The following is a 457,615-nucleotide window of genomic DNA, read 5'->3' as shown; positions in this document are numbered from 1 at the left end:
CCACTAGCAACTCATCCCCTTGAATGAAATGGAGACAGGATCATGCTCCACCACTTTTTGTGCTTGGTGCTTATGTTCAACTCACCATTATATTCGTCATCAAAAATAACGAAGCTATCAACATCGGAGGTAAATTCTTCCCCAGGGAATCGATATGGAACATCTCGCCATTCCCCATAGCATACAAAGGGGGATGATTGGCCTACATAAGCGCCCTTGGCATCATACAATTCAAAAAATATTGGCGACTCGGTAGTGAGCTGACAATATATGCCAATTGGATTTAATGGATATACTGCTTTTAAGAACACTGTGTACTTGCCATCTTTTGACACCACACTGACAGATGGAGTCTTGTCAAAGATGTCCCATGATACATGGGCTAGCAGCAACCAATATGCCACGAACATCACCGCCAAAAGCATAGCCAACTTCTTCATAAACAATCTGCTCATTGATGAAGCAACAGTGTAACCAAAGTTCATCCGGAAATAACATCTCTAATATCAGCTCAATTACCCCGAAAAAAGCCAAGGAGCACTCCTTGGCTTTTCAACTTCCTAGCGGCTTAGATCAGGAAGCTTTCAAGAGCGGTACCGTTCTCTACCGCGTGAGCAATCGCCTTTGGCATGCGACCCTGACCAGTCCAGGTTTTCTCTACACCATCTTCGGTGTATTTGTACTTGGCAGGGCGTGGAGCGCGAGTCCGCTTAGCAGCAGTCCCCTTGGCGCTTTTACCCTCACCTGCACCCAGTAGCTCGTTTGGGTCAATACCTGCTTGCTCCAGCATTGCTTGGAATTCGGCCAATTTAGCCTGGCGCTCTTCCTGCTCTTGCATGAGCTTCAGTTCGACATCTTCACGTTCCTTAAAAACCACATCCAGCTTCTCTTTGGCCTCGGTCAGCTGCTCAAAAGTCAGTTCACGTAACGCCGCACGCAGACTACGTTGGTTCAGGATCACTTTGATAAATTCGCTCATTTTTCTACCTTATAAGCTTACTTATTGATGAGGTCTATCGGCTCAGTGGTCTGCTTTTGTGCTAAGAAAAAGTGATTTTGAATCATCCTTTATCATTGGTTAATTCTTCAAATCGTTTCTTGGCCTCAGTCAGACCTGCTGGAGATAAAGCTGTTTCGATAGCTTGCCTATATGATACGGCTAAATCACGTTCACCTCCAGATGGTAATGCAGCCATAGAAAAATAAACATATGCTTCAGCCAAATTAACAGGGCGACCATAGCCAAACGCATAAGTAAACGCGCGAATAAAATTAGCCTCCGGGTCCTCTTTTGGCTTCTTGTTAAAACAGGCATCGACGGAGACAGCACTATCAAGCTCAGTTGCAGGGCAATTCATGCCAATCCACAATTCAATCCCTCGATCTGCATCCTCATTCTCACATAGTGGCACCAAGGCTTTGATATCACCTGTTGGATCAGCTCCATCCAAACAACGCATTACTTTCAGTTTTCCTTCGGCGTCTTGCGAGCCCTGGGCAGTAGCCAATTTCAAATAATGTTCTGCTTTGCTTCTGTCTGCCTTCTGCCCAAGACGACCAAATAAATAGACTTTGCCTAAAGCCTCTTGAGAATACACATACCCTTGCTCAGCCGAACGAAGGTACCACTTTAGTGCGACCTCATCATTATGAACGGATTCGTAACTACTCGAGTATGTGACTCCCAATACATACTGAGCATGCGGGTTACCTTGAGCGGCTGACTTTTCATACCACTTCAATCCGACTTCGCTGTTACGGTCCACCTCAATGATCCCTTGAGAAATACCTGAATAGGTTTGCCCAAGATAAAGCTGAGCATCAGCATTACCGTGTTCAGCTGCTGCGGTAATCAACGAGAGTGCTTCCGGCCCGTTACGGGTAGCATAACGTCCATCGGCATACAACCTACCAAGCTCAAACTGTGCTCTGGAGTCCCCTCGTTTCACTGCTGGTTCGAGTAAGGCAACAGCCTCTCGTAATAGAGCGATATCATTTTGTTCTTGCCCCTTCTCAATCAGTGTCTTAGCTTTTCCCAAACTCTCATCGGCATGGCCTACACTCAGCCACGACGCCAGAAATGCACCTAAGCAAACCACCAGCTTCTTATTCATCCCTATGCCCACATATTCAAATAAAGCCTCAATTGTGCCACACCATTGCGTCTATTAAATGCTCTATTGGTCATTAAGTGACAGGTTGTGTCATCAGCATGACCATCTAAACCAAGACCTGGAGCCAATCGCTCCACGGTGATCTTCATCATGGGCACAGCTATACTGTGTTTATATACAGCACAATAGAGCTCCAAACATGTACGCAGTTCCCGACCTTGACGCCCCGGCCCTGGAAATCCCCTTGTACCTTTCTCCTGCTGCATGCGGGTTCCCCTCCCCAGCCCAGGACTATGTCGAACAGACCATCGACCTGAACCAAGTTTGTATTCAACACCCGGCCGCGACTTTCTACGTGCGAGCCTGCGGGTACAGCATGGTTGGAGAGGGGATCCATGATGGGGACCTGTTAGTGATTGATCGAGCCGTAAAGGCGAGTCATGGCGCCGTGGTGCTGGCCTGCCTGGACGGCGAATTCACTGTCAAGAAACTGCAGGAAACACCAATCCCTGCCCTACTCCCCTCCAACCCAGATTTCCAGCCCATCTATCTGCAAGAGGGTCAGGAGCTGGAGATATTCGGAGTCGTCACCTTCGTGATCCACAAGACCAAGCAAGGCTGAACGATGCCTACAGCCATTGCCCTTGTAGATGTGAACAACTTCTACGCCTCCTGCGAGCGTCTATTCCGACCTGATTTGAAGGGGCGGCCCATCGTGGTGCTTTCGAATAATGATGGATGCGTTGTGTCTCGTAGCCCCGAAGCCAAGGCTCTCGGCATCAAGATGGGAGTGCCCTACTTCCAGATCCGCCAGTTCTTTGAGGCAATGGGTGGAGTCTGGTTCTCCAGCAACTATGCCCTCTATGGCGACATGTCTAACCGAGTAATGACCGTATTGGAGGGGATGGCCCCGGCTGCGGAGGTCTACAGCATTGATGAGGCCTTCATTGAACTGAGTGAAAGCTGGGCTGGCGACCTGCTGGAATATGGCCGCCAAGTGCGAGCACGTGTGCAGCAGTGGACCGGTCTCACCGTCGGGGTGGGTATTGCCCCGACAAAGACCCTGGCCAAGCTGGCGAACTACGCCGCCAAGAAGTGGCCGGCAACCGGGGGCGTGGTGGATCTACGGGATGAAGGGCGGCGCGCCAGGCTGATGGCCATCACCCCGATCGAGGAGATCTGGGGTATTGGCCGGCGGCTAACCGCCAGGCTGGAAGCCCAGGGGATCAAGATGGTGGCCGATCTGGTAGCCGCTGACCCAAAGGCACTTCAGCGCCGGTATGGCGTGGTGGTCGAACGCACTGTGCAGGAGCTGCGGGGGATCCCCTGCGCCGAGCTGGAGCAAGAGGTCCAGGCCAAACAACAGATCATCTGCAGCCGGAGCTTCGGCGAGCGCATCACCCAGATCGGCCCCATGCACCAGGCGCTGGCAGGCTACATGGAGCGGGCGGCCGAGAAGCTCCGGGGAGAAGGGATGTGCTGCCGGCATGTGACCCTATTCATCCGCACCAGCCCGTTCAGCGACAAGGCCCCCTACTACGGCAACCAGGTGAGCACCAAGCTGGCCATGCCGACCAATGACACTCGGGCACTGCTGGCCCTGATCCCCCAACTACTCCCCCGCATCTGGCGCGATGAGCAGCGTTATCAGAAGGGCGGCGTCATGCTGGCCGACTTCACTCCCTCAGGAATCCAGCAAGGTGACCTGTTTGCAATGGAGCAGCAAGAGCCTCGCTGCGGGGCACTGATGCAGGTGATCGACAAGATCAATCAGGAAGGCTTGGGGAAAGTCTTCTTCGGGAGTCGAGGAAAAGATAACAGAGAGTGGATGATTAAGCGGGAACACCTTAGCCCCCGCTATACAACAAGCGTCCGCGAACTCCTCGCAGTTAAAACATAACTCATGGCCGGGCAGTCAAAGCGCCAAAAGCTACTTGCATAAACCTATCTTCTGAACTTAAGATGCCATTGCGCACATTGTGCGTGCACAACGTGCAAAGCCATATTGATGACATGGACGATTTTACAGAGGCATGGAAATATGAACCCAAATGAAGAACTCATGAGGCAGCAACGACTTTCTACACTCATCCACGCATACTTCGGGGGTGACAATGATTTCGTTGTCGATGCCATTGCGGAGATGACTGGACAGAAGGTCACCGTTCGCAGTATCCAGGCTTGGCTTATTTCACCAAAAAAAGTGAGCTATCGCCGAGTACCAGATTGGGCGTTAAATGGACTTGAAGAGTATGTTCAACAACCAGGAAAAGCCGAAGAGCTGAAGGAATATACAGAACGGCTGAACGCTCGCAGATTGCAGGGGTATGACTCAGTCACTGAAACAAGAAGGAGTACAGCCATTGAGTTTGCGACTCGCGAGATTGAACTACGTGAATATCAACAACGACAATGGGTTGATGCATTTGGGCAATCTCAAGGCAAAATGCTGTATGAGCGATTCAACAAGCTTGAAAATGACCTGTCGTCACTGTCATGTGCTTTCGGTTCAGTATTGCGAGCGATCGATGAAAGCCAAGATCTCGACCAGCTGAAAACCAAGGTTAATGACTACATCAGAATAAGAAGCCAATCCCAGCATTTCGTCAGACTGGCACGTGAAGATATCGAACGAGGTACTGCTGAATTCAGCAACGCTGAAGGGATTCCTGCGCCTAAAACAGCATAATGGTTCGGGGGTTCCAAGCCCCCGAAATCTATATCTGCCCGGTCATTCAGACCGAACTCATCTCCCTCACCTGCCGGTCCATGACCCTGGCCAGATCTGACGCCTGGTGGATAACCTCATCCACTGCACGCTCAACTGATTGCCGCATCTGCACGCCGAACCGGCGAGAAACCAGCTCAACATTAGGCACCACTCGCCCGGTACCATGGCACTTCGGGCACTCGTCCCCGCGGCGTGGCCGCAATCCGGTTCCCCTGCAGTGAGGACAGCGCCCTGACTGCATCATCTCGGCGACACAGTGGTCGCGTCCCAACTGCAAGATCTCGTTCCGCTCGGCCAGCAGGCGCTGGTACTCATTGTCATTGCCAGCCCGGTGAGCCCGCTTGGCCTTCTCCATCACCACGGCCGCCCGGCGGCGTACCTTGTCATAGTGCGGATGTGACAGCACCAGGCGCTCCAACTGCTCAGGCAAAGGGCGGCGCAGTAGAATAGCCATGGCCATGCCGCCGGCATCACTGCAGTCAAGAGTGGTGCAAAAGTGGGCCAGGAGCCCCTGAATCGCCTCCATATCACTTAGGTGATCAGCCATCAGGAACTGGAGTCCCAGGGGGTTGTTCTTTGCTGCAACCTGCAGGGCGCCGATGAACTCGTCGCGACCCAGAGCATTGAATTGCCTGCAGGCGGCGGGTTCATGTAGTGCGCCTTTCGGCGAAAATAGGCGCAGTGCCATTTCGATAGAGTTGGTCATGGTTTGGTCCTCTGGTCTGGGTCCTGGTGGAAGGCGGCGAGCAGCCAGGAGCGCAACTGGCCGGATTTGATGTGATCGGGTGTGGCTTCGATGACAGTCCACCCCAGCAGGGCGGCCTCGTTCATCTTGGCCCGGTCCTCTACGAACCCCCTCCCCCGGGTGTGCCGGCCGCCGGAGTGGATCCCGCCGTGGACTTCGAGCGCAATCATGTTGGCCGGCCAGGCGAAGTTGAGGCGCCAGCGGCGCTTGGGGTGGAATACCAGCTCGGTTGCGGGGTCAGGGAAGCCGACCAGCTGAGCCAGCACCTTGTCGTGCAGCGTGGTGACTTGTTGGGCCTTGCGCACCTGGTTGGCGGCCCCCCTGACCTTCGGGCTGTTACCCAGCAGCCGGGCCGCATCGAGGGTGGTGAGGTGGATCATGCAGCCCTCCCGATGGTGTTCTTGCGCAGCTCGGCCACTTCCCGGGCAACTTGATCGAGCAGGGCCTCCTCGCTGCCGTGCTCAACCTGCCAGCTCCTGGGGGCGGCGTGGAAACCGGTGGGGTAGCAAGCGCGGTGATGCCGCGGGCACAGCGGAAGCACTCTGGTGTGCTCGGCGCGCTGGGCCATGCCAGACCCAGACCGCACATGGTGAATTTCCGCGAGGCTCGGCCCCAGGCCTGCATTGCGGCAAGCGACGCAGCCAAGAGAGCTCACATCGTCCAACCACTGCTTATCAGCCTTGGTCTTGCTCATGCAGCCCTCCCGTAGGCGGCTACCCAGTCGAAGCCTCGGCGGGATTCATCCCCGAACTTCACACCCTGCTCAGCGCCAAAGGCATGGGCTAGTTCGATGAGGTCGCGCATCTCGCGCACGGTCATCTTGGAGGTGGACTTGCCCAGCACCACAAAGCCGGTACCGTCGATGTTCGGCACAACGTCCTGCTGGTACAGTGCGGCGCTGAGCACATGCTTCCAGTCCTCCTTGGCTAGCTTGCGTCCGTGCCAGTTCACCTGCTCGGCGATGTCAGTGAGGCATGCCCAGAGCATTGAATTCTGGGCCAGGGAACGGGTCATCTCTTTGACTTCGATGACCAGTGGCTTGTCTTGGTCAACCGGCAGGCCAGCGACCATCTGGCAAGCACGGGACCGGATTTCAGGGCTGCGGAGGATATATTTGGGATAGGAGCTCATGCCGCATCAGTCCCTGTCAGTACAAGGGAAAGCTGTGCTCGCGCCTTGAGCTGGGCTTGTTCTAGACCAAGCGCTCGTTTCTCTATGCGTCGCTGGGCCAACCCTTGTCCATGGAAAGAACCTTTGGAGACACAGAGCCTCCCTCCTAGCAAAGTCGTGCAGGAGATGCTGCAGATCTCGATTCTCGTGGAGTTGATCCATCATCCAGTTGAACGCTCGGATGTAGAGCAGTTTGAACTGAGAAGCCTTTTTGCCAGTAAATCCCATGACCAAAAACACCATGCCGTCTTTCGAGATCAGGTACTCGGGTCTGGAATCGGCATTTTTATCAATGAAATCAGTCAGCTCATAATTGAGCGCAGTAAATTCTTCGTCGCAATCCAACAAGCGGATAGCTCGCAGTACATTGCGATGCTCCTTCTCAAACAACTCAGCAATTTGACGAGAAGTCGTGAACACCTGCCCTCCCTGGGCACTCACCAGCTTTTTGAAAAGCTCAACCTGCTCGGGAGTGTACTGAGGGACGATAGGCTTGATGCGTTGGATACTGCCGCAGCCGCGAGGGCGTGCCGCAGATAGATCTCGGGTATGTGCTTTGGTCATGGTCTGGGTCCTTTGGTTACTCAAAGCCGGGTGGTCTAAGTCCGGCATTGGCAATGGTACCCACTGTTGAGAATTTCTGTCACGCACCAATATCAAAGTGAGTCGACAATATATGCTGTGGAGGAATGAGGCAGTCAATGCGTAGAACTAAACTGCCCCATTAGGATTTGACAAAAAACAATGTCAATTGAAGATAACCTGAGCAACAGCTGTCCGATGAATACTGGAAGACACATCACTCTGAATTTCAAGATAAAGCTCAATGTACTCATCTTCATCTAAAGAGCTATTACTCTTAAGTTCGTCGAGAGCTAGGACTCTATCTTGGAAGTTTTTTATCACACTGCTTCTGGACGCAATTAGCAAGGCACAATCTAAATTTAAGATATCAATGGTTACACGAGATCTATTAAGTTTGTTTGCATCCAAACCATCTTTAGGCTCAACATTGCCTGTAGATAAAAACTGAAGATACTCATTTGGGTCATCAACATCTGGTTTAACTAATAGGTTAGCATCATAGGCTCGTGGGACTCCATTAATAAGTTGATCTTTGAAATGCCCACAGTGATGTGTAGAAGGACAACAACCGAATAAATTGTTCCAGTCAAAAGTAAGGCATTTATAGTTCATATTACCTTTATTATAAAAATGTTCTATATGCCCTGTTGTGTCATCACCTTGAACTGCAGGCAGTTCACAATAAACACAGAACCGATCTTGAATTAAATCAATTTGATTCCAAATTAACTTTTTATCCCTAGACTTCACATTATCCCAACCATGCTTCGGATAGTGAAACTTTGATAAACAGGCTGGAATTGTTGCGAGAGCTCTATCGAGTTTCTTCATCTTTCCCCCCCCCCTTAACTCCAATTCGAGACTGTATTTTCTCTTTCATCTCAAAAATTTTAATTTGATTAATGCAGTCATAGGTCACGGGGTGTTCATCACCAAAATGAGCAGATATTTTTTGAAATACCAGCAGCGCATCATTCTTATTTTTATTCGATAAAAACCTCGAAAAGTCTTCAACTAAACGGGCCTCCGGGATATCTGGAACAGAATTTGTATTCATAATTCTGGCCAGGATATCCGCACTAGTAACCCCTTTGGTCTGGAAGTCCGGAGACTTTGTTTGAAGAGCGCCATGTTCATCAATATAAAATTGACGAATACATTTCTTATCTATAGTAGACAATATCTGAGGACTGTGCGTGGTCAAAATAAACTGAATGTTAGGGAATGCATCCTTAAGCGCAAGGACAATACCCTGCTGCCAAGCGGGATGAAGGTGCAACTCAATCTCATCAATTAAAACTATCCCCTGCCCTTCAAGAGGATTAGAGATATTTGGGTTCAACATAACTAATCTGCGAGCTAAATCGGCGACTAATGAAAGAAGCACCCTCTGACCATCTGATAACTGGGAAAAATTAACTATCCCTCCGTCATTCCTTACCTTTACTTCATCAGACCCAGAACTAGTTTCCACCCAAATATTTTCTATGCTGGGAACAACCTTGACTACAGCATCAACAACCGTTCTCATCTGCTTTAGATTGTTTTCGAACTCACCATCCTGCATATTATTTTTAGCAAGTGACAAATCTATTATTTTTTGATCGTACATTTCAATAAAATCAGCATCCATGCTCGAGAGAATTTTTAACTTCCTAACCTGAGCCTCTAATAAATCGATATCGAAAAACCCATTATTTGACGTTTTTTTATGAAGCTCAATAAACCACTCTATGAAATCATCGATTTTTCCAGCACCGTCCAAAGCACCTGAATATGCATCGAAACGAGACTTTCTTAATAGACTAGGCTCTTTCACTATCGGTCGATTACTTCTCTTTGCAGGGTGAGATCGAGCAATAGAGTAACATAGAAAAATTGGCAGATTTATAGGATTAATAGAGTTAATAACTCTCCAGACATTTGCAATGGATTTTAATTCGACAACATTACTATCGCGCTTTTCAGCAGTCCCTAGTTTGGACCTTGATATTGTACCATTCACTTTGGTCTTAATACCAAATTCAAATAGCGCATTCACATCAGAGAAATAACATTGTTCGTTATTGTTAATCTCTTGATATTTTATTGGTGATCCATTTTTCCCCTCTTTCTCAATCCCTGAAACAATCCAGCTCAATACTTTAGATATTGCATCTATTATTGTCGTTTTACCAATCCCATTCCCACCGATAAAAACAGTAACATTGCTCTCTAACCGAACCTTAATACTATCAAATCGTCTAAAGTTAACCAGATTTATCTCAGATAGAACAAACCTATTTTCAGGAACATAATATTCGGTGTCCTTGGTTGACTCTAAAAATAAAAAGCATTGATTAAAATAATCATCAGCGACGCTAAGATCTTTATCTATTTCACTTGTGCCATAAAAATAATTCAAGTACAACTGAAACATAGAGCTAACATCACCTCTATGAGCAGAGTTTTCTATAGCTCTCAACCATCCAGGTTTATTTACCATCGTCTACCCCATTAAAAATTGAATCTATGGTCGCTTTTGTATATTTCTTCACCATAGATGTTTTAAAAGCAGGTTCTATATAGAATGCAAATGATAATATGCCTCTTAAATAGCTAACATCAGACACATCGAGCAATCCATTCTTAAATCGGAATATCAAGTGCTTGATGTATCTCTTCTTCTCCCTTCCTAACGAAAGTTCACCTTCGTTTGTTATTGTTATTCCAGTTACATGCCGATTATGGGCCTTTGATGAAAACACAGTCTTGCTATTATTGATAGTAATATCTCTACCAAAAAGTTTTAGCAATGTTTCCTTAACCACACCAGGGATTTGAAACAAGATATCCTTTTCATTAGTTGAAAAACTCAAGTCATCAGCATAGCGCGAATATGTTATATTTCTATCCTGACAATAGGTAGATATATACTCATCGAAAAAATACATACAGAAGTTTGATACTTTAGGTGAACTTGGGGCACCAACACTAAGTATTAATTTATTACTGTTTTTCTTGCTTGGACACCAAAACAGTAGCTTAGAAAGCCAGAGTTTTTCATTGGGTGATATAACTTTCCCAAACTTATTAAATACGCCCCATAGTAAATCTGGCGTTATAGAGTTAAAGAAATTTTCAAAATCCATGCTCAGGAAAAAAGTGTTAGTACTATGCAGTTGAGCGTTATCCTTAATGCTAACACCATCCTTATAAGCCATTGCACATTCATGCACTGGGATTTTAGATCTATTGATGAATGCTCGCTGCAGTTTTTTCAACTCAGCTGTTGGCTGTGCAATAACGCGAGAACCATGCTTACGCTTAGGGATTTTATATACTCTATATTTTCGTGGTGCATAAACTAAAAAACGTTCAATATAGATCGCCTTTTTGTCCAAAACTTGCGCCAATGTAGAAATAACACCCATATCAACCCTCAAAACAAAAAGCCCAAGAACTAGGAACTAGTCTTAGGCTTTCGACTCTTTACTACAGGAGGCGAAAGGTTCGCGCCCTAAAGGAGGTACGAGTTTAGGGCGCGGACCTTTCGCAACCTTAAACCGCCCAATAAATTTGAGTCTGGCTAATCACCCGACTTGACGAAAACGTCTCAAGCTAAAGAGCCCTTTAAGAATACCCTAATCCCTCTACCTTAACAACCTCATCTCACATTTGAACTAGGCATATGAATCAGTAAGTTACCAAGACATATAGGCCATAAAACTGCGATAGATGTGCTGGGATTTAGCAATCTCACCCTAGTTTTTCACTCATAACTACTTGCATCTCCCATCGACAAGCTGTTCGACCGTAGCTGATTCTCCTTAACTGACGCCGGTGACCTACTGTGTGCCGAACCCAGTATCGAGCAGGCTATGCAACAGTGGGGCGTTGAGCTTCCCAAGAATGTCGGCCCGTTCAACCCCAAGCAGGCCGAATTCCTCGAGTACCACCGTGACGAGATTTACAAGGCTGAGCCCATCGCTTCTGCCCGACGCATCCCATCCTGAGCGGGCGCCTTTCTCCCGCTCTACCCTCCCCCTACGGCAACCCTACAAATCTGTGTTCCCCTCGTTATCCAGCTTTCAACTGACTCAACACTAGGAACCATTTGAGGTATCATATTACCAAACACTCACCCCATAAGTCAGACAAGGAGCTATGTATAAAAATTAGTTTTTTGTAGGGTTTACTTAAGGGCTGTTGATTTTTCCTATAGTGCTTAACCTCCACACTCAGGAATCAATAAATGACAGATTTATTTGTTTTTAATACGCATTAGAGATCGATATGATTAAACATATAAAAAATTGGTACAATGGAGAGGTCAAGATACATGAATTTGATAATGACAATGATAATGATAATGATAATGATGGTTCATTCTATATCATGCCAATGATTTACACGGAATATCACTGGACTGCAAAAATAGCCAGGAATATTGTTAGCTTTTATCTAAAGCACTGGCAGTGGGTGTGGACCACAACTCTTGGATTCTTCACTCTCTACGCTGCTATTCTTGCATTAAAATAGATGATAGACCAGCAATAAATATAGCTAAGAATCAACTTCAGCATTAGGTTTGGAAACTATGGATTGGAAGTATTTAGTAACCACGGCAATAGCTTTATTCGCTGTTATCGTTGCATGGCTCGCACGCAAAGATGCGAAAAAGTCTGTCGATACAGCGAACTCGCTTCAACAGCGGTTGGAAGTGTATGAATACCTTCCAATTCTTAAACTTGCCATAGAACCCGATGGGAACAGGATAAAGATATCTATTACCAATGCTAGTGCTAAAAACGCCGCTTTAGATTGCAAGTTAACAACGAGCATTCGGATATGGGCTGGTGATGGAGTCTATCACGTTGAGAAAGAGCAGATACAAAATAACTATGATTTAATTCCCCCACAAACAACCATCAGTTTATATCCAGATGAAGTTAACAATATAACAAAGAACTCTATATCATTTTTAAATCAATATAAAACCGACAAAGACAAATTTATAGTAAGATGTAAAATCGAATGCTCGGCAGCACATCCAAGATCTCCAAAAAGCTATAAAGATGTAGCTGCCTCATTCTCATATGAAGATGGATGTTTAGAATATACGAAAAATCAACCATTCAGTATCTAATTGAATAAGTATAATTAAAAGCCAAGTGAGATAGTTAAAACAGCATATATGAAAGCGCCGGCACTGAGCCGGCGTTTTTACGACTGTTAGACCTTAAGGTTACACTCTCGAGGCGAATGCTAATATCTGCCCAGCATCATCTGCAGGAACTATCGTTACAGAGCGGTTACTGAAAACCTTTATTGCTTCGTTAACCGCTGGAAGAAGCGCCTGGTTCTCGCTGGCATCCGGAAACTCAACAGGTACGATTACTTTTTCTGGAGCTAAGATACCAGCCCCAAACAGCCTCTTGAACCTGTTAGCCCATTGCTCCGCTTCATCAACGATCTTGTTGGGAGTCGGCCTCCCAAATACAAAGCTAAGGGGTCGTATGGCCCTCATATTCATACCATCTTTCTGATGGATGAAGGGAACCTTAGCCTTCACGAGTCCCATTGGATCGCCCAGATCAGCCGCCTTGTAGTATTTGCGGAGATCATTCTGCTCAAGCAACTGCCTCACTGCAGTCTCCAATTTCTCGGTTGCAGAGGGCTGCTTGGCAAAACTATGGTGAACATAGTGCTCGTAGAGCTTTTCAAGATACTCAGCTAAATCTCCATCCACTAAGGCAGGCTTTGCCTGGCTGAAGTAGATCAGCCCTTCTTTAGCTTTAGTTGCCTCGTGGAAAAGGCGAAGTGTGCTATCAGGGCTACCCAGATAGAGGCTCGTCTCTTGAACCCGTTGCAGCTCATCAGACACGAACTTTGCCACCATCCTCGGGAGCTTCACATCAAGCTCACTGAAGAAGCCGGTAACTCGAGAGAAACGCGTTGTTTCAATGCGATAGTCCAAAAAGCCCGCTTTAGGGGCACATAGAACCACCCCCACGTTGGCAAACTCTTCGGTTTCACGATAGGGGCGGAACTGAACGACTGCGTAGACAACTTGATGTGTCATAGCTCTATCCACCTCCAAAAATGATTCTCAAACCGTCCCAGAAGAGGCATCACGACATCATCAATGATGTCCCCGCCTCCCAGCTGGTTGTTCGCTTCCTCCCTCCAATGAGGTGGAATTGCGGCGATGACCTGGGGCAACTGGCTCATGGCCTGAACCATGCGTTCAATATACTCATCTTGTGTTGCGATGTCATTGAGTGAGATCCCGGCATTGTCACCAGAGAAGACATGGTTGCTACGGATCTTGATGTCCTCTTCCTCTGGCAGCAGTGCCAAGTTGTGGTCAAAAACAACAAATGGGGGAGCGCTGGCTGTATCGAAGAGCAGGTTTACGTTTCCACCCAAGTCGGACAGCGTCCGGTCCCCATTCTTGATCCAGACATCGAACACTAGGATATCCGTCTTTAGCTGAGAAGGCGTAGCTCTGGCCATCGCCATGTTCACGGCCATGGTGTTGCCATGGAACCGTGATGCAAACCCGACAGTATCGTCATCCCAGAAAGAATGACCTCCCTGAAGTTTCATTAACTCAGGAATCCCCTCAACCAGGCGACATTCGGGGGTCATCAGGCCAAACGCTTGAGCTAAATGACTGCACACCCATTCAGCTATCAGCTGCCTCGGGGTGACCTCATCAAGGGTTTTGACAACATACAGTTGCCCATCATGACATTCACACAAGCGAGCACCAGTGCTCCCCTCTCGCATGACTTCAATGATGCGTGTGACATGATAAGGCACGGGCTCAACTGTGAGCAACTTGGGTTGAATATCTTGCAAATAGCACTATCCCCATACCAAGTGCTGACACCTGTGAAAGGGAAGACCTCCATCCAGACGAAAATCCGATCAAGTATACTGTGGCCCCCGAAACGAATGGAACCCATTGGAATACCTAAATTTTAGTCTTTTGCTTCCAATCACAACGCCCTCCAAGCATCTAGGGGGCAAGCCCCCCCCCTCCTCCTTACAACTCCCCCTCTGCAAAATCTGCGATCCTCTCTCAAATCCCCCTACTTTTCGCTCAACAATCGGCACCATTTGAGATACGATTTCCTGCACGGTGCCCAAGCGCCATGCAAGGCTTACCTAAGACAAGGAACTTTCATCTGATCACCGGTTAAAAGCAGCAATCTGGGGGCTGTAACCCAGGGGCGGTAGCTATTTTTCATTAGTTTCCACTACCCTACTTTGGAACGACACGGACATGTTTATCCACTGCTGACAAGGAGAAACCCTATGGGTGAATGGTCAGAGTATTTTGAAGACTTCCCGGAAGAGAACCCGGCAAACTGGGTCAACGGACAGTTCAATCCCCAGTTGGCGCAAGAGATTCGTGATCATGAGGATAGGTTGAGAGGAGCTACCAACAAAGCCCGCTCAGAAATCAATGCCGTCATCATGAACGCATGGCTTAAAAAGAAAGAGGCAGCGTATCTCCTGACTGAAGACTGTCCACAATGCGGCCTTCATGAACTGAGCATCTACAAGATCAGCGACACATTCTACCTCTGTGAATGCCAGGACTGTGGCATCCATGGCAGAGGCGAGACTCATGCCTTGGCACTTAAAAGCACCTTCGATGCAATAGGTGAAGGGCTTGACTGGAGAGATAACACAATACGATTCGAGTAATATATAAAGATGGAAGCCATCACCCATAATACATTGTTAAAATTCACGATTGTGGTTTTAAATTGGGTGGCGGCACCTAGTGACATAGCTAATTAACTTTACCTCCTAATATATCACTAGAAGCTAGAAGGATACCCCTTGAATCAACTAGTTGTATCATTAGTACTGATACTTACACCAGGTATAATAGCTACTATTATATGTGACAAATTAACAAATCACTCAAAATGGGACTCTTTTAAGTTTAGCTTATACTCTCTGACGCTGGGAATGGCATCTTACGCCTTACTACAATTAATCATCTATATAAACAACTTCATTGACTACTTGATAAAGCCCATATCAATGGTTGAATGGTCAAACATTAGTATATGGACAAGTGCGCTGAATGGTGGTGGAGGAATTGAGGCATGGGAAATATTCTTCGCCGTAATTCTTGCTCTACCCATAGCATTATTCTCATCATGGCTGGTCAATTTTAAGGCTTTCAATAAAATAGCTAGGAAGTTTGGTGTTTCTAATAAATATGGTGATGAAAATCTATACGCTTACTATCTAAACTCCCAAGAGATTGACTGGGTCTACGTTCGTGATAGAGAGAGTGAGTTGACCTATCAGGGAAGAGTCGTTTCGCATTCTGATAAAAATGATCTACAAGAGATTGTATTGTCTGAAGTTTCTGTTTATCGATATTCTGATTCCGCACACTGTTATGATGTTCCTACAATATATATATCTAAGGAGAGAGGAAAACTGGTTATTGAAGCCATCCCAACAGATTTTTTAGGAGAAAAAAATGACTAGCAATAAATCTCGACCGATAAATGAAGGATATACAAGAGATGTCCAAAAAGGTGATAGTAAGCCTAATGTGAATAGTACTGTAAAACCTACTCGAGCACCACCAGCGCCAACACCACCACCTCCACCTCCACCAGTTAAACCAACCTAAACTTTATATGCACCGGTTGTAATACCGGTGCTTCCTTCTCTATCAATGCGCGACGAACTATTCTAATCTACATCTTATAGCCCCAGATATAAAATAAATTAGGAAATGATTGATCAAAATTAATTACGCAAGTTTGTATCAATCCCACGATTAAACATTGATGCATTCATTACTATAAATATAACAAATCTAATGCTTCAAAAGATCTATCATTAGCGCTAATAATCACAAGGCCTAACTTAAAGTTTGGATTCGATAATGAAAAAATTTAAAACATTATGGATTATGTTTTTTGTTATTATTTTCTTGCAATTCATATCATCCATAGCAATTATGTATATATTGCCTGGCTGGGAAGAAAGAAACTCTTTCGGTGGCATGTACGGGGCAATAAACACTCTATTTTCAGGACTTGCATTTTGCGGTGTAATATATGCGATAATATTACAAGGCAAGGAATTAGAACTTCAAAGGGAGGAGTTAAAACTTACTCGTTCTGAATTGGCTAAGGCAGCAGACGCCCAAAAAGAACTCACCGAAACGCAAATGTATGCCTCTATAATTACAGCTCAAGCTTCAAAGCTGACAATGTATACAACCTTAGTTGTAAATAACAGGACTATTCCCAATAAATCCTATATAGAGATGGGAGATGGTTTAACATCTACATTGAACGAACTAAATAAATTAGTCGCCAGGTGCAATAAAAATTAATTTTTTCGCATATAAAGTCATAATGGGATATATCATGGTGAATTATGAGTACTGATGTAAAAATATATGTTGATTTATCTGAGCATCCAAAAGAATGGGCTCGCCGAATTGAACGATTGGAGAAATCACTTCCCTCTCAGGAACCCGCGTTAATTAATTTAAAGAGAGCGTACAGCAAATTCACCAATATGCCTATGATTATATCAGGTGAGAGAGATGTGTGTAAAAATGAGCTTTATGATGCCTGGTACAAGGCTAATGAGGCCTATGAGAAAAAGATTGATAAACGAAGTGACTCCAGGAGATGGCGTCTTTCCATATCACTTTCAGCTATAGCACTAGCATTATCAATAGTTTCAGCATTTACCAATGTATACTTTCAAAAGAAAAATTATGAGATTAATAAACAAAGATTAGACTTTGATAAAAAAAAGCTTCATAAAAATAATTGAGCAAAATAAACGATATCCAGTTCTTGTTGTCACTGATTGTAGGGGAGTAACCTCCCCTCCTAAAAACGTATTACGCTTTCCACTTCCCCTTCCTGGCTATTCCGGGCTTACTCCCTCATGCTACTTCCCCGTCACAGTTGCACCCTGGCGCACCTTCTCTGCCAGAACCAGCTGCAGTTCTTCGATCAAAGCATCGGCAGGCACTGTACGTTCCCTCTGAAACACCCGCACTTCGGCAATCACCTCACATGCCCTGAGCGATATGCAAGGGCCACTCTGGGCAACCGTGGCAACAGGGGTAGCTTCCACAATCACGGCCCGCACCTCCGCTGGCCGCGGCGCAAACTGCCGCTCGGCATCTTCCCCAAGCTGCAGCACTGCCTCGCGGATCTGATGCGCATTGAAGCCCCTGAGCATGCTCCCCCAGGCCAACGCCACGCCACGAGCATTGCTGTCCAGCTGGTTGGCACTGGCAGGCCAAAGTCCGGCCATCAGCGGCAGCAGCTCCTCGGCCAGGAACACCGACATGCGGGCGCTGACCTGCAGCGCATCCACTGATGCGCTCAGGGCCGTCGCCTCGTCAGAGCGGAGTGCTGTCGTCATAATCCCCCCTCCCCGACTCCCTGAGTGCCTTAGCGGCCTGCTGGGCAGCCTGTAGGTTTTCCAGTGGCCTGCGCTGCGCAGTGGTCCGGAACGAGCTGGCAGCTCGGCGAATCCAATTACGCCAGGTCTTCTCCCAGTCCAGCTTGACGGCCTTGGCGCCGGGCAGCGCCTGCCAGTAATCCGCGAACGTGGCCGCCTCCAGCAGGATCCGCTCCCTGGGGAGTCCGGTCTCCTGGACAGCCCACCTCCCCCACTCTCCTGGGAGTATCCAGTCATTCGGCAAACGGGTACCTCGTCGTGGCGGCCCACTGTCTGGGCGTTTGTCCCCCTGGGGGGATACAGGGGGGATCTTTGGTTCAATGACTGGATCTAAAGAGTGACTGATTCTATGTGCTGCTCCTGCACTACCCTGGTGAATCTCCTGCACCTCTGGATGTGCAGCTCCTGCACCATCCAATGTCAGCACATAGACGTTAGATCTCTTCCCTTGAGGCCCTACCCGAGACTCCTTTGTCAGGAGCCCCGAGTCACATAGCGCATCGATATGATTAATCACTGAGCGCCGGGAGATCTCACACTGATCTGCAATGTGCTGGTACGACGGCCAGCATTCTCCAGTATCGCTAGCGTTGTCCGCCAGCTTGATCAGCACCAACTTTCGAAGTGGATTGCCCACCTTGATGCTCATGGCCTTGGCCATCAGTAGCATGCTCATGCCGCCACCTTCCCTTTCTTCTTAGCTTCTCTCGCCTGCTGGCGCTGTTTCTTCTGGACCAGCTTGGCCATGCGCTTGGCGACCCGCAGACACTCCGAGAACACGGCCCCCTTCCGGAAACCCGATGTTTTCTCGTAGTGGCTCACTGCCTCTTTGCAGGCCAGGTATGTAGCTTCGTCAGAATATCCGTCGGCAAGCAGGAGCTGGCGCACATGGCGATCGATAAACTCTTTAGGATGCATGGCCCACCTCCTGCTCGGTGTAGGCGCAGGCCGGGCACTCAAATGCGTGGTCATCGGTACCGGATCGCAGTTCACTGCCACATCGCGGGCAGTGGTCGAGATCATGAGGCAATGGGTGGCCCCCATGGGCCATGGTTGAATTGGTCATTGGATGGGTCCTGGTTAAAAGCCCGGTGGTTAAGCGGGCCCGGATAAATTAGGCGCTAGGCTGCTTCTCGGCGCGTTCATGGGTGCGTGCCTCAAGCTCCCGAGCCAGGCGGACTGCTTGGCGGTCGGTGCCGGCGGCGTGGGCAGTCGAAATCAGCGGCTCATCGAGGGCCAAGGCCAGCTCATGCATGACCGATTTCAGGATGATGTTGTCCCGATCGCTGACATGCTGGGATGCCGGGCGCGGCGGGCGAAGTTGCGTGGTCATGTGGTTACCTCCCGAGGACAAAGTTGATGAGTTTTTGCAGGGGACGCAGCGGGCGCTCCTCGTTGTAGGCGGCCTCATCTTCCGGGCTGAACTGGAGCAGGCCGCGCTCGGGAAGGCCGGAGCCGTCAAGGATCTCCTCGACGGTCACTGGCGGATATCCCTGGTCGAGCAAGCTCCGATTGGCCCGTTTCACGGCCCTAGCCAGGATTTGCGGTTCATGTTGGGATATGGCCTTGAGCAGGATAAGCAACGAGGTGCGGGCAAATGCGGTTTCGGTCATGCGCAGTTCTGCGCCCACTTCCTGCCACACCTGGCGCTGGCCCGGGGTGCCACGCACCTTCAGCGGTGACAGCGTGTCGAGTTTTTCATGATCGGGGAGCGATATTCTTCCCATGGAGTTGGTCCTCTGTGTTGGGTGGGAAAGCGGGCCGGTGGTTAGGCGGCCTGCTGTTGGTCTTCTTCGGAGGTGGAGTAGTCGTTGAAGCCGAAATCCAGTGCCCCATCGCTTGCCTTGACAAACCGGGCAGCAGCTTTCGGGGAGACGATTCCTCCATTCTTTTTCTTCCAGTCGTTAAAGCAGACCCTGTTGTACCCAATGGCGCTTGCAGCCTTCGCCGCACTGCCAAAAAACTTGATCGGTTCTTCGATTCGCATGGTTGGTCCCCCTGTGTATGCCAAGCAATATTAGTAAGAACAAACTAACTATTCGACAAAAACAAATCTAACTAGTAGGGAGGCATAATGGGATATGTTTGTTGAATCTAACGAGGTGGTGGGATTGATGTCTTCCTTTAACGAAAGACTCCGGCAGTTGATGGATGAAAGTGGGCTCAAGCCAGCCGACTTGGCTAGAAAAACTGGCCTCTCAAAGCCAACACTAAGCGCCATTCTCAACGGCACCACCACTGACCCCAGAATAAGCAGCGTGCTGAGCATAGCCAGGGTGGTGGGCTGCGACCCTATACAACTCTATGTGGGAAAGAGCAGTTCAGAGTTCGCTTCCAGCGCTGAAATATCGAGGGTGCCGATCTGGGAGTTGGAGGATATTGCCGGGCAACCTAGCGATGCTCTTCCGCTCATCGACACCGGGCGCCACCTGGTCGTGGAAGATGGTGGCCACCTATGCGCAGTGGTGGCTGGCAACGACGATTTGGCTGGAAGTGGCATTCGCAAGGGTGACTTCATCGTAATAGATATGGCCACAGAACAGCGCAAGTTGGCGCCGGAGGATATTGCCCTGGTTCTACACGGAGACAAGGCCTTATTGCTTAGAGCCAAGAGCGCATTGGATGGCATGAACCTCGTAGTGGACGATCCGCACTTCGGCTTCCTGAAGGCCAGCGAGGCAACCGTGCTCGGCAAAATGGTTGAACTCAGGCGGGCATAGTCCCACCCCCACTACTCATGCATAAACCCGCCAGTTGGCGGGTTTTTTCTTATCTACCCTTCAACAATCTGTGCGACACCCGCTCACGAAGTTAAATATTTCTCACCACCCTATTGCATTGTTAGTTATTCCTTCCCATCATGATTTTGGTAAGTTTTGCCTAACTACTAAGTTAGGCGTGAGATAAAACGAACCAAGACCAAAATCACCACCCAGAGGACCAACTCATGAAAGTGAATGACCAAGTGCAGTACACCAACCCCCGTACCCGCGTCTCCGTGCCGGCCGTGATCACCGACATCACCGACCTCGGCAAACGCCGTGGAGGTGGCCTGTTCTACACCGTCAAGACCGAGGCGGGTAAGGAACACCGGGCACGTGCAGCAAGCCTGCAGGCGGCAGCGTAACGAGTTGCTCCCGTCGAGCGCGGGAGCACTCAACCGCATGAGCATTGGCTCAGTGTTCAACCGGTTGAGACGAATCAACGACCACCAGCAACAGGACCCGGCCCCTAACCAGGGCAGAAGGAAAAGCGCCTGACCAGCGCGTAAGAACGACAAAGCCCGCACAAGGCGGGCTTCGAAGGACTGGGGTACCACCCCAATCAGATGTCACCAGGGGACCAACCCCAGCGACAGGACCCATCCAGCCAAAAAGCTAGGAAGGGAGCTAACGAGGACCAACTCGTCAACAGGAGCAAATGTACCATGACCAAGCACATTTTTTCCAGGGCCGCCCAAAGTGCGGATCAGATTATCGCCACCATCGCCGACCACATAAGCGACAACAAAGCTCGCAGAGCACGCCTCCACCGTCGAGTCATCGAGATTGCAGACGACATCCGCCGCCAGAAACTTGCAGAAAAGCGAGCCATTGCCAATCTGCGCCTTGGCCGCATCCCACAAGGCTACCGCCTGATGTTGAACCTGACGGCACAGAACCACCGCGACGCCGTCTGACCCGGGTCTGGCGCTTCCCTGATAGCGCCGTAGCCAAAGCATCTTTCTCAAGCACCGCAAGGATGCTTTGGCTTCGCTCACGCCAAATTCGGCTGGGCACGCTCTTTAACAACCTAGAACCGGCTCACAACCACGAATCCCGATGCCGGTAGGGATGCGCCGATACCCCGTTCAATCCGGAAGGCGGTGCGTGAACGTGAACGGTGGCCACTGGCAACAGTGGCCAGCCTGGAGCCCCTTGTAGCAGGAGGTTGCAGGCTGGAACGCATCTTCAGATCAACTGATTTTTTAGGGGGGATAGCATCCTCCCACCCCGCAGGATAGACTTCATCTACTAAACTAGTTTCTGTTGTTTTCATATAGGTCACACTAATCTGGTCATGGAACGTATTCAGTCAATTAACCTAGCTCGAGTTAAATGGTGTTGTGCCGATCGTGGTATGACAGAAGATGCGCTCGCCCATGAACTAGGTATAGCTCCGGCCTCCTTCGCCAAAATAATGGCCGGCGGAACAGCGGGCATGACTTTTAACCAGTTGCGCAATCTGGCTGCATTCTTTGGCCGTGGAGTTCTGTTTTTTGTTGAACCCGGGGATGTCAACGAAGAACAGGTACATTCGCCACAATTCAGAACTCTCACTAACCAAAAACCTGAACTTTCAAACCAGGTCAAGCTGTTGATCGAACGAGTAGAGCAACAGCGGGCAACATTTCTAGCCTTGCAGGAAGACCTTGCTCAAGAAGAGGTAACCAAGTTTACCCCGCCAGACCTGTCAGGACTGAACATTCCAAAAGCAGCCAAGGTTATCAGGCAATGGCTTAACCTTGCGGCTCGCAACAATTTTGACAGTTACCGTAAGGCCATAGAAGCAATCGGAATATTGGTCTTTCGTAGCAATGGTTACAACGGGCAATGGCAGATAGCAAAGCAGAGCCCGATTCTTGGATTCTCACTCTACGATTCGGAGTGCCCCGTTATCGTTGTCAAAAAACAGGACCACGACTCTCGTCAAAGCTTCACGCTAATGCATGAACTCGGCCATATACTCCTGCATCGTGCCAGTTCAATTGACGATGATAGTGACCTGCATGCATCGGGAGGAGAAGAGCGTGAGGCAAATGCCTTTGCCGGGCATCTTCTTGTACCTGATGAGTTTCTATCAAGCATCTCTGACAACCAACGCCCCGATGATGTGACTGGCTATGATGACTGGCTAAAACCTCAGCGTGATGCTTGGGGAGTAAGCGGAGAAATGATTCTGAGACGCTTATTAGATTCGGGACGTCTTCAGGCTGAAGATTATGCCGCGTATCGTCACTGGAATAGCACACAAGTATGGCCAGAAAAAGATGGTGGTAGCCGCGGCTATCGTAATCGCGAACCGATCCATATATTCGGGGATGGTTATGTTCGTACCGTACTTGATGCTCTGAACTCACGCCGCATAACCTTGGCTAAAGCCAGCAACTACTTGGATAACTTAAAGATCGCAGACCTGCATAAGTTGGAGCAATATTATGCAGGTATTTGATGCATCATCCATAATCTATGCATGGGACAATTATCCAATAGACCAATTTCCTGCATTGTGGGAATGGATGGCTGAGCGAGTCCAGAAACGCCTGATCATTATGTCTCAGGTAGCTATCGAAGAAGTTGGACATAAATACCCTGAATGTGAAGCTTGGATGACCAACGCCGGTCTTCATAAAATCCCTGTCAATGAACAAATTCTGCTTCAAGCATTACATATAAAGCAGTTGTTAGGTATTCACGAAAAATATGGTAGTGGTGTGGATGAGAATGACCTTCTCATAATTGCCACTGCTAAGGTTCATATCTGTGAACTTGTAACTGATGAAAGTTTACAGCTCACACCTAACAAACTGAAAGCTAATTGGAAAATCCCCGCCGTTTGTAGAATGAGTGACGTGAACGTTACATGTACCAGTTTCCTTAATTACTTAAAGAAATCTGGAGCAGTCTTCGGTTGATAGCTATACATCCACATTTCGCAATCTGACCATTCCAGATTCTCCTAGCAACCCCGGCCCTCGTGCCGGGGTTTTTGTTTTAACCACCACAGGACCCAGACCATGAAAAAGCGTACCGACCAAAGCAACCTGACCATCCCCCCTCTCAATGATGCTTGCCGCAAGCGCCTGCGCCAGTTGCGTGAGCACCTCGGCTTGAGCCGCCCAAAGTTCGCCGAGATCTTGGGCATCCCACCCACCACGCTCAAGAACTACGAGCTGAACTACCGGGAAATCAGCGGCGGCACCTTGCTGTTGATTGCACAACACCCCGAGCTCTCAGCCCACTTCGCCTGGCTGACGACCGGCCAAGGAAAAGAGCCTGCAAAGTTGGAGATTTCAGAATGAAGACTCTTGGCCACAGTAACCCTCTTATTATCGAGAACATCGGGGTCCAGCGTAGAGTGGTGTCCATCCATATGCAGAACGATGTGATTGGAGATCGCAAATTCGTTCCCGAAGTTGCACAGGCACTTCGCGAGATTGCTCAAGCCCTGGACGATGGCCTCATTGGTCACGAAACAGCAGAATTTCTAAGAAGCTCTGGAGGGACAGAAATCACCTTTCACGGTGATAGCCTCTTCATGGACGCCTGCGTGGTTGAACAGAAAGCCCAATCCGAAGAAAACCCACCGCTCCTGGTATTTCAGGTAAGGAGCCGTGACGGGAGGGTCATCAACATCTACAGCAATGGCTTCATCGATGGTGATGGAACTGCCGAATTTGGCTTCGTCAGAAACTACTTCACCCCTCGATTCAATGCTGTCAGAGGGTTACTCGCTCGGATGGAAGACCGAGGGATCCCCGATGATGAGCTTGAGCGAATATTCGCTGGCTTTTGACGGCATCTCGCAAGGCACTGCCTTAAGCGACAATGCTATCGGTTCAAACTCATCAGATAGAAAGTAAGTCACTTGCTTATGGTCATCGCTGAGAACCGAGAACACCTTATGCCCAACTGTGCCCTGACCAATCAACACACTGTCCCAATGTGCAATCTGCTTGTACTCAGTACTGCTAGTGCTGTCCGTAACCACCTTAAACCACGCCATAACTCCTCCAGCAGATGATGCGTCAAATCATACCAAATTAACGTTTCTGGCTGCTGAAGACCATCAGGACCAAGACCATGAAGCAACTGACTGAAGCCCAGGTCATGGGCTTTCGCGGCGCTATGCCGCCCCAAACCCAGCATCGCTACGGCATGACAGTCGAACCCAGCGCCGTAGAGAGCCGGATTGCCCGTCAACGTACAGCAGCACGCCGCGCCATTGAGGAGTATCACGAACAGCGCGCCCTGCGGCTTGAAATGGAGCTCTAGCCATGACCACCGGGATCCAACATCGCCACTCCGAACGGGGGCCTGAGTGTGAAGAAAGCTCATGTGACATCCCTGAGCCCGTACTGGTGGGCCCCCAATTCCGCTGAACATCATCAACCAGCGTCAATTTCGCATCATCACCGAATCCAGGGCTCGTATGGATAAAGCCAAGGCGATCGCGATGGACAAGGCGTTGGCAGCGATGGATGCGCTGTTTAACAAACGAGGACCAACTATGGAAAACACTATCCAGAAAACCGAAATTGCTGAAGCTGTTCTCAGCAAGTTTGAACCTGCTGGCCCTGGCATTTACCAAGGGATCCCCGGTGATGCCTACCACGGAGGACCAGGATTATCCAAAAGCGGCTTGGATTGGGCTTTGGTGTCTGGCCAGCACTACCACTATTACCAAGTAGAAGGTAACGACCAGAAGCCAACTGCAGCACTGCGAGAAGGTCGGATCCTGCACAAAGTCGTGCTGGAGTTTGAAGACTTCAACCGTGAGTTCGTTGTTGAGCCCGAGTGGCCAGAAGATGCCATCAATGGTGCCGAGCAGATGAAGACCATCATCCAGGCCTACAACGAAAAACTCGAGGAAAAACCAGCAGTCGAGGAACTCATCCAAGCAATCGAGACTCGCAACGCTAAGCTGCCAAAGCCTGTTGACGCTGGCAAAAGTGTGGGTGAACACGAGGCTGCCTATGAACTGCTGCCCGCGGCATTCCAAACCCTGGGTAAGGATGACAAACGAACCGGCAGCGCGCTGAAAGTCTACATTAAGGCCTACAACGACAGCCTGCCCAAGCCCATTAAAGCATCTGGTAGCTATCAAGTGGTGCTCGAGAACTACGCATTGCTGGGCATCCAACAAGCTGAGCGGGCCGCTCACATCAACTCCTTGCCCAACCCACTCCCGCTGAATGGTACCAAGGCTGAAATGGCCGAGCGGATCCGGGCTTTCAAACCTGATGCCGTTTTCCTCGAGGAGCTCAAAGAGCAATTCATTCAAGATGCCGGCGGGCGCGAGGTATTGACGCCCAACGAGTATCAGCACGCACTGCGCTACCGAGAAGCAGTTTTCAGCCATCCCGAAGCTGCCGTGCTGCTTGATGAAGGGGTTGCTGAATCCAGTTTCTATTGGCATCACCCCGAGACAGGAGCGCTCCTTAAGTGCCGGCCTGACTGGACACGTCCCGATCATGTATTGGCCGACCTGAAGTTCGTACGCAACGCCAGCCCCAGCGGTTTCTCCCGGGACGGCAGTGCCCACAACTACCACATTCAGGATGCCCACTACTCCGATGGCTATGAAACGCTGACAGGCCACAAGCCCAGCTTCGTTTTCATCGCGGTGGAGAAAGATGGGCCCCTGGGACGCGACGTGTTCAAGCCAATTCTGGTCGGCGTCTACTACTACGGCCAGGATGATCAACGCCGTGCGCTGGAGTTGCGCAATATGGCTGTACGCAATGTGGTCCGCTGGAGCAAAGACAACTACTGGCCTGGCCACGATGGCATGGGGGAGATCATTGTCCCCTCGTTCCAGGCCAATGCGGAGCGCAACACCCTCAATGAAGACGAGAGCAGCATCACGCTCACTCAAGCCACTGACGTTGAGCGACCGCTTGATGCCCTTCCTGACAACCTGTTTGATAGCGAGGCAGCATGATGAACAATCAAGTGGCAACCCAAGAAACCAGCCCAGTGCTTGCCAATGAGCGTGGTCAAGCAAACATGCTCAACCTGATGATGAATGCCGACTTCATGGCAAGCATCGACAAGATGGCGACCATGATGGCCAGCGGTATGGCAACGGTCCCCTCACACCTACGGGGCAACCAGCCCGACTGCTTCGCGATCTGTCTGCAGGCAATCCAATGGGGAATGAATCCCTTCCCAGTGGCCCAGAAGACCCACTTGGTCAAAGGTGTGCTTGGGTATGAAGCGCAACTGGTCAATGCCGTCGTGGTCAACTCTGGCGCCATAAAGGGCCGCTTTGACTACGAGTTCTTTGGACCATGGGAACAGGTGATCGGCAAATTCAAAGTGAACCGCAAAGAGAAAGATGGCGAGAGCATCGAGTATCGCATCCCCAACTGGTCATTCTCGGATGAAAAAGACTGTGGTGTAAGGGTAACCGCAACCCTTTCCAGTGGTTGTGTTCGTGCGGTGACGTTGCTGCTGCAACAAGCACGCACTCGAAACTCCACCCTTTGGGCTGATGACCCCAAGCAACAGCTTGCCTATCTGGGCGTAAAGCGCTGGGCAAGGCTCTACACCCCGGACGTGATCCTGGGGTCTACTCAGTCGATGAGTTGGAAGAGATCGATATCACGCCTCCAAGTGACAGCTCGCAAGGTGGCCCTGACGTCAAAGCAGAGCTCGCGCAGAAGGCCGCGGAGAGGCGCGCCCAGCAACAAAATGCCCACGTTATCGAAGGCGAGGCTCAAGTGGTCACCGAGGAAGGTGAGCCAGTAGTTGAATCCACTCAGTATGTGGATGAACCGACCGAGCAGAAGGACCTCGAGGCAGAAGACCTGCTTGCCGAGATCCTGTTCAAGATGGATCTCGCTCAATCCGGCTCAGAAATGAAAGTACTGGTGACCGAGGTCACCAAACTGGGGCCCCGTTTGACTGATGAACAGAAGCAGGTTGCATCCAGCATTTACCAGAAGAATATTGATCGCCTTGGCCTTAAGACCAAAAAGGCGGCCTAGACGACCGTTTTTACCCGACCCCTGAGCTGGGGGCCGAAATCACGGCCCTTCTTTCAACTCAACCGACGCCCCATCCTCTGGAGCAGGAGGGCCACACCATGCAACAACTTCAACTGACCATCCACCAGGACAGCCAGCTTCTCAACGACCTGGTCAGTATCGTGCGCTCCCCCACCCTTTCCCGTTCGGCCAAGCTCGCCGAGATCGGCCGCATCCTGGCACATTTCGATCTGCCCATCGAAGCGCCCCGGGTTGCCGGCCAGCTCTGGAGCGCCACCGAGCTGGGCAAGGAGCTGGGGGTTAGTGCCCAGGCCATAGGCCGGCTGGCCAACCAGCACCAACTCAAACGCCCGGCGTTTGGGGAATACCGCCTTGACCAAGCGGCTCACTCCCACAAACAAGTTCAAACCTTTTACTACAACCAGCTCGGGCGTCACCGGCTCGAGTCTCTTATCACCGCGAGGACCATATGCAACGAAATTACATCTACCCATGCGCAAAATGGGTAAGGCCACGCCTTTTTGAAGCTCTGACTGGTATGACCGAGAAGGCTGCCGAAGGGAGACGCCTGAAGGGAGAATGGCAGGAGGGAGTCATCTGGATGTATGGCCCTGATGGACAGGTTCGCTACAGTATCGAGGAGTACGACAAATGGGTCGAGTCAACGCAATAGACAGCATCGCCGCGCTGGTTGCGGGGCTGACCGGAATAGAAGTGCATGGCAACAAAATGAGGCTTTGCTTCAGCTATAAGGGACACCGCTGTCGGGAGGTATTGGATATCCCTTTCACTAAAGCAAACGTCAAATTCGCAGCGAATAAACTTGCTGCGATCAAACACGAAATTGCCCTTGGCAGCTTTGACTATGCAAAGCACTTCCCCAACTCCAAGGTACTGTCCCGCCTTGGGATGAGGGCGACAACCAGAATGACGCTTGAAGAGGCTTCAAGCGCCTTCATTGAGAGTGCGGGAAGCACGGTCGGCATTTCGACAAAACGCTCGTATCGCAGCGCCTTTCAAAGAATGACGTTGTTTCTCGGCGAAGATATGCCAATAGCTGATTTGCTGTCTATGCACGTCGAGAGGTTGCGTAACCATTTGCTCACTGACTGTCGTCCAACAACGGTAAGAACCTACCTGGGCCATGTTGGAAACCTGCTGAATTGGGCTGCCCGAAACGAGCCGCTTGAAAGAAAGTTCGATGTTCGTGTCGCCGCCGCCAGGTTGAACACAGAGAAGAGCGCAGATCCTTTCGAACATTGGGAATTTCAGAAGCTGATTGAGGTCACTACGAATCGGCAGTTTAAGAACATATTGCTGGTGCTCGCCTACACCGGGATCCGACCTGGTGAGCTGAGGGCACTCAGCTGGAATGACATCGATTTTGAGAATCGGATCCTGCATGTACGTAGGAACCTCACTCAGCAAAAAATGCAATTCAAACTTCCAAAGACGAATCGAACAAGAACTGTTCATCTCATGCCGCCAGCCCTGAGTGCACTTGAGGACCAATACAAGATAACTGGGGCACTTTTGGACGCAGAGATTGACATGCACTTACCAGGTGGCATGATCGTGCGCCAAACATTACGCCCAGTCTTCCGGCCAACCAGAGTTGTGCCGGACAGGCCACCTTTTTACTCTGGTGTTTTCCTGGTTGAGCCATGGCGAGCAGCAATCAAGAAGTCTGGGGTTCGTTATCGCAGGGTCTATCAGCTCAGGCATACTTATGCCAGTTGGAACATCACCGCTCACGGAAACCTTGCGTTCATAGCAGAATAAATGGGTCACAACTCTGCAAAAATGTTGCAAGAGGTCTATGGAAAGTGGATTGAGTCAGCCAGCCGAAGTGAGGTTGATTCGATCTGGAATTCGATGCAAAAGAATGGGCATTTGCCCCAATAGCGCCCCAGAGTTTTCAACCAATGCAGTAATGCATTGATAATCAAGGAATATTTTTTAATATTATGCTTTCGAGTAACAACATCACCATGCAGTTCGGCGCCAAGCCGCTGTTTGAGAACATCAGCGTCAAGTTTGGCGGCGGCAACCGCTACGGCCTTATCGGTGCCAACGGCTGTGGCAAGTCCACCTTTATGAAGATCCTCGGCGGCGATCTGGAGCCCACTGGCGGTAATGTGAGCCTAGACGTCAACGAACGCATCGGTAAGCTGCGTCAGGATCAGTTCGCCTACGAAGAGATGCGCGTACTGGACGTGGTCATGATGGGTCACACCGAGCTGTGGGCCGCCATCGCCGAGCGCGATGCCATCTACGCCAACCTGGAAGCGACCGACGATGACTACATGAAGGCCGCCGAGCTGGAAGGCCTGGTCGCCGAGTATGACGGCTATACTGCCGAATCCCGCGCAGGCGAGCTGCTGCTGGGTGCTGGCATTCCCATCGAACAGCACAACGGCCCGATGAGCGAAGTGGCACCGGGCTGGAAACTGCGGGTGCTGCTGGCACAGGCGCTGTTCTCCAACCCCGACATCCTGTTGCTGGACGAACCGACCAACAACCTGGACATCAACACCATTCGCTGGCTGGAACAGGTGCTCAACGATCGCGAGAGCACCATGATCATCATCTCTCACGACCGTCACTTCCTGAACTCCGTCTGCACCCACATGGCGGATCTGGACTACGGCGAGCTGCGCGTCTACCCGGGCAACTACGACGAGTACATGACGGCCGCCACCCAGGCCCGTGAGCGCCTGCTGGCCGACAACGCCAAGAAGAAGGCCCAGATCGCCGATCTGCAATCCTTCGTCTCGCGTTTCAGCGCCAACGCCTCCAAGTCCAGCCAGGCCACCTCCCGCCTCAAGCAGATCGACAAGATCAAGATTGAGGAAGTGAAGGTCTCCAGCCGGCAGAACCCCTTCATCCGCTTCGAGCAGGAGAAGAAGCTCTACCGCAACATCCTGGAGATCGAAGGCGTATCCAAAGGCTATGGCGAGGCTCCGCTGTTCAAGGGCCTCAACATGATGCTGGAAGTGGGCGAGAAGGTCGCCATTCTGGGTACCAACGGTATCGGTAAATCCACCCTGATCAAAACCCTGGTGGGCGCGCTGGCACCGGACACCGGCACCATCAAGTGGTCCGAAAACGCCCAGATCGGTTACTACGCCCAGGATCACGCCGAGGACTTCGACACCGATCTCAACGTGTTCGACTGGATGGCCCAGTGGAAACAGGAGAACGAAGACGAGCAGGCGGTACGCTCCGTACTGGGCCGTCTGCTCTTCTCCCAGGACGACATCAAGAAGCCGGTCAAGGTGCTGTCCGGTGGTGAGCAGGGCCGCATGCTGTTTGGCAAGCTGATGATGCAGCGCCCCAACATCCTGATCATGGATGAGCCGACCAACCACCTGGACATGGAATCCATCGAATCCTTGAACCTGGCGCTGGAGATGTACAAGGGCACCCTGATCTTCGTCTCCCACGACCGTGAGTTCGTCTCCTCCCTGGCGACCCGCATCCTGGAGCTGACTGAAGATGGCATCCGCGACTTCGGCGGCACCTACGAGGATTACCTGCGCACCCAAGGCGTGGTGTAACCCCTCCTACCCGCACATCCCGTCAATGAAAACCGGCACCTCAGTGCCGGTTTTTTTATGCCTGCGATATCTGCCGGACGATACGGATCATCCCGTGTGCCATATGCCCTTCCCCCTGCCAGGGCCGGTTGTCATCCCGCCAGAAAGGAAACTGAACGGCGCCTCGCAGATAAAGAAACGGCCCCATCAAGGGGCCGTTTTCACATGGATTGGAGTCGGTTCGACTTATTCGACCGTGGCTTCCACATCGGTGAAGTACTCGATCTTGGCAGACTTGCGCAGCTCGTCGATGAGAGACTTGTAGCTCACCTGAGCCTTGCCCTGACCCAGCTGGCCTTGCAGCAGCTTGGCCATGCCAGACGGCTCCTTGGCGACTGTCACCTTGTCCAGCGCAACCACTACGCGGTCGCCATTGGCTTCGGTCACCAGCTCGACGCTCGGCTTGCCGTCGATCGGATGAGGCATGCGGAAGGCCTGCGCCACCAGGTTCTGATCCAGATCCTGAGCGAAGCGGGCTACCCCATCATGATTCTCCACCTTCAGACCCAGCGCGGTCAGCTCGGCCTGGATATTCTCGCCAGCCTTGAGCTTGTCCAGCAGACCCTGCGCCTTGCCACGGGCCACTTCACTGGCCTTGTCGTGCTTGATGGCTGCAATCACCTGCTCTTTCACCTCCGCCAGCGGTTTGGCCGCTTTCGGCTGGTGACCGGTGATGTGCATGACCAGCGCCTTGCCATCTGCCAGTTCGATCACGTCGGAGTTGGTGTTGTCATCGCGCAGCTGCTCGGAGAAGGCGGCAGAGAGTACCTTGGGATCGTTCAGCGGTGCCGGTGCATCAGCCTGGCTGAAGTAACCGGTGGACTGCACCTTCAGACCCATGGTGTCGGCGGTCAAGTCCAGCGAATCCGGGTTCTCGAAGCTGCTGTCGGCCATCTTCTGCTGCTCGGCAAAGAACAGCTCCTTGGCCTTGTCCGCCTGCAGACGGCTGATGGTCTCTGCTTTCACATCGGCAAACGGCTTGGTCTGAGCCGGTTCAACCCCCAGCAGCTTGATGACGTGGAAACCGAACGGGCTCTTCACCACTGTGGAGAGATCGCCGGCCTTGGCCAGTGCAAATGCGGCCTTCTCGAACGCCGGATCCATCACCCCTTTCTCGAACCAATCCAGCTCGCCGCCTTTTTTGGCGGAGAAAGTATCGGAAGAGTCAGCCTTGGCCAGCGCGGCAAAATCGTCACCGGCCTTGGCTTTGGTCAGCACGGCCTCGGCCTTCTGCTCGGCGGCTTTCTCGTCCTTGCCAAACGGGATCAGGATGTGAGCCACATGACGACGCTCGGCACGCTGGAACAGATCCTGGTGCTGATCGTAGTAATCCTGGGCATCCTGCTCGCTCACCTTGACGTCTTTGCCAAGGGTGGCGGCGTCCAGCAACAGGTAGTCGACCTTGACCTGCTCGTCATTCATGAAGTGGCTGCTGTTGGCCTTGTAGTACTGCTCCACCTCTTCATCGGAGACTTTCACGTCCCCCAGGTAGGCAGATGCCGCCAGGCGCACCAGACGCAGATCGCGAGTCTGGTTGTAGAGCTTGTCCAGTTGCTCGGCTTCACCCTTGAGTGCAAATTCGGTGCCCAGCAGGGCGCCCATCAGTTGCTGGCGAACCATGTCCTGGCGCAGGGAGTCACGGAACATCTCCGGGGTCATGCCGGCGCGGCGGATCAGCTGCAGATAGCGATCGTTGTTGAACTTGCCATCTTCGGCAAACTCGGGCATGGCGACGATGGCCTGCTTGATCTGCTCATCGCTGACGCGCAGACCCAGTTCACGGGCCTTGCTGTCGAACAGGGCCTGATCGATCAGACGGTCCAGCACGCCACGGCGGAACTGCTTCATGTAGTCAGGATTGGCGGCCAACTGGCTGAAAGACTCCCCCATTTGGGATTCCATGCGGGCCCGCTCGTTGCGATAGGCATTTTCCAGCGCAGCGGAGCTGATGTCATTGCCGTTGACGGTGGCGGGGGCGGTACGAGCCGGGCCGTTGAGGTAGCTACCTACACCGGCCAAGGCAAAGGAGAGGATGATCAGGCCCAAGATAACCTTGGCTACCTTGCCCTGCGCCCCTTCGCGTAGTTTATCCAACATCATGTTTGTACTTATGCTCCCGAACTCGATGGGCGTAAATAATGAAAAGGCGCACCGATTGCGATGCGCCTTGGTCAATCAGTATGAGGGAGAGCCCTCTCACTTGTCTGGTCTGTGACCAAGGACGGTGGCCGATGTGATATCAGCGCCCGGCTTAGTTGACAGCGTCTTTCAGGGCCTTACCGGCTTTGAAGGCAGGAACTTTACCAGCGGCGATTTCGATGGTCGCGCCAGTTTGCGGGTTACGGCCAGAACGGGCAGCACGCTCGCGCACGGCGAAAGTACCGAAACCTACCAGAGCAACCTGGTCACCCTCTTTCAGGGCTTCACCCACGGCGTCAATGAAAGCATCCAGCGCACGGCCAGCAGCGGCTTTGGAGATATCAGCACCGTCTGCAATCTTGTCAATCAGTTGAGATTTATTCACTCTTATATTCCCCTTTTATCGAACATCGCTGCGGCGCCGATTTCCCTGGCCACAACAAGTGGAGGTTTTATAGCAAGCCTCCTGATCAGTTGCAAGTGACAATCTAGCGCAAACCCGCGCCACATCACGCATTGCGACTCATCATGAGTACCCGATCGGTGGTCAAGGCTACTTCCGTTATCCGGCGCATGCAAGCCTTAACCACCCCCCGAATGCGCCAAATTTGCGGCGCATCAACATTTACACGACAGAAACGCGCTCAAACCCTTGCGGATTGTCCTGCAACGCCAGTTCCAGCACCTCGTCAATCCAGCGAACCGGATAGATTTCAAGGTCTTGTTTGACGTTGTCCGGGATCTCCTCGAGGTCACGCTCGTTCTCTTTCGGGATCAGCACCCGCTTGATGCCACCGCGATGGGCGGCCAGCAGCTTCTCTTTAAGACCGCCAATCGGCAGCACTTCGCCACGCAGGGTGATCTCCCCCGTCATGGCCACATCAGCACGAACCGGATTACCGGTCAAGCTGGAGACCAGGGCGGTACACATGGCGATACCGGCGCTCGGACCGTCTTTCGGGGTCGCCCCTTCCGGTACGTGCACGTGGATATCGCGCTTCTCGTAGAAGTCGGCATTGATGCGCAGCTTCTCGGCACGGGCCCGAACCACCGTCATGGCGGCCTGAATGGACTCCTGCATCACGTCACCCAGGGAACCTGTGTAGGTGAGCTTGCCCTTGCCCGGCATGTTGGTGGTCTCGATGGTGAGCAGATCGCCCCCCACTTCGGTCCACGCCAGACCACACACCTGACCCACCTGGTTCTGATCGGTGGCCTTGCCGTAGTCAAAGCGCTGCACCCCGAGGAACTCCTTGAGGTTGGCCTGATTGACCTGAACATGCTTGATGCTCTTGTCCAGCAGGATACGCTTGACCGCCTTGCGACAAATCTTGGAGATCTCACGCTCCAAGCTACGCACCCCCGCCTCGCGGGTGTAGTAGCGGATCACCCCAACCAGAGCGGAATCCTCGATGGTGATCTCGGACTCTTTCAGGCCGTTGCGCTGGATCTGCTTGGAGACCAGATGCTGCTTGGCGATGTTGAGCTTCTCATCTTCGGTGTAACCGGAGAGGCGGATCACTTCCATCCGGTCCAGCAGCGGACCCGGGATGTTCATGGAGTTGGAGGTGGCCACGAACATCACGTCCGACAGGTCATAATCCACTTCCAGGTAGTGATCGTTGAAGCTGTTGTTCTGTTCGGGATCCAGCACTTCCAGCAGGGCTGAGGCGGGATCGCCACGCATGTCCGAGCTCATCTTGTCGATTTCATCGAGCAGGAACAGCGGGTTCTTCACGCCGACTTTCGCCATCTTCTGGATGAGCTTGCCGGGCATGGAACCGATGTAGGTACGGCGGTGACCGCGGATCTCCGCCTCGTCACGCACCCCGCCCAGAGCCATGCGCACGTATTTGCGACCGGTGGCCTTGGCGATGGACTGACCGAGCGAGGTCTTGCCCACACCGGGAGGCCCTACCAGACAGAGGATCGGCCCCTTGAGCTTGTTGACGCGCGCCTGCACCGCCAGATACTCGAGAATGCGATCCTTGACCTTCTCCAGGCCATAGTGATCGGCATCCAGCACCTCTTGCGCCTTGCCCAGGTCTTTCTTGACCTTGGAACGCGCCTTCCACGGCACCTGCACCATCCAGTCGACGTAGCTGCGCACCACGGTGGCCTCGGCCGACATGGGCGACATCATCTTCAGCTTGGCGAGCTCGGCCTGCGCCTTCTCACGAGCATCTTCCGGCATGCCGGCCTCTTCAATCTTGCGATTGAGGGCTTCGAACTCATCCGGGCTGTCTTCCAGCTCACCCAGCTCTTTCTGGATGGCCTTCATCTGTTCGTTGAGATAGTACTCGCGCTGGCTCTTCTCCATCTGCTTCTTGACCCGGGAGCGGATGCGTTTCTCGACCTGCAGCAGGTCAATCTCCGACTCCATCATGGCCATCAGAAACTCGATGCGCTCGGACACGGAGGCGATTTCCAGCACCTTCTGCTTGTCTTCGAGCTTGAGCGGCATGTGGGCAGCCATGGTATCGGCCAGGCGCGCCGCATCGTCGATCGCCGAAATCGAGGTGAGCACCTCGGGCGGGATCTTCTTGTTGAGCTTGATATAGCCTTCGAACTGACCGATGGCAGAGCGCACCAGCACATCCTGGTCCTTCTCCTCAATCGCCTTGGAGGCGATGTACTGCGCCTCGCCAACGAAGAAGTCCCGGTCGTCGATCATCCGCTCAAGACGGGCACGCTGGCCCCCTTCCACCAGCACCTTGACGGTGCCATCGGGCAGCTTGAGCATCTGTAGAATATTGGCCACTGTCCCGACGGAGAAGATCTCCTCCACCGTCGGCTCATCGGTTGACGCATCCTTCTGGGCCACCAGCAGAACTTTCTTGTCCTGCTCCATGGCCGCTTCCAGACAGCGAATGGATTTTTCCCGCCCCACAAAGAGTGGAATGACCATGTGGGGGTAAACCACCACGTCACGAAGAGGCAGGACGGGAATCTCGATGCGTTCTGAACGCTCTAGGTTCATATATGTCCTCTCGGCTTGTTATACCGTTGGCAAAGCGCTTGGCTGAGTATATGGGGGCGCTTAGATGAGATTCAATCGCCGAAACCGCAAAAAGCATGAAAGGGGCAAAAAGCCCCTTTCATTTGATTAAAAATCAGACATTTACTCTGATGCGGCGGCCTGGGTCTCGGGATTTTCGTAGATCATCAAGGGCGCGGAGTCCCCCTTGATCACGGTTTCGTCGATCACCACCTTGCTGACACCGTCCAGCGACGGCAGGTCATACATGGTATCGAGCAACACGGCTTCCACGATGGAACGCAGGCCACGGGCGCCGGTTTTACGCTCCATCGCCTTGCGGGCAATGGCGTTCAACGCGTCGTCACGGAACTCCAGCTCCACCCCTTCCAGATCGAACAGCGCGGCATACTGCTTGGTCAGCGCGTTCTTCGGTTCTTTCAGGATCTGGATCAGGGCAGCCTCGTCCAGCTCGGTCAGGGTCGCTACCACCGGCAGGCGGCCGATGAACTCGGGGATCAGACCGTATTTGATCAGATCTTCCGGCTCCACCTTGGCAAAGCTCTCGCTCAAGGTCGCCTTGGCGCTCTTGGACTTGACCTCGGCACCAAAGCCGATGCCGGTGCCCTTGACGGAGCGCTGCTCGATCACCTTGTCCAGACCGGCAAAGGCGCCACCGCAGATGAACAGGATCTTGGAGGTATCAACCTGCAAGAACTCCTGTTGCGGGTGCTTGCGACCACCTTGCGGCGGCACGGAAGCGATGGTCCCTTCGATCAGCTTGAGCAGGGCCTGCTGCACCCCTTCCCCGGACACGTCGCGGGTGATGGAGGGGTTGTCCGACTTGCGGGAGATCTTGTCGATCTCGTCGATGTAGACGATGCCACGCTGGGCCTTCTCTACGTCGTAGTCGCACTTTTGCAGCAGCTTCTGGATGATGTTCTCCACGTCCTCGCCCACATAACCGGCTTCGGTCAGGGTGGTGGCGTCGGCCATGGTGAAGGGAACGTCCAGCAGACGAGCCAGGGTTTCAGCCAGCAGGGTCTTGCCGCTGCCGGTCGGACCGATCAGCAGGATGTTGGATTTGCCCAGCTCTACGCCACCGGACTCGCTGCCGCTGCGCAGCCGCTTGTAGTGGTTGTAGACGGCTACCGCCAGCACCTTCTTGGCGTACTCCTGCCCGATCACATAGTCATCCAGATGAGCGCGGATTTCATGAGGGGTTGGCAGCTCGCTACCATCACGCTTGGGCGAGATCTCGCGGATCTCTTCGCGGATGATGTCGTTACACAGCTCGACACACTCATCACATATGTAGACGGAAGGGCCAGCGATCAGCTTGCGCACTTCATGCTGGCTTTTGCCGCAAAAAGAGCAGTAGAGCAGCTTATCACCCTCACCCTTGCGTTTTTCTGTCATTCAGCAACCTCGTTTTATCAATAGAGGATGGATTGTCCTGTTGAGTTTACAACAGTCCGGAACACCCTGCCCATGCCTGATCTGCCGATTGAGGGCATCATCAAACCAGATGATGCCCTCGACGATGGTACGGGCTAGCTCGTGGCTCAGCCGCGGCGGCTCAGGACACCGTCAACCAGACCATAGGCCACGGCCTGCTCGGCCGACATGAAGTTGTCACGGTCGGTGTCACGCTCGATGGTGGCCATGTCCTGACCGGTATGGAAGGCCAGACGCTCGTTCAGGGTATTCTTGATCTTCAGGATCTCCTGGGCATGGATCTGGATATCAGATGCCTGGCCCTGGAAACCGCCCAGCGGCTGGTGGATCATCACGCGGGCATTGGGCAGGCAGAAACGCTTGCCCTTGGCACCACCGGCCAGCAGGAAGGCACCCATGGAGCAGGCCTGCCCCATGCACACCGTGCTGACGTCCGGCTTGATGAACTGCATGGTGTCATAAATGGACATACCGGCCGTGACGGCCCCACCCGGAGAGTTGATGTAGATGCTGATGTCCTGATCCGGATTTTCAGATTCCAGGAACAGCAGCTGAGCCACCACCAGATTCGCCATGTGATCTTCAACCTGACCGGTCAGGAAGATCACCCGCTCCTTCAGCAGACGAGAATAGATGTCGTAGGAACGCTCCCCTTTCGCGGTTTGCTCTACCACCATCGGGATGAGCGCATTGCGTGGGGATTCAGTCACATCGTTATAGTTCTTGTACATAAGGCATTGTCCCTAAAATAAAATGGCCCGAGTGGAGATCACACGAGCCATTATACTTAACAGTCTTGACCTTAAGTCAAATGTTCTTAGGCAGCGGCACCGGACTTGTTGATCACTTCGTCAAATGCAACTTCCTTCTCGGTCACCTGGGCCTTGGACAGGATCAGATCGATGGCTTGATCTTCAACTGCCAGGTTGCGAACGCCATTCAGCATCTGTTCGTTCTTCTGGTAGTACTCGATCACTTCCTTCGGATCTTCGTAGGCAGTGGCCATGGATTCGATGATGCTGTTGACGCGCGCTTCATCAGCCTTGATCTCATTGGTACGGATCACGTCGCCCAGCAGCAGACCTACGCGTACGCGACGCTCGGCCTGGCCCTGGAACAGCTCGGCCGGCAGTTCAGGAGCGTTGCCGCCCTGGAAGCCGCCGAAACGCTGCAGCGCCTGCTGACGCAGGGCATCGATTTCCTGAGCAACGGCAGCCTTCGGCAGATCGATCTGGTTGGCTTCAACCAAACCGTTCAGAACCTGCTCTTTCACGCTGTTTTTCAGGGCTTGAGCCAGTTCGCGCTCCATGTTCTTGCGCACTTCGGCTTTCAGCTCTTCAACGTTGCCGCTCTCGATGCCGAAACGCTTGACGAACTCTTCGGTCAGCTCAGGCAGGATCTGCTCTTCAACCTTGTTCAGCTTGGAAGCGAACTTGGCAGCTTTGCCTTTCAGGTTTTCAGCGTGGTAATCAGCCGGGAAGGTCACGTCGATGGTGAACTCGTCGCCTGCTTTCTTGCCCATGATGGCGTCTTCGAAGCCCGGGATCATGCGACCGGCACCCAGTACCAGGTTGAAGCCTTCGGCCTTGCCGCCGTCGAACTCTTCACCGTCGATGGAACCGACGAAGTCCATGGTCACACGCATGCCATCGGCAGCGGCGGCGTCCACTTCACTCCAGGTAGCGTGCTGCTTGCGCAGGGTGTCGATCATGTTGCCCAGATCTTCATCCTTCACGGTAGCAACCGGCTTCTCGACCTTGATAGTCTCGAGGCCAGCCACTTCAAACTCGGGGTACACTTCGAAGGTCGCGGTGAATTCGAAGTCCTGACCTTCCTGGATCTCTTTCGGATCCATGGTCGGGGCACCGGCCGGGCTCAGTTTGTTTTCGATGATGGCCTTGATGAAGTTGCTCTGCATCATTTCGTCAGCAACGCGAGCATGAGCCATGGCGCCGAACATCTTCTTGATGATGGCAACCGGAGCCTTGCCAGGACGGAAACCGTCGATGCGACGGGTTTTGGCCAGGCCGTTCAATTCTTTGCGCACGGCGGCGTCAACGGTAGCGGCCGGTACGGTGATGGTAAGACGGCGTTCCAGACCCTGGGTTGTCTCTACAGAAACTTGCATTCTTCTACCTCGTTCAACTCAGCACTGCGTGCTGACCCTTTATTGCCTCTGGGCAAAGCCCGGAGTCTTCCTGTTTATAAAGACAACGACTGTCTTTGTGATGAGAAAATATGACGCGACATTATAGCGGCGCACTTTGATCGAGTCGAGCCACACGTCCCCCAACCGGGCAGGGGATGGCACAATTCCCGCCAAACTGCCCCTTATATGGGGAATAGCGGAGCCGACTTCAAGCACACAAGCCGCAAGAATTTGCACTTGCTCACCTTTTTTCGTGCAAGAGCCTACTTTTTCACCTCATATCTCTCCATCGCGGTCTCTTTTCACCCCCTGCGACCCAAATTGTCCACCCCGCCCCTTCAACCATTGCGTCCATGACCATCGCTCGTTATGGTGGCAGCCATCTTGATAAGTCTGGAGTCACCGACATGGCCTTTTTCCGCTTCTTGTTCAATCTGCTCTGGTTCGTACTGGGAGGCGTCTTCATGGGGCTGGCCTGGTGGCTGGCCGGGCTGATCTGTTTTATCTCCCTCATCGGGATCCCCTGGGGACGTGCCTGCTTCGTCATCGGCACCTTTACCTTCTTCCCGTTTGGCAAGCAGGCGGTCAACCGCAAGACCATGACCGGTCTGAGCGACATGGGTACCGGCACCATGGGGCTGATTGGCAACATCATCTGGTTCGTGCTGATCGGGATCTGGCTGGCCATCGGCCACATCGCCTCGGCGCTGGCCTGCTTCGTCACCATCGTCGGCATCCCGTTCGGCATCCAGCACCTCAAGCTGGCGCTCATCAGCCTGGCCCCCATCGGCCAGATGATCGTCACCAATCAGGAGGCTGAATCCGGCCGTTATATTCGCTGAAGGCGATGCCGCCAGCCGCAAAAAAGGGCAGACTAGGGTCTGCCCTTTTTCATTGCCATCTTCGAGGTCATCCATGCTGCCCAGCCACTTCTTCGCCAATCTCGCCCGCATGAAGCTCATCTACCGCTGGCCGCTGATGCGCAACATCCAGCCCGAGAACATCGCCGAGCACAGTTTGCAGGTAGCTATGGTGGCCCACGCCCTCGGCCTCATCAAAAATCGGCTGTTTGGTGGCAGCGTGGATGCCGATCGCGCCGCCGTCATGGCGCTCTATCACGACAGCAGCGAGGTGCTGACCGGCGATCTGCCCACTCCGGTCAAGTACTTCAATCCCGAGATTGCCCGCGAATACAAGAAGATTGAGCTGGCCGCCGAGCAGCGCCTGCTCGGCATGTTGCCGCCGGAGCTGGTCGAGGACTTTCGCCCGCTGCTCGATTCGGCAGCCCAGGATGGCGAGCTGGCCAGGCTGGTGAAGGATGCCGACACCCTCTGCGCCTATACCAAGTGCCTGGAAGAGATCAATGCCGGCAACCGGGAGTTCGAGCCGGCGCGCAAGCGCCTCGAGCAGATGCTGGCGGCCCGGATGAGCGACGAGATGCGCTACTTCATCGACATCTTCGTGGCGAGCTTCTCGCTGCCGCTGGATGAACTCAACGCCCACTAAACCAGCCAGATACCCCAAACGGAAGGGCCCGCCGGTTTGCACCGGCGGGCCCTTCGTTTTTATCAGCAAACAAGATGCCGCCTATCAGTGCCCCAACTCGCGCGACGGCACCAGCCCGCTCGCCCGCCAGGCGGGGTAGAGGGTAGCCAGCAGACTCATCAGGATGGCGGCGCCGGTCACGATGAGCAAGTCCTGCATGTGCAGCTCGGTCGGCAGGAAGTCGATGAAGTAGATGTCCGGGTTGAGGAAGCGATGGCCAATGAGCCTCTCGATGACCCCCAGGATCTGGGTCAGCTTGCTGGAGAGCAGGCCGCCCAGCAGGGCGCCGAGCAAGGCACCCGCCACCCCGTTCACCATCCCCTGAATGACGAAGGTGAGCCGGATCTGGCCCGGGCTCGCCCCCATGGTCTTCAAGATGGCGATTTCGCTGCGCTTCTCGTTCACTGCCATCACCAGGGTGGAGACGATGTTGAAACAGGCCACCGCCACCACCATCAGCATCACCACGTACATCACGGTGCGCACCATCTGGATGTCCTGATAGAGATAACCCTGGCGGCTCATCCAGCTGCTGATGTAGACGTAGTGCGGGAACTTCTGGGCGGCCGCCACAGTGATGGACTGCGCCTTGAGCACGTCGTTCACCTTGAGGCTGAAGCCCTCCACCGCGCTGCCCATGCCGGTGATGACCTGGGCATCCGCCAGATGCATGAAGCCGAGCACCCCATCGAGCTGGCCACCGATCTCGAGCAGCCCCACCACGGTGAGAGACTCGCGCTTCGGGTTCTTGATGCCGGCGGCGTCACCGCCCTGGGGCAGCAGCAGGGTGACAGTGTCCCCTATCTTGACCCCCAGCTTGTCGGCGATGGTCTTGCCGAGGATGAGGCCGTGCTCGCCGGCTTCCAGCTCGCGCAGACCGCGGCCCGTCATGTAGTTGCCCGCATCGGACAGATTGGCTTCGAGCTCCGGCAGCACGGCGCGCACCTGCAGTCCCTTGAGGGCACTGCCGTGCTCCAGCAGGCCGTCGAGCCGGATCACCGGGGCGGCAGCCTCCACCCCGGGCTGGGCCAGCAGGTAGTCCCGCAGCTTGGGCCAGTTGGGGAGTGGTGCCTCCATCCCCATCAGCTCGCCGTGGGGCACCACGGAGAGCACCCGGTTCTTGAGTTCCCGCTCAAAGCCGTTCATGGCGGAGAGCCCCAGGATCAGCGCCATCACCCCGAGGGCGATACCGATGAGGGAGGAGGCGGAGATAAAGGCGATGAAGCCGTTGCGACGGCGGGAGCGGCTGTAACGCAGGCCCAGAAACAAGGGCAGCGGTTTGAACATCAGGCGACCTCCGCCATCACGCCGCTCACCAGGGTCACCCGGCGATGGAGCTTGGCTGCCAGGCTGAGATCGTGGGTCACCACCACGAACGCGGTGCCGAGCTCACGGTTGAGCTCGCAGAGCAGCTCATAGACGGCGGTGGCGCTGGCGTGATCCAGGTTGCCGGTGGGCTCGTCCGCCAGCACCAGGCTGGGTTCGTTGACCAGGGCACGGGCGATGGCCACCCGCTGGCGCTCGCCACCGGAGAGTTCGGACGGTCTGTGGTTGAGACGGTGGGAGAGCCCTACCCGCCCCAGCATCCGGCTCGCCTTGTCGGTCGCGCTCTTCACCGACTCACCGGCGATCAGCAGCGGCATGGCAGCATTTTCCAGCGCGGTGAACTCGGAGAGCAGGTGGTGGAACTGGTAAACGAAGCCCAGCTCCTGGTTGCGAAACTTTGCCTGGGTACGGCTGTCCCAGCGATGGATGTCCTGCCCCTTGAACAGCACGGCGCCGCTGGAGGGGTTGTCGAGCGCCCCCATCAGGTGCAGCAGGGTGGTCTTGCCCGAGCCCGAGCTGCCCACCACCGCCAGCATCTCGCCGGGCGCCACGCTAAGATCGATGCCCTTGAGTACCTGGGTCTCCAGATCGCCCTCTTTATAGACATGGTTGAGGGCCTGACAGCGCAGCAGCGGCTCGCAGGAGACGGATTGATTCATAAAGGAGGCTCCACTTGCACCTGTAACAACGCCGGCGCCGGCAGCAACACCGGCACCAGTAACAACAGAAGATGAATTATTCATAACGCAGCGCCTCGGCCGGTTTGACCCGGGCAGCACGGGCCGCCGGGTAGAGGGTGGCGCTGAAGCTGAGCAGCACGGCGCCCAGCAAAATGGTCACGACCTGGGCGGGTTCGACGATGACCGGCAGGCCCGAACCGCCGGCCGTCATGTAGAGGTTGAGCCCCACCGCATCGAGCAAGGGGTTGAGCCCCATGGAGAGCGCCAGTCCCGCCAGACCGCCGAACAGGGCGCCGATGACCCCGCTGGAGGCACCCAGCACCATGAAGATCTTGACGATGCCCGCCTCGCTCATGCCCATGGTGCGCAGGATGGCCACCTCCCCTTCCTTGTCGGTCACTACCATCACCAGGGCGGAGAGGATGTTGAAGGTGGCAACCGCGATGATCAGCACCAGCATCAGCCCCATCATCCGTTTTTCCATGGCCACCGCCTGGAACAGCTCGCCGCGCTCGCGGCGCCAGTCCTGCCACTCCAGGCCGTCCGGCAGCGCCGTCTTCACCACCTGATCAGCGGCGAAGGGGTCATCCAGCCAGAGGCGGATGCCACCCACCTGATCCGCAGGCAGGCGCAGCATGCGCTGGGCATCCCCCAGCGCAATCAGGGCGACCTGGCTGTCCACGTCGGCACCGACCCCGAAGATGCCGGAGACGGTAAAGAGACGCTGGGCCGGTACCCGGCCAAACGGGGTGAAGCGGGTGCCTTCGGTCAGGATCAGACGGACCTGGTCGCCCATGGAGACCTTGAGACGATTGGCCACCCCCTGCCCCAGCACTATGTGGTATTCGCCCGCCTGCAGGCTGTCCAGACGCCCCATCTGCATCTGGGCGTGCAGGATGTCGTCCTTGGGCCACTGGGCGGGATCGATGCCCTGCACGCTGACGCCGGTGAGCTGGCCGGGGCTTTGCAACATGCCTTCGCTGTCGAGCATGGGGGCATGGGCAATCACGTGCGGCAACCTGGCCAGGTCGGGCAGGCCCTGCGGCGCGGCATCGATGCGCCCCGCCGGGCTGGTCACCACTACATGGGGGATCACCCCGAGGATGCGTCCCTTGAGCTGCCCTTCAAAACCGTTCATCACCGAGATGACCACCATCAGGGCGGCGACCCCGATGGCGATGCCAAAAGTGGAAAACAGGGAGATAAATGAAACGAAGCGATTGCTGCGTCGCGAGCCTGCATAACGCAGGCCGATGGCCAGCGACAGTGGCTGAAAAAGTCCAGTCTTCAAGGATATCTACATTGCCAACAAAATAAGATACCGGATAATAAAGGGAAACCGTCTATGACAACAAGGGATAGCCTCCATGCAGGAACAGTTCTTCAGTGTCACCCATGCCACACCGGTCAATGTGATCCCCATGCCCGGTGACTTTCATCTGCCCTCGCTGGAAGCACTGGAGGCCGAGCTGCCCGAACCGTTTCGCATCGCCTCCGCCATTACCTCCATCGACATGGTGACCAGCCGTCTGATCCGCAATCAGAACGACTCGATGCACGATCTGGTGGAGATCATCAACCAGCAGTCGCGCAAGATCGACATGATCATGGGCTATGTGCTGTCGGTGCAGGATCATCCGGAACATCGCTTCCACACCCTGCGCTTTGGCGCCGGTCAGCTGACCTATCTGCATCCGCGCCAGGGCCACGGCGAGGTGCCGCACCTGCACCAGATAGTGCGGCTCAAGATCTTCCTGCGCGAAGAGGCCTCCGCCATCTACTGCTACGGCCAGGTCAAGCAGCTGGAGCCGAGCGAGCACGGCACCCACGTGATGCTCGACTATGTGCGGATCCGCGAGGATGACCGTGAACTGCTGGTACGTGCCAGCCTGCATATCCAGTCCAAACAACTCAAACTTCGTGCGCAAGACCGTCAACGTTAAAAGAATCGAATGATGCCAATGAAGCTTCCCGCCTTGCCCGCCAAGGCGGGCCAAAAGTTAACGCTCGGCCAGCTGACAGGCAGCAGCCTCTCACTGATGGCCGCCCGCCTCACCCAGGAGGCTCATCGCCCCGTCCTGCTGGTGACCGCTGATACCCCGAGCGCCCTGCGCCTCGAACAGGAACTGCAATACCTGTTGGCCGACACCGGCTGCCCGGTGCTGCTGTTCCCGGACTGGGAGACCCTGCCCTACGACACCTTCTCCCCCCATCAGGACATCATCTCCCAGCGGCTCGAGACCCTCTACAAGCTGCCGCAGATGAGCAGCGGCGTGCTGATCGTGCCCATCTCCACCCTGATGCTGCGCACGGCGCCCCGGGTCTATCTCGACAAATACAGCCTGATGGTGAAAAGCGGCCAGCGCCTCAATCTGCAGCAGCTGCGCGCGCGCCTCGCCGAGGCGGGCTATGTGGCGGTGGAGCAGGTGCTGGAACACGGCGAATTTGCCGCCCGCGGCTCCCTGCTCGATCTCTTCCCCATGGGCAGCAGCAGCCCCTATCGCATCGACTTCTTCGACGACGAGGTGGACTCCATCCGCCCGTTCGACCCCGAGACCCAGCGCTCCAGCGAGCCGGTCAAGAGCGTCAGCCTGTTGCCAGCCCGGGAGTTTCCCACCGACGAGGGGGCCATCGAGCTGTTTCGTGGCCAGTATCGCGAACAGTTCGAGATCTCCCGCGCCGAGGGCTCCGTCTATCAGGAGGTGAGCAAGGGGCGCTGGCCGGCCGGCATCGAGTACTATCTGCCGCTCTTCTTCCAGCAGACCGCCAGCCTGTTTGACCACCTGCCGGACAACACCCTGCTGCTGACCGTGGGGGAGATCTACCCCGCCGCCCAGCGCTTCTGGAACGACATCGCTCAACGTTACGAGGACAGGCGCTGGGACAATACCCGTCCCCTGCTGCCACCCCAGCAGATCTATCTGCCGGTGGAGCAGCTGTTTGCGGCGCTCGGCCAGTACGCGGCCGTGCGGCTGCAGGAGGCCCCCACCGCCGGTGATGCGGGCCAGCACGATCTGCCCATCTCGGCGCTGCCCGAGCTGCAGCTCGATCACAGCAAGGAGCAGCCGCTGCTGGCCCTCAACCAGTTCCTGCAAGGTTTTGCCGGGCGCACCCTGTTTGCGGTGGAGTCCGAGGGGCGGCGCGAGGTGCTGGGCGATCTGCTGGCCCGCATCGCGCTGCAGCCCAAGGAGTTCGCGTCACTCGACGCCTTCATTACCAGCAAGGCCCGTCACGGCCTGCTGGTGGCACCGCTCGAGCGCGGCTTCTTGCTGCGAGAACCGGGGCAAGAGGAGCTGGCGCTCATCACCGAAACCGAACTGCTGGGCGGCAAGATCCGCAGCAAACGGCAACGGGAGAAGAGCAAGAACCTGAGCTCCGATGCGGTGATCCGCAACCTCGGCGAGCTGACCCAGGGTCAGCCGGTGGTGCACCTGGATCACGGGGTCGGCCGCTATCTGGGGCTGGAAACCATCGATGCCGGCGGCCTGCCAACCGAGTTTCTGACCCTGGAATATGCCGGCGGCGACAAGCTGTTCGTGCCGGTCACCAGTTTGCACCTGATCAGCCGTTATACCGGCTCGGACAACCCGCCCAGCCACAAGCTCGGCGGCGAGGCCTGGGTCAAGGCCCGGCGCAAGGCGGCCGAAAAGGTGCGCGACGTGGCAGCCGAGCTGCTGGATGTCTATGCCATGCGGGCGGCCCGTCACGGCTTTGCCTTCAAACACGACCGCGAGGCCTATCGCCAGTTTGCCGCCGGCTTCCCGTTCGAGGAGACCGATGATCAGCTCAACGCCATCAATGCGGTGCTCGGCGACATGTGCCAGGCCAAGAGCATGGATCGGCTGGTGTGCGGCGACGTGGGCTTCGGCAAGACCGAGGTGGCGATGCGGGCGGCGTTTGTGGCAGTGCACGGCGGCAAGCAGGTGGCCGTGCTGGTGCCCACCACCCTGCTCGCCCAGCAGCACTACGACAACTTCCGCGACCGCTTCGCCAACTGGCCGGTGCGGGTCGAGGTGTTGAGCCGCTTCCGCTCCGCCAAGGAGCAGACCGCCGTGATGAAAGAGCTGGCCGAGGGCAAGGTCGACATCATCATCGGCACCCACAAGCTGCTCGGCGCCGAACTCACCTTCAAGGATCTGGGGCTGCTCATCGTCGACGAGGAGCATCGCTTCGGGGTGCGCCAGAAGGAGAAGATCAAGGCGCTGCGGGCCGACGTGGACATCCTCACCCTCACCGCCACCCCCATTCCGCGTACCCTCAACATGGCGATGTCGGGCATGCGGGATCTCTCCATCATCGCCACCCCGCCCGCCAAGCGGCTGGCCATCAAGACCTTCGTGCGCCAGCAGGAGCCGGCGGTCACCCGCGAGGCGGTGCTGCGGGAATTGAAGCGCGGCGGCCAGGTCTACTACCTGCACAACGACGTGGAGAGCATCGAGAAGTGCGCGGCGGATCTTGCCGAGCTGGTGCCGGAGGCGCGCATCGGCATCGCCCACGGCCAGATGCGCGAGCGCGAGCTCGAGCGGGTGATGTCGGACTTCTACCACCAGCGCTTCAACCTGCTGGTCTGCACCACCATCATCGAGACCGGCATCGACGTGCCGAGCGCCAACACCATCATCATGGATCGGGCGGATCACCTCGGTCTGGCCCAGTTGCACCAGCTGCGGGGCCGGGTCGGCCGCTCCCACCACCAGGCCTATGCCTACCTGCTTACCCCCCATCCCAAGCTGATGACCAAGGATGCGGCCAAGCGGCTGGAGGCCATTGCGTCCCTTGAAGATCTCGGTGCCGGCTTTGCGCTGGCCACCCACGATCTGGAGATCCGCGGCGCCGGCGAACTGCTCGGTGACGATCAGAGCGGCCAGATTGAATCGGTCGGCTTCACCCTCTACATGGAGATGCTGGAGCAGGCGGTCGAGGCGCTGAAATCGGGCAAGGAGCCGTCGCTCGAACAACTCATGAGCCAGCACACCGAGGTGGAGCTGCGCCTGCCGGCGCTGTTGCCGGACGACTACATCCCGGACGTCAACATGCGCCTCTCCATGTACAAGCGGATTGCGAGTGCGGCGGACGAGCAGGAGCTGCGCGAACTGAAGGTGGAGCTGATCGACCGCTTCGGCCTGTTGCCGGAGCCGACCAAAACCCTGCTGGAGCTGGCGGCCTTCCGCCAGCGCGCCACGGCGCTGGGCATTCGCCGGGTGGAGATGAGCGAGCGCGGCGGCTATCTGGACTTTACCCAGGAGACCAAAGTCAACCCAGCCTATCTGGTCAAGCTGCTCTCAGAGCAGCCGCGCATCTACAAGATGGACGGACCGACCCGGCTGCGCTTCCAGGTGCCGACCCAGGACAGGGCCATGCGCCTCAAGCTGGTGGACGGCTTGCTTGCGGATCTCGCCAGTCACGCCAGCCCCTAGGGGGCGGTGATGGAGCGGCCTGCCGCTCGCCCAAACAAAACGGGAGCCTTGATGGCTCCCGTTTTGTCTATGTTGGCTGGTGACGAGCGTCTCCCTTCTCCCCTTGTGGGAGAAGGGTCGGGGATGAGGGGGGCAGTGAAAACCATTCCCCTCACCCTGCCCTCTCCCAGAGGGAGAGGGCATCGCACCGGTAAACGTTGGGCTTCGCTGCGCTCAGCACCAACCTACACCTCTGACGATCAACCCTGATTAGCCGGATCCTCATGGGAAGAGAACTCGCGCATGAAGGCCTCGGCCCGATCCACCATCTTGGTGGAACCCACGAAATAGGGGGTACGCTGGTGCAACGCGGTGGGTTGGATGTCCATGATGCGGCCAAAGCCGTCTGACGCCTTGCCACCGGCCTGCTCCACCAGGAACGCCATGGGGTTGCACTCATAGAGCAGGCGCAGCTTGCCGTTCGGCGAGTTGGTGCCGGACGGATAGATGTAGATGCCGCCCTTGAGCAGGTTGCGGTGAAAATCGGAGACCAGGGAGCCGATGTAACGGGAGGTATAGGGTCTGTGGGTCGCCTCGTCCCGCTCCTGACAATATTTGAGGTACTTCTTCACCCCGTCCGGGAACTTGATGTAGTTGCCCTCGTTGATGGAGTAGATCTTGCCCTCCTCCGGGATGCGGATGTTCTCGTGGGAGAGGCAGAAGCAGCCGATGGAGGGGTCGTAAGTAAAGCCGTTGACGCCAAAGCCGGTGGTGTAGACCAGCATGGTCGAGGAGCCGTAGACCACGTAACCGGCGGCGACCTGGCGGTTACCCGGCTGCAGGAAGTCTTCCAGGGTGACGCCGGCGCCCGGCTTGCTGACCCGGCGGTAGATGGAGAAGATGGTGCCGACGGAGACGTTGACGTCGATGTTGGAGGAGCCATCGAGGGGGTCGATCAATACCACGTACTTGGAGTGACGGGAGAGCTCGGAATCGAAGGAGACGAAATCCTCCTCCTCTTCGGAGGCCATGCCACACACTTCGCCACGGGCTTCCAGCGCCGCCTTGAAGCGCTCGTTGGCGTAGACGTCCAGCTTCTGCTGCACCTCGCCCTGCACGTTTTCAGCGCCCATGGAGCCGATGATGTCCGCCAGCCCCGCCTTGTTGATCTCCCGGTTCACCACCTTGGCGGCCAGGCGGATGGAGCTGAGCAGCGAGGTCAGCTCGCCGGTCGCGGTGGGATAATCCGCCTGCTTTTTGACGATGAACTCGCCCATGGTGATCATGTTTCGCATTATTGTTCCTTTAAGATCGTTTCCGTTGGCTTTGAAAACGTTTGCACGCATAGACAAAAAAAGTGCCGATCCTCGGCAGCCTTGTTTTGTAACCTAATGTAACGCCTGTTTTTTGTTTTTGCAGCGAATTAAGCCGCTGAATAAACGCACATCTCCCCCACCTTTTTCGCCCGAAATCGCCCTCAAACTGGTTTCAATCGGTAACTTTTTCGATGTTAATTCGTGGCAGAAACTCACGAAGATGTCGCCATGAGGATGGCAAAATCCCCGCCATGCCCCCTATCTGGGACACATGCCATGGGGGACCTGTCTGCCTCTTGAGATCTCGCCATCAATCCCGCACACTGGCCCGGCTTTGGAAGCAAAAAAACATAAGGATATTCAATGAAAAGGACACTCATTGCCGGCACGGTTGCCGCCCTGTTCGCACTCCCCGCCCTGGCAGCCCAGGTACCGGCCGGTACCAAGTTGCTGCCGGCAGAACAGCAAACCTTCATCCGCAACATAGGTACCGAACCCGCCTCCATCGACCCCCAGATGGTGGAAGAGAGCGCGGGCAGCGAAATCGTCAACGACCTGTTCGAGGGACTCTACACCCTGGACGGGGACGGCAAGTTGCAGCTTGCCGGCGCCCTTGGCTACGAGCTCGACCCCACGGGCACCGTCTACACCTTCAAGCTCAGACCCGATGCCAAATGGTCCAACGGCGAGCCTGTGACGGCAGCCGATTACGTCTATGGCTGGCAGCGGGCGGCGGATCCCAAGAATGCCTCCAACTACGCCTGGTTCATCGAGCTGACCGGCGTCACCAATGCCGCCGAGGTCATTCAGGGCAAGCAGAGCCCGGATACGCTGGGCATCAAGGCGCTCGATGCCCATACCCTGCAGATCACCTTGAAAAACCCGGTGCCCTTCTTCCTGAAGACCCTCTCCCACTACACCACCTTCCCGGCGCCCAGGGCAACCATCGAGAAGTTCGGTCATGAGTGGGTCAAGCCGGGCAACATCGTCTCCAACGGGGCCTTCGTGCTCAAGGAGTGGACCCCCAACGAGCGTCTCATCTCCGAGCGCAACCCCCATTACTGGGACAACCAGCATACGGTGCTGAACAAGGTATTCTATCTGGAGATCGTCTCCGACACCGCCGCCTACAACCGCTATCGCGCCGGCGAGCTGCACTACACCAGCTATCCGCTCGAGCAGTACAAGCAGCTCAAGCAGCAGAGTCCGCAGGAGCTGGTGAGCGTGCCGACCCTGGCCACCTACTACTACGTGTTCAACACCCAGCGCAAACCGTTCGACAACCCCAAGGTGCGCAAGGCGCTCTCCCTGGCCATCGACCGGGACACCATCACCGAGAAGATCCTAGGGCAAGGCCAGATCTCCGCCTTCAGCCTGACGCCGCCCATAGTGGACGGCTTCGAGCTCAAGCGACCGGCCAGCGAGCAGATGAGCAAGGAGGAGCGGATCAAGCAGGCCAAGGCGCTGCTCGCCGAAGCGGGTTATGGCCCAGGCAAGCCGCTGGATGTGGACATCCTCTACAACACCAACGAGGGGCACAAGAAGATAGCGCTAGCCATCTCTTCCATGTGGAAGCACAACCTGGGGGTGCAGGCCAAGCTCAACAACATGGAGTGGAAGACCATGGTGTCGGCCCTCAACGAAGGGGACTTCGGGGTCAGCCGCTACGCCTGGAACGGGGATTACAACGATGCCTCCACCTTCCTCGACATCATGACCTCCAGTAGCAGTGCCAACAGCGGCAAGTGGTTCAACAAGCAGTATGATGCCCTGCTGGCCAAGGCCCATGACGCCAGGGATCCGGCCGAACGCAACCAGCTCTATCAGCAGGCCGAGGCCCTGATCGATGCAGAAGCGCCCATCGCCCCGGTCTATTTCTACGTCAAGTCCCGCCTGCTCAAACCCAACATCAAGGGCTACCCCTATCAGAACCCGCAGGATCTGGTCTACTCGAAAGACCTCTATCTGACCGCGCAATAAGGTTCGCTACCCCGCAGACAAAAAGACCGCCTTTCGGCGGTCTTTTTTCTCACTCGTCCCGGCAGGCGGCCAGCGCCACCCTGCGCCGGCGCAGCACCACAGGCTGCACCAGCAACTGGGCCAGCAGCACCCCAAACAGGGTCATGCCGCCGCCGATCAGATGATAACTGGTCAATCTCTCACCGAGCCAGCTGATGGCCAGACCGGCAGTCATCACCGGCAGCAGGTTCATGAAGATGGCGGTGCGGCTTGCCCCGAGCAGGGCGATGCCCTGCATCCACAGCCAGGGCGACAGGGCCGAGGTCGGGATCCCCGCATAGAGGATCAACCAGAGCGCCCGGCCGTCCGGCCATTGCCCGTCCACCAGCAGATAGAACGGGGTGAGAAACAGCAGGCTGCAGAGCACCTGGCCGTAGAGCATGGACCAGTTGTCGAGCCCCAGATCCCACTTCTTGAGCAACACGCTGTAGAGCGCATAGGTGCCCGCCGACAGCAGCATGTAGACGGAGCCGATGTGGATGCCCTGGGTAAAGAGGCGGGCGGGATCCCCCTGCCCCAGCAAGATCGCCAGCCCCAGGATGGAGATGACGCCGCCAAGCAGCGCTCCCCAGGTGGGGCGCTCGCGCAGCAACCAGATGCTGAGCAGCACCGTCATCAAGGGGGTGAGCCCCATCATCAGGCCAATCTCGGTGGCTCCCAGGGTCTGCGCCGCGTAATAGCCGAAGGTCTGGTTGAGCACCATGCCGAGCAGGGCTAGCGCCGCCAGCTGATAGAAGCCGGCGCGCAGCTTGGCGCGATCCCGCCAGGCCCGGTGCGCAAGGAACGGCGTCAAGATGATGGCGGCCACCATCCAGCGCGACCAGGCCAGCGCCGCCGGCGAGAGCACCCCCACCGCCAGTTTGCTGACGATGGCGTTGCCGGCCCAGATGGCCATGCAGGAGAAGGGAAACAAGAAGGCAAGTGGCATCGCTATATCCAGAAAAAAGCAGCGGGTATTTCTGGCGGCAGTATAGGGGGGTCAACAGGATTAGCAAGTGCCGTACCGTCAGGGCAGAATTGGCTGACATAAAGGGGGTCGAACAGCGCTTAAGAGGCCGGAGGGAGCCCAAAAACAGTCATGCCCGCACGGTGGCGGGCATGACGCGGATCAGCGAGGTGACGAAGCAATCACGCCGCATCCATGTGCAGTCTCGAGATCAACTCGTTGACCTCGACCACGGTCTGGCGGTGGGGAATGTCCGCCGACGTGGGCATCATCAGCAGGCCGGACTGGAAGTCGAAGCGTCCTCTGCCGTGGATGTAAATCCGCCCCTTGAAGAAGGTTTTGACATGTTTTGCCACCATCAGCGGCAGGTACTTCTTGAACACTCTCATCGTTTGCAACCTCTTGCAGTTGTATCCGTATGACAGCAGCTTCTGCGAAATAATTCCGTAAATTCTGTATAAAAATCCGGAAAAATCGCGACTCTCTTCCCCAAAAAACCAATCTATAACTTTTTATTAACTTTTAGCGTATTGTATGTGGTCCTTCCAACCAGAGCAAGACCCCCTTGCCATCTTGCCACTCGATACAGGCCAGACCTGAGGTGGCAAACATGGGGGCACCGGCCGCCGGACAGAGGCTCTGCACCAGATATCCCACCAGCGGCAGGTGGCTCACCATCAGGATGCTGTCGTGCTTGGCCGCAAGCGCAGTGAGGTAACTCGCCACGAAGGCCGGATCGCCATAGGGGGTGATGTCACCGCTCTCTTCGACGGCCCCTGCCTTGGGTAATTCACTGCATATGCTCTGCCAGGTTTGTTTGGCGCGCAGATAGTTGCTGTGGATCACCCGATCCAGCTTGTCGCCAAGCTGGGGGGCCAGCCAGCGGGCCATGTGGATGGACTCTTCGATTCCCTGCTCGGTCAGTGGACGCTGTTCATCTGTTTTCGCATTCATGCCAGCCTGGCCATGACGCATGATGTAGATTTTCATTACAACCTCGCCCAACGGGCCTGTTTTGATAGCGGGGGGATCTTACCCCGCCATGCCGGGGGAAACAATTGCGCTACCTCTCAGAAAAGGGTTTGCCTCACCGGGTAGCGGGGTCGATAATCATGTTTAAATTCAAATAAATCCAACAAGAGTCACGCGCCAATGAGCCCATATGCCAGTCCCAACGACCATCGGCAGTACCACTATCTGGAGCTGGCAAACCGGCTCAGGGTCTTGTTGATCTGCGATCCCGACACCGACAAGTCTGCCGCCTCCCTGGCCGTCAACACCGGCCACTTCGACGATCCGGCGGACCGGCAGGGGATGGCTCATTTCCTTGAGCATATGCTGTTCCTTGGCACCTGCACCTATCCCAAACCTGGTGAATACCAGCAATTTATGAGCCGTCATGGCGGCAGCAACAACGCCTGGACCGGCACCGAGTTCACCAACTTCTTCTTCGAGATCGACAACGGCTTCTTCGAGGCCGGGCTGGATCGCTTCTCCCAGTTTTTCATCTGCCCCACCTTCGATCCCGAGTGGGTGGACAAGGAGCGCAACGCGGTCGACTCCGAATACCGCCTCAAGCTGCAGGACGACGTGCGCCGCAGCTACCAGGTACATAAGGAGACGGTCAATCCCGCTCACCCCTTCGCCAAATTCTCGGTGGGCAATCTGGATACCCTGGCCGATCTGCCCGGCCGGGATCTGCGCTCCGACCTCATCCGGTTTTACGAAACCCACTACAGCGCGGATCGCATGGCGCTGGTGATGATCTCGCCAGCCACCATCGAGACCCAGCTCGGCTGGTGCGATCGCTTTTTCGCTCCCATTTTGAATCGCAATTTGGGAACGCCGACCCTCGAGATGCCCCTCTACCGGCTCGATGACCTGGGCATTCGCATCCAGATCAATCCGGTCAAGGAGACCCGCAAACTCGCGCTCACCTTCCCGTTGCCCAACGTGGACGAGTATTACGACAAGAAGCCCCTCACCTTCCTGAGCCACCTCATCGGCTACGAAGGGGACGGCAGCCTGCTCTCCCTGCTCAAGGCGAAGGGCTGGGTCAACCAGCTTTCCGCCGGCGGTGGCATCAGCGGCGCCAACTTCAAGGATTTTGGCGTCAACTTCGGGCTGACTCCGCTTGGGCTTGAACACGTCAACGAGATAGTGGCGGCCCTGTTCGGCTACTTGAAGCTCATCGAGCGCGGCGGGGTGGAAGCCTGGCGCTATGACGAGAAGCGCACCGTGCTTGAATCCGCCTTCCGCTTTCAGGAGCGGGGCCGGGCGCTCGACACCGTCTCCGGGCTGGTGTTGAACCTGTTCAGCTACGCTCCCGATGACCTGCTCTACGGCGACTACATGATGCGCGCATACGACGAGCCGCTCATTCGCCGCCTGCTCGCCAAGCTCACCCCCCACAACCTGCGCCTGACCATCACGGCGCCGGAGCTGGCCACGGATCGCCTAGCCCGCTGGTATCAAACCCCCTACAGCGTCTCCATCATCACGGAAGCGGAGAAGATCCGCTGGCAGCAGAGCGAGCCGGATCCGGCGCTGGCCCTGCCGCTGCCCAACCCCTTCATCAGCAACCGGCTCGACGTGCGCACACCCGAGCTCACCGCCGACATGCCCGCCTGCCTCATCGATCGGCCCGGCTTTCGGCTCTGGCACCTGCACGAGCATCAGTTCAGCGTGCCCAAGGGCAACCTCTACATCTCCATCGACAGCGAGCACGCGGTCAAGAGCCCGCGCCACATCGCCATGGCACGCCTCGCGGTAGAGCTGCTCACCGACCACCTCAACGCCCTCACCTACCCGGCGGAGCTGGCGGGGCTCGGCTATCAGATCTATGCCCACCAGGGCGGCTTTACCATCAATCTCAGCGGCTTTGCCGACAAGCAGCCGCTGCTGCTCGACATGATCCTCGGCAACCGCACCCTGGGTTACCCAGATCCGGCCCGCTTTGCCGAAATCAAAGAGCAGCTCATCCGCAACTGGGACAACCAGTCCAAGGCGCGCCCCATCTCCCAGCTGTTCAACCAGCTCACCAGCCTGCTGCAGCCCAACAACCCGCCGTTCGAGCAGCTGCTGCGCCACCTGCGCAGCGTCGAGCTGGGCGAAATGCCCGCCTTCGTGGCGAGCCTCTTTGCCGAGGTGCACGTAGAGACCCTGGTGCACGGCGACTGGACCGCCGCCGAGGCCCTTGAGCTCGCCGCCCTGCTGGAGCGCCACCTCGGCGTCAACAGCCAGCCCAGTGCCGAGACCCGCCGCCCGCTCATCTCCATTCAGGACAGGGGCACCCTCATTCGCGAACAGGGCTGCGAGCATGAAGACTCGGCCCTGCTGGTCTACTACCAGTCGCGTACCACCCGGGCGCGGGATCTGGCCTGCTTCACCCTGGCCAACCACATCATGTCCTCCACCTTCTTTCACGAGCTGCGCACCCGTCAGCAGCTCGGTTACGTGGTGGGGGCCGGCAACCTGCCCCTCAATCGCCATCCCGGCCTCATCTTCTACATCCAGTCGCCGGTGGCCGGGCCGCAGATCCTGCTGGATGCGGTGGAGGAGTTCATCGACCTGTTTCCGCTGGCCATGCTCGAGCTCACCGCTCAGCAATGGCAGGACAGCAAGGCGGGCCTGCAGGCCCAGCTGAGCGAGCGGGATGCCAACCTGCGCAGCCGCGGCCAGCGGCTTTGGGTCAGCATCGGCAACAAGGATCTGGGCTTTGATCAGCGCGAAAGGGTGTGCGAGGAGGTGGGCAACCTGAGCCGCGCCGATCTGATGCGCTTTATCACCCAGCTGAGATCGAGAACGTCGGATCGGCTGATCCTCTGCAGCTATGGCCAGGGCCACGAGCACGACGAGCGCATCACCGGCCAGTTCATCGACGATCCGCGTGCGTTTAGGCTCAATGCCGCCACCTTCGAGGCCTGATCAGGCCGCCTGTTTCCCTTCTTGCAGCCAATAAAAAGCCGACCCCGTGGGGTCGGCTGGAAAAACCATAATCAATTGCGACCAGAGCCGCCAAAAGTGAACATGAGCGTGAAAATCAGACACTGAGTTGATGGTCGGCGGGCAGTCCCAAACCAGAGCGCGCCTGCCGATGACAACAGTGATTGAGAAACAGGCTCATCTTAGGCACTCCCCTCCCTTGTCACGTTGATCTATGTCAAAGGAGGTAATAAAGAGTCAACCAGCTGCAGCTTTATGGCGAATTTTATCGCCTTGGCTCACGCTTTTGGTCAAGCCTCTGGACGGCGCACCAGCCGGTAGGCCACCTCGTCGAAGTAGGAGAGCTGACCCGACAGCACCCTGGGGTGATCGAGCTCGGCCGCTCGCCCCAGCACCTCGACCTGGAAGTGGCGCTCGAACAGGGTGCGCACCTCCATCTCCCCCACCGAGAACGGCGGCTGGCGCTGCTGCTCCGGCTGATATTCCAGAGTCACCAGTAGGATCTGGCCACCCGCCTCGATAAGCCGGCTCATCAGCTCGGCATATTGACGGCGCATGGCGGTCGGCAGAGCGATGAGGGCTGCCCTGTCGTAAGCCAGCCGATAACGGCGGCCAAGTTCGGGGGCGGCGAAAAAATCCCCCTCATAGATGCGCAGGCTGTCGTGCTGATGGCACTGATAGGGCCCCTCGGCACTCACCGTTTCATTCAGCTTGTTCTCGCTGAAAAAGCTGTTGATGGCGACGGACGAGAGTTCGAACCCGTCGACCGGATGGCCCTGCCCGCTCAGCCAGAGCATGTCGCGGGACTTGCCGCACAGGGGCACCAGCACGGGCTCGCCCTGCTGCTGAGCCGACCACCAGGATTGCAGCCAGCGATTGAAATCCGCCTGATGAAAGCCGATCCGGTTCTCTTCCCAACGCTGATGCCAAAAAGCCGCTTCCATCCAGTCACCCCTGTCATGTAAAGATGCCTCAATATCACAACTTAGCCCGCTGCACGCAAGCACCAACAAGGCGGCAGCCACAACTTTTGCCAAAAAAAGCGGAACAAAACAAAAAAGGGCCCGAAGGCCCCCTTTTGACATCTTTTTGTCATCCACTCCTGCTCTTTTTCGCCTGCTTTGCGCCTGCTATTACAGCGACGGCAGGGCGAGCCGGATCAGAGCAAAACTGGCTCGGCGCAGATGACCGGCGCCACCGCAGCAAGCCTGGCCGCAATCTCGGCAAAGTCGGGGCGCGCCGCCACCACCTCGGCGAGACAGTCATCCACCAGCGCATGCAGGGCATCCAGCCTGTCATCACAGGGGGCACAGCGGGCCAGCAGCTCTTCCAGCAGGCAGCCGAAGGCTCTCACTTCCAGTCGCTCCAGCAAGCCGGCCAGCTCACCATCGGTTCGCTCGTAACAGGAGGCGGCGCCGAAATCCCCGAGCAGCAGCCGCCCCTCCTCTTGCAAGGAGTGCAGCATGTTGTGGGCGTAGAGATCGCCGTGCAGGATGCCGCGTCCGTGCAGATGCAGCGCGGCGCTTGCCACTCCCTGCACCATGGCCAGCAGCGCAGCCGGGGTGAAGCGGGCATCGGCTTGATAGATATCGCGAGTGCAGGAGTCCAGGCTCGGCGGCCCCGCCAGGTTGATAAAATCAGGGTCTATCAGCGCCATCACCAGTGCCGGAATGCCGGAGGGGTGATCGCCCACCCGCCCCTCGACCCCGACCAGATGGGGATGACGACCAGCCGCCAGCGACACCGCCAGCTCGCAGCGGGGCAGTCCATCGCTGGTCACGGCCCCCTTGAAGCACTTGACCGCCACCGCCCGCGGTCCCGCCGGCGTTGCCAGCTCGGCGCGATGGATGACGCCGGATGCCCCCTGCCCTAGCAGCTCGCCCACCTTAAGTGAATCCCACGGGATGTCGGCCACCGAGGCGCACTGGCCCAGCCGCTGCTCCTGCTTGTCGCTGAAAGGGTTGCCTGCATACGCCAACCAGGCGAGGCGTGGCAGCCTCACCAGCCAATGCGGGAGCGCCTCGAGCCGGTTGGCGGCGATGCGCACCAGCTCCAGACGCTGGCAGTTGGCAAGGGTCACCGGCAGCTCGCGCAGGCGATTGCCCGAGAGCATCAGCTTTTGCAGGGCGCCGCATTGACCCAGCTCATCGGGCAACTGCTCCACCGCATTGTCGGTCAGGATCAACCAGCGCAGCCCCGCCGGTAGCGACGCAGCGGGCACCGTGACAATCTTGTTGGCCTTGAAGCCCACCATGGTGAGCGCCGGACAGCGCCCCAGCACCTCGGGCAGCTCGGTAAAGCGGTTCTCGGAGCAGAAAATGATGCGCAGCTTGCTGAACTCGGCCAGCCCGTCAGGCAGCCGACTCAACTGGTTGCCGGTGAGATCCAGTACCTCCAGCGTCTCTTTGAGACTGAAGATTTCGGGCGGGAACTCCGTCAGGTTTTCGGCGAGTTTGAGGTGGCGGGCGCCGCAGAGTTTACCTGCGCGCAGCTGTTCCAGGGTATGCATGACATCGTCTCTATCGGGGTGACCGGCTCGCGGCCAACGGCGCTGCCGGTGGTTGGCCAAGCAGTCAAACCGGCAGTCAAAAAAAGAGGGGGCATTATAGAGAATGACGGCCGAAGATCCCCTGTTTTGTTGCCGCAAGGGCCGGTATCTGCGCGCAGCAAGGCGGCATGGGGGCAAAGAGAGCAAGATCCGGGTCGTGTCAGCGAGGGCCGGTTGCCATAGTGGAGCCGAACCAGAGTGGGGTCGAGCCTATTGAGGGTCGAATCCATTACCAACCCTGTGCGCCCGCACAACACACCTGCGAGGGAACTGCCATGTCATTACTGTCCAACAAGGTCGCCATCATCACCGGCGCCAGCTCCGGCATCGGCCGCGCCAGCGCCATCCTGTTTGCCCGGGAAGGAGCCAGCATCGTCGTCGGCGCCCGCCGCCAGCCCGAGCTGGATCTGCTGGTGGAGGAGATCCGCCACGAGGGGGGCCAGGCGGTAAGCCTGGCGGGAGATGTGAAAAACGAAACCTATGCCCGAGCCCTGGTGGATCTCGCGCTGACCCGTTTCGGCGGGCTCGATATCGCCTTCAACAACGCAGGTATCACGGGGACACCGGGCAGCGTGCCGGCGCTTGAACTGGCGCAGTGGCAGGAGACGCTGGATACCAACCTCACCAGCGCCTTTGTGGGGGCCAAGTACCAGATCCCCGCCATGCAGGCACGCGGCGGCGGTTCGCTTATCTTTACCTCCACCTTCGTCGGCCATACCTTGGGGCTGCCCGGTATGGCGGCCTATGCCGCAAGCAAGGCGGGCCTCATCGGCCTGACCCAGGTGCTGGCCGCCGAGTATGGGGCACAAGGGGTGCGGGTCAACGCCCTGCTGCCGGGGGGTACCGACACCCCCATGGGACGGGCCTTTACCGATACGCCGGAGAGCCTCGCCTTTGTGCAGAATATGCATGCCCTCAAACGGCTGGCCCAACCGGAGGAGATCGCCCGCTCGGCCCTTTATCTCGCGTCCGATGCATCCAGCTTTACCACCGGCATTGCCCTGCTGGCCGATGGTGGGGTATCTATTTGTCGCACATGACCTTGTCGCACCCCATATCCTGCGGCTGCAAACCTATCGTGAGAGCGCCTTATGTCTGATTACGCCCGCATCGCCGATGCCATCCGTTTTATCGCAAGCCAGGTGGCGCGCCAGCCCACCCTGGACGAGATAGCGGCGCACGTTCACTTAAGCCCCTTTCACTTCCAGCGGCTGTTCAGCCGCTGGGCCGGGGTGACGCCCAAACGCTATCTGCAGGTGCTGACTCTGGAGCGGGCCAAGGCACTGCTGCAGGAATCACGCCCGCTGCTGGAGGTGGCCGATACCCTGGGCCTGAGCAGCGGCTCGCGGCTCTACGATCACTTCGTGCAGCTCGAAGCGGTGACGCCGGGTGAGTACAAGCAACGCGGCGCCGGGCTGGTTATCGATCACGGGGTGCATGACACCCCCTTCGGCCAGGCGTTTGTCGCCCTGACCCCGCGAGGGGTGTGCAACTTCTCGTTTCTCGATGACCAGAATCCACAGGCGCCGCTGGCCGCCCTTGCCCACAGCTGGCCAGAGGCAGAACTGAGGGAGGCGCCATCACGCACCCGGGGGGTCATCCACACCATGTTCGATACCAGCAAGGCACAGGATCGTCCTATCTCCTTGCACGTGAGCGGCACCAACTTTCAGATCAGCGTTTGGCGGGCGCTGCTGCAGATCCCGCCCGCCAAGGTAGTGAGCTACGCCCAGGTGGCGAGCGCCGTCGGCAATCACAAGGCAGCTCGCGCCGTGGGGCTGGCGGTGGGCGCCAACCCCGTCGCCTTGATGATCCCCTGCCACAGAGTCATCCAGCAAAACGGCAAACTCGGCGGCTATCACTGGGGCGAGACCCGCAAACAGGCGATACACGCCTGGGAAGCGGCGAGGTATGAGTGAGCGTGGCCTTTTTCTGCTCGCCCTGATGGGGGAGAAACAGGAGTGTTGGTTGTGAGTCAGCAAACTATCAAGGTCACGCCGAACGAGCATTCACGATATAAAGCGAGGGCATTAGCAGAGTCGGGACGCAGATCGCCCCTTTTTGTTGCTTTGGCGAGACATAGCGCTTAGCAACACCACCCCAGCAAATTAACGAGACATGTAGGATGCAATAAGCGCAGCGCATTGCACCGTTTTCAGAGCGACTTTTTGGCAAACTAGAAGGAACAAAAGTAGAGGTGCAATTTCATTGCACCCTACAACTACAACACTCTAAATAGCGGAGGAATACCCCAGCCAGATTAACATTTCTCTGGTGAAGTAAGAGTTTCAATACGATCTTGATTTGATAGACAAACGTCATTTCCGTACTCAGTTAACTTGTAGCTAAAATACTCATTACCATTGAAATCAGAGCTATTTAATTTTTCGATCATGCCTAAACGGGTGAGTTTTATTATAGCTAAGTTGATTTTAGCCGAACTTAAATCATATTTAATGAAACGATTATACAAATCCCAACTAACGCAACCATCAACATCTGAGTTTACAGACTCAAGCAACACTGACAATGCGATCATATCTGTGTCGGTAAGCGTTGCTAATTGAACATTTACATCAATACGTGATTTTTCCTGAACAGAATCAAGTTCAAGCAAACCTTGTAGTTTGAAAGCTCGTTTTATTTGTGTAGCTGAGTAATTGAGAGATGACGCTAAGTCTTCATCACTTCTGTTTGCATCAAAATCAGTTGGAGTAATACCTAGAAGATCACTTGGGAAATGCAAGTCAACGCCACGTGGCTTTACAATAAAACACCGGTTCTTTCCTATTGCACCAATAAACAAACCAAGTTCAAAAACTACGTTATCTCTTACAACATACTTTTCTCTAGATCTAATAATTGTCAGATCATCAGGAGAAAAAATGAAAATAGAGAAATCCACAGACTTAGCTTTTGAAATCAAGTCATCAAGAGCGTTACTCGAAATATTAAATGTACCATTCCGCCATATTGTAACTTCTGCATCAAACTCTAAGTTTTCAGCAATTGCATCTGCTATAGGTAGGCTTTCAACAGATGAACCGATAAATACTCTTGGCTTTCTCATAGTCTCTCCAATTTTTTGTTAAAAAATTCGCAAAGCCGTGAACGAAGTAAATAATATATTAAGGGTCATTTATTGAAATATGTCTCTAATACATTACCTGATGCCTCATCAACTCTGCAGTTGAATCCCGCAAAATTCCCTACCCATAATGGAGATTCACTTGTAATGTAGGTGTAGGCATCAACCGCACCTTGACCAATATCTGATGCCCGCCAAATAAAACTCCCCGCACGAGCATAGCAAAATAGGTTTCTAGCCGGGCTATTTCTCTCAAAGGCCATCCAGTCATATATGACCAAAACGTGTTCGTGAATCAGTGATGCGCTGAGGACTGGATATTCACCTTTAAAGCGAACACCATCACCTTCAATCCAGTTTTCATGCACTGTAAGCTGCATGTGACCTCTAATGGCGATTAGATGGGAAGCGGTACAGGTCAGTTTACTGAGCTTGCCATATAACTCTGCGGCTACTCTAACTTGACGAAAAAAGGCTGTTACCGAGCCAGTATGCTAGCGAGCAAGGAAGATAATAAAAAGTGTGAGATGGCTGTTTCCTGAGCAAGATCAACAAATTAAATAAGAAGTACCAATGCTGGCCACATATCAACGGTGCCGGATCCTAGATAAAGAAAAGACGCCCTAAGGCGTCTTTCTTGTTGCTGGACGTTGGAGCCAACCGGTTGAGGGCTTTTCTCCTCCCCACCTAGCCCCACTACCCAATCAGATCGGGGTGATGGAGGTGATATGGGCCGAGCCATCCAGGGATTGGAAGATCTGCACCACGGCTTCCCCGTGGATCGGGTTGGGCAGCGGCACCGTGGTTTTGCATTTGAAGCGGTAGTTGGTGCCGGCGACGACCTGGGTGGAGACTTCAAAGGGGGTGTACTGCACCCCGACAAATCCTTCCAGCGCCTGGTTGAATACGGCCTGATCTTTGGCGCTCAGCTTGTGGTAGGCAGTCCATCCGCCCAACAACACTGCTTGTTCTGACATAACAAACCCTCCGTGATCTCTTGTCCCTACTCGTTTGGCTGTTCGGGTTCCGCCCCGTTTATTCAAGTGGTGTCCGGACTCCACCGGGGGCCACACCAGATTTGGTATGTCCGGTGTCGACAGTGCCCATGAAGGCGTTGCTGTCGTCACCCTCCCCTACTGCCACGACCCTCGCCTCACAGCACCGGTCTCAATTGGCATGGCTGAGCCTAGTGCGAGATCCATAAAACACCCCCTGTCATATCTGACAGAGGCAGGGAGGGAAGAAAGCAGCTAGCGAGGGGAAAAGTGAGGCGCAAACGATTGGAAAAAGAAAAGACGCCGCAAGGGCGTCTTTTTTACATTTTTATGTTTGAAGGGTGAAAGGGCGTTAGCCGCTTATTCCCATTCGATGGTTGCGGGCGGCTTGCCGGAGACGTCGTACACCACGCGGGAGATACCGTTGATCTCGTTGATGATGCGATTCGAGACGTGACCGAGGAAGTCGTACGGCAGGTGGGCCCAGTGGGCGGTCATAAAGTCGATGGTTTCGACGGCGCGAAGTGCAATGACCCAGTCATACTTGCGACCATCGCCCATGACGCCAACGGAGCGCACCGGCAGGAACACGGCGAACGCCTGGCTGACCTGATTGTAGAGGTCGGCTTTGCGCAGCTCTTCGATAAAGACCGCATCGGCCTTGCGCAGCAGGTCGCAGTACTCTTTTTTCACTTCGCCAAGCACCCGCACGCCCAGACCCGGCCCCGGGAACGGGTGACGGTAGAGCATGTCGTAGGGCAGACCCAGCTCGAGGCCAACGCGGCGTACTTCGTCTTTGAACAGCTCGCGCAGCGGTTCGACCAGACCCATCTTCATCTCTTCCGGCAGGCCGCCGACGTTGTGGTGAGACTTGATGACGTGGGCCTTGCCGGTCTTGCTGGCAGCAGATTCGATGACGTCCGGATAGATGGTGCCTTGCGCCAGCCAGCGGGCGTTTTTCAGCTTTTTCGCTTCATCGTCGAACACTTCGACGAACACGCGGCCGATGATCTTGCGCTTGGCTTCCGGCTCATCTTCACCGGCCAGGGCAGAGAGGAAGCGCTCTTCGGCATCGACCTTGACGATGTTCAGACCAAAGTGATCGCCAAACATCTCCATCACCTGCTGGCCTTCGTTCAGGCGCAGCAGACCGTTGTCGACGAAGACGCAGGTCAGGCGATCGCCGATGGCACGGTGCACCAGCATAGCAACCACGGAGGAGTCGACCCCGCCGGAGAGGCCGAGGATCACCTCGTCGTCACCCACCTGCTCACGGATGCGGGCAACGGCGTCGTCGATGATGGTGGCCGGGGTCCACAGGCATTCACAGCCGCAGATGTCTTTGACGAAGTGCTCCAGCATGCGGGCACCCTGACGGGTGTGGGTCACTTCCGGGTGGAACTGCACGCCGTAGAAACGCTTGGCCTCATTGGCCATGGCAGCGTGCGGGCAGGTGGCGGTCTGGGCGATGGTGGTGAAGTCGGCCGGGATGGTGGTGACCTTGTCACCGTGGCTCATCCACACATCCAGCAGCGCATTGCCGTTGTCGGCGATGGCATCTTCGATGTTGCGCAAGAGGGCACTGGTCTTGCCAGAGTTGCCCAGCACTTCCACCTTGGCGTAGCCGAACTCACGTTCGGTGGAGGATTGCACCTTGCCACCCAGCTGCTCGGCCATGGTCTGCATGCCGTAGCAGATGCCAAACACCGGCACGCCGGCGTTGAACACGTACTCAGGGGCGCGCGGACTGCCTGCTTCGGTGACGGACTCGGGGCCGCCGGAGAGGATGATGCCGCTCGGATTGAATTCGCGCATCTGCTCTTCGGTCACATCCCAGGCCCACAGTTCGCAGTAGACGCCGATTTCACGCACGCGGCGGGCGATCAGCTGGGTGTACTGGGAACCGAAGTCGAGGATAAGGATACGGTGCTGGTGAATGTCTTTAGTCATTTTATTCCTGCATCAGGCTGCTGTTGTCACAAAAAGCACGGGATAAAAAAGCGGTGGAGAAACGGGGCCGCAGCCCCGTTTTATCAGCCCATCCGATAGTTGGGGGCTTCTTTGGTAATGGTCACGTCGTGAACGTGGGACTCTTTCATCCCGGCGCCCGAGATGCGCACGAATTCGGCCTTGGTGCGCATGTCGTCGATGGTGGCGCTGCCGGTCAACCCCATGGAGGAGCGCAGGCCACCCATCTGCTGGTGGATGATCTCTTTGAGGCGGCCCTTGTACGGCACGCGGCCTTCGATACCTTCTGGCACCAGCTTGTCGGCGGCGTTGTCGGTCTGGAAGTAGCGGTCGCTGGAGCCCTTGGACATGGCGCCGAGGGACCCCATGCCACGGTAGGATTTGAAGGAGCGACCCTGGTAGAGCTCGATCTCGCCCGGCGCCTCTTCGGTACCGGCGAACATGGAGCCCACCATGACGCAGCTTGCGCCAGCGGCGATGGCCTTGGCCACGTCACCGGAGAAGCGGATGCCACCATCGGCAATCACCGGGATGCCGGTGCCTTCCAGCGCGTCGACGGCGTCGGAGATGGCGGTGATCTGGGGCACGCCCACGCCGGTCACGATACGGGTAGTACAGATGGAGCCCGGGCCAATACCGACCTTGACGGCGTTGACGCCGGCAGCGGCCAGCGCCTTGGCACCGGCGGCGGTGGCGACGTTGCCGCCGATGATCTGCAGATCAGGGTAGGCTTCGCGGGTCGCCTTGATGCGATCCAGCACGCCCTGGGAGTGGCCGTGGGAGGAGTCGATCAGCAGCACGTCCACACCGGCTTCCACCAGGGCGGCGACGCGCTCTTCGTTGCCTGCACCGGCACCGACGGCAGCACCCACCCGCAGACGACCCTTGTCGTCTTTACAGGCGTTCGGCTTGCGCTCGGCTTTCTGGAAGTCTTTGACGGTGATCATGCCCTTGAGTTTGAAGTCGGCGTTGACCACCAGCACCTTCTCGATACGGTGCTTCTGCATCAGGCCAACCACCTCTTCGCGGGGGGCGCCTTCACGCACGGTGACCAGACGATCCTTCTGGGTCATGATCTGTTCGACAGTCTGGGAGAGATCGATCACGAAGCGCACATCACGACCGGTGATGATGCCGACCAGCTGATTGCCCTCGGTCACCACCGGATAACCGGCGAAACCGTTCTTGTGGCTCAGCTCTTTGATCTGGGCGATGGTCATGTCGGGGCGTACGGTGACGGGGTCAGTGACCACACCGCTCTCGTACTTCTTGACCTTGCGCACTTCGGCAGCCTGCTGCTCGATGGACATGTTCTTGTGGATAAAGCCGATACCGCCTTCCTGGGCCAGTGCGATAGCCAGACGGGCTTCGGTCACTGTGTCCATGGCAGCGGAGATCATGGGGATGTTCAGGCTGATGGCAGAGGTCAGCTTGGTACGCAGATCGGCAGTATTGGGAAGAACTTCGGAGTGGGCGGGAACCAACAGTACATCGTCGAAGGTTAACGCTTCTTTGGCAATCCTGAGCATGGCAATATCTCACCGTTGAGGAAGTGGGGGTGTAAAATATTGCCGACGAAGTTTACTCACGCATTGGTCACTGGTAAAGAAGTTTTTTGAATTTTTTATGGCGTTTTGGCCTTTTCAGCCGCCAAGCCGCTAAAAAACCAACATTTTCAGTCGCAAAACAGCCTTTTGGGGACAAAAGAGTTGTCTCATTGCGGTTTTATGCAAAAAAGTTCCCGTTTCATTTTTTCACACAGCCCCGCTTCCCCTCCCCCGTTGCAGACTGTTTGGCCCTGCTCGAGCACACTCGACAGCAAGCTCATGCGCGCTTGGCCATCCCCCTCAAACACTAAATCCAGCAGGGCAACATCCGGGCTGTGTCACCCAACCCGGCACTCCAAACGCAGGGACCTTTTCGTGGTGCGGGTTTCCTTTGTGCCTGTGCCTGCGTATCATGATTAACAGTCTGAATTGAAATGGAATTTCATGATGAGCCACGGACACCAGCAAGGGCGCATGGCCATTACCCTGGCGGCACTGGGGGTCGTCTATGGCGATCTCGGCACCAGCCCGCTCTATGCCCTCAAGGAGAGCTTCGCCGGACACCTGGGTCTGCAGCCCACTCCGGAGGGGATCCTCTCCATCGTCTCCCTCTTCTTCTGGACCATCATGATCGTGGTCTCATTCAAATATGTGCTGCTGGTGCTCCGGGCCGACGACAAGGGAGAAGGGGGGATCCTCACCCTCGCCTCCCTGGCCTCCCGCCGCCTCCCGGCCAAGCCGCGCGCCCTGCTCATGCTGCTCGGTCTGGTCGGCGTGGGGCTGTTCATCGGGGATGCGGTGATCACCCCCGCCATCTCGGTGCTCTCGGCGGTCGAAGGGTTGCAGGTGATCACCCCGGAGCTGGCGCCGTTCGTGCTGCCCATCACCCTCACCGTGCTGGTGATCCTGTTCGGGGCCCAGCATTACGGCACCGCCGGCATCGGTCGCCTGTTCGGCCCCATCATGCTGCTCTGGTTCGGGGTGCTGGCGGCGCTCGGGGCCTATGAGATCGTGCAAAACCCCGCCATCCTGCAGGCCGTCAACCCGCTCTACGCCCTCGATTTCATGGTCAGCCGACCGGGTATCGCCTTCATCACCCTGGGAGCCGTCGTGCTCTGCGTCACCGGGACGGAGGCGCTCTACGCCGACATGGGCCACTTTGGCCGTGGCGCCATCCAGCTGGCCTGGGGTTCTCTGGTAATGCCCGCCCTGCTGCTCAACTACTTCGGCCAGGGAGCCCTGCTGCTGCGCAATCCCGCCGCCATCGAAAACCCCTTCTACCTGCTCGCCCCCTCCTGGCTGGCCTTTCCCCTGCTGATCCTCGCCACCCTGGCCACCGTCATCGCCTCCCAGGCGGTGATCTCGGGCACCTACTCGGTGGTGCGCCAGGCCATTTTGCTCGGCTACCTGCCCCGTCAGGAGATCCGCCACACCTCGGAGCACGAGATAGGCCAGATCTACCTGCCGCTGGTGAACTGGCTGCTGCTGGGAGGCATCATCATCGTCATCATCTGGTTCCAGAGTTCAAGCAACCTGGCCGCCGCCTACGGCATCGCGGTGACCGGCACCATGGCACTGACCACTTTGCTGCTGATGGTGGTAGCCGCCCGCCGCTGGAAGTGGTCGCGCTGGCTGATTGCACTGATATGCGCACCGCTGCTGCTGGTCGATGTCACCTTCTTTGCCGCCAATACCACCAAGTTTCTGGCCGGTGGCTGGCTCCCCATCCTGTTTGCGCTGCTGGCCATCATAGTGATGACCACCTGGAAGCGCGGACGGGAGCTGGTGCTCGACAAGCTGGAGCACAAGTCACTGGCGCTGAAGGGGTTTGTCGACAACATGCAGGCACACCCGCCGCTGCAGGTCCCCGGCACCGCCGTGTTTCTCTCCAAATCGGTGCAGGTGGTGCCCCACGCCATGCTGCACAACCTCAAACACAACAAGATCCTGCATGAACGGGTCATTTTCCTGACCGTTCAGATCAAGGACGAGCCCTGGCTCTCCTTCAAGGAGCGCATCGAGCTCACCCACCTTGGCGAGGGGTTCTGGCAGGTGGTCGCCCACTTTGGCTACAAGGAGGTGCCCTCCATGGAGGAGATCTTCCAAGCCTGCGCTCAGGAGGATTTGAAGGTCACCATGGCCAAGACCTCCTTCTTCCTCTCCCACGAGAATCTGGTCAGCACCGATCTGCCTGGCATGGCACGCTGGCGAGAAGGCCTGTTCGTCTGGATGAACCGCAACTCCCTCAAGGCGACCGACTTCTTTCATATTCCCGCCAACCGGGTGGTGGAGCTGGGGGTATTGCTGGAGCTGTGACGCTGCCAGCCAACAGGGGGACAAGACCGGTGCCGGCCCACACCGCTCAACCCGTTGCCAGCCGGGAACGCCACTGCCCGGTCCGGCTTCTTATTGCCTGCGAGCCAGCCTCACCACGATTAAAATGCGATTGATAATGGTTGTTGTTTATGATTCTCGTTATCAGGCATGCTAGCGGCCTGACGCCTGTTCTGGCGCCTTCACACTAGCCGTTTGAGTATGAATATGAAGACCTGGAAGGGAGACAAGTGATGGACTCCTGCAGCCCGAGACCAACACTGCCCGCCAACGATCCCGACGCCGCCCGTCTCGTTTGCCTTGCCATCGCGATCGCCCTGCATCTTGCCGCCTTCTGGTGGCTCTATGCGCACCAGCCCGCGCCCATCACCCTGCCCTTGCCGCTGACCCTGTCGGCCCGCTGGGTTGGCGAGGCAGCGGCCAATGATGCACCAGCCAAGGCGGCCCCGGCTCCTGCTCCCACAGTGCAGCACGTACAAAAAGTGCAGCAAGTACAAAAAGTGCCGCAAAAAGCCAAGCCGTTGCCAACCCCCAAAAAACCGCCGCTCAAGCCAGTCAAGAAAAGCGTCAAGCCGGTGGTCAAACCGCTTAAAAACCGTACCCCGCCGGTGCAGCCCGCCAAGGTCATGCCGGTGAGCAGTCCGCAACCGCCGGTCACTGCGCCCGCCCCTGCGACGACGGCAACGGCCACACAGGCGAGCGGCGGAAGTACCAGTCAGAGTCCTGCCCACAAGGCTGGCGGAGGCGCGGGCAACAGCGCCCCCATCGCCCGCGATGCACGGCTCAACAACCCCGAGCCCCAATACCCCTATGAGTCGAGACGACGGGGAGAAGAGGGGCGGGTCATCCTCAATGTGCGGGTGACGGCAGAGGGCACCGCCGCCTCGGTGGAGGTGGACAAGAGCAGCGGCTATCGGCGGCTGGACATGACGGCCCGCAAGACCGTCAGCCGCTGGAAATTCATTCCTGCCAAACAGAACAACGTGGCCGTCGAGGCCTCGGCAAAAGTCACCATCATTTTCAAATTAAGGGCTTGAACATGGATCCTGAAATCGCAAGCAACGGCATGGGCATCGCCCACCTGCTCAGCCAGAACAGCGGTGTGGGGCTGATCCCCTTCATCCTGCTGGTATTGATGTCCCTTGGTACCTGCTACTACGCCCTGCTCAAGGGCTATCTCGCACAGCGAGAACAACGCCTCAACGCCCGCTTCATCGCCGATTTCTGGCAGCACGACAGCGTGCAGGAGATGGAGCGCCAGTTGGCCCACCTGCCGCCGCAGGAAGCCTATGGCCGGCTGACCGGCGCCGCGTTGGCGGCCGTGGCCCAGCTGAACCGGGCCGAGGAGCGTGCGGTCAGCTGCAAGCTGGGCTCGCCGGATGAATATCTGCTGCGCGCCATGCGCCGTGCCATCACCCAGGAGCGGGTGCGGCTGGAGCAGGGGCTGGCCTTCCTCGCCTCGGTGGGCTCGGCAGCCCCCTTCATCGGGCTGTTCGGCACCGTCTGGGGCATCTACCACGCCCTGCTGGCCATTGGCGCCGCCGGTCAGAGCAGTCTGGACAAGGTCGCCGGCCCCGTGGGCGAGGCGCTGATCATGACCGGCTTCGGCCTCGCGGTCGCCCTGCCGGCCGTGCTCATCTACAACTTCTTCGTGCGGCGCAATCGCCTCAGGCTCGCGGCGCTGGAGGAGTTTGGCCACGACCTGTTTACCCTGCTGGTGACCGGCTTCGAGCAGGTCGCCACCAACAACGTCACCCCGCTGGTCGAGCGGGAAACCAGACAGGGGCGCGGCTGATGGCATTTGGCAAACTGTCGGACGAGGGGGACGATCAACCCCTCTCCGAGATCAACATGATCCCGATGATCGACGTCATGCTGGTGCTGCTCATCGTCTTCATGATCACCGCCCCCCTGCTCACCAACGCGGTCAAGCTGGAGCTGCCCGAGGCCAGCAGCCAGCTCAACCAGCCAGACAAGCAGGACATCAACCTCGCCATCGATGGCGCCGGCAAGATCTACTGGAACGATCAAGAGGTCGACGAGGCAGCCCTGCTCGCCAAGATGGAGAGCGCCGGCCAGGCCGAGGGGGAGCTGCCCGAGATCCAGCTGCGCATCGATCGCAAGGTGGAGTACGGCATCATCGCCAGGGTGATGGCCCAGGCCTCCCAACACGGCCTGCACAAGATTGCCTTCGTGAGCCAGCCGGAGCCGTAACGCTCCCGTCACCCACACACCGGTACGCCAGGGCATGGATGCCCTGCTGCCATCCAGGCAGTTGCCAGCACAGGCACCTTGTCGGCATCATGCCGATGCAGCGCCAATATTGGCCACCATCACCTCAAGGACGACACCATGAAACCTGCCGATTATGGGCGCCTGCTTCTGCTGGCCGCCATCTGGGGCGCCAGCTTCCTGTTCATGCGCATCGCAGCCCCGGCGTTTGGCGCCGTCAACACCACCTTCCTGCGGGTCCTGTTCGCCCTCATCGGGCTTGCCGTCATGCTCCTGCTGCTGCGCGCCCCCATGGGGTTTCAGGGCAAGCTCAAGTCCGCCATGCTGCTCGGCGTCATCAACTCCGCCATCCCGTTTCTGATGTACGCCATCGCCGCCCTCTGGCTGCCGGCCGGCTACTCGGCCATCCTCAACGCCACCACGCCGCTGATGGGGGCCCTCATCGGCTTTTCCTGCTTCAACGAGCGCCTTGACAGGCGCAAATGGCTGGGGGTGGTATTGGGGGTGATCGGGATCAGCCTCATCACCACCACCGGCGAGGTGAGTGCCGGTGGGCATCTGCTGCCCGGGGTGCTGGCCTGCCTGTTTGCCACCGCCTGCTACGGCCTCGCCGGTTTTCTCACCCGCAGCTGGATCACCCATCGCGGCGGGCTCGATGCCAAGCTGGTGGCCTTTGGCAGCCAGCTGGGTGCCAGCCTGTTCCTGCTGCCCTTTTTCGCTTACCAGCTGGCGGCCAGCCCCGCGGTCGACTGGGCCGTGCCCACCGCCTGGGCCAGCGTGCTGGCGGTCGGCGTGGTCTGCACCGCCCTCGCCTATCTGCTCTATTTTCGACTGATCGCCGATATCGGCCCGCTGCGCAGCCTCACCGTCACCTTCCTCATTCCCCCCTTCGGCATCTTGTGGGGCGCGCTGGTGCTGGGCGAGACCTTGAACCAGGGCTTCGTGCTGGGGGGCCTGGTCGTCTGCCTCTCGGTCTGGCTGGTGACCAGCCAGGCCAGCCCCCCGGCAGTTCAGGCCCGGGCGCAGCCTCAGGATCCGGACGCACGCTGAACCCGACAGGGCCAGCGCCGCTCGGCGTTCGCCCCGAACTGCGTTAAGATGGCGCCATTGTTTTATGCCCCCGCCCCCAAGGCGGGGCACACAGTGCAGGACCAGCCTTGAACTACCGCAACGAACCGAGTCAAAGCAGACAACAGCAGGTCTTTACCGTCACCCGCCTCAACAGCGCCGTGCGCATGATCCTGGAGCAGGATCTGGGGCTGGTGTGGTTGACCGGCGAGCTCTCCAACCTGGCGATGCCAAGCTCCGGCCACTGGTACTTCTCGCTCAAGGACATGTCGGCCCAGGTGCGCTGCGCCATGTTCAAGGGCAACAACCGGCGGGTGGCCTTCCGCCCGCAGGATGGCATGCAGGTGCTGGTACAAGCGCGGGTCTCGCTTTATGAGCCGCGCGGCGACTACCAGCTGATCATCGAATCGATGCAGCCGGCGGGCGACGGCGTGCTGGCGCTGCGCTTTGAGGAGCTCAAGCGCCGCCTCGGCGCCGAGGGGTTGTTTGACGAAGGGCGCAAGCGGCCGCTGCCGCGTGAACCGCGCGCGGTGGGCCTCATCACCTCCGCTACTGGTGCTGCCCTGCACGACATGCTGACGGTGCTGAGGCGCCGCGCGCCGGATCTGCCGGTGTTTATCTACCCGACCCAGGTGCAGGGCAGCGCCGCCATCGGCCAGATCGTCTCTGCCATTGCCCTGGCCAACCGCCGCGCCGAGGTGGATGTGCTGATCGTCGGGCGCGGCGGCGGCTCGCTCGAAGATCTCTGGTGCTTCAACGAAGAGGCGGTGGCGCGCGCCATCGCCCACTCCGCCATCCCGGTGGTGAGCGCGGTAGGCCACGAGGTGGACGTCACCATCAGCGACTTTGCCGCCGACTTGCGCGCCCCGACCCCGTCGGCGGCGGCCGAACTGGTGGCGCCGGATCAGAGCGCCCGTGCCCAGCGCCTCGCCCATCTCAAGCAGCAACTGCTGCAGGCGATGAACCGCCAGCAGACCGCTGCCCGCCACGATTTCATCCTGCTGCAAAAGCGGCTCGACCATCAGGATCCGAAGCGGCGGCTGGAGCAGCAATCCCAGCGCCTCGACGAGCTCTCCGCCCGCTTGCAGCAGCTGATGAACCACAAACTGCATCAGGGGGAGCGGCGCCTCGCCAATCTGGAGCTGCGCCTGCAGGGCAAGAGCCCGGAGCGCTTGCTGGCCGCCGGCAAGCGTCGCCATCAGCTGGCCGAGGAGCGCCTCCATGCCCTCATCGCCAAACGCCGGGATCTGGCCGACCACCGCCTCGCCATGCTCAGCGCCCGCCTCGACGGGGTGAGCCCGCTCGCCACCCTGGGGCGCGGCTACTCCATCACCCGCACCCAGAGCGGTGAGGTGATCAGCCGCGCCACCCAGGTCGATGCCGGCCAGACGCTGGTAACCCAGCTTGCAGAGGGGCAGCTGTGGGTGCGGGTGGAAGAGGTCCACCAGCCATAACGAACAAGGGGGCACATCAGGTGCCCCCCCTTGTTTCTCATCTCTTTGCCCGGCCCTCTCGACCAACGCACTCACACCAGCGAATGGCGCACCGCCTGCGCCGGATCGGCAGGTGACGTACCCGACCCCGCCAGCGGGTTGAGCTGCAAGTATTCAAACAACCCGGCCTGCAGATTGACGTTCCAGAAGCGCCCCGCCAGGGTGAGCTCGAGCCGCCCCTCGCTCAGCGTTGCCAGCCCGTGCTGCTGCCAGGCCTCGAACAAGGGTTGCAGATGTGCCCGCAGCGGCATCGGCAAGCGGGCCAGCGCCAGCCAGCCGCTGTCGAGTGCGCCGCGCAGCAGGCCATCGAGGCGGCCATTGGGGTTGCGCCCCATCACCATGCCGGGGGCCCGCAGATCCGCCGCCAGCGCCTCGTGCCAGAGCGCCAGATCCCGGCCATACATGAGGCCGTGCCCATGCACGTTGCCGCCGGCCCCGGCCCCGAAGGGGAGGATCTCGGCGCCGCGCTTGGCCATCTGGTTGTAGCGACTCTGCTCGGCCTCACCGCGCCGCCAGTGGCTACAGGAGAGCCGCTGCCAGCCCCCCTGCTCCAGCGTCTGGGCGCCATAGGCATACATGGCGGCCCGCTGCTGGCCGTCGGCGGCCCAGCCGAGCTTGCCCTTCGCCTCGGCACGGGCCAGATTGGTGCCGGCCATGGCGATGAGCTGATAGAGATCCACCCCGTGCACCCCGCTCGCCATCACATCCGCGATGTCCTGACGCCACACGGCATCATCCTGACCCGGCAAGCCGAAGATGAGATCGGCCACGATCACCGCATCGTCGTGACGGGTCAGCTCCCCCAGCCGGATCAGCAGGGTCTCCCGGTCGTCGAAGCGGGCCGCCTCCTGGCGCACCTCGGTATCAAAGCTCTGCACTCCGAACGAGAAGCGGTTGAAGCCGCCCGCCAGCGCACTGTGCCACTTGGCATCATCAAAGCCGTTGAGGCGCCCCTCCAGGGTCACCTCCGCATCCGAAGTCAAAGGAAAACGACGGATGGCGGCGGCCAGCATCGCCAGCTCGTCGGCGCTCATGTCCGTCGGCGTGCCGCCCCCCACATAGACGGCCGTGAAGGGGCGGCTCTGGGTGAACGGTGTCTCAGCGGCCTGGGCGAGCGCGCGGCAGAGCGCGTTGACATAGCGGGTGATACGGGCCGGGTTGGCGCCATTTTCAAAGAAATTGCAGAAGCTGCAGCGCTTGCGGCAAAACGGGATGTGGATATAGAGCGCCCGCTCATCCACCTCGCTCTCGCGGTGCCACCAGGCTTGCCAGTCGGCATGGTCGAGGGTGAGCGGGCGCATGCCGCCGCGACTGGCGTGGGCCGAGGTCTTGGCGCCAAAGGCGAACTTGAGGGGATCCGGGGTGGCAAGACCGGTCATGGTCGGGGTCAGCTGTGGTGTCATCGCAGGCAAGGTTATCTGGTGAAATAATGCAAATGATAACCACTATCAATAAATACCAAGTTTGTGCTGGATCAACTCAACGACGAACAGCTCTCGTTTGCTACGCACCATTAACCTCCAACACAGATCCAGTTAACAGATAATTTACTCAAGATGAGGTAGGGTGTGCCGATAGAGAACCATCTCCCCCGTTCTGATGAGCGAGCGCGGGGAGAGTCATCAACCATTGACGATCGCTCACCTGCGCATGGACCTGCCAACGATGCAAAATCTGTCTCTGAACTGGAAAATCTTTCTCCCCCTCGCCCTGGTCATCGGCTGCACCTTCGCCCTCAGCTTCGAGCTCTCCGCCTGGCTGCAACGGGATCTCGCCATCCGGCTGGCGGGTGAAAAGGTGGAGAGCGCCGCCAACACCTACATGGATCAGCTCAACGTGCTGATGATGACGGGAGCCATCGCCAACCGCCAGATCGTGCAGACCAAGCTCAAGAGCGAGGCCGGCATCGTCGAGGCCCGTCTGATCCGCGCCCCGGCGGTGACCAGCCTGTTCGGCCCCGGCCATCCGGATCAGCAGATTGAAGACAAACTGGATGAGCGCGCCATCAACCAGGGCGAGACCATTCTCGAGCAGCAGGGCAACCAGCTCACCCTGATCAAGCCCTTCAAAGCCTACAAGGAGTACCGTGGCACCCAGTGCACCACCTGCCACCAGGTGGCGGAAGGTACCGTCATGGGGGCGGTACGCATCAGTTACGATCTCAGCCACACCTTTGGCGAGATCCATCGCAACAACCTGATCCTGAGCGGCAGCCTGGTGGCGGTGTTCGGGCTGGGCTTCGGCCTGCTGGGCTGGGTGCTGCAGCGCTACATCAAGCGGCCGGTACGCCATCTGCAACTGGCCATGACCCGCATGGCCAAGGAGCGGGATCTCTCCCTCCCCCTGATCAATCCCAACCGGGATGAGCTGGGCGAGATGACCCGCGCCGTCAGCGACATGGTGCAGGGGTTTCGCCACAGCCTGCAGGAAGTGGAAAGTGCCACCCACCAGCTCTATCAGGAGTCCAACCAGATCCGCCAGGTGGCGACCCAGACCGAAGGCTCGGCCCGCCAGCAGGAGAGCATGACGGTACAGGTGGCCGCCGCCGTGAGCGAGCTGGCCGCCAGCTCCCACGAGGTGCGCGAACACGCCCGCAAGAGCGCCGAGCTCTCCGCCCTCACCAACCAGGATGCGGCCAACACCAGTCGCCTCGCCCAGCACTCCATCAACGACATGGGCGAGATGTCGGCGGAGATCGAGCGGGTCGACAGGGTGATCCAGCAGCTCGACAACCGCTGTCTGGCGGTCGACGGGGTGCTGGAAGTGATCAAGGGCATTGCGGATCAGACCAACCTGCTGGCCCTCAACGCCGCCATCGAAGCGGCCCGGGCCGGCGAGCAGGGCCGAGGCTTTGCGGTGGTGGCCGACGAGGTACGCGCCCTCTCCAACCGCAGCCGCGCCGCCAGCGAGGAGATCTCCCAGATGATCGCCGCCCTGCAAAACGAGGCCCAGAGCGCGGTGTCGGTGATCGGGGATGCCAAGGCCAAGGCGGACGAGAGCATCCACAAGACAGAGGCGACCCTGGCCGCCATGCAGAACATCATCGGCCGCATCAGCAGCATCAACGATCTCAATGCCCAGATGGCGCAGTCCGCCGAGGAGCAGGACAGGGTCTGCAGCGAAGTGGACGGCTCGGTGAGCGACATTCGCAACACCTCCAACGATACTCTGGGCCAGGCCCACGCCGCCAACCTCGCCAGCGTCCAGCTGGTGGAGCAGTGCCGCAAGCTCGAGCAGTTGCTCAAGACCTACCGCTGGTAAGACGCAACGCTCCAACAAAAAAGCGCGACCCGAGGTCGCGCTTTTTATTGTCTTGCTGCTGCCGCAGGCAGCCAGGACAGATCAGGATCAGCCCGCGTTGCGAGTGGCTACCGCATCGGCCAGATTGCGCAGCAGGATTTCGGTGTCGGCCCAGCCGATGCAGGCATCTGTGATGCTCTGACCGACGGTGAGCTCGCACCCTTCCACCAGATCCTGACGCCCCTCCACCAGATGACTCTCCACCATGACGCCAAACACAGCCCGGCTGCCGGCACGCAGCTGACCGGCCACGTCCTCGGCCACCAGCATCTGGTTCTTGAACTGCTTGCTGCTGTTGGCGTGGCTGAAGTCGATCATCACCTTCTGTGGCAGACCGGCCTTGTCCAGCCCCTTCACCACCTCGTCCACGTGGGCGGCGCTGTAGTTCGGCTCACGACCGCCGCGCAGGATGATGTGGCAGTCCGGGTTGCCCCGGGTCGCGACGATGGCGGAGTGGCCGTACTTGGTCACCGACAGGAAGTGGTGCGGCGCACTGGCGGCTCCGATGGCGTCGATGGCCACCTTGATGGTGCCGTCGGTGCCGTTCTTGAAGCCCACCGGGCAGGAGAGACCGGAGGCCAGCTCGCGGTGCACCTGGGATTCGGTGGTACGGGCACCGATGGCGCCCCAGCTCATCAGATCCGCCACGTATTGCGGGGTGATCATGTCGAGGAATTCGGAGGCGGTCGGCAGCCCCATGTCGTTGAGATCCAGCAGCAGCTTGCGACCGATGCGCAGGCCGTCGTTGATCTGGCAGCTGTTGTCGAGGTAGGGGTCGTTGATCAGCCCCTTCCAGCCCACCGTGGTACGCGGCTTCTCGAAGTAGACCCGCATCACGATCTCCAGCTGGCCCTTGAGTTCGTCACGCAGCACCTTGAGGCGCTTGCCGTACTCCAGCGCGGCGGCGGGGTCGTGAATGGAACAGGGACCGATCACCACCAGCAAGCGCTGATCTTCACCGGCCAGGATCTGATGGATGGCCTGACGGGATTCAAAGACGGTACTTGATGCGGTCTCGGTGGCCGGAAACTTCTCAAGCACCGCAACCGGGGGCAATAACTCTTTGATTTCACTGATACGAACGTCGTCGGTTTGATGCTGCATGACAAGGCTTCCTGCTAGATGACTGCGATAAAGAAACTTCAATCTAGCCCGCACGGGCAGCGGTGTAAATAGAAAATTACATTATCTAGGAAGGAATTTTCTTATCCTGCCTTGCAAGTTTTGATAATACTGCTAGGCGAGGATGAGGAGAGGGGGGTAGCAGAGCGGGACAGCGCAAAGAAACAGGCCCGCAGCGAGGCGGGCCTGGGTTCATCACGCGCGCTGACTGATGCTGGCCAGCTTGTCGAAGTAGTCCGGGAAAGTCTTGGAGGTACAACCCGGATCATTGATGGTGACGGCGGTATCGGACAGCGCCACCAGCGAGAAGCACATGGCGATGCGGTGGTCGTTGTAGGTATCGATGGCCGCATGCTTGAGCTGCGCTGGCGGGGTAACGGTGATGAAGTCACGCCCCTCCTCCACCTCGACGCCCAGCTTGCGCAGCTCGGTCGCCATGGCGTGCAGGCGGTCGGTCTCCTTCACCCGCCAGTTGTAGATGTTGCGAATCGAGGTGGGCCCCTCGGCGAACAGCGCGGCCACGGCGATGGTCATGGCCGCATCGGGGATGTGGTTCATGTCCATGTCGATGCCGTGCAGCGGCGCCTGCTCGGCCTCGATGAAGTCATCGCCCCAGGTGATGCGCGCGCCCATCTTCTCCAGCACGTCGGCGAAGTGGATGTCGCCCTGAATGCTGTGCTTGCCGATGCCGGTAACCCGCACCTTGCCCTTGATGGCGCCCGCCGCGAGGAAGTAGGAGGCGCTGGAGGCATCCCCTTCCACCAGGAAGTCACCCGGGCTGACGTAGCTCTGGTTGCCCTTGATGTAGAACAGCTTGTAGTTGTCGTGCTCGATGACCACCCCGAACTGCTTCATGATGTGCAGGGTGATGTCGATGTAGGGCTTGGAGACCAGCTCCCCCTTGATGTGGATGCGGGTATCGCCCGCCGCCATCGGCGCCGCCATCAAAAACGCCGTCAGGAACTGGCTGGAGACAGAGCCGTCGACGTGCACATCGCCGCCCCATAGCCCCTTGGCATCCACCACCAGCGGCGGATAACCGTCTTTCTTCAGGTACTGGATATGGGCGCCCGCTTCGCGCAGAGCATCCACCAGATGGCCGATGGGGCGCTCTTCCATGCGCGGTTCCCCGCCCAGGGTGTATTCGCCGGAGCCCAGACACAGGGCGGCGCACAGCGGTCGCATGGCGGTGCCTGCGTTGCCGAGGAACAGATTGACCGGCTCCTTCACCGCGAAGCTGCGACCCAGACCGTGCACGGTGCACTCGGTCTTGTCGGCGGAGAGCTTGTACTTGACCCCGAGCTGGGTCAGCGCCGCCAGCATGTGACGAATGTCATCGCTGTCGAGCAGGTTGGTGAGCCGGGTGGTGCCACGGGCCAGGGCTGCCAGCAGCAGGGCCCGGTTGGACACGCTCTTGGAGCCGGGCAGATTGACCTCACCGGCCACACGAGAAATAGGTTCCAAACGCAACGAATTCATAGACTTCCTGTACGATCTCAAAAAAATGACCTGACCGGACGTTAGCAGCCCGCGCCCTGCTCGGCAAGACTGCGGGTGGCACAAAAGCAGGCGGCGGGGGCAGCCGGTCCGGCATCACGGAAAAAACAGACGCCGGGGAGTCCCCGGCGTCGGCAATCGGGGAAAAACGCCTCAGCCGTGGCGCTTGGCAAAGCCATCCATAAAGCTGACCAGCGCCTTCACCCCTTCCAGCGGCATGGCGTTGTAGAGGCTGGCGCGCATGCCGCCGACGATGCGGTGGCCCTTGAGTGCCAGCAGGCCGGCGGCTTCCGATTCGGCCAGGAACAGCTTGTCCAGCTCGGCATTTTTCAGCTGGAACGGGATGTTCATCCGCGAACGGCAGCTGGCATCCACCTGGTTGCCATAGAAGCTCGACTGATCGAGATAGCCGTAGAGGAAATCGGCCTTCTCCTTGTTGCGTGCTTCCATCGCCGCGAGGCCACCCTGTTCTTTCAACCACTCGAACACCAGCCCGGCCAGATACCAGGCGTAGGTGGGCGGGGTGTTGAACATGGAGTCGTTCTTGGCGGTGAGCTGGTAGTCGAAGATCGACGGCACGTCGGCGCGGGCCTGGTTCAGCAGATCGTCGCGCACGATGGCGATGGCCAGCCCCGACGGGCCGATGTTCTTCTGGGCGCCAGCATAGATGATGCCGAAGCGGCTCACGTCGATGGGACGGGAGAGGATGGTGGAGGAGAGATCCGCCACCAGCGGCACCTTGCCGGTTGCCGGGATGTCAAACATCTCGATGCCGTCGATGGTTTCATTCGGGCAGTAGTGCACATAGGCCGCATCGGCGCGAAACGCCGGGGTCGGCAGCAGGTGGGAGATGCCCTCGGCACTCTTGGCCACACCGTCAAAGGTCTGGATATCGCCGTACTTGCGCGCCTCGTCCACGGCACTCGCAGCCCAGACACCGGTCAGCAGATAGTCAGCCTTCTTGTTGGCGCCTCCCAGCAGGTTCATGGGCACCGCGGAGAACTGGCCACGGCCGCCGCCGTGCATGAACAGCACCTTGTAGTTGTCCGGCACCGCCAGCAGCTCGCGCAGATCGGCTTCGGCCTTGGCGGCGACCGCCATGTAGGGCTTGCCGCGGTGGGAAAGCTCCATGACCGAGGCTCCCAGCCCCTGGAAATTACAAAATTCGCGCTGGGCGCGCTCCATGACTTCGACCGGCAACATGGCGGGGCCGGCGCAGAAGTTGTAAATCTGTTTGCTCATGACGCTTTCCGTGAGTGGATGAGTGTGATCGTTGACTTGTCTGGTTTTACACAAGTGCAGCCCCCGGATCAAAGGCTTTTTGGGAGCTGGCTCAACCTTTTGTCGACCCACCGCTGGCGCAGTTGGCAGAAAAAAGCCCTGAACGGGTCAGGGCTTGCAGAGAACATGCGTGGAAACGGGCGCTTGCCGGTGCTCAATGCCCCCGGCCCCCTTTTTCACCAGGTTACAGCTTGGCGGTGAGCTCCGGCAGCAAGGTGAAGAGATCCCCCACCAGCCCGTAGTCGGCCACCTGGAAGATGGGGGCCTCGCTGTCCTTGTTGATGGCGACGATCACCTTGGACTCCTTCATCCCCGCCAGATGCTGGATGGCACCGGAAATGCCGACCGCGATGTAGAGCTCGGGGGCCACAACCTTGCCGGTCTGGCCCACCTGCAGATCGTTGGCGACAAAGCCCGCATCCACCGCGGCCCGCGATGCCCCCACCGCGCCGCCCAGCTTGTCAGCCAGCGCCTCGATCAGGGCGAACTGCGCCTTGGAGCCCAGTGCCCGTCCACCGGAGACCACCACCCGCGCCGCCGCGAGCTCGGGTCTGGCGGAGCGCACGGCTCGCCGTTCGATGAGGCGGGTACGGCAGGCCACCTCGCTCACCGGCAACCGCTCTACCTGAGCCTGGCCGCCGCTCGCCGCCTTGGCGAAGGCAGTGGGCCGGATGGTCAGCACCTTGATGGGGGCGCTGCTCGCCACCCGGGCCAGCGCGTTGCCCGCGTAGATGGGACGCAGGAAGGTATCACCGCTCTCGATGCCGGTCACCTCGGAGAGCATCTCCACCCCGAGCTTGGCCGCCACCCGGGGCAGCAGATCCTTGCCCTGGGTGCTGGCGGCCATCAGGCAGTGCTGATAATCCCGCGCGATATGGGCCAAGAGCGGATCGACCCCGTCGCTCAGCCCCTCCGCCAACATGGGGTGCTCGGCCAGCAGCACCCGGCTCACTCCCTGCAGGGCGGCGGCCTGCTCACCCGCCTCGGTCAGCCCCTGCCCCAGCAACAGCAGATGCACCTCGCCGCCCAGCTGGCTCCCGGCGGTGACCAGGCGGGCCACGCTGTCGGCCAACTGGCCCTGATGATGTTCGGCAATGATCAATACGCTCATGACTGCCCCTTGCTATCGTCCGTTGATGTCCCTGCCTGTGCGCCCATCACGCCCCCGAGCTTGTCGCCGGCGGGCGGGGTTATGTTGATTGCTGGCAGCATCAGAGTACCTTCACTTCGTGCTTGAGTTTGTCCAGCAGCTCGTCCACCGAGCCCACCATGATACCGGCGCTGCGGGCCGCGGGGGCCATCACCCCGAGCAGCCGGGTCTGAGCGGCCGGCTCGACGCCAAGGGCGGTGAAGGGCGCGCTCTCGAGCGGCTTGCGCTTGGCCTTCATGATGTTGGGGAGCGAGGCAAAACGCGGCTCGTTGAGGCGCAGATCCACGGTCACCACCGCCGGCAGCGGCATGCCGAGGGTCTCGAGGCCACCGTCGATCTCGCGGGTCACCTGCAATTCCCCCTCCACCAGCTTGATGGCGGAGGCGAAGGTGGCGAGCGGCCAGTCATTGAGGGCGGCCAGCATCTGGCCCACCTGGTTGTTGTCAGAATCGATGGACTGCTTGCCGAGCAACACCAGATCGGGCTGCTCCAGCTCGCACACCTGTTGCAGGGCGCGAGCCACGGTGAGCGGAGTCAGGGTCTCGCCAGTCACGTAATGACGCGCCCGATCCGCCCCCAGCGCCAGGGCGTGACGCAGTTGTTCGGCTGCCGCCTCGGGGCCGAAGGTCACCACCACCAGCTCGCTCGCCACGCCGGCTTCGCGCAGCCTGACCCCCTCTTCCACCGCAATTTCACAAAACGGGTTGATCCCCATCTTGACGTTGGCCAGCTCCACGTCTGAGCCATCGCTCTTGACCCGGACCTTGACGTTGTAATCCAGCACCCGCTTGACCGCGACCAGCAGCTTCATGACGCGCATCCCTCGCTTCTGTTGAGTGAATCCATGAAAACCCTCACATTTTTTTGCTTACATTTACTTTACGTTTACGTAAACTACCAGTACTACCCTAGGCCAAGTCGAGCACAGAGGCAAGATGGAACGCGAAGCAATGGAATTTGATGTCGTCATCGTCGGTGGCGGCCCGGCGGGACTCAGTGCCGCCATCGCCCTCAAACAACACAATGCCGAGCTGTCGGTCTGCCTGCTGGAGAAGGGGGCGGAGATCGGCGCCCATCTGCTCTCCGGCGCCCTGCTGGATCCCGTCGCCCTCAAGGAGCTACTGCCAGAGAGCTGGCAACAGGCCCCGCTCGGGGTCGAGGTCAACGACGATCAGGTGCACCTGCTGCAAAGCGACCGCCGCGCCCTGCAACTGCCCAACTGGGCGGTGCCGCCGCGCATGCACAACGAGGGCAGCCACATCATCAGCCTCGGCAACCTCTGTCGCTGGCTCGGTCAGCAGGCCGAACAGTTGGGAGTCGAAATATACCCGGGTTTTACCGCAAGCGAACTCATCATGGAAGCGGGACGGGTCAAGGGTGTGATCACCGGCGATCTCGGGCTGGATCGGGCGGGCAATCCGAAAGCGGATCACGTGCCCGGCATGGCGCTGCTCGGTCGCTACACCCTGTTTGCCGAAGGGGCGCGCGGCCATCTCGGCAAGCAGCTGATCGCCGACTTTCAGCTGGAAAACGCCGCCCAGCCGCAGCACTACGCCATCGGCTTCAAAGAGCTGTGGCAGCTCCCCCCCGGCCAGGGCAAACCGGGCCGAGTGCTGCACGGCAGCGGCTGGCCGCTCTCTGAGGGGAAGGAGGACAAGAGCCAGGGCGGCTTCTATCTCTATCATCTGGAGCAGGATCAGGTGGCGGTCGGTCTCATCGTCGACCTCAACTACCGCAACCCCTGGCTCAGCCCGTTTGACGAGTTTCAGCGCCTCAAGCACCACCCGCTCATCGCCGCGGCATTGCAGGGGGGCGAGCGCATCAGCTACGGCGCCCGCGCCATCGCCAAGGGGGGCTGGCACTCCCTGCCCCGCATGCACTTTCCCGGCGGCCTGCTCATCGGTTGCGATGCCGGCACCCTCGACTTCTCCCGTATCAAGGGGATCCACACCGCCATGAAGTCCGGCATGCTGGCGGCCAAGACAGTCGCCATGAGTCTGCGCGGCGGCGATGAAGGGGGCCGGGATCTGGCCGAATACGGCGATGCGCTGCAACAGAGCTGGCTGGCCCATGAGCTCAAAACAGCGCGCAATTTCGGCGCCGCCCTGCACCGCTGGGGCCCCTGGCTCGGTGGCGCCTTCAACTGGCTGGAGCAGCGGCTGTTTGCTCGCACCTCGCCGTTCACCCTGCTGGACAAGGAGCCAGACTACCGCCAACTGCGCATGGCCAGCCGCTGCCAACCCATCGACTATCCCAAGCCGGACGGCAAGCTCAGCTTCGACAAGCTCTCGTCTGTCTACCTCGCCAACACCAGCCACGACGAGGATCAGCCCTGCCACCTCAAGCTGCAGGATGAGACTATCCCGGTGGCGGTCAACCTGCCCACCTGGGCCGAACCCGCCCAGCGTTACTGCCCGGCCGGGGTGTTCGAGATCCTGGGTTCAGAGAGCCTGTCCCGCCTGCAGATCAACGCGGCCAACTGCATCCACTGCAAGACCTGCGACATCAAGGATCCGAGCCAGAACATCGTCTGGACGCCGCCGCAAGGCGGCTCTGGCCCCAACTATCCCAATATGTGATGGGACTGCCCATGCAGGTCAGTGGCGACAACAAGGATGCGCAGCCCTGGCACATCGTCTGGACGCCACCGCAGGGCGGCTGCGGCCCCAACTATCCCAATATGTGATGGGACTGCCCATGCAGGTCAGTGGCGACAACAAGGATGCGCAGCCCCAACACATCAAATAGAGGCGGTTTCCGGCACACGGCCGGGGGTTGTCGCAGGGCACTCGGCAGCCCACCATCCCGACCGGTGAACCTGACTCCTCCCGCGTGCCAAGGGGAATAAAGGAGGCGACGCCGGGATCACCCGTTTCGAGGTCGGCGTGGCTGCTCCGACCTCGCTGTTTTTTTGAGCGAACAGGCTGAACCTCCGATGAATAGGCCCTGACAAGCGCGGCCCGCCCCTGTATAGTTCGCCGCATTCAGGTTTCCATCGGCCCGTTCAGCTTGTCCACGGGATCGCTTTCTACGCGCTCTAAGGCCGCATGACCTGTGCAACCATCCCTGATTACCCATGACTTCTTAAGGGGGGACAGATGATCACCGCCTACATTCTCAATAACAAGGTACTGGACATAGTCACGCTCGGGCCTGACGACATAGTGCCTGACAACACCGTCTGGCTGGATGCCTACAAGCCGGACACGGCGGAACGAGAATGGTTGACGGGCCTGTTTCTGGAAGAGGTGCCCGACAAGGAGGAGCTGGATGACATCGAAGCATCCGCCCGTTTCTACTGGGATACCGACGGTCTGCACATTCACTCCCTGTTTCCCCAGCGGATCGGCCGTGACACCAAGGGTGTCCACGTCTCCTTTACCCTGCGCAACAACCTGCTGATCAGCATCCGCGAGGATGACATCGGTTTGGTGCGCCTGCTGCGCCACTACATGCGTCAGGATCGGCTGGAGGTGGAAGATGCCCTCGACATCCTGCTGGAGGTGCAGAACCTCAAGGTGGAATACCTCTCCGATCTCATCGAAGATGGTTACAAGACCCTGGAAAACACCGCCGATCAGATCTTCGAGCCGGATCAGATCAACCCCATGCTCAAGGAGTTGATGGCTCAGGAAGAGGCCAACGGCCAGATCCGTCTCTCCCTGCACGATACCCGTCGCGCCCTGCGCTTCTTGAAGCGCAGCCTGCGCCAACGGATGAGCAACGAGCAGAACAAGTGGATCGACGAGATGCTGCACGACGTGGAGTCCCTGTTGCCCCACACCCAGTTCCTGTTCGACAAGATCAACTTCCAGCTGGAGGCCTCCATGGGGGTCACCAACCTGGAACAGAACAAGGTGATCAAGATCTTCTCGGTGGCCGCGGTCATCTTCCTGCCGCCGACGCTGATCGCCAGCATCTACGGCATGAACTTCGGCCGCATGCCGGAGCTCGCCTGGGAGTACGGCTATCCGCTCTCCCTGGTGCTGATGGTGATGTCATCGCTCGGCACCGGTCTGTTCTTCAAGCGAAAAGGCTGGCTGTGACGCCGGCGGGCCGGCACGAAAAGAGATAAGCGGATTGGGGGGCATGGCCCCCCGATTAATTCCCGTCCCCCACCCCCGCCTTGCAAAGGGCCCCCCTTCGCCCCATATCCCCTTCATCCTTTGCACAGACGACCCCGGGCAACCATGACCCTCTACCCCGAACACAGATATGACGATCACGGCCAGCTGCGTCCCCCGCTCTGGTTCTGGCCCATCGCCCTCTTGCTGACCCGCTCGGTCTGGCTGTTTCTGATGGCCGGCGTCACCCGCGAGAGCGGCAGCGCCATCCTGACCCTCTTCTATCCGGACCGGCTCGCCCTCTACATCAGCCTGCTGACCGACGTGCCCGCCATACTGGCGCTGCTCGCCTGCGGCGGTACCTATCAGCAGACCCGCAGCCTCCGGGCCTGGCTCAGGCGCCACAGCCCATTGCTGCTGCTCTGCTCTGCCGTCAGCGGCCTGCTGATGCAACTGCACAGCCTCAATCTGCAGAAGTGGTCGTTCAGCTGGCCCACCGCGCTGGTACTGGTCGCTACCCTCTGGTCACTCTGGTATCTGCTGCGCAGCCGCCAGCTGCGTGAATACGCGGCCGATCAGCCCCACGCCGGCAACTGATCAGCCAGGTTCAACCCGGATGACCAAGCACCCGAGGGGCAACGTGATCAGCCAGGCGCCTCACTGGCGCGTGACCCGGATCTGCAGAGTCTGACGATCGCTCTGACTGCCATTGCCCCCCTGCAACTGGGTGCCCAGGCTGCTGCCCTGCTGCACCGCGCTGGTGGAGAGCTCCCCCACCGTCAGCCACTGACCGGGGGCACCGCTCACCTCGGTGGCGCTCTGCCCCCGGTTGATGGTGCCCTGCTCCAGCCTGGCCTGCTCGCTGCTGAGCGCTATCTGCACCCTGTCGCCGATCAGGGTGGCGGTGGCATAGAGGCCGTTCACCAGCGGCATCATCCCCACCACTGCCCCTCCATTCCACTGATAGAAGGTGACCGGTTGATAGGTGCCCATCTGCAATAGCACCGGCCGACCCGACAAACCGCGTATCTGCCAGCTGTCGTTCTGGCTGCGCTGATACTGCTGGGCATTGCCCTCCAGCAACCACTGCCGCTTGGCGGCATCCTGGCCCAGCCCCACCCCGGCCTGCTGGCTGCTGGAAGCGCCATCCACCCGCCACTCGATGAGCAGGCTCTGGGGTGGCTGGTTCAATTTGGCCAGCGCCGCTTCGGCCTCCTGCAACTGGGCGGCGCTGCCGCTCAGCACCAGCTGGTTGCCCATGGCGCTCACCCCGAGATCCGGATAGAGATCCTTGAGGGTCTGCGCAGCCGCCTGGGTCTCGAATACCGGGATCACCTTCACCTCGGCCCGTAGCGGCAGGCACCAGAGCCCCCACAGCAGCCAGAATCCAAACCCGCGCCATCTTCTCATCTTCTCCTCCCGTCCCACTCGGCGGCCAACTACATCCTGACCTACTCATCACCTCGTCATCATGGGCCATCCGCCCCGCTTTTCAATGCTTTTGCCCGTGAGCAATGCGCGCCGTGAAGGTCAGGCCCTTCATTTTTCTATGAAAAGAGCGGAGACAGATCAAATAACACAAATAAAAATGATTACCATTTGTTGTCACGAAAAAATCGCTCGGATACAATTCGGTCTCATTTTTTTGAGCTTGCCGTCGATGAAGCCAGTGACCACCACCCCCGCCGCCATCCACCTGGCCCTGCTTGTCAACATGCTCTCCATGGGCAGCATGATGATGGTGATGCCGCTCGGGCCGGATCTCGTCATCAGCCTCGGCATGCTGCCGGAGCAGACCGGCTACTTCAGCGGCGGTGCCACTCTGGGTGCCGCCCTGATGGGGCTCATCGCCGCCCCCTGGCTCGATCGGGTCAACCGCAAGCCCGCCCTGCTGGTGCTGCTCACCCTGCGTTTTCTGCTGCTGATGGCTTGCGCCCTGGTGCAAAACAGCCAGCAGTTGCTGGTGCTGTTCGTCCTGTCGGGCTGTGTGGCCGGGCCACTCGCCGCCATCTTGATGGCCGCCGTGCTGGATCTGGTACCGCCGGCCGAGCGGGGCCGTCGCCTCGCCTACGTGGGCATGGCGTTCTCGCTGGCCGCCATCCTGGTGGTGCCCATCGCCCTGGTGCTGGCCCAGTGGTTTGGCTGGCAGAGCCCCTTCCTGCTGTTTGGCGTCTGCGGCCTGCTGCTGGCCCTGCTCTGCGCCACCCTGCTGCCTTCGCTGCCGGTCAGCCGCGCCCCTCATGGCAGTGGCCTGCGCCAGTTGCTGGCCTCCCCGCTCTGCCAGGGCGCCCTGTTCATCCTCTGCCTGCAGATGTTCGGTCACTTCCTGCTGATCCCGCACTTTGCCAACTACTTCCAGTTCAACCTGGCGTTCCCGCGCGAGCAGATCGCCGCCCTCTATCTGTGCGGCGGCCTCGCCAGCATGGCCACCATGCGGCTGTGCGGCAGCTGGATTGATCAGGGCCGGGCCCAGGCCGCCATCCTGATCACCAGCCTGCTGCTGGCACTGATCACTTTGCTCGGTTTCGCCATGCCGGTCGGCGTGCCCGTCTACCTGCTGTTCACCCTGTTCATGGCGCTGAGCTCGGCCCGCTCCAGCACCACCCTCGCCATCACGGCCTCCATCCCAGCCCCGCATCAGCGCGCCGCCTTCATGTCTTTTCAGGGCACGGTCACCAATGTGGCGGCCGGGCTCGGCAGCCTGCTCTCCGCCAGGTTGCTGGTGTCGGATCAGAGCGGCGTCCTGCACGGATTTGCCCATCTGGCCTGGATCAATATCGGCTGCGGCCTGCTGGCCTGCGGCGGTGTCTGGCTCCTGCTCAAGGGGCTGGCACAGACAAGGAATAACAATAACCCCGAGTCTGGCACCGCCAGACAAGGAAGTCAGTGAGCCACCGGCCCCAGAGCCGGACCCCATAACCTCTGTTTTATTCATGGAGTTTTGACTATGCAGTTGCAGCCTGGCGTATTTCGCTTGAACCCGATTTTGCTCTCCCTCGGCCTGTTTGCCTTGCCGGGCCTGGCCCAGGCCGAAGCGGTCAAGGCCAACGAGACCATGGTGGTCACCGCCACCCAGACCCAGCACACCGAACTCTCCGCCCCGGCCAGCGTCTCTGTGGTGACCCGCGCCGATCTGGACAAGATGAATGCCAACAACGTCGGCGAAGCGCTCAAGCACGTGCCCGGCGTCAACATCATCGGCACCAACCCCACCGGCCGCAGCGAGATCAAGATCCGCGGCATGGGCGGCGACTACACCCTGCTGCTGATCAACGGCAAGCGGGTCAACGCTCGCGAAACCCTGGGCAGCTCGTTTGGCAATGACTTCGACTTGAGCTCCATCCCCATGGCCGCCATCGAGCGCATCGAGGTGATCCGCGGTCCCGTCTCCTCCCTCTATGGCGCCGACGCCCTCGGCGGCGTGGTCAACGTGATCCTGCGCCAGGCCAAGGAGCAGACCGAGGCGGCCTTCGGCTACACCCACACCATGCCCACCAAGGGTGATGGTGGCGATGCCAACCGTGGCAACGCCTTCGTCTCCGGCGCCCTGATCGACAACAAGCTGCTCGGCAGCCTGGTGGTAGAAGGCTATCAGCGCGACCGCTGGCACAGCGATCAGTCCAACAACAAGGACGCCGATGCGCTGGAGAAACGGGAAGTGGTCAACATGCTCTCCAGCCTGAAGTGGCTGGTGGCCGACAACCAGGATGTGGAGTTCGATCTGGGCTACAACCAGAACGACATGGACAGCTATTTCAACAACGTGCCGCGCGCCCCCACCGCCCCGGCCACCCCGCACAACGTGCAAAAACTCGATCGCCTGAGCCTGGGGCTGACTCACAACGGTCGTTGGGAGCACTTCGACAGCCGCGCCCGCTACTACTTCGAGCAGACCGATCTGATGGATGACTCCCAGCTCAACGGCGGCGCGGCCGATGTCACCCAGACCAACCACACGGTCGACGGCCAGCTGAGCGGCTACCTGGGGGATCACCTGCTGACCTCAGGCGCGGAATTCCGCAAGACCGAGCTGGAGCACAGTCGCAGCATCACCAATGGCAGCGTGGATGCGAGCCAGAGCGCTCTCTACCTGCAGGATGAATTCAGCCTGGGGGATCTGGCGCTGACCCTCTCCGGTCGTCTGGATCACCACGAGACCTATGGCAACGAGTTCAGCCCGCGCGCCTATGCGCTCTACAAGCTGAGCGACGAGTGGGTGATCAAGGGCGGCGCCGGCAAGGCGTTCAAGGCCCCGACCCTGGCCCAGTCCAGCGAAGGTTTCGCCACCACCGCCTGCCGCGGCGCCTGCAAGGTGATCGGCAACCCGGATCTGAAACCGGAAACCGCCGTCAGCTATGAGCTGGGCACCGCCTATGAAGCCGCTCGCTTTGGCGCCGGCCTCACCGGTTTCCACAACGACATCGAGGATCTGATCCAGAGCGATCAGTGGGGCCCGGGCTACCGTCCAACCGTCATGACCTACCTCAACGTCAAGAAGGCCCGGGTCAAGGGGCTGGAGCTGACCGGCTGGGTCGATGTGATGGACGACGTCAAGCTGACCGGCAACTGGACCATGCTGGACTCCGAAGACAAGAGCACGGGAGACGATCTGGCCAAGACCCCGGATCACACCGGCAACCTGAGCCTGGATTGGCAAGCCAGCGAGATCGTCAACACCAACCTGGCCTGGCAGTACGTGGGCAGCCAGTTCATCAAGGTGCCGATGCACAACTCCCAGGCGCTCAAGTCCGACAGCTACCAGACCCTGGACGTCAACACCAAGTGGAAGGTCACCCCGGCGCTCGACTTCAAGCTGGGCATCACCAACCTCACCAACACCAAGCGTGACCAGGTCGCCACCGACGCCGACTTCATTCTGGAAGGTCGTACCGTCTACGCTGGCGTGGATTACAAGCTGTAAACCCCGCAGGGAGCCCGTCAGGGCTCCCTTTTCTGCTGTTATTGCCTCGACGTGAAGGAGTAGCCGGGTGCACAGACACCAAACACACCTGTTCTGGCTGGGAGTTGTTCTCCTGTTCCTGCTCATCTGTCTCTCACTGGCCACCGGCGCCGGTGTCTATGGTGGCCGCGAGGTCGCCGGATTTCTGCTGGGCGATCCCGCCCTCATGGCCGATGAAAAGCTCGCCATGATCGTTCATACCCTGCGTCTGCCCCGCACTCTGTGTGCCCTGGTGGTGGGCGTCTGTCTTGCGCTGGCGGCCTCCATGCTGCAAAGCGCCACCCGCAATCCGCTGGCCGAACCCGGCCTGCTTGGGGTCAACGCCGGCGCCGTGTTCGCCCTGGTGATCGGCCTCACCTATTTTGGCGTCGAATCCGCCTACGGTTACCTGCTCTGGTCCGGCATGGGGGCCCTGCTCGGCAACCTCATCGTGCTCGGCCTCGGCCTGATGGTGGGGCGCTCCAACCCCCTCAAACTCATCCTGGTGGGGGTCGCCCTCTCCGCCACCTTCGGCGGCCTCTCCAACTTCCTGCTGCTCTCCAACCAGGTGGTGCTGGAGCAGTTCCGTTTCTGGAATCTGGGGTCGCTGGCCGCCTCGGATCTCGATGCCGTGCTCACCGTGATGCCCTTTGCCCTGCTCGGCCTGCTGCTGACCCTGGCGCTCTGCCGTCAGCTCACCCTGATGCAGATGGGGGACAACCAGGCGCTGGCGCTCGGCATACGGCCGACCCGGGTACGCATCGGTGTACTGCTAGCCGCCACCCTGTTTACCGCCTGCGCCATCGCCATCGCTGGCCCCATCGGCTTCGTCGGTTTTCTCGCCGCCTACTGCGCCCGTCTGGTGGAGCCGGTGCGCCTCGCCATCCAGGTGCGCTTCTCCGCTCTGTTCGGGGTGCTGTTCCTGCTCGGCGCCGACATACTGGCGCGCTGGCTGATCCAGCCGTTCGAGCTGCCCAACGGGGTGATCCTGGCGTTGATCGGTGCCCCCGTGCTCATCCTGGTGGTGCGCAGCGGCGGTTTCCGCTCCCTGCTGGCCGTCAAATAAGGTTGCCTGCCTCATGAACAATTCCATCCATCCCTCCCTCACCACGGCGCTTCCTACCGGCACCGTCTGCCTGCGCATTGGCAGCCGCACCCTGTTGCTGCACCGCCGCGCCTGGCTGATCACCCTCGGGCTCCTGGTGGCCCTGGTGCTGCTCTCCCTGCTGGCGCTGACCCTGGGCTCCGGCAAGCTCACCATGCTGGGGGTGATCCAGACCCTGCTTGGTGAGGGCAACCGGCTGAGCGAGGTGACCGTCTTCAAGATCCGGCTGCCACGCATCGTCGCCGTGCTGGTGGCGGGCGCGGCCATGGGCCTCTCCGGCTGCCTGGTGCAGACCCTCATTCGCAACCGCCTCGCCACCCCGGACATGATCGGGGTCAACGAGGGGGCCTCCTTGGCCATCATCGCCTTCTCCCTCTACCTGACCCTCGGCAGCTGGCCCTGGTGGGCCGCCCCACTGGGCGCCCTGTTTGCCGCCGCAGTGCTCTATGCCCTGTGCAACAAGCCGGGGGAGCAGGGCTACCTGTTCGTGGTGATCGGCATCGGCGTCTCCGAGCTGATGAACGCCATCGGCCAGTTCGTGATGTCCACCCAGTCGCTGGTGCACCTCACCAGCCTCTACCTGTGGAACATGGGCAACTTCGTCGGCCAGGGTTACAGCACTGTGCTGCCGGTGGGGATCCTGATCCTGCTGGTCTGCCCCTGGATCATTTATCTCTCCCGGGCCCTGGGCGTACTGCGTCTGGGCCCCGTCACCGCCCAGAGCCTGGGGGTGAACGTCAACCGGGTGCAGCTCGGCGTGCTGGCCCAGGCCATCGTCGTGGCGGCGCTCGGCACCGCCATCGGCGGCCCCGTGGTGTTCATCGCCATGGCGGCCCCGGTGCTCGCCTCTTGGCTCAGCCGGGATCGCATCGTGCCGCTGTGGATTGCCGCCCTGTGCGGCGCCCTGCTGCTGCTGGCCAGCGACACCCTGGTGCGGGTGCTGGCCAGCCCCCACGAGGTGGCCACCGGCATCATGACCCGTATTCTCGGCGGCCTGCTGCTGCTGTTCATCCTGCTCAAAGACCGCCAGAAGGCCGACTGACGATGCCATTCATCCATTTTCAAGACAGACCGAGGGCCGCCTGATGACGCTCACCATCAATCACCTGCAATTTGGCTATCAGCACAAGCCCGTCTTCAACGACATCTCCTTCACCATTCCCCAGGGCAAGCTGGTGGGGATCGTCGGCCCCAACGGCGGCGGCAAGTCTACCCTGCTCAAACTTCTGGCAGGCCAGGAGCAGCAGCAAGCCGGCGAGATCCTGCTCAAGGGCAAGCCGCTGGCCAGCTACGGCAAGAAGCCGCTGGCCCGCGAGCTCGCCTACCTGCCCCAGCGTCCGCTGGTGCCCGCCGGCATCCAGGTCGAGCAGCTGGTGCAGTACGGCCGCCATCCCCATCAGGGCTGGTTCAATCAGTGGAGCGAGGAGGATGCGCGCATGGTGCGCTGGGCCTGCGAGCGGATGCAACTGGGCGACATTTTGCAGCAGAGCGCCAGCTCTCTCTCCGGCGGCCAGGCCCAGCGGGTGTGGCTCGCCATGGTGCTGGCCCAGGATGCGGACATCATCCTGCTGGATGAACCCACCAGCGCCCTCGACATCGGTCACCAGACCGAGGTGATGGAGGCCATCCACCAGATCACCGCCGAGGGCAAGACGGTGCTCATCGTCATCCACGATCTCGCCACCGCCGCCCGCTACTGCGACGAGCTGATCGCGCTGGGTGATGGCGGCATCCAGGCCATGGGGCCGGCCCGCGAGGTGGTGACCAAGTCCCTCATCGACCGCCTCTACCAGACCGACGTGGACATACTGCACGCCCCCGGCGACGGCGCCCCCATCATAGTGCCCCGCCGCAGACCACACGCCTTTGCCATGCGCCAACCGGCCTGAGCCCCATCAAAAAACCGCCGAAAGGCGGTTTTTTGATGCTTGTGTCTCGGCGCGCCGCCACTCACAGCAGTAGGCTGGTGAGCACCCCGCCCGGCCGTGTTTGCCAGTACATTGGCTGCCAGTACACAGTGCAGCGCCAACCGGCGGGCAGTGTCGGGGTCAGCCCGCCCACCAGTTCGAGGGTGAGGGTCTGCTCCGTCATGGTCAGCCAGCGAGCATCGAGAAAGTCAAAATAGCGCCCCACCCTGGGGTAGAGCGCCTTGAACAGGCTCTCCTTGGCCGAAAAGATCAAGGTGAGCGCCTCAGCCCTGCTCAGGCCGACGGAGCGGGCAGCGGCCGCCAGCCGAGCCCACTCCTCCCCGCTTGTAATGCCGGGCCAGAGCTCGCTCGCCTGCCCCTCTGCCAGCCAGCCCTCCAGATCCAGCCCCATCCCCGCCTGACCCGGGCGAACCGCACACAGGGCCATGCCGCGCCCCTGCAACAGGCTGTGGCTGATGCTGCCCTCAAACCCCGCAGGCCAGCAGGGTTCGCGGGCTGCCCCTATGCTCACCAGCTGCTGGCCCAGACCAAAGGGGTGCAAGGCCCGGCGCGCCGCCAGCCGGCCGGCCAGAAACTCCCCCAGCCGCTTGGGGGCCGCGCGCTGCAAGCTGGCGGGCAGCACCATGCCGGCCGCATCGTAACAGGCCGGGGTGAAGGCGGCGGGGTCAAAGCAGACCCGTTGCAGCGCCAGATGCGCCGCGCCGGGCAGCGGCAGGCTGTCGGCCTGCACGATAAAGCGGTCCAGTGAACAGGCTGGCGCAGTGGCAATGAACATCACGAAGAGCCCTTGGTGGATGAGCCAGCATGGTAGCAAACCGTCCGTTCCTTATGCCACAAACACAAATGACAATTCTTATCATTTGAATTTGTGGTAGCATGAGTTCGCCCGTTTGGGACCCAGTGTTCCACTGATTTCACCAAGAAGGATGTAACGATGAAGATCTCCTCTCCCCTGGCTGCCGTGCTGATGCTGGCCAGTCTGGTCGGCTTCCAGGTACAGGCCGGCAGCGAGACCCGTCAGGTGACCGATGCCGACGGTAAGACCCAGGTCGTACCGGCCCAGCCCAAGCGGGTGGTGGTACTGAGCGAAATCGATCTGGACAGCGCACTGACCCTGGGGCTGCAACCAGTCGGCACCGTCAATGGCCGTGGCCAGTCCACCCTGCCCCGCTACCTGCTGCAACAGGCGGGCAAGGAGATCGCCGTGGTCGGCGATCTGGACAACCCCAACCTGGAGAAGCTGATCGATCTGGAACCCGACCTCATCCTCACCGGCCAGACCAAGCCCGAGCTGCTGGCCCTGCTCAAGGAGATCGCCCCCACCGTGGTTACCGGCAACTGGGGTGACTCCTGGAAGGAGATCTTCAATCGCAGCGCCCACGTGCTGAACCGGGACGCCGAAGCCAAGACCTTCCTCGCCCAGTATGACGCCCGCCTGCAGCAAGCCCGCAGCAAGCTTGCCAAGCATCAGGGCGAGCGCCTGAGCATAGTGCGCTGGAACCCCAAGGGCCCGAGCTACATGCACAGCGGCACCTTCGCCAGCAGCGTGGTGGAAGAGATGGGGCTGACCCGGCCGACCCACCAGATCGGTGACAAGACCCCCCACTCCCCGGCCCTGAGCCTCGAATCCCTCAACCTGCTGGACGGCGACTGGCTGGTGATAGGCACCCTCAGCGCCAGCGGCGATGCGGTGGATGCCATGAAGCAGGCCGAACAGACCCCGGCCTTCCAGCAGCTCGGCGCCATCAAGAGCAAGCGCTTCGGCGCCGTGGACGGGTCGCTCTGGACCTCCACCGGTGGCCCCCAGGCAGCCCTCAAGGTGATCGACGATGTCGAACAGCTGCTGGCCAAACCTGATGCGGCCCCCATCACCCAATAAGCCCGCGTGATCAGCGCCCACAAAGAAGCCCGCATATGCGGGCTTCTTTTTTATGTTGTGACCCATCCCCAAGGTGCTGGCGATCAGACCGGCTTGAGCCGCGCGGTGAAGTGGCGCAGCAGCGGCGGCTCGTAGTCAAAGGTGAGCCCGCGAATGTCGCTGGCACGCGCCTTCACCGCGATCAGGCAGTCGGCCACATAGTCCATGTGATCCCGGGTGTAGACCCGGCGCGGAATGGTGAGGCGCAACAGCTCAAAGTCTGCCGCCTCCTGCTTGCCGGTGGCGGGATCGCGCCCGAGCAGCAGGGAGCCAATCTCCACCCCGCGCACGCCCCCTTCCAGATAGAGCTCGCAGGCGAGCGCATGGGCCGGAAACTGCTCGGCCGGAATATGGGGCAGCAATTTTTTGGCATCGACAAACACCGCATGACCGCCAGTGGGGGTCTGGATGGGGATGCCCGCCTCGGCCAGCCGCTCGCCGAGATAGGCCACCTGACTGATGCGATAGGTCAGATACTCCTCATCCATCCCCTCGCGCAGGCCGATAGCGAGCGCCGCCATGTCCCGCCCGGCGAGGCCACCGTAGGTCACAAACCCCTCCATCGCCACGCAGCGCACCTGCACTGCACGAAACAGCTCGAGATCCTCTTTAAAGCAACAGAGCCCGCCGATATTGACCAGCCCGTCTTTCTTGGCGGACATGGTGAAGATGTCCCCCAGCGCAAACATCTGGCGCACTATCTCCTTGATGCTGCACTTGGCATAGGCCGGATCTCGCTCCTTGATAAACCAGGCGTTCTCGGCAAAGCGGGCGGCGTCGATCACTACCGGAATATGGTGGCGACGGGCCAGCTCGGCGACCGCCTCCATATTGGCCATGGAGACCGGCTGGCCACCGGCGCTGTTGCAGGTCACCGTGATGATGATGCCGGCCACGTTGTCGTCCCCCAGGGTCTCGATGGTGTCGCTCAGACGAGGGAGATCAAAATCCCCCTTCCAGGCGTAGGGTGCCGTGGTGTCGAGGGCTTTCGGAGTGAGCAGGTTGATGGCCCGCGCCCCGGCCAACTCCACGTGGGCCTTGGTGGTGTCGAAGTGGTAGTTGGAGATAAACACCGGCGCCTTGCCCTGGCAGCGCTTGACCAGCTCGGGGAAGAGGATCTGCTCGGCCCCGCGCCCCTGGTGGGTGGGCATCACATGCTGATAGCCAAAGATCTCGCGCACCGCGCGCTCCAGCTCGACGAAGTTGCGGCTGCCCGCATAGGCTTCATCCCCCATCATGATGCCGGCCCACTGACGATCGGACATGGCACCGGTGCCGCTGTCGGTCAGCAGATCGATATAGACATCCTCGGCCAGCAGCAGGAAAGGGTTCCAGCCAGCGGCCTCGAGGGCGGCACGGCGCTCGGCGCCAGTGGTCTGTTTGATGGGCTCGACCATCTTGATACGAAACGGCTCGGGTATACGACGCATAAAAGACTCCTCACCGGCGCAACGCCAGTGTGTTTGAAATCGGGATTGGCAAAGAGGCCGGGGCGATCAGGGTCGTCCGGCTGACAAATTCAAACGGCGGGTGCCGCCAATCAGCGGTGAGGAAAGTCGAGGGTCAGAATGGGATCCCGGGTGTACCAGTGGGCGAGCAGGCAGGCTGCCCGGGGCGTAGCTGTCATGATTGGCATCACTCCCCTCCATGTCGGTTGTAAACAGTCGGTGGCCAATTAAGATCCATTGATGAGTGCTGCCAGCGGGCAGCCTCGCCACGTTAACGGCAGGTTAATTGGCAGACAAGGGGCGCACCGCCGGGCTGTGCGCCTGCTCACAAAGCGTCCATTCACTTGGCCCGATACCGGCAACGGTGATCCCACCCGCGCCCCCCTTCGTTAAGCTGTTATCCCGTTGACTTGACCCTGTTCACGCCGCCCCTTGCCAACCATCGGAAGTCCCATGCATCGCAAAGCCCATCTGCCCGAGAAGATCTGCCCCGTCTGCCAGCGCCCCTTCAGCTGGCGGCGCAAGTGGGCAAATTGCTGGGAGGCCGTGCGCTACTGCAGCGAGCGCTGTCGCCGCGCTCGTCACCGCAGTCATCCACATAATGGGGAGCATGCCTGATGGAGCTGCGCCTTGTCCTCGGCGATCAGCTGAACGCCGGTCACAGCTGGTTTCGCACGCCGGATCCGGCGGTCTGCTATCTGATGGCGGAGCAGCGCCAGGAGACCGACTACTGCCGCCACCACCGCCAGAAGGTGCTGGCCTTCTTTGCCGCCATGCGCGCCTTCGCGGCGGCACTCACCCAAGCGGGCCACCGCGTCTGTTACCTGACCCTCGATGAGAGCGCCCGCTGGCCCGACTTGCCCAGCCTGCTGGCAGCTCAGCTCGAAGCACATCAGGCCGACAGCGTTGCCTGGCAGAGCCCGGACGAGTGGCGCCTCGCCAGCCAGTTGAAAAGCTGGGCGGCTGGCCTTGCCATCCCTGCCACCGAGGTGGATAGCGAACATTTCCTCACCCCCCACGATGGCTGGCAGCGCTACCCCCACAGCCGAATGGAGTTCTTCTACCGCGCCCTGCGAAAGCAATACAGGGTACTGCTCGATGAGCGCGGCCAACCCCTTGGCGGGCGCTGGAATTTTGATGATGAGAATCGCGCCAAACTGCCGGCGAGCCAGCTAATCCCTGCGCCCCTCACCTTTGCCAACGAGGTGAGCGACATCGATGCCATGCTGACCCGCCACGGGGTCAGCACCATCGGCGAGGCGGATGTCAGCAGCCTGCCCTGGCCCATCAGCCGGCGCCAGAGTCGCGAGTTGCTGGCCCATTTTCTGGCCCACTGCCTGCCCCACTTTGGCCGCTATCAGGATGCCCTGAGCGAGCGCGGCTGGGGCCTGTTTCACAGCCGTCTGTCATTTTCCCTCAACAGCAAGATGCTCCACCCGCTCGAGGTGATCCGCGCTGCCGAAGCCCACTGGCAGGCCAATCAGGGCTCCATCACCCTGGCGCAAGTGGAGGGCTTTATCCGCCAGATCCTCGGCTGGCGCGAGTTTGTGCGCGCCCTCTACTGGGAAAAGATGCCCGACTATCAGCAGGCCAATTATCTCGGGGCCAAGCGGTCGCTGCCCGGCTTTTTCTGGAGCGGCAAAACAAACATGGCCTGCGTGCGTCACGCCATTGGCCAGTCTCTGGATCACGCCTACGCCCACCATATCCAGCGACTGATGGTGACCGGCAACTTTGCCCTGCTGGCGGGGATCGATCCTGACGAGGTGGATGCCTGGTATCTCGGCATCTATGTGGATGCCATCGAGTGGGTGGAGTTGCCCAACACCCGCGGCATGAGCCAATTTGCCGACGGCGGCCTGATGGGCAGCAAGCCCTACGCCAGCAGCGGCGCCTATCTCGAGCGGATGGGCCACTACTGCAAGGGGTGCCACTATCAGGTCAAAGCTCGCAGCGGCGACGGGAGTTGCCCCTTCAACAGCCTCTACTGGCACTTTTTGTGGCGCAACCGGGACAAACTTGGCAGCAATCCCCGCCTCGCCCTGCCCTATGCCAACTGGGATGGCCAGGCCGCCGAACAGCAGCACGCCATCCTGACGACGGCGGAGCAGTACCTGAGCCGGCTGGAGCAGCTCTGACTGCCACATCTAATGCCAGCAAGTCCACACTTTTCAACATTGAAAACCAGTTAAATAAATGTAAATAGATATATATCCCAATTATATCTACACCAGTTGAATATCCTGTGGCGGCTGATTAAGGTGAGGGCCCCAGTCAAGGAGAGACAAGATGGACATAGTGGTACTCGGTGGTGGCGTGGTCGGCGTGACCAGCGCCTGGTATCTGGCCAAGGCGGGTCACAAGGTGACGCTGCTGGAGCGGCGTGACGGGGTGGCCCTTGAAACCAGCCACGCCAATGCCGGCCAGATCTCCCCCGGTTATGCGGCCCCCTGGGCGGCCCCCGGTATTCCCCTCAAGGCCGCCAAGTGGCTGCTGCAAAAGCATGCCCCCTTCACGGTGCGACCGACCTCGGATCCCTTCCAGCTGCGCTGGATGCTGAAGATGTTTGCCAACTGCACCCCGGCGGCCTATGCGGTCAACAAAGGGCGCATGGTGCGTCTGGCCGAATACAGTCGCGACTGCATGAAGCTGCTGCGCGACGAGCTGAGCATCGATTATGAAGGGCGCCAGCTCGGCACCCTGCAGCTGTTTCGCAGTCAGGCCCAGCTCGATGCCAGCAAGCGCGACATCGAGGTGCTGGAGGAGTACGGCGTGCCCTACCAGTCCCTCGATGCTGCAGGCTGTGAAGGGGCAGAACCGGCGCTGGCCCGGGTACGCGGCAAGATAGTGGGCGGCCTGCGCCTGCCGGGCGATGAGACCGGCGACTGCTTCCGTTTCACCAAGGCCATGGCAGCGGAAGCGCAGCGACTGGGGGTCAAGTTCGTGTTCAACTGCGCCATCGACGAGATCGAGCTGGCGCAGGGACGCGCCGTGGCGGTGCGGGCCGGCGAGCAGCGCTTCAAGGCCGACGCCATCGTCTGTGCCCTCGGCAGCTATGCCACCGGGTTCCTGCGCCCGCTCGGGCTCGATCTGCCCGTCTACCCGGTCAAGGGCTACTCCCTCACCCTGCCGATGATCAACGCCGAGGCCTCGCCGCGCAGTACCGTGCTGGACGAAACCTACAAGGTGGCCATCACCCGTTTCGATGAGCGGATCCGGGTGGGCGGCATGGCGGAGCTGTCGGGCTACAACCTGGCCCTCAACCCGAAACGGCACGACACCCTGGCCATGGTGGTCGGTGATCTCTTCCCCGAGGGGGGCGACATCAGCCGCGCCGACTTCTGGACCGGGCTGCGCCCCATGACGCCGGACGGCACCCCGCTAGTGGGCCCAAGCCCCATCCCCGGCCTCTGGCTCAACACCGGCCACGGCACCCTGGGCTGGACCATGGCGGCAGGCTCGGGTCAGCTGCTGTGCGATCTCATCAGCGGCAGCGACACCGCCATCAGCGACGAAGGGCTCACCCTGGCCCGCTACGGCTGAGCCTTCTCCTGCGTCTCTTCCCGTTTCACCCCAAAGAGGGAGTGCCTGGCACTCCCTCTTGTTTTGACCGCAGTTCGTTTTGACCCCAGTGCGATTTATTCAGCCTCTGCCGCCGCATCGCCAGGCATCAGGGCGGGCTGCGCCTGCCACACCCGGGCGGGATCCGGCTCGGCAATGGCGCTCGCCACCAGTTGCTGCAGCCAGTGGCGATGGAGCAGCCAGATGGGATCTCCCAGGCGCCCCTGCTCCTTGGCGCACTGCTTGACCACATCCGCCGTCCGGTAGAAGTAGCGGATCAGGGTGGTGAGCTCGGGGTCGGGCCAGCGGCAGCCAAAATAGCGCAGCCGCTCGTGCCAGAATGCCAGCTGGCCGCGCTCGTGCTCCTGCTCGAGCCCGTGCAGGGCCGGGATGAGATCCATCGCCTGCCACAGGGCCCCGTAGCCGACGAAGCGCTCATCCAGCGCGTCCAGCGCCTGATCCAGCATGGCCAGGGTCTGCGGCCAGTCGTCGGCCTGCTGGCGGATCTCTGCCTGCGCCTCGCACACCGCCGCCAGCCAGTCCATAGCCAGCCGGCAGATGATCGCCTCCTTGTTGGGATAGAGGTGATAGAGCGACTTGATGCCCACCCCGGCGCGGGCGGCGATGGCATTGGTGTTGAGCGCCGCAAACCCCTGCTCCCGCAGCAGCGCCAGGGTGGCCTGCTCGATGCGGGTCGCCACCTCCTGACTGCGCTGCTGCCGCGGCTGACGCCGCATGCAGAGCCCCTCTGGCAATGCGTGTTCCGCCATTGCGTCTCTCCCTCCATGGTCACCGAGTCTCATCACTACATGATGAGACAGACTCAACACAAGTCAAAAAAAGTGCAGCAATCACTGGCATTTTTCGGCGCAGCTGCAATAAACAACTGTGCTCATATTTGCAGTAATCACTGCAATCATACAAGGAGAGCACGCAATGGATGGCAAACAACACAACCACCGCCGGGGGCTTGTCGCCCTGCTGATGACGATCCTGCTAGGCGGCTGCCAGCAGGACTACCGCTCGCAGGAACCGACCAGCACCCTCTACTTCAACGGCAAGATTTACACCCAGGACGGCCAGCGCAGCCTGGCCGAGGCCATGGTGGTCGAGGATGGCAAGTTCCGCTGCGTCGGCTCGCGCCAGGGGGCCGAATCTTTCATGACCAACGCCACCCGCCAGGTGGATCTGCAGGGGCGCATGGTGCTGCCGGGGCTGCACGACAACCACATCCACCTGCTCGGCACCGTGGCTCTGCCCATGTGCGATCTGGATGGCCAGGCCGTCGATCTCGATCAGCTGGCTGCCAAGGTCAAGGCATGCCTGCCCCGCTACGCCGGGCAGCCGGGCGAGTGGCTGGTGGTCAATCAGTGGTCCCCTTATGATGGCAATACCCCGACCGCCAGCCATGCCACCCTGCTGGCCGCTCTGGATGCCGTGGCACCGGACAATCCGGTGGTGCTGCTCGGGGCGGACGGTCACGCCAGTGCCTACAACTCGCAGGCACTGGCCAGCGCCGAAGATCAGGATGGCAATCAGGTGGGCTTCAACCCCGCCACATTGGCGCCGGGCGGGGTGTTCGAGCGGTTCATCCCCTATGTGGACTTGACCAGCGGCGTCATCCGGGAGGGGGCCCGCAGCGCCATTCCGGTGCCGGACAGCGGGGTGCTGAGCGCCAGCGACGAGCGGGCCGCCGCCCAGTACGAGCAGATCCTGCCGGCCATCGCCACCCTGATGGCCTCGCGCGGCATCACCGGCGTGCAGGACGCCTGCGCCACCGACTTCATCCGCCAGCGCCTGCTCAGCATGCAGGCACGGGGGCTGCTGCAGATGCGCATCACCGCCGCCACCTGCTTTCACGAGGATGACTACAGCGGCAAACTGGACATCGAGGGGCACCTGGCCAAGGCCACTCGGGTCAGAAGCGCCTTTGCCGGCAACCCGCTGATCAAGGCCGATGCGGTCAAGATCTTCCTCGACGGAGTGCTGGAGGGGGATCCCTTCACCGCACCGCCATTCCTGCCCAACGCCGGCATGCTGGAGAACTACCAGAACCCCCATCTGGCGCTGGATCCGGACAGCGGCCGGGTCACCATCACCGCCGACAGCGAAGACGCCGGCAGCAACGGCATCGTCAACTACCGGGAGGCGGATCTGAAACGCTACGTCACCGCGCTGGACGGGGCGGGTTTTGGCATCCACATGCACAGCATCGGTGATCGCAGCACCCGGGTCGGGCTCGATGCGCTGGCTGCCGCCCGCGCCAGCAACGGCGACCGGGGCATCCCCCACACCCTGGCCCACCTGCAGGTGGTGCACCCGGACGATCAGCGCCGCCTCGGCGAGCTCGGGCTCTACCTCACCTTCACCTACGCCTGGACCACGCCCCAGCTCGCCTACGACATGCTGGTCACCCCCTTCATCCAGCCAACCAGGGCCGGCCAGTCCCTGAGCGAGGCGCTCTACGATCCGCTGGGCTATCTGCAGCAGGCCCTCTATCCGGTCGAGAGCAGCCGCAAGGCGGGTGCCATCCTGGTGGCGGGCAGCGACGCGCCAGTAGACAGCCGGGATCCCCGCCCGTTTGAAAACATGGCCGCCGGCATCGTGCGGGCGGCCGGCAGCGACGATGCATTTCGCGCCAGCCAGCGCATCTCGCTGGCCGAGATGCTGGCCGCATACACCATCAACGGCGCCAGGGCGGTGCGCCAGGGGGAGATCACCGGCTCCATCGAGGCGGGCAAATCCGCCGACTTCATCGTGCTCGACCGGGATCTGTTCGCCCTGGTCGAGGCCGGCACGCCGGAGCAAATTGCCGACACCCAGGTCGAGCAGACCGTGTTTCAGGGCAACACCATCTACCCGACCCCCTGAGCCAAGCCGCTGACAACAAAAAGGCCCCGCGAGGGGCCTTTTTTATGGACTGACCGGCTCGCCGGTTTCGCCCTGCGCCGGATGCAGCGCCAGGTTGAACAGCGCTGCCACCATGTCCGACTGGGTCAGGATCCCCACCAGCTGCTCGCCATCCACCACCGGCATGTGGTGCAGGCCGCCATCGGAGAAGGCGCCCACCAGATCGTAGAGCGGCTGATAGCGGCGGGCGGTCGACACGTTGCGGGTCATCAGATCCGCGACCCGCAGCTCGGCCAGGTCCGCGGCGCCTCGCGGCTGTTGCAGCGCCCGGTCGATCATCAGGTCGTGCAGGGTGATGATACCGATCAGCCGGCCGGCCTCGTCCACCACCGGCAGCGCCTTGACCTGATGGTGGGAGAGCAGTTGCCAGGCCGCCATGGCCGGCTGCTGCGCCTCTATCAGGATCAAATCCCGCGACATCACCTCCTGCACCCGCACCGTGCCCACCCTGGCCCGCAGCGCGTGCAGCTGGGCCTCCTGCAGCAGCGCCTGCAGATCCTGGCGGCTGATGTCGAGCAGCTCACCGTGTTTTTCCAGCGCAAAGTCGATGTCCGCCGCCTGGGTCGCCACCCGCTCGCTCGGCTGGGGATCGGCGGTCTGGTGGCGATTGGGCTGGGCCTGACCGCTGTTGGGGTAACGGCGCCCCAGCAGTCGGTTGTAGCAGAGCGCCAGTAGCAGCAACAAGAGCGAATTGAGCAGCACCGGCAGCAGCACATAGCCGGCCCCGAGCTGGCGGATCCCCTCGCCGCCGATGACTGCGGTCAAGGCCACGGCGCCGCCGGGCGGATGCAGGCTGCGGGTGAGAAACATGGCGGCGATGGCCAGCATCACGGCAAGGGCCGCAGCCAGCGCCGGATCTGCCACCAGGCTGGCACTCAGCACCCCCATCAGCGCCGAGACCCCGTTGCCCACCACGATGGACCAGGGCTGGGCCAGCGGGCTGGCAGGCGCGGCAAACAGCAGCACGGCGGAAGCCCCCATGGGGGCGATCAGCCAATGGACCTCAAGCCCCAGCCCCCACCGACACAAGAGGGCGGTACCCAGCAGCCCGACGAAGGCGCCCAGGGCGCCGTAACAACTCTCTTTGATACTGGTATTGGTGGATACCGGAAAAAAATCCCTGAACTGCATGGGGCTCCTGTGCGGATAACATTTATTTCAAATGCGCAATTTTAACGGCATCCCCTCGCCCAATACCACCGCCAGATGCAGCCAAACCCCTCTTATTTGGTGACGCGCGGCCTCATGGGAGTCACACCATCATCCCTCTGCTCCCCGCGCTCGTCACCAAACTGTGATGCAGCAACAAATTCTTACAAAAAAGCTGCTGACGACCCTCTTTCCCTCTTCTCTTAACACGTCCTTAAGAATCGCAGTGTCATCTTGAGCTCATCTTCATGCACGGAGCCACTACTTATGAGCACCATCAGAGATGCCCTTCGCCGCTTCGACGGCCAGCGCCGCTGCTGGACCGCCGGGCTGGAGCGGGCCGCCCTCGCCTGGCTCGCGCGTCAAGGCCGACTGCCGGCGAGTAGCCAACCCCCCAGGCGGATCCTGGTCATTCGCAGTACCTGCCGCATCGGCAACAATCTGTTTTTGCTGCCCTTCTTGCAAAAGGTGCGCAGCGCCCACCCCCACGCCGAGATAGAGCTGGTGTGCAGCGGCGGCCAGCTGCTCCCCTTTCTGGCCGATCTGCAGTTGCAGCGCATTCATCCGGTCAAGCTGCAGGGCAAGCGGCTGCTGGCCTCCCTGTCGGTGCTGTGGCGGCTGCGCCGTCAGCACTACGATCGGGTCTACGTGCCCTTTGCCTCCAGCACCGATCACCTGATCGCTGGCTGGGTGAAGGCGCGCGAGAAGCTGGGCTTTGACGATGCCAAGGGCGATGCCCTGTTCCCCCAGCCCCTCACTCCCAACCAGCACTGCCATTACGCCCACCAGCCGCTGCAACTGCTCGGCATGCACGGCCATCTCGCCGATCAGATTGAGCTCGGCAGCTTGCTGCACAGCGCCAGCCCACGGCTGGTGGCACTCAGGCACGACTACCCGGCGCGGCCGCTCATCGGCTTTTTCACCGGGGCCCGCAAGGGCAAGGGGCTCTCTCTGCCCCAGTGGCAACGACTGCTCGGGGATCTGCGCCGCCACTACCCCAGCGCCCTGCTGATCCAGCTCGAGGATCCCGTCGATCCCCAGCCCCGGCTCGGGGACGTGCAAGTCTCCCTCTCCAGCCTGAGCGAGCTGGCCCGCTTTGCCGGCGGCCTCTCCCTCTTTGTCAGCGGCGACACCGGGCCGCTGCACCTGGCTGCCGCCAGCGGCGTACCCTGTCTCGGCCTCTTTACCCAGACCGATCCCGCCCGCTATGGCTGCCTCGGCGCTCAGCACCTCAATCTGGTGATCGGTGATCGCAATGCCATCCCCCTCGATCACCACTGGCTGGCCGAGGCGCTTGCCAAGGAACCCCAACCGCAGCAGTTGCCGAGCGCCCCCTCACCCGTCCCGAGCCCGGGGCTTGCCAGCGGCGCCTTTGTCGTCACCCTCTGAGGGGCGTCAACCAACAAAAAAAGAGGGAAGGCTTGCGCCTTCCCTCGTTCGTTATGCCCGTACTCTCTTGTTGCTTGCTGATGTTCTTCAGGCCAGCTCGGCACGCAGCGCCTTGGTGGCATCGACCATCACCTTGAGGGCCGCCTCGGTCTCTTCCCAGCCGCGGGTCTTGAGGCCGCAATCCGGGTTGACCCACAGCCGCTCGGCCGGGATCTGCTTGGCCGCCTTGCGCAGCAGGCCTTCAATCCAGCTCTGGCTCGGCACGTTCGGCGAGTGGATGTCGTAGACGCCCGGGCCGATTTCGTTGGGGTAGTTGAAGCGCTCGAACGCTTCGAGCAGCTGCATCTGGCTGCGGCTGGTCTCGATGGTGATCACGTCCGCATCCAGCGCCGCCACCGCCTCGATGATGAGGTTGAAGTCGCTGTAACACATGTGGGTGTGGATCTGGGTGCTGTCCGCCACCGGGCTTGCGCTCAGACGGAAGGCCCGCACCGCCCAGTCGAGATAAGCCTGGTGATCCTGCTTGCGCAGGGGCAGACCTTCACGGATCGCCGGCTCGTCGATCTGGATGATCTTGATGCCGGCGGCTTCGAGATCTGCCACCTCGTCGCGAATAGCCAGACCAATCTGCAGGGCGGACTGCTCGCGGCTCACGTCTTCGCGCGGGAAGGACCAGCAGAGGATGGTCACCGGGCCGGTCAGCATGCCCTTGACCGGCTTGTCGGTCAGGCTCTGGGCAAACTTCGTCCACTCAAGGGTCATGGGGGTCGGTCGGTCGATGTCACGGGTGATCACCGGCGGCTTGACGCAGCGCGAGCCATAGCTCTGTACCCAGCCGAAGCGGGTGATGGCAAAGCCATCCAGCAGCTCACCGAAATACTCCACCATGTCGTTGCGCTCGGCCTCGCCGTGCACCAGCACGTCCAGCCCGATGGCCTCCTGGCGCAGGATGGCATCCTTGATCTGGGCCTGAATGCCCGCCTCGTAAGCACTGTCATCGATGCGACCGGCGCGCCAATCCTGGCGCAGTACCCGAATTTCCGAGGTCTGCGGGAAGGAGCCGATGGTGGTGGTCGGCAACAGCGGCAGCTTGAGATCCGAGCGCTGTGAATCGGCCCGTACCGGGTAGGCGCTGTGGCGATCGAAATCGCTGTTGGTGAGGCTGGCGAGCCGTGACTGCACCGCCTTCTTGTGGACCCGGCTGTCGGACTCCCGATCCACGATGGGCTGGCTGTAGGCAGTGATCTTGTCCAGCTCCCCGCCATTGAGATGGTCAGCCAGCAGCCCCAGCTCGTAGCATTTTTGCAGGGCGAAGGCGAACCAGCTGCGGGTCTGGGCATCCAGTTCCAATTCGAGGGTCAAGTCCACCGGGCTGTGCAGCAAGGAGCAGGAGGAGGCCACCCAGAGCCGCTCGCCGAGCCTGGCCTTCAGTGCTTTCAGGGTCGGTACCAGCTTGGCCAGGTTGGCACGCCAGACGTTGCGACCGTTGATGACCCCGGCCGAGATGACCCACTGGGCCGGCAGGTGCGGGACCAGGGTCTCCAGCTGCTCGGGCGCCGCCACCAGATCCAGGTGCAGGCCATCCACCTTCAGGCTGGTGATGATGTCGCGCTGATGGGCAACAGAGCCGAAATAGGTGGTGAGCAGCAGCTTGCAGGGGCCGGCCAGACGCTCGTAAGCGTTGAGATAGGCGAGGCGCCACTCGTCCGGCAAGTCCAGCGCCAGCGCCGGCTCGTCGATCTGCACCCACTCTACCCCCTGGGCGGCCAGTTTCGCCAGGATCTCCTGATAGACGATGAGCAGGCGATCGAGCAGATCGAGGCGGGAGAAGCCGCTCTCTTTCTCCTTGCCAAGCCAGAGGTAGGAGACGGGCCCCAGCAGCACCGCCTTGACCGGCAGCCCCAGCGCCTTGGCCTCTTCGACTTCGTCAAACAGCTGGCTCCAGCCCAGTTTGAAGCGCTGGTCACGGCTGAACTCGGGCACCAGGTAGTGGTAGTTGGTGTTGAACCACTTGGTCATCTCGGCGGCGGCCGCAGCCGGGCCGGTCGGCGCACGGCCACGGGCGACCCGGAACAGGGTATCGAGATCGGTGTCGCCATGACGGTGGCGGGCGGGGATGGCATCCACCAGCAGGCTGGTGCCGAGCACCTGATCGTACCAGGCGAAGTCACCCACCGGCAGCAGGGTCACACCGGCCTGTTGCTGGGCCTGCCAGTGACGCTCACGCAGGCTCTTGCCGGTGGCGATGAGTTCGGCCTGGCTGGTTTCGCCGCGCCAGTAGGATTCGAGGGCAAATTTCAGCTCGCGCTTGGCGCCGATACGGGGAAAGCCCAGGGTGTGTGCGCAGGTCATAGGTTCCATTCCTTATGCTCATTCATCTGATGGTGAACTGGATGATTTAGCCATCCAGATGTTTACACATCCAAAATGACAAGATAAGGTGGCGTTGGCTATTGAATCCTTTTCAACTGGCTCTCAAGAAATTCTCAAGGCGGGCAACAAGCCGCCGCCCAGGCACAACAAGGAGGGATACCATGGCGGTGTCAAGCAACCCGGGGATCGACATCAAGCACCTGAAAACGGTGAGCGCGCTGGCCGAGCAGGGCTCGCTGGCCGGGGCGGCGCTGACCCTCAACCTCACCCAGTCCGCCCTCTCCCACCAGCTCAAGGAGCTGGAGACCCGCCTCAACCTGGAGCTCTATCTGCGCAAGAGCCGCCCCCTGGTGCTGACCGCGGCCGGCAACCAACTGCTGGGGCTGGCCCGCCAGGTGCTGCCGGCGCTGGCGCAGACCGAGAAACAGCTGCAGGCCCTGCACAGCGGCGACGCCGGTCGCCTTCACCTGGCGCTCGATTGCCACAGTTGCATCCAGTGGCTGCTGCCGCTGTTGCCCGATTTTCGCCGCCTGTGGCCGGGGGTGGATCTGGAGGTGGAGTCGGTGCCGGGCTTTGATTCCATCAGCGCCCTGCTCGGCGGCCAGCTCGACTTGCTGCTCACCTCGGACGTGCAGGCGCGCGGCGATCTCCACTTCGAGCCGCTGTTCGCCTTCGAGCTGGTGCTGGTGATGGCGCCAGACCACCCCCTCTGTGGGCAGCAGACCATCAAGCCTGAGGATCTGCGTCCCGAGGTGCTGCTGGTCTACCCGGTGGAGCGGGGGCGGATGGACGTGTTCAGCCGCTTCCTGCAGCCGGCCGGCATCGAGCCCGCCCGCTGCAAGCCGGTGGACAACACCTCCGTGATGCTGCAAATGGCCGCTGCCGGTCTTGGCGTCGCCGCCCTGCCGCGCTGGGCCTGCGAGGAGTTTGTGCGGCAGGGGTTGCTTGAAGCTAGGCCGCTGGGGGGCGGAGTCCGCCGTCATATGTATGGCGCAGTGCGCGCCGCCGACCGGGATCAAGCCTGTTTGCAGAGCCTGTTTGAGCGCATTCGCAGCAAGATGGGCGACGTAAAGGCGCAGTAAAAAGCCGCCTTAAGGCGGCTTGTCATCACACAGGGTTTCTCTGTTCAAGCCCCCTCTTCACAGCTCGCCGCCCCCTGCCGCCGCGGGCAGTTGGCACACAGCTCACCATCGCGGCGCTTGTAGTGCAGGCAGCAGCGCTGGCGCACATAACCGACCAAGCCGGCCGCTGGCGGCCAGGGCGCCGGCTGCCAGCCCGCCAGATGCTCTGCCGGCAGGCCGCAGGCGGCAAGCCAGTGCGGCGCATGGGCCGCCACCTCGGCGGGGCTTATCTCGTCAAAGAACGCGGGCACCCGCACCAGCGCCGCCAGCAGATCGTCCGCCAAGAGCGGCAGCACGAAGCCCGGCCGCAGCCGCTGCACCTGCCCGAGTTGTGCGAACAGCGCCTGCCAATGGGCCTGCAGCCGCTCGCCCGCCGTCTTGATCAACACCTCAAACTCTCCCTTGATCATGGGTTCGGCCGGCAGGGTAAAACCGGATACCAGCCCATCCTGATAGCCCTGCCCCAGCCTCTCCAGCGCTGGCACGGCCCGCAGCCGATAGACGGCCACCATGGCCAGATAGATGGACTGCCAGCAGAGCATGCCCCAGCTGCGGGTGAGCCAGTAGGCGGGACCCGCCTCCGGATGGGCCAGCCGCCAATACTCGTGCAGCGCGGCCGCCACCTCGGCCGGCGTGGCCTGTTTGGTCGCCGTCAACAGCGCCGCAGCCTCGCCGGCGGCCACCAGCCGACCCTTGAGGGACGGGATAAGCCCGGCGGCGGCCGCGAACAGGGCACCGTGATCCGCCAGCGCCTGCAGATCCGGCTCGCGCCGCGCCCCCGGGGTGCGAGCACGACGGCCGGCGCCGCTCATGGGGTGAGAGAGTCCCGGGCGCGGCCCGGGACGCAGGGTCAGAATACGTATTTGAGTCGCGCCTCCACGCTGCGCTCGGCGCCGAACCAGCAGTTGTTCTGGTCGTAGCAGGAGTAGTAGGTCTTGTTGAACAGATTGCTGGCACTGAGTGACACCTCCACCCCTTGCAGACGCTGGCTGAGCTGAGCCAGATCGTAGGAGGCAGCCATGTCCATCAGCAGGTAATCCGGCACTGTGTCGGTGTTGGCGGCATCAAGCTGGGCCTCCCCCACGTAGCGCAGGCCGGCCCCCAGGCGCGCCCCTGCCAGCGGACCGGCCGGCAGGTAGTTGCTCCACAGCGAAGCCATTTGCTTGGGCACCCAGACCGGGGTCTTGCCCTGCAGGCTGGTGGTGTCGCGGGTGATCTCCATATCCTGACGGGTATAGCTCAGCGCCAGATCCCAGCGGCTGGTGAGATCGACGCGCCCCTCCAGCTCGACCCCCTTGGAGACCATCTCGCCGGTCTGCAGCTTGGGCCCGTAGACATTGTCCGGATCCGTCACCAGGGCATTTTGCTTGGTGATGTGGAAGACCGAAGCGGTAAAGGTCTTGCTCATGTCCTCGGAGAGGAACTTGAGCCCCCCCTCCCACTGCCGGCCGGTAGCCGGTTTGAACGCCTGGCCCTGCTTGTCCGCCCCCGCCACCGGTTCGAAACTCTCGGCATAGCTCACATAGGGTGAGAGACCGTGATCCAGCTCGTAGAGGGCGCCGAGGCGCAGCGAGAGGTTGTCCTGATCAATCTGGGCCAGGCTGTTGCTCGCCGCCCCCTGATAGAGGGTCTGGCTGTCGGTGTCCATCCGGTAGCGGTCGTAGCGGGCGCCGCCGATGGCCACCAGCCGATCGAGGCGCACCTGATCCTGCAGGTAGAGGCCGCTCTGGTACTGGCGGATGGTTCGGTTGTCCTGATAGTTGAAGGCCAGGTCTGCCGGCACTATCTGCTGGTGGTTCGGGTTGAAGATGTCGATGGCCGGGGCAGAGTAGTCGAGGGTATCCCGGTAGAGAATGCGCGCATCCAGATACTGGTAATCGACCCCGAGCAGCAGGTTGTGCTGGGCCTTGCCGGTCTGCACCTTGCCCGCCAGTTGGTTGTCGATGACAAAGCCGCGAGACTCTTCATCGGTCAGGTAGGCGTTGCGGGCCAGGGTGCGGTTATCGGCCGCCAGCGCCGCGTTGTAGGTGTTCTGCTGGTTGGCCGAGGCATCCATGTAGCGGGCGTTTTGCAGCAGCTGCCAGTTGGCGTTGAAGTCGTGGCTCAGCTTGTAGCCGAGCAGGGTCACCTCCCGGCTGTAGTGGTTCCAGTTTTCATCGCCAAGGAAGGTGTCGCTGCCAAGCTGGCCCAGCGGGTTGGATTTGACCGAGCCGCTGGCCGGTACCGTGGTGTAGATGCCGGCTTGCGGGTCTTTCTGGTAATAGAGGTTGAGGTTCAGCAGGGTGCGCTCACTCAACTGCCAGTCGAGAGAGGGCGCCAGCACGTAGCGCTCCTCCTCTGAGGTCACCGCCTGGCCCTCTTTCTGGCGGGCCAGCCCCACCAGCCGATAGGCAAACTGGTCGTTGAGGGCACCGGTGCTGTCGAGGGTCAGCTCCTTGAGGGTGCCTGTCCCGCTCGCCACGCTGACGCTGTGCCTGCTCTCCCGCTGGGGGCGCTTGGCGATGAGGTTGACCATGCCGCCGGGGGGCATGCTGCCGTAGAGCACGGAGGTGGGCCCCTTGAACACTTCCAGCTGCTCGATGGCCACCGGATCGATCTGGGGCTGCAGGTTCCAGTCGTTGTACTGCAGCAGCAGACCGTCGTAGAAGTTCTGGTAGTTGTCAAAACCGCGGATGTTGAACAGATCCAGCCGGTTGACCGCCCCGCCCCGCAGCTCGGTGTTGACGCCTGGCACGTAGCGCAGCGCCTCGCTCACCGAGCTGACGCCGCGCTGTTCCAGGGTCTCCCCCTCCACCACCGAAATGGCCTGGGGCGTCTCCAGGGGGTCGAGCCGGGTCTTGGTCGCGGTGTTGCGATAGGTCTCGCCGAGCACGGTCAGGGTCTCGTCGGCCAGCGTCTGTGTCGGGCGCTCGGTGGCGGCTGCCTGCACAGGGCCAGCCAACAGGGCGGAGATAGTCGCGGCGACCAGGGTCAAAGGGGGGTGAGTGGCGTACATCTGATCCTCGAATGCAATGAGTGAATAGTAACAAATCTCATTTGCATTTTATTGGGTCATTTTGCCCTTGAATTAACAATTTGGGGCATGTTGGCGCGAAAGAGGGAGAAAATGCGGCCACTCTGGCCCCATCCGGCAACCTAAACTGACGACAGCAACGCAGGCGATGTCGAATGGATAGCAAAGCCTGGCGCAGCAAAAAGGAAAGAGGGATAGCAGCGCCCGGCATCCGCCGGGCAAGGGAATAGTCCTGTCAGAGAGGGGCGACGGGCAGCCAGTACTCCATGCGGGCATCCGGCTGGTTGCCGTCAAAATCGGGGGCGTAGCGCTCCAGCTCGAAGCCGTCCAGCCCGCGATAGCCGGAGCTCGGCAGCCAGTGCTGGATGAACCAGTTGAGGGTCTGCCCCAGCTGGCTGACGGGACCAACGTGGCTCAGCACAGCGTAGGTCTGGGCCGGCACCGGGAGGCGCGCCAGACCGGCGGGCAAGCTGGCCCCCTCCTCCATCACGCTGCCCGCCCAGTAGGGGAGCGACTCGCCGGCACCAGAAACATCTACCACCCCCACCCGCTCCTGCCCGGGTGGCAAACCGCCCGCCGTGCGCAGGGCGCGCCAGATGGCGGGCACCGTCTGCTGAAAGTCGGGAGCGGCGGCAAACAGCCCGCGGATCTGCCCCTTCACCCCTTGCAGGATAAAACCCGGCGGGCTCTCGATCCGCACCTGTACCAGCCTGGCAGGCATGGGCTGCGGCAGCGCGGCCCGCACCAGCGGGGTACGCAGCCCCAGCCGCAGGCCCCGCTTGCGATAGGCCAGCGGCGAGCAGCCAAACTGCTGCTTGAAGGCGCGGCTGAAGCTCACCTCGGAGCCAAAACCGTAACAGAGCGCCAGATCCAGCACCCGCTGGCGACCAGACAGCAGCGCCTCTGCCGCCTGGCTCAGCTTGAGCTCGCGCACATAGTGGGCCACCGTCAGCCCCGTCTCATGGAGGAACACCCGCTGCAGCTGCCAGCGCGACCAGCAGCTCTGCTCCGCCAGCTCGGCCAGCCCCAGCGGCAGATCCAGGTTGGCGTGGATGTAGTCGAGCACCCGCTCGATGCGGGTCAGCTGGCTGTGCGGCTGGGGCATGGCGCCCGGAATGGGGGACAAGATGGTCATGACGAGATCGGATCTGGGCTGTCGGCAAGGCGCTGCGCGCAAGGGCCCCATTAAACATGGCCGCGACCTTGGCGGCAAGCGCTGGCCGCTGCGCTCACCTCGGCCCCTTGCCCGCCCCTTAGGCCAGCGCGTCAAGCCAGCTTGGCAGACTGTCACAAAAGTGACGCGTTTGCCTGTCAGATTGTTTGAAAACAAATATATCAATTACCTCAAAAACCCCATAAAGTCCTCGTTCGAATCTTTTATGCAGGGAGAGCCAAGATGAAGAAAGTTGCCTTGATCACCGGAGCCCGTGGCGGCATCGGATCCGCCATCACCACCGCCTTGCTGGCCCAGGGGTATCGCATCATCGCCACCCACTCCAGCCCCAACGGGGCGGCGGCGCACGACTGGTACGGGGAGCAGGGTTTTCGGCCGGATCAGGTGCGGCTGCTGGCGCTGGACGTGGCCGACACCGCCATGTGCCGCGACACCCTGGGCCGATTGCTGCAGGATGAAGGGCGGGTGGACGTGCTGGTCAACAATGCCGGCATCACCCGGGATGGGGCCTTCAAGCGGATGACCCCGGAGCAGTGGTTCGAGGTGATCCACACCAACCTGTGCAGCCTCTACAACGTGACCCAGCCGCTGTTCGATGCCATGTGCGAGCAGCGCGATGCCCGCATCATCAACATCTCCTCGGTCAATGGCCAGAAGGGGCAGTTCGGCCAGGTCAACTACTCGGCCGCCAAGGCGGGCATGCTGGGCTTCACCAAGGCGCTGGCGGCGGAAGGAGCCCGCTTCGGGGTGACGGTCAACGCCATCGCCCCCGGCTACACCGCCACCCCCATGGTGGAGGCGATCCGCACCGACATCCTCGACAGCATCAAGGCCGACATCCCCATGCGCCGGCTGGCCAAGCCGGAAGAGATCGCCGCCGCCGTGGTGTTTCTTGCCAGCGAGGCGGGTGCCTATATCACCGGCGAGACCCTGGCCATCAACGGCGGCCTTTACATGAAGTGAGGCCGGGCCTGTTCTCACCAGCATTGCATCGACAGAGGGCAGCCTGCGGGCTGCCCTCTTTGTTTGATCCTTGTTTGCTCTTTGTTTGCTCCGGCCAACCGGAACGGCCTTCTTCCTTGCCCGGACTACGGACGTGTCGCCGCGGCCCCCACCGGCTCGGCGAAGTGACTGCGCAGGGCGGCGATCACCCGGCGCACCTTCTCCGGGATCTCCCGCTGCGGGGTGATGGCGTGGATCTCCATGGGCGGCACCCGAAAGCCCGGCAGCAGTTCCAGCAGGCGACCCGAGGCGAGATCGTCGGCGATCTCCCCCTCCGGCTGCAGCGACACCCCCTGCCCCGCCAGAGTGAACTGGCGCAGCGGCAGCACGTTGTTGCAGACCACCCGCGGCTTGGGCTTGACCCTGTGCCCCTGCCCCTTCTCGTCGAAGAAGGTCAGGCCACCGCTCAGCATATCGGCGGCCAGCCAGTCATGATCCAGCAGCGCCTCCGGGCTGCGTGGGGTGCCCTTGCGCGCCAGATAGGCGGGCGAAGCGCACAGCAGCATCCGGGTCTGGCCCAGCTTGCGCGCCACCAGAGTGGAGTCCGAGAGCGTGCCGACCCGCAGCGCCACGTCGATGCGCTCGGCAATGAGATCCCGCTTCTCGTCGTCGGCGATGATCTGGATGCACAAGCCGGGGTGGGCCTGCAGCAGCGGCGAGAGCGCCCGCGCCAGCGGCTGGCCGGCCATCCCCACCGGGGCGGTGATCCGAACTTCACCGAGCAGGCTGTCACGCACCTCCGAGAGACGCAGCTCGGTCTGGTTGAGGGTCTGCTGCAGAGACTGGCACCCCTGCCACACCACCTCTCCCGCCTCGGTCAGGTTGAGGCGGCGGGTGGAGCGGTGCAGCAGGGTGAGGCCGAGCAGGCTCTCCAGCTGGCTGATATGCTGACTGACGGCGGAGGGTGTCATGCCGAGGGCCTTGGCGGCGCCGGTCATGCTGCCCGCCTCGACCACGGCGGCGAAGATGGCGTAACGCTTGAGCTGTTCCATTATTAAATCCAGCTTATAAGTGAATGCAATTTACAACGGATTATTAAATCACATTCGGGGGCGTAGGATAGCCCCATTCCAACAGTGAAGGAGAATCTCCCATGAAAATTGCCCTGATCGGTGCCAGCGGTTTTGTCGGTACAGCCATCCTCAACGAAGCCGTCAGCCGCGGCCATCACGTCACCGCCATCGTGCGTGACGTGAGCAAGGTTGCAGCCCACCCGCAGGTCACCGCCGTGGCGGTAGATGCCCAGGACAGCCAGGCGCTGGCCAAGGTGCTCAAGGGGCACGATCGGGTGATCAGCGCCTACAACCCGGGCTGGAGTGCCCCGGACATCTACGACCAGTACCTCAAGGGGGCCAGCGCCATCGTGGCCGCCGCCGTCGCGGCCAACAGCTGGCTGCTGGTGGTCGGCGGTGCCGGCAGTCTGGAAGTTGCCCCCGGCGTGCAACTGGTAGATACCCCGGAATTCCCGGCCGAGTGGAAACAGGGGGCCCTGGCCGCCCGCGACGGCCTCACCGCCCTGCGCCGTGAAACCACCCTCGACTGGCGTTTCGTCTCCCCGCCCGTGTTCCTGGAACCCGGCGAGAAGCGCGGTGGCTACCGGCTCGGTGCCGATCAGGTGCTGTTCAGCGGTGAACAACCGGCCGGGATTACGGTCGGCGATCTGGCCGACGGCGTGCTCAACGAAGCGGAAAAACCGGCCCACCTGCGCCAGCGCTTCACCCTGGGTTACTGAGCCTGAGCCAGGCACCACACAGGGCAGCAACGTCCGTCACACAAAGGGAGGCATCAGCCTCCCTTTTTGCATCTCTGTATTTGGGCATCTCTGCATTTTGCGCATCTCTGTGCTGCCAGCGATGCTCGCCTCTCTATTTGCCCAACTCGCGCTCACATTGCGCTCAAGCCGGTATATGCCGGGTCAGGCCAACATGGGTGCCAAGTGCGCCGGTATATTGCCATTATCGCCGCTCAATCGGCAGCCACCCGGATGGGTGTCGAATTCTATTTCGATTTTTGTATATAACTAAGAATAATTTGTTGTTTCCGTCTTATAACTCCGAACAGTAGCATCTCCCTCAATCCAAATGGCGCCATCCCTGGCAACAGGGCGTTGGCCGGTTCATCGGTCAGGGCGTCGTCGTTTTCATGTCAGGTGTGCGGGTAGCCTCCCGCCCCTGGCCAGTGAGGAGGTGCACATGGAACATTCACCACTGCCGATCATCGATCTCGCCGCGCTCGACGGCGCCCCCGAGACCCGTCGCCAGATGCTGGCCACCCTTGGCCGGGCGGCCCGCGAGGTGGGCTTTTTCTATCTGATCGGCCATGGCCTGAGCGAGCAAGAACAGCAGGAAACCCTGGCGCTGGCGGCCCGCTTCTTCGCCCTGCCGCAGCAGGAGAAGCTGGCGGTGCAGATGGTGCACTCCCCCCACTTTCGCGGCTACAACCAGGTGGGGGCCGAGCTCACCCGAGCGCGGCCGGATCTGCGCGAGCAGTTCGACATCATGAACGAAGAGGCCGCCCTCGATGCCGCCAGCCTGCAGCATCCCTGGCAGCGGCTCATCGGCCCCAACCAGTGGCCGACCGCCCTGCCCGAGATGAAATCTCACCTGCTGGCGTGGCAGGAGCGGCTGAGCGCCATCACCCTCACCCTGCTGGCCGCCTTCGCCGAGGTGCTGGAGCAGCCGGCCGGGGTGTTTGACGAGAGCATTCGCGGGGCGCCCCATCAGCACATGAAGCTGATCCACTACCCGGGGCAAGCCGCAGGGGGCAGCGGTCAGGGGGTGGGCGCCCACAAGGATCCCGGCTACCTGACCCTGGTGATGCAGGACCATCACTCCGGGCTCGAGGTGGAGACGGCCGACGGCTGGATCTCGGCGCCGCCCCTGCCGGGCGCCCTGGTGGTCAACATCGGCGAGCTGCTGGAGCTCGCCTCCAACGGCTACCTCAAGGCCACCCTGCACCGGGTGCAGAGCCCGCCGCCCGGGGTATCGCGCCTCTCCTGCGCCTTCTTCATGGCGGCGCGGCTGGATGCGACCGTGCCGCTGCTCAGCCTCTCCCCCGCGCTGGCCGCGCAGGCACAAGGGCCCGAGAGCGACCCGACCAACCCGCTCTTTTATCAGGTGGGGGAAAACGTGCTCAAAGGGAGGCTGCGCTCCCACCCGGATGTAGCGACCCGCCACTATGGCATCGCCCCGGCGTCGGCCAATGCGCAGACCAGCAGCGAGCAGACGGCAAAGCGTGAACGGCGCGAGCCACAACTCGCCTGACGCTGCCATACCTAATAGACGGGGGGCGCCACGGCGCCTCTTCAGATGACACAAGCAGTTGGGCCACAGCCTGGCAATGACGGAGCAATACAATGAAATTCAAAACCATGAGCGTGCACAGCGGCCAGCGGATCGATCCCCAGACCGGTGCCCTCACCACCCCGCTCTACCAGAGCAGCACCTTCAGCTACTTCAACGCCCAGGCGGGCAAGGAGCGCTTCGCCGGTCAGGCTCCCGGCTTCATCTACAGCCGCTTTGGCAACCCCACCACCGCCGAGCTGGAGCAGAAGCTGGCGGCGCTGGAAGGGGCCGACGAAGCGCTGGTGGTGGCGAGCGGCATGGCGGCGGTGAGCGCCATCATGTATGCCCTGGCCGACAGCGGCGATGAAGTGGCCTATATCGGCCCGCTCTACGGCGGTACCGATGCCTTCCTCAAGCAGACCTTCAGCCGCGCCGGCATCAAGGTCACCGCCTACGAGAGCGATCAGGATCTGCTAACCAACATCCGCCCCGCCACCAAGGTGGTACTGTTCGAAACCCTGACCAACCCCACCCTCAAGGTGGTGGATCCGCGGGTGGTAGTGGAAGCGGCCCGCAAGGTGCGCGCCATTACGGTGTGTGACAACACCTTCCTCACCCCCTACCTGCTGCGCCCGCTCGAGCTTGGCATCGACATCGTCATGCACAGCGGCACCAAGTACCTGGGCGGCCACGGCGACATCATCGCCGGGGTGGTGGCGGGCTCTCACACGCTGATGAAGTCGATTCGCACCGTGGCCCTCAAGCACATCGGCTCCCCCATCGGCCCGCAGGAGGCCTACCTGCTGCAGCGCGGGGTCAAGACCCTGCCCCTGCGCATGGATGCCCACCTGCACAACGCCCAGAAGGTGGCCGACTTCCTGGCCGCCCACCCGGCGGTGAAGAAGGTGATCTACCCGGGGCTGGCCAACCATCCGGGCCACGATGCCCTCGGCGCCTTCGCCAGCGGCTTTGGCGGCATGGTGAGTATTGAACTTGAAGGCGGCTTTGCCCGTTGCGCCACCCTGCTCGACAACCTGCAGCTGTTCGTGCAGGCGGTAAGCCTCGGCGATCTCGAGAGCCTGGCCTGCCATCCGGCCAGCACCACCCACGCCGCTATGGATGAGGCGAGCCGCCTCGCTGCCGGGGTCAACGACGATCTCATCCGCTTCAGCATCGGGGTGGAAGACGCCGACGATCTGATTGCCGATCTGGCCGCCGCCCTGGCCCTGATCTGACCGTTCACCTCTTTTTGAGCGCAAAAAAACAGCCCGCCCCCTGCCAAGGGGCAGGCTGTTTTGCTTGCGGCAATCGCCCGATAGGGGTAACCCTGCTTAAGGCGTGGCAGAGAGGCGCTGCACCGGCCAGCCCAACGCGGCCAGCTCGGGGGCCAGCGTCTTGGCATCCCCCACCACCAGGATCACCATGTCGTCGGGATCGAGCCAGCGGCGGGCCAGCTCACGCAGGGTAAACGGAGAGAGCCGGCTCACCTGCTGCACTCGCTGCTCCACATAATCCTCCGGCCACCCCTTGAGCAGAATGGGCAGCATGTACTCCATTTCCTGCGGCAACGTCTCGTAATCGAGCGCCTGACCATTGAGCACCCGATCCCGCAGGGTACGCACCTCCAGCCGGGTCGGCCCCAGCCGCTGATACTTGTCGAGCTCCTGCAGGATCTGCCGCAAGGCCGCTCCGGTCACCCCGCTGCGCACGCTGCTTTGCAGCAGGAAGTGGCCCGCATCGGCATTGCCGTCGAAGGCGGCGTCGATAAAGTAGGTGTAACCCAGCTCCTCGCGCAGCCGGATGTGCAGCCGCTCGGCAAGGGAGACATTCATCAGCCGGGTCAGGTAGTGCTCGCCGAAGGCATCCTCCGCCATGGCGCGCCGTCCCACCCGGATCTGGCTGAGCGCCGCCCCGGGATTGTCCAGCAGATAGATGGCCCGCTTCGCCTGCTGGCCGCGCCAGCCGAGGGAGTGCAGGGCCGGCGTCTGACCTGCTGGCTCGACCAGAAAGCCGAGGGCCTTCATCACCCGCTCCTGGGCCAGATCCCCGCTCACCACCACCTGAGCTTCCCCGCTGCGATAGACCGACTGATAAAAGTTGCGCACATCGTCGAGCGTCAGCGCGCGCACACTGGCCAGCAGATCCGGCCGCTTGCGCCCCTCGAGCAGGGCGCCGAACTGCCAGTCCGCCTGCCACTGGGGATCTTGCATCAGCTGTTGCAACCACTGGACATGATCAAAGCGGCTGCGCTCAAAATCGGCTACGCGCATGGCGGGCTGCTGCACCAGCTCCTGCACCAGGGCCAGCGTCTCATCAAAATGGGAGGTGAGCCCCTCGATCTCGACGTAGCTGCGCCCCTCCCCATGATTGAAGCGAATACTGGCCCCCAGCTGACGGGCCCGCTCCTCAATGCTGGCCGCCTGCAGCTGCTCGCTGCCAAGGAAGAGCATGGCGTCGGCCAGGGTGGCGACCCCTCCCTTGCCCTCGGGTTCGGCCCGCTCACCGCCCGGCCAGCTGATGCTCATGGCAAAGGCCGGTACCTCGTCGCTGTAGTGGCCGAGCAGGGAGATCCGCTCACCCAGCTTGGCCTGCCACAGGGTCGGCATGGGCACCGGCAAGGCGCCACCGCTGGCCGGCTCCTGGCGCCGATCCAAGGTCTCCTTGATGACATGCGGCAGCAAAGAGGGGGTCGGCCGGGCCAGCGGCAAGGGGGGCGGCTCGACAAAGTTGGGGCTGCCCGCCTGCCATTCAGGGTGCTCGGCCGGCACCACGCTCAGCACCACCCTGGGCTTGTTCAACACATAGCGCGTCAACACCCGTTGCAGATCGGCCGGTGTCACCCTGGCGATGCGCTGGAGGTTGCGGTACTGGAAGTTGGGGTCAGCAAACAGGGTGTGGCCGGTGGCCAGCTGCTCCACCTTACCGGCCACGCTGTCCAGCGGCCAGATCCGCAGGGCCCGCTGGGCATTGACCGAGTGGGCCAGCTGCTCGCGGGAGACGCCATCGCTGGCGAGCTGGCCAACTATCCGGTCGATCTCCGCCTTGATGGGGCCCAGCTCGCCCCCTTTGGCCAGATTGGGCACCGCCTCAATCACCAGCATGCAGGCCAGTACGCCACACTCCTGCCTAGCCGTCACCGAGACCAGCCGGCCGCTTTGCTGCAGTTGTCGCTGCAGCAGGCCGCTGGCCGAGCCCCCCAGCTGATCCGCCAGCAGATCGAGAGCCTCGAAGTCGGGCTCGCGGGCGGAGACGGTCGGATAGGCCAGCACCAGCATGGGCTCGCTGACCCGATCGACCAGGGTGCGATAGCGACTCTTCTTCAGCGTCACCGGACGCACCACCGGGCTTGTCTGGGTTGGTGACGGAGGCAGCGCGGCAAAGTAGCGCTCAACCCAGGCCAGGGTCTGGGCCGGCTGAATGTCGCCACCGATCACCAGGGTGGCGTTGTTGGGCCCGTACCAGCGCAGGAAGAACTGGCGCACGTCCTCCAGAGTGAGGCGATCCAGGTCCGCCACCCGGCCAAACGGCGTGTTGAAATAGGGGTGATTGGGGGGGTAGAGAGTGCGGTTGAGCACCTCCAGCACCCGGCCGTAGGGGGCAGCATCCACCAGGGTGGCACGCTCGTTCTTGGCGATGTCGCGCTTGGCCTCCAATTTCTGCTGGTAGAGGGTATCGAGCAGAAACCCCATGCGATCTGCCTCCAACCAGAGCACCTTCTCCAGCTGATTGGCTGGCAGCGTCTGGTAATAGCGGGTCTGATCCCGGGAGGTCAGGCCGTTGATGTTGCGCCCGCCCACCTGTTGCAGCAGCCGGATGTAGCCCTCCTCCCCCACGTGGGCCGAGCCCTGAAACATCATGTGTTCGAACAGATGGGCCAACCCGGACTGGCCGGGGGCCTCTTCCGGCAGCCCAACCCGGTAGTGGACCGCCACGTGCACCAGGGGATCGGAGTGATCCTGGGTCAGGATCACCGTCAGGCCATTGTCGAGCCGATATTGCTGATAGGGCACGATCAGCGGATCGGCCACTTTTTTCTGCTCCTTGACCAGCACCGGGCCGGCCAAGGCCAAGACACTGAAGAAATAGAGCAAACTCCACACGACTCTCATGTTATTTCCCAATTTTCAAACCTGAACATTATTATTGGCGGTCGCTGCGCGTCGTTCATATCCAGCGCGCAACAACGAAAAAATGGCGACAGCACTCTGCAGGTGCCTCGCATTATTGATGACATGAATAATATTTTTGCCGGCAGCAATGTCTGCCCCGAGCCAGTCAATATAGCTGCCAAAGGCTGGCAGCCTGCAACCCGGCTGTGGTCGTCAGTGTAATCAATCAAGCCCCGAAGGGATATCAGCAACAGACGTGCTTTTGTAACAAGGTATATATCTGGCCCATCCGTCAACGCCCTTGAATAGCCTGAATGGCGCTATTTAACCCTGTTAACCGTACCGATTAACAGTGCCAGAAAATATCGTCGGTATGGCGTTTCGCCCGCAGATGGGAAATAAGTCTGCCGTTATTGAGTCACGCAAAAATAAGCCAAGAGCGTAGTCAATATTGATGCCATTAATAACAGGCGGATGGCAGGTGCCTTGCTGGCACCACTCGCCAGCCCACCCTTTTGGCACTCTCTGCCGGCCTGCAGAGTTGGCAAAGTCGCAAAAAAACAGGGGGCCGCGGCCCCCTGTTCATGCTGGGTGCAACCGGATCAACCGCGATCCAGCAGGATGTTGAGCATGCGGCGCAGCGGCTCGGCGGCGCCCCACAGCAGCTGATCACCCACGGTAAAGGCGGCCAGATACTCCGGCCCCATGTTGAGCTTGCGCAGACGACCGACCGGGATGCTGAGGGTGCCGGTAACGGCAGCAGGGGTCAGCTCGCGGGCGGTGATGTCGCGATCGTTGGGGATCACCTTGACCCAGTCGTTGTGGGCGGCCAGCAGGGCTTCGATTTCCGCCAGCGGCACGTCTTTTTTCAGCTTGATGGTGAAGGCCTGGCTGTGGCAGCGCAGGGCGCCGATGCGCACGCACAGACCATCCACCGGAATGGCGGCGTTTTCGATGCCCAGGATCTTGTTGGTCTCGGCCTGGCCCTTCCACTCTTCGCGGCTCTGGCCGTTGTCGAGCTTGGTGTCGATCCAGGGAATGAGGCCACCGGCCAGCGGCACGCCGAAATTGTCCACCGGCAGGGTGCCGGAGCGGGTCTTCTCGGTGATCTTGCGCTCGATGTCGAGGATGGCAGAGGCGGGATCCGCCAGCTCCACCGCCACTTCATCACGCAGCAGGCCCATCTGGGTGACCAGCTCGCGCATGTGGCGCGCACCGCCACCGGAGGCGGCCTGATAGGTAGCCACGCTCACCCACTCCACCAGATCGGCCTTGAACAGGCCACCCAGGGCCAGCAGCATCAGACTGACGGTGCAGTTGCCGCCGACGAAGGTCTTGATACCGTTGTTCAGGGCATGCTCGATGACGTCGCCGTTGACCGGATCCAGGATGATGACCGCGTCCTTCTCCATGCGCAGGGAGGAGGCTGCATCAATCCAGTAGCCCTGCCAGCCGGCGGCTTTCAGGCGCGGATAGACATCCTTGGTGTAGTCGCCGCCCTGGGCGGTGATGATGACGTCCTGTGCGGCCAGCGCTTCGATGTCGAAGGCATCCTGCAGGGTGCCGGCATCGACGCCGAAATTGGGGGCGGCCTCACCGGCCTGGGAGGTGGTGAAGAAGGTGGGCTGAATGCGGGAAAAATCCTTCTCTTCCTGCATCCGGCTCATCAACACCGAACCCACCATGCCACGCCAACCGACCAAACCTACTTTTTTCATAATGTCCTACCCTGGATAGCTGCTTATAGAAACCGAGTGTGATACCCGTGATCCCTTGTCCGGCGCGGGCCGTTTACAAGCGGTTCACAAAATATGGGTTGCGAAAAATGCGTCTGTCCACATTACGGATTGTGACGGCGGGCGCAAGTCGAATTGCGCAATATTCTGTGCCGTTCGCTGCAATATCCGTCAGCCTGGCCGACCTGCGGGCAGCCGGTTGGCATCCCGCCCCCACTTGGGGCATCATTGAGACCGACCGGCAGCCCCGCTGCCCCTCGGGGACGACCTCGAGGCCTCCTGATACGCAGGGACGACCCTGCTGCCTGCGGAATCTGCTTTATGTCCTGGTTGCTCCTGCTGTTGGCCGGCCTGTTCGAGGTCGCCTGGGCCATCGGCCTCAAATACACCGACGGTTTCAGCCGTCCCCTGCCCACCCTGCTGACCCTGATCGCCATGGGGGTAAGCGTGCTGCTGCTCGCCATGGCGGTCAAACAGTTGCCCCTTGGTACCGCCTACGCGGTATGGACCGGCATTGGCGCGGTCGGCACCGTGCTGATGGGGATCTGGCTGTTCAACGAACCGGCCACCCTCGCCCGGGTGCTCTGCCTGCTGCTGATCATCGGCGGGATCCTGGGTCTGAAATTCATCGGCTGAGCCGTGACCGAGCTCGGTTGAATGGAGAGCAAAACGGGGCATGGGCCCCGTTTTTTGCCTGCCAAACGCGCCGACCCCTGCTATTATCTGCGGCCAAACATGAGCCAATAAAAATCAGGATATCGTGATGACCGACCACACTTTTATTCCCGGCAAGGACGCGGCGCTGGAAGACTCCATCGAACGCTTCCAGACCAAGCTGCAAGCCCTGGGGTTTGATATCGAAGAGGCCTCCTGGCTCAACCCCGTGCCCAACGTCTGGTCCGTGCACATCCGGGACAAGGAGTGCCCCCTCTGTTTCACCAACGGCAAGGGTGCCAGCAAGAAGGCGGCGCTCGCCTCCGCCCTTGGCGAATATTTCGAGCGTCTCTCCACCAACTACTTCTTCGCCGACTTCTATCTGGGCGAGCAGGTCGCCAATGGCGACTTCGTTCACTACCCGAACGAGAAGTGGTTCCCCATCGAGGGAGATCAGCTGCCCGCCGGTCTGCTCGACAGCTTCACCCGCAAGTTCTACAACCCGGATGGTGAAGTGACCGCCGACATGCTGGTGGATCTGCAATCCGGCAACGAGGAGCGCGGCATCGTCGCCCTGCCCTTCGAGCGCCAGTCTGATCACCAGACCGTCTACATCCCGATGAACATCATCGGCAACCTGTATGTCTCCAACGGCATGAGCGCCGGCAACACCCGCACCGAGGCCCGCACCCAGGGGCTGTCGGAGGTGTTCGAGCGCCACGTGAAGAACAAGATCATCGCCGAGGCCCTCAGCCTGCCGCTGATCCCGAGCGAGGTGATCGCCCGTTACCCCGGCATCAAGGCCTCCATCGATGCGCTCGAAGCCGAAGGCTTCCCCATCTACAGCTTCGACGCCTCCTTGGGCGGTCGCTACCCGGTCATCTGCGTGGTGCTGCTCAATCCGAGCAACGGCACCTGCTTTGCCTCCTTCGGCGCCCACCCGCGCTTCGAAGTGGCGTTCGAGCGCACCGTCACCGAGCTGCTGCAGGGCCGCAGCCTCAAAGATCTGGACGTGTTCGTGCCGCCCTCGTTCGACAACGAGCAGGTGGCGGATCACCACAACCTGGAGACCCACTTCATCGACTCCTCCGGCCTCATCAGCTGGGATCTGTTCAAGCAGGATGCGGACTTCGAGTTTGCCGACTGGGACTTCCGCGGCACCTCGCAAGAGGAGTTCGACCACCTGATCGGCATCTTCCACGAGCTGGAGCAGCCGGTCTACATCGCCGACTACGAGCACCTGGGTGTCTACGCCTGCCGCATCCTGGTGCCCGGCATGTCCGACATCTATCCGGCCGAAGACCTGCTGCTGGCCAACAACACCATGGGTGCCCACCTGCGAGAAACCATCCTGGCGCTGCCGGCGCTGGAGTGGGACGCGGAGCAGTACATGGCACTGTTCGACCAGCTGGATGAAGAGGGTCACGACGAGCGCACCCGGGTGCGCGAGCTGCTCGGCATCGCCGCCGCCAAGGGCACCGCCCTGCACACCCTGCGGGTGGGCGAGCTCAAAGCCATGCTGGCACTGGCCGCCGGCGAACTCGACACGGCGCTCGATCTCATCGACTGGACCATGGAGTTCAACCAGTCGGTGTTCCCGGCCGATCGTGCCAACTACTACCGTGCCCTGCGCGCCTGCGTCGAGCTGTTTCTGGATGAGGATCGCGACCCCGAGCAATACCGCGCCGTATTCACCCGCATGTATGGCGAGCAGACGCTGGCACAGGCCTGGGCCCACGCCAGTGGCGAAGCGCGCTTCCACGGGTTGGAAGCTGCCGACCTGTCCCTCAGCCAGTTCCCGCTGCATCAGAAGCTGCTGGCAGCCTATGAGAAGCTGCAGAAGGCCAAACGAGCCCATTCATGGGGTTGATGTGGTAGTATGTGAAGGGGCCCTGATGGCCCCTTTTGCTTTATGGTCGCCAGAGAGGCGGTTTGTTATTCAAAGATGAAATAAAAAACAAAAAATACCTCTTAGGGGGTTGCCAAGCCGGGGCAGAGAATGCTGGGGAGATGCAAAGATGCCTTGCCAGTACCATTTTTAGGCGATGAAAAATAAATTGTTTAAAATCATTGCATTAAAAAATCAGCATTTATGTTTCAGCTGAAACCTGGTGTAAAGCAACGCTGCCGGAGGACTCAAATTTTTGTAGTAAAATTACATTCACAATCTGCAATTCTTGATCGGAGTCAATTTTGACGATCTGGCCCTTTGTTATGATTTCCACAGGCAAAACATCAGGTACATGAGAATTGAAAGCAGAATCTCCCTTTGATTGTCTCAAGCCAGAAGCCATCGCTGCACTGGCAGAAGATATCACCTATGCCAAGGCCACCAAGCCTGCATACAAGGTCATCCCCCTGGCCATCACCGCAGGCGCTTTCATCGCCATTGCTTTCGTCTTCTTCATCACGGTGACTACCGGTGCCGGCAATGTGGCCTGGGGCCTCAGCAAGCTGGTCGGCGGTCTCTGTTTCGCACTGGGTCTGATCCTCTGCGTGCTGCTCGGTGCCGAGCTGTTCACCTCCACCACCCTGACCCTGGTGGCCAAGGCGGCCAACCGCATCACCTGGGCCCAGCTGTTCAAGAACTGGGGACTGGTCTACTTCGGCAACCTCATCGGCGGTCTCATCATCGTCGGCCTCATCATCATGTCGGCCGAATACATGGCGGCAGATGGTCAGTGGGGTCTGAACGCCCTCAAGGTAGCCCAACACAAGATCCACCATACCTTTTTCGAGGCCCTTGCCCTCGGTATCCTCTGCAACCTCATGGTGTGTCTCGCCGTGTGGATGGCGTTCGGCGCCCGCAGTGCAACCGACAAGGTGATGGTCATGCTGCTCCCCGTTGCCATGTTCGTGGCCTCCGGTTTTGAGCACAGCATCGCAAACATGTTTATGATCCCGGTCGGTATCGCTATCCATGCGGTAGCAGGCCCGGAATTTTGGCAGGCCATCGGCCAGGACCCGGCGACCTTTGCCGACCTGACCGTATCCAACTTCGTCCTACACAACCTCATTCCCGTCACCATAGGTAATATCATTGGTGGTGGCGTCATGGTTGGTCTGACTTACTGGTTTATCTTCCGTCGTCATCATTAAGGATGATTGCGGGATACTACATCAATACCGTGTGAGGTAATGAAAATGGCAGAACTTAACGAACAGTTCCAAAAAGCATGGGAAGGCTTCGCGGCCGGTGAATGGCAGACCTCTGTCAACACCCGTGACTTCATCCAGAAGAACTACACCCCGTATGAAGGTGACGAGTCCTTCCTGGCTGGCGCGACCGAAGCTACCACCAAGCTGTGGGACAAGGTCATGGAAGGCATCAAGATCGAGAACCGCACCCACGCGCCGGTCGATTTTGATACCGACCTGCCCTCCACCATTACCGCTCACGATGCCGGCTATATCGATCAGAGCCTGGAGCAAATCGTTGGTCTGCAGACCGACAAGCCGCTCAAGCGCGCCATCATCGCCAACGGCGGTATCAAGATGGTCAAGACCTCTTGCGAAGTGTACGGTCGTCAGCTGGACCCGATGGTCGAGAAGATCTTCACCGAGTACCGTAAGACTCACAACCAGGGCGTGTTTGACGTTTACACCAAAGACATCCTGAACTGCCGCAAGTCCGGCGTCATCACCGGTCTGCCGGATGCCTACGGCCGTGGCCGTATCATCGGTGACTACCGTCGTGTTGCCCTGTACGGTATCGACTTCCTGATGGCCGACAAACTGGCCCAGTTCAAGTCCCTGCAGGCTGACCTGGAAAACGGTGTCAACCTGGAAGCCACCATCCGTCTGCGCGAAGAGATCTCCGAGCAGCACCGTGCCCTGGCACAGATGAAGGTAATGGCTGCCAAGTACGGTTGCGATATCTCCGTACCGGCCAAGAACGCCAAAGAAGCCGTCCAGTGGACCTACTTCGCCTACCTGGCGGCAGTCAAGTCCCAGAACGGCGCCGCCATGTCCTTCGGTCGTACTTCCAGCTTCCTGGACGTGTACATCGAGCGTGACCTGAAGAAAGGCCTGATCACCGAGCAAGAAGCCCAGGAGCTGATGGACCACATGGTCATGAAGCTGCGTATGGTTCGCTTCCTGCGTACCCCGGAATACGATTCACTGTTCTCCGGCGACCCGATGTGGGCTACCGAGACCCTGGCTGGTATGGGCGTTGACGGCCGTACCCTGGTCACCAAGAACAGCTTCCGTATGCTGAACACCCTGTACACCATGGGCCCGTCCCCTGAGCCGAACCTGACCATCCTGTGGTCCGAGAAGCTGCCGGTCGGTTTCAAGAAGTACTGCGCCAAGGTATCCATCGAGACCTCTTCCGTTCAGTACGAGAACGACGACCTGATGCGTCCGGACTTCAACAACGATGACTACGCCATCGCTTGCTGTGTGTCCCCAATGATCGTCGGCAAACAGATGCAGTTCTTCGGTGCCCGTGCCAACCTGGCCAAGACCATGCTGTATGCAATCAACGGCGGTATGGACGAGAAGCTCAAGATCCAGGTCGGTCCGAAGACCGAAATGGTCAAGTCCGAGTACCTCGACTACAACGACGTGATGGATCGTCTGGATCACTTCATGGACTGGCTGGCCAAGCAATACGTTGCCGCGCTGAACATCATCCACTACATGCACGACAAGTACAGCTACGAAGCCTCTCTGATGGCGCTGCACGACCGTGACGTATATCGCACCATGGCGTGTGGTATCGCCGGTCTGTCCGTAGCCGCTGACTCCCTGTCTGCCATCAAGTTCGCCAAGGTCAAGCCGGTTCGTGACGAAGATGGCGTTGCCATCGACTTCGAAATCGAAGGCGAGTACCCGCAGTTCGGTAACAACGACGCTCGCGTCGATGACATCGCCTGTGACCTGGTTGAGCGCTTCATGAAGAAAATTCAGAAGCTGAACACCTACCGTGGTGCCGTGGCTACCCAGTCCGTGCTGACCATCACCTCCAACGTGGTGTACGGCAAGAAGACCGGTAACACCCCGGATGGCCGTCGCGCTGGTGCGCCGTTCGGCCCGGGTGCCAACCCGATGCACGGTCGTGACCAGAAGGGTGCTGTTGCTTCCCTGACTTCCGTTGCCAAGCTGCCGTTCGCTTACGCCAAAGATGGTATCTCCTATACCTTCTCCATCGTGCCGAACGCGCTGGGTAAAGACATGGAAGCCCAGAAAGCCAACCTGGCCGGTCTGATGGATGGTTACTTCCACCATGAGTCCAACCTGGAAGGCGGTCAGCACCTGAACGTCAACGTGATGAACCGTGAAATGCTGCTGGATGCCATGGAAAACCCGGAAAAATATCCGCAGTTGACCATCCGCGTATCCGGTTATGCCGTTCGCTTCAACTCTTTGACCAAAGAGCAACAGCAAGACGTCATCACCCGTACTTTCACCGCATCTCTGTAATAGAGTCTCGGTGAACAAAAACCGGCGCCAAGGCGCCGGTTTTTTTATGCCTGATAGTCAGGGAGCATAGGCCTGAGAACCTGCCGGCAAGGCCGGCACTCCCCTCCTCTCATCCCGCCTTGTTCAGGGCCGCTCCCCTGCCGCCAGACGGCGGTTGATATCGGCGATCACCGGGGCGATGTCGGCAAGGGTATCAATCACATAGTGCGCCCCCGCCGCCCGCAGTTTGGCCTCGGCCGGTGCGCGCCGGGCGGCGATCTCCGCCTCGCTCATGGCGGCAAACGCTTCCCAGGTAGCGCCAAACTCGTTGCCGGAAACCGACAATCCCACCGTCCACATGCCCGCGTTCAACCCTTCGCTGATGCCGGGCACGGCGTCATCCACCTTGATGCAGCGATGCACCGCATTCACTCCCAGCTCAATCACGTTGGCCAGCGCCATCCAGGGACCGGGGCGACCACCGGCTTTGAGATCGTCGGTGGCGACCCAGTGATCCGGCCGATAGCCGTGATCGGCCGCCGCAGGTACCAGCGTCTCCATCACCGGGCGGGGGTAACCGGAGCAGGAGCCGATTTTCATCCCCTGCCCCCGCAGAGCATCCAGCACCGGCAACACGCCGGGGATGGGGTCGGCGAAGCGGGTCACGGCGGCAATCTGCAGCGGCATAAAGGTGTGATAGAGGTGGTCCACTTCGGCATGGCTCATAGGGTGGCCAAAGCGGGCCTGCCAGCGCGCATCCACCGAGGGCAGACGGCCCAGCGCGGCGATATGATCCCACTTGCCCAACCCCATAGGCTGGCGCGCCTCATCCAGAGTAACGGGGAAGTCATACGCGCGGGCGAAGGCCTCGACGAAGATGGAGGTGGGGGCGAAGGAGCCGAAATCGACGACGGTACCGGCCCAGTCGAGGATCAGCGCCTCTACGTCGGTGGTCGGGTCTACAGCAATCTGCAAGTCAGTCATGGTGGTGTTCCTGTTTCGGTGAAAGTGCGAGCTCGCCAAGGGCGCGATCGAGAATGGTGATGGCGCGCACCAGATCGGCGCGCGCGATATTGAGCGGTGGCGAGAGCTGAATGACGTTGCCCTGGGAGACCTTGAAGCTGAGCCCCAGTTCCAGACAGCGGTAGAGCAGCCGCTCGGCGGCCTGGCTATTACGGGTACGACTCTGGTGATCGACCACCAGATCGAGCGCCCACAAAAGACCTATGCCGCGCACCTGCCCGATCAGCGGGTGACGCTCAGCCAACTTGCCAAGCTCTGCCGCCATAAAGCGGCCATCCTCCTGCGCTTTTGTCAGCAATCCCGCTTCGCGGATTGTCTCTATCGTGGCGAGGGCCGCCGCGCAGCCGATGGGGCTCTTCTCGTGGGTGTAGTGACCGAGCGAAATAGCCGCCGCCTGATTGAAACGGTCGCGGGTGATGAGCGCCGCAAACGGCACCGCCCCGCCTCCCAGCCCCTTGCCAAGGCAGATGATGTCGGGCTCGATGCCGAACTCCTCGAAGCTGAACCAATGGCCGGTGCGCCCCAGGGCATTCGGGATCTCGTCGACGATCAGCAGCACCTTGTGGCGATCGCAGATCTCCCGCACTCGCTGCCAGTAGGCTTTTGAGGGCACCTGTACATCGGTATTGCGGATGGGCTCGGCGATAAAGGCGCCGATCCCTCCCTCCTTCTCGATGACGTATTCCAGATAATCGGCGTAGTGCAGGTCATCCCCTTCCCCGCGATACCAGACACCGCGATAGCGGGTGGGGGGAGGAATGCGCTCCACTCCGGCCATCAGCGGGCCCATACCAGCGCGAAAGCAGGCTTCTCCGCCGACCGAGATGGCATCGAGGGAGGCGCCGTGAAAGGCATCCCAGAGGGACACCACCTTGCTATTGCCGGTGATGAAACGGGCGAGCTTCAGGGCAATCCCCACCACCTCGCTGCCGCCGGGGGCGAACAGCACCCGGTTGAGATCGCCGGGGGCCAGTTCGGCCAGAGTGCGGGCGCAGTCGATAGCGACCTGATGGGTGTAGCGGCGGGGCGCGAACGGCAGATCGGCGAGTTGTTGCTGCACTGCGGCCACCACCCTGGGATGGCCGTGACCCAGCTGATGGACGCTGTTGCCGTGAAAATCAAGATACCGTTTGCCCGATACGCTGGTCAGCCAGCTCCCCTGCGCCCCCTCAAGCAGATCGAGACAGGGGGTGGAGAGCGCTTGATGGAAAAAGTAGCGGCTATCCTCCGCCAATCCAGCCTGCACCGCCTCGCGCTGACCCGCCCACCAGCGCGCCCGACCCTCGCCAAGGTTGATATCCCCTTCGCTGTCGGCACGGCCGCTGCCGTGCAGCTTATGGTCGTGCTGATCGCAACCGTGAGGCGCTTGGCTCGTCATCGCGCGTCCCCTTGCCAGTAGCAGGCGCTGGCCATGGCGACGAGCAGGCAGCGCACCCGCGCTGGGGTCACATCGCCGATATTGCCAATGCGGAAGCAGTCGGCCTGGGAGACCTTGCCCGGATAGATGACAAAGCCCTGCGCCTTGAGCCGCTGGTAGAAGTCGGCGAAGCGGTAGTCAGGATGGGCCGGGGAGTAGAAGGCGGTGATGATGGGGGATTGCCACTGTTCTGGCAGCAGCGGCGCAAAGCCAAGGGCAGCCATGCCATCCACCAGGGTGCGCTGATTGTCGCGGTAGCGCCGATGGCGGGCGGCGATGCCCCCCTCTTCGTCCAGCTCGCGCAGGGCCTGGGCAAAGGCGAGTACGGTATGGGTGGGCGAAGTGAAGCGCCACTTGCCCCCCTGCTGCTCCATGGTCTGCCACTGGGCATGCAGGTCGAGGGAGACCGAGCGGGCGCAACCGGCACAGGCCGCCAGTGCGGCGCGGCGAGCGATGACGAAGCCAAAACCCGGCACCCCCTGAATGCACTTGTTGGCAGAGCTGATAAGAAACTCGATGCCAAGGCGCCCCATGTCGATGGGGATGCCGCCAAAGCTGCTCATGGCATCGACGATAAGACGAATGCCGCGGCGCTGGCAGAGCGCAGCCACCTCCTCCAGCGGGTTGAGCATGCCGGTGGTGGTCTCGCAGTGCACCATGGCCAGATGGGTGATCTCGGGGTGGCGTACCAGCATCGCCTCGATGGCGGCGGCTTCCGGGCGGGTGGTCTCGCCGCAGTCGAGCTCGTGGTGGCGCAGGCCAAGACAGCGGGCCATCTCCCCCATGCGGGCACCGTAGGCGCCGTTGTTGATGATCAGCAGACACTCATCGACGCCTATCGCCGAGCCCAGCACGCTCTCCACCACATAGCTGCCACTCCCCTGCAGCAGCACGGCGCTGTAGTCGCTTTGATATTCCGGGCCAGCGGCCAGCCGCACCAGCTCGCGGCGGATGGGCTCCACCACACCCTGGTTGTAGTCTGCATCCCAGGTGCAGCTGTCTTGCAGCATGGCGGCGCGCACAGTGGCGGTGGTCGAGAGGGGGCCCGGGGTCAGCAGCAGGTAATCAACGGCGGCAGGGGCCGCAGGAATATGGGTCATGACTTCGCTCCTTTTGGTATATACCAGAATGAACGCATTGTGGGTAACAGCCCCGCCAAGGTCAAAGGGGTGGCGCTACGTGCAACAAAAAATTCATTTTCAGCGCCGGGATCGCGATAATCTAGGAAGCCTGAACAGCAGGGGCGATACTGGTATCTACCAACGTGTTTTTATTTCGTCGTTTAACGGTCGGGCTGATGACCAGCCCTGCGCCCAGCCCATTGCCCAACTCATTGCACAACTTATTGCAAAACCAGGGATTTTCATGAGCAAACCCCAATATCTGCAGATCAAGGATGCCCTCGCCAACCAGATCCTGGCGGGGGGGCTGGCCCCCAACGACAAGCTCCCCTCCGAGCGCCTGCTGGGGGAACTCTATGGCACCACAAGGGTCACCATTCGCGAGGCACTGGTGCAGCTGGAGGCAAACGGCCTTATCTATCGGGAAGATCGCCGCGGCTGGTTCGTCACCCCGCCGCGCTTTCGCTTGAACCCCAGACGCACCTCCAACTTTCACCAGATAGTGCGGGAGCAAGGGGGTGAGCCGCGCACCGAACTGCTGGAGAAAAGCCGCCAGGCGGTACCGCCCGCATTGATGGTGCAGCTGCAGCTCAAGCCGTTCGACAGCCTGTTTCTGCTCAAACGGCTGCGCTATGCCAACGGGCGCGCCATCTGCTACTGCGAGAACCACTGCCTGCCAGAGCGGGTGCCCGGCCTGCTGGAGCTGGATCTCAACGGCAGCCTGACCGAGATCTATCAGGCCTATTACGATCTCCACTACGCCCGCATGCAGGTGCGCTTCTTCCCCACCGCCCTGCCGGACGAGGTGGCCAAGGCGCTGGGAGCCACCGCTGGCCTACCCGCCCTGCGCCTCGAGCGGCTCAACTTCGATCAGCACGGCCGGGTGCTCGACTTCGATCTGGAGTACTGGCGTCACGACAGTCTGGAGATAGAGGTGGATACCCAGGATTAGTCGCGGACAAATCAGGAACGGCAAAACGTCACGGGGCTGTCACGGTCACGTCATAAAAAACCCCTAGCCTCTCTCTCGACCAATCTGGTTTATACCAAGCCAACTTAAATGGAGAAGAGGATGAAACAGGGAACCCATCTGCTGGCCGCCGCCGTGCTGGCTGCCATGACCACCCCGGCACTGGCAGCAACCGATCTCACCGTCTATACCGCCTTCGAACCGGAGCAGCTCGGCGAGCTGAAAACCGCGTTCGAGCGCCAGCATCCGGACATCAACATCAAGTGGGTGCGTGACTCCACCGGCGTGGTCACCGCCCGCTTGCTGGCAGAAAAAGCGCAGCCCAAAGCGGATGTGGTATGGGGACTGGCGGCTACCAGCCTGATGCAGCTCGATCAGCAGCAGATGCTCAATGCCTATGCACCGAAAGGGCTGGATAAGCTCGACAGCCGCTTTCGCGACAGTAAGGCTGAGCCGCACTGGATCGGTCTGGACGCCTTCTTCAGCGCCATCTGCTTCAACAAGGTAGAGGCCCAGAAACAGGGGATCCCGGCACCCACCAGCTGGGCCGACCTCACCAAGCCGATCTACAAGGGCAAGGTGATCATGCCCAACCCCAGCTCCTCCGGCACCGGTTACCTGAGCGTCGCTGGCTGGCTGCAGACCATGGGCGAACAGCAGGGTTGGCAATTTATGAACGGCCTGCACCAGAACATCGACCGTTACACCCACTCGGGATCAGCCCCCTGCAAGCTGGCCGCCAGCGGCGAGACGGTGATCGGTATCTCCTTCGACTTCCCGGCTACCAGCCTCAAAGCCAAGGGTGCCCCCATCGAGGTGGTGTTCCCGAAAGAGGGTTCGGGCTGGGATATGGAAGCTGCCGCCATCATCAAGGGCACCCCCAAACTGGAAGCCGCCAAACAGCTGCTCGACTTTGCCGCCACCGAACAGGCCAACGCCCTCTACAACAAGTCGTTCGCAGTGGTCGCCATCCCGGATGTGGCCAAACCAAGAGCCGGCTATCCCGCCAACATCAAGGGCCAGATGATCGACAACGACTTTGGCTGGGCTGCCCGCGAGCGCAACACCATTCTGGCTCAGTGGAGCGCCAGCTTCGACGGCAAAACCGAAGCCAAGCAGTAATCCCGCTGAAGGCTGGTTTGTGCGATGGCACCACGTCGCCATCGCACAATTCATTGCCGAAGGTCAACTCAAGTTGGCCTTCGCTTTTTTGGCATCGCCTCCCATGTTTGTGTCGTCCTCAATGGGTGGCATCTAGCCCATCCACAAGCGACCAAGCCATCTGCTGACGACCCGTCGTCATCTGACTGTCATCAAGCTGTCATCCCCCGATCACCTGACCGTCACACTGCACCCGCAAACTGGTATATACCAAATCAGTAGCGAGTCGAACCATGACCCAGCCCTATCTGGACATTCAACATCTCAACAAGCAGTTCGGTGCTTTTCAGGCCCTCAAGGGGATCTCTCTGACCATTAAACCGGGGGAGTTTATCTGCTTTCTCGGCCCCTCCGGCTGCGGCAAGACCACCTTGCTCAGGGCCATCGCCGGGCTGGATCTGCCGGACAGCGGCGAGATCTGGCAAGGGGGGCGCAATATCTCCCGCCTGCCGCCCCAGCAGCGCGATTTTGGCATCGTGTTTCAGTCCTATGCCCTCTTCCCCAACCTGACGGTGGCCCAGAACATCGCCTTCGGCCTTGAGAATCAGGGGCTGGCACGGGATCTCATCAAGGAGCGGGTGGACCACTGGCTGGGGCTGGTGGATCTCACTGCCCAGTCCCACAAATACCCGAGCCAGATCTCCGGCGGCCAGCAGCAGCGGGTGGCGCTGGCCCGGGCGCTCGCCCTCTCCCCCGGTCTGCTGCTGCTGGACGAACCGCTCAGCGCGCTGGATGCGCTGGTGCGCACCCACCTTCGCAGCGAGATCCGCGCCCTGCAGCAGCGTCTTGGCATTACCACCATCATGGTGACCCACGATCAGGAAGAGGCGCTGACCATGGCCGATCGCATCGTGGTGATGGAAGGCGGCCGCATCGTGCAGGTGGGCACCCCGCAGGAGATCTACCACCAGCCTGCCAGCCGCTTCGTGGCAAGCTTTGTCGGCACCATGAACTTCCTCGACACCCTGGTGCTGAGCCCCACTCAGGTGCGCCTTAACGAGCATCCGCTGACACTTGCCAACAGGGCCGCGGCCGGCAGCAAATTGCAGGTGGCGATCCGCCCCGAGGCGATCACCCTGAGTGCGCCGAGCGAGCTGTCTCTTGGGCAGCACGGCATCGACGCGCAGATCGATCAGGTGGAGTTTCTCGGCGCCGCCCAGCGCCTCATCTGCACCGCCGACACCTATCTGGGCCCGCAGCAAATTCTGGTGGAGCGCCCGACCCACGAGTTGCCCCGCCACGAACAGGGTGGCTGGCGCAGCGGCATGCGCTGCTCGCTGCACTGGCCTGCCGGGGCGATGCAGCTGTTTGAAGGAGATCGCCCATGACTGCCCCCTTTGCGACCTCCTCCCTGCAGCCGCCAGCGCCAGCCCGGCAAGACGCCCGCTGGCAGCGCCTTTGTCGCGGCTGGAGCCGGGATCAGCTGCTGCAACTGACTCTACTAGTGCTCGGCATCGCCCTGCTGGTGGGGGGTCTCTTGCTGCCGCTGCTCACCATGCTGCAAAAGAGTCTGCAGGATGAGAACGGCCTCTGGGTGGGCCTTGCCAACTTCAGCGCCTATTTCGACTCCCCTCATCTGGGGCGTACCATCGGCAACACCCTCTGGCTCGGGGGGCTGATCACCGCGCTGGTAGTGACCATCGCCTTTGGTTACGCCTATGCCCTCACCCGCACCTGCATGCCGGGCAAGCCCCTGTTTCGCCTCATCGGCCTTATTCCGCTATTGATGCCCTCCCTGCTGCCCGCCATCAGTCTGGTCTACTGGTTTGGCAATCAGGGGATCGCCAAGGGGCTGCTCGGCGGCGAGAGCATCTACGGTCCCATCGGCATCGTCATTGGTCTGGGCTTCTGGTGCTTTCCCCACGCCCTGATGATCCTGATCACGGCACTCGGTCAGAGCGACGCCCGCCTCTATGAAGCCTCCCGGGTGCTCGGCAGCAGCGGCTGGCGCACCTTTGTCACCGTCACCCTGCCCACCGCCCGTTATGGCCTGCTCAGCGCCGCCATCGCCGTCTTCACCCTCACCATCTGCGACTTCGGGGTGGCCAAGGTGATTGGCGGCCAGTACAGCGTGCTGGCCACCGACATCTACCGACAGGTGATCGGGATGCAGAACTTCTCGCTGGGCGCCGTTGCCAGCGTCACCCTGCTGCTGCCGGCACTGTTGAGCTTTGCGCTGGAGCACAGGGTGCGCAGCAAGATGCAGGAGCAGAGCAGCACCAAGGCGGTGCCCTATCGCCCCAAGCCCCATCGGCTGCGGGATCTGCTGGCGCTCGGCTGGTGCACGCTCTGGGCCCTGCTGTTTCTGGCGCTGGTGGGGATGGCCGTTTACGGCTCGCTGGTACAGTTCTGGCCCTACAACCTTGGGCTGACGCTGGATCACTACGCCTTTGACAGCAACAGCGTCTACGGCTGGCAGCCCTTTACCAACACCCTGCAGCTAGGTCTCTATACCGCGCTTATCGGCACCGTGCTGGTGATGGTGCTGGCCTGGGCACAGGAGAAGGGGCGCCACTTCCCATGGCTTCGCCAGTTGCTGCATCTGCTCGCCATGCTGTCGCTGGCGGTACCCGGCATGGTGCTGGGGCTGGGTTACATCTTCTTTTTCAACGGCAATCCGCTGTTTGGCGGCCTATACGGCACTCTCTATGGCACTCTGCCGCTGATGGTGCTCTCCTGCATCATCCACTACTACACCGTGGGCCATATGACGGCGCTGACCAGCCTCAAGCAGTTGCCCAAGGAGCTGGAGCTGGTGGCCATCTCCTTGCGCATTCCGCTCTGGAAGGCGTTCTGGCGAGTCACCCTGCCCGCCTCCCTGCCGGCACTGCTGGAGATCTTTATCTATCTGTTCGTCAACGCCATGACCACCACCTCGGCGGTGATCTTCCTCTATTCGAGCGACAGCGTGCTCGCCTCCATCGCCGTGCTGAACATGGAGGATTCCGGCGACACCGCCGCGGCCGCCGCCATGGCCACCCTGATCCTGCTGGCCGCCGCCACCATCAAGCTGCTCCAGCTGTTTTTGAGCCGCGCCCTGCTGGATCGCACCCAGCGCTGGCGCCACCCATAACCTTGTCGAGGAGTCATCATGTCCACTCTCCCCTTCTGGCTGGCCGAGGCGCTCGCCGCCGAACAGCCCGCGCCCCCCAAGCCCCTAGTCGGCGACCACGAGGTCGATGTCTGCATCGTCGGTGGCGGCTTTACCGGGCTGTGGAGCGCCATCGCCCTTAAACAAGCCGAGCCACACTTGCGCATCATGGTGCTGGAGAAAGATCGCTGCGGCAGCGGCGCCTCCGGGCGCAACGGCGGCTGCCTGCTCACCTGGTCGGCCAAGTATTTGACCTTAAAGCGCCTCTTTGGCGAAGAGAAGGCCGCCTGGCTGGTGCAAAGATCCGAGCAGGCGGTGCACGAGATTGCCCGCTTCTGCGAAAAGCACAACATAGAGGCGCAGCTGAGGGTCGAGGGCACCTGCTATACCGCCACCAGCGAGGCCCAACGCGGCCTGATGGAGCCGATATTACGGGAGCTACAGCGAGCCGACCTTAACCAGTGGCAGGCAATTGCGGAGGGTGAACTGGCAAGCCAAAGCGGCTCCCACGTTCATCTGGAGGGGCTCTACAGCCCCCACGCGGGTTCGGTGCAACCGGCACTGTTGGTGCGCGGCCTGCTGCGGGTGGCGCGGGAACTGGGGGTCGAGGTCTATGAATACTCCCCCATGCAGCGCCTTGAGGCGGGCCAGCCAGCGCGGGTGCAAACGCCGCAAGGTGAGGTGCATGCCCGCAAGGTGGTGCTGGCCCTCAACAGCGCCATGGTGCAGCACTTTCGCGAGTTTCGCCGCAGCATAGTGCTGGTCTCATCCGATATGGTGATCACCGACCCCGCGCCGGATGCACTGGCTGCCCAGCAGCTCGCGCACGGCCGCTCCGTGGTGGATGGCCGCACCTTTGTCCATTACTACCGCTCCACCCCGCAAGGGCGGCTGATGCTGGGCAAGGGGGGCAACACCTTCGCCTTTGCCAACCGCCATCTGGCCGAGTTCGATGCCCCGAGCCGTTATCTTGCCCCCCTCACCCACACCCTGCGCCGCTTCTTTCCGGCGCTCAACGAGGTGCCCATCGCCGCCAGCTGGTGCGGCGCCTCCGACCGATCGGTGGATGGCCTCCCCTTCTTCGGCCACTGGCGAGGGCAGCCCAATATCGTCTATGGCCTCGGCTACTCCGGCAACGGGGTGGCGCAGAGCTGGATGGGCGGCCAGATCCTGGCGGCCTTGGTGCGCGATGAAGTGCGGGAGGAGGACAAGCCGTGGCGCGACTGCGCGCTGGTCAGCGGCCCACGCGGCTATTTTCCGCCCGAGCCATTTCGCTGGCTGGGGGCCATGGCGGTGCGCAACGCCATCAGGCGCAAGGAGCGGGCGGAAGATGAGAGCCGCCCGGTGGCCTGGTATGACAAACAGCTGGCCAAACTTGCCGATGCGGCGGGCAAGGCGGACAAATAGACGCCTTCACAGCGCTTCGGAAGGAGCCAGAAAGCCGAAGGGGCAGGAGAGTGATGACTCCCCTGCCCCTTCGCAGTTGGTATGGCTCGCGGCTGGCCCGATAGACAGGCCTGGCGTTAGCTGGCCCGATAGACAGGCCGGCGTTAGCTGGCCCAGGTAATGATGTGATCGATCCAGTCGCCGGCATCCACTTCGTGCACCACCTTTCCGCGTACCGACTGACCGGCCTGGTGCATGGCGCTGCGGCTGCCGGTGATAAGCGGATGCCACTCTGGCAGACTCTGCCCCTCCGCCAGCAGGCGATAGGCACAGGTCGACGGCAGCCAGTCGTATTCGGCAATCTTGTCGTGGGTGATTTGCAGGCAGTCCGGCTCTTTTTTAAAGCGGTTGCCGTAGTCGGAGCACTGGCAGGTCTTGGTATTGAGCAGGTTGCAGGCCACGTTGGTGAACACCAGCTCCTCGGTGTCCTCGTCGATCAGCTTGTTCAGGCAGCACTTGCCGCAGCCGTCGCACAGGGACTCCCACTCCGTCATGGTCATCTGTTGCAGGCTTTTTACCTGCCAAAAGGGGGCGTTCTGCACGGGTTCACTCTGCTGCATAAAAGGTGGCTCACTCAATACACTGACAAACGCGTGGTTATACGCCCTATGGCCCGATTTTTCAAGGTTGGTGACGGTTTTGCCTATTAGCTTTCGACCGGAACTCCGGAGTAAATCTGCATACTAAAGTTTCTCACATCGTCTTTCACAGGCAGACTGTCTTTAGCCAATAAGTTAGTTTATTCTTTCCAAGAACGATTTAGTTCTTTTGCACTCCATTTCGAAGATGCATTCATACGCACACTGTAATCAAAGGCATCTGAGCCAAGAACCAGCTTTGTCTTATGTCTATTTTCTATGCTAGGCCCCTTTCCACTGTCTCGAGACCAATATATCCATGTATCAAAGTAGGGACGTTCACGATCTTCCGTAATATCTGGCCGAAGTCTAATTATTTCATTCGGTAAAGGATGACTAGTCACAGATGCATTTTTAGGTATTTGATTATTTAAATTCTCTAAAAAATCTTTTGGCATCAATTTCTTTCCACTACTAGCACCTGTATTTAGCAAATGAGCCAGCTCTGCATAAAAACCATCAAAAAATGGGTCAATCCAATACCCTCGCTTTACTTGAAATAAAAAGAACTTTGGATTTAGACCTCGAGAAGTTAAAGATAAAGTGTAATTTGGTCTATCTCGTGTTGAAAACAAGCAATCAAAGCCAATTGCACCTGAGGAAACTTGAAATTGCTGCATATCGGAGCCAATAGAAATCATACTTCTATGTAGTTCTTGTAATGACGTCATCTTCATCTCTCCACCACCTTAACTCTACATAAAATTAAAAATCTGTGACATCAAATTAGAGCATTAAAAACCACATCAATAACTTGATACCTCTCACGTCAAAATACTATCCACTCGAACCTTTATAGAACCACTACAGAGCTTTGTTTTTATTAAATTTCATGGCTGTAATATATGCAATAAATGCCTTCCCGTTAGCCGTTATTGAATATTCGTCGCCTACATTACCCACCAATTCCCAGCTAATAAGAAACTCAATGTAATCAGAGAAAAACTTTCCCGAGAAAGCTTCAGGATAAGACTTCTTTATATTTTCAAAAAATGGGATAACTTCCTGGAGATTCGCTTCTCCTTTAGGCTTAACCAAGAGGAATTCCAAAAGTTTTATCTGCGAACCAAATATGCTGTAATATATTTTATCAAAATATCCAGATATCTGTTGCTGCGCTAAATTTTTAATTAGTATATTTAGTTTTTCTTTTTCGTCATTTACAGACTCTAACTGGGATCTAATTTTACCTTCCAGTTCTTCTCTTATCCCGGTAGGGTCAATAGGAATTAGATGTTGAAGGTCTTGTTTAAACTCTGTATTAACTTGACTGTTCTGTCGGCTTTCAAAGAACTGTACTTCAGCATCACCTAGTTTCGCCGACTTGACTCCACCACTAAACAATGAATCTAATTTATCCTTAATAAAAAAAACGGCTAATATTGTTACCAAAGGCCAAGCTATATGCTTAACAATTTCAACAAAAAACTGTTTTTCATCCAAATGATATCTCCTATAAATTCATATTTTTGATACTCAATCCTGCACTGAGACCTGATTGAGGTCAAGTTGTATATATAAGCCATTATTTCGCAGTTCCCTCCAATATACGACCATAAAAAAGCCGCCCATTGGGCGGCTTTTTATCAGAGATAACGGCTGAAAGGACTTACCAGCCGGTCACTTCACGCAGGGCCTTGCCGATATCGGCCAGGGAGCGCACGGTTTTCACACCGGCATCTTCCAGGGCGGCAAATTTCTCTGCCGCGGTGCCTTTACCACCGGCGATGATGGCGCCCGCATGACCCATGCGCTTGCCAGCCGGGGCGGTGACACCCGCGATGTAGGAGACCACCGGCTTGGTGACGTGGGCCTTGATATAGGCCGCCGCATCTTCCTCGGCGTTGCCGCCGATCTCGCCAATCATCACGATGGCTTCAGTCTGCGGGTCATTCTGGAACATCTCCAGGATGTCGATGAAGTTGGAACCCGGGATGGGATCGCCACCGATGCCGACGCAGGTGGACTGGCCGAAGCCCTCGTCCGTAGTCTGCTTGACCGCTTCATAGGTCAGGGTGCCGGAGCGAGAGACGATGCCCACCTTGCCCGGCTTGTGGATGTGGCCTGGCATGATGCCGATCTTGCACTCACCCGGGGTGATGACGCCCGGGCAGTTGGGCCCGATCATGCGCACGCCGGTTTCCTGCAGCTTCACCTTGACGTCCAGCATGTCCAGGGTCGGGATGCCTTCGGTGATGGTGACGATGAGCTTGATGCCGGCATCGATGGCTTCCAGGATGGCGTCCTTGCAGAACGGGGCCGGTACATAGATGACGGAGGCAGTGGCGCCGGTGGCTTCCACGGCGTCACGGACGGTGTTGAACACCGGCAGGCCCAGGTGAGTGGTGCCACCCTTGCCCGGGGAGACGCCACCGACCATCTGGGTACCGTAGGCAATCGCCTGTTCGGAGTGGAAAGTGCCCTGACCGCCGGTAAAGCCCTGGCAGATCACCTTGGTGTCTTTGTTGATCAGAACGCTCATTATTTGGCCTCCGCTGCTTTTACCACTTGCTGAGCTGCGTCAGTCAGACTCGTTGCGGCGATGATATTGAGGCCGCTGTCGGCCAGTTTACGGGCACCCAGTTCGGCGTTGTTGCCTTCCAGACGCACCACCACGGGCACTTTCACCCCTACTTCCTTGACGGCGCCGATGATGCCTTCCGCGATCATGTCGCAGCGCACGATGCCACCGAAGATGTTGACCAGCACGGCTTGTACCTTGCTGTCGGAGAGGATGATCTTGAACGCTTCGGTCACCCGCTCCTTGGTGGCGCCGCCGCCGACGTCCAGGAAGTTGGCCGGTGAGCCGCCGTGCAGGTTGACGATGTCCATGGTGCCCATGGCCAGGCCCGCGCCGTTGACCATGCAGCCGATGTTGCCATCGAGCGCCACATAGTTCAGCTCCCACTGGGCGGCGTGCGCTTCGCGGGGGTCATCCTGGGAGGGATCGTGCATCTGGCGCAGCTTGGGCTGACGGTACAGGGCGTTGGCGTCGATGTTGATCTTGCCGTCCAGACAGTGCAGGTTGCCCTGGGCGGTGATCACCAGCGGGTTGATTTCCAGCAGGGCGAAGTCGCAGTCCAGGAACATCTGGCCCAGACCCATGAAGATCTTGGTGAACTGCTTGATCTGCTCGCCGACCAGACCCAGTTTGAAGGCCAGCTCGCGCGCCTGATAAGGCTGCGGGCCGACCAGCGGATCGAGGGCGGCTTTGTGAATGAGTTCCGGGGTTTCGTGGGCGACTTTTTCAATCTCCACGCCACCTTCGGTAGAGGCCATGAAGACCACGCGGCGCGAACCACGGTCAACCACGGCGCCCAGATAGAGCTCCTTGGCGATGTCGGTGCAAGATTCCACCAGGATCTTGGTGACTGGCTGACCGTTGGCGTCAGTCTGATAAGTCACCAGGTTCTTGCCGAGCCAGTTCTGGGCGAAGGCACGGATCTCGTCCTTGCTCTTGGCCAGCTTGACGCCGCCCGCTTTACCGCGGCCACCGGCGTGGACCTGGCACTTGACGACCCAGGTGTTGCCGCCAATCTTGTCGGCCGCTTCGGCCGCTTCCTGCGGGGTGGCACAGGCATAACCTTCGGAGACCGGCAGGCCATACTCGGCAAACAGCTGTTTTGCCTGATATTCATGCAGATTCATAGATGCTCTATCCGTGTTGTAGGTATTTCCGTCCGGGGCTCGTGTTTCTCAATCCCCTGTGAAAGAGGCCAAGGTGGCCCCTCGTTATCTTTCTAATTTCACTTTCACTCAGACGTTCCGTCGGGGCCGGGTTGGCCCCCGCTTGCCGCCGAACGGGAGGTCCGGCGGCAAGCTTGTGGCGCGAGCCGTCAAGCCAGAGGGCTTGCCGGTCCGGCCGATTTGCTTAGACGTCCAGCAGCAGACGGGTCGGATCTTCCAGCAGCTCCTTGATGGAGACCAGGAAGCCCACCGACTCGCGGCCGTCGATGATGCGGTGATCGTAGGAGAGCGCCAGGTACATCATCGGCAGGATCTCGACCTTGCCGTCGACGGCCATCGGGCGGTCCTGGATCTTGTGCATGCCCAGAATGGCGCTCTGGGGCGGGTTGATGATCGGGGTGGACATCAGGGAGCCGAACACGCCACCGTTGGTGATGGTGAAGTTGCCGCCGGTCAGTTCATCCACGGTCAGCTTGCCGTCACGGCCCTTGCCGGCCAGGTCTTTGATGGCCTTCTCGATGTCGGCCAGGCTCATGTTGTCGCAGTCACGCAGCACCGGGGTCACCAGACCACGGGGGGTGGAGACGGCGATGCTGACGTCGAAGTAGTTGTGGTAGACGATGTCGTCACCGTCCAGCGCCGCGTTCACTTCCGGGTAGCGCTTGAGGGATTCCACCACCGCCTTCACGTAGAAGGACATGAAGCCGAGCTTGATGCCGTGCTTCTTCTCGAAGATCTCGCCGTACTGCTTGCGCAGCTTCATGATGGGCGCCATGTTGATCTCGTTGAAGGTGGTCAGCATGGCGGTGGTGTTCTTGGCCTCCAGCAGACGCTCGGCGATGCGCTTGCGCAGACGGGTCATGGGCACGCGCTTTTCGGTGCGACCGGCCAGCGGAGCGACCGGCGCAGCCGGGGCTGCAGCGGCAACCGGGGCGGCGGCAGGCTTGTTGCCACCCTTGATGAAGGCTTCCACGTCTTCCTTGGTGACGCGACCGCCCTTGCCAGTACCGGTCAGCTTGGCGACGTCGATGTCATGCTCGGCCACCAGGCGGCGCACGGAGGGGCTCAGGCCATCGGCAGCGTCATCGGCCACCGCTTCGACCGGCTTCTCCTTGGTCTCTTCGCCGGCCACCGGGGCAGGCTTGAGCATGGCGATCAGCTGGCGGGAGAGCACGGTGGCCCCTTCGCTTTGCAGGATGTCGCCCAGCACGCCGGCTTCCGGCGCCGGCACTTCCAGCACGACCTTGTCGGTCTCGATGTCGACCAGCACTTCATCACGGGCAACCAGATCACCCGGTTTCTTGTGCCAGGTGGCGATGGTGGCATCCGCCACTGATTCCGGCAGGTCCGGTACTTTGATCTCGATAGTCATCTAATCAGTTCCTTGTTACTTCTTGGCCAGCAGGCTTGTTCCAGAGTCAGAGAGGGTCGACGCAGCGGCGTGCCCTCTCCTTCGCAACGGGTTTATTCCAGGGTCAGCGCGTCTTCCACCAGGGCTTTTTGCTGCTTGGCGTGGACTGACATGTAACCGACGGCCGGTGAGGCCGACGCCGGGCGACCGGCATAACGCAGACGGGCATGGCTTGGCAGCACGCTGTCGTAGTGATGACGGGTGCAGTACCAGGCGCCCTGGTTCTGCGGCTCTTCCTGACACCAGACGAAGTCGGTGACATGGCTGTAGTCGGCCAGGATGGCGCGCACTTCCTCTTCCGGGAAGGGGTAGAGCTGCTCAATTCGCACCAGCGCCACATCTTGCTGCTCGGCCTTGCGACGGGCATCGAGCAGGTCGTAGTAGACCTTGCCGGAGCAGAACACCACGCGCTTGACGCCCTTCGGATCCAGCGCATCGATCTCGCCGATGGCGTTCTGGAAGGTGCCTTCGGCCAGCTCTTCGAGCTTGCTCACCGCCAGCGGGTGGCGCAGCAGGGATTTGGGCGTCATCACGATGAGCGGACGGCGCATCGGACGCACCACCTGGCGGCGCAGCATGTGGAACACCTGCGCCGGGGTGGACGGGACGCACACCTGCATGTTGTGCTGGGCACACATCTGCAGATAGCGCTCCAGACGGGCGGAGGAGTGCTCCGGGCCCTGCCCTTCGTAGCCGTGCGGCAGCAGCATGGTCAGGCCGCACATCCGGCCCCACTTCTGCTCGCCAGAGGAGAGGAACTGATCCACCACCACCTGAGCACAGTTGGCGAAGTCACCGAACTGGGCTTCCCAGATGGTGAGGCCGGCCGGCTCGGCGCTGGCGTAGCCATATTCAAACGCCAATACCGCGTTCTCGGTCAGCACGGAGTCGTACACCTCGAACGGGCCCTGCTCGTCGTGCAGGTTGCACAGCGGGGTGTAGGTGCTGGCATCGGTCTGGCTGTGCAGCACGGCGTGGCGGTGGAAGAAGGTGCCACGGCCGGAGTCTTCACCGGTGAAGCGGATGCGCGAGCCCTTGTCCACCAGGGTGGCGTAGGCCAGGGTCTCGGCAAAGCCCCAGTCCAGCAGCTTCTCGCCAGCGGCCATCAGGCGACGGTCTTCATAGATCTTCTCGACCTGGCGCTGCAGCACGTGGGTGGCCGGGTACTGACTGATGCGCTCGCCGAGGGACTTCAGATGATCCATCGACACAGTGCTGTCATAAGCCATGGCCCAGTCGTGGCCCAGATAAGGGGTCCAGTCGACGGAGTGCAGTTCCATCGGACGCCACTCCTTGCTCACCCGCTCACCGCGATCCAGGGTCTCGCGATATTCGTTGACCAGGGTAGTGGCCAGCTCCTGACTGATGCTGCCTTCCGCCACCAACTGGTCGGCGTAGATCTTGCGCGGGGTCGGGTGCTGTTTGATCTTCTGGTACATCAGCGGCTGGGTCGCACTCGGCTCGTCGGCCTCGTTGTGACCGTGGCGACGGTAGCAGACCAGCTCGATCACCACGTCGCGTTTGAAGGTATTGCGGTAATCCAGTGCAATCTGGGTCACCAGCACCACGGCTTCCGGATCATCCCCGTTGACGTGCAGCACCGGCGCCTGTACCGCCTTGGCGATGTCGGTGCAATATTCGGTGGAACGCAGATCACGATGGTAAGAGGTGGTGAAACCCACCTGATTGTTGATGACGATGCGCACCGTCCCGCCCACGCCATAGGCACGGGTCTGGGACATGTTGAAGGTCTCGGCCACCACGCCCTGACCGGACATGGCCGAGTCACCGTGAATGGTGATGGGCAGTACGGTCGAGCCGTCCTTGTCACCGCGGCGGTCCATGCGGGCACGCACCGAGCCGATGACCACGGGGTTGACGATCTCGAGGTGAGACGGGTTGAAGGCGAGTGCCAGGTGGACGTTGCCGCCCGGGGTGGCGAAGTCGGACGAGAAGCCCATGTGGTACTTCACGTCACCCGTGCCCCAGGATTCGCCGTGTTTGCCGGCAAACTCGTCGAACAGGTCCTGGGCGCGTTTGCCCAGCACGTTGATCAGCACGTTGAGACGGCCGCGGTGGGCCATGCCGATGACGGCCTCTTTGCAGCCCTGCTCACCGGCGCGGCGAATAAGCTCTTTGAGCATGGGCACCATGGCATCGCCCCCTTCCAGGGAGAAACGCTTGGCCCCCGGGAACTTGGCGCCCAGGTATTTTTCCAGCCCTTCGGCGGCGGTCAGGCTCTCGAGGAAGCGGGTCTTCTCTTCCAGGGTGTAGCTGCCCGTCCCTTCGATGGATTCGAGACGCTGTTGCAGCCAGCGCTTCTCCTCGGTGGAGGTGAGGTGCATGTAGTCGGCGCCGATGCTGCCGCAGTAGGTTTTCTTCAGCGAGGCATACAGATCGGAGAGCACCATGGTCTCGCGACCGATGGCGTAGGAGCCCACGTTGAAGGTGGCCTCCATGTCTGCGCCCTGCAGGTTGTGAAACGCAGGATCCAGTTCGGCAACGGTTTCACGCGCCCAGAGGCCGAGCGGATCCAAGTTGGCGTTTTGATGGCCACGGAAGCGGAAGGCGTTGATCAGCTGCAATACCCGCACCTGCTTGGCATCCACTTGCGGATCGGAGACGGGGGCACTGTAGCGGGAGGGATCCTTGGCCAGGCGACGGAAATAATCGCGGACTCGGGAGTGAGGTTGTTCTATCGCATGGCCATTGACCTGGGGCAGCGAGCTAAACAGGCTGCGCCACTCTTCGGCTACGGACTCGGGGTCTTCCAGGAAGGATTCGTACAAATCCTCAATATAGCTTGCATTCGCACCAGCCAGGTGAGATGACTCCAACCAGGCCTTCATCACGCCGTTATGCATTTCTATCCCTTGTACATCTTGTTCACTGCAGCGCAGCTTGTAGGGTTTAAATAGCCATCCAGCCATGGTGACGGATGGCTATCCAGAGGTCGGGCCTGGCGCGTGACGCCCTGGCCCTGATACTAAACAGCCCGATTGAGCAGCATCGACTTGATCTGACCGATGGCCTTGGTCGGGTTCAAGCCCTTGGGACAGACGTTCACGCAGTTCATGATGCCGTGGCAACGGAACACGCTGAAGGCGTCATCCAGATTACCCAGTCGATCGGTAGCCGCGGTATCGCGGCTGTCCGCCAGCCAGCGATAGGCGGCGAGCAGACCGGCCGGGCCGATGAACTTGTCCGGGTTCCACCAGAAGGAGGGGCAAGAGGTGGAGCAGCAGGCACAGAGAATACACTCGTACAGGCCATCCAGCTTGGCGCGCTCTTCGGGGGATTGCAGGTGCTCACGCACGGGCGGCAATTTTTCGTCGTTGATGAGGAAGGGTTTGACCTTCTCCCACTGGGTGTAGAACTGGGTCATGTCGATCACCAGATCACGGATCACCGGCAGGCCTGGCAAGGGGCGGATAACGACGTTATTGCCCTTCTTCAGCAGATCGGAGAGCGGGGTGATGCAGGCAAGACCGTTCTTGCCATTCATGTTGAGACCGTCAGATCCACAGACCCCTTCGCGGCAAGAGCGGCGGAAGGCGAGCGTGGGATCCAGCTCTTTGAGCTGGATCAGTGCGTCGAGCACCATCATGTCGGAACCTTCAGGAATATCAAGACGATATTCCTTCATATGGGGGACGTTATCAACATCCGGATTGTATCTGTAGACAGAGAATGTGACGTTCATAGGGCTAGCTCCGCAATCAGTAAGTCCGGACCTTGGGCGGGAACGCCTCACGGGTCTTGGGTGACATGTTGACAGCGCGACGGGTCATGGACTCGGTGTCCGGATGATAGAGGCTGTGGCACAGCCAGCTTTCATCGTCACGCTCCGGGAAATCGAAGCGGCTGTGGGCGCCCCGGCTCTCGGTACGGAAGTTGGCAGCCACCGCGGTGGCATAGGCCGTCTCCATCAGGTTGTCCAGCTCCAGGCACTCGATGCGCTGGGTGTTGAACTCCTTGGAGGTGTCGTCCAGACGGGCGTTCTTGAGGCGCTCGCGGATGAGTTTCAGCTCGGCCAGCCCTTCGGCCATGGCATCGCCTTCCCGGAATACGGAGAAGTTGTTCTGCATGCAGCGCTGCAGGTCCTTGCGGATCTGCACCGGATCTTCACCGTCACGGCAATTTTCCCAGCGGTTGAAGCGGGACAGTGCGGCGTCGATATCGGCGTCGGAGGCGGCGCGGCCGTGCTCCATCTCGCTCAGGGTGTTGACCAGGTGCATGCCGGCGGCGCGGCCAAATACCACCAGATCCAGCAGCGAGTTGCCACCCAGACGGTTGGCACCGTGCACCGAGACGCAGGCGATTTCGCCCACCGCAAACAGACCGACCACCGGCACGTCGTTGCCGTCCTTGTCCTGGGTCAGGCACTGGCCGTTCACGTTGGTCGGCACGCCGCCCATCATGTAGTGGCAGGTCGGAATGATGGGGATGGGTTCCTTGACCGGATCTACGTGGGCGAAAGTGCGAGAGAGCTCGCAGATGCCCGGCAGACGGGATTCCAGCACCTCTTTGCCGAGGTGATCCAGCTTGAGCTTGATGTGCGGGCCCCAGGGACCGTCACAGCCGCGACCTTCGCGGATCTCGATCATGATGGAACGGGCCACCACGTCGCGACCGGCCAGATCCTTGGCGTTCGGCGCATAACGCTCCATGAAGCGCTCGCCGTCTTTATTGAGCAGGTAGCCGCCTTCACCGCGGCACCCTTCGGTCACCAGCACCCCTGCCCCGGCGATGCCGGTCGGGTGGAACTGCCAGAACTCCATGTCCTGCACGCCGACCCCGGCGCGCAGCGCCATGCCGACGCCATCACCGGTGTTGATGTGGGCGTTGGTGGTGGACTGGTAGATGCGACCGGCGCCGCCGGTGGCCAGTACGGTGGCCTTGGCCTTGAAGTAGACGACTTCACCGCTCTCCATGTCGATGGCGGTACAGCCAACGATGTGACCGTCCTGGTTCTTCACCAGATCCAGCGCATACCACTCGGAGAAGACGGTGGTCTTGTTCTTGACGTTCTGCTGATAGAGGGTGTGCAACAGGGCGTGGCCGGTACGGTCGGCTGCCGCCGCGGTACGGGCCGCCTGCTCGCCACCGAAATTCTTGGACTGGCCGCCAAACGGACGCTGATAGACGGTGCCGTTGTCGAAGCGGGAGAAGGGCAGACCCATGTTCTCCAGTTCATAGACGGCCTCGGGGCCGGTCTTGCACATGTATTCAATGGCTTCCTGATCACCGATGTAATCGGAGCCCTTGACGGTGTCGTACATGTGCCACTGCCAGTTGTCGTCGTGGGCATTGCCCAGCGCAACCGTGATCCCGCCCTGGGCAGAAACCGTGTGAGAACGGGTCGGGAATACCTTGGATAACAGAGCGCAGCTCTTGCCGGATTGGGCAATCTGCAGCGCGGCGCGCATGCCGGCGCCACCGGCACCGATCACCACCGCATCAAATTCACGAGTTGGAATAGTCACCTTACACCCCCCACAGTACAACGAAGCCGGTCATCAGGTAGACGAACAGCACCACTACCAGGGCAAATTGCAGCGCACCGCGCAACCCCACCGGCTTGATATAGTCGGTCAGCACCTGCCACAGACCGATCCAGGCGTGGATCAGTACGCACAGCAGCGCCAACAGGGTGAACACCTTGGTGAAGGTTTTGGCGAAGAAGCCGGTCCACACCTCGTAGCTGATGTCGTTGAACGCGACAAAGCCCACCAGGTAGAGGACATAACAGGTCATGATGAGGGCGGTGGCGCGGATCAGGATGTAATCGTGAACGCCGCTGCGCCCGAAGGTTGCAGAATTGGTTACCATACCAGTACCCCCGCCAATACCGCCAAAACCGCGGTGATCACGAAGGCCACACGGGCACTCTGATTACCGGATTCCAGCTCTTCCCAATAGCCCATGTCCATGACCAGGTGACGCAGTCCGCCCACAATGTGGTAAGCCAGCGCAGTCAGGATCCCCCACAGCACGAATTTGACCAGAAAGTTGTCCATGATGGACACCACAGTCTCAAATCCTTCGGGAGAGGCGAGTGAAGTACCAAGCATCCACAGCAAGATTGAGAGCGCCACAAAGGTGATCACCCCTGAGACACGATGCAAGATGGAAGCGATGGCGGTGACAGGAAAGCTGATCGTCTGTAGGTCGAGGTTTACAGGTCTCTGTTTATTTTTCACGGCTTTGCCCACTCAGCTCCATTGAGCACGTTAGTTATTGTTTTTACACGCTTATGAGGGCATGGAGTGGCATTTGTTAGGTTTTTGTTACCAAAACAACTCAGGAAAGCCAAAAATAACATTTTCAATATCACATCTAGCTTTGCGAAAGCGTTTCAAACACCGACAGCCATCACCCACGAGGCGCAGTATATCGGCGGGCTTAACCAATGACAATCAATTAGCTACAAAGAAAACCCAAAACCGTAAACCAGATCTCACAACTCATTTAACAAATCATTAATGATCATCCAGCAAAATTGACAACAGCCCTGAACTCTGTTTCAAATAAGGCGCTCCAGCCGCCCTGGTACGGGTCAGAACCTTTGCCAGCGTCATCAAACTCGTAATAAAGTAGAGCTGGAATCAAATTATAAAAGAGCAAAGGAGACGTGCTATGGCTGATAAGATAGCCACCCTACATCTGCCCGGTAAAGACCCGGTAGAACTCCCGATCCTGTCAGGAACTGTCGGACCCGACGTGATCGATGTCAGAAAACTGGGCGCGCAAGGGTACTTCACCTTCGACCCCGGTTTTATGGCAACCGGTTCTTGCAAATCATCCATTACGTACATAGATGGCGATCAGGGTGTCTTGCTGCACCGTGGTTACCCCATCGCCCAGTTGGCCACCCAGGCCAGCTATCTGGAAGTCTGCTACATCCTGCTGTACGGCGAGGCACCCACCAAGGCGCAGTACACGGAATTCGAACGTCTGGTCACCCGCCACACCATGGTGCACGAGCAGATTGCCTTCTTCTTCCGCGGCTTCCGTCGCGACGCCCACCCCATGGCCGTCATGTGCGGCGTGGTCAGTGCGCTCTCCGCCTTCTATCACGATGCCCTCGACATCAACAACGAAGAGCACCGCGAGATCTGCGCCTTCCGTCTGCTCTCCAAGATGCCGACCCTGGCCGCCATGTGCTACAAGTACTCCATCGGTCAGCCGTTCATGCAGCCGCGTAACGCCCTCTCCTATGCCGGCAACTTCCTGCACATGATGTTTGGCGTGCCGACCGAAGAGTACAAGGTCAACCCCATCGTCGAACGCGCCATGGATCGCATCTTCACTCTGCATGCGGACCACGAGCAGAACGCGTCAACCTCCACCGTGCGTCTGGCCGGCTCCTCCGGCGCCAACCCGTTTGCCTGTATCGCCGCGGGGATCGCCTCCCTGTGGGGACCGGCCCACGGCGGTGCCAACGAAGCCTGCCTCAAGATGCTCGAGGAGATCGGCTCCGTTGACCGCATTCCCGAATACATCGCCAAGGCCAAGGACAAGAACGATCCGTTCCGTCTGATGGGCTTCGGCCACCGGGTCTACAAGAACCACGACCCCCGTGCCACCGTGATGCGCGAAACCTGTCACGAGGTACTGACCGAGCTGCAGATCAAGGATCCGCTGCTGGACGTGGCCATGGAGCTGGAACGCATCGCGCTCTCCGACCCCTACTTCATCGAGAAGAAGCTCTACCCGAACGTGGACTTCTACTCCGGCATCATCATGAAGGCCATCGGCATCCCCATGTCCATGTTCACCGTGATCTTCGCCATCTCCCGTACCATCGGCTGGATTGCCCACTGGAACGAAATGCACTCGGATCCGGATCAGAAGATCGGCCGTCCGCGTCAGCTCTATACCGGTCAGCCGCAGCGCGAGTTCACCCCGCTCGACCAGCGTTGAGTCACGGGTTTCAGATTTTTTGTTACAAAGGCGGTCATTGACCGCCTTTTTATTTGCCGCTCTAATGCCCCCCTTTCCATCGAAGGAGTTCATCATGAGACCACTGTTCCTCAGCGCCGCTGCCGCCCTGCTGCTCAGCGCCTGTCAAAACGCCCCCACGCCAAGCGCAGGCGAGACCCTCTACGTCAACAGCCAGCTGGTACACTGCGTCGGCGTCGGCCCCATGCAGTGCATGCAGGTGCGCAGTGACGAGCAGCAGCCCTGGACCCTGTTCTATCAGCAGATTGAAGGCTTTCAGTTTGAGCCCGGCTACCGCTATCAGCTGACCATCAGCAAGCAGCGGCTCACCGATGTGCCGGCAGATGCCCCTTCCCTGCGCTACCAGCTCATCAAGGTCGTCAGCAAACAGGCGGCGCGCTGATCAAGACAGGCATCATTTGAAGATGCTTGTTCAGTTCATGACCCGGTTCTGGTACGCTGGTTGACGAATCCATTGTTTAATCAGCGTTTTCGGGCAGCCATGCCCTACCACTATGATCAAGATCCGCACGACCCGGGCCAACGACTGGCCCGCCATCATGGCCATTCAGGACGAGTGTTATCACCAGCTGGATCCTGAGCCCATCGAAGTCATGAGCAACAAGGCCGAACTGGCCCCCGCCTGCTGCTGGGTGGCCGAACATCAGGGCCAGGTGCTGGGCTATTTGCTCTGCCACCCCTGGCGTGCCCACCAGCCCCCGCCCCTCTCCGTCCCCATTCAGCGCCTGGCCGGCAATGACGAGTTCTATCTGCACGATCTCGCCGTCTCACGGCAGGCCCGCGGCAAGGGCATAGGGCAGCGGCTGCTCGCCACCGCCCTTGCGTTTGCCACAGACGAAGGGTTTGAGCACGCCGGTCTGGTGGCGGTGCAGGATGCGCCGGCCTTCTGGCGCAAGCAGGGCTTCCAGCCGGCCAGCACCCGCAAGTCCCTCACCGAATATGGCGAGGGCGCGACCTACATGCGGCTGCCACTGCCGCAACGGGGCTGACGATCACCCAATGAAAAAGGCGCCTTGCGGCGCCTTTTTTTCGACTCATGGTGGGCTCATCAAGCCTTGAACTTGCTGAACACCAGGGAGGCGTTGGTCCCGCCGAAGCCGAAGCTGTTGGACATGACGGTATTGAGCTCCGCCTCTTCGTACGCGCGCACGATGGGCAGGCCCACGGCCTTTTCGTCCAGGGTCTCGATGTTGATGCTGGGGGCGATGAAGCCGTGTTCCATCATCAGCAGGGAGTAAACGGCCTCGTGCACGCCGGCAGCACCCAGGGCATGACCGGTCATGGCCTTGGTGGCGGAGAGCTTGGGCGCATTGCTGCCAAACAGCGTCTGGATGGCTTCCAGCTCCTTGGTGTCACCGACCGGAGTGGAAGTACCGTGGGTGTTGATGTAATCCACCTTGCCGACATCCTGCATCGCCATCTTCATGCAACGCACCGCGCCTTCACCGCTCGGCGCGACCATGTCGTAGCCATCGGAGGTGGCACCGTAACCGGTGATCTCGGCATAGATGTGGGCACCACGGGCCAGAGCGTGTTCCAGCTCCTCGACCACCAGGATGCCGCCGCCACCGGAGATGACGAAACCGTCGCGATCCGCATCATAGGTACGGGAGGCTTTTTCCGGGGTGTCGTTGTACTTGGTGGACAGGGCGCCCATGGCATCGAACTGGATGGTGGAAGACCAGTCCAGCTCCTCGCCGCCGCCGGCGAAGACGATGTCCTGCTTGCCAAGCTGGATCAGTTCCAGAGCGTGACCGATGCAGTGGGCAGAGGTGGCGCAGGCGGAGCTGATGGTGTAGTTGACACCCTTGATCTTGAACGGGGTGGCCAGGCAGGCGGAGGTGGTGGAGGACATGGTGCGCGGCACCATGTAGGGGCCCACACGCTTGACGCCCTTCTCGCGGGCGATATCCGCAGACTCGGAGGTGTTCTTGCCGGAGGCGCCACCGGAGCCGGTCACGATACCGGAACGCTCGTTGGACACCATCTCTTCCGGCAAACCGGCGTCTTCGATGGCCTGTTGCATGGAGAGATAGGCATAAGCCGCTGCATCGCCCATGAAACGCATGACTTTACGGTCGATCAGTTCAGACGGGTCGAGTTTGATGTTACCCCAGACACGGCTGCGCAGGTTGTACTGTTCGAACTGCTCGGAATAGGTGATGCCAGATTTGCCTGCTTTCAGGGAGGCCAGCACTTCTTCCTTGTTGTTGCCGATACTGGAGATGACGCCGATACCGGTGATCACTGCTCTTCTCATTAATTCATCTCGTCTGGAAAAACTGGCGCCAAGTCTACCCGCTTTCGGCTGCCAAACTGGTCTGCTTTCACGTAGAATGCCCGCGATTTTGTGACGCGAGCAGAGGAAAACGTGAGTCAAACATCCTTACATCATGCCCGATTGGACTGGAATGAAGCGGGAACTCCAGTCTCCAGTGAGTTCGGGGATGTGTACTTTTCCAATGATAACGGTCTAAGTGAAACCCGCTACGTCTTTTTGCAGCAAAATCGGCTGCCAGCGCGATTTTCGCATCACGATAGTGACATTTTCGTGATAGGTGAGACAGGTTTCGGCACAGGTCTTAACTTTCTGGCGACAATGGCCGCCTTTCTGGAACAGGCGCCCCAATCCGGCAACGGTGCCCGCCTCCACTTCATCAGCTTCGAAAAATACCCGCTGACCCGGGAGGATCTGCGCAAGGCGCTGGCCGCCTGGCCCGAGCTCGCCACCTTCAGCCAGCCCCTCATCGAGCAGTGGCCGCTGCCCGTCGCAGGCTGTCATCGGCTGCTCTTTGCCGGCGGCCGGATCCGGCTCGATCTCTGGTTTGGCGACATCAAGGAGATGCTGCCCCAGGTGCCCCACCCGGCAGACGGGCTGGTGGACGCTTGGTATCTGGATGGCTTCTCCCCCGCCAAGAACCCGGAGATGTGGACACAAGCATTGTTCGACGGTCTGGCCCGCCTCGCGCGTCCCCACGCCACCATCGCCACCTTTACCTGTGCCGGCTTCGTGCGCCGCGGCCTGATTGCCGCCGGTTTTGCCATGCAAAAGGTGAAAGGGCATGGCAGCAAGCGGGAGATGTTGGCCGGGGAGCGTGCAGAGAAACAGCCACAGCAGACCATCGCCCCCTGGTATGCCAGACCCGCCGGCCGCGCGGGCGAGGTGCTGATCATCGGGGGCGGCATCGCCTCGGCCATGACGGCGCTTTCCTTGGTGGAGCGGGGCCGCAGGGTGACGCTCTTGTGCCAGGATGGCGAGCCGGCGACTGGCGCCTCCGGCAACCGGCAGGGAGCCCTCTACCCGCTGCTCAATGGCGAGCACGATGTCCTGTCGCGCTTCTATTCGCTGGCCTTCGGCTTCGCCAGAAGCCGACTGCTGGCCCTGGCCAAGCGCCACCCCGTCGCCTTCTCGTTGTGCGGCGTCACCCAGCTCGGCTATGACGACAAGTCCGCCGCCAAGCTGGCCAAGATGGCGCAAGGCCCCTTCCCGCCCGAGCTGATGCAGGTACTTTCCGAACCAGAAGCTGAGCAAGTGGTCGGCCTGCCCTGTGGTCACGGTGGTGTCAGCTATCCGCAGGGGGGCTGGCTCTGTCCGGCGGATCTCACCCGCGCCGCCATCAAGGAAGCACAAGCCAGTGGACTGCTTGAAGTGGTTTTCAATACCGAGGTGGTCGCCATGGCCGAACAGGCCGATGGCTGGCAGGTCGAAAGTCGTGACGGGCGCCGCTGGCAAGCCCCCAATCTGGTGGTGGCCGCCGGCCATCAGTTGCCTGCGCTCATCCCCTTTGCCGAGCTGCCGCTCTATCCGGTGCGTGGCCAGGTGAGCCATGTGCCGACCTCGGTGAGCTTGAGCAAGCTCAACACCGTGCTCTGTTACGATGGCTACCTCACTCCGGCCCACCACGATCACCACTGCATCGGCGCCAGCTATGGCCGCAACCAGACCGATCTCGAGTTTCGCGCCGACGAGCAGGCCCAGAACCAGGCGCGACTGCAAGCCTGCCTGCCGCAGCAGGCCTGGCCCGCCGAGGTGGATGTGAGTGGCAATCAGGCCCGGGTCGGCGTGCGCAGTGCCAGCCGGGATCACCTGCCGGTGGTGGGGCCAGTAGCCAGCTTGGCCAAGCTGGCGGATCACTACGCCGGACTGCAGGGCGATCAGCAAAACGCCGCGCCGTTGCCGCTGCATCCCGGCCTCTATGTGCTGGGGGCACTCGGCTCGCGGGGGCTCTGCTCGGCGCCCCTTTGCGGCGAGCTGCTGGCCAGCGAGATCTGCGGCGATCCGCTGCCGCTGGCGGCCGATCTGCTGGAGGCGCTCCACCCGGCCCGCTACTGGGTGCGCAAGCTGCTCAAGGGCAAGCCGCTCCAGTGAGCATTTAGATGCTCGGCAAGACGCAACAACAAAAAGGGCTCCCCGACGGGAGCCCTTTTTGTTCGCTCAAATCCTGTCGGGCTCAGATGCCCTTTGGCCAGTTAAGCCCCAGCTTGCGACCGTGATCGGTCTGCTGCTGCAACTGGCTGAAACGCTGGCGCGAGCTGGCCAGCACCCCCTGCCCCCGTTGCCAGGCCTGATATTCCAGGGCGGCGCAGTCGCGCTCCACCGGCAGTTGCGCCAGCTGGATGCCGAGCTGGCTCACGCTCTCCAGCAGTATGTCTTTGTGGCGACTCTCGTAATCGAACATGGCGGCCACCAGCTTGTCCCACTTCTGGCGCTCGGCGGCGGAGGCCTTGGCCTTGTCCATCCAGTTCGGCACCATCACCTTGATCCGGGTAGTGACCCTGACCTGTTCCAGCTCGCAGCGCTGCGCCTCGGGACGGGTCTGCAACTGCCAGGAGAGTTGGTAACTGGCCATGCCGATGTGGCCGTTGGCCCGGGCTGTGCCCGCGCTGGTCATCTGACGTGCCAGGCTCGCCACATCCGGCCCGGATACCCGATAAAACTGAAAGTCGACCTTGATGTCAGGCACCGCCTTGATACCGGTGTAATGGGAACTCTCGGCCCCGGCCGTGGCGGCGAACAACATCAATGCCACCATGAAAACTTTGCTGACCATTCCCATCTCTGCTGCCTTGACCTCGTTGCTGGCGGGGTTGTTATTTTAATTAATAATCAACGCATTAATACTCGAAGCAGGAGATTAACCGCGATCCCCGCGACTGTCACCTACTCCCGTCACAAAGCCTAAGTGTCAGGTTGACAAGTCGCAACCCCGCACAGCCATTGATTTGCAAGCAAGATCACAAGTGATGCGCAACATCATGGTGAGATACCCCTTATTGGATAATAATCGCCGAGTTTTATGTCGATACATTTCGGGATTGGCCAGATTAACCTCCAAGTTGACGCCAGGAATGCATCCACCTTCATTCGTACTCAGGAACTCACTCTATGATGGAACTCCTTATCGGCACCCTGGTCACCCTGGCTGTGGGTCGCTACATCTTCAAGGGCTACTCGGCCACCGGGGTGTTGCTCAGCGGCGGCTTGCTGCTGCTGGCGATCACCGCCCTGATGGGCAAGGCGGTGCTGCCCACCAGCGTCACCTCCACCGGCCACGTGGCCACCGACATCTTCGAATACGTGCGCTTCCTGCTGGTGGATCGGGGCGGTGGCCTCGGCATGCTGATCATGGTGCTGTGCGGCTTCGCCGGCTACATGAGCCACATCGGCGCCAACACCATTTTGGTGAAGCTGGCCAGCAAGCCGCTTGGCATCATCAAGTCTCCCTACATCCTGCTGGTTGCCGCCTATCTGGTGGCCTGCGCCATGTCGCTGGCGGTGAGCTCCGCCACCGGCCTCGGCGTGCTCTTGATGGCCACCCTGTTCCCGCTGATGGTCAACATGGGGATCTCCCGTGGCGCCGCGGCGGCGGTATGTGCCTCACCGGCCGCCATCATCCTGGCCCCCACCTCCGGGGACGTGGTGATGGCCGCCCAGGCCGCCAACATGGAGCTGCTCGATTTTGCCTTCAAGCTGACCCTGCCCATCTCGCTGGTGGCCATCGCCGCCATGGCGGTGACCCACTTCTTCTGGCAGCGTTATCTGGATCAGAAGGCCGGCGAGCACAACGAGGCGGTCGCCCCGAGCGATCTCATCACCGATGCCCCCGGCTTCTACGCCATCCTGCCCTTTACCCCCATCATCGGGGTGCTGCTGTTTGACGGCAAACTCGGGCCCAAGCTCGACATCGTCACCATCATCGTCATCTGCCTGGTGCTGGCTGCCCTGATGGAGCTGGCCCGCAAGCGCAACGGCAAAGAGCTACTGGACGGGCTGCAGGTATGCTGGCGCAGCATGGCCGATGCCTTCGCCGGCGTGGTGATGCTGCTGGTGGGTGCCGGGGTGTTTGCTCAGGGATTGATGGGGCTCGGCTTCATCGCCAACCTCCTGGATCTGGCCCAGAGCTTTGGTACCGGCGGCATCGTCATCATGCTGGTGCTGGTGGTCATCACCACCCTGGCCGCCTTTACCACGGGTTCCGGCAACGCTCCCTTCTATGCCTTCGTGGAGCTTATTCCCCATCTCGCCACCAGCCTCGGCGTCAACCCCGCCTACCTGGTGATCCCCATGCTGCAGGCCTCCAACCTGGGCCGCACCATCTCGCCGGTTTCCGGGGTGGTGGTCGCCTGTGCGGGGATGGGCAACCTCTCGCCGTTCGAAGTGGTCAAGCGCACCTCGGTGCCGGTCGCGGTCGGCCTGCTGGTGGTGATCCTCGCCACCCAGATCATGGTGCCCGCCTAAATTGACCGGGGCTCCCTGAGCGGATGCCCTGCCTCTCCCTCACTCTACCAGCCCGGCCTGCCGCCGGGCTGGTATCTCCCCCCGCCATTGGAGTAGACTCGGTGCTCTTTTTTCTCTAAGGAGGACCGAGATGAGTATTACGGTTCAACTTGCCCACTTCAGTGACTGCCACTCCCATTTCGATGGCGCCCCCATGCGCTTCGCCCCCGCAGGCGAGTCCGAGTGGCGCACCCAGTGTGGTGGCTACGCCCGCATCCTGACCCGGCTCAACACCTTGCGCCGACAGGCCGATGCGGCGGGCCAGACCTGCCTGTTCCTGCACGGCGGTGACACCTTCCAGGGTTCGCTCTATTTCAACCGCTTCAAGGGGCGCGCCAACGCCGACCTGCTGAGCCTGCTGCGACCGGACGCCATGGTGATCGGCAATCACGAGTTCGATCTGGGCAACGGGCCGCTGGTGGAGTTTTTGCGCCAGCTCGACTTTCCGGTGCTGGCCGCCAACCTCGACAGCAGTCAGGAGCCCGCCGACGCCCCGCTGCGACTGCGCGGTCTGCCCCAGTTGTATGATGCCAGCCGTCCCTGGCACCAGCGCAGCATCGACGGCGTGCCCTTCGCCCTGCTCGGCATCACGCTGCCGCAGATGGCCGCCATCGCCAGCCCCGATCCCCATACCCGCTTTCACGGCATCGAGCAGACCCTGAAGGCAGCACTGGCAGAGATCAAGACCGCCGGCATCCGCCACATCATTCTGCTCAGCCACCTTGGGCTGGAGCAGGACAAACTGCTGGCCGAGCGTTTCCCCGAGCTCAGCCTCATCATCGGTGGCCACACCCACAGCCTGCTGGGGGATCTGGCGCCGCTGGGTCTGGCGAGCGAGGGCAGCTATCCGTTGATGCGAAACGGTGTCGCCATCCTGCACGCCGCCCACAGCGCCCTCTGCCTCGGGGTGTGCGAACTGACGTTTGACCAGCACGGCCGGGTAGCTCGCAGCCGTGGCCAGCTGGAGTGGCTGCCCTGGCAGCCCTGGCCGTTTGCCTCGACGCCGCCGGCCGGGCTACATTTTTGCGAGCCGGCGCCCGCGCTCGAGCAACTGCTGGCCAAACGCTACCGGCCCGAGCTCGAGACCATGACCCAGCGCATCGTGACCCACCTTGGCGGGCCGCTGCACCATCAGCGGCTGCCCGATGCCTGCCTGCCGGCCGGCAGCCAGGTGGCGCCCCTGGTGGCCTGCGCCATGCTGGCCGGGGCCCGCGAGCAGGTCGGTCAGGTGGACTTCGCCCTGCACAATGCCGGCGGAGTGCGCTGCTCCCTCGAGCCCGGGCCGCTCAGCGAAGCGGACATCGCCGGCCGCCTGCTGCCGTTCGCCATCCCGCTCACCCTCTATCGGGTGCACGGCCATGAACTGGCCGAGGCGCTGGAGGGGGCCATCGACAACGCCACCAACAACGGCGTGACGGGCAATGGCAGCGGCAGCTTCCCCTATACCGCCGGCGTGCGCTTCTGTTATCAGGCAGACCAGCCCAAGGGGCGCCGGATCACCCGGCTGGAGTGGGAGCGCGCCCCCGGCCAGTGGCAGCCGGTCGAGGCCGACGCCATCTATCGGGGGGTTTCCAGCGCCTACACCGCCTCCGGCAAGGAGGGCTACACCGCGCTGGCCCGCACCCTGACCCAGCACAACCAGGAGCTCGGCATCACCCTGGCGGATGCCTTCATCCGTTGGGCTCGCTACCTGCCCGAACTCGCCGCTGCGCCGGCACTGGTGGAGTATCAGGGGCCGTCTACCCGGTAAGGATCTGGCGGGCCACTTGGCGATGGCCCGCCAGGTCGCTTTAGCCGGTTTTGTCAGAAAACGTGCCGCTTTCATGCCGTAAAGCGGCACTTTTACAAATTATTTCAAGCACATTCCCCTCGCCCATTGCATCGTGCTGTCAGGCTCGGCAAGATAGGCCCGCTTTCGAGACTTCCCAGCAGGAACAGGTCACCCATGAATCATGCCATCCGTTTTACCCCTCCTCGCGTCAATCCGGGCCTGCGGCCGCTGGTGATCCTGCTCACCGGCTTGCTGGCCTTGCTGTTCTGCCTGCGCAACCCGCTGTTCCACGGCATGGCGCCAGGCTTTGACGCCTCGCTGTTTGCAGTGATGGGCAAGATGTGGAGCGAAGGGGGCGTGCTTTACCGGGACATGATCGACATCAAGGGCCCCATGATCTTCGCCCTCGACGCCCTCGGCTACGGCGTCGGTGGCTTCTTCGGGATCTGGCTGCTGGAGTGGGCACTCTGCTGGCTGGGGCTGCTGGCTAGCTGGCAGGCGTTCGGCCAGCTCGGCCTCTCGCTGCGGGCCCGGCTCGGCAGCATGCTGGCGATACTGGCGCTCTACGGCACCCGCTACTACTACGGCAACATGACCGAAGACTGGACCTTCCATCTGGCCCTCATCGCCCAGTGGGCCTTCATCACCATGCTGCTGGACAAGCGCTGCAGCTGGGGACCGGCGCTGGTGGCCGCGCTCACCTTTGCCATCGTTGCCTGGATGCGCACCAACAACGGCGCCTTCTGGGGTGCCTGGTATCTGGTGCTGTTCTGCCACTGGTGCCTGCGCGAACAGTGGCGCTGCGCCCTCTCCCTGCTCTGCTCCAGCCTGCTGGGGCTGGCACTGGTTGGCGGCCCGCTGCTGGCCTACTTCCAGCATCACAACCTGCTGGCCGAATTCAAATACTACGCCTTCGATATCTTCTTCGAGGGGAGCTACGGCAATGGCTTCTCGCCGGATGTGGGCAGCGTCGGCCTGCTGCGCACCGGTCTTATCATGCTGTTGCCCGCCTTCATCGTGCTGATGATGGGACGCCGTCAGGAGTGGTATCTGCCGGCCCTGTGCGCCACCCTGTTCGGGGTCATCTTCACCCTGATCGCCAACTCGGTCTCCGGCCACGTGTTTGATCACTACGATGTGCTCTATCTGCCGCTGGCCCTGCTGCCGCTCGCCTGCCTGCTGGATCGCAGCGAACAGCAGGCCGATGGCCTCGGCCTGCTCTGCATCTCGCTGGTGGTGCTGACCGCCAGCTGGCTGCTGGCCCAGCAGCTGGGTTATGGCTGGAGCACCAAGGAGTGGTCACTGGAGCGGGTGCGTGAAGTGCTCGGCAACAGCCTGTTGTGGGCCCTGCCGGTGCTCATCCTGGTGCCCCTGTGGCGCGCCTGGGATGTGCGCAGCGCCACCCCCTGGCTCGCTTCGCTGGCCATGCTGGCCCTGCTGCTCAACAACGCCTGGGAAGGCACCCTGAAGGGCACGCCGTTCAACCCGCCGGCCCAGGTACGGGTCGATCGGATCAAGGCCGAGACCAGCCCCACCGACAAGATCTGGGTAGACGGCATCCAGCCGCAATATTACCTCTGGACCGATCGCCAGCCGGCCTCCGCCTACCTGTTCTTTGCCAACGTCAACCCGCCCTACGACGTGCGCGAGCGGGTACTGGCCGACCTCAAGCGCCAGAGTCCCAAGTTCATCATCGCCAAGCCGGATCGGGTGGCCGATGAGCTCAAGAAGCCGAGCTCGCCCTCCAGTCTCGCCTTCTATCAATATCTGGTGAGCCAGTATGAAGAGGTGGATCCGGGCCTCTATCGCAGGCGTTGAGCCCCCTTGACCGAACAGGGCCGTCATCCCGTGATGACGGCCCTTTTCATTGCGCCAACCCAGGCAAGGCCCGAAACGGTAGGCAAGCGGCGACGCGCTGACTACAATGGCGCTCTTTTGATATGACGAGTAATGCAGACATGGCGGAACTGACCTACCTCGGTGGCTACCCCGAGCCCCTCAAGGCCCAGGTGCAACAGCTGATCGCGGCGGGCAAGCTGGGAGACGTGCTGGCCAAGCGTTATCCAGAAACCCATCTCATCCAGAGTGACAAGGCGCTGCTCGCCTACACCATGGAGCTGAAGAACCGCTACCTGAAAAGCTCGGCGCCGCTTTCCAAGGTGATCTTCGACGGCAAGATCAACGTGATCAAGGATGCCCTCGGCCTGCACACCTATGTGAGCCGGGTGCAGGGCAGCAAGCTCAAGGCCAAGAACGAGATCCGCATCGCCGCCCTGTTCAAGGAGGCCCACCCGGCCTTCCTGAAGATGATCGTGGTGCACGAGCTGGCCCACCTGAAGGAGAAGGATCACAACAAGGGCTTTTATCAGCTCTGTCAGCATATGGAGCCGGACTATCATCAACTGGAGTTTGATCTGCGGCTCTGGCTCACCTGGCGCGATCTCGAACGGGCCACGCGCTGATCCCGACTGTTTCAAGGAGGAGACATGATTTCATTGCGCCGTTACCTTGCCGTGCGCCACTCAGGCTGGCGCCGGCCGCTCGGCCGCTGGCTGGTGGTGCTCCTGTTGCTGAGCCCCTGGCTGCAAGCCGCCGAGCGTTGGCAGAGCGATGCCTATCTCACCGAGAGTTTCTTCGAGGTCGCCATGAAGCGGGAGTACGGCCACGAACAGAACGTGCACTTCTCCCGCTGGGAACAGCCCATCCGGCTCAAGCTGGTCAACGAATTTGGCGACAAGGCGCTGCAAAGCGAGGTGGTCAGGGTACAGAGCCAGCATCTGGCCGGCATCATAGGTCGTCCCATCGCCCTGGTCAGCGAGCGGCCTAACATCACCCTGATCATGACCGAACGCGCTAAGATGGCGAACTGGGCCAAGCGCACCATGGGGCAGGATGCCTCCGTCAAGACGGCGCTCAAGGAGGGGCTCTGCATGGCCAACTTCACCACCAATACCCGCCGCGAGATGGCCCGCGCCACCATCATCATTCCGGTGGATTACAGCCGGGCCAAGGGGCGCTTTCTCGACTGCGTGGTGGAGGAGCTCACCCAGGTAATGGGGTTGCCCAACGATTCGGACAAGGTGTTCCCCTCCATCTTCAACGACAACAGCATCGACAGCTTCCCGACCGGGCTCGATTACGTGCTGCTCAAGCTTGCCTATCACCCGGCCCTGCAGGCCGGCATGACGGCCAGCGAAGTGCGGGCAGCCCTGCCCGTTGCCCTCAAGGCACTGCGCGCCAGCGGCGATATCACCCAGGCGGATCAGCGGGTGCAGGTCAACAGCCTCAAACGCTGGGCCGGGCTTTGACGGTTGAGGATTAAAGGCTGAGTGCAGACACACCATCGGCTCGGGAGCTCATCCCAGCAGCAACAAAAAACGCAGCCTTGGGCTGCGTTTTTTGTTCGGCAAGAGAGGCGCTGGATGAGAGCCCGGCCACCAGGCTCAGGAGGCAACACTCTCCGGCATCCAGCTGTCGGCATTCTCCCACACCTCCTGCACCATGGCTTCAGCCAGCTCCTTGTCCTCCTTGCTGGCGCGGCTGACCGTCAGTGCCATGGCGCTGCCGGGGGCGACCCGCACATGCAGGTCGGGGAACTTCTCGCCCAGTTGCTTGAGCAGCTCCTGACGCAGCGCCTCCATGGTCGAGGTGGGCACCTGATGTTTTTTGTCGATGATGATTTCCAGACGCATAGGATACTTCTCCATGATTTATAACTGTATTTTTATACAGTAAAAATCAAAAGTAAAGCGCGTCATCAACCTCTTGTTGCCAACCCTGCTGCGGCATCACCAAACCCCGCCGGCTACTCTGCTTGCCAGGGAGGCAGAACCTCGCTCGGTGGTATTACCCCATCACCACACAAGACAAAAAATTGTTGATATTCATTCTCAACAAAGGCATGATTTATTTGTTATGTTATAACAACTAAATCATAAGGCCAGCATCATGCGTCCCGACATTCACCCCGAGTACCGTCAGGTTCTGTTCCACGACCTGACCGCCAACACCTATTTTCTGGTGGGATCCACCCTCAAGACCGATCGCACCAAGCTGTGGGAAGACGGCAACACCTACCCCTATGTGACGCTGGATGTCTCCAGTGCGTCACACCCCTTCTATACCGGCAAGCAGAAGCAGGTCAGCAAGGAAGGTCAGGTCGCCCGCTTCGGCCAGCGTTTCGGTCAGTTCTTCAACAAAGGAAAAGCGCAGTCATGAAAGTCCTCTCCTCCCTCAAATCGGCCAAGTCGCGCCATCCCGATTGCCAGATTGTCCGCCGCCGCGGCAAGCTGTTCGTGATCTGCAAGAGCAACCCCAGGTTCAAGGCCCGTCAGCGCTGATCCGCAGCCTCATAAAAACAAGGCCCTCATGCGAGGGCCTTGTCCATTTATCACGCCGGCATCACGCCGAATCTGCCGCTGTTGAAGTCATCGATGGCCTGCACTATCTCCTCATGGCTGTTCATCACGAAGGGGCCGTGACCCACGATGGGCTCCTCGATGGGCTCGCCGCTCAGCAGCAGCACAGTGGCGTCGCTGTTTGCCTCGATCATGACCTGCCGCCCTGCCCGGTCCAGCACCACCATCTGCGCCTCACGGGCGATGGCACTGCCGTTGATCTGCACGGTCCCCTTGAGCACGATGAGTGCGCCGGTCCAGCCTTCGGGCAACTCGAGTGTGCTGACACTGCCCTGCACCAGACGCAGATCCCAGACATGCAGCGGACTGAAGGTATGGGCCGGGCCACGGACCCCCTCGAACTCCCCGGCGATGACCCGCACCGATCCCGCGTCGCTGGTCAGTGCCACCGTCGGAATGTCGCGCGCCAGGATGGGCTGGTAACCGGGCGGCGTCATCTTGTGCCGGCTCGGCAGATTCACCCACAACTGCACCATCTCGAGCTCGCCGCCCGACTCGCTGAAAGCCGGGGCGTGAAATTCCTCGTGCAGGATACCCGCACCGGCGGTCATCCACTGCACATCGCCCGGGCCTATCACGCCGCCCTGACCGGTCGAATCCCGGTGCGCCACTTCGCCCTTGTAGACGATGGTCACCGTCTCGAAACCACGATGGGGATGCTCACCCACCCCGCGTGGCCGGCTGGTCGGCGTAAAGTTGGTCGGGCCGGCATAGTCGAGCAGCAGGAAGGGGCTCAGCTGCTTGCCGTGGCTGCTGTAGGAGAAGAGAGAGCGTACGGGAAAGCCGTCGCCTACCCAGTGAGGACGGGGTGCGCTGTAAACGCCGAGGATCTTTTTCATCTGTCGCTCCTGACATATCCGGTGGAATTGAACACTGGAGACAGCATAGTTTCGAGACGAACAGGTGGGTAGACTGCTAAATTGGGCATCAGCGTCCTATTTTTGGAACGATGAGAGCACCCTATGCAGGATCTGAACGATCTCTACTATTTCGTCCTGGTGGTGGATCACGGTGGCTTTGCCCCCGCCGGCCGCGCCATCGGCATGCCCAAATCCCGCCTCAGCCGCCGGATAGCACAGCTCGAAGAGCGGCTCGGCGTGCGGCTGCTCCAGCGCTCGACCCGCTAGTTTGCGGTGACCGAGCTGGGCCGCACCTATTACGAGCACTGCAAGGCGATGCTGGTGGAGGCCGAGGCGGCGCAGGCCGCCATCGAGATGACCCGGGCCGAGCCCTGCGGGCTGATCCGCATGAGCTGCCCCATCGCCCTGCTGCACACCCATGTCGGCCCCATGCTGGCGGATTTCATGGCCCGTCACCCGCAGATCAGGGTCGAGCTGGAAGGGACCAATCGGCGGGTCGACCCCATCGCCGAAGGGGTCGATGTGGCCATCCGGGTCAGGCCGCCGCCGCTGCAGGACAGCGAGCTGGTGATCCGGATACTGGCGCAGCGCCGCCAGTGCCTGGTGGCCAGCCCGGCACTCGTCGCACAGCAGGGCTTGCCCACCGCGCCGGCGGATCTGCACGGCTGGCCCAGCATGGGGCTTGGGGCGCCGCGGCAGCACTACCTCTGGTCGCTGTTCGGGCCGCAGGGGGCGCATGCCGACCTCACCCACCAGCCCCGCTTCGTCACCACCGACATGGTGGCGCTGCGCAGTGCGGCGCTGGCCGGGGTCGGGGTGGTGCAACTGCCGCTGCTGATGGTGCAGGAGCAGCTGACCGCCGCCACCCTGGTCAAGGTGGTGCCCGCCTGGGAGCCGAAGCCCGAACTCATTCACGCCGTGTTCCCCTCCCGGCGCGGCCTGCTCCCCTCGGTGCGAGCCCTCATCGACTATCTGGTGGAGCGCTTCGCCGCTATCGACGAGGAATGATGAAGAAAGCAGCGGCCCCCTGCCCCAGGCAGCCACCCCATCATGGGGTGACCACTGATGGAACAGGATGGGCCGCGGCCTCAGGCAAGAAGGATCACAGCGGGGTGGCGCACTTGCGGTATTCGGTGGGGCTCACCCCCACCCGCTTTCGAAACACCCGCGAGAAGTAGAGTTGATCGTCATAGCCCACCTGCTGGCCGATGGTGGCCACCGACAGCGGCGTGGTCTGCAGCAGCAGCTTGGCCCGCATGATCCGCTGATCCTCGCGCCAGCGCACTATGCTCACCCCCACCTGCTCGCGAAACAGGTGGGCGAGGCGCGAGGGGGACAAGAACACCTGCTCCGCCAGCGCCTCCACCGAGATCTCGGCGCAGAGCGACTCGCTCAGGATCTGGCACGCTTGGTGAACTCTGTGATCTATGGTGGGATAGGCACTGAGGGAGGAGGCTTCGTAGCAGCGAATGAGCAGCCGCTCCAGCAGGTTCATGGCCAGCTGCTCCGACATGGGTCGCAGCTGCTGGTGGGTCTCTTCGATATCGAGAAACAGGGCATCGAACTCGGCGAGCAAGGCTGCGTCCGCCAGTTGCAATCGCCCTACCCGCTCCGTCACCTGCGGCCACTTGAGCCAGTCGGCCCAGTAGGCCCGCGGCCGGAAATAGACCCAGCGGTGGTACCAGGCCTGCGCATCCGGCGCCCGGCCGTAATGGTGCACCGCCGCCGGCGGGAACAACAGCAGGTCGCCTGGCTCCACAGTGAAGGCCCGCTCCCCCTGAAAGATCTGCCCCTTGCCGCTGATGGTCAGATTGACGATGAAGCCCTTCATCCCCTGGGGCCGGTCGATGATGAAGTCGAGCGCACTCCCCTGCTCGATGGGGGTCATGCCCGAGACCAGGAACACATCGAAGGCGTAACCCGGCAACAGGGGATTGAGTTGTTTCGGCTTCTCTTTTTGCATCGAGGACATGGCGGAAAACAGCGCTTGGGTAAAAAAATCGGCTTGGGTCATTGTAAAGACTCACCTTGGGAACGCGCTATCCGGCGCGTGGCGCCGTGTGAAATTGGTGAACTGGCTCACAACGGGATGTGCCGTGAGCCATGGTGCCACCCTGGGCAGACCCGCTGAACGCGGGCCTGCACCGGTCGGACAGGATCAGATGCGCGCCTTGCGTACCTGCTTGTAGCGGTCGAACAGCACGGCGGCGAGCAGGATGAGGCCACGCACCACGTACTGGGCAAACGGGGAGATGTTGAGCAGGTTCATGGCGTTCTCCATCAGCCCCAGGATCAGCACCCCGGCGATGATGTAGGAGATCTTGCCGATCCCCCCCTTCATGGAGACCCCTCCCAGCACGCAGGCCGAGATCACCACCAGCTCGAAGCCGATGGAGGTCATGGGCTGACCCGAGGTCATGCGCGAGGCGAGTATGATGCCGGCGATGGAGGCAATCAGCCCGGTCATGGTGAAGATGATGATCTTGGTGCGCACCACGTTGACCCCGGCCAGGCGCGCCGCCTCCTCATTGCCCCCCATGGCCAGGGTGTTGCGACCGAAGGTGGTCTTGTTGAGCAGCAAGCCGAACAGCACGAAGCAGACGGCGGTCAGCCAGACCGGGGTCGGGATGCCGAGCAGGGCGGAGTTGCCGAGCTCGAAGAAACGCTCCTCGACGATGCCCACCGCCTTGCCGTCGGAGATGATGTAGCCCACCCCCCGTGCCATCTGCATGGTGGCGAGGGTGGTGATGAGGGCGTTGATCTTGAATTTGGCCACGACTATGCCGTTGATGAGGCCAAACAGCACTCCCACCGACATGCCGGCCAGGATGCCCACCGTGATGCTCTCGGTGGCGTTGATGCCCACCGCGCAGGCGACGCCGGAGCAGGCCACCACTGAGCCCACCGACATGTCGAACTCGCCGGAGGCGAGGCAGAACAGCATGCCGCAGGCCACCATGCCCGACATGGAGACGGCGAGCCCGAGCCCGCGCATGTTGATCAGGCTGGCGAAGTTGGGTACCAGCACACAGGCCAGCAGGAACAGGATGGCGAAGATCACCAGCATGCCGTATTGATCCCAGACGCGGGCCAGTTGCAGGCGGGAGCCGCTGGCCGCCGCGGTGCTGGCGGCCTGGCCGACTGAGGTAGTAGTTGTCATGGTATTTCTCCTGAAAATTCCGGGTGCTATCTCGTTGCGGTTAGCAGATCAACGGGCCGGCATGGCCAGATTGAGCGCCTTGACCTCGTTGGCCTCGTCGTGGGAAAGCTCGCCGGCGATCTCCCCCTCCCGCATGACCATGATCCGGTCCGCTATGCCCAGCACTTCCGGCAGCTCGCTGGATACCACCACCACGGCGATGCCCACCTTGGCCAGATCGTAAATCACGTTGTAAATCTCGTTCTTTGCCCCGACGTCGATGCCGCGGGTCGGCTCGTCGAGCAAGATGACCTTCATGTCTTCGGAGAGCCAGCGCCCCAGAATGGCCTTCTGCTGGTTGCCGCCGGAGAGGTTCATGATGGCCTGCTGGGGAGACGGGGTCTTGACCCGCATGTCGCGGATCCGCAGCCTCGCGTTCTCGTCCTCCCACTGCTGGTTGATCCAGAAGCCCCCCCACGCGTGGTGACGGCGGGCACTGATGTTGATGTTCTCCTGCACCGAGTGAATGGGGATGATGCCGAGCGCCTTCCTGTCTTCGGTGCAGAGCATGATGCCGCTGCGAATGGCGTCGATGGGGCTGCCGATGACCACTGGTTTGCCGAACACCGCTATCTCGCCGCTGTGCATCTTGTCGGCGCCGAAGATGAGCTTCATCAGCTCGCTGCGCCCGGCCCCCACCAACCCGAAGATACCGAGGATCTCCCCGCGTTTGACCTCGAACGATACCGGCGCCTTGAGCCCAGGCCCCATCAGGTTCGCCACCTTGAGGCCCGCCTCGCCGAGCGGCCTTGGGCTGTAGCCATAGATGTCGGTCAGCTCGCGCCCCACCATGGTCTTGACCAGCAGATCCCGGTCCACCTCGGCCATGGAGGCGAAGGTGCGCACAAACTGGCCATCCTTGAATACCGTGATGGCGTCGCACAAGGCGAAGATCTCGTCCATCCGGTGGGAGACGTAGAGAATGACCTTGCCCTCGTCACGCAGCTGACGGATGACCCGAAACAGCTGCTCAATCTCGCGGGACGACAGGCTGCTGGTCGGCTCGTCGAAGGCGATGACGCAGGCATCCCGGGTCAGCGCCTTGGCGATCTCCACCATCTGCCACTGCCCGAGCGACAGGTACTTGAGCGGCGTCTCGGGGGAGACATCCATGCCGAGGCGCGCCAGCTGCCTGGCCGCATCCTGATAGAGCTGCTCCCGATCGATGACCCCGCGCCGGGTCGGCAGCTGACCGAGATAGATGTTCTCGGCCACCGTCATCTCGGGTACCAGGTGCAACTCCTGATAGATGATGGCGATCCCGCTCTCCAGCGCATCGACCGTGCTCTGAAAGACCCGCTCCTGGCCGGCCAGCTTCACCACTCCGGTGGTGGGCGACTGGAAACCGCTCAGGATCTTGAGCAGGGTGGACTTGCCCGCGCCGTTTTCCCCCATCAGCGCGTGCACCGTGCCCTGCTGGCAGCAGAAGGAGACGTTCTTCAGCGCCTTGACGCCGGGAAACTCCTTGCTGATGCCGCAAAACTCCAGATAAGGAACTGACTGATTCATGTTTCACTCCAGCCGACCGGCATGGCGCACTGCTCCATGCCGGTCTCGGTGTCAGGGTTTAGATGGCGTCAATCACAGACCTTTCTTCTGCAGCTCGACCTTGAAGTTGTCGCGGGTGATGAGCACCACGTCGGTCACCTCGGTGAACTTGGCCGGTTCGGCGCCGTTGACCACCCAGTCATGGAGCATCTGGATGCTCTTGTAACCGTGCACGTCCGGGCTTGGCAGCAGGGAGCCCAAGAAGCCGGTGGCGCTGGACTTGGAGAGTTCGTTCACCGCATCCACCCCGTTGATGCCGATGCCGATGACGTTCTCGGCCTTGAAGCCCTGCCCTTCGGTAGCGCGCACGCCGCCGAGCACAGTGTTGTCATTCATGCCGACGATGAGCCAGTTCTTCACCTCGGGGTGCTGCACCAGCATGGAGTTGGCGGCATCCAGCGCCCCCGGAATGTCGTTGGCCTTGGTGGGTGAGCGGTAGATCTGCCCCTCGGGGAAACCGGCGGCCTTGAGCGCGCTCAGGGAGCCTTCGACCCGGCGACGGGCGGTGTCGAGCTCGTCGGCGGTGATGGCGAGCACCCCGGTCGCCTTCACGTCCCACTGACGCTTTTGCATCTCCTTGTAGAGTTCCTGGCCCTGGCGCTCACCAATCTTAGTGGCGGCCATCATCACCAGCGGCACCTGCTCCATGGGCTGGCCCTTGGCGTTGACGAACTGGTCGTCCACCGTAATGACCTTCAGATCCATGCTGTTGGCCTTGGCCATGATGGCGGCCCCGAGCTTGGGATCCGGGGTGCAGATGACGAAGCCCTTGGCACCGTTGGCTGCCAGGCTGTCGATGGCATTGAGGGTCTTCTCGCCATCGGGGACGGCGATCTTGATCACCTCGAAGCCGAGATCCTTGCCCGCCTTGTCGGCGAAGTTCCATTCGGTCTGGAACCAGGGCTCCTCCGGCTGTTTGACCAGGTAGCCCAGCTTCAGTGCCTCGGCCGAGAAAGCAGAATTTGCCATACCAAGGGCAAACCCCATTGCGATCATGCTGTTAACGATTTTGTTCATGCGAGTGTCTCCAGGTGTTCAATCAATCCATGTATCCACGCAGTGCTGCTCTTTGAGTCAATCAAGTCGCAGCCATATAAAAACATGCTTAAACAGGACGTTATTGTTGTTGCTAGTTGAGCGAACCAAGTTGTAATCGTTTTCACATGGAAAAATGGAGAGCAGGATCACGCCATGAAATTGCAGCCGTTTTGTCTATGTTTTCAGCAAAATAATCACATAGCCGATCTTCGATGGCCGTCACCCTCTTGCCGGCATAGCGTTTAAATCCATATTTCCAGCAGCCAATGGCTAACCGCCCGTCCAGTCCATCTCCTATGGTTCCTCACCAGTCACCCCTCATTGATGGTCAGGAGCACTTATGTCTGAGCACCCCAGGTCCGAGCAGATCACCATCGGACTCGATTTCGGCAGCGATTCGGTCAGGGCACTCGCCGTGCGCTGCCACGACGGCGCCGAGCTGGCAACCCAGGTCGTCTATTACCCGCGCTGGCAGGCCGGTCGTTACTGTCAGCCGGTCACCAATCAGTTTCGCCACCACCCCCTCGACTATCTGGAATCTATGGAGCAGGCGGTGGTGGCGGTGGTGAGCCAGCTCACCCCGAGTCAGCGCGCCGCCGTGCGCGGCATCGGGGTGGACAGCACAGGCTCGACGCCAGCCCCCATCGACGAGGAAGGGCGTGTGCTGGCCCTGCGTCCGGAATTTGCCGACAACCCCAACGCCATGTTCGTGCTGTGGAAGGATCACACCGCCATCGAGGAGGCCGAGGCCATCACCGCCCTGTGCCACTGCGGCCAGTTCCCCGACTACAGTCGCTACATCGGCGGGGTCTACTCCTCCGAGTGGTTCTGGGCCAAGATCCTGCACGTCTCCCGCGCTGACGCAGCGGTGCGCGCCGCCGCCTGCAACTGGATCGAGCTGTGCGACTGGGTTCCCGCCATCCTGAGCGGTACCCAGGCCCCGGCCGACATCCGGCGCGGGCGCTGCTCCGCCGGCCACAAGTCCCTCTGGCACCCGAGCTGGGGCGGCCTGCCCCCCGCCGAGTTTCTCAACGCACTGGATCCGCTGTTGACCGAGGATCTCGACTACCCGCTCTTTACCGACAGCTGGACCGCCGATCTGCCGGTCGGTACCCTGACCCCGGAGTGGGCGGAGCGGCTGCATCTCTCCTGTGAAGTGGTGATCGCCGGCGGCGCCTTTGACTGCCACATGGGGGCGGTGGGGGCCGGGGCCGGCAACAATGCGCTGGTCAAGGTAATAGGTACCTCCACCTGCGACATTCTGATCACCGACGAGGCCACCATCGGTGATCGCGCCATTGCCGGGATCTGCGGCCAGGTGGACGGCAGCGTGGTGCCGGGCATGGTGGGGCTGGAGGCGGGACAATCGGCATTCGGCGACATCTATGCCTGGTATCAGCGCCAGCTCGGCTGGCCGCTGGAGAGCCTCGCTGCCCAGTATCCGGAGCTGCGCACCGCCATCGAGGCCCACAAGCGGGAGCTGCTGCCAAGCCTTGCCGCCGCCTGGGAGCAGCAGCGGGACCTCGCCCACCTGCCGGTGGTGCTCGACTGGTTCAACGGTCGCCGCACCCCTTACGCCAACCAGCGCCTGCAGGGCACAGTCACCGGGCTCAACCTCGGCACCAATGCGCCCGACTTGTTCGGGGCCCTGGTGGCCTCCACCGCCTTCGGGGCCCGCAGCATCATGGAGTGCATGACCCACCAGCAGGTGCCGGTGGAGCAGGTGATCGCCCTTGGCGGCATCGCCCGCAAGTCCGCCACCGTGATGCAGACCTGCGCCGACGTGATGAACAGGCCCATCCAGGTGGTGGCCTCGGATCAGTGCTGCGCCCTAGGGGCGGCCATCTTTGCCGCCGTGGCGGCCGGGATCCACGGCGATGTGGCCAAGGCCCAGCACCACATGGCGAGCGCCGTGGAGCGCACCCACCAGCCTGACCCTGAGCGGGTCACCGAATACGAGCGCCTCTACCAGCGCTACCTCGCCTGGGGCGCCGCCGCCGAGCCGCTCTACAACCGGGGGGTGCCGGCATGAATCTCAAGATGCTCAAGGAGCAGGTGCTCGTCGCCAACCTGGATCTGCCGCGCCACGAGCTGGTGACCTTCACCTGGGGCAACGTGAGCGGCATCGACCGAGAGCGCAACCTGGTGGTGATAAAGCCAAGCGGCGTCAGTTATGAGCGGATGCTGCTCGAAGACATGGTGGTGCTGGATCTGGCGGGCAAGCAGGTGGAAGGTGCCTTGCGCCCCTCCTCCGATACCGCCACCCACCTGGTGCTCTATCGCGCCTATCCGGAGCTTGGCGGCGTGGTACACACCCACTCCACCCACGCCACCGCCTGGGCCCAGGCGGGGCGCCCCATCCCCATTTTCGGCACCACCCAGGCCGACTACTTCCACGGCGAGATCCCCTGCTCGCGCCTGCTTACCCCGGGTGAGGTGGAGGAGGATTACGAGGGGCTGACCGGTCACCTCATCGTCGAGACCCTCAAGCAGACCCCCATTCTCACCATGCCGGGGGTGCTGGTGGCCAACCACGGCCCCTTCAGCTGGGGCAAGAGCGCCGAGGACGCGGTACACAACGCCGTGGTACTGGAAGAGGTGGCCCGCATGGCCTGGCTCACCGGCCAGATCAACCCCGCCGCGCGCCCCCTGCCCGATTACCTGCTGGAGAAGCACTACCAGCGCAAACATGGCAAACACGCCTATTACGGCCAGACAAAAGCATAAAGAGGACACCAAGATGGAATTGATGAAACAGCTGGAAGTGTGGTTCCTGGTCGGCAGCCAGCACCTGTATGGCGCCGCCACCCTGAAGCAGGTGGCCGATCACGCCCACACCATCACCAGCCAGCTCAACGAGCGCGCCGGCCTGCCGGTCAAGATAGTGCTCAAGCCCACCGGCACCACCCTCGACGAGATAAGCGCGATAGCTCGCGATGCCAACCACGATCAGCGCTGCATCGGGCTCATGGTGTGGATGCACACCTTCTCCCCCGCCAAGATGTGGATCCCGGCCCTCAGCCAGTTGCAAAAACCCCTGCTGCAGTTCCACACCCAGTTCAACCGGGATCTGCCGTGGAGCGAGATCGACATGGACTTCATGAACCTGAACCAGACCGCCCACGGCGGCCGTGAGTTCGGCTTCATGGGGGCCCGGCTGCGGCTGCCGCGCACCGTGGTGGTCGGTCACTGGCAGGATGAAGAGGCCCACCGCAAGCTGGGCAACTGGATGCGGGTCGCCGCCGCCATTCACGACAGCCGCCACCTCAAGATCGCCCGCTTTGGCGACAACATGCGCAACGTGGCGGTCACCGAGGGCGACAAGATTGAGGCCCAGATCCAGTTCGGCTATCAGGTGAACTACCACCCGGTCGGCGATCTGGTGAAGGTGATCGACGCCGTGCCCGCAAGCGACATCGAGGCTCTGCTGGCCGAATACGAAGAGAGCTACACCCTGACCGAGGCGGTGCAGGCGGGTGGGGTGCTTCGCGCCTCCCTCTATGAGGCGGCGCGCCAGGAGCTGGGGATGAAGAAATTCCTCACCGACGGCGGCTTTGGCGCCTTCACCACTACCTTTGAAGACCTTCACGGCCTGCACCAGCTGCCGGGGCTCGCCTGTCAGCGCCTGATGCAGCAAGGCTTCGGCTTTGGTGCGGAAGGAGACTGGAAGACGGCCGCCCTGCTGCGCACCCTCAAGGTGATGGGAACCGGTCTTGCGGGCGGCACCTCCTTCATGGAGGACTACACCTACCACCTGGAGGCGGGCAACAACCTGGTGCTGGGGGCCCACATGCTGGAGGTCTGCCCCTCCATCGCCGCCGATAAACCCGTGCTGGATGCCCAGCACTTAGGGATAGGCAAGAAGGCCGACCCGGCCCGCCTGCTGTTTGCGGCCCCCGCCGGCAAGGCGGTCAATGCGAGCCTGATCGATCTGGGCAACCGCTTCCGGCTGGTGGTCAATCAGCTGGAAGTGGTGGACCTGCCAGAGGCCATGCCGAAACTGCCGGTGGCCAGCGCCCTGTGGCAGCCCATGCCGGACCTGCAGACCAGCGCCGAGGCCTGGATCCTGGCCGGGGCCGCCCACCACTCGGTGTTCACCCAGTCGGTAGACATAGAGCAGCTGCGCACCTTCGCCGACCTCATGGGTATCGAGTTTGTGGTGATCGACAAGCACACCCGCATCCCCGAACTCAAGCAGACCCTGCAGTGGAACGAGGTCTACTACAAGCTCTGTCACTGAGCACCCCACCAGAAAACCTGGACAGCCCCGTCAACGGGGCTGTCTCTTTGTACTCTCTCCCCCGCACCTCTTTTTCTCCTGCCACTGACGCCTGCCTGCCCAATAAAGCGGCAGCCGGCTGGTCTGCCCTTCGTTCTGCCTGCGCTATGGTTTACCATGCAGGCAACCGAGGTGCATGGCACCCCCACCCTGGCGCCAGGCGCCACCGTCATCGGATATCCCTCTCGAGCAACATGAGCAAAACAGCACACGCCGGCAGCGAGCCGACCTTCTACTTCCACGACTACGAGACCTTCGGCATCAGTCCGGCCAAGGACAGACCGGCGCAGTTTGCCGGCATTCGTACCGACGGGGATTTCAACCTCATCGGCGAGCCGCTGGTCATCTATTGCAAGCCGCCCGCTGACTATCTGCCGGAGCCGGAAGCGTGCCTGATCACCGGCATCACGCCGCAAAAAGCGATGAAGGACGGGCTGTGCGAGGCGGATTTCATCCGTCAGATCCACGAGCAGTTCGCCACCCCGGGCACCTGCGTGCTGGGCTACAACAGCATCCGCTTCGATGACGAAGTGACCCGCTACACCCTCTATCGCAACTTCTATGACCCCTATGCCTACGCCTGGCAGAACGGCAACTCCCGCTGGGACATTCTCGACATGCTGCGCGCCTGCTACGCCCTGCGCCCGGAGGGGATCGAGTGGGCGTTTGATGAAGAGGGCAAGCCAAGCTTCAAGCTGGAGAAGCTCACCGTCGCCAACGGCGTGGCCCACGCCAACGCCCACGATGCGCTCTCCGACGTGCTGGCCACCATCGAGATGGCCAAGCTGGTGAAAAAGGCCCAGCCCAAGCTGTTTGGCTACCTGTTTGATCTTCGCAACAAGAACAAGGTGAAGGCCCTCATCGACGTGGTGACCATGAAGCCGCTGGTGCACGTCTCCGGCATGTTCTCCCCCTGGCAGGGGTGTGCAAGCTGGGTATCGCCGCTCGCCTGGCACCCCAGCAACCAGAATGCGGTGATCATGGTAGATCTGACCCGCGACCCCACCCCGCTCATCGAGCTCACCAGTGAGGAGATCAGAGAGCGCCTCTACACCAAGAAAGAGGAGCTGGGGGATCTGGCCGGTATTCCGGTGAAGCTGGTGCACATCAACAAGTGCCCGGTGCTGGCGCCGGCCGCCACCCTGACGGCGGAGCGTGCCGACCAGCTTGGCATCGACCGGGAGCAGTGCCGCAAGAGCCTGGATCTGCTGCGCGCCCACCCCGAAGTGCGGGAAAAACTGGTGGAAGTGTTCAATCAGGAGTTTGCCGGCAACAATGACGGCGACCCGGATACCCAGCTCTACGCCGGCTTCTTCGGTCACGGCGACAAGTCCACCATGGATCTGGTGCGCGCCACCCCGGCGGATCTGCTGGGTGAGCGGGAGTTTGCCTTCACCGACTCACGGCTGCCGGAGATGCTGTTCCGCTACCGTGCCCGCAACTGGCCACACACCTTGAGCGAAGCGGAGCAAAAGCGCTGGCGGCTGCACTGCAGCGACTACTTCAGCCGCCGTCTGCCCGACTATGTACCGCGCCTCGAGGAACTGGCCGAGCAGAATCAGGGTAACGAACGGAACTTTGCCATCCTCAAGAGCCTCTATCACTACCTCGAAAATCTGTGAGATGTGACCCGCCTCACGGTTAAATGACTGTACGCTCCCCCGCCCCGCGACATAATGGGAAGGGGAGCAAAGACTCCTGATGTTTCAATTATTTGTGCGCTAACATTGCACTAACGGCCGGTTGGCCTATCGACCCTTGGGGATGCCGCATCCGATGCGTTCAGGATTATCCGGTTTTGGTTTGCTCATCTGCGCCCTGCTGCCATCGGCCAGCATGGCGGGTGTGCGTTTTGATGTCCCCGACTACCTGTTGCAGTTGCCGCAGCAGACTTATCAGTTGATCGAGAGCAACTTCAGCCGCCTCTATCAGCAGACCGACTTTACCCCCCAGATCACCAACAGCTATTTCAATCGCTCCGATCTCTACAACTTCGTCGGCGTGCCGCTGGCCATCACCCCCCAGGCCGGTTTCCAGCTGGAAGTGTTCGGCCAGCTCTACAACCGCGCCTCCCAGAGCTATGTGCACATGAGCCAGGACATGTCGCTCTATCGGATGATCCGGGCCGACATGATGGGCAACACCAACGACGAGGTGGCCCTCGGCATGGGGCTCGGCATTCCGCTCACTGCGCAGCTCACCTTCAAGGCCCTGCTCTCCAGCAACGAGATCCCGGGCTATGGCGCCGCCAATTACGCCATCGGCTTCGAGTGGCGTTACTGACCCCGGCATAGCAGCGCCTTTCGCAATACATTCAGGCTCCCGTGGGAGCCTGAATCATGATTGCCAGCCCGCTCAGCGGTAGCGGATCACCCGCCCCTCGCCCCCCTGCAGGGTGAGCGCGGTACCGACGGCCCCCTCATCCCAGAAATCTTCGCCGCCTGCCGGCAACAGGAACTCCTGAGGCTGCGCCTCCCAGTTGAAGAGGCAGAGCAGGGTGCCGCCCCCGGGCAGGCTCACCTCGCCGCAGGCAAAATCCATCGACTCGAAACGGGCGCCAGGGGCGCGCGCCGCGCAAAGCTCGAGCAGCTTGCGCAGTTGCGCCGCCTGCACCTCGTCGAGATCCTGCAGCCTGTCCCCGGCCAGCATCATGCCGCCGCTTGCCACCAGCGCCGCCAGATGAAAGCGGTACTCGGCAGGGCTCGCCTGCTGGCTCGGCAGATCCCGCAGGCAGATGCAGTCAGGATCGAGGGCCCACAGTCGGTCGTTCTGCCAGGCGCGGCAGAAGGCCTCGCGAGCGATCTGGCGATAGCGATGGCCATTGCGCTCCACGTCATCGCTCACCCGCATACCATGCACCAGGCCGAGGCTTGGCCAGATGGGGGCGTTGCAGCCGAGCAGGAAGGCCCCCTCGCCCGCTCCGCGCAGGATGGCGGCCATGCCGCGTCGGTAGGCCTCCACCCGGGTGGCGGCCGGGTCGTGGAAGCGGCCGCCGTGGATGGCCCCCCAGAAGTTGGCGTCGAGCTTGAAGTAGTGGATGCCCCACTGCTCGCGCAGGGTACGAAACACCCGCTCGAGGTGAGCCTGTACCTCGGGGTGGGTGCCATCCAGCACATACCAGGGGGTACAGCGCCAACCGCCGTAGGTAACCCGCTCGGAGGGCAGCGGCAGCCCGTCATCCCCCTTCACGAACCAGTCGGGGTGATCCTGAAACACCTGGGAGCCGGGCTCGGCGATAAAGGGGGCCACCCAGAGCGCCGGCTCGCAGCCGGCGCCTTTGATCTCGGCAGCCAGGGAGGCCACCCCCTGCTCGAACTTGGCCGACGGGGTGAGCCAGTCGCCCATCTTGGCTTGATAGCCGTCGTCAATCTGCACGTAGCGCAGCGCCGGGAAACGCTCGGCACGCACCTGCAGGTTCTCGCGAATGTCGGCGGCGCTCACGTCCGCGTAGTAGTGATACCAGGAGCACCAGCCGCTGGGGCGTTCGCCAACCTGGCCGATCAGCGAGCCATGCTCGGCCTCGATCCGCTGCGCCAGTTCGGCCAGCAGCGCCTCACGATCTTTCCCTTCGAGGCAGAGCAGCGCCTCGCTCTGCCAGAACTGGCCGGCAGGGAGTGCACGCCCCTCACCATTCATCAGGATCTGCAGCCGGCCATCGGGGTAGAGCCGAAACTCCCCGCCAAAGCGCTGACAACTGGCAAAGGCGAGCAGCAACCAGCCCTTGTCATGCTCCACCAGCAGCAGGTTGTGTACCGTGTGACAACCCTGATCATCGGTGATGCGATAGACACCGGCATCGGGGCAACGGCCGACCGGCTGCGGCGCTTGCCAGCTGCCCATGGTCTGGGCCAGCATCTGGAAGCCTTCGCCGTAGATGGCGCACGCGGGCGAGAGACCGAGCTTGCCGTCAAACAGCGTCCAGTGCCCGACCCGGGCCTCGCTGCCGCCGGTGTTGTCGAGCCGCACCCGGCACAGGGGCCCCTCCCACTGGCGGGTTTGCAGCAACGAAGGGGGCAGATGGTGGTCGTCCGCCAGCTGGCGCAGGCGGGACAAGAGAGATGTCATGGCGACTCCTTGTGGTTCGAAAAGGGTTCTATCTGAAAATCTTCAATTAAATCAGCCTCAAACGAACTGATTTCAGCTGTTATTGTTTTAATGCCGCGACCCGGCCTCTCTGGTAGACTGGCGTATTCCTTAGTTCACCGTTACCAAGATGGGGCTCCTGTGATCGCGCAACGTGCCTTGCTGTACCTTCGTGACTTTCTGGTCATCGTCGCCTGCCTGCTGGCGGGCAAAACCCTGGCAGCCATCCTGCCGTTCGCCTTCCCCGGCAGTATCATCGGCATGCTGCTGCTGTTCGTGCTGCTCTCCCTGCAGCTGGTGAAACTGCACTGGGTTGAGCAGGGCGCCGGCCTGCTGCTGCGCCACATGGGGGTCTTGTTCGTGCCGGTGGCAGTCGGGCTGGTGGCCTGGCTGGAACCTCTACGTCAATCCTTCGGCCTCATCATGCTCTGCATCGTGCTCGGGATCGTGCTGATCCTCGGCACCGTCGGCCGCCTCTACCAGAGGATGAACAAATGATCTTCTGGCTGGCCATTCCCTTGACCCTGGCGCTCTATTTCGCCACGCGGGCCCTCTATCGCAAGCTGCCCTGGCCCATCATCAACCCGGTGCTGGTGCCCACCGCCGTCATCATCGGCCTGCTGCTCTGGTTCGATCTGCCGCTGGAGCAGTACGAGAGCGGCACCCGCCCCATCACGGCACTGCTGGAGCCGGCGGTGGTGGCGCTGGCACTGCCCCTTTATCAGCAGGCCCGCCAGATCCAGGCCAGGCTCAAGCCCATCCTAATCTGTACCCTGAGCTCGGTCTTGATCTCGGTCTGCACTACCTTGCTGATCGGTCATTTTATGGGCGCCGATCCGGCACTGCTGGCCTCTCTCGCCACCAAATCCATCACCACGCCGCTCGCCATGAGCGTCAGCCAGTCCCTAGGCGGCATTCCCGCCATCGCCGCCGCCGTGGTGGTAGTGGTCGGGATCGTCGGCGCCCTGATCGGCTTCCCCCTGCTCAAACTGATGCGGGTCACCGACCCCGAAGCCCAGGGGCTGGCCATGGGGGCCTGCGCCCACGCCATCGGCACCGCCACCTCCGCCGAGCAGGGCATCACCCAGGGTGCCTTTGCCTCGCTGGCCATGGTGGTGTGCGGCATCCTCACCGCCGCCGTGGCCCCCCTGCTGTTTGCCATTTACCACTGGTTGAGCTGAAGAGCACCCTTTTCCGCGATGGCGGGCCTGCGGGCCCGCCGATGTGCGACCTGCCGCACAATTTGCACAAGACAAACGTTTCCATTACCATCCCCCTCCGTTTGCCCGTCAGGGCGTGAGCACGCTCACACATTTGCCCGAGCTTGCTCCCTACAATGGCCCCCCAATTGGCCTTTGAGGACACACTATGCATCCCCGTTTTGCCAAGCCACTCGATACCCTGTCCGCCCCGCTCAAGGCGGCGCTGCTGCCCATGCTGGGCGATGATTTCCAGGCTCGCTTCACCCCGGATCAGGTCGCCACGCTGAAGGCCGCCACCGGTCTTGACGATCGCGCCCTGCGCCTGGCCCTGCTGCCGCTGGCCGCCGCCTGCTCGGTGGCCCCCATCTCCAAGTTCTTCGTCGGTGCCATCGCCTGCGGCCTGAGCGGCAACTGGTATTTCGGCGCCAACATGGAGTTTGCCGGTCAAGGTCTGTTCCACTCGGTCCATGCCGAGCAGTCCGCCATCTCCAACGCCTGGCTGGGTGGCGAGACCGGCATCTCTGAAATCACCGTCAACTACACCCCCTGCGGCCACTGCCGCCAGTTCATGAACGAGCTGAGCACCGCCAAGATTCTCAAGGTCTCCCTGCCGGATGACTTGAGCGCGCTGCAATCCTTCCTGCCCCACTCGTTCGGCCCGGCGGATCTGGACATCACGGACGCGCTGATGAGCCCGCAGGCCCATGACGAGCTCACGCTTGTGAGCGACGATCCGCTGTGGCAGGCCGCGCTGGCCGCCGCCCGCCAGAGCTACGCCCCCTACAGCCAGGGCTATGCCGCGGTAGCGCTGCAGTTCGCCGACGGTCGCATCTTCTGCGGCCGCTACGCCGAAAACGCCGCCTTCAACCCCAGCCTGCCACCGATGCAGATGGCCTGTGCCCACGCAGTGCTGGGTGGCGAAGATCTCGCCACCATCCGCCGCGCCGTGCTGCTGGAGAGCAAGGATGGCCAGATCAGCCAGCAGGACTCCGCCCGCGCCACCCTCAAGGCGCTCGGTTCGGTCGAGCTGGAGTATCAGGCTGTCTGACCTGCCGTTGCCTGAAACAACAAGGGGAGCCAGTGGCTCCCCTTGTTGTTTTGTGGTGTTCAGCAGCAAGCCTGCCGGGCCCCGTCAGGACTCCCAGATGATGCTCTGGGAAGAGGACCAGGCGTCGCCGAGATCGGCATACTTCTGCTCCAGCAGGTGGCGGCGGATCTTCATGGTCGGGGTGAGCACCCCGTTTTCGATGTTCCAGGGGCTCTTCACCACCAGGATGCCGCGAATTTTGGCGTGGGACTCCAGCTGCTCGTTGACCCGGTTGCGGGCCGCCTCCAGCTGGGCGTTGACCTGATTGCGATCCCCCTTCATGGCGCTCTCTGCCAACTGCACCAGGGCCACCGGCTGCGGCATGCCGTAGCCAATCACGCACAACTGCTCGATGATGGGCTCCTGGCCAAGCAGCCCCTCGATGGGCACCGGCGCCACATACTTGCCCTTGGCGGTCTTGAACACGTCCTTCATGCGGCCGGTGATGGTGAGATAGCCCTCCCGATCCAGCTTGCCCATGTCGCCGGTATGCAGCCAGCCCTCTTCGTCGATGGCTTCACGGCTGTGCTCGGGATCCTTGTAGTAACCCAGCATCATCCCCTCGCAGCGACAGAGGATCTCCCCTTCCTCGGAGATCTTGATGGTGACCCCCGGCCCCGCCTTGCCGACCGTGCCTATCTTGTCGGCCCTAAACGGGTAGTTGAGGGTGGAGAAGGCGTGGTTCTCGGTCATGCCCCAGGCCTCGGTGATCTCGATACCGATGCTGTGGTACCACTCGAGCAGGGCCGGTGCCACCGGCGCCGAGCCACAGCCCAGCACCCGCGCCTGATCCAGCCCCAGCCCCTTTTGCAGCTTGCGCTTGATGAGGCCCGACACGAACGGGATCTTGAGCAGCAGCTCGAGTTTCTTCTGGGGCAGTTTCTCATGGATCTTGATGCGGAACATGGCCCACAGCCGTGGCACCGAGATGAACACGGTGGGACGGCAGCGCTTGACGTCCTCGATGAAGGTATCGAGGGACTCGGGGAAGGCGATCTCGGCGCGGCCATAGAGGCTGCCGCCATAGACATAGACCCGCTCGGTGATGTGGGCCAGCGGCAGGTAGGAGAAGCCGCGGTCCTGCTCGCACAGTCCGACCGCCTCCACCAGCTTCTCGCACGACCAGGCGTAGCGCTCGACGCTCAGCATGGCCCCTTTCGGCTTGCCGGTGCTGCCGGAGGTGTAGACCAGGCTCAGCAGGGAGTCCGGTGCCTGCACCGGGCTGTCCGGGATGGGTTCGTGTTGCTCCAGCAGATCGTCCCACTGATGGGCCGCCGGCATGGTGTCATAGGGAAAGGCGATGCGCAGCAGTTCGGCGGGTACCCCCGCCTCCTGGCTCTTCCAGTCATCGAGCTTGCCGACGAAAATCGCCTTGGCCTCGCTGTGACGCAGCACGTATTCGATGGTGTCGACGTTGGCGGTGGGATAGATGGGCACGCTCACGTACTGCCCCATCTGCATGGCGAGGTCGGCGATGAACCACTGGGCGCAGTTCTTGGAGAGCAGCGCCACCTTGTCGCCGGCCACCAGCCCCAGCTGACGCAGCGCGGTCACCATGCGGCGGGCCTCGTCAGCGACCTCACCCCAGGTGAAGTCCAGGTATTCGCGGTTGATGGTTTGACGCAGATAGACTCGGTCAGGACACTGCCGCTCCCATTGGTAGAGCATTTCGAGCGGCAGTTTATTGGCAATACGCGAGGAGGAAGCCATAGTTTAATCCCTGAAACAAAAGGCGAAACTTATTATTAACCTTTCACTAACCTCAGGGAAGAATAAACTCAAACTTCTGTTTGAACTGTGTAACCGATCAAGCTTCTGCTTGTTGTTGCAAACGAATCCACATTGCCTGCACCAGCTTCTCATCCTGCTCGGAGAGTTCACCCTGCAGGATCGCCTCGTTCAGGCTGCGCAGCACATAACTCTTTACATCCCGCACCAGGGTCTTGCCTTCCAGCTCGGCCCGCGCCACCGCCAGCGAGATGTGGCCGCGCAGATAACCCCCGGCAAACAGCTCATCGTCGGTCGCCGTGGCCACCATGCCGTCTATCAGTCCCAACAACTTGTGCTCAAAATCATGAATCGTCATTTAACGCAGCCTCATTTTCCGGGGTTGCCGGCAAAATAATTCGGGGGAGTGGAACCGCGATCCGGTTGATCACGGCTCTCTGGCGCCAGGCCAGCCGCATCCTTGATGTCCTATTCCGGGTTGGCCACCGGGTAGATGACCTGATCCTTGTATCCCGTGGTGATCCGCAGATAACCACTTAACGACCGGTTCAGCGCCGGGTCATCGGTATCCACCAGCAAGGGCCTGCCCGCAAGGGCCGCCAGCTTGGCTTTGGTGGCCAGGACCTGGATCTGGTCCCGCCCGACGGCCCGCAACACCTCTGGACTCAGTTGCTGATTTCCGCGCCCGAACAGATGTCCCTGACCGCCGATCAGGGTAATGATCAGCCGGCAGCGACGGCCACGGATCCGGGTCAGGATCTCGGCGGCGGACAGATCCTGCCCGATAAGCCGGCCATTTTCCACCAGATCCACACCGAGCAGGGTATTTTCGAGGCCGAGCTCCGTCATGCAGGCCGCCACCGTGCTGCCGGAGCCCATCAGATAGAGGGAATCGGGCTCCATCTGCTCGACCACGCCGGCGGCGATGTCCGCCAGCACCAGCTCTTCAGACTCGCGCCCCCCCTGCTTGACCGCCTGCACATAGCGCAGATCGCCGGGCACCTGCAGCTGGCCGTAGTGGCAGGCGCGCACCTTGCCGGCGCGAAACGCCTCCTCGTCGATGTCCATCACCTCGGCATCCACCAGACTCAGCAGCTCGCCGGCGATCATCCGGGCCGCCACCCGGCCGCTGGCGGCGGGGGTCACCCCATAGACCCCGGAGTGGATCTTGCAGCCGGCCGGAATGCCGAGCACGTGGCACGCCTCCCCCACCGCCGCGCAGATGTCCCGCGCGGTGCCGTCACCGCCGGCAAACAGCAGCAGATCGACGCCCGCCTCGCGCATCCGTTCGGCGGCGATACGGGTATCGGCCGCCGTGGTGGCAGCTACCGCGGGCTGATGGACGATGCGGCAGGGCAGGCCGAGCTCGCCGGCAAGCTCGGCCCCCATCTCGCCCGCCACCGTCAGCAGCTCGAAGCAGTCCGCCAGTTCACACAGCGGCAACAGCGCCTGACGGGTCCGCTCGCGGGCCTTGGGGACGGCGCCACGGGCCAGCGCCTCGGCCACCATGCCGTCACTGCCCTTGAGACCGACCGCCCCGCCGATACCGGCGACCGGATTGATGATGAGTCCTAAACGAAACATATGTCCCTCCCGTTGGATGGCCGCCATTTTTATCTTTTCCTGCCACTGGGACAAGCCATAACCCCCTGTTAGAATGCGCGGCTTCAACCCTCAATCAAAGTTCAACCAAGGTTCAATCATGCTGGAATGGATTGCAGACCCCTCCGCCTGGGTCGCGCTCGCCACCCTGACCCTGCTCGAGATCGTGCTGGGCATCGACAACATCATCTTTATCTCCATCCTGGTCGGCCGCCTGCCGGAGGCACAGCGCCAGAAGGCGCGGATCCTGGGGCTGGGTCTCGCCATGGGCACCCGCATCCTGCTGCTGCTCTCCCTGGCCTGGGTGATGCGTCTCACCGAGCCGCTGTTCACCGTGCTGGGCGAGGCCATCTCTGGCCGCGATCTCATCCTGCTGCTGGGGGGTCTGTTCCTCATCGGCAAGAGTGCCCACGAGATCCATGCCACCCTGGAGGGCGCCGCCGAGCCTGAGAGCGTGAGCGCCGCTGCGTCCGGCTTCATCAGCACCCTGATCCAGATCGCCATTCTCGACATCGTCTTCAGCCTGGATTCCGTCATCACCGCCGTGGGCATGGCGGATCACGTGCCGGTCATGGTGCTGGCCATCATGATCGCCGTCTTCATCATGATGTTCGCCGCCAAGGCCATCGGCGATTTCGTCGACAACCACCCCACCATCAAGATGCTGGCCCTCTCCTTCCTCACCCTGGTCGGTTTCGCGCTGATGGCCGAGGGGATGGATCTGCACATTCCGAAGGGCTACATCTACTTCGCCATGGCCTTCTCGCTGACGGTGGAGATGATCAACATCCGCCTGCGCAGTCACCACGACCGCGAAAAGCTCAAGCAGGAATAACTGCGAGCCACAAAAAAGAGCGCCATCAGGCGCTCTTTTTTTATCTACACAACCATGTCATTCATTGCTGATGACAATCGCCACGCGGCGGTTCTCGGCCCGACCGGCAGCCGTCTTGTTGTCGGCGATCGGATCGCGTTCACCACGGCCCCGGATGTCCAGGTTGGCCTGCGGCATACCGACCGATACCAGCACGTCGGCCACCGACTGCGCCCGCTTGTACGAGAGCTGATCGTTATAGTCCGCCGCCCCGTTGGAGTCGGTATGACCATCGATCCGTGCCCGGTTCAAGCCTACCTCCTGCAGGGTCTTGCCCAGTTTTTCCACCACCACGCGGGTCTTGGGGGTCAGGGCATCGGCGTTGTTGGCAAACAGCACACGGTTGGAGAAGTCCAGAGTCCAACCCTCGTCGGTCAGGCGAAAGCCTTGCTCCTTGAGTACGGCGATCTGCTCTGCGGTCAGGCCGTGGGGGGCGCTTTGGCACCCCGCCAGCACGCTCAACAGCAGGCCGATCAAGCCGGTTTTCATCAGGACATGGATCTTCATTGTTATTTTTCCTCAGCAGAGACATCGAATTCCAGCTGGTCATGGAGCGCAAGCTCCCGACGCAGCCGTTTGGCTTGGTACATTGCATGGTCCGCCTGCTGCAGCAGATCGGCGGCAGTCAGCCCCTGATCCGGATACAGCGCGATCCCGATGCTGACGGCAGCCAGCAGCTGGCTGCCATCCCCCAGTACCACGGGGTCTGCCATGGCCTGCTGGATGCGGGCAACCACATCTTCCGCCTCGCCCACCTGGGACAAGGGGGTCAGCAGGATGGCAAACTCGTCGCCCCCCAGACGGCATACCAGATCCATCGGCCGCAGCTGATGTTGTACCCGTCTGGCCAGGGCGATCAGCACGTCATCCCCGGCGGCATGGCCCAGGGTGTCGTTAATCTGCTTGAAGCGATCACAATCGAGGTAGAGCAGTGCAAAGCGCTCATCATGCAGCCGGCCGGTGGTCACCGCCTGATCCAGACGAGCCTCGAACAGAGCACGATTGGGCAAGCCGGTCAAGGCGTCATGGGTGGCCTGGTGCAGCAGGCTGGCATTCTCCCGCCGCTGGTGAGCCTGCCAGGCTTCCAGTTCGTCGAGCAGGGAGTTGAAATCCTGGCCGAGCGCGTGCAGCTCGGCGATGTTGGCCTCGGGCACCCGCATGGCGAGGATCCGCTGGCGGCTGACGCTGTGGGCCACCTGGGCCAGATCCTTGAGCGGCGCGGTGAGGGAGTTTTGCATCCGGCGCGCCACGTAGAGCGCCCCCAGGGTGCTGAGCACCAGGCAGAGCAGCATGGCCAGCAGGGTCTGCAACAGGAACAGCAGCAGGTATTGGCCGTGCCCCACCAGATGAATGCGGGCGATCTCCACCCCGCCCCGCAGCATGGGCTGATCTACCGGCCCCGGCAGAATGAGCCGCGCCAGATACTGCTCAAGACCGGACCAGGGGGTGCTCATGGCCCGGCTCCAGCTGGCCAGCAGCTGGCCGCTCGGCAGATAAATGCTGGCTCGCGCCACATCCTCGTGGGTGGTGATGGCCTGCAGTGCCTCGCGGGCCGCCTCTTCGTCGTGGAACACCACGGCCGCTTCGCTGGTGTAGCTGATGGCCCGCGCCACCAGTTCCAGGTTGTGATCCGCATAGAGCCGCAGCGCCAGCAGGGCGATGCCGGTCAGCAGCACACCGGCCATGCAGACCGCCGTCAGGGACGTCACCAGGTGGGTACGTCCCAGACTCTGTCGCAATGTGAGGCGCTGGTTGGGGGGGCGGAACAAGCCGATCATGAGCCCCCCTCATCGGCCTTGGCCAGCTTGAGCACGGCGGGATGCACCCGCACCCCGCTCCTGGCCAAGGCATCCAGATTGACCCGAAAACGGATCCGCTCCTTGCCGATCTGCAGACAGAAGACGGAGTCGGCCACGCACTCGGTGCTGTGTTCGCTGATGCTGAGAATGGGGTAGCCGCGCAGCCGCTCGAACAGCGGCAGCCGGCGCTCGGGGGACAACACCCCTAGATAGAGCACGTCACACTGGGGACCGATCGCCTTGTCATCGACGTCGTAGCGATGGACGCTGACCGGCCGGCCGTTGGCCTGCTGCTTGATGGAGAAGAGCGCGGTGGCGTACTCCGTCGGCGCCGCCACGCACAGGCGCAGCTCGCTCGGTTCGGTCGGCCAGCGGGTGTAGCTGAGAATGTCGAGCACTGTCTGACGCACCTGCTCGGCTCGCAACTCGGCCGAGGTCAGGGGGGGCGGCTCGGTGGAGAGGGCCAGCGTGCAAACCAGCGGCGCCAACCACGCCAGGATCCGGATCAGTGAAAAAGAGTGCATCGTGCCTGCGCTTAAGCCCACATCAGCACCCAGGAAGGGCGGTTGCCCGCGAGGGGTGAGCCGGATGGAAATAGTATTGAACTTGTCAGCAGCATGACAAGGCGCAGCCGACAGAGCAAGGGGCTGACCGGGCCGGCATCACAATAATGACGAGGGCCCACCCGTGTGTGAGCCCTGCAATAAAGTGCATTCATGGGGTTACTTCTTGTTGATCCCGTATTCCCGCAACTTGTTGGCGATGGCGGTGTGCGACACGCCCAGCCGTTTGGCCAGCTGGCGGGTGGAGGGAAACGCCGGGTAGAGCCGCTCCAGTAGCCGGCTCTCGAAGCGTTTCACCGCCTCGTCGAGCCCCCCTTCGAACCACTCGTCGATGAGCGGCATGGCGTCGGCCGCCACCGGCAGATCCACGTGCTCAGGCCCGATCTCGTCCCCTTCCAGCAATGTCATGGCGCGGTAGAGGCAGTTGCGCAGCTGGCGCACGTTGCCCGGCCAGCGGTAGGCGGTCAGGTATTCCGCCATGTTGCGGGTAAAGCGCGGGCGCGGACGCTGCAATTCGCTGGCAAAACGGGAGACGAACTGCTGGGCCAGCGCCATGATGTCCGCCTTGCGCTCGCGCAGCGGTGGCAGCGCCAGGCTCAGCACGTTGAGGCGATAGTAGAGGTCTTCCCGGAACTTGCCCTCGTGCACCAGATCCAGCAACTGCTTCTGGGTGGTGCAGATGAAGCGCACGTTGACCTTTACCTCCTGCTCGTCACCGACCCGGCGGAACACGCCATCCTGCAGCACCCGCAGAAACTTGGTCTGCAGATGGGGGGACATATCGCCGATCTCGTCCAGCATCAGCGTGCCGCCGCTCGCCAGCTCCAGTACCCCGCGCTTGCCCTCGGTGTTGTTGCCAAAGGCGCCGGGGGCATAACCGAACAGCTCGCTCTCAGCCACGTTGTCCGGCATGGCCGCACAGTTCAGCGCCATGAAGGGGTGGCTGGAGCGCAGGCTGGCACCGTGACAGGCGCGGGCCAGCAGCTCCTTGCCGGTGCCGGTTTCGCCGACGATGAGCAGCGGCGCATCCTGCATCGCCAGCTTGCTCGCCTGGGCCAGCACCTGTTTCATCTTCTGGCTCTCGGCCTGCAGGTGTTCAAAGCCCCCCACTTCCACCGCGTGCAGCGCGCTGAAGTGCATGCCGACCCGGCGGGCGGATTTGAGCACCACCACGGCACCGGCCAGGGCCTGTCTGCCCTTCTCCTCGGCCACGAACAGCGGCATCAGATCCGCCAGATACTCTTCGCCATTGATGCTGAGCTTGCAAGTCTGCGGCCGGATCTCGCTCGCTTCCAGCCAGCGGCTGAAGGAGAAGCCCTTGACCAGGGAGCCGAGCGCCGCGCCACGCACCTCTTCCATCGGCAGGGCCAGGGTGGTGAGGGCGGACTGGTTGGCCTGGGTCACCTTGCCCTTGGCATCGAGGGAGAAGACCAGATCCGGCAGCGCCTTGAGCAGCGCCTCAATCTCGTGGTGCTCGCGCTCGGAGGGCATGTAGGGGATGGTCTTGACGTCATAGACCCCGGGAATGCGGCGGATCTCCGGCATCAGGTGCTGGAAATCACGAAACTCCAGCTCGGGAAAGTTGAGATAGATGATGCCTGAGGTATCGATTTCGATGCCGCGCAGATCGATGTTGTGCTCCACCAGACGGTCGAGCAGTTCCCGGGTCAGGCCCAGGCGGTCTTCACAGCTGACTTCAAGACGCATTCGGGACACACTTCCTAGCTAACTCTATGAATGACCGGATAATACAGACTCGATCCCGCCAGTGCGAGCGCCAGCCCATAAAAATGCGGGCCCGCCCCGTTTTCACCGGGCAGGCCCGCGCCATCTATAGACGTTTATTTGAGCAGCGGGTCGGTGCACGCCGCCATGATAACGTCGTTGCGATGCAAGCCACCTATCTTGTGGGTCCACCAGCTGACAGTCACCATCTCGTCCACTCGGTGAGTGAGGGCGTCTTCACTTCAGCAGCTCATCCGTGCGTGCCGCCATGATGAAGTCATTGCGATGCAAACCGCCAATTTTGTGGGTCCACCAGCTGACGGTCACCTTCCCCCATTCGGTCAGGATTGCCGGATGATGAAACTCCGCCTCCGCCAGTTCACCCAGCCGGTTGGTGAAGGCGAGCGCCTCCTTGAAGTTGCGAAAGGTGAATTCGCGCCGCAGCTGCAGCTCACCTTTCACCACCAGCGGCTGCCAGTCGGGGATGAGGCGCATCAGTTCGTTCAGCTCCTGCTCGCTCACCTTGGGGGCATCGGCGCGGCACGCTTCACACTGCTGGCTGGCCAGTTCGGACATGGGACTCTCCTTGTGTATCGATGAAAAGGGGGTAATCAAACACCGGCGGGCAACTCAGCTCGCCTGCTTGCCACCAGCCGGTGCAAAACGGGGGGGACGCAGCCCCAGACGGCGCGCTTCGGCCACCATGGCCATGATGTCCTGCTCCGCCAGACGATAGAGCTCGCCAAGCTCGGGCAGCACGAAATAGGTGGGCTGCATGATGTCGATGCGATACGGGGTGCGCAGCACCTCGATGGGATCAAAGGGTTGCAGCACGGGTTGGCCGCCAAGGGCATAGGCGGTCTCGCCGATGGAAGAGAGAATGCCGCCGCCATAGATGCGCAGCCCGTCCGCCGTGGCCAGCAGGCCAAACTCCACCGTGAACCAGTAGAGCCGTGCCAGAAAGACCCGCTCCTCCTTGCCGGCCCGCAGGCCAAGCTGGCCGTAGACATGGGTGAAGTGGGCGAAGGCAGGGTTGGTCAGCATGGCGCAGTGGCCGAAGATCTCGTGAAAGATGTCGGGCTCCTGCAGGTAATCGAGCTCGTCCCGGCGGCGAATGAAGGTGGCCACCGGAAACTGGCGGTTGGCCAGCAGGGCAAAGAAGCGATCAAAGGAGATGAGCGCCGGCACCGCCGCCACCGACCAGCCGGTGGCCGGTTGCAACACGGCGTTGATCTGGGCCAGCTGGGGGATCCGATCCCGGGGCAGGTCGAGCCGCGCCAACCCGGCCTGGTACTCGTCACAGGCCTTGCCCTCGAGCGCCGCCAGCTGGCGTGCGATCAGGATCTGCCAGGTGCCGTGCTCCTCGTCCGAGTAGTGGATCGTGCCCGCTTCATCCGGCTGGTGGGCGGTGTAGAGACTTGCCATGGGTGACTCCATCCTCTGGGTTGCGACCCGCCATCCGGGCGGTCAGACGCCATTGCGCGATGGGATCACTGTAACGGTTTGCCCCCCAAAAAAGCAGCCGACCCAAGGGTCGGCTGCGGCGGATAATTGTAAATAATTTGTGACAACCACAATCGAGCCCTGGCCTGCCGTTCACCTCTTGTTGAGATAGCCCGCCAGCTGACCGATCAGCCGCTTGCGCAGCTCGCCGAGCCTGGGTTTCTCGTCCGCGCACCAGGGCAGCGGGCGGCACGCCTCTATGGTGCGCAGGCCGAGGCGGGCGGTGAGCAGTCCGGCCCCTACCCCTTGGGCGGCGCGGGCGGAGAGCTTGGCGGTGAGCTCGGCCCCCAGCAAGTCCATCCCCACCTCGGTCACCAGCTCGGTGGCACCGGCGTAGAGCATATTGCGAAACACCTGACGAATGAGGCGAATGCGGCTCCAGTAGCCGAGCTCGATGGCATAGACGTCGGCGATGTCCTCGATCATCCGCAGGTTGCGCCACAGCATCAGCATCATGTCGACGGTGGCGAGCGGGCTCAGGGCCACCAGCACGGCGGCCTCCCCCGACCACTTGGCCACCCGCGCCTGCGCCAGCTTGTCGCGCTCGCCGAGCACCAGCTGGCTGTAGAGGGTCAACACCTCCCGATCGCTGTGGCTCTCGTCGAGCTGGGCCAGCCAGGTCTGATACCCTTCGCGCCCCTTGTCACCGCTACGCTCGGCCAGCCCTTCGCAGAACGCCTGGCCCTGGCCGACCCCCTGATGGGCCAGCAGATCTTCGGCCCGCGAGCGCACATCCTGGCGCCGCTTGAGGGTGCGCAGCCGCAGCCACTCGCGCCCCACCACGCCGGCGGTGCCCGCCGCCACCAGCGCCGAGGCCGCCAGCCAGGCGCCGCCCCAGAGCGGGGTGGTGAGAAATTGATCGTAAAGGAAGGCGCCATATTGGCCCAAGGAGAGCACACCGACCGCTCCCAGCCCCCAGGCCAGCAGCCGATGACGGCGACGCGGCTTGATGACGAGGACGCTCTCCACCTCGGTGAGTTCTTCCAGCTCATCGAGGCGCTCGAAGCTCGCCTCCTCCAGCCGCTGGGCCGGCGCCGGCTCCTTCTCGGCTGCCGTCAACGCGGGCTCCAGGATCACCTTGCCCTGCAGCGGTGGCCGCGCTTTTATCTGATCGTTCATCGCCTTGTTCTCCTGAAAACAGTCTCCCGGGTACGGCGCAGGCAACAAACCCGTGCCGCACACCGCTTATTCGAGGTGATCCCCGAGCAGAAACTCCAGCGCCGCATCGAGCCGGATATGGGGCAGCGCCTGATGGGGGCTCATGGGCAGCGGGCGAAATGCCTGAAAATCAAAGCCCTGATTGTTCCACCACTGGGCGGGGGGGATATGGGACGGCACCTCGCCCGGAAACAGCAACAGCGATTCACCGCTCAGGCTGGTGCCACGGATGGCGGGGAACTCGCGGCCATCGGCCACCCCCTTGCCCACCTCGGTCGCCTTGATGGCGGCCAGCGCCAGACACTCGGTGGCAATCCCCTCAAAGCGGGCCTGGCCGCGGCCGCTGCGCACCAGATGCTGCAGCAGGGAAACCATGGGGCCGTGCTGTTCGGGGGTGACGTGATCGGCCTTGCTCGCCACGAACAGCAGCTTGTCGATGCGCGGCGAGAAGAGCCGCCGCCACCAGTTGCTCTTGCCGTAGGCAAAGCTCTCCATGATGCGGGCAATGGCCTGCTGCATGTCGCCAAAGCTGGCCGCCCCGGCGTTGAGGGGCTGCAGGCAATCCACCAGCACGATCTGGCGATCAAAACCGGCAAAATGCTGCTCATAAAAACCCTGCACCAGGTGCTGCTTGTACTGCTCGAAGCGCTGCTTGAGGGTGGCGTAGAGGGTGCCCTCGGCTGGCTCCTGGGCCGGTTTGTCCCACACCCAGGGCACGAACTGCAACATGGGGGCACCGGCATATTCCCCCGGCAACACGAAGCGACCGGGCTGGATCAGGTGCAATCCCAACTCTTGTTTGCAGGCATGCAGGTAGGCGGTGTAGCGCTCGGCCAGCTGGGCCACCGGCCGCTCCTCGAAGCCCTGATCCGCCTGCCACTCGGGCGCCAGCCAGCCGGCGGTAAGGGCCTGCAGCTCGGGGCGGCGCAGCTGCTCGCGCACCTGCTCGCTCCACTGCTCGTAGCTCATCTCCAGCAGCGGCAAGTCGAGCAGCCACTCCCCGGGGTAGTCCACCAGATCCACGTAGAGGGTAGAGATCTCGCCCAGATGCTTGCGCAGTGGGTGACGGGTGCGATAACGAATTTCGAGGCGCACCTCGGCCACCCCGCGGGTCGGCTCGGGCCAGGCCGGCGGATCGCCAAACAGGGCATCGAGGCCGCGTTCGTAGGCAAAGGTGGGAATGTGGGCATTTTGCTGGGGCACCCGGCGGGCACCGAGGATGCGCCCCTGGCGCAGGGCATCCCACAGGGGCAGGCGGCCGTCGATGGCCGCGTGTTCCAGCTGGTTGACCAGCGCCGTGATGAAGGCCGTCTTGCCGCTGCGAGAGAGGCCGGTAACTGCCAGCCGGATGTGGCGATCCCGTACCCGGTTGACCACGTCGTTCGCCTTGTGCTGCAGGCGATTGAACTGCTGTTCCAGTTTATTGAGTATCAAGGCTTGTCCTGTTCTCCCGTTCATCCAGAGCGAAGGGGATGGCCGCTGCCGCCCCCACGCCATGGCCCTCTGGCGCGGTGCCCGCCATCAAAGGCCGGCCCGCGCCGGCGGGGCCATCGCGCCGCTCAGGGTTACAAGTTGCGAAACTCCCGCTGCAGGGTGAACTCCTTGGAGGTCACCAGCTTTTCGATGCGCTGCAATCTGGGCTCCAGCCCATCCAGCTCCTGGCCGATGCGGGCAAGGGCCTGATGAGGCGTGACGCCCGCCTGCCAGCTGCGCGCCTTCATCCGCACCTCGGCAAAGTCGGCATCCTCCTGGGCGTAGAGGGTGACTGGCTTCTTGTCGAGCAGAAACCAGGCGGCCACGTAGGCGGTGAAGGTGATGAAACCGGCGAAGATGAGGCCGCTGATGGCAAGCAGCCGCACGATCCAGGTCTCCACCCCGAAGTACTCTGCCAGACCGGCACAGACCCCGGCTATCTTGCCGCGCTGGGGGTCACGATAGAGGTTGCGCCCTTCACGACTGATGCTGCTCATACCTTGTTCCTCCAGCCCGGCACTTCCGCATCCAGAATCGACTCCAATACGGTGCCGACCAGCTCCGGCTTTCCACAACGGTCATGACATCTCTCATTGAAAACCGTCATACCTTGTTTCTCCAACCAGGAACCTCGGCATCCAGAATCGATTCAAGCGCGCCCACCCGCTCCTGCATCTTCTCGGCACGCACCAGCAGCCCCTGCAGCTGTTCACGCTCGCCATCGGCAAGACCGGCGCCAATGCGTCCCTTGGCGCGGTAGTGCAGCACCAGCCAGATGGGGGCCACCACCACCATGAAGACCACCATGGGAACCATCAATACACCCAGCAGATCTTCCATCTGTTACTCTCCCTGTTTTGGCGTGGTATCGCCTTGGCCCAGCTTCTGGCGCATGGCCTCGAGCTCTTTGCTTATCTGATCGTCGGCTTCCAGTTCGGCAAACTGCTGGGCCAGCGCCTTGTCGGACTGTCCCAGATCGGCGCGGGCCTCCATCTCGTCAATGCGGCGCTCCATGCGCTCGAACTTGCTCACCACCGCCTGGCTGTCGCCACGGGCGACCTGGCTCTGCACGTTGAGACGGCTGCTGGCCGCTTCGCTGCGAATGGCCATCGCCTTCTGGCGGGCACGGGCGTCTTCCAGCTTGGCTTCCAGCTGACGGATCTCTTCCCCCAGCTTGGCGATGCCGCTGTCCACCGCCTGCTGCTCGCGCTCGAGGCCGTCGGCCAGCTCGGCCTGCTTCTTCTTCTCGATAAGCGCCGCGCGGGCCAAGTCTTCCCGTCCCTTGCTCAGGGCCAGCTCGGCCTTGCCCTGCCACTCGGCAACCCGCTCCTGATGGCGGCTGACCTGGCGGCCGATCTCTTTCTGGTTGGCGAGGAAGCGGGCCAGATTGGAGCGCTCCTTCACCAGCTCGTCTTCCATCTCCTGGATGATCAGGCGCACCATTTTCTGGGGATCTTCTGCCTTGTCGAGCAGGGCCGTCAGGTTGGAATTGATGATGTCGGCCAGGCGGGAAAAAATACTCATGATTGTACTCCTGTGGTTGGCATACGTTGTTTCTCCATTGACAATGGCAACTTGTGTGCCAATCTGGAACAGAATTTAACTTGTTGATTTATATGGGCAGATAAGTCGAGTTTCAAGATGCACCACACAAGTAATGATTAGAATCACCAACTTTTGGTAAGATTGACCAGCTTTCAACGATTCACGGGGATGACTATGACCACGGCCACGGAAAGCCTGTTGGGAGAATCCAACGCATTTCTCGAGATCATTGAGCAGGCCTCCCGCCTGGCGCCGCTGCGCAAGCCAGTGCTGATCATCGGCGAACGGGGGACCGGCAAGGAGCTCATCGCCCACCGCCTACATTATCTCTCGGCGCGCTGGGATCAAAGCTTTGTCACCGTCAACTGCGCCACCTTGAGCGAGAGTCTGCTGGAGACCGAGCTGTTCGGCCACGAGGCGGGCTCCTTCACCGGCGCCGCCAAACGCCACCAGGGCCGCTTCGAGCGGGCCGACGGCGGCACCCTGTTTCTCGACGAACTGGCCACCACCAGCGCGCGGGTGCAGGAAAAACTGCTGCGGGTGATCGAGTACGGCGAATTCGAGCGGGTGGGCGGCGCCAAGGCCCTCAAGGTGGATGTGCGACTGGTGTGCGCCACCAACGAGGATCTGCCGGCGCTGGCCGACAAGGGGCAGTTTCGCCACGACCTGCTGGACCGGCTCGCCTTCGACGTCATCACCCTGCCCCCGCTGCGGGAGCGGCGCGAAGATATTCTGATGCTGGCGGAGCACTTCGCCCACGGCATGACCCGGGAGCTCGGCTATCCGCTGTTTGCCGGTTTCTCGCGCAAGGCGACCCAGTTGCTGCTGGATTACCCCTGGCCCGGCAACGTGCGGGAGCTGAAAAACGTGGTGGAGCGCAGCATCTACCGCCAGGGCAACCCCCAGTTGCCGCTGGCCGAGCTGGTGCTCAACCCGTTCGATTCCCCCTGGCGTCCCCGGGCCCAGGCGGCGGTCGCGACCACCGTCCAGCTGGAGCAGACGCCGGCGGTGACACCGGACTCCCCCGCCCTGCCGCTGGATCTCAAACAGGCGGTGGCGGGCTACGAGATTAATTTACTCAAGCAAGCACTGCAGCAATCCCAGTATAATCAGCGCAAAGCCGCCCAACTGCTGGCCCTGAGCTATCACCAGTTCCGCGGCATGCTGCGCAAATACCAGCTGCTGGACAGTGACAACGATGCGGATTAATCACCCGGGCAGCCTGCCCCAGAGCGGCACCCACCCCTTGCCGGCCCCGTCGCCGGCAACTTCGTATAAAAACATGGTTCGACAATGAGAATGCTCAAACCCTTGCTGCTTGGAGTGCTGGTGCTGCTCACCGGTTGTCAGAAACAAGACGACGCGTCCAGGACGGGACTCATCTATTGTGCCGAAGGCTCGCCCCAGACCTTCAATCCCCAGGTCTCCAATTCCGGGGTGACCCTGGATGCCAGCTCGCGCCCGCTCTACGACCGACTGCTGGAGGTGAACCCCAACACCCTGGCGCTGGAGGGAGGGCTCGCCACCCGCTGGAGCACCAGCGAAGACGGCCTCTTCTATACCCTGACCCTGCGCAAGGGAGTCACCTTTCACCACACGCCCTGGTTCAACCCCTCGCGCCCCCTCAACGCCGATGACGTGGTGTTCACCTGGCGGCGGCTGCTCGACAAGCAGCACCCCTATCACGACGTCTCCGGCGGTGAATACCCCTACTTCTACAGCCTGGGGCTGGATCAGCTGATCAAGCGGGTCTACAAGAAGGGCACGGATCAGGTGGTATTCGAGCTGAACCGGCCGGATGCCTCCTTCCTCGCCACCCTGGCCAGCGACTACGCCATCGTGCTCTCCGCCGAGTATGCCGGGCAGCTGCAAAAGGCCGGCACCCCGGGGCTCATCGACAGCCGCCCGGTGGGCACCGGGCCGTTCAGCTTCAAGGAATATCGCCACAACGAATACGTGCGCTACCTGCGCCACCCCGGTTACTGGGGCGGCGAGGCCAAGATTGAGCAGCTCATCTACGACATCACCCCCAAATCGTCCAAGCGGCTGGCCAAGCTGCTGACCGGCGAGTGCGACGTGATGAGTACCCCCTCCGCCAGCCAGCTGTCGGTGATCGACCAGGATCCCGACCTCAGCCTGGCGGTGCAGTCCGGCATGAACGTAGCCTTCCTCGCCCTCAATACCCGCAAGGCGCCGTTCAACAAGGTGCAGGTGCGCCAGGCCATCGCCAGCGCCATCAACATCGACAACTTGCTGCAGGCGGTCTATTTCGAGACGGGCCAGCCCGCCAACAGCCTGCTGCCGCCGCTCTCCTGGGGTTACAACCCCTCCCTGCCGATGCGCCAGCCGGACCTCAAGCGGGCGCGCCAGCTGCTCAAGGAGGCAGGACTGGAGCAAGGGTTCGAGATGCAGGTGCTGGTGCAGCCGGGCTCGCGTGCCTACAACCCGGATGCCCTCAAAACAGCCCAGCTGATGCGAAGCGATCTGGCCAAGGTCGGCATCAAGCTCAAAATCGTGCAGCAGGAGTGGCCGGTCATCGAGGCCCGTCTCGCCCAGGGCCAGTACGACAGCCTGCTCAGCGGCTGGATTGCCGACAACGCCGACCCGGACAACTTCTTTCGCCAGCTGCTGAGCTGCGCCGCCGTCGAGCGCGGCAACAACTACAGCCGCTGGTGCAGCCCGGCGTTTGATCAACTGCTGGACGATGCGGTGACCACGCCCCAGCTGGCATTCAGGCTGCGCAACTACTACTACGCCCAGACCCTGCTCAACGAGCAGATGCCGCTCATTCCGCTGGCCCATGCCCTGCGCACCCAGGTCAGCCGCAGCGACATCGAGGGGCTCTCCCTGATGCCCTTTGGCGGCACCGTCTTCAACCAGGCCTATCGGGAGTAAGCATGTTTCTCTATATCCTGCGTCGCATCAATCTGCTGCTCATCACCCTGCTGGCGCTGACCTTCGTCGCCTACCTGCTGGACGTGCGCCTCATCGGCCAGCAGGCCAGCTTCTGGAGCGGCTACCCCGACTTCCTGCGCCGCATTCTGGACGGGGATCTGGGGCTCTCCAGCGTCTCCGGCCTGCCGGTGCTGGACGAGATCCGTCACTACTTCCCCGCCACCCTGATCCTCTGCGTGGCAGCCTTCGCCATCTCGCTGCTGGTGGGCATTCCGCTCGGCACCCTGGCGGCCCTCTCCCAGGGCAAGCCGCTCGATCTCACCATCATGACCGCCGGCCTCATCGGCTACGCGGTGCCGGTGTTCTGGCTGGCGCTGCTGGTGGTGATGTTCTTCTCGCTGGATCTGGGTTGGCTGCCCGCCTCCGGCCAGATCAGCCTGCTCTATGACGTGCCCTCCATCACCGGCATCGCCCTCATCGACGTGCTGATGAGCCACGAACCCTGGCGCCAGGCCGCCCTGCACGATGCCCTGCGCCACCTGATCCTGCCCTCGCTGGTACTGGCGGTGGTGCCCACCACCGAGGTGATCCGCCACGTACGCAGCTCCCTCATCGACGTGATGAAGCAGAACTACATCAAGGCGGCGGCCAGCCGCGGCCTCTCCCGTCGCCAGATCGTCTGGCGTCACGGCCTCAAGAACGCCCTGCCGCCGGTGCTGCCGCTGCTGGGCCTGCAGCTGGGCAGCGTGCTCACCTCCGCCATGATCACCGAGGTGGTGTTCGAGTGGCACGGCATCGGCCGCTGGCTCATCAACAGCATCGCCCTGCAGGACTACGCCGCCATCCGCGGCGCCACCCTGGTGGTGGCCAGCTTCGTCATCTTCATCAGCGTCAGCACCGAGCTGCTCACCACCATCATCTACCCGGCGCGGCGCAAAGAACTCTATGCAAAACAAGACTGAACGTGCTCATGGCATGACCCGGAGCCAGGAATCCTATGCAAGACAAGACTAGCCTCTACCCCGAGCTCAAGATCCTCTCGCCGCTGGAGCAGACCTGGGCCTCCTATCGCCGCAATCCGCTGGCGATGGCAGGGCTCTGGTGCTTCGTGATCCTGCTGCTCATCACCCTGTTCGGCCCGCTGGTGGTGCCCTACGGCATCGACGAGCAGCACAGCGCCCGCTTGCTGCTGGCCCCCTCCTGGGCCAACAGCGGCAACATCGATTATTTCCTCGGTACCGACGATCTGGGGCGCGACATCCTCTCCCGGCTGGTGGTGGGCGCCAGGTTTACCTTTGGCAACGCCCTGCTGGTGGTGGTGATCGCCATGGTGGCGGGTACCGCCATCGGCATCCTCGGCGGCATGAGCAAGGGGCTCAAGTCGAGCGTGCTGCACCACCTGCTCGATACCCTGCTCTCCATCCCCTCCCTGCTGCTGGCCATCATCATGGTGGCCATCCTGGGGCCGGGTCTGTTCAATACCCTGATCGCCATCACCCTGGCGCTGATCCCTCCCTTCATCCGGGCCACCTACAACGCGGTCCACACCGAGATGCAGAAGGAGTACATCATCGCCAGCCGGCTCGACGGCTCGCCCCCCTTGCGCATCATGCGGCTGGCCATTTTGCCGAACATCGTCGAGACCCTGGTGGCCCAGACCACCCGCACCCTGTCGGCAGCCATCCTCGACATCTCGGCAGTGGGCTTTCTCGGCCTCGGCGCCCAGTCACCGCAACCGGAATGGGGCGCCATGCTGGCCGACTCCAGCGATCTCATCTATCTCGCCCCCTGGACCGTGACCCTGCCGGGCATGGCCATCCTGTTCAGCGTGCTGGTCACCAACCTGGTTGGCGAAGGCATTCGCGAAGCACTCAAAGAGGGGAATGACTGATGCCTCTGCTCGACATACGCAACCTCACCATCGAGATCGACACCCCGCAGGGCAAGGTCAAGGCGGTGGACAAGGTGAGCCTGACCCTGGCCGAGGGGGAGATCCGCGGCCTGGTGGGCGAATCAGGCTCCGGCAAGAGCCTGGTGGCCAAGGTGATCGTCGGCATCCAGAAGGACAACTGGACGGTGCGCGCCGACCGGATGCGCTTCAACGACATGGACTTGCTGACCATGGCGCCTCGCGAGCGGCGCCGCATCATGGGCCGCGAGATCGCCATGATCTTCCAGGACCCCATCAGCTGTCTCGACCCCTCCGAGGAGATCGGCACCCAGCTGGAAGAGGCGATCCCGACCGACTCCTTCGAGGGGCAGTTCTGGCAGCGCTTCCAGTGGCGCAAGAAGAAGGCCATCGCCTTGCTGCACCGGGTCGGCGTCAAGGATCACCGCAAGGTGATGCGGGCCTACCCTCACGAGCTGTCGGACGGCATGTGCCAGAAGGTGATGATCGCCATGGCCATTGCCAACCAGCCGCGCATGCTGGTGGCGGACGAGCCCACCAGTGCCATGGAATCCACCACCCATTCCCAGATCCTGCGGCTGCTGGACAAGATGAACAAGCTGGGCAACACCACCATCCTCATCATCAGCAACGACATTGCCGCCATCGCCAACCTGACCGACACCATCAACGTGATGTATTGCGGCCAGATGGTGGAGGTGGGCACCCGGGAGCAGATCCTGGAGACGCCGCACCACCCCTATACCGATGCGCTGCTCAAGTCGATCCCCGACTTTGACAAGCTGGTGCGCCACAAGTCGCGCCTGGAGACCCTGCCCGGCGTGATCCCGCCGCTGCAGCACCTGCCCATCGGTTGCCGGCTCGGCCCCCGCTGCCCCTACGCCCAGAAGCAGTGCGTGCAGACCCCGCTGATGAGCAAGATCAAGGGGCACCAGTTCAGCTGCCACTTCCCGTTGAACATGGAAGAGCCCAAAAAGTGAATTCAATCCCGTATCAGAGCGTGGCAGCATGCCCTCTCACCAAGGAGCCAGGACAGTGATCGAACCCTCCCTGTTGCAGGTCAGGGGCCTGTGCAAGACCTATCAGAACCGCACCGGCCTGTTTCGACGCCGGGCGGTGGAAGCCATCAAGCCGCTCTCCTTTGATCTCGAGGTGGGCCAGACCCTGGCCATCGTCGGCGAGGCCGGCTCCGGCAAGAGCACCCTGGCCCGCATTCTGGCGGGCATGATAGAGCCGAGCGGTGGCGAGATCGCCATCGAGGGGCAGCCGATGATCCACGGCGACTATCAGACCCGCTGCAAGCTGCTGCGGATGATCTTCCAGGACCCCAACTCCTCCCTCAATCGCAAGATCCGGGTCGGCCAGATCCTGGAGACGCCGCTGCGCCTCAACACCGAGATGACCGAGGAGGAGCGGCGCGACAAGGTGGTGCAGACCCTGCGCATGGTGGGCATGCTGGCTGACCACGCCCTCTTCTATCCGCAGATGCTCTCCGCCGGTCAGCAGCAGCGGGTGGCGCTGGCACGGGCACTGATCCTCAACCCCAAGATCGTGGTGGCCGACGAGGCGCTCTCCACCCTGGATATCTCGGTGCGCTCCCAGATCATCAACCTGCTGCTGGAGATGCAGGAGACCATGGGGCTGAGCTATGTGCTGGTGGCCAACGATCTGGGGGTGGTGAGCCACATCAGCGACGAGGTGCTGGTGATGCACGAAGGGCGGGTGGTGGAGCGCGGCAAGACCCTCAAGGTGTTCGCCGATCCCCAGCACGAGGTGACCCGGCGCCTCATCCAGAACTACAACAACGAATACCGCCGCTGATCCGCGCCCGGCGGCTCGCCGCCGGCCCTTGCCCGCCGTTGTCGCGCCTGAAAAAGAGACAAAAAAATCCCGGCTCAGGGGCCGGGAATTGCGCTCAAAAATGAATGCGTCGCTCGTAGTAGGAACGCTGCAATGGTAGGCAGCGCCCTGCCCGTCAACAACTGTCAGATCTGACAGGAAGACCGCTATGGAACCGGAACTGCGGATCCGGCGAGCGGATCAGCTCCGCCTCCACCTGACCGAAGAAGGCCACCCGTTCACTGATGTCCTCCCCCGCATATTGCTCGGCCAGCGCCAGATAGTCCTGATAGTGGCGCGCCTCGGAGCGCAGCAAGGAGACGTAGAAACGGCCCAGCTCCTCGTCCAGATGGGGCGCCAGCTTGGCAAACCGCTCGCAGGAGCGCGCCTCGATATAGGCGCCGATGATCAGTTTGTCGACGATGGTGGCGGGCTCGTGGGTACGCACATGCTGCATCAGGTTGCGGGCATAGCGGGAGGCGGTCACCGGGCCATAGGGAATGTCGCGGGCCTGCATGATCTCCAGCACCTGCTCGAAGTGGTGCAGCTCCTCCTGAATGAGCCGCACCATGGGAAACAGCAACGGATTGCGCTCCAGCTCGGCAAAGACCGAGCGTTCGGACTCCCCCATGCTGCGCTTGCCCAGGATCTCGGCTTTCTCCGGGATGGCATCCAGCTCCCGATAGAACTCCAGCTTGGGCAACAGATGACGCTTGCCCTTGGGCAGGCAGTAGCGGCGCACCAGGCTGTGGGCGGTGAGCGCGGCCTTGTTCTCGCAGTTGGCGTGATCGATGAGCAGGGTCGGCAGCCAGGCGGGATCCCGCGCCATCTCGATCCACGCATCCGGGGTCTCGCAGTGCAAAAACTGGCGCACGGGGGCTAGCAGGTCATCCATCTGAATTCTCGTCTGTTCGGGTTGATACGGCGGCGACCCATGCTAGCGGATCCCGCCGCCACTGCCCATAGCTGCGGATACAAACGCTGCTTTTTCAAGCAGATACCACATCCTTTTCGGCGAGCGGAAACAACAATGGGGGCCTGGGCCCCCATCTCGTTGCAACACCCCAGCGTGGAAAACGTTTAACTGCCTTCGTTAAAAATTTCCAGGTTGCTGGTGCCTTCCTGCCACTCGCGCACCGCCTTGTTGTCATCGCTGCGCATGGCGTTGAGGTGGTCGAGGTAGGATTGATCCACGTCGGAGGTGACGTAGTGACCGTTGAACACCGAGGTCTCGAAGTGGCGCAGCTCGGGGTTGATCTCCCGCACCGCCGCTTCCAGATCTTCCAGATCCTGGAAGATGAGGCCGTCGGCGCCAATCAGCTTGCACACCTCTTCAACTTCCCGGCCGTGGGCGATCAGCTCGTTGGCGGTGGGCATGTCGATGCCGTAGACGTTGGGGAAGCGAATTTCCGGCGCCGCCGAGGCGAAGTAGACCTTGGCTGCCCCCGCTTCACGGGCCATCTGGATGATCTGCTCGGAAGTGGTCCCGCGCACGATGGAATCGTCCACCAGCAACACCTTCTTGCCTTTGAACTCGGAGCTGATGGCATTGAGCTTGCGGCGCACCGACTTCTTGCGCTGGGTCTGGCCCGGCATGATGAAGGTACGGCCTATGTAGCGGTTCTTCACGAAGCCCTGACGATAGGGCAAGTCCAGGGTGTGGGCGATCTCCAGCGCCACGTCGCAGGAGGTCTCGGGGATGGGGATGACCACGTCCACGTCGAGATCTTCCCACTCGCGGGCAATCTTCTGGCCCAGCTTGCGACCCATGTTGAGGCGGGCGGCATAGACCGACACCTTGTCGATGCACGAATCAGGGCGGGCGAAGTAGACGTATTCGAAGATGCAGGAGCTCATCTGCGGGTTCTCCGCACACTGCTCGGAGAAGAGCTGGCCCTGCTCGGTGATGTAGATGGCCTCCCCCGGCGCGACGTCGCGCACCGTTTCGAAACCGATGGCGTCAAGCGCCACGCTCTCGGAGGCGAGCATGTACTCCACCTGCCCCTGCTCGTCGACCCGGCGGCCCAGGATCAGCGGGCGAATGCCGTTGGGGTCGCGAAAACCGATGAGGCCGTGGCCGATCACCAGGGAGACCACGGCATAGGCACCGCGGATCTGCTGGTGCACCTTGCGCACCGCCGAGAAGATGTCTTCCGGGCGCAACGCCATCTTGTCGCAGAGATCCAGCTCGTGCGCCAGCACGTTCAGCAGCACCTCGGAGTCCGAGGTGGTGTTGATGTGGCGACGGGCCACCTTGAACTGCTGCTCCTTGAGCTCCTTGGCGTTGGTGAGGTTGCCGTTGTGGGCCAGCACCATGCCGTAGGGGGAGTTCACGTAAAAAGGTTGGGCTTCAGCGGCACTGGAGCTGCCTGCGGTGGGATATCTGACATGTCCTATGCCGATATGCCCTTTCAAGCGCTGCATGTGACGCACTTCAAACACGTCCTTCACCAGGCCGTTGGCCTTGCGTTGCCGGAAGTTTCCACTGTCAATGGTCACGATCCCGGCGGCATCCTGTCCCCTGTGCTGCAACACCGTCAAGGCGTCGTAGAGGGCCTGATTGACGGGGGTGGTGCCAACTATACCGACAATACCACACATGTCTTTGCTACCTCGAAGTCACTATACCTGTTTAAGAAAACTCGATGAGTTCAGCATGAACCCGAAAAACCACTGGATGACCGGCTTGAACTCGGGCACCAGCTTGGACGCCGTCCACCAGTCGCTCTGGGAGAGGTTGGTGAAGGTATCCATGAAAAAAAGCAGGGCACTGACGATCAGTACCCCGCGAATAGCGCCAAAACAGATGCCAAGCACCCGATCGGTGCCGGACAGCCCCGTCTTGTCTACCAACAGCCCCACCACGTAGTTCACCACGCTGCCGAGGATCAGGGTCGCCACGAACAGGGCGGCGATGGCCAGGCCGTTGCGCACCAGTGGGTCGCTGAACGAGGTGAAGTAGATGGCGAGATCCGAATAGAAATGGCTGGCGATGAAGAAGGCGACGAACCAGGTGACAAGGGACATGGCCTCCTTGACGAAGCCGCGCACCAGGCTGATGAGAGCAGAAAAACCGACGATGCCGATGATGGCGTAATCAATCCAGACCATAGAAAAAGATGTCCTGCGAAATTGCGGCGCAGTCTAACAAAAACGATTGCGCAATGCTTGATAAAAATGTGTTAACGGTTCAAACAGGCGGCGAACCAGCGCATTCACTGCCCATTGAAACGGTTGACCGACGCCATAATGCACAACGCCATGGCATGCCATGGCGTTGTCGTCTGCAATGAGCGCTTACCCGATGTGGGTCAGGCCGCCCATGTAGGATTGCAGCGCCGCCGGGATGGCGATGCGGCCGTCTTCCTGCTGGTAGTTCTCGATCACCGCCACCAAGGTGCGACCCACAGCCAGGCCGGAGCCATTCAGGGTGTGCAGCAGCTGCGGCTTGCCATCGATGCGCACGCGAGCCTGCATGCGGCGCGCCTGGAAGTCGGTGCAGTTGGAGACGGAGGAGATCTCGCGGTAGGTGTTCTGGGCCGGCAGCCACACTTCCAGATCGTAGGTCTTGGCGGCGCAGAAGCCCATGTCACCAGTGGAGAGCGCCATCACACGATACGGCAGCTCCAGCAGCTGCAGCACCTTCTCGGCGTGACCCGCCATCTCTTCCAGCGCTTCCCAGGATTTCTCAGGGTGCACCAGCTGGACCATCTCGACCTTGTCGAACTGGTGCATGCGGATGAGGCCACGGGTATCACGGCCGTAGGAGCCCGCTTCGGAACGGAAGCAGGGACTGTGGGCGGTCATCTTGATGGGCAGTTCCTGCTCGTCGAAGATCTCGTCGCGGGCCATGTTGGTGAGCGGCACTTCGGAGGTCGGGATCAGGGAGAACTTGCGTACCTTGCCCTCTTCTTCCCCTTCGCCGTCGATGCCGGTATTGAACAGGTCCTGGGAGAACTTCGGCAGCTGGCCGGTACCGTACAGGCTGTCCGGGTTGACCAGATAGGGCACGTAGCACTCGGTGTAACCGTGCTGCAGGGTGTGCAGGTCCAGCATGAACTGGGCCAGGGCACGGTGCAGACGGGCAATCTGGCCCTTCATCACCACGAAGCGGGAGCCGGAGAGCTTGACGCCGTTCTTGAAGTCAACGCCCTTGGCCGCTTCACCCAGATCGATGTGATCGCGTACCGGGAAGCTGAACTCGCGCGGGGTGCCCCAACGGCGCACTTCCACGTTGTCGTTCTCGTCACGACCGACCGGGGTGGTGTCGCTCGGCAGGTTGGGGATGGCGTCTGCGATGACCTTCAGCTCGGCCAACAGGGCATCCAGCTCGACCTTGCTGGTCTCGAGCTCTTCGTTGATCTTGGTGACCTCGGCCTTGAGCGGGGCAACATCTTCGCCACGACGGGCAGCCTCACCGATGGATTTGGAGCGGGCGTTGCGCTCGGCCTGCAGCTCCTGGGTACGGGACTGCAGATCCTTGCGTTTCTCTTCCAGAGCATTGACAGCCGCTACGTCTAGAACGTAGCCACGTGTCGCCAGACGAGCGGCAGCTTCGGCGATATCGCTGCGCAGATATTTGGGATCCAGCATGGTTTACCTACTTTTTTAAAATGGGATCTGGGCCTGAGTCATCATGACGGGCTGGAAAACAGATCCGGAAGTTAACATCGGTTGGCGCACCCCTGTCGTCTTTCAGAATCGGGCCTATGGTGAGCAGGCCTTCGAAATCAAGAAGATGGCACCAGGCCAAGACAAGCGGGGTCAGAGGGCCAGTGTATCAGACCGCCCCCCCGCCCGAACAGGGACTATTGCGCCCGTTTTGCCCTGTTTTCCGGGGGATGACGACCTGGATCAAATCGGCTGACCAATTAACGCGCAACCCGGCAAGACAGACCCGGGAGAGGCTCGCTACCAGCCGCCATTGCATCACTATTTGTCCCGTTGCCGCGGGCTCTGCCGATCCAGCTCATGCAGATAGTCGAGCTTCTGGGCTATCTGCTTCTCCAGCCCACGCTCGGTGGGCTGATAGTACTGCTTGCCGGCCAGCTCGGGCGGGAAGTACTGCTCGCCGGCGGCATAGGCACCGGGCTCGTCGTGGGCGTAACGGTACTCGGCGCCATAGCCCAGCTCGCTCATCAGCTTGGTCGGTGCATTGCGCAGGTGCGGCGGCACCTCGAAGTCCGGCAGGTTCTTGGCATCGTGAAGCGCCGCCTTCCAGGCGGTGTAAACCGCATTGCTCTTGGGCGCGCAGGCGAGATAGACGATCGCCTGGGCAATGGCCCGCTCCCCTTCCGCCGGTCCGATGCGGTGGAAGCAGTCCCAGGCCGAGAGCGCCACCTGCATGGCTCGCGGGTCGGCATTGCCCACGTCCTCGGAGGCAATCGCCAGCAACCGGCGCGCAATATAGAGCGGATCGCAACCGGCGCTCACCATGCGGGCATACCAGTAGAGCGCCGCATCCGGCGCCGAGCCGCGAATGGACTTGTGCACCGCCGAGATGAGGTCGTAGAAGTGATCGCCCCCCTTGTCGAAGCGCGCCACGTGCTCCCCCACCACGGCGGCCAGCAGGGTGCTGTCGATAAGCTTGTGGCCGCTGCCGTCAGGCTCGGCCATGTCGGCCAGCAGCTCCAGGTAGTTGAGGGACTTGCGCCCGTCCCCATCCACCGCTTTGGCCAGCGCCTCCTTCACCCCGGGGGCGAAGGTCAGCGCCGGATCATTGAGCCCGCGAGCGTCCTGCATCGCCTGATCGATCAGGGTGAGGATGTCCTCCTCCTCCAGCCGTTTGAGCAGATAGACCCGGGCCCGGGAGAGCAGCGCGTTGTTCAGTTCGAACGAGGGGTTTTCGGTGGTGGCACCGATGAAGGTGATGGTGCCATCTTCGATGTGAGGCAGGAACACGTCCTGCTGGCTCTTGTTGAAACGGTGCACCTCGTCCACGAACAGGATGGTGCGCACCCCGCGCCAGCTGTTCTCCTTGGCCTTGTCGATGGCGGCGCGGATCTCCTTGATACCGGAGGTGACCGCCGAGAGCCGCTCGACCTCGGCCTGGCAGTAGTGGGCCATCAGCTCGGCCAGCGTGGTCTTGCCGGTGCCGGGAGGCCCCCACAGGATCATGGAGTGGCAGTGGCCGGCCAGGATCGCTTTGCGCAGGGGCTTGTCAGGCCCCAGGATATGTTGTTGACCGATGTACTGCTCGAGGGTTTGCGGCCGCATCCGGGCCGCCAACGGACGAAAGTCCGACGAGAAATCCAGCGACAAGTTGCTCATCTGTATTGACCCACGCATACCGCCATGGAAAAACGGCCCGACGAGACATCCAACAAGAGGTTACTCATCGGTATTGACCCCCAGCGTCACGCCCATCCATTGGCAGATGGGCCGACGCGAAATCCAGCGACCGCCTGCTCATCAGCGCTGATCGTCCAGCGCGACCCCCTTCGGGATCTTGAAGACAAATTCGTTGCCCTTGAGCACCGGCTTGCGGTTGAAGTTGCTCAGGGTGAACTCGCTCCACTGGCCCTGGGCCTCTTTCACGTCGAAGCGGCTGATGTTGTTCTGCCTGTCGAAGGTGATGCGGAAGGAGGCGATCAGCTCGTCCTGGTTGCGACTGGTGACGGTATAGACATCCCCTTCCTGGGTCACGTCATAGTTCTTCCAGAGGCTGTTGTCGTTGCCGGCGATCAGTACAAAGGGGGTGTTGAGCACCGCATCCTTCATCTTGAGGGCGGTGACCTGCTCGACGAAGGGATCATAGACCCAGACATCCTTGCCATCGGCCACGATCAGGCTCTCGTCCGGCGAGGTGGTGTGCCAGTTGAAGCGATTGGGGCGCTGCACCAGCAGATCGCCGCCGGCGCGCTGCAGCTCCTTGCCCTTGCTGTCATAGACGGTCTGGGCAAACTTGGCGGAGAAGAGGCTCACCCCCGCCAGCTTCTGCTTGAGATCGCTGGCCGCGTCAGCCCATACCTGGCTGCTGGCAACCAGCAGCACAGTGCCCATCAACAGTTGTTTTTTCATCATGCTTTTCATAACGGCTATCTCGATAAAAGGCCACGCCCGCAGGGGGCATGGCCAGGATGATAGAGGGGTAAGGCTTAGTCCCGTACCGGTGGCGGGGCCAGCACGTCGCGCTGACCATTGCCGCCCGGGGCGCTGACGATGCCCTGGTTTTCCATCTGCTCGATGAGACGGGCCGCCCGGTTGTAACCAATCTTGAACTTGCGTTGCACGCTGGAGGTAGAGCCGCGGCGCGACTCCACCACGAAGGCCACCGCCTCGTCGAACAGGGGGTCGAGTTCTTCGTCGTCACCACCGCCATATTCGCCGCTGCCGCCCTCGCCGCCGGATTCACCGGAGAGGATCTCCTCGATGTAGTTCGGCTCGCCGCGCAGTTTCCAGTCCGCCACCACCTTGTGCACCTCGTGGTCGTCGACAAAGGCGCCGTGCACCCGGGTCGGGTTGGAGGTACCGGCCGGCATGTAGAGCATGTCGCCCATGCCGAGCAGGGATTCGGCGCCGCCCTGATCGATGATGGTACGGGAGTCGATCTTGCTCGACACCTGGAACGAGATACGGGTCGGGATGTTGGCCTTGATAAGACCGGTAATGACATCCACCGACGGACGCTGGGTCGCGAGGATCAGGTGGATACCGGCCGCCCGCGCCTTCTGGGCGATACGGGCGATCAGCTCCTCCACCTTCTTGCCGACGATCATCATCATGTCGGCAAACTCGTCCACCACCACGACGATGTGGGGCAGTTTTTCCAGCTCAGGCGGCATCTGGTCCATGGAGTCGCCCGGACGCCACAGCGGATCCAGCAGGGGTTCCCCTTCCTCGATGGCCGCCAGCACCTTGTCGTTGTAGCCCTTGAGGTTGCGCACCCCGACCGCCGACATCAGCTTGTAGCGACGCTCCATCTCGCCCACGCACCAGCGCAGGGCGTTGGCGGCGTCCTTCATGTCGGTCACCACCTCGGTCAGCAGATGGGGGATCCCCTCGTAGACCGACAGCTCCAGCATCTTGGGGTCGATCATGATGAAGCGCAGATCGTCCGGCGTCGACTTGTAGAGCATGGAGATGATCATGGTGTTCACCCCCACCGACTTACCGGAGCCGGTGGTACCGGCCACCAGCAGATGGGGCATCTTGGCGAGGTTCACCACCACGGGTTCGCCGGCGATGTCCTGACCCAACCCCATGGTGAGCGGGTTGCGGCTGTCGCGGAAGGCGTCACAGTCGAGGGTCTCGCGCAGGTAGACGGTCTGACGCACCCGGTTGGGCAGCTCGATCCCGACGAACGTCTTGCCCGGGATCACTTCCACCACCCGCACGCTGCTGGCCGACAGAGAGCGGGCCAGATCGCGGGAGAGGTTGGTGATCTTGCTCGCCTTCATGCCAGGCGCCAGATCCAGTTCGAAACGGGTGATGACGGGGCCCGGATAGACACCCACCACCTTGGCCTGCACGTTGTAGTCGGCCAGTTTCGCCTCCACCAGCCGGCCCATGCGCTCCAGCTCGTCCTTGCTCATCATCTGGGTCTTGGCGGGCGGACGATCCAGCAGCTCGATGCTGGGCAAGGGGGGCAGCCCAGGTTGCAGGCGGCGCTTGGGCTTGCCGGGCGTGGGAGCAGCCGGCGCAGGCGCCTCTTCATCCCCTTCCGCCCAGGGCAGATCCAGATCATCGTCCTCGTCATCGGCCGTGACCAGGGCTGGCTGACGACGGGCACCGTTGGTGGCGGCTCGCTTGGCCTTGGCTACCGGGGCCGGCTCGTCATCTTCATCGTCAAACTGCGGGTCGAACTGGAAGGTATCCTCATCAAGCTCGGGCAGCCACTCATCGGACTTGGCCTTCTGGCTCTTGGTTGCGGCTTTTTCCTTGGGACGACGGGTCCAGCTGGAGTGCGGTTCATCTTCCTCGTCATCGAGCTCGATGGCACCCACGCCCCCTTCCAGCAAGGGATCCGGTCCCTCAACCCGAGGCTGGCGCCAGCCGCCGGTCAACCAGCGGCCGAGGGTGGTGGGAAAATGGTAAACGGCGCTGACCGAACCGGTGCAGGCGGCCCCGATTCGCTCGACGATGGTCAGCCAGGACCAGCCGGTGAACAGGGTGATGCCGGTGGCCACAAAGCAGAGCAGCATCAGGTTGGCACCGACCCCGCCAAACAGCGGCACCACGGCGGAGGAGATCACGTCCCCCACCAGGCCGCCGGCGGAAAAATTCTGCAGATCATTGAAGTTCATGCTGGCGATGGCGGACATGCCGAGCACGGTCAGCACGAAGCCGACGATGCGCACCGACAGGGTGAGGTAATCCACATCGAGCAGGCGGCTTGGGCGCCAGAACAGGCTCCAGCCCAGCAGCACGACTAAGGGAGGAACCAGATAGGAAAACGCCCCGAAGGTAAACATGGTGATGTCGGCGAGCCAGGCCCCCGCGCTGCCGGCGAGGTTTTTCACCTCCCCTTGCCAGGAGGTCTGGGACCAACCGGGATCGGCGGGGTGGTAGGACAACAGGGCAAGCAAGAGATAGGCAGCCATCAGGGTGATGGCGATCAAGACGGCTTCGAAGATCCGTTGTGTACCTGATAAAGGAGTAAACAGCTTTTTATCGGCCAAACTCCGGCTCCTTTCTGAAAACATGTAATGCAGGGGGATAAGGGGGCCTAGTATCCCTGAAAAGCCCACCGGTTGTCAGCCAGTGCCTGGCGTGGCGGCCATATTCACAACCGACTCGATAAGAAGAAACGAGCGGACCGGCCGCTCGTTTCTGAATGTCGTGACTTGTCGCAAGGCTGGCAAGCCACAGCATAACCCGACTCAACGGGTGCTGATCACCAGACGACTGCTCTGTTTGACCTCTTCCATCACCACATAGGTGCGAGTGTCGTTGACACCGGGCAGACGCAGCAGGGTTTCCCCCAGCAGACGGCGATAGGCCGACATGTCGCTGACTCGGGTCTTGAGCAGATAGTCGAAATCGCCGGAGACCAGATGGCACTCCTGGATCTCCTCGAGCACCTGAACAGCCTTGTTGAACTGCTCAAACACATCGGGGGCACCGCGATTGAGGGTAATTTCCACGAATACCAGCAGAGACGCGTCCAGATAATGAGGGTTCAGAATGGCGGCATACTCTTCGATATACCCTTGTCGCTCGAGGCGACGAACCCGTTCCAGACACGGTGTAGGACTCAGGCCAACTCGTTTGGACAACTCAACGTTCGAAATTCTGCCATCCTTTTGCAGCTCATTCAGAATGTTGCGGTCAATCCTGTCCAAATCCTTTAGCCGACTCTTAGCTTCCATCATTTATTCCATCCTTTGGCTATTTTTTGGTAAGAATCACCAGTCATTTTATAATTATGGTCACAAATCCTGTCAATACCTGAATATGCAAGGCGCAAATGTTGCCAAACTAGCTTGCAACATAAACCACCAATCGATAGTCGAGGGATAGCATGATTATCGGTGTACCTAAAGAAATAAAAAACCATGAATACCGCGTAGGCATGGCTGTGGCCAGTGTACGTGAACTGACAGCACGAAACCATACTGTTTTCGCCCAAAGCGGCGCAGGAAGCGGCATTGATTCAGGTGGTGCAGATTATCGCGCTGCCACTGCCGCTATTTTGTCCTGCATTGCAGCAATTTTCACCGCGGCCGACGTATCCATCAGACTCAAAACATAACGACTCCCCCTCCCTGCGTCTTCGTCGCAACTGCCCGGCAATGATTTGGCATTCGCCCTGCAGAATAACGAAAGGCCGCCATCATGAATGTGCCCATCGGGAGAGCGGCCACCCCAGCGAGATCCCCCCGCATGTCAATGCGCGGCCTGATTAGCTGCCCCCGTACTCATGAGGCAGCCATGGCCTGAAGCGCTGTGCGACAAAGCACCGGCAGCGAGGGCCACTGCGCCAAAACTTGTCAATCGCGCCTAGATCGCCGCCACACCAGCGGACAGGATCAGCCTGGTGGGCAGCGCCCACTGGCAAACGCGGCTGCAAACACCCTTCCCAACCTCATCAATAGGAATGCGTGCCACGCCCGGTTGTGGAGCCTTCCGCGACAGGGCATGTTTTCAGCCCTTTCTTACCCCCCTGCCACCCCGCCAGCCGATTGATGCAATCGACTCACTGGCCTTTGACCCCTTATCACGAATTACCTACAATCGCGCAAACTCATCACGTCTCGGAAATCACATCATGAGCCAAGTCACTCATAGCAAACTGCTGATCCTGGGGTCAGGCCCGGCGGGTTACACTGCCGCCGTCTATGCCGCCCGTGCCAATCTCAATCCGCTGCTCATCACCGGCATGCAGCAAGGCGGTCAGCTGACTACCACCACCGAAGTGGAGAACTGGCCCGGTGACCCCGAGGGGCTTACCGGTCCGGCCCTGATGGAGCGCATGAAAGAGCATGCGGAGAAGTTCGACACCCGCATTCTGTTTGACCACATCAATGAAGTGCAGCTGACCCAGCGTCCGTTCCGTCTCAAGGGCGACAACGGCGAATACACCTGTGATGCGCTGATCATCGCCACCGGCGCCTCCGCCAAGTACCTAGGCCTGCCTTCCGAAGAGGCCTTCAAGGGCCGCGGCGTCTCCGCCTGCGCCACCTGTGACGGCTTCTTCTATCGCAATCAGGAAGTGGCCGTGGTCGGCGGCGGCAACACCGCCGTGGAAGAGGCGCTCTATCTGGCCAACATCGCCAAGAAGGTGCACCTCATTCACCGTCGCGACGAGTTCCGCGCCGAGAAGATCCTGATCAAGCGTCTGCACGACAAAGTGGCCAGCGGCAATATCGTGCTGCACACCCACCAGACTCTGGACGAAGTGCTGGGCGACGACATGGGGGTGACCGGCGTGCGTCTGCGCAACACCCAGAACGACACCACCACCGACCTGCCACTGATGGGCGTCTTCATCGCCATCGGTCACCAGCCCAATACCCAAATCTTCGCCGGCCAGCTGGATATGCAGAACGGCTATCTGAAGGTGCGTGGCGGCCTCGACGGCTTCGCCACCCAGACCAGCATCGAAGGGGTATTTGCCGCCGGTGACGTGGCCGACCACACCTACCGCCAGGCCATCACCTCGGCCGGCACCGGCTGTATGGCCGCCCTCGATGCCGAGCGCTATCTGGACGCGCAATAAGCACAAGGGATATAAAAGGCATGCCGCGAGGCATGCCTTTTTACTTTAAGGAGCCGGATGAAACAGAAAATATTGATAGTCGAGGACAGTCTGACCATTCGACGGATGCTGATCCAGGCCATTGCCCAGCAAACCGGGCTGGAGATCGATGCATTCGACACCCTGGAGGGTGCCCGCCACTGTCGGGGAGAAGAGTACGTGGTGGCACTGGTGGATCTGACCCTGCCGGATGCCCCCAGCGGGGAAGCGGTCAAGGTGTTGCTGGAGCGGGGCTTGCCGGTGGTGATCCTCACTGCCGATATCAGCGAGGAGAAGCGCGCAGCCTGGCTGGAAGCTGGGGTGCTGGACTATGTGATGAAGGATTCACGCCACTCCCTGCAATACGCCGTCAGCCTGGTTCATCGCCTCTACCTCAACCAGCGCATCGAAGTGCTGGTGGTCGATGATTCACGCACCTCCCGCCACCGCACCATGGCCCAGTTGCGCAAGCAGCTGCTGCAGGTGCATGAGGCGAGCCACGCCCGCGAAGCCCTGGCCCAGCTCGAACAGAACCCGGCCATTCGGCTGGTGCTGGTCGACTACTACATGCCAGAAATTGACGGGATCAGCCTGGTGCGCATGCTGCGCGAGCGTTACAGCAAGCAGCAGCTCGCCATCATCGGCATCTCGGTGTCGGACAAGCGCGGCCTCTCCGCCCGCTACCTCAAGCAGGGTGCCAACGACTTCCTCAACCAGCCGTTCGAACCGGAAGAGCTGCAATGCCGGGTCAGCCATAACCTGGAAGCGCTGGAGCAATTCAACAGCATCCAGGAGTCGGCCAATCGCGACTACCTGACCGGGCTCTACAACCGGCGCTACTGGTTCAATGAAGGACAGAAATGGTTCGAGGAACACCAGCGTCAGGAGACGCCCCTTGCACTGTGCGTGCTCGATGTGGATCACTTCAAGCAAGTCAACGATCACTGGGGCCATGCCATCGGCGATCAGTTGCTCTGCCACCTCACCCGGCTGCTCACCCAGTTCTTCCCCGATGCCATGATCGCCCGCTTCGGTGGCGAGGAGTTTGCCCTGATGGTGCCCCACTGCACCGTGCCGGTGCTGCTCAAACGGCTGGAGGGGCTGCGCCAGCAGATGCGCCAGCAACCCCTGTCCAGAGAGACGCCGCTGTTTGTTCGCGCCAGTTTCGGGGTGATCAAGGTCGGGCGCGGTTCCATGGACGAGGCACTGAGCGAGGCGGATCGCCTGCTCTATCAGGCAAAGAACACCGGCCGTGACAAGATAGTGTCGCAGGACTCATCGGCCTGACGTTACCTCGCCAGATGTTCTCCGTGTAGTACCCGCCCGACAGCTTGCCCAGCCGGCAGCGTGTCGGGTCACTTCTCCCCCCTTGATGACCGCTTGAGCCAGCGCCAGCTTCAATAGGTCTTGTCGACCCGCACGCCATCGTCGAAATAGAGGATGCGCACCTTGTCGCCGTTCATGAACACCATGGCCGGATCGTAATCCTGAATAACGTTGACCAGCCCGTTTTGTTCGTTGCGGATAAGCAGCTCCACCAGCTTGTTCTCCACCACAGTGCCGCCCGATTGATACTGCTGCGCCGCGGCCGCCCCCGCCAATGCACCGACCGCAGTAGCAATTTCACGACCATGACCGCCACCAAACTGGTTACCAAGCAGCCCCCCCAGGACGGCGCCGCCCAATGTTTTCCAGCCGGAGTGTTCTGATTCCAGAATTTGGCGCTGGGTGATGTTGCGCACCGTCTCGACCTGGCCAAACACCACCTGATTCACGGGTCTTGCCGTATTGCGCTCGTAGACCTGCGCCCAGGCGGGCGCAGTGACAAAGCAAAACAAGCTGGATACTATCAGGATAATGGCCTTCATCTATGAACCTCGTTACCTTATGTCTCGCTATCTTACCCAATTGGATGATGAGCTGTGCTGGTTTCCCGACCCCGAGCATGCCCTGGAGGAACCCAACGGCCTGCTGGCGATCGGCGGGGATCTCTCCCCGGCCCGTCTGCTGGCAGCTTACCACAAGGGGATCTTCCCGTGGAATGAACCCCACCAGCCGCTGCTGTGGTGGTCACCGGATCCCAGAGGCGTCATCCGGCCGGAACAGCTGCACATCGGTCGCACCCTGCGCAAATTTATCCGTGGTACCTCATTCGATATTTCCATCGATCGCGCCTTTAATGAGGTTATAGCGGCCTGCGCCGCGCCCCGTCGCAGTGCCAGTGGAACCTGGATTAGCACACCCATGATCGACGCCTATCGACAGTTGCACCGCCTTGGCCATGCCCACTCCATCGAGATCTGGCAGGAGGGTCAGTTGCAAGCCGGCCTCTATGGTCTCTCCCTCGGCCGGGTGTTCTGCGGCGAGTCCATGTTCAGCCGTATCGACAACGGCGCCAAACTGGCCATGGTGGCCCTCTGCCAGCACTTCGCCCGCCATGATGGCGCCTTGATCGATTGCCAGATGCAGAACGATTTTTTGGCCACCCTGGGAATAGAAGAGTGGCCGAGACGCCAATTTTTGACGACGCTGGCACAACTGAGCCGACAACCGCTGGCGGCCAATTGCTGGCAAACGGGGAGCATTCTGTTATGACCGAAGAAGTGATCCTCAAGGTAGGGCTGACCCCGAAGCACCAATGCAGCTATCTGGGTCATGAGCAGGAGCAATTGCTGGTGTTGATGGATCACAGCCTGCTCAATGCCAGCGGCTACGAACGCCTGCTGACGGCTGGCTTTCGGCGCAGCGGCAACGACATCTATCGTCCCCACTGCCCGGCCTGCAATGCCTGCCAGTCTCTACGCATCCACAGCGAGCGCTTCGTGCCGAGCCGCAGCCAGAAGCGGATCCGCCAGCTCAATCAGGATATCGAACTGGTACTCAGCTACGACGACAAGCCAGAGTACTACCAGCTCTATGAACGCTACATTCGCGAACGCCATCATGACGGCAGCATGTATCCCCCCAGCCGTACCCAGTACAAGGGCTTCCTGCACTGTGACTGGATGCCGCCCCTCTATCTGGAAATGCGCAAGGATAACCGGCTGATCGGGGTCGCTACCACGGATCTGCTGCCCCACTCCCTCAGCGCCATGTACACCTTTTTCGACCCGGCCCATGCCGATCGTTCCCTCGGTACCTTCGCCATTCTGAGCCAGTTGGAACTGGCCAGAAGAACCGGTCGCAGCTGGCTATATCTGGGCTATCTGGTGGAGGAGTGCCGCAAGATGAATTACAAGCGGCAGTATCTGCCCCATGAACGGTTGATACAGGGTGAATGGAAAAATATCGACAGCAAGCCCGAGTAAACTTTACACATAGCCTTAAATCCGGCATGATCCAGCGGATTTTTTGTTGTGGCTTATCAAGAGGATTCAATGGCTAAAGAAGACAGTATTGAGATGCAGGGCACTATTCTCGAAACCCTGCCCAATACCATGTTCCGTGTGGAACTGGAGAATGGTCACGTGGTTATCGCTCATATTTCCGGCAAGATGCGCAAAAACTACATCCGTATCCTGACTGGGGACAAAGTAACGGTAGCTCTGACTCCGTACGATCTCTCCAAGGGACGTATTGTTTTCCGCTCTCGCTAAGCCAGGAATTCAGCAAAAAACCCCAACCTTCCGGTTGGGGTTTTTTGTGGTTTTCCAACAGCGTTAAGCTTAGTGGGAAACAGCTTCAACATTGACCTGATAGTCAAAGCTGAGGCTGTCATTTATCAACTCAACCTTCACTCCCCCCCCATCGACCAAGGATCCGAACAGGATCTCATTGGCAAGGGGTTTCTTGAGGTGTTCCTGGATGACCCGCCCCATGGGTCTCGCTCCCATGGCCCTGTCATATCCCTTCTCGGCCAACCAGTGGCGGACACCCTCGGACACTTCAAGAGACACGCCCTTGGCATCCAGTTGTACCTGCAACTCGACGATGAACTTGTCGACCACCTGGTGTATCACCTGCATATCCAGATGGTTGAACCAGATGGTGTGATCGAGCCGGTTACGAAACTCCGGGCTGAACGTCTTGTTGATCACCGCCATGGCATCATGGCTCATATCCTGTTGCTGGAAGCCGATGGATTTGCGCTGGGTCTCCTGCACGCCGGCGTTGGTGGTCATCACCAGGATCACATTGCGAAAATCCGCCTTGCGCCCGTTGTTGTCGGTCAGGGTGCCGTTGTCCATCACCTGCAGCAGCAGGTTGAACACGTCCGGGTGCGCTTTTTCGATCTCGTCCAGCAGCACCACTGAGTGCGGATGCTTGAGTACCGAGTCGGTCAGGAGTCCACCCTGCTCAAAGCCCACATAGCCGGGAGGAGCCCCGATCAGGCGAGAGACGGTGTGGCGTTCCATGTACTCCGACATGTCAAAACGCAGCACCTCGACGCCGAGCGCCTTGCCCAACTGCTGAGTAACCTCGGTCTTGCCCACCCCGGTCGGGCCGGCAAACAGGAAGCAACCCACCGGGCGACGCTCATTACCAAGGCCCGAGCGTGACAAGCGAATGGAATCGGTCAGCACCTCGATGGCCTTGTCCTGACCAAATACCACCATCTTGAGGTTGCGCTCCAGATTCTTCAGCACTTCCTTGTCGGAAGAGGAGACTGATTTCTCCGGGATGCGGGCAATCTTGGCCACAATGGCTTCGATCTCCTGCACATTGATCACTTTCTTGCGCTTGCTCGCCGGCAGCAGCCGTTGTCCGGCACCGGCTTCGTCGATCACGTCGATCGCCTTGTCAGGCAGATGGCGATCATTGATGTACTTGGCAGAGAGCTCCACCGCGGCGCGGATGGCCTTGACGGTGTAGCGCACCCCGTGGTGAGCCTCATAGCGGCTCTTGAGACCCATGAGGATGCGGGTGGTGTCATCCACACTGGGCTCGACGATATCGATCTTCTGGAAGCGACGCGCCAGAGCACGGTCCTTCTCAAAGATCTGGGAATATTCCTGATAGGTGGTGGAGCCGACACAGCGCAGCAAACCATTGGAGAGCAGCGGCTTGATAAGGTTGGCCGCGTCCAGCTGACCACCGGAGGCCGCCCCTGCCCCTATGATGGTGTGGATCTCGTCGATGAACAGAATCGCCCCTTCCTGGCGCTCGATCTGCTTGAGCAGCACCTTGAGGCGCTTCTCGAAATCACCGCGATACTTGGTCCCCGCCAGCAGCGAGCCCATGTCCAGGGAATAAATGGTGCTGCCCGCAATCACCTCGGGCACATCGCCCTTGACGATACGATAAGCCAGTCCTTCGGCGATAGCCGTCTTGCCTACCCCGGCTTCACCAACCAGTAAGGGGTTGTTCTTGCGACGGCGGCAGAGCACCTGGATGGTGCGATTGAGCTCCTGATCCCGCCCGATGAGCGGATCGATACGCCCTTCCAGCACCAGCTGATTGAGATTGGTGGCAAAGCTTTCTATCTGGGCGGCAGACACATCGTCGTCGGACTCGGCATTGTTGCTGCTGTTGTCCGGCTTGCTGTCTTTGCGCACGCCATGGGAGAGGAAGTTGACCACGTCCAGCCGGCTGATCTCGGCCTTTTTCAGGAAGTAAGCGGCCTGGGACTCCTGCTCGCTGAAAATGGCAACCAGCACGTTGGCACCACTGACTTCCGTGTTGCCCGATGATTGGACATGGAACACGGCGCGTTGCAGCACCCGCTGGAAGCCCAGTGTGGGCTGGGTTTCACGATCTTCATCGTCACGGGGAATAAGCGGGGTTGTTTGACTGATGAATGCGCTGATCTCTTTGCGCATCAGCTCCACGTCAGCACCACAAGAACTCAGCGCCTCATGGGCTGAGCTGTTATCCAGCAGGGCTAACAACAGGTGCTCGACAGTCATGAATTCGTGGCGCTCGTCACGGGCCAGTTTGAAAGCCTCGTTCAGCGTCTTTTCTAGATCTTTATTCAACATAGGCACCTCCCCTAATACAGCAACAATGTGGTGTCGTCATCGCCATCAAGTCATCAGATTCAAGCCTTTTCCATGGTACACAGCAGTGGATGTTCGTTGTTACGTGCATAGGTGTTGACCTGGACCACTTTGGTTTCGGCAATCTCGGCGGTGAACGTGCCACAGACTCCCTTACCACTATAATGCACGCTCAGCATCACCTGAGTGGCCTTGTCCAAATCCATACCAAAGAACTTTTGCAGCACCTCCACCACGAACTCCATCGGTGTGTAGTCATCGTTGTTCAGGACGACCTTGTACATGGGTGGCGGCTGCAGCTTGGTTTTCTCTGCTTCTGCAATCTCTTCATTAGCAAAGAGTTCTTTCTGCTTGCTCATAATCGCGCTTTGGTACCTCTAGATTACTACCGCCTAACACAAGATTGTCAATAGACTTGTTAACCAGATCACATCAGTTGTTAACAACTCCTTGACTCGCTCAAAAGTTAGACTAGATTGGTTACTTGCTAATCGGCGCCCGTCTGCTATGGGCTATGTTACTAGTTATAAAGGGCTGGCGCAGGTTACTCAACGACTTCAAGGTAATCAATAAAAGGATGTAGATGTATGGCAACCGGAACAGTCAAGTGGTTTAACAACGCAAAAGGATTTGGGTTTATCTGTCCGGAAGGAGGTGGTGAAGATATCTTCGCCCACGACTCCACGATACAAATGGAAGGCTACAAGACGCTGAAAGCAGGTCAAGCAGTCAACTTTGAACTGCAACAGGGGCCGAAAGGCAATCACGCCTCTGTCATTGTGCCAAACGAAGCACAGAACATGTAAGAGTCGAACTGGATAAATAAAAAAACCGGCAAGCCGCAAGGTTGCCGGTTTTTTTATTGCTGCAATTTACAGGAGAAGTTCGTTCCCCCGAGCAGACTACAAGGAAATCATTGCGCGTTGTCGTGATAGTCCTGACAGGCGCTCAGGGTATTTTCCATCAGACTGGCAACCGTCATGGGGCCAACCCCGCCCGGTACAGGCGTGATGAAGGAGGCATGATTGCGCGCGGTCTCAAACTCAACGTCACCGACCAGAGAGCCGTCCGCCAACCGGTTGATACCCACGTCGATCACCAGTGCTCCCGGTTTGATCCACTCACCCGGAATGAAGTTGGGTTTGCCAACCGCCACCACCAGCAGGTCGGCACGGCGAACCTGATCTTCCAGATCCTGAGTGAAACGGTGGCAGGTGGTGGTAGTACAACCTGCCAGCAGCAGCTCCAGCGTCATCGGCCGACCGACGATGTTGGATGCCCCGACTACTACCGCATGCAGACCATGCGTTTTAACACCGGTCGCTTCAATCAGCGTCATGATGCCTTTGGGCGTACAAGGGCGCAGTGCCGGGATACGCTGTGCCAGCCGACCCACGTTGTAGGGATGGAAACCATCCACATCCTTGTCGGGGCGAATACGCTCCAATACCTGGGTCGTATCGCAGTGAGCTGGCAAGGGGAGCTGCACCAGAATACCGTCAACGTCTGCGTCTTCATTCAGCTTATCGATCAGTGCCAGCAACTCTTCCTGGCTCGCCGTCGCATCCAGATCGTAAGAGCGGGAGATAAAGCCTACCTCTTCGCAGGCGCGCCGCTTGCTGCCGACATAGACCTGCGAGGCAGGATCTACCCCGACCAGGATCACCGCCAAGCCCGGCGCCCGTTTTCCTTGTGCCAACCGCTGTTGGACTTGCGCTGCGACCTGATTGCGAATCGTTTGCGCAACCTGTTTTCCATCAATGATTTTGGCAGACATCGTTCTTCACTCACCATGTGTTCAACTGCCGCGCATTGTCGCATTTTTTTGCCACGGGTGTTAGCGGCTCTCGCATGGAGGGCAATAAGTAGGCATTTGAATTCATTGGTGGAAAAATTCGTTGACGCTGGCTTTCCCGCTTGGGTATGATGCCGGCCCGTTGCCCAGTACAGCCGCTGTCGCTATGCTGGAGACGAGATTTTCGGTGATTAGCGCAGCCCGGTAGCGCATCTGGTTTGGGACCAGAGGGTCAAAGGTTCGAATCCTTTATCACCGACCAGGTTTTTCGACATGCCGCCAGGCTTGTCGAGGCAATGCGCCCTTAGCTCAGTCGGATAGAGCAACGGCCTTCTAAGCCGTGGGTCGCAGGTTCGAATCCTGCAGGGCGCGCCATTGATGACATGCATCTCTCCGATGCAGGCATTAATGGATATTTTCAGTGGTGGCTGTAGCTCAGTTGGTAGAGTCCCGGATTGTGATTCCGGTTGTCGTGGGTTCGAGCCCCATCAGCCACCCCATTATCCCTTTCAGAAAACATCCAATCTTATCTATTTAAATCCGGTAGAAATAACCCTATCTTATTGCGTCCTGACGGTTGCCTGTACAGTGTCGGTACGGGTGGTGTGTGTGGCGTAATGGCAACGTCACGACCTGCACTCCAGATACGACCGTTTGTTGCGCCTCGAGAAAAACCACCAAGAACAAACGATTGTGCTCAATGACGAGCAAATCGCCTGCTCGATCAGCATTACCCGGACGAACCGGTGGAGCAGATGCAAACAGGTCTGGACAGCTACCTAGAACACTACAACAAACAGTGGTCTTGTCAGGGCCTAATGATGGAGGGACAGGCCCCCTTATTGCATTCTCAAGAAGGCTCTGAAATTGGTACCGAAGAAAGTGCGCTCTTAGAGTGGTGTAAGCAAGACACCGGTTTGAGACCGGTGTCAGGTGGTAACTATATTTGTGCATGCTACAACCAGCTTACCAACTGCCAGCAATACTCTTTAACATGCAGCTAAACAGCTATGAAAAAGGTGTGCACCCCATATTCTCACTGGATGTCTATCGCACCTTGCTAAACTCTTAACCATATCTTTCTTTCATATACTTCTTTACCGATATTGCATTGTTAAACTTATATGTTCCATCACCGGCCCCATCCTCTGTGCCACTTAAAACTGGATCCAAAGTCTTTGCCTTATCAACAGTATATTCTCCGCCAGCATTATTTTTATAAATCTTAACTTCAAAATTTGTCTCATCAATCCCTTCTGCCTGATGCTTATTATGCCATGAAACTATAGTTCCTATATGATTAACACCTTTCAGAGTAAAGAAAAAAACGCTCCTGAGATTCGGGTAATCGCCGTTCTCACATATTTCATCCAACTCATAATGTGATGATTTATCATATATAACCATAGATAATGGGCAGTTTATGTCATCATTTTTCTCAATTTTAACGCTCGCTGTATCATTACTTATCCTATATGGCCCTTGAATAAGATCAGCTGCATTCACAAACAAAGCGGGAAAAATTAAATTTAAAATGAAAAGACCATACTTCCTCATTATGACCTCACAAATTTTCACTCACTATTATCAATGCCTACTAGGTAATATCGGTTCAAGTAGTTGCTGACGGGGAAAATTAGTCTGCGTAACTACAACGGCCAAGTGGAGGAAGTCATAGCGTATGTAAGCGCCATAAACAAACTGAATACCCTGGGCCTGCCAGTCAGAAACCCCCGAGTGTAGCTGTCACCCGGGGCTGGGGAAGTGATGACTTGATGGTTGATTTGGGCAACAACGCCGTCAGGTGATAACTAGATCTGTACACCCGATGAATAAGGCGCCTCAGTATTTCACAACCACCGCAATCAAAAACAATCCTCATAATTTTCTAATGCCTGAAAAAAATAAAATTTCTTTCCTTTAGCATTTATATAAAAATATTGTCAAAGTTAGCACCTTGGTAACCAAAGTGATACCGTCCACTTACCTTGCCATCAATTATTTCAACCCAGTCACTATTAACAGCATATGGTCGACCTTCATCATTCGTCTCTTCTTTATGATTCACTTGAACTATAGTTATTTTATCTTTGTTTTTCCCATATTGAACATATCCTCCAACCCAACCCGCAGTGGAGGCCCACATCATTCGCATTTTAATTTTACCATCTGTACTAACAAAGCAGCGATAGTCTATCGCCGACATCTTCAGCACGACAAATAGAAGAAAACAGAATAAAAACTAAGACCAAATATTTATTCATTTAAGTTACTCTATAGTTATAATACTCAGCTCAACAAAACCTCGCCAATCTCGACAAAGCCGTCCATACCACTTTTTACCCATCTCCTGCGGAGTAAATGGTTGAGTATCTAGCAGAGTCAAAAATATTGGGCTCCCAGATTTTCCCACCGTACGGACTTACTGGATCAACGCCTCCCCATGATGGATGCCTGGACTGAATTTGTTACTGGATAACTACTATTCAAATTAAATAAGCGACTTGGACAGGCCACTTCCCTCTATATTTTTTGCCTAATATGTTGCTTTGTAAATATATGCTACACAACCATCTGATGGGCACAAAAATGATGCAGAGCCGTCCTTGGCCATCAGCCTTGCCTATCAAGGTAAATCATGAATGAATTGAATCTCATTATTCAAAAAAAACACTCTTTCCTTTGTTATATTCATAAGGCATTTTTTAATTTCTATCAGTTGAGCAATAGAACTGTCTTCAAAAAAAGCTCCCCTCGCATAACACTGAGCATCTCTGAGCTTAATCCAATATCTTTGGGATTGAACCAGTTGACTCCAGTATTTTTCTTTAGATTGCTTATCATAACCGCTAGATAACAATGTAGATTTTAAATTATTATATGTTTTGTTTAACTCAGCATCAGCTTGTTTTGATTTACTTTCATAACAAGCAGCAAGATTGGTAGATGGCGCAGAGATATCACAATTACGATCTGTGTTTGAAAACACACTCAATGATATAAAAAAAAGAGCAAAAGATAGTCTTTTCACAGTTATTCTCCAGTTAGATATTTAGCTCTGTTACGCCCAGGCTCATATTGGCTCAAGGAGGGGTTGTTTTTGATGTAATCGGCGTATTTTTGTCTGTCATTTAACATGCCATAGACCATGGGTCTGGGGCCTTTCGTAAAACCCTGATAAACTAAATCAACAATAACATCTTTAACCTTATCATCTAAGCTTTCCCAATTGGTTTTATCAGATATAGATACACCTGGGATATTAGCATCCTGAATACTTTGAGCTGTAGTCCAGCGTTCATAGTTTGATTTTGCCCTGAGAACATAATCAGGGTATATTTTTTCAAACAAGCGATGTTGTGATTTCCTAGTTATTAAGGTTGAATTTTTATTTTCTGAAACAAAATTAGATGCCTCCCCCCCTTTTATTCCTGCACCAGCAGATATTAATGAGGCGATATTATCAGGGACCCCTGAGTCAGATAAATCACGGTATACATCTTCTTTTGAGCGACTTCCAATATCATAGCCACGACCAATGGTTACACCAGATTCACTATTACCTGGCCAATGGATTTTTCTTGAGAAGTAAATACTATTTACAACATCATTTCCTTCTGCATCAAATGTAAGCTGCCCCTTGGTGACTATGAACCATTTTTCATCCATCTCATCATCAGAGACAGGGTCAGCCACCAGCCCCATCATCCCTGCAGGATGAATAAACCAAGGCTTGATATCACCCAATATCTTACTGGCATCTTCCATCCACGCCATATTGTTGTGTACCTGCATGGCATATTCATAGAGTTTCGGCTGCTCAGCCAACTCCTGTTTTAAGCGCGGCCACTCCTGGCCTGGCTTTACCCATTCGCTTTTGTGCTTGATAAACAACATGCGCAACTTGCCCGCCAATTCCTCATCGGCCAGCGCGGCCTTGATATCATTGCCGCTCAGGGTGCCATCGTTGTCCCTGTCTGTCACCAGCTTGTCATAGAGAGTGCTAAAAAACTCGCCTCCTTCTTTACCTTCGGTATCAGCTTTATCTAAAAATCCGTCGGGGTCACTACTGCCATCGACCAACTTGACACCCAACTTGTGCCAGTCGTGCTGACTGACCACTTCGACATCACTACCCTGCAATACGAACTCGCCAGCCAACTCCCCGTCCGCAGCAGTCCGTTCACGCACCTTCACAAAGTTGTTGGCACCGTGAGTGACAATATCAGACTCTTTCACCGCTAACGGTAAGACCTGTGGCCCAAAATTCGCTACACCGAGAAAACCATGTTGACTATCGTTGGTAAGGCGATAGGTAGTGACCTCTTTCTTTACTAGCAGGTAGCCCTGGCCACCAGTTACCCGTGCCTTGTTATTGATGCAATCTTCAAGCGCCTGTTTGTCATTCTTCGCAACAAACATCTCAAAGTGCACTGCTTTGCTGTCGGCATCCTTCTCGAAGCCGCTGGCTCCGGCAGTGGCTAGCTCATGCTCACCCCAATGACCGATGATCTCTCCGGCCTGCACCGCTATCGGGTTTGCGCTGCGGTCAACGACCGCATCGTCTTTGAATTCGACAGGGATACTAGGTTCAGCGGTCAGTCCGGCCCCCATCTTGCTTTTTGCCAGCCAACCGGTGGCCCCTTTGCTGGCATTGGTCATCACCTGATTGGCGCTATCTTTGACGGTACCACTACCCGCCTTGAACACCTGTACTTTACAAAACTCAGTCGTGCCGCCATTGAGGTTCACCATCTGTGGTGGCTCAGTGGATACCACCACCTCACTGCCAGCAGGCAACCCCATGTTACCCACTGTGGTGTCAGCAGTTTTACGTAGCCATGTATTACCAGGGACCTTATGGCGAGCCGGTTTGCCTTCTGGTGGTGTCATCCACTTCGGCTTTTGTGGAAATTCCTGCTGTAATTGGCTTGCCGCAATATGGAACAGGCTGTCCGGGTCATCAACGTAGTGCACCAAATAGTAATCGTGGGGCTCATCATTGTGGTTAAACAGGTTCTTCACTTCCTGGCCGACCAACTTCACTTCTGCCCCCCTTTTCGCATAGACAGGTTTATCGCCAGACAGCCGACGTGTCAGCTTGGGAGGATGTCCCTCGACCACCGGTTCATAGGTGGACACACCTGTCCCCTTGACCATTACTCGCGCAGCCTCGGAACTGTTGTAGCTGTTCTCACAGGCGATGTGCATGTAGAGGCTGTAGAAAGTCAGACGATTCTTGTTCTGCTCACCGGCTTCGTAGCGATGACGTACCAAACAAAACGAAGGGGAGGTATACAAGTCAATCTTTCCCTCTGGCTTGCCCTCTTCGGTGCTACGGGTCGCCTTGGCTGGTTTGGTCGCCAGTCGGTAGGCCACGATCTCCCCGTCAGCAATCGCGCGCACAGCGCCGCTCGGGTGCCAGCCTCCGCTTTGACTGAAGTGGATACCACCGTGCCAGATACGGTTGCGGCCTATCGGGAAGGTACCGCTCTTGAGACCATTGATCTTCTTGATAAACTCATCGATGGATGCAATCTCGCTGGAGCCGTTTTCACCCGCCAGTTGCATGGGATAGACGATTTTCATCTTTGTTATTCAATCCTAAGTTGTTCGTCGAACATCAAGCGGAGGGCTGATAATCGCTATCGGGCTCCAGCGCCTTGAGCAACGCTTCCATCGCCTTCTCGGTGGCAATAGCCTTGACCAGTTCAACCAGTTCAGGGGCTTTCACCACTTCCACGCCTTTGGGGATGATGGGAGGCTGACCTGCCCAGCCAGAGCCTGAACCTGCGCTGCCGCCAGCATTGAGTTTGATGGCGGGGCCCACCAGCTTGATGCCGCTAGGATCCACTTTCACAAAGCTGCCGCCTCCCTTGAGGGTTATTTCAGAACCCGCCTCCAGCACCAGCTTGTCGCCCACCTTGATATGCACTTCCTGCCCGGCTTCCACCAGCAGGGACTGCCCCAGCTTCTGATGCAGGCTGGCATCCACCGTCAGTGAGTAGTCGGCTTTTATCTGGTCGCGCTTCTCGCCCTCCACCGTCAGGTGGTCGTTGGCCTTGATGCGGGTCACCCGCTCGTTGTCGATATCGGTGTGCTGGTCGTGCTTGATATGCCACGCCGCATCATTTTCGATAAGCACGTTCAGGTCTTTCTGACCGTGGATGTAGATCTCTTCCTGCCCCGCCTGGTCTTCAAAGCGCAGCTCGTTAAAACCTTCCCCCTGATGGGTTTCGGTGCGCAGCACGGTCTTGGTCTTGTTGGCAGGTAGCTCATAAGGAGGCCGGTTGGTGGCGTGATAGGTGCGCCCAGTCACGATGGGCTGGTCGGGGTCCCCCTCCAGGAATGACACAATGACCTCGTGGCCGATGCGCGGGATGGCCATCATGCCGTACTGACCGCCCGCCCAGCCTTGCGAGACTCGCACCCAGCAGGAGCTTTGGTCGTTGGAGCTGCCGTAGCGGTCCCACGGGAATTGCAGCTTCACCCGGCCGTGTTCGTCGCAGTAAATCTCTTCCCCTTCGGGGCCCACCACCATGGCGATTTGCGGGCCGTCCACCATCGGCTTGTGAGGGGCTTCCGGGCTGCCGATACGCGCCCGCCAGGTGGTGCTCGCCTTCACCACGCCAAATTCGTTGTGGTAGACGGTGGGGCCGCTGCCCCCCTCCTCTTCCAGCGCCTGCGGCTGCAAGCCGGTGTGCTGGATGCGCACGATTTGCCAGTCGGTGTTGAGGCTGTCGTTGGGGTGTTCAGTGAGTGAAAACGTCTGGCCCGGCAGCAAGGCGGCGCAGTTGGACTTAGCCTGGCCCGCCACCGCGTCATTGCGCAGCGCATCCAGCCGATGTTGGGCAAATGCCTTGCCGCTCGGGTCCTGCTTGTAGCGGCCCGGAAAATCGAAGTGCTGGTAGGTATCCCGCTGATGCTCGAGCTCCGTCCCCACCTTCTTGTGGGAGAGGCCGTAAGCCGGCGTCTTGAAGCTGTAGTCTTTGAGCTCCACATCCGACGGGCGTACCGCCTCCCGATAGTGGAACTGCCGGACATAGGGGCCTTGCTCGAGGGAACGGTTGCCGAGGTTGAAGAAGAGCTCGGGGCCGGCAGTCAGGGCGGCAGCGTCATCGGCAAACACAATGCGGTGCTTGCCCGCTTCAAACTCGTGGAAGTAGAACATCCCCTCTTCGGCGGCGAGCCGGTTCACGAAATCGAGGTCGGACTCGCGATACTGAACACAGTATTCCCGCTTGACATGCTCGTTCTTGAGCGCAAAGGCGTAATCGGTGATGCCGTGCTCTTGCAACAAGATTGAGAGGATTTCGTCGGGCTTCTGCGCCTGGAAGATGCGGGAGTTCTGGCGCAAAGAGAGCCGCCACAGCGCCGGCTGCACCATGAGCTGATAGCGGGTGCGGCGAAAACCGCTGTCCCCTTGCGCGAAGTCACTGACCACTCCGCACACCCGGCGCTGCAGCTCGCCGTTGTACCACACCAGCAGTTCGCACGGCTGGTCCAGCACGGCGCCAAAGTCGATGTCGGGCTGGGCACTCGCCAGCTCCAGGCGCAGGTTGAACGGCCGGTTGAGTCCTTCCTCCAGCGCAAACTCGGCCACCACGAAAGTGCTCTCGGGCAGGGCCCCCACCTTGACGGTAAATTGTAATCCTGTGCTGTCTGCCATGAAGCGCTCCTTAACCTGCCTGTCCGCTGCCTGATCCAATCACCACGCCGCCGCAGCCGACGGCGGTGCCGGTCACGGCGATGGGCTTGCCGTTGATCAGCACAGAGCCGACGCCGCCCGAGATACTGCGCGGATGCGGTGGATTGTTGGGTTTGTCGTGGGGGGCCAGCGGATCGCCCTGGCGGGCCACCGGCTTGCCATCGAGGAACACATCGGGGCTGGCGGCAATCACGGGGGATGGGTGGAAACCATCGTGGTCGGTGCCGATGTCACCGAGCAATGCAATAGAAGGACACATCTGGATTCTCCGTGGGGCAACCATGGTGCAAGCGCAGCCTGGTGCAGAGACAGTTGGAACGGCGACCCAGCAGCCTCCATGCCATGGCTAAGTCGCCCACAATCACATTAAAAATCAGTCAATTACGATTCAATCTCGCTGCATCCGACCAATCTGCTGCAATCCATTGCGCAAGACAGGGCAAGTTTCCCGGCAAACCTTGCCTTGCCAGTCAAACTCACTACAGCTTGCGCAACTTCTTGCTCATAGCAGCATGTTCAGCTACCGGAAGCGCCCTGTTGCAGCTGATAGAGGCGGATATTGAGCGCTTTCAAATCATTTTCCAGGCTTTTGAGCTCGGCAGCCGTGATGGGCTCCTGGGAGGCTTTTCTCGCCTCCAGTTCACCGAGACGCAGACTGAACGGGATGTTCTGCATCAGGTTCTTCTGTACTTCGTAGAGCTGGGATTTGAGGTAGGAGATGGTCACCGTCTTGCGCTGACGCTCCAGCTCCAGCAGCTGATCGAGCAGGGCATCCACCCCGGCGCGGGCATCCAGGTAGGTGGGTACGCTGATGACATCCCCCTGCAGGCCACCAAGCTGCGCCTGCCACTGCTTGTCCAGCGCCTTGACCGCCAGCGAGTCGGGATAGAGCATCTGTAACGAGTTGCGCAGCCCCTCGCCGTAGCGATACCAGTAGAGCGGCGACGTCTGCTCGAGCCGGGTCAACTGGTTCTGGTAGCGGGCCACCAGATCGCTCTCCATGTTCTGCAGGGTCTGCTCCCCCAGCACGATGCGCGCCTGGCGAATGTCGTCATAGCTGAGGGCTCGGGGCAGCTCGGCGGCCGGCTGCACCAGACGCTGGGCCGCCACGGTTTTCTCCTGCTGATGTTGCTGCCAGCCCAGCCAGCCCATCACCGGCAGGGCGCAGCTGAGCAGGCCGCAGCCAAACCAGAACCAGGCCGGACGCTGCCGGCGGTGCTGCTCAATCTTGAGCACGGTGGGCTTGACCTGCCCCTTCTCGCACCCCACCAGAATGCTGCCCTGGGGCAGGTGCGGGGTCGATGCCGAAACCGTGCTGCCGTGATCACTCTCCATGTCTGACTTGAAGAAGACCATGGGCGGGATCTGCAGATCCTCCTTGAGGCCCGGCTCGTCGGAGACGATGACGATCTCGGTCTCATCGAACAGGTGGGTATACCCCTCGATGAAGTGCACCAGATTCTCGACCCGGGGAATGCGGCTCAGATCCGCGTTGTGCAGCTTCTCGCTGATGAGCTGCAGCGCCCGCTCGCAGCGATAGATCAGCCGCTTGTCCTCGTGGCTGATCTGGTACTGGCGAATGACGTCGCTGATGCGGGCGATGAACCAGTCGAGCATCTCGATGCGGGCCCGCTCCTGATGGACCGGCGGCCAGAAGCTCTCCCACTGGGTGACGATGAGGTTGGCGAGAAACTCGCACCCTTCGGTAAAACCGCTGAGCCCCTGCAGGCGCGAGCGCGCCAGGGTGAAATAGATGGCGGTCTGCAGATCCACCCCGTGTTTCTCGAAGATAAGGCTGGCGAGCTGATGGATCCGCTGCCAGTCCACCTCGGGGCGCGAAGCGTGGCTGAGCTTGTTGATCTCGGCTCGCAGCGCCTCGTACTCCGGCAACATCCTGGGGTCGCGCCCCACTTTCAGGGCCTGCTGACCTTGTTGATTCTGTGACATATGAACTTCCAACGCAGGAAGGGGGCACTACGTGCCCCCGACGCGATCAATAGAGGGATTCAGGCAGTCTGAACTGGCTGAACAGGCCGCCGGTGAAGGGGTTTTGCGCGCTGTCGGTGTAGACGCGATAGGTCATGGCCCCCTGATCCACCGGGAAGCGCACATCGAAGGTGGCGTCATTGACCTGGGTCAGCTCCCCCTTGTCCATCAGACGGAACATTGCCCAGGGACCGACGAAGCCTTCGCTGCGTGGTGAGCGCTCGCGGGCGGCCGGCACCAGAGTGATCTTGCTCTCCGCCCCGTCGCGCATGGTATTGGGCCACACCAGCGGGATCTTGGTACGACGGCCATGGGCATATTCCAGTAGCTGGCCGTCCAGGTTCAGCACACTGCGCCGCTTGTTGGCGGTGAGCTCGATGGGCTCGAGGGCGAACTGCACCTCCAGGTTGCCCTGCTGGCTGAAGAAGATCTGACGGATGCGGGCCGCACGGTCCAGCTGCTTGACCAGCTCGGCCTGGATGGGCGAGCTGAACTCCCCTTCCATCAGGCCGCTCTCCACCATGGGTTTGAGGTTGACCTGATAGAAGCTGTCCAGCGTCCCGTTAGGCGCAAAGAAGCGCTCCATCTCGGAGAGGGGCACATCCTTGTTCGAGCTCGGATCAAACGGATAACGACCGGCCAGCTGGCTGTTGAAGGGGGTCAGCACCTTGTCCTGCCACTCCTGATTGAGGGAGGACATGGCCAGGTCGATCACCAGCCGCGAGCTCTGCTCGGAGAGCTGACCCACCCAGCGATCGAGCGGGGCCGGCAGACTGCGGGCATATTGCTGCAGGGCGAACACCGGATCGGCGTACTTGTTGGTCATGCGCAGCTGCACCGCTTTCAAGGCGGACTGGCCCGGCTCGGTGGCGTTGACGATGAGCTCCAGGTAGTGCTGCAGCTCCACCAGCTTCTGGTTGACCTCCTGAATGAGCGGTCCCTGCTCGCCACGTCCAGCCAATACTCCATTAGTGGCCATAAAGGGACGACCGATGCGGGCGCTGATGGCCTGGGCCGGGTCCCCTTCCACATCGGAGATCTTGCGAATGCGGGTGTTGTCATCCAGCGAGGCCAGTACCCGTTGGAACGGCTGATCGTTGCCAGTAATGGCGGCCAGCACGTCCAGCGCCTGCTCCGGGCTCTCCAGGGTCTGCACGTCCAGATTGGTCAGCAGTTTTTGCCACTGGTTGACGTAATCGGTGACGTAACGGTCGTTGACCTGACGGGTGATCTCCTTGCGATCTGCCTCGCTCAACTGGCTCAGCTTGCGCTGGCCCAGCACCCAGGCATCCATCGCGGTGAGATCGATGAGCGCCTTGTCTTGTTTCAGGAAGAAGTCGTTGAAACCGGGCCAGGTGAGCAGCCGCGGCACCTGGCCGGCGTTGTCGCTGCGCAGGGCAAACACGGTGTCAAAGGTGGGGCCCACCTCGTCACGGACGTTGAGATCCGGCGGCAATACATCGCCCGCCTTCACCACCAGGTTCTGGTAGACCCGCTGATACATGGGCAGCTTGCCGAGCTCGCGCTGGGCACCGTAGACCGGCTCCTTGAACGGCACGAAGGCGGTGATGGCGGCCTGATCCCGCTCGGCCCTGGCGCCATACCAGTTGGTGTGGTCGAGGGCATAGTCCAGGTGCCCCATCAGCTGCTCCTGTACCGCCCCCTGCCCCGGGAAGGCCTTCTGCCAACGGCTCGCCATGTACTGCGCCACCAGCTCCTTGTTGCGACCGGACGCATCGTCCAGCATCCGCATCACCCGCAGGATGGCGAGCTTCTCCTCGCTGCCGGCAGGCGCCTGGTTGAGATCCGCCAGCAATCCCTGCATCTGGGCCGGCAGGAAACGCAGGCTCAGCAGTTGCAGGTAGGAGCCCTCCACATAAGGACCAATCTCGTCCCCTTGGTAGAGGCCGAGATCCGCCACCAGCGGCATCCGCTCGCGGTAGTTGCCAAAGGAGAGGGTCGCCTCGCGAATAAGATTGAGGCGCGGCAGCTGGCTCACGCCGAAGGCGTGGGCGTCGGCCACCTCGTTGGTCTCCATGAAGGCCTGAGCCTTGGTCAATACGTTGCGGCCCGCCTCCTCGTTGACCCGGTAGAAGTAGTGCCAGCCACCGATGAGGGCGGCCGAGAAGAGCGACAGGCAGCTGAGGCCGATGGCCATGCGGCGCCGGCGATAGAGGGTGTGCAGCCGGTTTTCGCCGGCCAGATGGGCCTCCGGGAAGATGATGGAGGAGAACAGCTGGCGCACGAAGTAGGTGTTGGACTCCCCACGCAGGGCCGAGTGGATGGGCTCTGGCAAGTTGTAGCGGCGGGAGGCCGCCTGGGCAAACGCATCGAACGGCACCCCTTGCTGATAGACGGAGCTGACATAAACCCCGCGCACCAGCAGCGGCTTGCTCTCCTCGATGGCCAGGGTCTCGGCCAGCAGGCTGGTCACGTAATCCTTGAGGCCCGCCAGCTGGCGCACGAACGAGAACAGCGCGTTGCGCTGGGCGGCATCGAGCCGGCTCAGCATCAGTTCGGGCAGATTCTGGTTGAGGTTGTCCACCCACTGATCCCAGAACAGGGCCAGATCCTGCTGCCAGTCGGCGCCTGGCTTGAAGGTCACCCCCAGCACGGCATCCCGGGCCTCCTTGTCGAGCTGCTGGTAGATAACGTCAAAGCCGCGCAGCAGATCGAGCTTGGTGAAGGTGACATAGAGCGGCAACCGGGTATTCATGGTGGCCGACACCTCCTGCAGGCGCGAGCGCATCAGCTGGGCATAGGCCTTGCGCTCGGCCACGCTGGCGTGGGAGAGCCAGGCCAGATCCACGGTCAGCACCAGGCCGTTGAGGGGCTGGCGGCGGCGGTGTTCATTGAGCCAGCCAAGCAGGTGCAGCCAGAGCCGCTCATGCTTGCGGGCCTGCGGATCCAGTTCGGCTTCGCTCTGGGAGAGCAGCACCCCGGCGGGATCCAGCATCACCGCCTGTTCCCCCAGCCAGCAATCCACCAGCTGATCCTGCGCCACGTCGCGCAGTTCGGTATCGAGTCTCGGGTTGAGCTTGTTGGCCGGGTTGGCGCGGTGAATGAGGCTGCTCTTGCCGCTGCCGGGCAGCCCCAGCACCAGATACCAGGGCATGGCGTAGAGCGCCCCCTTGCCCAGATGGGTATTCAACGCCTGCAGCCAGCGATCGAGGAACAGCGCCTGCCTGTCGATGAGCCCCTTGACCGGGTCCTGCTCCAGCACCACCTCGTGCTGGCGTTCGGCCTTGAGCTGTTGCATCTTGCGCCACACCCGCCAGGAGACCACTCCCAGCAGCAACCAGAGCCAGAGCAGGGTGAACACCACCCGCCCCCACAACGGCTCGAACGGTTTGGCGCCGCGCACCTCGAGACGAGGGCCCAGCCACCACACCAGGATGAGAGCCAGCACCCAGAGCACAGCACCGAGCAGGGGCCAGGAGGGTTTCAATTTCGGCAGCTGTTGCCGCAGAAAAGTAAAAATGGTTTTGAACATAAAATGTGATCCAACTCCGACTCAATGACTCATTTCGGCATTCATTTCGACAACGGCGCCGCCAGGCTCTCCAGGCGGTTGACCAGCCCGGGCTCCCAGTGCGACAACCCGAGGCGACTGGCCTCTTGCCACAAGTGTTGATAGTGCTGGCGCGCAAGCGCCTCCATGCCTTCCTGCGCCAACAGCTCCGCCTGCACCAGCAAGGCGTGGAAGCGATCTCTTGGCTCTTTCAACTGCGCAATCCGCTCATCAAGCAGGGCGAGCGCCGCCGCGATCCCCTGCTCGCCGTGGCGCTGGGCGACCTCCTCGGCCAGCCCCGCCTCGCCAATGCCCGCACTGCCGCCCTTGGCCGGTTGCAGCCAGCGGCTGCACTCGGGGGAGAGAAACGGCGAGCCGTCGCTGAAGGCGAGTTCCCGCAGGGCCGGCAGGCGCTGCAGAAAAGTCCCGAGCTCCTCGGCGATCGCCTGGGCCACCGCCCCAAAGCCGAGTTTCTCGGCCACCTCGGCCGAAAGCCTGTGCCCCTCGAACCAGTAGGGTGCCAGGGTCAGGCTCTGTTCGATGCGCTGCCAGAGCCCCTGATCAGGGGCGTTCATGGCGGCACGGTACTCGTCCACCATGTCCGCCGACATGGGCGCCAGCGGGGTTTTATTGCCCGCCCCGCTCATGGGGACCGCCGTGATCCCGGCCCAGACGGCGTGACGACGCAGCCGATAGCCTACCGCCACCTCGGGCTGACGCTCGATGAGGAGCTCCGCCACCTTGAGCTGGGTCTGACGCCAGGCACGATCGTTGGAACTGTCGACGTCGACGCCAGCACTGCCGCTGAGTACCATGGCGCCGGCACAACTGGCGGTCGACGCCACCGAGGCCGGGGAGCCCGCAGCCGCCGCGCCGCTGCTCTGGGGCTGCCCGGCGGCATTGGCCTCGGCCTGTGCCAGCTGCTGGCGCTGGGCCCGCTTCAGCCCCATCACCAGCGGGTCGAGCAGCTCCCCCTTGTCGGGACACTGCGCCAGCCAGACCCGCTCCAGCTGCTCGGCCTGGGCCAGCAGCTGGGCCAGCTCGGCCGCCGAAGCGCTCTCGCAAATGCGCGGCAGGGCCCCTTCGAAGCGCTTGACGATCTGCACCATCAGCCGCTGTTTCTGGCTGGCATTGCCGGGCCAGGCCAGCAGCCAGTAAGCCTGGATCCAGGCCTCCAGCAGGCTGATCGCCGCCCCCAGCGGGGTCGCCTTGGCAGGGTGCTGCAGGCAGCGCAGCAACTGGGCCAGCACCCGCATGTCCTTGGTGCGACTCTCCAGCAAACCGAGGCAGGCCTCGGCCACCGCATTGAGATCGACCTGGCTGTGAGCGAGGGATCCCAGCTTGACCAGCTCGGTCTCCACATAGTCCCAGCGCGGCTCGTCGGCCAGCACGGCGCCTCTTATCTGTTCATCCGGCAGGCTGGTGAGCAGGCGTGCACACCAGGGGTGTTGATAGCTCATCGCCCCTCCTACCAGCGGCACTGCTGACGCAGCGGTGTCAGCGCCTCTTTCAGGCCGCTCAGGTCGACCCGCAAGAGGGCGCCGTTGTCGGCCCGCACCTGCAGCTCGCGATGGCCCTGCCAGCGCTTGAGCTCCTCGATGGCGGGCAGGCCACGGCCATATTCCAGCAACAGCCCCTGATCCCGGATAAACCAGCTCTGGGAGCCGGCACTCGGTTGACCATCCAGCTCGACCTGCACTTTCTCGCCGCTCCAGGGGCTGTCCAGCCGCAGCCGGATATGGGTGATGCTGTCGACGCAGCCGATGGCCAGGGTCGCCCCGCGCAGTGCCGGGCGGGTGAGGGTTTCACTGCCACTGCCGGCGTTGCTCTGCAACAGGAAGGGCGCGCTCGCTGGCGTGCGAGCCTGCTCCTGGGCCCAGATGGCCTGCCAGGCCGCCGACTTGGGGGCGGCCCCTTCGGCGGCACTGGCTGCGCCATTGCCGATGGCGTCGTAGCAGGCGAGCCGTACCAGCGGCGAGGGTTCCTGCCGGCAGGCCTGCCAGCGCGCCATGTCCAACGGGACCTCGGCCGCACTGGTGGCCAGCAGCAGCGGTAACAAGCCGAGGATGCTCATCAGTTCACCTCCAGTTTCTGGCACTTGTGATCCAGGGTGCGCTTGGGAATGTTGAGGCTCTCGGCCACCAGCATCCGATTGCCCTGGAAGTGGCGCAGCCGCGCCTCGATGACGGAAGCCTCATACTGCTGCATGGCCCGGCGCAGATCGCGGATGTGGTTGTAGTCGTCCATGGAAGAGGGCAGCAGGGCGCTGACCCGCTCGCGCAGCTCCGGCGGCAGCGCCTCCAGCCCCACCTCCTCCCCGTGACGGGTATGGGCGCAGGCCACCTCCAGCAGGTTGCGCAGCTCGCGCACGTTGCCGGGGAAGTCATAGGTCTGCAGCTGTTTCAAGAACTTGCGCTGCAGCCCCACCAAGGTCTTGCCATCTTGGGCAGCAAACTGGGCCATGAAGTGCTGGCACAACAGCGGCACGTCATCCATGTGTTCGCGCAGGGGGGCAATCAGCAGCAGGCACTGACAGAGACGGTGGTAGAGGTCGGCCCTAAACTGCCCCTCCTCCACATGTCGGGTGAGCGGCTGATGGGTAGCGGCGATGAGGCGAAAATCGGAGTGATACTCCTGCTCGGCCCCGAGCGGCCGGTAACTGCGGGTTTCCAGCACCCGCAGCAGCTTGGCCTGCATGGCAGCGGGCATGTCCCCCACCTCGTCCAGAAACAGGGTGCCACCGTTGGCCTGGGCCACCAGCCCGGTCTTGTTGGCAAGGGCGCCGGAGAAGGCTCCCTTCTGGTAACCAAACAGCTCGCTCTCGATGAGGTTCTCCGGGATGGCGGCGCAGTTGATGGCGACAAACGGCTTGTTGGCGCGATCGGAGCACTGGTGCACCAGCCGTGCCACCACCTCCTTGCCGCTGCCGGTCTCCCCCTGGATCAGCACGGTCAGCTTGTGCTGGCCGGCCTGGTTGATCTGCTCGCGCAGCCCGCGGATCACCGCCGACTGGCCGACCAGCTGATCGCCGAGCAGCTTCTCGTGCTGGCGCAGCCGCTCCCCCTCCCCCTTCATCTGGCGCAGGGAGTCGCGCAGTACCCCCTGATCCCGCCGACTGCGACCGAGATCGCGAATGAGGGTGAGCTGGTTGCAAAAGACCTGGGAGAGCTGGGCCAGCTCGGGGCCGTCGGCCCAGGCCCGCAGCACCTCCCCTTCATCCATCAGGGCCAGCACGGCAAACGGCTTGCCGTTGCCATCCAGCAGCGGATACGCGTGCAGCCCGCACTGCTGGCCAAGGTTGGCCAGCAGTGCGCGAAAACCGGCGTGCTCGATGCGGGCACCGCCGTAGAGGGAGTCCCAGGTACGGGACTGGGCCTTGTGCAGCACATAGGCAAGGGGGTGGGAAAAATCGTCCACCGCCAGCCCCAGCGCCACCTCCTTCCCCCTGACCCAGCCTTGGCACTCCAGCTGGCGGCCGCTCACATCCAGCATGCCGAGCAGCAGCCCCCTGGGCTGGAAGCTGGCATGGACGGTCGAGCTCCACCAGTGGCACAGGTGTGGCTCATCGCGCTGGGCGGTGAGGGCCAGGGAAAATGCGAGGGCTTGCTCCATACTCAAGCCCCCACCTCGGCCACAAACTGGTGATCGGCCACGGAAAAGTGGACGCGCTTGATGGGTTCACCGGCCGAGAGGCGCTGCAGCAGTTGCAGGGAAACAGGCGGCAGCAGGGCACCGTCGATGACGGATTCGAGCATGCGGGCACCGTTCTCGCTGCGATTGGCCCGCAGCAGGATCTCCTCGGCCACCTCGTCGTCCAGCACCACCTCGGCGCCAAAGCGCTCCTTGAGCAGCTTGACCAGCCGGTTGAGCTTGCCGCCCACGATCTGTACCAGGGTATCGTGACCGAGCGGCAGATAGGGGATCACCTCCATGCGCGCCAGCAGCGCCGGCTTGAAGAAGGCGGCGAGCTCCGGATAGAGGGCGTCCAGCAGCACGTCGGGCTGCTCGGCGTGATCCACGATGGTCTGGAAACCGAGGTTGGAGGTGAGGAAGAAGACCACGTTCTTGCAGTCGATGATACGCCCTTCCCCGTCCGCCAGCTCGCCCTTGTCAAACGCCTGATAGAAGAGGTTGAGCACGTCCGGGTGGGCCTTCTCCACCTCATCCAGCAGCACCACGGAGTAAGGTTTCTGCCGAATGGCCTCGGTCAGCACGCCCCCCTCGCCAAAACCGACGTAGCCGGGCGGCGAGCCGATCAGGCGCGAGACGGTGTGCTTCTCCTGATACTCGGACATGTTGATGGTGGTCAGATACTGGCGGCCACCGAACATCAGCTCGGCGATCTGCAGCACGGTTTCGGTCTTGCCGACCCCGCTCGGTCCCACCAGCAGGAAGGCGCCGAGCGGCCGGCCGGGACGACGCAGGTCCGCGCGGGCGGTCAACAAGTGCTTGTGCAGGTGAGCCACCGCCACATCCTGCCCCTTGATGAGCTCGCCGAGGTATTCCGGCAGACGGGTCACCACATCGAGCTCCCCTTGCGAGATACGATTGAGGGGCACCCCGGTCCACTCGGCGATGACGGCGGCAATCTGGGTCTTGTCGACGTGGGCGGAGACCAGCACTTCTCCTTGCTGCAGTTCGGCCAGCTCGCGCTCGAGGATGGCCAGCTGCTCGGCAGCGGCTTGCGGATCGAGCGGCGCATCGGCCAGATCCAGCGCCTCTCTGGCCAGCATCTCATCCTGCTGATCGGCCAGCAGGGCTGCGCGCAGCTCGACAATCTGGTGTACCAGCCCCTGCTGCTGCTGCCACCGGGCCTCCTGCTCGGCCAGTTCTTCACGGCAAGCCTGCTGGGCCGCCTGCAACTCGGCCAGGCGCTCTGCGTTGTCACCGAGACCTATCAGGCTCTGGCGCTCCAGCTGGCGGATCTCCAGCTCGCGCTGGCGCAGCGCGTTTTGCAGGTGGCTGACCGCGCGCGGCGGGGTGGTGAGGTTGATGGCCACCCGGGCACAGGCGGTATCGAGCACGTCGATCGCCTTGTCCGGCAGCTGACGGCCGGAGATGTAGCGGGCGGAGAGCTGGGCAGCGGCCTGCAACGCCTCCTCGTCGATCAGCACCCCGTGGGCCTTCTCGTAGATGCTGCGCAGGCCGCGCAGGATCACCGTGGCCTCGTCGGCATCGGGCTCACCCACTTTCACCAGCTGGAAGCGGCGCGACAAGGCCGCGTCTTTCTCCACGTATTTCTTGTACTCGCCCCAGGTGGTGGCAGCGATGGTGCGCAGCTCGCCCCGGGCCAGCGCCGGCTTGATGAGGTTGGAAACATCCAGTCCGCCGGCCTGGTTGCCGGCCCCGATCAGGGTGTGCGCCTCGTCGATGAACAGGATGACAGGTTGCACGGCGTCCTTGACCTCCTGCATCACCCCCTTGAAGCGCTTCTCGAACTCCCCCTTGACCGAGGCGCCGGCCTGTATGGCACCCAGATCCAGGGTCATCAGCTCGACCCCGCGCAGCTTCTCGGGCACCTGACCCGCCACCATGCGCAGGGCCAGCCCCTCGATCAGGGCGCTCTTGCCGACCCCGGCCTCCCCCACGACTATGGGGTTGTTCTTGCGACGACGGGAGAGGATGTCGATCATCAGGTCGATTTCGTGATCCCGGCAGAGCACGGGATCCAGGCTGCCCTGGCGGGCCTGCTCGGTCACGTTGACGGTAAAGCGAGCCAGCAGGCTGGCATCGGCTGGCAGGGCGGTCTGGGCCGTCTTGCCGCCGGGGGCGTTGGTCACTTGCGTCTCGGCGGACTCCTTGACCCACTCGTCAAACTGCTGGCGCAGCAGCTCGCGATTGACCTTGGCAAGCAGGCGGGTCACCGAACCCGGCAGGTAGCGCTGGGGGGTCATCAGCAGCACCAGCAGCATGACACCGCTGCGCAGCTGGGCATGTTGCAGCTCGGCAGAGGCGAGCAGCCAGCTGTCTTGCAGCCACTCCACCAGCATGGGCGAGAAGGAAGGGTAACCCTGGCCATAGCTGCTGTCGGCAGCGGACGGTTGCAGCAGGGTCTTGAGCTCTTCCACCTCCACCTCGGCCACCTTCAGGATCTGGCGCACATCGCTCAGCGGGGTCTCCAGCATCTTCAGGAGCAAATGCTCGATGCGGATCTCGGCTCCCTGGTGATTAACGCAGAGGGCCGCAGCCTCTTCCAGCATGTGACGGCAGATGGGGTTGAGTCTTTCCACCAGTACCGGTAGCTCTATACGAATCAAGGCGTGCTCTCCTTAAGTATTTATTTTAATAATTCGCCCAGTTGACGCAGCACGTCCTGGGTCTGGTTATTGAGTTGGTGGTGATAGAGGCCAAAGATCAGCGCCAGGATCAGCGCGCCGCCCATGAACAGGCTGCGCAGGGATACCTGCTTGCGCAGCTGATAGCGGGAGGCCTGCTGACCCAGATCGAGGTGAAACACGCTGGGCGCCTCGCCGCCGGCCTCGGGGGCCAACTGCTTGTGCAGCTGGCGCACGATGCGCTCGAACTCCCCTTGTCCCTTGCTCATCACCTTGTAACGCCCCTCGAAACCGAGGCACAGACAGAGGTAGATGAACTCCAGAATGTCGCGATAACGCACCGGGTCTTCCTGCAGGCGGGCCAGCAGCACGAACACCTTCTCGCCGCCCCAGGTCTCGTTGTGAAAGCGGGTCAGCAGGGAGTGCTCGGACCATTCGCTTTGACTGCCCCAGTCGCGGCCCATCACGGCCTCGTCGATGAAGGTGCAGAGGATGTAGCGAAACGACAGCACCACCCCGTTCTCGTAGCCCTGGGCCATCAGCTCCTGTTCGATGGCCTGGATCTCGGTCACCACCCGCTGATAAAGCTCGGGCACCCGGTCGTAGCGCGACAGCAGGCGCACCCGCTGCACCAGCCCCAGCAAGGGGGTCACCGCATCGATCATCGGGTTGATGCTCTGGCCGCGCAGGCGGAACCAGTAATCCGAATCCATGTCCAGCTGCTCGGCATGATCGAACAGCAGATCGCTGAGTTGCTCGTTCTTGATAATGTCCGTGGTCATCTCTGCTTATTCCTTGGTGCGATCACTGGCTGCGAATGGCCCAGAGCTGCATGTCGAGCTCGGGGAAGTCGCCGGCGATGTGGAAGGCAAGGGTGTTGCCCACCGCCAGCATCTGCCAGGCCGGGCTCTGCCGGTCGAGCTGGAAGTAGCTGTAACCGGCGTGATAGGGCAGCTGCCGCGGCGCCACCGGCAGCGGCAGCAGCGGAATGCCGGGCAGCTGCAGGCTGATGAGCTCGCGGATCTTGTCGCTGGAGGCCACCTTGGTCTGCTGCAGCAACTGCTTGCGCAGCTGCTCCTGCGGCATGCGGGCACGCACCGCCAATACGAAGTCGGCGCTCTGCATCAGCTCGCTCTCGTTGACCATGGCCACCATAATGCCGTACTGGTGCTTGCGCAGCTGGATGGAGACGGCGCGCGGCGACAGCACGGTGCTGAGCGCCTGGCGCAGGGCCAGCATCACCGGCTCGAAGCTCACCTGCTGATCGTCGTGACGGTAAGCAGAGAACTCGGGCGGCAGGCGGGACTCGTCGGTAAAGGTCATCAGCTCGCCGCAGAGCTGCACCAGCGCCTCGTGCAGCCGCTCGGGGTGCAGGGTGCCAAGGCGCGCCAGATGGGAAAGCTGGGGCTGGGCCCGGTTGAGCAGCTGCAGCATCATGAACTCGGCCACATCGGCCACCCCCTGCTGACCCGGCGCGGCGATGCGCTGGGAGAGGCTACGAGCCCGCTCGGCGACCAACCCGGCCGACTCACCGAGGAAGCGCTTGAGGGTCGGGATGGCGGAGACGCTGATGCTGCAGGGCATGAAGTTGGGATCCAGCACCAGGCCGCCGTCCGGACGCTTGTCCAGAATGCGGGCGATGGCGAGCGACGCATAGGCGCTGCGATCCTCGCGCTCCAGCATCAGCCGCAGGCTGACCCGCCCCACTTCGAGGGAAACCACGTCCCCCCCTTCGCTGTGCAGATCGCGCACGTCGTGGCGATGGGCCTGCAACCGGGTAGCCACCTGACCGCCCTGCCCCACCTCATTGACGCCGCTCACCGAGAGCGGCAGGGCCAGATAGACCTTCTGGTTGGCCACCGAGGCGTCGGTGACCTCCAGCGGGGTCGGCAGCACGTCGTCATTGGGGATGTTGAACACGGTACCGTCCGGCAGGATGCCGGTGGCCCCCACCAGGGCGATGCGACCAAAACCCAGGTAATCCTCGTTGATGGCGAGCGACTGCAAGCCATAGAAATAATCGGACAGCGCGCTCAGGCGAGCGTGCAGCGCGTAATCCGAATGTCTTTGTTGTTGCTGGAAGTGCTGGGGCTTGATGAAGAGCCCCTCACGCCAGATAACCCGATTTCGACTCGACATGGTTATTCTTCTTCTTTTTGCAGTTCCACTTCATCCAGGCGCAGGTGCACCAGGATTTGATAAGCCGTTCCCTTGCTCTTGATCTTGATGACCTTGCGCCACTCGGCGCTGTCGGGGTCGGCGTAGCGTGCGATCACCCCGATGTAGCGGGTCTTCTCGTCGAGCTTGATGGGGGGCAGGTATTTGAACTGGCCCGGCAGCAGGGTGTAGTCCTGATGGTCCAGGTAGTTCTTGCCAAGGGCCTTCTCCACGTCCGCGGTCACCTGGTCGTAGTCGGTGGCGAGCAGCTTGGAATCTTCGGCCAGCAGCACCACCTGAAACTCGATGGGCGCCGCCTCCCCGCTCTCATTGGGGTTGACGTCAGGCTCCGCCAGCAGGCTCAGCCCCAGGGTCGTCGGTTGACTGTCATTGCTGCCCACCTGGATATCCGGGTTCATGGCCACGTCGGCCATCTTGCCCATGGTGGTACAACCTGCCAGGGCCAGCAGCGCGGCGCCCAGCATCAGCGCACGTATCATCAAATCAGTCCCTGTTGCTGACGCACGGCCTGGTCATAGGCCTGGGCATACACCTGGTGGAACAGCTTGTCGAACCCCTGCTGGCGGGCAGAGGTGAGCTCGCGGTAGTAATGCTGGTACATGTCCCAGGCCCATCCTTCATCGGCCGTGCCCGGTGCACCGCTGCGGCGGTATTGCTCGAAGCGCCCCAGCAGGGCCTGCGGCGAAAACGCCTGCAGGATGCTGTCGAGCGCCGCACCGATGGCCTGCTGGTTCGCCACGTGGTGGATGCGCACGTTGTGCAGGCTCTCGGCCACCGCCGCCGGTGCGCTCAGGTGGACCGGGCTCTTCTGCTCGGCAAACAGCACCGCCAGGGTCTCGTCATAATCAAGGCCCAGACGCAGCGGGTTGTCCTCGATGGGGCGCAGGTGCTTGTCCGCCAGCGCAGCCTGCTCGTTTTGCAGTTGCAGCAACCCCTCCACCATGGCCCGCACCGTCTTGCCCATCTCTTCGAGCATGTCGTGGGCCTGCTGGGTGTCCTGCAGTTGCAAGGGTTGACCCAAGCCGCGCATCAGCGGGGTCAGGGCCACGTGATCGACGCCGTCCAGCGACAGCTGATAATCGGGATGGTTCTCGATGGCGGGCATATCCAGAAATTCTTGGTTCATGGTGTTCTCGACAGCAGAAAAAGGGGCAAGAGGGGGAACGTCCACATCCGGTTGTGAACGCAGTGAAGCCTGCAGGCGACCGTCCGCCAGCGGACCATCCATCAACGGATTGGGCGCTCTGCGCTCCTGCTGCAATGCCAGCAAGGGATCGGCCGCCAGGGTGCGCGGATCGTCAGCCGGCACGACGGGCTCATCGCTGGTCAGCCACTCGTCGAGCTGCTCGGTGGGGCGATTGCCCAGCACCTGTTGCAGGCTCTGCTCGGGGGTGATGGCCCCCAGATAGGCGCGCAGCCGGAACGGGCCGACCACGAGCTCGTCCCCCTGCTCCAGATGCACCTTGCGAGCCCGTCCGATGGGCGAGGTGGCACCGTTGATATAGGTCTGGCCGCTCAGATCGCACAGGCAGAAGCGACCGTCGTTGAGCTCGATGCGGGCGTGGGCGGGCATGACGGCCCCCAGCCTGTCGCGCAGTTGCCAGTCATCCTGTTCGGAGGCCCCCAGGGTCCCCCCCATCTCATCGAAGCGGTACTGCACCTGCTGGCTGCCGTCGAGCTGTTCGCTGTTGAGCACCACCAGGGAAAGTTGCTGGTTAAAATCGTCCACAGTTACTCCTGCACTGATTCCTGTAGTTAAATTTTCTGCGCTGCTGATTTTTGCACTTATTCCTGCACGCAGATGGTCACGAACGGATCACTCGGCGGCTGGCCGAGAAAGGTACTCCACCCCAGACGGGCACTCTGCTCCTCACCCAGCCTCAACCCCCTCGCCTGCTCCTGACCAAACCCCAGGCGCAGATCCCAGGCCAGCTGATCACGCAGGATGAAGGAGACGAAGGTCACCAGGGCGTGAAAGTGCTCCCCGTTCGGCAGAAAGCCGAGAAACTGGCCAAAGCTCAGGTTGTTGATCTTCAACAAGAACTTGCCGGCACAGTCATTCACCTTGTCACCGATGACAAAATCGCTCCCCAAGGTGGCGCAGGCGCCGCCGAGGCGATTTTGCTGATCCTGATGAATAGGCACCTTGCGCCATTGCCAGGCGCTCACTTGCACGTCGGCCAGATCGAAGCAGTGGGCCACCAGACCGGCCACCACCTCGGGGGAGCGGCTGGGGCTGGCCAGCATGCCCGCATAGGAGAGCATCTTGGCCCGGTTGACCGGCAGGCTCTGGCATACCGCTTCGTTGCCAAGCCCTACCAGGGCAAACATCAGACGGGAGAAGCCATCCTCGCCGTTGTCCTGGAACCGCACGTGGTAGCGATACTTGCGCCAGATCCGGTGCAGCAGCGTCAGCAAACGGTGGTGGAAGAAGTCCAGAAACAGGCCGAGCTTCTGCTCCCCCTGGGCGTACTCCCACGCCAGCGAATCGAGGTAATAGCCGGGCATCGGCGACTGACTGCCGTGCAGGCCGAGGAAGGCCACTTCCAGCTCGTGGCGGCCCTGCCCGTCCCGGCCAATCTGCAGCACGTCGCTGGTGGGAAATCCCAGAGAGGCGGTCGCCTTGAAGCGGATGTTCTCGTCACCCGGCAGGTAGTCGAGCCCTCGCTCCTGATCGGCGCCATCGAGCCGGTTGAGCAGCTCAACCAGCTGGAAGAAGTTGAAGCGGGGCGCCTCCCGGGTGGCGTTCACATCAGGGAGTGCTGACCGATCTGGACTGGCCATTGGTAGCGCTCCTTGTTGTCGAGATTGACCACCTCAAGCAGGTGGAAGGCGTTGACGCTGGCATAGAGCGAGAAGAAGTGGGCCAGCACGGTACTGAACAGATAGAGCTCCCCTTCACTGCCGAAGGCGGACTGGCGGATGGAGAGCACCGACTTGAGCCCCCGCACCGGCATGCCGCGCACCAGCCGGTCCACCGGCTTGGTCTCGATCTCCTCGATCCCCGCCAGCCGCTTGCGCGAGGCCTGCTCGGCCTGCTTGTCGTGCAGCGCCGGAAAATCGTAGGTGCGCAGCACCTGCACCAGGGCATCGCGGCGCAGCAGGGAGACATAGTTGAGCGACAGGTTGGATATCAGCGTCCAGTGCAGACTGCCGTCCAGCGCCGGGCGCAGCGGCCGGGTCGGCCGGATCAGGTTGCGGAAGGTGGCAAACGAGGGCGAGCTGCCGGTCGGCACGCAGACGCTGCCCACCTTGAGGCGGGCGGCGCGGGAGCGGTTGGTGCAGGTGAGCGTCACCGAGATGGATTCATCCAGTTCGACCGTGGTGGTTTCATCCCCACGCACGAACGAGAGGCTGTGTTCGAAACCATCCCCGCTCACCGCCTCCTTGACCCGCACCCGGTAGTAGAGCGCCAGCCGCTGCTTGGCCCGCTCGATCTGGTGCTGAAAGCTCTCGAATGGCTGATAGATGCGCGGCGTGCCGCGGGAGCGGCCGAGGTTCCCCTCGACCCAGCCCTCCACCTGATCCACCGAGAAGATCTCGAAGCTGTCGGCGTGGCGATAACTTGCCTTGAGGGGATACTCCGCCTGACGGCCATTGAGGTTGACCGGCTCGCTGTCGTGCTGGAACAGGTTGATGGCCGGCACGCAGTTGAGCATGAAGGAGTCGGGACGGATCTTGAGCTCCGCCGGCAGCGGTCGGTCGAAGCAGAAGTGCACCTTGAATTCGCTCACCGGCAACGGCTGTTTGGGCCACTCGCCACCAGAGAGTTCGAAGAAGAGGAAGCTTTCCGGGAAGCAGAAGTACTCCTGCAGGATCCGGTAGCCAGAATAGACGTTGTTCGGATAGGGCAAGAGCGCGTCATCGCGCTCGAAGCCGACCGACTTGAGGGCCTTGGCCTCCTGGCGAAAGCGCTTGCCGTCGATCTCCAGCTCGATATGGGAGAGCTGGTTGGAGAGCCAGAAGTAGAGCTCATAGGCGGTGTAGCTGTCGCCACCGAGGAAGAAGCGCAGCTTGTCCAGCTGCAGTTCGCTCAGCGGCAGAGGGGCATGCAGGGCGATATCCAGCGAGATGGTGGAGAGATCGTTGCCGCTCTGGGCAGCGATATGACGGATATCGGCCGGATAGACCCAGGTATCGTGACAAGTCTGGAAATGACAGGTCACCTCGTCCAGGGGCAGACTGTCGAGCTGGCAGCCTTGCCTGACCAACGCCGGCTGGGCAATGGCGCCCGGAATGACCGAAAACTGCATGATGGTCATGCTGGGCACGGGACGCAGGTAGTTGGGCCAGAGCATGTTGAGCAGACCGTGGGTCAGCTCGGGAAACTCATCCTCAATCTTGGCGCGCAGGTTGCCCGTGAGAAAGGCGAACCCCTCCAGCAGGCGCTCCACGTCCGGATCGGTATTCTGCTCCGACAGAAAGCGGGTGAGCTCGGGATAGGCGTCGGCAAATTCGCGCCCTTGCAGGCGCAAAAAAGCCAGTTCATCCCTGAAGTAATGTTCCAGCGACATTGATCAGACCATGCGGTAGTGACGGTGACTGTCCATATGGACGTTGAACGAGGTAACTTGCTCGATATGCTCCAGCCGCACGTGGGCCGTCACCTGAAACGACATCTCAAGCGGGCTCGCCTGATAGTCGGGTGAACGAACATCCACATGCACGATCCGTGGTTCATAACGACGGATGCATTGCCGGATCGCCTCCCGGATCCGCCCCTTGATATCCGCACTGCCCTGAGTGGCGTCATTGAGATCAATGACCCCCAGATCGGGTGCACTGCGGCAATTGCCGGGGCGGGTGTTGAGAACCTGCTCGAGCTGCCGTTTGACAGATGCGATCAGTTCTTCAGACTCCGAGCGGGGAGAGGAGCCAAGCCCCTCCCCCCGGATACGATCAAACAGGCTGGCCGCATTTCCTCTATCCCAGGAAGAGAGATGCGGCATCGGGCCTTATTCCTTGTCCAGACGACCTACCAGAGAGAGCTCGAAGCTCGCCCCCATGTACTTGAAGTGCGGACGCACGGCCATGGCGACCTGATACCAGCCCGGCTCCCCTTCCACATCCAGCACCTTGATCTGCGCAGCGCGCAGCGGACGGCGGCTGCGGACCTCTGCCGGCGGGTTTTCCTGGTCTGCGACAAACTGCCGGATCCAGCTGTTCAGCTCACGCTCCAGATCCTGACGCTCCTTCCAGGAGCCGATCTGCTCGCGCTGCAGCACTTTGATGTAGTGCGCCAGGCGGTTGATGATGAACATGTAGGGCAGCTGGGTACCCAGCTTGTAGTTGGTCTCCGCCTCCCGGCCTTCCTTGGTGTTCGGGAACACCTTGGGTTTTTGTACCGAGTTGGCGGAGAAGAAGGCGGCGTTGTCGCTGTCCTTGCGCATGGTCAGGGTGATGAAACCCTCTTCCGACAGTTCGTACTCGCGTCGGTCGGTGATCAGCACCTCGGTCGGGATCTTCGCCTGCAGCTGACCCATGGCCTCATAGACGTGCACCGGCAGGTCGTGGATGGCGCCACCGCTCTGCGGGCCTATGATGTTCGGGCACCAGCGATACTTGGCGAAGCTGTCGGTCAGGGAAGTGCCCATCAGGTAGGCGGTGTTGCCCCACAGGTAGTGATCGTGGTCCGAGCTGATGTCTTCCTGATAGTTGAAGCCCTTGATGGGGTTTTCGGTCGGGTCGTAGGGCAGACGCGCCAGGAAGCGCGGTGCGGTCAGTCCCAGATAACGGGCATCTTCCGACTCACGCAAGGCGCGCCACTTGGTGTAGGCCGGCCCTTCGAATACCGATTTCAGATCCTTGATGGAGGACAGGTCGGTAAAGCTGTCGACGCCGAAGAAGGATGGCGCCACAGAGGAGATGAAAGGCGCATGGGCCATGGCACCCACCGCACTGACGTATTGCATCAGCTTGATGTCGGGTGCGCTGTGGGTGAAGGCGTAATCACCGATCACTGCCCCCACCGGCTGGCCACCAAACTGACCATAACCGCTGGAATAGACATGCTTGTAGAGGCCGGACTGGGTGATTTCGGGTGAGAACTCGAAATCTTCCAGCAGCTCTTCCTTGGTGGCATGCAGCACCTGGATCTTGATGTTCTCGCGAAAATCGGTGCGATCCACCAAGAGCTTCAGGGAGCGCCAGGAGGACTCCATCTCCTGCAGCTCCTTGGCGTGCAGGATGACGTCCATCTGCTTGCTCAGCTTCTTGTCGAGCTCGACAATCATGCTGTCCACCAGCGCCTTGTTGACCGGATCGCTGGTGGTGCCGCTGTCCAGAATGTTGGCGATCAGGGCTGCAACACCCTGCTTGGCGACGCTGTAGCCCTCATCCACCGGGGTAATGCGGGCCTGCGCCATGATTTCGTCCAGCAAGGACGAGGAGGCAGCACTCGCCCCCGCTTGAACCTGTTCTTCGACCAAAGACATGTTTGTTCCCTTCTCGTTCAGTCAATCCAACCCGGCGATCACTCGGCAGGCTTAATCAAATCCAGCTCCTTGAGCAGTTGCTCACGAGCTTCATCACTGGACAGCAGATCCTGCAAACGATTGCGGAAGGCAGGGATATTTCCCAGTGGCCCCTTCAGGGCAACCAGCGCTTCGCGCAGCTCCAGCAGCTTGCGCAGCTCAGGTATTTGCTGGGCCACGCGGTCAGGAGTGAAGTCTTCCAGAGACTGGATATTGATCGAAACCGGCAATGCATCCTGGCTGTTCTCTTCCAGACGATTGGGAACGGAAAACTTCAGTTCCAGTGCGGATTCTTTCATGACGGACGAAAAATTATTCTTGTCGATGGAGACGGTCTGACGCTCCTCGATCGGGGTGTCTTCGGTACGGCCCTTCATATTGCCGACTACCATCATGGTCAACGGAAGTTCAACTTCTCCCTGCTGTCCACCGGTCGCCGGTACATATTTGATATTGATACGTTCTTTGGGCGCAACGGTAGCGCCATCGATATTTTTTCCCATGCTCTAAATACCAAGTTATGGATCTACAGAGACCCAAAAGCTTATAGCCGATGGATTAACCAACAACTGTCAAAAATGACAGTTGACGATATGGGTGGATATCGCAAGGAAAGTCCACAGGCCAACAGATATGCTTTTGATATGAATAGAGCAAAGCTCTAATAATCAAAAACATAATATTCACGTTTGTATTTATACAACCCGATGTGCCTCTACTCTTTGTTAGAGGTCATATTGGCTTAAGGCGCCATTTGCGGCAGATGGTATATTCACAGGCAATAATCCGTCAATAAGCCATTAATAAAACAAGCAAAACAAAAATAAAAAACACAACAAAAACAGCACGTTACTGTAAGCTACAAATCTAAACAAACATTTGCGGCATATTATCCACATCAAATACCATAAAATAATTTCATTTTTCAACAATTAAAAACGTTACTTTCCATCATTAACGACTCAATACGTCACTTACTGTCGAAAATATAATGCCATCCATGCGTCAAACTGTGCCGCGACAGCACGCAATAAGATTCCATTACATGAAAGGACATGATAAGCAGCTTTCATCAGCTAGCCAGAACTCATTGAAAAACCAAGAAAACAATGCATTGCCATCGTAATGAGATCATTGAAAAAATGAGTTCCTAGATTGAAAGGCAATTCCTCTACCTAACCAGACAACAATTCCAGCTGATTCTTCTGTTGTAAAAACCAATGCTGCGCCAATTTTTGTCCAACACTTTTTTCTTTTTCCGTCATGCCTTTTTCCAGTTCATCACGGGCGTTGACAGACTCTTGATTACCATCTGTTGCCGCCAACAAATACCATGCATAAGCATGCACTCTATTGCGTGGTGCTCCCAGCCCCTGTTCACGCATGATCCCCATGCGATATTGGGCGATTCTGTGCTGGGCATTGGCAGCCAATCGATACTGTTTGAGCGCCTGCACATAATCTTCCTTGCCGCCCAATCCCAACCGCAGCATCTCGCCATAGGCATAACGGGCATCGACGTTACCCTGTGCTGCAGCCAGTGCAAAATACTGACGAGTGGTCACGAGGTCCCCCCGTTCTTGCTGCCATTGCGCCAATGCAAGCTGAGCCTGGCTCAATCCCCCTTCTGCGGCACGCATCAGCCAATACTCTCGCCCTGCGGCATCACTCTGCTGCAAGCTCAATTGATATTCGGCTTCGTGGGAACCACTTCCTGCTGCCAGCTCCAGCCAATAACGGCCAAGCGCAAGATCCTGATTAACCTGCTTGCCGGCCAGATAGGCTTGCCCCAACCACAGTTGGGCCGGCGCAGCACCGCCATTGGCGGCTCGCTGATAGAGGCTGAGAGCCTCTTCAGGTGGTGCCTTGCGTGCCAACACCAACAAGGCTTCCGGCTGCTGTTGAGCGGCGGCTTTCTCATACCAGCGCAGGGCAAGATCGGGGCGCTTGCTCACCCCTTTTCCCTGCTCATAGCGAGTGCCAAGCTGGAATTGGGCATCCCGATTGCCTTGTTCGGCGGCTTTCTCCAGCCATTTGACGGCTTCCTCATCGGATCCCGCCTGACCTGCATACCATTGTCCAAGTATCAACTGGGCACTCGCATGATCGCGCTTGGCCGCCTGCTCGAACCAGTCGAGACACTCATGGGCCAGCTTGCCCTTGTGCTGCTGCCGACACTCCATCCCCAGCCGATAACTGGCATCCGGATTCCCCAACTTGGCCGAGCGTTGCCACCAGCCACTGGCCTGCTTGGGACTCTTCGGCTCTCCCAGACCAGCCTGATACCAGTTCCCCACCTGCAGTGCAGCTTTGCCCCGCATGTCAGCATCTGCCGCCAGGGGGCCCGCCTGCTCGGCCGCCTGTTTCATCCAGCGCATCGCCTCGGGATAATCCGGCTTGGCAGCCAAACGATTGGCCAGCTCATATTGCGCCTTGCCCTGGCCCTGCTGAGCGGCTTGAATGAGATCGGATTCAGTCTGTGGTGTCGTAGTGGAACAGGCGGCGAGCCAATGGCTCGCCAGTACCAAACATAATGTGCGGTATGTCATCGTTTGTATCTGCAAATAATGAAGATGGAAGGGTGGCTGTGTACATAATGCTTGCTTACAACCAGATAGACTTTCTATTGCTTATCAACTTTTAAACAGACTTTATTCTGGACATTCCCATAACGCCCAACAATATTATTGCTCGTTTACATGATCCAGCTTGACCATAGCCAAACCCAGCTTGCGCCCCTCGTTTAACAGTTTATCGAGAACATCCGTTCGACAAATAAACCCTGTATATTGATCTGCATCTATATCCCAAAGCACGACTTCATATCCTCGCGCTTGCAGCCATAAGTCATAAAGCACCAATATGCGCCAAACCGATGTATCCTCACCCGGTTCGGAGCAAATAAAATGTTCCTTGATGCCGTGAATATCCGCCAATGCGTTGCCCTGCAACTCAACTTCCTCGACGTCTCGCCAGTCAATATTGAGACACACCCAATGTTCATCAGAGTTGAATTCAACAAGTGTTGACACAATGCCGCCCTGTAGCTCATCGGCATGGGTATTCATCAGCGTGTTCAATCTGCCGGCTCTGATCTCTTCAGGCAGAGGGGATAGTAAAATTGATAGAAGCCATTTCTTTCTTCGTCTTTCGACATAGACCATGGGAATCAACAGGGGTGACAAGATGATGACTGAGAGGAGCAGAAATAGTTTTTTTATCGCCTTCACTTTTCTTTCTCGATTTTTTCATACAGGACCAAGCAATACCACGGCAGCACCAAAACGATGCTCGGTTCGCGATGTATCGATCACGCAGGCAATGCATGATCGATACACTGCGGACTACTCCTGTACCCAGAACAACATGTCATCCTTGTTGACATGGGTTTGGGAAGGTAAGCGCTGCCCTTTGCGAAGCTGCCACTGCTCATCGGTCAGGTTGCAGCGCCAGTTGCCATCCTGCTCCACCACGGAACCCGGCATGGCAATAGGATGTTGGGCTACTTGCAATGCCTGCCATTTCTCTGCAATACCATTGGCTCTGGCATAATCCACCAGATCCTTGGGGTAATAGCGCATGTCTCGATAGCTGCTGTCATCCAGCTCATAAAGCAGGGTGACCAGCGCCGCTTCAAAAGCCCAATAGCCAAAGTAGATGGCATGCTTTGCCTTGTGCCTGTCGTGCCAATAGCACTCTTTACACCCCTTGTACCATCCTTTGAGATATTGCTTGATGCTTGCCTGACGCTCAACCTTGGTGGGATTAACACCATCTCCCTTGATGGCATCAAATAGCGGACGATACACCTCTGGAATATAGGATTCTGGGCCTCGAGGGAAGCCAGGATAACCCAAGCGGGCCAACAGTACGCTCCACAGCGGGTCGTCGTCCCCTTCCGGATTCTTACTGATATAACGCACCAACTCGGGCAACATCTCATCCTGGCCATAGAGGATGCTTAATGCGAACATCCAGAGCAGATATTGATAGGCATCTTGCTCCCAGTAATAAAACTGTTCATCTGGAAACTCTTTTTTATGGCGCAGCAGTTCTTTTGTTACTATCGAGAGGCATGCATTGATCTCTTCGTGGGATACGCCACCAGAATAAAGAAGAATTGCATGTTCCAAGTTGTCCATGAACATACTTTCGCTGGCCATGGAGCGGGTAGGACGTCGATGTGGATCACTCCAGCGTTCATGTAAGGGATCGTTTATTTTAGCCCACCAACTTTGGTCAAAATATGATGACTCTTTATAATCCTCTATCTGCTCTAAAAAAAACAGCTCAGATAATAGTGGATCTCGACGCTGCTCAATAAACGAACTCATTCACTGCTCCTACTTGATCGAAATCGTACCTACAGCATTGGCTGACTTATCCAGCTTGGTTATCTGTATCACTTTACCAGATTCATCGACAATCATTAGCCAAGCCTCATAACCTTCATTTTTAAGATCTTTTAATATTTTCTTGTCCGTGATCTCATCGGGCAATCGCTTGTCTATCCACTGGCCGCTCATCTGCTTGCCCGACCCTTTGGTCATCGACAACAACTGGGTGCTCTTGGTGCCATCCCCGTCGATATACTCCCCCCCTGCCGTCCGAAACTTGGTCTCGGTCACCACGTAGGGAGGCGGAGGATTGGTATTCTTGTAGATACCATCGATGCCCCGCCCTCTGGGCTTGTCATTCAGGCTACGTACCCGGCGATGTTCTGGCAACAGGTTCTCGAACTTGTGATTTGCCATCCAGTTGTCGCTGATGATCTCGCCATAAATCCCTTTCTTCGAGCGGCTCAGGATCTTGAGGTTCACTTTGACCACATCGTCCGGCAGCGGGTGGATAACGGTACCACCGGGCATGGCCTTGTAACCAGGGGCATGCTTGACCGCCTCTTTCTCCAGTCCAGCGGCTATCTCATCGAGGGATTTGAGCACGGGCCCCATGGCGACAGGCAGCATCTGACCGGCCTGTGACTGCATCTGCAACACCAAACGCTGGGATTGCTCAAGCCAGATCCTGACTGAAGCAGGAGCCAATCCCTTGATCTTGCCGATCAAACTAGTCAGTGACTTGACTGCATCATTCAGATAACCCAGCAGCACGCTGACGGCAATCTGTCCTCTCAGCCCACGGATCTGGCCGGCAAATCCTTTCAGCACCTTGTCGAGGCGCGAGATACCCAGCACTTTCTTGACCTTGGGATCACTGAGAAACGTCAGCACAGGCGCCATTGCGGGTCTGATCGCCTTGGTGGCATCCCCACCCGCCTTGCGGACAAACAGGAAGATGATCTTCAACACCCCCTTGAGGGCTGAGCCCAGCGACGGGATCAGGCCAATCAGGGTAAAGCTCAGAAAAACCCACTTCTCCGGTTGCTTGGGATCACGGGAAATATCCCGGGCATTGGCAATCAGATCGCGGCAATCCAGCACCTGATCGACCACGGGAATGAGGCCCAGTACCGCATTGGCAGCGATTTGTCCTGCACTTTGATTGGGGTTGAAGTCACCCTGCAGGGCCTCCCAAATCCACTGCAGGCTGGAAGCAACCCCCTTTTTTACCGCCTCTGCACTTTGTTTGACATAGGCCGCGCCACCAGACACCGCCTGATCCAGGTGGTCATAGAGCTGTTCAAACAGATCGTTACCGAACATATCAGCCCTCGTCGCTCAGACTGTCGAGATGGCCGGTGAGGGCCGAGATGGATTCACGGGGCAGATCGGCAAAAGTGTCCTGCAGGTCATAGGTCACTGAGGCGGTGCCAGCAGGCACATCCTCGAGCAGCGCCATGCCCTCACCATCCAGCGTGCCTTCCCGCACCGAACCATCGCTCAATACGGCCTTGTAGGGGGTGCCCGCCAGCGGCATCAGCTCGGAGTCGAGGTGATAAAATTTCATCCAGCGTGTGTGAGGGCTGTCCAGCATACCCTCCATGCTCTTGGGTACCTTGCCAGCCCAACCAGATCCAGAGCCTGCATTGCCACCCGAATTCATCTTGATGGTGGGGCCGACCAGGGTGACACCGCCGCCATCAACCTTGATAAAGCAGCCACCGACCTTGACGGTAATTTCAGAACCCGCTTCCAGCACCACCTTGGCACCGGCTTTGACGTGCACTTCCTGCCCCGCCTGGGTGAGCCAGCTCTGACCGAGTTTTTGATGCATGGAGGTATCCACGGTCAGCGAGTAGTCAGCCTTGATATGGTCCCGCTTCTCTCCTTCAACGGTCAGATGATCGTTGCCAAGACTGGGTGGGGCCCCTTCCTCACCCGGCACCTTCCTGACACGGGTCACCCGCTCGTTGTCGATGTCGGTGTGCTGGTCATGTTTGATGTGCCAAGCGGCATCGTTCTCTATCAGCACGTTCAGGTCTTTCTGACCGTGGATGTAAATCTCTTCCTGCCCAGCCTGGTCTTCAAAGCGCAGCTCGTTGAAGCCCTCACCCTGGTGGGTTTCGGTGCGCAGCACGGTGCGGGTCTTGTTGGCTGGCAGCTCGTACGGTGGCCGATTGGTGGCGTGATAGGTGCGCCCGGTCACGATGGGCTGGTCCGGATCCCCTTCCAAAAAGCTCACGATGACCTCGTGGCCGATGCGCGGGATGGCCATCATGCCGTATTGGCCGCCGGCCCAGCCTTGCGAGACTCGCACCCAGCAGGAGCTCTGGTCGTTGCTCGAGCCGTAGCGGTCCCACGGGAATTGCAGCTTCACCCGGCCGTGCTCGTCGCAGTAAATCTCTTCCCCGTCGGGGCCCACCACCATGGCGATTTGCGGGCCATCCACCATGGGCTTGTGAGGGGCCTCCGGACTGCCGATGCGCGCCCGCCAGGTGGTGCTGGCCTTCACTACACCAAATTCGTTGTGATAGACGGTGGGGCCGCTGCCGCCTTCTTCTTCCAAGGCCTGGGGTTGTTCACCGGTGTGACGGATACGCACGATTTGCCAGTCGGTGTTGAGGCTGCCGTTGGGATGTTCAGTGAGTGAAAACGTCTGGCCCGGCAGCAACGCGGCGCAGTTGGACTTAACCTGGCCCGCCACCGCGTCGTTGCGCAGCGCATCCAGCCTATGCTGGGCAAACGCCTTGCCGCTCGGGTCCTGCTTGTAGCGGCCCGGATAGTCGAAGTGCTGGTAGGTGTCGCGCTGGTGCTCGAGCTCACTGCCCTGCTTTTTGTGAGAGAGGCCGTAGGCAGGCGTCTTGCAGCTGTAGTCTTTGAGCTCCACATCCGACGGGCGCACTGCCTCACGGTAGTGGAACTGCCGCACATAGGGGCCTTGCTCGAGGGAACGGTTGCCGAGGTTGAAGAAGAGCTCGGGGCCGGCAGTCAGAGCGGCCGCGTCGTCGGCAAACACGATGCGGTGCTTGCCCGCTTCAAACTCGTGGAAGTAGAACATCCCCTCTTCGGCGGCAAGCCGGTTCACGAAATCGAGGTCGGTTTCCCGGTACTGAACGCAGTACTCCCGCTTGGCATGCTCGTTCTTGAGCGCAAAGGCATAGTCGGTGATGCCGTGCTCTTGCAACAGGATGGAGAGGATTTCATCGGGCTTTTGCGCCTGGAAGATGCGGCAGTTTTGGCGCAAAGAGAGTCGCCACAGGGCCGGCTGCACCATGAGCTGATAGCGGGTGCGGCGAAAGCCGCTGTCACCCTGCGCGAAGTCACTCACCACCCCGCAGACCCGGCGCTGCAGCTCGCCGTTGTACCACACCAGCAGCTCGCACGGCTGGTCCAGCACGGCGCCAAAGTCGATGTCGGGCTGGGCACTCGCCAGCTCCAGACGCAGGTTGAACGGGCGGTTGAGCGCTTCATCCAGCGCAAACTCGGCCACCACGAAGGTGCTCTCGGGCAGAGCCCCCACCTTGACGGTAAATTGTAATCCTGTGCTGTCTGCCATCGCTGAGCGCCTCTGAGATGTCGTGTAGCCCCATCAGGCGGGGCACTGCAAGCCGGGTGGGAGATCCGCCATCGCCCCGGTTTTTCTGACACCATGGCTACCGCACGCCCTTGACGGCGTGCGGCAAGACGTAAACCCGGATTTTTTCTTGTACCCGCTCACACCAGGCAAACGGACATAAGAAAAATGAGGGGGAAACGAGCTGACTCGGTTGAAAGCAACGGGCTAAGCGTTAAGAAAACAAGGGGCACCGCAAGCAGTGCCCCTGATGGGCAAGTTACGCCTCGATCGGCGCACGCCAGTCGTCCGCACCGGAAGTACCGGCAACAGTGTGCTCCCAGTCAATCTTGCGGTAGGCCATGGAGACCTGGATCAGCTGGGTGAAGTCAGACTTCGCCGGATCCTGGCAGTGCGGCATCTGGCAGTCGATGTCGACGATGGTGGCATCGGTCAGCACGGTAGAGAAAAAGTGCTCCTGCTTGCCCTCTACGGAGGTGCGGTACCACTTCAGGGTCACTTTCGGCAGCATCTCGCCGGACGCCAGGGAGTTGTACATCAGCGGCACGGCTTTGTTCAGCGCAACGGTGAACTTGAACGGCCTGTGGACACGCTGACCAGCAGGCTGACCAGATTGCGGATCAGTCGGGACGGTCACGACGTGTTGAAACTCTTGCACCAGCATCTCGTCTTCGTGACCCTGCACGAAGATGTTGCCGACGGAATCGGAAGTGAAGGCACCAGCGGTGATATTGCCCTGGGTTTTACCTTCGATGCTGATATAACATGGAGTTGGCATGGGTATGCTCCTGATTGGTTGAACGGTAATGACACTCGACCGAATCCGTTAGCAGTGACCATGCCAAACTAATTATTTGTTAAAAAACAAATAATTAAAACGCCCCCTCACTTGCACAGCCGCCATATGGCGCAACAAGTTGCGTAGGTGGCACATAAAACTACACGACCTTGCACAACCAGCATCAATCACTGAATAAATGGCAATTCATTGCGCAGGGAAGAGTTTATATCTACCCCTCACCTGTTACCCGGCGATCACTTACTGAAGATAGGCACTTGGCCAATCAAAGCGTGGGCGACCAAAGACTCTCACCATTGGCAGAGAGAAACAGAAAGAAGCGCGCCAAGATGTCTTCGAAAAAGAGGTCTCTTGGCACCAGCGTAATAAGTAAGAAGAGAGGCAACGTGGTGGGCGCACTGCTCAATGAGATGGGACAGCTTGGCAAGCTTCCTTGCATAACGCCCAGACGCCAAACACAGCATCACCCATATATCCAAGTGACCGACCATCGGGCCGGTTACTTGGATAGTGTGCCTTCGCGGGGCAATCTATGGCTGTCACTGAAGAGATAGCTTGGGCTCTATGTTCCCTGCCCTTCGCATCGACATCGACATCGACATCGACATCGACAGATATATCACCGGCCAGAAACGCAAAAGCCCGACCATCAGATCGGGCTTTACATTGGGTAAGTGGGTCAGGATTGATTCGCGTCATCACCGACGCTTACCCTGTGGGAGGGCTGTGACCGTCCAGCCGGACTACCCTGTCCACAGGTCGAGCCTGGGTCAGAACCGGGCTGTCTTCAGCCCATAAAGTAAAAGGGCCTGTCTTTCGACAAGCCCTTTTACTTTATTTGGCGATGAAGGAAGGATCATTCGCCACTGCGTGGCTCACTCCTTCGGGGCGGCCTGCGGCCGTTCATCACTGCAAGCTTCTCTGCTCAAACCCGGTGAGGGTTCTCATCCTCTCTCTTCGACATGAACGGATAATTCTTCCCCAAAGCAAAAAACCGACCATCAGGTCGGTTTTTCAATCTGTACGCTGGGTCGGGATTGACTCGCGCCATCCATGGCGCTCGCCCTGCGGGCGGCCTCTGGCCATCCAGACGGGCTATCCTGCCCGCCTGTCGAACCTGGGCCCGAACCGCGCCGCCCGTCACCGGATAAAACAAAAGGGCCTGTCACAAGACAGGCCCTTTTGTTTTATTTGGCGGTGAGGGAGGGATTCGAACCCTCGATACGTTGCCGTATACACACTTTCCAGGCGTGCTCCTTCAGCCACTCGGACACCTCACCAAATTTTGATCTGCTGTTTAACCTGCTCAGCCAGCACTGTGTTCGCTGCGCCGTTGCGCTGGAACGGGGCGTAATTTAGGGGAAAGCCCCGCCGGCGTCAACGGCTTTTTGCATCAGGCGAACCGTTCGCACATTTAACGCACAAATCAGTGCACAGACTCCGGCGCAACCTGGATTTCCGGCAGATTCAGGAAGCCCAACCGCTCGCATTCGGAGACCACTTCATGGGTGGTGGCGATGGTGCTTTCAACGAACAGCAGGAACTGCTCGACCGACAGACCGGCCTTGGTGAAGACGGTGTGGCCCACCACCAGACGCGGCAGGTTGTCATCGATGATGTCGAGGAACACCTTGAGCGACGGGTACTGCATGTTGAGACGACCCAGTTCGGCCACCAGCGGCAGCAAGGCGGAGGGACGCACCTCCAGCTCAGATGAAAACAGCAGCCCTTCCTCTTCGACGAAGATCCGGCTCTCCTGAATGCCTTCAACGGACTGCAGAGAGACAATGTGGATACCGTGGCACTGATCACAGATGTAGTGCTCGATACGAGCCTGCTGCAACCAACGCATTATCATTTCGGAGCTGGGAATATTCATCATTTCCACGACACAATTGGGATCAAGGGGCGCAGTCTAAACCAATTTTCCGGCAACCAAAAGCGCACTGGCCGGATAAGCACATGCCTCGCTTCTTTTTGGCAAGCCGCCTGCATATACTCAGCCCATTCCAGCGCCACACTCGCCCCACAGGGGGCTAAATGACCATCCAAGAAAAGTACCGCCTGCATCTGAAATCCCTCTCGGATGAACTCTTGATCCTACAAAAGCCCATCCGCATTCTGGATGCCATCAAATGGCCCCGTCACCTACAGGCCGACTTTCTGGCCAGAGGAGGGCGCACGCTGCCGGCCGTCGACAAAGCCTTCTATGATGGACTCCCCCTCGGCTTCGATCCCCGCAACAAGTATCTGGAGCTCAAGGAGCTGCGGGACAGGATCCGCCGCCGGCTCGGCCCCCAGGACGAGCTTGGCCGTATCCTGCAGGAGACGGTGGATCAATACATGGTGGTCATCGAGATGCTGCGCCAGCGCGGCCAACCGGATTTTCTGCGCTACAGCCAGCTGCTGTACGGTTCGGCCGGCGATCACCTGCGCGGCGATCGCAAGACCCTCAAGGAGCTGGGTGCGAGGCTGTGCGATATCTTTTCCCTGCCCGGTGCCCGCCACCTAGTCCGCCCCTACCCCAAAGAGTTCGAAGGGGAAGCGGCGGTGGCCAAATTGCAGGGCAAGCTGTCGAGCTATTTCAGTGACGGCACCGTGCAGGTCAAGCTGAGCGATGGCATCGTCTCGGACGCGGCGGCCGGCGGCGATTACATCAAGCTCAACTCCCACGCCCGTTTCTCCGAGCTGGATCTGCAGGTGCTGGAGGTCCACGAGGGCTGGGTGCACGTGGGCACCACCCTCAACGGACGTCAGCAACCCTATGCCACCTGGCTCAGTGCAGGCTCGCCGCGCATCACTGCCTGCCAGGAGGGGTTGGCGGTGCTGATAGAAACCCTCACCTTCAGCTCCTTCCCGGACCGGGCCAAGCGCATCTCGGATCGGGTGATGGCCATCGACATGGCGGAGCGCGGCGCCGACTTCATCGAAGTGTTCCAGCACTTCGTCAGCCAGGGCACCAGCGAACACGACGCCTACAAGATCACCCAGCGGGTGTTTCGCGGCGGCATGGTCGAGGGGGGCGCCTGCTTCACCAAGGATCTCTCCTATGTGAAGGGCTATGTGGAGACGGTCAACTTCATCCGTAGCGCCGTGCTGGAGGGGGTGCCCGAGATCCTGCCCATGCTGTTCGTCGGCAAGGTGACCCTAGACGACATCCCGGTGCTCTATCAGCACTATCTGGAGGGGCTGATCAGTGCGCCCCGTTATCTGCCCCCCATGTTTCGCGATCTCACCGGCCTCTACGTCTGGTTTGGCTTCGCCTCCGGCATGTCGCTGGTGGATATCGGCCGGGTGCAGCAGCACTTTCGCCAGCTGTTCCACCGCCTGCCGGTGGCCGATCCCATCATAGCCCCCGTCGACATCGAGATTGACTGAACCACCAGCAACAAAAAAGGCGCCAGATTGGCGCCTTTTTCTATCTACTCATCGCGATGAAGAGGGGGCTATTTGAAGGCCCGTCCTTCCAGATAGTGTTTGCGGCACAGGGAGACATAACGATCATTGCCGCCGATCTCCACCTGCTCACCATCGCGCATCACCTGGCCGGCTTCATTGACCCGGGAGTTCATGTGCGCCTTGTTGCCGCACCAGCAGATGCTTTTCAGCTCCTCGAACTTGTCGGCCAGGCAGAGCAGGTGGTAGGAGCCGGGAAACAGCTCGCCACGAAAATCGGTCTTGAGGCCGTAGGCGATCACCGGAATGTCCTGCTCGTCGACGATGCGGGCCAGCTGATAGACCTGCTCCTTGGTCAGGAACTGGGCTTCATCGACGATGAACACGTCGATGTGCCGCTCGGCATGGCGGGCTTTTACCATCTCGAACAGATCGCAGCTATCGCTGAACACCTCGACTCTCAGCTCCAACCCCACCCGGGCACTGATCACCCCGACCCCGAAACGGTCGTCGATGGCGGGTGTCATGGCCAAGGGATGCATGCCCCGCTCCAGATAATTGAAGTGCGCCTGAATGAGCTGGGTCGATTTGCCTGAATTCATGGTGGCAAACTTGTAGTGCAGTGAAGCCATGGTACTGTTCCGAAACTGAATTTATGGGGCGCATGCTAACCAAAGCCCCCAACAAAACCAAGGGGCCTGGCGGCCCCTTGTTCTTTTTATGCGATGGCCAGGTCCGCTTGGGACCTTGCCTTGCGCAAATGGTAGCTGGAGAAGATGACGAACCAGAGCGCACTGACGCTGAAGCCTGCCAGCACCGAATGCATCAACCCCATCACCAGATAACCGAGGGCGGCGCCGAAGGCGATGGCCAAGGCATAGGGCAGCTGGGTCATCACGTGGTCGATGTGATGGCAGCCGGCACCGGTGGCCGACAGGATACTGGTGCTGGAGATGGGCGAGCTGTGATCACCGAACACGGAACCGGCCAGCACGGCGGCCAGCATCGGCAGCATCAGCGTGATGTCACTGGCTGCCGCCATGTCGCCGGCCAGCGGCAGCATGATGCCGAAGGTGCCCCAGCTGGTGCCGGTGGCAAACGCCATGGCACAGGAGAGGATAAAGACCACGGCAGGCAGCACTTCGATGGGCAGGTTGCCGTTGGCAAGCGATGCCAGGTACTTGCCGGTCTCGACGTCACGCACCACGGCGCCAATGGTCCAGGCAAACAGCAGGATGTTGATGGCCGGCAACATGGCCATCACCCCTTGCGGTGCAGCCTTGATCCAGTTCTTGGCGCCGAGCTTGAGACGCATGGCCAGACCGATGGAGACCACCAGGCTGCACAGGGCGCCATACACCAGGGACGAGCCGACGTTGGTATTCTCGAACGAGCCGAGCACGCTGAACGGCTCGCCATTGGCAGCCAGCACGGCGGCGCCGGAGTCAATCATGAAGTAGACGGTGGCCGCAGTCAGGGTCAGGATCGGCAGCACCATGTCGATCATGCCGCCGTTGCTCTCCTCCGGGCTCTCCATGTCCAGGCCGATGGGGCGGCCCTTGGACTCATCCCACAGCTTGCCTTCCAGCGCCCACTGCTCGTGCTGACGCATTGGGCCGATGTCGAGCTGGAATGCGATCACTACCAGCACCATGATCAGGGTGAACACCGCATAGAGGTTCATCGGGATCATCTCGACAAAGGCGGAGATGGGGCTCTGCCCGGTGATGCCGTGAGCCGCCATGATGCCGCCGACCAGGGCGATGATATACGCCCCCCAGGAGGAGATGGGCATCAGCACGCAGACCGGGGCGGCGGTGGAGTCCAGCAAGTAGGCCAGCTTGGCGCGGGAGATCTGGAAGCGGTCGGTCACCGGACGGCAGATGGCCCCTACCGACAGGCTGTGGAAGAAGTCATCGATGAAGAAGGCAAAGACCATCATGCCGGTCAGCGTCTTGGCCCCCTTGCGGGTCTTGGCGCGCTTGGCGGCCCACTCGGCGAAGGCTCGGGTCGCACCGGAAACGCTCATCAGGCTGATGAGGCCGCCCAGCAGCAGCATGAACAGCAACATGTTGATGTTGTCACGGTTGAGTGCCCCGTCGACCCAGAAGATCTTGAGCACGGTGTTCAACATGTAATGCAGGGAATCGAGGGGAGAAAACTGGTTCAGCAGCAGACTGCCAGTGACTATGCCCACCCCCAGCGACAGCAGGACGCGGCGGGTCAGGATTGCCAGGGCGACGGCCAGCAGGGGCGGAATGATTGACCAACCGGAGTCGGCGTAGTGAATGATGTCCATGATCTCTTTGCACCTAAAGACAGCAGGTGGAGATCTACCGAGAGGATAAAGAAACAAAACCCATGGGGAGGTAATACTCCTCAGCCCCTTCAGGTAGCGCTCCATAGTGGATGACTATGGCAGTCCTGCACCTATTAGATGCAGAACCAGCAGCCCGGTATGATGGCCTGGCCACTTCGGCGCTGACTCCTTTCCTCGTGCATCACAGGCATCACCCTCCGCACAAGTAGTCATAGGCAGCGCGCCTCTACTTAAAGGTATTCGAGGCACATTTTATCGTGCCGGCACGTTATAGCAAGTTTTTTGATTAAATCACCAAATGGCGTGGCTTAAAATGGCATGGTGGTAGTCAAATGGTGCAAACATTATGATTTTGTCGCTATTTTCATCTATCAAGAACTCAGTCGAGTATGTACATTGCCAATATTGCTGAATCGGGGCTGAATCCAAAATAGATCACTTAATTTCCACTATGAATTTATTAATTCAGCTGACTTGACTTGATCATAAATGGCCGTATAAATTAGCCAAAATTACTATTTCTATTTAATTCACTCTTTTGCTCGCGTGGTGAACACTATGAACGAATTTTTGAAAGTCCTGCTGAATGTCCGTAGCCTGCGTGCCGCTTGCCGTGAGCTGACACTGGAACAATTGGAAGAAGGTCTGGAAAAGCTCTCCGCTATTGTCAGCGAGCGCCAGCAGGATGAAGCCGCCGAGCGTCAGGCTCGCGAAGAACATCTGCGTAAAATTAACGAATATGCCGAAATGCTGAAAGCCGCCGGCATCGATCCGGCCGAATTGGTTGGCACCGTGGCCGTTGAGCCGGCCAAGGCCAGCAAGGGCAAACGTGCTCCCCGCCCGGCCAAATACCGTTATATGGACAACGGCGTGGAAAAAACCTGGACCGGCCAGGGCCGCATGCCTTCCGTGATTGCCAAGGCCGTTGCCGAAGGTAAATCCGTCGAAGAATTTGCCATCTGATAAAGCCGCATCGTCGCAATAAAAAACCTCGCATCGCGAGGTTTTTTATTGTCTGTAGCCTGGCTATCAGCCCCGCTCTGCAGCCTTGACCCAGAGCACTTCGGGGGTCGCCGTACAGGCCAGCAGGTAGCGGGCAATGGTGAAGAACCAGTCACTCAGCCGGTTCATGTAGGGCAGAATGGCCGGATTGAGCTGCTCGCTGCGGCTCAGGGTCAGCAGCAGACGCTCGCAGCGCCGGGTGAGGGTTCGCACCACATGGGCTTGCGCCGCCGCACGGGAACCACTGGGCAAAATAAAATTGCGCAGCACAGGTAAATTGGCGCTGTAGGCATCAATTTGTTGCTCCAGCCGCAAGGTCCACTCATTATTCACCTGCCAGATGGCAGCTTCCTGAGCGGCGCTGGAAAATGCCAGCTCCCCGCCCAGATCGAACAATTCCTGTTGCAATAATAACAAGTCAGCCAATAATCCGGTTTCGGCCGCAGGCACCTCGGCAATAAGAAGACCTATATGAGAATTTAATTCATCAATATAACCATAGGTTTCTACCCGCATATCGTCTTTGGCCAGTTGCAGCCCATCGGCCAGGCGAGTCATGCCCTTGTCGCCCTGCCTCGTATATATCCTCATACCGACATCCTGCTAATAATGGGAACAATCATGGATTCCAGCCCGTTGAGCTTGATTTCATAGGCCAGCGCCAGCGTTTGACCCAGTGAACCGGCGGGAAAACCGGTGCGGGCCAGCCACACCAGATAAGGCTCCGGAATATCGATGATGCGACGTCCCCGATATTTGCCGTAAGGCATCTTGTTGGCCAGGGACAACAATACCCGCTCGTCGGACAACCACTCCATCTCAATCGATATCCAGATATTTATGAGTCTGGATGGAGAGCCGCCAATTGCGGGCAATGCAGGTTGTCATCGCCAATTGAGTGGCCCTGGGTTTCTGGCTGATGGGTTGCAGCGCGATCACCACGTTTTCACGCAAGCGGGCGGTGGCCAGCAGCGCATCCAGCTCCTCTACATGGCGCTCGGTGGCCACCGGATGCTTGATCTCGTTGGCCCGCTCGAGGGCAGAGACCAGCACCGGCAGCCCTCCCTTCATATTGATCTTGGGGGATACGGTGACCCAGGTCTGCTCATGAGTCTGGATCTCGCTGGTACCGCTGGTTTCGATCTGCACCTGATAACCCGCCTCAATCAGAGCGGCAGAGAGATCCTGCAGATCATAGAGGCAGGGCTCCCCCCCCGTGATCACCACGTGGCGCGCCTGATAACCGAGCTGCTGGAAGCTGGCCAGGATCTGCTCCGTGCTCATCTTGCTCCAGCCATCGGATTCGTTGGAGCAGTCGAGTACCGCCTGTACCCCCACTTCACGAGCAGGATCGACCACCCAGGTATGGCGGGTATCGCACCAGGGGCATCCCACCGGGCAGCCCTGCAGGCGAACGAAGATGGCGGGCAGGCCGGTGAAGACCCCCTCCCCCTGGATGGTCTGGAATATCTCGTTGATTGGGTAGTGCATCTTGGTCACGGCTGGTTGCAAAAGTCGCGGATTATACCCCAAGCATGGCCGATACGCAGGTTCAGCATCCGCTTTTCTCGCCCAGCCCGGTTTTTTGGTGCAAGCGAGCCGCCACGCCCGCCTTGTCGGCCAGGTACTGCTGCAGGCCGCGGCTGCGCAGATCGCAGGCAGGACAGGCACCGCAACCGTCGCCGGCAATGCCGTTGTAGCAGGTGAGCGTCTGCTGGCGCACGGTGTCGAGGTGGCCGTAGTGATCCGCCAGTGCCCAGGTCTCGGCCTTGTCGAGCCACATCAGCGGGGTCTCGAAGCGAATGGCGCGATCCAGCCCCAGCGAGACGGCCTGATTGAGCGCCTTGACGAACTCGTCGCGGCAATCCGGGTAACCGGAGAAATCGGTCTCGCACACCCCGGTGATCACCGCCTCGGCCCCCACCTGGTAGGCGTAGATGGCGGCCAGGGTGAGGAACAGGATGTTGCGGCCCGGTACGAAGGTATTGGGCAGGCCGTTGTCCTGCAGCTCGAAGCTCACCGGGATCTCGTCCCGGGTCAGGGCCGAGATGGCCAGCTCGCCCAGCATGGTCACGTCCATCACCTTGTGGGCAGCGATGCCGAGCTGGCTTGCCAGACGGCGCGCCGTCTCGATCTCTTCCCGATGGCGCTGGCCATAATCGAAGGTGATGGCGTGCACCTCGTCATAACGGGACAAGGCCTGGACCAGGCAGGTGGTGCTGTCTTGACCACCACTGAATACCACGACGGCTTTTTTCACGAATAACTCTCCTCTGGGCAGTTCAACTGCGCCGGCCCTGGGCAAAATCGTGCCACTGCCGGTTCAAATGGGTAAAAAGGGTCATCAGCGGGGCGAAGCGATCGGGCGCCCTCTCCCACTGGGACAACAGATGGTAGCCCGCTTCCAGGGTCGACAGCGCCTCTGCAAACGGCTTCTTGCGAATGGAATATTGCCCCGCGATGGCGTCCAGCTTTATCCGCGGCAGCTGCTGCAACTCAGGGTTGCTGTGCAGCATCCGGTAGGCCTTGCGCCAGGTGCCATCGAGCAGCAAAAAACAGACCCGGCGAGCCGGCTCGGCCGTCTCCCTCTCCCGCACCCTGGCAAGCGAGATGGCCTCCTCATCCGGCCACAGCAGATAACACTGCAGCGCGGGATCGGCCAGCAAGGCCGCCAGCTCGGGAACGTCGGCCACCTGTTCGCCCACATGCAGGCGGGCCTGCGCCAGCGAGGCGGCCAGCAGGATGGCGGTTCCCTTGGGATGCCCGACTTCGCTCGGATGCTGCAAAATATGAAGAGGGGCGAGATGCGGCACCTGCCGAATATAATCACACAGACAGGCTTTGAGGGCTCTGGTGCAACGTGTACAGTAGCGGCTCTTGTTGTCGTCGGACTGTTTCATGTTGTCAGAAAAATCAGGATTGCTCTGGGTCATCACGCTTTCACTCGCCAGTTTGCTGCTATTTTTCATCGTGCCGAATCACCAGCTCTCCTTCGATCGCACCCTGATAGCCCAGGGTGAAGGGTGGCGCATCATAACAGGCAATGTGGCCCACACCAATCTGTGGCACCTGCTGCTCAATCTGAGCGGGTTGTGGGTACTTTACAGCCTGTTTCGCGAATACCTGACCGGTTGTCGGCTGCCGCTGCTGCTGTTGCTGCTCGGCGCCGCCGTCGGGCTCGGTATCTGGTGGTGGTGTCCGCAGACCCAGTGGTACATGGGATTGTCGGGCGCGCTGCACGGCCTGTTCGTCTGGGGCGCGCTGCAGGATATCCGCTATCGCCGCTACTCCGGCTGGTTGATGCTGGCAGGGGTGGCGATCAAGCTCGGGGTGGACTTCTACAGTGCAGGAGAGAGCCCGGTGTCCGCCCTCATCGGCGCCAGGGTACACATTGAATCACATCTGATTGGCTCGGGCGCCGGCCTGTTGCTCGGCCTGCTCCCGATCACTCTGCGCGAGCCTGCTCCCAAGGAGTGAGCCGCCCCTGATGCAATGCCGGCCCCATCGGGCCGGCATCCTGTCCATTATCGATTTGCCAGCTCTGCATTGATGCCTGCCAGCATGGCGGCAGGATCGGCCGCCTGGGTGATGGGGCGGCCAATCACCAGATAGTCGGCCCCCGCCTCCACCGCCGCCAGCGGTGTCATGACCCGGCGTTGATCACCGGCTGCCGAGCCAGCGGGACGGATCCCCGGCGTCACCAGCTTGAAGTCGGCGCCGAGCAGCGCCTTCAATTCACGCGCCTCTTCGGCGGAGCAGACCACCCCATCGAGCCCCGCCTCCTTGGTCAATTTGGCCAGCCGGATCACCTGCTCGGCCGGGCCGACAGTGAGCCCCAACGGCGCCATATCGGCCTGCTCCATGCTGGTCAGCACGGTCACCCCGATAAGCAGCGGCGCCTTGTCGCCATAAGGCAGCAGCGCCTCCTTGGCGGCCCGCATCATCCGCTCGCCACCGCTGGCGTGCACGTTCACCATCCAGACGCCGAGCTCGGCACTGGCGGCTACCGCCTTGGCAACGGTGTTGGGAATGTCGTGAAACTTCAGATCCAGAAAGACATCAAATCCCTTGGCAACCAGCTGACGCACGAACTGGGGGCCAAACAGGGTAAACATCTCCTTGCCTACCTTGAGACGGCACTGGGCCGGGGAGATACGTTCAATGAAGGCGAAGGCATCGGCCTCGTGCTGATAATCCAGCGCAACCAGTACTTTGGGATCTAGCATCTCACTTCCTATCGATGGTTATTCGCCGCCCGGAGCTTGGCCCCGGCTCGACCTGAAAACACCAGGCCGCAGCGGCCTGGCTCATGATCTTGTGGTGGCTCTTACTCCCCGTCCAGGCCGCGGATCGGCTTGATGGACCCCCATTGGCGGCAGGAGGGACACTGCCAGAACAGGGAGTGGGTGGCAAACCCGCACTGCCGGCACTTGTGGGTGGATTTGATCTTGATCTGCTCGCCAACCAGCTGCTGCAAGAGCTCAAGGCTCTCCTTGGCAGGGCCCTCCTCAGCGCTTGCCAGCTGGAAGCCCACCAGCTGATAGAAGCCCTTCATGGAGGGATGACGGCGCAATTGGCGCAGCACCAGCGCACGGGCCTGACTCAGGCCGTCACGCTCCTCCACCAGCTTGGCCAGTGCCAGGGTCACGCTGACGCCAGCATGATCCTCGACCGCCTGCTCCAGCAGGGGAATGAGATCGTGGGCACGACCAAGGCGCTGATAGCACTCGTTGAGGAAGGGAATGGCTTCGGAGGCAAAGTCGATATCCTGCTCAAACACCCGCAAGAGATCCTTGCTGGCCTGCTCGTACTCCCCTGCCGCCATGGCCAGTTCCGCCAGACGCAGGCTGGCACGGGCACAGGCGGGGTTGACGCTGAGCGCCCGCTTGAGCTTGGCAAGCCCGGCGGGTTTGTCCCCTTCACGCAAGGCGCTCTCTGCCTGTTCGCAGTAAAAATGGGAAATGGGCTCGGCCAGCTTCTTGCCCTGAAACTTCTGCAGCCGTACCGCCACGTCGATGGCCTTGTCCCAATCCCGCAGTTGCTGATGAATGATCAACAGCTGGGCCAGCGCCGTCTCTTCATAGTCACTGTCATCGCACAGCTCGTTCCAGAGCGCCTCGGCCCTGTCCAGCAGGCCGGCAGCAAGAAAGTCGCGCGCCAGCTCCTGCAACGCCAGCTGGCGCTGTTCCCGGGTCAGCTGGCGGGTCACCAGGTTCTGGTGGATCTTGATGGCGCGGTCCACCTCGCCACGCTGGCGAAACAGGTTGCCGAGGGAGAGGTGGGTTTCGATGGTTTCGCTGTCCACTTCCAGCAGCTGGATAAAGAGATCCACCGCCTTGTCTGATTCATCGGACAACAAATAATTGAGGCCCGCCACGTACTGGCGGGAAAACTGGTTACTCTGTTTCTGGGTGTCCTGGCGAACACTCCTGCGCCCCATGTACCAGCCGTAACCGGCAGCAATGGGCAACAGCAGGAAAAGCAGTTCAAGCATCGAGGGACATTATTCCTTGGCAGCCGACCGAGCCAGCTCCAACTCGCGGGATTGACGGCGCATGGTGCGATTGAGGGTGCGATTCTGCATCTTCAGACGCAGGAACAAGAGACCAAATACCAGCCAGCCCAGCAGGAAGCCACCACCAAAAAAGAATCCCAGCAACATGGAGAGTGAAAACTCGCCCTGGGCAATCAGATAGTTGAACTGCACCAGCTGGCCATTCTGCGAACCGACGGCCAGGGTCAGAATAAACACCAGCACCAGTGGAATGAGGGCCAAGATACGCTTCATAGGAGCTCCCTGTCAGTATCTAATGAAAGGCTGATTATCCTTAAAATCACCGGCAGACTCTAGAGCGAATGGGAAAAGACTTGGAGAAACCGGACAATTGCCACAAGGCAAACCATAAAAACAAAAAAGGCATACCCAAGTATGCCATTTTCTGCATTATTCAGCGATGTTCACTCGCTCGCGTAACTCTTTGCCAGGTTTGAAATGGGGAACATATTTCCCGGTCAGTTCAACCTTGTCCCCGGTTTTGGGGTTGCGGCCCACGCGGGGGGCACGATAGTGCAGTGAAAAACTTCCAAATCCACGGATTTCAATCCGGTCGCCGTTTTGCAAAGTCGATGCCATCTGCTCAAGGATCTCCTTGATGGCAGCTTCGACATCCTTGGCCGGCATATGCATGCGGCTGGCAGCCAATTGTTCGATGAGATCTGATTTGGTCATAACGTTAAATCTCCTTCCCCGATCACATGCAATATTCATTACGCCAATGATAAAAAAGGGCGGCGTGACACGCCGCCCTTTTCTTGCATCAAGGATTATTCACCCTTGGCGGCTTTGAACGCTTCAGCCATGGCATTGCTGAACACAACTTCTTCTTGTTGGTTCAGGCTGTCGATAGCAACACGCTCATCAGCCTCGTCCTTAGCGCGGACAGACAGGCTTACAGTGCGGTTCTTGCGATCAACGCCCATGAACTTGGCTTCAACTTCGTCACCAACAGACAGCACCAGAGTGGCGTCTTCTACGCGGTCACGAGCAGCGTCGGAGGCACGCAGGTAGCCTTCTACGCCGTCAGCCAGTTCGATCACGGCACCCTTGGCATCAACCTCGGTAACCTTACCCTTCACAATAGCACCTTTCTTGTTGTCAGACAGGTACTTATTGAACGGGTCTTCTTCGATCTGCTTGACGCCCAGGGAGATGCGCTCGCGCTCCGGGTCCACTTGCAGAACAACGGCTTCGATCTCGTCGCCCTTCTTGAATTCACGCACGGCTTCTTCGCCCTGGTTGTTCCAGGAGATGTCAGACAGGTGAACCAGGCCGTCGATGCCGCCATCCAGACCGATGAAGATACCGAAGTCAGTGATGGACTTGATCTTGCCGGAAACACGGTCGCCCTTGGCGTGAGTTTCGGCAAACAGCTGCCACGGGTTGGATTTGCACTGCTTCAGACCCAGGGAGATACGACGACGCTCTTCGTCGATGTCCAGAACCATCACGTCAACCACGTCGCCAACGTTAACAACCTTGGACGGGTGGATGTTCTTGTTGGTCCAATCCATCTCGGATACGTGTACCAGGCCTTCCACGCCTTCTTCGATTTCAACGAAGCAGCCGTAGTCGGTCAGGTTGGTCACGCGGCCAGACAGACGGGTGGTCTCCGGGTAACGCTTGGCGATAGCAACCCAGGGATCTTCGCCCAGCTGCTTCAGACCCAGGGATACACGGGTACGCTCGCGGTCGAACTTCAGAACCTTGACTGCGATCTCGTCGCCAACGTTGACGATTTCGGAAGGATGCTTAACGCGCTTCCACGCCATGTCGGTGATGTGCAGCAGGCCGTCAACACCGCCCAGATCTACGAATGCACCGTAGTCGGTCAGGTTCTTGACGATACCCTTAACTTCTTGACCTTCTTGCAGGTTAGCCAGCAGGCTTTCGCGCTCGGAGGTGTTCTCGGTCTCGATCACGGCACGACGGGAAACAACAACGTTGTTGCGCTTCTGGTCCAGCTTGATGACTTTGAACTCGAGTTCTTTGTTTTCCAGGTGAGCGGTGTCACGGATCGGACGCACGTCAACCAGAGAACCCGGCAGGAAGGCACGGATGCCGTTCAGTTCAACGGTGAAACCACCCTTGACCTTGCCGTTGATGATACCGATAACGGTAGCTTGCTCTTCGTAAGCTTTTTCAAGCTGCAGCCAGGCTTCGTGGCGCTTGGCTTTTTCGCGGGACAGCTTGGTTTCGCCGAAACCATCTTCGATAGAGTCCAGAGCCACGTCAACGGAGTCGCCTACGTTGATTTCCAGCTCGCCCATGGCGTTCTTGAATTCTTCAGCCGGGATAGCGGACTCGGATTTCAGACCGGCGTCAACCAGTACGAAACCATTTTCGATAGCAACGACAGTACCCTTGACGATGGAACCTTGACGGGTTTCAACGGCGTTCAGGGACTCTTCAAAGAGTTGAGCAAAAGATTCGATCATTGTTTATGTCACAAATGAAACATCCACTTGCAATCCGGCACAAGCGGGGTTGTTTTAAATTATCTGCGCCATCCATGGTGCAGACGACTGACATCAGTTTGTACTGACATCACCAAGTTGTTGCTCTGCATAGGCAAGTACCGTTACCAGCACTTCGTCTATGGACATGGCGGTTGAATCCACCACGAGAGCATCTTCTGCCGGTTTAAGGGGGGCAACGGCGCGATTTCTGTCGCGATCGTCACGCTCCCGAATCTCGGTTAAAAGACGCTCAAAGTTAACATCAAAGCCCTTATCTTGCAACTGCTTATAGCGGCGGGCAGCCCGTTCTTCGGCGCTGGCGTCGAGGAAAATCTTCACCTCGGCCTCCGGGAAAACCACGGTGCCCATGTCACGACCGTCGGCGATGAGGCCGGGGGCTTGGCGGAATGCGCGCTGACGACGCAGCAGGGCTTCACGTACCCGCGGGAAGGCGGCGATTTTACTGGCGGCATTGCCCACTTCCTCGGTACGGATGGTACGGGAGACATCCTCCCCTTCCAACACGACCTTCACCTGCTCGGCATCGACCTGGAACTGCACGTCCAGATTGGCAGCCAGGGGAACCAGCGCAGCTTCAGCATCGAGCTCTACATCGTGATGCAGAGCGGCCAGGGCCAGCACCCGATAGATGGCGCCGGAATCGAGCAGGTGCCAACCCAGTTTTTCAGCCAGCAACTGACACAGGGTGCCCTTGCCTGCACCACTCGGGCCATCAATTGTCATCACGGGGGCCATCTGCGGCATAACGTCTCTCCTGCACACTTGTTGCACACATCCCGGGAGGGATGGGGTAATGGGCGCCGATTATACCCAAATGTGCCGAGCCTGGCAGTCGTCGTGGCACACATTTGCGCAAAACCAGTCGCAACTGTCCTCTTTGTGTACCACCAGGCAAACCATTAAGCTGTGCAAGGTTTTGTTCTTATGGTTGTTCCGCACAAGGCGCGCTAAACTGGCCGCCCTTTTTTAAGCAGCTGTAGTAAGGAGCAACCTATGAGCAGCGTTACCCTCGTGGCCAAATCCAAGTTGCCGACCCCCTGGGGCACTTTCACGCTGGTAGGCTTTCAGGAAACCGGTACCGGCAAGGATCACGCCGCACTGGTGATGGGCGATATCACGGGTGATGAGCCGGTGCTGGGCCGCATTCACTCCGAGTGCCTGACCGGCGATGCCCTGTTCAGTCTGCGTTGCGACTGTGGCTTCCAGCTGCAGGCTGCATTGGAAAACATCGCCAAGGCAGGCCGTGGCGTCTTGCTGTACGTGCGTCAGGAAGGGCGCGGCATCGGCCTGCTCAACAAGATCCGGGCCTATCATCTGCAGGATCAGGGCGCCGACACCGTCGAGGCCAACGTGGCGCTCGGCTTTGCCGCCGACATGCGCGACTACACCATCTGCGCCGACATGCTCAAGCAGCTGGAGGTGAAATCCCTCAAGTTGATGACCAACAACCCGCGCAAGATGAAGGCGATGGAATCCTTCGGTATTCCTGTAGCGGAGCGGGTGCCCCTGCAGGAAGGGCGCAATCCCCACAACGAGTTCTACCTCTCGACCAAGGCCAACAAGCTGGATCACATGTTTAAGAAGTGATCCTGCCTCGCCGCTCGCCGCCATGAAAAACGCCTCCCATCGGGAGGCGTTTTTTGTTGCTCTCATATCGCCGCGGCGCTAGCGGATGGGCAGCTCGATATCGGCAAACATGGCATCCACGTCGTCGCTGGAGCGCAGGGCAATGGCACGCTCCACCACGTCCCGGGTCAGATGCGGGGCAAAACGGGTCATGAAGTCATACATGTAGGTACGCAGGAAGGAGCCCTTGCGAAAGCCGATCTTGGTGGTGCTGTGGGCAAACAGGTGGCTGGCATCGAGCGCCACCAGATCGGTATCGACCTGGGGATCCAGCGCCATGGTCGCCATTACGCCGATCCCCACCCCCAGCCGGACATAGGTCTTGATCACGTCCGCATCGGTGGCGGTAAAGACGATGTTGGGCTCAAAGCCGGCCCGGTTGAAGGCGGTGTCGAGTTCGGAGCGGCCGGTAAAGCCGAACACATAGGTCACCAGCGGGAAGCGGGCGATGTCGGCGATGGAGAGCTTGCCCACCTGGGTCAGCGGGTGGCCCTTGGGCACGATCACGCTGCGGTTCCAGTGGTAGCAGGGCAGCATGATGAGATCTTCGTACAGGTGCAGCGCCTCGGTGGCGATGGCAAAGTCGGCCTGGCCCTTGACCACGGCTTCGCTGATCTGGGTCGGCGTGCCCTGGTGCATGTGCAGGGAGACTTTGGGAAAGCGCTTGATGAAGCCCTTGATCACATCAGGCAGCGCATAACGGGCCTGGGTGTGGGTGGTCGCAATGTGGAGCGTGCCCTGCTCGGGGTGAGTGTGCTGACTCGCCACCGACTTGATGCTCTCCACCTTGCCCAGGATCTCGTTGGCAATCTTGATCACGTCCCGGCCAGCCGGGGTGATCTGGGTCAGATGTTTGCCGCTGCGCTCGAAAATCTGGATCCCCAGCTCATCTTCCAGCATGCGCACCTGTTTGCTGATCCCTGGCTGAGAGGTGTAGAGGCTCTCTGCCGTTGCCGACACGTTCAGTCTGTGGTTGGCAACCTCAACGATATAACGCAATTGTTGGAGTTTCATGATGTTAGGCTCTAAAGGCGACTTGAACTAATACTAACAAACTTTTGCCTGATAGCCTTTCCTTCTTGGCCATTTATGGCTGTGCCTGCGCCAGCAAAAAATCCCGCAAGGCGCGGTTCGCCATGGAGAGCGGATCCCCCCGCCGCCACGCAACGCACAGATCGAGAAAGATCGGGGGAGCAAACGGGATCCCGGTCAGGGCGGGCTCTTCGTCCAGCGCCATCCGCAAGAAGGTGGTCACCGCAAACCCCTGCTTCACCACCGCCTTGAGCAGCGGGATGAGGTTGCTCTCAAAGGCGATATCGGGCTCGCAGCCCAGCTCCTGGGCCAGCGCTTCCATGTGCTCGCGGTGATAGAAGCCGCGGCGAAACATCGCCAGCTCCTGGCTGAAGAACTCGCTCAGCGATACGCTCCGGACCTGACGCAGCGGATGCTCCTCCCCCACCACCATCAACATCTCTTCACGCAGCAGCTGGGCCCCCTCCAGCGCTGGCGGCAGATCGCTGGTGATGAGGATGGCAAGATCCAGCGAGCCGTCCACCATGCGGCTCAACAGCTCGCGGGTGCCCGCCTCCTCCACCCGGATCTTGAGGCCGGGGTAGCGATGCTTGAAGGCCATCAGGATCGGCGGAAAGTAATAGGAGCCCATCATGTAGGGAATGCCGATGCGCACCTCTCCGCGCTCCAGCCCCTTGAGCTCGGCCATCTCGGCCTCGGCCTGATGCATCTGGCGCAGCAGGCGCTCGGCATGGCGACAGAGCACCTCCCCTTCCGGGGTGAGCCGCACGTTGCGATCCTGGCGGTCGAACAAGCGCAGCTCGAGCTGCTGCTCCAGCTTGGCGATGGCCATGCTGATGGCGGGCTGCGCCACGTGCAACCCGTTGGCCGCCTTGGTAAAAGAGCCGGCATCCCGCACCGCCAGCAGATAGGTGAGCTGTTTCAGGTCCATATCAATTTGGTTTATCAGGTGGATAACTTAAATATATTATATTTATGCTCTGGCGCGCACTAACCTGCAACAAAGCTGTCAGGACAATTGCATATGATCGAAGTCGGTAGTCGTGAATGGATCCGCGCCACCCTGGCCCTCAGCCTGGGCTCCTTCCTGGTGTTTCTCAATCTCTATCAAACCCACCCGCTGCTGCCGCTGCTGGCCGAGGTGTTCTCCGTCAGCTCGCTGTCGGCCGGCTGGACCCTGGCTGGCTGCACCGCTGGGCTCGCCGTCTCGCTGCTTGTCTGCGCCCGACTGGCGGATCGCTTCGGCCGGCGCCGGATCATGCTATGGAGTCTGGCCGGCGCCATCCTGCTCTCCCCGCTCATCAGCCTGGTCAGTCAGTTTGAACAGCTGCTGCTGCTGCGGATCCTGCAGGGGGTCATGCTGGCGGGGCTGCCCGCCACTGCCATCGCCTACATGGGGGAAGAGTTCAGCAAGCGGGCCCTGCTCTCCGCCGTCGGGGTCTACATCGCCGCCAACTCGCTGGGGGGTATCGCCGGCCGGGTGGTCGGCGGTCTGCTGGCAGGCTGGTTTGGCGACTGGCAGCACACTTTTCTCGGCATCGGCCTCATCAGCCTAGCGCTACTGCCTCTCGTCATCTGGCTGCTGCCGGCCCAGACCCGTTTCGTCCCCGTCATCGCCAAGCCGGGCCAGTTTCGCCAGGCCATCGCCAGCCACCTCGGCAATCCGTTGCTGGTGGGGGCCTACCTCATCGGCGGTCTCAACTTCATGGTGTTTCTGAACCAATACAGCTACCTCACCTTCCTGCTGGCCAGCCCCCCCTTCTCCTTGCCGACCCAGTGGCTCGGCATGCTGTTTCTGACCTATCTGTCGGGGACGGTGGCCTCCTCCCTCAGCGGTCGCTGCGCCCATCGCTGGGGGGCGCAGCGCCTGCTGCTGGTCGGTATAGCCCTGATGGCGCTCGGCAGCGCCCTGCTGCTGGGCGGCTCGCTCGGCGCCATCCTCTCAGGCCTGCTCATCTCGAGCTTCGGCTTTTTCCTTGCCCACGCCTGCGCCAGCGCCTGGGTCGGCCAACACGTGGAGCACAACCGGGCGCTCGCCTCGTCGCTCTATCTGGTGGGGTACTATCTGGGGGCCAGTCTGGGAGGGCTCTATCTGCACCCTTTCTGGGAACAGGGAGGACTCGGGGGATTGGTGCTCGGCATCGAGCTGGTACTGGTCATCACGGCGGGGTTGAGCCTCTGGCTCGGCCACTTGAAGGGGCGCCCCGCCCGCCCCCGCATCTGCCATCCCTGATGCTATCTCGGCTATGAAACGGGGCCGGTCAAGCGGCCCCGTTTCATCAAGCCTGGTCGTAGTAGCCGGCAGGCACCGGCACCACGGCGCCGCTCATCAGCTCTTCTTCAATCACCTCGGCCAAGGTGCGCAGATGAAATTTGATCTGCCCAGAGGCCAGCATCACCGCCACGTCAGGATTGCGCTCATCGCGCAGGTTGCCGGTTTTGAAGGGCACCTCGGGATGGGCCGCCAACAAGACGTCCAGCGAAGGCACCACCAGTTCGATATGTTCCAGCCCAGCCTGGTGGCTGCGACCCGGTTTGGGCGCCGCCAGCTCGATGCAGGGCACGATGCCGTGGGCGTGGAGCACCGGTTGATGCAGGCGGTAGGTGGCGATGGGCCGTCCGCCGATCATCCCCTCCACCAGCAGGTCACCATGGCTTGCCAACAGTGCCTTCAGGGCCTGGTACTCCGGCAGGGTGGCGGCCCGATAGCAGAGGTGGTCGACCTCGATGGTGGCGGGATGGATGGCGAGGGCGTCCAGCTCGGTCAACAGCTGGCAAACAAATGGGGCCATCGGCCCCAGTGTGGTATCGAGTGAGTACGACATAATCACCATTTCTTCTTGGGTTGGAACAGGACGTCCAGCTCGTCCGCCTCTTTGTCCTTGATGCTTTGCAGCTCTTTCTCGCTGTGCTCCTGCAGGTGGGCATCGAGTCCGGCCAGGCCCTGCCGCATGTCCTCTTCACGGGCCATCAGGTAGGGATCCTTGTCGGTGACGCTGGCCAGGGCCGAAAGTCCCTTGGTGTAGAGCTGCCGGCAGGTGCCGAACTGCCCCTGGATCTGGGCATCCATGGCCCGTTTCACCAGGTTGGCGATGTTGATCTTGAGCTGCATCAGCTCGAGGCGGCGATCCTCTTGGGCAAAGCCCTGCGGATCTATCTTGCCCTTGTTGTGTTCGACCCGCAGCACGGCCCGCATCTTCTTGACCAGCTGCAGCATCTGGATGGCCTGGCGATCCGACTCCGGGGTCTTGAAGTGCCCCTCATCCTGGCTGCTGTAGTTCTCCTGCACGTTCTTGATCTGGGTCTGCACGTCGGCAATGCGCTGCTTGAGCTGGCCGCTCGGCATCACCAGGGCGATGGCGCGATAGGCATCAAGGATCCGGTGCTGCAACAGCAACACTATGTTCTTGGAGAAGGGCACCAGGTTGACGTTGAGCAGCATCTCTTCGGTTTCATCCACCACTGACTTGTGGCGAGCGATGGCGTGACGCTTGTCGGCCTCTGCCTTCTGCTTATATTGCTGCACCACGTTATAGGCGATGACCAGAAACAGGAGTGCGCCAATAGACAGCAATACCAAGGTTAAAATCATAGGAAGTCCAAACTCCTGTCCCAATCCAATTGCGTGATCCTACAACAGCTTACCTAGTTAAGGTAGTCCGCAGCGCGGAGCTTGCCCCCGATTTGTTGTGCCCAGACGGGCAGGAGCACAAGGGAAAGCCAGGATCACGCGGCGCTGGCGACACCGCCATTACCCCTTAGTATCGCCCATCAGGCCCATTACTTGAGGTTGAACCCCCTGGATCGCAGGAAATCCTGCATGAAGGGGCGCGCCTCCTTGCCCAGGATGCCCCGGATCTGGCCGCTCCAGCTCTGCTGCTTGTTGTTGCTGCTGCGGGACTGGTAGTAAGCCTCGATCTGCTGGTCGTAGCCGGCAAGCAGTTCGCGATCCAGTTCGGTCTGATAGCGGTTTTCATGCACCACCAGGGCCCGAGGCAGGCGGGGTTTCTGTTCGGGCGCCTGGGCGGGGTGGCCGAGGCAGAGGCCGAACAGCGGGATCACCTGATGTGGCAAGCCCACCGCCTCGCTCACGGCGGCCGGATTGTTGCGGATCCCGCCGATATAGACGCCGCCAAGCCCCATGGATTGGGCTGCCAACAGGGCATTCTGGGCCATCAGGGCACCGTCGATGGCACCGATCAGCAGTTGCTCCACAAAGCCGGTCTGGGCATCCGGCACCACTTCGCAGTGGCGATGGTAATCGGCGCAAAACAGCAGGAACTCGGCGGCCTGGGCCACGTAGGCCTGGTACCCCGCCAGTTCGGCCAGGCGGCTGCGCAGCGCCTTGTCGGTCACCCGGATGATGCTGTTGGCCTGCAGGAAGCTGGAGCTGGAAGCGGCCTGGGCCGCGCTCAGGATCTGGTCGAGCTGAATGTCGGTGATGGGCTCGGCGGTAAATTGACGAATGGAGCGATGGGCGAGAATAAGGTCGAGAGTCGGGTTCATGTTGCCTCCAGAGACGAAGCCCACACTCTACCCAAAAACAGCGAGGGGCCCAAGGCCCCTCGCATTAGCAGCGCCGCAGAGTAATGCGTTAGCCTGCCAGCGGATAGCGGCCGGCCTTGCAGCTGACCATGAAACAGCTCTCTTCCACCTGCGCGAGCGTCATCGGCTTGCTGAACAGGAACCCCTGAAACACGTGGCAGCCCTGGGTGCGCAGGGCTGCGAGCTCGTGCTCATCCTCCACTCCTTCGGCCATGATGCCGAGACCCAGGCTGGTGGCCATGGCGACGGTGGCGCGGATCACCGGCAGGTTGAGGCCCACCACGAAGGAGCGATCCAGCTTGATGGTGTCGATGGGCAGCCGATTGAGATAGGCCAGCGACGAGTAGCCGGTACCGAAATCGTCGATGGCAATCTTGATCCCCTGCGCGCTCAGGGCGTCGAGGATCTCGATGCACCCCTTCATGTCCAGCATCAATACCGTCTCGGTCAGCTCCAGCGTCAGCAGGCTGGCCGCCACCCCGAACTCCTTGAGCTGCTGGGCCACCAGTTCAGGCAGGGCGGAAGAGAGCTGGAAGCCGGAGAGATTGACCGACACCGGCACGTTTACCCGCCACTCCCGTTGCCAGTGAGCCATCTGGGCCAGCGCCGTCGACAGCACCCAGCTGCCTATCTCGCGGATCAGCCCCATCTCTTCGGCCAGCGGGATAAACTCCACCGGCGAGACCTGGCCCAGTACGGGATTGTGCCAGCGTAGCAGCGCCTCGTAGCCGAGCAGCTTGCCCTGTGCCACATCCACCTGAGGCTGGTAGCAGAGGCTCAGCTCCCCCCGCCCGATGGCCTTGGCCAAGAACTGCTTCAGGGTCAGCTTGCGATGCAGAGTCTGCTGCATGCTGGGGGTGAAGCGCTGCCAGCGCAGCCGGCCCATCTGCTTGGCCTGGTACATGGCCATGTCGGCGCGAGTGATAAGGTTGTCGCCGTCGTCCGCATCGTCCGGATAGATGGCGATACCGATGCTGCCGCCGATGGTCACCTCGGGCACCCCGCTCAGCTGCAGCGGCTTGGTCATCTGGGAGAGCATGAGGTCGGCTACCTCCTGCGCCCGATCGCTCGAGTGGCTGAGCGGCACCAGGGCAGTGAATTCGTCGCCACCGAGCCGGGCCAGCTCCACATCGCGCGGACAGATCTGCTTGAGCCGACCGGCAACCCGCTCCAGCAGCCGATCACCGGCCTTGTGGCCGTAGTTGTCGTTGACCAGCTTGAAGTTGTCCAAGTCCATGAACACCAGCGCAAAACGCCCGCCCAGCCCGCAATAGGCCTCCAGCGATTTCATCAAGCCATAGCGGTTGAGCAGGCCGGTCAGCGAGTCGTGCCAGGCCAAGTGACGGTGTTCCAGCTCTTCCAGCTTGCGGTCGGTGATGTCGCGCATGGTGAGCAGGATCTGCGCCCCCTGCTGAATGTGGCGAAACTGGTACTGAAACCAGCGCATCCCCTTGAGGGTGCGGCACTCCCCCTCGGCCACCACTTCATCGAGGCGGGAGAGCTTCTGGTAGAAAGCCTCGTCATTGCCGGAGAAGAGCTGGGAGAGGTAGCGGATCTGGTTGCCGAAACACATGTCAAAATGGTGGTTGCCACTCTCCAGCTGGCCCTGATTGTCAAACAGACAGGCCAGGGTATCGCCGGTGGCGAGCGAGGACTCCTGATAGAGGGTATCGGCGTCGATCACCGCTTCGGTCATCATCATCAGCCGACCCGCCAGCTGGATGCCGGAGAGGCGCAGGTAGATCTGCTTTTTCACGCCCTTGGGGGAAAGCGTCCACCACTCGCTGTAGCTGCGCCCCTGCTGGAAATCCCCGAGATAGCGCTGCAGCAGCAGATCGATGGCCTGCGCCATGTCGGCCGAGAAGTCGCGCGATTGCAGCTCACTCAGCGAGCTCGCTTCCCACACGCTCAAGGCGGCGCGATTGGCCCAATAGATGTGGTGATGCCGGATGTCATAAACCCAGATTGGGGTATGCAGCACATCCATCCCGTTCAATAACCGTTCGTCTAGCGTATTCATCTAATATGGTGATTCATGATGTGTGATCACAGGGAAACCCAGCGACGGAGGGCCCTCCCGGGCACCCGGCGCTGGTACAAAATCGGATCCAGCCCATAATGTGAAACAAGCATGCGCAAAGGGCTGACTTCATATGAAAACGCTACATGTGAAACCCATGGTCAGAAAAAACGGACTCACGTTGGTATTGTTGGGCATCATAGTAACCATTACTATGATTTTTATACTTTTTTTATTCGGTGAACAACCACTAATCCCCCTCGTCTCCGGCCTGCTGGCGGGTCTGATGATGATATTTATCGGCTCATTGAAGCTGATTGAACCCCACTTCAGTCTCTCGCTCTGTCACGATTGTCTGCAATATCACCATAAATACGGCGGTTGGATCCTGAAATGGAGAAATATTCAGCGAATAGACCAGCCGCGCATTCATCTGGGCTGGGATCTGGTCCCCCTGCCCTATATCGGTTTGAAAATAAAAGATTACGACGATTTTTTGACATTGATCACACCCAGATTGGCAGTGCGCCTGCTGACCGAGCAACGCAGCGTCTTGCTGCAGGCACTGCGCAGCGAACAACCGGCCTGCAGCAACGGGGGTTGTGCCTGTGCCTTTCAGGGCGAGGGATTGCTGGAGGAGAGCCATTTTCGCTCTCCCTCCGGCCAACGCTATGAGGGGGTGATCGCCATGCTGGCCAACCGCATGACCCGACTGCGCGAGCTGCTCGGCTACGATCTGCTGGTGCCGGACAACAGCCTTGACCGGGATCCGGTCGAATTTGTCCGGCTGTTGCACCAGTACCAGCGGGAGTCGAATCTAATCCAGATCAATTAAACGCCGGATTGAGCTTGCCAAGGCGGGCGCCTCTTCTTAAGGTCACTGGCTTGTTACACCCAGAACACCGCTTATGAAGTACATCGAAGAGTTCTATCTGTTCGTCAAGGTGGTGCAAGAGGGAGGATTCTCCCACGCGGCTGCCGCACTGGGCATGCCAACCGGCACCATTAGTCGACGTATTTCTCAGCTGGAAGAGCAGCTCGGCTGCTCCTTGCTACACAGATCCACCCGCAAACTCCGCCTCACCGACGAAGGGCTGCGCTACTACGAACGCCTGTGCACCCCGTTGGCCGCGATCGAACAGGCCACCGGCGAGATCCAGGGCAAAGAGGCCGACATCAACGGGGTGATCCGTCTGGCGGCCCCCATCGCCCTCTCCAACACCATCCTGGTCGACATGCTGGCGGACTTTGGCCTGCACTACCCCGAGGTGCAGTTCGACATTACCCAGACCAACGACCACCAGCATCTGTTCGACAACGACCGGGATCTGGTGTTCTTCAACGGCGAGCTGCCGCAATCCTTGCCCAATGCACTCTGCCTTGGCCACATCGAATACGGCCTGTTTGCCTCCCCGCTCTATCTGGAGAAGATGGGCACTCCGGCACATCCCGCCCAGCTGGAAGAGCACGCGCTGATCTACTGCTGGCCGCACCAGCACTGGCAGTTGACCGATCGGGACGAGCAGACGGTACAGATCAAGCGCACCGCCAAACTGACCGTCAACCAGACCCAGGCTGCCGTCCGGGCAGCCAGGCGCCACCTGGGGATCGTCAATGCCCCGCTCCACTACGTGCATCCCTTCCTGCAGGATGAGCAGCTGGTCCCGGTACTGCCCGACTGGAAAACCGGCAACCGGCCCTTCTATATGTTGCGATGCCAGCCTCAGTTTGCCCCGCTGCGTGTTAAGATGTTCGCTGAATTTGTTGAAAAATATTCAGCGCGCTACCGGAATCGCCAATGGGACAATCAATTTTCACCGGCGACCAGCCTGTCCCATTGCATCTGACCGTTGGCGGGCCACACTTATAGCAATCCTCGTTGACCAGGCCAGCCTAACACTATGAATGTATTGATATGTGATGACTCAGGATTCGCCCGTAAACAGCTGGCCCGTGCCCTTCCCGCCGACTGGGATGTGACGCTGCATTACGCCGCCAATGGGCTGGAAGGGATAGAACAGGTGCTGATGGGTCATGGGGATCTGATCTTTCTCGACCTGACCATGCCGGAAATGGATGGCTACGGCGTGCTGGAGACCCTCCAGCGGGAGGGGCTGCGCAACAAGATCTTCGTGGTCTCCGGCGATATCCAGCCGGAAGCCTATCAGCGAGTGATGGGGCTGGGAGCGCTGGATTTCATCAAGAAACCCGCCGCACCGGAAACCCTCAGCGCCCTGCTGAAACAGCATGAGCTGTGGCAGGCCAAAGGCACCGCCACTGCACATGACATCCGGACCGCCGGCCAGAGTGTCAGTGATGTCGGCAGTCTGGATACCGGCATCAAGATCAGTCCCGAGGTACGCGACGTCTATCAGGAGCTCGCCAACGTATCCATGGGCCAGGCCGCCGACCTGCTGGCCCGCCTGCTCAACGCCTTCGTGGTGCTGCCCATTCCCAACGTCAACGTGCTGGAAGTGTCCGAGCTGCACATGGCCCTCTCGGCCGCTGCCGACTCGGATACCCTCTCCGCCGTCTGTCAGGGCTTCATCGGCGCCGGTATCGCCGGTGAGGCGCTGATCCTGTTCCACGACTCCAGCTTCAAGGATCTGGCCCGGCTGATGAACCATCAGGGCGTGCTCGATCGCAACGCCGAGCTGGAGCTCTTGATGGATACCGCCAACGTGCTGATCGGTGCCTTTTTGCGCGGTTATGCCAGCCAGCTCGACACCCCCTTCAGTCAGGGCCACCCTGTGGTACTCGGCCAGCACAGGCCCATCAACGAGCTCATCAACACCAACAAGAGCCGCTGGCGTCGTACCCTGGCCATCGAGATCAACTACCGGGTCCAGGATTACGCGGTGCAGTGCGATCTGCTGCTGCTGTTTACCGAAGATTCCATCGCCACCATGAACAACAAAATCATGCACATGCTCTAGGAGTGACCATGGAAATCCGTGAATTTCATTGGCTGATGAACATAGTCCAGAACCTGGACGTGGGGCTGGTGGTGCTCGACAAGGAGTACAAGGTGCAGGTGTGGAACGGCTTCATGGAGAGCCACAGCGGCCGCTTGGCCGGCGAGGTGCGCGATGGTGTGCTGTTCGAGCTCTTCCCCGATGTGGATCGGGCCTGGTTCGAGCGCAAGGCCAACATGGTGTTCAAGCTCAACAACCGCGCCTTCAGCACCTGGGAGCAGAAACCCTATCTGCTGCGTTTTTCCAACTACCGCCCCATCACCGGCTCAGCCCCCCACATGTTCCAGAACCTGACGCTGGTGCCGCTGGCCGACTTTGGCGGTCAGGTGACTCACATCGCGGTAATGATCTACGACGCCACCGACGAGGCCATGCTGATGAGCGGCCAGCGCCAGGCGTGACCCGCTTTCTTCTCAACAATAAAACAGGGCGCCTTGGCGCCCTGTTTTATTGAGTGAACCTTAACGTGCGGCAAGGTACTCGGTGAAGGCATCGATCACCTCGTCGATGTCGTCATCGGTGATCTGCAGGTGGGTCACCAGCCGCATCTCGCCGTAACCGGAGAAGAGGATCCCCCGCTCCTTCATGAACGCGAGCAGCGCCTCGGCGTCCCCTTTCACCAGCCGCAAAAATACCATGTTGGTCTGCACCAGCGCGAGATCCAGCTCGATGCCGGGCAATGCGGCCAACCCTTCGGTCAGCCGTCTGGCACGGCGGTGATCATCCGCCAACCGGGCCACATGCTGATCAAGGGCAAACAGACCGGCCTGAGCCAGGATCCCCGCCTGGCGCATGCCACCACCCAGCATCTTGCGCAGCCGTCTGGCGCGGGTGATGAAGACACGAGAGCCCACCAGCAGCGACCCTACCGGTGCTCCCAGCCCTTTGGAGAGGCAGATGGAGATGCTGTCAAAGGGGGCGGCCAGCTCGTCTACCCCATGACCACTCGCCACCGCGGCGTTGAACAAACGGGCACCATCCAGATGCAGTTGCAACCCGCGTTCGTCGACGAACTTGCGCATCGCCTGCAGGTAATGAAGAGGCAGCACCTTGCCGTTATGGGTGTTTTCAAGGCAGACCAGCCGGGTCTGCACAAAATGGGCGTCATCAGGGGCGATCGCCGCGGCGACATCGGCCACTGCCAGCGAACCGTCGGCCTGCATGGGCACCGCCTGCAGCGCGACCGAGCCCAGCACGGCGCTCCCCTGTGCCTCATAGCGATAGATGTGGGCCGCCTGACCCACGATGGCCCCCTCACCCCGCTGACAGTGGCTCATCACCGCCAGCAGGTTGGACATGGTGCCCGAGGGGACAAACAGTGCGGCCTCCTTGCCAAGCAGCTCGGCCCCGCGGGCCTCCAGTGCATTGACGCCGGGATCTTCCCCGTAGACATCATCCCCCACCTCGGCATGCAACATGCTCTGACGCATGGCATCCGTGGGCTGGGTGACCGTATCACTTCGTAAATCGATATAGCGCATGACATCCCTCCTGAAGCAGGAGGATGACGTTAGCCAGCAGGAGCTGGCTTGGCAAGCGGACCGTTTCCGGAATGTGAAGCCGGTGACGGCTTACCAGGGCAGCAGCTGGCCCTGCAGATCAAGGAAGCCGCCGGACTGGGCCGGCGACAACTGGTTGATGAGATCAAGCAGACGCGGCGCCACCAGCGCCGGATCCTGCAAGGTCTCGGCCGCCAGCTCATCGAGGAAAGGTTGATTCATGGGGGTGGCCATCAGCCCCGGGTGCACGGTGACAACCCCGGCGGCGGGGAAGCGCTCCCGCCACTCGTGGGCCAGCGTTCTTGCCCCCATGTTGAGCGCTGCCTTGCTCATCCGGTAGCTGTATCGACTGCCCGTCTCGTTGGCGCCAAGACTGCCGGCCAGATCGGAGAGAGAGCAAAGCCAGAGGCGGGTATCCGGCGTCATCCGGCGGCTCAGGCAGGCGGCCAGAGCCAGCTGCGGCCAGGCGTTGGCCAGCAGGCTGTCGCACAGCCACCTGGGGTTGACCTCCTCCACCCGCCGCTCCGGCATGAAGTTGATGTCGTGCAGCAGGCCGATGGTGTTGATCACCACGCTCGGCAACGGCGCCGTGTCATAGAGGGTGAACAGGGCATCGAAGGAGAGCGCATCCACCTCCTGCAACGGGAAATAGCAGACGGGATCTACCCCCTTGGGCAACTGTCTGCCGGCCAGCACCAGCTCCTCGCCACGGGCGGATAGCTCATGTGCCAGCGCCGTGCCCAATCCGCCGCTGCCCAAGATCAGATAGCCCATCTCCCTCTCCCCGCTGTCCTCATCTGCTTTAGAGGGTATCAGAATAATCCCCGGCCGTTGCCCGGCCATCCCCATACAGGCTCACGCCTCATGCAGGTGTTTGCCAAATTCGCGCGCCCGCGCCAGATCCAGAAATCCGTCAGCCTGCTTGTGACTGCGCAAGAACTGGTAATAGGCGAGCAGGGTTACCAGCTCGTCTTCTGCGGGCAGACGCTGCTGCGGCAACTGTTCCTGCAACAGGGTGCCGGCGGCGCTCAGCGCTTCTCGGTCCACCACTTCCGCCTGCCGATAAAGGTAGCCGCAGCCGGTGGCGAGCCACTCCAGCGAGCAGTTGGCGGCCATGGCAATCTGGTTGGCCTTGCCAAGGCCGGGTTCGGCCCCTTTCAGATATTTACGGATCAAGGCTTCGCTCAACCCCACCTTGCGGGCAAAGGCACTGATGCTGCCCGTCCCGATCAGGCTCTGCAAGCGCTCGGCAAAACCGTCCATTTCCTTCCCCTTCAGAACCAAAGTTCGAATTAACAAAAGCCGCATTATTGCCTTGCCAGCCAGAAGAGACCAAGATGCTGGCAGCATTTTTTCCCTTATCCGCCAAGGAGCCACCATGTCCGTATCCCGCCTCTCTCTGCATCCACAGGGCCCGACCTTCTCTCGCCTCATCATGGGCTACTGGCGTCTGATGGAGTGGCAACTCTCTCCGAACGCCCTGCTGGATCTGATGAAGTACCACCTGGATCTGGGGGTCACCACCATCGATCACGCCGACATCTATGGTGGCTACCAGTGCGAAGAGGCCTTCGGCAACGCCCTGCGCCTTGAACCCTCTCTGCGCAGCCGGATGGAGATCGTCAGCAAGTGCGGCATCGCCCTCACCGCCAAGCCGGAACACGCGCTGAATCACTACAACACCGGCAAGGCGCACATCATCGCCAGTGCCGAGGCCTCCTTGCAAAAGCTCGCCACCGACCATCTGGATCTGCTGCTGATCCACCGCCCGGATCCCCTGATGGATGCCGACGAAGTGGTCGATGCCTTCATCACCCTCAAGCAGGCGGGCAAGATCAAGCATGCCGGAGTCTCCAACTTCACCCCTCGCCAATTCGAGCTGCTGCAGTCGCGCCTGCCCTTCCCGCTGGTGACCAATCAGCTGGAGATCTCGCCGCTCAACCAGAGCACCACCCTGGACGGTACCCTGGACCAATGCCAGCAGCTGCGCATCAAGCCGATGGCCTGGTCCTGCCTTGGTGGCGGGCGCCTGTTCCAGGCTCCCGAATATGCCCCGCTGCGCGCCGAGCTCGAGCAGATCCGCCAGGAAGTGGGTGCCGAGCAGATCGAACAGGTGGTCTACGCCTGGGTCATGATGCTGCCAAGCCAGCCGCTGCCGCTGATAGGCTCCGGCAAACGGGAGCGCATCGCCGCCGCCGTGGCCGCTGAAGCCATCGTCCTCAACCGTCAGCAGTGGTTCCGCATTCGCAAGGCGGCGCTAGGCTACGACGTGCCCTGATTCATCCGGCAAACGCCAGAAACAAAAACGGCATGGGGGGAACCCATGCCGTTTTGCGTTATCGAGGCAGCTCAGCGATGACGCTGGGGGCGACCACGTGGTGCATCTGTCTTCGGCTTGGCCTGGTTGACTGTGATGGTACGGCCACCGATTTCGGTGCCATGCAAACCGGCGATGGCCTTTTCAGCCTCGCCATTGACAGGCATTTCAATGAAGCCAAACCCCTTGGACTGACCGGTATCGCGATCGATGATGATATCGACCTTGTCTACCTGCCCAAATTGGCTGAACACGGTTGTCAGTTCGTCGGCCGTCATCCGGTACGACAGATTACCTACGTAAATCTTCATGCCATCCACTCTCGATTCAAGGTGCCTTCTCTATCCAATCACCAACACAAAGGTAAGGGCACAACCCCCATGCCGGACCTGCCAGGGCATCATGCCTAGGCACTCCCCCGTACAGTTCACTCAAGTCATTGATCTCTTGGGTGAACAGAACGGGCAAGATCAATTCGAGTCACTGGCAGTATCTGAGCTTTGGGGAAGATTGTCGAGAAAATAGTCAGCTCATATGGGGAGCAGGGTATCCAGCAGCCCCTGCAGCGTGCGTCGACCATGCCAGGCGCGCTTAAAGCCAAAACGATAGATGCCGGGCGCCACGACATGGGTACCTTCCCGACTCAGTCCCATCAGCGTGGTGGCGGCCGCCAGCTGCTCATCGTTCAGCGCCAGATCCAGGCTGAAGGCCAGCCACTGACCATCGTGGCCCACCTTGCGATCCCGCTCGACCCCGACCAGCAACGATCTTGGCAGGGCCTGTGCCCGATCACTGCTGCCATTGAGCAGGTAAAGGTGCGTCTCGTCCCAGGCCAGCTCCGCCAGCCGCCAGCGCTGCCAGCTGCGAGGCAGTATCATCATCAGCAGCACTATGCCGCCGAACACCAGCCCCACCCAGGGCAGCAAACCCATTTGCGGATAACCCAGACCGACGGCGGCCAGCACGGTGACCAGGCTCGCCAGCAACAGCACCACCATCACCGGATAGAAACGGCGAGCAGGGGGCATCAGCCAGACCAGTCCCTCTTTGTTCACCAGCTCACTGACCTTCATTCTCTTCTCCTCTTGCCTGTGCGTTTACACGCCCTGGATGCGCCAATTTTGTCGCGCATTGTGCGCGAGCCCGACACCGGGATGCAACCGGGCTCGCTCATCGGGTGACGGCCTCACCGGACTCTTGGTATCATTCTCTTCATCTGAGCCCATTCGCATGCTTGTCGGGAGTCTCATGCTTGCCACCACCCTGCTCTTCATGGCCAGTGCCTTTCTTGCCGAACCTCATCCCCGCCAGGCCGAAGCAATTGGCGGCTACTCCGCCGGCTGCCTCAAGAACGGAGTAGCGCTGCCGCTGACCGGCCCCGGCTATCAGGTGATCCGCACCAAGCGACTGCGCTACTACGGCCACCCCGAGCTCATCGCCTACCTGACCACCCTGGCCAACCAGACCCGCATGGCCGGCATGCCGGATCTCTATATCGCCGATCTCGCCATGGCCCACGGTGGCCCCTTCACCTCCGGTCACCGCAGCCACCAGACCGGTCTCGACGCCGACATCTGGTTTCGCATGGCCAACCAGCCCATCTCAACATGGGAGCAGGATGCCCCCAAGGAGTGGGCGCTGATCGATGAACCCAGCTACCGGGTACTGCCCGGGCGCTTCGGCCCCCAGCAGCTAAACCTGCTGCGCCTGGCAGCCAGCAAACCCGAGGTCGCCCGCATCTTCATCAACCCGGTGCTCAAGGCCGAGGTATGCAAACGGGCGCCTGATGAACCCTGGGTCGGCAAATTGCGCCCCTGGGTCGGCCACTTCAGCCACTTTCATGTGCGTCTGCGCTGCCCGGCCGGCAGCCCGGATTGCCAGCCTCAGGCGCCGATCCCGCCCGGCAACGGCTGCGGCGCCGAGCTGGCGTCCTGGCTCAAAGACAAGCCGCAACTGCCCAAGGTTTCGATGGCTTACCACAAACCCAGACTGCCCGCCCGTTGTGGCGGTTGACCACAAGCTGGTATGGTGAGCCGTTATCTGCAAAAAATGTCAATGGAGAACAACAAGATGGCCACTTCACTCTGGCAGAGGGCAACCCAGTCCCTGTTGGTTATGACCCTGCTGCTGGGCCTGACCGGTTGCGGCATGAACAATATTCCGACCCTGGATGAGCAGGTCAAGGCGAGCTGGGGCCAGGTCGAGAACCAGTATCAGCGCCGCGCCGATCTGGTCCCCAATCTGGTGGCCACCGTCAAGGGCTACGCCAGCCACGAGCAAGAGACCCTCAAGGCGGTGACCGATGCCAGAGCCCGGGTGGGCAGCCTGCAGGTCAGTGATCCCGCCCAGCTCAAGGAGTTTGAAGCGGCCCAGAACCAGCTCTCCGGCGCCCTCTCCCGGCTGATGGTAGTGGTCGAACGCTATCCGGAGCTCAAAGCGGATCAGCAGTTCCTCACCCTGCAGGCCCAGCTGGAAGGCACCGAAAACCGTATCTCGGTGGCCCGGCGCGACTACATAGAAGCGGTACGTCAGTTCAATACCGAGATCCGCACCTTCCCCGGCGTCATCTGGTCTAAGCTGCTCTACTCGGATCTGGAGGCCAAACCCACGTTCAGCGCCAAGCCAGGTGCCGATGAGGCGCCCAAGGTCAGCTTCCAATGAAGCGCGTGATCCGTGCCCTGTTGTCCTGCCTGCTGTTGTGGACGGCGGTGGTATCCGCCGCCCCCACCTTCCCCGCCTTGAGCGGGCGAGTGGTGGACGAGGCCAACCTTATGTCCCGCAAGCAGGCCCACCAGCTCACCCAGCAGCTGGCGGCATTCGAGAAGCGCAGCGGCATCCAGCTGGTGGTGGTCTCCATCGACACGCTGGCGGGCGACACCATCGAGGAGTATGGCTATCAGCTCGGCCGTCACTGGGGCATCGGCCAGAAGGGCAAGGATAACGGGGTGCTGTTGCTGATCGCCCAGGATGAACGCAAGGTACGCATCGAGGTGGGTTACGGGCTGGAAGGTGCCCTGCCCGATGCCATTGCCGCCAACATCATCCAGACCCGGATCCTGCCCGCATTCAAGCGCGGCGACATGGTGGCCGGGGTGGTTGCCGGCAGCCAAGCGATCATGCAGGCGCTGGCGGGCGAGTACAAACCGGTGGACAACGCCAGCAAGGATAAACTGGGCGGGCCCTGGCTGTTCATCCTGATGGTGATAGTGATGATCGTGCTGCACAACCTGCGTGGTGGTGGCGGCGGCAGAGGTGGCCGGCGCCGCGCCGCTTACCTCGCCGGTGGCTTCGGTGCCGGTCGCTCCGGTGGCGGTTTTGGTAGTGGCGGCGGTTTCAGTGGAGGGGGCGGCAGTTTCGGCGGCGGCGGTGCCTCCGGTGGTTGGTAACAGGGATTAAGAGACGACACATGATTTCGAAACAGTTCTTTCACACGCTGCAGGCCAGGGTCAAGCAGGCGGAGCAGGCAACCGATGCCGAGCTGGTGACCGTTCTGGCCCCCGCCAGCGACGGCTATCGCTACATACCCACCCTGTGGGCGGCGCTGCTGGCCATGCTCACCCCGCTGCTGGTATTCGAGCTCGGTTTCTGGCTCGGCTGGTACGAGATCCTGCTGGTGCAGTGGTCGGTCTGGCTGGTGCTGAGCATCCTGTTCCACTGGACCCCCATCAAGATGTACCTGATCCCCAAACAGGTTCGCCAGCACAGGGCCGCCCTGATGGCACGCCTGCAGTTCGTCGAACAGGGGTTGCATCGTACCCAGGATCGGCTGGGGGTGCTGATCTTCGTCTCGGTGGCCGAGCACTACGTGGAGATCCTGGTGGATGACGGCATCGCCCAGCACATCGACAACGGTCAGTGGCAGGAGATCATCGATGACTTCACCCGCCGGGTGCGCAACAAGGAGGTTGAGCAGGGTTTCCTCGAGTGCATCGAACGGACCAGCGCCATTCTGACCGACGCCTTCCCCGCCACCCGCGACCAGAACGAGCTGCCGGACAGCCTGATCATCCTCCCCAAGCCCTGATCGGGTTTAAAAAACCGGCATTCTGTTCAAGGGATAGGCGTTCGATAAAGATTATGAAAAATAAGGGGAAAAGTGGTTGACCCAGGCAGCCCTTTCCCCTAAATTACGCCCCGTTCCAACGCAACGGCGCTGTGAGCAAAAATTTGGTGAGGTGTCCGAGTGGCTGAAGGAGCACGCCTGGAAAGTGTGTATACGGCAACGTATCGAGGGTTCGAATCCCTCCCTCACCGCCAAATTTTAAAGAACCGACCTGATGGTCGGTTTTTTGCTTTTGAGGTTTTCAGATGCGTGATTCTCGTTAGAGAAAGCAACACCCTCGTTGGGTACGAGCAACGTTGCCTGTGGTAATGGAGGGCTGCCCGCCGCCCCCAAGGAAAAACCACACGGACTGAAGCATCCAATTCCCACAATCCAATCTAAGAAAACCGGCTCAATGGCCGGTTTTTTGCCTTCCAACATTTGCAATCTGATCTGTCCAGGCCCCCTTCCCGTCAAAGTCCCGCGACAGACCCTCCCCTTTTCGGTAAAACGCCCTGCGTGGCCCGGCTGCTTGCCACCCGGGAAAGAAATCTGTCCATCGAGGTCAAGGCACTCACTTTATTGCTCATCGATTGGATATCATTTTGAAAAACTGATACTTAAATAGCTACACTAGCCATTATCAATATTCAGGGATGTATAAAAAATGAGCTTAATCGGCCTGGTCCTGGCATTGATCGCCATCCTGGGCGGCAACATGATCGAGGGTGGACATCCCAGCGCCCTGCTCGATCTGCCCGCCTTCCTCATCGTGATCGGAGGTACCATAGGTGCCGCCTTGACCCAGTTCCCCTTCTCCGTTGTCGGCAGCACTCTCAAGCGTTTCAAGTGGCTGCTGGCCCCCCTCAAACTGGACATGCAGCAGCAGGCCGAACTGTTGGAAAACCTGGCCGGCAATGCGAGACGCAGCGGCATGCTGGCCCTCGAGGGCATGATCGACGAGATCAAGGATCCCTTCCTGCAAAAAGGGGTGCAGATGATGGTCGACGGCTACGAGAAGACCAAGATCCACGAGGTGCTGGAGAACGAGATCGAGTTCGAGCAAGAAGATCTCGAGCAGACCGTCAAATTCTATGAAGCCATGGGTGGCTACTGCCCGACCATGGGGATCGTGGGGGCGGTGTTTGGCCTGATCCACGCCATGGGCCTGCTGGATGCCCCTGACAAGCTGGGGGGCGCCATTGCGGTGGCCTTTATCGCCACCATCTACGGGGTATCGGCCGCCAACCTGATCTTCCTGCCCTTCGGCAACCGCTACAAAGGGTTTGCCCATCAGATCCGCCACTACAAGGAGATGACCCTGACCGGTATCCTCTGCATCGTGGATGGCGAATCCCAGCAACGCCTGCAAGTCACCCTCGAACCCTACCTCGGAGGCCACGGTGGCAAAAAAGAAAAAGGCTGAAGCGCCGGAGAACCACGAACGCTGGCTGGTCTCCTATGCCGACTTCATGACATTGCTGTTCGCCCTGTTCGTGGTGCTCTACTCCTTTGCCATGGCCAAACAGTCTGAAACCCGGGTGCTGATCCAGGGCTTCATCGAATCGCTTGGCAAAATTGGCCTCATCTCCCCTGCCGCGGGCTCCCCCGTGATGCAGGGCGGTACCGGCATCCTGGAACCCGAGTCCAAAACCACTCCCAGCAGCCCGAAGAAAGAGACGGTATTGGAGAAGGATGCTCCCATGGCCGCCTCGGACCCCTTCAACGAGACCATAGGTGCCTCGGAAAAGCCGAGCGCAACGGAATCATGGCCTCACAAGACCAAGGAGCAGGAGTGGGTGCAGGTCACCAAGAAGAAGCTCGAGCAGCAGCTCAAGGCACAGATTGAATCCAAGGATCTGGAGGTGGAACAACTGGGCAGCCAGCTGGTGATCCGCATCGGCGAGAAGGCGCTGTTCCCGGCCGACTCCGCCTTCCTGCAGCCCCAGTTCATCCCGCTGGTCAACAAGATCTCCGGCATTCTGGCTGACATTCCGGGCAAGGTGGTGGTCACCGGCCACACCGACAACTCCCAGGCCCCGGTAGAGCTCTATCGCAGCAACTGGGAACTGTCGGTATTGCGCTCCGCCTCCATCGTGCACACATTGCTGACCAACCCCAAACTCGATGCCACCCGGGTCATCGCCCAAGGGGTAGCAGATGCCCAGCCACGCTATCCCAATGACACACCCGAGCATCGTCAGGCCAACCGTCGGGTCGAGATCACCCTCTCCCAGGGCAAGGCAGCCGAAGAGGCGCTACCCATCCTCAAACCCTGATCGAGCAGACCCCGCCTGGCGGGGTCTCTCATTTCACGATTAGTTTATTTTTCACACGATTCTGCCATTTCCGTCACACCCTAAAAGCGATTGAAAATGATTCTCAAATAGGAACATTGACTCCGCTAGCAAAATACGATTTTCCTCCCGATGATTAATAATTAATCCTTTGAAATGACATGTAAATCAGTACGAAAGTGGCATAATACGTAACATCCTTGTTAAGTCGCGTGATTAATTCGGTTAGGGAAAACTCCTATGTTTGCTGATATTGCTGTCCAGCATTGGGCTTTTGCTGTCTATGTAGTTGGGGCCATCTGCATCTGCCTGACCATGATCGGCCTTGCCGCCCTGCTGGGTGGTCGAGCCTATGGTCGTGCCAAGAACAAACCCTTCGAATCTGGCGTCGATTCGGTGGGCAATGCCCGTCTACGCTTCTCCGCCAAGTTCTATCTGGTTGCCATGTTCTTCGTCATCTTCGACGTAGAGGCACTCTACCTCTTCGCCTGGTCCGTCTCCGTTCGGGAAAGCGGCTGGGTCGGTTTCATCGAAGCCACCATCTTTATCTCCCTGCTGCTGGTAGGACTCATCTACCTGTGGCGCATTGGCGCCCTCGACTGGGCACCGAAAAAGCGCGTTCTGACCGACAAGAAGCCAGACTGAATTACTGATTATCCCTTTGAGGTTGCACCATGAAGTACACCCTGACCCGGATCGACCCAGATGCGCCCGTTGAGCGCTACCCCCAGGAACAGCGCCAGACCGTCGAGGATCCCCTGGCTCAAGAGGCCTCACGCGGCATTATGATCGGGCGCCTCGAAGAGGTGCTGCAAGACACTGTCAACTGGGGCCGCAAGAACTCCCTCTGGCCTTACAACTTCGGTATCTCCTGCTGCTACGTAGAGATGTGTACCGCCTTCACCTCCCCCCATGATGTGGCCCGTTTCGGCGCCGAAGTTATTCGAGCCTCACCGCGCCAGGCCGATTTCATGGTGATCGCCGGCACCCCCTTCATCAAGATGGCCCCCGTCATCCAGCGTCTGTATGAACAGCTGCTCGAACCCAAGTGGGTCATCTCCATGGGTGCCTGCGCCAACTCCGGCGGCATGTACGACATCTACTCGGTCGTTCAGGGCGTCGACAAGTTCCTGCCGGTCGACGTCTATATTCCGGGTTGTCCGCCCCGTCCCGAGGCATTCCTGCAGGCGCTGATGCTGCTGCAGGACTCCATCGGCAAGGAGCGCCGTCCGCTCTCCTGGGTGGTTGGCGATCAGGGCATCTATCGTCCCCAAATGCCTGCCGAGAAGGACCGCAAGCGTGGCGAGCGGATCAACGTCACCAACCTGCGCACGCCGGATGAGATCTGACCATGAAACTGACTCGAGAATTCCCCAGCAACTACGCCATGGCCCAGTGGCAACCGAGTGATCACAAAGACGCTCAGGTGATCGGCGAGCTGTTCGCCCATTTCGGGGCCGAACGTTTCACCATCCAGAATACCCGCACCGGCGTACCGGTGGTCTGGCTCTCCCGCGAGCTGCTGCTGGATGTCATGGGCTTCCTGCGCAAGCTCCCCTCCCCGTTCGTGATGCTGTTCGATCTCAGCGCCACCGACGAGCGGATGCGCAGCCATCGCCACGATCTGCCCGACAGCGACTTCACCGTCTTCTATCACCTCATTTCCATCGATCGCAACGCCGACCTGATGCTGAAGGTGCCGCTCAAGGAGGGTGATCTGACGCTGCCCACCGTCAGCCGCCACTTCCCCAACGCCAACTGGTATGAACGGGAAGTGTGGGATCTGATGGGCATCAATTTCGATGGTCACCCCCACCTGACCCGCATCATGATGCCCAAGAGCTGGCAGGGTCACCCGCTGCGCAAGGATTATCCGGCGCGCGCCACCGAATTCGATCCCTTCATGCTCGATGCGGTCAAACAGGATCAGGAGCAGGACAACCTGCTGTTCAAACCGGAAGAGTGGGGCATGGCCCGTGGCAACGAGAACGAGGACTACATGTTCTTGAACCTCGGCCCCAACCACCCCTCCGCGCACGGCGCCTTCCGCCTGGTGCTGCAGCTCGATGGCGAGGAGATCCGCGACTGCGTGCCCGACATCGGCTATCACCACCGCGGGGCCGAGAAGATGGGCGAGCGCCAGTCCTGGCACAGCTACATCCCCTACACCGACCGGGTCGAGTACTTAGGGGGGGTGATGAACAACCTGCCCTACGTGCTGGCGGTCGAGAAGCTGGCCGGCATCAAGGTGCCACAGCGGGTCGACATGATCCGGGTGATGCTGGCTGAGCTGTTCCGCATCCAGAGTCACCTGCTGTTCATCGGTACCTATATTCAGGACGTGGGTGCCATGACCCCGGTCTTCTTCACCTTCACCGACCGGCAGCGGATTTACACCATCATCGAAGCCATTACCGGCGCCCGTATGCATCCAGCCTGGTTCCGCATCGGCGGCGTGGCCCATGATCTGCCCGTCGGCTGGCAGCGGCTGGTACAGGACAACCTGCTGAGCTGGCTGCCCAAGCGACTGATGGACTATGAGAAGGCCGCCATGCGCAACAGCATACTGCGTGGCCGCACCATCGGCGTCGCCGCCTACAACACCGAGCAGGCGCTGGCCTGGGGCACCACGGGCGGCGGTCTGCGCGCCACCGGCCTCAACTTCGACGTGCGCAAGTGGCGTCCCTACTCCGGCTACGATCAGTTCGAATTCGAAGTGCCGGTCGGCGCCAACGGTGATGCCTACGATCGCGCCCTGGTGCGTATCGAGGAGGTGCGCCAGAGCATGCGCATCATAGAGCAGTGCATGAAGAACATGCCGGAGGGGCCGTTCAAGGCGGATCACCCACTCACCACGCCGCCGCCCAAAGAGCGCACCCTGCAGGACATCGAGACCCTGATCACCCACTTCCTGCAAGTATCGTGGGGCCCGGTCATGCCGGCCGCCGAGTCCTTCCAGATGATCGAAGCGACCAAGGGGATCAACAGTTATTACCTGACCAGCGATGGCTCCACCATGAGCTACCGGACCCGGATCCGCACCCCGAGCTTTGCTCACCTGCAACAGATCCCCTCGGTGATCCGTGGCCAGATGGTATCGGACCTTATCGTCTATCTGGGCAGTATCGATTTCGTTATGTCGGATGTGGACCGTTGAGTAACGGCTGTTACCAAGACCCGTTACACGACAAAAAGGACAAGCCACAAAAGGTTAAGCCATGAGCCAGCAATGTCAGTGCCAACACAATCAGTCCCCGCAGGGACAGAGTTCATGCCAAGGCAAGGGGAACGATTTAGTCCTGAGTCAGGCAGAACGCGATGCCATCGAGCATGAGAAACACCACTACGAAGATCCCCGTGCTGCCAGCATTGAAGCGCTCAAGATAGTGCAGCAGGCCCGCGGCTGGGTACCTGACGGTGCCATCCACGCCATCGCCGCCGAGCTCGGCATCCCCGCCAGCGACGTGGAGGGGGTCGCCACCTTCTACAGCCAGATCTTCCGCCAGCCGGTCGGTCGCCACATCATCCGCGTCTGCGACAGCATGGTGTGCTACATCAACGGCCACGAACAACTGCTGGCCGGCCTGAAAGAGGTGATGGACCTGGCCCCCGGCCAGACCTCCGCCGACGGCCGCTTCACCCTGCTGCCGGTCTGCTGCCTCGGCAACTGCGACAAAGGGCCGGCGCTGATGATCGACGATGACACCTACGGTGGGCTCGACGCCGTCAGCCTGCTCAAGACCCTGGAGGCTTACCCATGAGTCTGGCATCCCTTGGTACCGCCAATCGCATCGCCCGAGCGGCCGAGACCCATCCCCTCACCTGGCGGCTGCGCGACGACGGCCAGCCGGTCTGGCTGGATGAATACCAGAGCAAGCAGGGTTACGATGCGGCCCGCAAGGCACTGGGCCAGATGAGCCCGGACGAGATCGTCGGCACCGTCAAGGATGCCGGCCTCAAGGGTCGCGGCGGCGCCGGTTTCTCCACCGGCGTGAAGTGGGGCCTGATGCCCAAAGACGAGAGCATGAACATCCGTTACTTGCTCTGCAACGCCGACGAGATGGAGCCGAACACCTACAAGGATCGGCTGTTGATGGAGCAGTTGCCCCACCTGCTGATTGAGGGGATGATCATCTCGGCCAAGGCCCTCAAGGCCTACCGTGGCTACATCTTCTTGCGCGGCGAGTACGTCGATGCCGCCGCCAACCTGCGCCGCGCGGTGGAGGAGGCCAAGGCTGCCGGTCTGCTCGGCAAGAACATTCTGGGCTCGGGCTTTGACTTCGAGCTGTTCGTCCACACCGGCGCGGGTCGTTACATCTGCGGCGAAGAGACGGCGCTCATCAACTCCCTGGAGGGTCGCCGCGCCAACCCACGCGCCAAGCCCCCCTTCCCCGCCGTTTCCGGTGTCTGGGGCAAGCCGACCTGCGTCAACAACGTCGAGACCCTGTGCAACGTACCCGCCATCATCGGCAACGGTGTGGCCTGGTATCAGGGGCTGGCGCTGCCGGGTTCGGAAGATCACGGCACCAAGCTGATGGGCTTCTCCGGCAAGGTCAACAACCCCGGCCTGTGGGAGCTGCCGTTTGGCATCACCGCCCGCGAGCTGTTCGAAAACTATGCCGGCGGCATGAAGCCCGGCTATCGCCTGAAAGCCTGGCAACCGGGCGGCGCCGGTACCGGCTTCCTGCTGCCCGAGCACCTGGATGCCCAGATGTACGCCGGCGGCATCGGCAAGGTCGGCACCCGGATGGGAACGGGCCTTGCCATGGCGGTGGATGACAGCATCAACATGGTCTCCCTGCTGCGCAACATGGAAGAGTTCTTTGCCCGCGAGTCCTGCGGCTGGTGCACCCCCTGCCGCGACGGCCTGCCCTGGAGCGTCAAGCTGCTGCGCGCGCTGGAGCGGGGCGAGGGTCAGCCAGGGGATCTCGCCACCCTGGAGCAGCTGGTCAGCTTCCTCGGCCCAGGCAAGACCTTCTGCGCCCATGCCCCTGGCGCCATCGAGCCGCTGGGCAGTGCGATGAAGTATTTCCGGTCCGAATTCGAGGCCGGCGTCAAGGCGCCACAGGATAATCGCAAGCAGCTCAAGGGTATCCAGCCCAACCTGCTGGGCGAGCGCTGGTAAGGCACGCAGGGCGCCCGCCGCGGGCCCGCTGAACCGGCGCGAGCCAAAGAATTTATCTCATTGAAGTCAGGGAAGTTGTATGGCCACCATTCATGTAGACGGTAAAGAGTACGAGGTAGACGGGGCAGATAACCTGCTGCAAGCCTGTCTGTCCCTTGGTCTGGACGTCCCCTATTTTTGCTGGCACCCGGCGCTCGGTAGCGTCGGCGCCTGCCGCCAGTGTGCGGTGAAACAGTATCAGAATGCCGACGACAAGCGCGGCCGCCTGGTCATGTCCTGCATGACCCCCTCCACCGATGGCACCTATATTTCCATCGAGGATGAAGAGGCGAAGGAGTTCCGCAAGACGGTGGTGGAGTGGCAGATGACCAACCACCCCCACGACTGCCCGGTGTGCGAAGAGGGTGGCTCCTGCCACCTGCAGGACATGACGGTGATGACCGGCCACAACAGCCGTCGCTACCGCTTCACCAAACGCACCCACCAGAATCAGGATCTGGGCCCCTTCATCAACCACGAGATGAACCGCTGCATCGCCTGCTATCGCTGCGTCCGTTACTACAAGGACTACGCCGGCGGCGAGGATCTCGGGGTCTACGGCGCCCACGACAACGTCTACTTCGGCCGGGTCGAGGATGGCACCCTGGAGAGCGAGTTCTCCGGCAACCTGGTGGAGGTCTGCCCCACCGGCGTGTTCACCGACAAGACCCACTCCGAGCGTTACAACCGCAAGTGGGACATGCAGTTCGCCCCCAGCATCTGCCAAGGGTGCTCGGTCGGCTGCAACATCAGCCCGGGTGAGCGTTACGGCGAGCTGCGCCGCATCGAGAACCGCTATCACGGCGCTCTGAACCACTACTTCCTGTGCGACCGCGGCCGTTTCGGCTACGGCCACGTCAATCTGACCGACCGCCCGCGCCAGCCCCTGCTGCAGGATGGCAGTGACAAGCTGGCCATCACGGTAGACGGTGCCCTGAACCGTGCCGCCGATGCCCTGCGCACCGCCGCCGGCGTCATCGGCATCGGCTCGCCCCGCGCGTCGCTTGAGAGCAACTACGCCCTGCGCGAACTGGTGGGTGCCGCCAACTTCTACAGCGGCGTCGAGCAAAGCGAATGGGAATGCCTGCAGAAGATGCTGCAGATCCTGCAGCACGGTGGTGTGCGCACCCCCAGCCTGCGCGACATGGAAGAGGCCGACGCCGTGCTGGTGCTCGGCGAGGATGTCACCCAGACCGCTGCCCGTATCGCCCTGGCCCTGCGTCAGGCCGTCAAGGGCAAGGGCCGCGAAATCGCCCGCAAGCTGAAGGTGGATCTGTGGCAAGTCGCCGCGGTGCAGACCCTGGCCCAGAACGAGCGCTACCCGCTGCTGATCACCAGCCTGGACAGCACCCGACTGGACGACGTGGCGAGCGGCACCCTGCACGCCCCCCACGCGGATCAGGCACGCCTCGGCTTCGCCATCGCCCATCTGCTCGATGGCAGCGCCCCTGCCCTGACCGATCTCACCCCCGAGCAACAGGCCCTGGCCGCCAGCTGGACTGCGCTGCTCGGCAACGCCAAGAAGCCGCTCATCATCGCCGGCACAGGTGCCCGCAGCCAGGCCCTGCTCGAGGCGGCCAGCAACATCGCCCGCGCCCTCAAGGGCCGTGGCCAGGCCGTGGAGCTCGCTCTGGTCGCTCAGGAGACCAACAGCCTGGGGCTGGCCATGCTGGCCGGCAATGCCGCCCCGCTGGAAGCCGCCCTCGAGCGTATCGAAAGAGAAGAGAAGCTCGCGCTGGTGATGCTCGAAAACGATCTCTACCGCCGCGCACCGCGCAGCCGCGTTGATGCCGCCATCGACCGTCTGCAGCACCTGCTGGTGGTCGACCATCAGGACACCGGCACTGCCCAGAAGGCAAACCTGGTGCTGCCTGCCGCCAGCTTCGCCGAGGCCGACGGTACCCTCATCAACATGGAAGGCCGCGCCCAGCGCTTCTTCCAGGTTTATGCCCCCGCCTTCTACAACGCCGACATCCAGGTGCGCGAGAGCTGGCGCTGGCTGGCCGCCCTGCAAGGCGTGCTGGATCGCAAACCGCTGCGCTGGAACACCTTCGACGAGGTGAGCAGTGCCTGCGCCGCCAGCGCCCCGCTGCTGACCAGCATGCGCGAAGCCGCTCCCAACGCGGGTCTGCGCATCCGCGGCATGAAGCTCGCCCGCGAGCCGCACCGCTACAGCGGCCGCACCTCCATGCTGGCGGATCAGAACGTGAGCGAGCCCAGAGTCGCCCAGGATCCCGACTCGCCCTTCAACTTCTCCATGGAAGGCTACGCCGGTGCCCGCCAGCCGCTGCAACAGGTGCCGTTCGCCTGGGCGCCGGGCTGGAACTCCCCGTCCGCCTGGAACAAGTTCCAGGATGAAGTGGGCGGCAACCTGCGCGCCGGGGATCCTGGTCGCCGTCTGCTGGAAGCGGGCGAGGACAGCCTCGGCTGGTTCGACACCGTCCCCGCCCCGTTCAGTGCCAAAGAGGCGCTGCAGGTGGTGAGCTATGACCAGCTGTTTGGCGGCGAAGAGCTGTCAGCCAGAAGTCCGGTCATCCAGGCCCGCATGAGCGAGCCCGTGCTGGTGCTGAACCCGGCGGACGCCAACCGTCTCGCCCTCAATGCCGGCAGCCAGGTCGCCTTCTCCTGGGGTGGCCACCACTGGCGGCTGACCCTGCGTCTGAGCGAGCATCTGACCGCCGGTCTGGTGGGTCTGCCGCTCGGTGTCAACGGTCTGCCGACCGCCCTGCACCAGCAATATCTCGCTAACCTGCAGGAGGCCATCGCATGAGCGACTCTCTGATCGATCTGTTGCTGGAAATCGGCAAGGCATTGATCGTGCTGGTGGGGATCGTGGGGGCCGGCGCCTTCATGAGCTTCATCGAGCGCCGTCTGCTGGCGCTGTGGCAGGATCGTTACGGCCCCAACCGGGTAGGCCCCTTCGGCCTGCTGCAGCTGGCGGCCGACATGATCAAGATGTTCTTCAAAGAGGACTGGATCCCGCCGTTCGCCGATCGCCGGATCTTCGTGCTGGCCCCCATCATCGCCTTTACCGCCTTCATTCTGGCGTTTGCAGTGGTGCCCATCACCCCCACCTGGGGCGTGGCGGACCTCAACGTGGGGCTGCTCTACATCCTGGCCATCGCGGGGCTGGCGGTCTACGCCGTGCTGTTCGCCGGCTGGTCGAGCAACAACAAGTACTCATTGCTCGGCAGCCTGCGCGCCTCGGCTCAGACTCTCTCCTACGAGGTGTTCTTGGGCCTGTCGCTGATGGGCATCGTCATCCAGACCGGCAGCTTCAACCTGCGGGATATCGTGGAAGCCCAGGCAGGACTGTGGAACGTGATCCCCCAGATCCTGGGTTTCATCACCTTCCTGTTTGCCGGCGTCGCCGTCACCCACCGCCATCCGTTTGACCAGCCAGAAGCAGAGCAGGAGCTCGCCGACGGTTATCACATCGAGTATGCGGGCATGAAATGGGGTCTGTTCTTCGTGGGCGAGTACATCGGCATCGTGCTGATCTCTTCGCTCATCGTGACCCTGTTCTTCGGTGGCTGGCACGGCCCCTGGCTGCCGCCCTTCATCTGGTTTGCCTTGAAGACCGCCTGTTTCATGGTGTTCTTCATCCTGCTGCGGGCCTCCCTGCCCCGCCCGCGCTTTGACCAGGTGATGTCGTTTGGCTGGAAAGTCTGCCTACCGCTGACCCTGCTCAACATGCTGGTCACCGGCGCCGTGGTGCTGATGAATGCGCAGTGAGGCCGCAATGGACAGAAAAATTGTGATGCCGTTTGGCTGGAACGTCTGCTTGCCCGCCGCCCTGCATCCCGCTCGGGATGCAGCCGGCACGGGCTGTGGTGCTGATGAATGTGCAGTGAGGCACGACTATGAAAATTATTAACATCATCAAGGGTGTCGGCACCCAATTGCGCAGCCTGGGGATGGTGTTCTCCCATGCCTGGAGCCCCCGCGAGACCCTCAACTATCCGGAACAGGCCGTCTATGCGGCGCCCCGCTATCGTGGCCGCATCGTGCTGACTCGCGATCCGGATGGCGACGAGCGCTGCGTGGCCTGCAACCTGTGTGCGGTGGCCTGCCCGGTCGGCTGCATCTCGCTGCAGAAATCCGAGCGGGAAGATGGTCGCTGGTACCCTGAGTTCTTTCGCATCAACTTCTCCCGCTGCATCTTCTGCGGCCTGTGCGAAGAGGCGTGCCCCACAACCGCCATCCAGCTGACGCCGGATTTCGAGATGGGCGAGTACCGCCGCCAGGATCTGGTGTACGAGAAGGAAGATCTGCTGATAAGCGGACCCGGCAAGTATCCGGATTACAACTTCTACCGCATGAGCGGGATGGCCATCGACGGCAAGCCGAAAGGGGATGCCGAGAACGAAGCCAAGCCCATCGATGTCAAGAGCCTGCTGCCCTGAGGAGTCAATCATGGAACTGGCATTTTATGCCGCGGCCCTGGTCGCCATTTACAGCACGCTGCGGGTGATCAGCACCAGCAATCCGATGCACGCGCTGCTCAATCTCATTATCTCCCTCATCGCCGTGGCCATGATCTTCTTCTGCCTGGGCGCCTCCTTCGCGGGCGCCCTGCAAGTGATCGTCTATGCGGGCGCCATCATGGTGCTGTTCGTGTTCGTGGTGATGATGCTGAACCTGGGCTCGGCCCAGGATCAGGAAAAGAACTGGCTCACCCCCACCACCTGGGTGGGCCCCGGCCTGCTTTCGCTCATTCTGCTGGGTTTTCTGGCCTACGGCATTCTCGGGGTCACCGGCGGTGAACTCGGTCTGACCGACGTCAGTGCCAAAGCGGTCGGCATCGCCCTGTTCGGTCCTTACGTGCTGGCGGTGGAGCTTGCCTCTATCCTGCTGCTGGCGGGCCTGGTCACCGCCTATCACCTGGGCCGTGAAGACAAGAGCGGGGAAGTGCTCTCCGTGCCAAAAGCCTCGGCACATCCGTCTCAAGAAGGAGGTCAATGATGAACGGAATCCCGATGGAACACGGCCTGCTGCTGGCTGCCGTGCTGTTCTGTATCGGCCTGTGCGGCCTGCTGATACGTCGCAACTTGCTGTTTATCCTCATGAGTATCGAGATCATGATGAACGCGTCGGCACTGGCATTCGTGGTGGCTGGCAGCCGCTGGGCCCAGGCTGATGGCCAGATCATGTACATACTGGTGATTTCTCTGGCGGCAGCGGAGGCCAGTATCGGCCTCGCCCTGTTACTGCTGCTCTATCGTCGTTACCACACCCTCAACGTGGACACTGTGAGCGAGATGCGCGGATGAGCCTCCTATACCTGACTTTTCTGTTTCCGCTGCTGGGATGGCTGGTGCTGGCCTTCTCCATCGGTCGTTTCGGCGAGCGCACTGCTGCGCTCATCGGCGTCGGCAGCATAGGGCTGTCGGCCCTCACTACCCTGTGGGTCGGCATCGATTTTCTCAACACCATGCCAACGGGCGGCGTCTATACCCAGACCCTGTGGCAGTGGATCTCGGTGGGTAAATTCACCCCGACCTTCCGCCTGGCGCTGGACGGTCTGTCGCTGACCATGCTCGGCGTGGTCACCGGGGTGGGTTTCTTCATCCACCTGTTCGCCTCCTGGTACATGCGCGGGGAAGAGGGCTATTCACGCTTCTTCACCTACACCAACCTGTTCATCGCCAGCATGGTGTTCCTGGTGCTGGCCGATGACCTGCTGTTCGTCTACCTCGGCTGGGAAGGGGTGGGGCTGTGCAGCTACCTGCTGATCGGCTTCTACTACCGCAACCCGGCCAACGGCGCTGCCGCCCTCAAGGCGTTCGTGGTGACCCGGGTCGGCGACGTGTTCCTCGCCATCGGTCTGTTCGTCCTCTACCGGGAGCTGGGTACTCTCAACATCCACGAGTTGCTGGTACGCGCACCGCTGATGTTTGCCGAGGGCTCCCCTGCCCTGTCGTTTGCCTGTCTGATGCTGCTTGGTGGCGCCGTCGGCAAATCGGCCCAGCTGCCGCTGCAAACCTGGCTGGCGGATGCCATGGCGGGCCCGACTCCGGTCTCGGCGCTGATCCACGCGGCCACCATGGTGACCGCCGGTGTCTATCTCATCGCCCGTACCCACGGTCTGTTCCTGCTGGCCCCCGAGATCCTGCATCTGGTGGCGCTGGTCGGTGCCATCACCCTGGTGCTGGCAGGCTTTGCCGCCCTGGTGCAAACCGACATCAAGCGGATCCTTGCCTACTCCACCATGAGCCAGATCGGCTACATGTTCCTGGCCCTCGGTGTTGGCGCCTGGGAAGGGGCCATCTTCCACCTGATGACCCATGCCTTCTTCAAGGCGCTGCTGTTCCTCTCCGCCGGTGCCGTGATCGTCGCGACCCACCACGAGCAGAACATCTTCAAGATGGGGGGCCTGCGCAAGAGCCTGCCGCTGGTCTATGCCTGCTTCCTGGTGGGGGGCTCGGCCCTGGCCGCGCTGCCGCTGGTGACCGCCGGTTTCTACAGTAAAGACGCCATCCTGTGGCAGGTGCAGGCCAACGGCCAGAGCGCCCTGCTGTGGGCCGGTCTGGGTGGTGCCTTCCTCACCTCTCTCTACACCTTCCGCCTGATCTTCATCGCCTTCCACGGCAAGGAGCAGACCCAGGCTCACGCCGGTCACGGCCTGGCCCATCAGCTGCCGCTGCTGGTCCTGCTGGTGCTCTCCACCGGTATCGGCGCCCTGATCGTGCCGCCGCTGGCGGGGGTACTGCCGGCTGGTCCGGGGGATCACATCGAAGAGGGGCGCCATGGGCTTGAGATCACCTCCGCCGTCATCGCCATCGCCGGCATTGCCCTGGCCGCCTTCCTGTTCCTGGGCGAGCGCCGTCTGGCCAGCAGCGTGGCCAACAGCGCGCCGGGCAAGTTGCTCAGCACTCTCTGGTTCAATGCCTGGGGCTTTGACTGGCTTTACGATCAGCTGTGGGTCAAGCCGTATCTGCTGGCGACCCGGCTGCTCGGCAAGGATCCGCTGGACTGGATGATGAGCCTGCCGGCCTGGCTGGCACAGAGTGGCCACCAGCTGTTGGCCTGGACCGTTTCCGGCAAGTTGCGCTGGTATGCAGCCTCCATGGGGATGGGCGCTGCCCTGATCCTGGCCCTGCTGCTGCTCGGCTGATCCCGTGATGCAGCCCCTGAACTCGCAGCAAGCCCACGGGCCTGCACAGTGACTAGAACATAGACGAGAGCTGATATCGTGACCTTACTCTGGATCTTGTTAATACCCTTCATCGGCGGTCTGCTCTGTTGGCAGACCGAGCGATTCGGCGAGTACTTCGTACGCTGGGTCGCCCTGCTGTCGATGAGCGCCTGCCTGCTGCTCTCCTGCGCCGTCTGGTGGAGCGGTGACTTCACCCTGGCAGCCCAGGGCGGCGTGCCCGTCTGGGCCGCCGAACTGCAACTGCCCTGGATCCCCCGCTTCGGCATCTCATTGCACCTGGCGGTGGATGGTTTGTCGCTGTTGATGGTGATCCTCACCTGCTTCATCGGCGTGCTGGCCATCCTCTGTTCCTGGAAGGAGATCGTGCAGCGCATCGGCTTCTTCCACCTCAACCTGTTGTGGATTTTGGGTGGCGTACTCGGCGTCTTCATGGCGCTGGATCTGTTCCTGTTCTTCTTCTTCTGGGAGATGATGCTGGTACCGATGTACTTCCTGATTGCGCTGTGGGGCCACTCGGTCACCGACGGCAAATCCCGGATCAACGCCGCCACCAAGTTCTTCATCTACACCCAGGTCAGCGGCCTCATCATGCTGGTCGCCATCCTGGGCCTGGTGTTGACTCACCATGCCGCCACCGGCGTGTTCACCTTTGACTATCAGGATTTGCTTAACACCCCGATGAGCAAGGGCGTGCAGTGGCTGCTGATGCTGGGCTTCTTCATCGCCTTCGCGGTCAAGATGCCGCTGGTACCGCTGCACGGCTGGCTGCCGGATGCCCACAGCCAGGCACCGACCGCGGGTTCCGTGGACTTGGCGGGGATCCTGCTGAAAACCGCCGCCTACGGTCTGCTGCGCTTCGCCCTGCCGCTCTTCCCCGAGGCGTCCGCCGAATTTGCCCCCTACGCCATGGTGCTGGGTCTTATCGGCATCGTCTACGGTGCCATCGTGGCGTTCGCCCAGACCGACATCAAGCGGCTGGTGGCCTACACCAGCATCTCCCACATGGGCTTCGTGATGATCGCCATCTACTCCGGCAGCGAACTGGCCCTGCAGGGCGCCGTGGTACAGATGATCGCCCACGGCCTCTCCGCCGCCGGCCTCTTCATCCTGTGCGGTCAGCTCTACGAGCGGCTGCACACCCGGGACCTGCGTCTGATGGGCGGGTTGTGGGGCCGTCTGCGCTACCTGCCCGGCGTGATGCTGTTCTTCTCGGTCGCCTCTCTGGGGATGCCGGGCACCGGCAACTTCGTCGGCGAGTTCCTGATCCTCATCGGCAGCTTCCAGGTTGCCCCCGTGCTTACCATCATCGCCACCTTCGGCCTGGTGCTGGCCTCGGTCTACTCCCTCATCATGCTGCAGCGCGCCTGCTTCGGTACCCCCAAGGACGAGAGCGTCCTCAAGGGGCTCGACAGTCGCGAGCTGGTGATGATGATGACCATTGCCGGCCTGCTGGTGCTGCTCGGTGTCTATCCCCAACCTGTGCTCGACACCGCGGGCAACAGCCTGCTGAGCGTGCTGCACTGGTACGCCCTGCCCTTCGCAGGAGCATTGCAATGAGAGTGACCGCTGTTAAACCGCTGGCCCTGTTGCCTTCCTTGTCCATTACAGGAGCACTGCAATGACCTTCACCGCTTCGCAACTGCTGGCCCTGCTGCCCCTGTTGCTGACAACCGGGGCCATGGTGGCCCTGATGCTGGCCATCGCCTGGAAACGGTGTGATGACACCGCCTTCGTGGTCACCATCGCCGGTCTCAACCTGGCGCTCTTCTCCCTGCCCATCGTTATGGCGCAAGGAGATCAGGGGGTCACCCCGCTGCTGCAGATCGATGGCTACGCCGTCTTCTACATGGGGCTGGTGCTCATCGGCGCCCTGGCGACCTGTACCTTCGGCCGCTCCTGGCTCAAGGGCTATCCGGACAACCGGGAAGAGTTCTACCTGCTGCTGCTGATCGCCACCGCCGGTGGCCTGGTGCTGGCCGGCTCCCGTCACCTCGCCTCCCTGTTCATCGGGATCGAGATGCTGACCCTGCCGATGTTCGGTCTGGTAGGCTACGCCTATCGCGAGCGCCACTCGCTGGAGGCCAGCATCAAGTACATGGTGCTCTCCGCCGCCGCCACCGCCTTCCTGCTGTTCGGCATGGCGCTGCTCTATGCCCAGGCCGGCAGCCTGAGCTTCAGCGATCTGGGGCTGACCCTGGCCACCACCCCGGCTCACCACCCGCTGCTGATGGGCGGTCTGGGTCTGATGCTGGTTGGCTTTGCCTTCAAGCTCTCCCTGGCGCCGTTCCACCTCTGGACCCCGGACGTGTACGAAGGGGCGCCGGCACCGGTGGCCACCTTCCTCGCCACCGTCAGCAAGATCGCGGTGTTCTGTGTGCTGCTGCGCTTCTACCTGGCGGTGCCCGCCGCCGCGGATCCCATGATCCACTGGCTGCTGGCCGCCATGGCGGTGATCTCCATCGTCATCGGCAACCTGCTGGCTCTGCTGCAGACCAACATCAAGCGGATGATGGGTTACTCCTCCATCTCCCACTTCGGTTACCTGCTGGCGGTGATCGTGGCGAGCCGTCTCGGCCAGATGCCGGTGGAAGCGGCAGGCGTCTATCTGCTGATGTATCTGTTCACCAGCCTGGGGGCCTTCGGCGTCATCAGCATGATGTCCAGCCCCTATCGCGGCAAGGATGCGGACTCCCTGCACAGCTACCGCGGCCTGTTCTGGCGTCGTCCCTACCTGACCGCCGTGCTGACCGTGATGATGCTCTCGCTGGCCGGTATCCCCATGACGCTCGGCTTCATCGGCAAGTTCTACCTGATCGGGGTGACCGTCGATGCGAAGCTGTGGTGGCTCTCCGGCGCCATCGTGCTCGGCAGTGCGCTGGGTCTCTACTACTACCTGCGGGTCATGGTCACCCTCTACCTGCGCGAGCCCGGCATGCAGCTGCGCGACGCCAAGGGTGACTGGGCCATCACCTCCGGTGGTCTGGTGGTGCTGCTCTCCGCCGCGCTGGTGGTGGCACTGGGTCTCTATCCCCAGCCGGTCATCAGCCTGGTGCAGGGCTTCCAGAACGTGGTGCTGCACTGATTTCACGCCCCCTCAAAGACCGGCCCAAGTGGCCGGTTTTTTTATCTGCCCAAATCTGGATGCCTAACCAGCCATCTCAAATTTATCTGCCTTTATAACGGCTTATGGCTGCTTGCCGGACACGACCGGGTATCCACCGAGCCCCCCTTGCTGATATATTGATGATTGGCAGGAAAGGAGTTCCGAACGATGATGCAGCCCGCGTTTCATTCATTCGATACGCAGCCACTGGCCGAGGCACTGCGCCCCTATCGCGGCCAGCGGCTCGACGTCTTGCTGACCGAGCAGGATGCAGAGCACGTTGCCGACCTGCAGCAGCAATGTAGCCACCTCGAAATTCAACTCAGCGGCGCCCTCTTTCCCCGCCTCATCAGCCGTCACGGCTTTCATGAGCGCGGTGCCTGGCTGCTGCCGCGCCCGGCTTCCCACGCCCCGCTGCTCATCCCGCTCGATCCCGTCGCCAGCGCCGATGAGCAGGCCCGTCGGCTCTGCGACGCGCTCGCCCCCCAGCTTGCCCAGTGGCCGCCAGCCGAAGGCATACCGACCCTCTTTCTGACCTTCGATGCCATGATCCCCAACATCGCCTCCCTCCTCGAGGGGATCTATCTGCATCTCGCGGACAGGGTCCACTATGCCGGCGTCAATGCCGGCAGCGGCCAGTTTCGCCCCATGCCCTGCCTGTTCGACAACCACAGACTGCTGGAACAGGCGGTCTGCTGCACCCTGCTGCCCCATCGCAGCTACCCTCTGCTCGAGCACGGCTATCAGCTCACCGCCCAGCCCATGCTGGCCACCAGCAGCGAGGGCAACAAGATCTCCTTCATCGACTGGCAGCCCGCCTTCAGCCGCTACCAGGCCCTGGTCCAGCAACAGTTCCAGCAGCGCCTGACTCCGGAGCAGTTCTACCAGTACGGCGTCCACCTGCCGCTTGGGCTGCTGCGGGCCAACGGCGACGTCATCGTGCGCATCCCGGTCGCCGTCACCGACGAGGGGGCGCTGCTCTGCGTCGGGGAAGTGCCGGATCACAGCATCCTCACCCTGCTCAAGGCGCCGCACAGCCCGACCACCCACGCCATCGAGCTGGCCGAAAAGCTGAGTCGGCACGGGGCGCCGGAGCGCCTCGAGATCTACTACTGCGCCGGCCGCCAGCAGCACTTCGGCGAGCAGAGCACCCTGGAGCTGGAGACCCTCTTCAGCCACAGCGGCGCCCACCAGCTGGTCGGCGCCCTCTCCCTTGGCGAGATTGGCAACCTGCGGCCGGGGGACTATCCGCTGTTTCACAACGGCGCCATTCTCTGCAATGGGGAGGGATTGCGATGAACAACGACCACGCCATGGCCATCGTCTGCGATCTCGCCCTCTGCATCGGCCGCGAGGTCACGCTGGATGCCCTGCTGACCAAGGTGCTGCAGCGCTTTCTGTTTCACTGCGCCTGCCCGGTCGGGCTGGTGCTGCAGCAGTTGCCGCAGGGGGAGTACAAGATCATCAAGGCGATCGGCGACGAGCAGCTGCTTCGCCATCAGGGAGAGCCGCTCCCACTGCCCCACTGGGTCAGCGACGGCGAGCAGTGCATCCTGCGGGCAGCGCTGCCCTTGCCAGGCTCGCGCCCCTACCCGTTTGCCTATCGGCTTCGGATCGAGGGAGGCTATCTGATGCTGCTGCTCTCCCCCAATGCGGAGCAGCAGGGGGAACAGCTCTGCCACCTGTTCAGCCCCATCCTCGGCAACCTGGCCCGCGCCATCCAGCTGTGCCGGGACAGCGAGCAGCTGGCCCTGCGCCAGCAGGCGGAGCTGGTCGATATGCAGCGCTTCAACGAGTCCCTGCTCAAGGCTATCCCCATCCCGGTGTTCTACAAGGATGTCGAGGGGCGTTTCATCAGCTGCAACCCGACCTTCACCCAGATCACCGGCATCAGCAAGGCCGAGCTGCAGGGCAAACGGGTGGACGAGATCCTGCCCCCCGAGATGGCCGACGAATACACCCAGCGCGACCTGGAGGTGCTGCGCAGCAGGCAGCCGCAATATTTCGAGCACACCCTGTTTGATCGCAGCGGCCACCGCTATCAGGTGCTCAACTTCAAGGATCTCTTCTACGACCATCAAGGTGAGGTGGCCGGCATCATCGGCGCCCTGGTCGACATCACCCACATCAAAGAGAGCGAGCAGCAGCAACGGACCCTGCTGTTCCAGACCATAGCGGCGCTCTCCTCCGCCATCGCCCACAAGGATCCCGGCACCGCGGGCCACGAGCGACGTGTGCACGATCTCGCGCTGGCCATCGGCCAGCATCTGCAACTCTCTCAGGAGCGCCTCGATGGGCTGGGCCTCGCCGCCATGGTGCACAACATCGGCCTGTTGCAGATCCCGGCGGAGATCCTCACCCGCCCCCGCACACTGAGGGAGGTGGAGTTCGAGCTCATCAAGCAACACCCGCAGGCGGGCTGTGAAATTCTGCAACAGATAGACTTCCCCTGGCCCATCACCGCCATCGTTCAGCAGCACCATGAGAATCTGGACGGCAGCGGCTATCCACAGGGGCTGCAGGGGGATGCCATCTCGCTGGAGGCGCGCATCATCCGGGTGGCCGATTCGCTGGCCGCCATGACGGCCCACCGCCCGTTCCGGCGAGCCATGTCCCTCACCGATGCCTTTGCCGAACTGACCCGCTATGCCGGTGTCCACTACGACGAGCAGGTGGTCAGCGCCTGCTTCGCCGTGTGGCAGGCGGGCTATCGCTTTGCCCCCCTTTGACCGAGGCTGGATGACATGAGTTCAAGACCCGCACCGCCCTTTCCCCCGCTGCCCACGGCCGCCCTGCTTGGCCAGGTGATGGATCAGCTGCCCTATCGGGTGCTGCTCAAAGACACCCGCTCCGTCTTCATCGCCTGCAACCGGCTGCTGGCTGGCGATCTCGCCCTCACCCCGGCCGAGCTGGTCGGCAAGTGCGATGCCGACTTCTTCCCGGCCGAGCTGGCCAAGCGCTACCGGGATGACGATCTGAGGGTCATGGCCAGCGGCACCACCCAGCGCCACGAAGAGCCCTATTTGAAGGGGGGCGAGGCCCGCTGGCTCAGCACCACCAAGTTTCCCCTCTACGACGAGCTGGGCCAGGTGGTCGGGGTCGGCGTCTTCTTCGACGACATCACCGAGAAGAAACAGCAGCAGGAGCGGTTGCAACAATACACCTGGACCCTGGAGGCCATCGGCCGCGCCCACCACGCCATGCTCAAGCAGGATGATGAGCAGACCCTGTTGCAGGAGATCTGCGACGCCATCACCTTCGACGGCCGCTTTCCCCTCGTCACCGTGCTGCAGGAAAACAGTGACCAGCACACCCTGCAGGTGCTGGCGCAGGCGGGCAACGCGGTCTGGTTTGCCAGCGACGACTGGCTGACCCGGGATCCCGCCCTGCATCAGGCCATCGGCACCGGGGCGCCGTGCAACGAAGCCCTGGCCAGCGCGCTGGTGCACCACTCGGCCACCCTGCGCGCCCGTCTGCTGCTGCCGCTGCAGTGGCACGCCGGCGGGCATGGCGGCCTGCTCATTCACAGTGAACAGGCCCGCCCCTTCACCGACGAAGAGGTGCACCTCTTCAGCCAGCTGGCGGACTACCTTGCCTACGGCCTGCAGGCGCGCGCGACCCAGCAGGCCTATCTCACCGCCCAGCGCGACAAGGTGCTGCACGCCCGCCAGCTGGAGCTGGCGCTGGAAGATGCCCTCGGTGCCATTGCCGCCGTGCTGGAGCAGCGCGATCCCTACACCGCCGGCCACCAGAAGCATGTCGCCACCCTGGCGCTGGCCATTGGCCGCGAGCTGAAGCTGGACGAGAAGCGGCTGCGGGGGCTCTATCTGGGGGCCATGGTGCACGACATCGGCAAGATCCAGGTGCCGCTCAACATCCTCACCAAACCGGGTCGGCTGACTCCCCAAGAGTTCAACCTGGTCAAGGAGCACCCGGGCGCCGGCTATCAGGTGCTCAAGGACATCGCCCTGCCCTGGCCCGTCGCCCAGATGATCCACCAGCACCACGAGTTCATCGACGGCTCCGGCTACCCGGCGGGGCTCAAGGGCGAGCAGATCCTGCTGGAGGCCCGCATCCTCACGGTGGCCGACATCGTGGAGTCCATGTCCTCCGATCGTCCCTACCGCGCCGCCCTCGGCATTCCCCAGGCCCGTGCCCACATCATCGAGCTGCGCGGCAGCAAGCTGGATGCAGCGGTGGTCGATGCCTGCCTGCGCATCCTCGATCGCGGGGATTTCACCCCCCATGAGCTGGGCCACGGCCAGTTCTAGCGGGCAAGCCGCCATAAAAAAACCGGCCACAGGGGCCGGTTTTTTTGTTTGCGATGCGCGCTTAACCCAGACGAACCCGGGCGTTGCGGAACATCCGCATCCAGGCGCCGTCCTCGCCCCAGTTGTCCGGGTGCCAGGAGTTGGCCACGGTGCGGAACACCCGCTCCGGGTGCGGCATCATGATGGTGGCGCGCCCGTCCGTGGTAGTCACCGCGGTGATACCCGCCGGTGCGCCGTTCGGGTTGGCCGGGTACTGCTCGGTCACCTGGCCGCGGTTGTCGACGAAACGCAGCCCCACCAGCCCGCTCTGTTGCAGCGCGGCCAGGTGAGCGGCATCGCGCACCTCCACTCGCCCCTCCCCGTGGGAGACGGCAATCGGCATCACCGAGCCCGCCATGCCGGCGAAGAAGGCCGATGGGGAGTTCTGCACTTCCACCAGGCTGAAGCGGGCCTCGAAGCGCTCGGAGCGGTTGCGCACGAAGCGCGGCCACAGATCGGCACCCGGGATCAGCTCGCGCAGGTTGGACATCATCTGGCAACCGTTGCACACGCCCAGAGAGAGGGTGTCGCCGCGCTCGAAGAAGCGCTGGAACTGCTCGCGAGCACCGTCGTTGAACAGGATGGACTTGGCCCAGCCTTCCCCCGCCCCCAGCACGTCGCCGTAGGAGAAGCCGCCACAGGCTACCAGGCTCTGGAACGCATCCAGCTTGATGCGCCCCTCGAGGATGTCGCTCATGTGCACGTCCACCGCCGCAAAGCCGGCGCGGTCAAACGCCGCCGCCATCTCCACGTGGGAGTTGACCCCCTGCTCGCGCAGCACCGCCAGACGGGGGGAGACCCCGCGGGCAATGTAAGGTGCAGCCACATCCTCGGCCGGGTTGTAGCTGAGCTTGGCCTGCAGGCCCGGATCGGCTGCGTCCTGACGGGCGGCATGCTCCTGATCCGCGCACTCCGGGTTGTCGCGCAGGCGCTGCATCTGCCAGCTGGTCTCGCCCCAGATGGTACGCAAAGCCGTACGGCTGGCGCGGTAGACCTCCTGACCGGCCCGCTGCAGGGTGATGAGATCCCCCTCACGCACCGTGCCCAGCACATGGGAGCAAGCGGCCAGGCCGTGACCGGCCAGCAGGGTCATCACCGCTTCCTTGTCTTCACGACGCACCTGGATGACGGCGCCCAGCTCCTCGTTGAACAGGGCCGGCAGCAGCTCGCCGCCGATGCGATCCAGCTGCAGGTCGAGACCGCAGTGACCGGCGAAGGCCATCTCCACCAGGGTGACAAACAGGCCGCCGTCGGAGCGGTCGTGGTAGGCGACGAGTTTGCGATCGCTCACCAGCGCCTGGATGGCGTTGAAGAAGCCCTTGAGCTGGACCGGGTTGTCCAGATCCGGCGCCTTGTCACCCAGCTGGCGATAGACCTGGGCCAGGGCGGAGGCGCCGAGGCGCTGCTTGCCGTTGCCAAGGTCGATGAGGATAAGGTCGGTCTCACCGAGATCGGTACGCAGTTGCGGCGTGACGGTATTGCGCACGTCCTCGACCCTGGCAAAGGCCGAGATGAGCAGGGAGAGCGGCGAGGTGACGCTGTGCTCCTTGCCATCCTGCTGCCAGCGGGTCTTCATGGACATGGAGTCCTTGCCCACCGGGATGGTGATGCCAAGGGCCGGGCAGAGCTCCTCGCCCACCGCTTTGACCGCCTCGTAGAGGCCGGCATCTTCCCCCGGGTGACCGGCAGCGGCCATCCAGTTGGCGGAGAGCTTGACCCGCTTGAGCGAGCCGATGTGGGCCGGCGCCAGGTTGGTGAGCGCTTCCGCCACCGCCATGCGAGCGGAGGCGGCGTGGGAGAGCAGCGCCACCGGGGTGCGCTCGCCCATGGACATGGCTTCGCCGTGGTAGCTGTCGTAGGTGGCGGCGGTGACGGCGCAGTCAGCCACCGGGATCTGCCAGGGGCCGACCATCTGGTCGCGGTTGACCAGACCGGTCACGCTGCGATCGCCGATGGTGATGAGGAAGGACTTCTCCGCCACGGTGGGCAGACGCAGCACCCGTTCGGCAGCCTCACCCAACGTGATGCCATCGAGCGCCAGCGGCTTGCCCTGCGCCGGCAGGCTTGCAACCTCGCGGTGCATCTTGGGGGTCTTGCCCAGCAGCACGTCCAGCGGCAGGTCGATGGGGTGGTTGTCAAAGTGCTCATCCGAGAGAGTGAGATGCTTCTCTTCGGTGGCGCTGCCGATGACGGCATAGGGGGCGCGCTCGCGCTCGCACAGCGCCTTGAACAGCGGCAGCTTCTCCTTGGCCACCGCCAGCACGTAGCGCTCCTGGGATTCGTTGCACCAGATCTCGAGCGGGCTCATGCCAGGCTCGTCGTTCGGAATGGCGCGCAAATCGAAGCGACCGCCGCGATCGCCGTCGCTCACCAGCTCCGGCATGGCGTTGGAGAGGCCACCGGCGCCCACGTCGTGGATGAAGACGATGGGGTTGTCGTCCCCCAGCTGCCAGCAGCGGTCGATCACCTCCTGGCAACGGCGCTCCATCTCGGGGTTGTCGCGCTGCACCGAGGCAAAGTCGAGATCTTCGGCCGACTGGCCGGAGGCCATAGAGGAGGCGGCGCCGCCACCCAGACCGATGTTCATGGCCGGGCCGCCCAGCACGATGAGGGCAGCCCCCACCGGGATCTCCCCTTTCTGGACGTGCTCGCTGCGGATGTTGCCGATACCGCCCGCCAGCATGATGGGCTTGTGGTAGCCGCGCACCTCGACGCCGTTGTGGCTCGGCACCTGCTCTTCGAAGGTACGGAAGTAGCCGAGAATGGCCGGACGACCGAACTCGTTGTTGAAGGCGGCGCCGCCGAGCGGCCCCTCCTGCATGATGTCAAACGCGCTGACGATGCGGCTCGGCTTGCCGAAATCCTGCTCCCAGGGCTGCTCGAAGCCGGGAATGCGCAGGTTGGAGACGGAGAAGCCCACCAGACCCGCCTTGGGCTTGGCACCGCGACCGGTGGCACCCTCGTCGCGGATTTCGCCGCCGGAGCCGGTAGCGGCGCCCGGGAACGGGGAGATGGCGGTCGGGTGGTTGTGGGTCTCCACCTTCATCAGGATGTCGACGCGCTCCTGATGATAGTGATACTCGCCGCTGGCGGGGCTCGGGAAGAAGCGGCCACCCTGGCTCCCTTCCATCACCGCAGCGTTGTCTTTATAGGCAGACAGGACATGATCCGGCGTCTGCTCGAAGGTGTTCTTGATCATTTTGAACAGCGACTTGGGCTGCTGCTCACCGTCGATGGTCCAGTCGGCGTTGAAGATCTTGTGGCGGCAGTGCTCGGAGTTTGCCTGGGCAAACATATAGAGCTCGATATCGTTGGGGTTGCGGCCCAGACGCTGGAAGTTCTCCACCAGGTAGTCAATCTCGTCGTCGGCCAATGCCAGACCGAGCGCCACGTTGGCCTCGGCCAGCGCGGCGCGACCACCGCCCAGCACATCCACCTGGGTGAAGGGGCGCGGCTCGTGATGGGCAAACAGGGCGGCGGCCTCGTTCATCTCGCCAAACACCGTTTCCATCATGCGATCGTGCAGCACGGCGGCCACGTCGGCGCGCTGGGCGGCGCTCAGCTCACCCTTGGCCTGCACGTAATAGGCAATACCGCGTTCGAGCCGCTTGACCTGATTCAGGCCGCAGTTATGGGCGATGTCGGTTGCTTTGGAAGACCAGGGGGAGATAGTGCCGGGGCGGGGGGTAACGAGAAACAGCTGACCGCTGGGGGTGTGTTCGGGGATGGTCGGGCCGTAGCGCAGGAGCTGGCCCAAGGTCGCTCGCTCCGGTGGCGACAGCGGGCTCGAGAGCTCGGCAAAGTGCACGTATTCGGCATAGACATCCTCTATCTCTACTCCTCTCTCCTGTTTCATCTGCGCGAAGCGTTGCAGCAGTTTTTGGACACGAAACTCAGACAGTGCGGGGGCACCACGCAAGATATCCATATGACCTTTCTCACCAAGTGTTGAAGTGGGGGGGAATTGAGACGCGCGTATTATAGGGATCAGGCCCATGCCGGACAAACGTTTTTCTTGTTTTGCCCAGTGTGACTCGGTGCACACTCTCTGGTATAAAGGTGCCTCTTTTTTGACAAATGCCGATTTTTTCAACAAGGGTACTCACCTACTTGCGCTGCATTTTTCGACTGTTTATCGGGCTGACATTGCTGCTGACCCTGGTCGGTTGCGACTTCTACACCCCCTCCAGCCAGCTGGAGCAGATCCGCCAGCGTGGCGAGATCCGGGTTGGCACCATCTACGGCCCCACCTCTTATTACCAGCGTGATGACACCGCCCAGGGGTTCGATTACGAGCTGGCGCAGAGTTATGCCGACTGGCTGGGGGTCAAGCTGACCATAGTGCCGGTCTACTCCACCGCCGAACTGGTGGAACTGCTGAGAAAGGGCAAGCTGGATCTGGCTGCCGCCGCCATCGTGGTCACCCCGGAGCGGCGCCAGCTGTTTCGCTTCGGCCCCGGCTTCTACCAGGTCTCCCCCAAGCTGGTCTATCGCAACGGCTCTCCCAAGCCCAAGGACATTGGCGATCTCAAGGGCAACATAGTGGTGCCGGCTGGTTCCACCGGAGAAGATCTGCTCAAGGAGCTCGCCAAGCAGTACCCCAACCTGAAGTGGAGCACCAATCGGGATGCCGATGTGGAGGAGCTGCTCAAGCAGGTGGCCGACGGCAAGATTGACTACACGGTGGTGCAGGATACCGTGCTGGCCCGCACCCAACGCTACTACCCCGAGCTCACCGAAGGGATGACCCTGGCCAAGAACCAGACCGTGGCTTGGGCCATGACCAAGCTGCCGGATGACAGCCTCTACGCCAGCATCATCGACTTCTTCGGCCAGCGCTTCATGGACGGCGCCATCGCCAAGCTCGACGAGAAGTACTTCGGCCACGTGCAGAATTTCGACTTCGTCGACACCCGCACCTTCCTGCAGCGGGCCAAGAGCCTGCTGCCCAAGTATCAGGATCTGTTCAAGACCCACGCCAACGTGGTGGACTGGCGCCTGCTGGCCGCCATCAGCTATCAGGAATCCCACTGGGATCCGGAGGCGCGCTCCTACACCGGGGTGCGCGGCATGATGATGCTGACCGAACCCACCGCCAAGGCGATGGGGGTCAACAACCGGCTGCACCCGGAGGAGAGCATCAAGGGCGGCGCCCGTTATCTGGAGCAGATGATGGAGAAAGTGCCCGCCTCGGTGCCCGATGACGAGAAGGTGTGGTTTGCCCTCACCGCCTACAACATCGGTTACGGCCACATGATGGATGCCCGCCGCCTGACCAAGGAGCTTGGCAAGAATCCCGATGCCTGGAGCGATGTGAAAGAGGTGCTGCCGCTGCTGCAGCAGTCGCGCTGGCATCGCAAGGTACGCTACGGTTATGCCCGTGGCGGCGAGGCGCGCAACTACGTCAACAACGTGCGCCAGTACTACCAGAGCCTGCTCTGGCTCGACAACGAGCAGCAGAAAGCCCACCGCCGTGAAGAGCTGGACGATGACGACAGCAGCGAGCCGCCCAGTGCCGAGCGCCCCACCGTCATCGCCGAAGTGGTCAAGCAGATCACCCTGCGCTGATCCCTTGTTGACAGGTTTGTTTTTCGGGTGGTTTCTCTGTTACCATCCGACCATACCGGAGCCTATCCGAAATTGTTTTTATCGCGCTATTTCATCCACTTGCACTCGGGATGACAGCACTTTCAGATAGGCTCCCATCATCACCCAAGGCCGGGATGGCCACCCAATGGGAGGAGACCAAGATGCGAGCTCGCAGAAGAACGACACTGGTCAGAAAAGCAAAGTGCGGCTGGAGCCCCAGACGCAAACTCAAGCTCAATGACATCAAACGCAAGATATGGCGCCGAAACCGCTCCTTCACCTTGCTGATAGCAGAACACACAGCATAAACCCGGCAATCGCCGGGTTTTTTATCGCCTCAATTCCCCGCCAGCGGGCTCACCTCAAAGACCACTGCCCGCTTCGATACCAGGCTGTTGCAGTGATTGCAGAAGTAATCCACCGCGCCGCAGGCCTTGAGCCGCTCCAGCTCCTGCCGGCAGGTCGGGCAGAGGGCCCGGATCTGGAAACGGGCCTGGCACTGGCTGCAGGTGGTCTCGCGGCTGCGACTGTCCAGCTCGCCCTGACAGGCAGGGCAGTGAAGGTGGCTCATGGTTGGCTCCTTGCAAAGTGAATGTGCAGTGGGTCAGCCCACTGCACATTCCCCTCCCCTTGGCCCTAGAAAAAACGGCTGCCGGTGAGGGCAGCCGCTGGGCCTTATTTCTTGGCTTTGGCCTTGAGCAGGCGCTTGCGTTGACGCTCCTGGCTCAGAGTCAGGGTATTTTTCTTGCCCTCGAACGGGTTGGCCGACTCCTGGAACTCGACCCGGACCGGCGTCCCCATGATCTTCAGCGACTTGCGGAAGTAGTTGATGAGGTAGCGCTTGTAGGAATCCGGCAAATCGTTGAGCTGGTTGCCGTGGATCACGATGCGCGGCGGGTTGTAGCCACCGGCGTGGGCATATTTGAGCTTGACCCGGCGACCGTTCACCATCGGCGGCTGGTGGTCTTCCTGCGCCATCTGCATGATGCGGGTCAGCATGGCGGTGCTGGTACGGCGGGTAGCGGACTGGTAGGCCTCCTGAATGGATTCGAACAGGTGGCCAACCCCGCTGCCGTGCAGGGCGGAGATGAAGTGTACGCGGGCGAAGTCGATGAAGCCCAGACGACGATCGAGCTCGTTCTTGACGTCCTCTTTCACCTTCTGATCCAGACCATCCCACTTGTTCACCACCAGTACCACGGAGCGGCCGGTGTTGAGCACGAAACCGAGGATGCTCAAGTCCTGATCGGTGATGGTCTCCTGGGCGTCGATCACCAGCAGGCAGACGTTGGCATCTTCAATCGCCTTGAGGGTCTTGATGACGGAGAACTTCTCCACCGTCTCGTGCACCTTGCCGCGACGACGCACGCCGGCGGTGTCGATGATGACGTACTTCTGCTCGTCACGCTCCATCGGGATGTAGACGGAGTCGCGGGTGGTACCCGGCATATCATAGACGATGACCCGATCTTCACCCAGCATACGGTTGGTCAGGGTGGATTTGCCGACGTTGGGGCGACCGACGATGGCAAACTTGATGGGCAGATCGGCGAACGGCGTCTCCTTGGTGTCTTCCTTGGTGTCCAGTTCACCGGCAGCCACCATGCGCAGCAGGGCTTCTTCGTCGAAGTCCTCTTCTTCCTCATCCTGCGCGGTTTCTTGTGTGGCAGCGTCGACCAGGGTCTCCAGATGGGGGGCCAGCGCCAGCTCCAGCAGGCTCAGTACGCCACGACCGTGGGCGGCCGCCATCTGGTAGACCTCGCCCAGGGCCAGACCGTAGAATTCGGACACGGCGGAGTCACCGTCGATGCCGTCGGTCTTGTTGGCCACCAGAAACACCTTCTTGTGGGTCTTGCGCAGGTGCTCGGCGATGGCCTGATCCGCCGCGGTCAAACCGGCACGGGCATCCACCATGAACAGCACCACGTCGGCTTCTTCGATGGCCAGCAGGGACTGTTCGGCCATCTTCAGCTCGATCCCCTCTTCGGTGCCATCGATACCGCCGGTATCCACCACGATAAATTCCAGCTCGCCCAACTTCGCCTGGCCGTACTTGCGGTCCCGGGTCAGACCGGGGAAGTCAGCCACCAGGGCATCCCGGGTACGGGTCAGGCGGTTAAACAGGGTGGATTTCCCCACGTTGGGGCGGCCCACCAGGGCTACTACAGGAGTCATAAAAGCCTCATTCTCAAGACGACAAAGGCTCCGGGTCCGAAGACCAGGAGCCGGATATTCAGATTGACGGGCGATCAGGGACGCTTGATAGCGTACAACTTGCCGCCACGGCTCTGCACATACAGGGTGTCACCGTCCACCAGGGGGGCGGCGTACAGACCACTGCTGTCGAGCTGCTGCATGGCCTTGATGGTACCGTCGGTACGATCCAGCCAATACAGGTAACCTTCCACATCGCCGACCACCACATAGTCACCCAGGATGACGGGGGCGGTCACGGTGCGGTTTTCCAGCTGGGTATTGGACCACAGCTCGAGACCATTGCGACGGTCAACCGCAAACAGGTGGCTGCGGCTGTCGGTCAGCACGATGGCATTGCCGGTCACCGCCATGTCGCGGTAGCCGGAATACTTGCGCTTCCATACCTCGTCACCGGTCATCAGCTTGCGCGCCATCAGCTGGCCATTATAGGCGATGGCATAGAGCTCATCGCCGGCGATCAGCGGGGTGGCGTCCACGTCGACCATCCGATCCAGCTCGGTGGCGCCGCGCGGGTCGGCGACCTTGGACTGGCGCACCGGCTGACCGTTGCTGAGCAGGGCGATGCCCACCTTGCCATCGGCGCGGCCGTACAGCACGGCGCCGTTGGTGATGATGGGGGCGCCGGCACTGCGCAGGGTCAACGGCGGCTGTTCTTCCGCCAGCGTCCACTGCAGCTTGCCTTCATCGGTATCGAGCGCCACCAGGCGACCCGAGGTGGTCAGCACCACCACCCGGCCATCTTCGACGGCAGGGCTTGCCACCACTTCACCCGGCACCGAAGTCTGCCACAGTACTTCGCCGTTCTCCTGGTTCAGGGCGTACACCACCCCGTTCTCGGAACCCAGGAACAGCTTGCCGTAACGGGATACCAGGCCACCGGAGAGGCGGGCGCTGCGCTTGTCGGCGTTGATCGGCAGATCAGCCAGATCCACGCTCCACAGCTCTTTGCCGCTTTCGCGGTCAAAGGCGGTCACATCGCCATCGCGAGCGGCGGCATAGATGCGCTCCTCTTCCACCACCGGCTTGAGCTGGGAGTAGAAGTCGCCGATGCCGTCACCCACCGAGGAGGACCAGCTGGTATCGGCCGTGAAGGCGGACTCGACCTTGGGCAGCGGCGCCATCGGGTTGAGATCCTCTTCCGAACTGAACAGGGAGCACCCCTGCAGGGCGAAGGAGACCGCAGCCCCCAACACCACCATCTTGAACAGATTACGCATCCGGAGCCTCACCCGTGGTCACCGCTGGCAACGCCAGATCGTCCATTTTCAGCTTGAGCTCGGCGCTGCCCTGCAGGCCGCCGGCATCGGCCGCCGCCTGATAGGCATCGCGCGCCTCTTCGGCCTTGCCCTGCTTGAGCAGCACGTCGCCGCGCACTTCCGCGACCTGGGCCTTGAAGGCATCGTTGTTGATCTTGCCAAGCTGGGCCAGCGCCTCGTCAGCCTTGCCCTGATCGTTCAGAACCCGGGCCAGACGCAGGGCGGCGATGGGACGAATGCTCTCGTCACCGCTGGTGGCCACCTGGGTCAGCTGCTCGACGGCCAGATCCAGCTTGCCGGCCTTGACGGCGGCGGCGGCCAGCTGCAGGGCAGCCAGTTCGGCATAGGAGTCACCCTTGTGGGCGCTGATGAAGCTTTGCGCCTGCTCGAAGCCGGCGGCATCGCCCTTGGCCAGCTGGGCAGCCATCTCGTTGTAAGCCTGGGAGGCGGTCTCCTGGCTGGTCTGCTGATGCTCGTTGTAGTAGCGCCAGCCAAAGAGTCCAACCAGACCGATAACAGTTCCTGCGATCACCGAGGTTCCGTTCTCTTTCCACCAGCTCTTGATGACCTCAACCTGTTGTTCTTCGGTGGTATAAACTTCCACAGCTTACTCTCCTTTGGCTGCCAGCAGGGCAATGGCGGCGTCGACCGTGACGGTCTGTTGCTCGGCCTGGCCACGCAGATATTTGATGGTGATCTCCCCGTTTTGCACCTCGGTCTCGCCAAGGATCAGGGCAATGGCCGCGCCGCTCTTGTCGGCACGCTTGAGTTGTTTCTTGAAGTTGCCGCCGCCGCAGTGGCTCATCAGGCGCAAGTCAGGCAGGGCATCGCGCAGCCGCTCGGCCAGCTGGAAACCGGCCTGTTCAGTGCCCTCGCCCACCATGGCCAGGTAGACATCCACCGCCGGGCGGATATCGCCGTTGAGTTCGAGGGTCTCGAGCATCAGCACCAGTCGCTCCATGCCCATGGCGAAACCCACAGCCGGCGTCGGTTGACCACCGAGCTGCTCCACCAGACCGTCGTAGCGACCACCGGCACAGACGGTGCCCTGAGCCCCCAGACTGTTGGTGACCCACTCGAACACGGTGAGGTTGTAGTAGTCGAGGCCGCGTACCAGCCGCTCGTTCACTTCGTACTGGATGCCGGCGGATTCGAGCAGGCGCTTGAGCCCCTCGAAGTGGGCAAGGCTCTCTTCGCCCAGGTGATCGAACAGACGCGGGGCGCCCACCAGAATGGCTTGAACCTTCTCGTCCTTGGAGTCGAGCACCCGCAGCGGGTTGCTGTACATGCGGCGCTGGCTCTCTTCGTCCAGCTGATCCTTGTACTGCTCCAGGTAGGCCACCAGCGCATCGCGGTAGGCGGCGCGCTCGCTGCTCTGACCGAGGGTATTGAGCTGCAGGGTCACGTGTTCGCTGATGCCGAACAGACGCCACAGGCGGTGAGTCAGCATGATAAGCTCGGCATCGATGTCCGGCCCGTTGATGCCGAACAGCTCGACCCCGAACTGGTGGAACTGGCGATAGCGGCCCTTCTGGGGACGCTCGTGACGGAACATGGGGCCCATGTACCACATCCGGCGTTCCTGGTTGTAAAGCAGACCGTGCTCGATGCCGGCACGCACGCAGCTGGCGGTGCCTTCCGGACGCAGGCTCAGGCTGTCGCCGTTGCGGTCTTCAAAGGTGTACATCTCTTTTTCGACCACGTCGGTCACTTCACCGATGGCGCGCTTGAACAGATGGGTCTGCTCGACAATCGGCATGCGCACTTCGCTGTAGCCATAGCTGGCCACGACCTGGCGCAGGATCTGTTCTACTTTCTGCCATACCGGGCTCTGCTCCGGCAGGCAATCATTCATACCGCGAATAGCTTGGATCTGTTTTGCCACGTTGATACTCGAGAAAAAGAGGTAAAATTTGGCCGCATTATAGGGATTTTCGACCCCGAGGTAAAATCAGGGTATTCCAATGCGGGATGTAAAATCAGCAACCTAAAGACAGGGCCACCCTGAGTGGCCCTTGGTTGCTCAACCCTCGTCCACCTGGATCTGGTTGGCCGGATCCAGCATGGCGGCCCGGGCGCGAATGCGGCGCTCCAGGATCGGGATGAGATCCTTGTTGTCGAGCCGGTCCACCCGCTGACCACCCTCATAGAAAGCGCTCTTGTTGGCCGCCCCTGCCAGGCCCAGATCCGAGACCAGCGCCTCACCCGGGCCGTTCACCACACAGCCGATGATGGAGACATCCATCGGGGTGATGATGTCTTCCAGCCGCTCTTCCAGAGCGTTGACCGTACCGATGACGTCGAACTCCTGGCGGGAGCAGGAGGGACAGGCGATGAAGTTGATGCCGCGGGAGCGGATGCGCAGGGATTTCAGGATGTCGAAACCCACCTTGATCTCTTCCACCGGATCGGCCGCCAGCGAGATGCGCAGGGTGTCGCCGATGCCTTCGCTCAGCAGCATGCCAAGACCGATGGCGGACTTCACCGCGCCGGCGCGAAAACCGCCCGCTTCGGTGATGCCAAGGTGCAGCGGCTGTTCAATCTGCTTGGCCAGCAGGCGATAGGCGCCGACCGCCAGGAAGACGTCGGACGCCTTGACGCTCACCTTGAAGTTGTCGAAGTTCAGACGATCCAGATAGTCCACGTGGCGCATGGCTGACTCGAGCAGCGCCTCCGGGGTCGGTTCACCGTACTTCTCCTGAATGTCTTTCTCCAGCGAGCCGCCATTGACGCCGATGCGGATCGGGATGTTGTAGTGACGGGCGCAGTCGACCACGGCGCGGACCCGCTCCTCGTTGCCGATGTTGCCAGGGTTGATGCGCAGGCAATCGGCACCGTATTCGGCCACTTTCAGGGCGATGCGGTAGTCGAAATGGATATCGGCGACGATGGGAATGCGGGTCTGCTGCTTGATGAGCTTGAAGGCTTCCGCCGCTTCCATGGTGGGCACCGAGACCCGAACTATGTCGGCGCCAACCCGCTCGATCCGCTGGATCTGCTCGACGGTGGCGGCCACGTCCGTGGTCTTGGTGTTGGTCATGGTCTGCACCGTGATGGGGGCATCGCCCCCAACCGGTACATTACCGACCATGATCTGCCTGGATTTACGACGAATGATGGGAGATTCGTGAGCGGACATGGCGGACAGATTACTCCTGCGGCAGTGAGAGGCGAGCAGTCCGGCCGTTGTTGTAACGGCTCATGTCGATGGACTTGCCCTGATATTCGATATTGACGGCCATGGGCGCACCAATGATGAATTTGAGCGGCTCGGGTCCTTCCAGTACCAGTTCGTCATTGGCCTTCTTGAGGCCGCTGAACAGGGTCTTGCCCTTGGCATCCTTGACATCCAGCCAGCAGTCGGCGGTGAAGCTCATCTTCAGCTGAGGCACCTTGGCCGGCTCGCTCGCGGCGGTATCGGCAGCCGGTTGCGTGGCAGTGGCGGCAGAGGTCGCAACCGCCGTGGTCGCCACGGCGCTGCTGGCATCGACCGGCAGCGTGGTCGCAGCGGCGCTCACTACGGGATCAGCCGAGGTCGCGGCCGCAGCGGAAGTTGCCGGAGCAACCACAGGGTCAGCCACGTCCACCGCCGGCGGCACTGTGGCGCTCGGGGTGTTGCTGGTTGCGCCCATTTCAGTCGCGGCCAGGGCCTCGTCACCGGCGGAGCGACGCGCCGTGCTCTGCCACCACCAGGCGACGGAGAGTGCGATCAGCACCAGGATCACCAGCCAGGTGACGACCTTGAGGCGGCTGTCGTTGGCCTGCTGACGGGAGCGACGGGAGAAGCTCTGCATGTCGATGTTGTCGGGGGGAGTCAGCCCCAGCTTGTCATAAGCCGCGAGGATGGTCTCTTCCGGGATACCGACCAGCTTGGCATAAGTACGCAGATAACCGCGAATGAAGGTATGGGACGTATGCTTGTCATACGTATCCGATTCGATCGCGGCAATCAGGGTCAGACGAAGGTGAATGCGAGACGCAACCTGTTCTCGTGTCCAGCCGAGCTGTTCACGGGCGTTGCGCAGCAGCTGGCCTGGGCCAACTGCCTGGGAGTCGTCTTGAAAATCGTGTGGCTGTTCAGTAGTCATTGGCTAAGTAACGCTTGGCTTGTTGCGAAGTGGGATATTGCCTTACCAGCTCAGTCCCGAATTGGTGAAGTAGTGCCGGTTTGTCCATGGCCTGCGCCAGCCGCAATCTCAACCAGAGACTGTTCTCGTTCTCGTCTGACACATCGGCAAAACGGGCGAGATAGGCCTGCACATCAGGCAGCTTGCCATCTTTCATGGAAAGCTCCGCCATGTCCAGCAATAACCTTGGATTGCGGGGATTATACCCCAAGGCCAAGCGATAATACTCGCTTGCTTTATCATTTCTGCGATTTTGCGCGGCGCAAAGTGCCGCGTTTTCATAGGTATCGGCAATCTTGATGTAGTTGGGCTGGCTGACGGCCTGCAGGAAGGCCTTTTCCGCCTCGTCGAAGCGACCACGATTGCAAAGGAAGGCGCCATAGTTGTTCATCGCGTCAGCATTGGACGGATCCATGGCAAGGGCTTTCTTGTAGCTCTCTTCGGCCGCCTTGAAATCTTCCACCTGCTGGTAGAAGTAGGCAAAACCGACGTAAACCTGAGGGTTGGCAGGGTCATACTGCAGCGCGCGGTCAAGGTTGAACTTGGCCTGCTCGGCGTTCCCCTGTTGCAGATATTGAATACCCAAATCCAGACGGGTCTGGGCTGCCGCCTTGAGATCGGGACCCACTTCACGCTGGGTGGAATTCTGGCCAGCGTAAGTGGTCTCGGTAACACAGCCTGGCAGCGCGCAGAGCGCTGCCACTACGATCAATGTACGTGTATCCATTCCCTGACTATACAATGGCTTAGCAAGTTAAACCATTTTGACGGAAATCCCATCCTGTTGCATCCGATTTTTCATGGTGCGCTTGGTGCGATCGATCACCTCCCCCACCAGCTGGCCACAGGCCGCATCGATGTCGTCGCCACGGGTCTTGCGGACGATGACAGTGAAGCCGTACTCCATCAATACCTTGGAAAAACGGTCGATACGGCTGTTGCTCGGCTTGCCATAGGGGTTGCCCGGGAAGGGGTTGAACGGGATCAGGTTGATCTTGCTAGGGGTATCCTTGAGCACCTTGGCCAGCTCGTGGGCGTGCTGCATGTCGTCATTGATATGATCGAGCAGCACATATTCCACGGTCACCCGGCCGCCGTTGGCGTTGGACTTGCCAAGGTAGCGACGGACACCGGCGAGGAACTCCTCGATGTTGTACTTGTCGTTGATCGGCATGATCTCGGAGCGCAGCTTGTCGTTGGGCGCGTGCAGGGAGATGGCCAGGGCCACGTCAATCTGGTCGCCCAGCATGTCCAGCGCCGGCACCACGCCGGAGGTGGAGATGGTCACCCGACGCTTGGAGATGCCGTAGCCAAAGTCGTCCATCATCAGGCGCATGGCCGGTACCACGTTGGCGAGGTTGAGCAGCGGCTCGCCCATCCCCATCATCACCACGTTGGTGATGGGACGCTTGCCGCCGACGATCTTGGCGGCGCGCCATACCTGGCCGATGATCTCGGAGACTTTCAGGTTGCGGTTGAAGCCTTGCTGGGCGGTAGAGCAGAACTTGCACTCCAGGGCGCAGCCTACCTGGGAGGAGACGCACAGGGTCGCCCGATCCTCTTCCGGAATGTAGACGGTCTCCACCTCCTGACCGCCGACCTGCAGCGCCCACTTGATGGTGCCGTCGGAGGAGCGCTGTTCACGGCTCACTTCCGGCGCCCGGATCTCGGCGATCGCCTTGAGGCGCTCGCGCAGCACCTTGTTGACGTTGTTCATCTGATCGAAATCATCACAACCAAAGTGATAGATCCACTTCATCACCTGATCTGCCCGAAACGGCTTCTCGCCCAGTTCGACGAAGAAGGCACGCATGGCATCCCGATCAAGATCCAGCAGGTTGGTTTTTGTTTCGCTCATCAAGGGCCTCAGCTCACACACTTCATAAATTATCGGCTGACCTACGTCAGGGGGCGGCATTGTACAAATTATGGGTCCGGCTTTCCACCTGGAGAATAAGTGGATATTGACCGAATGACCAAAAAACAAAAGGGAGCCGAGGCTCCCTTGGGGTTCTTTCGACAGAAATCAGCCGCGCGGGCAGATCTCGGCGTCGGAGAAGAAGTAGGCGATTTCACGGGCAGCGGAGGCCGGTGCATCGGAGCCGTGCACGGCGTTGCGGTCGATGCTCTCGGCGAAGCAGGCGCGCAGGGTGCCGGCCAGGGCCTCTTTCGGGTTGGTGGCGCCCATGATTTCACGGTGGCGACGGATCGCCTCTTCGCCTTCCAGCACCTGGATCATGACAGGGCCGGAGGTCATGAAGCTGACCAGGCCGTCATAGAAAGGCTTGCCCTGGTGCTCGGCATAGAAACCGGCGGCTTGCTCGCTGCTCATGTGCAGCATCTTGGCGGCGATGACTTTCAGGCCAGCGCTCTCGAAACGGTTGTAGATGGCACCGATCAGGTTCTTGCTGACGGCATCCGGCTTGATGATGGAGAAGGTACGTTCGATGGCCATTGAGATCTTTCCTTAACTACAGAGATTTATTGTTAGAATCCATGTTCGGCGGCGATTATACGTAAACAAAAAGCGAAATAACACACAGAAAAGCAACTTTTTATTAAACAAATTCTTCCCTAAAACAACATCACCACTCATCTTGGCCCAGGCCGGCAGGAAAAAATGTGCGCTTGTGCACGATAGTCATGTTAACCCCCTGAAACCCAGGCTATTGCCCACCCTCCCCCTGTCGAAAGGGCACCCGCAGGTGCCCTTGTCGTTGCCGGTCAGCGGACCTCCGCCAGCAGGGTGTGGGCGATGGTGCGCATCCCCAGGGTGTTGGCCCCCGGCGCCCACAGGTTGTCACCGTTCTCGCTGAAACAGGCAGCGAGATCAACGTGCAGCCAGCCCTGCCCCTCATTGGCGACAAAGCGGGAGAGGAAGCCCGCCGCGTTGGAGGCACCACCCGGACCGCCACCCGGCACGGGCCGGCTGTTGGCGGTGTCGGCATAGTGGGACGGGCACTGCTGGCGATGCCAGGGTTCCAGCGGCAGCGGCCAGGCGGGTTCCTGTTCGGCATCCGCATAACCCATGGCGCGGCTCACCAGCCCCTTGTCCAGCCCGAACAGGGCGTTGTAACGCCCCCCCAGCGCCATCACCGCCGCCCCGGTGAGGGTCGCGGCGTCGATGACCAGCGGCGCACCGGAATCCCCGGCCAGCTGCAGGCCGTCGGCCAGCACCAGCCGCCCCTCGGCGTCGGTGTTCACGATCTCCACCGTGGTGCCGTTCTTGTAGGTGAGGATGTCGCCCAGCTTGTAGGCGTGACCGGAGACCAGGTTCTCGGCGCAGCAGAGGATGAGCTTCACCCGCTTGTCGAGGCCGCGCAGAATAGCCAGCGCCAGGGCGCCAGTCACGATGGCGGCACCGCCCATGTCGTGCTTCATGGTCAGCATGCCCTGGGAGGTCTTCATGGAGTAGCCGCCAGAGTCGAAGGTGATGCCCTTGCCCACCAGCGCTGCCGCCACCGGGGCTTTGGGATCCTTGCTCGGGTTGAAGTCCAGCTCCAGCAGCACGGGCTCGCGCTCGCTGCCACGGCCGACCTGATAGAGACCGACCCAACCCGCCTGCTGCAAGGCTTCCCCCTTGAGGATGCGATGACTGATCCGGTCCGGCGCCAACTCGGTGATGAAGGCGGCAGCTTCAACCGCCAGCTCCAGCGGCCCCAGCTGTTCCGGCGTGGCATTGGTCATCTCCCGCACCCAGCGCCCGCACAGCCAGCGCGCCTCCAGCTCCTCCCGATCCTCCTCGGATGAAGTGGCCCACTGCAGCTCGACCTCCACCTTGGGGGTCTGCAGCCCTTGGGCAAAGGCCCACTGCTGCTCGCGCTCCCAGTGACCGGCCAGCACCACCTGCTGGATCCCCTGACTGCACAGACGCCGTGCCGCCTGCTGGATATCCAGCAAGGGGCTGGCGGTCACCAGATGGATCACCATGCCGTCGGCGCGGTGGGAGAGCAGCGCCCCCTCACCCCACTCGGGAGCGGCAAATTCTCGGCTCAACCAGATGTTCATGCACTCACCTCCTGCAGCCAGCGGGTGACAGATAATACGCAGGCCGTGGCACTTTTTGCCGATTGTCCAAAGCCTTCACCAAATTCTTGATTCAGCCAGACTCTCATTCACTCACCTCCTGCAACCAGCGAGCGATGGTACGCAGGCCGTGACCCTTGGCACCGGTCGCCCACAGGTCATTGCCCGATTTTTGATAGGAGGCGGCCAGATCCAGGTGCACCCAGCCCTTGCCTTCGTCACGCACGAAGCGCGACAGGAAGGCCGCCGCGGTGGTGGCACCGGCGGTGCCTTCGGCGGACGCCACATTGCCCAACTCGGCAAAGGCAGAGGTGAGCTGGCCTGCGTGCCACGGCTCCAGCGGCAGCGCCCAGGCCTGCTCGTTTTCGGCTTTGGCGGCTGCCAGCGCGCGGGCCTGCTCGGCCTCATCAAGGGCAAACACGGCGTTGTAGTCGCGACCCAGCGCGGTCTTGGCGGCGCCAGTGAGGGTAGCGGCGTCGAGGATATAGGCAGCCCCGCTTTCGCTGGCGGCCAGCAGGCCGTCAGCCAGCACCAGGCGGCCTTCCGCATCGGTGTTCTGGATCTCGACCGAGATGCCGTTGCGATAGGTGAGGATGTCGCCGAGCTTGAAGGCATGGCCGGAGACCAGGTTCTCGGCGCAGCAGAGGATGAGTTTCACCCGCTTGTTCAGGCCGCGGCTGATGGCCAGCGCCAGCGCGCCGGTCACCATGGCGGCGCCGCCCATGTCGGACTTCATCGGCAGCATGTTGTCGGAGGACTTCATGGAGTAGCCGCCGGAATCGAAGGTGATCCCCTTGCCCACCAGCGCCGCCAGCACGGGGGCATTGGCATCCCCGGTCGGGTTGTAGTCGAGTTCCAGCAGCACCGGCTCGCGCTCGCTGCCGCGGCCCACCGACCAGATCCCGATGTGACCGGCCTCCTGCAGCGCCTCCCCGGCGGTAATGCGAGCGGTCACCTTGTCACCGGCGAGACTGCGGATGAGCAGCAGGGCGGATTCCGCCAGGCTCATGGGGTAGATCTCCTGCGGGCAGCCGTTGGTCACTTCGCGCACCCAGCGGGTCGCTTTGAGCAAGGCAGCCAGCTCGGCAGCCTCCTGGTCGCTCTGCTCGCCGAAATCGAGCTCGCGAACCCCCTTGGCGGCATAGAAGCCCTGGGCAAAGGCGTAGCGACGCTCCCCGTTCCAGCCCTCACCCACCAGCTTGATGCGCTTGATGCCGCTCGACTCGAGTCGTCTGGCAGCGCGCTGGATGGCGCGCAGCGCCTCCTTCTCCTGGCCGCTGCCCAGATGGAGATGGGCTTCGTCGCCGTTGAAACTGAGCAGGGCACCCTCGCCCCAGTGGGCGGCGGCAGCCTGGGAAGACAACCGTACGTTCATCATGTCAGCCATGTTCTCTTGCTTCCTTTTTATTGGCACTTTCATCAACGAATAGGGAAATCACGGGCACAAAAAAGGCCGCTCCCTCAAGGGTCACGGCCTTCACCATATCATTACTGCACCACGAGATGCTGCACGCGCAATTCACTCATGTGTAATTAAGGGGTCATCAATGGCGCTCAGACGCCAGATTCAGGGTGTACTTGGGCAGTTCCACCACCAGATCCTCGTCCGCCAGTCTGGCCTGGCAGCTGAGACGGGATTCCGGCTCCAGTCCCCACGCCTTGTCCAGCATGTCGTCTTCCAGCTCGTCGCTCGGCTCGAGGGAGTCGAAGCCTTCCCGCACCACGCAGTGGCAGGTGGTACAGGCGCAGGACTTCTCGCAGGCGTGCTCGATCTCGATGCCGTTGCGCAGCGCGATGTCCAGAATGGTTTCACCGGTCGCGCCTTCGAGGGCCGCGCCGTCCGGACAGAGCTCGGGATGGGGCAGAATAATCAGTTTTGGCATATTACACCTTGTTGACGTTTTGTCCGGTCAGCACCTTGCGGATGGAGGCATCCATCCGGCGGGCTGCAAATTCGCCACTGGCAGCATCCGCCGCCTCGATGGCCTCTTTGATCTGGTTGGTGGTGCCCGTGCTGCGCATGGTCAGCAGATGGGCGATGGCGGCATCCAGCTCGGCCCGCTCGGCGGGGCTCAATAAAGCCTCGCCATCGGCAGCCAGCGCGGCGTTGAGACTCTCGACCACCCGGTCGGCCTCGACCTGCTGCTCCGCCAGCATGCGGGCATCCATGTCCTGCTGGGCATTGGCGATGGAGGCGCTCAGCATGTTGAGGATGTCATCCTCACCCAGTCCATAGGAGGGCTTGACCTGGATCTCGGCCTGCACGCCGGAGGATTTCTCCATGGCACTGACCGACAGCAGACCGTCCGCATCCACCTGGAAGGTGACGCGAATGTGGGCGGCACCGGCCACCATGGGCGGAATGCCGGTCAGGGTGAAGCGGGCCAAGGATCGGCAATCGGCCACCAGCTCGCGCTCGCCCTGCACCACGTGGATCGCCATCGCGGTCTGGCCATCCTTGAAGGTGGTGAACTCCTGGGCGCGGGCCACCGGAATGGTGGTATTGCGCGGGATCACCTTCTCGGCGAGACCGCCCATGGTCTCAAGACCCAGAGAGAGCGGGATCACGTCCAGCAGCAGCATCTCGGCGTCAGGCTTGTTGCCCACCAGGATGTCGGCCTGGATGGCGGCACCGATGGCCACCACCTTGTCGGGGTCGATGCTGGTCAAGGGGGGACGCTGGAAGAACTCACCCACCAGCTCGCGCACCAGCGGCACCCGGGTCGAACCGCCGACCATCACCACTTCCAGCACTTCTTCCTGCTCGAGCCCCGCATCGCGCAGGGCGCGGCGGCAGGCCAGCAGGGTGCGCTTGACCAGCGGCTGGATCAGCTCGTCAAACTGACTGCGGGTGACAGAGCCCTGCCAGCCGGCAAAGGTGCAGGGAACGGCGTCGGCGTCCGTCAGACCGTGTTTGACCGCGGCGGCCACATCCAGCAGCTCGCGCTGCAGACGGGCATCCAGCTCGCCAGTCAAACCGGCTTGTTCTTTCAACCAGTCTGCCAGCAGGTGATCGAAATCATCGCCGCCGAGGGCCGAATCGCCGCCGGTGGCCATCACTTCAAACACCCCGCGATGTAGACGCAGGATGGAGATATCGAAGGTGCCGCCACCCAGGTCATAAACAGCGATCACCCCTTCCTGACCGGAGTCGAGGCCATAGGCAATCGCGGCCGCAGTCGGCTCGTTGAGCAGGCGCAGCACGTGCAGACCGGCCAGTCGGGCCGCATCCTTGGTGCCCTGGCGCTGGGCGTCATCGAAATAGGCGGGCACTGTGATGACCACGCCGTCGAGATCGCCACCGAGGGCGGCAGCGCCCCGCTCGGCCAGCTTTTTGAGTATTTCGGCCGAGACCTGAACCGGGTTGACCAGCCCTTGACGGGTCTGCAGTTGCGGCATGCCGTTGTCGGCTGCCACGAATTGATAGGGCTGCTGGCGGGTATCGATGTCGGCCAGCGCCTTGCCCATCATCCGCTTGGCGGAAACGATGGTGTTGTGCGGGTCGAGGGCGGCCTCGCGCTTGGCATCGACGCCGACCCGGATGGTATCAGCCTGGTAATGCACGACGGAGGGCAGCAGATCACGCCCCTGCTCGTCGCAGAGGGTATCGGCCTGACCGCTACGCACGGCGGCGACCAGCGAGTTGGTAGTGCCAAGATCGATGCCAACGGCACGTTTGTGCTGATGAGGTGCGGCGCTCTGGCCGGGCTCGGCGATTTGCAGTAATGCCATGGGTAATCAAACTTCCAGCGTTAAAGGATCAAGACTCGAACAGCGAGTCTTCGAATCGTTCCAGCTCCTCGAGGAGCTTGTCGACAAACTTGAGTTTGCGAACACAATCAGCCGCTCGCGGATCCTCGCCTGTGGCGAGGGCCTGGGTCAGCTGCTGCATCAACAATTGGTGATCATGCCTGATCTCCTGGCGAAAATCCTTGATGGCACGCTCAGGGTCAGTCTCCCCTTTCAGGTCGGCCAGCCGCTCGCGCCACTCCAGTTGCTGCATCAGAAACGCGGTATCTTGCAACGTCTGTTGCTCGCCACGAAGTTCGGTGCCACGCAGGGAGAGCAGGTACTCGGCTCGGCGCAGGGGCGCCTTGAGGGTAGTGAAGGCATCGTTGATCTGGGCGGCACGTTGCACCGCAGCCAGCTGCTCCCACTCGGGGGCGGTGGCAAAACGATCGGGATGAAACTGGGTTTGCAACTGGCGGTAGGTCTCTGCCAGCTGACGGGTATCGAGCTCGAAGCCTTCAACCAGCCCAAACAGCTCGAAATAATTCATGCAGACCTCTTAGACACTGATGCTGCCCCCATGCCGCTCGCGCTCAGGTGGGCGAAGCGGCATGGTTGAACCGGCCGTGGCCGACCAGTTCAACGGACAAGCGATCATGTGTTGCACACATCTCAGACACTGAAGCTTTCGCCGCAACCACACTCGCCCTTGGCGTTGGGGTTGTTGAACTGGAAGCCCTCGTTGAGGCCCTCCTTGACGAAATCCAGTTCAGTGCCATCCAGGTGGATCAGACTCTTGGCATCGACAATGATCTTGACCCCGTCCTGCTCGAATACCTGATCTTCATCTGCCAGCTCATCGACGAACTCGAGCACATAGGCAAGACCCGAGCAGCCGGTGGTCTTGACGCCGAGGCGCAGGCCGATGCCCTTGCCCCGGTTGGTCAGAAACGAGGAAACCCGTGCCGCGGCGGCATCTGTCATGGTAATGGCCATACTGCGCTCCTGACCTTAGAGACCTTTCTTCTGCTTGTAATCGGCGATGGCGGCCTTGATGGCATCCTCGGCCAGAATGGAGCAGTGGATCTTCACCGGTGGCAGCGCCAGCTCTTCGGCGATGTCGGTGTTCTTGATACCGGCCGCTTCATCCAGGGTCTTGCCCTTGACCCACTCGGTCACCAGAGAGCTGGAGGCGATGGCGGAACCACAACCGTAGGTCTTGAACTTGGCATCTTCGATGATGCCATCGTCGCTGATCTTCAGCTGCAGCTTCATCACGTCACCACAGGCCGGTGCACCGACCATGCCGGTAGCGATGCTGGGATCGTTCTTGTCGAAGCCGCCTACGTTACGGGGGTTCTCGTAGTGGTCGATTACTTTTTCACTGTAAGCCATATCTAACTCCTGCTAATTCCGTTGAACACCGATCCCGCGGATCAGTGATGAGCCCATTCGACCGTGTTCAGATCGACGCCGTCCTTGTACATCTCCCACAGGGGAGACATCTCGCGCAGACGACCGATGGAGTCACGGATAAGCTTGATTGCGTAATCAATCTCTTCCTCGGTGGTGAAGCGACCCATGCTGAAACGGATGGAGCTGTGCGCCAGCTCGTCGTTCAGGCCCAGTGCGCGCAGCACGTAGGAGGGCTCCAGGCTGGCCGAGGTACAGGCAGAACCGGAAGAGACCGCCAGATCCTTCAGCGCCATGATGAGGGATTCCCCTTCTACATAGGCGAAGCTGACGTTGAGGTTGCCCGGCACCCGCTGTTCCAGGTCACCGTTGATGTAGACCGCTTCGATATCCTTGATGCCATCCCACAGACGCTGACGCAGGGCCATGATGCGCTGACCTTCGCTCACCATCTCTTCTTTGGCAATGCGGAAGGCTTCGCCCATGCCGACGATCTGGTGAGTCGGCAGGGTGCCGGAACGCATGCCGCGCTCATGGCCACCACCGTGCATCTGGGCTTCCAGGCGCACACGCGGCTTGCGGCGCACGTAGAGGGCACCAATGCCTTTCGGGCCGTATACCTTGTGGGCGGACATGGAGAGCAGGTCAACCTTGAGCGCTTCCACGTCGACCGGGATTTTGCCCACGCTCTGTACTGCATCCACGTGCAGCAGGATCTTGCGGGAACGGCACAGCTCGCCGATGGCGGCGATGTTCTGCACCACGCCGATCTCGTTGTTGACGTGCATGATGCTGACCAGGATGGTGTCATCACGCAGGGCGCCTTCGATCTGTTCCAGGGTGAACAGGCCATTGGGCATCGGCTCGAGGTAGGTTACCTCATAGCCTTCGCGCTCCAGCTGGCGACAGGTATCGAGTACCGCCTTGTGTTCGGTCTTGGAGGTAACGATGTGCTTGCCCTTGCCGGCGTAGAAATGGGCGACGCCCTTGATGGCGAGGTTGTTGGATTCAGTCGCACCGGAGGTGAAGACAATCTCGCGCGGGTCGGCACCGATCAGCTCTGCCACTTGATTACGGGCCAGATCGACCGCCTCTTCGGCTTGCCAGCCAAAGCGGTGGGAACGGGAAGCTGGATTGCCGAACAGGCCATCCATGGTGAGACACTGCATCATTTTTTCTGCGACACGCGGGTCCACCGGACAGGTTGCCGAATAATCAAGGTAAATAGGCAGTTTCATGTTTTTCTCCGTTACAGCCAGGGTCATACATCGACCAGCTGTGGAAAGCACGTTTGTTTATAGTTGGACTTTCAAGCTCACATCGCCGCGTTCTGCCCGATCTACCAGGGACAACACGGTTTTCATTTGTTCATCTTGCTTGCCGGCAATCCGGCGCACATCGGCCTGATCAACCAGCTCGGCCAGGGTGATGTCCCCCAGGAAGCTGGAGATCCGCTCGCTCAGGTCACGCCACAGGGAGTGAGTGAGGCACTGGGTGCCGCCGTGGCAGCCGCCCTTGCCGAGGCACTTGGTGGCATCCACCGATTCGTCGACCGCGGTGATCACCTGACCGACCGAGATGGCATTCGGCGCCAGACCGAGGCGATAACCGCCGCCCGGGCCACGCACGCTGCTCACCAGGCCATGCTTGCGCAGGCGGGCAAACAGCTGCTCCAGATAGGACAAGGAGATGCCCTGGCGCTCCGAAATATCAGCCAGGGGCACGGGCCCCTGCTCTGCATGCAACGCCACGTCGAGCATGGCAGTCACAGCGTAACGTCCTTTTGAGGTCAGTCTCATATGCCTTACCGTTTTGCGAACCAATCAATATGGGCATATGGTCACATACCCGACTAAATCAGTCAAGTATATGGTTGAGTAATCCAGTCGGGTTTAATCCTGCGGTCTCGGTTTTTGCACCGAGGTCAAAATGCCGCGCAGGATGTTCAACTCCACCGCTTCCGGACGAGCCCGGTTGAACAGGCGGCGCAGCTTGCTCATGACCTGTCCCGGGTGGTCATCGGCGATGAAGCCGGTCTTGAGCAGCGTCTGCTCCAGATGCTGATAAAAGCCTTCCAGCTGCTCGGCGCTGGGATAATCCACCGCCATGTCGGTCTCGCCGACCTGTTCTTGCTGCAACCAGTGCATTCGCACCTCATAGCAGAGGGTCTGCACCGCCATGGCCAAGTTGAGGGAGCTGTACTCCGGGTTGGCCGGAATGGCCACGTGGTAGTGGCACTTTTGCAGCTCGTCGTTGGTCAGGCCGGTGCGTTCACGGCCAAATACCAGCGCCACCGGATGCTGCATCCCCTCGGTTACCAGCTTTTCGCCCGCTTCGCGGGGGTCCAGCATGGGCCAGCTCAGGGTACGGGAGCGGGCACTGGTGCCGATCACCAGACCACAATCCGCAATGGCTTCATCCAGGGTCGACACGATACGTGCATTGGCCAGCAGATCGCTGGCACCGGCGGCCAGTGCATAGGCGTTGTCATCGGGCTGTGCTTGCGGATCAACCAGCACCATCTGGCTCAAGCCCATGGTCTTCATGGCGCGCGCCGCAGAGCCCATGTTGCCGGTGTGAGAAGTGTTTACCAACACGATACGAATCTGATCCAACATGCCCAGTCAATCTTCAGTCAAAAATGGCGCGCAATTGTAACATAGCCAATCGCTATTTTGGCACCGTAAATGGCGCACCAATTCACAACAATGACGCCGTTTTGCAGAACAAAGCGGTATGAGACGGGGGCGCTGACTGGCTAGACTTGAAGGATGGGAAGGTGAAAAGTGGAGGCGACATGTGCCCACGCTGGCTTTATGAGAGGTTGCCGGTCTGCTATCTGCTGGTGGCGGTCGGCATCATCCTGCTCAGCCACTCCCCGCTGCTCTGGCTGGCGGGTACCTTGCTGTTTGTCGCCGGCGCCACCGTCTGGATGATGCGATCCAGCTATCGGCGTACCGATCTGGTCATCTTCCCGACCAAACGCTGGTTTCAGCCGGAGTGGCTCTACGAGGCCCAGCCGTTCATCTGGCTGGCGCTGGGTCTGCTGCTCTCGCGCCTTCCCAACGCCGGCGCCCTGCTGGCACTGCTGCCCTGTCTGTGGGCCTGTCGCTGCCTGTGGGCTCGCAATCACTACCGCCACCATGCCGATGGACTGGTCTCACAGCTGAGGCGCAACCCCACCCGCCGGCGCAGAGTGCGCCTCTTGCGCTGAGCCCGCCTTCGCCCGCTCGATGAAGGTGGCAAGATCCAGCAAGGGATAACGCACCAGGCTTGGCAAACCGTCCAGATCCAGGCTGTCCATCAGGTTTTTCACCTCCAGCCCCAGCTCGGTGTTCCCTTCAATCTTCAGCTTGCGCTGGAAGAAGAGAGAGTCGGGATCTTCCTTGCGCCCGGCAATCAGAATGAGGTCGTTGGTAGTGCCGCTGAAACAGACATCGGCCTGCTCGCAATGACGAGCCACCACCAGCTTGCCATCCTGCTCGCTGATGAACCAGCAGAGCTCCAGATCAGAGACTTCGACCTTGAGCCACTTGCCTGCCAGAAATTCAAAGTCGCCATCTGCGATGGCCTCTTTGAACACGCTGGCCAGCAGGCGCTCCATCAGGTTCTGCTGCAAGGAAAATGGCACCAATTTGAGAGGATGGCGCAGAATGCGGGGAGCCTGTTCGACCAGGCGACGTTGCAGTTGTTGAAACACGATAAACTCCCAGTTTTTTGCGCATTCAAGCACAGGGCCGCAGCCATGATCCTGTTGGAAATCAAACTTGTGCCCACTTACCTCAAGAAGGGTAAAGCCACACAAAGCTGCCTCAGGTCAAAAAGTGGAAGGACGCCGGTGAATACAATCGGGCCACTTTTGCATTTTTTGCCCTCTCGGAGCGTACCCGATGGAATTACTCTGTCCGGCAGGCAGTTTGCCGGCACTGAAAACAGCCGTGGATAACGGGGCCGATGCGGTCTATATCGGCTTCAAGGATGACACCAACGCCCGCCATTTCGCCGGGCTCAACTTCACCGACAGCAAGCTGGAGAAAGCGGTCGACTATGTGCACCAGCATGGCCGCAAACTCCACATCGCCATCAACACCTTCGCCCACCCGGGCTCCGATGCCCGCTGGCAGCAGGCGGTGGACAAGGGCGCCGCGCTGGGGGCCGATGCCCTGATCATCGCCGACCTCGCCGTGCTCGACTATGCCAGCCGCCGCTACCCGGATCTGGAGCTGCACGTCTCGGTGCAGGCCAGTGCTACCAACGCCGCCGCCATCCGCTTCTACCAGCAGCACTTCAACGTCGGTCGGGTGGTGTTGCCCCGCGTCCTCTCCATGCATCAGGTGAGGCAGCTGGCCCGCGAGACCGACGTCGGTCTAGAGGTGTTCGCCTTTGGCAGCCTCTGCATCATGGCGGAGGGACGCTGCTACCTCTCCTCCTACATGACCGGCGAGAGCCCCAATACCGTCGGCGCCTGCTCACCGGCCAAGTTCGTGCGCTGGGAGGAGACCCCGGGCGGCCTCGAGTCTCGCCTCAACGAGGTGCTGATCGACCGTTACGGCCCGGGGGAAAACGCCGGCTACCCGACCCTGTGCAAGGGCCGCTTCGAGGTGGACGGCCAGACCTACCACGCGCTGGAGGAGCCCACCAGTCTCAACACCCTCGGCCTGTTGCCCGAGCTGTTCCAGACCGGTATCCAGTCGGTCAAGATTGAAGGACGCCAACGCAGCCCCGCCTATGTGGAGCAGGTCACCCGGGTCTGGCGCGCCGCCATCGACGCCTATCAGGCCAACCCGGAAGCCTATCAGGTCAAGGCCGAGTGGGATGCCCAGCTCGCCCGCGTCTCCGAGGGGAGCCAGACCACCCTCGGTGCCTATCATCGCCAGTGGCAATAAGGAGCCCTGTTCATGAAATTCTCTCTCGGCCCCCTGCTCTTCTACTGGCCCAAGGCCGACACCCAGGGTTTCTATCAGGCGGCCGCCGCCAGCCAGGCCGACATCGTCTATCTGGGGGAAACCGTCTGCAGCAAGCGCCGCGAACTGAAAGTGGATGACTGGATTGCCCTCGCCCGTCAGGTGGCCGGCTCGGGCAAGCAGGCGGTACTCTCCACGCTGGCGCTCATCTCCGCCCCCTCCGAGCTCAAGGAGGTCAAGCGGCTGGTCGACAATGGCGAGCTGATGATCGAGGCCAACGATCTGGGGGCGGTCCAGCTCGCCAGCGAAGCCGGGCTGCCGTTCGTCTGCGGCCCCGCCATCAACGCCTACAACGCCGACGTGCTGCGCATGCTGCTCAAACAGGGGATGCAGCGCTGGGTGATGCCGGTGGAGCTCTCCCGCGACTGGCTGGTGCAGCTCAATCAGGATCTGGGCAGTGCTCGCCAGCAATTCGAGGTGGAGGTGTTCGCCTACGGCCACCTGCCACTCGCCTACTCGGCGCGCTGCTTCACCGCCCGCTCCCTTGACCGGCCCAAGGACAACTGCGAACTGGCCTGCATCGACTACCCCACCGGCCGGCTCGCCAGCAGCCGCGAGGGGCAGAAGGTGTTCAACCTCAACGGCATCCAGACCCAGTCCGGTTACTGCTACAACCTGGGCAACGATCTGGCCGGGATGGAGGGGCTGGTGGATGTGGTGCGCCTCTCCCCCGAGGGGCTGGACACCCTGACGATGCTGGAGCGCTTCAAGGCCAACCAACAGGGCCAGGCTCCCCTGCCCCTGCAGCAGGAGCGCGACTGCAACGGTTACTGGCGTCAGATCCCCGGCATGATGCTGACGCAGTGAGGCGGCGGTGTACCGTCTGACGGGGGTGACTCACCCCCTAGCATCTGACACCCGGACAGCAAAAAGGCCTCGCAATGAGGCCTTTTCTACATCATTCAAACCGGCAACAGGGCAAGCTCAGGATGCCTGCTTGCTGCTCTTGCCCTGGGCACTCTGGGCACCGGGCGGCAGGGGTTTGCGCGCCATCAGCTCCAGCTCCAGCAGGGCATATCTGTGCTCGATGAAGTCATACACGTTGTTGGCGAGCGCCAGCTTGAAGTAGCTGATGGCTTCCTTGCGGTTGCCCTTGGCCAGTTCAAACTTGCCGAGGTAGAAGTAGGTTTCGCACAGGCGCTCGGCGAGCTCCCGGTTGTCCTTCACCCCTTTCACCACGTTGCCCATCAACTGGGTGGCATTGAGTTCGCCGGTATAGAGGCGCACCAGATCCCAGTTCCAGGCATCGTCATCGTACTTGTTGAGCCGCTCGCGCATCCGGCTCATGGCGGCCGGTGCATTGAGCTTCTGTTCGGCCAGATAGAGCCAGATCACCCGGTAGGGATCTTCCGGCTGCGCCTCGTAGAAGCGCTTCATATCGGCCGCGGCCAGCTCGGGACGATTGCCGTAATAGAGCGCAATGCCACGGTTCAGGTAGGCATAGTCATAATCGGGAGCCAGCTCGAGGGCGGAATCAAATGCCTCGTAGGCCTCGTCATAATTCTGCTGCTGCACCAGATAGACGCCGATGAAGTTGTAGGCTTCGGCGAAATCCGGCTTCTCCCGCAGGGCGCGGTTGAAATCCAGCCGCGCCAGGGAGCGCAAGCCTACCCGGTCAAACACGACAGCACGCTCATAAAACAGTTCAGCCCGTTGCTCCGTGGTCAATTCCATCTCACTGAGCATCTGCCCGAGTCGCGCCAACGCCAACTCGCTCTGGTAAGAGACCTGCAGGGGGGTCGCCAATACCAGTGAAGCGGGTTGCGGCTTGGGAACTTGAGGCGCTTCAACCTGACTGCTACTGCTGCAACCCCACATGGGGAGCAGCAACAGGATACCAAGGAGGTATCCAATCCCTTTCCTGACGTTCAATGAACACTCCGACGCTTACGCTTGACCCGGCATATGGTAAAGGTCAGCCGACACTTTGTCATGTGGCTGAGCCTCTCTCCCTCAAATAAATCAGGATTCGACAGGGTATCCGGCATCACACCAGCCCCGAAAGCCACCATCGACGCTGACCACCCGACCGTAGCCCATCTTCTGCAAGTTCTCCGCCACCAGAATGGAGCGAAATCCCCCACCACAATAGAGGTAGAGCTCGGTGTCGGGATCCGGGTAACGGGTCTCGATGTCCCGCTCGATCACGCCACGACCGAGGTAGGTCGCCCCCGGCAGATGGCCCCTGGCCCACTCGCTCTCTTCCCGCACGTCGACCAGGTGAAAGGTGCGCCCCTCATCCTGCCAGCGTTTGATCTGGTGCACATCGGTCTCCCGCACATGGGGACGAATGGCCTCTACCAGTGCCAGAAAACGGGGATTGTGTTGCATGGCTTGCTCCTTGCCTGTTGGCCAACAGCCGTGGGTGAAACCGTCATAATGACTCACCCGGGCGATAAGAGAAAGGGCGCCTCGCGGCGCCCTTGTCATTTACGGCAGGATCTCTTGCTGATCCGCGCCCTCTTTTTCCACCTGGGTCGGCAGCATGTGCTCCCGCTTGACCCCGAAGAACATGGCGAACGAGCTCGCCACATAGATGGAGGAGTAGGTACCGAAGGCGACACCGATCACCATGGCCACCGAGAAACCGTGGATCAGCGGACCGCCCTTGAGCAGCAGCGCCAGCACCACCACGAAGGTCAACCCCGAGGTGATGATGGTCCGGCTCAGGGTCTCGGTCATGGAGAGATCCAGGATGTACTCGGTATCCCCCTTGCGCACCTTGCGAAAGTTCTCCCGCAACCGGTCGAACACCACGATGGTGTCGTTCAGGGAGTAACCCACCAGGGTCATCAATGCCGCCAGCACGGTCAGGTCGAACTCGTACTGGAAGTAGGCAAAGACGCCGAGGGTGATCACCACGTCGTGCACCAGGGAGAGAATACCCCCCATGGCCAGACGCCATTCGAAGCGCACCGCCACGTAGATCAGGATACAGAGGATGGAGGCCAGCATGGCCAGCGCACCGTCGGTCGCCAGCTCGTCACCCACGGAGGGGCCGACGAACTCGACGCGCTTGAGCACGGCCGCAGGATCGATCAGCTTGGCCGCCGCCAGCACCTCGTTACCCTGCTGCTCCACCTTGACCCCCTCTTTCGGGGTCAGGCGGAACAGTACGTCACGGCTGGAGCCGAAGTGTTGCAGGGTCGCCCCTTCAATCTTCTGCTCGTCCAGCACCTGATGCACCTTGTCCAGGCTCACCGACTGCTGGAAGCCCACCTCGATGGTGGTACCACCGGTGAAGTCCAGACCCCAGTTCAGGCCCCGATCGAACAGGAAGAACAGGGAGATCACCATCAGCAGGGTAGAGAAGACCACACCCGGCCTGGCATAGCGCATGAAGGGAATGGGCTTTTCAAAATGTAGAATCTGAAACATGTCTCTTCCTTAGATCGGCAGCTTGTCGAGGCGCCGTCCACCCCAGGCCAGGTTGATGATGGCGCGGGAGACCGTGATGGCGGTAAACATGGAAGCACTCAGACCAATCCCCAGCGTCAGGGCGAAGCCCTTGATGGCGCCGGTACCGATACCGAACAGGATCACACAGGTGATGAGCGAGGTGACGTTGGAGTCGGCGATGGTCGAGAACGCCCGATCAAAGCCCAGATGGATGGCCTGCTGCACCCCACGACCGTTGCGGATCTCTTCACGAATACGCTCGTAGATCAGCACGTTGGCATCCACCGCCATGCCCAGCGTCAAGACGATACCGGCAATACCCGGCAGGGTCATGGTGGCCCCCGGGATCATCGACATGATACCGACGATCAGCACCAGGTTCATGGTGAGGGCGATGTTGGCCACCCAGCCGAACGCACGGTAGTAGATCCCCATGAACAGCACGATCACCAGCATGGCCCAGCCGATGGCTTCCATACCGCTGTCGATGTTCTGCTGACCCAGGCTCGGGCCTATGGTGCGCTCTTCCACGATCTGGATCGGGGCGATCAGCGCACCGGCACGCAGCAGCAGCGCCAGGTTGTGGGCTTCGTTGGCGTTGTCGATGCCGGTGATGCGGAACTGGCTGCCAAGGCGCGACTGGATGGTGGCGACGTTGATCACCTCCTCCTGCTTGCGGAACTTGCGCTTGCCATCCGGACCCGGCTGACCGACCGGTTTGTATTCGATGAACACGGTCGCCATGCCCTTACCAACGTTGTCCTTGGTAAAGTTGGCCATCTTGTTGCCACCCTGGCCATCAAGCTTGATGTTGACCTGGGGACGGCTGTATTCATCGAAACCGGACTGGGCACCCACGATGTGGTCACCGGTCAGGATGATGCGCTTTTGCAGCACAACCGGACGTCCGTTGCGATCGTTGTAGACCTTGGAGCTCGGCGGCACCCGACCATCGGCCGCAGCCTGGATGTCGGCGGTCTCATCGACCATGTGGAATTCCAGGGTCGCGGTCGCGCCGAGGATCTCCTTGGCACGGGCGGTGTCCTGAATGCCGGGCAGTTCCACCACGATGCGCTCGGCACCCTGCTGTTGTACCAGCGGCTCGGCCACGCCCAGCTCGTTCACCCGGTTGCGGATGATGGTGATGTTCTGCTCGAGGGCGTACTTCTTAACTTCCTTGATCTTGGCTTCACTCAGACCGGCCAGCAGGACGAACTCGTCCCCCTTCTGCTCGGTGGTGAAGGTGAGATCCGGGTTCTGACGACGCAGGTGAGAGATGGCCTTGGCCTGATCGGCCTCGTCACGGAACAGCACCTGTACCTGATCACCGGCCCGGCGCACACCGGAATAACGGATCTTCTGGGTACGCAGCTCGGAGCGGAAATCCTGCACCATCTGCTCTTGCTGCTTCGTCAGCGCCTCGGCCATGTCCACTTCCATCAGGAAGTGCACACCGCCGCGCAGGTCCAGACCCAGCTTGAGCGGGTTGGCGCCGATGGCTTCGAGCCAGGCAGGCGTGGAAGGGGCCAGGTTGAGAGCGGTAATGAAGTTGTCGCCCAGCTTGTTGGCGACGATGTCGCGCGCCTTGAGCTGCTCTTCGGTATTTTTGAAACGAACCAGGATGAAGCCGTGCTCGAACGCCGCATGCTTGACCGGGATCTGAGCCGCATCGAGCGTCTCTTTCACCAGGTCAAGGGTGTCCAGCTTGACTTCGGCCCCCCGGCTGGCAGAGATCTGCAAGGCCGGGTCTTCGCCGTAAAGATTGGGGGCTGCATATAGAAAACCGATGGCGATCACCACGACCACCATCAGGTATTTCCACAGCGGATAGCGATTTAACACGCTGTGCTCCTCGGGAGATTAGAGGGACTGGATAGAACCCTTGGGCAGAACGGCAGAGACGAAGTCACGTTTGATGGTGACCTGGGTCTGATCGTTCAGGGCCAGCACGAGGTATTCGCTGTCGGCGGATACTTTGGCGATCTTGCCGACCAGGCCACCGGAAGTGAGGACTTCGTCACCCTTGGAGAGGGAACTCATCAGGTTGCGGTGATCTTTGGCGCGCTTGGCCTGGGGGCGATAGATCATGAAGTAGAAGATGAGGCCGAATACGGCCAGCATGATGATCATTTCCATGCCACCACCCTGTGCACCCGGAACTGCGCCTTCTGCATACGCCTTGGAGATAATGCTCATTTAACAACCTCTTATTGATGTAGATTTGAAAACTAGCTTATATATCGTTGTTATTTCACGTCATTTTCAGCTAACGGAGGCACGGGCTTCCCTTGCCGACGGTAAAACTCAGTTACAAAGTCGTCTAATTTACCCTGCTCGATCGCGTCCCGCAAACCCTGCATCACACGCTGGTAATAACGCAGGTTGTGGATGGTGTTCAGACGGGCACCGAGGATCTCGTTGCACTTGTCCAGATGGTACAAATAACTGCGGGTGTAGTTCTTGCAGGTGTAGCAATCGCAGTCGGCATCCAGGGTGCTGGTGTCCTCGCGATACTTGGCGTTGCGGATCTTGACCACCCCGTCGGTGGTGAACAGGTGGCCGTTGCGGGCGTTGCGGGTCGGCATCACGCAGTCGAACATGTCGATGCCACGGCGCACCCCTTCCACCAGATCTTCCGGCTTGCCCACGCCCATCAGGTAGCGCGGCTTGTCGGCCGGGATTTTCGGGCAGACGTGCTCGAGGATGCGATGCATGTCCTCTTTCGGCTCACCCACCGCCAGACCACCGACCGCGTAACCGTCGAAGCCGATCTCCAAGAGGCCGTCCAGCGACACATCCCGCAGATCTTCGTACACGGACCCTTGGATGATGCCGAACAGGGCGTTCTTGTTGCCGAGCGCATCGAACTTGTCGCGCGAACGCTTGCCCCAGCGCAGGGACATCTCCATCGACTTGCGCGCCTCTTCGTAAGTGGCCGGGTACGGCGTGCACTCATCGAAGATCATCACGATGTCGGAGCCCAGATCGTACTGGATCTCCATGGATTTCTCGGGGTCGAGGAAGATTTTCTCGCCGTTGATGGGGTGACGGAAGTGCACGCCCGCTTCGGTGATCTTGCGAATGTGCCCCAGGCTGAACACCTGGAAACCACCCGAGTCGGTCAGGATCGGGCCCTGCCAGTTCATGAAGTCATGCAGATCGCCGTGGGCGCGCATCACTTCCTGCCCCGGCCGCAGCCAGAGGTGGAAGGTGTTGCCGAGCAGGATCTGGGCGCCGGTCTCACGCACCTCTTCCGGGGTCATCCCCTTGACGGTGCCGTAGGTGCCGACCGGCATAAAGGCCGGGGTCTGCACGGTGCCGCGCTCGAATACCAGCTGGCCGCGACGGGCACGGCCGTCAGTGGTTTTCAGTTCAAATTTCATTGCTACCTCGTTGCGTCAGAGAAACAGTCTGACAGTAGGGGGCCCGAGGGCCCGGTATAAAGGGCGCGGCTTATGCCTGCGCCCGGCGACGGGTGACGAACATGGCGTCCCCGTAGCTGAAGAAACGGTACTGCTCGGCCACAGCCGCCTGGTAGGCCGACATCACGTTGTCGTAGCCGGCAAAGGCGCTGACCAGCATGATCAGGGTCGACTCCGGCAGATGGAAGTTGGTGACCATGGCATCGACCACCTGGAACTGGTAACCGGGGAAGATGAAGATGTCGGTGTCGCTGAAGAACGGCGCCAGCGGCTTGCCCTGGGCCAGAGTCACCTTGGCCGCGCTCTCGAGCGAGCGTACCGAAGTAGTTCCCACCGCAATCACCCGGCCACCGCGGGCGCGCGTTGCGGCGATGGCGTCCACCACCTCCTGCGGCACCTCGGCATACTCCGAGTGCATGTGATGATCTTCAATCTTGTCCACCCGCACCGGCTGGAAGGTGCCCGCCCCGACGTGCAGGGTGACGAACGCCGTTTCCACCCCCTTGGCACGAATTTTCTCGAGCAGCGGCTCGTCGAAGTGCAGGCCGGCAGTCGGCGCCGCCACGGCACCCGGCTTCTGGTTATAGACGGTCTGGTAGCGCTCCTTGTCGGCATCCTCATCGGGACGGTCGATGTAAGGGGGCAGCGGCATGTGGCCGATGGCTTCCAGGATCTCCAGCACAGGGCGGGGGTCGAGGAAGTGGATCTCGAACAGGGCATCGTGACGGGCACGCATCTCGGCTTCGACTTTCTCGCCGTCGGCCCCGCCATCCAGAATGAGCCGGGTACCGGGCTTGGGCGATTTTGAAGAGCGCACATGGGCCAGCACGCTGTGCTCGTCCAGCATCCGCTCCACCAGCACCTCCAGCTTGCCGCCGCTGGCCTTCTGGCCAAACATGCGCGCCGGAATGACACGGGTGTTGTTGAATACCAGCAGATCGCCGGGGTTGAGCTGGTCCAGCACATCCACAAATTGACCGTGGCGCAGTGCGCCAGTTTGACCATCGAGCTGCAACAGACGACTGGCGGTACGTTCCGTCATGGGATAGCGGGCAATCAGCTCGTCTGGCAGATCAAAATGAAAATCGGATACTTGCATCTTTCACCTCGGGGGGAATCGGCGGCTAGTCTAGTTATCCCCTTCTTCCAAGGCAACCCAAAAGACCAAAAACCCAAGGGAGACAAGGGATAGCGAGCAATTATGTGAAGCAGGGCCAGTTAAAAAACCTTTAAGGTTTTGTATTGACCCTGATCATGTTTTGCCGAGGGGGGCTGGGCTAGGGTGAAAGCAGATACACAAGGAGGCCCACCATGATGACCCTATCCGAGATCATGACTGAACACCCCTTCACCCTGGGTCCGGAAAACAGCGTCAAACAGGCGATGGATCTGATGCAGCAGGAGCGGATCCGCCACATCCCCATCGTTGACGAACAGCATCATCTGCTGGGCCTGGTCACCCTCTCCGACATCCTGGCCACCCGCGAGTCCAAACTGCTGCTGATCAATCCGGAGCGGGAGGCGGAGTTCACCGACAGCGTGCAGCTCGACGAGATCATGACCCGCCAGGTGGCCAGCGTGGATCCCCATGCCGGCATCAAGGAGGCGGCGCTCTATCTGCAACGGCACAGATATGGCTGCCTGCCGGTACTCAAAGGGCGCAAGTTGATCGGCATCGTCACCGAGTCGGACTTCATTGCCGTCGCCATCAACCTGCTGGAACTGATGGAGGAGCAGGAGCCGCCTGGCGACTTTTGATCTCAATTTCATGTAATAAAATTACAATAAAAGCGTTTTCAGCGCACTTGATCGGCAATAAAGCTGAAACTCTTTCATTTTGATTGAAAAATTACACCACAACCTTGCTTTGTGATCTGCATCACACTATCATGACCGTCATGCAATTGTTGCCGAGCGGAAGACGAGGGATTGTGCACCCGTCCTCTTCCTCTCATATGTCTGCAAGTTTGCACACCCCGTAGTTAGTCTTTGCTGTAAAGCTTTTGTTTATATAGCCATTCCTTGTTTGATGACCCGGCCTTGTCCTTGCGACGACGCCGGGATTTTTTTATCCGCGCAATTCCCCTCCCCCTCGTCCCCGTGCGTGCCGGCGCCTGTGCGTCGCAAGACGGCAGACCCCACCTCTCTGCGGTTGGCAGACTGCCACTCTCCCCTTGAAAAGCCGAAGCCGCGCACAGATGTTGAATCTCGACAAGGAGTTATCCCGGCATGCCGGCGATATTCATGTTAGGTACAGCAGCCATGGTTTATCTAATAAGTAGATTTAAGTGATTCAAAATTGCGGCTTTGATCGATTAGGAAAAGTCCCTATGATGAATCCATCGAAAGTTAAACGCCTCGTCCGGCACGACTCTTCAAACCCAGACAGGCATATGTACATCACCAAGGAGCAAATACATGTCTACCTACATCAACACTGAAATCAAGCCGTTCAACGCCACCGCCTACCACAATGGCAAATTCGTTCAGGTGTCTGACGCTGACCTGAAAGGCAAGTGGTCCGTGGTGTTCTTCTACCCGGCTGACTTCACCTTCGTCTGCCCGACCGAGCTGGGCGACCTGGCCGACAACTACGCCGAATTCCAGAAGCTGGGCGTCGAGATCTACTCCGTCTCCACCGACACCCACTTCACCCACAAAGCCTGGCACGACACTTCTGACACCATCCAGAAGATCCAGTACCCGATGATCGGCGACCCGACCGGCACCATCACCCGCAACTTTGGCGTGATGATCGAAGAAGCCGGTCTGGCTGACCGCGGTACCTTCGTCATCGACCCGCAAGGCATCATCCAGATCGTTGAGATCAACGCCGGCGGCATCGGCCGTGACGCCCTGGAACTGCTGCGCAAGGTCAAGGCTGCCCAGTACGTTGCCGCTCACCCGGGTGAAGTGTGCCCGGCCAAGTGGAAAGAAGGCGACGCCACCCTGGCCCCGTCCCTGGATCTGGTAGGCAAAATCTAAGCCTCCCCGCTCTGAAGACCGGCCCGTTCAAGGGCCGGTCTGCTTTCTGGCCTGACAAAACGCCGACCCGCAACCAAAAGAAGGAATTCGAAGATGTTGGATACCAACCTCAAACAACAGCTGAACACCTATCTGCAGTACATCGTCAATCCCATCGAGATCAGCGTGTCCGGCAACGACAGCGACAAATCCGCCGAGCTGCTGGCCTTGGCCGGCGAGATCGCCGAGATGTCCCCCAAGATTACCCAGACCTCTGGCACCAATGCCCGCAAGCCTTCCATGAGCGTCGCGCCGAAGGGCCAAGCCCCGCGCGTTCATTTTGCCGGTATCCCCATGGGTCATGAATTTACCTCGCTGGTGCTTGCCCTGCTGCAAAGCGGCGGTCACCCCTCCAAGGCCGATGCGGCTGTGCAGGAGCAGATCCGCAACCTCAAGGGCGAGTTCCACTTCGAGACTTACATTTCGCTCTCCTGCCACAACTGCCCGGACGTGGTGCAGGCCCTCAACCTGATGGCGACCCTGAACCCCGGCATCACCCACACCATGATCGACGGTGCCCTGTTCCAGGACGAGGTCAACGAGCGTCAGATCATGGCGGTACCGAACGTCTACCTGAACGGTCAGCCGTTCAGCCAGGGCCGCATTTCGCTCGAAGAGATCGTCGCCAAGCTCGACACCGGCGCCGCCGAACGCAAGGCGCAAGAGCTGAGCGAAAAAGCCCCTTACGACGTGCTGGTCGTCGGTGGTGGCCCGGCTGGCGCCGCCGCCGCCATCTATGCCGCTCGCAAAGGCATTCGCACCGCCATCGTCGCCGAGCGTTTCGGTGGCCAGGTGATGGACACCGTCGGCATCGAGAACTTCATCTCCGTGCCCTACACCGAAGGCCCCAAGCTGGCCGCGAGCCTGGAGCAGCACGTCAAGCAGTACGGCGTGGAAGTGATCACCGAGCAGCGCGCCGCCGCCATCAGCAAGGATGGCTACGTCAACGTGGATCTCGCCTCTGGCGCCACCTTGAAGAGCCGCGCCGTGATCCTGGCGACCGGTGCCCGCTGGCGTGACCTGAACGTGCCGGGCGAGCTCGAGTACCGCACCAAGGGCGTGGCCTACTGCCCGCACTGTGACGGCCCCTTCTTCAAGGGCAAGCGGGTTGCGGTGATCGGGGGCGGCAACTCCGGCATCGAGGCAGCCATCGACTTGGCCGGCATCGTCGAACATGTCACCGTGGTGGAGTTCGCCGACACCCTGCGTGCCGACGAGGTGCTGCAGAAGAAAGCCCGCTCCATGGGCAACATCGACATCATCATGAGCGCCCGCACCACCGAAGTGATCGGTGATGGCAGCAAGGTGGTGGGCATGGATTACGAGGATCGCACCACCGGCGAGATCAAGCATCTGGCGGTGGCGGGTATCTTCGTGCAGATCGGTCTGGTGCCGAACACCGAGTTCCTGAAAGGGAGCGACGTGGCCCTGACCCGCTTTGGCGAGATCGAGATCGACACCAAGGGCGCCACCTCCCTGCCCGGCGTCTACGCCGCAGGGGACGCCACCACGGTGCCGTTCAAGCAGATCATCATCTCCATGGGCGCCGGGGCGACCGCCGCACTGGGGGCGTTTGATTACCTCATTCGCAATCCGGCGCCGGAAGCGACCAAAGCTGACGCCGTCACCGCCTGATGGCGACCAGATGGACAAAAAGCCGACTCACTGAGTCGGCTTTTTTATTGGTACGCACCCGCGACTCAGCCAGCCTTCGTCTGCTGACCCTCATCCGATCCGGGTGTGGCATAGCTGGCGGGTACCGCCTCCCCCGCCAGATCCGTTCTCGGCTCCAGCTCCGCCGTCATGGGGGTATTGGGCGGCACCGGGATGAACACCTGGTGATCGGCCAGCGGAATGGGCGCTCGTTGCCGCTTGCGCCAGCCAAGATACCCTGTCAGCAGCAGGCCACAGAGGGCGAAATAGACGAACAGCCCCTCTGGCCCGAACTGCGCCATGACAAAAGGCGCCAGCAGCGGCCCGGTCATGGCGCCCAGGCTGTAGGCGAGCAGCAACCCCTGATTGGCCCCCAGCACCTGATCCGGGCGCAGCTCGTCGCAGGCATGGCTGAGGCTCAAGGGATAGATGGAGAACGCCATGCCGCCCAGCAGAAATACCAGCCCACCCATCAGCGGCTCGCGCCAGCCGGCGGGCAGCAGCACCATCAACAGGGCCAGCAGCGCCAGCACGGCGCCCAGCAGCAGGATCACCAGCCGCCTGTCGTAGCGATCGGAGAGACGCCCTATGGGGTACTGCAGGCACATGCCCCCCAGGATCACCAGCGCCATCATGTCCGCCACCTTGGAGAGCGACGAACCGCTGTCGGTAAAATAGAGCGGCAGCAGGCCGTAGATGGCCCCGAGGATGAGGCCGGAGGTAAAGCTGCTGCCCATCCCCGCCGGGGTGAGGCGCACCAGCTCCAGCACGCCGACCGGCTGGGGTGCCACCATGGCCGGGGTCGCTACCCGGGAAACCGCCAGCGGGATCACCGACAGGGTCGCCGCCATGGCGCACAGGGCGAACGGGGTCAGCACCATGGGATCCACCCACTTGAGCAGCAGTTGCCCCATGGCCAGAGAGCCGTAGAGCAGGATCATGTAGAGGGACATCAGCCGGCCCCGGTTGGCCGGTGTGCTGGAGACCAGCATCCAGGACTCCAGCACCACGAACAGGCCGCCGGTGGCAAAGCCCCCCACCAGCCGCAGCGCCGCCCAGCTCAGCGGCTCCACCACCATGCCGTGCAGCAGAAACAGAAAGCAGAGCAGGGAGGCGTAGGCCGCATAAGCCCGGATGTGACCGACCCGGATGATGAGGCGGGCGTTGACGAAGGCCCCCAGCACCAGACCGCCGAAGTAGGCGGCCGATACCAGGCCGATGGCCTGGGCCGATACCTGCTCGGCAGACAGGCGCACCGTCAGCAGGGTGTTGAACATGCCGTGGCCCAGAATGAAGATCACCAGACTGGTCAGGGGTGAGAGGAACCTTGCGAGTATCATGGGGTCTCCCTGATTGGCTCAATCGTGAGCAAAACCACCATGGTAGCGTCTGCTTCCCGCCCACTTCAACCCGAGCGCCCCGCCAGGGCGCGGACCGCGAGCTATGCTTGCTGGGTATCCCATGATGGAGCGTCCCATCATGGCCATCACAGTGGAGACAGCCGACATGAAACCAGCCCTGCTTTTGGCCAGCCTGCTCTTTACCGGCAGCGCCCTCGCCTTTCACTGCCCCGCCGACATGAAGAAGATCGATGATGCCCTCGCCGCCAAACCCGCCCTCAGCGCCGACAAACTGGCCGAGGTGAAGAAGCTGCGCGCCGAGGGGGAAGTCCTGCACAAGGCGGGCAAGCATCAGGAGTCCGTCGATACCCTGGCCAAGGCGATGACCATGCTGGGGTTGAACAAGAGTTAGCGCGAGAACACAGCCCACCGCTGCGAACAGGATCAGCCATGCCCTTGCGGGCCCTCGCCACCGGTGGCAAGGGCCCGCTGTTTATCTGGGCCCCTTGCTACCCCCGACTGCTACACCCGACCGCTGTAGACCAGAGTGTCGTAGTTGAAGGCAATTACACCATCGACCGCATGGCGGGCAAATTCCCGGGCGATCAGCGCCGTCAGCTCGGCATGGGCTTGCGAGCCGGCCACCGGGGCATAGGAAGAGGAGTTGAGCCGCCCCAGCACTCCGTCAAGATCGAATAGCTGGCGGTTGGCGAAACGATCGAGCCGGTACTCCCCCTCGAAGAAGGCCTGAAAGTCCCCTTCGCCCAGATTGCGGTGATTGACCTCCTCGTAATCTCCCGAATAGGTGCGCAGCCCCGCCTCATAAGCCTTGAGAAATGGGGTGTCGGTCAGCCGGTCGTTCCAGATGAGGGCGACCCGGCCACCGGGTCTGAGCAGCCGCCGGCACTCCTGCTTGAAGGCGGCGCGATCGAACCAGTGAAACGCCTGCGCCACCGTCACCAGATCCACCGACCCGTCCGCCAGACCGGTGGCTTCGGCACTGCCATCCTGCCACTCGATATTGGCTACTGTCTGCAGCTGGTGCCGGGCCGCCCCGCGCATCTCCGCATTTGGCTCGACCGCCCAGACCCGTTCCACCAGGGGGGCCAGCAGTGCGGTCAGGATGCCGGTGCCGGCCCCGATATCGGCCACCCGGGCAGCCGGCCCCATGGCCAACGCGCTGGCCAGAAAATCGAGCATTGCGGCAGGATAACTTGGCCGATATTTCACATAGGCCTCGACCCGGGTCGAGAATCGCTGGGTACTGTCCATTGCCACTCCTTGTGCTGGATCTGTACGGGATCAGGGCTGAGTCAATCGCCCCGCCCCTCATCCTGCCCCGAACGCAACCGGCAAGGCAACCACCCCCTCATGGCGGCCCGGCATCATCGCCACGCACCTGAGTGCCGGGGTCAGCCGATGCGCCTGCCTTGTGCATCCACCACCTGCTCCCCATCTTCCTTGCTGAAGGCTCCTTGCTGGGGGCTCGGCAGTATCTCCAGCACCACTTCTGACGGGCGGCACAGCTTGGTGCCAAGCGGAGTCACCACGATGGGCCGGTTGATCAGAATGGGGTGTGCCAGCATGGCATCGACCAGTTCATCGTCGCTGAACTGGTTCTCGGCCAGTCCCAGCGCCTCATAGGGGGGCACGTTCTGGCGCAGCAGGTTGCGAACCGGCATCCCCATGGCGGCAATCAAGGCCAGCAGGGTGTCGCGACTGGGCGGTGTATCCAGATAGTGGATAACGGTAGGTTCAACGCCTGAGTTGCGGATAAGCGCCAGCGTATTGCGGGAAGTGCCGCAGGCCGGGTTGTGGTAGATGGTGATGTGGGCGTCATTCATGATGGGTTCTCTGGGTTGGTATAAGAGCGCTGCATGCGCAGGGCGACATTGACCAGGGCGATCAGTACGGGAACCTCCACCAGCGGGCCGATCACCCCAGCAAAGGCCTGATCCGAGCTCAGCCCGAACACCGCGATGGCGACGGCGATGGCCAGTTCGAAGTTGTTGCCAGTGGCGGTAAAGGCGATGGAGGCGTTCTTGTCATAGGGGATGCCCAGTTTCTTGCCCACCAAGAAGCTGGTGAAGAACATCAGCACGAAGTAGACCACCAAGGGTACAGCGACCCGCAGCACATCCATGGGCAGTTCGACGATCATCTCCCCCTTGAGGCTGAACATCAGCACGATAGTGAGCAGCAGCGCGATCAGCGTGATGGGGGAAATTGCCGGAATAAAACGCTCGGTGTACCACTTCTCCCCTTTCGCCTTGACCAGATAGTGACGGCTCAGGAAGCCTGCGAGGAAGGGAATGCCCAGATAGATCAGCACACTTTGCGCGATATCCAGCATGGTGATGTCCACCGCAAAGCCCTGCAGGCCAAACAGCGGCGGCAGCACGGTAATAAACAACCAGGCCATCAGGCTGTAGGTGAGGATCTGGAACGCGCTGTTGAGCGCCACCAGGCCGGCGCCGTACTCCTTGCTGCCGCCGCCGAGATCGTTCCACACCAGCACCATGGCGATGCAGCGCGCCAGACCGATCAGGATGAGGCCCACCATATAGCCCGGCTGATCGTGCAAAAACACCAGCGCGATGACGAACATCAAGATGGGGCCCACCAGCCAGTTCATCACCAGCGAGAGGGTGATGGCGCGGCGATCCCGGGTCATGGCCCCCATGGTGGCGTAGTTCACCTTGGCCAGCGGCGGGTACATCATCAGGATCAGGCCAATGGCCAGCGGGATATTGGTGGTCCCGACCGACATCGCCTCGTTCCACTGGGCAACTTGAGGAAACAGATAGCCAATCCCAACCCCAATGCCCATGGCGACAAAGATCCAGAGGGTCAGATTGCGGTCTAGAAAACGCATTTTTTTGCTGACGGGCAGATCGCAGCAAATACTGGTATTCATCAAAAGACTCCGTATATGAGGTAAATCAGAATTAAGGCTAGAGGGGGCTGATGCACTTACCCCGACTTGTGGATGGGGTGACATAAATCTTGCAGCGCTTTCACCCCCACCAGCTCGACAGCCTGCAGGGGCACCACGGCATAACGCTTCGCATGTTCCTGCTTGACCGCGTCGATATGGGGCTGCTGGCGATACGCTCGCTGGGCCAATAGTGGCGAGGTGACACTGGTCGGGGCCAACATGTGATTGACCACCCAGGCCCAGGGCTCGATACCGGCGCGGCGCAAGTCGGCTTGCAAGTTGGTCGCCTCCTGTACCGGGGTGGGCTCGGGCAGGGTGATGATCATCACCTTGGTCTGTTTCGGGTCTTGCAACTGCATCATGGGGGTGGTGAAGTGCAGCCCCTTGCCCCCCATCTGACGGGCGATCTCGCGGTGGTAGGCGCCGGTCGCATCGAGCAGCAGCAGGGTATGGCCTGTGGGGGCGGTATCCATCACCACGAAGCGCTTGCCCGCCTCGCGAATGATCCGCGAGAAGGCCTGAAACACGGCGATCTCTTCGGTGCAGGGGGAGCGCAAATCTTCTTCCAGCAGGGCGCGGCCCTGGGCATCCAGACTCGCCCCCTTGGTGGCCAGCACCTGGGCACGATAACGCTCGGTCTCGGCGTGGGGATCGATACGGCTGACCTCCAGGCTGGGCAAGGCGCCAGCCAGGGTCTCTCCCAGATGGGCAGCGGGATCTGAAGTGGTCAGGTGAACTGGCAGACCCCGGCTGGCGAGCTCTACCGCCACTGCCGCCGCCAACGTCGTTTTACCCACCCCACCCTTGCCCATCAGCATGATGAGCCCGTGACTATCAGTAGCAAGCTCATCGACCAGTTGCTTCAATCCGGGGTGTTGCTGGTTGCATGACTCGGCGATAGTGCATTCGATCTCATTAACCCCACTGACGGTGCTTGCACCGAGTAACTGGCGCAGGCTGTCCACGCCCACCAGATTGGTCGCCAACAGCGGCACGCTGTCTTGTGGCAGCCTTGCCAGCAGCGCTGGCATATCAGCCATCGCCTGCTGCTCACGTTGCCACACGGCAGTCGCCAGGGGATCATCCGCCAGCTCGCTTTGGGGGAAGATGCCATTGATAACCAGTTGCTGATTGGCAAGGCCGATAGCGGCAAGTTCGTCATGGGTACGCGCCACTTCCCGCAGGGTCGAGGCTTGCGCCCGGGCAACCAGAATAAGCCGGGTTTTTCCGGCATCGGAAAGGGCCGCAACAGCCTCGGCATATTGGCTGCGCTGTTTTTCCAGCCCGGCCAATGGCCCCAGACAGGAAGCATCGCCCTTGCCCTGCGCCAGAAATTCGCTCCATGCCCCCGGCAGTTGCAACAGACGGATGGTGTGACCGGTCGGCGCCGTGTCGAACACGATATGGTCGTATTCCCCCACCAGGCAGCTGTCGGTCAAGAGCGCGGTGAATTCGTCAAAGGCGGCGATCTCCGTGGTGCAGGCACCGGAAAGCTGTTCTTCAATGCTGCGTATCACGCTCTCGGGCAGCTTGCCGCGCACCGGGCCAACGATACGTTCGCGATAGGCTTGCGCGGCAGCTTGCGGGTCAATCTCCAGTGCTGATAACCCACTGACTGCCGCGATGGTGGTAATGCTGTTGCCTATTTGGGTATCGAACACCTGGCCTACGTTTGAAGCCGGATCCGTGCTGACCAGCAGTACCCGTTTGCCACTGTCACACAAGGCAACCGCACTGGCACATGCCAGCGATGTTTTACCCACCCCACCCTTGCCGGTGAAAAAGAGAAAGGGGGGCGCATCATTGAGAAACGAGTAGTTCAGCAACGGGGACATGAGAGACTCCTATCAGGAATAACGAGGCAATTGGCCGAACAGAGAACTTGCCAACCTGGCGATGGCGCCTAGCAGCAACCACTGCTGCCGGAGCAGCATCCACTCTTGACGATCCCTTTGATGGCACCGGCTTTGTTGGGTTCGGCTGCTGGCTGTTCAACTTCGGCACCATCGCTTTCTGGTGCTTTCGGCAACCCCAGCCCTGCATAGCGGATCAGTTCAGCGCGGCTGGGATAACGACCGGTGAGAACCACCTGGCCATCCACCAGGATCACAGGCAGCCCTTCTTCACCGGACAGTTCCAGGAAAGAAGCCACCGCCGGGGTTTCAGCAAAAACCAGAGGTTGTTGCGCCAAATTGAAGCGATATAGAGATCCCCCCTGCTGCTTGAGCCACTCGGCATCGCCAGCGAAGATCACCAGATTTTGGTCAATGTCTGTGCCACAGACGCCGCTGGAGCAGCACAGGACCGGGTCAAAAACTTGTATCAGTCTCATGCTCTACTCCTTATTGCAGCATGGCTGCGCAGGCAATACATGGGGTGAGCAGCCAGACTCAGCCCTCATCACCCCGCAGGCTTCCGGATGACCGGCGCAGCACTCTTCGGTGAGATAACCGATCAAATCGAGCATCAGGGGAATGTTGGCGCGATAGCGTAAAAAGCGTCCCTCCTGCTCCACCGAGAGCAAGCCCGCATGCAGCATGGCTTTCAGATGAAATGAAAGCGTGTTAGGAGCAATGTCGAGCTCGCTGGCCAACTGGCCAGCGACTTGCCCTTCCAGCCCGGCCTTGACCAGCAGGCGCCATACATCAAGGCGGATGCCGGACGACAGAGACTCGAAGACTTTAGTAGCAATATCTTTATTCATTTGAACCTCTATCAATCACCCCATTATTACAACTATACAAGAATAGTTGAAATGATCAAGGCGGCTTGGTACTGCTGTGAATCTGTTCAGGTTGAGCGACCGTTTACGCAACACTCTTCACGGAAAAATGCGATGATCTCTTCCAGCACGTCGTATTGAGAGACGCACAGCAGGGTGCGGCTCTCCCGGTTCTGCTTGACCAGACCAACCGAGACCAGCGCGGCAATGTGGTGGCTTAGGGTCGACGCGGGAATCGCGAGCTGCTTTTGCAAGTCTCCGACAGGCAAGCCTTGCTCCCCTGCTTTGACCAAATGCTTGAAAATGAACAAACGAGTCGGATGACCCAGCTCTTTCAATGCCTTGGCAACCTCTTCCAATTGCATAGCTCACTCCTCTCGAGAACGTATATTTCGATAATACCAGAAATATCTTGATCACCTCGATGATTCGATTATTTTGGAAATATAGTAAATAAAACAGGACATGAAGATGAATGACTGGTTAACCATGCTGAGAGATGCATCTCAGATGTTTTTGTTCCTGGCCTTCGAGCTTTCTGTGCTGTTCCTGGTGATCAGTGCCGGGGTCAGCCTGATCCGCCAGAAGATACCTGACACCAAGATCCAGGCCATGCTGGGGGCACGAAAAGGCAGAGGATATTTTATTTCAGCAGCACTTGGCGCTTTGACCCCTTTTTGCAGTTGCTCAACCATTCCTATGCTGCGCGGACTCTTGTCTGCCAAAGCCGGTTTTGGGCCAACCCTGACCTTTCTGTTTGTCTCACCGCTGCTCAACCCCATCATCGTCGGCCTGATGTGGGCCACCTTCGGCTGGAAAGTGACGGTACTGTATGCCGTGATTGCAGCAGGCGTTTCTGTGCTGGCGAGTATGCTGCTGGACATGCTGGGGTTTGAGCGTCATGTCATTGACCCCAAAGAGGCCAAGCAAAGCAGCTGCGGCACCGGTTGTAGCACCACGACAAGTGAACCTGCCAGTGTGAGCGCAACAGCTTGCTGCTCAAGCAAGGTAATCAAGTCCATCAAACCGCTAAAGGCCCAGACATCCTGCTGTACTATGCAATCCAATGAGGCCGCATCAACTCTCTCTTGCTGCGCAGATGGCACTGCGGCACTGACTCAGGCCCCAGTCATTCTCACTGCCTTCGCCAAAGCGCGTCTCGATGCCTGGCAGCAATTCAAAGACGTGCTTCCTTACTTGTTGCTGGGGGTGCTGATAGGGTCATTTATCTACGGCTTCATCCCCGCCGAATGGATAGCGGCCCACGCCGGGGCAGGCAACCCGCTGGCGATCCCGTTCAGCGCAGTTGTGGGTATTCCGCTCTATATCCGGGCAGAAGCCGTTATCCCGCTGGCATCGGTATTGCTGGGCAAAGGAATGGGCATGGGGGCGGTGATGGCGCTGATTATCGGTAGTGCAGGAGCCAGCCTGACCGAGGTGATCCTGCTCAAGTCGATGTTCAGAACACCTATGATTCTTGCGTTCCTGACCGTCATCCTGGGGATGGCCGTCATGATGGGTTACTTGACACAGTGGCTTCTCTAAACCGCCCTAGCACCCAATCGCTCACAACCGCTATCAGCGACACAAAAGAAAAATGCCCTGCGATTGCAGGGCATTGTTGGTTTCCAACTTGAATGGCCGTGATCAGTGAGCCACTTACTTGGCGTAATCCTCGGTCGGGATGCAGGAGCAGAACAGGTTGCGATCGCCGTAGACGTCGTCGATGCGGTTGACCGACGGCCACAGCTTGGCGGCGCGCACAGCCTCCGACGGGAAGACCGCTTCGGCGCGGCTGTAACCACGGGACCACTCTGCATCCATCACGTCATCCTGGGTATGCGGCGCATGCACCAGCGGGTTGTCGGTGAGGCTCCACTGCCCATCCTGTACCTTGGCAATCTCGGCGCGAATGGAGGTCATCGCCTCGACGAAGCGGTCCAGCTCGCGCTTGGATTCTGACTCGGTCGGCTCGACCATCAGGGTACCCGCTACCGGGAAGCTCATGGTCGGCGCGTGGAAGCCGTAGTCCATCAACCGCTTGGCCACGTCCATCTCGCTGATGCCGGAGGCTTCTTTGAGCGGGCGGATATCTAGGATGCACTCGTGGGCCACCCGACCGTTGCGGCCGGAATAGAGCACCGGGAAGGATTCACCCAGCTTCTTGGCCAGGTAGTTGGCGTTGAGGATGGCCACCTGAGTGGATTTCTTCAGCCCCTCGTCCCCCAGCATGGCGATGTACATCCAGCTGATGGGCAGGATGCTGGCCGAGCCGAACGGTGCCGCCGACACGGCGCCGTTGTTGCGGCTCTCCTTGTCGGTCTTGACCACGGCGTGACCGGCCACGAACGGCGCCAGGTGTTTCTTCACGCCGATGGGGCCCATGCCCGGGCCGCCACCGCCGTGAGGAATGGCGAAGGTCTTGTGCAGGTTGAGGTGGGACACGTCCGCCCCGATAAAGCCCGGTGCAGTGAGGCCCACCTGGGCGTTCATGTTGGCGCCGTCCAGATAGACCTGACCACCGTGCTGGTGAACGATGTCGCACACCTCCTTGATGGTCTCCTCGTACACCCCGTGGGTGGAGGGGTAGGTCACCATCAGACAGGAGAGCTGATCCCCCGCCTCGGCGGCCTTGGCGCGCAGATCGTCGAGATCCACGTTGCCCGACTTGTCACAGGCGGTGACGATGACCCGCAGGCCCGCCATCTGGGCGGAGGCCGGGTTGGTACCGTGAGCGGATGCAGGAATGAGGCAGATGTCGCGATGCCCCTCGCCGCGGGACTCGTGGTACTTCTTGATGGCCAGCAGACCGGCGTATTCGCCCTGAGCACCGGAGTTGGGCTGCATGCAGACCGCATCGTAACCGGTCACCTTCACCAGCCAGTTTTCGAGGTCGGCCAGCAGCAGCTGATAACCCTTGGCCTGGGCCAGCGGGGCGAACGGGTGCAGCTTGCCAAACTCGGGCCAGGTCACCGGGATCATCTCGGCGGTGGCGTTGAGCTTCATGGTGCAGGAGCCCAGGGAAATCATGGCGTAGTTGAGCGCCAGATCCTTGGCTTCGAGACGGTGGATGTAGCGCAGCATCTCGGTCTCGGAGTGGTACTTGTTGAATACCTCGTGGGTCAGCACGGCGTCGGTGCGCAGCAGATCCTGCGGGATAGCGTGATGGGCCTGCGCCGCCTGGTCAAGGGCCTCGATATCCAGACCGTGGCCTGTGCCCAGGAACAGTTCGAACAGCTCGGCCACATCGCCACGGGTGGTGGTTTCAGAGAGCGACACGCCCACCGCGCCGTCCAGATCCGCGCGCAGGTTGATGCCGAGCCCCTCGGCCTTGGCGATCAGCTCTGATTTGCCCGTGGTCAGCACGGTCAGGGTATCGAACCAGCTGGCATGCTTGAGGGCCACGCCCTTGGCCTTGAGGCCGAGCGCCAGAATGGTGGTCAGACGGTGCACGCGGGAAGCGATGGTTTTCAGTCCCACCGGGCCGTGGTAGACGGCGTAGAAGCTCGCCATGTTGGCCAGCAACACCTGAGCGGTACAGATGTTGGAGTTGGCCTTCTCGCGGCGGATGTGCTGCTCGCGGGTCTGCATCGCCATGCGCAGGGCGGCCTTGCCACGGGCATCCTTGGAGACACCGATGATGCGGCCCGGCATGGAGCGCTTGTAGGCATCGCGAGTGGCGAAGAAAGCGGCGTGCGGGCCACCGTAACCCATGGGCACGCCAAAGCGCTGGGCTGAGCCCAGCACCACGTCGGCACCCAGCTCGCCAGGGGATTTGAGCAGCAGCAGGGAGAGCAGGTCGGCGCTGACACAGGCCAGCCCTTTCTGGGCCTGTACGGCGGCGATGAGGACCCGCAGATCTTTCACTTCCCCTGTGGTGGTGGGGTACTGGAACAGGGCGCCGAACACCTCTTCGGCACAGGCCTGTGCAGCCGGGCCGACGGCCACGTCAAAACCGAAGTGGACCGCCCGCTCCTTGACCACGTCGATCACCTGCGGGTGCACGTCGTCGGCCACGAAGAAGAGGTTGGACTTGGACTTGGCCATCCGCTTGGCCAGCGCCATCGCCTCGGCGGCGGCGGTCGCTTCATCCAGCAGGGAGGCACTGGCCAGATCCATGCCGGTTAGATCCAGCGTCAGCTGCTGAAAGTTCAGCAGGGCTTCGAGACGGCCCTGCGCCAGCTCGGGCTGGTACGGGGTGTAGGCGGTGTACCAACCCGGGTTTTCCAGCACGTTGCGCAGGATGACGTGGGGCACATGGGTATCGTGATAGCCCATGCCGATGTAGCTCTTGGCGACCTTGTTCTGGGCCGCATAGCCCTTGAGCTTGGCCAGCGCTTCCACCTCGGTCATGGAGGCGCCGATGCCGAGCGGGCCCGGCCGGCGAATGGCGGCGGGGACGGTCTGCTCAATCAGATCATCCAGGCTCTCGGCGCCCACCACGGCCAGCAGGGCGCGCAGATCTTCCTCACCCGGCCCGATGTGACGGCGGATGAAATCGGTTTTTTGCTCGAGTTCAAACAGTGACTGGGTCATTTCCCTATTCCTGATAAAAAGTCCTGATAACTAAGTGCCTGACAGCCGGCCTCGGCCGGCTTCACTCATGTTCGGCTGGCAGGGTGGCCCCTGCCGGCACCGGATGTCGCTCATAGCGACAGGGGGTCGTCTTGCGGCTGACCGGTTGGCCGCAGACAAACCGGTGCGGACGACTTCACCCTCGCCGGTCGGCCTCCAGGCCGACGGGCACCTATACAAGCGGGCCCTGCGCATTGGCAGGGCCCGGGGGCATTACTCTTCGTCCACCACGTTCTGGTAGCCTTCGGCATCCAGCAGGTTGGCGAGCTCGCCCGCGTCGTCCAGCTTGATGCGGAACAGCCAGCCGGCACCGTAGGGGTCGGAGTTGACCAGCTCGGGGCTGCCTTCCAGCTCTTCGTTGACGGCCAGGATCTCGCCGCTCACCGGGCTGTAGATGTCAGAGGCGGCCTTGACCGACTCGGCCACGGCGCAGTCATCACCGGCACCGACCTGTTTGCCCACTTCCGGCAGATCGACGAACACCATGTCACCCAGCAGCTCCTGGGCGTGCTCGGTGATACCGACTACGGCCTCGCCGTTGGCTTCGACACGGATCCACTCGTGGGAGGTGGCATATTTCAGTTCGCTCGGGATATGGCTCATTTGTGCTTCCTTTATTCACTTGGATCACTTGTCCCGGCGCGTTCGACAGACGTTGCCGGGGCAAGGGGGTCTGGCGAAGGGCAGCCCCTTCGCCGCAATGGGTCGTTACACCAGCTTCTGGCCGTTTCGCACGAAAGCCGGCTTGGTCACTTTGACGGTGACCAGCTTCTTGCGGATCTCCACCGAGGCCTGTTCGCCGATATCACGGGGCACCCGCGCCAACGCAATACTGTACCCCAGGGTGGGCGAGAAAGAGCCGGAGGTGATCACACCTTCCCGCTCTTCTCCAGCGGCGGTGGTAAAGGTGACCGGCATGCCGCTGCGCAGCACACCCTTCTCTTCCATCACCAACCCCACCAGCTTGGGCTGGCTGCCGGCGGCTTTCTGGGCTTCCAGCGCGGCGCGGCCGATGAACTGGCGATCGCTCGGTTCCCAGGCGATGGTCCAGGCCATGTTGGCGGCTAGCGGAGAGACGGTTTCGTCCATGTCCTGGCCGTAGAGGTTCATGCCAGCCTCGAGGCGCAGGGTGTCACGGGCACCCAGGCCGCAAGGGGCCACGCCATTGTCCAGCAGCGCCTGCCACAGATCGCACGCCTGCTCTTGCGGCACCACGATCTCGTAGCCGTCTTCACCGGTGTAGCCGGTGGTGGCGATGAAGAGCTCGCCAGCCTGCACGCCGAAGAAGGGCTTCATGCCTTCCACTGCGGCATTTTGCTCGGCGCTGAACACCTTGGCCGCCTTGGCCTTGGCGTTGGAGCCCTGCACCGCGATCATGGCGAGCTCGGGACGCTCGGTCACGGTCACCCCGAAGTCCTGGGCGTGGTGGCGGATCCAGGCCAGATCCTTCTCGCGGGTGGCGGAGTTGACCACCAGGCGGTAGAAGGTCTCGCCAAGGTAATAGGTGATGAGGTCGTCGATGACACCGCCTTCCGGGGTCAGCATGCCGCTGTAGAGGGCCTTGCCGAAGACGGTGAGCTTGGCCACATCGTTGGCCAGCAGGTGTTGCAGGAAGGCTTTGACCCGCTCGCCGGTCAAATCGACGATGGTCATGTGGGAGACGTCGAACATGCCGGCATCGGTGCGCACCTGATGGTGCTCTTCCAGCTGCGAGCCGTAGTTGATGGGCATTTCCCAACCGTGGAAGTCCACCATCTTGGCGCCGGCTTCCAGGTGCTTGGGATGCAGTACTGTAGTCTGGATCATCGCTGTGTTTCCTTAAGCGTTCGCGACAACACTCACGCATCGCTCGCCCGGCAGCCACCATCCAGCTATCTACCTGGGTGGCAGCAAGCGACGTGCCTGAGTCTGTGCTCGTTCCGGCCCCGCAGGGCAAGAGTGATTCCTTGAACGCAGCGGATTATAAGCCAAGCGGACGCGCATGCCGCTCAAAAAAAACTAATCCACCGCCAGTAAACAGACCCCAGACACTAAGGTAAAAACAGAGATAAAAACAGACCAAACCCGGTAATGGCGATATTAAATTTCGATTTTTACCGTTTCGTCACAATTTGGAGAAAAACGTTTCCCTGAGCGCCCAGATTAAAGGCTGATGCCCAAACCGGGTCATCAGCCTCATCACATTAGTTTTGTTGTGAAAACAGCCGGGTATTATTAGATTTTTTCACCCTTGGCCAGGGCGGGCTGCTCGCCTTCCAGCCCCATGGCGGTCCGGATCACCCTCTTACTTCGGCCGGGTCGGCAAATTGTTCCCCTTGGCCAAGGCCGGTAACTCACCCTCTAACCCCATGGCGGCCCGGATCACGCTTTGCTTGAGCGGCGTCAGCAGATCGAAGGCGCACAGCCCGGCCCCACGCACCAGCTTCTTGAGCGGGTTGCTGCCGGCGAACAGCCGCTTGAGCCCCTCCATCGCCGCCAGCATGCTGGCCGCCTCGCTCTTGCGCCAGCGCTCATAGCCGCGCAGGTTGGCGAGCCGGCCGATGTCCTTGCCCGCCGCCTGATTGCGCAGGATCTGCTCGGCCAGGGCGGCGGCATCCAGCAGGCCCAGGTTGACCCCCTGCCCCGCCAGCGGGTGGATGGTGTGAGCCGCATCCCCCACCAGTACCAGCCGCTCGCGAGCGAAGTCGCGGGCATAGCGGGCGGTGAGCGGGATGGCGCTGCGCGCCCCTGCCACCTTGCACAGCCCCAGCCGACCGTCGAACGCGGTGGTGAGCTGGCGGTTGAACTGCTCTTCATCGCACTGACAGAGCGCCTCGGCCCGGGCAGCTGGCACCGACCAGACGATGGAGCAGAGATCCGGTTGCCACAGGGGCAGGAAGGCGAGCGGCCCCTCGGGGGTGAAGATCTGACGCGCCACCGCCTCATGGGGCTCGACACAACGCACCGTCGCCACCAGCGCGTGGTGGCCGTAATCCCAGCTAGTGAGCGGGATGTCGGCCTGCCGGCGCACCCAGGAGTGGGCGCCATCGGCCGCCACCACCAGCTTGGCCGACAGCGCGCGGCCATCTTCCAGCAGCAGCAGGGAGCCCGCCTCGCCGCTTTGCAGGCTGCTCGCCCGGGCCGGGCTCAGCAGCTGGATATTGTCGCCATCGAGGATCGCCTCCAGCAGCGCCAGCTGGATGACCCGGTTCTCGACGATGTGGCCGAGCTCGGGCTGGCGCAGGCTGGCGGCATCAAAGGCGATCCGGCCAAAGCTGTCCTGCTCCCACACCTCCATCTGCCCGTAGGGCTGCAGGCGACGGGCCTCGATCCCGCGCCAGGCGCCTACCTGCTGCAGGATGTGCTGGCTGGCCAGACTCAGGGCACTGACCCGGTTGTCCGGCGCCTCGTCAAGCGCGGGCTCCGGCAGCTGGCCCTCGATCACCGCGACTTTGAGCGCACTTCCCTTGAGCGCGGCGGCGAGCCCCAGGCCCACCATGCCGCCCCCCACAATCACCACATCCACGTTTTGCATCTGCATCGTTCTATATCCTTTCAAGGCTGATCGCCGGGATCAGCGAGGGCACGCCCGAAGGCGCACCCGTTCAATACCCATGACGTCACCTCGCCTCAGGGGCGGCACACATCGGCGACAAAGCCCAGAGTGCGGGAGGCCAGCGGCGCCTTGAGGCAGCTCAGCCGCCCCATCAGGGAGAGCGCCAGGTTGCGGCCCGCCACCAGCGGGTCATGATCATTGGAGAAGAGCTGGGCCAGCGAAGAGGTGAGCCAGACCGTCTGGGCCTGATCCCCCTTGCGCTGCTGCCAGTAGCCGCTGAGCACCTCAAAGCTGCCGATATCCTCCCCCGTCGTCAGCGCCCGGCCCACCGCCCGGGTGAGCAGGTCCAGATCGCGCATGCCAAGGTTGAAGCCCTGACCGGCGATGGGGTGCAGCAGATGGGCGGCGTTGCCCACCAGCACGGTGCGCTGGGCCAGCGGGTAGTCGGCCACCGTCAGCACCAGCGGATAGACGTGGCGCTGACCGGTTTGCAGGAAGCGACCGAGGCGCCAGCCGAAGGCCTGTTGCAGGCGGGCCAGAAACGCGGCGTCATCGAGCGCCATCAAGGCTGGCGCCTCATCCCGCGCCACGCTCCAGACCAGGGAGGAGAGCCCGTCCTGCATCGGCAGCAGGGCCAGCGGCCCTCCTTGGGTGAAACGCTCGAAAGCCCGTCCGGCCGGATCTTCGGCCGTCTTCACGGTGGCGATGATGGCGCTCTGGCCGTAGTCGTGGCGGCTCACCGCCAGCTTGCACTGCTGGCGCACGAAGGAGTTGCCGCCATCGGCCGCCACCAGCAGGCGGGTCTGATAACGCTCGCCACCGGCCAGGGTCAGGTTAACCCCCTCCGCCAATGGCTCCACGCGCTCGAGCTGGGCCGGACACAGCATGCGGATCTGCGGGCAGGCGGCAATCGCCTGCTGCAACGCAATGCCCGCCGCCGACAGCTCGATCACCTGGCCAAGGGCTGGCAGGCCATACTCCGCCGCCGTCAAGCCGGCCTGGCCGAAGTGGCCCTGATCGGACACATGAATCTGGCTGATGGGGCTGCAATGGGGAGCAAAACGGGACCAGAGCCCGTGCCGGGCCAGCGCCTCGCAGGTGCCGGCGGAGAGCGCGATGGCGCGGGCATCGAAGCCGGGATGCGCATTGAGCTCGGGGGCACTCGCCTCCAGCAGCAGGATCTGCAGGGGCTTGGGCCCTGGCAGGGCCGCGAGGGAGAGCGCCAGCACGGCGCCGCTCATTCCACCACCGACGATGGCCACATCGACGTGATTCAGATCAGATTGAGACATGAGATGAGGGGAAAGACTGAAAACGTGGGGTCATGCTAACACAAAGCGTGGGGTCGGGATGCGAAGCCACGGGCAAAAAAGCGCAGTCCCTGTCGTCACTTGCCTCATCACGGCCGTCTGGCGCGGGCAACATCCCGATGTAAAAAGAGCGCCACCAGGCGCTCTTTTTAGGGTTCGACCGACTCAGTGCAGGGTCGGCGGCGTGCTCGGGGCATCCGGCCGCTTGCCGAACTCCTCGAAGCTCATCATCACCCCGAGGCGCACGTGCTCGTAGAGCACCAGGAAGGAGGCTTCGTTCTCTTCATCTTCCTGATCGAACTCGGCGGAGACTTGGGTGATGCTGGCGATATCCTGGATCATCTCCTGCAGCTCTTCGGAAGCCTTGGAGAGCTCCTGCTGCACCACGCCGAAACCGGCCAGGAAGGCCTGGGACCAATCCACCAGCGAGTCGATACGCTCGTCAAGCGGCGCTTCGTCGCTTGGCAGCAGCAGCTCGACCCCTTTCTGGGCCATCAGGCTCTCGATCACCTGGTGATAAAGATCGGTCATCACCTGGCGCACCGGGGCCGGCAGACCAAAACCGTCGTTGACCAGATCATTGAAATGGGGCAGCCAGCTCTTGTCGTCCAGTGCCACACCACCGCACACCAGACCGCAGATCACGCCATGGGCCTCTACAGCCGTCGCCATCAGCTCATGCTGCTCCATCAGGTCGGCCACGGCCGCGTATTTCAGGGGGTTCGTTTTGCTCATCGAAGATCCGCTCAAAGTTCAGGCAAATATGCAGAATTAATGGTCAGGATCCTAGCATTCTCCCCCTTCCAGAGCCAGCAAGGCCTTGAAACTTCTGCATCTGCGCTATATAGTCCCGCCCAGTTGTCCACGTGGATAAAGGCGGAAATCAGCTCCGCCGTATTGAGGAAGGCATGAGCACAGAGGCCGTAGAAATCGTCATTTTGGGACGTCCCTACAAGGTATCCTGTCCCCTGGGACAGCAGGATGCCCTGCGCCAGGCCGCCGACCAGCTGACTGATAAACTCATCGAGCTGCGTCAACGCTCCAAGGTCTCCAGCAACGAACAGCTGGCGGTGATGGCAGCGCTCAATTTTTGCCATGAGCTCTGCCTTGAAAAAGAGAAAAATCACCAATACTCTGAGACCATGGACAAGCGGATCAAGATGCTGCAACGCACCATCGAAGCGGCCTTGATCGAGCACGGACAATATGGCGAATCCAGCGACGAAGGCCTGCAGCCCTAATCGTCCACCGTTTTAAAATTCCCTGGGGTGTTTGTCAGCCGGTTCAAGTCCCCGAGCCGATATTCATACCAAACAGGGGATCTGCCTTCTGGCTATTGCGCATGCTCGGCACGACCGAGAAGCCTGCGGTCAGATCCGATCCCCGCCTTGAACCGACGGTTCAAGGGCCCAAACCGGCAACGGCATCTCCGGGGTACCAACAGCAAAAAGCCCGTCACCAACGTGACGGGCTTTTTCTTTATCTCCTGCGCCATCCGCTCTCCGCTGCCGCTGCAACCCTTCGACACTGCCCGCAGCGCCAGTCACACCAGAAGCGGCCCATAAAAAACCCGCCGGCTTGGGCGGGTCTTTTCTAGCGCTCGGCTCAGACAGCCATCTGTTGATGGGGTGAGCCGTGGTGGCGCAGCCAGAGGAAGCTCAGCGCCACGATCAGCACCATCAGTGTCATGATGGCCCCCAGGGTCACCTGCCCTTCCATCGGGAAGCAGGCTGCCAGCAGCGTCACGATACCGGCCCCCAGGTTCTGCATGCCGCCGAGGATGGCACCGGCGGTGCCCGCCTGACCCGGGAAGGGTTCGATGGCGCAGGAGGTAGCGGTCGGATAGAGGATGCCGCTGCCGATGAAGTAGACGGCGGCGCCGCCAACCAGGGAGGCCGCACTCACTACCCCGAACAGACCCGGCAGCAGGATGATCAGCGACCCCAGCGCCAGGAAGACGATGCCAAGGCGCATCAGCTTACCCTGACTCAGGCGAAAACTGAGCTTGGCAGAGAGCCAGGCACCGAACAGATAACCGGGCAGCGGCAGGACGAACAGCACGCTGACGGTGCGGGCACTCAACTTGAGCACATCGCCGAGCAGCACGCCGGCCGCCGCCTCGAACACCGCCAGGCCGGCAAAAGTCGCCATCAGGCAGAGCAGGTTGCCCTGAAAGCGCGGATTGCCGAGTACGTGGCGATAGGCGGCACCGACTCGCAGCGGCTGTTGGCGTGCGGTCGCCGGCAGCGTCTCAGCAAACCAGGCCAGCAGCGCCAGGGTCGTTACCGCACCGAAACCGAACAGGAACCAGTACCCGGCACGCCAGTTGAACAGCTCGGTCAACCAGCCGCCCAGCACCGGCGCCAACAGCGGGGAGAAGATCACCCCCATGCTCACCAGGCTGTTGGCCCGGTTGAGCTCGGCGCCGCTGTAGCGATCGCGCATCACGGTCCGGCTCATGGCGCCACCCGCTCCGGTGCCCAGCCCCTGAATGAAGCTGCCCACCAGCAGCGCCATGAAGCTTGGGATCAACTGAATGGTCAGGGTGCCCACCAGAAACACCATCATGCCGATCAGCAGGATGGGGCGACGGCCGATGCGATCCGACAGCGGGCCGTAAACAAACTGGGAGAGCCCGTACGGGATCAGGTAACAGGCCATCACCGCCTGCAACTGGCCGGAGGCCACGTTGAAGTCCCCCGCAATCATGGGAATGGAGGGCACATACAGGGTCTGGGTCATCTGGCCCACAGCGACCATCAGAATGGTCAGAAAAAACAGCGGATAAAAACTGTGCCGATACATATCTCAGTCCCGAAAATCATCAAAAAGCTGCCGCACCCCTGGCAGAAACCTGCAGAGGGGATCCAAAAACACAGAGTCAATCAAAGGTGAAAATACAAGGCGGAGAACCCGCACCGGCCGGGAGCAGGACACTCCCTAGGCTTGCGGTGATCTTAGTGATTCAGATCACGAAAAACGAACGAATCTTTATAATCAGCTTTCCCTAGTTTTTCTAATGTGACGGGATTTTTAGTCCCGTCAGCAATAAAAATCAACGCGTTACCATCTGCTGGGCCTGTTTGACCAGATCCTCCGGCTTCTCGTTGCGCGGCGGTATGGTGATCCCCTTCTGGCAGGCGGGCTTCTCTGCCATCCGGTCCATCCAGGCTTGCAGATGCGGCAACCCCTCAATGGAGATGCCACTCCAGTCATGAATGCGCACCCAGGGCCAGGTAGCGATGTCGGCGATGCTGTACTCGTCGGCCAGATATTCGTGATGGGCCAGATGGCTGTCGAGCACCTCGAACAGACGGCGCCCCTCCTTCTGGTAGCGCTCGATGGCGGCCGGGATCTTCTCCGGGAAGTAGCGATAGAAGACGTTGGCCTGCCCCATCATGGGACCGACCCCGCCCATCTGGAACATCAACCACTGGATGGCCTGGGAGCGGCGTTTGGGATCTGCCGGCAGCAACTTGCCCGCCTTCTCCGCCAAATAGAGGAGGATGGCGCCGGACTCGAACACGGCGAAGTCACCATTATCCCGATCGACGATGGCCGGGATACGGCCGTTGGGGTTGATGGCCAGAAACTCGGGCTTCTTCTGATCCAGCGCCGACAGATCGAGCGGGATCACCCGATAGGGCAAGCCCAGCTCTTCCAGGGCAATCGCCACCTTGAAGCCATTGGGCGTAGCGGCGGTGTAAAAATCGATCATCATGAACTCCTTGTGATTCACACATTGGTGCAGAGACGGCCACAGCCTCGCTCATGCGAGACGACAACGGGACACAGAGCGGATGCCGCACCGACATTTGCTCCGACGCCAGCATGGCAAAGCGGCACAATACTGGTCAGTTATGACAAATATTGTGCCGCTTGAACAGCCCGGACGCATGGAGGATCGTGACTAGTTGCACAACCCCATGGGTTGGCGCTGGCGCAGCAGGATCAGGCGGGACAAGAGCGGGAAGTAGGACTCCAGTTTGCTCAGCAGCACCCGGCTGCAGGCGGGATCGGCGAGTTCAGACTCTTCCAGCACGATACCGTTTGAGACGAAGTAGAAGCGCGGGTCCCGCACGTCCGGCCCCTGAATGGTGAGGGTGGCATCGCCTTTGCGCATCAGCAGCGGCAACACCGGCAAGCCGAACGTATCGCTGTTGCGCTGCCAGGCAAATTCCGGCCAGGCCGCATCGCCATCGAGCAGCAAGATCGCCGCCTCTTCCTTGCCTGGCTGCCATTGGCAAGGCTGGGCAATGCTCACCTCGTTGAAGTAGTCGCCATATCCGGTCGATGCGCGCAAGGCAGCCAGCAGCCCCTGGGTAGTGATTGCCGACGGTTTTTGACTGACTAATGACAAATTCATGATCCACGTCCCTATGCTCAATGCAGCCTGTTATTCGGCTGCTGCCCATAAGACTAGACCAAAAGGAGCCTATATTGGAGCCGTCAGATCTGGCAGTCGCCAAGGCTGGGGGGATGGCGTATAACGGTTGCCATTCTCGCGAAGACTGGTATGATACCGCGTCCTTTTATTCCCCGTTCTTTAACATCCAGTGGTGAACCTATGCATCCGATGCTGAATATCGCCGTGCGCGCTGCGCGCAACGCCGGTCAAGTAGTAGTAAAAGCCTTCTCTCAACCCGAGAACATCGAGGTTATCCAGAAAGGCAGCAATGACTTCGTGACCAACGTTGACCGTGAAGCCGAAGCGGCCATCATTCACACCATCAAAAAATCTTACCCGGAACACAGCATCGTGGCTGAAGAGTCTGGTGAGATTACCGGTACCAATCCGGACTACCAATGGATCATTGACCCACTGGATGGCACGACCAACCTGGTCAAAGGCATTCCGCACTTTGCTGTCTCCATCGCCCTGCGCGTGAAGGGCAAGACTGAACAAGCCGTTGTTTACGATCCGATCCGTGACGAGCTGTTTACTGCTACCCGTGGTAGCGGCGCCCAGCTGAACGGTTATCGCATCCGTGTCGGCAAGGCCAAAGAGCTGGCCGGCACCATCCTGGCCACCGGTTTCCCGTTCAAGCAGAAGCACCACATCGAGCCGTACCTGAAGATGTTCCAGAGCATGTTCATCGAGTGTGCCGACATCCGTCGTGCCGGCTCTGCCGCACTGGATCTGGCCTACGTGGCTGCCGGTCGCGTCGACGGTTTCTGGGAAATCGGCTTGAAACCCTGGGATACCGCAGCCGGTGAGCTGCTGGCCAAAGAGGCCGGCGCCATCGTCACCGACTTCGTCGGTGGTCACAACTATGAAAACTCCGGCAACATCGTGGTTGCCAACCCGCGCGTTCTGAAAGAGATGCTCGGCAAGATCCGTGAGAACCTGCCGGAGTCCCTGGCCAAATAAGCCAGCCTCTCGCAGCACACGTACCACAAACCCGGCCCAGGCCGGGTTTTTTTATGGCCGTCAGCAAGGAAAGCGTGCCAGTCTGCGCCCATATCCCCACACGTCATTGCCCTACCTATCCCATCGGGGTGGCTGCATCCGTTGCCCAGGCAAGGCGGCCTTTGTAGATGTCTCGTCAGCGCGGCAAGAGGATGCGCCCCCCTTCTAACCAGAACCAGCACTGCGCCACCACCCGGCCTCGCCCCTCAAGCAGCTCACAGACCACCCCGGCTGCCGGCCTCTGCCGTCGCGAGCTTGCCGCGCCGTTCACCAAACCCGCTTTGCACTCCCTTCATTGCAAACCAGATGTTCCAGAGCGTGGCCACTGGCCAATAACAAACAACCCGGCCAGAGCCGGGTTGTTTGGGTGCCTGCCAATACAAGCTGCGGTTGTGTCGCCCTCCCTGGCGCCTGGCAGCATTACGCCAGACGGAAACGACCGATGGTCTGACGCAGACCGGCAGCCAGCTGGCTCAATTCCAGGCAGGCGCGGGCGGTATGATCGGCCCCAACAGCGACCTCGTTGGAGGATTCGTTGATCCGCTCCACGTTGCGACCCAGCTCATCGGAGACCGCATCCTGCTCGCCACAGGCGCTGGCGATCTGAATGGCCATGTCAGCGATCTGGGCCACCGCCTCTTCAATCTGCTGGATGCCGTTGCTGGTCTGCTCGCTCTGCTCCACGCACTGGCGGATCATCTCGCAGCTCTGGCCGGTCACCTCTTTGGCCTGGTTGGCACGGGCCTGCAGGGTTTCGATGATGGCAACGATCTCGCCGGTGGAAGCCTGGGTGCGACCCGCCAGGGTGCGCACCTCGTCGGCCACCACCGCAAAGCCGCGGCCCTGCTCGCCGGCGCGGGCAGCCTCGATCGCGGCGTTGAGTGCCAGCAGGTTGGTCTGATCGGCGATGCCGCGGATCACGTCAACTACCACGTTGATCTGGGCGGATTCACGCTCCAGTTCGGTAACCAGGGTGCCCGCCTGTTCAATCTCTTCCGCAACCCGGGTGATGGACATCAGCGAGCTCTGCACATCCTGATTGCCACGGCGTGCCAAGGCATTGGCGGAGCTGGCCGACTCGGATGCGGTCTCGGTGTTGCCTGCCACATCGGCCACGGTGGCCTTCATCTGGGCCATGGCGGTGGCGACCAGCGAGATCTCCTGCTGCTGGCTCTGGATCCCCTGTGCCGACTGCTCGGAGACGGCGCTCACCTCTTCAATGGCGGCCCCCAGCTGAGTCACAGCGGCCACCACCTCTTCAATCAGGCCACGCAGGTTGTCCTGCATCTTGAGGGAGGCCTTGGCCAGCATGCCCAGCTCGTCGCGACCGATGTGCTGGCGATCCAGCTGATGGGTCAGATCACCGGCGGCGATGGCGTTGGCCTGCGCCACCACGGCCTGCAGCGGCAGGCAGATCTGGCGGGTCAGGAACCAGGTCATGGCCACCATGAACAGCAGCAAGCTGCCGATGCTCACCATGGCAAAACTGGTCACCATGTTGACGCTGCCAAGCAGGCTGCCACGGTTCTCTTTCACGAAGCCGAGGTTCACTTCCACCAGACCGTTGACCGCCTGCTCCAGCTCGCCATAAATGGGGTTGGACTGGAACAGCTGATCCTTGGCCTGGGCCAGCTGACCCTGCACCAGCAGTTGATCCACCACATTGACCGAGTTCAGGTAGCGTTGCCACTCCTGCTTGGCGCGGTTGAACACCTGACGCTCATGGTCGGCACCGACCGTGGCCTCATAGGCACGAAAGGCCTGCTCGACTTTCTGGACGCTGGCCTGGATCCGGCCGCGACGCGCCTGCAGATCGCTGGCGTCATCCACCATCAGCAGGGCAAACTGGGCACGGCGCACGTAGGATACGTCGTAGAGCAGGTTCTCGACCGAGAGCACGCTCGGCAGGGTGGAGTCGGTAAAATTCAGCACGCGATCGCGCACGCCGCGCAGCTCGCTGGAGAGAAAAATACCGAATATCACGTTGACGGCGGCAATGACCGCAAAGACCACGGCAATCTTTTTGCCGATAGACAGATTTTTGTAAAACATGGTGGCTGGTGATCCTCGACTGCTGACAAGCAGGTGCACAGTGGCGATCACATCCGTATGAACTGGTAACCCGGGCTTTCCTGGCGGGAGATGGGACGTTGCGAAAGACCAAGGGAAGGGTGGGTTTCGCGAGGGCGGCACTTTACCACAAACCTGCCTACTCCTTCACCAGCTTTCGCCGCAACAAAGCAAGTTGTTTTTTCGTACAACCTGACCTTCATCACAAACTATTCAAGGCGACCAAATCATTTCAAATAGTTAGCCGATGAATGCAATCGATGCACCGGCATGGACAAGTCAGGCCCGGCTCGCTGTAATGCAAGAGTCCCAGGATGGCGCCTCGCCGTCCCAGTCATCAAGCAAGAGAGGTGATCTTCATGGATAACGCGTCGGCCCTGCCCCTTTCCTCCTGGTCTGCCCAGCTGCGCGAGCAACTGCGGGCACGCCCGGTGATCGCCGTCGGCCTGCTCGTTGCACTGGCGGCCGTCGTGCTGTTGCTGCTGCAGAGCCTGGTGATGCTGGCCGCCGGCGACATCAGCCCCGGCGTTCGCTACGGCCTGCTCGGCGGCCTGGCCGGCTTTGCCGCCACCGCGCTCGGCGCCTTGCCTGCCCTCTTTCTGCGTTCGGTCCCCCAGCGGGTGGAGGATAGCATGCTGGGCTTTGCCGCCGGCATGATGCTGGCGGCCAGCGCCTTCTCCCTGCTGCTGCCGGGGCTCGAGGCGGCAGAGGGGATCACCGGCGACGGCTTTCTCGCCGCCGCCGTGGTAGTGGCAGGCATGACCCTCGGGGTGCTGCTGATGCTGGGGCTCGATCAATTCACCCCCCATGAGCATGACAAGACCGGTCCCTGTGGTCCCGGTCACGAGAGCTGCTCCCGGGTCTGGTTGTTCGTGTTTGCCATCGCCCTCCACAACCTGCCGGAAGGGATGGCCATCGGGGTGAGTTTCTCGCAGGGTGACATGTCGGTGGGTCTGCCGCTCACCACCGCCATCGCGTTGCAGGACATACCGGAAGGGCTGGCGGTGGCGCTTGCCATGTGCGCCGCCGGTTTTCGGCCCGGCAAAGCCGTGCTGGTCGCCATCGGCAGCGGCCTGCTTGAGCCGCTCGGGGCCCTGCTCGGCGTCGGCCTCTCCAGCGGGCTGGCCATCGCCTATCCCATCGGCCTCGGACTGGCCGCCGGCGCCATGCTGTTCGTGGTCTCTCACGAGGTGATCCCCGAGACTCACCGCAATGGCCACCAGACCCACGCTACCCTGGGCCTGATGGCCGGGTTTGCCTTGATGATGACCCTCGATACGGCGCTTGGTTGATAAGGTTCTGATATATGGCGTAATGTTTGAGCACTAGCGCCGTGACCGGCTAACGCCACATTTCCCCACGCATCGAGGGCCAGCATGACATGATATTCCGGGTGATGATGCTGGGTTGTCTGCTGGCAGTCGCTCACCGGGCCGTCTCTGCCACCGAAATCTATCGTACGGCGGCGCAGCCCGAGTCCGCCCCCAAATACACCCAGATGGCAGATGGCCGCATCGGAGGGTTCTGCGTCGAGCTGTTTCGATTGCTGGAGCGCCAGGAGCCCGCCCTGCGCATCCAGGGCGATCAGCGCTTTGTGCCCCTCAAGCGACTGGAGAAACAGGTGCGTTTCGGCCAGCTCGACTTCATCTGCGGCGTGGGCGACAACCCGGACCGTCGCAACCACTTCCTCTATCTGCAGCCCCCCATCTTCACCGTGCGCTACCACTTGGCGGTGCGCAGCGATGATCCGGTCGAGATCCGCCAGTGGGACGACGTCAGGGCCCTTGGCGAAGAGGGTATCATCCTCATCAATCACGGCAGCGGCGCCATCGAACGGCTGCAGGCCCTGCAGGGGCTCATCATCGACAGCGGAGGGATCAGCAGTGCCGCCAATTACGACAAGCTGCTGATGAAACGAGGGCGCTTCGTCTACTACCGCTCACCCGGCTTTGAGGCCGACCTGCTGCGCCACCATCTGAGCGGCCAAATTCGCATCCTCCCCACCGCCATGGAAACCATCCCCTTCTACATCCTGTTTTACCAGCACACCTCCCCTGCCCGGTTGGCCCTGTTCGCCAATGCCCTGCAACGGCTGGCGGACAGCAGCGAGCTGGCTGACCTGGCCAAGCGCTACCCTTAAGCGCCCCTTCACATCGCACAGCATCGGAATGCTCGGCGCCATCGCCAACTTTTGTTATGATCCACAACAACTTATTCGGCCGCATGGCCATCAAGACGAGGTGAGTGATGAAAGTAGGTATTATCGGCGCCATGGAACAGGAAGTGGCCCTGCTGCGCAGCCAGATGAGCAACCCGACCACCCTGCAACTGGGCGGCTGCGAGTTCTATCAGGGCACCCTGGCAGGCAAAGAAGTGATCCTGACCCGCTCCGGCATCGGTAAAGTCGCCGCCAGCGTCGCCACCAGCCTGCTGCTGGAAAAATTCGCTCCCGACTGCGTCATCAATACCGGCTCTGCCGGCGGCTTTGCCCAGGACCTGCACATTGGTGACGTGGTGATCGCCAGCGAGATGCGCTTCCACGATGTGGATGTCACCGCTTTTGGCTACGAGATGGGCCAGATGGCGCAGCAACCGGCCGCCTTCCCCTGCGACGAGACGCTCATCGCTGTCGCCCAGGATTGCATCGCCGAACAGGGCAAGCATCAGACCAAAGTCGGCCTCATCTGCACCGGCGATCAGTTCATGTGCAAGCCGGACGCCATCGCCAAAGCCCGTGCCGACTTCCCGCAGATGCTGGCGGTCGAGATGGAAGGGGCGGCCATCGGTCAGGTGTGCCACATGTTCAAGGTGCCCTATCTGGTGGTGCGTGCCATGTCCGACATCGCCGGCAAGGAACAGGTTGAATCCTTCGATGCCTTCATCGAGGTGGCCGGCAAGCACTCCGCCGAGGTGATCATCAAGATGCTCGGCAAGCTGTGATCCCACTCACCACGCTGGAACAGATGGCCGCCACTCCGGCGGCCATCTTGCTCGGGGCCGCCCTGCTGGAGGCCATCGTGCCCTGGCCGGCCCACTATCGGCTCTCCGCCGTCGTACCGCTGTTGACCCGGCTGGGTCACAAGGTGTGTCGCCCCGATGGCGCCCCCGGGCAGCAATTGCAGGCCGGTCTGCTGGCCATGCTGATTGTCTGGCTGCCTTGCGCCGCCGGACTCTGGGCGGTGCGCAATCTCTCGCTCTCGGAGCCGCTGTTCGATCTGCTGTTTCTGCTGCTGATGCTGGAATCGCGTCCGCTACGGGAGCTGGCCCGTGCCACTCGCGCGCTGACAGACCAGGATACCTTGGTGGTGGCCCGGCTGCAGGCCGCCCCCTGGCTCAGACGCGACACCGGCAAGCTCTCCCTGATGGGGCTTGCCAAGGCGGTCAGCGAAAGCTGTGCCCTGCGCCTGATAGGACAGTGGGCCGGCCCTCTGCTGGGGTTTGCCCTGGCGGGGGTGCAAGGCGCCCTGCTGTGGCGCCTCGCCCAGTTGATGAATCAGGGCTGGAGCCCGAAACTGCCAGCCTTTGCCCACTTTGGCCGGGCCGCCGCCGTGCTCTATCAGGCCCTGTGTACCCCTGCCATCTTGTTGCTGGCCCTGCCCTTGTGCCTGACCCAGCTGCGCCAGCTGGCAAGCCGGCTGCGCACGGCGATACGCTGGCCCTACCCCGCCATGGGAATACTACTGGCACTGCTGTCTGGCTCGCTGGGCTGCAAGCTCGGTGGTCCCCGTTACTATCAGGGCTGCTTGGTCCGTTTCCCCGTGTTTGACGCCGCCGCCGAGCCGGAGGCCAGCACGGCCCTGCGTCTGCTCAACCGTCTGCAACAAGCCGGTTGGGGCTGGCTGGCGCTGGCATTGCTGCTCACTGTGCTGGAGCAGCTGCATGGCTAAATGGTTCACCCTGCTCTGCCTGTTGTGCGTGTCGCCCGCCCTGCTGGCCGGGACGCCGACACGCATCGTCAGCCTCACTCCTCATCTGACCGAACTGCTGTTTACCATCGGTGCCGGTGATCGCATCGTGGCCACCGACGATGCCTCCGATTATCCCCCCGAGGTCAAACGCCTGCCCCAGGTGGCCAACTACCGCAGCATCAATCTGGAAGCCCTGCTGGCCCAAAAGCCCGACTTGATCGTCGCCTGGCGCTCCGCCCAATCCCGTATGCTGGCCCCCGTCGAGCAGCTGGGGATCCCGGTGTTCTATTCAGAACCGACCGACTTTGCCTCCCTCGCCACCGAGATGCGGGTGCTGGGAAAAACATTGGGGGTGGGACAAACCGCCAATGCCGAGGCCGATGCCTATCTCGCCCGCCTGGCCGCACTTGGGCAGCGCTACGGCAAGCCAAAACATATCAAGGTGTTTTATCAGCTCTGGTATCCACCGCTCACCAGCGTTAGCGGCAATGCCTGGCCCGCCCAGGCCATCAAGCTGTGCGGCGGGGAAAACGTGATGGCAGCGGCCCGCACGCCCTACCCTCAGGTCAGCCTGGAACAGGTAATCAAGGCCAATCCGGCGCTGATCCTGGCGGGGAGTCAAGATCCCGACGCTCTACGCCACTGGCAACAGTGGCCCAATCTGGACGCCGTCCGCCATCAGCGCCTACTCCTCATCAACTCGGACGAACTGCACCGTTTCACCCCAAGAGCGCTCAACGCCGTGGAGCAGATATGTCGGGCCATTGAAGAGGCGCAACAGCCGAACCAGTAGGCCACGTTGCGTGGTTATTTTCACAATAAAAAAACACCGGCAAGCGCCGGTGTTTTTTATTCAGCAGACATGTGATGAGGGATAGCCGTTACTTCTGCTTGAAGATATTCAGCCCCACGAAATAAACGGAATCGTGACGCTGGAAGGCATCGGCATAAATCGGCTTCGCATCATCAAAGAACCGCTCGAGGATAGTCTCAGCCTCTTTTATCTTGGCTTCAAACTTGTCAGGAGCAGCGTCAAGCAGGGTCATCATCAAACCGATGATGTTGGCGTAGAAATAGTTCATCGAGCCAATCAAAATGCGATAAAGATGACAATCACGGCTCATCAGCAAATACAGCAGATAATCGTGATGACGCTGCATCATGGCCAATATTTCATTGTGTTCGTATTTGACCGTTTGCCAGTCGGTACGCAACTTCTCCAGCAAATCGTCAAACAGCGGTACGTTGAGCGCGGCATTGAAGTCGATACTGGTCATGTCGAACGGCTGAAAGCTGCGCGCCATCAGCTCATCAAGCAGAGCGATTTTATCCAGCTCAGGGCCGCTGATTTGCAGAGCATCAACCCGTTGAGGGATGGCACCGTCAATGTAGGCACCATCACTGCAATTCAGGCAGTGTATATCCGGATGGCCAGTCAGCACGCGCGTCATATTATGAATGGCCAGACCAAACAGGTGATTGATCCGCACTTCCCCGCCAAAATTGCCCGGAGCCGGGAAAGTATCTTTTAGACTTTCATTGTACTTGGCTTCTTTCTTCTCGTTGTAATAGAGGCTCAAACTGGAGTGATGCTTGTCTGCATACTTGTAACCATTGTCTATCCCGAACAGGTATACCTGCTTGAAACCGAGCAGGGCAGCATAGTTGAGACCGGTATTACCAACGAAGGGGTTGGAAAATTCAATGGACTCATATTCGAAAGCCTGACTAAACCGGCTGACCAGCATGGAGAACATGGGTTCATTAGGTTTGAAAGTAAGACCTGTTTTGCGGAAAAAAGTCTTGCACTCTGGGTGGATCACATCGACGCTGAGGAAGACCACATCCTTTAGAAAGTCATCCGCATCGAGAATGCGCAGAAAATCTGCCGAGCTCTTGGTGCGCTCCACCGCCACATATATGTCAGGTTTGATGCCCGCCTTGTGCAGGGCACTGACGGCCGTGCCGCAGGCGATGATGATGGCTTGTCCCTGATGCTGCCGGATAAAGTCGATGTTCTGATCCAGCGACGGCCCGTTACCGACCACGAATACCGGTACCTGCTCGGCCAATGAGGTATCCCGCTCCCTTTTCAGGAACGGCGTACCATCCTGCAGATGGGTGTGACTGTGGGCCAGCGCATAAATATTGTCATCGAAGAAGCCCCAACCCGTCCTGAGCAGATACAACTCGCTCTCTGCCTTGTCGATCAAGTCATGTAGCTTGGGGGAGTGATAAGTACAAAATGAGAAATAACTCGCCGACCAGAATGCTCCTTTGCGATGTATCGCTTCCATCATGTCGGCCACCAGAAGTTGTTCATCCACACCGATAAAAAGATGCAGGCTCAGCGACTCCTGCTCCATATACTCGAGCAGTTGGTGCCAGTCAAAACAATAAAGCGAGGCATAGAACATGTCGATATCCGGTTCGAAAGCAAACAGATTTCGAATCCGGCACCGTTCATACAGGTAGCCCAGCTGATAACCCAGGCCGATCCCGTACATGAATGACAAGGGAATGTCGGCATCCAGCGCCTTACGAAGCGGCAAGCCTTCCAGCGATACATTATCCTTTAGTTTGGAAATGGCATTGTTGTAGGCGATATGGATTTGGCCCTCCAAATACCACTGAGGAACGAAGTCGATACATTCAAGTACGCTATGCTCAATCACCTCGGCAATCTGGGCTTGTGCTTCGGCAAATGGATCCTCGCCATAGAGGGAGACGTCATCATCCAGCCAAAGAATATTTGGAATGCCATTTTCATTACAGAAAAATCGAAAAGGTCTGGTTGGCTGATATTCTTTAAAAAATGCATGGATCCTTGGCATGTATTTTTCAAAGGCGGCCATATTAAGCTGATGGCGAACAGGCAACACCGCCAGCATGGCGGCCTCCTGTTCTTTTTGAACTGCAAGACGGGAAAGCTCTTCCTCTGCACTTTCAATGTTTTTATTAAAATCCATTCGATATTTAACCCGCATTCGACTTGTAAAGGCTTGTTGCTCGCCCAGCCTTGGAGAATTGGCGCAATTCATCTTCTGCCAGACTCCTGGCGCTCACGATTCGCTCATGGATCATTTGAAACTGCAACAGAGCCTGCTGCTGTTTCATATCAAGGTGGCTTTCCGCGGGGAACTCCCGAAACACACCATCGAAAGCATCAAGATAGTGATCCATTTGTGCCTCCGCTGCCGACAACTCATTTCTCTCCAGCAGCAGCAACAGCTGGCTGCCGTGAGCCATCAACCCGGACAAAATGGCATCGCTCATTCCGTCCTGCCCGCTTTTTGCTGGGCAATGGCCTTGTCGCGCTCTTCGACCGGAATGGCATCCCAGCCGCTTTTGACGGTCAGCATCAGGGTCATTACCTCATCAATGGCAGCGATGTCCATGTCGCGGCTGGCATCCATCATCCGCACCTTCATATAGTCATACAGAGCAAAAAGATCCTCAGGCACCTTGCCGTAAGAGAGATCCAGCGAGTCCTGCAAACCATTGATGATGGCCATAGTTTTGGACACAGACTGGGATTTGCCCTCGAAATCACGACGCTCGATGGCGCCACGGGTCTGGGCAAGCCGCTCTAGACAGCCCTGCATCAACAACTGGATCACCCGGTAGGGATCGGCCACCGCAAGCTCAGACTGCAGATTCTGGGTGGTATAGGCCTTGATATTTTTCCGATACATACGAGACACGGCTCCTGACTACGTATTAATTCGTTTTGGTATTGAGCAGGTTGAGATAAGAGGCCGACTTGTTCATCTTGGCCAACATGGTGTCAAGGCTGCCATAACGGGCACGGAGGGTCTCCTGATACTTGGTCAGCTGGGAAGCGACATCCGACTCCTTGCGGCTCACTTCACGTAGATCCGAATTCAGCGTATCTTCCCGCTTGGCCAGCAAGCCTCCGGTTTTGGAGTAGGTTTCCAATTGTCCGGCCAGTTTACCTGCCACCCCATCCTTGCCACCAAAAACCGCCACCACCTGATCAAAGTTTTTGTCGATGGCTTCGCTGAACTTGGTGTCATCAATGGAGAGAACCCCTTTGTTGTCCATCTTCACACCCATCTGGAAAATCGTTGAGTAGGTTGAGGATTTTTGTGAGGGTTCGGTAATGGCACCGTTCATCATGTTGATCACGGCGCGTGTCGTCGCATCACCAGCCAAGGCTCCGCCATCATTCTGGCTTTTTCCGGCCACGATGGAGTTGCGTTTGCCCAGCTCATTGCTCTTCTTCACCAGGGCGTTGTAGCCGTCGACAAAGCTTTTGACCATGTCTTTAATGCCGGCCTTGTCGGTGCTTACATCAACCTTGTTCGAGCTGTAGGTCTTGACGGGATTGCCATCTGCATCGGTCGAGGTCGTACTGTCCGACTCTTTGAGCACAGTCAGCTTGAGTCCGACAATTGTGCCATCAAAGGTATTGGTCGCGCTGGTCAGCGTGTTGCCATCCACCTTGATCTTGGCATCCTGAGCGTCCTGGCGCTTGGTTAGCTTAGAGACCAAGTTGTCGGTCAATTCGGTAGTGCTGCTGGTGATCTGCAGATCCTTGCCACTGCCGCTGACCCCGGAATCGATCATCAGCTTGGATTTGCCATCGGAGGTATTCATGATGTTGACGCTCAAACCGAAGTTGTCTGCGTCATTGTTGATGCGTTTTCGAATAGATTGCAGCGAATCGCCAGCTTTGACATCGACATCAAAGGTCTTGTCACCAGCCTTGAACGTCAATTTTCCGTCTTGGGTGATAAGAGGGGTGGTCGACGAGTCGAAGGTACCGTCAAATTTGCTGGTTTTTGCCAGCTGTTCGACGCTGATATCATATTGCCCATTGGAGGCCCCTGCCTTGCTCTCCACCTTGAGCACAGGCTTGTCCTTGTCCTGGGTAATGTTGATGGAGCGTTTGTTGAACGCGTCATCTTTCGCCATCGCCTGCAAGGTAGTCACGAAAGAGGCGATGGCAGATTTCAGCTGCCCCACACCGGAGAGAGTGATTTGAGTGTTGGTCTTCTTGGTGGTGATGGGCTGCATCAGCTGTGCTTTTTTGGCATCGACGCTGGCAGCAATCACTGACTCCAAATCGAGTCCGGAGCCGGCACCTGCAGACGTAATGGTGGGCATACTCACTCTCCTCTTAAGTTTTCATATCAGATCTCGTTATCGAGCAGCAACCCGGCGCGTGAACCTCCTCCGGTCGCATCACTTTCACGCAGATCTTTAATTCGTTTGCTGATAGCCAGCAACTCTTCGCTTGGGATTTGCCGGATCATTGACTTGGTCTCGGCATCTACCACCTTGATCACCACCTGATCCAGATCCTTTTCAACACTGAAATTGACGGTCCAGCCTTGCAACTTACTGAACTCTTGCAACTTTTGGACCTCATTTTCAATGTCTGCCTGAGGCACATCTTGTTTGACGTTTTTTTCACCAGGCTGTCCCTCTTGCTGTTTTTTCACATCCTGTGCCGTCACCCGCTGCTCTTCCGTCGTGCCAGATAGCACTTGAGCGGCCGATTGGCCGCTCTTGCTACTTGACTGAAGAGAAGAAGGAGTGACCGATGACGGGATCCCAATTTCATTGGCCATATCGTCGCTCCTCTTTCTATCTCATCACTGCGTTTCTGTTAACCCAGCAGGGACAGAGCAGATTGCGGTCTTTGGTTGGCTTGCGCCAGGATGCTGGACGCCGCCTGTTGCAGAATGTTCTGCTTGGTCAGGTTGGCAGTCTCGGTCGCAAAGTCTGCGTCGCGGATACGAGAGCGTGCTGCACTCAGGTTCTCGGAAACGTTGGACTGGTTGCGAATGGTCGAGTCGAAGCGGTTCTGCACCGCACCCAGCTCTGCCCGTTTGCTGTCAACTGCCTTGATCATGAAATCAAGGTTCGCCATGGCCAGCTGAGCTCCACTTGCAGTTTTAATACTGCTCACACTAGTAGTCGTCGCTGCGGTTGTAAGTTTTGATACAGTATATTTATCTGCAGTAGCAGTGGAGGCAACTGTTGCACTTCCTTTTGTTGCTGTTGCAATTCCTTTGATACTAAATGCAGACGTCATTTTAAAGGAGATAGTCTGCCCTGCATCAGCACCAACTTGGAAAGTCCCCTTGTACTTGCCATCAAGCAGCTTCTGCCCACCAAAAGTAGTGTCTTCAGAAATACGGTCTATCTCAGTTATTAGCTGATCATATTCCTGCTGCAGTGCGACACGGTCGTCCGTATTATTGGATCCATTTGAGGACTGCTGGGCTAGTGTACGCATCCGCTGTAACATGGAAGTTACTTCATCCATGGCCCCTTCTGCCGTTTGGGCAACAGAGATACCATCGTTGGCGTTGCGGTTACCTTGATCCAGTCCGTTGATCTGAGAGGTCAAACGGTTGGAGATCTGCAGACCGGCGGCATCGTCCTTGGCGGTGTTGATACGCAGACCGGAAGCCAGTCTGGTGTAGGACGTATCCAAGGACTTGTTGGTGTTCATCAGGTTACGCTGGGCGTTCAGTGATGAAGTATTCGTGTTGATATACATGGCCATAAAATATTCTCCCGAAGAACATGCGACTGCGGGTTGCGCCGCCAAAGCGGCGTCCCACCGTTAGAAGAACAGGTTGAACGATCCTGATTCTTCTGGCGGGTGTCTGTTTGAACGGACAGGCCACCCGCAGTAGTGCAAACGTTGGATTCCGAACACCCCTCGATTGCTTCACTTTATTTAACGGCAGAACAGCGACAAGCTTTAGGAAAATAATTGCCGAAGGTGGCAAGTTTTGTCCGGCAAGCGGCAAACGGCAGGCACTCTATGTCCTTGGACGCGGCAGCAGACCTGAGACCAGCTTGGAGAGATGAATGAACATATTTGGCACAGTTTGTGCTTTGCTATGGGGGAGTGGCGTCAATTTGACGGCACAATAAAAAGAGGCCGGAAAATCCGGCCTAAAACGAGCATACGCTCAGGAGAATATGACCAAGCGTGACAGAACTGAACAGCTGTACAACACTTGGCTTTACTAGTAGAGAATAGATTCTCTCCCGATAGAACAGAGTGCGAACCGAACACCCCTTTGTTCCATCTCTTGACCAGGGCGGCCTGAACAACCGCCCTGTTTTCTTTTATCAGCCCTGCAGCAGGGAGAGTGCTGACTGCGGACGCTGGTTTGCTTGGGACAGTATGGTCGAGGCAGCCTGTTGCAGAATGTTCTGCTTGGTCAGGTTGGCGGTCTCGGTCGCGAAATCGGCATCGCGGATCCGTGAACGCGCGGCACTGACGTTTTCAGAGACGTTCGCCTGGTTACGAATGGTTGAATCGAACCGGTTCTGCACCGCACCCAATTCCGCACGCTTGCTATCAACCACCTTAATCATAAAATCCAAATTCGCCATAGCTAGCTGGGCTGCGCTTGCCGTTGTGATACTGCCCACACTAGTCGTTGTTGTTGCTGTCGCCGATTTTGTGACTTTATATTTATCAGCTGTAGCAACAGATTGAACTGTTGCGCTACCTTTAGAAGCTGATGCTATACCACTCAAGGTAAAGGCTGATGTCAGTTTAAAAGTAATTGTCTGACCAGCATCAGCACCAACTTGGAAAGTTCCAAAATAATTGCCGTTTAATATATTCGTACCACCAAAAGTAGTATCTTTTGCTACTCGGTCAATCTCAGTAATCAGCTGGGTGTACTCTTGCTGCAACGCGGTACGGTCATCGGTGTTGTTGGAACCGTTGGCAGACTGCTGGGACAAGGTACGCATCCGTTGCAGCATGGAGGTGATTTCATCCATGGCGCCTTCAGCAGTCTGGGCGACGGAGATACCGTCGTTGGCGTTGCGGTTGCCCTGATCCAGACCATTGATCTGGGAGGTCAAACGGTTGGAGATCTGCAGGCCGGCGGCATCGTCTTTGGCGCTGTTGATGCGCAGACCAGATGCCAGACGGGTGTAGGATGTATCCAAAGATTTGTTGGTGTTCATCAGGTTACGCTGAGCGTTAAGCGATGAAACGTTCGTATTGATATAAAGACCCATGACTATTCTCCTAAGCTATTAAATTTACTATCTAATTTGCTCGAACTTTATTGTCTTTCCTGTTCGATGCGTCTTATTTAACGGCCTCTTTTTCGATGTCTTTAGCATTATTTTCAACGCTTCATCGCATTAACGCCGCTTACCCTATTTATCGGCATGTTCTCGTTGAACTTGAGGAAAAAAATGCCCTGCTCTTCCTACAAGGTTCATGAGGCAAGCAACGGAGGGCGATGGGTGAGGCAGTGTGAGCCTTATCGGCAATCTGGCACCGCTCTGGCGCCATGACGACAACCGGCATGATCACCACCCGCAAAAACTTGGTCTGGCTCCCACTTCTTGCAGGCAGTCATTGGTCAGACGCCGCAATCCCCCCTAAAATCGCGGCCCCATCAACAATTGGACGTGAGTTGTTCTCCATGCAGACACTGGTTGAGCAGATTGTTTACATCAGCGACATGTTTGGTACTGCGGTATTCGCGTTTTCGGGGGTTTTGGTGGCGGGTCGCCTCAGGATGGACGGTTTTGGCGTCATGGTATTGGCGGCAGTCACCGCCATCGGGGGCGGAACCATCCGCGACATGATCCTGGGGGCCACCCCCGTCTTCTGGGTACGCGACCCGCTCTACATCTGGGTGGTGATAGCAACGGCACTCATCGGGATGTGGATGGTTAAATTGCCCCGCCGCATGCCCTGGTACGTGCTGCCGGTCGCCGATGCCTTCGGGCTGGCACTCTTTACCGTGATCGGGGCGCAAAAAGCCCTCAACTTTGGCACATCGGGGCTGATTGCCGTATTGATGGGCACCATGACAGGGGTGGCCGGCGGCATGATCAGGGACGTGCTGGCCCGGGAGGTGCCCATGGTCTTGCAAAAAGAGATCTATGCCACCGCCTGCATCCTGGGGGGCATCCTCTATACCCTGGCGCTGGAGATAAACGTGGATCGGGTGACCGCCATGCTCATCTGCATGACGGCGGTATTCGGTCTGCGAGTGGCGGCTATCTATTGGCATCTGTCACTGCCCACCTTCTCCCTGCAGCGCAATTGATGCCGTGGCCAGGGGGAGAGTCGCACTCCTGGCCAGGTTGCGTTGAACCAAGCAGGCTTTTCTGTTGTCATAAGGTCCAGTGTTGTAAGCCGGAATCCCTCATGCAAAAACTTGGACTCATCACATCACTGCTATTGATGAATGTGGCAACGGCGCAGGCCGAAGCGCAGGTACTGTTTGGACGGCTCGCTTCCACCCCGGTGCAGCAGTTCAACCAGCAGATCCGACAGGCAAGCACTGCCCAGCAGAGCTGGGTCAATGACTATCGTGAAGTGGCATTGCGTTTTGTCGGCCACAGCGACATCCCCAGTCGCATCCAGGCACAACAGCTGGACAACGATCTGGTGCTCTCGGTTGCCCTCGACGGCACCAAGAGCGACATGATCTACATCCTGACCCTGTTTCGCAGCAACAACCTGTGGCAGATGCGCCAGGCGGAGATGGGGTGGCGCTGTCAGGGGCAATCCACCTTTACCCCGGTGCCCTGCCCTTAACGAACATCATCTCCCCCGAGTGAAATAAAAAAATCCGGCTCATTGGCCGGATTTTTTTATGCATGCTTGAACGTCACATTACGGGCGGTACACCTTGACGTTGGCAAAGCCCTTCTCTTTCAGATAGAGCGCCTGCAGCTTGCTCATCACGCCGCGATCGCAATAGAGCAGGTAGGTCTTCTCCTTGGGCAGATCGCCAAAGGCGGTGGTCAGCTTGAAGAAGGGGATATGCATGACCTCACGCCCTTCCACCAGCAACGGCTTCTCGTTGTGCTCGTCCATGGAGCGGATATCGAGGATCACCTCGTTGTCGCCGCTCTCGGCGGTAGTCTCCACTTCCTGCACCTCGGCGGCGGTCTCTTCACCGATGCGACGAATGTCGAGGTAACGGGCCTCGGCCACCACCTTGTCCAGAATGGCGAAGTCGAAGTTCTCCTCTTCCGCCTCGATACGGGAGAGCTCGGCCTTCACGGTCGGCTTCTTGGAGATGACACCGCAATACTCCGGCATGGTCTCGGCAAACTCCAGGGTGCCGATACGGCGGGCTTCGCTGATGATGTCCGGCTTATCCCAGGTGATGAGCGGGCGCAGAATCACCTTGTCGGTCACCCGGTCGATGACGTTCAGGTTGGTGAGGGTCTGGCTGGAGACCTGACCCACGCACTCACCGGTCACCAGCGCCGGGATCTGGAACTCGTCGGCCACCTTGGCGGCGGCGCGCATCATCATTCGCTTGAGCACCACGCCCATCTGGCCGTTGTCGATCTTCTCGAGGATCTCGGCTACCACCGGCTCGAAGTCCACCGCGGTGAAACGCACCCGGTGGGAAGAGCCGAAGCGGTTCCACAGGTGATAGGCCACCTGCTTGACGCCGATCTCGTGAGCGGCCCCACCCAGATTGAAGAAACAGTAGTGCACCCGGCAGCCGCGCTTGATGAACTGGAAGGAGGCGACGCCCGAGTCAAAACCGCCGGAGATGAGGCTCAGCACATCTTCCTGGGTAGCGATGGGCATGCCGCTCAGGCCCTGATGGATGGCGCTGACGATGAAGAGCTCTTCACCATCGATCTCGAGGTTGATCTTCACATCCGGGTTCTTGAGGCGCACGCCGTTGCTCACGCAGTGCTGGTTCAGACCACCGCCAACGTAGCGTTCCACTTCGAGCGAAGAGAACTCATGCTTGCCGTGGCGCTTGGCGCGTACGCAGAAGGTTTTCCCCTCGAGCTGGTCACCCCACACAGCTTTCACCTGCTCGAAGATGTCGTGCAGATCGGTAAACTTGCTGGCCTGCACCTCGAGGAAAGCCTGAATGCCGGGAATGCAAGCCAGGGCTTCGATGGCCTGTTCACGGAACTGGTCATTGCGGGAGCTCACGATCAGCTTGTCCCAATCCATCCGTACCCGGGCATCGTCGTCGAAGCGGCGCAGGACATTGCGGATATTGCCCTGCAGGATCTTGATGAAACGCTGGCGAACCGACTTGCTCTTGATGGTGATTTCCGGGAACAGCTTGATAATGAACTTCATGGTAATGACTCGGGTGACCTTGATTTAAGGGCGCGAATTATATCAGAACTTTGTGGCCAGCGCCTACTGGATGAGCGTTTGCTCACATTCCCCCACGCAATGTTTGCCGCACCGAGGCAATCTTGCGTATATTCCCGAACCTGCGTCCCGGCAACATTCCTGACCACAGACCCATTCGATGAAGACCTACATCTACTACCCCGGCATGGAAGTGCGCGACGAGCTCTGGCTCAAGTTTGCCCTGCTCTATCTGGAGCGGCTCGCCTTCGTCTTCACCGTCAGTGAGAAGAGCGGCCTCACCGCCCTGCTGCAAACCCTCGAACAGGAGACGGACTTGCTGGCCGAGCGGCCGGATGCCGCCTTCTTTGCCGCCATCACGCCCCAGCTGGAGAGTCAGCTGAGCAGCCTGCTCGCCCCCGACTTCGTGCGTCACAAGGTGTTTGGTAACAAGGAGCTGATCGGTCGCTGGCGCACGCCGGCCAACCACGACTGCTTCTGCCCGGCCCAGGCAGGGCTGGAGCGGTTGCACGGCTTTTGTCTGGCGCATGGTTTTGCCAGCCGGGAGGAGGGCGGGTTCAGGATGGCGCGCCGCTTTGCCAACCTGCTCTCCATGCGGCTCGCCCGCGAGTGGGCGCTCGCCAATGAGGGGGCGCTCATCACCGATCACGACTATCTGGACCGGCTGCTGCACTTGCTTGAATCCCGCTATCACAACCGCGGTGGTCAGGATTGCTTCCATCTGGAAATCCCGCTGCAAGTACCCACTCACTTGGCCGACATCCCATTTGCAGAGCTGATCGCCCTGCGCGCCCGCAGCGGCTTTCGCCAGCAGCTGGCCGAGTTTAATCAGGCGCTCGATGCCCTGCTCGCCATGCTGGGCAGCGGCTACGCCGAGCCCGCCGTGCTGACCCGTTTCGAGCAGGCCCAGCAGGGGCTCAACCAGCTGCTGGGGCCGCAGACCCAGAGCCTGCCGCTCACCACGCTCGTCAGTACTGGCTTACCGGCCATGGCGATGATCCATCGCCTCAAGGCGAGCCATCCAGACAGCAAGCTGGTGTTTCACTCCATCAAGAAGAGCCACTTCCACCAGCGCAAGAGCCAGCACTTCTTCACCCGGCTGGGTCAGGTCAAGCCCTGAATCCGCGACACCCTGCGGGGAAATCGACAATCCGCTGACGACATCGCAGCCATCGCCCGATGTCGTCAATATTCTGACACTCCAAAGAGAGGCGCCTCCCCTCAGGAGGGATTCTCCAGCCGAAACTCGATGCGATCGCTGTTGCCCGCCTCGTCCACCACCACCAGCTGATAACGACCCGCCGCACTTAGCACCTGATCGCCGTCCCAGCGCAGCCGCTGGCCGTTGAGAAACCAGGCCGGCTTGCCGACACCGCCCAACACCTTGGGTTGTAGCCGATAGCGCTGACTGCGGATAAGATTGCCCTCCCCCAGCGCCACTATCCGAATCGGGGCCTGCAGCTCGGCGCTCTGCCCCTCCCCTGCACAACCGCTGGCCAGCAGCGTCTGCCGTCGCTCGTCGGGGGACCGCCAAGGCTCCAGCGACAGCGGCCAGAGCGCCCGAAAACCGGATTGCACCGCATCCTGGCAACGGGTCAGCGTCGGCTTGCCCTCCTTGGTCAACGCCACTTGCCGCAGCGGCGACGGCCAGTCCATGGGATCCGGCAAGGTGGGAGGATCGCGCCCTTCCAGCAACCTGGCGCTCTGACGCTGCAGACAGGCCTCAGGCAGGGTTGCGCTCGCTTTGCGCCCCAGCGGCCAGCAAACTTCGGCCTCGCTCACCGTGCTGGGTTGTGCTGGCAGGGGACTATTGTCGGCCAGTCGCGAGTAGACAGAGAGCAGCAGCGGCACCGCCGCGCTCTGGCCGTAAAAACCGGGCATGGGGGTGCCGTCGGGGCGCCCAAGCCAAACGCCTATGGTCCAGCGACCTGAGACCCCCATCGCCCAGCTGTCGCGATAGCCGTAGCTGGTACCGGTCTTCCAAGCCAGCCGATTGACCCTACCGGTCGCCTCACTGGCAAAAGGCTGATCCGCCCGTCCCTGCGCGCTCAGGATCTGCCAGATGATCCAGGCCGCCCCCGGGCTCAGCAAGGGGCGTGACACTGCCTGCTGCCCCGCCAGCCAAACCGGCATCGCCACCTGCCCCTGCCGGGTCAGCGAGCTGTAGAGCGCCACCAGCTGCTCAAGCCGGATCCCCGCCGCCCCCAGTGCTATGGCCGGATTGGGCTTGTCGGAGAGCGCCAGCCGCACCCCGGCGTTGTCGAGGCGGCTGACAAGTTTGTCCGGCCCCAGCGCCTCCAGCACCTGCACCGCCGGCACATTGAGGGATTGCTGCAGCGCCTGGGCAAGCGTCACCGGCCCCTGAAAGGCGCCGGAGAAGTTGGCGGGGCGGTACTCCGCCCCCAGTCTCGGCGCATCGGAGAGCAGGGAGGCCGAGTGCACCAATCCTTCGTCCATGGCCAGACCGTAGATAAAGGGCTTGAGGGTGGAGCCAGGAGAGCGGATCGCCTGCACCATGTCGAGGTAACCGTGGCGGCGCAAATTGCCATACTCGGCGCTGCCCACATAGGCGCGTACCGCCATGGTTTTGTTGTCTACCAAGAGCAACGCCGCTGAGGTCTGCTCGGGGAAGCGGCGGATATAACTCGCCACCCTCCCCTCCAGCCAGCGCTGCAGATCGCCGTCAATGGTGGTGTGCACCAGCGCTCCCGCCTGATTGTCGGCGGCGAGACGGGCAAACAGCGGCGCCTCCATCGGCGTGAAGTGACCGCGAGCCAGCACCGGCTCGATACGCCCCTCCAGCCACACCTGTTCGGGCCAGACGCCTTGCGCTACCAGCCGCTGTATCACCTTGTCACGGGCGGTGCGGGCCCGCTCGGGATGCCGGTCCGGCCGGTTGCGGCTGGGAGCCTGCGGCAGCACCGCCAACAGTGCAGCCTCGGCATAGGTCAGCTTGGCGGCGCTCTTGCCGAGATAGGCAAAACTTGCCGCCTGCACCCCCTCTAGGTTGCCGCCAAACGGCGCCCGGTTGAGGTAGACGGTGAGCAGGGTGGGTTTGTCGTAGTGCCACTCCAGCTGCAGCGCGCGCGCCATCTGGCGCAGCTTGCCGGGCACGCTTCTGTGGTAGGGCTCGATGAGGCGGGCCACCTGCATGGTGAGGGTCGAGCCACCCGACACGGCGCGCCCGTAGCGCAGCCACTGACCGATGCCGCGCACCATGGCCACCGGGTTGACCCCGGGATGACGCCAGAAGTAGCGATCCTCGTAGCCCAGTAGTGCCTCGATATAGCGGGGGGAGACCTGCTCCAGGGTCACGGGGTAGCGCCACACGCCGCTGGTATCGGCAAAGGCGCGCAGCGGCCGCCCCTTCATATCGAGCACCACCCGCGCATAGGCCGGGTCGAGTGGCGGCGGCGGGAAAATGCGATCCAGCGCCAGTAGCGACAGGCATAGGGTGATGACCCCCAATACCGAGACACGTAGCCAGCGTGGCAGACGACCAAGCCAGCGCCAGCCGGCGCGGCCAGTGCGAACTAATTTCAGCCAGCCACGCTGCCAGAAAGTGAGCGGGCGAACCCGCTCACTGGAAGGAACGTTGCTCAGAGGGCGTCTGCGACTCATCAAGCGCCAGCTACTCAGAGATAGTTACCTCATGGATATCCTCACCCACGGCACGTAGCTCGGGGCGGTACATATCCTCCACCTGGGTCGGCGGCACCTGATAGCGACCCGGCGTCACCGCCCGCATCAGGTAGACCAGTTGCTGGTTGCTCCCCTCGCTTAGATCCAGCGCTGCCGTGTAGCGGTCATCGCGAAACTCCTGATGCTTGAGATAGTCGTTCCACTCGCTCTGCCACGCTGGTTTCCCCTCAATGGAGAGCTCTTCGAGCTTGATGCTGTTGCCAAGAGTCGGGTTCTCCAGCTCGAAGCCAGCGGGCACCATCTCCACCAGCAGGGCATCGGGCACCGCCGATTCGCTGCTGACGTTGAGCCGCACCACCACCAGATCGCCGACCTTTACCTTGGCGGGATCAAACGGCTGGCCGTCGCTATTGAACCAGCTGCGGGTCACGCTTATCCCCTGGCTCAGCCGGGTAGGAGCCTGCTCGGGGTAACCGATCAAGGTGCGCTTCACATAGAGGGAGCCCTTGCCCTCATTGGTAACCGCACTGGCTGCCAGCGCCTCGGGGGCGCCCAGTTGCAACGGGGCCGAACCGCTCAGGGACTCGCTACCAAGAGAGGAGGTCACCTTGGCCTGCCAGTCGACGGCCGGATCGAAGCGGGCGAGTCGCAGCAGGGCGAGCCGCTCCTGAGTGCTGAGCCACTGACGGTGAGCCAGAGTATCGGCCACCTTGGCGCTGAGAGCGGGCCAGCGATCCGCAGCCAGCTTGTGCTGGCGCAGCAGGGAGAGCTCAAGGGCTTGGTCGCGCAGCGGCGACCCGTAATCCCCCAGATAGTCGTCACCGCGCTCGATCGTCTGCGCCCGGCGGAGGGCCTTGGCGGCATTCTGCTCATCCCCCATGGCCGAGAGGGCCAGGGAGAGGTGGAGCAGCGGCAAGCCGGAGCGGGCGTGATCGGCCTGCTGCTCCCAGACAAGGCGCAGGGTAGCGAGTGGCGCCTTGCCCACCCGGGCCAACACATAGGCGCTGTAAGCCTGATAAGCCAGCCGGCTGTGCTCGGGGGCACTGCTCCAGTGCTCGCCGTACTGGCTGTCGGTGAGATAGCTTTGCAGCCGGTTCAGCGCCTGATTGAGCATCGCCTCCGGCACGGCGTCGCCCGCCTCCTTGCGCGCCAGCAGGTAGTCGGCGGCATAGGCGGTGAGCCACTGCTCCTCGTCGGAGCGACCATCCCACAGGCCAAAGCCGCCGCTGGGCAGTTGCAACCGCTGCAGCCGTTGCAGCAGGGCGCGCTGCACATCCGCCTCACTCGCCGCTTTCTTGCCCTCTGCGGGTTTGCTCCAGGCGGTGCGCTCATCCGCCGTGGTCAGCAAGTAAGGCCAGGCACGGGACAGAGTCTGCTCCAGACAGGCGTAGGGGTAGTCGGCCAGCGCCTGCCACTGGGCTGCCGGATCCCAGGGCGGGGTGCCGGAGAGGCTGAGCAGCCCCTGCAGGTTGGCACGATCCAGCCCGGCCAGCTCAGCTGGCGCAAAGCTCATCTGCTGACCGGGGGCCAGCATCTGGTAACGCTGGCGAGTCTCGGCCGGCCAGGGGGAGCGTAGCGGCAAATACCAGTCGCGGCTGATGGCAAAATCCTTGCCGCTGGCCGCCAACTGCAGGCTCGCCACGCCGCTCGCCCCGGTCACGGTGAGCGGCAGGGTCAGCCACTGCTCCTCGCCATTTTTAAGAGAAAGGGTGCCGGGCAGCTCGCCGTTTGCCTTGAGCCCACCGTTCAGGGTCCAGGCAAGGGAGAGGGTCTGATCCTCGCCGCTCATGTTGCGCAGCTGTACCAGCGCCCGGGTCTCATCCCCTCTGGCGCCAAAGCGCGGCCAGCCGATCTCGGCCACCAAGGGCGCCACCACCTTGACGGCGCGCTCGGCCTCACCGACCTGCTGTTCATTCCAGGCCAGCGCCATCAGCGCCAGCTCGCCATTGAAGTTGGGCAAATCGAGCGGGATCACCGCCTTGCCGCTCTCATCAAAACTCACCTCGCCACTCCAGAGCGCGGCGATCTCGACCCGACTCTCCAGCGCGCCGCCTTTTTTCAGCGGCGCCCGATCGCCCCCGTAGTTGAGGCGGGCCAGCTTGCCATCCTGCGGCGGGATCACCTGGCCGTAGTTGTCGAACAAATCCTGTGCGAAGCGCTTGCGACCAAAGAAGATCTCGAACGGGTCGAGGGGCTGGTAGTCGCTGATATTGAGCACACCCCGATCCACCGCGGCCAGCACCACCCGCCCCTGACTGTTGGGGGTGGAGGTGGCGGTCACTTCCAATCGCGTGAGCGGCACCGCCTTATCAGGCGCGCTCAGGGTAAGCGGCAAACGGCGCGCTTCCCGATCCAGCGTGAGCGGCACCAGACCGACCGAGCGCAGGCTCTGCCCCTGCTGGCTACTGACCGACTTGGAGGCACTGTCTGGCGCGGCGATCTGGGCCGAGATATGCAGATCATGACGCTGCCACTCGGGGCTGACCGGGATCTCGAATTCGCCGCGGGCATCCTTGGCATCGCCACCGGCCCCTTTGAGCTCGATGCGCTGCCACCAGCGCAGGCCGTCGCCATCTTCCACCAGCAGCAACCCCTTGCCGGGGCGTGGCGCAACCAAGGTCACTTTGGCCTTGTCACCCGCCTGATAGGCCCGCTTGTCGAGGGTGATGGCAATCTTGTCGGGTCGTGCCTGCTCGCCACCGCCGCCCCAGGCGTAACTGCCGATCTCCACCCGCAGGCTCGATTGATGGCCCTGACTGTTCTCCACTTCCAATCGATACCAGCCCGCCGCCAGTGGCAGCGTGAGCGGGGTCGGCCCCTTGCCATCCAGCTGCAGGGTCTGCTCCTGCTCCAGATAGGGCTGACTGTTGAACTCGTACTTCCACCCCTCCCCATCGGCGTAGTGCCAGTAGTAGTCGCGGTACTCGTTGACAAGGCGCACCTTCACCGCCCCCGCCACCGGTTGGCCTTGCTCATCGAGGTTGAGGATCTGGAAGGGGAGCGGCTTGCCCCCTTCCACCCGATCCGCCACGAAATCGGCCCTAAGTGCCGGCCACTGGCTGCCTATGGGCCAGCCATACTGGGTGCGGCTGCGATTGACGGCGCGGCCACCGGGCTCGGCGAGCGACACCCGATAGGCCACCTCCAGCGGCCCGAGGGCGCGCACCCCATCGAGCTCATCAGCCAGCGAAAAAGTCCCCTTCCCCTGCGCATCGAGGGTGAGACTCCGCGGTTCAAGATCCTTGGCCTGCTCGGCGAGCAGCACGTCCCCCAGGGTAAACTCCTGCCACTGGGTAAAGGGCATGGTGGCGCGGCTTAACTTCACCTCGGCCTTGGCCTTGGTGGCGCTCGCTGGCGCACCGTAGAGATAGTCCCCTTGCAGCGGCAGAGTGAGGGCGGCGTCCAGATCTGTCACTTCACCATCCGGCCCCTTGCCAAGCTGCAGTTTCAGCCGCTCCGGCAAGAACTCCTCCACCAAAAAGGGCCACTCGAAGCGGCTACCGGCGGCGGTCTTGAGGTTGATGGTCCAGCGCCCGAGCGGCGCATCAATCGGCAGGCGCAGGCCGTAGTGAGCGGCGCCAAGGCTATCGGGCAGCAGGCGCTTTTGTTCGAGCAGCTGGCCGTCCGGCTGTTTCACCTCCAGCTCCACCGCCATGCCCGGCAGCAGCTGGCCATCCTGTCCCTTGAGCAGGATCTCGCTGTCGAGCCGCTCGCCGGGGCGATAGAGATCCCGCCCGCTGAACAGATAAAGCTGCTGAGCCTGCCAGGGCTGGGTGCCGAGATCGAAGGTGGAGAGATCGAGCGCCGCGCCATCGAGGCGCAGCACCGCCAGATGCTTGCCCTGTTCAGCCAGCAGCAAGCGAGCACCCTGCACCTGATCGAAGCGGCGATGGCCCTGCGGATCGGTGGTTTGCACCTGCAGCCGGTTGCCCTTCTCATCGAGCAGGGAGAGTTGCACATCCTTGAGCGGATCAGCCGTAGCCAGCGAGCTGACAAACACCTCCAGCTGATCGCTGTAACGACGGGCACTGAGCCCCATGTCGCTCACCGCGAAATAGGTGGTCTCCTTGCGCCAGTCGTAGTTGCCAAGAGGCGACATCACCGCAAAGTAGACGCCAGCCTCCGCCAACTGCGGCTCCTTCACATTGATGAGGCGGGTCTCGCGCCGGTTGGCATCGAGCTCCAGCGCGTAGCGGCCGCTAAACACCCGCTTGGCCCGCTGGGTGATCTGTTCAAGCTCCCAGTTGCCCATGCCGGCACCGGGGCGATATTCCGCCAGGAAGCGGGGCAGATATTCCGCATCGACCCGGAAGAAATCGATATTGACCTCGTCCACGTTGACCGCGCTGATGGGCAGGCGCAGCTCGTCGCGCAGCGGCAATACCATGCCGCTGGCGGTAAAGGAGGCCCCCGCCTCCAGCGGACGGGTCTTGAGGGTCCAACTCTGGGGGGATGGGCCCAACCCCGCCTTGAGGCTCACCTCATAGCTTTTATCGGGCTGAACGTTCGGGAAATAGAGGGTGCGGCCATCGTCGGCGAGGATCCACTCCCCCTGCACCTGCTTGCCTCCCTCACTGACCGAAAGCCAGCTCTGCCAGTTTGCCTTCGGCGCCAGGGGGCCGGAGAAAACCAGCGCCAGTGCCGGGGCATCCCGATATTGGCGGGCATTGGCCTGCACGACTGCACTCGGCGCCCCGGCCTCCTGCCCGGCAGCGGGTTGATTGGTCGGCGTATTGGCGACAGGCTTGTCGGGGCCGCAGCCGCTCAGCAGCAGCGCCGTGAATCCCGCCAGTAGCAGGGCCGACCAGCGGCGCCCGGGGACGGCCGTCTGTTGCGGTGAGGAACGAGAGAGGCGAGGGTGAGAGTCGACGCGGCGCATAAATGTCATCCCTGATTGGCTCGCTGCCAGTGCAGCGCAATAGCCAACAGGATAAGGGATCAGGCTCGCTTGACACAAAACTCATTGCAGTTAAAACGCAAGCTCCCCCCGCCAGATGCAACAGCGCCGCCCCTGGGGTCAGCGCTCTCTTGCGGCTCGGGCGAGTTACTCCATCACCGCCATCTGCCAGGTCTTGAAGCCGCCGGAGAGGTTCTTGACCTTGAAGCCGTGCTGGCTCAACAGGCGACAGGCCACGTGACCGCGCAAACCCACCTGGCAGCTGATGAGCAGCTCTTTGTCCTTGGGCAGTTCATGGAGGCGACCGCGCAGCTCATCCAGCGGGATGTGCATCGCCCCCGGGATGCGACCCAATTTGTCGAGTTCGGGGCCATTGCGCACATCCAGCACCTGCTGATGGGGGTGACGAGCCTCAACCTCGGCTGCGTGGCAGAGCAGGGTGTCCCCCTTCAAGTGGTTGCTGGCCACGAAGCCGGCCATGTTGATCACGTCCTTGGCCGAGCCGAAGGGCGGTGCATAGGTGAGCTCCAGATCCTGCAGATCAATCACGGTGAGACCGGCGCGCTGGGCCACCGCCAGCACGTCGATGCGCTTGTCGACCCCGTCCTTGCCGATGGCCTGGGCACCGTAAATCTTGCCATCCGGGGCAAACAGCAGCTTGAGGCTGACCGGGTGGGCGCCGGGGTAGTAACCGGCGTGGCTGCCCGGGTGGACATAAGCCTTCTCGAACGGCAGCCCCAGTTGCAGCAACCGCTTCTCGTTGAGACCAGTGCTGGCCACCGCCAGATCGAACAGCTTGCAGATGGCAGTACCCTGGGTCTTCTTGTAGGTTTCGGCTCGGCCCAGCATGTTGTCGGCGGCGATGCGCCCCTGCCGGTTGGCGGGGCCCGCCAGCGGGATCAGCACAGATTCGCCGGTGACGAAGTCGGTCTCCTCCACCGCATCCCCCACCGCATAGATAAAGGGATCCGAGGTTCGCATGCCCGCGTCCACCTTGATGCCGCCGCGCGGCCCCCGCTCCAGCCCCGCCTTGGCGGCGAGCAGGGTCTCGGGCTTGACGCCGATGGCGAGGATCAACAGGCCGGTATCGAGCCGGGAGCCATCACTCAAGGTCAGGCGTAATCCACTCCGTTGTTCAGTGGCCACGGCAGCGATTTTTTCCGCCAGCACATCCAGGCTCTCGATGGCCGAGAGGCCGGTGCGCAGGCGCAGATCGATTCCCTCCTCCCGGATACGGGCATGGAGCATGTTGGCCATCTCTTTATCCACCGGCGCCATCACCTGATCGGAGAGCTCCAGCAGGGTGACATCCAGCTGGCGCTGGTGCAGCGCCTCCATCATCTCCAGCCCGATAAAACCGCCTCCCACCACGGTGACATGGCGCGGCTGATCGTGCGCCAGCGCCGCCAGAATGCGGTCCATGTCGGGAATATTGCGCAAGGTGTGCACACCCGGGCTGTCGATGCCGGGGAACGGAGGCCGGATAGGTGCCGCGCCCGGGCTCAGCAGCAGCACGTCATAGGCTTCACGGCGCTCTTCGCCAGTCAGCAGGTTGCGCACCAGCAGGCTCTTGCCCGCCTTGTCTATTTCGATGACGTCGTGAAAGACCCGCACATCCACGTTGAAACGGCGTTTGAAGCTCTGGGGGGTCTGCAACAGCAGGGCATCCCGGTTGGGGATGTCACCACCGATGTGATAAGGCAGCCCGCAGTTGGCGAAGCTGACGAACTCGCCCCGCTCGAACATCACAATTTCCGCTTCTTCGCTCAGACGGCGGGCTCTGGCCGCCGCAGAGGCTCCACCGGCCACACCGCCTACAATCAGGATCCGTTTCATCAGCAAGACTCCAGTCAACGACAGATTGCCATTAAATTAGTGTGTTCTAATTTAGAATTCAATGAAATTTTGTTTGTACCGATTTTGCAGTATTCTTGCCACCCGACAGTCGTTCAACAGGATGTTATCAGTTCATGTCGTCAACCGCGCTCAGTCACCTTTCTTCTGCCAGCCAGACACCGCTGTTCTTTCGTCTGGACGTGCGCAGCCAGCGGCTGGTCGCCCTGACCGATGTGATGCAAACCCCGCTCTACTGGCTCGATGAGCCCAGAGGCCCCTGGCCGGCCCAGTTGCCGGATGCGCTGCGCCTGCCCATCGAGCAGGCGCTCACCAGCGGCCAGGGCGGCAAGCTGGTGCTGCGCTTTGCCGGCCAGCAGTGGCACGTCGCCCTCTCCCACGAACAAGATGCCTTCTGGCTCATCTGCCTGCAGACCCTGCGCCAGGAGCCAGTGGCCGATCTGGCGCTGCACCTGCCGCGCCTGAGCCAGATGGCGAGCCAACAGCAGTTTGCCGCCATGCTGGAGACCCTCAAAGAGAGTCTGGGGGCCGATCGCCTCATCCTCTGGCACTATCAGGCCAACGGCCCCCTCGGCAGCGAACAGCTGACCCCGGTCTTCACCCTGGGGGCCGACGAAGTGGCCGCCATTCGCGGCGACAGCCGCTACATCCGCGCCCTGCGCACCCGCAAGTCCCTGAGCTTTTCGGAGGCGGCGCACCAACCCATGCTGAGCCAGCACTACTACCTGGCCAATGCGGGGGTGAGCTCGCGCTTGGACGGCGCGTTGCTGGAGCAGGAAAAACTCATCGGCGTGCTGAGCCTCGAATACCTCAACGCCACCCCCCTCAGTGAAGAGATGCTGCAACTGGTGCGGCACAGCGCCCAGCTGCTCGGCCACTGGCAACCGCTCCCCGAACCTGTGCACAACCCTGTGCTGGCCCTGCCGGCCGAGCTCACCCTGCTGACCGGCATCGCCTATTGCCGCGCGCTGGTGCGCTGGGGCATGAGCGTCAGCGGTGCCCGCATCGGCTGGATCGGCGAGTACCAGCCCCGCGGCCAGGAGCTGTGGATGATCCCGCGCTGCGTGCTGGAAGGAGAGACCTTCTCGGTGCTCAAACCCATCCAGATGGACCCGGGCCCCGGCCAGGAGCTGTTCCAGCACGGCCAGGCGGTCTATGTGGAAGACCTGCCCCTGCGCTATCCCCAGGCCAGCCAGCTGCTGGCACTCAATTCCCCCGTCTATGTCGGCATTCCGCTGCACGGCCAGCACGGTGCCCCCATCGGCCAGCTCACCCTGCTGCTCGACACGCCGCTGGCCGACCCCATGCCGCTGCTCGATGCCCTCAGCAGCCAGCACGAGCGGGCCGCCGTCGAACTACAGCGCTTGGCCGCCGACGAAGCCTTGCGGCTGGCCGAGGTGGCTTTCAATACCCACGACGGCCTGCTGGTGATGGATCACAAGGGGATCATCCTCAAGGTCAACAACTCCTTTACCCGCATCACCGGCTTTGCCGACGATGAGATGATCGGCCAGCATATCGTCCGGCTCAGGCCCACCTACTATGGCGATCACCTGAAGCAGGACGTGCGCCAAGCCGTGGCGGCCCAGGAATTCTGGATGGGGGAAGAGCGCTGCCTGCACAAGGATGGCCACCTGTTCCCGGTGCGCTTGATGGTGAGCGGGGTGCAGGACGAGCACGGCGAGATCAGCCACTACGTCTGCAGCTTCTACGATATCAGCAAGGAGAAGGAGGCGGCGCGCCACATCGAGCAGCTCGCCTATTACGACGATCTGTGCGGCCTCTACAACCGCCGCAGCCTCAACGATATCATGCAGCGTACCCTGCAGGAGGCCAGCGGCCAGTGGGGCGCCCTGCTGCTGGTGGATCTGGACAACTTCAAGTCGATCAACGACTCCCTCGGCCATGCCTGCGGCGATCTGCTGTTGCAGGCGGTGGTGGAGCGGCTCAAGGGGCTGCCGCAGGACAACCTGGTGCTGGCCCGCATCTCGGGTGACGAATTCGCCCTGCTGTTCAGCGCCCTGGGCCAGGGCTATGTCACCGCCAAGATCCTGGCCGAGCACTTCGCCCGCGAGCTGATGGGGCTGTTTCGCATTCCGTTCGACATCGAGGATCACAAGCTGCACTGCAGCGCCTCGGTGGGGATCAGCCTCTTCTCCAGCGAGGACAAGGATCACCTGGTGCTGATGCAGCAGGCCGACACCGCCACCCACATGGCCAAGCGATCCGGCCAGGGCAACTATGTGTTCTTCAGCGAGGCGATGGCGGAGAAGGAGAAGAGCAAGCTGGCGCTCAACAACCAGCTGCGCGACGCCCTGCGCCACCACGAGCTGCAGTTGCACTATCAGCCGCAATACCGGGTCGATAACGGTGCACTGTCCGGCATCGAGGCGCTGCTGCGCTGGCAACGCAGCGACGGCAGCATGGTGCCACCGGCGGAGTTCATCCCCATCGCCGAGGAGACCAGCCTCATCCAGGACATCGGCTACTGGGTGATGAAGACCGCCTGCGCCCAGTACAGCTTCTGGCTCAACCGCGGGCTGGCCATTCCCCATCTGTCGGTCAACGTCAGCGCCCGCCAGTTCCACACCGTCGGCTTCGTGCAGCAGGTGGAATACATACTGCGCGATACCGGGGTGCCCCCCTCCCGCCTGCTGCTGGAGGTGACCGAATCCGTGGTGCTGGAGAACCGGCTGGAGAGCATCGCCAGAATGCGCCAGCTCAAGGAGCTCGGCATCCTGCTCTCCATCGATGATTTCGGCACCGGCTACTCGTCGCTCGCCTATCTGCGCGACCTGCCGGCGGACGAGGTGAAGCTAGACAGAAGCTTCATTCAGACCCTGGTACACAGCGAACAGGACAAGGCCATCGTCAAGGCGATCCTGGAACTGGCCAAGGTTTTTCGTTTTACCGTCACCGCCGAAGGGGTGGAGGACGAAGAGCAGCTCGCCATCCTCAAATCCCTCGGATGCCAGCATTATCAAGGCTTCCTGACCAGCCGGCCGCTCACCGCCAAAGCCCTAGAGAGCCTGCTGGGTGCCGCGGTACCGGGCTAAACATGTAGGATTTATAGGGCTTTATGTAATAAAATAACGGCCTGCTCGAATCATTGGAGTCGTCTATGTCTGTCATTAATCGGATCCCCGCTGTCGAAGTCAGCGCCACCGCCGCTGAAACCAGTGTGACCGCCGATGCATCCGGGGTCATTGGCCGGATCCATTCCGTTGAAACCTGCGGCACCGTCGATGGCCCCGGAATACGCTTCATCGTGTTCATGCAGGGCTGCCTGATGCGCTGCAAGTACTGCCACAACCGCGACACCTGGGACACCCAGGGCGGCCGCGAGGTGACAGTGCCGGAGTTGATGAGCGACATCACCAGCTATCGTCACTTCATGAATGCCTCGGGTGGTGGCGTCACCGCCTCCGGTGGCGAAGCCATGCTGCAGCAAAATTTCATCGCCGAACTGTTCGCCGCCTGCAAGGAGAAGGGCATCCACACCTGCCTCGACACCAACGGTTTCGTGCGCCACTACGACGAGCAGCTCGACAAGGTGCTCGACAATACCGATCTGGTGCTGCTCGACATCAAGCAGATCAACGACGACAAGCACATTCCGCTGACCCACGTCAGCAACAAGTACACCCTGGAGTTTGCCCGCTATCTGGCTGCCAAGGGCAAGACCATGTGGATCCGCTACGTGGTGGTGCCGACCTGGTCGGACGACGACGAGAGCGCCGAAGGGCTCGGCCAGTTCATCGCCGAACTGGGAGAGTGCGTCGAGAAGGTGGAGCTGCTGCCCTACCACGAACTTGGCAAGCACAAGTGGGACGTACTGGGCGACACCTATGACCTCAACGGGATCAAGCCGCCCAGCAAGGAGACCATGGACCGCGTCCAGGGCATCCTCGCCAAGTACCACAACAACGTCAAATACTGATAGCTCAGGGGCTGGCCGGGAAAACGCCGGCCCCTTTCACATCGGGCTTCGCCCACCTGCATGCCGTCACCGGACAAGGATCTGCCATGAGTGAAGGACAAGCCGCCGCCCTGCTGCTCTGGGTACTGCTGCTCATATTCAGCCTGCGCGGCACCTTGCTGCGCACCCTCTACCACAATCCGCTCTACCAGCATCTCTGCCTCGGCGGCGCCATCGTGCTGGTGCCGCTCTGGACCCTGCGGGCCGGCCTGCACGAGGGACTGGACGTGCACTTTCTCGGCCTCACCAGCCTGACCCTGCTGCTGGGCTGGCGTCTCGCCCTGCTCGCCCCCTGCCTCACCCTGCTGGTGCTCAGCTATTTTGGCGTCATCCCGCTGGCCGAGATCGGCTGGCAGGCCCTCATCGGCGTGGCCTTGCCGGTCGCCACCACCTGGCTGCTGTTTCTGGCCAGCTGGGCCTGGCTGCCGCGCCATCTGTTCGTCTACCTGTTCGTGGTGGCCTTTCTTGGCGGCGCCCTCTCCATCTCGGTCAAGGTGGTGGCCAGTGCCCTCCTGATGGGCCTTAGCGACACCTACCCCTGGTACACCATCAGCGCCGACTATCTTTCCATCTGGCCGCTGCTGCTCTTCCCTGAAGCCCTGCTCAACGGCATGACCATGACCCTGCTCGCCATCTACCGCCCCCACTGGGTCAACACCTTCTTCGACCGGGAATACCTGGGCCGCTAAGCAACACGCAGCGACAAAAAAGCCCGCAATTGCGGGCTTTTTTTATGGCGTTTACACGGTGCGGGGACGCAGGTGGGCATGCCAGCGTGCTTCCCACTTCTTGAACAGCCAGACGATGACAAAAGTCAGCAGCATGTAGAGCAGGCCGGCGGTCAGGAACGCCTCGAACGGGCTGTAGTAGCGGGAGTTGATGATCCGCGCGGCGCCGGTCAGATCGACGATGGTGATGATGCCCGCCACCGCCGAGCCCTGCAGCATGAAGATCACCTCGTTGCTGTAGGCCGGCAGTGCCCGGCGAAACGAGTTGGGCAAAATGATCCGGGTCAGGGTCTGCCAGCGAGTCATGCCAAAGGCGTTGGCCGCTTCAATCTGCCCCTTGGGCATGTTGAGTACGGCGCCGCGCACGATCTCGGCGGTGTAGGCCCCGGTGTTCAGAGTGAACGCCAGCAAGGCGCAGAACCAGGCTTCGGCGAACAGATCCCAGGCAACGCTGTTTTTCAGCCACTCCCACTGGGCGGCGCCGTAGTAGATGATGAACAGCTGCACCAGCAGCGGGGTGCCGCGAAAGAAGTAGATATAAGCCCAGATCGGCCCCTTGATCAGCCAGTTGCGGCTGTTGCGCAGGATACCGAGCGGCACCGCCAACATCAGCCCGAGGATCAAGGACGCCGCCACCAGCAGTACCGTGGTGTAGAGGCCCTGCCAGTAGGTGGGCCATTCGGTGAGAATGATTGAGAAATCCATGGCTTACCTCGTCTTTATCGCATAGTGACGCTCGGCCCATTTCAGTGCCGAGGTGGAGACCGCAGTGAAGATCAGGAAGATCAGGGCCACCGCCATGTAGAAGGTGAAGGGCAGCTGGGTCGAACCCGCTGCCAGGGACGCTTTGCGCACCATGTCATCGAGCCCGATGATGGAGACCAGCGCCGTGGTTTTCAGCAGTACCAGCCAGTTGTTGCCAAACCCCGGCAGGGCGTGGCGCATCATCTGGGGAAACAGGATCCGCACAAACACCTGGGTTGCCCGCATGCCAAAGGCGCGGGCCGCTTCCAGCTCGCCCTTGTCTACCGCCAGGATGGCGCCGCGGAAGGTCTCGGTCATATAGGCGCCGAAGATGAAGCCGATGGTGGCCACCCCGGCCGCAAACGGGCTGATGTCGATGTAATCGGGTAGCAGGGAGACCCACTCCTGGTTGGGATTGCTCGCCAGCAGGTAGTTGTTGTAGCTCTCGTTGACCCAGGTACAGAGGTTGTTGATGAGCACCTGGCCGCCGAAGAACAGCAGCATCATCAGCACCAGATCGGGAATGCCGCGAATGACGGTGGTGTAGGCGGTGGCAAAACCACGGGCCCATTTATAAGGGGAGAGCTTGGCCAGCGCCCCCAGCATGCCGAGCACCAGCGCCAGCAGCAGGGAGGCCAGCGCCACTTCCAGGGTGACCCAGGCCCCCTCCAGCAGGGAGGTTTCGTATCCTTTCAAATCAAACATATGCGGCTCCATTGCAACTCATTGAGCGGGATCTCCCGTCCCAATATCCTTTCAAACCAAACACATGCAGCTCCATTGCAACTAAGCGGGCCCATCGCTCCCTTGCGAGAGACAACGGGCCCGATGACTACAGACTAGGGTCAACCTGTCGTGATGATTCGCCGCAATTGCGCCGGCGGCTACCGGGGTAGCGCGCCTTCGGGGTTACTCGCCGTACACGTCGAAGTCGAAGTACTTGTCGTTGATCGCCTTGTACTTGCCGTTGGCACGCAGCGCCAGGATGGCGGCGTTGAATTTCTCTTTCAGATCCTTGTCGGCCTTGCGCACCGCGATGCCGGCACCCTCGCCAAACCACTTGGGATCGGTCAGTTTCGGGCCGATGAACTCGAACGCATCGCCACCCTCTTTCTTGAGCAGGCCGTCGCTGATGGCGGCGGAGTCGGCCATCACGTAGTCAACCCGGCCGGATTTCAGATCGAGATAGGCCTCGTCTGCAGTGCCATAACGCTTGATGGTGGCGTTGGGGAAGTTGTCGGTGATGTAGGTGTCCATGGAGGTGGCGCGCTGCACGGCCACTGTCTTGCCACTCATGAACTCCTTGTCGAGCTTGATCTCGGTGCCCTTCTTGGCGGCGAAGCGGGCCGGAATGTGCTGGTACTTCTGGGTGAAGTCCACCTTCTTCTTGCGCTCTTCGGTGATGTCCATGGTGGCGATGATGGCGTCATACTTGCGCGACAGCAGCGCCGGAATGATGCCGTCCCAGTCCTGTTTGATCAGGGTGCACTTCACCTTCATCTCCTCGCACAGGGCGTTGGCGATGTCGATGTCGAAACCTTTCACCTCGCCGCTCGGCTCGGTCCAGGAGAAGGGGGGATAGGCACCTTCCACCCCGATCCGCACCTCTTTCCACTCCTTGGCCATCAGGCTGCCGGAAGACAGGGCAGTGACTATGGCGGTCGCCAGCATCAGCTTGTTCATGTATCTCTCCTTGATAAAATCATCGACTGTTGCAATTGCAGATTATTGGGGATCAGCCCCGGCCATCAATAGATGGAGGAGATGAATTGCTTGAACCGTTCGGACTTGGGATGGGCGAAGATCTCCTTGGGATTGCCCTCCTCCTCCACACGGCCCTGATGCAAAAACATTACCTTGTTCGACACATCGCGGGCAAACGACATCTCATGGGTCACCACCAGCATGGTGCGCCCCTCTTCGGCCAGCTCGCGCATCAGGCCGAGCACTTCGCCCACCAGCTCGGGATCGAGCGCCGAGGTGGGTTCGTCAAACAGCATCACCTCGGGCTCCACCGCCAGCGCCCGGGCAATGGCCGCCCGCTGCTGCTGGCCGCCGGAGAGGTGACCTGGGTAGTAGTCGCGCCGCTCCCACAGACCCACCCGGTTGAGCAGGTGTTCCGCCTTGGCCATCGCCTCGGCGCGGGGCACCTTGAGCACCTGGATCGGCACCTCGATGATGTTCTGCATGATGGTCATGTGGGACCAGAGATTGAAGCTTTGAAACACCATGGCCAAGCGGCTGCGAATGCGCTCCACCTGGCGCACGTCCTCCGGCAACCGTTCACCGGCCCGGTTGGTTTTCATGCGAATAAGTTCGCCATGGAGGGAAACCGTGCCGGAAGAGGGTGTTTCCAGCAGATTGATACAGCGAAGAAAGGTCGACTTCCCCGAACCGGAGGAGCCGATAAGGGAGATGACATCCCCCTTGTGGGCGGTCATATCGATGCCCTTGAGCACTTCGTGGGTGCCGAAATACTTGTGCAGATCACGAACTTCCAGTGCGGCAACGTCGCTCATCCATTACAACCTTGTCTGTCCCTAGACGCCGCTGGGGCGTGACTCACGCCATCGCTTATTTAACAAAAAGTTAACCGATGGCAACCTTCAGCGAAAATATCACTCAGATAGTTAAAAAACAATACAGAACCGAGGTCTTTGGTGTTTTGTCTGTATTTTTATTGGCCAAACAGGTATTTTTCAGCACTTTGTCTGCATAAAACGCTAACCACCCCTGCCTGACAACACCGCCTTTTTATACCCCCAGCGCAAGGCTGGCAAGAAGATTCCTACGTTTTGGCCGCAAGCCACCCAGATTGACTTTATTCAACCATGCAGTACACGCATCCTGTTGAAAAATGGGCCTGTCAGACCCCGTTCTGGCTGCACCAGAATGGGCCGGCGCCCCAACAGCGGGCCTCCTTTCGCACCAAAAACATAACATATTGATAAAAAAGCTCCGGATGGAGCAGGCAAACACACAAATATGTGACACAGGCCCAATAAGTGATGATAAGGTGTCATTTTTGTCAGTTTTTGTGATCGAGGCCCCGATGTTGCTCAATGTGTTGCTGATCCTGCTGCCGCTGGTAATCGGCTATCTGGTACCCCTATCTTCTGCCCGTTTGATCAAGCTGGTCAATCAATCGCTGGGCAAGATGGTCTATCTCATTTTGTTCCTGATGGGGCTGGGGCTCGCCTACGTGGAGAACCTCGGCAGCAATCTGGCGGTGATCTTCAAGGTGGCCGGGGTGATGCTCGCCGCCATTACCCTGTGCAACCTGCTGGCCCTCTGGTGGCTGGACAGGCGCTCGCCCCCCACCCACGAGGCCAGCGACGGCCAGATGCCGAGCAAGCTGCACCTGCTGTGGGAGTCGCTGCAGCTCTGTTTCGTGGTACTGGGCGGCGTCTTGCTGGGGCTGCTGGTCGACCTGCGCGCCCTGCCCATCGACAAGTGGAGCGAGTGGGCGCTGATGTTGTTGCTGTTTCTCATCGGGGTGCAGATGCGCAACTCTGGCATGCGGCTGCGCCAGATCCTGCTCAACCCCTGGGGCATGAAGATCGCCGTCACCGTCATCCTCAGCAGCTGGCTTGGCAGCCTGCTGGCCGCCCAGCTGCTCGACATGCCGCTGACCCACGGCCTGGCCCTCAGTTCCAGCTTCGGCTGGTATTCGCTCTCCGGCATCCTGGTGGCCGACAAGCTGGGGCCGGTACTGGGCTCCGCCGCCTTCATCAACGATCTGGGCCGCGAGCTCATCGCCATCCTGATCATTCCGATGCTGATGCGTCGCCACCCCTCCGCCGCCATCGGCTATGGCGGCGCCACGGCGCTGGACTTCACCCTGCCGGTCATCCAGAAATCCGGCGGCATCCAGGTGGTACCGGTGGCCATCGTCTCCGGCTTTATCCTGAGCCTGCTCGGCCCCATCCTGATCCTGGGCTTCCTCGCCATCTGATTGCCCCTGAGCCACCCATCGCCAACAACGACAAGCCCGGCACTGCTGCCGGGCTTGTCGTTTAAAAGAGGGGAACCGGGTGTAACAGGCTCCCCGTCAACTCGCAGCCTTCAGGTGCGCCAGCAACCGCCGCTCATCACCCGCTCGATGGTAAGCGTATCGGGGTCGATCAGCAGCAGATCCGCATCCTGCCCCACCGCCAGCGTGCCCTTGGTCGCCAGCCCCAGTGCCCTGGCCGGATTGGCCGTCACTACTGCCAGCGCCACCTCCAGCGCGACCCCCTTGCCACAAGCCTCCACCAGCGCCTGCCACAGGCTGTCTATCTGGCCGCAGCGCAGCTCGATGAGACGCCCCTCGCCATCGAAGCGCGGCAGGCTGGCGTTGGCGTCCGAGCTGAAGCTGATACGATCGGCGGGTACCCCGGCCGCCAGCAGCTCCACCAGGGCGTCGGCCGCCAGCCGCTCGCCATCGTCCAGCAAGTCCGGAAAGCTCGACGTGGTGAGGTCGACCCAGCCGCCGGCCCGCCCCCACTCGATGGCCTCGGCAAACAGCCAGGGGTTGCGGTTGCAGTGGGTGGGATAGAGCTGGCGCAGCGGGATGTCGGTGCCATCGCGCAGGGCCCGCAACGGCGCCAGCGCCCCGCGCCCGTCCCCCAGATGAAAGAAGCTGACCCCGCTCTTGCCGGCAAGCAGCCCGGCTACCCGCGCCTCGCTCACCAGGCGGGCCAGCTCGTCGTGGGTCGGCGCACTGGATCTGTGGTCGCTGATGGCCAGCTCCCCCACTCCCAGTACCTCGGGAATGAGCATGATGTCGGACTCCACCGTGCCGGTGAGGGTCTTGACCGGCAGATGGTAGGAGCCGGTATACATGAAGGCGCTCACCCCGGCGGCGCGAAACTCGCGCACCTTGCCGAGCACCTGAGCCGGGCTGCGGGTCAGGCTGTCGGTACCGAGCGCCGCCACCAGGGTAGTAACCCCTGCGCTCAGCGCCTCCCTTGCCGCCAGCTCCGGCGTGCGAAAACCAAAGCCCCCCTCACCACCACCGCCGGTAATGTGGGCCAGCGGATCCACCAGCCCGGGCACCAGATAGCGGCCGCGGCCATCCACCCGCGTCAGCGGCCAGTCGGCGGGGACTGACAAGCCTCGGCCGAGCCAGGCGATGCGGCCATCGGCCACCAGCAGATCCTGGCGGCCCAGCGCAGTCGGGCCATAGAGTTCGGCGCCCTCGATCAGGGTCAACATGTGCATGCTCCTCGTGATGATGATGGGCGCCACAACGCGCCAGCCATGCTGCACTCTACCCAGCCGGCGGTCATGGAGGGAAGCACTTCCGCACGGCCAAGCGCCCGTTCCCGTAGGCAAGGGCTGCCGGATCCGCTAGGCTCAGCGACAATCCCCTCTGGCTGACGTCACCCTTCATGAACTATCTGGCTCACCTGCATCTGGCAGCCCATACCCACAGCTCCCTCACCGGCAACCTGCTGGGAGATTTCGTCAAGGGCGCCCTGCCGAGCACGCTCGGCACCGAACTCGACGAGGGGATCTGGCTGCACCGCAAGATAGATGCCTTCACCGACAGTCACCCCGAACACAGGGCAGCGGTGGCCTGCTTCGAGGCCCCCTGGCGCCGCTTTGGCGGCATCCTGGTGGACATGCTCTACGACCACTGGCTCAGCCTGCACTGGCCGCAGTTTCATGACGAGGCCCTGCCCCGCTTCCTGCAGCAGAGTTACCGGCACCTGCTGGTGGATGCGGACCGCCTGCCGGATGGGTTGCCGCTGCCCCTCAGACGGATGGCGGAGCAGAACTGGATCGCCTCCTATCAGCACAAAGAGGGGCTGGCGCAGGCCCTCAACGGCATCGGCCGCCGGCTGCGTCGCCCCCTGCCGCTCGGCGATGCGCTGCTCACCCTCAAGCAAGCGCAATGGCAAGGGTGCGAGGCGGGTTTTCTGCGCTTCTACCCCCAGTTGATGAGCCACAGCGTGCAGCAGTTGGCCCACTATCGCGAGACCGGCGGCCACCCCGGCTTGCGGCCATAAAAAAGGCCCCGCGAGGGGCCTTCTACCAACGCTTCATCAGGCCCCTGGCGTGGCTGGCAGGAAGGTGAACGCCTTGGCCGGCACAAACTTGTCCGCCGTTTCCCCCGCATAGAGCTGACGCTCGGTCAGCGGGAGTTTCTTGACCGGGGCGCCAACACTCAAGTCCAGCTGGTCCATGCTCACCCAGAAGGTGTTGGGCAGATGGGTCAGCTCGAAGAAGTAGCGGCGATGCTGTTGATCCGACACGCTGCGCCACAGGGTGGTGGAGATGTTGGGTTGATCCGGTGTGCTGATCCCCATGGGCACCGAGACGTTGTGCATCACGCTCATCACACCGGCCACGGCCTCATTGGCCTGATCCGTCTTGGGCAGGGTCTTGATATAAAAAGAGGCCCGGGCGAAACGATCCGCCGACCGGTTGGTGCCCGGCAGCATGGTGAGCCCGCCTATCTCCTCCCAGTACTCATTGAGTGCCAGCTGCTTGTCGAACACGGGGGAGTTGGTCATCACCTGATAGCTGCGGTCGTGGTGGATCTGCAGCTTGCCATCCACGTACTGGAAAATGGCCGAATCACCGCTGGCATCCGAAATGGAGAGGTGCAGCTGGCCCGGCTTGCCATCCGGCGTCAGAGTGGTCACCACATAGAACTCGTCCTTCGACAAAGCGGCGGCCGCCTCGCTGACGGTGGCAAAATTGTCCAGCACATACTGGGCCCAGAGGGAGATGGAGAGCGTCTTGCGCGGATCCTTGTCGCTCGGAGTCACATACTCGGACTCGGTCAGGTAGAGCAGGTTGGCCACCAGCCCCTTTTCGTTCATGCCATCGGCGGTACCCGCGTCAAACCCCGCGGCGACCAGGGAGCCATAGCGCGCGTTCCACGTCATGGAGTGCGGACCGGCCGCCCCGCTCCGGTCGATGCCGCGCGGCAAGGCCCAGAGGTTGGTCGGCATGGCGGCGCGCCAGTCCATGGTACGGCCGGTCACCACCAAACCGCCGTCGCCCTGATAAACGGCGCGGGTGCAGGCATCGGCCAGCGAGCTGACCGACAGGGCCATGGTCAAGGCCAACAGGGTTTTCTGGAGCAAGGGGCGGGATTGGCGTTTCATAGGATGCATCACTCAAGACTGGTGAAAACGACAGGCTAACGGCTACCGCTGTATGGGAGCTTAATGAGGATAGTCAGCTGCCCGCCCCCCTCCCACCTCGCGGCGGTCAAGATGTGATCATGTCGACATAGTTGCTGCAAGATCAGCGAGATACAGCGGACATCTGCGTTGCCAGCAATATTTTAACCCACCTGCAGTCACGTCAACCCCGGTCGTGTCGGGGCTGCACATCCATAAAAAAACCGGACTCAAGGTCCGGTTTGCACAGAGCAGGCGCGCTGACGCGGGCCTCAGTGGTCTTGCGCTGAAGGCTCACCCTTCTTCTTGCGAATGCTCAGGCCCAGCTCGCGGCCGCGCAGGCGGGCGTAATAGATGGTGCCGATGAAGGCGAACACGGTGAACACCAGCTCCACCACCGCCAGCCACCGCTCCCCCTCATCCGTGGTGATCAGGGTCAGGGCGTGCAGGAAGTAGGGCATCAGCACGAAGTTGCCCCAGGCGTGGGTGTAGGGGTTGCCCTGCACGATCCCCTTGAGCGGGAACAGCAGCGGCACCGTCCAGATCACCGGCAGCAACCAGGGGTTGAGATCCGGGTGGGGCGAGAGCCACAGATGCCAGAGGATGACCCAGCCCAGCAGGCCGAAGAAGCCGACCAAGGTCAGCAGGCGGGCGAAGCGGGTGCTCACTTGAGGATCTCCAGCACCTGCTCGGGCGGACGACCGATGCGGGCCTGACCGTTCTTGATCACGATGGGCCGCTCGATGAGCTTGGGATGCTGGTGCATGGCGCGAATGAGGTCATCGCCGCTCACCTCGCCAAGACCCAGCTCCTTGTAGAGTTCTTCCTTGGTGCGCATCAGCTGACGCGGATCGCTGAACCCCAGCTGGCTCAGCAGGGTGCGGATCTCTGCCTCGCTCGGGGCCTGCTCCAGATAGAGCACCACATCCGGGGCGATCCCGTGCTGTTCCAGCAAGGCCAGGGTTTCACGGCTCTTGGAGCAGCGCGGATTGTGGTAGATTTGGGTCTCGCTCATGATAACTCCCTGATTAATCGCAAGATGGGACAAGAAACGGCGCTATTGTAGGGGAAACTGATGGTCAGGGTAAGCGCGAGAGTGCAGGAATTGAAACGAATTTGTTGGCTGATTGTGGCCGGCCTGCTGACAGCCTGCAGCCCGGCCCCTCCGTTCACCGACAGCCAGAACCAGCCGGTGGCCCTGACCGACTTTGCCGGCAAGCCGCTGTTGGTCAACTACTTCGCCCCCTGGTGTGCCCCCTGCCTGCGGGAGATACCGCTGCTGGAGGCGCTGACTCATGAGGGGCAGATCACCGTGGTGATGGTCAACTACGACCCGGCCACCCCGGCCGAGCTCGCCAAACTGGCCGGGCAGTACCACATCAAGGTGCCGCTGCTCATCGCCCGGCAGGAGGCGAGCCTCCCCTTCCCCCACCCCGCCGGGCTGCCCACCAGCTATCTGCTCGATGGTGAGGGCAAGCTCCAGCAGACCCTGGTGGGCGAGTTCACCCCATCGCGACTCGAAGCCCTCAGGGCATCCGTCAAACCGATTGGCCGCTGAGCGCCCAAACCCTTGCGAAAAAGCCAGCCGGCTGGCGTTCCCGCCATTCACTTCGTCATCATAAAACGACAAGGGCGCACCGAGGTGCGCCCTTGTCGTGAATGAGAGCCGCTGGCCCGTCAGCCCTTGAGGCTGTCGAGATCCTTCTTGGCCCGCTCCAGCTCGGTGATGCGCGCCTCCAGTCTGGCCAGGGTCAACTTATCGTTGGTGGTGCCGCGCGCCACGATCAGCTCGTCGATGGCTGCCTGGTAGTCACCGCGCAGGGAGAGCATCTCGGCCCGCGCCATGTGCAGATCGGTCATCCTGCCCGCCTTGCGATAGGCATCGGAGAGCAGGCTCCAGGCCAGATTGTTCTCTTCGTGCTCGCGGGCATAGGGGTCGAGAATGGCGATGGACTTCTTGTAATTGCCCCCTTCCAGATAGGCGTTGCCGAGGTTCACCACCACCACCTCGTTGTCCGGCATGCGGGTGCGGAATTTCTCGAGCCGGGCGATGGCCTGGGCGCTGCGCCCCTTGGCCAAGTCGATGTCGGTGAGGGCATCCACCACGAACAGATCTTCAGGATGACGAGTCGCCAGCTCCTGCATCAGGGCGTCGGCCTCGTCGGTGCGCTTGAGCTGCAGCAGCGCCAGCGCCTTGCCGTAGGTGGCCGCATCCTTGAGCGGGTAGTCCCCCTTCTGCAGGCGGTTGTCAAAATAGGTGAGCAGGGCCTGCGGGCTCTCGGTGCCAAAACGCACCTGAATGCGCACCTTGGCCAGCCAGAAGTCGAGACTCGGCGGCAGATCCCGACGGCCATAGCTGCCCGCCCGGGCACGCGCCTCGCTGATCCGGGTCTCCGGCAGCGGGTGCGTCAGCAGCATCTCAGGCGGCTTGCTGGCGTAGCGATACTCGGCCGCCAGCTTCTGGAAGAAGTTGGCCATGCCCATGGGATCGAAACCGGCGTCGTAGAGGGTCTTCATGCCGATCCGGTCCGCTTCGTATTCGTTGTCGCGGGTGTAGTTGATGGCCGACTGCATGGAGAGACCGAGCGTGGTCTGCAGCGCGGCGATGCCCGCGGTGGGGTTGATCACCGCCAGTGCGATGGAGCCCACCAGCCCGGCCAGGGTCATGGCGGAGCTGCTCGCCTGCGCTTCCATGTAGCGGGCGATGTGGCGCTGGGTCACGTGGGTGATTTCGTGCGCCAGTACCGAGGCGAGTTCGCTCTCGCTGTCGGCATAGAGAAACAGGCCGGTGTGCACCTTGACCCGCCCGCCGAGGAAGGCGGCCGCGTTGATGCTGGGGTCGTTGATCAGGAAGAAGGTGAACGGGAAACGCACGCCGTCGGCGTTGGAGAGCAGCCGCTGGCCCAGATCGTCGATGTACTGGCTCAAGACGGGATCATCGATGATCGGCAAGCCGGCCCGGGCAAAGCGCATGAAGGCGTTGCCGTAGCGCACCTCCTGCTCGATGGGCAGGGCGGCCACCCCGGCGGTGCCGATGTCGGGAAGCTGGTTGTTGGCCTGGGCATGGAAAGTGGCACCCATCAGGGAAGCCAGCAGGGGGAGCGATGCCATCAGGGGGGAAAAGCGTGCCACGTTATCTCTATCTCCAATCAGACCCTACCGGGACACCGGCAGAATACCCTTGCCCATCAAGGGCTACAAGCGTTGTTTCGCGCTCTCATCACGGCCATAATAGCCGCCTCACGCGCGATGGAGCCTCCATGGAATACCTCGACCTGACCCCCTGGCGCTGCCCCGAGCCGCTGATCCGGCTCAAGCTCTGGCTGCGTCAGGCCAACGCCGGTCAATCCCTGTCCATCCGGCTGGCCGATGCCGGCTCCCGGCAGGACATTCCCGCCTATCTGCAACGCCAGGGTCATGCCTTCACGTTGCAGGAGGCGCCAGACAATACCCTCTCTTTGCAGTTGGTGGTCGGGGCCCAGCACCACGGCAAGCCCCAGTAACCTAAGGATGTCGCCATGTTAGAAGTCATCAAGCGCTGGTATCAGACCCGTTTCTCCGATCCCGATGCCGTCACCCTGTTTCTGCTGCTGGTGGCCTGTTTCGCCGTGCTCTGGTTGTTCGGTGATCTCTTGGCGCCGCTCTTGGTAGCGCTGGTGATGGCCTACCTGCTGGAGTGGCCGGTGAGCCGGCTGCAGCGGGCCGGGCTCTCGCGTACCCTGGCCACCAGTCTCATCCTGCTGTTGTTCATCGCCCTCACCGCCATGGCGTTCCTCGGGCTCATCCCGACCCTGGCGAGCCAGGGGCTGAACCTCGCCAAGGAGTCCCCGGCCATGCTCTCCCATGCCCAGGACTATGTGCGCACCCTGCCGGAGCAGTACCCCGAGCTCATCAACGTCACCCTAGTGGAGACCATCATCGACAACATCCGCCAGCGCATCCTGACCGGGGGCGAGCAGCTGGTGAGCGCCTCCCTCAGCTCCCTCATCAACGTGGTGGCCATCCTCATCTACGCCATCCTGGTGCCGCTGATGGTGTTCTTCATGCTCAAGGACAAGCAGATCCTGATGGGCGGACTGCGCCGCTTCCTGCCGCGCAACCGCACCCTGGTCAACCGGGTCTGGGTGGAGATGAACGAGCAGATCCTCAACTACATCCGCGGCAAGGTCATCGAGATCCTGATCGTCGGGGTGATCAGCTATGTGGCCTTCGCCATGCTGGGGCTGCGCTACTCGGTGCTGCTGGCGGTGGCGGTCGGCTTCTCGGTGCTGATCCCCTACATAGGCGCCGCGGCAGTGACGGTACCGGTGGCCATGGTGGCCCTGTTCCAGTGGGGACTGACCCCGGAGTTCACCTGGCTGATGGTGGTCTACACCGTGATCCAGGTGCTTACCGGCAACGTGCTGGAGCCCATCCTCTTCTCCGAGGCGCTCAACCTCCATCCGGTGGCCATCATCATCGCCGTGCTGGTGTTCGGCGGCCTGTGGGGATTCTGGGGGGTCTTCTTCGCCATCCCCCTCGCCACCCTGGTCAAGGCGGTGCTCAACGCCTGGCCAAAACGTGAAGATCTGCCGAGCGCCGCGAAATAACCCACTTCCCATGCAATCGTGACAACGGAGTGTCCATGACCTTTTTGCGTCAAATCAGAGCAGCAGGGCTGACGGCCCTGCTCCTCGCTGCCGCCATGCCCGCCCGTGCCGATATCGACCTTGGCGCCATGGATCTGCTCACCAGCGACAGTCCCACCAGCCCGGTGCCACAAGGCTTTGTCGCCGGTGCGGCGCTCATCGGGGGACAAGCCCGCTATGAGGCGCAGGATAATGCCACCTACGCCATCCCGGGCTTTATCTACTTCGGCAAGCAGTTCATGTTTCTCGGCGATCGGGCGCGTTACTACTTCCACAAGGATGAACATGTCGCCCTGTATGGCTATGGCCGGGTGCGTTTTGGCAATCTGGATCCCGAGGAGTCGCCCGCCTTCACCGGCATGGAACAGCGCAAATGGCAGCTGGAAGGCGGGATCGGTGGCAACATCATCACTCCCTACGCCCTGCTGACCGTGCGGGCCAACAGCGACATCACCGGCCGCAGCAAGGGTCAGGAGCTGCTGCTGTGGGCCGACTTCCCCATCCAGCGCGACAACCTGCTGATCATGCCGGGGATGGGGCTGATGCTGCGCAGCGACAAGATGGCCAACTACTACTTCGGTGGCATCGCCGAAAGCGAGGCCACCGCCCAGCGCCCGGCCTGGGATACGGGGCCAACCCTCTCCCCCATGGCGGCGCTCATCACCAGCTACCGCTTCAGCCCCAACTGGATTGGCATGTTTGCCATGAACTACGAATTGTATGATCGGGATATTAAAAACAGCCCCATCGTCCAGCACGAAGGCGAACTCTATGCAGGATTTGCCCTCGGCTATATCTGGTAACTGTGATTCGCCGTGAGATACGAACAAACAAAAGGGAGCCCTCGGCTCCCTTTTTCACGATCATCGTCAGGCTGCCAATTCAGGCTTACAGCGCAGCCAGAAACGCGCCGAGCTGCTCATTGACGAAGGCGGGGTTCTCCAGCGAGGCGATGTGGCCGGCCGCCGGGACCTCCTTGAACGGGCAACCCAGCACCTCGGCCATCAGATAGCCTTCCAGCACCGGCCGCGCCTTGTCCTGACTGCCGGTCATCACCAGCGCAGGCACTGCCATCTCTTCCAGCCACTCGATGCGATCCTCGCGGGTCACGAAGCTGCGGCCCACCGCCACCATGGCGGCCACCTTGTCGGCCGGCCAGGCGGCGAGGCGCGCCTTGAAACCGCTCATCAGGTCGGCATCCGGCTGGTCGGCAAAGAACAGCGGTGCCACTTGCTCGACGATGGGGGCCGGGATGGTGCCAAGCTGCTCGATCATCGCCAGCATGCCGAGGTAGCGCTCGCAGGTGATCTGCGGCTCGAGGCCGACGAAGCTGTCCATCAGCACCAGGCCCTTGAGGCGCGCGGGTGCCATGCGTGCCAGCTCGACGCCCCACATGCCGCCGATGGAGAGACCCACCAGCACGAACTCATCGATGCCGAGCGCATCGAGCAACGCCAGATGATCGCGGGCCAGGGTTGCCAGGGTGCAGGCGCCCTCGGGCAGCGCGTCGGAATCGCCGTGGCCCCACAGCTCGGGCACGATGCAGCGATACTGCCCCTTGAGGGCCTCGATTTGCGGCGCCCACATGGCGCTGTCCCACAGGTAGCTGTGACCAAACAACAGTACCGGGCCCTGCCCCTCGTCCAGATAGGCCATCTGGCGGCCCGCGATCTCCATAAATTGCTTCATGTTTTCTCCTGTTTCTGGTGCCGACTATTGACGGGGCGGCAGTGTAGCACGACCCTCTTGGCAGTGACGCCTGCCTGGTGCAATCTGGAAAAGTGTCAATAAGGAGACGAGCATGCCGAAGGACAAGAGCAAGAAACGCCCGCGCCTGGACAAGAAGACCTACGAGCACCACCTGGCCCATCTGCAGGAGGAACTGGTCAAGCTGCAGGAGTGGGTCAAGCAGGAGGGACTGAAAGTGGTGGTGCTGTTCGAGGGCCGCGACGCCGCCGGCAAGGGGGGCGTCATCAAGGCGATCACCGAGCCCCTCAACCCCCGGGTCTGCCGGGTCACGGCGCTGCCCGCCCCCTCGGACCGCGAGCGCTCCCAGTGGTACTTTCAGCGCTACGTGGCCCACCTGCCCGCCGCCGGCGAGATGGTGCTGTTCGACCGCTCCTGGTACAACCGGGCCGGGGTCGAGCGAGTGATGGGCTTTTGCAGCGACAACGAGTATCGCGAGTTTTTGCGGGCCTGCCCCGAGTTCGAGCGGATGCTGATCCGCGCCGGCATCACGGTGATCAAATACTGGTTCTCGGTCAGCGACGAGGAGCAGGAGAAACGGTTCAAGGAGCGGATCAACACCCCCATCAAGCGCTGGAAGTTCAGCCCGATGGACCTGCAGTCCCGCTCGCGCTGGGTGGAGTACTCCCGCGCCAAGGACGACATGTTCACCTACACCGACACCGAGGATTGTCCCTGGTTCGTGGTGGAGGCGGACGACAAGCGCCGCGCCCGCCTCAACTGCATCTCCCACCTGCTGGGCAAGGTGCCCTATGAGGCGATCCACTACGAGCCCATCACCCTGCCCCCCATCAACACCGAGGGGTATGAGCGCCCGCCGCTGGCCAACCAGCACTTCGTGCCCGACATTACCGCCGCACTTGAGGGCTGAGCCCTGCCACCTTGCCTGCCGTTCTCGCCAAACGGCAGGCAATAAAAAGCCGGTCTTGCGACCGGCAAAAAGGCATTGAATCTAAAGAAAGGAAAACCTCGGCAGCCGCCCCTGATCAGGTGCGGATGTATTTGGCCGTGCGCGGGAAGGCTTGCTCCTTGGCATCGAACAGGTAGCAGGCTTCGGCCGGAATGCCGACGCTGTACTGCTGACCGGTGGCCACATCCACGTCGGAGCTGGCCTTGACGGTGAAGTCGTGCCCAGCCACGTCCATGTAGACGAAGGATTCGGCCCCCAGGTGTTCAGCCACCTGCACCACCCCGCTCACCTTGCTGTCGGCATGGGGGTGATCCAGCGGCACCAGGTGCTCGGGACGAATGCCCAGCTCCACCTTGTCGCCGACCGCGCCGCTGCGGGCATCGACCCGGGCACGCACGGTATCGCCGGTGGTCAGCTTGACCACGCACTCCTGCTCGCCAATCTCCACCAGCTCGCCGGCCAGGAAGTTCATCTTGGGAGAGCCGATGAAGCCGGCCACGAACTTGTTGTCCGGGTTGTGGTAGAGCTCGAGCGGGGTGCCGAACTGCTCCAGGTTGGTGGTCGCCTCGCCCTTGAGCGGGCTCAGCACCACGATGCGGTTGGCCAGCGTCATGGCCTCCACCTGGTCGTGGGTCACGTAGATGATGGTGGAGTTGAGCTCCTTGTGCAGCTTGGCGATCTCGATGCGCATCTTGACCCGCAGGGCGGCATCCAGGTTGGACAGAGGTTCGTCAAACAGGAACACCTGCGGCTGCTGGACGATGGAGCGGCCGATGGCGACCCGCTGGCGCTGACCGCCGGAGAGTGCCTTGGGCTTGCGGTCCAGCAGCGGCTCGAGACCCAGGATCTCGGCGGCGCGCATCACCCGCTTGTGGATGTTCTCCTTGTCCATCTTCTTGAGCTTGAGGCCGAAGGCCATGTTCTCGTAGATGTTCATGTGCGGATAGAGGGCGTAGGACTGGAACACCATGCCCACATTGCGCTCTACCGGCGGCACGTCGTTCATGTAACGACCGCCGATGGTCAGCTCGCCGCTGGTGATGTCTTCCAGACCCGCAATCATCCGCAGCAGGGTGGACTTGCCGCAACCTGACGGACCGACGAAGACGATGAACTCCCCTTCCTTGATGGCCAGGTTGATATTGCGCAGGGTGTCCTTGTGAACAGCCGGGTCGTAATTTTTGCGAACGTTGTTGAGTACTACTTCAGCCATGTCGAGCTCCGCTCTTGAATCTTTGCAAATCGTGATGGCGGGGGGAATCAGCTCCCCCGGCCATGAACCTTAACCTTTCACGCCGCCGGCAGTGAGACCACCCACCAACCAGCGCTGTGCCAGCAGGAAGACAACCGTGATGGGGAAGCCCGACAGCACGGCCGCCGCGGCAAAGTCGCCCCACAGGTAGTTCTGCGGATAGAGGTACTGCTGAGCCCCGACCGCCAGGGTCAGATTGTTCACATCCTGCAGCAGGATGGAGGCCATGGGCACCTCGGTAATGGAACCGATGAAGGCCAGGATGAACACCACCGCCAGGATGGGCACCGACAGGGGCAACAGGATCAGGCGGAATGCCTGCCACGGGGTGGCCCCGTCGATGGCCGCAGCTTCCTCCAGGGAGGAGTCGATGGTCTCGAAGTAGCCCTTGATGGTCCAGACGTGCAGGGCGATGCCGCCCATGTAGGCCAGGATCAGGCCGCCGTGGGTGTTGAGACCCAGCCAGGGGATGTAGTCACCAATCTTGTTGAAGAGCGCATAGATGGCCACCAGTGCCAGCACCGCCGGGAACATCTGGAAAATCAGCATGCCCTGCAGGATGGTGGACTTGCCACGAAAACGCAGGCGGGCGAAGGCATAGGCACAGGTGGTGGAGAGCACCACGATCATCAGGGCGGTGATGCCCGCGATCTTGATGGAGTTCCACAACCAGGTCAGCACCGGGAACGGCGGCGGCGTGATGCTGCCGTCGGCGTTGGTGATGGACATGCCCAGCGCCAGCTTCCAGTGATCCAGGGTCGGGTTGGAGGGGATGATCTCCCCTACCGCGAAGTTGCCGTTTCTAAACGAGATGGCGATGACCATGATCAGCGGGAAGATGATCAGTGCCAGGAAGCCCCACATCACCAGGTGGGTTGCCCACACCCGGTATTTGACTGATTTGGGTTGTACGATTGCCATGTTGAAGCCTCCTTACAGTTGCTTGTCGGCTTTGGACAATTTCAGGTTGAGCAAGGCCAGCGCACCCACGATGAGGAAGATGGCGGTGGCGATGGCACTGGCCAGACCGTAGTCCTGACCACCCGAGCCCTGGAACGCGATCCGGTAGGTGTAGCTCACCAGCAAGTCGGTGGTACCGGCCGGGGTGCTGGCGCCTATGATGTCCGGCGCGCCGTTGGTCAACAACTGGATGAGCACGAAGTTGTTGAAGTTGAACGCGAACGAGGCAATCAACAGCGGCGTCAGCGGCTTCATCAAGAGCGGCACGGTGATCTTGAAGAAGTTCTGCACCGGACCGGCACCGTCCATGGCGGACGCTTCATAGAGATCTTCCGGAATGGCCTTGAGCAGGCCCATGCAGAGGATCATCATGTAGGGGTAGCCAAGCCAGGTATTGACGATGAGGATCATCACCTTGGCTAGGAAGGGGTTGGTATACCAGTCCGGCTTGATGCCGAACGCCGCTTCCAGGAACAGGTTGATCTCACCGAAGTTCTGGTTGAACAAGCCCTTGAACACCAGGATGGAGATGAACGCCGGGATGGCATAGGGCAGGATCAGCATGACCCGGTAGAAACCGCGCCCCTTGAGGGACTCCCACTGCACCAGACAGGCCAGCACCATGCCGATGGCCAGGGTGAAGCCCACCGAACAGGCGGAGAAGATCACGGTCCAGATGAAGATCTGCAGGAACGGTGCCTGGATACCCGGATCGGTGACGATGCGGGCGAAGTTCTTCCAGCCCACGCTCACCACGAAACCTGGCGCCACGCTCTTGCCGACAAACTGGCCCTGCTCGTCGATGTATTGATAGAAGCCGGTGTCGCCGTTGGGCAGCATCAGCTCGCCGCTCTGGTTGTCACGCAGCAGGTTGCTGTCTTTGATCACCACCCCGGACTTGAGCACGGCACCGTCCAGCAGACGGGTGTACTGCTGCTTCTGGGCGGCGAACTTGCGCAGGCTGCTCAGGGTCAGGTGGGTTCCGCCATCCGGCAGCACCAGATCGAGTGCGCTCAGGTGAGTGCGATGGTCGACGATGGCCCGGATGGGTGCCACCTTGTCCACGGCCTCCCCTTCCAGGTGTTGCAGCTGAACAACCTGCACCGGTTCATGGACTCTGCCCTCACGGACAGCCAGTTCACGGGCCTTGTTGCTCATCAGGGTAACGGGTTGACTGATAAAGGATTGGTCGTCCTGTTTCAGCAGCAGCTGAAACTGATTGTTCTCACCACCCAAGAGGGTGAAATCGAATTCACCGCCCGCCACCTTGTAGGTTTTTTTCAGATGGTAATCTCGCGCCTGCTCGATGGAGAGCAGGTTGGATCCCGAATAGTTGGTGAAGGCGATGCCGATCGTGTAGGCAAGAGGGAAGATGATAAAAACAACCATGCCGGCCACACCGGGGAAGATATAGCGGTGGGCATAGGTCTTCTTGTTCATGAAGACATACAGACCGACGGAGACCACCACCAGATCCAGCAGAGCGAATACCCACTCACCGCTGGCGTACATCATCACGGCTGCATAACCGTTGAGGATGGCTACCAGAGCAGCAATGGTCCACTTAAGCCAGGTGTGCTTATCCTTCGGACCGGCATAGGATTCAATAGAAGGTACTACTTCCATGCCAATTAACCTTTATAACGCCAAGAGAGATTTGAGAGAGTGGGAGGCCGTTGCGGCCTCCCGGGTAGTGCGTGCTTACTGAACGATACGCTTGGCAGCGGTATCCAGGGCTTCGTCAACGCTCTGACGGCCGGAGGTTACGTTCTTGAGGGCAGTTTCGAAGGAGGACCAGAAACGGCTCATCTCAGGCACGGACGGCATCGGCTCGCCATTCTGGGCGTTTTGCATGGTTGCCTTGATGTGCGGATCGGATTCCAGGGTCTTCTGGAAGGACTTCAGCGCCACGGCGCCCAGCGGCTTGTCGGCGTTGACCGGTGCCAGACCGGCGTCGGTCAGCAGGTAGTTTTCCAGGAACTCGATGGCCAGATCCTTGTTCGGGCTGGCGGCGTTGATGGTGGCACCCAGCACGCCGACGAAGGCCTTGGCCGGTTTACCCTTCAGGGTCGGCAGCGGCGCTACGCCGTACTTGATGCCGCTCTTGTCCAGGTTGCTCCAGGCCCAGGGACCGTTGATCATCATGGCCACTTCGCCCTTGTTGAACTTGGCGTCCATCACACCGTAGTCGATGCCTTTTTCCAGGTGACCGGACTTGATCATCTCGGAGATGTAGCCGACACCGGCCTTGGCACCCGCGTTGGCCACGCCGGTATCTTTCACGTCATAACCGGTAGCGGTTTTCTTGAAGGCATAACCACCGTTGGCAGCCACCAGCGGGTAGCTGAAATAGGGGGTGTCATAGGCCCACATGATGGCGCGCTTGCCGTTCTTCTTCAGAGTCTCGTCAATCTTGGCGATCTCTTCGAAGGTCTTCGGCGGCTCCGGCAGCAGATCCTTGTTGTAAATCAGGCTGACCGCTTCCACGGCAACCGGGTAGCCGTAGGTCTTGCCATCGACGGTCATGGCATCCCAGGCGAACTGTTCAAACTTGGCTTTGGTGGCTGCATTCGGGGTCACGGGGACCAGCAGACCGGCCTTGACCCACTCACCGTAACGGTCGTGAGCCCAGAAGAAGATGTCCGGACCGTTGCCGGTGGCAGCGGCTTGCTGGAATTTCACTTCCACCTGATCAGGGTGCGCAACCGTCACCTTGATGCCGGTTTCGGCTTCAAACTTCTTACCTACTTCGGCCAGACCATTGTATCCCTTGTCACCGTTAATCCAGATGGTCAGTTGACCTTCGTCAATGGCGGCAGTGGCAGAGCAAGCCACGCCCAGAGTAGCCAGACCGATCAGGGATGACAGCAATTTCTTTTTCATGAGCCTTTCCTTGTATTAGTTCCGCGCTGTAAGAGCATTGTGTGCGAGATGAATATTATCCCAAGCCGTTACCGCCTCACATGACGCAACTCGCATTTTTGAAACGCAATTACGTATTTTCTTCCAGAAAGTTCTGAAAACATTTTCTTATTTCAGGGGGTTATCGCCATTTATTGGCATATTTATCGCCAAATTAAGAAATTAAATTACCAAAGAGAAATAAAAAAACATGAATGAAAGGGTTTTCACCTCACTGAAAACCCTTTCACGGGGATTATTCTGTTTAATTTGTTAACAAAGCACCGAGTTGGTTTCGCTGCTGCCTACCCCGTTAAATAAAAAGACACCGCAGCGAAGTGCGGTGTCTTTTTGCCAAAACTGGAAAGCAGATCACATTACGACTGGCGCAGCAGCTGATCCTTGAGGTTGGGCGGCACCCCCTTGATGGTCAGGGTATCGGTCTGGGGATCGTAGAACACCCGGCTGTTGAGCAGCTTCTGCTCGAAGCTCAAAGTCAGCCCGCCACCGGAGCCGACGAACTTGGTCAAGCCGCGCAGGGTCGAACGGTCGGCCGGGAAGCGATCTTCCAGCTCGTACTCCTGACCGATGAAGCTGTAAAAATCGAGATCGCCATCGCCCGGCAATTCCGCCGACAGCTCCTTGATCTCGATCTCTTCACCGGCGCTAGCCTGCTCGGTGCAATATTTGAAGACCTGTTTCTTGTAGTCATTGCGCTCGGCCGGCTCGAGCTGGCGGCTGTCGCAATAATCGTCCACCGCCTGCAGCAGCCCCTTATTCTGGATCTTGGCATCCATCCCCTCGCGGGCACCCAGCAGATCCATGAAAAAGTCACCCAGCTTGCGACCGACCCGACCCTTGCTGAAGGTGATATAACGGCGCGAATCCGGCTGGGTTTTCCATTCGGTCAGATCGATGCGGGCCACCAGGTTCAATTTGCCGATATCCAGATACTGGATGTGACGCAGCTCCAGCGCCTCGCTGACGGTGACGCTCTCCTTGCCCTCCAGCAGGGCGATCATCAGATAATCCACCCCCACATAGTTGTATTTGGCAAACAGCAGCACCCCCTGCTCGTCGAGGGCGTGCTCCACCAGCTGCTTGACCAGCAGCTGGGTCATCTCGACCGAGAAGGGGACGAAGTCGGTCTGTTCGCCGAGCAGCCGTTCGAGGGCGATGCGAAAGAGCGGAGAAGGCTGTTTGGGGGCACTCTCCCCCTCCGCCAGCTCGGCGACGGCGGCCTCGGGGTCGGCAAAGAAGCCGAAGCCCTTGCCACCCTTGCCGTTGTAAATGCGATGCAGCTCCGCCATCAGCCCCTGTACCGCCTCATCGGCAGGCAGAAGCTGGCTGCGGGTGTCGGCGTGAGGTTGACCATCGCCGCCCTGGCGCAGGGAGTGAAGAATGATCTTGTCGATATCGAGACTCATGTCACAAAGCCATAGTGTTAGCCGAAAGGGTGAAGTATTATAAGGCGCTTTGAACCGAGATGAACCCAAGATTATGCCCATCGTATCAAAGTACAATAACGAGCAGTTTGACGCCCTGATGAACGACCTGATCACCGCCCTGGAGAAGCACAAGGCGCCGGTGGATCTGAGTCTGATGGTGCTCGGCAACCTGACCACCAATATCATCAATGGCATGGCCCCGGCCCAGCGTCAGGCGATCACCGAAAAATACATCCAGGCGCTCACCGCCTCGGTGGATCATCGCCACGATGCTCACTGAGTCTCTTCGCATTCTTTGATGTTTTTCAAGCAGATGGATCACTATGGTCGAAACCGGCAACCCCTATCGTGATAATGTTTCTCGCCTGATCACCTGGGGGCATTGGTTCTCCTTCTTCAACATCATTCTGGCCATGCTGATTGCCACCCGCTACCTGGGGGCGATCAGCTGGCCGTCGACCACGCTCGGCGTGACCTATCTCATCATCAGCTGGATCGGTCACTTCTCGTTTCTGAGCTTTGTCACCTATCTGTTGACGATCTTCCCCCTGAGTTTCGTGCTGCCCAAAGAGAAGCCGCTGCGCTTCATCTCGGCCATCATCGCCACCCTGGCGCTGGTGCTGCTGCTCATCGACACCCAGGTGTTCCAGCTGTTCAAGTTCCACCTCAACGGCCAGGTGTGGCAGTTGCTGCTGGATCAGGCCCAGACCGAGGAGGGCTCGATCTGGAGCATCATCTTCGTGGCGGTGCCCACCATCTTCCTGGTGCAACTGCTGCTGTCGGCCTATGTGTGGCGCAAGATCAACAAGCGCAAGCGCCGTCAGTACGGCAATCAGGTGGGGCTGGCCCTGCTGGTCTGCTTCATCCTGACCCACGTGGTCAACAGCTGGGCCGATGCCACCCTATATCAGCCCATCACCATGCAGCGCGCCAACTTCCCGCTCTCCTACCCGATGACCGCCAAGAGCTTCCTCGCCAAGCACGGCTGGCTGGATCTGGATCAGTACGAGAAGAAGGCCGAATCACAGGATGGTGACAATGCGAGCCGCTTGCGCTACCCGCTGCGCCCGCTCAGCGTCAACGCCCCGCTGACTCACAAGAACCTGTTGATCGTGGTGGTCGACTCCCTGCGGGCCGACATGCTCAACAACATCAACATGCCCAATCTGCAGCGCTATGCGGATCAGCACCTCAACTTTGCCAACCACATGAGCGGTGGCAACGACGATGTGATGGGGATGTTCAGCCTGTTCTACGGCCTGCCGGGTCACTACTACGACGACATTCGCAACGACAAGACACCGCCGGTACTGTTCGACGAGATGCTGCGCCAGGACTACCAGTTCGGCCTGTTTGGCGCGCTGGAAGATGCCCAGAAGTACCGTCAGAGCATCCTCTCCGGCCTGCGCAAACAGGTGTTCGTCTCCGAGCAGACCGACGACACCCAGCTCATCGGCGACTGGCAGCAGTGGCTCGCCAAGCGCTCGCCGGACCGCCCCTGGTTCTCGCTGGTCTATCTGTCGAGCCCGGGTGACTATCAGCTGCCGGCCAACGTGAAGGGGCCCTTCCAGCCGGAGCTCACCAAGTTCAACCCGGCCACCGCCTATCAGGCCGAGAACCTGGTGAAGCTGGAGAACCGCTACAAGAATGCGGTTTTCTATACAGACCAGTTGCTGGAACAGATGCTGGCCCAGCTGCAACAGCAGGGGCTTGGCGAGCAGACCATCGTCGTGGTCACCGCCAACCACGGTCAGGAGTTCAACGAGACCCAGAACAACAGCTGGGGCTATGGCACCAACTACTCGCCCTATCAGGTGCAGGTGCCGTTCGTGCTGGCCTGGCCGGGCAACGATACCCTGTCGACGAGCCCGGTGAGCAGCCATCTGGATCTGGTGCCGACCCTGATGCAGAGCATGCTGGGAGTGCGCAATGCGCCACGGGACTACAGCATCGGCCGCAACTTGTTCGACACCAGCCCGCGCAACTGGCTGCTGGCGGGGGATCAACGCGACTTTGCCATCTATCAGGGCAACACCATCACCCACTTCAACAAGCAGGGTGACTTCGAGCTGCTGGAGCGAAACAGCTACCGTCCCATCAAGCACGGCACCCCCGACATGGGCGTCATGATCCAGGTGATGAACGAGCTGAACCGCTTCTATCGCGCCCCCTGATAGCCGCCTCATGCCCCTTGAAAACCCGCTCCTGCAGCGGGTTTTTTATTGCAGCCATCACCTTGGCATGAGCTGCCAAGCCCTCAGCCAACACCTTGCCACCCTCCCCCGTTTCATTCCCTGTCTGCCCGCCCAGTGCCCTGCAGGCGCAAACGTTGTCCCGCATTGCTACTGATGCATTAATCAAAAAATGCAGTCTGATCAGGATCATAAAAACAAAATGATAATGATTATCAATCGTTGATCTGACTGGACCTCTCTGCAATAATCCGCGGCCTTCAGGCTTAAATAATAATTATTCTCAATATGAAAACACTGCTTCACTACTGGCCCATGCTGCTGTCCGGTACAGCACTGGCCGCCGGCGATCCCGCTGGCATAGACACCTCCGGCACCACCCCGCCCAAGGCGCGCGAGACCATAGTGGTCAAGGGTCAGCGGGTCGAACAGAAACTGTCCGATATCTCGGGCTCCATCACCGTCATCACCGAAGAGGATCTGGAGCGCCAGATAGCCACCGAGCTCACCGACGTGTTCAAGAACGAACCCGGCGTCTCGGTGACCGGCTCGGCGGGCCGGCCGCAAAACATCAGCATCCGCGGCATCGGTGGCAACCGGGTGCTGATCATCAAGGACGGGGTCCGGGTCAGCGACGGCTTCGGCGCCGACGACCTCAACGACAAGGTGGGCCGTTTCAGCTTCGATCTCGATGACGTCAAGCAGATCGAGGTGGCCAAGGGAGCCGGCTCCGCCCTGCACGGCTCGGACGCCATCGGCGGCACCGTGGTCATCACCACCAAGCAGCCGGAAGATTACCTGCAGGGGCAGGATGCCTACCTCAGCAGCAAGGTGCTGCACGATGGCAGCAGCGACAAGCAGAAACTGAGCGCCACCGGCGCCGCCCGCTGGGGCGAGAGCGCCCACCTGCTGCGTCTCTCCGGCTGGCAGGGACACGAGACCGCCAACTACGACCAGAGCCGCATCCCGGCGGATCTCGATGGCCTCAGCGCCTCCACCAGCTCCAGCCTGACCCTCAATGAACAGCATCTGCTGCGCCTCGAGCTCGACTACTTCGAAGACAACGCCAAGCGGGATCAGGGGCCGCGTGAAATTCCCCAGCCCGACGGCAAGTGGCAGGTGCGCCAGTATCGCGAGAACGGCACCCAACGCTCCCAGGGCGGCAAGCTGAGCTGGGAGGCGCAGGATCTCGGCCACCCGCTGGCCGACCGATTTACCTGGAACCTGCACGGCAACTACGCCAAGAACACCGCCAACAAGCGCAGCCTGCTGCAAAATGACGAGCTGAGCGGCTACCCCCGCTATCGCAGCGAGCGGGAGCTGGCCACCTTCACCGAACAGCTGATCGGCAGCGAGCTGGATATCCGCCGCGATCTGGTCACCGGCCCCATCGAACACAAGCTGAGCTACGGCATCGAGCTGGCGCGCACCCGGCACGAGCGACCGGTGGAGAAGCTGATGCTGGAAGCCGGCATTCCCCAGCCCACCCAGTCCGCCCCCTTCAGCAGCGCCCGTACCGATCGGGCCGGCATCTGGCTGGGGGACGTGGCGACCCTGGGCCAGTGGCAGTTCACCCCGACCCTGCGCATGGATCAGCAGTGGCTGAGCCCGCAGGATGGCCGGGGCGAGAGCAACCACAGCTGGCATATCTCGCCGAGCCTGGCCACCAGCTACCGCTTCAACGAGCAGTGGCGCAGCTGGCTGAGCTACGCCAACGGCTTTAGCGCCCCCTCCTACGACAAGGTGTACGGCAACATTCCCCACTACTTTGCCCTGCCACCGTTCGAGATCATCGCCAACCCGAACCTCAAGGAGGAGACCAGCCACAGCTTCGAGTGGGGGGTGAGCGGCGAAGGGGATGAGTGGAGCATCAAGCCGGCCCTCTTTTACAACCGCTACTACAACTTCGTCGACTGGCGCCAGGTGGGCTTTCGCCTGAGCGACGGGGTCATGCTGCGTCAATACCGCAACGTCGCCAAGTCTGAAACCTGGGGCGCCGAGATCGCCGCCAGCTACTGGCTGACCCAGCAGTGGGAGCTGGCCACCAAGCTGGGCTGGGTCGACGGCAAGACCAGCCAGGGCGAATCGCCGCGCAACCTCACGCCGCTCGAGGGCAACACCCGCCTCAGCTATCAGGCCAACGACTGGAGCCTGGGGCTGCAGGCCGACTACGCCGCCGCCATGAGCCGGGTGCCCAGCTGCGGCAACAGCCTGACCCAGCAGCAGGGCGAGTGCCTGAAAACCGCCGGCTGGCTCAGCTTCGCCCTGACCGCCGACTGGCAGATCACCGACGCCCTCAAGGCCAACCTCAAGCTCGACAACCTGCTCGACACCCGCTACACCCGCTATCAGGATGTCGCCGGGCTGGAAGCGGGCACGGATGCAGGCCTCTACACCCAGACGGGCCGCTCCCTGAGCGCCAGCCTGCGCTACACCTTCGTGGGGCTCTGATGCACGCACTCCTGATGCTGGCCAGCCTGCTGGCCAATCCGGCGCCGGTCCAGCCTGTCGCCCTTGCACCTGCCGACACCCAGAGCCAGGCCGTCGCCACCTCGGCGCCGCTCGTGGCCCCGCTTATTCCTCACCGCCCACTGCCGATGCCGGGGGAGCGGGCCCGGCTCGATCCCTATGGCGGCTGGCGCGACGACAGCCGCCAGGATCCCGCCCTGCTAGCCCTGCTGGGCGAGCAGAACCGCTGGACCGAGCGGCAGCTCGCCGCGCAGCGGCCGCTGGAGCAGGCGCTGCAGGCCGAGTGGCAGGCGCAAGCGCGTGGTGAACCCATGCCGCAAGAGTGGCTGATCGAGGCGGGCAGCCAGTGGCGGATGGAAGCCGACGGCCGCCTGTGGCAACGAGACGGCGAGCAGGCTGAGCCCCGCCAACGGCTGGCGGCCCGCCAGCCGGCCAGCGGCTACTACGAGCTCGCCAGCTGGGCCCTGCACCCGAACGGGCGCTGGCTGGCCCTGGCCGAAGATCTGCAGGGCGATCGGGATTACCGCATCACCCTGCTCGATCTGGTCGACGGCAAGCCCCTGGCCATCCTGACCCACAGGGCCAGCGATCTGCTCTGGAGCCTGGACGGCAAGACCCTCTACACCATCGCCAACGAACCTCGCACCCTGCGCCCCTGGCAGCTGTGGGCCTGGCGCGATGGCAAGGAGCAGCAAATCCATCAGGAGGCGGACCCTGCCTGGCTGCTGAGCCTCTATCGCACCACGGATCGGCGCCACCTGCTGCTGCAGAGCAACAACCACGACAGTGCCGAGCAGTACCTGCTGGACACGGGCACACCGGCTCTGCTCAAGGCCCGTCAGGCTGGCCTTGAATACTACCTGGATACCCAGGGGGAACGGGTGCTGCTCAAGAGCAACCGGGACGGTGCCCTCGGCCTATATCAGGTGGCCGACCTGAGCCAGGTGGCCAAGGGAGAGTGGCAGCCGCTCTGGTCTGGCGAGCAGAGGAGTCTCGAGAAGTGGCGCCTGTTTGCCGACTACACGGTGCTGCAGTATCGCCATCATGGGGATGACTGGCTCGACGTGCTGGATGGCCGCGGCCGGCTCAGCCATCGTCTGCTGCTGACCGAGGGGGCCGGCACGGCCTGGATCCAGGGCGCCCACGACCCCGCCAGCGGGCAGATCCTGATCCGCCGCCAGGGCATGGCCGAGCCGCCGCACCAGCGCCTGCTCGATCTCGCCAGCGGCCGCTGGCTGCCGGATTCACGGGCCGCCCTCCCCTCCCCCTACCAGAGCGAGCGCCGCTGGGTGGTGGGCAAGGATGGCGTCAAGGTGCCGGTCTCCCTGGTGTGGCGCACCGACATCATCAAGCCCAAGGCGCTGCTGCTGTACGGCTACGGCGCCTATAGCACCCCCATGCGCCCCTACTACCAGCCGCAGGTGCTGAGCCTGCTGGATCGCGGCTTCGTCTACGCCATCGCTCACGTGCGCGGCGGCGGCATGCTGGGGGACGACTGGTATCTGGCGGGGCGCGGCCGCCACAAGCAGCACAGCGTGGACGACTTCCTGGCCGTGGCCGAAGCGCTGGCCCGGGATCCCGCCATCGACCCCGCCCGGCTGTTCGCCATGGGCGGCAGCGCCGGCGGCCTGCTGGTGGCGGCGGCCCTCAACCAGGCGCCGACCCGCTTCGCCGGGGCCGTGCTGCAGGTGCCTTTCGTCGATCTCATCGGCACCATGAGCGATCCAGAACTGCCGCTCACCCGCCAGGAGTACGCCGAGTGGGGCAACCCGGCCATTGCCGCCGATTACGCCGCCATGCGCCGCCTGAGCCCTTACGACAACCTGCATGCGGCCCCCTATCCCCCCGTCTATGTGACGGCCGGGCTGCACGACAGTCAGGTGCCCTACTGGGAGCCGCTCAAGTGGGTGGCCCGCCTGCGGGAACACAGCACGGGGGCGGGCCCCTATCTGCTCAGCACGGCCCTCGACGGCGGCCACCGCACCAGCCCGGGCAACGCGCGCCAGCAGGCGGCCCGCGAGTACGCCTTCCTGCTCACCCTGGCGGGCGCCCGCCGGTGATCCCTTTTCTCATTTTTATGTTGGAGTAAACCATGAAACCCTCTTCCCTGGCCCTCTGGCTGGCGGCAACCCTGCTCTCCCAGCCGCTGCTGGCGGCCGAGCTGCAGTTTGTCGATGAACAACCGCTGACCACCACACCCAAGCAGTGGCTCGAACAGCGCCTGGGTGTGAGCCTGGCCCCCGACTACGAGCGGGCCAGTCTGCTCGGCCATCACTACAGCTTCCGCCAGCTGGTCAACGGCCTGCCGGTGGCCACCATCCAGGCCGCCGTCAGCGTCGATCAAACAGGCAAGCCCTGGCGCATCTATCACAACAGCCGGCCGCTGCAGAGCAGCGAACCCGGCTGCGACGCCGCTGGCACTCTGGATCCCCTGCTGGAGCAGCTGCGCGATGGCGGCAACGACATCGACACCCTTGGTCCGGTCGAAGCCTGGTACTGGCGCGACGGCGACACCCTGGTGCCGGCCCTGCGCCAGCGGGTACGCGAGCATCAGGCGGGCAACGCCAAGGCCAGCTATGTGCAGCTCTTCGCCAGCTGTGACGGCAGCCGCGAGCTCGGTCGCTGGATGGATGCCGCCACCACCCAGGCCAGCCGCGTCGCCGACGCCGGCGACACCCAGCTGGAGGCTCGGGTATTTGATCCGGATCCCCGTACCCAGCTGCGCGACGCCAGCCTGGTCTGGCACGAAGCCCTGCAACTGGCGGATGCCGCCTATCAGGACAAGGTGCCGCTGCCGGTCACCCTGGCGGGTGGACGCTATCTGCTGAGCGGCCCCCACGCCCGGGTGGTGGATGCCATGGAGCCGAACACGGCCCCCTTCAGCGCAGACAACCCGCAGGCGTTTCGCCTCACCCGCGATGATCGCGGCTTTGCCGACATCAACGCCTACTACCACCTGGATCTGGCCCAGCGCCACCTCAAGCGCCTCGGCTTTGCCGATCTTATTCCGGGGGCGCTCGACATCGACACCGAAGCCGGCTATCAGGACAACTCCCTCTACGATCCGTTCGAGCGCCGGCTGGAGCTGGGTCGCAGCGGCGTGCCCGATGCCGAGGATCCCATGGTGATCTGGCACGAGTTCGGTCACGCGGTGCAGCACCACATAGTGCCGGATCTGGGGGACGAGGCGGACTGGGGCGCCATCGGCGAAGGCTTCAGCGACTACCTGGCCGCCAGCCACCGCCAGCGCAGCGAAGCCGGTCGCCAGTTCGAGCCCGCCATGGTGTTCAACTGGGATGCTCGCTTCACCGACCGCACCCCGCGTCAGCTGGACGATCTGCGCGCCCGCTACCACCCGGATTACAACTACCCGGCCCACCGCACCATCAACGGCAGCAATGGCGATCAGTTGTGGGGCACCCCGCTGTTCCAGGCGCTGCTGGCCGCGGTCGCCGAGCAGGGCGAAGGGGCGCGGGACGAGTTTGATCGCCTGATCATCGAGTCCCACTTCGGTCTCGGCCCGGCCATCCGCATGCCGCAACTGGCCCGCATCACGGTGGATACCGCCGCCCGGCTCTACCCGGCGCACCCCTATGCCAGGCTGCTGGAGCAGGCGTTTCGCCAGCACGGCCTGTTGCAGGCACCGGTCAATGTCGGCCTCAGTGATGGCAGCGTCATCGAGCTGGGGCAGCGCCAGTCGGTGCAGCTGACCCTCACCAACCAGGGCAAGGCGCCGGTCACCCTCAATGAGCTGGCTCTCACCCTGCCAACCGGGTTGCAGGCCGATCCTTACAGCTGGCAACCGGCGACCCTCGCGGCGGGTGCCAGCATGACCACCACCCTGCGCCTGCTGGCCCAGAGCCCGCTCGCCTGTGGCGACGAGGTGGCGCTGCCGGTGAATCTCGCCATGAGCGGCACCAGTCCGACCGAGCGCCAGTGGCAGCAGTCGCTGACCCTGCCCATCGGCGCCCCCATCGTCAGCCGTGCCAGCGGCCAGCCGCTGACCTTGAGCGATGCCATAAGCGACGAAGTGCGTGGTCTCAGTGAAACCAGCCTGCAGATAGAGAGCAGCGAGGCCAGGGTGAGCGATCGGCTGCAGCTGAACCTGGATCTGCAACACCCGGCGCTCGATGAGCTGGAGATCTGGCTCAACTCCCCCTCCGGCACCCGCATCCAGATCTGGAACAAGGGCTATAGCCCATTGCCGCGCCTCAAGGGGGTGTTCCCCACCGAGCTGCTGCCCCTGCAGCCCTTCAGCGCGCTGGAAGGGGAGCCGCTGGCCGGCCGCTGGACCCTGGAGATAGTGGACAGCAAGCCCGGCAATCGGGGCCGCATCAACGGCTGGAGCATCAGCCAGCGCACCGGCGCCCAGTGCAGCAAGCCGGTCGCTCCGCCCGATGACGGCATCATCCACTTCCAGGTGGACGACGGCAGCGGCGGCGGGGCAGCCAACCTGCTCTGGTTGCTGCCGCTGGCACTCTGGCGCCGCCTGCGCCAGCGCACCTGAATCCACCCCATCCATATATAAGAAGAGGGGGCCAAGGCCCCCTTGCCCAAGGACAAGAGATGACACCACATTACTCCCGCCTGGCCTGCCTGCTGGCCCCCCTGCTCACCGCCTGTGGCGGTGGCGGCTCGGACGAGGCGCCGCTGGCGGTCCCCGACTACAGCCTGACCGTGACCCTGCCCGAAGCCGGCACCCTGTGCGTCAACCTCAACCAGAATACATCTTGTGATGCGGGCGAGCCCAGTGTCAGCGGCGCGGCCGGTACTCACCGGTTGAGCGGCAGCGCCCCGGCGCTGTTGACCAGTACCTTGCTGTTCTTGCCAAGCAACCCGGCCGCCCCCGTGCTGCTGCACCCCGCCGCCCGGCTCGACGGCCAGCACCTGACCCCCAGCCCGCTCAGCACCCTGCTGCAATACCGCATCGCCGAGGGGCAGCCTCCGAGGCAAGCCCTCGACCAGCTGCTGAGTGCGCTGGCGCCGCTGCAACCGGGCCAGGATCTGGCCGCCCTCTCCCGGCTGAGCGACTTCAACCTGGCGCTGGGTCAGTTGCTGCAGGCGGTCGTCGAGACCGATCTACAGGCGCAGGAGGGCTTCTCGACCGCCACCCTGCATATGCTGGTGTGGCCGGCCATCGGCAGCCTGTTGCCCGAGCTGGTCAGCCACTTTGCCCTGCACGGCGAGCTGGCCAGCCAGCAGGCAGACGTCCGCGCCCGGCTGCTGCAACAGCACTCCCATCCGCTGATCACCGGCAGCGGCGTCACCACCTACACGGACGGGGTCGATTACCTGCTCACCCAGGAGCCCGCCGATCACCCTGGGCAGGAGGCCAGCCTCAACAAGGCGCCGCTGCGCTATCGCAAGCTGGATGACAAGGGCCAGCCCCTGCCGGATGACGCCCCCGTCTGGGAGTGTGTGGAAGATCTCAATACCGGCCTGGTCTGGGAGAAGAAGCTCGATGATCCCGCCAGCCCGCGCGATCTGCACCGCACCTTCGCCTGGGAGCTTGGCGACTATCACCCCACCCAGGAGGAACGTGACTACGCCTGCCCGGATGGTGAGGCCATCTGCACCACGGAGCAGTACCGCCAGTGGCTCAACGCCCAACAGCTGTGCGGCATCACCAGCTGGCGCATGCCCCACTCGCGCGAGCTGATGAGCCTGCAGCACTACGGCTCCCTCGCCCGCCAGGACGGCCAGCCGGTGAGCATGGACGTGCGCTACTTCCCCGATGTCGGCACCACCAGCAAGGATTTCAGCGGCTACTACTGGAGCCAGACCCTGACCCCTTCGCGCCGGCTGGAGAGCGCCCCCATCAGCGCCATCGCCCACATCTTCCTTGGCGATGATGCCGGCACCGACTACGCCACCACAGTTCAAAACAGCGATGATGCCAACGGTCTGCAACTGCGACTGGTGGCGGAGGTAACCCGATGAACCGCTTGATGTTGACCCTGCTGCTGACCCTGGGCAGCCCCCTCGCCCTGGCCACCGCCATCTGTGATGACAACATGCCCAGAACCAGCCCCACCGCCCGCTTCATCGACCGCGGCAACGGCACCGTCACGGATCGCTCCACCGGCCTGACCTGGATGCGCTGCCAGCTCGGCCAGACCTGGCGCAACCAGAGCTGCAGCGGCGAACCGACCCGGCTTTACTGGCAGCAGGCCCTGCTGACCGCCGAGCGGATCCGCACCGAGCCAAGCCATGCCCTCTACAACTTCGGTGGCTACGGCGGCTGGCGCCTGCCCACCATCAAGGAGCTGGCCAGCGTGCTGGAGTCCGCCTGCTACAAGCCGGCGCTCAACGAAACCATCTTCCCCCGCGCCATGGCCGGTGAAGGAAAAGAGGTGAACGACGGCTACGTCTATCTCTGGTCCTCGACCCCGGTACCGGCCAGCAAGGGGGTCGCCTATCTAGATATCACCAGCGGCGCCGTCGGCATGCGGGCGCCCGGCGCTTGGGCCAAGCAGGTGTTGCTGGTGCGCTGATGAAGCCGGGTGGCCAGGGGATCCCGATGAGCACAGGATCCCGACTGGCCACCCGCATTTGGCACCCGGACTGTCGCTTCGCCTCTCTTTCGTCCTGTCAGAAAATAGCCAGAACACGTCATTGTGTGCCGGATCTGCGTCATTTTACGCAGTTTTTACGTAGCAGATCGCTGGCATGAAACGGGCAGAGCGGTTAGTCTAGCGGCGTTGAACCAACCCCATGAGGTACAGATGAAAACCGTATTGCGTTTTAGCCTGCTGGGCGCCTTGTTGCTGGGCGGCCATGCCTTCGCCGCCGAACCGAAAAAATTTGATATCAGCATGTTCCCGGCCGCCGAAGTGAACCAGGAACGTGTGGTGATCCGCCTGCCGGAAGTCGAGAACGAAGCCGACATGATGGTCGAGCTGCAGGTCGGCAAGAAAATGATGGTCGATTGCAATGTGCCGCGTTTTGCCGGCAACCTGGAACAGCACAGCGTCAAAGGCTGGGGCTACAACTACCTGATGCTCGGCAAGGTGTCCGATCCCATCAGCACCCTGATGGCCTGCCCGGATGGCCAGAAGAAAGAGACCTTCGTCCAGATCTACGGTCAGGGCTTCTTCGTGAACTACAACTCCAAGCTGCCGTTCGTGCTCTACGTACCGCAGGAGTATGAAGTGCGCTACCGTCTGTGGCGTGCCGACACCCTGGCTCAGCCAGCCATGATAGAGTGAGTCTCCATCGAGACCAAACCTCCCGCTTTGGTTCATGAACACAACAAAATAGAGCGCCGAATGGCGCTTTATTTTTAGCCAAATGTCGTCTGACCAGAGCTTCGAACCTTTACAGAACCTGACATAACTCCGCTTTTTTTCTCACTTTTTTGACCTTCCCCCCGGCTCAGACCCACTGGATCATGGCTAAACCGCTTTCGATTAAAGATATTTATCCATATAGTGAAAAAATTGATTTTGCACTCTGCGACGGCCTGATGATACTTGCCCGCAAAGGTCAAACTAACCAGAAAAAGAGCACTATGAGCTTCGAATCAGACAAGCGTTTCAACGACTTCAAACATTTTCCCCGTGGCCTGCGTCGCAGTGGCGAATTCACTGTGGCCGAAGCGGACAGTCTGGAAAAATACGGTACCGCCATGCTCGCGCTCTATCAGGGCAACCTGGCTCCGCGCGATGACGTAGAAAGCGCCTTTATCGAACAGGTCAAATCCGGCGCCGCCGGCAGCAACCCCCACGCCAAGGTGTGGTTCAAGTATCTGAAGGTGATCGGTCCCAAGCGCGTACACCGGCTGTGCACCGTCGCTGGCGGTGCCAACGAGGAGACCGGTGGTGGCGGCTTTGAAGGTGGCAGTGGTGGTGGCAGCGACGAGTCCATCGATTAATGGATACCGAACTGCTTCGGACGTTTATCGAGGTCAGCAAGACCCGGCACTTCGGCCGGGCAGCTGAAAATCTCTACCTGACCCAGTCGGCGGTGAGCTTTCGGATCCGCCAGCTCGAACAGCAACTCGGGGTCAGTCTGTTTGCCCGTCATCGCAACAACATCCGCCTGACCGCCTCCGGTGAGCGTCTGCTGCCCTACGCAGACGCCATCTTGCATACCCTGGGCCGCGCCAAGCAGGATGTGGCCCTCTCCCCCGGTTTCAGCCAGCAGCTCGCCATCGGTGCCCCCGCGGTGTTCTGGGAGCTCGACTTCAATGACTGGCTCAACCATGTCTATGCCCTGGCCCCCGGTCTGGCGGTGCGACTCGAGACCGCCTCCCGCGAGCACCTATGCCGCCAGCTGCTGGAGCGCTCCCTCGATCTCGCCCTGCTCTCAGAGCCGACCAAGATCGACGAGATTGCCCTGCACCCCATCGGCGAGCTGGTGTTCGAGCTGGTGAGCCGGGATGCCGCCGCCAACGCCGACAGCCTGATACAGATGCCGCACATTCATCTGGATTGGGGCACCAGCTTTGAGGCCCAGCCCAGCCGGCTGCAGAGCCTGCAAAAGACCCCGGTGCTGCACTCGAGCTCCGCCAACATGGCGCTGCAGTTCGTGCTGGCCAACGGTGGCGCCGCCTACCTGCCGCGGCGCATGGTGAGCCCCTTCCTCGAGCAGGGTCGCCTGCACCTGGTGGAAGGCGCTCAGGCCTTGAGCCGTCCGCTCTACCTCGCCTATCTGGAAAAATCCGATCGCCGGGAGCTGATCGATCAGTTGCTGACCCTGCCTCTGGGCTGGGATGGCGCCGATCTGCGCTTGCCGCAGCCAGAATAGAGGCGGTACAGCGCACAAGCGGGAGTACAAAAGCAAAAGGGGCCGACAGGCCCCTTTTGCTTTTGGTTATTCTCAGCCGTGATGACGACGATCGTTGGCCTGGGCCAACAGGGTGCGGCTTTCACGCAGGAACTCGTCCGCCCGCTCGCCGAAGAAGCCGGAGACCTGGCTGAAGGCCTCGATGAAACCCTCCCGGTCCCCCCGCTCCAGCAGGCCCAGCGCCTCGCCGAAGTTCTGGTAGTAGCGGCGGATCATCGCCAGATTCTGCGGCGACGACAGTATGATGTCGGCGTAGAGGTGGGGATCCTGGGCGAACAGCCGTCCCACCATGGCCAGCTCCAGCCGATAGATGGGGGAGCTCAACGCCAGCAGGCGATCGATGTTGGCCTGCTCGCGGGAGAGGTGCCAGCCGTAGGCAAAGGTGGCGAAGTGGCGCAGCGCCTGGATAAAGGTCATCGCCTCGTCGTGAGCCTTGGCCTCCACCTGCTGCAGGCGGGCGCCCCAGATGGTCATCTGCTCCAGCAGCCACTGGCTGGCGGCAGGCTCGCGCCCCTGACAGCAGACGATCACCTGCTTGGCGAGGCTCGCCACATCCGGCCCGAACATGGGGTGCAGCCCCAGCACCGGCCCCTGGTGTACCGCCAGCATATGGGCAAGCGGTTCACTCTTGACGCTGGTCACGTCCACCAGCAGGCAGTCCGCCGGCAGGTTGCCGAGCCGATCGATCACCTCGCAGGTGACGTCGATGGGCACCGCCACCATCACCAGTCCGGCGCCGTGCAGGATCTCGTCGGCCCGCGGCCAGTCGGCCTGACCCAGGGTCTCGACCCGGTAGCCCGAGAGGCTGAACAGGTTGCCGAACAGGCGGCCAAGCTGCCCCTCGCCACCGATGATGACCACCTTGCCGAGCTCAGGCTTCATGCACTTGAAGTGGTGCTCCTTGTCGCTGGCGGACTCTAGAATATAGGATTCGCGCATCACCCGACGCAGCACATCCTCGATAAGGTCCCCCGGCACCCCCAGGACTTCGGCCTCGGCGCGGCGGCGAGCCAGCATGCTCGCTTCCCGATCCGGTGCATAGATGGGCAGGCCGTGCCGGCTCTTCACTTCCCCCACTTCCCCCACCAGGGCGAGACGGGCGGCCAGCAGATCAATCAGCTGCTTGTCCACCGCATCGATTTTGTCCCTGAGGGCATTCAACTCTTCAGCCATATCCGGTCCCTGCGGCGCCGCCCGCAGCGACGCCCTGTGATTCAAGAGGCAACGAGGTGCCACCGCCTCGGCCGATGACACCTCGCTTGTTCAATCAGTGCTGACAAGATACCACGGCTTATGCCTTGGTTCTGGCCAAAAGTGGTGCCGCCAGCTGGCTGTGGCAGCGGGCCAGCAGCGCGTCCGTGGTCTCCCAGTCGATGCAGGCATCGGTGATGGAGACGCCGTAGCGCATCTCGCACTTGGGCTGCTCGCTCGACTGATTGCCTTCGAACAGGTTGGATTCGAGCATCACCCCGATGATGGAGCGGTTGCCCTCCTGGATCTGGTGGATCACGTTGTCAGCCACCTTGGGCTGCAGCCGGTGATCCTTGCTGGAGTTGCCATGACTGCAATCCACCACCAAACCGGGCAGCAGGCCCGCCTTCTCCAGCGCCTCTTCCGCCAGCGACACATTGACCGAGTCGTAGTTCGGGTGCTTGCCGCCGCGCAGGATCACGTGACCATCCGGGTTGCCCTGGGTCTGCAGCAACGCGACCTGGCCCTGCTGGTTGATCCCCATGAAGGCGTGGGGGCTGGAGGCGGCCTGCAGCGCATTGATGGCGGTGCCCAGGTTGCCGTCGGTGCCGTTCTTGAAGCCAACCGGCATGGAGAGGCCGGAGGCCATCTCCCTGTGGGTCTGGGATTCGGTGGTGCGGGCACCGATGGCCGACCAGGAGAAGAGCTCCGCCAGGTATTGCGGACTGATGGGGTCTAGCGCCTCGGTCGCCAGCGGCAGCTCCAGCTCGGCCAGCCAGCAGAGCAGCTCGCGGGCGCGGTGCAGACCCAGCTCCACGTCGAAGGTGCCATCCAGGTTCGGATCGTTGATAAAGCCCTTCCAGCCGACCGTGGTGCGCGGCTTCTCAAAGTAGACCCGCATGACAATGTAGAGAGAGTCCTGATAGGCGTCATGCAGCGCTTTGAGTCTGGTTGCGTACTCTTTGGCGGCGTCCATGTCGTGGATCGAGCAGGGACCACAGATCACCAGCAAGCGGTGATCGCGACGGTGGATGATGTCGGCGATGGTATTGCGGGCCCCTTGCACGAATGCCAGCGCGCGATCGGAGATGGGCAGTTTCTCCTTGAGCTGGGCAGGCGTGATCATCACTTGTTCGGACTGGATATGGATGTTGTTCAGGGGATCTCTTTGCATGTTCTCATTCTCTCTACTGTTTTAAGCCAATTGCGCTGACCGTTCATTTTTATTTACACAAGTCAGCACTTTGTTACGCAACCGCCCTCACCTTACCAATTAAAAACAAACAATCAAGTGAAACCAGTGGATTTATTCGCTGGTAGATGGATAAATGACCACAAAAGTGACCCTTTCGGCCAGAAAATAGCGATCCGCGCATGCTCCGCACACCAAAAACGTAAACATATGATTACGCTCTTCTGTTTTCTCTTGCCAACAGGCATAAAAAAGCGGGGCACCTGGCCCCGCTTGCATTCCCGTGTTGCTCTTCTTTTATTATTTGCCGTGAGCCTTGATCACCTCGACCGCCTTGTCGGGGAAGTCGCTGAATACCCCGTCCACATCAGCCTGATAGAGGAAGATGTTGAGCAGATCGGTGAAGTCTTTCGCATAGGCCGGGATCTGGCCCTCATCCTGACGGAAGGTATAAGGATGCACTTTGAGGCCGGCCGCGTGGGCCTCTTTCACCATGCCGGTGAAGGTCGGTTTACCCAGGGTACCCGGCTCCGGAACTATCATCGGCTTCCAGGGGCCGATCCCCTCGGCATAGCCGGCGATCTCCTTCATGGCGCCCGGCTTGAACATCCAGTCATAGCTGTAGGGGGTTGCCTTGCCCTTGGCGTCATAGACCATGGTCTCGTTCCAGTCGGTCTCGGCCATCAGCTGCACCAACTTCAAGTCCATGCCCATGGCGGGCATCAGTTCGCTGTTGATGCGCTTGAGCTCGTTGGTATCGAAACACTGCAGATAGACCTTGTCGCTCTTGCTGGTGTAGCCGTACTCCTTCAACACCTTGAGCACCGCCTTGGAGATGTCCTTGCCCTCATGGCGGAACAGCCAGGGGGCCTTTATCTCCGGGTAGATACCGATGTTCTTGCCGGTGCTCTTGTTGAGCCCCTGGATCATCTCGATCTCTTCCTGGAAGGTATGGATCTTGAAGCTCGACTTCCACAGCGGGAAGCGGGCCGGGTAGACCGGCACCTGCTTGCCTTCCACCAACTGGAACGGCTCGGTCATGCGCAGGGAGCGCACCTCGTCCAGGGTGAAGTCCACCACATAGTAGCGACCATCCGGGCGGGCCCGGCCAGGGAAGCGCTCGGCCACATCGGTGATGCCATCGAGGAAGTGATCGTGCATCACCACCAGCTGGTCATCCTTGGTCATCACCAGATCCTGCTCCAGATAGTCGGCCCCCATGCCATAGGCCAATGCCTTGGACTCCAGGGTGTGCTCGGGCAGGTAGCCGGAGGCCCCCCGGTGAGCGATCACTATCTTGCCTTCATCGGCCGCCAGTGCGGGCAATGCCAGGGCGGCCCCCAGACCAAGGGCAAGCAGGGAGAGAGAGTGTTTTTTCATGCGCGGTGCTCTTTGTTATTGTTTATGGGATGTAGGTTATTGTTATAACAGAGGTTTATTGCATTTTTACGGCGGGCGGCCAGGGCCGCCCGCCAGGGGTGATCAGCAGGCTTCGGGCAGGGCGTGGTGGTGTTCGCTGAGCCAGGCAGCCAGTTGCTGCTGCTCGGCTTCGGACAGACGCAGCCCCAGCTTGCTGCGGCGCCACAGAATGTCTTCCAGGCTGCAGGCCCACTCCCGCTCGATAAGGTAGCGCACCTCAGATTCGTACAGTCCGGCACCAAAGTGCTGGCCACGCTCCTGGTGCAGCCAGAGGCGGGCATGGGCGCCATAGGCCTCGGCAATGCGCAGGGCACTGCGATCATCGAGCCAGTCAAATTCCAGCGCAAAGGCGCGCGCCAGCTCGCGCACCGAGCAGTCGAACTCGCCACCGGGCAGCCGGCTGTTGGCGGTCCAGTCATCCCCCATCTGGCTGAACCAGGGCTTGAGCTTGTTGCAGGCAGCCTGGGCCAACTTGCGATAGGTGGTGAGCTTGCCGCCAAACACTGACAACAGCGGCGCACCGTCGGATTCGCCGGACAGTTCGAGGGTGTAGTCGCGGGTCACCGCCTGCGGCGAGTCGGACTCGTCGTCGCACAGCGGGCGCACCCCGGCGTAGGTCCAGATCACGTCTTTGGGGGCGATCTGACGGGTGAAGTGGGCGTTGACCACCTTGCACAGGTAGTTGATCTCGGCGTCGCTGATCTTCGCTTCGCGCGGGCTGCCCTTGTGCTCCACGTCCGTGGTGCCGATCAGCGAGTAGTCCTGCTGATAAGGGATGACGAAGACGATGCGGTTGTCCTCGTTTTGCAGGATGTAGGCCTCTTCGCGCTCATGGATGCGCGGCACTATCATGTGGCTGCCCTTGATGAGACGAATGCCGCGCGGGGATTTCTCGTGCAGGCTCTCGTCATAGAAGGTCTTGACCCAGGGGCCGGCCGCATTGACCAGACCGCGGCAGGTGACGTTGAACTGCTCGCCCCCTTCCCGCTCCAGGGTCAGGGTCCAGTGTTTGGAGCCGCGCACAGCCTTGACGCAGCGGGTGCGGGTCTGCACGTCGGCGCCCTTGTCGCGCGCCATCATGGCGTTGAGCACCACCAGCCGGGCGTCGTCGACCCAGGCGTCCGAATACTCGAACCCCTTGCTGATGCCGGCGGTGAGGCCATCCTGCGGCAGGAAGCGCACGCCGCAGCTGCCCTTGAGCTTGTCGCGCTTGGCCAGGTTGTCATAGAGGAACAGGCCGGCACGGATCATCCAGGCCGGGCGCAGGTGCGGGCGATGGGGCAGCCGAAAACGCATGGGACGGGCGATGTGGGGGGCCATGCCGAGCAGCACCTCCCGCTCCGCCAGCGCCTCTTTCACCAGCCGGAATTCGTAGTGTTCGAGGTAGCGCAGGCCGCCGTGGATCAGCTTGCTGGAGTTGGAAGAGGTGGCAGAGGCGAGATCGCGCGCCTCGAACAGGGCAACCTTCAGACCCCGCCCCGCTGCATCAGCCGCAATGCCTACCCCGTTGATGCCGCCGCCGACGACGACCAGATCATAATGTTCGCTCATGTTCACCTACTTTCTTATTTTGACCTTGCGAAACCGTCGCAATGTTTGATTTCGCTCATATTAGAGCATGAAAAAATGATAAACGAACATTTTATGGAGAAAATGTGATCGCGATTGTTTTGGCAATGCTAAAAATGCTGCCGGTCGGTGATAAAGCGGCGCAGCCTGGGGAAAACGGGGGCGAGGCTGTGAGCGAGATCGCGCTTTTGGGGACATCAGCACGGCATTGGCGGTGGAATGAGGGCGGGCAGAAGTGCGGGGAGGCTGAAAACGAAGCGGCCGCCCGATGGCGGCCTGGTGCTGGAACGGGTTAACGGCGACTCAGCAGATGTGGCACTCGATCTGATGCTGGGACATCAGCCGCATCAGCTTCTCCGGCGGCTCCTGATCGGTGAACAGGGCGTGGATCTGGCTGAGGTTGCCGAGGTTGACCATGGCGTTGCGACCGAACTTGGTGTGGTCGGCGGCCAGGAACACCTGACGGGAGTGGGCAATGATGGCCTGGGCAATCTTCACCTCGTGGTAGTCGAAGTCGAGCAATGAGCCGTCGCTGTCGATGCCCGAGATGCCGATGACGCCGTAGTCCATGCGAAACTGGCCGATGAAGTCGCGGGTCGCCTCCCCCACGATGCCGCCGTCCCGGTTGCGAATTTCGCCGCCGGCGATGATGACGGTGAAGTCATCCTTGGCGGTGAGGATGCTGGCCACGTTGAGGTTGTTGGTGACGATGCGCAGCTCGCGGTGATCGAGCAGGGCGCGGGCGATGGCTTCGGTGGTGGTGCCTATGTCGATAAAGAGCGAGGAACCATCGGGAATGTTGGCAGCCACCTCACGGGCGATACGCTCTTTCTCCTTGAGCTGCATCACCTTACGGGCGCTGTAGGCGGTGTTGACGGTACTCGAATGCAGGGAGGCCCCGCCATGGTGGCGCCGGATCTTGTTCTGCTCGGCGAGATCGTTGAGATCCCGGCGAATGGTCTGGGGGCTGACGTCAAAGTGGGTCACCAGATCCTCGGTCGAGACAAAGCCCTGCCGCGTCAGGACGTCCAGGATCTCCAGATGTCGTTGGGTTTGCTTCACGCTTGAACTCCGATGATGAGACGAAAAAAGGCCCCGGCAGATGCGGGGCCTTGGGGAGTTTACCTGATCCCTTTTCCAATCGATAAGGGCAGGATCACGTTTTATGCCTTATGGGCAGCCGCTTTGGCGGCAATCGACTGGTTCTCGTGCTTGAGGGTCATCGCCAGCAGGATGATGGAGAGCACGCAGGAAGCGGTCAGCACCATGAAGCCGCCATCCCAGCCGAAGTGGTCAACGGTGTAGCCCAGCATGGCGTTGGCCGCGACCGCGCCACCCAGATAACCGAACAGACCGGTGAAGCCTGCCGCAGTACCGGCGGCCTTCTTCGGCGCCAGCTCCAGGGCATAGAGGCCGATCAGCATGACGGGGCCGTAGATGAGGAAGCCGATGGCCACCAGCGCCATCATGTCGACGGTCGGGTTGCCGGCCGGGTTGAACCAGTAGACCAGCACGGCCACGGTCACCAGCACCATAAACAGGATGCCGGCCGGTGCACGGCGGCCCTGGAACATCTTGTCAGAGATCCAGCCGCACAGCAGGGTGCCCGGAATACCCGCCCACTCGTACAGGAAGTACGCCCAGGAGGAGTTGTCGACGCTGAAGTCCTTGGCCTCTTTCAGGTAGGTCGGCGCCCAGTCCAGCACACCGTAGCGAATCAGGTAAACGAAGGCGTTGGCAATGGCGATGTACCACAGCAGCTTGTTGTGCAGCACGTACTTGACGAAGATCTCCTTGGCGGAAAACTCCTGCTCGTGGCTTTCGTTATAGTCCTTCGGATAGTCGTTCTTGTGCTCTTCAATGGGGGGCAAACCGACCGATTGCGGGGTGTCACGCATCACGAAGAAGGCGATCACCGCGATGGCAGCAGCGGCAGCAGCCGGCACATAGAAGGCACTGCGCCAGTCGTTGAACCAGCCCATCCCCAGAATGAACAGCGGACCTATCATGCCGCCACCCACGTTGTGGGCCACGTTCCAGACCGCAACCACTTCACCGCGCTCTTTCTGTGACCACCAGTGCACCATGGTGCGACCGCAGGGCGGCCAGCCCATGCCCTGTGCCCAGCCGTTCAGGAACAACAGCACGAACATGATGGCGATGCTGGAGGTGGCCCAGTGCATGGTCCCCATCATGAACATGATGCCGGCCGACAGCAGCAGACCGGCGGAGAGGAAGTAGCGGGCGTTGGAGCGGTCCGACACGTTCCCCATCAGGAACTTGGAAAGACCGTAGGCGATGGAGACGCCGGACAGCGCCAGACCCAGATCACCGCGGGAGAAGCCCTGCTCGATCAGATAGGGCATCGCCAGACTGAAGTTTTTCCGTACCAGGTAGTAACCGGCATAACCGAAGAAGATCCCGAAAAACACCTGCCAACGCATGCGTTTGTAGAAGGGGTCGACCTTGTCGGCCGGGAGCCTGTCTATGTGTGGTGCAGGCCTGAAGAGACTAAGCATGTTCTGCTTCCTTATTGTTGTTGTGGGCGGTTGAGGGTGCCCTGTCCATGCTGACCAATCAGATGAGTCCTAATTCGAAAGCGAGCCTATTGTGCTCATATGTGAACATTTAATCTGTGATGGAGGCTGAAATATTGCAGTTTTATTACAAAAGAAAGTGTCAAATGAGCAATCACTCATCAGCCGCAATCCCTTGTGTAGCAAGGCTTTTGGCTACCCACTAAGTGGTATAACCACTGTATCAACTTGCTTTCCGTCACATTTTCTTAGCAATGAGTGGGATCTTGTCCACATTTCCTGCGGGGAGGGAGTGGTGAATGGGCGATTTAGGTTTATTTTCTCTCTCGTCCGAGAACGAGCGCAAACGAGCATAACGTTTGCGTCAGCTCAAAAAACAAGAAGAAACGTTTTCGGACGCAATAATGGGAATGAAAAACAACAAAACGGAACATCAAACCTACTCTGGGTGGATATAAGGAATAACGGTATGAGCATACAAAGACCCAATACCCTGCTTGGCGAATGCATTGCCGAGTTTATCGGAACCGGCCTGCTGATCTTCTTCGGCGTCGGCTGCGTGGCCGCACTGGTGCTGGCGGGAGCCAACTTCGGGCAATGGGAAATTTCCATTACCTGGGGTCTGGGCGTCGCCATCGCCATCTATGTCACCGGCGGTATCTCCGGTGCCCACCTCAACCCGGCCGTGACCCTGGCGCTGATGACCTTCTGCGGGTTCGACAAGCGCAAAGTGGTGCCCTACATCATCGCCCAGGTTGCCGGCGCCTTCTGCTTCGCGGCGCTGGTCTACTTCCTCTATGGTAACCTTTTCACCCAGTGGGAAGTGACCCACAACGTGGTGCGCGGCAGCGTCGAGAGCCTCGGCAGCGCTGGCATCTTCTCTACCTACCCCAATGCTCTGCTCTCCAACATGCAGGCCTTCGCGGTCGAGATGGTGATCACCGCCGTGCTGATGCTGGGCATCATGGCACTGGGTGACAACAACAACGGTGCCCCCAAAGGCTTCGCCGCCGCCCTGCTGATCGGTATCCTGATCGCGGTGATCGGCGCCTCCCTTGGCCCCTTAACCGGTTTCGCCATGAACCCGGCCCGTGATTTCGGCCCCAAACTGTTCGCCTTCCTGGCCGGCTGGGGTGACGTGGCCATGACCGGTGGTCGTGACAACCCCTACTTCTGGGTGCCCATCCTCGGCCCCATCGTCGGTGCCCAGATCGGTACTGCTCTTTATGTAAAAGTGTTGGCTCCCTGTGTGCCGGGCAACCGCGTCGCCACCGAAGAAGCCGCCAAGCTGTCTAACAAAGAAGAGGCCGCCGCCTAAGAGCGGCCCTCCCCAACGTGTAAAAACGTGGAAAATAAAAACGTGGAGAACATCATGTCTGCTGAAAAGAAATATGTCGTCGCTCTGGACCAGGGTACTACCTCTTCCCGTGCCATCGTGTTTGACCAGGACGCCAACATAGTCGGTACCTCCCAGCGCGAATTCACCCAGCACTACCCGAAAGCGGGCTGGGTTGAGCACGACCCGATGGAAATCTGGGCGACCCAGTCCTCCGTCTTCACCGAAGTGCTGGCCAAGACTGGCCTTCGCAGCGAAGAGATCGCCGCCATCGGCATCACCAACCAGCGTGAAACCACAGTGGTATGGGAAAAGGCCACCGGCAAACCCATCTACAACGCCATCGTCTGGCAGTGCCGCCGCACCGCGGCCATCTGTGAAGAGCTGAAAGCGCGCGGCCTGGAAGAGTACGTGCGTGAAAACACCGGTCTGGTGCTGGACGCCTACTTCTCCGGCACCAAGGTGAAGTGGATCCTCGACAACGTCGAAGGGGCCCGCGAGAAGGCGATGAACGGCGAGCTGCTGTTCGGCACCATCGATACCTGGCTGGTATGGAAGATGACCAACGGCGAAGTGCATGTCACCGACCCGACCAACGCCTCCCGTACCATGCTCTACAACATCCGCGACCTGAAGTGGGATCAGAAGATGCTGGACGAGCTGGGCATCCCCATGTCCATGCTGCCACAAGTGAAGCCCTCTTCCGAAGTGTACGGCTACACCACCCGTGGCGGCGGCTCCCGCATCCCCATCGCCGGTATCGCCGGTGACCAGCAGTCTGCCCTGTTCGGCCAGCTCTGCTTCGAGAAAGGGATGGCCAAGAACACCTATGGCACCGGCTGCTTCATGCTGATGAACACGGGTACCGAACCGGTTCGCTCCAATAACGGCCTGCTGACCACCGTCGCCATCGGCCCGAAAGGGGAAGTGAATTATGCCCTCGAGGGTGCGGTATTTATGGGCGGCGCCACCATCCAGTGGCTGCGTGACGAGCTGAAGATCATTCACGATG

Annotated in this window: 412 protein-coding genes, 5 tRNA genes, 2 other RNA genes, 3 pseudogenes and 1 riboswitch (1 of these 423 cut by a window edge); of the genes and pseudogenes, 182 read left to right on the top strand and 240 right to left on the bottom strand. The window is 60.7% G+C overall.

The genetic code is table 11. The annotated features are described in order from the left end of the window. Window positions 1-11: 11 nt before the first annotated feature. From AHA_RS10375 to AHA_RS10365, 3 genes are all read right to left on the bottom strand, one after another. The gene (locus tag AHA_RS10375; protein ID WP_164927624.1) at window positions 12-440 is read right to left on the bottom strand and encodes a DUF6201 family protein; all 429 of its coding nucleotides are present in this window, start codon (window positions 438-440) and stop codon (window positions 12-14) included. 128 nt (window positions 441-568) lie between these two features. Continuing rightward, window positions 569-979 carry an H-NS family histone-like protein gene (locus AHA_RS10370; RefSeq protein ID WP_011705914.1) on the bottom strand — a complete coding sequence of 137 codons (411 nt, stop codon included), beginning with the start codon at window positions 977-979 and terminating at the stop codon, window positions 569-571. An 82-nt stretch (window positions 980-1,061) separates the two neighbouring features. Continuing rightward, window positions 1,062-2,114, bottom strand: coding sequence for a tetratricopeptide repeat protein (locus tag AHA_RS10365; RefSeq protein WP_164927623.1), 1,053 nt, complete (start codon window positions 2,112-2,114; stop codon window positions 1,062-1,064). 199 nt (window positions 2,115-2,313) lie between these two features. Here AHA_RS10365 and umuD point away from each other — a divergent pair, with 199 nt between their 5' ends. The 3 genes from umuD to AHA_RS10350 all read left to right on the top strand — a co-directional run bounded on the left by umuD (window position 2,314) and on the right by AHA_RS10350 (window position 4,803). Further along, window positions 2,314-2,736, top strand: a complete 423-nt coding sequence (gene umuD, locus AHA_RS10360; RefSeq protein ID WP_011705912.1) for a translesion error-prone DNA polymerase V autoproteolytic subunit — start codon at window positions 2,314-2,316, stop codon at window positions 2,734-2,736. Window positions 2,737-2,739: 3 nt separating this feature from the next. Next, entirely contained in the window at window positions 2,740-4,014 is a 1,275-nt protein-coding gene (gene umuC / locus AHA_RS10355; protein WP_011705911.1) for a translesion error-prone DNA polymerase V subunit UmuC, read from the top strand. Between the two features lie 141 nt (window positions 4,015-4,155). Further along, window positions 4,156-4,803 (top strand): hypothetical protein, encoded by a 648-nt coding sequence (locus tag AHA_RS10350; protein ID WP_164927622.1) that lies wholly within the window; start codon window positions 4,156-4,158, stop codon window positions 4,801-4,803. Window positions 4,804-4,849: 46 nt separating this feature from the next. Here the strand turns inward: AHA_RS10350 and AHA_RS10345 are convergent, their stop codons facing one another. From AHA_RS10345 to AHA_RS10310, 8 genes are all read right to left on the bottom strand, one after another. Next, the gene (locus AHA_RS10345; protein WP_011705909.1) at window positions 4,850-5,551 is read right to left on the bottom strand and encodes a TIGR02642 family protein; all 702 of its coding nucleotides are present in this window, start codon (window positions 5,549-5,551) and stop codon (window positions 4,850-4,852) included. Then, window positions 5,548-5,970 (bottom strand): hypothetical protein, encoded by a 423-nt coding sequence (locus AHA_RS10340; protein WP_011705908.1) that lies wholly within the window; start codon window positions 5,968-5,970, stop codon window positions 5,548-5,550. The genes AHA_RS10345 and AHA_RS10340 overlap by 4 nt, the downstream gene beginning before the upstream one ends. Continuing rightward, a complete protein-coding gene (locus tag AHA_RS10335; protein WP_011705907.1) occupies window positions 5,967-6,284 on the bottom strand; it encodes a Ref family recombination enhancement nuclease in 318 nt (105 codons plus the stop codon). Before AHA_RS10335 ends, AHA_RS10340 begins: the two co-directional genes overlap by 4 nt. Beyond that, window positions 6,281-6,721, bottom strand: a complete 441-nt coding sequence (locus tag AHA_RS10330) for a recombination protein NinB (protein ID WP_011705906.1) — start codon at window positions 6,719-6,721, stop codon at window positions 6,281-6,283. Before AHA_RS10330 ends, AHA_RS10335 begins: the two co-directional genes overlap by 4 nt. A gap of 6 nt (window positions 6,722-6,727) precedes the next feature. After that, the gene (locus tag AHA_RS10325) at window positions 6,728-7,324 is read right to left on the bottom strand and encodes a Rha family transcriptional regulator (protein ID WP_164927621.1); all 597 of its coding nucleotides are present in this window, start codon (window positions 7,322-7,324) and stop codon (window positions 6,728-6,730) included. A gap of 183 nt (window positions 7,325-7,507) precedes the next feature. Then, on the bottom strand, window positions 7,508-8,176 hold the full coding sequence (gene ptuB, locus AHA_RS10320; protein ID WP_011705904.1) for a retron Ec78 anti-phage system effector HNH endonuclease PtuB: 669 nt from the start codon (window positions 8,174-8,176) through the stop codon (window positions 7,508-7,510). Continuing rightward, window positions 8,160-9,830, bottom strand: coding sequence for a retron Ec78 anti-phage system effector ATPase PtuA (gene ptuA, locus AHA_RS10315; protein WP_011705903.1), 1,671 nt, complete (start codon window positions 9,828-9,830; stop codon window positions 8,160-8,162). The genes ptuB and ptuA overlap by 17 nt, the downstream gene beginning before the upstream one ends. Continuing rightward, a complete protein-coding gene (locus AHA_RS10310) occupies window positions 9,820-10,758 on the bottom strand; it encodes a retron St85 family RNA-directed DNA polymerase (RefSeq protein WP_164927620.1) in 939 nt (312 codons plus the stop codon). Before AHA_RS10310 ends, ptuA begins: the two co-directional genes overlap by 11 nt. Before the next feature lie 1,166 nt (window positions 10,759-11,924). On the opposite strand from AHA_RS10310, the gene AHA_RS10305 reads away from it, so the two are divergent. After that, entirely contained in the window at window positions 11,925-12,473 is a 549-nt protein-coding gene (locus AHA_RS10305) for a hypothetical protein (RefSeq protein WP_139348851.1), read from the top strand. A gap of 99 nt (window positions 12,474-12,572) precedes the next feature. Here the strand turns inward: AHA_RS10305 and AHA_RS10300 are convergent, their stop codons facing one another. Together AHA_RS10300 and AHA_RS10295 are read right to left on the bottom strand one after the other, a co-directional pair. After that, window positions 12,573-13,409, bottom strand: coding sequence for a DUF3037 domain-containing protein (locus tag AHA_RS10300; protein WP_164927619.1), 837 nt, complete (start codon window positions 13,407-13,409; stop codon window positions 12,573-12,575). Further along, window positions 13,406-14,191 (bottom strand): HipA family kinase, encoded by a 786-nt coding sequence (locus AHA_RS10295; protein WP_011705899.1) that lies wholly within the window; start codon window positions 14,189-14,191, stop codon window positions 13,406-13,408. Before AHA_RS10295 ends, AHA_RS10300 begins: the two co-directional genes overlap by 4 nt. Before the next feature lie 459 nt (window positions 14,192-14,650). On the opposite strand from AHA_RS10295, the gene AHA_RS10290 reads away from it, so the two are divergent. The 4 genes from AHA_RS10290 (at window position 14,651) to AHA_RS10275 (ending at window position 17,164) form a co-directional block, all read left to right on the top strand. Further along, the gene (locus tag AHA_RS10290; protein WP_011705898.1) at window positions 14,651-15,046 is read left to right on the top strand and encodes a hypothetical protein; all 396 of its coding nucleotides are present in this window, start codon (window positions 14,651-14,653) and stop codon (window positions 15,044-15,046) included. Window positions 15,047-15,184: 138 nt separating this feature from the next. Beyond that, on the top strand, window positions 15,185-15,850 hold the full coding sequence (locus AHA_RS10285) for a hypothetical protein (RefSeq protein WP_011705897.1): 666 nt from the start codon (window positions 15,185-15,187) through the stop codon (window positions 15,848-15,850). Between the two features lie 406 nt (window positions 15,851-16,256). Further along, window positions 16,257-16,712, top strand: coding sequence for a hypothetical protein (locus AHA_RS10280; protein ID WP_164927618.1), 456 nt, complete (start codon window positions 16,257-16,259; stop codon window positions 16,710-16,712). A gap of 44 nt (window positions 16,713-16,756) precedes the next feature. Then, on the top strand, window positions 16,757-17,164 hold the full coding sequence (locus tag AHA_RS10275; RefSeq protein WP_139348850.1) for a hypothetical protein: 408 nt from the start codon (window positions 16,757-16,759) through the stop codon (window positions 17,162-17,164). Window positions 17,165-17,284: 120 nt separating this feature from the next. Here AHA_RS10275 and AHA_RS10270 read toward each other — a convergent pair whose 3' ends face one another. The 6 genes from AHA_RS10270 to AHA_RS10245 all read right to left on the bottom strand — a co-directional run bounded on the left by AHA_RS10270 (window position 17,285) and on the right by AHA_RS10245 (window position 19,793). Next, window positions 17,285-17,767 carry a hypothetical protein gene (locus AHA_RS10270; protein ID WP_011705895.1) on the bottom strand — a complete coding sequence of 161 codons (483 nt, stop codon included), beginning with the start codon at window positions 17,765-17,767 and terminating at the stop codon, window positions 17,285-17,287. Then, window positions 17,745-18,455, bottom strand: a complete 711-nt coding sequence (locus tag AHA_RS10265) for a helix-turn-helix domain-containing protein (protein WP_237702002.1) — start codon at window positions 18,453-18,455, stop codon at window positions 17,745-17,747. The genes AHA_RS10270 and AHA_RS10265 overlap by 23 nt, the downstream gene beginning before the upstream one ends. 23 nt (window positions 18,456-18,478) lie before the next feature. Beyond that, window positions 18,479-18,724: a hypothetical protein gene (locus AHA_RS10260; protein WP_077392307.1), complete on the bottom strand. Its 246-nt coding sequence runs from the start codon at window positions 18,722-18,724 to the stop codon at window positions 18,479-18,481. 196 nt (window positions 18,725-18,920) lie between these two features. Next, window positions 18,921-19,139, bottom strand: coding sequence for a hypothetical protein (locus tag AHA_RS10255; RefSeq protein WP_077392306.1), 219 nt, complete (start codon window positions 19,137-19,139; stop codon window positions 18,921-18,923). Window positions 19,140-19,143: 4 nt separating this feature from the next. After that, a complete protein-coding gene (locus AHA_RS10250; protein WP_011705893.1) occupies window positions 19,144-19,533 on the bottom strand; it encodes a hypothetical protein in 390 nt (129 codons plus the stop codon). A 41-nt stretch (window positions 19,534-19,574) separates the two neighbouring features. Beyond that, window positions 19,575-19,793, bottom strand: a complete 219-nt coding sequence (locus AHA_RS10245; protein ID WP_060389347.1) for a hypothetical protein — start codon at window positions 19,791-19,793, stop codon at window positions 19,575-19,577. A gap of 94 nt (window positions 19,794-19,887) precedes the next feature. Here AHA_RS10245 and AHA_RS10240 point away from each other — a divergent pair, with 94 nt between their 5' ends. From AHA_RS10240 to AHA_RS10180, 14 genes are all read left to right on the top strand, one after another. Then, window positions 19,888-20,526: a helix-turn-helix domain-containing protein gene (locus tag AHA_RS10240; RefSeq protein ID WP_060389346.1), complete on the top strand. Its 639-nt coding sequence runs from the start codon at window positions 19,888-19,890 to the stop codon at window positions 20,524-20,526. Window positions 20,527-20,753: 227 nt separating this feature from the next. After that, a complete protein-coding gene (locus AHA_RS10235; protein ID WP_011705891.1) occupies window positions 20,754-20,933 on the top strand; it encodes a hypothetical protein in 180 nt (59 codons plus the stop codon). A 300-nt stretch (window positions 20,934-21,233) separates the two neighbouring features. After that, window positions 21,234-21,485 carry a hypothetical protein gene (locus AHA_RS10230; RefSeq protein WP_077392305.1) on the top strand — a complete coding sequence of 84 codons (252 nt, stop codon included), beginning with the start codon at window positions 21,234-21,236 and terminating at the stop codon, window positions 21,483-21,485. A 380-nt stretch (window positions 21,486-21,865) separates the two neighbouring features. Then, a complete protein-coding gene (locus AHA_RS10225) occupies window positions 21,866-23,017 on the top strand; it encodes an ImmA/IrrE family metallo-endopeptidase (RefSeq protein WP_011705890.1) in 1,152 nt (383 codons plus the stop codon). Then, complete coding sequence (locus AHA_RS10220) at window positions 23,004-23,480, top strand: DUF4411 family protein (protein ID WP_077392304.1); 477 nt, start codon at window positions 23,004-23,006, stop codon at window positions 23,478-23,480. Before AHA_RS10225 ends, AHA_RS10220 begins: the two co-directional genes overlap by 14 nt. Before the next feature lie 102 nt (window positions 23,481-23,582). Further along, window positions 23,583-23,867, top strand: coding sequence for a helix-turn-helix domain-containing protein (locus AHA_RS10215; protein ID WP_011705889.1), 285 nt, complete (start codon window positions 23,583-23,585; stop codon window positions 23,865-23,867). Further along, the gene (locus AHA_RS10210) at window positions 23,864-24,361 is read left to right on the top strand and encodes a hypothetical protein (RefSeq protein ID WP_077392303.1); all 498 of its coding nucleotides are present in this window, start codon (window positions 23,864-23,866) and stop codon (window positions 24,359-24,361) included. Before AHA_RS10215 ends, AHA_RS10210 begins: the two co-directional genes overlap by 4 nt. Before the next feature lie 287 nt (window positions 24,362-24,648). Beyond that, window positions 24,649-24,840 (top strand): PA3496 family putative envelope integrity protein, encoded by a 192-nt coding sequence (locus tag AHA_RS10205; RefSeq protein ID WP_011705888.1) that lies wholly within the window; start codon window positions 24,649-24,651, stop codon window positions 24,838-24,840. A 157-nt stretch (window positions 24,841-24,997) separates the two neighbouring features. Next, complete coding sequence (locus tag AHA_RS10200; RefSeq protein ID WP_237701993.1) at window positions 24,998-26,509, top strand: PD-(D/E)XK nuclease-like domain-containing protein; 1,512 nt, start codon at window positions 24,998-25,000, stop codon at window positions 26,507-26,509. Continuing rightward, the gene (locus AHA_RS10195; RefSeq protein ID WP_237701992.1) at window positions 26,506-27,318 is read left to right on the top strand and encodes a RecT family recombinase; all 813 of its coding nucleotides are present in this window, start codon (window positions 26,506-26,508) and stop codon (window positions 27,316-27,318) included. The genes AHA_RS10200 and AHA_RS10195 overlap by 4 nt, the downstream gene beginning before the upstream one ends. Continuing rightward, window positions 27,291-27,557, top strand: coding sequence for a hypothetical protein (locus tag AHA_RS21860; RefSeq protein ID WP_237701990.1), 267 nt, complete (start codon window positions 27,291-27,293; stop codon window positions 27,555-27,557). Before AHA_RS10195 ends, AHA_RS21860 begins: the two co-directional genes overlap by 28 nt. Before the next feature lie 98 nt (window positions 27,558-27,655). Next, the gene (locus tag AHA_RS10190; protein ID WP_011705885.1) at window positions 27,656-28,066 is read left to right on the top strand and encodes a hypothetical protein; all 411 of its coding nucleotides are present in this window, start codon (window positions 27,656-27,658) and stop codon (window positions 28,064-28,066) included. A 142-nt stretch (window positions 28,067-28,208) separates the two neighbouring features. Next, window positions 28,209-29,339, top strand: coding sequence for a site-specific integrase (locus AHA_RS10185; protein WP_077392302.1), 1,131 nt, complete (start codon window positions 28,209-28,211; stop codon window positions 29,337-29,339). A 185-nt stretch (window positions 29,340-29,524) separates the two neighbouring features. Next, entirely contained in the window at window positions 29,525-31,117 is a 1,593-nt protein-coding gene (locus AHA_RS10180) for an ABC-F family ATPase (protein WP_011705884.1), read from the top strand. Window positions 31,118-31,342: 225 nt separating this feature from the next. Here the strand turns inward: AHA_RS10180 and ppiD are convergent, their stop codons facing one another. The 6 genes from ppiD to tig all read right to left on the bottom strand — a co-directional run bounded on the left by ppiD (window position 31,343) and on the right by tig (window position 39,858). After that, window positions 31,343-33,256, bottom strand: coding sequence for a peptidylprolyl isomerase (gene ppiD / locus AHA_RS10175; RefSeq protein ID WP_164927617.1), 1,914 nt, complete (start codon window positions 33,254-33,256; stop codon window positions 31,343-31,345). Window positions 33,257-33,407: 151 nt separating this feature from the next. Continuing rightward, window positions 33,408-33,680, bottom strand: a complete 273-nt coding sequence (hupB, locus tag AHA_RS10170; protein ID WP_005315375.1) for a nucleoid-associated protein HU-beta — start codon at window positions 33,678-33,680, stop codon at window positions 33,408-33,410. 240 nt (window positions 33,681-33,920) lie between these two features. Next, entirely contained in the window at window positions 33,921-36,275 is a 2,355-nt protein-coding gene (gene lon / locus AHA_RS10165) for an endopeptidase La (RefSeq protein ID WP_011705882.1), read from the bottom strand. Window positions 36,276-36,416: 141 nt separating this feature from the next. After that, entirely contained in the window at window positions 36,417-37,691 is a 1,275-nt protein-coding gene (gene clpX, locus AHA_RS10160) for an ATP-dependent protease ATP-binding subunit ClpX (protein WP_005301524.1), read from the bottom strand. A 146-nt stretch (window positions 37,692-37,837) separates the two neighbouring features. Then, the gene (gene clpP / locus AHA_RS10155) at window positions 37,838-38,461 is read right to left on the bottom strand and encodes an ATP-dependent Clp endopeptidase proteolytic subunit ClpP (protein ID WP_005301526.1); all 624 of its coding nucleotides are present in this window, start codon (window positions 38,459-38,461) and stop codon (window positions 37,838-37,840) included. 86 nt (window positions 38,462-38,547) lie between these two features. Then, window positions 38,548-39,858: a trigger factor gene (tig, locus tag AHA_RS10150; RefSeq protein WP_011705880.1), complete on the bottom strand. Its 1,311-nt coding sequence runs from the start codon at window positions 39,856-39,858 to the stop codon at window positions 38,548-38,550. A 428-nt stretch (window positions 39,859-40,286) separates the two neighbouring features. Here tig and AHA_RS10145 point away from each other — a divergent pair, with 428 nt between their 5' ends. Both AHA_RS10145 and yfbR read left to right on the top strand, forming a co-directional pair. Further along, window positions 40,287-40,721, top strand: a complete 435-nt coding sequence (locus tag AHA_RS10145) for a YccF domain-containing protein (RefSeq protein WP_011705879.1) — start codon at window positions 40,287-40,289, stop codon at window positions 40,719-40,721. A 73-nt stretch (window positions 40,722-40,794) separates the two neighbouring features. Further along, window positions 40,795-41,385, top strand: a complete 591-nt coding sequence (gene yfbR, locus AHA_RS10140) for a 5'-deoxynucleotidase (RefSeq protein WP_011705878.1) — start codon at window positions 40,795-40,797, stop codon at window positions 41,383-41,385. An 84-nt stretch (window positions 41,386-41,469) separates the two neighbouring features. Here the strand turns inward: yfbR and lolE are convergent, their stop codons facing one another. The 3 genes from lolE to AHA_RS10125 all read right to left on the bottom strand — a co-directional run bounded on the left by lolE (window position 41,470) and on the right by AHA_RS10125 (window position 44,721). After that, window positions 41,470-42,711 (bottom strand): lipoprotein-releasing ABC transporter permease subunit LolE, encoded by a 1,242-nt coding sequence (gene lolE / locus AHA_RS10135; RefSeq protein WP_011705877.1) that lies wholly within the window; start codon window positions 42,709-42,711, stop codon window positions 41,470-41,472. Continuing rightward, on the bottom strand, window positions 42,711-43,409 hold the full coding sequence (lolD, locus tag AHA_RS10130) for a lipoprotein-releasing ABC transporter ATP-binding protein LolD (RefSeq protein ID WP_020480138.1): 699 nt from the start codon (window positions 43,407-43,409) through the stop codon (window positions 42,711-42,713). Before lolD ends, lolE begins: the two co-directional genes overlap by 1 nt. 76 nt (window positions 43,410-43,485) lie before the next feature. Further along, on the bottom strand, window positions 43,486-44,721 hold the full coding sequence (locus AHA_RS10125) for a lipoprotein-releasing ABC transporter permease subunit (RefSeq protein ID WP_011705875.1): 1,236 nt from the start codon (window positions 44,719-44,721) through the stop codon (window positions 43,486-43,488). A 76-nt stretch (window positions 44,722-44,797) separates the two neighbouring features. Here AHA_RS10125 and AHA_RS10120 point away from each other — a divergent pair, with 76 nt between their 5' ends. Together AHA_RS10120 and mfd are read left to right on the top strand one after the other, a co-directional pair. Next, window positions 44,798-45,373: a hypothetical protein gene (locus AHA_RS10120; protein WP_011705874.1), complete on the top strand. Its 576-nt coding sequence runs from the start codon at window positions 44,798-44,800 to the stop codon at window positions 45,371-45,373. A 9-nt stretch (window positions 45,374-45,382) separates the two neighbouring features. Continuing rightward, entirely contained in the window at window positions 45,383-48,847 is a 3,465-nt protein-coding gene (gene mfd, locus AHA_RS10115) for a transcription-repair coupling factor (protein WP_011705873.1), read from the top strand. Between the two features lie 239 nt (window positions 48,848-49,086). Here the strand turns inward: mfd and fbp are convergent, their stop codons facing one another. Further along, a complete protein-coding gene (gene fbp, locus AHA_RS10110) occupies window positions 49,087-50,121 on the bottom strand; it encodes a class 1 fructose-bisphosphatase (RefSeq protein ID WP_011705872.1) in 1,035 nt (344 codons plus the stop codon). A gap of 384 nt (window positions 50,122-50,505) precedes the next feature. Here fbp and AHA_RS10105 point away from each other — a divergent pair, with 384 nt between their 5' ends. After that, on the top strand, window positions 50,506-52,122 hold the full coding sequence (locus AHA_RS10105; protein ID WP_011705871.1) for a peptide ABC transporter substrate-binding protein: 1,617 nt from the start codon (window positions 50,506-50,508) through the stop codon (window positions 52,120-52,122). A gap of 49 nt (window positions 52,123-52,171) precedes the next feature. Here AHA_RS10105 and AHA_RS10100 read toward each other — a convergent pair whose 3' ends face one another. The 3 genes from AHA_RS10100 to sixA form a co-directional block, all read right to left on the bottom strand. Next, window positions 52,172-53,089 carry a DMT family transporter gene (locus AHA_RS10100; protein WP_011705870.1) on the bottom strand — a complete coding sequence of 306 codons (918 nt, stop codon included), beginning with the start codon at window positions 53,087-53,089 and terminating at the stop codon, window positions 52,172-52,174. Between the two features lie 200 nt (window positions 53,090-53,289). After that, window positions 53,290-53,496, bottom strand: a complete 207-nt coding sequence (locus AHA_RS10095) for a DUF1107 domain-containing protein (RefSeq protein ID WP_016350921.1) — start codon at window positions 53,494-53,496, stop codon at window positions 53,290-53,292. Window positions 53,497-53,629: 133 nt separating this feature from the next. After that, a complete protein-coding gene (sixA, locus tag AHA_RS10090; protein ID WP_011705868.1) occupies window positions 53,630-54,097 on the bottom strand; it encodes a phosphohistidine phosphatase SixA in 468 nt (155 codons plus the stop codon). 162 nt (window positions 54,098-54,259) lie between these two features. Here sixA and AHA_RS10085 point away from each other — a divergent pair, with 162 nt between their 5' ends. Continuing rightward, on the top strand, window positions 54,260-57,034 hold the full coding sequence (locus AHA_RS10085) for an insulinase family protein (RefSeq protein ID WP_011705867.1): 2,775 nt from the start codon (window positions 54,260-54,262) through the stop codon (window positions 57,032-57,034). 308 nt (window positions 57,035-57,342) lie between these two features. On the opposite strand, the gene AHA_RS10080 is transcribed toward AHA_RS10085, so the two are convergent. Further along, a complete protein-coding gene (locus AHA_RS10080) occupies window positions 57,343-57,996 on the bottom strand; it encodes a thiopurine S-methyltransferase (RefSeq protein ID WP_011705866.1) in 654 nt (217 codons plus the stop codon). A gap of 215 nt (window positions 57,997-58,211) precedes the next feature. After that, a complete protein-coding gene (locus AHA_RS10075; RefSeq protein WP_164927616.1) occupies window positions 58,212-59,561 on the bottom strand; it encodes a leucine-rich repeat-containing protein kinase family protein in 1,350 nt (449 codons plus the stop codon). Window positions 59,562-59,875: 314 nt separating this feature from the next. On the opposite strand from AHA_RS10075, the gene AHA_RS10070 reads away from it, so the two are divergent. Both AHA_RS10070 and AHA_RS10065 read left to right on the top strand, forming a co-directional pair. Then, entirely contained in the window at window positions 59,876-60,640 is a 765-nt protein-coding gene (locus tag AHA_RS10070) for an SDR family oxidoreductase (protein WP_164927615.1), read from the top strand. A 51-nt stretch (window positions 60,641-60,691) separates the two neighbouring features. Further along, complete coding sequence (locus tag AHA_RS10065) at window positions 60,692-61,519, top strand: bifunctional transcriptional activator/DNA repair enzyme AdaA (RefSeq protein ID WP_011705863.1); 828 nt, start codon at window positions 60,692-60,694, stop codon at window positions 61,517-61,519. Between the two features lie 341 nt (window positions 61,520-61,860). Here the strand turns inward: AHA_RS10065 and AHA_RS10060 are convergent, their stop codons facing one another. From AHA_RS10060 to guaB, 5 genes are all read right to left on the bottom strand, one after another. Continuing rightward, complete coding sequence (locus AHA_RS10060) at window positions 61,861-62,670, bottom strand: TIR domain-containing protein (protein WP_011705862.1); 810 nt, start codon at window positions 62,668-62,670, stop codon at window positions 61,861-61,863. Between the two features lie 65 nt (window positions 62,671-62,735). Then, on the bottom strand, window positions 62,736-63,068 hold the full coding sequence (locus AHA_RS10055; protein ID WP_139348866.1) for a hypothetical protein: 333 nt from the start codon (window positions 63,066-63,068) through the stop codon (window positions 62,736-62,738). Between the two features lie 324 nt (window positions 63,069-63,392). Further along, window positions 63,393-63,665: a hypothetical protein gene (locus tag AHA_RS10050; protein WP_010633780.1), complete on the bottom strand. Its 273-nt coding sequence runs from the start codon at window positions 63,663-63,665 to the stop codon at window positions 63,393-63,395. Between the two features lie 378 nt (window positions 63,666-64,043). Beyond that, a complete protein-coding gene (guaA, locus tag AHA_RS10045) occupies window positions 64,044-65,633 on the bottom strand; it encodes a glutamine-hydrolyzing GMP synthase (protein ID WP_011705860.1) in 1,590 nt (529 codons plus the stop codon). Between the two features lie 83 nt (window positions 65,634-65,716). After that, window positions 65,717-67,180, bottom strand: coding sequence for an IMP dehydrogenase (gene guaB, locus AHA_RS10040; RefSeq protein WP_011705859.1), 1,464 nt, complete (start codon window positions 67,178-67,180; stop codon window positions 65,717-65,719). A gap of 465 nt (window positions 67,181-67,645) precedes the next feature. Here guaB and AHA_RS10035 point away from each other — a divergent pair, with 465 nt between their 5' ends. From AHA_RS10035 to xseA, 6 genes are all read left to right on the top strand, one after another. Further along, entirely contained in the window at window positions 67,646-69,514 is a 1,869-nt protein-coding gene (locus AHA_RS10035) for a potassium transporter Kup (RefSeq protein WP_202795501.1), read from the top strand. A gap of 251 nt (window positions 69,515-69,765) precedes the next feature. Beyond that, window positions 69,766-70,569 carry an energy transducer TonB gene (locus AHA_RS10030; RefSeq protein ID WP_011705857.1) on the top strand — a complete coding sequence of 268 codons (804 nt, stop codon included), beginning with the start codon at window positions 69,766-69,768 and terminating at the stop codon, window positions 70,567-70,569. Window positions 70,570-70,571: 2 nt separating this feature from the next. Beyond that, window positions 70,572-71,327, top strand: coding sequence for a MotA/TolQ/ExbB proton channel family protein (locus AHA_RS10025; protein WP_011705856.1), 756 nt, complete (start codon window positions 70,572-70,574; stop codon window positions 71,325-71,327). Further along, the gene (locus AHA_RS10020) at window positions 71,327-71,746 is read left to right on the top strand and encodes an ExbD/TolR family protein (RefSeq protein ID WP_011705855.1); all 420 of its coding nucleotides are present in this window, start codon (window positions 71,327-71,329) and stop codon (window positions 71,744-71,746) included. The genes AHA_RS10025 and AHA_RS10020 overlap by 1 nt, the downstream gene beginning before the upstream one ends. A 138-nt stretch (window positions 71,747-71,884) precedes the next feature. Continuing rightward, on the top strand, window positions 71,885-72,814 hold the full coding sequence (locus tag AHA_RS10015; protein WP_011705854.1) for a DMT family transporter: 930 nt from the start codon (window positions 71,885-71,887) through the stop codon (window positions 72,812-72,814). 107 nt (window positions 72,815-72,921) lie between these two features. Next, entirely contained in the window at window positions 72,922-74,286 is a 1,365-nt protein-coding gene (gene xseA, locus AHA_RS10010; protein WP_011705853.1) for an exodeoxyribonuclease VII large subunit, read from the top strand. Window positions 74,287-74,357: 71 nt separating this feature from the next. Here xseA and hutW read toward each other — a convergent pair whose 3' ends face one another. Next, on the bottom strand, window positions 74,358-75,728 hold the full coding sequence (gene hutW, locus AHA_RS10005; protein ID WP_164927614.1) for a heme anaerobic degradation radical SAM methyltransferase ChuW/HutW: 1,371 nt from the start codon (window positions 75,726-75,728) through the stop codon (window positions 74,358-74,360). Window positions 75,729-75,990: 262 nt separating this feature from the next. Between hutW and AHA_RS10000 the strand changes: the two genes are divergently transcribed. Beyond that, window positions 75,991-77,586 carry a methyl-accepting chemotaxis protein gene (locus AHA_RS10000; RefSeq protein ID WP_026080109.1) on the top strand — a complete coding sequence of 532 codons (1,596 nt, stop codon included), beginning with the start codon at window positions 75,991-75,993 and terminating at the stop codon, window positions 77,584-77,586. Between the two features lie 87 nt (window positions 77,587-77,673). Here AHA_RS10000 and aroG read toward each other — a convergent pair whose 3' ends face one another. From aroG to AHA_RS09975, 5 genes are all read right to left on the bottom strand, one after another. Then, window positions 77,674-78,729, bottom strand: coding sequence for a 3-deoxy-7-phosphoheptulonate synthase AroG (gene aroG, locus AHA_RS09995; protein WP_011705850.1), 1,056 nt, complete (start codon window positions 78,727-78,729; stop codon window positions 77,674-77,676). 213 nt (window positions 78,730-78,942) lie between these two features. Further along, window positions 78,943-80,226 (bottom strand): 3-phosphoshikimate 1-carboxyvinyltransferase, encoded by a 1,284-nt coding sequence (gene aroA / locus AHA_RS09990; protein WP_010633771.1) that lies wholly within the window; start codon window positions 80,224-80,226, stop codon window positions 78,943-78,945. 171 nt (window positions 80,227-80,397) lie between these two features. After that, window positions 80,398-81,486, bottom strand: coding sequence for a 3-phosphoserine/phosphohydroxythreonine transaminase (gene serC, locus AHA_RS09985; RefSeq protein ID WP_011705848.1), 1,089 nt, complete (start codon window positions 81,484-81,486; stop codon window positions 80,398-80,400). A 223-nt stretch (window positions 81,487-81,709) separates the two neighbouring features. Then, on the bottom strand, window positions 81,710-82,636 hold the full coding sequence (locus AHA_RS09980) for an electron transfer flavoprotein subunit alpha/FixB family protein (protein WP_011705847.1): 927 nt from the start codon (window positions 82,634-82,636) through the stop codon (window positions 81,710-81,712). A 100-nt stretch (window positions 82,637-82,736) separates the two neighbouring features. Continuing rightward, the gene (locus AHA_RS09975; RefSeq protein ID WP_164927613.1) at window positions 82,737-83,486 is read right to left on the bottom strand and encodes an electron transfer flavoprotein subunit beta/FixA family protein; all 750 of its coding nucleotides are present in this window, start codon (window positions 83,484-83,486) and stop codon (window positions 82,737-82,739) included. Between the two features lie 124 nt (window positions 83,487-83,610). On the opposite strand from AHA_RS09975, the gene AHA_RS09970 reads away from it, so the two are divergent. The 4 genes from AHA_RS09970 to AHA_RS09960 all read left to right on the top strand — a co-directional run bounded on the left by AHA_RS09970 (window position 83,611) and on the right by AHA_RS09960 (window position 87,336). Beyond that, entirely contained in the window at window positions 83,611-85,254 is a 1,644-nt protein-coding gene (locus AHA_RS09970; RefSeq protein ID WP_011705845.1) for an electron transfer flavoprotein-ubiquinone oxidoreductase, read from the top strand. An 11-nt stretch (window positions 85,255-85,265) separates the two neighbouring features. After that, complete coding sequence (locus tag AHA_RS21855; protein WP_218568037.1) at window positions 85,266-85,361, top strand: 4Fe-4S dicluster domain-containing protein; 96 nt, start codon at window positions 85,266-85,268, stop codon at window positions 85,359-85,361. A gap of 412 nt (window positions 85,362-85,773) precedes the next feature. Beyond that, window positions 85,774-86,721 (top strand): magnesium/cobalt transporter CorA, encoded by a 948-nt coding sequence (gene corA, locus AHA_RS09965; RefSeq protein WP_011705843.1) that lies wholly within the window; start codon window positions 85,774-85,776, stop codon window positions 86,719-86,721. A 144-nt stretch (window positions 86,722-86,865) separates the two neighbouring features. Then, a complete protein-coding gene (locus AHA_RS09960; protein ID WP_024943989.1) occupies window positions 86,866-87,336 on the top strand; it encodes a DUF2919 domain-containing protein in 471 nt (156 codons plus the stop codon). Window positions 87,337-87,396: 60 nt separating this feature from the next. On the opposite strand, the gene AHA_RS09955 is transcribed toward AHA_RS09960, so the two are convergent. Then, a complete protein-coding gene (locus AHA_RS09955) occupies window positions 87,397-88,149 on the bottom strand; it encodes a hypothetical protein (protein WP_011705841.1) in 753 nt (250 codons plus the stop codon). 250 nt (window positions 88,150-88,399) lie between these two features. Between AHA_RS09955 and AHA_RS09950 the strand changes: the two genes are divergently transcribed. From AHA_RS09950 to AHA_RS09930, 5 genes are all read left to right on the top strand, one after another. Further along, window positions 88,400-89,629: a siderophore amonabactin export MFS transporter gene (locus tag AHA_RS09950; protein ID WP_016350952.1), complete on the top strand. Its 1,230-nt coding sequence runs from the start codon at window positions 88,400-88,402 to the stop codon at window positions 89,627-89,629. Between the two features lie 57 nt (window positions 89,630-89,686). Continuing rightward, on the top strand, window positions 89,687-91,660 hold the full coding sequence (locus AHA_RS09945) for a siderophore amonabactin TonB-dependent receptor (RefSeq protein WP_011705839.1): 1,974 nt from the start codon (window positions 89,687-89,689) through the stop codon (window positions 91,658-91,660). 67 nt (window positions 91,661-91,727) lie between these two features. After that, window positions 91,728-92,744, top strand: coding sequence for an amonabactin ABC transporter permease subunit 2 (locus AHA_RS09940; protein ID WP_011705838.1), 1,017 nt, complete (start codon window positions 91,728-91,730; stop codon window positions 92,742-92,744). A 13-nt stretch (window positions 92,745-92,757) separates the two neighbouring features. After that, window positions 92,758-93,825, top strand: coding sequence for an amonabactin ABC transporter permease subunit 1 (locus AHA_RS09935; protein ID WP_029302864.1), 1,068 nt, complete (start codon window positions 92,758-92,760; stop codon window positions 93,823-93,825). Between the two features lie 43 nt (window positions 93,826-93,868). Then, window positions 93,869-94,672 carry an amonabactin ABC transporter ATP-binding protein gene (locus AHA_RS09930; protein ID WP_011705836.1) on the top strand — a complete coding sequence of 268 codons (804 nt, stop codon included), beginning with the start codon at window positions 93,869-93,871 and terminating at the stop codon, window positions 94,670-94,672. A 61-nt stretch (window positions 94,673-94,733) separates the two neighbouring features. Here the strand turns inward: AHA_RS09930 and amoD are convergent, their stop codons facing one another. After that, window positions 94,734-95,489 (bottom strand): amonabactin biosynthesis phosphopantetheinyl transferase AmoD, encoded by a 756-nt coding sequence (gene amoD, locus AHA_RS09925; protein ID WP_011705835.1) that lies wholly within the window; start codon window positions 95,487-95,489, stop codon window positions 94,734-94,736. Window positions 95,490-95,645: 156 nt separating this feature from the next. Between amoD and AHA_RS09920 the strand changes: the two genes are divergently transcribed. Then, entirely contained in the window at window positions 95,646-96,590 is a 945-nt protein-coding gene (locus tag AHA_RS09920; RefSeq protein ID WP_011705834.1) for an amonabactin ABC transporter substrate-binding protein, read from the top strand. 83 nt (window positions 96,591-96,673) lie between these two features. Here the strand turns inward: AHA_RS09920 and AHA_RS09915 are convergent, their stop codons facing one another. Next, on the bottom strand, window positions 96,674-98,059 hold the full coding sequence (locus AHA_RS09915; protein ID WP_011705833.1) for a tryptophanase: 1,386 nt from the start codon (window positions 98,057-98,059) through the stop codon (window positions 96,674-96,676). Window positions 98,060-98,530: 471 nt separating this feature from the next. Here AHA_RS09915 and AHA_RS09910 point away from each other — a divergent pair, with 471 nt between their 5' ends. The 3 genes from AHA_RS09910 to AHA_RS09900 all read left to right on the top strand — a co-directional run bounded on the left by AHA_RS09910 (window position 98,531) and on the right by AHA_RS09900 (window position 101,620). Continuing rightward, window positions 98,531-98,695: a DUF2256 domain-containing protein gene (locus AHA_RS09910; RefSeq protein WP_077392363.1), complete on the top strand. Its 165-nt coding sequence runs from the start codon at window positions 98,531-98,533 to the stop codon at window positions 98,693-98,695. Continuing rightward, entirely contained in the window at window positions 98,695-100,215 is a 1,521-nt protein-coding gene (locus AHA_RS09905; protein ID WP_011705832.1) for a cryptochrome/photolyase family protein, read from the top strand. Before AHA_RS09910 ends, AHA_RS09905 begins: the two co-directional genes overlap by 1 nt. A gap of 151 nt (window positions 100,216-100,366) precedes the next feature. Continuing rightward, window positions 100,367-101,620, top strand: coding sequence for a D-amino acid dehydrogenase (locus AHA_RS09900; RefSeq protein WP_011705831.1), 1,254 nt, complete (start codon window positions 100,367-100,369; stop codon window positions 101,618-101,620). A 95-nt stretch (window positions 101,621-101,715) separates the two neighbouring features. On the opposite strand, the gene AHA_RS09895 is transcribed toward AHA_RS09900, so the two are convergent. Then, window positions 101,716-102,408, bottom strand: coding sequence for a TetR/AcrR family transcriptional regulator (locus AHA_RS09895; RefSeq protein WP_164927612.1), 693 nt, complete (start codon window positions 102,406-102,408; stop codon window positions 101,716-101,718). A gap of 166 nt (window positions 102,409-102,574) precedes the next feature. Here AHA_RS09895 and AHA_RS09890 point away from each other — a divergent pair, with 166 nt between their 5' ends. Further along, entirely contained in the window at window positions 102,575-104,509 is a 1,935-nt protein-coding gene (locus AHA_RS09890) for an amidohydrolase (protein ID WP_011705829.1), read from the top strand. Between the two features lie 42 nt (window positions 104,510-104,551). Here the strand turns inward: AHA_RS09890 and AHA_RS09885 are convergent, their stop codons facing one another. Further along, a complete protein-coding gene (locus AHA_RS09885) occupies window positions 104,552-105,679 on the bottom strand; it encodes an HPP family protein (protein ID WP_011705828.1) in 1,128 nt (375 codons plus the stop codon). 285 nt (window positions 105,680-105,964) lie between these two features. Here AHA_RS09885 and AHA_RS09880 point away from each other — a divergent pair, with 285 nt between their 5' ends. Continuing rightward, complete coding sequence (locus AHA_RS09880) at window positions 105,965-107,086, top strand: glycosyltransferase family 9 protein (RefSeq protein WP_011705827.1); 1,122 nt, start codon at window positions 105,965-105,967, stop codon at window positions 107,084-107,086. Window positions 107,087-107,173: 87 nt separating this feature from the next. Here AHA_RS09880 and metE read toward each other — a convergent pair whose 3' ends face one another. Beyond that, window positions 107,174-109,438 (bottom strand): 5-methyltetrahydropteroyltriglutamate--homocysteine S-methyltransferase, encoded by a 2,265-nt coding sequence (metE, locus tag AHA_RS09875; RefSeq protein WP_164927611.1) that lies wholly within the window; start codon window positions 109,436-109,438, stop codon window positions 107,174-107,176. Between the two features lie 182 nt (window positions 109,439-109,620). On the opposite strand from metE, the gene AHA_RS09870 reads away from it, so the two are divergent. Continuing rightward, entirely contained in the window at window positions 109,621-110,541 is a 921-nt protein-coding gene (locus AHA_RS09870) for a LysR substrate-binding domain-containing protein (RefSeq protein WP_011705825.1), read from the top strand. Between the two features lie 44 nt (window positions 110,542-110,585). On the opposite strand, the gene AHA_RS09865 is transcribed toward AHA_RS09870, so the two are convergent. From AHA_RS09865 to AHA_RS09855, 3 genes are all read right to left on the bottom strand, one after another. Then, on the bottom strand, window positions 110,586-111,392 hold the full coding sequence (locus AHA_RS09865; protein WP_011705824.1) for a siderophore ferric iron reductase: 807 nt from the start codon (window positions 111,390-111,392) through the stop codon (window positions 110,586-110,588). A gap of 38 nt (window positions 111,393-111,430) precedes the next feature. After that, on the bottom strand, window positions 111,431-113,575 hold the full coding sequence (locus AHA_RS09860) for a TonB-dependent siderophore receptor (protein WP_011705823.1): 2,145 nt from the start codon (window positions 113,573-113,575) through the stop codon (window positions 111,431-111,433). 253 nt (window positions 113,576-113,828) lie between these two features. Next, window positions 113,829-114,806 carry an AraC family transcriptional regulator gene (locus AHA_RS09855; protein ID WP_011705822.1) on the bottom strand — a complete coding sequence of 326 codons (978 nt, stop codon included), beginning with the start codon at window positions 114,804-114,806 and terminating at the stop codon, window positions 113,829-113,831. A gap of 183 nt (window positions 114,807-114,989) precedes the next feature. Between AHA_RS09855 and AHA_RS09850 the strand changes: the two genes are divergently transcribed. Beyond that, complete coding sequence (locus AHA_RS09850) at window positions 114,990-115,730, top strand: SDR family oxidoreductase (RefSeq protein WP_011705821.1); 741 nt, start codon at window positions 114,990-114,992, stop codon at window positions 115,728-115,730. A 125-nt stretch (window positions 115,731-115,855) separates the two neighbouring features. Here the strand turns inward: AHA_RS09850 and AHA_RS09845 are convergent, their stop codons facing one another. Continuing rightward, complete coding sequence (locus AHA_RS09845; protein WP_011705820.1) at window positions 115,856-116,761, bottom strand: LysR family transcriptional regulator; 906 nt, start codon at window positions 116,759-116,761, stop codon at window positions 115,856-115,858. A gap of 101 nt (window positions 116,762-116,862) precedes the next feature. On the opposite strand from AHA_RS09845, the gene AHA_RS09840 reads away from it, so the two are divergent. The 3 genes from AHA_RS09840 (at window position 116,863) to AHA_RS09830 (ending at window position 120,288) form a co-directional block, all read left to right on the top strand. Continuing rightward, window positions 116,863-117,501, top strand: coding sequence for an NAD(P)-dependent oxidoreductase (locus tag AHA_RS09840; protein ID WP_011705819.1), 639 nt, complete (start codon window positions 116,863-116,865; stop codon window positions 117,499-117,501). A gap of 460 nt (window positions 117,502-117,961) precedes the next feature. Continuing rightward, window positions 117,962-119,032, top strand: coding sequence for an isopenicillin N synthase family dioxygenase (locus AHA_RS09835; RefSeq protein WP_011705818.1), 1,071 nt, complete (start codon window positions 117,962-117,964; stop codon window positions 119,030-119,032). A gap of 92 nt (window positions 119,033-119,124) precedes the next feature. After that, on the top strand, window positions 119,125-120,288 hold the full coding sequence (locus AHA_RS09830) for a trans-sulfuration enzyme family protein (RefSeq protein ID WP_011705817.1): 1,164 nt from the start codon (window positions 119,125-119,127) through the stop codon (window positions 120,286-120,288). Between the two features lie 96 nt (window positions 120,289-120,384). Here AHA_RS09830 and AHA_RS09825 read toward each other — a convergent pair whose 3' ends face one another. Together AHA_RS09825 and asd are read right to left on the bottom strand one after the other, a co-directional pair. Continuing rightward, complete coding sequence (locus tag AHA_RS09825) at window positions 120,385-123,162, bottom strand: M16 family metallopeptidase (protein ID WP_011705816.1); 2,778 nt, start codon at window positions 123,160-123,162, stop codon at window positions 120,385-120,387. Window positions 123,163-123,764: 602 nt separating this feature from the next. Next, entirely contained in the window at window positions 123,765-124,880 is a 1,116-nt protein-coding gene (asd, locus tag AHA_RS09820; protein WP_011705815.1) for an aspartate-semialdehyde dehydrogenase, read from the bottom strand. Between the two features lie 339 nt (window positions 124,881-125,219). On the opposite strand from asd, the gene sugE reads away from it, so the two are divergent. The 4 genes from sugE to pflB all read left to right on the top strand — a co-directional run bounded on the left by sugE (window position 125,220) and on the right by pflB (window position 130,979). Then, window positions 125,220-125,534 (top strand): quaternary ammonium compound efflux SMR transporter SugE, encoded by a 315-nt coding sequence (sugE, locus tag AHA_RS09815; RefSeq protein ID WP_011705814.1) that lies wholly within the window; start codon window positions 125,220-125,222, stop codon window positions 125,532-125,534. 127 nt (window positions 125,535-125,661) lie between these two features. Further along, a complete protein-coding gene (ycaO, locus tag AHA_RS09810) occupies window positions 125,662-127,422 on the top strand; it encodes a 30S ribosomal protein S12 methylthiotransferase accessory factor YcaO (RefSeq protein WP_011705813.1) in 1,761 nt (586 codons plus the stop codon). Between the two features lie 380 nt (window positions 127,423-127,802). After that, on the top strand, window positions 127,803-128,651 hold the full coding sequence (gene focA, locus AHA_RS09805) for a formate transporter FocA (RefSeq protein WP_011705812.1): 849 nt from the start codon (window positions 127,803-127,805) through the stop codon (window positions 128,649-128,651). Between the two features lie 45 nt (window positions 128,652-128,696). Next, window positions 128,697-130,979 (top strand): formate C-acetyltransferase, encoded by a 2,283-nt coding sequence (gene pflB, locus AHA_RS09800; protein ID WP_016350517.1) that lies wholly within the window; start codon window positions 128,697-128,699, stop codon window positions 130,977-130,979. Window positions 130,980-131,102: 123 nt separating this feature from the next. Here the strand turns inward: pflB and phnX are convergent, their stop codons facing one another. From phnX to phnW, 3 genes are read right to left on the bottom strand one after another with little or no spacing between them, the layout of a single operon-like run. Further along, window positions 131,103-131,942 carry a phosphonoacetaldehyde hydrolase gene (phnX, locus tag AHA_RS09795; RefSeq protein WP_011705810.1) on the bottom strand — a complete coding sequence of 280 codons (840 nt, stop codon included), beginning with the start codon at window positions 131,940-131,942 and terminating at the stop codon, window positions 131,103-131,105. Beyond that, window positions 131,935-133,359: an aspartate aminotransferase family protein gene (locus tag AHA_RS09790; protein ID WP_011705809.1), complete on the bottom strand. Its 1,425-nt coding sequence runs from the start codon at window positions 133,357-133,359 to the stop codon at window positions 131,935-131,937. The genes phnX and AHA_RS09790 overlap by 8 nt, the downstream gene beginning before the upstream one ends. Next, entirely contained in the window at window positions 133,356-134,498 is a 1,143-nt protein-coding gene (gene phnW, locus AHA_RS09785) for a 2-aminoethylphosphonate--pyruvate transaminase (RefSeq protein ID WP_011705808.1), read from the bottom strand. Before phnW ends, AHA_RS09790 begins: the two co-directional genes overlap by 4 nt. 265 nt (window positions 134,499-134,763) lie before the next feature. On the opposite strand from phnW, the gene phnR reads away from it, so the two are divergent. The 5 genes from phnR (at window position 134,764) to AHA_RS09760 (ending at window position 141,148) form a co-directional block, all read left to right on the top strand. After that, window positions 134,764-135,471 (top strand): phosphonate utilization transcriptional regulator PhnR, encoded by a 708-nt coding sequence (phnR, locus tag AHA_RS09780; RefSeq protein WP_164927609.1) that lies wholly within the window; start codon window positions 134,764-134,766, stop codon window positions 135,469-135,471. A gap of 120 nt (window positions 135,472-135,591) precedes the next feature. After that, window positions 135,592-136,611, top strand: coding sequence for a putative 2-aminoethylphosphonate ABC transporter substrate-binding protein (locus AHA_RS09775; RefSeq protein ID WP_011705806.1), 1,020 nt, complete (start codon window positions 135,592-135,594; stop codon window positions 136,609-136,611). Between the two features lie 272 nt (window positions 136,612-136,883). Beyond that, entirely contained in the window at window positions 136,884-137,978 is a 1,095-nt protein-coding gene (locus AHA_RS09770; protein WP_011705805.1) for a putative 2-aminoethylphosphonate ABC transporter ATP-binding protein, read from the top strand. Then, complete coding sequence (locus AHA_RS09765) at window positions 137,975-139,723, top strand: putative 2-aminoethylphosphonate ABC transporter permease subunit (RefSeq protein ID WP_011705804.1); 1,749 nt, start codon at window positions 137,975-137,977, stop codon at window positions 139,721-139,723. The genes AHA_RS09770 and AHA_RS09765 overlap by 4 nt, the downstream gene beginning before the upstream one ends. 18 nt (window positions 139,724-139,741) lie before the next feature. Continuing rightward, complete coding sequence (locus AHA_RS09760; RefSeq protein ID WP_011705803.1) at window positions 139,742-141,148, top strand: FAD-dependent oxidoreductase; 1,407 nt, start codon at window positions 139,742-139,744, stop codon at window positions 141,146-141,148. Window positions 141,149-141,291: 143 nt separating this feature from the next. Here AHA_RS09760 and AHA_RS09755 read toward each other — a convergent pair whose 3' ends face one another. The 11 genes from AHA_RS09755 to sdhC all read right to left on the bottom strand — a co-directional run bounded on the left by AHA_RS09755 (window position 141,292) and on the right by sdhC (window position 153,138). Continuing rightward, on the bottom strand, window positions 141,292-141,747 hold the full coding sequence (locus tag AHA_RS09755) for a YcgN family cysteine cluster protein (RefSeq protein ID WP_005300228.1): 456 nt from the start codon (window positions 141,745-141,747) through the stop codon (window positions 141,292-141,294). A gap of 179 nt (window positions 141,748-141,926) precedes the next feature. Further along, on the bottom strand, window positions 141,927-142,496 hold the full coding sequence (locus AHA_RS09750) for a DUF6037 family protein (RefSeq protein WP_202795500.1): 570 nt from the start codon (window positions 142,494-142,496) through the stop codon (window positions 141,927-141,929). Between the two features lie 133 nt (window positions 142,497-142,629). Continuing rightward, window positions 142,630-143,268, bottom strand: coding sequence for a hypothetical protein (locus AHA_RS09745; protein ID WP_077392364.1), 639 nt, complete (start codon window positions 143,266-143,268; stop codon window positions 142,630-142,632). Between the two features lie 166 nt (window positions 143,269-143,434). Next, window positions 143,435-144,307 carry a succinate--CoA ligase subunit alpha gene (gene sucD / locus AHA_RS09740; RefSeq protein WP_005300222.1) on the bottom strand — a complete coding sequence of 291 codons (873 nt, stop codon included), beginning with the start codon at window positions 144,305-144,307 and terminating at the stop codon, window positions 143,435-143,437. Then, complete coding sequence (gene sucC, locus AHA_RS09735; protein WP_011705801.1) at window positions 144,307-145,473, bottom strand: ADP-forming succinate--CoA ligase subunit beta; 1,167 nt, start codon at window positions 145,471-145,473, stop codon at window positions 144,307-144,309. Before sucC ends, sucD begins: the two co-directional genes overlap by 1 nt. A gap of 223 nt (window positions 145,474-145,696) precedes the next feature. Further along, on the bottom strand, window positions 145,697-146,884 hold the full coding sequence (gene odhB, locus AHA_RS09730) for a 2-oxoglutarate dehydrogenase complex dihydrolipoyllysine-residue succinyltransferase (protein ID WP_011705800.1): 1,188 nt from the start codon (window positions 146,882-146,884) through the stop codon (window positions 145,697-145,699). Window positions 146,885-146,976: 92 nt separating this feature from the next. Continuing rightward, on the bottom strand, window positions 146,977-149,787 hold the full coding sequence (gene sucA / locus AHA_RS09725; RefSeq protein ID WP_164927608.1) for a 2-oxoglutarate dehydrogenase E1 component: 2,811 nt from the start codon (window positions 149,785-149,787) through the stop codon (window positions 146,977-146,979). Between the two features lie 122 nt (window positions 149,788-149,909). Further along, window positions 149,910-150,626, bottom strand: a complete 717-nt coding sequence (locus AHA_RS09720; RefSeq protein ID WP_011705798.1) for a succinate dehydrogenase iron-sulfur subunit — start codon at window positions 150,624-150,626, stop codon at window positions 149,910-149,912. A 16-nt stretch (window positions 150,627-150,642) separates the two neighbouring features. Continuing rightward, complete coding sequence (gene sdhA, locus AHA_RS09715; protein WP_011705797.1) at window positions 150,643-152,409, bottom strand: succinate dehydrogenase flavoprotein subunit; 1,767 nt, start codon at window positions 152,407-152,409, stop codon at window positions 150,643-150,645. 1 nt (window position 152,410) lies between these two features. Then, window positions 152,411-152,755, bottom strand: coding sequence for a succinate dehydrogenase, hydrophobic membrane anchor protein (gene sdhD, locus AHA_RS09710; protein ID WP_011705796.1), 345 nt, complete (start codon window positions 152,753-152,755; stop codon window positions 152,411-152,413). After that, window positions 152,749-153,138: a succinate dehydrogenase cytochrome b556 subunit gene (gene sdhC, locus AHA_RS09705; protein ID WP_011705795.1), complete on the bottom strand. Its 390-nt coding sequence runs from the start codon at window positions 153,136-153,138 to the stop codon at window positions 152,749-152,751. Before sdhC ends, sdhD begins: the two co-directional genes overlap by 7 nt. Before the next feature lie 424 nt (window positions 153,139-153,562). Between sdhC and AHA_RS09700 the strand changes: the two genes are divergently transcribed. The 3 genes from AHA_RS09700 (at window position 153,563) to AHA_RS09690 (ending at window position 155,877) form a co-directional block, all read left to right on the top strand. Next, window positions 153,563-154,849 carry a citrate synthase gene (locus tag AHA_RS09700; protein WP_005300205.1) on the top strand — a complete coding sequence of 429 codons (1,287 nt, stop codon included), beginning with the start codon at window positions 153,563-153,565 and terminating at the stop codon, window positions 154,847-154,849. A 94-nt stretch (window positions 154,850-154,943) separates the two neighbouring features. Then, window positions 154,944-155,270: a DUF4377 domain-containing protein gene (locus AHA_RS09695; protein WP_077392365.1), complete on the top strand. Its 327-nt coding sequence runs from the start codon at window positions 154,944-154,946 to the stop codon at window positions 155,268-155,270. Between the two features lie 112 nt (window positions 155,271-155,382). Beyond that, the gene (locus tag AHA_RS09690; protein ID WP_011705794.1) at window positions 155,383-155,877 is read left to right on the top strand and encodes a GNAT family N-acetyltransferase; all 495 of its coding nucleotides are present in this window, start codon (window positions 155,383-155,385) and stop codon (window positions 155,875-155,877) included. 59 nt (window positions 155,878-155,936) lie between these two features. Here AHA_RS09690 and fabB read toward each other — a convergent pair whose 3' ends face one another. Further along, on the bottom strand, window positions 155,937-157,148 hold the full coding sequence (fabB, locus tag AHA_RS09685) for a beta-ketoacyl-ACP synthase I (protein ID WP_011705793.1): 1,212 nt from the start codon (window positions 157,146-157,148) through the stop codon (window positions 155,937-155,939). A 90-nt stretch (window positions 157,149-157,238) separates the two neighbouring features. Here fabB and mnmC point away from each other — a divergent pair, with 90 nt between their 5' ends. Then, on the top strand, window positions 157,239-159,257 hold the full coding sequence (gene mnmC / locus AHA_RS09680) for a bifunctional tRNA (5-methylaminomethyl-2-thiouridine)(34)-methyltransferase MnmD/FAD-dependent 5-carboxymethylaminomethyl-2-thiouridine(34) oxidoreductase MnmC (RefSeq protein ID WP_172583078.1): 2,019 nt from the start codon (window positions 157,239-157,241) through the stop codon (window positions 159,255-159,257). A gap of 82 nt (window positions 159,258-159,339) precedes the next feature. Here mnmC and AHA_RS09675 read toward each other — a convergent pair whose 3' ends face one another. Next, window positions 159,340-159,939, bottom strand: a complete 600-nt coding sequence (locus AHA_RS09675; protein WP_161785100.1) for a DUF922 domain-containing Zn-dependent protease — start codon at window positions 159,937-159,939, stop codon at window positions 159,340-159,342. 335 nt (window positions 159,940-160,274) lie between these two features. Between AHA_RS09675 and dcuC the strand changes: the two genes are divergently transcribed. The 5 genes from dcuC (at window position 160,275) to AHA_RS09650 (ending at window position 166,745) form a co-directional block, all read left to right on the top strand. Next, entirely contained in the window at window positions 160,275-161,627 is a 1,353-nt protein-coding gene (gene dcuC / locus AHA_RS09670) for an anaerobic C4-dicarboxylate transporter DcuC (protein WP_011705790.1), read from the top strand. A 130-nt stretch (window positions 161,628-161,757) separates the two neighbouring features. Next, the gene (locus tag AHA_RS09665) at window positions 161,758-163,416 is read left to right on the top strand and encodes a bifunctional metallophosphatase/5'-nucleotidase (protein WP_011705789.1); all 1,659 of its coding nucleotides are present in this window, start codon (window positions 161,758-161,760) and stop codon (window positions 163,414-163,416) included. A gap of 195 nt (window positions 163,417-163,611) precedes the next feature. Continuing rightward, window positions 163,612-165,255 (top strand): hypothetical protein, encoded by a 1,644-nt coding sequence (locus tag AHA_RS09660; protein WP_026080306.1) that lies wholly within the window; start codon window positions 163,612-163,614, stop codon window positions 165,253-165,255. 140 nt (window positions 165,256-165,395) lie between these two features. Next, window positions 165,396-165,899 (top strand): M48 family metallopeptidase, encoded by a 504-nt coding sequence (locus AHA_RS09655; protein WP_011705787.1) that lies wholly within the window; start codon window positions 165,396-165,398, stop codon window positions 165,897-165,899. Window positions 165,900-165,923: 24 nt separating this feature from the next. Then, window positions 165,924-166,745, top strand: coding sequence for a DUF2927 domain-containing protein (locus tag AHA_RS09650; RefSeq protein ID WP_011705786.1), 822 nt, complete (start codon window positions 165,924-165,926; stop codon window positions 166,743-166,745). Between the two features lie 135 nt (window positions 166,746-166,880). On the opposite strand, the gene AHA_RS09645 is transcribed toward AHA_RS09650, so the two are convergent. Beyond that, on the bottom strand, window positions 166,881-167,129 hold the full coding sequence (locus tag AHA_RS09645; RefSeq protein ID WP_011705785.1) for a DinI family protein: 249 nt from the start codon (window positions 167,127-167,129) through the stop codon (window positions 166,881-166,883). 256 nt (window positions 167,130-167,385) lie between these two features. Between AHA_RS09645 and AHA_RS09640 the strand changes: the two genes are divergently transcribed. Together AHA_RS09640 and ykgO are read left to right on the top strand one after the other, a co-directional pair. Continuing rightward, window positions 167,386-167,655 carry a type B 50S ribosomal protein L31 gene (locus AHA_RS09640; protein ID WP_010634187.1) on the top strand — a complete coding sequence of 90 codons (270 nt, stop codon included), beginning with the start codon at window positions 167,386-167,388 and terminating at the stop codon, window positions 167,653-167,655. Then, on the top strand, window positions 167,652-167,777 hold the full coding sequence (gene ykgO / locus AHA_RS09635) for a type B 50S ribosomal protein L36 (protein ID WP_005300174.1): 126 nt from the start codon (window positions 167,652-167,654) through the stop codon (window positions 167,775-167,777). Before AHA_RS09640 ends, ykgO begins: the two co-directional genes overlap by 4 nt. A gap of 50 nt (window positions 167,778-167,827) precedes the next feature. Here ykgO and AHA_RS09630 read toward each other — a convergent pair whose 3' ends face one another. Then, complete coding sequence (locus AHA_RS09630; RefSeq protein ID WP_011705784.1) at window positions 167,828-168,694, bottom strand: pirin family protein; 867 nt, start codon at window positions 168,692-168,694, stop codon at window positions 167,828-167,830. 123 nt (window positions 168,695-168,817) lie between these two features. Here AHA_RS09630 and AHA_RS22065 point away from each other — a divergent pair, with 123 nt between their 5' ends. Continuing rightward, window positions 168,818-168,982 carry a LysR family transcriptional regulator gene (locus tag AHA_RS22065; protein ID WP_011705783.1) on the top strand — a complete coding sequence of 55 codons (165 nt, stop codon included), beginning with the start codon at window positions 168,818-168,820 and terminating at the stop codon, window positions 168,980-168,982. 6 nt (window positions 168,983-168,988) lie between these two features. Further along, window positions 168,989-169,723 carry a LysR substrate-binding domain-containing protein gene (locus AHA_RS09625; RefSeq protein WP_011705782.1) on the top strand — a complete coding sequence of 245 codons (735 nt, stop codon included), beginning with the start codon at window positions 168,989-168,991 and terminating at the stop codon, window positions 169,721-169,723. Window positions 169,724-169,817: 94 nt separating this feature from the next. On the opposite strand, the gene araC is transcribed toward AHA_RS09625, so the two are convergent. The 4 genes from araC to AHA_RS09605 all read right to left on the bottom strand — a co-directional run bounded on the left by araC (window position 169,818) and on the right by AHA_RS09605 (window position 174,479). Further along, entirely contained in the window at window positions 169,818-170,729 is a 912-nt protein-coding gene (gene araC / locus AHA_RS09620; RefSeq protein WP_011705781.1) for an arabinose operon transcriptional regulator AraC, read from the bottom strand. Window positions 170,730-170,873: 144 nt separating this feature from the next. Continuing rightward, window positions 170,874-171,875: an L-arabinose ABC transporter permease AraH gene (gene araH / locus AHA_RS09615; protein WP_011705780.1), complete on the bottom strand. Its 1,002-nt coding sequence runs from the start codon at window positions 171,873-171,875 to the stop codon at window positions 170,874-170,876. Between the two features lie 48 nt (window positions 171,876-171,923). Then, window positions 171,924-173,423, bottom strand: a complete 1,500-nt coding sequence (gene araG / locus AHA_RS09610; RefSeq protein WP_011705779.1) for an L-arabinose ABC transporter ATP-binding protein AraG — start codon at window positions 173,421-173,423, stop codon at window positions 171,924-171,926. Window positions 173,424-173,495: 72 nt separating this feature from the next. Continuing rightward, window positions 173,496-174,479, bottom strand: coding sequence for an arabinose ABC transporter substrate-binding protein (locus tag AHA_RS09605; RefSeq protein ID WP_011705778.1), 984 nt, complete (start codon window positions 174,477-174,479; stop codon window positions 173,496-173,498). 361 nt (window positions 174,480-174,840) lie between these two features. Here AHA_RS09605 and AHA_RS09600 point away from each other — a divergent pair, with 361 nt between their 5' ends. The 5 genes from AHA_RS09600 to AHA_RS09580 all read left to right on the top strand — a co-directional run bounded on the left by AHA_RS09600 (window position 174,841) and on the right by AHA_RS09580 (window position 181,062). Then, window positions 174,841-176,532 carry a ribulokinase gene (locus AHA_RS09600; protein ID WP_011705777.1) on the top strand — a complete coding sequence of 564 codons (1,692 nt, stop codon included), beginning with the start codon at window positions 174,841-174,843 and terminating at the stop codon, window positions 176,530-176,532. Next, the gene (locus tag AHA_RS09595) at window positions 176,529-177,227 is read left to right on the top strand and encodes an L-ribulose-5-phosphate 4-epimerase (RefSeq protein ID WP_011705776.1); all 699 of its coding nucleotides are present in this window, start codon (window positions 176,529-176,531) and stop codon (window positions 177,225-177,227) included. Before AHA_RS09600 ends, AHA_RS09595 begins: the two co-directional genes overlap by 4 nt. 13 nt (window positions 177,228-177,240) lie before the next feature. Continuing rightward, window positions 177,241-178,740 (top strand): L-arabinose isomerase, encoded by a 1,500-nt coding sequence (gene araA / locus AHA_RS09590; RefSeq protein WP_011705775.1) that lies wholly within the window; start codon window positions 177,241-177,243, stop codon window positions 178,738-178,740. A gap of 233 nt (window positions 178,741-178,973) precedes the next feature. Continuing rightward, window positions 178,974-180,401 (top strand): exodeoxyribonuclease I, encoded by a 1,428-nt coding sequence (gene sbcB / locus AHA_RS09585; protein WP_164927607.1) that lies wholly within the window; start codon window positions 178,974-178,976, stop codon window positions 180,399-180,401. A 154-nt stretch (window positions 180,402-180,555) separates the two neighbouring features. Beyond that, window positions 180,556-181,062: a hypothetical protein gene (locus tag AHA_RS09580; protein WP_039214596.1), complete on the top strand. Its 507-nt coding sequence runs from the start codon at window positions 180,556-180,558 to the stop codon at window positions 181,060-181,062. Between the two features lie 72 nt (window positions 181,063-181,134). On the opposite strand, the gene AHA_RS09575 is transcribed toward AHA_RS09580, so the two are convergent. Next, window positions 181,135-182,844: a glycoside hydrolase family 36 protein gene (locus AHA_RS09575; protein ID WP_011705772.1), complete on the bottom strand. Its 1,710-nt coding sequence runs from the start codon at window positions 182,842-182,844 to the stop codon at window positions 181,135-181,137. A gap of 159 nt (window positions 182,845-183,003) precedes the next feature. Between AHA_RS09575 and AHA_RS09570 the strand changes: the two genes are divergently transcribed. The 3 genes from AHA_RS09570 to cdd all read left to right on the top strand — a co-directional run bounded on the left by AHA_RS09570 (window position 183,004) and on the right by cdd (window position 185,112). Further along, on the top strand, window positions 183,004-183,360 hold the full coding sequence (locus AHA_RS09570) for a CidA/LrgA family protein (protein WP_011705771.1): 357 nt from the start codon (window positions 183,004-183,006) through the stop codon (window positions 183,358-183,360). Next, window positions 183,357-184,043, top strand: a complete 687-nt coding sequence (locus tag AHA_RS09565; protein WP_011705770.1) for an LrgB family protein — start codon at window positions 183,357-183,359, stop codon at window positions 184,041-184,043. The genes AHA_RS09570 and AHA_RS09565 overlap by 4 nt, the downstream gene beginning before the upstream one ends. A 187-nt stretch (window positions 184,044-184,230) precedes the next feature. Further along, window positions 184,231-185,112 carry a cytidine deaminase gene (cdd, locus tag AHA_RS09560; protein ID WP_011705769.1) on the top strand — a complete coding sequence of 294 codons (882 nt, stop codon included), beginning with the start codon at window positions 184,231-184,233 and terminating at the stop codon, window positions 185,110-185,112. 84 nt (window positions 185,113-185,196) lie between these two features. On the opposite strand, the gene AHA_RS09555 is transcribed toward cdd, so the two are convergent. From AHA_RS09555 to AHA_RS09545, 3 genes are all read right to left on the bottom strand, one after another. Beyond that, window positions 185,197-186,861, bottom strand: a complete 1,665-nt coding sequence (locus tag AHA_RS09555; RefSeq protein ID WP_011705768.1) for an AMP-binding protein — start codon at window positions 186,859-186,861, stop codon at window positions 185,197-185,199. 97 nt (window positions 186,862-186,958) lie between these two features. Next, complete coding sequence (locus AHA_RS09550; protein WP_011705767.1) at window positions 186,959-187,237, bottom strand: YfcL family protein; 279 nt, start codon at window positions 187,235-187,237, stop codon at window positions 186,959-186,961. Between the two features lie 110 nt (window positions 187,238-187,347). Continuing rightward, window positions 187,348-188,463, bottom strand: a complete 1,116-nt coding sequence (locus AHA_RS09545) for an ATP-NAD kinase family protein (RefSeq protein WP_011705766.1) — start codon at window positions 188,461-188,463, stop codon at window positions 187,348-187,350. A 118-nt stretch (window positions 188,464-188,581) separates the two neighbouring features. Here AHA_RS09545 and AHA_RS09540 point away from each other — a divergent pair, with 118 nt between their 5' ends. After that, on the top strand, window positions 188,582-189,316 hold the full coding sequence (locus AHA_RS09540) for a TerC family protein (protein ID WP_016350476.1): 735 nt from the start codon (window positions 188,582-188,584) through the stop codon (window positions 189,314-189,316). Between the two features lie 57 nt (window positions 189,317-189,373). Here the strand turns inward: AHA_RS09540 and AHA_RS09535 are convergent, their stop codons facing one another. The 12 genes from AHA_RS09535 to pspA form a co-directional block, all read right to left on the bottom strand. Further along, window positions 189,374-189,862 carry an OmpA family protein gene (locus AHA_RS09535; RefSeq protein ID WP_011705764.1) on the bottom strand — a complete coding sequence of 163 codons (489 nt, stop codon included), beginning with the start codon at window positions 189,860-189,862 and terminating at the stop codon, window positions 189,374-189,376. Between the two features lie 2 nt (window positions 189,863-189,864). Then, window positions 189,865-191,133, bottom strand: coding sequence for a diguanylate cyclase domain-containing protein (locus AHA_RS09530; protein ID WP_011705763.1), 1,269 nt, complete (start codon window positions 191,131-191,133; stop codon window positions 189,865-189,867). Beyond that, the gene (locus AHA_RS09525) at window positions 191,130-191,678 is read right to left on the bottom strand and encodes a YfiR family protein (RefSeq protein WP_042862704.1); all 549 of its coding nucleotides are present in this window, start codon (window positions 191,676-191,678) and stop codon (window positions 191,130-191,132) included. Before AHA_RS09525 ends, AHA_RS09530 begins: the two co-directional genes overlap by 4 nt. A gap of 198 nt (window positions 191,679-191,876) precedes the next feature. Next, window positions 191,877-193,424, bottom strand: a complete 1,548-nt coding sequence (gene tyrR, locus AHA_RS09520) for a transcriptional regulator TyrR (protein WP_011705761.1) — start codon at window positions 193,422-193,424, stop codon at window positions 191,877-191,879. Between the two features lie 134 nt (window positions 193,425-193,558). After that, window positions 193,559-193,651: a 4a-hydroxytetrahydrobiopterin dehydratase gene (locus AHA_RS21945; RefSeq protein ID WP_370511038.1), complete on the bottom strand. Its 93-nt coding sequence runs from the start codon at window positions 193,649-193,651 to the stop codon at window positions 193,559-193,561. A 28-nt stretch (window positions 193,652-193,679) separates the two neighbouring features. Continuing rightward, window positions 193,680-194,018, bottom strand: coding sequence for a 4a-hydroxytetrahydrobiopterin dehydratase (locus tag AHA_RS09510; protein WP_011705759.1), 339 nt, complete (start codon window positions 194,016-194,018; stop codon window positions 193,680-193,682). A gap of 54 nt (window positions 194,019-194,072) precedes the next feature. Then, window positions 194,073-194,867: a phenylalanine 4-monooxygenase gene (phhA, locus tag AHA_RS09505; protein ID WP_011705758.1), complete on the bottom strand. Its 795-nt coding sequence runs from the start codon at window positions 194,865-194,867 to the stop codon at window positions 194,073-194,075. 171 nt (window positions 194,868-195,038) lie between these two features. Further along, window positions 195,039-196,064 carry a YcjF family protein gene (locus AHA_RS09500; protein ID WP_011705757.1) on the bottom strand — a complete coding sequence of 342 codons (1,026 nt, stop codon included), beginning with the start codon at window positions 196,062-196,064 and terminating at the stop codon, window positions 195,039-195,041. A 66-nt stretch (window positions 196,065-196,130) separates the two neighbouring features. Then, window positions 196,131-197,537, bottom strand: a complete 1,407-nt coding sequence (locus tag AHA_RS09495) for a YcjX family GTP-binding protein (protein ID WP_164927606.1) — start codon at window positions 197,535-197,537, stop codon at window positions 196,131-196,133. A gap of 131 nt (window positions 197,538-197,668) precedes the next feature. Then, the gene (gene pspC / locus AHA_RS09490) at window positions 197,669-198,073 is read right to left on the bottom strand and encodes an envelope stress response membrane protein PspC (RefSeq protein ID WP_029301161.1); all 405 of its coding nucleotides are present in this window, start codon (window positions 198,071-198,073) and stop codon (window positions 197,669-197,671) included. 106 nt (window positions 198,074-198,179) lie between these two features. Further along, window positions 198,180-198,416, bottom strand: coding sequence for an envelope stress response membrane protein PspB (pspB, locus tag AHA_RS09485; protein ID WP_005300084.1), 237 nt, complete (start codon window positions 198,414-198,416; stop codon window positions 198,180-198,182). Between the two features lie 3 nt (window positions 198,417-198,419). Next, a complete protein-coding gene (gene pspA, locus AHA_RS09480) occupies window positions 198,420-199,100 on the bottom strand; it encodes a phage shock protein PspA (RefSeq protein ID WP_011705754.1) in 681 nt (226 codons plus the stop codon). Window positions 199,101-199,295: 195 nt separating this feature from the next. On the opposite strand from pspA, the gene pspF reads away from it, so the two are divergent. The 6 genes from pspF (at window position 199,296) to AHA_RS09450 (ending at window position 205,746) form a co-directional block, all read left to right on the top strand. Then, the gene (gene pspF / locus AHA_RS09475; RefSeq protein WP_011705753.1) at window positions 199,296-200,330 is read left to right on the top strand and encodes a phage shock protein operon transcriptional activator; all 1,035 of its coding nucleotides are present in this window, start codon (window positions 199,296-199,298) and stop codon (window positions 200,328-200,330) included. 90 nt (window positions 200,331-200,420) lie between these two features. After that, window positions 200,421-202,016: an ABC transporter substrate-binding protein SapA gene (gene sapA, locus AHA_RS09470; RefSeq protein ID WP_164927791.1), complete on the top strand. Its 1,596-nt coding sequence runs from the start codon at window positions 200,421-200,423 to the stop codon at window positions 202,014-202,016. Window positions 202,017-202,018: 2 nt separating this feature from the next. Next, a complete protein-coding gene (locus AHA_RS09465) occupies window positions 202,019-202,978 on the top strand; it encodes an ABC transporter permease (protein ID WP_011705751.1) in 960 nt (319 codons plus the stop codon). Between the two features lie 35 nt (window positions 202,979-203,013). Continuing rightward, window positions 203,014-203,907, top strand: coding sequence for an ABC transporter permease subunit (locus AHA_RS09460; RefSeq protein ID WP_011705750.1), 894 nt, complete (start codon window positions 203,014-203,016; stop codon window positions 203,905-203,907). Continuing rightward, the gene (locus AHA_RS09455; RefSeq protein ID WP_011705749.1) at window positions 203,907-204,905 is read left to right on the top strand and encodes a peptide ABC transporter ATP-binding protein; all 999 of its coding nucleotides are present in this window, start codon (window positions 203,907-203,909) and stop codon (window positions 204,903-204,905) included. The genes AHA_RS09460 and AHA_RS09455 overlap by 1 nt, the downstream gene beginning before the upstream one ends. Window positions 204,906-204,960: 55 nt before the next feature. After that, a complete protein-coding gene (locus AHA_RS09450; RefSeq protein WP_011705748.1) occupies window positions 204,961-205,746 on the top strand; it encodes a peptide ABC transporter ATP-binding protein in 786 nt (261 codons plus the stop codon). A gap of 154 nt (window positions 205,747-205,900) precedes the next feature. On the opposite strand, the gene miaE is transcribed toward AHA_RS09450, so the two are convergent. From miaE to lrp, 8 genes are all read right to left on the bottom strand, one after another. Then, window positions 205,901-206,659 carry a tRNA isopentenyl-2-thiomethyl-A-37 hydroxylase MiaE gene (gene miaE / locus AHA_RS09445; RefSeq protein WP_011705747.1) on the bottom strand — a complete coding sequence of 253 codons (759 nt, stop codon included), beginning with the start codon at window positions 206,657-206,659 and terminating at the stop codon, window positions 205,901-205,903. Window positions 206,660-206,844: 185 nt separating this feature from the next. Then, window positions 206,845-208,365 (bottom strand): amidophosphoribosyltransferase, encoded by a 1,521-nt coding sequence (purF, locus tag AHA_RS09440; protein WP_011705746.1) that lies wholly within the window; start codon window positions 208,363-208,365, stop codon window positions 206,845-206,847. 21 nt (window positions 208,366-208,386) lie between these two features. Continuing rightward, window positions 208,387-208,875, bottom strand: coding sequence for a CvpA family protein (locus tag AHA_RS09435; RefSeq protein WP_011705745.1), 489 nt, complete (start codon window positions 208,873-208,875; stop codon window positions 208,387-208,389). A gap of 186 nt (window positions 208,876-209,061) precedes the next feature. After that, window positions 209,062-210,357: a serine--tRNA ligase gene (gene serS / locus AHA_RS09430; RefSeq protein ID WP_011705744.1), complete on the bottom strand. Its 1,296-nt coding sequence runs from the start codon at window positions 210,355-210,357 to the stop codon at window positions 209,062-209,064. Window positions 210,358-210,696: 339 nt separating this feature from the next. Next, entirely contained in the window at window positions 210,697-212,034 is a 1,338-nt protein-coding gene (locus tag AHA_RS09425; protein WP_026080312.1) for a replication-associated recombination protein A, read from the bottom strand. Window positions 212,035-212,175: 141 nt separating this feature from the next. Next, window positions 212,176-212,784 (bottom strand): outer membrane lipoprotein chaperone LolA, encoded by a 609-nt coding sequence (gene lolA, locus AHA_RS09420; protein WP_011705742.1) that lies wholly within the window; start codon window positions 212,782-212,784, stop codon window positions 212,176-212,178. A gap of 77 nt (window positions 212,785-212,861) precedes the next feature. Beyond that, window positions 212,862-215,384, bottom strand: a complete 2,523-nt coding sequence (locus tag AHA_RS09415) for a DNA translocase FtsK (RefSeq protein ID WP_011705741.1) — start codon at window positions 215,382-215,384, stop codon at window positions 212,862-212,864. A 201-nt stretch (window positions 215,385-215,585) separates the two neighbouring features. Then, window positions 215,586-216,077, bottom strand: a complete 492-nt coding sequence (gene lrp, locus AHA_RS09410; RefSeq protein WP_011705740.1) for a leucine-responsive transcriptional regulator Lrp — start codon at window positions 216,075-216,077, stop codon at window positions 215,586-215,588. Between the two features lie 149 nt (window positions 216,078-216,226). On the opposite strand from lrp, the gene AHA_RS09405 reads away from it, so the two are divergent. The 3 genes from AHA_RS09405 (at window position 216,227) to AHA_RS09395 (ending at window position 219,229) form a co-directional block, all read left to right on the top strand. Continuing rightward, complete coding sequence (locus AHA_RS09405; RefSeq protein WP_077392346.1) at window positions 216,227-216,457, top strand: alanine dehydrogenase; 231 nt, start codon at window positions 216,227-216,229, stop codon at window positions 216,455-216,457. 516 nt (window positions 216,458-216,973) lie between these two features. Next, complete coding sequence (gene trxB / locus AHA_RS09400) at window positions 216,974-217,924, top strand: thioredoxin-disulfide reductase (RefSeq protein ID WP_164927605.1); 951 nt, start codon at window positions 216,974-216,976, stop codon at window positions 217,922-217,924. A 57-nt stretch (window positions 217,925-217,981) separates the two neighbouring features. Then, window positions 217,982-219,229 carry a response regulator gene (locus AHA_RS09395; protein WP_011705738.1) on the top strand — a complete coding sequence of 416 codons (1,248 nt, stop codon included), beginning with the start codon at window positions 217,982-217,984 and terminating at the stop codon, window positions 219,227-219,229. A gap of 110 nt (window positions 219,230-219,339) precedes the next feature. Here AHA_RS09395 and AHA_RS09390 read toward each other — a convergent pair whose 3' ends face one another. After that, complete coding sequence (locus AHA_RS09390; RefSeq protein ID WP_011705737.1) at window positions 219,340-219,810, bottom strand: outer membrane lipoprotein; 471 nt, start codon at window positions 219,808-219,810, stop codon at window positions 219,340-219,342. Window positions 219,811-219,829: 19 nt separating this feature from the next. Here AHA_RS09390 and aat point away from each other — a divergent pair, with 19 nt between their 5' ends. The 3 genes from aat (at window position 219,830) to infA (ending at window position 221,538) form a co-directional block, all read left to right on the top strand. After that, window positions 219,830-220,537, top strand: coding sequence for a leucyl/phenylalanyl-tRNA--protein transferase (gene aat / locus AHA_RS09385; RefSeq protein ID WP_011705736.1), 708 nt, complete (start codon window positions 219,830-219,832; stop codon window positions 220,535-220,537). Then, window positions 220,534-221,250: an arginyltransferase gene (locus AHA_RS09380; protein WP_011705735.1), complete on the top strand. Its 717-nt coding sequence runs from the start codon at window positions 220,534-220,536 to the stop codon at window positions 221,248-221,250. Before aat ends, AHA_RS09380 begins: the two co-directional genes overlap by 4 nt. 69 nt (window positions 221,251-221,319) lie before the next feature. Then, window positions 221,320-221,538, top strand: a complete 219-nt coding sequence (gene infA, locus AHA_RS09375; protein WP_005300033.1) for a translation initiation factor IF-1 — start codon at window positions 221,320-221,322, stop codon at window positions 221,536-221,538. A gap of 69 nt (window positions 221,539-221,607) precedes the next feature. On the opposite strand, the gene clpA is transcribed toward infA, so the two are convergent. Both clpA and clpS read right to left on the bottom strand, forming a co-directional pair. Continuing rightward, on the bottom strand, window positions 221,608-223,860 hold the full coding sequence (gene clpA / locus AHA_RS09370) for an ATP-dependent Clp protease ATP-binding subunit ClpA (protein WP_011705733.1): 2,253 nt from the start codon (window positions 223,858-223,860) through the stop codon (window positions 221,608-221,610). 59 nt (window positions 223,861-223,919) lie between these two features. Next, window positions 223,920-224,237 carry an ATP-dependent Clp protease adapter ClpS gene (clpS, locus tag AHA_RS09365; protein ID WP_005300028.1) on the bottom strand — a complete coding sequence of 106 codons (318 nt, stop codon included), beginning with the start codon at window positions 224,235-224,237 and terminating at the stop codon, window positions 223,920-223,922. Window positions 224,238-224,465: 228 nt separating this feature from the next. On the opposite strand from clpS, the gene cspD reads away from it, so the two are divergent. After that, window positions 224,466-224,684, top strand: coding sequence for a cold shock-like protein CspD (cspD, locus tag AHA_RS09360; protein WP_011705732.1), 219 nt, complete (start codon window positions 224,466-224,468; stop codon window positions 224,682-224,684). Between the two features lie 107 nt (window positions 224,685-224,791). Here the strand turns inward: cspD and folD are convergent, their stop codons facing one another. After that, window positions 224,792-225,655 (bottom strand): bifunctional methylenetetrahydrofolate dehydrogenase/methenyltetrahydrofolate cyclohydrolase FolD, encoded by an 864-nt coding sequence (gene folD / locus AHA_RS09355; protein ID WP_011705731.1) that lies wholly within the window; start codon window positions 225,653-225,655, stop codon window positions 224,792-224,794. A gap of 203 nt (window positions 225,656-225,858) precedes the next feature. Here folD and AHA_RS09350 point away from each other — a divergent pair. From AHA_RS09350 to AHA_RS21845, 5 genes and pseudogenes are all read left to right on the top strand, one after another. Beyond that, a tRNA-Pro gene (locus AHA_RS09350) sits at window positions 225,859-225,935 on the top strand. Between the two features lie 36 nt (window positions 225,936-225,971). Further along, window positions 225,972-226,048 (top strand) — tRNA-Arg (locus tag AHA_RS09345). 49 nt (window positions 226,049-226,097) lie between these two features. Beyond that, window positions 226,098-226,173 (top strand) — tRNA-His (locus AHA_RS09340). Window positions 226,174-226,260: 87 nt separating this feature from the next. Continuing rightward, a pseudogene (locus tag AHA_RS22030) lies at window positions 226,261-226,387 on the top strand (IS481 family transposase); the annotation flags it as partial. A gap of 2 nt (window positions 226,388-226,389) precedes the next feature. Beyond that, window positions 226,390-226,567 (top strand): annotated as a pseudogene (locus AHA_RS21845) (IS481 family transposase); the annotation flags it as partial. A 174-nt stretch (window positions 226,568-226,741) separates the two neighbouring features. On the opposite strand, the gene AHA_RS09335 reads toward AHA_RS21845, so the two are convergent. Further along, the gene (locus tag AHA_RS09335) at window positions 226,742-227,230 is read right to left on the bottom strand and encodes a hypothetical protein (RefSeq protein WP_139348864.1); all 489 of its coding nucleotides are present in this window, start codon (window positions 227,228-227,230) and stop codon (window positions 226,742-226,744) included. Between the two features lie 63 nt (window positions 227,231-227,293). On the opposite strand from AHA_RS09335, the pseudogene AHA_RS09330 reads away from it, so the two are divergent. Further along, window positions 227,294-227,416 (top strand): annotated as a pseudogene (locus tag AHA_RS09330) (IS5/IS1182 family transposase); the annotation flags it as partial. 184 nt (window positions 227,417-227,600) lie between these two features. Here the strand turns inward: AHA_RS09330 and AHA_RS09325 are convergent. The 29 genes from AHA_RS09325 to AHA_RS09185 all read right to left on the bottom strand — a co-directional run bounded on the left by AHA_RS09325 (window position 227,601) and on the right by AHA_RS09185 (window position 264,399). Continuing rightward, window positions 227,601-227,879 (bottom strand): hypothetical protein, encoded by a 279-nt coding sequence (locus AHA_RS09325; RefSeq protein WP_139348863.1) that lies wholly within the window; start codon window positions 227,877-227,879, stop codon window positions 227,601-227,603. A gap of 420 nt (window positions 227,880-228,299) precedes the next feature. After that, complete coding sequence (locus AHA_RS09320; protein WP_011705730.1) at window positions 228,300-228,704, bottom strand: lysozyme inhibitor LprI family protein; 405 nt, start codon at window positions 228,702-228,704, stop codon at window positions 228,300-228,302. 2 nt (window positions 228,705-228,706) lie between these two features. Next, a complete protein-coding gene (locus AHA_RS21940; protein WP_011705729.1) occupies window positions 228,707-231,262 on the bottom strand; it encodes a pesticin C-terminus-like muramidase in 2,556 nt (851 codons plus the stop codon). 34 nt (window positions 231,263-231,296) lie between these two features. Further along, entirely contained in the window at window positions 231,297-233,342 is a 2,046-nt protein-coding gene (gene tssI, locus AHA_RS09310; protein WP_011705728.1) for a type VI secretion system Vgr family protein, read from the bottom strand. 10 nt (window positions 233,343-233,352) lie between these two features. Then, window positions 233,353-233,640 carry a type VI secretion system PAAR protein gene (locus AHA_RS09305; RefSeq protein WP_011705727.1) on the bottom strand — a complete coding sequence of 96 codons (288 nt, stop codon included), beginning with the start codon at window positions 233,638-233,640 and terminating at the stop codon, window positions 233,353-233,355. Between the two features lie 257 nt (window positions 233,641-233,897). After that, on the bottom strand, window positions 233,898-235,328 hold the full coding sequence (locus tag AHA_RS09300; protein ID WP_011705726.1) for a VasL domain-containing protein: 1,431 nt from the start codon (window positions 235,326-235,328) through the stop codon (window positions 233,898-233,900). 46 nt (window positions 235,329-235,374) lie between these two features. Then, window positions 235,375-238,860, bottom strand: a complete 3,486-nt coding sequence (gene tssM / locus AHA_RS09295; RefSeq protein WP_011705725.1) for a type VI secretion system membrane subunit TssM — start codon at window positions 238,858-238,860, stop codon at window positions 235,375-235,377. Between the two features lie 41 nt (window positions 238,861-238,901). After that, window positions 238,902-240,338 carry a type VI secretion system protein TssA gene (gene tssA / locus AHA_RS09290; RefSeq protein WP_011705724.1) on the bottom strand — a complete coding sequence of 479 codons (1,437 nt, stop codon included), beginning with the start codon at window positions 240,336-240,338 and terminating at the stop codon, window positions 238,902-238,904. 8 nt (window positions 240,339-240,346) lie between these two features. After that, window positions 240,347-240,952 (bottom strand): type VI secretion system-associated protein VasI, encoded by a 606-nt coding sequence (vasI, locus tag AHA_RS09285; RefSeq protein ID WP_011705723.1) that lies wholly within the window; start codon window positions 240,950-240,952, stop codon window positions 240,347-240,349. Then, window positions 240,952-242,490 (bottom strand): sigma-54-dependent transcriptional regulator VasH, encoded by a 1,539-nt coding sequence (gene vasH / locus AHA_RS09280; protein WP_011705722.1) that lies wholly within the window; start codon window positions 242,488-242,490, stop codon window positions 240,952-240,954. Before vasH ends, vasI begins: the two co-directional genes overlap by 1 nt. A gap of 2 nt (window positions 242,491-242,492) precedes the next feature. Further along, entirely contained in the window at window positions 242,493-245,135 is a 2,643-nt protein-coding gene (gene tssH, locus AHA_RS09275; protein WP_011705721.1) for a type VI secretion system ATPase TssH, read from the bottom strand. A gap of 20 nt (window positions 245,136-245,155) precedes the next feature. Further along, window positions 245,156-245,935 (bottom strand): type IVB secretion system protein IcmH/DotU, encoded by a 780-nt coding sequence (icmH, locus tag AHA_RS09270; RefSeq protein WP_010634228.1) that lies wholly within the window; start codon window positions 245,933-245,935, stop codon window positions 245,156-245,158. Window positions 245,936-245,957: 22 nt separating this feature from the next. Continuing rightward, the gene (tssK, locus tag AHA_RS09265; protein ID WP_011705719.1) at window positions 245,958-247,292 is read right to left on the bottom strand and encodes a type VI secretion system baseplate subunit TssK; all 1,335 of its coding nucleotides are present in this window, start codon (window positions 247,290-247,292) and stop codon (window positions 245,958-245,960) included. Between the two features lie 2 nt (window positions 247,293-247,294). Beyond that, on the bottom strand, window positions 247,295-247,810 hold the full coding sequence (gene tssJ, locus AHA_RS09260) for a type VI secretion system lipoprotein TssJ (protein ID WP_011705718.1): 516 nt from the start codon (window positions 247,808-247,810) through the stop codon (window positions 247,295-247,297). Continuing rightward, entirely contained in the window at window positions 247,810-249,060 is a 1,251-nt protein-coding gene (gene tagH / locus AHA_RS09255) for a type VI secretion system-associated FHA domain protein TagH (protein ID WP_011705717.1), read from the bottom strand. The genes tssJ and tagH overlap by 1 nt, the downstream gene beginning before the upstream one ends. Window positions 249,061-249,116: 56 nt before the next feature. Continuing rightward, a complete protein-coding gene (tssG, locus tag AHA_RS09250; protein ID WP_011705716.1) occupies window positions 249,117-250,115 on the bottom strand; it encodes a type VI secretion system baseplate subunit TssG in 999 nt (332 codons plus the stop codon). Continuing rightward, the gene (gene tssF / locus AHA_RS09245; protein WP_011705715.1) at window positions 250,079-251,845 is read right to left on the bottom strand and encodes a type VI secretion system baseplate subunit TssF; all 1,767 of its coding nucleotides are present in this window, start codon (window positions 251,843-251,845) and stop codon (window positions 250,079-250,081) included. The genes tssG and tssF overlap by 37 nt, the downstream gene beginning before the upstream one ends. Window positions 251,846-251,848: 3 nt before the next feature. Next, window positions 251,849-252,280, bottom strand: coding sequence for a type VI secretion system baseplate subunit TssE (gene tssE / locus AHA_RS09240; RefSeq protein WP_011705714.1), 432 nt, complete (start codon window positions 252,278-252,280; stop codon window positions 251,849-251,851). Window positions 252,281-252,286: 6 nt separating this feature from the next. After that, a complete protein-coding gene (gene tssC / locus AHA_RS09235) occupies window positions 252,287-253,765 on the bottom strand; it encodes a type VI secretion system contractile sheath large subunit (protein ID WP_043163044.1) in 1,479 nt (492 codons plus the stop codon). Window positions 253,766-253,803: 38 nt separating this feature from the next. Continuing rightward, window positions 253,804-254,307, bottom strand: a complete 504-nt coding sequence (gene tssB / locus AHA_RS09230; RefSeq protein ID WP_011705712.1) for a type VI secretion system contractile sheath small subunit — start codon at window positions 254,305-254,307, stop codon at window positions 253,804-253,806. Between the two features lie 672 nt (window positions 254,308-254,979). Further along, window positions 254,980-256,353, bottom strand: coding sequence for a tetratricopeptide repeat protein (locus AHA_RS09225; RefSeq protein WP_164927604.1), 1,374 nt, complete (start codon window positions 256,351-256,353; stop codon window positions 254,980-254,982). A 135-nt stretch (window positions 256,354-256,488) separates the two neighbouring features. Beyond that, on the bottom strand, window positions 256,489-256,872 hold the full coding sequence (locus AHA_RS09220; RefSeq protein ID WP_237701986.1) for a DUF6630 family protein: 384 nt from the start codon (window positions 256,870-256,872) through the stop codon (window positions 256,489-256,491). Between the two features lie 276 nt (window positions 256,873-257,148). Beyond that, entirely contained in the window at window positions 257,149-258,138 is a 990-nt protein-coding gene (locus AHA_RS09215) for a type VI secretion system immunity protein (RefSeq protein WP_011705709.1), read from the bottom strand. Window positions 258,139-258,147: 9 nt separating this feature from the next. Continuing rightward, entirely contained in the window at window positions 258,148-259,467 is a 1,320-nt protein-coding gene (locus AHA_RS09210) for a type VI secretion system polymorphic nuclease effector (RefSeq protein ID WP_011705708.1), read from the bottom strand. 1 nt (window position 259,468) lies between these two features. Further along, the gene (gene vgrG / locus AHA_RS09205) at window positions 259,469-261,700 is read right to left on the bottom strand and encodes a type VI secretion system effector VgrG (protein WP_011705707.1); all 2,232 of its coding nucleotides are present in this window, start codon (window positions 261,698-261,700) and stop codon (window positions 259,469-259,471) included. 277 nt (window positions 261,701-261,977) lie between these two features. Beyond that, window positions 261,978-262,496, bottom strand: a complete 519-nt coding sequence (gene hcp1, locus AHA_RS09200; RefSeq protein WP_011705706.1) for a type VI secretion system effector Hcp1 — start codon at window positions 262,494-262,496, stop codon at window positions 261,978-261,980. Between the two features lie 860 nt (window positions 262,497-263,356). After that, a non-coding RNA gene (locus AHA_RS09195) (RtT sRNA) lies at window positions 263,357-263,486 on the bottom strand. A gap of 223 nt (window positions 263,487-263,709) precedes the next feature. Next, a tRNA-Ser gene (locus AHA_RS09190) sits at window positions 263,710-263,797 on the bottom strand. 146 nt (window positions 263,798-263,943) lie between these two features. After that, window positions 263,944-264,399: a type III secretion system chaperone family protein gene (locus tag AHA_RS09185; RefSeq protein ID WP_164927603.1), complete on the bottom strand. Its 456-nt coding sequence runs from the start codon at window positions 264,397-264,399 to the stop codon at window positions 263,944-263,946. A 158-nt stretch (window positions 264,400-264,557) separates the two neighbouring features. On the opposite strand from AHA_RS09185, the gene AHA_RS09180 reads away from it, so the two are divergent. Continuing rightward, a complete protein-coding gene (locus AHA_RS09180; RefSeq protein WP_011705704.1) occupies window positions 264,558-265,895 on the top strand; it encodes a flavohemoglobin expression-modulating QEGLA motif protein in 1,338 nt (445 codons plus the stop codon). A gap of 68 nt (window positions 265,896-265,963) precedes the next feature. Here the strand turns inward: AHA_RS09180 and AHA_RS09175 are convergent, their stop codons facing one another. Both AHA_RS09175 and AHA_RS09170 read right to left on the bottom strand, forming a co-directional pair. Beyond that, window positions 265,964-266,545: a thymidine kinase gene (locus AHA_RS09175; protein WP_011705703.1), complete on the bottom strand. Its 582-nt coding sequence runs from the start codon at window positions 266,543-266,545 to the stop codon at window positions 265,964-265,966. 86 nt (window positions 266,546-266,631) lie between these two features. Then, window positions 266,632-268,212 carry a Na+/H+ antiporter NhaC family protein gene (locus tag AHA_RS09170; protein ID WP_011705702.1) on the bottom strand — a complete coding sequence of 527 codons (1,581 nt, stop codon included), beginning with the start codon at window positions 268,210-268,212 and terminating at the stop codon, window positions 266,632-266,634. Between the two features lie 86 nt (window positions 268,213-268,298). Then, window positions 268,299-268,470, bottom strand: a riboswitch (Lysine riboswitch). 321 nt (window positions 268,471-268,791) lie between these two features. On the opposite strand from AHA_RS09170, the gene AHA_RS09165 reads away from it, so the two are divergent. Next, the gene (locus AHA_RS09165; RefSeq protein ID WP_011705701.1) at window positions 268,792-269,196 is read left to right on the top strand and encodes an H-NS family histone-like protein; all 405 of its coding nucleotides are present in this window, start codon (window positions 268,792-268,794) and stop codon (window positions 269,194-269,196) included. A 66-nt stretch (window positions 269,197-269,262) separates the two neighbouring features. Here the strand turns inward: AHA_RS09165 and AHA_RS09160 are convergent, their stop codons facing one another. The 5 genes from AHA_RS09160 to AHA_RS09140 all read right to left on the bottom strand — a co-directional run bounded on the left by AHA_RS09160 (window position 269,263) and on the right by AHA_RS09140 (window position 272,204). Next, entirely contained in the window at window positions 269,263-269,826 is a 564-nt protein-coding gene (locus tag AHA_RS09160; protein ID WP_011705700.1) for a cob(I)yrinic acid a,c-diamide adenosyltransferase, read from the bottom strand. Continuing rightward, the gene (locus AHA_RS09155; protein ID WP_011705699.1) at window positions 269,823-270,053 is read right to left on the bottom strand and encodes a DUF3820 family protein; all 231 of its coding nucleotides are present in this window, start codon (window positions 270,051-270,053) and stop codon (window positions 269,823-269,825) included. Before AHA_RS09155 ends, AHA_RS09160 begins: the two co-directional genes overlap by 4 nt. A gap of 1 nt (window position 270,054) precedes the next feature. After that, entirely contained in the window at window positions 270,055-270,726 is a 672-nt protein-coding gene (gene queE, locus AHA_RS09150) for a 7-carboxy-7-deazaguanine synthase QueE (RefSeq protein WP_045791049.1), read from the bottom strand. A gap of 61 nt (window positions 270,727-270,787) precedes the next feature. Beyond that, a complete protein-coding gene (gene queC / locus AHA_RS09145; RefSeq protein WP_011705697.1) occupies window positions 270,788-271,495 on the bottom strand; it encodes a 7-cyano-7-deazaguanine synthase QueC in 708 nt (235 codons plus the stop codon). 22 nt (window positions 271,496-271,517) lie between these two features. Beyond that, entirely contained in the window at window positions 271,518-272,204 is a 687-nt protein-coding gene (locus AHA_RS09140) for a tRNA-uridine aminocarboxypropyltransferase (protein ID WP_011705696.1), read from the bottom strand. On the opposite strand from AHA_RS09140, the gene rrtA reads away from it, so the two are divergent. After that, window positions 272,134-272,712 carry a rhombosortase gene (gene rrtA, locus AHA_RS09135; protein WP_230599436.1) on the top strand — a complete coding sequence of 193 codons (579 nt, stop codon included), beginning with the start codon at window positions 272,134-272,136 and terminating at the stop codon, window positions 272,710-272,712. The two genes, AHA_RS09140 and rrtA, sit on opposite strands and share 71 nt — an antisense overlap. 47 nt (window positions 272,713-272,759) lie before the next feature. Here rrtA and pyrF read toward each other — a convergent pair whose 3' ends face one another. The 6 genes from pyrF to cmk all read right to left on the bottom strand — a co-directional run bounded on the left by pyrF (window position 272,760) and on the right by cmk (window position 278,016). Next, window positions 272,760-273,461, bottom strand: coding sequence for an orotidine-5'-phosphate decarboxylase (gene pyrF, locus AHA_RS09130; RefSeq protein ID WP_011705694.1), 702 nt, complete (start codon window positions 273,459-273,461; stop codon window positions 272,760-272,762). Between the two features lie 101 nt (window positions 273,462-273,562). After that, window positions 273,563-274,729: a lipopolysaccharide assembly protein LapB gene (gene lapB, locus AHA_RS09125; protein ID WP_011705693.1), complete on the bottom strand. Its 1,167-nt coding sequence runs from the start codon at window positions 274,727-274,729 to the stop codon at window positions 273,563-273,565. Window positions 274,730-274,738: 9 nt separating this feature from the next. Further along, complete coding sequence (locus tag AHA_RS09120; RefSeq protein ID WP_011705692.1) at window positions 274,739-275,023, bottom strand: LapA family protein; 285 nt, start codon at window positions 275,021-275,023, stop codon at window positions 274,739-274,741. Between the two features lie 156 nt (window positions 275,024-275,179). Further along, window positions 275,180-275,464: an integration host factor subunit beta gene (gene ihfB, locus AHA_RS09115; RefSeq protein WP_011705691.1), complete on the bottom strand. Its 285-nt coding sequence runs from the start codon at window positions 275,462-275,464 to the stop codon at window positions 275,180-275,182. Between the two features lie 95 nt (window positions 275,465-275,559). Beyond that, the gene (rpsA, locus tag AHA_RS09110) at window positions 275,560-277,230 is read right to left on the bottom strand and encodes a 30S ribosomal protein S1 (protein ID WP_011705690.1); all 1,671 of its coding nucleotides are present in this window, start codon (window positions 277,228-277,230) and stop codon (window positions 275,560-275,562) included. A gap of 93 nt (window positions 277,231-277,323) precedes the next feature. Continuing rightward, complete coding sequence (gene cmk, locus AHA_RS09105) at window positions 277,324-278,016, bottom strand: (d)CMP kinase (protein WP_011705689.1); 693 nt, start codon at window positions 278,014-278,016, stop codon at window positions 277,324-277,326. Between the two features lie 249 nt (window positions 278,017-278,265). Here cmk and ribA point away from each other — a divergent pair, with 249 nt between their 5' ends. Beyond that, entirely contained in the window at window positions 278,266-278,859 is a 594-nt protein-coding gene (gene ribA, locus AHA_RS09100; RefSeq protein ID WP_010634253.1) for a GTP cyclohydrolase II, read from the top strand. Between the two features lie 78 nt (window positions 278,860-278,937). Here the strand turns inward: ribA and cysB are convergent, their stop codons facing one another. Both cysB and AHA_RS09090 read right to left on the bottom strand, forming a co-directional pair. Then, a complete protein-coding gene (gene cysB, locus AHA_RS09095) occupies window positions 278,938-279,912 on the bottom strand; it encodes an HTH-type transcriptional regulator CysB (RefSeq protein ID WP_010634254.1) in 975 nt (324 codons plus the stop codon). 73 nt (window positions 279,913-279,985) lie between these two features. Then, the gene (locus tag AHA_RS09090; protein WP_011705688.1) at window positions 279,986-280,861 is read right to left on the bottom strand and encodes a LysR family transcriptional regulator; all 876 of its coding nucleotides are present in this window, start codon (window positions 280,859-280,861) and stop codon (window positions 279,986-279,988) included. Window positions 280,862-280,954: 93 nt separating this feature from the next. Here AHA_RS09090 and AHA_RS09085 point away from each other — a divergent pair, with 93 nt between their 5' ends. After that, window positions 280,955-282,163 (top strand): MFS transporter, encoded by a 1,209-nt coding sequence (locus AHA_RS09085; RefSeq protein ID WP_011705687.1) that lies wholly within the window; start codon window positions 280,955-280,957, stop codon window positions 282,161-282,163. Between the two features lie 46 nt (window positions 282,164-282,209). On the opposite strand, the gene AHA_RS09080 is transcribed toward AHA_RS09085, so the two are convergent. The 4 genes from AHA_RS09080 to AHA_RS09065 all read right to left on the bottom strand — a co-directional run bounded on the left by AHA_RS09080 (window position 282,210) and on the right by AHA_RS09065 (window position 286,462). Next, entirely contained in the window at window positions 282,210-282,764 is a 555-nt protein-coding gene (locus AHA_RS09080; protein ID WP_164927602.1) for a VOC family protein, read from the bottom strand. Then, window positions 282,758-283,522: a DNA repair ATPase gene (locus AHA_RS09075; RefSeq protein WP_011705685.1), complete on the bottom strand. Its 765-nt coding sequence runs from the start codon at window positions 283,520-283,522 to the stop codon at window positions 282,758-282,760. The genes AHA_RS09080 and AHA_RS09075 overlap by 7 nt, the downstream gene beginning before the upstream one ends. Before the next feature lie 188 nt (window positions 283,523-283,710). Beyond that, on the bottom strand, window positions 283,711-284,436 hold the full coding sequence (nfsA, locus tag AHA_RS09070; RefSeq protein ID WP_011705684.1) for an oxygen-insensitive NADPH nitroreductase: 726 nt from the start codon (window positions 284,434-284,436) through the stop codon (window positions 283,711-283,713). Window positions 284,437-284,524: 88 nt separating this feature from the next. Continuing rightward, on the bottom strand, window positions 284,525-286,462 hold the full coding sequence (locus AHA_RS09065; RefSeq protein ID WP_164927790.1) for a putative bifunctional diguanylate cyclase/phosphodiesterase: 1,938 nt from the start codon (window positions 286,460-286,462) through the stop codon (window positions 284,525-284,527). 166 nt (window positions 286,463-286,628) lie between these two features. Here AHA_RS09065 and AHA_RS09060 point away from each other — a divergent pair, with 166 nt between their 5' ends. From AHA_RS09060 to AHA_RS09045, 4 genes are all read left to right on the top strand, one after another. Continuing rightward, a complete protein-coding gene (locus AHA_RS09060) occupies window positions 286,629-287,330 on the top strand; it encodes a DUF2982 domain-containing protein (protein ID WP_011705682.1) in 702 nt (233 codons plus the stop codon). 73 nt (window positions 287,331-287,403) lie between these two features. Beyond that, complete coding sequence (locus AHA_RS09055) at window positions 287,404-288,342, top strand: LysR family transcriptional regulator (protein WP_011705681.1); 939 nt, start codon at window positions 287,404-287,406, stop codon at window positions 288,340-288,342. A 54-nt stretch (window positions 288,343-288,396) separates the two neighbouring features. Then, window positions 288,397-289,431, top strand: coding sequence for a response regulator (locus AHA_RS09050; protein ID WP_011705680.1), 1,035 nt, complete (start codon window positions 288,397-288,399; stop codon window positions 289,429-289,431). A gap of 8 nt (window positions 289,432-289,439) precedes the next feature. Next, entirely contained in the window at window positions 289,440-289,871 is a 432-nt protein-coding gene (locus AHA_RS09045; RefSeq protein WP_005346525.1) for a PAS domain-containing protein, read from the top strand. Window positions 289,872-289,931: 60 nt separating this feature from the next. Here the strand turns inward: AHA_RS09045 and ltaE are convergent, their stop codons facing one another. The 3 genes from ltaE to AHA_RS09030 form a co-directional block, all read right to left on the bottom strand. After that, on the bottom strand, window positions 289,932-290,951 hold the full coding sequence (gene ltaE, locus AHA_RS09040) for a low-specificity L-threonine aldolase (protein WP_011705678.1): 1,020 nt from the start codon (window positions 290,949-290,951) through the stop codon (window positions 289,932-289,934). A gap of 90 nt (window positions 290,952-291,041) precedes the next feature. Then, on the bottom strand, window positions 291,042-291,743 hold the full coding sequence (locus AHA_RS09035) for a Rossmann-fold NAD(P)-binding domain-containing protein (RefSeq protein WP_011705677.1): 702 nt from the start codon (window positions 291,741-291,743) through the stop codon (window positions 291,042-291,044). 81 nt (window positions 291,744-291,824) lie between these two features. After that, window positions 291,825-292,232 (bottom strand): helix-turn-helix domain-containing protein, encoded by a 408-nt coding sequence (locus tag AHA_RS09030; RefSeq protein WP_011705676.1) that lies wholly within the window; start codon window positions 292,230-292,232, stop codon window positions 291,825-291,827. A gap of 115 nt (window positions 292,233-292,347) precedes the next feature. On the opposite strand from AHA_RS09030, the gene AHA_RS09025 reads away from it, so the two are divergent. Continuing rightward, entirely contained in the window at window positions 292,348-293,247 is a 900-nt protein-coding gene (locus AHA_RS09025; RefSeq protein WP_011705675.1) for an aldo/keto reductase, read from the top strand. A gap of 71 nt (window positions 293,248-293,318) precedes the next feature. Here the strand turns inward: AHA_RS09025 and AHA_RS09020 are convergent, their stop codons facing one another. Next, window positions 293,319-293,597 (bottom strand): RNA recognition motif domain-containing protein, encoded by a 279-nt coding sequence (locus tag AHA_RS09020; protein ID WP_026080382.1) that lies wholly within the window; start codon window positions 293,595-293,597, stop codon window positions 293,319-293,321. A gap of 219 nt (window positions 293,598-293,816) precedes the next feature. Then, window positions 293,817-294,359 carry a hypothetical protein gene (locus AHA_RS09015; RefSeq protein WP_011705673.1) on the bottom strand — a complete coding sequence of 181 codons (543 nt, stop codon included), beginning with the start codon at window positions 294,357-294,359 and terminating at the stop codon, window positions 293,817-293,819. A gap of 175 nt (window positions 294,360-294,534) precedes the next feature. Between AHA_RS09015 and mepA the strand changes: the two genes are divergently transcribed. The 23 genes from mepA to AHA_RS08900 all read left to right on the top strand — a co-directional run bounded on the left by mepA (window position 294,535) and on the right by AHA_RS08900 (window position 319,322). Next, on the top strand, window positions 294,535-295,299 hold the full coding sequence (mepA, locus tag AHA_RS09010) for a penicillin-insensitive murein endopeptidase (protein WP_164927601.1): 765 nt from the start codon (window positions 294,535-294,537) through the stop codon (window positions 295,297-295,299). Between the two features lie 42 nt (window positions 295,300-295,341). Further along, complete coding sequence (locus AHA_RS09005; protein ID WP_016350422.1) at window positions 295,342-295,947, top strand: LemA family protein; 606 nt, start codon at window positions 295,342-295,344, stop codon at window positions 295,945-295,947. Beyond that, window positions 295,944-296,672: a TPM domain-containing protein gene (locus AHA_RS09000; protein WP_011705670.1), complete on the top strand. Its 729-nt coding sequence runs from the start codon at window positions 295,944-295,946 to the stop codon at window positions 296,670-296,672. Before AHA_RS09005 ends, AHA_RS09000 begins: the two co-directional genes overlap by 4 nt. Window positions 296,673-296,692: 20 nt before the next feature. Further along, on the top strand, window positions 296,693-297,310 hold the full coding sequence (locus AHA_RS08995) for a TPM domain-containing protein (protein WP_011705669.1): 618 nt from the start codon (window positions 296,693-296,695) through the stop codon (window positions 297,308-297,310). 145 nt (window positions 297,311-297,455) lie between these two features. Next, a tRNA-Ser gene (locus tag AHA_RS08990) sits at window positions 297,456-297,543 on the top strand. A gap of 452 nt (window positions 297,544-297,995) precedes the next feature. Continuing rightward, window positions 297,996-298,754 (top strand): flagellar motor protein, encoded by a 759-nt coding sequence (locus AHA_RS08985; RefSeq protein ID WP_011705668.1) that lies wholly within the window; start codon window positions 297,996-297,998, stop codon window positions 298,752-298,754. Then, window positions 298,732-299,607: a flagellar motor protein MotB gene (locus tag AHA_RS08980; RefSeq protein ID WP_011705667.1), complete on the top strand. Its 876-nt coding sequence runs from the start codon at window positions 298,732-298,734 to the stop codon at window positions 299,605-299,607. The genes AHA_RS08985 and AHA_RS08980 overlap by 23 nt, the downstream gene beginning before the upstream one ends. A 258-nt stretch (window positions 299,608-299,865) precedes the next feature. Continuing rightward, on the top strand, window positions 299,866-300,270 hold the full coding sequence (locus AHA_RS08975; protein WP_011705666.1) for an NADH-quinone oxidoreductase subunit A: 405 nt from the start codon (window positions 299,866-299,868) through the stop codon (window positions 300,268-300,270). A gap of 29 nt (window positions 300,271-300,299) precedes the next feature. After that, the gene (locus tag AHA_RS08970; RefSeq protein ID WP_005299840.1) at window positions 300,300-300,974 is read left to right on the top strand and encodes a NuoB/complex I 20 kDa subunit family protein; all 675 of its coding nucleotides are present in this window, start codon (window positions 300,300-300,302) and stop codon (window positions 300,972-300,974) included. A gap of 2 nt (window positions 300,975-300,976) precedes the next feature. After that, window positions 300,977-302,782, top strand: coding sequence for an NADH-quinone oxidoreductase subunit C/D (nuoC, locus tag AHA_RS08965; RefSeq protein ID WP_011705665.1), 1,806 nt, complete (start codon window positions 300,977-300,979; stop codon window positions 302,780-302,782). A 61-nt stretch (window positions 302,783-302,843) separates the two neighbouring features. Beyond that, entirely contained in the window at window positions 302,844-303,386 is a 543-nt protein-coding gene (nuoE, locus tag AHA_RS08960; protein ID WP_011705664.1) for an NADH-quinone oxidoreductase subunit NuoE, read from the top strand. Next, window positions 303,383-304,750 (top strand): NADH-quinone oxidoreductase subunit NuoF, encoded by a 1,368-nt coding sequence (gene nuoF / locus AHA_RS08955; protein WP_011705663.1) that lies wholly within the window; start codon window positions 303,383-303,385, stop codon window positions 304,748-304,750. The genes nuoE and nuoF overlap by 4 nt, the downstream gene beginning before the upstream one ends. 79 nt (window positions 304,751-304,829) lie before the next feature. After that, window positions 304,830-307,559 carry an NADH-quinone oxidoreductase subunit NuoG gene (gene nuoG / locus AHA_RS08950; RefSeq protein WP_011705662.1) on the top strand — a complete coding sequence of 910 codons (2,730 nt, stop codon included), beginning with the start codon at window positions 304,830-304,832 and terminating at the stop codon, window positions 307,557-307,559. After that, a complete protein-coding gene (gene nuoH / locus AHA_RS08945) occupies window positions 307,556-308,524 on the top strand; it encodes an NADH-quinone oxidoreductase subunit NuoH (RefSeq protein WP_011705661.1) in 969 nt (322 codons plus the stop codon). The genes nuoG and nuoH overlap by 4 nt, the downstream gene beginning before the upstream one ends. 128 nt (window positions 308,525-308,652) lie before the next feature. Further along, window positions 308,653-309,195 carry an NADH-quinone oxidoreductase subunit NuoI gene (gene nuoI / locus AHA_RS08940; protein ID WP_011705660.1) on the top strand — a complete coding sequence of 181 codons (543 nt, stop codon included), beginning with the start codon at window positions 308,653-308,655 and terminating at the stop codon, window positions 309,193-309,195. A 10-nt stretch (window positions 309,196-309,205) separates the two neighbouring features. Then, a complete protein-coding gene (nuoJ, locus tag AHA_RS08935; protein ID WP_011705659.1) occupies window positions 309,206-309,754 on the top strand; it encodes an NADH-quinone oxidoreductase subunit J in 549 nt (182 codons plus the stop codon). Beyond that, window positions 309,754-310,062 (top strand): NADH-quinone oxidoreductase subunit NuoK, encoded by a 309-nt coding sequence (gene nuoK, locus AHA_RS08930; protein WP_005299823.1) that lies wholly within the window; start codon window positions 309,754-309,756, stop codon window positions 310,060-310,062. The genes nuoJ and nuoK overlap by 1 nt, the downstream gene beginning before the upstream one ends. Continuing rightward, window positions 310,059-311,906, top strand: a complete 1,848-nt coding sequence (nuoL, locus tag AHA_RS08925) for an NADH-quinone oxidoreductase subunit L (protein ID WP_011705658.1) — start codon at window positions 310,059-310,061, stop codon at window positions 311,904-311,906. The genes nuoK and nuoL overlap by 4 nt, the downstream gene beginning before the upstream one ends. Before the next feature lie 78 nt (window positions 311,907-311,984). Next, the gene (gene nuoM / locus AHA_RS08920) at window positions 311,985-313,505 is read left to right on the top strand and encodes an NADH-quinone oxidoreductase subunit M (protein WP_011705657.1); all 1,521 of its coding nucleotides are present in this window, start codon (window positions 311,985-311,987) and stop codon (window positions 313,503-313,505) included. A 61-nt stretch (window positions 313,506-313,566) separates the two neighbouring features. Then, window positions 313,567-315,030: an NADH-quinone oxidoreductase subunit NuoN gene (nuoN, locus tag AHA_RS08915; protein ID WP_011705656.1), complete on the top strand. Its 1,464-nt coding sequence runs from the start codon at window positions 313,567-313,569 to the stop codon at window positions 315,028-315,030. Between the two features lie 189 nt (window positions 315,031-315,219). Continuing rightward, the gene (locus AHA_RS08910) at window positions 315,220-316,350 is read left to right on the top strand and encodes an FIST signal transduction protein (protein ID WP_011705655.1); all 1,131 of its coding nucleotides are present in this window, start codon (window positions 315,220-315,222) and stop codon (window positions 316,348-316,350) included. After that, window positions 316,347-317,780 carry an HD domain-containing phosphohydrolase gene (locus AHA_RS08905; protein ID WP_011705654.1) on the top strand — a complete coding sequence of 478 codons (1,434 nt, stop codon included), beginning with the start codon at window positions 316,347-316,349 and terminating at the stop codon, window positions 317,778-317,780. The genes AHA_RS08910 and AHA_RS08905 overlap by 4 nt, the downstream gene beginning before the upstream one ends. Window positions 317,781-317,795: 15 nt before the next feature. Continuing rightward, window positions 317,796-319,322: an HD domain-containing phosphohydrolase gene (locus AHA_RS08900; protein WP_011705653.1), complete on the top strand. Its 1,527-nt coding sequence runs from the start codon at window positions 317,796-317,798 to the stop codon at window positions 319,320-319,322. 61 nt (window positions 319,323-319,383) lie between these two features. On the opposite strand, the gene purL is transcribed toward AHA_RS08900, so the two are convergent. Further along, on the bottom strand, window positions 319,384-323,289 hold the full coding sequence (gene purL / locus AHA_RS08895; protein WP_164927600.1) for a phosphoribosylformylglycinamidine synthase: 3,906 nt from the start codon (window positions 323,287-323,289) through the stop codon (window positions 319,384-319,386). Between the two features lie 149 nt (window positions 323,290-323,438). Here purL and mltF point away from each other — a divergent pair, with 149 nt between their 5' ends. Next, on the top strand, window positions 323,439-324,929 hold the full coding sequence (gene mltF / locus AHA_RS08890) for a membrane-bound lytic murein transglycosylase MltF (protein ID WP_011705651.1): 1,491 nt from the start codon (window positions 323,439-323,441) through the stop codon (window positions 324,927-324,929). A 358-nt stretch (window positions 324,930-325,287) separates the two neighbouring features. On the opposite strand, the gene AHA_RS08885 is transcribed toward mltF, so the two are convergent. The 20 genes from AHA_RS08885 to trmJ all read right to left on the bottom strand — a co-directional run bounded on the left by AHA_RS08885 (window position 325,288) and on the right by trmJ (window position 344,336). Beyond that, window positions 325,288-325,521, bottom strand: a complete 234-nt coding sequence (locus tag AHA_RS08885) for a zinc ribbon domain-containing protein (RefSeq protein ID WP_011705650.1) — start codon at window positions 325,519-325,521, stop codon at window positions 325,288-325,290. A 104-nt stretch (window positions 325,522-325,625) separates the two neighbouring features. Then, a complete protein-coding gene (gene der, locus AHA_RS08880; protein WP_011705649.1) occupies window positions 325,626-327,125 on the bottom strand; it encodes a ribosome biogenesis GTPase Der in 1,500 nt (499 codons plus the stop codon). Between the two features lie 74 nt (window positions 327,126-327,199). Next, a complete protein-coding gene (gene bamB / locus AHA_RS08875) occupies window positions 327,200-328,384 on the bottom strand; it encodes an outer membrane protein assembly factor BamB (protein ID WP_024944077.1) in 1,185 nt (394 codons plus the stop codon). After that, window positions 328,377-329,027 (bottom strand): YfgM family protein, encoded by a 651-nt coding sequence (locus tag AHA_RS08870; protein ID WP_011705647.1) that lies wholly within the window; start codon window positions 329,025-329,027, stop codon window positions 328,377-328,379. Before AHA_RS08870 ends, bamB begins: the two co-directional genes overlap by 8 nt. Before the next feature lie 3 nt (window positions 329,028-329,030). Continuing rightward, window positions 329,031-330,308: a histidine--tRNA ligase gene (gene hisS / locus AHA_RS08865; RefSeq protein WP_011705646.1), complete on the bottom strand. Its 1,278-nt coding sequence runs from the start codon at window positions 330,306-330,308 to the stop codon at window positions 329,031-329,033. Between the two features lie 138 nt (window positions 330,309-330,446). Further along, a complete protein-coding gene (gene ispG / locus AHA_RS08860) occupies window positions 330,447-331,562 on the bottom strand; it encodes a flavodoxin-dependent (E)-4-hydroxy-3-methylbut-2-enyl-diphosphate synthase (protein WP_011705645.1) in 1,116 nt (371 codons plus the stop codon). A gap of 10 nt (window positions 331,563-331,572) precedes the next feature. After that, window positions 331,573-332,511, bottom strand: coding sequence for a RodZ domain-containing protein (locus AHA_RS08855; RefSeq protein ID WP_011705644.1), 939 nt, complete (start codon window positions 332,509-332,511; stop codon window positions 331,573-331,575). Then, the gene (tapF, locus tag AHA_RS08850; protein ID WP_011705643.1) at window positions 332,501-333,292 is read right to left on the bottom strand and encodes a PilW family type IVa pilus biogenesis/stability lipoprotein TapF; all 792 of its coding nucleotides are present in this window, start codon (window positions 333,290-333,292) and stop codon (window positions 332,501-332,503) included. The genes AHA_RS08855 and tapF overlap by 11 nt, the downstream gene beginning before the upstream one ends. A 12-nt stretch (window positions 333,293-333,304) precedes the next feature. Next, on the bottom strand, window positions 333,305-334,408 hold the full coding sequence (locus AHA_RS08845) for a bifunctional tRNA (adenosine(37)-C2)-methyltransferase TrmG/ribosomal RNA large subunit methyltransferase RlmN (RefSeq protein ID WP_011705642.1): 1,104 nt from the start codon (window positions 334,406-334,408) through the stop codon (window positions 333,305-333,307). A gap of 168 nt (window positions 334,409-334,576) precedes the next feature. Further along, entirely contained in the window at window positions 334,577-335,005 is a 429-nt protein-coding gene (gene ndk / locus AHA_RS08840; RefSeq protein ID WP_011705641.1) for a nucleoside-diphosphate kinase, read from the bottom strand. Between the two features lie 269 nt (window positions 335,006-335,274). Further along, window positions 335,275-336,558, bottom strand: a complete 1,284-nt coding sequence (gene pepB, locus AHA_RS08835) for an aminopeptidase PepB (protein WP_011705640.1) — start codon at window positions 336,556-336,558, stop codon at window positions 335,275-335,277. Window positions 336,559-336,661: 103 nt separating this feature from the next. Next, entirely contained in the window at window positions 336,662-337,963 is a 1,302-nt protein-coding gene (pepB, locus tag AHA_RS08830; RefSeq protein WP_011705639.1) for an aminopeptidase PepB, read from the bottom strand. Between the two features lie 157 nt (window positions 337,964-338,120). Beyond that, window positions 338,121-338,459, bottom strand: a complete 339-nt coding sequence (fdx, locus tag AHA_RS08825; protein WP_005299781.1) for an ISC system 2Fe-2S type ferredoxin — start codon at window positions 338,457-338,459, stop codon at window positions 338,121-338,123. Window position 338,460: 1 nt separating this feature from the next. Next, a complete protein-coding gene (gene hscA / locus AHA_RS08820) occupies window positions 338,461-340,308 on the bottom strand; it encodes a Fe-S protein assembly chaperone HscA (protein ID WP_011705638.1) in 1,848 nt (615 codons plus the stop codon). Window positions 340,309-340,336: 28 nt separating this feature from the next. Then, window positions 340,337-340,855: a co-chaperone HscB gene (gene hscB / locus AHA_RS08815; protein WP_011705637.1), complete on the bottom strand. Its 519-nt coding sequence runs from the start codon at window positions 340,853-340,855 to the stop codon at window positions 340,337-340,339. A 122-nt stretch (window positions 340,856-340,977) separates the two neighbouring features. Further along, window positions 340,978-341,301, bottom strand: coding sequence for an iron-sulfur cluster assembly protein IscA (iscA, locus tag AHA_RS08810; protein WP_011705636.1), 324 nt, complete (start codon window positions 341,299-341,301; stop codon window positions 340,978-340,980). A gap of 15 nt (window positions 341,302-341,316) precedes the next feature. Continuing rightward, window positions 341,317-341,700 (bottom strand): Fe-S cluster assembly scaffold IscU, encoded by a 384-nt coding sequence (gene iscU / locus AHA_RS08805; RefSeq protein ID WP_005299770.1) that lies wholly within the window; start codon window positions 341,698-341,700, stop codon window positions 341,317-341,319. A gap of 41 nt (window positions 341,701-341,741) precedes the next feature. Further along, on the bottom strand, window positions 341,742-342,956 hold the full coding sequence (locus tag AHA_RS08800) for an IscS subfamily cysteine desulfurase (RefSeq protein ID WP_011705635.1): 1,215 nt from the start codon (window positions 342,954-342,956) through the stop codon (window positions 341,742-341,744). Window positions 342,957-343,013: 57 nt separating this feature from the next. Then, complete coding sequence (gene iscR / locus AHA_RS08795; protein ID WP_011705634.1) at window positions 343,014-343,517, bottom strand: Fe-S cluster assembly transcriptional regulator IscR; 504 nt, start codon at window positions 343,515-343,517, stop codon at window positions 343,014-343,016. 93 nt (window positions 343,518-343,610) lie between these two features. Then, window positions 343,611-344,336 carry a tRNA (cytosine(32)/uridine(32)-2'-O)-methyltransferase TrmJ gene (gene trmJ, locus AHA_RS08790; RefSeq protein WP_011705633.1) on the bottom strand — a complete coding sequence of 242 codons (726 nt, stop codon included), beginning with the start codon at window positions 344,334-344,336 and terminating at the stop codon, window positions 343,611-343,613. A 179-nt stretch (window positions 344,337-344,515) separates the two neighbouring features. Between trmJ and AHA_RS08785 the strand changes: the two genes are divergently transcribed. Beyond that, window positions 344,516-344,932 carry a hypothetical protein gene (locus AHA_RS08785; protein ID WP_011705632.1) on the top strand — a complete coding sequence of 139 codons (417 nt, stop codon included), beginning with the start codon at window positions 344,516-344,518 and terminating at the stop codon, window positions 344,930-344,932. On the opposite strand, the gene ubiT is transcribed toward AHA_RS08785, so the two are convergent. Beyond that, window positions 344,879-345,418 carry a ubiquinone anaerobic biosynthesis accessory factor UbiT gene (ubiT, locus tag AHA_RS08780; RefSeq protein ID WP_011705631.1) on the bottom strand — a complete coding sequence of 180 codons (540 nt, stop codon included), beginning with the start codon at window positions 345,416-345,418 and terminating at the stop codon, window positions 344,879-344,881. The genes AHA_RS08785 and ubiT overlap by 54 nt on opposite strands. Window positions 345,419-345,608: 190 nt before the next feature. Between ubiT and ubiU the strand changes: the two genes are divergently transcribed. After that, window positions 345,609-346,604 (top strand): ubiquinone anaerobic biosynthesis protein UbiU, encoded by a 996-nt coding sequence (gene ubiU / locus AHA_RS08775; protein WP_011705630.1) that lies wholly within the window; start codon window positions 345,609-345,611, stop codon window positions 346,602-346,604. A 12-nt stretch (window positions 346,605-346,616) separates the two neighbouring features. Beyond that, window positions 346,617-347,489 (top strand): U32 family peptidase, encoded by an 873-nt coding sequence (locus AHA_RS08770; protein ID WP_011705629.1) that lies wholly within the window; start codon window positions 346,617-346,619, stop codon window positions 347,487-347,489. Between the two features lie 117 nt (window positions 347,490-347,606). On the opposite strand, the gene nlpI is transcribed toward AHA_RS08770, so the two are convergent. The 7 genes from nlpI to queA all read right to left on the bottom strand — a co-directional run bounded on the left by nlpI (window position 347,607) and on the right by queA (window position 354,602). After that, window positions 347,607-348,554 carry a lipoprotein NlpI gene (nlpI, locus tag AHA_RS08765; protein ID WP_280940144.1) on the bottom strand — a complete coding sequence of 316 codons (948 nt, stop codon included), beginning with the start codon at window positions 348,552-348,554 and terminating at the stop codon, window positions 347,607-347,609. Window positions 348,555-348,644: 90 nt separating this feature from the next. Beyond that, window positions 348,645-349,013, bottom strand: a complete 369-nt coding sequence (locus AHA_RS08760; protein ID WP_011705627.1) for a rhodanese-like domain-containing protein — start codon at window positions 349,011-349,013, stop codon at window positions 348,645-348,647. A gap of 99 nt (window positions 349,014-349,112) precedes the next feature. Next, window positions 349,113-350,060 (bottom strand): protein translocase subunit SecF, encoded by a 948-nt coding sequence (gene secF, locus AHA_RS08755; protein ID WP_011705626.1) that lies wholly within the window; start codon window positions 350,058-350,060, stop codon window positions 349,113-349,115. 9 nt (window positions 350,061-350,069) lie between these two features. Next, complete coding sequence (secD, locus tag AHA_RS08750; RefSeq protein WP_011705625.1) at window positions 350,070-351,923, bottom strand: protein translocase subunit SecD; 1,854 nt, start codon at window positions 351,921-351,923, stop codon at window positions 350,070-350,072. Window positions 351,924-351,941: 18 nt separating this feature from the next. Continuing rightward, window positions 351,942-352,277, bottom strand: coding sequence for a preprotein translocase subunit YajC (gene yajC, locus AHA_RS08745; protein ID WP_011705624.1), 336 nt, complete (start codon window positions 352,275-352,277; stop codon window positions 351,942-351,944). Between the two features lie 50 nt (window positions 352,278-352,327). Then, complete coding sequence (tgt, locus tag AHA_RS08740) at window positions 352,328-353,464, bottom strand: tRNA guanosine(34) transglycosylase Tgt (RefSeq protein WP_010634306.1); 1,137 nt, start codon at window positions 353,462-353,464, stop codon at window positions 352,328-352,330. 70 nt (window positions 353,465-353,534) lie between these two features. Then, window positions 353,535-354,602, bottom strand: coding sequence for a tRNA preQ1(34) S-adenosylmethionine ribosyltransferase-isomerase QueA (gene queA, locus AHA_RS08735; protein ID WP_011705623.1), 1,068 nt, complete (start codon window positions 354,600-354,602; stop codon window positions 353,535-353,537). 212 nt (window positions 354,603-354,814) lie between these two features. Between queA and AHA_RS08730 the strand changes: the two genes are divergently transcribed. From AHA_RS08730 to ahpF, 3 genes are all read left to right on the top strand, one after another. Next, complete coding sequence (locus AHA_RS08730) at window positions 354,815-355,261, top strand: CBS domain-containing protein (RefSeq protein WP_011705622.1); 447 nt, start codon at window positions 354,815-354,817, stop codon at window positions 355,259-355,261. A 660-nt stretch (window positions 355,262-355,921) separates the two neighbouring features. After that, window positions 355,922-356,488, top strand: coding sequence for an alkyl hydroperoxide reductase subunit C (gene ahpC / locus AHA_RS08725; RefSeq protein ID WP_011705621.1), 567 nt, complete (start codon window positions 355,922-355,924; stop codon window positions 356,486-356,488). A gap of 93 nt (window positions 356,489-356,581) precedes the next feature. Beyond that, window positions 356,582-358,162, top strand: coding sequence for an alkyl hydroperoxide reductase subunit F (gene ahpF, locus AHA_RS08720; protein ID WP_011705620.1), 1,581 nt, complete (start codon window positions 356,582-356,584; stop codon window positions 358,160-358,162). Window positions 358,163-358,227: 65 nt separating this feature from the next. On the opposite strand, the gene AHA_RS08715 is transcribed toward ahpF, so the two are convergent. After that, entirely contained in the window at window positions 358,228-359,520 is a 1,293-nt protein-coding gene (locus tag AHA_RS08715; RefSeq protein WP_011705619.1) for an MFS transporter, read from the bottom strand. A 166-nt stretch (window positions 359,521-359,686) separates the two neighbouring features. Here AHA_RS08715 and AHA_RS08710 point away from each other — a divergent pair, with 166 nt between their 5' ends. Then, window positions 359,687-359,932 (top strand): hypothetical protein, encoded by a 246-nt coding sequence (locus AHA_RS08710; protein WP_164927789.1) that lies wholly within the window; start codon window positions 359,687-359,689, stop codon window positions 359,930-359,932. A 110-nt stretch (window positions 359,933-360,042) separates the two neighbouring features. Here the strand turns inward: AHA_RS08710 and AHA_RS08705 are convergent, their stop codons facing one another. The 7 genes from AHA_RS08705 to AHA_RS08675 all read right to left on the bottom strand — a co-directional run bounded on the left by AHA_RS08705 (window position 360,043) and on the right by AHA_RS08675 (window position 365,545). Next, window positions 360,043-360,792 (bottom strand): class I SAM-dependent methyltransferase, encoded by a 750-nt coding sequence (locus AHA_RS08705; protein WP_011705617.1) that lies wholly within the window; start codon window positions 360,790-360,792, stop codon window positions 360,043-360,045. Between the two features lie 140 nt (window positions 360,793-360,932). After that, window positions 360,933-361,364 carry a glutaredoxin-dependent arsenate reductase gene (gene arsC, locus AHA_RS08700; protein ID WP_011705616.1) on the bottom strand — a complete coding sequence of 144 codons (432 nt, stop codon included), beginning with the start codon at window positions 361,362-361,364 and terminating at the stop codon, window positions 360,933-360,935. After that, window positions 361,361-362,437, bottom strand: coding sequence for an ACR3 family arsenite efflux transporter (arsB, locus tag AHA_RS08695; protein ID WP_065478010.1), 1,077 nt, complete (start codon window positions 362,435-362,437; stop codon window positions 361,361-361,363). Before arsB ends, arsC (AHA_RS08700) begins: the two co-directional genes overlap by 4 nt. Window positions 362,438-362,493: 56 nt before the next feature. Beyond that, window positions 362,494-364,293: an arsenical pump-driving ATPase gene (gene arsA, locus AHA_RS08690; protein ID WP_011705614.1), complete on the bottom strand. Its 1,800-nt coding sequence runs from the start codon at window positions 364,291-364,293 to the stop codon at window positions 362,494-362,496. A gap of 68 nt (window positions 364,294-364,361) precedes the next feature. Then, the gene (gene arsD / locus AHA_RS08685) at window positions 364,362-364,790 is read right to left on the bottom strand and encodes an arsenite efflux transporter metallochaperone ArsD (RefSeq protein ID WP_011705613.1); all 429 of its coding nucleotides are present in this window, start codon (window positions 364,788-364,790) and stop codon (window positions 364,362-364,364) included. Between the two features lie 3 nt (window positions 364,791-364,793). Beyond that, the gene (locus tag AHA_RS08680) at window positions 364,794-365,162 is read right to left on the bottom strand and encodes an ArsR/SmtB family transcription factor (RefSeq protein WP_049049137.1); all 369 of its coding nucleotides are present in this window, start codon (window positions 365,160-365,162) and stop codon (window positions 364,794-364,796) included. A gap of 86 nt (window positions 365,163-365,248) precedes the next feature. Further along, window positions 365,249-365,545, bottom strand: a complete 297-nt coding sequence (locus AHA_RS08675) for an ArsR/SmtB family transcription factor (protein WP_011705611.1) — start codon at window positions 365,543-365,545, stop codon at window positions 365,249-365,251. Window positions 365,546-365,651: 106 nt separating this feature from the next. On the opposite strand from AHA_RS08675, the gene AHA_RS08670 reads away from it, so the two are divergent. Beyond that, window positions 365,652-366,725 (top strand): permease, encoded by a 1,074-nt coding sequence (locus AHA_RS08670; protein WP_011705610.1) that lies wholly within the window; start codon window positions 365,652-365,654, stop codon window positions 366,723-366,725. A 114-nt stretch (window positions 366,726-366,839) separates the two neighbouring features. Here AHA_RS08670 and gcvP read toward each other — a convergent pair whose 3' ends face one another. From gcvP to AHA_RS08640, 6 genes are all read right to left on the bottom strand, one after another. Beyond that, window positions 366,840-369,716, bottom strand: coding sequence for an aminomethyl-transferring glycine dehydrogenase (gene gcvP / locus AHA_RS08665; protein WP_011705609.1), 2,877 nt, complete (start codon window positions 369,714-369,716; stop codon window positions 366,840-366,842). Window positions 369,717-369,968: 252 nt separating this feature from the next. Beyond that, window positions 369,969-370,358, bottom strand: a complete 390-nt coding sequence (gcvH, locus tag AHA_RS08660) for a glycine cleavage system protein GcvH (RefSeq protein WP_010634317.1) — start codon at window positions 370,356-370,358, stop codon at window positions 369,969-369,971. Window positions 370,359-370,463: 105 nt separating this feature from the next. Further along, window positions 370,464-371,561, bottom strand: a complete 1,098-nt coding sequence (gene gcvT, locus AHA_RS08655) for a glycine cleavage system aminomethyltransferase GcvT (protein ID WP_011705608.1) — start codon at window positions 371,559-371,561, stop codon at window positions 370,464-370,466. A 478-nt stretch (window positions 371,562-372,039) separates the two neighbouring features. Then, a complete protein-coding gene (locus AHA_RS08650) occupies window positions 372,040-373,275 on the bottom strand; it encodes an FAD-dependent 2-octaprenylphenol hydroxylase (RefSeq protein ID WP_164927599.1) in 1,236 nt (411 codons plus the stop codon). An 89-nt stretch (window positions 373,276-373,364) separates the two neighbouring features. Further along, window positions 373,365-374,582, bottom strand: a complete 1,218-nt coding sequence (ubiH, locus tag AHA_RS08645; RefSeq protein ID WP_011705606.1) for a 2-octaprenyl-6-methoxyphenyl hydroxylase — start codon at window positions 374,580-374,582, stop codon at window positions 373,365-373,367. 183 nt (window positions 374,583-374,765) lie between these two features. Continuing rightward, window positions 374,766-375,335 (bottom strand): UPF0149 family protein, encoded by a 570-nt coding sequence (locus AHA_RS08640; protein WP_011705605.1) that lies wholly within the window; start codon window positions 375,333-375,335, stop codon window positions 374,766-374,768. Window positions 375,336-375,508: 173 nt separating this feature from the next. Here AHA_RS08640 and zapA point away from each other — a divergent pair, with 173 nt between their 5' ends. Continuing rightward, window positions 375,509-375,841 (top strand): cell division protein ZapA, encoded by a 333-nt coding sequence (gene zapA, locus AHA_RS08635; RefSeq protein WP_016350376.1) that lies wholly within the window; start codon window positions 375,509-375,511, stop codon window positions 375,839-375,841. Window positions 375,842-375,857: 16 nt separating this feature from the next. After that, window positions 375,858-376,040: non-coding RNA, 6S RNA (gene ssrS, locus AHA_RS08630), on the top strand. A gap of 165 nt (window positions 376,041-376,205) precedes the next feature. Here ssrS and emrD read toward each other — a convergent pair. From emrD to AHA_RS08615, 3 genes are all read right to left on the bottom strand, one after another. Next, window positions 376,206-377,405 carry a multidrug efflux MFS transporter EmrD gene (emrD, locus tag AHA_RS08625; protein WP_011705603.1) on the bottom strand — a complete coding sequence of 400 codons (1,200 nt, stop codon included), beginning with the start codon at window positions 377,403-377,405 and terminating at the stop codon, window positions 376,206-376,208. Window positions 377,406-377,655: 250 nt separating this feature from the next. Then, a complete protein-coding gene (locus AHA_RS08620; RefSeq protein ID WP_011705602.1) occupies window positions 377,656-378,318 on the bottom strand; it encodes a glutathione S-transferase family protein in 663 nt (220 codons plus the stop codon). Window positions 378,319-378,510: 192 nt separating this feature from the next. After that, complete coding sequence (locus AHA_RS08615; RefSeq protein WP_011705601.1) at window positions 378,511-378,966, bottom strand: hypothetical protein; 456 nt, start codon at window positions 378,964-378,966, stop codon at window positions 378,511-378,513. A gap of 201 nt (window positions 378,967-379,167) precedes the next feature. On the opposite strand from AHA_RS08615, the gene suhB reads away from it, so the two are divergent. Then, a complete protein-coding gene (suhB, locus tag AHA_RS08610; RefSeq protein ID WP_016350372.1) occupies window positions 379,168-379,971 on the top strand; it encodes an inositol-1-monophosphatase in 804 nt (267 codons plus the stop codon). Between the two features lie 459 nt (window positions 379,972-380,430). On the opposite strand, the gene AHA_RS08605 is transcribed toward suhB, so the two are convergent. Beyond that, window positions 380,431-382,062 carry a methyl-accepting chemotaxis protein gene (locus AHA_RS08605; RefSeq protein ID WP_045790137.1) on the bottom strand — a complete coding sequence of 544 codons (1,632 nt, stop codon included), beginning with the start codon at window positions 382,060-382,062 and terminating at the stop codon, window positions 380,431-380,433. Window positions 382,063-382,439: 377 nt separating this feature from the next. Between AHA_RS08605 and AHA_RS08600 the strand changes: the two genes are divergently transcribed. The 5 genes from AHA_RS08600 to AHA_RS08580 all read left to right on the top strand — a co-directional run bounded on the left by AHA_RS08600 (window position 382,440) and on the right by AHA_RS08580 (window position 386,781). Further along, window positions 382,440-383,372: a ZIP family metal transporter gene (locus tag AHA_RS08600; protein WP_011705598.1), complete on the top strand. Its 933-nt coding sequence runs from the start codon at window positions 382,440-382,442 to the stop codon at window positions 383,370-383,372. A gap of 89 nt (window positions 383,373-383,461) precedes the next feature. After that, window positions 383,462-384,220 (top strand): substrate-binding periplasmic protein, encoded by a 759-nt coding sequence (locus AHA_RS08595; protein ID WP_011705597.1) that lies wholly within the window; start codon window positions 383,462-383,464, stop codon window positions 384,218-384,220. Window positions 384,221-384,327: 107 nt separating this feature from the next. Further along, window positions 384,328-385,020, top strand: coding sequence for a 5'-methylthioadenosine/S-adenosylhomocysteine nucleosidase (mtnN, locus tag AHA_RS08590; protein WP_011705596.1), 693 nt, complete (start codon window positions 384,328-384,330; stop codon window positions 385,018-385,020). Next, a complete protein-coding gene (locus tag AHA_RS08585; protein WP_164927598.1) occupies window positions 385,017-385,967 on the top strand; it encodes a cobalamin biosynthesis protein in 951 nt (316 codons plus the stop codon). Before mtnN ends, AHA_RS08585 begins: the two co-directional genes overlap by 4 nt. Next, entirely contained in the window at window positions 385,960-386,781 is an 822-nt protein-coding gene (locus AHA_RS08580; protein WP_011705594.1) for a cobalamin-binding protein, read from the top strand. Before AHA_RS08585 ends, AHA_RS08580 begins: the two co-directional genes overlap by 8 nt. 88 nt (window positions 386,782-386,869) lie before the next feature. Here AHA_RS08580 and AHA_RS08575 read toward each other — a convergent pair whose 3' ends face one another. The 7 genes from AHA_RS08575 to flaA form a co-directional block, all read right to left on the bottom strand. Further along, on the bottom strand, window positions 386,870-388,957 hold the full coding sequence (locus AHA_RS08575; RefSeq protein WP_164927788.1) for a motility associated factor glycosyltransferase family protein: 2,088 nt from the start codon (window positions 388,955-388,957) through the stop codon (window positions 386,870-386,872). 7 nt (window positions 388,958-388,964) lie between these two features. Next, window positions 388,965-389,264, bottom strand: coding sequence for a hypothetical protein (locus tag AHA_RS08570; RefSeq protein WP_077392344.1), 300 nt, complete (start codon window positions 389,262-389,264; stop codon window positions 388,965-388,967). Beyond that, window positions 389,261-389,683: a flagellar export chaperone FliS gene (gene fliS, locus AHA_RS08565; protein WP_011705592.1), complete on the bottom strand. Its 423-nt coding sequence runs from the start codon at window positions 389,681-389,683 to the stop codon at window positions 389,261-389,263. The genes AHA_RS08570 and fliS overlap by 4 nt, the downstream gene beginning before the upstream one ends. A 25-nt stretch (window positions 389,684-389,708) precedes the next feature. Next, a complete protein-coding gene (fliD, locus tag AHA_RS08560; RefSeq protein WP_011705591.1) occupies window positions 389,709-391,118 on the bottom strand; it encodes a flagellar filament capping protein FliD in 1,410 nt (469 codons plus the stop codon). A gap of 26 nt (window positions 391,119-391,144) precedes the next feature. Then, window positions 391,145-391,585 (bottom strand): flagellar protein FlaG, encoded by a 441-nt coding sequence (locus AHA_RS08555; RefSeq protein ID WP_011705590.1) that lies wholly within the window; start codon window positions 391,583-391,585, stop codon window positions 391,145-391,147. 38 nt (window positions 391,586-391,623) lie between these two features. Further along, window positions 391,624-392,529 carry a flagellin B gene (gene flaB / locus AHA_RS08550; RefSeq protein WP_011705589.1) on the bottom strand — a complete coding sequence of 302 codons (906 nt, stop codon included), beginning with the start codon at window positions 392,527-392,529 and terminating at the stop codon, window positions 391,624-391,626. Window positions 392,530-393,107: 578 nt separating this feature from the next. Next, a complete protein-coding gene (flaA, locus tag AHA_RS08545; protein ID WP_011705588.1) occupies window positions 393,108-394,016 on the bottom strand; it encodes a flagellin A in 909 nt (302 codons plus the stop codon). 416 nt (window positions 394,017-394,432) lie between these two features. On the opposite strand from flaA, the gene AHA_RS08540 reads away from it, so the two are divergent. Both AHA_RS08540 and AHA_RS08535 read left to right on the top strand, forming a co-directional pair. Then, window positions 394,433-395,065, top strand: a complete 633-nt coding sequence (locus AHA_RS08540) for a trimeric intracellular cation channel family protein (protein ID WP_011705587.1) — start codon at window positions 394,433-394,435, stop codon at window positions 395,063-395,065. A 101-nt stretch (window positions 395,066-395,166) separates the two neighbouring features. After that, window positions 395,167-395,559 (top strand): hypothetical protein, encoded by a 393-nt coding sequence (locus AHA_RS08535; protein WP_039214967.1) that lies wholly within the window; start codon window positions 395,167-395,169, stop codon window positions 395,557-395,559. Window positions 395,560-395,637: 78 nt separating this feature from the next. Here AHA_RS08535 and thiI read toward each other — a convergent pair whose 3' ends face one another. After that, complete coding sequence (gene thiI, locus AHA_RS08530) at window positions 395,638-397,086, bottom strand: tRNA uracil 4-sulfurtransferase ThiI (protein ID WP_011705585.1); 1,449 nt, start codon at window positions 397,084-397,086, stop codon at window positions 395,638-395,640. A 178-nt stretch (window positions 397,087-397,264) separates the two neighbouring features. Between thiI and AHA_RS08525 the strand changes: the two genes are divergently transcribed. Next, window positions 397,265-398,224, top strand: coding sequence for a hypothetical protein (locus AHA_RS08525; RefSeq protein WP_115586412.1), 960 nt, complete (start codon window positions 397,265-397,267; stop codon window positions 398,222-398,224). A gap of 101 nt (window positions 398,225-398,325) precedes the next feature. On the opposite strand, the gene pbpC is transcribed toward AHA_RS08525, so the two are convergent. The 3 genes from pbpC to AHA_RS08510 form a co-directional block, all read right to left on the bottom strand. Continuing rightward, window positions 398,326-400,725 carry a penicillin-binding protein 1C gene (pbpC, locus tag AHA_RS08520; protein WP_011705583.1) on the bottom strand — a complete coding sequence of 800 codons (2,400 nt, stop codon included), beginning with the start codon at window positions 400,723-400,725 and terminating at the stop codon, window positions 398,326-398,328. A 10-nt stretch (window positions 400,726-400,735) separates the two neighbouring features. Continuing rightward, complete coding sequence (locus tag AHA_RS08515; RefSeq protein ID WP_370511037.1) at window positions 400,736-405,625, bottom strand: alpha-2-macroglobulin family protein; 4,890 nt, start codon at window positions 405,623-405,625, stop codon at window positions 400,736-400,738. Window positions 405,626-405,790: 165 nt separating this feature from the next. Beyond that, window positions 405,791-407,479, bottom strand: coding sequence for an FAD-dependent oxidoreductase (locus tag AHA_RS08510; protein WP_011705581.1), 1,689 nt, complete (start codon window positions 407,477-407,479; stop codon window positions 405,791-405,793). 134 nt (window positions 407,480-407,613) lie between these two features. On the opposite strand from AHA_RS08510, the gene AHA_RS08505 reads away from it, so the two are divergent. The 3 genes from AHA_RS08505 (at window position 407,614) to AHA_RS08495 (ending at window position 412,165) form a co-directional block, all read left to right on the top strand. Beyond that, window positions 407,614-410,553, top strand: a complete 2,940-nt coding sequence (locus AHA_RS08505; protein WP_164927597.1) for a sensor domain-containing phosphodiesterase — start codon at window positions 407,614-407,616, stop codon at window positions 410,551-410,553. A gap of 65 nt (window positions 410,554-410,618) precedes the next feature. After that, window positions 410,619-411,437 carry a pyruvate formate lyase 1-activating protein gene (gene pflA / locus AHA_RS08500; protein ID WP_011705579.1) on the top strand — a complete coding sequence of 273 codons (819 nt, stop codon included), beginning with the start codon at window positions 410,619-410,621 and terminating at the stop codon, window positions 411,435-411,437. A gap of 86 nt (window positions 411,438-411,523) precedes the next feature. Further along, complete coding sequence (locus AHA_RS08495; RefSeq protein ID WP_011705578.1) at window positions 411,524-412,165, top strand: energy-coupling factor ABC transporter permease; 642 nt, start codon at window positions 411,524-411,526, stop codon at window positions 412,163-412,165. Between the two features lie 51 nt (window positions 412,166-412,216). Here the strand turns inward: AHA_RS08495 and AHA_RS08490 are convergent, their stop codons facing one another. From AHA_RS08490 to AHA_RS08475, 4 genes are all read right to left on the bottom strand, one after another. Beyond that, on the bottom strand, window positions 412,217-412,909 hold the full coding sequence (locus AHA_RS08490) for an ABC transporter permease (protein WP_011705577.1): 693 nt from the start codon (window positions 412,907-412,909) through the stop codon (window positions 412,217-412,219). A gap of 3 nt (window positions 412,910-412,912) precedes the next feature. Then, window positions 412,913-413,653, bottom strand: coding sequence for an ABC transporter permease (locus AHA_RS08485; RefSeq protein WP_011705576.1), 741 nt, complete (start codon window positions 413,651-413,653; stop codon window positions 412,913-412,915). 204 nt (window positions 413,654-413,857) lie between these two features. Then, on the bottom strand, window positions 413,858-414,631 hold the full coding sequence (locus AHA_RS08480; RefSeq protein WP_011705575.1) for an ABC transporter substrate-binding protein: 774 nt from the start codon (window positions 414,629-414,631) through the stop codon (window positions 413,858-413,860). 65 nt (window positions 414,632-414,696) lie between these two features. Beyond that, complete coding sequence (locus AHA_RS08475) at window positions 414,697-415,467, bottom strand: ABC transporter ATP-binding protein (RefSeq protein WP_011705574.1); 771 nt, start codon at window positions 415,465-415,467, stop codon at window positions 414,697-414,699. A gap of 533 nt (window positions 415,468-416,000) precedes the next feature. On the opposite strand from AHA_RS08475, the gene AHA_RS08470 reads away from it, so the two are divergent. Beyond that, window positions 416,001-416,903 (top strand): lysine exporter LysO family protein, encoded by a 903-nt coding sequence (locus AHA_RS08470; protein ID WP_011705573.1) that lies wholly within the window; start codon window positions 416,001-416,003, stop codon window positions 416,901-416,903. 110 nt (window positions 416,904-417,013) lie between these two features. Here AHA_RS08470 and iadA read toward each other — a convergent pair whose 3' ends face one another. Continuing rightward, the gene (gene iadA / locus AHA_RS08465) at window positions 417,014-418,144 is read right to left on the bottom strand and encodes a beta-aspartyl-peptidase (RefSeq protein ID WP_011705572.1); all 1,131 of its coding nucleotides are present in this window, start codon (window positions 418,142-418,144) and stop codon (window positions 417,014-417,016) included. Between the two features lie 176 nt (window positions 418,145-418,320). Here iadA and AHA_RS08460 point away from each other — a divergent pair, with 176 nt between their 5' ends. Next, entirely contained in the window at window positions 418,321-418,941 is a 621-nt protein-coding gene (locus tag AHA_RS08460) for an acyl carrier protein phosphodiesterase (protein ID WP_011705571.1), read from the top strand. Between the two features lie 36 nt (window positions 418,942-418,977). Here AHA_RS08460 and AHA_RS08455 read toward each other — a convergent pair whose 3' ends face one another. From AHA_RS08455 to arsC (AHA_RS08445), 3 genes are all read right to left on the bottom strand, one after another. After that, the gene (locus tag AHA_RS08455; protein WP_011705570.1) at window positions 418,978-420,048 is read right to left on the bottom strand and encodes a linear amide C-N hydrolase; all 1,071 of its coding nucleotides are present in this window, start codon (window positions 420,046-420,048) and stop codon (window positions 418,978-418,980) included. A 290-nt stretch (window positions 420,049-420,338) separates the two neighbouring features. Then, window positions 420,339-420,734 carry a DUF2069 domain-containing protein gene (locus AHA_RS08450; protein WP_011705569.1) on the bottom strand — a complete coding sequence of 132 codons (396 nt, stop codon included), beginning with the start codon at window positions 420,732-420,734 and terminating at the stop codon, window positions 420,339-420,341. Next, on the bottom strand, window positions 420,731-421,081 hold the full coding sequence (gene arsC, locus AHA_RS08445) for an arsenate reductase (glutaredoxin) (RefSeq protein WP_011705568.1): 351 nt from the start codon (window positions 421,079-421,081) through the stop codon (window positions 420,731-420,733). Before arsC (AHA_RS08445) ends, AHA_RS08450 begins: the two co-directional genes overlap by 4 nt. A 60-nt stretch (window positions 421,082-421,141) precedes the next feature. On the opposite strand from arsC (AHA_RS08445), the gene AHA_RS08440 reads away from it, so the two are divergent. After that, entirely contained in the window at window positions 421,142-421,624 is a 483-nt protein-coding gene (locus AHA_RS08440; RefSeq protein WP_011705567.1) for a TlpA family protein disulfide reductase, read from the top strand. Window positions 421,625-421,743: 119 nt separating this feature from the next. On the opposite strand, the gene bepA is transcribed toward AHA_RS08440, so the two are convergent. Then, a complete protein-coding gene (bepA, locus tag AHA_RS08435) occupies window positions 421,744-423,198 on the bottom strand; it encodes a beta-barrel assembly-enhancing protease (RefSeq protein WP_348981351.1) in 1,455 nt (484 codons plus the stop codon). Between the two features lie 128 nt (window positions 423,199-423,326). On the opposite strand from bepA, the gene AHA_RS08430 reads away from it, so the two are divergent. The 3 genes from AHA_RS08430 to AHA_RS08420 are packed head-to-tail and all read left to right on the top strand — an operon-like array spanning window position 423,327 to window position 425,497. After that, window positions 423,327-423,569 carry a sulfurtransferase TusA family protein gene (locus AHA_RS08430; protein WP_011705565.1) on the top strand — a complete coding sequence of 81 codons (243 nt, stop codon included), beginning with the start codon at window positions 423,327-423,329 and terminating at the stop codon, window positions 423,567-423,569. Window positions 423,570-423,584: 15 nt separating this feature from the next. Further along, the gene (locus tag AHA_RS08425) at window positions 423,585-424,655 is read left to right on the top strand and encodes an AI-2E family transporter (RefSeq protein ID WP_011705564.1); all 1,071 of its coding nucleotides are present in this window, start codon (window positions 423,585-423,587) and stop codon (window positions 424,653-424,655) included. A gap of 35 nt (window positions 424,656-424,690) precedes the next feature. Further along, the gene (locus AHA_RS08420; RefSeq protein ID WP_011705563.1) at window positions 424,691-425,497 is read left to right on the top strand and encodes a MipA/OmpV family protein; all 807 of its coding nucleotides are present in this window, start codon (window positions 424,691-424,693) and stop codon (window positions 425,495-425,497) included. A gap of 85 nt (window positions 425,498-425,582) precedes the next feature. Here AHA_RS08420 and AHA_RS08415 read toward each other — a convergent pair whose 3' ends face one another. Then, window positions 425,583-426,383 (bottom strand): alpha/beta fold hydrolase, encoded by an 801-nt coding sequence (locus tag AHA_RS08415; protein WP_011705562.1) that lies wholly within the window; start codon window positions 426,381-426,383, stop codon window positions 425,583-425,585. Between the two features lie 112 nt (window positions 426,384-426,495). On the opposite strand from AHA_RS08415, the gene ppk2 reads away from it, so the two are divergent. Next, entirely contained in the window at window positions 426,496-427,311 is an 816-nt protein-coding gene (ppk2, locus tag AHA_RS08410) for a polyphosphate kinase 2 (protein ID WP_011705561.1), read from the top strand. Window positions 427,312-427,426: 115 nt separating this feature from the next. Here ppk2 and AHA_RS08405 read toward each other — a convergent pair whose 3' ends face one another. The 5 genes from AHA_RS08405 to yejK form a co-directional block, all read right to left on the bottom strand. Beyond that, a complete protein-coding gene (locus AHA_RS08405) occupies window positions 427,427-428,563 on the bottom strand; it encodes an ABC transporter ATP-binding protein (RefSeq protein WP_011705560.1) in 1,137 nt (378 codons plus the stop codon). Window positions 428,564-428,632: 69 nt separating this feature from the next. After that, window positions 428,633-429,523: a maltose ABC transporter permease MalG gene (gene malG, locus AHA_RS08400; protein WP_005299600.1), complete on the bottom strand. Its 891-nt coding sequence runs from the start codon at window positions 429,521-429,523 to the stop codon at window positions 428,633-428,635. Window positions 429,524-429,535: 12 nt separating this feature from the next. After that, entirely contained in the window at window positions 429,536-431,188 is a 1,653-nt protein-coding gene (gene malF, locus AHA_RS08395; RefSeq protein ID WP_011705559.1) for a maltose ABC transporter permease MalF, read from the bottom strand. A gap of 75 nt (window positions 431,189-431,263) precedes the next feature. Next, entirely contained in the window at window positions 431,264-432,445 is a 1,182-nt protein-coding gene (malE, locus tag AHA_RS08390; protein WP_011705558.1) for a maltose/maltodextrin ABC transporter substrate-binding protein MalE, read from the bottom strand. Window positions 432,446-432,840: 395 nt separating this feature from the next. Continuing rightward, window positions 432,841-433,890, bottom strand: a complete 1,050-nt coding sequence (gene yejK, locus AHA_RS08385) for a nucleoid-associated protein YejK (protein ID WP_016350315.1) — start codon at window positions 433,888-433,890, stop codon at window positions 432,841-432,843. 73 nt (window positions 433,891-433,963) lie between these two features. Between yejK and AHA_RS08380 the strand changes: the two genes are divergently transcribed. From AHA_RS08380 to hdfR, 10 genes are all read left to right on the top strand, one after another. Further along, window positions 433,964-434,191: a YejL family protein gene (locus AHA_RS08380; protein ID WP_011705556.1), complete on the top strand. Its 228-nt coding sequence runs from the start codon at window positions 433,964-433,966 to the stop codon at window positions 434,189-434,191. Window positions 434,192-434,234: 43 nt separating this feature from the next. Continuing rightward, entirely contained in the window at window positions 434,235-436,085 is a 1,851-nt protein-coding gene (locus AHA_RS08375) for a DUF3413 domain-containing protein (protein WP_011705555.1), read from the top strand. Window positions 436,086-436,391: 306 nt separating this feature from the next. After that, window positions 436,392-438,554, top strand: a complete 2,163-nt coding sequence (locus AHA_RS08370) for a TonB-dependent hemoglobin/transferrin/lactoferrin family receptor (protein ID WP_011705554.1) — start codon at window positions 436,392-436,394, stop codon at window positions 438,552-438,554. Continuing rightward, on the top strand, window positions 438,554-440,632 hold the full coding sequence (locus AHA_RS08365) for a prolyl oligopeptidase family serine peptidase (protein ID WP_011705553.1): 2,079 nt from the start codon (window positions 438,554-438,556) through the stop codon (window positions 440,630-440,632). The genes AHA_RS08370 and AHA_RS08365 overlap by 1 nt, the downstream gene beginning before the upstream one ends. A gap of 32 nt (window positions 440,633-440,664) precedes the next feature. Then, window positions 440,665-443,079, top strand: a complete 2,415-nt coding sequence (locus AHA_RS08360) for a proprotein convertase P-domain-containing protein (RefSeq protein WP_011705552.1) — start codon at window positions 440,665-440,667, stop codon at window positions 443,077-443,079. 59 nt (window positions 443,080-443,138) lie between these two features. After that, window positions 443,139-444,512, top strand: a complete 1,374-nt coding sequence (locus tag AHA_RS08355; protein WP_011705551.1) for an Lcl C-terminal domain-containing protein — start codon at window positions 443,139-443,141, stop codon at window positions 444,510-444,512. Next, window positions 444,509-445,066, top strand: coding sequence for an Lcl C-terminal domain-containing protein (locus AHA_RS08350; RefSeq protein ID WP_011705550.1), 558 nt, complete (start codon window positions 444,509-444,511; stop codon window positions 445,064-445,066). Before AHA_RS08355 ends, AHA_RS08350 begins: the two co-directional genes overlap by 4 nt. Before the next feature lie 231 nt (window positions 445,067-445,297). Beyond that, window positions 445,298-445,780, top strand: coding sequence for a serine protease inhibitor ecotin (gene eco, locus AHA_RS08345; protein ID WP_005299572.1), 483 nt, complete (start codon window positions 445,298-445,300; stop codon window positions 445,778-445,780). 302 nt (window positions 445,781-446,082) lie between these two features. Further along, entirely contained in the window at window positions 446,083-446,445 is a 363-nt protein-coding gene (gene maoP / locus AHA_RS08340) for a DUF413 domain-containing protein (RefSeq protein WP_016350309.1), read from the top strand. Next, the gene (gene hdfR / locus AHA_RS08335; RefSeq protein WP_011705547.1) at window positions 446,445-447,320 is read left to right on the top strand and encodes an HTH-type transcriptional regulator HdfR; all 876 of its coding nucleotides are present in this window, start codon (window positions 446,445-446,447) and stop codon (window positions 447,318-447,320) included. Before maoP ends, hdfR begins: the two co-directional genes overlap by 1 nt. Before the next feature lie 72 nt (window positions 447,321-447,392). On the opposite strand, the gene tyrA is transcribed toward hdfR, so the two are convergent. From tyrA to glpT, 6 genes are all read right to left on the bottom strand, one after another. Then, window positions 447,393-448,532 carry a bifunctional chorismate mutase/prephenate dehydrogenase gene (gene tyrA / locus AHA_RS08330; RefSeq protein ID WP_011705546.1) on the bottom strand — a complete coding sequence of 380 codons (1,140 nt, stop codon included), beginning with the start codon at window positions 448,530-448,532 and terminating at the stop codon, window positions 447,393-447,395. Window positions 448,533-448,650: 118 nt separating this feature from the next. After that, the gene (locus AHA_RS08325) at window positions 448,651-449,724 is read right to left on the bottom strand and encodes a 3-deoxy-7-phosphoheptulonate synthase (protein ID WP_011705545.1); all 1,074 of its coding nucleotides are present in this window, start codon (window positions 449,722-449,724) and stop codon (window positions 448,651-448,653) included. A gap of 318 nt (window positions 449,725-450,042) precedes the next feature. Then, on the bottom strand, window positions 450,043-451,122 hold the full coding sequence (gene glpQ, locus AHA_RS08320) for a glycerophosphodiester phosphodiesterase (protein WP_011705544.1): 1,080 nt from the start codon (window positions 451,120-451,122) through the stop codon (window positions 450,043-450,045). Window positions 451,123-451,224: 102 nt separating this feature from the next. Continuing rightward, the gene (glpD, locus tag AHA_RS08315; RefSeq protein WP_011705543.1) at window positions 451,225-452,712 is read right to left on the bottom strand and encodes a glycerol-3-phosphate dehydrogenase; all 1,488 of its coding nucleotides are present in this window, start codon (window positions 452,710-452,712) and stop codon (window positions 451,225-451,227) included. 321 nt (window positions 452,713-453,033) lie between these two features. Next, window positions 453,034-453,792 carry a DeoR/GlpR family transcriptional regulator gene (locus tag AHA_RS08310; protein ID WP_011705542.1) on the bottom strand — a complete coding sequence of 253 codons (759 nt, stop codon included), beginning with the start codon at window positions 453,790-453,792 and terminating at the stop codon, window positions 453,034-453,036. 101 nt (window positions 453,793-453,893) lie between these two features. Beyond that, the gene (gene glpT / locus AHA_RS08305; protein ID WP_011705541.1) at window positions 453,894-455,249 is read right to left on the bottom strand and encodes a glycerol-3-phosphate transporter; all 1,356 of its coding nucleotides are present in this window, start codon (window positions 455,247-455,249) and stop codon (window positions 453,894-453,896) included. 487 nt (window positions 455,250-455,736) lie between these two features. On the opposite strand from glpT, the gene AHA_RS08300 reads away from it, so the two are divergent. Both AHA_RS08300 and glpK read left to right on the top strand, forming a co-directional pair. Further along, entirely contained in the window at window positions 455,737-456,585 is an 849-nt protein-coding gene (locus AHA_RS08300; protein WP_011705540.1) for an MIP/aquaporin family protein, read from the top strand. 54 nt (window positions 456,586-456,639) lie between these two features. Continuing rightward, window positions 456,640-457,615, top strand: the 5' portion of a protein-coding gene (gene glpK / locus AHA_RS08295; RefSeq protein WP_011705539.1) for a glycerol kinase GlpK. It continues 527 nt past the right edge of the window; only the first 976 of its 1,503 coding nucleotides appear in the window; it begins with the start codon at window positions 456,640-456,642; its stop codon lies off the right edge, out of view.

The organism is Aeromonas hydrophila subsp. hydrophila ATCC 7966, assembly GCF_000014805.1.
In the GTDB taxonomy this organism is placed as follows: Bacteria; Pseudomonadota; Gammaproteobacteria; order Enterobacterales; family Aeromonadaceae; genus Aeromonas; species Aeromonas hydrophila.
This window is presented reverse-complemented; position numbering and strand designations above follow the sequence as displayed.

Excerpts from the sequence above, each read along its gene's own strand:
- AHA_RS10375 (WP_164927624.1), bottom strand. The coding sequence starts at position 440 with ATGAAGAAGTTGGCTATGCTTTTGGCGGTGATGTTCGTGGCATATTGG.
- AHA_RS10370 (WP_011705914.1), bottom strand. The coding sequence starts at position 979 with ATGAGCGAATTTATCAAAGTGATCCTGAACCAACGTAGTCTGCGTGCG.
- AHA_RS10365 (WP_164927623.1), bottom strand. The coding sequence starts at position 2,114 with ATGAATAAGAAGCTGGTGGTTTGCTTAGGTGCATTTCTGGCGTCGTGG.
- umuD (WP_011705912.1), top strand. The coding sequence starts at position 2,314 with ATGTACGCAGTTCCCGACCTTGACGCCCCGGCCCTGGAAATCCCCTTG.
- umuC (WP_011705911.1), top strand. The coding sequence starts at position 2,740 with ATGCCTACAGCCATTGCCCTTGTAGATGTGAACAACTTCTACGCCTCC.
- AHA_RS10350 (WP_164927622.1), top strand. The coding sequence starts at position 4,156 with ATGAACCCAAATGAAGAACTCATGAGGCAGCAACGACTTTCTACACTC.
- AHA_RS10345 (WP_011705909.1), bottom strand. The coding sequence starts at position 5,551 with ATGACCAACTCTATCGAAATGGCACTGCGCCTATTTTCGCCGAAAGGC.
- AHA_RS10340 (WP_011705908.1), bottom strand. The coding sequence starts at position 5,970 with ATGATCCACCTCACCACCCTCGATGCGGCCCGGCTGCTGGGTAACAGC.
- AHA_RS10335 (WP_011705907.1), bottom strand. The coding sequence starts at position 6,284 with ATGAGCAAGACCAAGGCTGATAAGCAGTGGTTGGACGATGTGAGCTCT.
- AHA_RS10330 (WP_011705906.1), bottom strand. The coding sequence starts at position 6,721 with ATGAGCTCCTATCCCAAATATATCCTCCGCAGCCCTGAAATCCGGTCC.
- AHA_RS10325 (WP_164927621.1), bottom strand. The coding sequence starts at position 7,324 with ATGACCAAAGCACATACCCGAGATCTATCTGCGGCACGCCCTCGCGGC.
- ptuB (WP_011705904.1), bottom strand. The coding sequence starts at position 8,176 with ATGAAGAAACTCGATAGAGCTCTCGCAACAATTCCAGCCTGTTTATCA.
- ptuA (WP_011705903.1), bottom strand. The coding sequence starts at position 9,830 with ATGGTAAATAAACCTGGATGGTTGAGAGCTATAGAAAACTCTGCTCAT.
- AHA_RS10310 (WP_164927620.1), bottom strand. The coding sequence starts at position 10,758 with ATGGGTGTTATTTCTACATTGGCGCAAGTTTTGGACAAAAAGGCGATC.
- AHA_RS10305 (WP_139348851.1), top strand. The coding sequence starts at position 11,925 with ATGGATTGGAAGTATTTAGTAACCACGGCAATAGCTTTATTCGCTGTT.
- AHA_RS10300 (WP_164927619.1), bottom strand. The coding sequence starts at position 13,409 with ATGACACATCAAGTTGTCTACGCAGTCGTTCAGTTCCGCCCCTATCGT.
- AHA_RS10290 (WP_011705898.1), top strand. The coding sequence starts at position 14,651 with ATGGGTGAATGGTCAGAGTATTTTGAAGACTTCCCGGAAGAGAACCCG.
- AHA_RS10280 (WP_164927618.1), top strand. The coding sequence starts at position 16,257 with ATGAAAAAATTTAAAACATTATGGATTATGTTTTTTGTTATTATTTTC.
- AHA_RS10275 (WP_139348850.1), top strand. The coding sequence starts at position 16,757 with ATGAGTACTGATGTAAAAATATATGTTGATTTATCTGAGCATCCAAAA.
- AHA_RS10270 (WP_011705895.1), bottom strand. The coding sequence starts at position 17,767 with ATGACGACAGCACTCCGCTCTGACGAGGCGACGGCCCTGAGCGCATCA.
- AHA_RS10265 (WP_237702002.1), bottom strand. The coding sequence starts at position 18,455 with ATGAGCATCAAGGTGGGCAATCCACTTCGAAAGTTGGTGCTGATCAAG.
- AHA_RS10260 (WP_077392307.1), bottom strand. The coding sequence starts at position 18,724 with ATGCATCCTAAAGAGTTTATCGATCGCCATGTGCGCCAGCTCCTGCTT.
- AHA_RS10255 (WP_077392306.1), bottom strand. The coding sequence starts at position 19,139 with ATGACCACGCAACTTCGCCCGCCGCGCCCGGCATCCCAGCATGTCAGC.
- AHA_RS10250 (WP_011705893.1), bottom strand. The coding sequence starts at position 19,533 with ATGGGAAGAATATCGCTCCCCGATCATGAAAAACTCGACACGCTGTCA.
- AHA_RS10245 (WP_060389347.1), bottom strand. The coding sequence starts at position 19,793 with ATGCGAATCGAAGAACCGATCAAGTTTTTTGGCAGTGCGGCGAAGGCT.
- AHA_RS10240 (WP_060389346.1), top strand. The coding sequence starts at position 19,888 with ATGTTTGTTGAATCTAACGAGGTGGTGGGATTGATGTCTTCCTTTAAC.
- AHA_RS10235 (WP_011705891.1), top strand. The coding sequence starts at position 20,754 with ATGAAAGTGAATGACCAAGTGCAGTACACCAACCCCCGTACCCGCGTC.
- AHA_RS10230 (WP_077392305.1), top strand. The coding sequence starts at position 21,234 with ATGACCAAGCACATTTTTTCCAGGGCCGCCCAAAGTGCGGATCAGATT.
- AHA_RS10225 (WP_011705890.1), top strand. The coding sequence starts at position 21,866 with ATGGAACGTATTCAGTCAATTAACCTAGCTCGAGTTAAATGGTGTTGT.
- AHA_RS10220 (WP_077392304.1), top strand. The coding sequence starts at position 23,004 with ATGCAGGTATTTGATGCATCATCCATAATCTATGCATGGGACAATTAT.
- AHA_RS10215 (WP_011705889.1), top strand. The coding sequence starts at position 23,583 with ATGAAAAAGCGTACCGACCAAAGCAACCTGACCATCCCCCCTCTCAAT.
- AHA_RS10210 (WP_077392303.1), top strand. The coding sequence starts at position 23,864 with ATGAAGACTCTTGGCCACAGTAACCCTCTTATTATCGAGAACATCGGG.
- AHA_RS10205 (WP_011705888.1), top strand. The coding sequence starts at position 24,649 with ATGAAGCAACTGACTGAAGCCCAGGTCATGGGCTTTCGCGGCGCTATG.
- AHA_RS10200 (WP_237701993.1), top strand. The coding sequence starts at position 24,998 with ATGGATAAAGCCAAGGCGATCGCGATGGACAAGGCGTTGGCAGCGATG.
- AHA_RS10195 (WP_237701992.1), top strand. The coding sequence starts at position 26,506 with ATGATGAACAATCAAGTGGCAACCCAAGAAACCAGCCCAGTGCTTGCC.
- AHA_RS10190 (WP_011705885.1), top strand. The coding sequence starts at position 27,656 with ATGCAACAACTTCAACTGACCATCCACCAGGACAGCCAGCTTCTCAAC.
- AHA_RS10185 (WP_077392302.1), top strand. The coding sequence starts at position 28,209 with ATGGGTCGAGTCAACGCAATAGACAGCATCGCCGCGCTGGTTGCGGGG.
- AHA_RS10180 (WP_011705884.1), top strand. The coding sequence starts at position 29,525 with ATGCTTTCGAGTAACAACATCACCATGCAGTTCGGCGCCAAGCCGCTG.
- ppiD (WP_164927617.1), bottom strand. The coding sequence starts at position 33,256 with ATGATGTTGGATAAACTACGCGAAGGGGCGCAGGGCAAGGTAGCCAAG.
- lon (WP_011705882.1), bottom strand. The coding sequence starts at position 36,275 with ATGAACCTAGAGCGTTCAGAACGCATCGAGATTCCCGTCCTGCCTCTT.
- clpX (WP_005301524.1), bottom strand. The coding sequence starts at position 37,691 with ATGACAGAAAAACGCAAGGGTGAGGGTGATAAGCTGCTCTACTGCTCT.
- clpP (WP_005301526.1), bottom strand. The coding sequence starts at position 38,461 with ATGTACAAGAACTATAACGATGTGACTGAATCCCCACGCAATGCGCTC.
- tig (WP_011705880.1), bottom strand. The coding sequence starts at position 39,858 with ATGCAAGTTTCTGTAGAGACAACCCAGGGTCTGGAACGCCGTCTTACC.
- AHA_RS10145 (WP_011705879.1), top strand. The coding sequence starts at position 40,287 with ATGGCCTTTTTCCGCTTCTTGTTCAATCTGCTCTGGTTCGTACTGGGA.
- yfbR (WP_011705878.1), top strand. The coding sequence starts at position 40,795 with ATGCTGCCCAGCCACTTCTTCGCCAATCTCGCCCGCATGAAGCTCATC.
- lolE (WP_011705877.1), bottom strand. The coding sequence starts at position 42,711 with ATGTTCAAACCGCTGCCCTTGTTTCTGGGCCTGCGTTACAGCCGCTCC.
- lolD (WP_020480138.1), bottom strand. The coding sequence starts at position 43,409 with ATGAATCAATCCGTCTCCTGCGAGCCGCTGCTGCGCTGTCAGGCCCTC.
- AHA_RS10120 (WP_011705874.1), top strand. The coding sequence starts at position 44,798 with ATGCAGGAACAGTTCTTCAGTGTCACCCATGCCACACCGGTCAATGTG.
- mfd (WP_011705873.1), top strand. The coding sequence starts at position 45,383 with ATGATGCCAATGAAGCTTCCCGCCTTGCCCGCCAAGGCGGGCCAAAAG.
- fbp (WP_011705872.1), bottom strand. The coding sequence starts at position 50,121 with ATGCGAAACATGATCACCATGGGCGAGTTCATCGTCAAAAAGCAGGCG.
- AHA_RS10105 (WP_011705871.1), top strand. The coding sequence starts at position 50,506 with ATGAAAAGGACACTCATTGCCGGCACGGTTGCCGCCCTGTTCGCACTC.
- AHA_RS10100 (WP_011705870.1), bottom strand. The coding sequence starts at position 53,089 with ATGCCACTTGCCTTCTTGTTTCCCTTCTCCTGCATGGCCATCTGGGCC.
- AHA_RS10095 (WP_016350921.1), bottom strand. The coding sequence starts at position 53,496 with ATGAGAGTGTTCAAGAAGTACCTGCCGCTGATGGTGGCAAAACATGTC.
- sixA (WP_011705868.1), bottom strand. The coding sequence starts at position 54,097 with ATGAAAATCTACATCATGCGTCATGGCCAGGCTGGCATGAATGCGAAA.
- AHA_RS10085 (WP_011705867.1), top strand. The coding sequence starts at position 54,260 with ATGAGCCCATATGCCAGTCCCAACGACCATCGGCAGTACCACTATCTG.
- AHA_RS10080 (WP_011705866.1), bottom strand. The coding sequence starts at position 57,996 with ATGGAAGCGGCTTTTTGGCATCAGCGTTGGGAAGAGAACCGGATCGGC.
- AHA_RS10075 (WP_164927616.1), bottom strand. The coding sequence starts at position 59,561 with ATGCATACCCTGGAACAGCTGCGCGCAGGTAAACTCTGCGGCGCCCGC.
- AHA_RS10070 (WP_164927615.1), top strand. The coding sequence starts at position 59,876 with ATGTCATTACTGTCCAACAAGGTCGCCATCATCACCGGCGCCAGCTCC.
- AHA_RS10065 (WP_011705863.1), top strand. The coding sequence starts at position 60,692 with ATGTCTGATTACGCCCGCATCGCCGATGCCATCCGTTTTATCGCAAGC.
- AHA_RS10060 (WP_011705862.1), bottom strand. The coding sequence starts at position 62,670 with ATGAGAAAGCCAAGAGTATTTATCGGTTCATCTGTTGAAAGCCTACCT.
- AHA_RS10055 (WP_139348866.1), bottom strand. The coding sequence starts at position 63,068 with ATGCAGCTTACAGTGCATGAAAACTGGATTGAAGGTGATGGTGTTCGC.
- AHA_RS10050 (WP_010633780.1), bottom strand. The coding sequence starts at position 63,665 with ATGTCAGAACAAGCAGTGTTGTTGGGCGGATGGACTGCCTACCACAAG.
- guaA (WP_011705860.1), bottom strand. The coding sequence starts at position 65,633 with ATGACTAAAGACATTCACCAGCACCGTATCCTTATCCTCGACTTCGGT.
- guaB (WP_011705859.1), bottom strand. The coding sequence starts at position 67,180 with ATGCTCAGGATTGCCAAAGAAGCGTTAACCTTCGACGATGTACTGTTG.
- AHA_RS10035 (WP_202795501.1), top strand. The coding sequence starts at position 67,646 with ATGAGCCACGGACACCAGCAAGGGCGCATGGCCATTACCCTGGCGGCA.
- AHA_RS10030 (WP_011705857.1), top strand. The coding sequence starts at position 69,766 with ATGGACTCCTGCAGCCCGAGACCAACACTGCCCGCCAACGATCCCGAC.
- AHA_RS10025 (WP_011705856.1), top strand. The coding sequence starts at position 70,572 with ATGGATCCTGAAATCGCAAGCAACGGCATGGGCATCGCCCACCTGCTC.
- AHA_RS10020 (WP_011705855.1), top strand. The coding sequence starts at position 71,327 with ATGGCATTTGGCAAACTGTCGGACGAGGGGGACGATCAACCCCTCTCC.
- AHA_RS10015 (WP_011705854.1), top strand. The coding sequence starts at position 71,885 with ATGAAACCTGCCGATTATGGGCGCCTGCTTCTGCTGGCCGCCATCTGG.
- hutW (WP_164927614.1), bottom strand. The coding sequence starts at position 75,728 with ATGACACCACAGCTGACCCCGACCATGACCGGTCTTGCCACCCCGGAT.
- AHA_RS10000 (WP_026080109.1), top strand. The coding sequence starts at position 75,991 with ATGCAAAATCTGTCTCTGAACTGGAAAATCTTTCTCCCCCTCGCCCTG.
- aroG (WP_011705850.1), bottom strand. The coding sequence starts at position 78,729 with ATGCAGCATCAAACCGACGACGTTCGTATCAGTGAAATCAAAGAGTTA.
- aroA (WP_010633771.1), bottom strand. The coding sequence starts at position 80,226 with ATGAATTCGTTGCGTTTGGAACCTATTTCTCGTGTGGCCGGTGAGGTC.
- serC (WP_011705848.1), bottom strand. The coding sequence starts at position 81,486 with ATGAGCAAACAGATTTACAACTTCTGCGCCGGCCCCGCCATGTTGCCG.
- AHA_RS09980 (WP_011705847.1), bottom strand. The coding sequence starts at position 82,636 with ATGAGCGTATTGATCATTGCCGAACATCATCAGGGCCAGTTGGCCGAC.
- AHA_RS09975 (WP_164927613.1), bottom strand. The coding sequence starts at position 83,486 with ATGAAGCTGCTGGTCGCGGTCAAGCGGGTGCTGGATTACAACGTCAAG.
- AHA_RS09970 (WP_011705845.1), top strand. The coding sequence starts at position 83,611 with ATGGAACGCGAAGCAATGGAATTTGATGTCGTCATCGTCGGTGGCGGC.
- AHA_RS21855 (WP_218568037.1), top strand. The coding sequence starts at position 85,266 with ATGCAGGTCAGTGGCGACAACAAGGATGCGCAGCCCTGGCACATCGTC.
- corA (WP_011705843.1), top strand. The coding sequence starts at position 85,774 with ATGATCACCGCCTACATTCTCAATAACAAGGTACTGGACATAGTCACG.
- AHA_RS09960 (WP_024943989.1), top strand. The coding sequence starts at position 86,866 with ATGACCCTCTACCCCGAACACAGATATGACGATCACGGCCAGCTGCGT.
- AHA_RS09955 (WP_011705841.1), bottom strand. The coding sequence starts at position 88,149 with ATGAGAAGATGGCGCGGGTTTGGATTCTGGCTGCTGTGGGGGCTCTGG.
- AHA_RS09950 (WP_016350952.1), top strand. The coding sequence starts at position 88,400 with ATGAAGCCAGTGACCACCACCCCCGCCGCCATCCACCTGGCCCTGCTT.
- AHA_RS09945 (WP_011705839.1), top strand. The coding sequence starts at position 89,687 with ATGCAGTTGCAGCCTGGCGTATTTCGCTTGAACCCGATTTTGCTCTCC.
- AHA_RS09935 (WP_029302864.1), top strand. The coding sequence starts at position 92,758 with ATGAACAATTCCATCCATCCCTCCCTCACCACGGCGCTTCCTACCGGC.
- AHA_RS09930 (WP_011705836.1), top strand. The coding sequence starts at position 93,869 with ATGACGCTCACCATCAATCACCTGCAATTTGGCTATCAGCACAAGCCC.
- AHA_RS09920 (WP_011705834.1), top strand. The coding sequence starts at position 95,646 with ATGAAGATCTCCTCTCCCCTGGCTGCCGTGCTGATGCTGGCCAGTCTG.
- AHA_RS09915 (WP_011705833.1), bottom strand. The coding sequence starts at position 98,059 with ATGCGTCGTATACCCGAGCCGTTTCGTATCAAGATGGTCGAGCCCATC.
- AHA_RS09910 (WP_077392363.1), top strand. The coding sequence starts at position 98,531 with ATGCATCGCAAAGCCCATCTGCCCGAGAAGATCTGCCCCGTCTGCCAG.
- AHA_RS09905 (WP_011705832.1), top strand. The coding sequence starts at position 98,695 with ATGGAGCTGCGCCTTGTCCTCGGCGATCAGCTGAACGCCGGTCACAGC.
- AHA_RS09900 (WP_011705831.1), top strand. The coding sequence starts at position 100,367 with ATGGACATAGTGGTACTCGGTGGTGGCGTGGTCGGCGTGACCAGCGCC.
- AHA_RS09895 (WP_164927612.1), bottom strand. The coding sequence starts at position 102,408 with ATGGCGGAACACGCATTGCCAGAGGGGCTCTGCATGCGGCGTCAGCCG.
- AHA_RS09890 (WP_011705829.1), top strand. The coding sequence starts at position 102,575 with ATGGATGGCAAACAACACAACCACCGCCGGGGGCTTGTCGCCCTGCTG.
- AHA_RS09885 (WP_011705828.1), bottom strand. The coding sequence starts at position 105,679 with ATGCAGTTCAGGGATTTTTTTCCGGTATCCACCAATACCAGTATCAAA.
- AHA_RS09880 (WP_011705827.1), top strand. The coding sequence starts at position 105,965 with ATGAGCACCATCAGAGATGCCCTTCGCCGCTTCGACGGCCAGCGCCGC.
- metE (WP_164927611.1), bottom strand. The coding sequence starts at position 109,438 with ATGACCTGCGCACACACCCTGGGCTTTCCCCGTATCGGCGCCAAGCGC.
- AHA_RS09870 (WP_011705825.1), top strand. The coding sequence starts at position 109,621 with ATGGCGGTGTCAAGCAACCCGGGGATCGACATCAAGCACCTGAAAACG.
- AHA_RS09865 (WP_011705824.1), bottom strand. The coding sequence starts at position 111,392 with ATGAGCGGCGCCGGCCGTCGTGCTCGCACCCCGGGGGCGCGGCGCGAG.
- AHA_RS09860 (WP_011705823.1), bottom strand. The coding sequence starts at position 113,575 with ATGTACGCCACTCACCCCCCTTTGACCCTGGTCGCCGCGACTATCTCC.
- AHA_RS09850 (WP_011705821.1), top strand. The coding sequence starts at position 114,990 with ATGAAGAAAGTTGCCTTGATCACCGGAGCCCGTGGCGGCATCGGATCC.
- AHA_RS09845 (WP_011705820.1), bottom strand. The coding sequence starts at position 116,761 with ATGGAACAGCTCAAGCGTTACGCCATCTTCGCCGCCGTGGTCGAGGCG.
- AHA_RS09840 (WP_011705819.1), top strand. The coding sequence starts at position 116,863 with ATGAAAATTGCCCTGATCGGTGCCAGCGGTTTTGTCGGTACAGCCATC.
- AHA_RS09835 (WP_011705818.1), top strand. The coding sequence starts at position 117,962 with ATGGAACATTCACCACTGCCGATCATCGATCTCGCCGCGCTCGACGGC.
- AHA_RS09830 (WP_011705817.1), top strand. The coding sequence starts at position 119,125 with ATGAAATTCAAAACCATGAGCGTGCACAGCGGCCAGCGGATCGATCCC.
- AHA_RS09825 (WP_011705816.1), bottom strand. The coding sequence starts at position 123,162 with ATGAGAGTCGTGTGGAGTTTGCTCTATTTCTTCAGTGTCTTGGCCTTG.
- asd (WP_011705815.1), bottom strand. The coding sequence starts at position 124,880 with ATGAAAAAAGTAGGTTTGGTCGGTTGGCGTGGCATGGTGGGTTCGGTG.
- sugE (WP_011705814.1), top strand. The coding sequence starts at position 125,220 with ATGTCCTGGTTGCTCCTGCTGTTGGCCGGCCTGTTCGAGGTCGCCTGG.
- ycaO (WP_011705813.1), top strand. The coding sequence starts at position 125,662 with ATGACCGACCACACTTTTATTCCCGGCAAGGACGCGGCGCTGGAAGAC.
- pflB (WP_016350517.1), top strand. The coding sequence starts at position 128,697 with ATGGCAGAACTTAACGAACAGTTCCAAAAAGCATGGGAAGGCTTCGCG.
- phnX (WP_011705810.1), bottom strand. The coding sequence starts at position 131,942 with ATGACTGACTTGCAGATTGCTGTAGACCCGACCACCGACGTAGAGGCG.
- AHA_RS09790 (WP_011705809.1), bottom strand. The coding sequence starts at position 133,359 with ATGACGAGCCAAGCGCCTCACGGTTGCGATCAGCACGACCATAAGCTG.
- phnW (WP_011705808.1), bottom strand. The coding sequence starts at position 134,498 with ATGACCCATATTCCTGCGGCCCCTGCCGCCGTTGATTACCTGCTGCTG.
- phnR (WP_164927609.1), top strand. The coding sequence starts at position 134,764 with ATGAGCAAACCCCAATATCTGCAGATCAAGGATGCCCTCGCCAACCAG.
- AHA_RS09775 (WP_011705806.1), top strand. The coding sequence starts at position 135,592 with ATGAAACAGGGAACCCATCTGCTGGCCGCCGCCGTGCTGGCTGCCATG.
- AHA_RS09770 (WP_011705805.1), top strand. The coding sequence starts at position 136,884 with ATGACCCAGCCCTATCTGGACATTCAACATCTCAACAAGCAGTTCGGT.
- AHA_RS09765 (WP_011705804.1), top strand. The coding sequence starts at position 137,975 with ATGACTGCCCCCTTTGCGACCTCCTCCCTGCAGCCGCCAGCGCCAGCC.
- AHA_RS09760 (WP_011705803.1), top strand. The coding sequence starts at position 139,742 with ATGTCCACTCTCCCCTTCTGGCTGGCCGAGGCGCTCGCCGCCGAACAG.
- AHA_RS09755 (WP_005300228.1), bottom strand. The coding sequence starts at position 141,747 with ATGCAGCAGAGTGAACCCGTGCAGAACGCCCCCTTTTGGCAGGTAAAA.
- AHA_RS09750 (WP_202795500.1), bottom strand. The coding sequence starts at position 142,496 with ATGACGTCATTACAAGAACTACATAGAAGTATGATTTCTATTGGCTCC.
- sucD (WP_005300222.1), bottom strand. The coding sequence starts at position 144,307 with ATGAGCGTTCTGATCAACAAAGACACCAAGGTGATCTGCCAGGGCTTT.
- sucC (WP_011705801.1), bottom strand. The coding sequence starts at position 145,473 with ATGAATCTGCATGAATATCAGGCAAAACAGCTGTTTGCCGAGTATGGC.
- odhB (WP_011705800.1), bottom strand. The coding sequence starts at position 146,884 with ATGACTATCGAGATCAAAGTACCGGACCTGCCGGAATCAGTGGCGGAT.
- sucA (WP_164927608.1), bottom strand. The coding sequence starts at position 149,787 with ATGCATAACGGCGTGATGAAGGCCTGGTTGGAGTCATCTCACCTGGCT.
- AHA_RS09720 (WP_011705798.1), bottom strand. The coding sequence starts at position 150,626 with ATGAACGTCACATTCTCTGTCTACAGATACAATCCGGATGTTGATAAC.
- sdhD (WP_011705796.1), bottom strand. The coding sequence starts at position 152,755 with ATGGTAACCAATTCTGCAACCTTCGGGCGCAGCGGCGTTCACGATTAC.
- AHA_RS09700 (WP_005300205.1), top strand. The coding sequence starts at position 153,563 with ATGGCTGATAAGATAGCCACCCTACATCTGCCCGGTAAAGACCCGGTA.
- AHA_RS09695 (WP_077392365.1), top strand. The coding sequence starts at position 154,944 with ATGAGACCACTGTTCCTCAGCGCCGCTGCCGCCCTGCTGCTCAGCGCC.
- AHA_RS09690 (WP_011705794.1), top strand. The coding sequence starts at position 155,383 with ATGATCAAGATCCGCACGACCCGGGCCAACGACTGGCCCGCCATCATG.
- fabB (WP_011705793.1), bottom strand. The coding sequence starts at position 157,148 with ATGAGAAGAGCAGTGATCACCGGTATCGGCGTCATCTCCAGTATCGGC.
- AHA_RS09675 (WP_161785100.1), bottom strand. The coding sequence starts at position 159,939 with ATGGTCAGCAAAGTTTTCATGGTGGCATTGATGTTGTTCGCCGCCACG.
- dcuC (WP_011705790.1), top strand. The coding sequence starts at position 160,275 with ATGATGGAACTCCTTATCGGCACCCTGGTCACCCTGGCTGTGGGTCGC.
- AHA_RS09665 (WP_011705789.1), top strand. The coding sequence starts at position 161,758 with ATGAGTATTACGGTTCAACTTGCCCACTTCAGTGACTGCCACTCCCAT.
- AHA_RS09660 (WP_026080306.1), top strand. The coding sequence starts at position 163,612 with ATGAATCATGCCATCCGTTTTACCCCTCCTCGCGTCAATCCGGGCCTG.
- AHA_RS09655 (WP_011705787.1), top strand. The coding sequence starts at position 165,396 with ATGGCGGAACTGACCTACCTCGGTGGCTACCCCGAGCCCCTCAAGGCC.
- AHA_RS09650 (WP_011705786.1), top strand. The coding sequence starts at position 165,924 with ATGATTTCATTGCGCCGTTACCTTGCCGTGCGCCACTCAGGCTGGCGC.
- AHA_RS09645 (WP_011705785.1), bottom strand. The coding sequence starts at position 167,129 with ATGCGTCTGGAAATCATCATCGACAAAAAACATCAGGTGCCCACCTCG.
- AHA_RS09640 (WP_010634187.1), top strand. The coding sequence starts at position 167,386 with ATGCGTCCCGACATTCACCCCGAGTACCGTCAGGTTCTGTTCCACGAC.
- ykgO (WP_005300174.1), top strand. The coding sequence starts at position 167,652 with ATGAAAGTCCTCTCCTCCCTCAAATCGGCCAAGTCGCGCCATCCCGAT.
- AHA_RS09630 (WP_011705784.1), bottom strand. The coding sequence starts at position 168,694 with ATGAAAAAGATCCTCGGCGTTTACAGCGCACCCCGTCCTCACTGGGTA.
- AHA_RS22065 (WP_011705783.1), top strand. The coding sequence starts at position 168,818 with ATGCAGGATCTGAACGATCTCTACTATTTCGTCCTGGTGGTGGATCAC.
- araC (WP_011705781.1), bottom strand. The coding sequence starts at position 170,729 with ATGACCCAAGCCGATTTTTTTACCCAAGCGCTGTTTTCCGCCATGTCC.
- araH (WP_011705780.1), bottom strand. The coding sequence starts at position 171,875 with ATGACAACTACTACCTCAGTCGGCCAGGCCGCCAGCACCGCGGCGGCC.
- araG (WP_011705779.1), bottom strand. The coding sequence starts at position 173,423 with ATGAATCAGTCAGTTCCTTATCTGGAGTTTTGCGGCATCAGCAAGGAG.
- AHA_RS09605 (WP_011705778.1), bottom strand. The coding sequence starts at position 174,479 with ATGAACAAAATCGTTAACAGCATGATCGCAATGGGGTTTGCCCTTGGT.
- AHA_RS09600 (WP_011705777.1), top strand. The coding sequence starts at position 174,841 with ATGTCTGAGCACCCCAGGTCCGAGCAGATCACCATCGGACTCGATTTC.
- AHA_RS09595 (WP_011705776.1), top strand. The coding sequence starts at position 176,529 with ATGAATCTCAAGATGCTCAAGGAGCAGGTGCTCGTCGCCAACCTGGAT.
- araA (WP_011705775.1), top strand. The coding sequence starts at position 177,241 with ATGGAATTGATGAAACAGCTGGAAGTGTGGTTCCTGGTCGGCAGCCAG.
- sbcB (WP_164927607.1), top strand. The coding sequence starts at position 178,974 with ATGAGCAAAACAGCACACGCCGGCAGCGAGCCGACCTTCTACTTCCAC.
- AHA_RS09580 (WP_039214596.1), top strand. The coding sequence starts at position 180,556 with ATGCGTTCAGGATTATCCGGTTTTGGTTTGCTCATCTGCGCCCTGCTG.
- AHA_RS09575 (WP_011705772.1), bottom strand. The coding sequence starts at position 182,844 with ATGACATCTCTCTTGTCCCGCCTGCGCCAGCTGGCGGACGACCACCAT.
- AHA_RS09565 (WP_011705770.1), top strand. The coding sequence starts at position 183,357 with ATGATCTTCTGGCTGGCCATTCCCTTGACCCTGGCGCTCTATTTCGCC.
- cdd (WP_011705769.1), top strand. The coding sequence starts at position 184,231 with ATGCATCCCCGTTTTGCCAAGCCACTCGATACCCTGTCCGCCCCGCTC.
- AHA_RS09555 (WP_011705768.1), bottom strand. The coding sequence starts at position 186,861 with ATGGCTTCCTCCTCGCGTATTGCCAATAAACTGCCGCTCGAAATGCTC.
- AHA_RS09550 (WP_011705767.1), bottom strand. The coding sequence starts at position 187,237 with ATGACGATTCATGATTTTGAGCACAAGTTGTTGGGACTGATAGACGGC.
- AHA_RS09545 (WP_011705766.1), bottom strand. The coding sequence starts at position 188,463 with ATGTTTCGTTTAGGACTCATCATCAATCCGGTCGCCGGTATCGGCGGG.
- AHA_RS09540 (WP_016350476.1), top strand. The coding sequence starts at position 188,582 with ATGCTGGAATGGATTGCAGACCCCTCCGCCTGGGTCGCGCTCGCCACC.
- AHA_RS09535 (WP_011705764.1), bottom strand. The coding sequence starts at position 189,862 with ATGAAGATCCATGTCCTGATGAAAACCGGCTTGATCGGCCTGCTGTTG.
- AHA_RS09530 (WP_011705763.1), bottom strand. The coding sequence starts at position 191,133 with ATGATCGGCTTGTTCCGCCCCCCCAACCAGCGCCTCACATTGCGACAG.
- AHA_RS09525 (WP_042862704.1), bottom strand. The coding sequence starts at position 191,678 with ATGCACTCTTTTTCACTGATCCGGATCCTGGCGTGGTTGGCGCCGCTG.
- tyrR (WP_011705761.1), bottom strand. The coding sequence starts at position 193,424 with ATGCGTCTTGAAGTCAGCTGTGAAGACCGCCTGGGCCTGACCCGGGAA.
- AHA_RS21945 (WP_370511038.1), bottom strand. The coding sequence starts at position 193,651 with ATGGTGACTGTCAGCTGGTGGACCCACAAGATAGGTGGCTTGCATCGC.
- AHA_RS09510 (WP_011705759.1), bottom strand. The coding sequence starts at position 194,018 with ATGTCCGAACTGGCCAGCCAGCAGTGTGAAGCGTGCCGCGCCGATGCC.
- phhA (WP_011705758.1), bottom strand. The coding sequence starts at position 194,867 with ATGGCAAGTCTCTACACCGCCCACCAGCCGGATGAAGCGGGCACGATC.
- AHA_RS09500 (WP_011705757.1), bottom strand. The coding sequence starts at position 196,064 with ATGAACGATCAGATAAAAGCGCGGCCACCGCTGCAGGGCAAGGTGATC.
- pspC (WP_029301161.1), bottom strand. The coding sequence starts at position 198,073 with ATGAGCAGCATCAGTCGTGAAGGGCGCAACCTCTATCGTGACCCCCAG.
- pspB (WP_005300084.1), bottom strand. The coding sequence starts at position 198,416 with ATGGAAGATCTGCTGGGTGTATTGATGGTTCCCATGGTGGTCTTCATG.
- pspA (WP_011705754.1), bottom strand. The coding sequence starts at position 199,100 with ATGAGTATTTTTTCCCGCCTGGCCGACATCATCAATTCCAACCTGACG.
- pspF (WP_011705753.1), top strand. The coding sequence starts at position 199,296 with ATGACCACGGCCACGGAAAGCCTGTTGGGAGAATCCAACGCATTTCTC.
- sapA (WP_164927791.1), top strand. The coding sequence starts at position 200,421 with ATGCTCAAACCCTTGCTGCTTGGAGTGCTGGTGCTGCTCACCGGTTGT.
- AHA_RS09465 (WP_011705751.1), top strand. The coding sequence starts at position 202,019 with ATGTTTCTCTATATCCTGCGTCGCATCAATCTGCTGCTCATCACCCTG.
- AHA_RS09460 (WP_011705750.1), top strand. The coding sequence starts at position 203,014 with ATGCAAGACAAGACTAGCCTCTACCCCGAGCTCAAGATCCTCTCGCCG.
- AHA_RS09455 (WP_011705749.1), top strand. The coding sequence starts at position 203,907 with ATGCCTCTGCTCGACATACGCAACCTCACCATCGAGATCGACACCCCG.
- miaE (WP_011705747.1), bottom strand. The coding sequence starts at position 206,659 with ATGGATGACCTGCTAGCCCCCGTGCGCCAGTTTTTGCACTGCGAGACC.
- purF (WP_011705746.1), bottom strand. The coding sequence starts at position 208,365 with ATGTGTGGTATTGTCGGTATAGTTGGCACCACCCCCGTCAATCAGGCC.
- AHA_RS09435 (WP_011705745.1), bottom strand. The coding sequence starts at position 208,875 with ATGGTCTGGATTGATTACGCCATCATCGGCATCGTCGGTTTTTCTGCT.
- serS (WP_011705744.1), bottom strand. The coding sequence starts at position 210,357 with ATGCTGGATCCCAAATATCTGCGCAGCGATATCGCCGAAGCTGCCGCT.
- AHA_RS09425 (WP_026080312.1), bottom strand. The coding sequence starts at position 212,034 with ATGAGCAACTTGTCGCTGGATTTCTCGTCGGACTTTCGTCCGTTGGCG.
- lolA (WP_011705742.1), bottom strand. The coding sequence starts at position 212,784 with ATGAAAAAACAACTGTTGATGGGCACTGTGCTGCTGGTTGCCAGCAGC.
- lrp (WP_011705740.1), bottom strand. The coding sequence starts at position 216,077 with ATGATGGAAGCTAAGAGTCGGCTAAAGGATTTGGACAGGATTGACCGC.
- AHA_RS09405 (WP_077392346.1), top strand. The coding sequence starts at position 216,227 with ATGATTATCGGTGTACCTAAAGAAATAAAAAACCATGAATACCGCGTA.
- trxB (WP_164927605.1), top strand. The coding sequence starts at position 216,974 with ATGAGCCAAGTCACTCATAGCAAACTGCTGATCCTGGGGTCAGGCCCG.
- AHA_RS09395 (WP_011705738.1), top strand. The coding sequence starts at position 217,982 with ATGAAACAGAAAATATTGATAGTCGAGGACAGTCTGACCATTCGACGG.
- AHA_RS09390 (WP_011705737.1), bottom strand. The coding sequence starts at position 219,810 with ATGAAGGCCATTATCCTGATAGTATCCAGCTTGTTTTGCTTTGTCACT.
- aat (WP_011705736.1), top strand. The coding sequence starts at position 219,830 with ATGTCTCGCTATCTTACCCAATTGGATGATGAGCTGTGCTGGTTTCCC.
- AHA_RS09380 (WP_011705735.1), top strand. The coding sequence starts at position 220,534 with ATGACCGAAGAAGTGATCCTCAAGGTAGGGCTGACCCCGAAGCACCAA.
- infA (WP_005300033.1), top strand. The coding sequence starts at position 221,320 with ATGGCTAAAGAAGACAGTATTGAGATGCAGGGCACTATTCTCGAAACC.
- clpA (WP_011705733.1), bottom strand. The coding sequence starts at position 223,860 with ATGTTGAATAAAGATCTAGAAAAGACGCTGAACGAGGCTTTCAAACTG.
- clpS (WP_005300028.1), bottom strand. The coding sequence starts at position 224,237 with ATGAGCAAGCAGAAAGAACTCTTTGCTAATGAAGAGATTGCAGAAGCA.
- cspD (WP_011705732.1), top strand. The coding sequence starts at position 224,466 with ATGGCAACCGGAACAGTCAAGTGGTTTAACAACGCAAAAGGATTTGGG.
- folD (WP_011705731.1), bottom strand. The coding sequence starts at position 225,655 with ATGTCTGCCAAAATCATTGATGGAAAACAGGTTGCGCAAACGATTCGC.
- AHA_RS09335 (WP_139348864.1), bottom strand. The coding sequence starts at position 227,230 with ATGAGGAAGTATGGTCTTTTCATTTTAAATTTAATTTTTCCCGCTTTG.
- AHA_RS09325 (WP_139348863.1), bottom strand. The coding sequence starts at position 227,879 with ATGTCGGCGATAGACTATCGCTGCTTTGTTAGTACAGATGGTAAAATT.
- AHA_RS21940 (WP_011705729.1), bottom strand. The coding sequence starts at position 231,262 with ATGAAAATCGTCTATCCCATGCAACTGGCGGGTGAAAACGGCTCCAGC.
- tssI (WP_011705728.1), bottom strand. The coding sequence starts at position 233,342 with ATGGCAGACAGCACAGGATTACAATTTACCGTCAAGGTGGGGGCCCTG.
- AHA_RS09305 (WP_011705727.1), bottom strand. The coding sequence starts at position 233,640 with ATGTGTCCTTCTATTGCATTGCTCGGTGACATCGGCACCGACCACGAT.
- AHA_RS09300 (WP_011705726.1), bottom strand. The coding sequence starts at position 235,328 with ATGTCACAGAATCAACAAGGTCAGCAGGCCCTGAAAGTGGGGCGCGAC.
- tssM (WP_011705725.1), bottom strand. The coding sequence starts at position 238,860 with ATGTTCAAAACCATTTTTACTTTTCTGCGGCAACAGCTGCCGAAATTG.
- tssA (WP_011705724.1), bottom strand. The coding sequence starts at position 240,338 with ATGAGCTATCAACACCCCTGGTGTGCACGCCTGCTCACCAGCCTGCCG.
- vasI (WP_011705723.1), bottom strand. The coding sequence starts at position 240,952 with ATGAGCATCCTCGGCTTGTTACCGCTGCTGCTGGCCACCAGTGCGGCC.
- vasH (WP_011705722.1), bottom strand. The coding sequence starts at position 242,490 with ATGGAGCAAGCCCTCGCATTTTCCCTGGCCCTCACCGCCCAGCGCGAT.
- icmH (WP_010634228.1), bottom strand. The coding sequence starts at position 245,935 with ATGACCACGGACATTATCAAGAACGAGCAACTCAGCGATCTGCTGTTC.
- tssK (WP_011705719.1), bottom strand. The coding sequence starts at position 247,292 with ATGTCGAGTCGAAATCGGGTTATCTGGCGTGAGGGGCTCTTCATCAAG.
- tssJ (WP_011705718.1), bottom strand. The coding sequence starts at position 247,810 with ATGATACGTGCGCTGATGCTGGGCGCCGCGCTGCTGGCCCTGGCAGGT.
- tssG (WP_011705716.1), bottom strand. The coding sequence starts at position 250,115 with ATGGCCAGTCCAGATCGGTCAGCACTCCCTGATGTGAACGCCACCCGG.
- tssF (WP_011705715.1), bottom strand. The coding sequence starts at position 251,845 with ATGTCGCTGGAACATTACTTCAGGGATGAACTGGCTTTTTTGCGCCTG.
- tssE (WP_011705714.1), bottom strand. The coding sequence starts at position 252,280 with ATGCCGCATCTCTCTTCCTGGGATAGAGGAAATGCGGCCAGCCTGTTT.
- tssC (WP_043163044.1), bottom strand. The coding sequence starts at position 253,765 with ATGTCTTTGGTCGAAGAACAGGTTCAAGCGGGGGCGAGTGCTGCCTCC.
- tssB (WP_011705712.1), bottom strand. The coding sequence starts at position 254,307 with ATGGGAAAAAATATCGATGGCGCTACCGTTGCGCCCAAAGAACGTATC.
- AHA_RS09225 (WP_164927604.1), bottom strand. The coding sequence starts at position 256,353 with ATGACATACCGCACATTATGTTTGGTACTGGCGAGCCATTGGCTCGCC.
- AHA_RS09220 (WP_237701986.1), bottom strand. The coding sequence starts at position 256,872 with ATGAATACCCATGCCGATGAGCTACAGGGCGGCATTGTGTCAACACTT.
- AHA_RS09215 (WP_011705709.1), bottom strand. The coding sequence starts at position 258,138 with ATGAGTTCGTTTATTGAGCAGCGTCGAGATCCACTATTATCTGAGCTG.
- AHA_RS09210 (WP_011705708.1), bottom strand. The coding sequence starts at position 259,467 with ATGTTCGGTAACGATCTGTTTGAACAGCTCTATGACCACCTGGATCAG.
- vgrG (WP_011705707.1), bottom strand. The coding sequence starts at position 261,700 with ATGGCAGACAGCACAGGATTACAATTTACCGTCAAGGTGGGGGCTCTG.
- hcp1 (WP_011705706.1), bottom strand. The coding sequence starts at position 262,496 with ATGCCAACTCCATGTTATATCAGCATCGAAGGTAAAACCCAGGGCAAT.
- AHA_RS09185 (WP_164927603.1), bottom strand. The coding sequence starts at position 264,399 with ATGATGAATATTCCCAGCTCCGAAATGATAATGCGTTGGTTGCAGCAG.
- AHA_RS09180 (WP_011705704.1), top strand. The coding sequence starts at position 264,558 with ATGACCATCCAAGAAAAGTACCGCCTGCATCTGAAATCCCTCTCGGAT.
- AHA_RS09175 (WP_011705703.1), bottom strand. The coding sequence starts at position 266,545 with ATGGCTTCACTGCACTACAAGTTTGCCACCATGAATTCAGGCAAATCG.
- AHA_RS09170 (WP_011705702.1), bottom strand. The coding sequence starts at position 268,212 with ATGGACATCATTCACTACGCCGACTCCGGTTGGTCAATCATTCCGCCC.
- AHA_RS09165 (WP_011705701.1), top strand. The coding sequence starts at position 268,792 with ATGAACGAATTTTTGAAAGTCCTGCTGAATGTCCGTAGCCTGCGTGCC.
- AHA_RS09160 (WP_011705700.1), bottom strand. The coding sequence starts at position 269,826 with ATGAGGATATATACGAGGCAGGGCGACAAGGGCATGACTCGCCTGGCC.
- AHA_RS09155 (WP_011705699.1), bottom strand. The coding sequence starts at position 270,053 with ATGGAGTGGTTGTCCGACGAGCGGGTATTGTTGTCCCTGGCCAACAAG.
- queE (WP_045791049.1), bottom strand. The coding sequence starts at position 270,726 with ATGCACTACCCAATCAACGAGATATTCCAGACCATCCAGGGGGAGGGG.
- rrtA (WP_230599436.1), top strand. The coding sequence starts at position 272,134 with ATGTTGTCAGAAAAATCAGGATTGCTCTGGGTCATCACGCTTTCACTC.
- AHA_RS09140 (WP_011705696.1), bottom strand. The coding sequence starts at position 272,204 with ATGAAAAATAGCAGCAAACTGGCGAGTGAAAGCGTGATGACCCAGAGC.
- pyrF (WP_011705694.1), bottom strand. The coding sequence starts at position 273,461 with ATGCTAGATCCCAAAGTACTGGTTGCGCTGGATTATCAGCACGAGGCC.
- lapB (WP_011705693.1), bottom strand. The coding sequence starts at position 274,729 with ATGCTTGAACTGCTTTTCCTGCTGTTGCCCATTGCTGCCGGTTACGGC.
- AHA_RS09120 (WP_011705692.1), bottom strand. The coding sequence starts at position 275,023 with ATGAAGCGTATCTTGGCCCTCATTCCACTGGTGCTGGTGTTTATTCTG.
- ihfB (WP_011705691.1), bottom strand. The coding sequence starts at position 275,464 with ATGACCAAATCAGATCTCATCGAACAATTGGCTGCCAGCCGCATGCAT.
- rpsA (WP_011705690.1), bottom strand. The coding sequence starts at position 277,230 with ATGATCGAATCTTTTGCTCAACTCTTTGAAGAGTCCCTGAACGCCGTT.
- cmk (WP_011705689.1), bottom strand. The coding sequence starts at position 278,016 with ATGCCGCAGATGGCCCCCGTGATGACAATTGATGGCCCGAGTGGTGCA.
- ribA (WP_010634253.1), top strand. The coding sequence starts at position 278,266 with ATGAGCAGCGTTACCCTCGTGGCCAAATCCAAGTTGCCGACCCCCTGG.
- cysB (WP_010634254.1), bottom strand. The coding sequence starts at position 279,912 with ATGAAACTCCAACAATTGCGTTATATCGTTGAGGTTGCCAACCACAGA.
- AHA_RS09090 (WP_011705688.1), bottom strand. The coding sequence starts at position 280,861 with ATGGACCTGAAACAGCTCACCTATCTGCTGGCGGTGCGGGATGCCGGC.
- AHA_RS09085 (WP_011705687.1), top strand. The coding sequence starts at position 280,955 with ATGATCGAAGTCGGTAGTCGTGAATGGATCCGCGCCACCCTGGCCCTC.
- AHA_RS09080 (WP_164927602.1), bottom strand. The coding sequence starts at position 282,764 with ATGGTGATTATGTCGTACTCACTCGATACCACACTGGGGCCGATGGCC.
- AHA_RS09075 (WP_011705685.1), bottom strand. The coding sequence starts at position 283,522 with ATGATTTTAACCTTGGTATTGCTGTCTATTGGCGCACTCCTGTTTCTG.
- nfsA (WP_011705684.1), bottom strand. The coding sequence starts at position 284,436 with ATGAACCCGACTCTCGACCTTATTCTCGCCCATCGCTCCATTCGTCAA.
- AHA_RS09065 (WP_164927790.1), bottom strand. The coding sequence starts at position 286,462 with ATGGATGTGCTGCATACCCCAATCTGGGTTTATGACATCCGGCATCAC.
- AHA_RS09060 (WP_011705682.1), top strand. The coding sequence starts at position 286,629 with ATGAAAACGCTACATGTGAAACCCATGGTCAGAAAAAACGGACTCACG.
- AHA_RS09055 (WP_011705681.1), top strand. The coding sequence starts at position 287,404 with ATGAAGTACATCGAAGAGTTCTATCTGTTCGTCAAGGTGGTGCAAGAG.
- AHA_RS09050 (WP_011705680.1), top strand. The coding sequence starts at position 288,397 with ATGAATGTATTGATATGTGATGACTCAGGATTCGCCCGTAAACAGCTG.
- AHA_RS09045 (WP_005346525.1), top strand. The coding sequence starts at position 289,440 with ATGGAAATCCGTGAATTTCATTGGCTGATGAACATAGTCCAGAACCTG.
- ltaE (WP_011705678.1), bottom strand. The coding sequence starts at position 290,951 with ATGCGCTATATCGATTTACGAAGTGATACGGTCACCCAGCCCACGGAT.
- AHA_RS09035 (WP_011705677.1), bottom strand. The coding sequence starts at position 291,743 with ATGGGCTATCTGATCTTGGGCAGCGGCGGATTGGGCACGGCGCTGGCA.
- AHA_RS09030 (WP_011705676.1), bottom strand. The coding sequence starts at position 292,232 with ATGGACGGTTTTGCCGAGCGCTTGCAGAGCCTGATCGGGACGGGCAGC.
- AHA_RS09025 (WP_011705675.1), top strand. The coding sequence starts at position 292,348 with ATGTCCGTATCCCGCCTCTCTCTGCATCCACAGGGCCCGACCTTCTCT.
- AHA_RS09020 (WP_026080382.1), bottom strand. The coding sequence starts at position 293,597 with ATGAAGATTTACGTAGGTAATCTGTCGTACCGGATGACGGCCGACGAA.
- AHA_RS09015 (WP_011705673.1), bottom strand. The coding sequence starts at position 294,359 with ATGAAGGTCAGTGAGCTGGTGAACAAAGAGGGACTGGTCTGGCTGATG.
- mepA (WP_164927601.1), top strand. The coding sequence starts at position 294,535 with ATGCTTGCCACCACCCTGCTCTTCATGGCCAGTGCCTTTCTTGCCGAA.
- AHA_RS09005 (WP_016350422.1), top strand. The coding sequence starts at position 295,342 with ATGGAGAACAACAAGATGGCCACTTCACTCTGGCAGAGGGCAACCCAG.
- AHA_RS09000 (WP_011705670.1), top strand. The coding sequence starts at position 295,944 with ATGAAGCGCGTGATCCGTGCCCTGTTGTCCTGCCTGCTGTTGTGGACG.
- AHA_RS08995 (WP_011705669.1), top strand. The coding sequence starts at position 296,693 with ATGATTTCGAAACAGTTCTTTCACACGCTGCAGGCCAGGGTCAAGCAG.
- AHA_RS08985 (WP_011705668.1), top strand. The coding sequence starts at position 297,996 with ATGAGCTTAATCGGCCTGGTCCTGGCATTGATCGCCATCCTGGGCGGC.
- AHA_RS08975 (WP_011705666.1), top strand. The coding sequence starts at position 299,866 with ATGTTTGCTGATATTGCTGTCCAGCATTGGGCTTTTGCTGTCTATGTA.
- AHA_RS08970 (WP_005299840.1), top strand. The coding sequence starts at position 300,300 with ATGAAGTACACCCTGACCCGGATCGACCCAGATGCGCCCGTTGAGCGC.
- nuoC (WP_011705665.1), top strand. The coding sequence starts at position 300,977 with ATGAAACTGACTCGAGAATTCCCCAGCAACTACGCCATGGCCCAGTGG.
- nuoE (WP_011705664.1), top strand. The coding sequence starts at position 302,844 with ATGAGCCAGCAATGTCAGTGCCAACACAATCAGTCCCCGCAGGGACAG.
- nuoF (WP_011705663.1), top strand. The coding sequence starts at position 303,383 with ATGAGTCTGGCATCCCTTGGTACCGCCAATCGCATCGCCCGAGCGGCC.
- nuoG (WP_011705662.1), top strand. The coding sequence starts at position 304,830 with ATGGCCACCATTCATGTAGACGGTAAAGAGTACGAGGTAGACGGGGCA.
- nuoH (WP_011705661.1), top strand. The coding sequence starts at position 307,556 with ATGAGCGACTCTCTGATCGATCTGTTGCTGGAAATCGGCAAGGCATTG.
- nuoI (WP_011705660.1), top strand. The coding sequence starts at position 308,653 with ATGAAAATTATTAACATCATCAAGGGTGTCGGCACCCAATTGCGCAGC.
- nuoJ (WP_011705659.1), top strand. The coding sequence starts at position 309,206 with ATGGAACTGGCATTTTATGCCGCGGCCCTGGTCGCCATTTACAGCACG.
- nuoK (WP_005299823.1), top strand. The coding sequence starts at position 309,754 with ATGAACGGAATCCCGATGGAACACGGCCTGCTGCTGGCTGCCGTGCTG.
- nuoL (WP_011705658.1), top strand. The coding sequence starts at position 310,059 with ATGAGCCTCCTATACCTGACTTTTCTGTTTCCGCTGCTGGGATGGCTG.
- nuoN (WP_011705656.1), top strand. The coding sequence starts at position 313,567 with ATGACCTTCACCGCTTCGCAACTGCTGGCCCTGCTGCCCCTGTTGCTG.
- AHA_RS08910 (WP_011705655.1), top strand. The coding sequence starts at position 315,220 with ATGATGCAGCCCGCGTTTCATTCATTCGATACGCAGCCACTGGCCGAG.
- AHA_RS08905 (WP_011705654.1), top strand. The coding sequence starts at position 316,347 with ATGAACAACGACCACGCCATGGCCATCGTCTGCGATCTCGCCCTCTGC.
- AHA_RS08900 (WP_011705653.1), top strand. The coding sequence starts at position 317,796 with ATGAGTTCAAGACCCGCACCGCCCTTTCCCCCGCTGCCCACGGCCGCC.
- purL (WP_164927600.1), bottom strand. The coding sequence starts at position 323,289 with ATGGATATCTTGCGTGGTGCCCCCGCACTGTCTGAGTTTCGTGTCCAA.
- mltF (WP_011705651.1), top strand. The coding sequence starts at position 323,439 with ATGCCGATTTTTTCAACAAGGGTACTCACCTACTTGCGCTGCATTTTT.
- AHA_RS08885 (WP_011705650.1), bottom strand. The coding sequence starts at position 325,521 with ATGAGCCACCTTCACTGCCCTGCCTGTCAGGGCGAGCTGGACAGTCGC.
- der (WP_011705649.1), bottom strand. The coding sequence starts at position 327,125 with ATGACTCCTGTAGTAGCCCTGGTGGGCCGCCCCAACGTGGGGAAATCC.
- bamB (WP_024944077.1), bottom strand. The coding sequence starts at position 328,384 with ATGCGTAATCTGTTCAAGATGGTGGTGTTGGGGGCTGCGGTCTCCTTC.
- ispG (WP_011705645.1), bottom strand. The coding sequence starts at position 331,562 with ATGTCCGCTCACGAATCTCCCATCATTCGTCGTAAATCCAGGCAGATC.
- AHA_RS08855 (WP_011705644.1), bottom strand. The coding sequence starts at position 332,511 with ATGACTACTGAACAGCCACACGATTTTCAAGACGACTCCCAGGCAGTT.
- AHA_RS08845 (WP_011705642.1), bottom strand. The coding sequence starts at position 334,408 with ATGAGCGAAACAAAAACCAACCTGCTGGATCTTGATCGGGATGCCATG.
- ndk (WP_011705641.1), bottom strand. The coding sequence starts at position 335,005 with ATGGCCATCGAACGTACCTTCTCCATCATCAAGCCGGATGCCGTCAGC.
- pepB (WP_011705640.1), bottom strand. The coding sequence starts at position 336,558 with ATGAACATCTGGTTGAGCCGAGAATTTGCCGCTCCCGAGTGGGGTGAG.
- pepB (WP_011705639.1), bottom strand. The coding sequence starts at position 337,963 with ATGGCTGACATGATGAACGTACGGTTGTCTTCCCAGGCTGCCGCCGCC.
- fdx (WP_005299781.1), bottom strand. The coding sequence starts at position 338,459 with ATGCCAAAACTGATTATTCTGCCCCATCCCGAGCTCTGTCCGGACGGC.
- hscA (WP_011705638.1), bottom strand. The coding sequence starts at position 340,308 with ATGGCATTACTGCAAATCGCCGAGCCCGGCCAGAGCGCCGCACCTCAT.
- hscB (WP_011705637.1), bottom strand. The coding sequence starts at position 340,855 with ATGAATTATTTCGAGCTGTTTGGGCTGGTTGAAGGCTTCGAGCTCGAT.
- iscA (WP_011705636.1), bottom strand. The coding sequence starts at position 341,301 with ATGGCCATTACCATGACAGATGCCGCCGCGGCACGGGTTTCCTCGTTT.
- iscU (WP_005299770.1), bottom strand. The coding sequence starts at position 341,700 with ATGGCTTACAGTGAAAAAGTAATCGACCACTACGAGAACCCCCGTAAC.
- AHA_RS08800 (WP_011705635.1), bottom strand. The coding sequence starts at position 342,956 with ATGAAACTGCCTATTTACCTTGATTATTCGGCAACCTGTCCGGTGGAC.
- iscR (WP_011705634.1), bottom strand. The coding sequence starts at position 343,517 with ATGAGACTGACCTCAAAAGGACGTTACGCTGTGACTGCCATGCTCGAC.
- trmJ (WP_011705633.1), bottom strand. The coding sequence starts at position 344,336 with ATGTTGGATCAGATTCGTATCGTGTTGGTAAACACTTCTCACACCGGC.
- AHA_RS08785 (WP_011705632.1), top strand. The coding sequence starts at position 344,516 with ATGTGCCCACGCTGGCTTTATGAGAGGTTGCCGGTCTGCTATCTGCTG.
- ubiU (WP_011705630.1), top strand. The coding sequence starts at position 345,609 with ATGGAATTACTCTGTCCGGCAGGCAGTTTGCCGGCACTGAAAACAGCC.
- AHA_RS08770 (WP_011705629.1), top strand. The coding sequence starts at position 346,617 with ATGAAATTCTCTCTCGGCCCCCTGCTCTTCTACTGGCCCAAGGCCGAC.
- AHA_RS08760 (WP_011705627.1), bottom strand. The coding sequence starts at position 349,013 with ATGCAACACAATCCCCGTTTTCTGGCACTGGTAGAGGCCATTCGTCCC.
- secF (WP_011705626.1), bottom strand. The coding sequence starts at position 350,060 with ATGTTTCAGATTCTACATTTTGAAAAGCCCATTCCCTTCATGCGCTAT.
- yajC (WP_011705624.1), bottom strand. The coding sequence starts at position 352,277 with ATGAGCATTATCTCCAAGGCGTATGCAGAAGGCGCAGTTCCGGGTGCA.
- tgt (WP_010634306.1), bottom strand. The coding sequence starts at position 353,464 with ATGAAATTTGAACTGAAAACCACTGACGGCCGTGCCCGTCGCGGCCAG.
- queA (WP_011705623.1), bottom strand. The coding sequence starts at position 354,602 with ATGCAAGTATCCGATTTTCATTTTGATCTGCCAGACGAGCTGATTGCC.
- AHA_RS08730 (WP_011705622.1), top strand. The coding sequence starts at position 354,815 with ATGATGACCCTATCCGAGATCATGACTGAACACCCCTTCACCCTGGGT.
- ahpC (WP_011705621.1), top strand. The coding sequence starts at position 355,922 with ATGTCTACCTACATCAACACTGAAATCAAGCCGTTCAACGCCACCGCC.
- ahpF (WP_011705620.1), top strand. The coding sequence starts at position 356,582 with ATGTTGGATACCAACCTCAAACAACAGCTGAACACCTATCTGCAGTAC.
- AHA_RS08715 (WP_011705619.1), bottom strand. The coding sequence starts at position 359,520 with ATGATACTCGCAAGGTTCCTCTCACCCCTGACCAGTCTGGTGATCTTC.
- AHA_RS08710 (WP_164927789.1), top strand. The coding sequence starts at position 359,687 with ATGAAACCAGCCCTGCTTTTGGCCAGCCTGCTCTTTACCGGCAGCGCC.
- AHA_RS08705 (WP_011705617.1), bottom strand. The coding sequence starts at position 360,792 with ATGGACAGTACCCAGCGATTCTCGACCCGGGTCGAGGCCTATGTGAAA.
- arsC (WP_011705616.1), bottom strand. The coding sequence starts at position 361,364 with ATGAATGACGCCCACATCACCATCTACCACAACCCGGCCTGCGGCACT.
- arsB (WP_065478010.1), bottom strand. The coding sequence starts at position 362,437 with ATGAATACCAGTATTTGCTGCGATCTGCCCGTCAGCAAAAAAATGCGT.
- arsA (WP_011705614.1), bottom strand. The coding sequence starts at position 364,293 with ATGTCCCCGTTGCTGAACTACTCGTTTCTCAATGATGCGCCCCCCTTT.
- arsD (WP_011705613.1), bottom strand. The coding sequence starts at position 364,790 with ATGAGACTGATACAAGTTTTTGACCCGGTCCTGTGCTGCTCCAGCGGC.
- AHA_RS08680 (WP_049049137.1), bottom strand. The coding sequence starts at position 365,162 with ATGAATAAAGATATTGCTACTAAAGTCTTCGAGTCTCTGTCGTCCGGC.
- AHA_RS08675 (WP_011705611.1), bottom strand. The coding sequence starts at position 365,545 with ATGCAATTGGAAGAGGTTGCCAAGGCATTGAAAGAGCTGGGTCATCCG.
- AHA_RS08670 (WP_011705610.1), top strand. The coding sequence starts at position 365,652 with ATGAATGACTGGTTAACCATGCTGAGAGATGCATCTCAGATGTTTTTG.
- gcvP (WP_011705609.1), bottom strand. The coding sequence starts at position 369,716 with ATGACCCAGTCACTGTTTGAACTCGAGCAAAAAACCGATTTCATCCGC.
- gcvH (WP_010634317.1), bottom strand. The coding sequence starts at position 370,358 with ATGAGCCATATCCCGAGCGAACTGAAATATGCCACCTCCCACGAGTGG.
- gcvT (WP_011705608.1), bottom strand. The coding sequence starts at position 371,561 with ATGATCCAGACTACAGTACTGCATCCCAAGCACCTGGAAGCCGGCGCC.
- AHA_RS08650 (WP_164927599.1), bottom strand. The coding sequence starts at position 373,275 with ATGCAGATGCAAAACGTGGATGTGGTGATTGTGGGGGGCGGCATGGTG.
- ubiH (WP_011705606.1), bottom strand. The coding sequence starts at position 374,582 with ATGTCTCAATCTGATCTGAATCACGTCGATGTGGCCATCGTCGGTGGT.
- AHA_RS08640 (WP_011705605.1), bottom strand. The coding sequence starts at position 375,335 with ATGAGCAAAACGAACCCCCTGAAATACGCGGCCGTGGCCGACCTGATG.
- zapA (WP_016350376.1), top strand. The coding sequence starts at position 375,509 with ATGAGCACAGAGGCCGTAGAAATCGTCATTTTGGGACGTCCCTACAAG.
- emrD (WP_011705603.1), bottom strand. The coding sequence starts at position 377,405 with ATGTATCGGCACAGTTTTTATCCGCTGTTTTTTCTGACCATTCTGATG.
- AHA_RS08620 (WP_011705602.1), bottom strand. The coding sequence starts at position 378,318 with ATGATCGATTTTTACACCGCCGCTACGCCCAATGGCTTCAAGGTGGCG.
- AHA_RS08615 (WP_011705601.1), bottom strand. The coding sequence starts at position 378,966 with ATGAATTTGTCATTAGTCAGTCAAAAACCGTCGGCAATCACTACCCAG.
- suhB (WP_016350372.1), top strand. The coding sequence starts at position 379,168 with ATGCATCCGATGCTGAATATCGCCGTGCGCGCTGCGCGCAACGCCGGT.
- AHA_RS08605 (WP_045790137.1), bottom strand. The coding sequence starts at position 382,062 with ATGTTTTACAAAAATCTGTCTATCGGCAAAAAGATTGCCGTGGTCTTT.
- AHA_RS08600 (WP_011705598.1), top strand. The coding sequence starts at position 382,440 with ATGGATAACGCGTCGGCCCTGCCCCTTTCCTCCTGGTCTGCCCAGCTG.
- AHA_RS08595 (WP_011705597.1), top strand. The coding sequence starts at position 383,462 with ATGATATTCCGGGTGATGATGCTGGGTTGTCTGCTGGCAGTCGCTCAC.
- mtnN (WP_011705596.1), top strand. The coding sequence starts at position 384,328 with ATGAAAGTAGGTATTATCGGCGCCATGGAACAGGAAGTGGCCCTGCTG.
- AHA_RS08580 (WP_011705594.1), top strand. The coding sequence starts at position 385,960 with ATGGCTAAATGGTTCACCCTGCTCTGCCTGTTGTGCGTGTCGCCCGCC.
- AHA_RS08575 (WP_164927788.1), bottom strand. The coding sequence starts at position 388,957 with ATGGATTTTAATAAAAACATTGAAAGTGCAGAGGAAGAGCTTTCCCGT.
- AHA_RS08570 (WP_077392344.1), bottom strand. The coding sequence starts at position 389,264 with ATGAGCGATGCCATTTTGTCCGGGTTGATGGCTCACGGCAGCCAGCTG.
- fliS (WP_011705592.1), bottom strand. The coding sequence starts at position 389,683 with ATGTATCGGAAAAATATCAAGGCCTATACCACCCAGAATCTGCAGTCT.
- fliD (WP_011705591.1), bottom strand. The coding sequence starts at position 391,118 with ATGCCCACCATTACGTCTGCAGGTGCCGGCTCCGGACTCGATTTGGAG.
- AHA_RS08555 (WP_011705590.1), bottom strand. The coding sequence starts at position 391,585 with ATGGCCAATGAAATTGGGATCCCGTCATCGGTCACTCCTTCTTCTCTT.
- flaB (WP_011705589.1), bottom strand. The coding sequence starts at position 392,529 with ATGGCCATGTATATCAACACGAATACTTCATCACTGAACGCCCAGCGT.
- flaA (WP_011705588.1), bottom strand. The coding sequence starts at position 394,016 with ATGGGTCTTTATATCAATACGAACGTTTCATCGCTTAACGCTCAGCGT.
- AHA_RS08540 (WP_011705587.1), top strand. The coding sequence starts at position 394,433 with ATGCAGACACTGGTTGAGCAGATTGTTTACATCAGCGACATGTTTGGT.
- AHA_RS08535 (WP_039214967.1), top strand. The coding sequence starts at position 395,167 with ATGCAAAAACTTGGACTCATCACATCACTGCTATTGATGAATGTGGCA.
- thiI (WP_011705585.1), bottom strand. The coding sequence starts at position 397,086 with ATGAAGTTCATTATCAAGCTGTTCCCGGAAATCACCATCAAGAGCAAG.
- AHA_RS08525 (WP_115586412.1), top strand. The coding sequence starts at position 397,265 with ATGAAGACCTACATCTACTACCCCGGCATGGAAGTGCGCGACGAGCTC.
- pbpC (WP_011705583.1), bottom strand. The coding sequence starts at position 400,725 with ATGAGTCGCAGACGCCCTCTGAGCAACGTTCCTTCCAGTGAGCGGGTT.
- AHA_RS08515 (WP_370511037.1), bottom strand. The coding sequence starts at position 405,625 with ATGCGCCGCGTCGACTCTCACCCTCGCCTCTCTCGTTCCTCACCGCAA.
- AHA_RS08510 (WP_011705581.1), bottom strand. The coding sequence starts at position 407,479 with ATGAAACGGATCCTGATTGTAGGCGGTGTGGCCGGTGGAGCCTCTGCG.
- AHA_RS08505 (WP_164927597.1), top strand. The coding sequence starts at position 407,614 with ATGTCGTCAACCGCGCTCAGTCACCTTTCTTCTGCCAGCCAGACACCG.
- pflA (WP_011705579.1), top strand. The coding sequence starts at position 410,619 with ATGTCTGTCATTAATCGGATCCCCGCTGTCGAAGTCAGCGCCACCGCC.
- AHA_RS08495 (WP_011705578.1), top strand. The coding sequence starts at position 411,524 with ATGAGTGAAGGACAAGCCGCCGCCCTGCTGCTCTGGGTACTGCTGCTC.
- AHA_RS08490 (WP_011705577.1), bottom strand. The coding sequence starts at position 412,909 with ATGGATTTCTCAATCATTCTCACCGAATGGCCCACCTACTGGCAGGGC.
- AHA_RS08485 (WP_011705576.1), bottom strand. The coding sequence starts at position 413,653 with ATGTTTGATTTGAAAGGATACGAAACCTCCCTGCTGGAGGGGGCCTGG.
- AHA_RS08480 (WP_011705575.1), bottom strand. The coding sequence starts at position 414,631 with ATGAACAAGCTGATGCTGGCGACCGCCATAGTCACTGCCCTGTCTTCC.
- AHA_RS08475 (WP_011705574.1), bottom strand. The coding sequence starts at position 415,467 with ATGAGCGACGTTGCCGCACTGGAAGTTCGTGATCTGCACAAGTATTTC.
- AHA_RS08470 (WP_011705573.1), top strand. The coding sequence starts at position 416,001 with ATGTTGCTCAATGTGTTGCTGATCCTGCTGCCGCTGGTAATCGGCTAT.
- iadA (WP_011705572.1), bottom strand. The coding sequence starts at position 418,144 with ATGTTGACCCTGATCGAGGGCGCCGAACTCTATGGCCCGACTGCGCTG.
- AHA_RS08460 (WP_011705571.1), top strand. The coding sequence starts at position 418,321 with ATGAACTATCTGGCTCACCTGCATCTGGCAGCCCATACCCACAGCTCC.
- AHA_RS08455 (WP_011705570.1), bottom strand. The coding sequence starts at position 420,048 with ATGAAACGCCAATCCCGCCCCTTGCTCCAGAAAACCCTGTTGGCCTTG.
- arsC (WP_011705568.1), bottom strand. The coding sequence starts at position 421,081 with ATGAGCGAGACCCAAATCTACCACAATCCGCGCTGCTCCAAGAGCCGT.
- AHA_RS08440 (WP_011705567.1), top strand. The coding sequence starts at position 421,142 with ATGGTCAGGGTAAGCGCGAGAGTGCAGGAATTGAAACGAATTTGTTGG.
- AHA_RS08430 (WP_011705565.1), top strand. The coding sequence starts at position 423,327 with ATGGAATACCTCGACCTGACCCCCTGGCGCTGCCCCGAGCCGCTGATC.
- AHA_RS08425 (WP_011705564.1), top strand. The coding sequence starts at position 423,585 with ATGTTAGAAGTCATCAAGCGCTGGTATCAGACCCGTTTCTCCGATCCC.
- AHA_RS08420 (WP_011705563.1), top strand. The coding sequence starts at position 424,691 with ATGACCTTTTTGCGTCAAATCAGAGCAGCAGGGCTGACGGCCCTGCTC.
- AHA_RS08415 (WP_011705562.1), bottom strand. The coding sequence starts at position 426,383 with ATGAAGCAATTTATGGAGATCGCGGGCCGCCAGATGGCCTATCTGGAC.
- ppk2 (WP_011705561.1), top strand. The coding sequence starts at position 426,496 with ATGCCGAAGGACAAGAGCAAGAAACGCCCGCGCCTGGACAAGAAGACC.
- AHA_RS08405 (WP_011705560.1), bottom strand. The coding sequence starts at position 428,563 with ATGGCTGAAGTAGTACTCAACAACGTTCGCAAAAATTACGACCCGGCT.
- malG (WP_005299600.1), bottom strand. The coding sequence starts at position 429,523 with ATGGCAATCGTACAACCCAAATCAGTCAAATACCGGGTGTGGGCAACC.
- malF (WP_011705559.1), bottom strand. The coding sequence starts at position 431,188 with ATGGAAGTAGTACCTTCTATTGAATCCTATGCCGGTCCGAAGGATAAG.
- malE (WP_011705558.1), bottom strand. The coding sequence starts at position 432,445 with ATGAAAAAGAAATTGCTGTCATCCCTGATCGGTCTGGCTACTCTGGGC.
- yejK (WP_016350315.1), bottom strand. The coding sequence starts at position 433,890 with ATGAGTCTCGATATCGACAAGATCATTCTTCACTCCCTGCGCCAGGGC.
- AHA_RS08380 (WP_011705556.1), top strand. The coding sequence starts at position 433,964 with ATGCCCATCGTATCAAAGTACAATAACGAGCAGTTTGACGCCCTGATG.
- AHA_RS08375 (WP_011705555.1), top strand. The coding sequence starts at position 434,235 with ATGGTCGAAACCGGCAACCCCTATCGTGATAATGTTTCTCGCCTGATC.
- AHA_RS08370 (WP_011705554.1), top strand. The coding sequence starts at position 436,392 with ATGAAAACACTGCTTCACTACTGGCCCATGCTGCTGTCCGGTACAGCA.
- AHA_RS08365 (WP_011705553.1), top strand. The coding sequence starts at position 438,554 with ATGCACGCACTCCTGATGCTGGCCAGCCTGCTGGCCAATCCGGCGCCG.
- AHA_RS08360 (WP_011705552.1), top strand. The coding sequence starts at position 440,665 with ATGAAACCCTCTTCCCTGGCCCTCTGGCTGGCGGCAACCCTGCTCTCC.
- AHA_RS08355 (WP_011705551.1), top strand. The coding sequence starts at position 443,139 with ATGACACCACATTACTCCCGCCTGGCCTGCCTGCTGGCCCCCCTGCTC.
- AHA_RS08350 (WP_011705550.1), top strand. The coding sequence starts at position 444,509 with ATGAACCGCTTGATGTTGACCCTGCTGCTGACCCTGGGCAGCCCCCTC.
- eco (WP_005299572.1), top strand. The coding sequence starts at position 445,298 with ATGAAAACCGTATTGCGTTTTAGCCTGCTGGGCGCCTTGTTGCTGGGC.
- maoP (WP_016350309.1), top strand. The coding sequence starts at position 446,083 with ATGAGCTTCGAATCAGACAAGCGTTTCAACGACTTCAAACATTTTCCC.
- hdfR (WP_011705547.1), top strand. The coding sequence starts at position 446,445 with ATGGATACCGAACTGCTTCGGACGTTTATCGAGGTCAGCAAGACCCGG.
- tyrA (WP_011705546.1), bottom strand. The coding sequence starts at position 448,532 with ATGGCTGAAGAGTTGAATGCCCTCAGGGACAAAATCGATGCGGTGGAC.
- AHA_RS08325 (WP_011705545.1), bottom strand. The coding sequence starts at position 449,724 with ATGCAAAGAGATCCCCTGAACAACATCCATATCCAGTCCGAACAAGTG.
- glpQ (WP_011705544.1), bottom strand. The coding sequence starts at position 451,122 with ATGAAAAAACACTCTCTCTCCCTGCTTGCCCTTGGTCTGGGGGCCGCC.
- glpD (WP_011705543.1), bottom strand. The coding sequence starts at position 452,712 with ATGAGCGAACATTATGATCTGGTCGTCGTCGGCGGCGGCATCAACGGG.
- glpT (WP_011705541.1), bottom strand. The coding sequence starts at position 455,249 with ATGCTTAGTCTCTTCAGGCCTGCACCACACATAGACAGGCTCCCGGCC.
- AHA_RS08300 (WP_011705540.1), top strand. The coding sequence starts at position 455,737 with ATGAGCATACAAAGACCCAATACCCTGCTTGGCGAATGCATTGCCGAG.